The 443,065-nt window shown below is 63.2% G+C and carries 431 protein-coding genes, 6 tRNA genes and 17 pseudogenes (2 of these 454 only partly in view); 274 read left to right on the forward strand and 180 right to left on the reverse strand.

Features of this window, described 5'->3' with window-relative positions; translation table 11 throughout:
- Window positions 1–300: the 5' end (the start) of a PotD/PotF family extracellular solute-binding protein gene (locus AAFG16_RS20755; protein WP_342740366.1), read on the reverse strand. Its footprint begins 987 nt before the window's first position; the window shows 300 of its 1,287 coding nt (coding positions 1–300); it begins with the start codon at window positions 298–300; the stop codon falls past the left edge of the window.
- Between the two features lie 42 nt (window positions 301–342).
- Window positions 343–1,329 (reverse strand): ABC transporter ATP-binding protein, encoded by a 987-nt coding sequence (locus tag AAFG16_RS20760; RefSeq protein ID WP_283086120.1) that lies wholly within the window; start codon window positions 1,327–1,329, stop codon window positions 343–345.
- Between the two features lie 255 nt (window positions 1,330–1,584).
- Here AAFG16_RS20760 and AAFG16_RS20765 point away from each other — a divergent pair, with 255 nt between their 5' ends.
- The 3 genes from AAFG16_RS20765 (at window position 1,585) to AAFG16_RS20775 (ending at window position 6,072) form a co-directional block, all read left to right on the forward strand.
- Window positions 1,585–2,292, forward strand: a complete 708-nt coding sequence (locus tag AAFG16_RS20765; RefSeq protein WP_342740367.1) for a GntR family transcriptional regulator — start codon at window positions 1,585–1,587, stop codon at window positions 2,290–2,292.
- A gap of 273 nt (window positions 2,293–2,565) precedes the next feature.
- Window positions 2,566–3,858: an amidohydrolase family protein gene (locus tag AAFG16_RS20770; protein WP_342740945.1), complete on the forward strand. Its 1,293-nt coding sequence runs from the start codon at window positions 2,566–2,568 to the stop codon at window positions 3,856–3,858.
- A 450-nt stretch (window positions 3,859–4,308) separates the two neighbouring features.
- Window positions 4,309–6,072: a CHAD domain-containing protein gene (locus tag AAFG16_RS20775; RefSeq protein WP_342740946.1), complete on the forward strand. Its 1,764-nt coding sequence runs from the start codon at window positions 4,309–4,311 to the stop codon at window positions 6,070–6,072.
- 115 nt (window positions 6,073–6,187) lie between these two features.
- Here the strand turns inward: AAFG16_RS20775 and AAFG16_RS20780 are convergent, their stop codons facing one another.
- The 6 genes from AAFG16_RS20780 to AAFG16_RS20805 all read right to left on the reverse strand — a co-directional run bounded on the left by AAFG16_RS20780 (window position 6,188) and on the right by AAFG16_RS20805 (window position 11,636).
- Entirely contained in the window at window positions 6,188–6,811 is a 624-nt protein-coding gene (locus AAFG16_RS20780; RefSeq protein WP_342740368.1) for a transglutaminase-like cysteine peptidase, read from the reverse strand.
- Window positions 6,812–7,141: 330 nt separating this feature from the next.
- The gene (locus AAFG16_RS20785) at window positions 7,142–7,753 is read right to left on the reverse strand and encodes a PilZ domain-containing protein (protein WP_283086124.1); all 612 of its coding nucleotides are present in this window, start codon (window positions 7,751–7,753) and stop codon (window positions 7,142–7,144) included.
- Between the two features lie 68 nt (window positions 7,754–7,821).
- Window positions 7,822–8,988 (reverse strand): MFS transporter, encoded by a 1,167-nt coding sequence (locus AAFG16_RS20790; protein WP_342740369.1) that lies wholly within the window; start codon window positions 8,986–8,988, stop codon window positions 7,822–7,824.
- Window positions 8,989–9,042: 54 nt separating this feature from the next.
- Window positions 9,043–10,239: an MFS transporter gene (locus AAFG16_RS20795; RefSeq protein ID WP_342740947.1), complete on the reverse strand. Its 1,197-nt coding sequence runs from the start codon at window positions 10,237–10,239 to the stop codon at window positions 9,043–9,045.
- Between the two features lie 103 nt (window positions 10,240–10,342).
- Complete coding sequence (locus AAFG16_RS20800) at window positions 10,343–11,158, reverse strand: alpha/beta hydrolase (RefSeq protein WP_342740370.1); 816 nt, start codon at window positions 11,156–11,158, stop codon at window positions 10,343–10,345.
- A 37-nt stretch (window positions 11,159–11,195) separates the two neighbouring features.
- Window positions 11,196–11,636: a GNAT family N-acetyltransferase gene (locus tag AAFG16_RS20805; RefSeq protein ID WP_342740371.1), complete on the reverse strand. Its 441-nt coding sequence runs from the start codon at window positions 11,634–11,636 to the stop codon at window positions 11,196–11,198.
- A gap of 362 nt (window positions 11,637–11,998) precedes the next feature.
- Between AAFG16_RS20805 and AAFG16_RS20810 the strand changes: the two genes are divergently transcribed.
- From AAFG16_RS20810 to AAFG16_RS20825, 4 genes are all read left to right on the forward strand, one after another.
- Window positions 11,999–12,637: a Clp protease N-terminal domain-containing protein gene (locus tag AAFG16_RS20810; RefSeq protein ID WP_342740372.1), complete on the forward strand. Its 639-nt coding sequence runs from the start codon at window positions 11,999–12,001 to the stop codon at window positions 12,635–12,637.
- A 132-nt stretch (window positions 12,638–12,769) separates the two neighbouring features.
- Complete coding sequence (locus tag AAFG16_RS20815; RefSeq protein WP_283086130.1) at window positions 12,770–13,921, forward strand: zinc-binding dehydrogenase; 1,152 nt, start codon at window positions 12,770–12,772, stop codon at window positions 13,919–13,921.
- Between the two features lie 126 nt (window positions 13,922–14,047).
- Window positions 14,048–14,470 (forward strand): VOC family protein, encoded by a 423-nt coding sequence (locus tag AAFG16_RS20820; RefSeq protein WP_283086131.1) that lies wholly within the window; start codon window positions 14,048–14,050, stop codon window positions 14,468–14,470.
- Between the two features lie 98 nt (window positions 14,471–14,568).
- Window positions 14,569–15,081, forward strand: coding sequence for a hypothetical protein (locus tag AAFG16_RS20825; RefSeq protein WP_283086132.1), 513 nt, complete (start codon window positions 14,569–14,571; stop codon window positions 15,079–15,081).
- Window positions 15,082–15,201: 120 nt separating this feature from the next.
- On the opposite strand, the gene AAFG16_RS20830 is transcribed toward AAFG16_RS20825, so the two are convergent.
- The 3 genes from AAFG16_RS20830 to AAFG16_RS20840 form a co-directional block, all read right to left on the reverse strand.
- Window positions 15,202–15,555: a cupin domain-containing protein gene (locus tag AAFG16_RS20830; protein WP_283086133.1), complete on the reverse strand. Its 354-nt coding sequence runs from the start codon at window positions 15,553–15,555 to the stop codon at window positions 15,202–15,204.
- A 65-nt stretch (window positions 15,556–15,620) separates the two neighbouring features.
- The gene (locus AAFG16_RS20835; protein ID WP_283086134.1) at window positions 15,621–16,361 is read right to left on the reverse strand and encodes a metallophosphoesterase family protein; all 741 of its coding nucleotides are present in this window, start codon (window positions 16,359–16,361) and stop codon (window positions 15,621–15,623) included.
- A gap of 86 nt (window positions 16,362–16,447) precedes the next feature.
- Window positions 16,448–16,960 (reverse strand): hypothetical protein, encoded by a 513-nt coding sequence (locus AAFG16_RS20840; protein ID WP_283086135.1) that lies wholly within the window; start codon window positions 16,958–16,960, stop codon window positions 16,448–16,450.
- Between the two features lie 245 nt (window positions 16,961–17,205).
- Between AAFG16_RS20840 and AAFG16_RS20845 the strand changes: the two genes are divergently transcribed.
- Complete coding sequence (locus tag AAFG16_RS20845; protein WP_342740373.1) at window positions 17,206–19,149, forward strand: DEAD/DEAH box helicase; 1,944 nt, start codon at window positions 17,206–17,208, stop codon at window positions 19,147–19,149.
- Between the two features lie 75 nt (window positions 19,150–19,224).
- Here the strand turns inward: AAFG16_RS20845 and AAFG16_RS20850 are convergent, their stop codons facing one another.
- Both AAFG16_RS20850 and AAFG16_RS20855 read right to left on the reverse strand, forming a co-directional pair.
- A complete protein-coding gene (locus tag AAFG16_RS20850) occupies window positions 19,225–19,521 on the reverse strand; it encodes a hypothetical protein (protein ID WP_283086137.1) in 297 nt (98 codons plus the stop codon).
- A 126-nt stretch (window positions 19,522–19,647) separates the two neighbouring features.
- Entirely contained in the window at window positions 19,648–20,154 is a 507-nt protein-coding gene (locus tag AAFG16_RS20855) for a GNAT family N-acetyltransferase (protein ID WP_283086933.1), read from the reverse strand.
- A 146-nt stretch (window positions 20,155–20,300) separates the two neighbouring features.
- Between AAFG16_RS20855 and AAFG16_RS20860 the strand changes: the two genes are divergently transcribed.
- Together AAFG16_RS20860 and AAFG16_RS20865 are read left to right on the forward strand one after the other, a co-directional pair.
- Window positions 20,301–20,687, forward strand: coding sequence for a hypothetical protein (locus AAFG16_RS20860; protein ID WP_342740374.1), 387 nt, complete (start codon window positions 20,301–20,303; stop codon window positions 20,685–20,687).
- A gap of 120 nt (window positions 20,688–20,807) precedes the next feature.
- A complete protein-coding gene (locus AAFG16_RS20865) occupies window positions 20,808–20,942 on the forward strand; it encodes a hypothetical protein (protein WP_342740375.1) in 135 nt (44 codons plus the stop codon).
- Here AAFG16_RS20865 and AAFG16_RS20870 read toward each other — a convergent pair.
- Complete coding sequence (locus tag AAFG16_RS20870) at window positions 20,933–21,874, reverse strand: DJ-1/PfpI family protein (protein ID WP_342740376.1); 942 nt, start codon at window positions 21,872–21,874, stop codon at window positions 20,933–20,935. The two genes, AAFG16_RS20865 and AAFG16_RS20870, sit on opposite strands and share 10 nt — an antisense overlap.
- 424 nt (window positions 21,875–22,298) lie before the next feature.
- Here AAFG16_RS20870 and AAFG16_RS20875 point away from each other — a divergent pair, with 424 nt between their 5' ends.
- The gene (locus AAFG16_RS20875; RefSeq protein WP_283086140.1) at window positions 22,299–22,784 is read left to right on the forward strand and encodes a phasin; all 486 of its coding nucleotides are present in this window, start codon (window positions 22,299–22,301) and stop codon (window positions 22,782–22,784) included.
- Between the two features lie 277 nt (window positions 22,785–23,061).
- On the opposite strand, the gene AAFG16_RS20880 is transcribed toward AAFG16_RS20875, so the two are convergent.
- Together AAFG16_RS20880 and AAFG16_RS20885 are read right to left on the reverse strand one after the other, a co-directional pair.
- Window positions 23,062–23,940 (reverse strand): Crp/Fnr family transcriptional regulator, encoded by an 879-nt coding sequence (locus tag AAFG16_RS20880; RefSeq protein ID WP_342740377.1) that lies wholly within the window; start codon window positions 23,938–23,940, stop codon window positions 23,062–23,064.
- 116 nt (window positions 23,941–24,056) lie between these two features.
- The gene (locus AAFG16_RS20885; RefSeq protein WP_342740378.1) at window positions 24,057–24,611 is read right to left on the reverse strand and encodes a PAS domain-containing protein; all 555 of its coding nucleotides are present in this window, start codon (window positions 24,609–24,611) and stop codon (window positions 24,057–24,059) included.
- 452 nt (window positions 24,612–25,063) lie between these two features.
- On the opposite strand from AAFG16_RS20885, the gene AAFG16_RS20890 reads away from it, so the two are divergent.
- On the forward strand, window positions 25,064–25,882 hold the full coding sequence (locus tag AAFG16_RS20890; protein WP_283086144.1) for a rhomboid family intramembrane serine protease: 819 nt from the start codon (window positions 25,064–25,066) through the stop codon (window positions 25,880–25,882).
- 187 nt (window positions 25,883–26,069) lie between these two features.
- Window positions 26,070–26,498 (forward strand): CBS domain-containing protein, encoded by a 429-nt coding sequence (locus AAFG16_RS20895; RefSeq protein WP_342740379.1) that lies wholly within the window; start codon window positions 26,070–26,072, stop codon window positions 26,496–26,498.
- Window positions 26,499–26,614: 116 nt separating this feature from the next.
- On the opposite strand, the gene AAFG16_RS20900 is transcribed toward AAFG16_RS20895, so the two are convergent.
- Window positions 26,615–27,643 (reverse strand): patatin-like phospholipase family protein, encoded by a 1,029-nt coding sequence (locus AAFG16_RS20900; RefSeq protein ID WP_342740380.1) that lies wholly within the window; start codon window positions 27,641–27,643, stop codon window positions 26,615–26,617.
- 231 nt (window positions 27,644–27,874) lie between these two features.
- Here AAFG16_RS20900 and AAFG16_RS20905 point away from each other — a divergent pair, with 231 nt between their 5' ends.
- A complete protein-coding gene (locus AAFG16_RS20905) occupies window positions 27,875–28,945 on the forward strand; it encodes a hypothetical protein (RefSeq protein WP_342740381.1) in 1,071 nt (356 codons plus the stop codon).
- Between the two features lie 423 nt (window positions 28,946–29,368).
- On the forward strand, window positions 29,369–29,563 hold the full coding sequence (locus AAFG16_RS20910; RefSeq protein WP_283086148.1) for a hypothetical protein: 195 nt from the start codon (window positions 29,369–29,371) through the stop codon (window positions 29,561–29,563).
- 57 nt (window positions 29,564–29,620) lie between these two features.
- Here the strand turns inward: AAFG16_RS20910 and AAFG16_RS20915 are convergent, their stop codons facing one another.
- Window positions 29,621–30,595 carry a zinc-dependent alcohol dehydrogenase family protein gene (locus AAFG16_RS20915; protein WP_342740948.1) on the reverse strand — a complete coding sequence of 325 codons (975 nt, stop codon included), beginning with the start codon at window positions 30,593–30,595 and terminating at the stop codon, window positions 29,621–29,623.
- 122 nt (window positions 30,596–30,717) lie between these two features.
- Here AAFG16_RS20915 and AAFG16_RS20920 point away from each other — a divergent pair, with 122 nt between their 5' ends.
- Window positions 30,718–31,566 (forward strand): LysR family transcriptional regulator, encoded by an 849-nt coding sequence (locus tag AAFG16_RS20920; protein ID WP_342740382.1) that lies wholly within the window; start codon window positions 30,718–30,720, stop codon window positions 31,564–31,566.
- A 404-nt stretch (window positions 31,567–31,970) separates the two neighbouring features.
- A complete protein-coding gene (locus tag AAFG16_RS20925) occupies window positions 31,971–34,433 on the forward strand; it encodes an EAL domain-containing protein (protein WP_342740383.1) in 2,463 nt (820 codons plus the stop codon).
- Here AAFG16_RS20925 and AAFG16_RS20930 read toward each other — a convergent pair.
- Both AAFG16_RS20930 and AAFG16_RS20935 read right to left on the reverse strand, forming a co-directional pair.
- A complete protein-coding gene (locus tag AAFG16_RS20930) occupies window positions 34,419–35,690 on the reverse strand; it encodes a serine hydrolase domain-containing protein (protein ID WP_342740384.1) in 1,272 nt (423 codons plus the stop codon). The genes AAFG16_RS20925 and AAFG16_RS20930 overlap by 15 nt on opposite strands.
- Before the next feature lie 66 nt (window positions 35,691–35,756).
- Complete coding sequence (locus AAFG16_RS20935; protein WP_342740385.1) at window positions 35,757–36,320, reverse strand: nitroreductase; 564 nt, start codon at window positions 36,318–36,320, stop codon at window positions 35,757–35,759.
- A 135-nt stretch (window positions 36,321–36,455) separates the two neighbouring features.
- Here AAFG16_RS20935 and AAFG16_RS20940 point away from each other — a divergent pair, with 135 nt between their 5' ends.
- Window positions 36,456–36,758 (forward strand): type II toxin-antitoxin system HigB family toxin, encoded by a 303-nt coding sequence (locus AAFG16_RS20940; protein ID WP_342740386.1) that lies wholly within the window; start codon window positions 36,456–36,458, stop codon window positions 36,756–36,758.
- Window positions 36,759–36,768: 10 nt separating this feature from the next.
- Entirely contained in the window at window positions 36,769–37,140 is a 372-nt protein-coding gene (locus AAFG16_RS20945; protein ID WP_283086934.1) for a transcriptional regulator, read from the forward strand.
- Window positions 37,141–37,146: 6 nt separating this feature from the next.
- Here AAFG16_RS20945 and thrS read toward each other — a convergent pair whose 3' ends face one another.
- Window positions 37,147–39,189 (reverse strand): threonine--tRNA ligase, encoded by a 2,043-nt coding sequence (gene thrS / locus AAFG16_RS20950; protein ID WP_342740387.1) that lies wholly within the window; start codon window positions 39,187–39,189, stop codon window positions 37,147–37,149.
- 248 nt (window positions 39,190–39,437) lie between these two features.
- On the opposite strand from thrS, the gene AAFG16_RS20955 reads away from it, so the two are divergent.
- From AAFG16_RS20955 to AAFG16_RS20965, 3 genes are all read left to right on the forward strand, one after another.
- Window positions 39,438–40,799, forward strand: coding sequence for a hypothetical protein (locus AAFG16_RS20955; protein WP_342740388.1), 1,362 nt, complete (start codon window positions 39,438–39,440; stop codon window positions 40,797–40,799).
- Between the two features lie 73 nt (window positions 40,800–40,872).
- Complete coding sequence (locus tag AAFG16_RS20960) at window positions 40,873–42,042, forward strand: MFS transporter (protein WP_342740389.1); 1,170 nt, start codon at window positions 40,873–40,875, stop codon at window positions 42,040–42,042.
- Between the two features lie 92 nt (window positions 42,043–42,134).
- Window positions 42,135–42,512, forward strand: coding sequence for a hypothetical protein (locus tag AAFG16_RS20965; RefSeq protein ID WP_027560045.1), 378 nt, complete (start codon window positions 42,135–42,137; stop codon window positions 42,510–42,512).
- 17 nt (window positions 42,513–42,529) lie between these two features.
- Here AAFG16_RS20965 and AAFG16_RS20970 read toward each other — a convergent pair whose 3' ends face one another.
- A complete protein-coding gene (locus AAFG16_RS20970; RefSeq protein WP_342740390.1) occupies window positions 42,530–42,856 on the reverse strand; it encodes a GrlR family regulatory protein in 327 nt (108 codons plus the stop codon).
- A 230-nt stretch (window positions 42,857–43,086) separates the two neighbouring features.
- The gene (locus AAFG16_RS20975; RefSeq protein ID WP_283086158.1) at window positions 43,087–44,433 is read right to left on the reverse strand and encodes an alpha/beta hydrolase; all 1,347 of its coding nucleotides are present in this window, start codon (window positions 44,431–44,433) and stop codon (window positions 43,087–43,089) included.
- Between the two features lie 329 nt (window positions 44,434–44,762).
- Here AAFG16_RS20975 and AAFG16_RS20980 point away from each other — a divergent pair, with 329 nt between their 5' ends.
- Entirely contained in the window at window positions 44,763–46,130 is a 1,368-nt protein-coding gene (locus tag AAFG16_RS20980) for an amino acid permease (RefSeq protein ID WP_283086159.1), read from the forward strand.
- Window positions 46,131–46,132: 2 nt separating this feature from the next.
- Window positions 46,133–47,344 (forward strand): hypothetical protein, encoded by a 1,212-nt coding sequence (locus AAFG16_RS20985; protein WP_342740391.1) that lies wholly within the window; start codon window positions 46,133–46,135, stop codon window positions 47,342–47,344.
- 21 nt (window positions 47,345–47,365) lie between these two features.
- Here the strand turns inward: AAFG16_RS20985 and AAFG16_RS20990 are convergent, their stop codons facing one another.
- Complete coding sequence (locus tag AAFG16_RS20990; RefSeq protein ID WP_283086161.1) at window positions 47,366–47,923, reverse strand: cupin domain-containing protein; 558 nt, start codon at window positions 47,921–47,923, stop codon at window positions 47,366–47,368.
- A 356-nt stretch (window positions 47,924–48,279) separates the two neighbouring features.
- Between AAFG16_RS20990 and AAFG16_RS20995 the strand changes: the two genes are divergently transcribed.
- From AAFG16_RS20995 to AAFG16_RS21005, 3 genes are read left to right on the forward strand one after another with little or no spacing between them, the layout of a single operon-like run.
- A complete protein-coding gene (locus AAFG16_RS20995) occupies window positions 48,280–49,593 on the forward strand; it encodes an MFS transporter (RefSeq protein ID WP_283086162.1) in 1,314 nt (437 codons plus the stop codon).
- Window positions 49,594–49,648: 55 nt separating this feature from the next.
- Window positions 49,649–50,170 (forward strand): MOSC domain-containing protein, encoded by a 522-nt coding sequence (locus AAFG16_RS21000; protein WP_283086163.1) that lies wholly within the window; start codon window positions 49,649–49,651, stop codon window positions 50,168–50,170.
- Window positions 50,167–51,123 carry a PDR/VanB family oxidoreductase gene (locus tag AAFG16_RS21005; protein WP_283086164.1) on the forward strand — a complete coding sequence of 319 codons (957 nt, stop codon included), beginning with the start codon at window positions 50,167–50,169 and terminating at the stop codon, window positions 51,121–51,123. Before AAFG16_RS21000 ends, AAFG16_RS21005 begins: the two co-directional genes overlap by 4 nt.
- 1 nt (window position 51,124) lies before the next feature.
- On the opposite strand, the gene AAFG16_RS21010 is transcribed toward AAFG16_RS21005, so the two are convergent.
- Both AAFG16_RS21010 and yidD read right to left on the reverse strand, forming a co-directional pair.
- Window positions 51,125–51,331 carry a hypothetical protein gene (locus tag AAFG16_RS21010; RefSeq protein WP_283086165.1) on the reverse strand — a complete coding sequence of 69 codons (207 nt, stop codon included), beginning with the start codon at window positions 51,329–51,331 and terminating at the stop codon, window positions 51,125–51,127.
- 91 nt (window positions 51,332–51,422) lie between these two features.
- A complete protein-coding gene (yidD, locus tag AAFG16_RS21015; protein WP_283086166.1) occupies window positions 51,423–51,761 on the reverse strand; it encodes a membrane protein insertion efficiency factor YidD in 339 nt (112 codons plus the stop codon).
- Window positions 51,762–51,989: 228 nt separating this feature from the next.
- Here yidD and AAFG16_RS21020 point away from each other — a divergent pair, with 228 nt between their 5' ends.
- The gene (locus AAFG16_RS21020; protein ID WP_342740392.1) at window positions 51,990–52,898 is read left to right on the forward strand and encodes a hypothetical protein; all 909 of its coding nucleotides are present in this window, start codon (window positions 51,990–51,992) and stop codon (window positions 52,896–52,898) included.
- A 117-nt stretch (window positions 52,899–53,015) separates the two neighbouring features.
- Here AAFG16_RS21020 and AAFG16_RS21025 read toward each other — a convergent pair whose 3' ends face one another.
- Window positions 53,016–53,471, reverse strand: coding sequence for an iron-sulfur cluster assembly scaffold protein (locus AAFG16_RS21025; RefSeq protein WP_283086168.1), 456 nt, complete (start codon window positions 53,469–53,471; stop codon window positions 53,016–53,018).
- Between the two features lie 242 nt (window positions 53,472–53,713).
- Between AAFG16_RS21025 and folE the strand changes: the two genes are divergently transcribed.
- The 4 genes from folE (at window position 53,714) to AAFG16_RS21045 (ending at window position 57,442) form a co-directional block, all read left to right on the forward strand.
- Window positions 53,714–54,406, forward strand: coding sequence for a GTP cyclohydrolase I FolE (gene folE / locus AAFG16_RS21030; RefSeq protein WP_027560031.1), 693 nt, complete (start codon window positions 53,714–53,716; stop codon window positions 54,404–54,406).
- Window positions 54,407–54,433: 27 nt separating this feature from the next.
- On the forward strand, window positions 54,434–54,856 hold the full coding sequence (gene hisI / locus AAFG16_RS21035) for a phosphoribosyl-AMP cyclohydrolase (RefSeq protein WP_283086169.1): 423 nt from the start codon (window positions 54,434–54,436) through the stop codon (window positions 54,854–54,856).
- Window positions 54,857–55,077: 221 nt separating this feature from the next.
- Window positions 55,078–56,094 (forward strand): lytic transglycosylase domain-containing protein, encoded by a 1,017-nt coding sequence (locus AAFG16_RS21040; RefSeq protein ID WP_342740393.1) that lies wholly within the window; start codon window positions 55,078–55,080, stop codon window positions 56,092–56,094.
- 172 nt (window positions 56,095–56,266) lie between these two features.
- A complete protein-coding gene (locus tag AAFG16_RS21045) occupies window positions 56,267–57,442 on the forward strand; it encodes a DUF2336 domain-containing protein (protein ID WP_342740394.1) in 1,176 nt (391 codons plus the stop codon).
- A gap of 214 nt (window positions 57,443–57,656) precedes the next feature.
- Here the strand turns inward: AAFG16_RS21045 and AAFG16_RS21050 are convergent, their stop codons facing one another.
- Window positions 57,657–58,235, reverse strand: a complete 579-nt coding sequence (locus AAFG16_RS21050; protein WP_283086172.1) for an Hpt domain-containing protein — start codon at window positions 58,233–58,235, stop codon at window positions 57,657–57,659.
- 27 nt (window positions 58,236–58,262) lie between these two features.
- Window positions 58,263–58,808: a response regulator gene (locus AAFG16_RS21055; protein WP_008549760.1), complete on the reverse strand. Its 546-nt coding sequence runs from the start codon at window positions 58,806–58,808 to the stop codon at window positions 58,263–58,265.
- A 172-nt stretch (window positions 58,809–58,980) separates the two neighbouring features.
- Here AAFG16_RS21055 and AAFG16_RS21060 point away from each other — a divergent pair, with 172 nt between their 5' ends.
- The 3 genes from AAFG16_RS21060 to AAFG16_RS21070 are packed head-to-tail and all read left to right on the forward strand — an operon-like array spanning window position 58,981 to window position 60,417.
- A complete protein-coding gene (locus AAFG16_RS21060; protein WP_342740395.1) occupies window positions 58,981–59,544 on the forward strand; it encodes a DUF2975 domain-containing protein in 564 nt (187 codons plus the stop codon).
- Between the two features lie 2 nt (window positions 59,545–59,546).
- Window positions 59,547–59,801, forward strand: coding sequence for a helix-turn-helix transcriptional regulator (locus tag AAFG16_RS21065; RefSeq protein ID WP_283086174.1), 255 nt, complete (start codon window positions 59,547–59,549; stop codon window positions 59,799–59,801).
- A gap of 34 nt (window positions 59,802–59,835) precedes the next feature.
- Window positions 59,836–60,417, forward strand: a complete 582-nt coding sequence (locus AAFG16_RS21070) for a hypothetical protein (RefSeq protein WP_342740396.1) — start codon at window positions 59,836–59,838, stop codon at window positions 60,415–60,417.
- A gap of 7 nt (window positions 60,418–60,424) precedes the next feature.
- Here AAFG16_RS21070 and AAFG16_RS21075 read toward each other — a convergent pair whose 3' ends face one another.
- Window positions 60,425–61,204, reverse strand: a complete 780-nt coding sequence (locus AAFG16_RS21075) for an NAD kinase (protein WP_283086176.1) — start codon at window positions 61,202–61,204, stop codon at window positions 60,425–60,427.
- Window positions 61,205–61,459: 255 nt separating this feature from the next.
- On the opposite strand from AAFG16_RS21075, the gene AAFG16_RS21080 reads away from it, so the two are divergent.
- Window positions 61,460–63,028, forward strand: coding sequence for a peptidase S10 (locus AAFG16_RS21080; protein WP_342740397.1), 1,569 nt, complete (start codon window positions 61,460–61,462; stop codon window positions 63,026–63,028).
- Window positions 63,029–63,104: 76 nt separating this feature from the next.
- Here AAFG16_RS21080 and AAFG16_RS21085 read toward each other — a convergent pair whose 3' ends face one another.
- Both AAFG16_RS21085 and AAFG16_RS21090 read right to left on the reverse strand, forming a co-directional pair.
- On the reverse strand, window positions 63,105–64,487 hold the full coding sequence (locus AAFG16_RS21085) for a serine hydrolase domain-containing protein (RefSeq protein ID WP_342740398.1): 1,383 nt from the start codon (window positions 64,485–64,487) through the stop codon (window positions 63,105–63,107).
- Between the two features lie 109 nt (window positions 64,488–64,596).
- The gene (locus AAFG16_RS21090; protein ID WP_283086179.1) at window positions 64,597–65,139 is read right to left on the reverse strand and encodes a tetratricopeptide repeat protein; all 543 of its coding nucleotides are present in this window, start codon (window positions 65,137–65,139) and stop codon (window positions 64,597–64,599) included.
- A gap of 250 nt (window positions 65,140–65,389) precedes the next feature.
- Here AAFG16_RS21090 and AAFG16_RS21095 point away from each other — a divergent pair, with 250 nt between their 5' ends.
- The 4 genes from AAFG16_RS21095 (at window position 65,390) to AAFG16_RS21110 (ending at window position 67,991) form a co-directional block, all read left to right on the forward strand.
- On the forward strand, window positions 65,390–65,770 hold the full coding sequence (locus tag AAFG16_RS21095; protein ID WP_342740399.1) for a hypothetical protein: 381 nt from the start codon (window positions 65,390–65,392) through the stop codon (window positions 65,768–65,770).
- 302 nt (window positions 65,771–66,072) lie between these two features.
- Window positions 66,073–66,504 (forward strand): hypothetical protein, encoded by a 432-nt coding sequence (locus AAFG16_RS21100; protein ID WP_342740400.1) that lies wholly within the window; start codon window positions 66,073–66,075, stop codon window positions 66,502–66,504.
- Between the two features lie 285 nt (window positions 66,505–66,789).
- Entirely contained in the window at window positions 66,790–67,497 is a 708-nt protein-coding gene (locus AAFG16_RS21105; protein ID WP_342740401.1) for an outer membrane protein, read from the forward strand.
- A 251-nt stretch (window positions 67,498–67,748) separates the two neighbouring features.
- A complete protein-coding gene (locus AAFG16_RS21110; RefSeq protein WP_342740402.1) occupies window positions 67,749–67,991 on the forward strand; it encodes a hypothetical protein in 243 nt (80 codons plus the stop codon).
- Window positions 67,992–68,027: 36 nt separating this feature from the next.
- On the opposite strand, the gene AAFG16_RS21115 is transcribed toward AAFG16_RS21110, so the two are convergent.
- Both AAFG16_RS21115 and AAFG16_RS21120 read right to left on the reverse strand, forming a co-directional pair.
- On the reverse strand, window positions 68,028–68,282 hold the full coding sequence (locus AAFG16_RS21115) for a hypothetical protein (RefSeq protein WP_342740403.1): 255 nt from the start codon (window positions 68,280–68,282) through the stop codon (window positions 68,028–68,030).
- 305 nt (window positions 68,283–68,587) lie between these two features.
- Window positions 68,588–68,973: pseudogene (locus AAFG16_RS21120) on the reverse strand (hypothetical protein).
- 107 nt (window positions 68,974–69,080) lie between these two features.
- Here AAFG16_RS21120 and AAFG16_RS21125 point away from each other — a divergent pair.
- Window positions 69,081–69,251, forward strand: a complete 171-nt coding sequence (locus AAFG16_RS21125; RefSeq protein WP_342740404.1) for a hypothetical protein — start codon at window positions 69,081–69,083, stop codon at window positions 69,249–69,251.
- Window positions 69,252–69,254: 3 nt separating this feature from the next.
- On the opposite strand, the gene AAFG16_RS21130 is transcribed toward AAFG16_RS21125, so the two are convergent.
- Window positions 69,255–69,446: a hypothetical protein gene (locus AAFG16_RS21130; RefSeq protein ID WP_342740405.1), complete on the reverse strand. Its 192-nt coding sequence runs from the start codon at window positions 69,444–69,446 to the stop codon at window positions 69,255–69,257.
- Between the two features lie 248 nt (window positions 69,447–69,694).
- On the opposite strand from AAFG16_RS21130, the gene AAFG16_RS21135 reads away from it, so the two are divergent.
- Window positions 69,695–71,392 (forward strand): HAMP domain-containing methyl-accepting chemotaxis protein, encoded by a 1,698-nt coding sequence (locus AAFG16_RS21135; protein WP_342740406.1) that lies wholly within the window; start codon window positions 69,695–69,697, stop codon window positions 71,390–71,392.
- A 164-nt stretch (window positions 71,393–71,556) separates the two neighbouring features.
- Here the strand turns inward: AAFG16_RS21135 and AAFG16_RS21140 are convergent, their stop codons facing one another.
- On the reverse strand, window positions 71,557–72,366 hold the full coding sequence (locus tag AAFG16_RS21140; protein ID WP_342740407.1) for a dienelactone hydrolase family protein: 810 nt from the start codon (window positions 72,364–72,366) through the stop codon (window positions 71,557–71,559).
- Between the two features lie 86 nt (window positions 72,367–72,452).
- Between AAFG16_RS21140 and AAFG16_RS21145 the strand changes: the two genes are divergently transcribed.
- Window positions 72,453–73,139, forward strand: coding sequence for a class I SAM-dependent methyltransferase (locus tag AAFG16_RS21145; RefSeq protein ID WP_342740408.1), 687 nt, complete (start codon window positions 72,453–72,455; stop codon window positions 73,137–73,139).
- Window positions 73,136–73,552, forward strand: coding sequence for a GFA family protein (locus AAFG16_RS21150; protein ID WP_342740409.1), 417 nt, complete (start codon window positions 73,136–73,138; stop codon window positions 73,550–73,552). Before AAFG16_RS21145 ends, AAFG16_RS21150 begins: the two co-directional genes overlap by 4 nt.
- 387 nt (window positions 73,553–73,939) lie before the next feature.
- Here AAFG16_RS21150 and AAFG16_RS21155 read toward each other — a convergent pair.
- Together AAFG16_RS21155 and AAFG16_RS21160 are read right to left on the reverse strand one after the other, a co-directional pair.
- A tRNA-Thr gene (locus AAFG16_RS21155) sits at window positions 73,940–74,014 on the reverse strand.
- A 168-nt stretch (window positions 74,015–74,182) separates the two neighbouring features.
- Entirely contained in the window at window positions 74,183–74,650 is a 468-nt protein-coding gene (locus tag AAFG16_RS21160) for a hypothetical protein (RefSeq protein WP_342740410.1), read from the reverse strand.
- A 306-nt stretch (window positions 74,651–74,956) separates the two neighbouring features.
- On the opposite strand from AAFG16_RS21160, the gene AAFG16_RS21165 reads away from it, so the two are divergent.
- Together AAFG16_RS21165 and AAFG16_RS21170 are read left to right on the forward strand one after the other, a co-directional pair.
- Window positions 74,957–75,442 carry a hypothetical protein gene (locus AAFG16_RS21165; RefSeq protein ID WP_342740411.1) on the forward strand — a complete coding sequence of 162 codons (486 nt, stop codon included), beginning with the start codon at window positions 74,957–74,959 and terminating at the stop codon, window positions 75,440–75,442.
- Between the two features lie 43 nt (window positions 75,443–75,485).
- Window positions 75,486–75,983: a hypothetical protein gene (locus AAFG16_RS21170; protein WP_342740412.1), complete on the forward strand. Its 498-nt coding sequence runs from the start codon at window positions 75,486–75,488 to the stop codon at window positions 75,981–75,983.
- 194 nt (window positions 75,984–76,177) lie between these two features.
- On the opposite strand, the gene AAFG16_RS21175 is transcribed toward AAFG16_RS21170, so the two are convergent.
- Window positions 76,178–76,263, reverse strand: a tRNA-Tyr gene (locus AAFG16_RS21175).
- A 207-nt stretch (window positions 76,264–76,470) separates the two neighbouring features.
- Between AAFG16_RS21175 and rlmB the strand changes: the two genes are divergently transcribed.
- Entirely contained in the window at window positions 76,471–77,298 is an 828-nt protein-coding gene (gene rlmB, locus AAFG16_RS21180) for a 23S rRNA (guanosine(2251)-2'-O)-methyltransferase RlmB (RefSeq protein ID WP_342740413.1), read from the forward strand.
- A 15-nt stretch (window positions 77,299–77,313) separates the two neighbouring features.
- Here the strand turns inward: rlmB and AAFG16_RS21185 are convergent.
- Together AAFG16_RS21185 and AAFG16_RS21190 are read right to left on the reverse strand one after the other, a co-directional pair.
- Window positions 77,314–78,343: pseudogene (locus AAFG16_RS21185) on the reverse strand (LLM class flavin-dependent oxidoreductase).
- A gap of 145 nt (window positions 78,344–78,488) precedes the next feature.
- Window positions 78,489–79,412 carry a LysR family transcriptional regulator gene (locus AAFG16_RS21190; protein WP_342740414.1) on the reverse strand — a complete coding sequence of 308 codons (924 nt, stop codon included), beginning with the start codon at window positions 79,410–79,412 and terminating at the stop codon, window positions 78,489–78,491.
- Window positions 79,413–79,524: 112 nt separating this feature from the next.
- On the opposite strand from AAFG16_RS21190, the gene AAFG16_RS21195 reads away from it, so the two are divergent.
- Genes AAFG16_RS21195 through AAFG16_RS21210 form a run of 4 tightly spaced genes read left to right on the forward strand, consistent with a single transcriptional unit; the run spans window position 79,525 to window position 82,640 of the window.
- Complete coding sequence (locus AAFG16_RS21195; RefSeq protein ID WP_342740415.1) at window positions 79,525–80,313, forward strand: MFS transporter; 789 nt, start codon at window positions 79,525–79,527, stop codon at window positions 80,311–80,313.
- Window positions 80,235–80,879 carry an MFS transporter gene (locus tag AAFG16_RS21200; RefSeq protein WP_342740416.1) on the forward strand — a complete coding sequence of 215 codons (645 nt, stop codon included), beginning with the start codon at window positions 80,235–80,237 and terminating at the stop codon, window positions 80,877–80,879. The genes AAFG16_RS21195 and AAFG16_RS21200 overlap by 79 nt, the downstream gene beginning before the upstream one ends.
- Window positions 80,876–81,379, forward strand: a complete 504-nt coding sequence (locus AAFG16_RS21205) for a GAF domain-containing protein (RefSeq protein ID WP_342740418.1) — start codon at window positions 80,876–80,878, stop codon at window positions 81,377–81,379. Before AAFG16_RS21200 ends, AAFG16_RS21205 begins: the two co-directional genes overlap by 4 nt.
- A 13-nt stretch (window positions 81,380–81,392) precedes the next feature.
- Complete coding sequence (locus AAFG16_RS21210; protein WP_342740419.1) at window positions 81,393–82,640, forward strand: amidohydrolase family protein; 1,248 nt, start codon at window positions 81,393–81,395, stop codon at window positions 82,638–82,640.
- Window positions 82,641–82,701: 61 nt separating this feature from the next.
- Here the strand turns inward: AAFG16_RS21210 and AAFG16_RS21215 are convergent, their stop codons facing one another.
- Window positions 82,702–84,759, reverse strand: coding sequence for an ATP-dependent helicase (locus AAFG16_RS21215; RefSeq protein ID WP_342740420.1), 2,058 nt, complete (start codon window positions 84,757–84,759; stop codon window positions 82,702–82,704).
- A gap of 128 nt (window positions 84,760–84,887) precedes the next feature.
- On the opposite strand from AAFG16_RS21215, the pseudogene AAFG16_RS21220 reads away from it, so the two are divergent.
- Window positions 84,888–85,478 (forward strand): annotated as a pseudogene (locus AAFG16_RS21220) (TMEM175 family protein).
- Window positions 85,479–85,487: 9 nt separating this feature from the next.
- Here AAFG16_RS21220 and AAFG16_RS21225 read toward each other — a convergent pair.
- Entirely contained in the window at window positions 85,488–85,868 is a 381-nt protein-coding gene (locus tag AAFG16_RS21225; protein WP_342740421.1) for a YciI family protein, read from the reverse strand.
- 194 nt (window positions 85,869–86,062) lie between these two features.
- On the opposite strand from AAFG16_RS21225, the gene AAFG16_RS21230 reads away from it, so the two are divergent.
- Together AAFG16_RS21230 and AAFG16_RS21235 are read left to right on the forward strand one after the other, a co-directional pair.
- Window positions 86,063–86,242 (forward strand): hypothetical protein, encoded by a 180-nt coding sequence (locus AAFG16_RS21230; protein ID WP_342740422.1) that lies wholly within the window; start codon window positions 86,063–86,065, stop codon window positions 86,240–86,242.
- An 18-nt stretch (window positions 86,243–86,260) separates the two neighbouring features.
- The gene (locus AAFG16_RS21235; RefSeq protein ID WP_342740423.1) at window positions 86,261–86,464 is read left to right on the forward strand and encodes a hypothetical protein; all 204 of its coding nucleotides are present in this window, start codon (window positions 86,261–86,263) and stop codon (window positions 86,462–86,464) included.
- A gap of 11 nt (window positions 86,465–86,475) precedes the next feature.
- Here AAFG16_RS21235 and AAFG16_RS21240 read toward each other — a convergent pair whose 3' ends face one another.
- Window positions 86,476–87,189 carry a transporter substrate-binding domain-containing protein gene (locus tag AAFG16_RS21240; protein WP_342740424.1) on the reverse strand — a complete coding sequence of 238 codons (714 nt, stop codon included), beginning with the start codon at window positions 87,187–87,189 and terminating at the stop codon, window positions 86,476–86,478.
- 330 nt (window positions 87,190–87,519) lie between these two features.
- Here AAFG16_RS21240 and AAFG16_RS21245 point away from each other — a divergent pair, with 330 nt between their 5' ends.
- The 15 genes from AAFG16_RS21245 to AAFG16_RS21315 all read left to right on the forward strand — a co-directional run bounded on the left by AAFG16_RS21245 (window position 87,520) and on the right by AAFG16_RS21315 (window position 103,143).
- Window positions 87,520–89,931: an ATP-binding protein gene (locus AAFG16_RS21245; protein ID WP_342740425.1), complete on the forward strand. Its 2,412-nt coding sequence runs from the start codon at window positions 87,520–87,522 to the stop codon at window positions 89,929–89,931.
- A 313-nt stretch (window positions 89,932–90,244) separates the two neighbouring features.
- Window positions 90,245–90,318: transfer RNA gene (locus AAFG16_RS21250), tRNA-Gly, on the forward strand.
- A gap of 127 nt (window positions 90,319–90,445) precedes the next feature.
- A complete protein-coding gene (gene gmd / locus AAFG16_RS21255; protein ID WP_342740426.1) occupies window positions 90,446–91,516 on the forward strand; it encodes a GDP-mannose 4,6-dehydratase in 1,071 nt (356 codons plus the stop codon).
- Complete coding sequence (locus AAFG16_RS21260) at window positions 91,497–92,456, forward strand: GDP-L-fucose synthase (protein ID WP_342740427.1); 960 nt, start codon at window positions 91,497–91,499, stop codon at window positions 92,454–92,456. Before gmd ends, AAFG16_RS21260 begins: the two co-directional genes overlap by 20 nt.
- 62 nt (window positions 92,457–92,518) lie before the next feature.
- On the forward strand, window positions 92,519–92,971 hold the full coding sequence (locus tag AAFG16_RS21265; RefSeq protein WP_342740428.1) for a DUF2231 domain-containing protein: 453 nt from the start codon (window positions 92,519–92,521) through the stop codon (window positions 92,969–92,971).
- Window positions 92,968–94,302, forward strand: a complete 1,335-nt coding sequence (locus AAFG16_RS21270) for a sorbosone dehydrogenase family protein (protein WP_342740429.1) — start codon at window positions 92,968–92,970, stop codon at window positions 94,300–94,302. Before AAFG16_RS21265 ends, AAFG16_RS21270 begins: the two co-directional genes overlap by 4 nt.
- Before the next feature lie 30 nt (window positions 94,303–94,332).
- A complete protein-coding gene (locus tag AAFG16_RS21275; RefSeq protein ID WP_283086935.1) occupies window positions 94,333–94,536 on the forward strand; it encodes a hypothetical protein in 204 nt (67 codons plus the stop codon).
- 482 nt (window positions 94,537–95,018) lie between these two features.
- Window positions 95,019–95,948, forward strand: coding sequence for an aromatic ring-hydroxylating dioxygenase subunit alpha (locus AAFG16_RS21280; protein ID WP_342740430.1), 930 nt, complete (start codon window positions 95,019–95,021; stop codon window positions 95,946–95,948).
- 280 nt (window positions 95,949–96,228) lie between these two features.
- The gene (locus AAFG16_RS21285) at window positions 96,229–97,617 is read left to right on the forward strand and encodes an MFS transporter (RefSeq protein ID WP_342740431.1); all 1,389 of its coding nucleotides are present in this window, start codon (window positions 96,229–96,231) and stop codon (window positions 97,615–97,617) included.
- 121 nt (window positions 97,618–97,738) lie between these two features.
- Window positions 97,739–98,566 (forward strand): 3-keto-5-aminohexanoate cleavage protein, encoded by an 828-nt coding sequence (locus AAFG16_RS21290; RefSeq protein ID WP_342740432.1) that lies wholly within the window; start codon window positions 97,739–97,741, stop codon window positions 98,564–98,566.
- Between the two features lie 134 nt (window positions 98,567–98,700).
- On the forward strand, window positions 98,701–99,906 hold the full coding sequence (locus AAFG16_RS21295; RefSeq protein ID WP_342740433.1) for an MFS transporter: 1,206 nt from the start codon (window positions 98,701–98,703) through the stop codon (window positions 99,904–99,906).
- A 153-nt stretch (window positions 99,907–100,059) separates the two neighbouring features.
- Window positions 100,060–101,289 (forward strand): CaiB/BaiF CoA-transferase family protein, encoded by a 1,230-nt coding sequence (locus AAFG16_RS21300; RefSeq protein WP_342740434.1) that lies wholly within the window; start codon window positions 100,060–100,062, stop codon window positions 101,287–101,289.
- A gap of 4 nt (window positions 101,290–101,293) precedes the next feature.
- Entirely contained in the window at window positions 101,294–102,169 is an 876-nt protein-coding gene (locus tag AAFG16_RS21305) for a 3-keto-5-aminohexanoate cleavage protein (RefSeq protein WP_342740435.1), read from the forward strand.
- A 170-nt stretch (window positions 102,170–102,339) separates the two neighbouring features.
- A complete protein-coding gene (locus AAFG16_RS21310; protein WP_283086218.1) occupies window positions 102,340–102,555 on the forward strand; it encodes a hypothetical protein in 216 nt (71 codons plus the stop codon).
- Between the two features lie 195 nt (window positions 102,556–102,750).
- Window positions 102,751–103,143, forward strand: a complete 393-nt coding sequence (locus AAFG16_RS21315; protein WP_342740436.1) for a RidA family protein — start codon at window positions 102,751–102,753, stop codon at window positions 103,141–103,143.
- A 65-nt stretch (window positions 103,144–103,208) separates the two neighbouring features.
- On the opposite strand, the gene AAFG16_RS21320 is transcribed toward AAFG16_RS21315, so the two are convergent.
- Complete coding sequence (locus AAFG16_RS21320) at window positions 103,209–103,871, reverse strand: TetR/AcrR family transcriptional regulator (RefSeq protein ID WP_342740437.1); 663 nt, start codon at window positions 103,869–103,871, stop codon at window positions 103,209–103,211.
- Between the two features lie 207 nt (window positions 103,872–104,078).
- Between AAFG16_RS21320 and AAFG16_RS21325 the strand changes: the two genes are divergently transcribed.
- The 3 genes from AAFG16_RS21325 (at window position 104,079) to AAFG16_RS21335 (ending at window position 107,335) form a co-directional block, all read left to right on the forward strand.
- On the forward strand, window positions 104,079–105,314 hold the full coding sequence (locus AAFG16_RS21325; protein ID WP_342740438.1) for an acyl-CoA dehydrogenase family protein: 1,236 nt from the start codon (window positions 104,079–104,081) through the stop codon (window positions 105,312–105,314).
- Between the two features lie 127 nt (window positions 105,315–105,441).
- Window positions 105,442–106,500, forward strand: coding sequence for a phosphotransferase family protein (locus tag AAFG16_RS21330; RefSeq protein WP_342740439.1), 1,059 nt, complete (start codon window positions 105,442–105,444; stop codon window positions 106,498–106,500).
- A gap of 208 nt (window positions 106,501–106,708) precedes the next feature.
- Window positions 106,709–107,335, forward strand: coding sequence for a LysE family translocator (locus tag AAFG16_RS21335; protein WP_342740440.1), 627 nt, complete (start codon window positions 106,709–106,711; stop codon window positions 107,333–107,335).
- A 144-nt stretch (window positions 107,336–107,479) separates the two neighbouring features.
- Here the strand turns inward: AAFG16_RS21335 and argE are convergent, their stop codons facing one another.
- Entirely contained in the window at window positions 107,480–108,673 is a 1,194-nt protein-coding gene (gene argE, locus AAFG16_RS21340) for an acetylornithine deacetylase (protein ID WP_342740441.1), read from the reverse strand.
- Window positions 108,674–109,780: 1,107 nt separating this feature from the next.
- Window positions 109,781–110,566 carry an SDR family oxidoreductase gene (locus AAFG16_RS21345; RefSeq protein WP_342740442.1) on the reverse strand — a complete coding sequence of 262 codons (786 nt, stop codon included), beginning with the start codon at window positions 110,564–110,566 and terminating at the stop codon, window positions 109,781–109,783.
- 134 nt (window positions 110,567–110,700) lie between these two features.
- Between AAFG16_RS21345 and AAFG16_RS21350 the strand changes: the two genes are divergently transcribed.
- Window positions 110,701–111,399: a histidine phosphatase family protein gene (locus tag AAFG16_RS21350; protein ID WP_283086226.1), complete on the forward strand. Its 699-nt coding sequence runs from the start codon at window positions 110,701–110,703 to the stop codon at window positions 111,397–111,399.
- A gap of 70 nt (window positions 111,400–111,469) precedes the next feature.
- Complete coding sequence (locus tag AAFG16_RS21355) at window positions 111,470–112,237, forward strand: SDR family oxidoreductase (RefSeq protein ID WP_283086227.1); 768 nt, start codon at window positions 111,470–111,472, stop codon at window positions 112,235–112,237.
- Between the two features lie 207 nt (window positions 112,238–112,444).
- On the opposite strand, the gene AAFG16_RS21360 is transcribed toward AAFG16_RS21355, so the two are convergent.
- Window positions 112,445–113,668, reverse strand: coding sequence for a serine hydrolase domain-containing protein (locus tag AAFG16_RS21360; protein ID WP_342740443.1), 1,224 nt, complete (start codon window positions 113,666–113,668; stop codon window positions 112,445–112,447).
- 152 nt (window positions 113,669–113,820) lie between these two features.
- On the opposite strand from AAFG16_RS21360, the gene AAFG16_RS21365 reads away from it, so the two are divergent.
- From AAFG16_RS21365 to AAFG16_RS21420, 12 genes are all read left to right on the forward strand, one after another.
- Window positions 113,821–113,896 (forward strand) — tRNA-Trp (locus AAFG16_RS21365).
- A gap of 301 nt (window positions 113,897–114,197) precedes the next feature.
- On the forward strand, window positions 114,198–114,389 hold the full coding sequence (gene secE / locus AAFG16_RS21370) for a preprotein translocase subunit SecE (RefSeq protein ID WP_027564420.1): 192 nt from the start codon (window positions 114,198–114,200) through the stop codon (window positions 114,387–114,389).
- Entirely contained in the window at window positions 114,389–114,943 is a 555-nt protein-coding gene (gene nusG, locus AAFG16_RS21375; RefSeq protein WP_027564419.1) for a transcription termination/antitermination protein NusG, read from the forward strand. The genes secE and nusG overlap by 1 nt, the downstream gene beginning before the upstream one ends.
- A gap of 132 nt (window positions 114,944–115,075) precedes the next feature.
- On the forward strand, window positions 115,076–115,504 hold the full coding sequence (gene rplK / locus AAFG16_RS21380; protein WP_011088164.1) for a 50S ribosomal protein L11: 429 nt from the start codon (window positions 115,076–115,078) through the stop codon (window positions 115,502–115,504).
- A 6-nt stretch (window positions 115,505–115,510) separates the two neighbouring features.
- Window positions 115,511–116,203 carry a 50S ribosomal protein L1 gene (gene rplA, locus AAFG16_RS21385; RefSeq protein ID WP_035729586.1) on the forward strand — a complete coding sequence of 231 codons (693 nt, stop codon included), beginning with the start codon at window positions 115,511–115,513 and terminating at the stop codon, window positions 116,201–116,203.
- A gap of 90 nt (window positions 116,204–116,293) precedes the next feature.
- On the forward strand, window positions 116,294–117,247 hold the full coding sequence (locus tag AAFG16_RS21390) for a 2-hydroxyacid dehydrogenase (RefSeq protein WP_342740444.1): 954 nt from the start codon (window positions 116,294–116,296) through the stop codon (window positions 117,245–117,247).
- A 585-nt stretch (window positions 117,248–117,832) separates the two neighbouring features.
- A complete protein-coding gene (gene rplJ, locus AAFG16_RS21395) occupies window positions 117,833–118,351 on the forward strand; it encodes a 50S ribosomal protein L10 (protein ID WP_025037001.1) in 519 nt (172 codons plus the stop codon).
- Window positions 118,352–118,405: 54 nt separating this feature from the next.
- Entirely contained in the window at window positions 118,406–118,783 is a 378-nt protein-coding gene (gene rplL, locus AAFG16_RS21400) for a 50S ribosomal protein L7/L12 (protein WP_018647233.1), read from the forward strand.
- A 517-nt stretch (window positions 118,784–119,300) separates the two neighbouring features.
- Window positions 119,301–123,419: a DNA-directed RNA polymerase subunit beta gene (rpoB, locus tag AAFG16_RS21405; protein WP_027564414.1), complete on the forward strand. Its 4,119-nt coding sequence runs from the start codon at window positions 119,301–119,303 to the stop codon at window positions 123,417–123,419.
- A 130-nt stretch (window positions 123,420–123,549) separates the two neighbouring features.
- Window positions 123,550–127,746: a DNA-directed RNA polymerase subunit beta' gene (gene rpoC, locus AAFG16_RS21410; RefSeq protein WP_283086230.1), complete on the forward strand. Its 4,197-nt coding sequence runs from the start codon at window positions 123,550–123,552 to the stop codon at window positions 127,744–127,746.
- 193 nt (window positions 127,747–127,939) lie between these two features.
- Window positions 127,940–130,000 carry an FAD-dependent oxidoreductase gene (locus AAFG16_RS21415; protein WP_342740445.1) on the forward strand — a complete coding sequence of 687 codons (2,061 nt, stop codon included), beginning with the start codon at window positions 127,940–127,942 and terminating at the stop codon, window positions 129,998–130,000.
- 148 nt (window positions 130,001–130,148) lie between these two features.
- Window positions 130,149–132,179, forward strand: coding sequence for an ABC transporter ATP-binding protein (locus tag AAFG16_RS21420; RefSeq protein ID WP_342740446.1), 2,031 nt, complete (start codon window positions 130,149–130,151; stop codon window positions 132,177–132,179).
- Here AAFG16_RS21420 and AAFG16_RS21425 read toward each other — a convergent pair.
- Window positions 132,095–133,341: pseudogene (locus AAFG16_RS21425) on the reverse strand (NAD(P)/FAD-dependent oxidoreductase). The gene AAFG16_RS21420 and the pseudogene AAFG16_RS21425 overlap by 85 nt on opposite strands.
- Window positions 133,342–134,025: 684 nt before the next feature.
- Between AAFG16_RS21425 and rpsL the strand changes: the two are divergent.
- The 34 genes from rpsL (at window position 134,026) to AAFG16_RS21595 (ending at window position 155,597) form a co-directional block, all read left to right on the forward strand.
- Window positions 134,026–134,397: a 30S ribosomal protein S12 gene (gene rpsL, locus AAFG16_RS21430; RefSeq protein WP_007603006.1), complete on the forward strand. Its 372-nt coding sequence runs from the start codon at window positions 134,026–134,028 to the stop codon at window positions 134,395–134,397.
- Between the two features lie 15 nt (window positions 134,398–134,412).
- Window positions 134,413–134,883, forward strand: coding sequence for a 30S ribosomal protein S7 (rpsG, locus tag AAFG16_RS21435; protein WP_018647239.1), 471 nt, complete (start codon window positions 134,413–134,415; stop codon window positions 134,881–134,883).
- A gap of 33 nt (window positions 134,884–134,916) precedes the next feature.
- A complete protein-coding gene (fusA, locus tag AAFG16_RS21440) occupies window positions 134,917–136,989 on the forward strand; it encodes an elongation factor G (RefSeq protein ID WP_342740447.1) in 2,073 nt (690 codons plus the stop codon).
- Between the two features lie 41 nt (window positions 136,990–137,030).
- On the forward strand, window positions 137,031–138,221 hold the full coding sequence (tuf, locus tag AAFG16_RS21445; RefSeq protein WP_028177965.1) for an elongation factor Tu: 1,191 nt from the start codon (window positions 137,031–137,033) through the stop codon (window positions 138,219–138,221).
- 81 nt (window positions 138,222–138,302) lie between these two features.
- Window positions 138,303–138,611: a 30S ribosomal protein S10 gene (gene rpsJ, locus AAFG16_RS21450; RefSeq protein WP_002712302.1), complete on the forward strand. Its 309-nt coding sequence runs from the start codon at window positions 138,303–138,305 to the stop codon at window positions 138,609–138,611.
- Between the two features lie 51 nt (window positions 138,612–138,662).
- Entirely contained in the window at window positions 138,663–139,376 is a 714-nt protein-coding gene (rplC, locus tag AAFG16_RS21455) for a 50S ribosomal protein L3 (RefSeq protein ID WP_283086235.1), read from the forward strand.
- Between the two features lies 1 nt (window position 139,377).
- On the forward strand, window positions 139,378–139,998 hold the full coding sequence (rplD, locus tag AAFG16_RS21460; protein WP_018647243.1) for a 50S ribosomal protein L4: 621 nt from the start codon (window positions 139,378–139,380) through the stop codon (window positions 139,996–139,998).
- The gene (locus tag AAFG16_RS21465) at window positions 139,995–140,297 is read left to right on the forward strand and encodes a 50S ribosomal protein L23 (protein ID WP_027564406.1); all 303 of its coding nucleotides are present in this window, start codon (window positions 139,995–139,997) and stop codon (window positions 140,295–140,297) included. Before rplD ends, AAFG16_RS21465 begins: the two co-directional genes overlap by 4 nt.
- 12 nt (window positions 140,298–140,309) lie before the next feature.
- Entirely contained in the window at window positions 140,310–141,143 is an 834-nt protein-coding gene (rplB, locus tag AAFG16_RS21470) for a 50S ribosomal protein L2 (protein ID WP_342740448.1), read from the forward strand.
- Between the two features lie 12 nt (window positions 141,144–141,155).
- The gene (gene rpsS, locus AAFG16_RS21475; protein ID WP_007603021.1) at window positions 141,156–141,434 is read left to right on the forward strand and encodes a 30S ribosomal protein S19; all 279 of its coding nucleotides are present in this window, start codon (window positions 141,156–141,158) and stop codon (window positions 141,432–141,434) included.
- 10 nt (window positions 141,435–141,444) lie between these two features.
- On the forward strand, window positions 141,445–141,834 hold the full coding sequence (rplV, locus tag AAFG16_RS21480; RefSeq protein ID WP_035729589.1) for a 50S ribosomal protein L22: 390 nt from the start codon (window positions 141,445–141,447) through the stop codon (window positions 141,832–141,834).
- Window positions 141,835–141,852: 18 nt separating this feature from the next.
- Window positions 141,853–142,578, forward strand: a complete 726-nt coding sequence (rpsC, locus tag AAFG16_RS21485) for a 30S ribosomal protein S3 (RefSeq protein ID WP_027564403.1) — start codon at window positions 141,853–141,855, stop codon at window positions 142,576–142,578.
- 30 nt (window positions 142,579–142,608) lie between these two features.
- Complete coding sequence (rplP, locus tag AAFG16_RS21490) at window positions 142,609–143,022, forward strand: 50S ribosomal protein L16 (RefSeq protein WP_008136349.1); 414 nt, start codon at window positions 142,609–142,611, stop codon at window positions 143,020–143,022.
- Window positions 143,023–143,027: 5 nt separating this feature from the next.
- The gene (rpmC, locus tag AAFG16_RS21495) at window positions 143,028–143,234 is read left to right on the forward strand and encodes a 50S ribosomal protein L29 (protein ID WP_011088144.1); all 207 of its coding nucleotides are present in this window, start codon (window positions 143,028–143,030) and stop codon (window positions 143,232–143,234) included.
- 13 nt (window positions 143,235–143,247) lie between these two features.
- Window positions 143,248–143,496 (forward strand): 30S ribosomal protein S17, encoded by a 249-nt coding sequence (gene rpsQ / locus AAFG16_RS21500; protein WP_007603028.1) that lies wholly within the window; start codon window positions 143,248–143,250, stop codon window positions 143,494–143,496.
- A gap of 84 nt (window positions 143,497–143,580) precedes the next feature.
- Window positions 143,581–143,949, forward strand: coding sequence for a 50S ribosomal protein L14 (gene rplN / locus AAFG16_RS21505; protein WP_007603030.1), 369 nt, complete (start codon window positions 143,581–143,583; stop codon window positions 143,947–143,949).
- Window positions 143,949–144,263, forward strand: coding sequence for a 50S ribosomal protein L24 (gene rplX / locus AAFG16_RS21510; RefSeq protein WP_018647249.1), 315 nt, complete (start codon window positions 143,949–143,951; stop codon window positions 144,261–144,263). Before rplN ends, rplX begins: the two co-directional genes overlap by 1 nt.
- Window positions 144,256–144,813, forward strand: coding sequence for a 50S ribosomal protein L5 (gene rplE, locus AAFG16_RS21515; protein ID WP_018647250.1), 558 nt, complete (start codon window positions 144,256–144,258; stop codon window positions 144,811–144,813). The genes rplX and rplE overlap by 8 nt, the downstream gene beginning before the upstream one ends.
- A 46-nt stretch (window positions 144,814–144,859) precedes the next feature.
- Window positions 144,860–145,165, forward strand: coding sequence for a 30S ribosomal protein S14 (gene rpsN, locus AAFG16_RS21520; RefSeq protein ID WP_018322268.1), 306 nt, complete (start codon window positions 144,860–144,862; stop codon window positions 145,163–145,165).
- Between the two features lie 14 nt (window positions 145,166–145,179).
- Window positions 145,180–145,578 carry a 30S ribosomal protein S8 gene (gene rpsH, locus AAFG16_RS21525; protein ID WP_018322269.1) on the forward strand — a complete coding sequence of 133 codons (399 nt, stop codon included), beginning with the start codon at window positions 145,180–145,182 and terminating at the stop codon, window positions 145,576–145,578.
- A gap of 16 nt (window positions 145,579–145,594) precedes the next feature.
- A complete protein-coding gene (gene rplF / locus AAFG16_RS21530; RefSeq protein WP_283086237.1) occupies window positions 145,595–146,128 on the forward strand; it encodes a 50S ribosomal protein L6 in 534 nt (177 codons plus the stop codon).
- An 11-nt stretch (window positions 146,129–146,139) separates the two neighbouring features.
- The gene (gene rplR, locus AAFG16_RS21535; RefSeq protein WP_007603036.1) at window positions 146,140–146,502 is read left to right on the forward strand and encodes a 50S ribosomal protein L18; all 363 of its coding nucleotides are present in this window, start codon (window positions 146,140–146,142) and stop codon (window positions 146,500–146,502) included.
- 44 nt (window positions 146,503–146,546) lie between these two features.
- Window positions 146,547–147,140, forward strand: a complete 594-nt coding sequence (gene rpsE, locus AAFG16_RS21540; RefSeq protein ID WP_008136332.1) for a 30S ribosomal protein S5 — start codon at window positions 146,547–146,549, stop codon at window positions 147,138–147,140.
- 24 nt (window positions 147,141–147,164) lie between these two features.
- Window positions 147,165–147,371: a 50S ribosomal protein L30 gene (rpmD, locus tag AAFG16_RS21545; RefSeq protein ID WP_027564398.1), complete on the forward strand. Its 207-nt coding sequence runs from the start codon at window positions 147,165–147,167 to the stop codon at window positions 147,369–147,371.
- 73 nt (window positions 147,372–147,444) lie between these two features.
- Window positions 147,445–147,930, forward strand: a complete 486-nt coding sequence (rplO, locus tag AAFG16_RS21550; protein ID WP_018322273.1) for a 50S ribosomal protein L15 — start codon at window positions 147,445–147,447, stop codon at window positions 147,928–147,930.
- A 151-nt stretch (window positions 147,931–148,081) separates the two neighbouring features.
- Window positions 148,082–149,413, forward strand: coding sequence for a preprotein translocase subunit SecY (gene secY / locus AAFG16_RS21555; RefSeq protein WP_027564397.1), 1,332 nt, complete (start codon window positions 148,082–148,084; stop codon window positions 149,411–149,413).
- Between the two features lie 278 nt (window positions 149,414–149,691).
- Entirely contained in the window at window positions 149,692–150,561 is an 870-nt protein-coding gene (locus AAFG16_RS21560) for an adenylate kinase (protein WP_342740449.1), read from the forward strand.
- 187 nt (window positions 150,562–150,748) lie between these two features.
- Entirely contained in the window at window positions 150,749–151,117 is a 369-nt protein-coding gene (gene rpsM / locus AAFG16_RS21565) for a 30S ribosomal protein S13 (RefSeq protein ID WP_027564395.1), read from the forward strand.
- A 121-nt stretch (window positions 151,118–151,238) separates the two neighbouring features.
- A complete protein-coding gene (gene rpsK / locus AAFG16_RS21570) occupies window positions 151,239–151,628 on the forward strand; it encodes a 30S ribosomal protein S11 (protein ID WP_007603045.1) in 390 nt (129 codons plus the stop codon).
- A 112-nt stretch (window positions 151,629–151,740) separates the two neighbouring features.
- Window positions 151,741–152,772, forward strand: a complete 1,032-nt coding sequence (locus tag AAFG16_RS21575; protein WP_035729592.1) for a DNA-directed RNA polymerase subunit alpha — start codon at window positions 151,741–151,743, stop codon at window positions 152,770–152,772.
- A 144-nt stretch (window positions 152,773–152,916) separates the two neighbouring features.
- On the forward strand, window positions 152,917–153,333 hold the full coding sequence (rplQ, locus tag AAFG16_RS21580; protein WP_025036979.1) for a 50S ribosomal protein L17: 417 nt from the start codon (window positions 152,917–152,919) through the stop codon (window positions 153,331–153,333).
- A 120-nt stretch (window positions 153,334–153,453) separates the two neighbouring features.
- Window positions 153,454–154,290, forward strand: coding sequence for a c-type cytochrome (locus AAFG16_RS21585; protein WP_342740450.1), 837 nt, complete (start codon window positions 153,454–153,456; stop codon window positions 154,288–154,290).
- Between the two features lie 156 nt (window positions 154,291–154,446).
- Entirely contained in the window at window positions 154,447–155,235 is a 789-nt protein-coding gene (locus AAFG16_RS21590; RefSeq protein WP_342740452.1) for an SDR family oxidoreductase, read from the forward strand.
- A 68-nt stretch (window positions 155,236–155,303) separates the two neighbouring features.
- A complete protein-coding gene (locus AAFG16_RS21595) occupies window positions 155,304–155,597 on the forward strand; it encodes a DUF1330 domain-containing protein (protein WP_283086242.1) in 294 nt (97 codons plus the stop codon).
- A 105-nt stretch (window positions 155,598–155,702) separates the two neighbouring features.
- Here AAFG16_RS21595 and AAFG16_RS21600 read toward each other — a convergent pair whose 3' ends face one another.
- A complete protein-coding gene (locus tag AAFG16_RS21600) occupies window positions 155,703–156,716 on the reverse strand; it encodes a zinc-binding alcohol dehydrogenase family protein (protein ID WP_342740453.1) in 1,014 nt (337 codons plus the stop codon).
- Window positions 156,717–156,849: 133 nt separating this feature from the next.
- Between AAFG16_RS21600 and AAFG16_RS21605 the strand changes: the two genes are divergently transcribed.
- Window positions 156,850–157,227: a helix-turn-helix domain-containing protein gene (locus AAFG16_RS21605; protein ID WP_342740454.1), complete on the forward strand. Its 378-nt coding sequence runs from the start codon at window positions 156,850–156,852 to the stop codon at window positions 157,225–157,227.
- A gap of 169 nt (window positions 157,228–157,396) precedes the next feature.
- On the opposite strand, the gene AAFG16_RS21610 is transcribed toward AAFG16_RS21605, so the two are convergent.
- Entirely contained in the window at window positions 157,397–159,028 is a 1,632-nt protein-coding gene (locus tag AAFG16_RS21610) for an OprO/OprP family phosphate-selective porin (protein ID WP_342740455.1), read from the reverse strand.
- A 312-nt stretch (window positions 159,029–159,340) separates the two neighbouring features.
- Between AAFG16_RS21610 and AAFG16_RS21615 the strand changes: the two genes are divergently transcribed.
- From AAFG16_RS21615 to AAFG16_RS21625, 3 genes are read left to right on the forward strand one after another with little or no spacing between them, the layout of a single operon-like run.
- Window positions 159,341–160,750, forward strand: coding sequence for a DegQ family serine endoprotease (locus AAFG16_RS21615; RefSeq protein WP_342740456.1), 1,410 nt, complete (start codon window positions 159,341–159,343; stop codon window positions 160,748–160,750).
- Complete coding sequence (locus tag AAFG16_RS21620) at window positions 160,747–162,084, forward strand: replication-associated recombination protein A (protein WP_342740457.1); 1,338 nt, start codon at window positions 160,747–160,749, stop codon at window positions 162,082–162,084. Before AAFG16_RS21615 ends, AAFG16_RS21620 begins: the two co-directional genes overlap by 4 nt.
- A 52-nt stretch (window positions 162,085–162,136) precedes the next feature.
- Window positions 162,137–163,375 (forward strand): RluA family pseudouridine synthase, encoded by a 1,239-nt coding sequence (locus tag AAFG16_RS21625; protein ID WP_342740458.1) that lies wholly within the window; start codon window positions 162,137–162,139, stop codon window positions 163,373–163,375.
- A gap of 128 nt (window positions 163,376–163,503) precedes the next feature.
- Here the strand turns inward: AAFG16_RS21625 and AAFG16_RS21630 are convergent, their stop codons facing one another.
- Window positions 163,504–163,950 (reverse strand): hypothetical protein, encoded by a 447-nt coding sequence (locus AAFG16_RS21630; protein WP_342740459.1) that lies wholly within the window; start codon window positions 163,948–163,950, stop codon window positions 163,504–163,506.
- An 88-nt stretch (window positions 163,951–164,038) separates the two neighbouring features.
- Here AAFG16_RS21630 and AAFG16_RS21635 point away from each other — a divergent pair, with 88 nt between their 5' ends.
- The 4 genes from AAFG16_RS21635 (at window position 164,039) to blaOXA (ending at window position 167,712) form a co-directional block, all read left to right on the forward strand.
- Window positions 164,039–164,833, forward strand: coding sequence for an ATP12 family protein (locus tag AAFG16_RS21635; protein WP_342740460.1), 795 nt, complete (start codon window positions 164,039–164,041; stop codon window positions 164,831–164,833).
- A gap of 54 nt (window positions 164,834–164,887) precedes the next feature.
- Window positions 164,888–166,507 (forward strand): flagellar hook-length control protein FliK, encoded by a 1,620-nt coding sequence (locus AAFG16_RS21640; RefSeq protein ID WP_342740461.1) that lies wholly within the window; start codon window positions 164,888–164,890, stop codon window positions 166,505–166,507.
- The gene (locus AAFG16_RS21645) at window positions 166,504–166,767 is read left to right on the forward strand and encodes an EscU/YscU/HrcU family type III secretion system export apparatus switch protein (protein ID WP_080137218.1); all 264 of its coding nucleotides are present in this window, start codon (window positions 166,504–166,506) and stop codon (window positions 166,765–166,767) included. The genes AAFG16_RS21640 and AAFG16_RS21645 overlap by 4 nt, the downstream gene beginning before the upstream one ends.
- A gap of 126 nt (window positions 166,768–166,893) precedes the next feature.
- Window positions 166,894–167,712, forward strand: coding sequence for a class D beta-lactamase (gene blaOXA, locus AAFG16_RS21650; protein ID WP_342740462.1), 819 nt, complete (start codon window positions 166,894–166,896; stop codon window positions 167,710–167,712).
- A 210-nt stretch (window positions 167,713–167,922) separates the two neighbouring features.
- Here the strand turns inward: blaOXA and AAFG16_RS21655 are convergent, their stop codons facing one another.
- From AAFG16_RS21655 to AAFG16_RS21665, 3 genes are all read right to left on the reverse strand, one after another.
- Window positions 167,923–168,915 carry a dienelactone hydrolase family protein gene (locus AAFG16_RS21655; RefSeq protein WP_342740463.1) on the reverse strand — a complete coding sequence of 331 codons (993 nt, stop codon included), beginning with the start codon at window positions 168,913–168,915 and terminating at the stop codon, window positions 167,923–167,925.
- A 71-nt stretch (window positions 168,916–168,986) separates the two neighbouring features.
- On the reverse strand, window positions 168,987–169,583 hold the full coding sequence (locus tag AAFG16_RS21660; RefSeq protein WP_342740464.1) for a hypothetical protein: 597 nt from the start codon (window positions 169,581–169,583) through the stop codon (window positions 168,987–168,989).
- Window positions 169,584–169,715: 132 nt separating this feature from the next.
- Complete coding sequence (locus AAFG16_RS21665; RefSeq protein WP_283086256.1) at window positions 169,716–170,120, reverse strand: DUF4260 domain-containing protein; 405 nt, start codon at window positions 170,118–170,120, stop codon at window positions 169,716–169,718.
- 149 nt (window positions 170,121–170,269) lie between these two features.
- Here AAFG16_RS21665 and AAFG16_RS21670 point away from each other — a divergent pair, with 149 nt between their 5' ends.
- Window positions 170,270–171,802 carry an acyl-CoA carboxylase subunit beta gene (locus tag AAFG16_RS21670; RefSeq protein WP_283086257.1) on the forward strand — a complete coding sequence of 511 codons (1,533 nt, stop codon included), beginning with the start codon at window positions 170,270–170,272 and terminating at the stop codon, window positions 171,800–171,802.
- A gap of 122 nt (window positions 171,803–171,924) precedes the next feature.
- Entirely contained in the window at window positions 171,925–172,272 is a 348-nt protein-coding gene (locus tag AAFG16_RS21675) for a hypothetical protein (RefSeq protein WP_342740465.1), read from the forward strand.
- Between the two features lie 9 nt (window positions 172,273–172,281).
- Here the strand turns inward: AAFG16_RS21675 and AAFG16_RS21680 are convergent, their stop codons facing one another.
- Window positions 172,282–172,434, reverse strand: coding sequence for a hypothetical protein (locus AAFG16_RS21680; protein WP_342740466.1), 153 nt, complete (start codon window positions 172,432–172,434; stop codon window positions 172,282–172,284).
- Between the two features lie 122 nt (window positions 172,435–172,556).
- Here AAFG16_RS21680 and AAFG16_RS21685 point away from each other — a divergent pair, with 122 nt between their 5' ends.
- Complete coding sequence (locus AAFG16_RS21685) at window positions 172,557–173,003, forward strand: DUF2214 family protein (protein WP_342740467.1); 447 nt, start codon at window positions 172,557–172,559, stop codon at window positions 173,001–173,003.
- A 7-nt stretch (window positions 173,004–173,010) separates the two neighbouring features.
- Here the strand turns inward: AAFG16_RS21685 and AAFG16_RS21690 are convergent, their stop codons facing one another.
- From AAFG16_RS21690 to AAFG16_RS21705, 4 genes are all read right to left on the reverse strand, one after another.
- Entirely contained in the window at window positions 173,011–173,832 is an 822-nt protein-coding gene (locus tag AAFG16_RS21690; protein WP_342740468.1) for a DUF2182 domain-containing protein, read from the reverse strand.
- A 51-nt stretch (window positions 173,833–173,883) separates the two neighbouring features.
- Window positions 173,884–174,540, reverse strand: coding sequence for a DUF1326 domain-containing protein (locus AAFG16_RS21695; protein WP_342740469.1), 657 nt, complete (start codon window positions 174,538–174,540; stop codon window positions 173,884–173,886).
- A gap of 353 nt (window positions 174,541–174,893) precedes the next feature.
- Window positions 174,894–175,541: a glutathione S-transferase family protein gene (locus AAFG16_RS21700; protein ID WP_283086262.1), complete on the reverse strand. Its 648-nt coding sequence runs from the start codon at window positions 175,539–175,541 to the stop codon at window positions 174,894–174,896.
- Window positions 175,542–175,824: 283 nt separating this feature from the next.
- Complete coding sequence (locus tag AAFG16_RS21705; protein ID WP_342740470.1) at window positions 175,825–177,678, reverse strand: alpha/beta hydrolase domain-containing protein; 1,854 nt, start codon at window positions 177,676–177,678, stop codon at window positions 175,825–175,827.
- A gap of 108 nt (window positions 177,679–177,786) precedes the next feature.
- Between AAFG16_RS21705 and AAFG16_RS21710 the strand changes: the two genes are divergently transcribed.
- Both AAFG16_RS21710 and AAFG16_RS21715 read left to right on the forward strand, forming a co-directional pair.
- Window positions 177,787–178,101 carry a hypothetical protein gene (locus AAFG16_RS21710; RefSeq protein ID WP_342740471.1) on the forward strand — a complete coding sequence of 105 codons (315 nt, stop codon included), beginning with the start codon at window positions 177,787–177,789 and terminating at the stop codon, window positions 178,099–178,101.
- Window positions 178,102–178,207: 106 nt separating this feature from the next.
- Complete coding sequence (locus tag AAFG16_RS21715) at window positions 178,208–178,522, forward strand: twin-arginine translocation signal domain-containing protein (protein ID WP_283086265.1); 315 nt, start codon at window positions 178,208–178,210, stop codon at window positions 178,520–178,522.
- Window positions 178,523–178,694: 172 nt separating this feature from the next.
- Here the strand turns inward: AAFG16_RS21715 and AAFG16_RS21720 are convergent, their stop codons facing one another.
- The 3 genes from AAFG16_RS21720 to AAFG16_RS21730 all read right to left on the reverse strand — a co-directional run bounded on the left by AAFG16_RS21720 (window position 178,695) and on the right by AAFG16_RS21730 (window position 181,013).
- Complete coding sequence (locus AAFG16_RS21720; protein ID WP_027564369.1) at window positions 178,695–178,934, reverse strand: hypothetical protein; 240 nt, start codon at window positions 178,932–178,934, stop codon at window positions 178,695–178,697.
- 207 nt (window positions 178,935–179,141) lie between these two features.
- Window positions 179,142–180,149 carry an alpha/beta hydrolase gene (locus AAFG16_RS21725; RefSeq protein WP_342740472.1) on the reverse strand — a complete coding sequence of 336 codons (1,008 nt, stop codon included), beginning with the start codon at window positions 180,147–180,149 and terminating at the stop codon, window positions 179,142–179,144.
- 165 nt (window positions 180,150–180,314) lie between these two features.
- Entirely contained in the window at window positions 180,315–181,013 is a 699-nt protein-coding gene (locus tag AAFG16_RS21730; protein WP_342740473.1) for a winged helix-turn-helix domain-containing protein, read from the reverse strand.
- 207 nt (window positions 181,014–181,220) lie between these two features.
- Between AAFG16_RS21730 and AAFG16_RS21735 the strand changes: the two genes are divergently transcribed.
- From AAFG16_RS21735 to AAFG16_RS21745, 3 genes are all read left to right on the forward strand, one after another.
- Entirely contained in the window at window positions 181,221–181,529 is a 309-nt protein-coding gene (locus tag AAFG16_RS21735) for an NIPSNAP family protein (protein WP_342740474.1), read from the forward strand.
- Window positions 181,530–181,603: 74 nt separating this feature from the next.
- Window positions 181,604–181,954, forward strand: a complete 351-nt coding sequence (locus AAFG16_RS21740; RefSeq protein ID WP_092219111.1) for an antibiotic biosynthesis monooxygenase — start codon at window positions 181,604–181,606, stop codon at window positions 181,952–181,954.
- A gap of 51 nt (window positions 181,955–182,005) precedes the next feature.
- Window positions 182,006–182,815, forward strand: coding sequence for an isocitrate lyase/phosphoenolpyruvate mutase family protein (locus AAFG16_RS21745; RefSeq protein WP_342740475.1), 810 nt, complete (start codon window positions 182,006–182,008; stop codon window positions 182,813–182,815).
- Between the two features lie 183 nt (window positions 182,816–182,998).
- On the opposite strand, the gene AAFG16_RS21750 is transcribed toward AAFG16_RS21745, so the two are convergent.
- Entirely contained in the window at window positions 182,999–183,424 is a 426-nt protein-coding gene (locus AAFG16_RS21750; protein ID WP_342740476.1) for a hypothetical protein, read from the reverse strand.
- Between the two features lie 165 nt (window positions 183,425–183,589).
- Here AAFG16_RS21750 and AAFG16_RS21755 point away from each other — a divergent pair, with 165 nt between their 5' ends.
- Window positions 183,590–184,234 (forward strand): trimeric intracellular cation channel family protein, encoded by a 645-nt coding sequence (locus AAFG16_RS21755; protein ID WP_342740477.1) that lies wholly within the window; start codon window positions 183,590–183,592, stop codon window positions 184,232–184,234.
- A 176-nt stretch (window positions 184,235–184,410) separates the two neighbouring features.
- Here AAFG16_RS21755 and AAFG16_RS21760 read toward each other — a convergent pair whose 3' ends face one another.
- Complete coding sequence (locus tag AAFG16_RS21760) at window positions 184,411–185,622, reverse strand: c-type cytochrome (protein ID WP_342740478.1); 1,212 nt, start codon at window positions 185,620–185,622, stop codon at window positions 184,411–184,413.
- Between the two features lie 294 nt (window positions 185,623–185,916).
- Here AAFG16_RS21760 and AAFG16_RS21765 point away from each other — a divergent pair, with 294 nt between their 5' ends.
- The 9 genes and pseudogenes from AAFG16_RS21765 (at window position 185,917) to AAFG16_RS21805 (ending at window position 199,644) form a co-directional block, all read left to right on the forward strand.
- On the forward strand, window positions 185,917–189,408 hold the full coding sequence (locus AAFG16_RS21765; RefSeq protein WP_342740479.1) for an indolepyruvate ferredoxin oxidoreductase family protein: 3,492 nt from the start codon (window positions 185,917–185,919) through the stop codon (window positions 189,406–189,408).
- Window positions 189,409–190,320: 912 nt separating this feature from the next.
- Window positions 190,321–191,478: a thiolase domain-containing protein gene (locus AAFG16_RS21770; protein WP_342740481.1), complete on the forward strand. Its 1,158-nt coding sequence runs from the start codon at window positions 190,321–190,323 to the stop codon at window positions 191,476–191,478.
- Complete coding sequence (locus AAFG16_RS21775; protein ID WP_342740482.1) at window positions 191,478–191,867, forward strand: OB-fold domain-containing protein; 390 nt, start codon at window positions 191,478–191,480, stop codon at window positions 191,865–191,867. Before AAFG16_RS21770 ends, AAFG16_RS21775 begins: the two co-directional genes overlap by 1 nt.
- A 199-nt stretch (window positions 191,868–192,066) precedes the next feature.
- Window positions 192,067–192,927 carry a MaoC family dehydratase gene (locus tag AAFG16_RS21780; protein ID WP_283086276.1) on the forward strand — a complete coding sequence of 287 codons (861 nt, stop codon included), beginning with the start codon at window positions 192,067–192,069 and terminating at the stop codon, window positions 192,925–192,927.
- Between the two features lie 152 nt (window positions 192,928–193,079).
- Window positions 193,080–193,958 carry an SDR family oxidoreductase gene (locus tag AAFG16_RS21785; protein ID WP_283086277.1) on the forward strand — a complete coding sequence of 293 codons (879 nt, stop codon included), beginning with the start codon at window positions 193,080–193,082 and terminating at the stop codon, window positions 193,956–193,958.
- A 131-nt stretch (window positions 193,959–194,089) separates the two neighbouring features.
- The gene (locus AAFG16_RS21790) at window positions 194,090–195,043 is read left to right on the forward strand and encodes a dihydrodipicolinate synthase family protein (RefSeq protein ID WP_283086278.1); all 954 of its coding nucleotides are present in this window, start codon (window positions 194,090–194,092) and stop codon (window positions 195,041–195,043) included.
- Window positions 195,044–195,047: 4 nt separating this feature from the next.
- On the forward strand, window positions 195,048–195,842 hold the full coding sequence (locus AAFG16_RS21795) for an NUDIX hydrolase (RefSeq protein ID WP_283086279.1): 795 nt from the start codon (window positions 195,048–195,050) through the stop codon (window positions 195,840–195,842).
- Window positions 195,843–195,920: 78 nt separating this feature from the next.
- Window positions 195,921–196,833 (forward strand): annotated as a pseudogene (locus tag AAFG16_RS21800) (DMT family transporter).
- Between the two features lie 123 nt (window positions 196,834–196,956).
- Window positions 196,957–199,644: a PAS domain S-box protein gene (locus tag AAFG16_RS21805; RefSeq protein ID WP_342740483.1), complete on the forward strand. Its 2,688-nt coding sequence runs from the start codon at window positions 196,957–196,959 to the stop codon at window positions 199,642–199,644.
- Here AAFG16_RS21805 and AAFG16_RS21810 read toward each other — a convergent pair whose 3' ends face one another.
- Window positions 199,645–199,995 carry a GrlR family regulatory protein gene (locus AAFG16_RS21810; RefSeq protein WP_283086282.1) on the reverse strand — a complete coding sequence of 117 codons (351 nt, stop codon included), beginning with the start codon at window positions 199,993–199,995 and terminating at the stop codon, window positions 199,645–199,647.
- A gap of 259 nt (window positions 199,996–200,254) precedes the next feature.
- On the opposite strand from AAFG16_RS21810, the gene AAFG16_RS21815 reads away from it, so the two are divergent.
- Window positions 200,255–200,755: a hypothetical protein gene (locus AAFG16_RS21815; RefSeq protein ID WP_342740484.1), complete on the forward strand. Its 501-nt coding sequence runs from the start codon at window positions 200,255–200,257 to the stop codon at window positions 200,753–200,755.
- 49 nt (window positions 200,756–200,804) lie between these two features.
- Here AAFG16_RS21815 and AAFG16_RS21820 read toward each other — a convergent pair whose 3' ends face one another.
- Window positions 200,805–201,191 (reverse strand): VOC family protein, encoded by a 387-nt coding sequence (locus AAFG16_RS21820; RefSeq protein ID WP_283086284.1) that lies wholly within the window; start codon window positions 201,189–201,191, stop codon window positions 200,805–200,807.
- 179 nt (window positions 201,192–201,370) lie between these two features.
- Between AAFG16_RS21820 and AAFG16_RS21825 the strand changes: the two genes are divergently transcribed.
- The 7 genes and pseudogenes from AAFG16_RS21825 (at window position 201,371) to AAFG16_RS21855 (ending at window position 206,941) form a co-directional block, all read left to right on the forward strand.
- Entirely contained in the window at window positions 201,371–201,943 is a 573-nt protein-coding gene (locus tag AAFG16_RS21825; protein ID WP_342740485.1) for a hypothetical protein, read from the forward strand.
- 170 nt (window positions 201,944–202,113) lie between these two features.
- A complete protein-coding gene (locus tag AAFG16_RS21830) occupies window positions 202,114–202,602 on the forward strand; it encodes a hypothetical protein (RefSeq protein WP_283086286.1) in 489 nt (162 codons plus the stop codon).
- 155 nt (window positions 202,603–202,757) lie between these two features.
- Window positions 202,758–202,834: transfer RNA gene (locus AAFG16_RS21835), tRNA-Arg, on the forward strand.
- Window positions 202,835–203,053: 219 nt separating this feature from the next.
- On the forward strand, window positions 203,054–203,389 hold the full coding sequence (locus AAFG16_RS21840; RefSeq protein ID WP_342740486.1) for a hypothetical protein: 336 nt from the start codon (window positions 203,054–203,056) through the stop codon (window positions 203,387–203,389).
- 239 nt (window positions 203,390–203,628) lie between these two features.
- On the forward strand, window positions 203,629–204,981 hold the full coding sequence (locus tag AAFG16_RS21845) for an IS1182 family transposase (RefSeq protein ID WP_342735506.1): 1,353 nt from the start codon (window positions 203,629–203,631) through the stop codon (window positions 204,979–204,981).
- A 304-nt stretch (window positions 204,982–205,285) separates the two neighbouring features.
- Window positions 205,286–205,615 (forward strand): annotated as a pseudogene (locus AAFG16_RS21850) (DUF3302 domain-containing protein); the annotation flags it as partial.
- Window positions 205,616–205,798: 183 nt separating this feature from the next.
- Window positions 205,799–206,941, forward strand: coding sequence for an HlyD family secretion protein (locus tag AAFG16_RS21855; RefSeq protein WP_342740487.1), 1,143 nt, complete (start codon window positions 205,799–205,801; stop codon window positions 206,939–206,941).
- A 678-nt stretch (window positions 206,942–207,619) separates the two neighbouring features.
- Here AAFG16_RS21855 and AAFG16_RS21860 read toward each other — a convergent pair.
- Together AAFG16_RS21860 and AAFG16_RS21865 are read right to left on the reverse strand one after the other, a co-directional pair.
- Window positions 207,620–208,585, reverse strand: coding sequence for a helix-turn-helix domain-containing protein (locus AAFG16_RS21860; RefSeq protein WP_342740488.1), 966 nt, complete (start codon window positions 208,583–208,585; stop codon window positions 207,620–207,622).
- A gap of 455 nt (window positions 208,586–209,040) precedes the next feature.
- Window positions 209,041–209,319, reverse strand: coding sequence for a hypothetical protein (locus AAFG16_RS21865; RefSeq protein WP_283086289.1), 279 nt, complete (start codon window positions 209,317–209,319; stop codon window positions 209,041–209,043).
- A gap of 329 nt (window positions 209,320–209,648) precedes the next feature.
- Between AAFG16_RS21865 and AAFG16_RS21870 the strand changes: the two genes are divergently transcribed.
- Complete coding sequence (locus AAFG16_RS21870) at window positions 209,649–210,110, forward strand: host attachment protein (protein WP_342740489.1); 462 nt, start codon at window positions 209,649–209,651, stop codon at window positions 210,108–210,110.
- Window positions 210,111–210,131: 21 nt separating this feature from the next.
- On the opposite strand, the gene AAFG16_RS21875 is transcribed toward AAFG16_RS21870, so the two are convergent.
- Complete coding sequence (locus AAFG16_RS21875) at window positions 210,132–210,395, reverse strand: hypothetical protein (protein WP_283086291.1); 264 nt, start codon at window positions 210,393–210,395, stop codon at window positions 210,132–210,134.
- 292 nt (window positions 210,396–210,687) lie between these two features.
- Between AAFG16_RS21875 and AAFG16_RS21880 the strand changes: the two genes are divergently transcribed.
- The 3 genes from AAFG16_RS21880 (at window position 210,688) to AAFG16_RS21890 (ending at window position 213,031) form a co-directional block, all read left to right on the forward strand.
- Complete coding sequence (locus tag AAFG16_RS21880; RefSeq protein ID WP_342740490.1) at window positions 210,688–211,134, forward strand: hypothetical protein; 447 nt, start codon at window positions 210,688–210,690, stop codon at window positions 211,132–211,134.
- Between the two features lie 92 nt (window positions 211,135–211,226).
- Complete coding sequence (locus AAFG16_RS21885; RefSeq protein WP_342740491.1) at window positions 211,227–212,099, forward strand: DMT family transporter; 873 nt, start codon at window positions 211,227–211,229, stop codon at window positions 212,097–212,099.
- 188 nt (window positions 212,100–212,287) lie between these two features.
- Window positions 212,288–213,031, forward strand: a complete 744-nt coding sequence (locus AAFG16_RS21890) for a hypothetical protein (RefSeq protein ID WP_283086294.1) — start codon at window positions 212,288–212,290, stop codon at window positions 213,029–213,031.
- A 58-nt stretch (window positions 213,032–213,089) separates the two neighbouring features.
- Here the strand turns inward: AAFG16_RS21890 and AAFG16_RS21895 are convergent, their stop codons facing one another.
- Window positions 213,090–213,386, reverse strand: coding sequence for a histone (locus AAFG16_RS21895; RefSeq protein ID WP_283086295.1), 297 nt, complete (start codon window positions 213,384–213,386; stop codon window positions 213,090–213,092).
- A gap of 66 nt (window positions 213,387–213,452) precedes the next feature.
- On the reverse strand, window positions 213,453–214,844 hold the full coding sequence (locus AAFG16_RS21900) for a deoxyribodipyrimidine photo-lyase (RefSeq protein WP_342740949.1): 1,392 nt from the start codon (window positions 214,842–214,844) through the stop codon (window positions 213,453–213,455).
- A gap of 168 nt (window positions 214,845–215,012) precedes the next feature.
- On the opposite strand from AAFG16_RS21900, the gene AAFG16_RS21905 reads away from it, so the two are divergent.
- Window positions 215,013–216,743 carry a Cache 3/Cache 2 fusion domain-containing protein gene (locus tag AAFG16_RS21905; protein WP_342740493.1) on the forward strand — a complete coding sequence of 577 codons (1,731 nt, stop codon included), beginning with the start codon at window positions 215,013–215,015 and terminating at the stop codon, window positions 216,741–216,743.
- A gap of 121 nt (window positions 216,744–216,864) precedes the next feature.
- On the opposite strand, the gene AAFG16_RS21910 is transcribed toward AAFG16_RS21905, so the two are convergent.
- On the reverse strand, window positions 216,865–217,524 hold the full coding sequence (locus AAFG16_RS21910; protein ID WP_235545731.1) for a peroxiredoxin: 660 nt from the start codon (window positions 217,522–217,524) through the stop codon (window positions 216,865–216,867).
- A 380-nt stretch (window positions 217,525–217,904) separates the two neighbouring features.
- On the opposite strand from AAFG16_RS21910, the gene AAFG16_RS21915 reads away from it, so the two are divergent.
- Window positions 217,905–218,477 (forward strand): hypothetical protein, encoded by a 573-nt coding sequence (locus AAFG16_RS21915; RefSeq protein ID WP_283086297.1) that lies wholly within the window; start codon window positions 217,905–217,907, stop codon window positions 218,475–218,477.
- A 111-nt stretch (window positions 218,478–218,588) separates the two neighbouring features.
- On the opposite strand, the gene AAFG16_RS21920 is transcribed toward AAFG16_RS21915, so the two are convergent.
- The 5 genes from AAFG16_RS21920 to AAFG16_RS21940 all read right to left on the reverse strand — a co-directional run bounded on the left by AAFG16_RS21920 (window position 218,589) and on the right by AAFG16_RS21940 (window position 225,031).
- Window positions 218,589–220,445: an alkaline phosphatase family protein gene (locus AAFG16_RS21920; RefSeq protein WP_342740494.1), complete on the reverse strand. Its 1,857-nt coding sequence runs from the start codon at window positions 220,443–220,445 to the stop codon at window positions 218,589–218,591.
- 859 nt (window positions 220,446–221,304) lie between these two features.
- Complete coding sequence (locus tag AAFG16_RS21925; protein WP_342740495.1) at window positions 221,305–221,613, reverse strand: LuxR C-terminal-related transcriptional regulator; 309 nt, start codon at window positions 221,611–221,613, stop codon at window positions 221,305–221,307.
- A 51-nt stretch (window positions 221,614–221,664) separates the two neighbouring features.
- Window positions 221,665–222,888: an ABC transporter permease gene (locus AAFG16_RS21930; RefSeq protein WP_342740496.1), complete on the reverse strand. Its 1,224-nt coding sequence runs from the start codon at window positions 222,886–222,888 to the stop codon at window positions 221,665–221,667.
- Window positions 222,885–223,610 carry an ABC transporter ATP-binding protein gene (locus tag AAFG16_RS21935; protein ID WP_342740497.1) on the reverse strand — a complete coding sequence of 242 codons (726 nt, stop codon included), beginning with the start codon at window positions 223,608–223,610 and terminating at the stop codon, window positions 222,885–222,887. The genes AAFG16_RS21930 and AAFG16_RS21935 overlap by 4 nt, the downstream gene beginning before the upstream one ends.
- Window positions 223,607–225,031, reverse strand: coding sequence for an efflux RND transporter periplasmic adaptor subunit (locus AAFG16_RS21940; RefSeq protein WP_342740498.1), 1,425 nt, complete (start codon window positions 225,029–225,031; stop codon window positions 223,607–223,609). The genes AAFG16_RS21935 and AAFG16_RS21940 overlap by 4 nt, the downstream gene beginning before the upstream one ends.
- Window positions 225,032–225,624: 593 nt before the next feature.
- Here AAFG16_RS21940 and AAFG16_RS21945 point away from each other — a divergent pair.
- The 6 genes from AAFG16_RS21945 (at window position 225,625) to AAFG16_RS21970 (ending at window position 228,622) form a co-directional block, all read left to right on the forward strand.
- Window positions 225,625–226,257: a response regulator gene (locus AAFG16_RS21945; RefSeq protein WP_283086303.1), complete on the forward strand. Its 633-nt coding sequence runs from the start codon at window positions 225,625–225,627 to the stop codon at window positions 226,255–226,257.
- A 191-nt stretch (window positions 226,258–226,448) separates the two neighbouring features.
- Entirely contained in the window at window positions 226,449–226,841 is a 393-nt protein-coding gene (locus AAFG16_RS21950) for a curlin subunit CsgB (RefSeq protein WP_283086304.1), read from the forward strand.
- A gap of 142 nt (window positions 226,842–226,983) precedes the next feature.
- Window positions 226,984–227,376, forward strand: a complete 393-nt coding sequence (locus AAFG16_RS21955; protein ID WP_283086305.1) for a curlin — start codon at window positions 226,984–226,986, stop codon at window positions 227,374–227,376.
- A gap of 46 nt (window positions 227,377–227,422) precedes the next feature.
- The gene (locus AAFG16_RS21960; RefSeq protein WP_342740499.1) at window positions 227,423–227,833 is read left to right on the forward strand and encodes a curlin; all 411 of its coding nucleotides are present in this window, start codon (window positions 227,423–227,425) and stop codon (window positions 227,831–227,833) included.
- A 46-nt stretch (window positions 227,834–227,879) separates the two neighbouring features.
- Entirely contained in the window at window positions 227,880–228,329 is a 450-nt protein-coding gene (locus AAFG16_RS21965; RefSeq protein WP_342740500.1) for a curlin, read from the forward strand.
- An 11-nt stretch (window positions 228,330–228,340) separates the two neighbouring features.
- The gene (locus AAFG16_RS21970; protein WP_342740501.1) at window positions 228,341–228,622 is read left to right on the forward strand and encodes a hypothetical protein; all 282 of its coding nucleotides are present in this window, start codon (window positions 228,341–228,343) and stop codon (window positions 228,620–228,622) included.
- Between the two features lie 55 nt (window positions 228,623–228,677).
- On the opposite strand, the gene AAFG16_RS21975 is transcribed toward AAFG16_RS21970, so the two are convergent.
- Window positions 228,678–228,959, reverse strand: a complete 282-nt coding sequence (locus AAFG16_RS21975) for a hypothetical protein (protein WP_342740502.1) — start codon at window positions 228,957–228,959, stop codon at window positions 228,678–228,680.
- A gap of 284 nt (window positions 228,960–229,243) precedes the next feature.
- On the opposite strand from AAFG16_RS21975, the gene AAFG16_RS21980 reads away from it, so the two are divergent.
- On the forward strand, window positions 229,244–229,696 hold the full coding sequence (locus tag AAFG16_RS21980; RefSeq protein ID WP_342740503.1) for a hypothetical protein: 453 nt from the start codon (window positions 229,244–229,246) through the stop codon (window positions 229,694–229,696).
- Window positions 229,697–229,751: 55 nt separating this feature from the next.
- Here AAFG16_RS21980 and AAFG16_RS21985 read toward each other — a convergent pair whose 3' ends face one another.
- Window positions 229,752–230,591 (reverse strand): GNAT family N-acetyltransferase, encoded by an 840-nt coding sequence (locus tag AAFG16_RS21985; protein ID WP_342740505.1) that lies wholly within the window; start codon window positions 230,589–230,591, stop codon window positions 229,752–229,754.
- A gap of 99 nt (window positions 230,592–230,690) precedes the next feature.
- Between AAFG16_RS21985 and AAFG16_RS21990 the strand changes: the two genes are divergently transcribed.
- Together AAFG16_RS21990 and AAFG16_RS21995 are read left to right on the forward strand one after the other, a co-directional pair.
- The gene (locus tag AAFG16_RS21990) at window positions 230,691–231,395 is read left to right on the forward strand and encodes an SDR family oxidoreductase (protein ID WP_342740506.1); all 705 of its coding nucleotides are present in this window, start codon (window positions 230,691–230,693) and stop codon (window positions 231,393–231,395) included.
- Window positions 231,396–231,668: 273 nt separating this feature from the next.
- Complete coding sequence (locus AAFG16_RS21995; RefSeq protein WP_342740507.1) at window positions 231,669–232,502, forward strand: outer membrane protein; 834 nt, start codon at window positions 231,669–231,671, stop codon at window positions 232,500–232,502.
- Between the two features lie 64 nt (window positions 232,503–232,566).
- Here AAFG16_RS21995 and AAFG16_RS22000 read toward each other — a convergent pair whose 3' ends face one another.
- On the reverse strand, window positions 232,567–233,628 hold the full coding sequence (locus AAFG16_RS22000) for a serine hydrolase (RefSeq protein ID WP_342740508.1): 1,062 nt from the start codon (window positions 233,626–233,628) through the stop codon (window positions 232,567–232,569).
- 286 nt (window positions 233,629–233,914) lie between these two features.
- On the opposite strand from AAFG16_RS22000, the gene AAFG16_RS22005 reads away from it, so the two are divergent.
- Together AAFG16_RS22005 and AAFG16_RS22010 are read left to right on the forward strand one after the other, a co-directional pair.
- Window positions 233,915–234,301 carry a metalloregulator ArsR/SmtB family transcription factor gene (locus AAFG16_RS22005; protein WP_283086315.1) on the forward strand — a complete coding sequence of 129 codons (387 nt, stop codon included), beginning with the start codon at window positions 233,915–233,917 and terminating at the stop codon, window positions 234,299–234,301.
- A gap of 2 nt (window positions 234,302–234,303) precedes the next feature.
- Window positions 234,304–234,795, forward strand: a complete 492-nt coding sequence (locus AAFG16_RS22010; RefSeq protein WP_342740509.1) for an SRPBCC family protein — start codon at window positions 234,304–234,306, stop codon at window positions 234,793–234,795.
- Between the two features lie 102 nt (window positions 234,796–234,897).
- Here the strand turns inward: AAFG16_RS22010 and AAFG16_RS22015 are convergent, their stop codons facing one another.
- Window positions 234,898–235,224: a hypothetical protein gene (locus tag AAFG16_RS22015; RefSeq protein WP_283086317.1), complete on the reverse strand. Its 327-nt coding sequence runs from the start codon at window positions 235,222–235,224 to the stop codon at window positions 234,898–234,900.
- A 386-nt stretch (window positions 235,225–235,610) separates the two neighbouring features.
- Between AAFG16_RS22015 and AAFG16_RS22020 the strand changes: the two genes are divergently transcribed.
- On the forward strand, window positions 235,611–235,877 hold the full coding sequence (locus AAFG16_RS22020; protein WP_283086938.1) for a hypothetical protein: 267 nt from the start codon (window positions 235,611–235,613) through the stop codon (window positions 235,875–235,877).
- A 48-nt stretch (window positions 235,878–235,925) separates the two neighbouring features.
- Here AAFG16_RS22020 and AAFG16_RS22025 read toward each other — a convergent pair whose 3' ends face one another.
- From AAFG16_RS22025 to AAFG16_RS22035, 3 genes are read right to left on the reverse strand one after another with little or no spacing between them, the layout of a single operon-like run.
- On the reverse strand, window positions 235,926–236,912 hold the full coding sequence (locus AAFG16_RS22025; RefSeq protein WP_342740510.1) for a tripartite tricarboxylate transporter substrate binding protein: 987 nt from the start codon (window positions 236,910–236,912) through the stop codon (window positions 235,926–235,928).
- A gap of 46 nt (window positions 236,913–236,958) precedes the next feature.
- A complete protein-coding gene (locus AAFG16_RS22030) occupies window positions 236,959–238,155 on the reverse strand; it encodes a CaiB/BaiF CoA-transferase family protein (protein WP_342740511.1) in 1,197 nt (398 codons plus the stop codon).
- 1 nt (window position 238,156) lies between these two features.
- Window positions 238,157–239,038 carry an IclR family transcriptional regulator gene (locus AAFG16_RS22035; protein WP_342740512.1) on the reverse strand — a complete coding sequence of 294 codons (882 nt, stop codon included), beginning with the start codon at window positions 239,036–239,038 and terminating at the stop codon, window positions 238,157–238,159.
- Between the two features lie 214 nt (window positions 239,039–239,252).
- Here AAFG16_RS22035 and AAFG16_RS22040 point away from each other — a divergent pair, with 214 nt between their 5' ends.
- Complete coding sequence (locus AAFG16_RS22040; RefSeq protein ID WP_342740513.1) at window positions 239,253–240,095, forward strand: hypothetical protein; 843 nt, start codon at window positions 239,253–239,255, stop codon at window positions 240,093–240,095.
- On the opposite strand, the gene AAFG16_RS22045 is transcribed toward AAFG16_RS22040, so the two are convergent.
- Entirely contained in the window at window positions 240,076–240,753 is a 678-nt protein-coding gene (locus AAFG16_RS22045; RefSeq protein ID WP_283086322.1) for a response regulator transcription factor, read from the reverse strand. The two genes, AAFG16_RS22040 and AAFG16_RS22045, sit on opposite strands and share 20 nt — an antisense overlap.
- Window positions 240,750–242,132: a HAMP domain-containing sensor histidine kinase gene (locus tag AAFG16_RS22050; RefSeq protein ID WP_342740514.1), complete on the reverse strand. Its 1,383-nt coding sequence runs from the start codon at window positions 242,130–242,132 to the stop codon at window positions 240,750–240,752. The genes AAFG16_RS22045 and AAFG16_RS22050 overlap by 4 nt, the downstream gene beginning before the upstream one ends.
- 187 nt (window positions 242,133–242,319) lie before the next feature.
- On the opposite strand from AAFG16_RS22050, the gene AAFG16_RS22055 reads away from it, so the two are divergent.
- Entirely contained in the window at window positions 242,320–243,186 is an 867-nt protein-coding gene (locus tag AAFG16_RS22055) for a DUF2380 domain-containing protein (RefSeq protein WP_342740515.1), read from the forward strand.
- 55 nt (window positions 243,187–243,241) lie between these two features.
- On the opposite strand, the gene AAFG16_RS22060 is transcribed toward AAFG16_RS22055, so the two are convergent.
- Genes AAFG16_RS22060 through AAFG16_RS22070 form a run of 3 tightly spaced genes read right to left on the reverse strand, consistent with a single transcriptional unit; the run spans window position 243,242 to window position 246,280 of the window.
- Entirely contained in the window at window positions 243,242–244,279 is a 1,038-nt protein-coding gene (locus tag AAFG16_RS22060; protein WP_342740516.1) for an L-idonate 5-dehydrogenase, read from the reverse strand.
- Between the two features lie 22 nt (window positions 244,280–244,301).
- The gene (locus AAFG16_RS22065) at window positions 244,302–245,069 is read right to left on the reverse strand and encodes an SDR family oxidoreductase (protein WP_342740517.1); all 768 of its coding nucleotides are present in this window, start codon (window positions 245,067–245,069) and stop codon (window positions 244,302–244,304) included.
- An 11-nt stretch (window positions 245,070–245,080) separates the two neighbouring features.
- Window positions 245,081–246,280 (reverse strand): mandelate racemase/muconate lactonizing enzyme family protein, encoded by a 1,200-nt coding sequence (locus tag AAFG16_RS22070; protein WP_342740518.1) that lies wholly within the window; start codon window positions 246,278–246,280, stop codon window positions 245,081–245,083.
- A 179-nt stretch (window positions 246,281–246,459) separates the two neighbouring features.
- Between AAFG16_RS22070 and AAFG16_RS22075 the strand changes: the two genes are divergently transcribed.
- Both AAFG16_RS22075 and AAFG16_RS22080 read left to right on the forward strand, forming a co-directional pair.
- Window positions 246,460–247,227 (forward strand): GntR family transcriptional regulator, encoded by a 768-nt coding sequence (locus AAFG16_RS22075; RefSeq protein ID WP_283086328.1) that lies wholly within the window; start codon window positions 246,460–246,462, stop codon window positions 247,225–247,227.
- A gap of 24 nt (window positions 247,228–247,251) precedes the next feature.
- Window positions 247,252–248,616 (forward strand): MFS transporter, encoded by a 1,365-nt coding sequence (locus AAFG16_RS22080; RefSeq protein ID WP_342740519.1) that lies wholly within the window; start codon window positions 247,252–247,254, stop codon window positions 248,614–248,616.
- Window positions 248,617–248,667: 51 nt separating this feature from the next.
- Here the strand turns inward: AAFG16_RS22080 and AAFG16_RS22085 are convergent, their stop codons facing one another.
- The 5 genes from AAFG16_RS22085 to AAFG16_RS22105 all read right to left on the reverse strand — a co-directional run bounded on the left by AAFG16_RS22085 (window position 248,668) and on the right by AAFG16_RS22105 (window position 254,769).
- Window positions 248,668–248,892, reverse strand: a complete 225-nt coding sequence (locus tag AAFG16_RS22085; RefSeq protein WP_283086330.1) for a hypothetical protein — start codon at window positions 248,890–248,892, stop codon at window positions 248,668–248,670.
- Between the two features lie 98 nt (window positions 248,893–248,990).
- Complete coding sequence (locus AAFG16_RS22090; protein ID WP_342740520.1) at window positions 248,991–250,241, reverse strand: arsenic transporter; 1,251 nt, start codon at window positions 250,239–250,241, stop codon at window positions 248,991–248,993.
- A gap of 25 nt (window positions 250,242–250,266) precedes the next feature.
- The gene (locus AAFG16_RS22095) at window positions 250,267–251,550 is read right to left on the reverse strand and encodes an MFS transporter (RefSeq protein ID WP_342740521.1); all 1,284 of its coding nucleotides are present in this window, start codon (window positions 251,548–251,550) and stop codon (window positions 250,267–250,269) included.
- A 69-nt stretch (window positions 251,551–251,619) separates the two neighbouring features.
- Window positions 251,620–251,997 carry an EamA family transporter gene (locus AAFG16_RS22100; RefSeq protein ID WP_342740950.1) on the reverse strand — a complete coding sequence of 126 codons (378 nt, stop codon included), beginning with the start codon at window positions 251,995–251,997 and terminating at the stop codon, window positions 251,620–251,622.
- Between the two features lie 294 nt (window positions 251,998–252,291).
- Complete coding sequence (locus AAFG16_RS22105; RefSeq protein WP_342740522.1) at window positions 252,292–254,769, reverse strand: PAS domain S-box protein; 2,478 nt, start codon at window positions 254,767–254,769, stop codon at window positions 252,292–252,294.
- A gap of 214 nt (window positions 254,770–254,983) precedes the next feature.
- Between AAFG16_RS22105 and AAFG16_RS22110 the strand changes: the two genes are divergently transcribed.
- The 4 genes from AAFG16_RS22110 (at window position 254,984) to AAFG16_RS22125 (ending at window position 259,564) form a co-directional block, all read left to right on the forward strand.
- Window positions 254,984–256,054 carry a putative zinc-binding peptidase gene (locus tag AAFG16_RS22110; RefSeq protein ID WP_342740523.1) on the forward strand — a complete coding sequence of 357 codons (1,071 nt, stop codon included), beginning with the start codon at window positions 254,984–254,986 and terminating at the stop codon, window positions 256,052–256,054.
- A 172-nt stretch (window positions 256,055–256,226) separates the two neighbouring features.
- Entirely contained in the window at window positions 256,227–258,242 is a 2,016-nt protein-coding gene (locus AAFG16_RS22115) for an acetyl/propionyl/methylcrotonyl-CoA carboxylase subunit alpha (RefSeq protein ID WP_342740524.1), read from the forward strand.
- A gap of 159 nt (window positions 258,243–258,401) precedes the next feature.
- Complete coding sequence (locus tag AAFG16_RS22120; RefSeq protein WP_342740525.1) at window positions 258,402–259,268, forward strand: isocitrate lyase/PEP mutase family protein; 867 nt, start codon at window positions 258,402–258,404, stop codon at window positions 259,266–259,268.
- Window positions 259,265–259,564: an acylphosphatase gene (locus tag AAFG16_RS22125; protein WP_342740526.1), complete on the forward strand. Its 300-nt coding sequence runs from the start codon at window positions 259,265–259,267 to the stop codon at window positions 259,562–259,564. Before AAFG16_RS22120 ends, AAFG16_RS22125 begins: the two co-directional genes overlap by 4 nt.
- A gap of 65 nt (window positions 259,565–259,629) precedes the next feature.
- On the opposite strand, the gene AAFG16_RS22130 is transcribed toward AAFG16_RS22125, so the two are convergent.
- Window positions 259,630–261,150 carry an ATP-binding protein gene (locus tag AAFG16_RS22130; RefSeq protein WP_342740527.1) on the reverse strand — a complete coding sequence of 507 codons (1,521 nt, stop codon included), beginning with the start codon at window positions 261,148–261,150 and terminating at the stop codon, window positions 259,630–259,632.
- Window positions 261,151–261,302: 152 nt separating this feature from the next.
- Between AAFG16_RS22130 and AAFG16_RS22135 the strand changes: the two genes are divergently transcribed.
- The 3 genes from AAFG16_RS22135 to AAFG16_RS22145 are packed head-to-tail and all read left to right on the forward strand — an operon-like array spanning window position 261,303 to window position 263,975.
- Window positions 261,303–261,860: a MarR family transcriptional regulator gene (locus AAFG16_RS22135; protein ID WP_027559787.1), complete on the forward strand. Its 558-nt coding sequence runs from the start codon at window positions 261,303–261,305 to the stop codon at window positions 261,858–261,860.
- Window positions 261,861–261,876: 16 nt separating this feature from the next.
- Complete coding sequence (locus AAFG16_RS22140; RefSeq protein WP_342740528.1) at window positions 261,877–262,542, forward strand: DUF4166 domain-containing protein; 666 nt, start codon at window positions 261,877–261,879, stop codon at window positions 262,540–262,542.
- A complete protein-coding gene (locus AAFG16_RS22145) occupies window positions 262,539–263,975 on the forward strand; it encodes a TIGR01777 family oxidoreductase (protein WP_342740529.1) in 1,437 nt (478 codons plus the stop codon). Before AAFG16_RS22140 ends, AAFG16_RS22145 begins: the two co-directional genes overlap by 4 nt.
- Window positions 263,976–263,979: 4 nt before the next feature.
- Here the strand turns inward: AAFG16_RS22145 and AAFG16_RS22150 are convergent, their stop codons facing one another.
- Window positions 263,980–264,834 carry a LysR substrate-binding domain-containing protein gene (locus tag AAFG16_RS22150; RefSeq protein ID WP_342740530.1) on the reverse strand — a complete coding sequence of 285 codons (855 nt, stop codon included), beginning with the start codon at window positions 264,832–264,834 and terminating at the stop codon, window positions 263,980–263,982.
- A 113-nt stretch (window positions 264,835–264,947) separates the two neighbouring features.
- Here AAFG16_RS22150 and AAFG16_RS22155 point away from each other — a divergent pair, with 113 nt between their 5' ends.
- Window positions 264,948–265,370 carry a 4-oxalocrotonate tautomerase family protein gene (locus AAFG16_RS22155; protein WP_342740531.1) on the forward strand — a complete coding sequence of 141 codons (423 nt, stop codon included), beginning with the start codon at window positions 264,948–264,950 and terminating at the stop codon, window positions 265,368–265,370.
- 50 nt (window positions 265,371–265,420) lie between these two features.
- Here AAFG16_RS22155 and AAFG16_RS22160 read toward each other — a convergent pair whose 3' ends face one another.
- Both AAFG16_RS22160 and lipB read right to left on the reverse strand, forming a co-directional pair.
- The gene (locus AAFG16_RS22160) at window positions 265,421–266,134 is read right to left on the reverse strand and encodes a DNA helicase (protein WP_283086344.1); all 714 of its coding nucleotides are present in this window, start codon (window positions 266,132–266,134) and stop codon (window positions 265,421–265,423) included.
- Between the two features lie 198 nt (window positions 266,135–266,332).
- Window positions 266,333–267,082, reverse strand: a complete 750-nt coding sequence (lipB, locus tag AAFG16_RS22165) for a lipoyl(octanoyl) transferase LipB (protein WP_283086345.1) — start codon at window positions 267,080–267,082, stop codon at window positions 266,333–266,335.
- Window positions 267,083–267,164: 82 nt separating this feature from the next.
- Here lipB and AAFG16_RS22170 point away from each other — a divergent pair, with 82 nt between their 5' ends.
- Window positions 267,165–267,407: a FliM/FliN family flagellar motor switch protein gene (locus AAFG16_RS22170; protein ID WP_018647371.1), complete on the forward strand. Its 243-nt coding sequence runs from the start codon at window positions 267,165–267,167 to the stop codon at window positions 267,405–267,407.
- 172 nt (window positions 267,408–267,579) lie between these two features.
- Window positions 267,580–267,664 (forward strand) — tRNA-Leu (locus AAFG16_RS22175).
- 61 nt (window positions 267,665–267,725) lie between these two features.
- Here the strand turns inward: AAFG16_RS22175 and AAFG16_RS22180 are convergent.
- The 4 genes from AAFG16_RS22180 to AAFG16_RS22195 all read right to left on the reverse strand — a co-directional run bounded on the left by AAFG16_RS22180 (window position 267,726) and on the right by AAFG16_RS22195 (window position 272,953).
- Window positions 267,726–269,093 (reverse strand): tyrosine-type recombinase/integrase, encoded by a 1,368-nt coding sequence (locus AAFG16_RS22180; protein ID WP_342740533.1) that lies wholly within the window; start codon window positions 269,091–269,093, stop codon window positions 267,726–267,728.
- Between the two features lie 168 nt (window positions 269,094–269,261).
- Entirely contained in the window at window positions 269,262–269,483 is a 222-nt protein-coding gene (locus AAFG16_RS22185; RefSeq protein WP_342740534.1) for a hypothetical protein, read from the reverse strand.
- 1,310 nt (window positions 269,484–270,793) lie between these two features.
- Complete coding sequence (locus AAFG16_RS22190) at window positions 270,794–271,087, reverse strand: hypothetical protein (protein ID WP_342740535.1); 294 nt, start codon at window positions 271,085–271,087, stop codon at window positions 270,794–270,796.
- 126 nt (window positions 271,088–271,213) lie between these two features.
- Complete coding sequence (locus tag AAFG16_RS22195; protein WP_342740536.1) at window positions 271,214–272,953, reverse strand: hypothetical protein; 1,740 nt, start codon at window positions 272,951–272,953, stop codon at window positions 271,214–271,216.
- Between the two features lie 713 nt (window positions 272,954–273,666).
- Here AAFG16_RS22195 and AAFG16_RS22200 point away from each other — a divergent pair.
- The 9 genes from AAFG16_RS22200 to AAFG16_RS22240 all read left to right on the forward strand — a co-directional run bounded on the left by AAFG16_RS22200 (window position 273,667) and on the right by AAFG16_RS22240 (window position 288,518).
- Window positions 273,667–276,789 carry an efflux RND transporter permease subunit gene (locus AAFG16_RS22200; RefSeq protein WP_342740537.1) on the forward strand — a complete coding sequence of 1,041 codons (3,123 nt, stop codon included), beginning with the start codon at window positions 273,667–273,669 and terminating at the stop codon, window positions 276,787–276,789.
- A gap of 47 nt (window positions 276,790–276,836) precedes the next feature.
- Window positions 276,837–277,274, forward strand: coding sequence for a hypothetical protein (locus tag AAFG16_RS22205; RefSeq protein ID WP_342740538.1), 438 nt, complete (start codon window positions 276,837–276,839; stop codon window positions 277,272–277,274).
- A gap of 50 nt (window positions 277,275–277,324) precedes the next feature.
- Window positions 277,325–280,462 (forward strand): efflux RND transporter permease subunit, encoded by a 3,138-nt coding sequence (locus AAFG16_RS22210; RefSeq protein ID WP_342740951.1) that lies wholly within the window; start codon window positions 277,325–277,327, stop codon window positions 280,460–280,462.
- Window positions 280,462–281,166, forward strand: a complete 705-nt coding sequence (locus AAFG16_RS22215) for a hypothetical protein (protein ID WP_342740539.1) — start codon at window positions 280,462–280,464, stop codon at window positions 281,164–281,166. Before AAFG16_RS22210 ends, AAFG16_RS22215 begins: the two co-directional genes overlap by 1 nt.
- A gap of 197 nt (window positions 281,167–281,363) precedes the next feature.
- Window positions 281,364–282,359, forward strand: a complete 996-nt coding sequence (locus AAFG16_RS22220; RefSeq protein WP_342740540.1) for a PepSY domain-containing protein — start codon at window positions 281,364–281,366, stop codon at window positions 282,357–282,359.
- A 171-nt stretch (window positions 282,360–282,530) separates the two neighbouring features.
- Window positions 282,531–283,628: a PepSY domain-containing protein gene (locus tag AAFG16_RS22225; protein ID WP_342740541.1), complete on the forward strand. Its 1,098-nt coding sequence runs from the start codon at window positions 282,531–282,533 to the stop codon at window positions 283,626–283,628.
- 161 nt (window positions 283,629–283,789) lie between these two features.
- Complete coding sequence (locus AAFG16_RS22230) at window positions 283,790–284,662, forward strand: hypothetical protein (RefSeq protein WP_342740542.1); 873 nt, start codon at window positions 283,790–283,792, stop codon at window positions 284,660–284,662.
- A gap of 149 nt (window positions 284,663–284,811) precedes the next feature.
- On the forward strand, window positions 284,812–286,548 hold the full coding sequence (locus AAFG16_RS22235) for a peptidoglycan-binding protein (protein WP_342740543.1): 1,737 nt from the start codon (window positions 284,812–284,814) through the stop codon (window positions 286,546–286,548).
- Window positions 286,545–288,518, forward strand: coding sequence for an ATP-binding cassette domain-containing protein (locus AAFG16_RS22240; protein ID WP_342740544.1), 1,974 nt, complete (start codon window positions 286,545–286,547; stop codon window positions 288,516–288,518). The genes AAFG16_RS22235 and AAFG16_RS22240 overlap by 4 nt, the downstream gene beginning before the upstream one ends.
- Window positions 288,519–289,398: 880 nt before the next feature.
- Here AAFG16_RS22240 and AAFG16_RS22245 read toward each other — a convergent pair.
- Window positions 289,399–289,677 (reverse strand): contact-dependent growth inhibition system immunity protein, encoded by a 279-nt coding sequence (locus tag AAFG16_RS22245; RefSeq protein WP_342740545.1) that lies wholly within the window; start codon window positions 289,675–289,677, stop codon window positions 289,399–289,401.
- A gap of 1,041 nt (window positions 289,678–290,718) precedes the next feature.
- Window positions 290,719–291,141, reverse strand: coding sequence for an alpha/beta hydrolase (locus tag AAFG16_RS22250; RefSeq protein WP_342740546.1), 423 nt, complete (start codon window positions 291,139–291,141; stop codon window positions 290,719–290,721).
- Window positions 291,142–291,216: 75 nt separating this feature from the next.
- Between AAFG16_RS22250 and AAFG16_RS22255 the strand changes: the two are divergent.
- Window positions 291,217–292,057: pseudogene (locus tag AAFG16_RS22255) on the forward strand (cyclic nucleotide-binding domain-containing protein).
- 190 nt (window positions 292,058–292,247) lie between these two features.
- On the opposite strand, the gene AAFG16_RS22260 reads toward AAFG16_RS22255, so the two are convergent.
- On the reverse strand, window positions 292,248–293,225 hold the full coding sequence (locus AAFG16_RS22260) for an ABC transporter substrate-binding protein (protein ID WP_342740547.1): 978 nt from the start codon (window positions 293,223–293,225) through the stop codon (window positions 292,248–292,250).
- Window positions 293,226–293,588: 363 nt separating this feature from the next.
- Between AAFG16_RS22260 and AAFG16_RS22265 the strand changes: the two genes are divergently transcribed.
- Window positions 293,589–293,816 carry an AlpA family phage regulatory protein gene (locus AAFG16_RS22265; protein ID WP_342740548.1) on the forward strand — a complete coding sequence of 76 codons (228 nt, stop codon included), beginning with the start codon at window positions 293,589–293,591 and terminating at the stop codon, window positions 293,814–293,816.
- Window positions 293,817–294,190: 374 nt separating this feature from the next.
- Here the strand turns inward: AAFG16_RS22265 and AAFG16_RS22270 are convergent, their stop codons facing one another.
- Entirely contained in the window at window positions 294,191–294,643 is a 453-nt protein-coding gene (locus AAFG16_RS22270) for a universal stress protein (protein WP_342740549.1), read from the reverse strand.
- Window positions 294,644–294,771: 128 nt separating this feature from the next.
- Complete coding sequence (locus tag AAFG16_RS22275; protein WP_342740550.1) at window positions 294,772–295,260, reverse strand: hypothetical protein; 489 nt, start codon at window positions 295,258–295,260, stop codon at window positions 294,772–294,774.
- Between the two features lie 159 nt (window positions 295,261–295,419).
- Here AAFG16_RS22275 and AAFG16_RS22280 point away from each other — a divergent pair.
- From AAFG16_RS22280 to AAFG16_RS22310, 7 genes and pseudogenes are all read left to right on the forward strand, one after another.
- Window positions 295,420–295,628: pseudogene (locus tag AAFG16_RS22280) on the forward strand (DUF2934 domain-containing protein).
- 121 nt (window positions 295,629–295,749) lie between these two features.
- Window positions 295,750–295,917, forward strand: coding sequence for a hypothetical protein (locus AAFG16_RS22285; RefSeq protein WP_342740551.1), 168 nt, complete (start codon window positions 295,750–295,752; stop codon window positions 295,915–295,917).
- Window positions 295,918–296,819: 902 nt separating this feature from the next.
- Window positions 296,820–297,065, forward strand: a complete 246-nt coding sequence (locus AAFG16_RS22290; protein ID WP_342740552.1) for a hypothetical protein — start codon at window positions 296,820–296,822, stop codon at window positions 297,063–297,065.
- A gap of 178 nt (window positions 297,066–297,243) precedes the next feature.
- Window positions 297,244–297,648 (forward strand): transposase, encoded by a 405-nt coding sequence (locus AAFG16_RS22295; RefSeq protein WP_080134401.1) that lies wholly within the window; start codon window positions 297,244–297,246, stop codon window positions 297,646–297,648.
- Window positions 297,645–297,992, forward strand: a complete 348-nt coding sequence (gene tnpB, locus AAFG16_RS22300; protein WP_080134400.1) for an IS66 family insertion sequence element accessory protein TnpB — start codon at window positions 297,645–297,647, stop codon at window positions 297,990–297,992. Before AAFG16_RS22295 ends, tnpB begins: the two co-directional genes overlap by 4 nt.
- A gap of 70 nt (window positions 297,993–298,062) precedes the next feature.
- A complete protein-coding gene (locus AAFG16_RS22305) occupies window positions 298,063–299,691 on the forward strand; it encodes an IS66 family transposase (RefSeq protein WP_194482923.1) in 1,629 nt (542 codons plus the stop codon).
- A gap of 263 nt (window positions 299,692–299,954) precedes the next feature.
- Complete coding sequence (locus AAFG16_RS22310) at window positions 299,955–300,173, forward strand: hypothetical protein (protein ID WP_342740553.1); 219 nt, start codon at window positions 299,955–299,957, stop codon at window positions 300,171–300,173.
- A gap of 364 nt (window positions 300,174–300,537) precedes the next feature.
- On the opposite strand, the gene AAFG16_RS22315 is transcribed toward AAFG16_RS22310, so the two are convergent.
- The gene (locus tag AAFG16_RS22315; RefSeq protein ID WP_342740555.1) at window positions 300,538–301,584 is read right to left on the reverse strand and encodes an acyltransferase; all 1,047 of its coding nucleotides are present in this window, start codon (window positions 301,582–301,584) and stop codon (window positions 300,538–300,540) included.
- Between the two features lie 524 nt (window positions 301,585–302,108).
- Between AAFG16_RS22315 and AAFG16_RS22320 the strand changes: the two genes are divergently transcribed.
- Window positions 302,109–303,503, forward strand: a complete 1,395-nt coding sequence (locus AAFG16_RS22320) for an NAD(P)-binding protein (protein WP_342740556.1) — start codon at window positions 302,109–302,111, stop codon at window positions 303,501–303,503.
- 272 nt (window positions 303,504–303,775) lie between these two features.
- On the opposite strand, the gene AAFG16_RS22325 is transcribed toward AAFG16_RS22320, so the two are convergent.
- From AAFG16_RS22325 to AAFG16_RS22360, 8 genes are all read right to left on the reverse strand, one after another.
- A complete protein-coding gene (locus AAFG16_RS22325; protein WP_342740557.1) occupies window positions 303,776–304,465 on the reverse strand; it encodes a sugar transferase in 690 nt (229 codons plus the stop codon).
- Window positions 304,466–304,645: 180 nt separating this feature from the next.
- Window positions 304,646–306,865, reverse strand: coding sequence for an AAA family ATPase (locus tag AAFG16_RS22330; protein WP_342740558.1), 2,220 nt, complete (start codon window positions 306,863–306,865; stop codon window positions 304,646–304,648).
- 296 nt (window positions 306,866–307,161) lie between these two features.
- Window positions 307,162–308,307, reverse strand: coding sequence for a glycosyltransferase (locus AAFG16_RS22335; RefSeq protein WP_342740559.1), 1,146 nt, complete (start codon window positions 308,305–308,307; stop codon window positions 307,162–307,164).
- 61 nt (window positions 308,308–308,368) lie between these two features.
- Window positions 308,369–309,115, reverse strand: coding sequence for a glycoside hydrolase family 16 protein (locus AAFG16_RS22340; RefSeq protein WP_342740560.1), 747 nt, complete (start codon window positions 309,113–309,115; stop codon window positions 308,369–308,371).
- 170 nt (window positions 309,116–309,285) lie between these two features.
- Window positions 309,286–310,707 carry a lipopolysaccharide biosynthesis protein gene (locus AAFG16_RS22345; protein WP_342740561.1) on the reverse strand — a complete coding sequence of 474 codons (1,422 nt, stop codon included), beginning with the start codon at window positions 310,705–310,707 and terminating at the stop codon, window positions 309,286–309,288.
- Between the two features lie 88 nt (window positions 310,708–310,795).
- Window positions 310,796–312,853 (reverse strand): glycosyltransferase, encoded by a 2,058-nt coding sequence (locus tag AAFG16_RS22350; protein ID WP_342740562.1) that lies wholly within the window; start codon window positions 312,851–312,853, stop codon window positions 310,796–310,798.
- Window positions 312,850–314,256: a hypothetical protein gene (locus AAFG16_RS22355; protein ID WP_283079813.1), complete on the reverse strand. Its 1,407-nt coding sequence runs from the start codon at window positions 314,254–314,256 to the stop codon at window positions 312,850–312,852. Before AAFG16_RS22355 ends, AAFG16_RS22350 begins: the two co-directional genes overlap by 4 nt.
- Before the next feature lie 122 nt (window positions 314,257–314,378).
- Window positions 314,379–316,340 (reverse strand): hydrolase, encoded by a 1,962-nt coding sequence (locus tag AAFG16_RS22360; protein ID WP_342740563.1) that lies wholly within the window; start codon window positions 316,338–316,340, stop codon window positions 314,379–314,381.
- 238 nt (window positions 316,341–316,578) lie between these two features.
- Here AAFG16_RS22360 and AAFG16_RS22365 point away from each other — a divergent pair, with 238 nt between their 5' ends.
- The 3 genes from AAFG16_RS22365 to AAFG16_RS22375 all read left to right on the forward strand — a co-directional run bounded on the left by AAFG16_RS22365 (window position 316,579) and on the right by AAFG16_RS22375 (window position 319,511).
- A complete protein-coding gene (locus AAFG16_RS22365) occupies window positions 316,579–317,421 on the forward strand; it encodes an FkbM family methyltransferase (protein ID WP_342740564.1) in 843 nt (280 codons plus the stop codon).
- 96 nt (window positions 317,422–317,517) lie between these two features.
- Window positions 317,518–318,738 (forward strand): glycosyltransferase family 4 protein, encoded by a 1,221-nt coding sequence (locus AAFG16_RS22370; protein WP_342740565.1) that lies wholly within the window; start codon window positions 317,518–317,520, stop codon window positions 318,736–318,738.
- A gap of 80 nt (window positions 318,739–318,818) precedes the next feature.
- Window positions 318,819–319,511, forward strand: coding sequence for a class I SAM-dependent methyltransferase (locus AAFG16_RS22375; RefSeq protein ID WP_342740566.1), 693 nt, complete (start codon window positions 318,819–318,821; stop codon window positions 319,509–319,511).
- Window positions 319,512–319,592: 81 nt separating this feature from the next.
- On the opposite strand, the gene AAFG16_RS22380 is transcribed toward AAFG16_RS22375, so the two are convergent.
- Window positions 319,593–319,871 carry a hypothetical protein gene (locus AAFG16_RS22380; protein ID WP_283079808.1) on the reverse strand — a complete coding sequence of 93 codons (279 nt, stop codon included), beginning with the start codon at window positions 319,869–319,871 and terminating at the stop codon, window positions 319,593–319,595.
- A gap of 455 nt (window positions 319,872–320,326) precedes the next feature.
- On the opposite strand from AAFG16_RS22380, the gene AAFG16_RS22385 reads away from it, so the two are divergent.
- Both AAFG16_RS22385 and AAFG16_RS22390 read left to right on the forward strand, forming a co-directional pair.
- The gene (locus AAFG16_RS22385) at window positions 320,327–321,397 is read left to right on the forward strand and encodes a glycosyltransferase family 4 protein (protein ID WP_283079807.1); all 1,071 of its coding nucleotides are present in this window, start codon (window positions 320,327–320,329) and stop codon (window positions 321,395–321,397) included.
- On the forward strand, window positions 321,360–322,469 hold the full coding sequence (locus tag AAFG16_RS22390) for a glycosyltransferase family 2 protein (protein ID WP_342740567.1): 1,110 nt from the start codon (window positions 321,360–321,362) through the stop codon (window positions 322,467–322,469). The genes AAFG16_RS22385 and AAFG16_RS22390 overlap by 38 nt, the downstream gene beginning before the upstream one ends.
- 522 nt (window positions 322,470–322,991) lie before the next feature.
- Here AAFG16_RS22390 and AAFG16_RS22395 read toward each other — a convergent pair.
- Entirely contained in the window at window positions 322,992–325,028 is a 2,037-nt protein-coding gene (locus AAFG16_RS22395) for a carbohydrate-binding domain-containing protein (protein ID WP_342740568.1), read from the reverse strand.
- Window positions 325,029–325,618: 590 nt separating this feature from the next.
- On the opposite strand from AAFG16_RS22395, the gene AAFG16_RS22400 reads away from it, so the two are divergent.
- Together AAFG16_RS22400 and AAFG16_RS22405 are read left to right on the forward strand one after the other, a co-directional pair.
- Window positions 325,619–326,074, forward strand: coding sequence for a hypothetical protein (locus AAFG16_RS22400; RefSeq protein WP_342740569.1), 456 nt, complete (start codon window positions 325,619–325,621; stop codon window positions 326,072–326,074).
- A gap of 507 nt (window positions 326,075–326,581) precedes the next feature.
- Window positions 326,582–326,980 (forward strand): response regulator, encoded by a 399-nt coding sequence (locus tag AAFG16_RS22405; RefSeq protein WP_342740570.1) that lies wholly within the window; start codon window positions 326,582–326,584, stop codon window positions 326,978–326,980.
- Between the two features lie 836 nt (window positions 326,981–327,816).
- Here the strand turns inward: AAFG16_RS22405 and AAFG16_RS22410 are convergent.
- The 3 genes from AAFG16_RS22410 to AAFG16_RS22420 are packed head-to-tail and all read right to left on the reverse strand — an operon-like array spanning window position 327,817 to window position 330,753.
- Window positions 327,817–328,641: an ABC transporter permease gene (locus AAFG16_RS22410; protein WP_342740571.1), complete on the reverse strand. Its 825-nt coding sequence runs from the start codon at window positions 328,639–328,641 to the stop codon at window positions 327,817–327,819.
- Window positions 328,631–329,395 (reverse strand): phosphate ABC transporter ATP-binding protein, encoded by a 765-nt coding sequence (locus tag AAFG16_RS22415; protein ID WP_342740572.1) that lies wholly within the window; start codon window positions 329,393–329,395, stop codon window positions 328,631–328,633. The genes AAFG16_RS22410 and AAFG16_RS22415 overlap by 11 nt, the downstream gene beginning before the upstream one ends.
- 56 nt (window positions 329,396–329,451) lie before the next feature.
- Window positions 329,452–330,753, reverse strand: coding sequence for a cytochrome c peroxidase (locus AAFG16_RS22420; RefSeq protein WP_342740573.1), 1,302 nt, complete (start codon window positions 330,751–330,753; stop codon window positions 329,452–329,454).
- 801 nt (window positions 330,754–331,554) lie between these two features.
- On the opposite strand from AAFG16_RS22420, the gene AAFG16_RS22425 reads away from it, so the two are divergent.
- The 7 genes from AAFG16_RS22425 (at window position 331,555) to AAFG16_RS22455 (ending at window position 339,897) form a co-directional block, all read left to right on the forward strand.
- A complete protein-coding gene (locus AAFG16_RS22425) occupies window positions 331,555–331,749 on the forward strand; it encodes a hypothetical protein (protein WP_342740574.1) in 195 nt (64 codons plus the stop codon).
- 432 nt (window positions 331,750–332,181) lie between these two features.
- A complete protein-coding gene (locus AAFG16_RS22430; protein WP_342740575.1) occupies window positions 332,182–333,522 on the forward strand; it encodes an MFS transporter in 1,341 nt (446 codons plus the stop codon).
- Between the two features lie 229 nt (window positions 333,523–333,751).
- The gene (locus tag AAFG16_RS22435; protein ID WP_342740576.1) at window positions 333,752–334,333 is read left to right on the forward strand and encodes a recombinase family protein; all 582 of its coding nucleotides are present in this window, start codon (window positions 333,752–333,754) and stop codon (window positions 334,331–334,333) included.
- 651 nt (window positions 334,334–334,984) lie between these two features.
- The gene (locus AAFG16_RS22440) at window positions 334,985–335,866 is read left to right on the forward strand and encodes a gluconate 2-dehydrogenase subunit 3 family protein (RefSeq protein ID WP_342740577.1); all 882 of its coding nucleotides are present in this window, start codon (window positions 334,985–334,987) and stop codon (window positions 335,864–335,866) included.
- 41 nt (window positions 335,867–335,907) lie between these two features.
- Complete coding sequence (locus AAFG16_RS22445) at window positions 335,908–337,674, forward strand: GMC family oxidoreductase (protein WP_342740578.1); 1,767 nt, start codon at window positions 335,908–335,910, stop codon at window positions 337,672–337,674.
- A 24-nt stretch (window positions 337,675–337,698) separates the two neighbouring features.
- Window positions 337,699–338,934, forward strand: coding sequence for a cytochrome c (locus AAFG16_RS22450; protein WP_342740580.1), 1,236 nt, complete (start codon window positions 337,699–337,701; stop codon window positions 338,932–338,934).
- Window positions 338,935–339,426: 492 nt separating this feature from the next.
- A complete protein-coding gene (locus AAFG16_RS22455) occupies window positions 339,427–339,897 on the forward strand; it encodes an ion channel (RefSeq protein ID WP_342740581.1) in 471 nt (156 codons plus the stop codon).
- Window positions 339,898–340,246: 349 nt separating this feature from the next.
- Here the strand turns inward: AAFG16_RS22455 and AAFG16_RS22460 are convergent, their stop codons facing one another.
- The 7 genes and pseudogenes from AAFG16_RS22460 to AAFG16_RS22490 all read right to left on the reverse strand — a co-directional run.
- Entirely contained in the window at window positions 340,247–341,854 is a 1,608-nt protein-coding gene (locus AAFG16_RS22460) for a DHA2 family efflux MFS transporter permease subunit (RefSeq protein ID WP_342740582.1), read from the reverse strand.
- Window positions 341,851–343,401 carry an HlyD family secretion protein gene (locus tag AAFG16_RS22465; RefSeq protein WP_342740583.1) on the reverse strand — a complete coding sequence of 517 codons (1,551 nt, stop codon included), beginning with the start codon at window positions 343,399–343,401 and terminating at the stop codon, window positions 341,851–341,853. The genes AAFG16_RS22460 and AAFG16_RS22465 overlap by 4 nt, the downstream gene beginning before the upstream one ends.
- 226 nt (window positions 343,402–343,627) lie before the next feature.
- Entirely contained in the window at window positions 343,628–344,110 is a 483-nt protein-coding gene (locus AAFG16_RS22470; RefSeq protein ID WP_342740584.1) for a cytochrome P460 family protein, read from the reverse strand.
- A 182-nt stretch (window positions 344,111–344,292) separates the two neighbouring features.
- On the reverse strand, window positions 344,293–344,748 hold the full coding sequence (locus tag AAFG16_RS22475) for a VOC family protein (RefSeq protein WP_342740585.1): 456 nt from the start codon (window positions 344,746–344,748) through the stop codon (window positions 344,293–344,295).
- Between the two features lie 690 nt (window positions 344,749–345,438).
- Complete coding sequence (locus AAFG16_RS22480) at window positions 345,439–345,942, reverse strand: hypothetical protein (protein ID WP_342740586.1); 504 nt, start codon at window positions 345,940–345,942, stop codon at window positions 345,439–345,441.
- A gap of 74 nt (window positions 345,943–346,016) precedes the next feature.
- Entirely contained in the window at window positions 346,017–346,385 is a 369-nt protein-coding gene (locus AAFG16_RS22485) for a hypothetical protein (RefSeq protein WP_342741128.1), read from the reverse strand.
- Between the two features lie 129 nt (window positions 346,386–346,514).
- Window positions 346,515–346,658 (reverse strand): annotated as a pseudogene (locus AAFG16_RS22490) (TetR/AcrR family transcriptional regulator); the annotation flags it as partial.
- Between the two features lie 279 nt (window positions 346,659–346,937).
- On the opposite strand from AAFG16_RS22490, the gene AAFG16_RS22495 reads away from it, so the two are divergent.
- The 4 genes from AAFG16_RS22495 to AAFG16_RS22510 all read left to right on the forward strand — a co-directional run bounded on the left by AAFG16_RS22495 (window position 346,938) and on the right by AAFG16_RS22510 (window position 350,936).
- A complete protein-coding gene (locus tag AAFG16_RS22495; RefSeq protein WP_342740587.1) occupies window positions 346,938–347,987 on the forward strand; it encodes an HlyD family secretion protein in 1,050 nt (349 codons plus the stop codon).
- On the forward strand, window positions 347,984–349,480 hold the full coding sequence (locus AAFG16_RS22500; protein WP_342740588.1) for a DHA2 family efflux MFS transporter permease subunit: 1,497 nt from the start codon (window positions 347,984–347,986) through the stop codon (window positions 349,478–349,480). Before AAFG16_RS22495 ends, AAFG16_RS22500 begins: the two co-directional genes overlap by 4 nt.
- Before the next feature lie 104 nt (window positions 349,481–349,584).
- Window positions 349,585–350,532 carry an aldo/keto reductase gene (locus AAFG16_RS22505; protein WP_342740590.1) on the forward strand — a complete coding sequence of 316 codons (948 nt, stop codon included), beginning with the start codon at window positions 349,585–349,587 and terminating at the stop codon, window positions 350,530–350,532.
- Window positions 350,533–350,771: 239 nt separating this feature from the next.
- A complete protein-coding gene (locus AAFG16_RS22510; RefSeq protein ID WP_342740591.1) occupies window positions 350,772–350,936 on the forward strand; it encodes a hypothetical protein in 165 nt (54 codons plus the stop codon).
- A 6-nt stretch (window positions 350,937–350,942) separates the two neighbouring features.
- On the opposite strand, the gene AAFG16_RS22515 is transcribed toward AAFG16_RS22510, so the two are convergent.
- The gene (locus AAFG16_RS22515) at window positions 350,943–351,158 is read right to left on the reverse strand and encodes a hypothetical protein (protein ID WP_342740592.1); all 216 of its coding nucleotides are present in this window, start codon (window positions 351,156–351,158) and stop codon (window positions 350,943–350,945) included.
- 2,725 nt (window positions 351,159–353,883) lie between these two features.
- On the opposite strand from AAFG16_RS22515, the gene AAFG16_RS22520 reads away from it, so the two are divergent.
- Window positions 353,884–355,425 carry a hypothetical protein gene (locus AAFG16_RS22520; protein ID WP_342740593.1) on the forward strand — a complete coding sequence of 514 codons (1,542 nt, stop codon included), beginning with the start codon at window positions 353,884–353,886 and terminating at the stop codon, window positions 355,423–355,425.
- Here AAFG16_RS22520 and AAFG16_RS22525 read toward each other — a convergent pair.
- The 10 genes and pseudogenes from AAFG16_RS22525 to AAFG16_RS22570 form a co-directional block, all read right to left on the reverse strand.
- Window positions 355,418–355,588, reverse strand: a pseudogene (locus AAFG16_RS22525) (heat-shock protein); the annotation flags it as partial. The gene AAFG16_RS22520 and the pseudogene AAFG16_RS22525 sit on opposite strands and share 8 nt — an antisense overlap.
- A 380-nt stretch (window positions 355,589–355,968) precedes the next feature.
- The gene (locus tag AAFG16_RS22530) at window positions 355,969–356,181 is read right to left on the reverse strand and encodes a hypothetical protein (protein ID WP_342740594.1); all 213 of its coding nucleotides are present in this window, start codon (window positions 356,179–356,181) and stop codon (window positions 355,969–355,971) included.
- Between the two features lie 415 nt (window positions 356,182–356,596).
- The gene (locus AAFG16_RS22535) at window positions 356,597–357,955 is read right to left on the reverse strand and encodes an FAD/NAD(P)-binding protein (RefSeq protein WP_342740595.1); all 1,359 of its coding nucleotides are present in this window, start codon (window positions 357,953–357,955) and stop codon (window positions 356,597–356,599) included.
- A gap of 209 nt (window positions 357,956–358,164) precedes the next feature.
- On the reverse strand, window positions 358,165–359,886 hold the full coding sequence (locus AAFG16_RS22540) for an ABC transporter ATP-binding protein (RefSeq protein ID WP_342740596.1): 1,722 nt from the start codon (window positions 359,884–359,886) through the stop codon (window positions 358,165–358,167).
- Window positions 359,865–360,713: an ABC transporter permease gene (locus tag AAFG16_RS22545; RefSeq protein ID WP_342740597.1), complete on the reverse strand. Its 849-nt coding sequence runs from the start codon at window positions 360,711–360,713 to the stop codon at window positions 359,865–359,867. The genes AAFG16_RS22540 and AAFG16_RS22545 overlap by 22 nt, the downstream gene beginning before the upstream one ends.
- Window positions 360,710–361,720: an ABC transporter permease gene (locus tag AAFG16_RS22550; RefSeq protein WP_342740598.1), complete on the reverse strand. Its 1,011-nt coding sequence runs from the start codon at window positions 361,718–361,720 to the stop codon at window positions 360,710–360,712. The genes AAFG16_RS22545 and AAFG16_RS22550 overlap by 4 nt, the downstream gene beginning before the upstream one ends.
- A gap of 38 nt (window positions 361,721–361,758) precedes the next feature.
- A complete protein-coding gene (locus tag AAFG16_RS22555; protein ID WP_342740599.1) occupies window positions 361,759–363,411 on the reverse strand; it encodes an ABC transporter substrate-binding protein in 1,653 nt (550 codons plus the stop codon).
- A gap of 1,011 nt (window positions 363,412–364,422) precedes the next feature.
- Window positions 364,423–365,201, reverse strand: a pseudogene (locus tag AAFG16_RS22560) (SDR family oxidoreductase).
- Between the two features lie 40 nt (window positions 365,202–365,241).
- Complete coding sequence (locus AAFG16_RS22565) at window positions 365,242–366,102, reverse strand: VOC family protein (RefSeq protein WP_342740600.1); 861 nt, start codon at window positions 366,100–366,102, stop codon at window positions 365,242–365,244.
- Between the two features lie 17 nt (window positions 366,103–366,119).
- Window positions 366,120–366,575: a VOC family protein gene (locus AAFG16_RS22570; RefSeq protein ID WP_342740601.1), complete on the reverse strand. Its 456-nt coding sequence runs from the start codon at window positions 366,573–366,575 to the stop codon at window positions 366,120–366,122.
- Window positions 366,576–366,660: 85 nt separating this feature from the next.
- Here AAFG16_RS22570 and AAFG16_RS22575 point away from each other — a divergent pair.
- Window positions 366,661–367,520: pseudogene (locus tag AAFG16_RS22575) on the forward strand (GspE/PulE family protein).
- 423 nt (window positions 367,521–367,943) lie between these two features.
- Window positions 367,944–368,309 carry a helix-turn-helix domain-containing protein gene (locus AAFG16_RS22580; RefSeq protein ID WP_342740602.1) on the forward strand — a complete coding sequence of 122 codons (366 nt, stop codon included), beginning with the start codon at window positions 367,944–367,946 and terminating at the stop codon, window positions 368,307–368,309.
- Window positions 368,310–368,490: 181 nt separating this feature from the next.
- Here the strand turns inward: AAFG16_RS22580 and AAFG16_RS22585 are convergent, their stop codons facing one another.
- Window positions 368,491–369,129 carry a transglutaminase-like cysteine peptidase gene (locus AAFG16_RS22585; RefSeq protein WP_342740603.1) on the reverse strand — a complete coding sequence of 213 codons (639 nt, stop codon included), beginning with the start codon at window positions 369,127–369,129 and terminating at the stop codon, window positions 368,491–368,493.
- 136 nt (window positions 369,130–369,265) lie between these two features.
- Entirely contained in the window at window positions 369,266–369,571 is a 306-nt protein-coding gene (locus tag AAFG16_RS22590) for a putative quinol monooxygenase (protein ID WP_342740604.1), read from the reverse strand.
- A 542-nt stretch (window positions 369,572–370,113) separates the two neighbouring features.
- Between AAFG16_RS22590 and AAFG16_RS22595 the strand changes: the two genes are divergently transcribed.
- The gene (locus AAFG16_RS22595; RefSeq protein ID WP_283086349.1) at window positions 370,114–370,722 is read left to right on the forward strand and encodes an isochorismatase family cysteine hydrolase; all 609 of its coding nucleotides are present in this window, start codon (window positions 370,114–370,116) and stop codon (window positions 370,720–370,722) included.
- A gap of 21 nt (window positions 370,723–370,743) precedes the next feature.
- Here AAFG16_RS22595 and AAFG16_RS22600 read toward each other — a convergent pair whose 3' ends face one another.
- The 6 genes from AAFG16_RS22600 to AAFG16_RS22625 form a co-directional block, all read right to left on the reverse strand.
- A complete protein-coding gene (locus AAFG16_RS22600; protein WP_342740605.1) occupies window positions 370,744–371,526 on the reverse strand; it encodes a Crp/Fnr family transcriptional regulator in 783 nt (260 codons plus the stop codon).
- A gap of 173 nt (window positions 371,527–371,699) precedes the next feature.
- Complete coding sequence (locus AAFG16_RS22605; protein WP_342740606.1) at window positions 371,700–372,857, reverse strand: DUF305 domain-containing protein; 1,158 nt, start codon at window positions 372,855–372,857, stop codon at window positions 371,700–371,702.
- 6 nt (window positions 372,858–372,863) lie between these two features.
- Window positions 372,864–373,043, reverse strand: a complete 180-nt coding sequence (locus tag AAFG16_RS22610) for a CsbD family protein (protein ID WP_283086353.1) — start codon at window positions 373,041–373,043, stop codon at window positions 372,864–372,866.
- A gap of 158 nt (window positions 373,044–373,201) precedes the next feature.
- Complete coding sequence (locus tag AAFG16_RS22615) at window positions 373,202–374,803, reverse strand: alpha-amylase family glycosyl hydrolase (protein WP_283086354.1); 1,602 nt, start codon at window positions 374,801–374,803, stop codon at window positions 373,202–373,204.
- A 17-nt stretch (window positions 374,804–374,820) separates the two neighbouring features.
- Window positions 374,821–375,354 (reverse strand): hypothetical protein, encoded by a 534-nt coding sequence (locus AAFG16_RS22620; protein WP_283086355.1) that lies wholly within the window; start codon window positions 375,352–375,354, stop codon window positions 374,821–374,823.
- Between the two features lie 11 nt (window positions 375,355–375,365).
- Window positions 375,366–376,541, reverse strand: coding sequence for a zinc-dependent alcohol dehydrogenase (locus AAFG16_RS22625; protein ID WP_342740607.1), 1,176 nt, complete (start codon window positions 376,539–376,541; stop codon window positions 375,366–375,368).
- Window positions 376,542–376,712: 171 nt separating this feature from the next.
- Between AAFG16_RS22625 and AAFG16_RS22630 the strand changes: the two genes are divergently transcribed.
- Window positions 376,713–377,495 (forward strand): SDR family NAD(P)-dependent oxidoreductase, encoded by a 783-nt coding sequence (locus tag AAFG16_RS22630; protein WP_342740608.1) that lies wholly within the window; start codon window positions 376,713–376,715, stop codon window positions 377,493–377,495.
- An 85-nt stretch (window positions 377,496–377,580) separates the two neighbouring features.
- Window positions 377,581–377,730 (forward strand): hypothetical protein, encoded by a 150-nt coding sequence (locus AAFG16_RS22635; RefSeq protein ID WP_283086358.1) that lies wholly within the window; start codon window positions 377,581–377,583, stop codon window positions 377,728–377,730.
- A 144-nt stretch (window positions 377,731–377,874) separates the two neighbouring features.
- On the opposite strand, the gene AAFG16_RS22640 is transcribed toward AAFG16_RS22635, so the two are convergent.
- Complete coding sequence (locus tag AAFG16_RS22640) at window positions 377,875–378,279, reverse strand: response regulator (protein WP_342740609.1); 405 nt, start codon at window positions 378,277–378,279, stop codon at window positions 377,875–377,877.
- Window positions 378,280–378,365: 86 nt separating this feature from the next.
- Between AAFG16_RS22640 and AAFG16_RS22645 the strand changes: the two genes are divergently transcribed.
- From AAFG16_RS22645 to AAFG16_RS22670, 6 genes are all read left to right on the forward strand, one after another.
- Window positions 378,366–379,373 carry a chemotaxis protein CheB gene (locus AAFG16_RS22645; protein WP_342740952.1) on the forward strand — a complete coding sequence of 336 codons (1,008 nt, stop codon included), beginning with the start codon at window positions 378,366–378,368 and terminating at the stop codon, window positions 379,371–379,373.
- A 10-nt stretch (window positions 379,374–379,383) separates the two neighbouring features.
- The gene (locus tag AAFG16_RS22650; protein ID WP_342740610.1) at window positions 379,384–379,653 is read left to right on the forward strand and encodes a hypothetical protein; all 270 of its coding nucleotides are present in this window, start codon (window positions 379,384–379,386) and stop codon (window positions 379,651–379,653) included.
- A 239-nt stretch (window positions 379,654–379,892) separates the two neighbouring features.
- Window positions 379,893–383,063, forward strand: coding sequence for a CheR family methyltransferase (locus AAFG16_RS22655; protein WP_342740611.1), 3,171 nt, complete (start codon window positions 379,893–379,895; stop codon window positions 383,061–383,063).
- A complete protein-coding gene (locus tag AAFG16_RS22660; protein ID WP_283086362.1) occupies window positions 383,063–383,809 on the forward strand; it encodes a Crp/Fnr family transcriptional regulator in 747 nt (248 codons plus the stop codon). The genes AAFG16_RS22655 and AAFG16_RS22660 overlap by 1 nt, the downstream gene beginning before the upstream one ends.
- 135 nt (window positions 383,810–383,944) lie before the next feature.
- The gene (locus AAFG16_RS22665; RefSeq protein ID WP_342740612.1) at window positions 383,945–384,181 is read left to right on the forward strand and encodes a hypothetical protein; all 237 of its coding nucleotides are present in this window, start codon (window positions 383,945–383,947) and stop codon (window positions 384,179–384,181) included.
- A 97-nt stretch (window positions 384,182–384,278) separates the two neighbouring features.
- A complete protein-coding gene (locus AAFG16_RS22670; RefSeq protein WP_342740613.1) occupies window positions 384,279–384,479 on the forward strand; it encodes a hypothetical protein in 201 nt (66 codons plus the stop codon).
- Window positions 384,480–384,649: 170 nt separating this feature from the next.
- On the opposite strand, the gene AAFG16_RS22675 is transcribed toward AAFG16_RS22670, so the two are convergent.
- Complete coding sequence (locus AAFG16_RS22675) at window positions 384,650–384,934, reverse strand: hypothetical protein (protein WP_283086364.1); 285 nt, start codon at window positions 384,932–384,934, stop codon at window positions 384,650–384,652.
- A 313-nt stretch (window positions 384,935–385,247) separates the two neighbouring features.
- On the opposite strand from AAFG16_RS22675, the gene AAFG16_RS22680 reads away from it, so the two are divergent.
- From AAFG16_RS22680 to AAFG16_RS22705, 6 genes are all read left to right on the forward strand, one after another.
- The gene (locus tag AAFG16_RS22680; RefSeq protein WP_283086365.1) at window positions 385,248–385,454 is read left to right on the forward strand and encodes a hypothetical protein; all 207 of its coding nucleotides are present in this window, start codon (window positions 385,248–385,250) and stop codon (window positions 385,452–385,454) included.
- Window positions 385,455–385,456: 2 nt separating this feature from the next.
- Window positions 385,457–385,654 (forward strand): hypothetical protein, encoded by a 198-nt coding sequence (locus AAFG16_RS22685; RefSeq protein ID WP_283086366.1) that lies wholly within the window; start codon window positions 385,457–385,459, stop codon window positions 385,652–385,654.
- Window positions 385,655–385,723: 69 nt separating this feature from the next.
- Window positions 385,724–386,800: a flavodoxin family protein gene (locus tag AAFG16_RS22690; RefSeq protein WP_283086367.1), complete on the forward strand. Its 1,077-nt coding sequence runs from the start codon at window positions 385,724–385,726 to the stop codon at window positions 386,798–386,800.
- Window positions 386,797–387,699 carry an NAD(P)/FAD-dependent oxidoreductase gene (locus tag AAFG16_RS22695; RefSeq protein ID WP_342740614.1) on the forward strand — a complete coding sequence of 301 codons (903 nt, stop codon included), beginning with the start codon at window positions 386,797–386,799 and terminating at the stop codon, window positions 387,697–387,699. Before AAFG16_RS22690 ends, AAFG16_RS22695 begins: the two co-directional genes overlap by 4 nt.
- A gap of 161 nt (window positions 387,700–387,860) precedes the next feature.
- Window positions 387,861–388,190 (forward strand): four-helix bundle copper-binding protein, encoded by a 330-nt coding sequence (locus AAFG16_RS22700; protein ID WP_283086369.1) that lies wholly within the window; start codon window positions 387,861–387,863, stop codon window positions 388,188–388,190.
- A gap of 11 nt (window positions 388,191–388,201) precedes the next feature.
- A complete protein-coding gene (locus AAFG16_RS22705; protein ID WP_283086370.1) occupies window positions 388,202–388,390 on the forward strand; it encodes a hypothetical protein in 189 nt (62 codons plus the stop codon).
- 58 nt (window positions 388,391–388,448) lie between these two features.
- Here AAFG16_RS22705 and AAFG16_RS22710 read toward each other — a convergent pair whose 3' ends face one another.
- Window positions 388,449–388,706 carry a hypothetical protein gene (locus AAFG16_RS22710; protein WP_181411698.1) on the reverse strand — a complete coding sequence of 86 codons (258 nt, stop codon included), beginning with the start codon at window positions 388,704–388,706 and terminating at the stop codon, window positions 388,449–388,451.
- 258 nt (window positions 388,707–388,964) lie between these two features.
- Between AAFG16_RS22710 and AAFG16_RS22715 the strand changes: the two genes are divergently transcribed.
- Window positions 388,965–389,339: a hypothetical protein gene (locus AAFG16_RS22715; RefSeq protein ID WP_283086371.1), complete on the forward strand. Its 375-nt coding sequence runs from the start codon at window positions 388,965–388,967 to the stop codon at window positions 389,337–389,339.
- Window positions 389,340–389,343: 4 nt separating this feature from the next.
- Here AAFG16_RS22715 and AAFG16_RS22720 read toward each other — a convergent pair whose 3' ends face one another.
- Window positions 389,344–390,606 (reverse strand): polysaccharide deacetylase family protein, encoded by a 1,263-nt coding sequence (locus AAFG16_RS22720; RefSeq protein ID WP_283086372.1) that lies wholly within the window; start codon window positions 390,604–390,606, stop codon window positions 389,344–389,346.
- Window positions 390,607–390,766: 160 nt separating this feature from the next.
- Window positions 390,767–391,540, reverse strand: a complete 774-nt coding sequence (locus AAFG16_RS22725) for a polysaccharide deacetylase family protein (protein ID WP_342740953.1) — start codon at window positions 391,538–391,540, stop codon at window positions 390,767–390,769.
- Between the two features lie 116 nt (window positions 391,541–391,656).
- Between AAFG16_RS22725 and mgtE the strand changes: the two genes are divergently transcribed.
- The 4 genes from mgtE to AAFG16_RS22745 all read left to right on the forward strand — a co-directional run bounded on the left by mgtE (window position 391,657) and on the right by AAFG16_RS22745 (window position 395,690).
- Window positions 391,657–393,078: a magnesium transporter gene (mgtE, locus tag AAFG16_RS22730; protein ID WP_283086373.1), complete on the forward strand. Its 1,422-nt coding sequence runs from the start codon at window positions 391,657–391,659 to the stop codon at window positions 393,076–393,078.
- Between the two features lie 352 nt (window positions 393,079–393,430).
- Window positions 393,431–393,733, forward strand: a complete 303-nt coding sequence (locus AAFG16_RS22735; RefSeq protein ID WP_283086374.1) for a helix-turn-helix domain-containing protein — start codon at window positions 393,431–393,433, stop codon at window positions 393,731–393,733.
- Between the two features lie 120 nt (window positions 393,734–393,853).
- Entirely contained in the window at window positions 393,854–394,672 is an 819-nt protein-coding gene (locus AAFG16_RS22740; RefSeq protein ID WP_283086375.1) for an aldo/keto reductase, read from the forward strand.
- Window positions 394,673–394,721: 49 nt separating this feature from the next.
- Window positions 394,722–395,690: a hypothetical protein gene (locus AAFG16_RS22745; protein WP_342740615.1), complete on the forward strand. Its 969-nt coding sequence runs from the start codon at window positions 394,722–394,724 to the stop codon at window positions 395,688–395,690.
- A 792-nt stretch (window positions 395,691–396,482) separates the two neighbouring features.
- Here the strand turns inward: AAFG16_RS22745 and istB are convergent.
- The 8 genes and pseudogenes from istB to AAFG16_RS22785 all read right to left on the reverse strand — a co-directional run bounded on the left by istB (window position 396,483) and on the right by AAFG16_RS22785 (window position 401,761).
- Window positions 396,483–397,339, reverse strand: a pseudogene (istB, locus tag AAFG16_RS22750) (IS21-like element helper ATPase IstB).
- On the reverse strand, window positions 397,339–398,367 hold the full coding sequence (gene istA, locus AAFG16_RS22755) for an IS21 family transposase (protein WP_342740616.1): 1,029 nt from the start codon (window positions 398,365–398,367) through the stop codon (window positions 397,339–397,341). Before istA ends, istB begins: the two are co-directional and overlap by 1 nt.
- A 42-nt stretch (window positions 398,368–398,409) precedes the next feature.
- Window positions 398,410–398,649, reverse strand: a complete 240-nt coding sequence (locus AAFG16_RS22760) for a helix-turn-helix domain-containing protein (RefSeq protein ID WP_342740617.1) — start codon at window positions 398,647–398,649, stop codon at window positions 398,410–398,412.
- Window positions 398,646–399,725 (reverse strand): AraC family transcriptional regulator, encoded by a 1,080-nt coding sequence (locus AAFG16_RS22765; RefSeq protein WP_342740618.1) that lies wholly within the window; start codon window positions 399,723–399,725, stop codon window positions 398,646–398,648. The genes AAFG16_RS22760 and AAFG16_RS22765 overlap by 4 nt, the downstream gene beginning before the upstream one ends.
- A gap of 240 nt (window positions 399,726–399,965) precedes the next feature.
- Entirely contained in the window at window positions 399,966–400,130 is a 165-nt protein-coding gene (locus AAFG16_RS22770; RefSeq protein WP_283086380.1) for a hypothetical protein, read from the reverse strand.
- 347 nt (window positions 400,131–400,477) lie between these two features.
- On the reverse strand, window positions 400,478–400,696 hold the full coding sequence (locus tag AAFG16_RS22775; RefSeq protein WP_283086381.1) for a hypothetical protein: 219 nt from the start codon (window positions 400,694–400,696) through the stop codon (window positions 400,478–400,480).
- A gap of 253 nt (window positions 400,697–400,949) precedes the next feature.
- Window positions 400,950–401,165 (reverse strand): hypothetical protein, encoded by a 216-nt coding sequence (locus AAFG16_RS22780; RefSeq protein WP_283086382.1) that lies wholly within the window; start codon window positions 401,163–401,165, stop codon window positions 400,950–400,952.
- Between the two features lie 359 nt (window positions 401,166–401,524).
- On the reverse strand, window positions 401,525–401,761 hold the full coding sequence (locus AAFG16_RS22785; RefSeq protein ID WP_283086383.1) for a hypothetical protein: 237 nt from the start codon (window positions 401,759–401,761) through the stop codon (window positions 401,525–401,527).
- 755 nt (window positions 401,762–402,516) lie between these two features.
- On the opposite strand from AAFG16_RS22785, the gene AAFG16_RS22790 reads away from it, so the two are divergent.
- On the forward strand, window positions 402,517–403,134 hold the full coding sequence (locus tag AAFG16_RS22790) for a MarR family transcriptional regulator (RefSeq protein WP_342740619.1): 618 nt from the start codon (window positions 402,517–402,519) through the stop codon (window positions 403,132–403,134).
- A gap of 475 nt (window positions 403,135–403,609) precedes the next feature.
- On the forward strand, window positions 403,610–403,894 hold the full coding sequence (locus tag AAFG16_RS22795) for a hypothetical protein (RefSeq protein ID WP_342740620.1): 285 nt from the start codon (window positions 403,610–403,612) through the stop codon (window positions 403,892–403,894).
- A gap of 169 nt (window positions 403,895–404,063) precedes the next feature.
- Here AAFG16_RS22795 and AAFG16_RS22800 read toward each other — a convergent pair whose 3' ends face one another.
- Both AAFG16_RS22800 and AAFG16_RS22805 read right to left on the reverse strand, forming a co-directional pair.
- Window positions 404,064–404,213 (reverse strand): hypothetical protein, encoded by a 150-nt coding sequence (locus tag AAFG16_RS22800; protein WP_283086386.1) that lies wholly within the window; start codon window positions 404,211–404,213, stop codon window positions 404,064–404,066.
- 68 nt (window positions 404,214–404,281) lie between these two features.
- Window positions 404,282–404,548, reverse strand: a complete 267-nt coding sequence (locus AAFG16_RS22805) for a DUF3551 domain-containing protein (RefSeq protein WP_342740621.1) — start codon at window positions 404,546–404,548, stop codon at window positions 404,282–404,284.
- Here AAFG16_RS22805 and AAFG16_RS22810 point away from each other — a divergent pair.
- Window positions 404,494–404,771, forward strand: a pseudogene (locus tag AAFG16_RS22810) (hypothetical protein); the annotation flags it as partial. The gene AAFG16_RS22805 and the pseudogene AAFG16_RS22810 overlap by 55 nt on opposite strands.
- Before the next feature lie 267 nt (window positions 404,772–405,038).
- On the opposite strand, the gene AAFG16_RS22815 reads toward AAFG16_RS22810, so the two are convergent.
- Window positions 405,039–405,293: a hypothetical protein gene (locus tag AAFG16_RS22815; RefSeq protein ID WP_283086388.1), complete on the reverse strand. Its 255-nt coding sequence runs from the start codon at window positions 405,291–405,293 to the stop codon at window positions 405,039–405,041.
- A 99-nt stretch (window positions 405,294–405,392) separates the two neighbouring features.
- Between AAFG16_RS22815 and AAFG16_RS22820 the strand changes: the two are divergent.
- A pseudogene (locus AAFG16_RS22820) lies at window positions 405,393–405,555 on the forward strand (SOS response-associated peptidase); the annotation flags it as partial.
- A 144-nt stretch (window positions 405,556–405,699) separates the two neighbouring features.
- Window positions 405,700–405,795 (forward strand): annotated as a pseudogene (locus AAFG16_RS22825) (SOS response-associated peptidase); the annotation flags it as partial.
- 386 nt (window positions 405,796–406,181) lie between these two features.
- On the opposite strand, the gene AAFG16_RS22830 reads toward AAFG16_RS22825, so the two are convergent.
- Together AAFG16_RS22830 and AAFG16_RS22835 are read right to left on the reverse strand one after the other, a co-directional pair.
- Complete coding sequence (locus tag AAFG16_RS22830; protein ID WP_342740622.1) at window positions 406,182–406,352, reverse strand: hypothetical protein; 171 nt, start codon at window positions 406,350–406,352, stop codon at window positions 406,182–406,184.
- A gap of 590 nt (window positions 406,353–406,942) precedes the next feature.
- The gene (locus tag AAFG16_RS22835) at window positions 406,943–407,131 is read right to left on the reverse strand and encodes a hypothetical protein (RefSeq protein WP_342740623.1); all 189 of its coding nucleotides are present in this window, start codon (window positions 407,129–407,131) and stop codon (window positions 406,943–406,945) included.
- 561 nt (window positions 407,132–407,692) lie between these two features.
- Between AAFG16_RS22835 and AAFG16_RS22840 the strand changes: the two genes are divergently transcribed.
- A complete protein-coding gene (locus AAFG16_RS22840; RefSeq protein WP_283086944.1) occupies window positions 407,693–407,947 on the forward strand; it encodes a hypothetical protein in 255 nt (84 codons plus the stop codon).
- Between the two features lie 422 nt (window positions 407,948–408,369).
- Here the strand turns inward: AAFG16_RS22840 and AAFG16_RS22845 are convergent, their stop codons facing one another.
- Together AAFG16_RS22845 and AAFG16_RS22850 are read right to left on the reverse strand one after the other, a co-directional pair.
- Window positions 408,370–409,341 (reverse strand): MBL fold metallo-hydrolase, encoded by a 972-nt coding sequence (locus tag AAFG16_RS22845; RefSeq protein ID WP_283086392.1) that lies wholly within the window; start codon window positions 409,339–409,341, stop codon window positions 408,370–408,372.
- Window positions 409,342–409,480: 139 nt separating this feature from the next.
- Window positions 409,481–409,618: pseudogene (locus AAFG16_RS22850) on the reverse strand (hypothetical protein); the annotation flags it as partial.
- Window positions 409,619–409,704: 86 nt separating this feature from the next.
- Here AAFG16_RS22850 and AAFG16_RS22855 point away from each other — a divergent pair.
- The gene (locus AAFG16_RS22855; RefSeq protein WP_283086393.1) at window positions 409,705–409,968 is read left to right on the forward strand and encodes a hypothetical protein; all 264 of its coding nucleotides are present in this window, start codon (window positions 409,705–409,707) and stop codon (window positions 409,966–409,968) included.
- A 22-nt stretch (window positions 409,969–409,990) separates the two neighbouring features.
- On the opposite strand, the gene AAFG16_RS22860 is transcribed toward AAFG16_RS22855, so the two are convergent.
- A complete protein-coding gene (locus tag AAFG16_RS22860; RefSeq protein ID WP_342740624.1) occupies window positions 409,991–411,391 on the reverse strand; it encodes a TAXI family TRAP transporter solute-binding subunit in 1,401 nt (466 codons plus the stop codon).
- Between the two features lie 185 nt (window positions 411,392–411,576).
- Here AAFG16_RS22860 and AAFG16_RS22865 point away from each other — a divergent pair, with 185 nt between their 5' ends.
- Together AAFG16_RS22865 and AAFG16_RS22870 are read left to right on the forward strand one after the other, a co-directional pair.
- Window positions 411,577–411,921 (forward strand): DUF1236 domain-containing protein, encoded by a 345-nt coding sequence (locus AAFG16_RS22865; protein ID WP_283086395.1) that lies wholly within the window; start codon window positions 411,577–411,579, stop codon window positions 411,919–411,921.
- A gap of 86 nt (window positions 411,922–412,007) precedes the next feature.
- On the forward strand, window positions 412,008–412,427 hold the full coding sequence (locus tag AAFG16_RS22870) for a hypothetical protein (protein WP_283086396.1): 420 nt from the start codon (window positions 412,008–412,010) through the stop codon (window positions 412,425–412,427).
- A 217-nt stretch (window positions 412,428–412,644) separates the two neighbouring features.
- Here AAFG16_RS22870 and AAFG16_RS22875 read toward each other — a convergent pair whose 3' ends face one another.
- Window positions 412,645–412,872, reverse strand: a complete 228-nt coding sequence (locus AAFG16_RS22875) for a hypothetical protein (protein ID WP_283086397.1) — start codon at window positions 412,870–412,872, stop codon at window positions 412,645–412,647.
- Window positions 412,873–413,124: 252 nt separating this feature from the next.
- Here AAFG16_RS22875 and AAFG16_RS22880 point away from each other — a divergent pair, with 252 nt between their 5' ends.
- The 3 genes from AAFG16_RS22880 to AAFG16_RS22890 all read left to right on the forward strand — a co-directional run bounded on the left by AAFG16_RS22880 (window position 413,125) and on the right by AAFG16_RS22890 (window position 414,810).
- Window positions 413,125–414,243, forward strand: a complete 1,119-nt coding sequence (locus AAFG16_RS22880; protein WP_342740625.1) for a DUF1236 domain-containing protein — start codon at window positions 413,125–413,127, stop codon at window positions 414,241–414,243.
- Between the two features lie 24 nt (window positions 414,244–414,267).
- Entirely contained in the window at window positions 414,268–414,585 is a 318-nt protein-coding gene (locus AAFG16_RS22885; protein WP_283086399.1) for a hypothetical protein, read from the forward strand.
- A 63-nt stretch (window positions 414,586–414,648) separates the two neighbouring features.
- Complete coding sequence (locus AAFG16_RS22890) at window positions 414,649–414,810, forward strand: hypothetical protein (protein ID WP_283086400.1); 162 nt, start codon at window positions 414,649–414,651, stop codon at window positions 414,808–414,810.
- 213 nt (window positions 414,811–415,023) lie between these two features.
- Here AAFG16_RS22890 and AAFG16_RS22895 read toward each other — a convergent pair whose 3' ends face one another.
- On the reverse strand, window positions 415,024–415,389 hold the full coding sequence (locus AAFG16_RS22895; protein WP_342740626.1) for a response regulator: 366 nt from the start codon (window positions 415,387–415,389) through the stop codon (window positions 415,024–415,026).
- 829 nt (window positions 415,390–416,218) lie between these two features.
- On the opposite strand from AAFG16_RS22895, the gene AAFG16_RS22900 reads away from it, so the two are divergent.
- The 4 genes from AAFG16_RS22900 (at window position 416,219) to AAFG16_RS22915 (ending at window position 418,078) form a co-directional block, all read left to right on the forward strand.
- Window positions 416,219–416,674 (forward strand): Hsp20 family protein, encoded by a 456-nt coding sequence (locus AAFG16_RS22900; protein ID WP_342740627.1) that lies wholly within the window; start codon window positions 416,219–416,221, stop codon window positions 416,672–416,674.
- An 84-nt stretch (window positions 416,675–416,758) separates the two neighbouring features.
- The gene (locus AAFG16_RS22905; protein WP_283086403.1) at window positions 416,759–417,079 is read left to right on the forward strand and encodes a hypothetical protein; all 321 of its coding nucleotides are present in this window, start codon (window positions 416,759–416,761) and stop codon (window positions 417,077–417,079) included.
- 21 nt (window positions 417,080–417,100) lie between these two features.
- On the forward strand, window positions 417,101–417,325 hold the full coding sequence (locus tag AAFG16_RS22910) for a hypothetical protein (protein ID WP_283086945.1): 225 nt from the start codon (window positions 417,101–417,103) through the stop codon (window positions 417,323–417,325).
- A gap of 456 nt (window positions 417,326–417,781) precedes the next feature.
- On the forward strand, window positions 417,782–418,078 hold the full coding sequence (locus AAFG16_RS22915) for a hypothetical protein (protein ID WP_342740628.1): 297 nt from the start codon (window positions 417,782–417,784) through the stop codon (window positions 418,076–418,078).
- A gap of 107 nt (window positions 418,079–418,185) precedes the next feature.
- Here AAFG16_RS22915 and AAFG16_RS22920 read toward each other — a convergent pair whose 3' ends face one another.
- From AAFG16_RS22920 to AAFG16_RS22940, 5 genes are all read right to left on the reverse strand, one after another.
- Window positions 418,186–420,762, reverse strand: a complete 2,577-nt coding sequence (locus AAFG16_RS22920; protein WP_342740629.1) for an ATP-binding protein — start codon at window positions 420,760–420,762, stop codon at window positions 418,186–418,188.
- Window positions 420,759–422,234: an ATPase domain-containing protein gene (locus AAFG16_RS22925; RefSeq protein ID WP_342740954.1), complete on the reverse strand. Its 1,476-nt coding sequence runs from the start codon at window positions 422,232–422,234 to the stop codon at window positions 420,759–420,761. The genes AAFG16_RS22920 and AAFG16_RS22925 overlap by 4 nt, the downstream gene beginning before the upstream one ends.
- A gap of 388 nt (window positions 422,235–422,622) precedes the next feature.
- On the reverse strand, window positions 422,623–423,975 hold the full coding sequence (locus tag AAFG16_RS22930) for an IS1182 family transposase (RefSeq protein WP_342735506.1): 1,353 nt from the start codon (window positions 423,973–423,975) through the stop codon (window positions 422,623–422,625).
- A gap of 154 nt (window positions 423,976–424,129) precedes the next feature.
- Entirely contained in the window at window positions 424,130–425,521 is a 1,392-nt protein-coding gene (locus tag AAFG16_RS22935; protein ID WP_342740630.1) for a tyrosine-type recombinase/integrase, read from the reverse strand.
- Window positions 425,522–426,230: 709 nt separating this feature from the next.
- Window positions 426,231–426,947, reverse strand: coding sequence for a DUF599 domain-containing protein (locus tag AAFG16_RS22940; RefSeq protein ID WP_342740631.1), 717 nt, complete (start codon window positions 426,945–426,947; stop codon window positions 426,231–426,233).
- Window positions 426,948–427,071: 124 nt separating this feature from the next.
- On the opposite strand from AAFG16_RS22940, the gene AAFG16_RS22945 reads away from it, so the two are divergent.
- The 5 genes from AAFG16_RS22945 to AAFG16_RS22965 all read left to right on the forward strand — a co-directional run bounded on the left by AAFG16_RS22945 (window position 427,072) and on the right by AAFG16_RS22965 (window position 430,269).
- Window positions 427,072–427,734 (forward strand): glutathione S-transferase family protein, encoded by a 663-nt coding sequence (locus AAFG16_RS22945; RefSeq protein ID WP_342740632.1) that lies wholly within the window; start codon window positions 427,072–427,074, stop codon window positions 427,732–427,734.
- Between the two features lie 137 nt (window positions 427,735–427,871).
- Window positions 427,872–428,240, forward strand: coding sequence for a YidB family protein (locus AAFG16_RS22950; RefSeq protein ID WP_167381161.1), 369 nt, complete (start codon window positions 427,872–427,874; stop codon window positions 428,238–428,240).
- A 203-nt stretch (window positions 428,241–428,443) separates the two neighbouring features.
- Entirely contained in the window at window positions 428,444–428,635 is a 192-nt protein-coding gene (locus tag AAFG16_RS22955) for a hypothetical protein (protein WP_027559703.1), read from the forward strand.
- Window positions 428,636–428,787: 152 nt separating this feature from the next.
- Window positions 428,788–429,786 (forward strand): hypothetical protein, encoded by a 999-nt coding sequence (locus AAFG16_RS22960; protein ID WP_342740634.1) that lies wholly within the window; start codon window positions 428,788–428,790, stop codon window positions 429,784–429,786.
- 42 nt (window positions 429,787–429,828) lie between these two features.
- A complete protein-coding gene (locus tag AAFG16_RS22965; protein ID WP_342740635.1) occupies window positions 429,829–430,269 on the forward strand; it encodes a DUF1489 domain-containing protein in 441 nt (146 codons plus the stop codon).
- A 9-nt stretch (window positions 430,270–430,278) separates the two neighbouring features.
- On the opposite strand, the gene AAFG16_RS22970 is transcribed toward AAFG16_RS22965, so the two are convergent.
- The gene (locus tag AAFG16_RS22970; protein ID WP_342740955.1) at window positions 430,279–430,983 is read right to left on the reverse strand and encodes a hypothetical protein; all 705 of its coding nucleotides are present in this window, start codon (window positions 430,981–430,983) and stop codon (window positions 430,279–430,281) included.
- Between the two features lie 107 nt (window positions 430,984–431,090).
- Window positions 431,091–431,942: a pantoate--beta-alanine ligase gene (gene panC / locus AAFG16_RS22975; protein ID WP_342740636.1), complete on the reverse strand. Its 852-nt coding sequence runs from the start codon at window positions 431,940–431,942 to the stop codon at window positions 431,091–431,093.
- Between the two features lie 289 nt (window positions 431,943–432,231).
- On the opposite strand from panC, the gene AAFG16_RS22980 reads away from it, so the two are divergent.
- From AAFG16_RS22980 to AAFG16_RS22995, 4 genes are all read left to right on the forward strand, one after another.
- Entirely contained in the window at window positions 432,232–433,155 is a 924-nt protein-coding gene (locus tag AAFG16_RS22980) for a division plane positioning ATPase MipZ (protein WP_027559698.1), read from the forward strand.
- Window positions 433,156–433,499: 344 nt separating this feature from the next.
- Entirely contained in the window at window positions 433,500–434,360 is an 861-nt protein-coding gene (locus tag AAFG16_RS22985) for an alpha/beta fold hydrolase (protein WP_283086414.1), read from the forward strand.
- A 123-nt stretch (window positions 434,361–434,483) separates the two neighbouring features.
- Window positions 434,484–435,233, forward strand: coding sequence for a VWA domain-containing protein (locus tag AAFG16_RS22990; RefSeq protein WP_342740637.1), 750 nt, complete (start codon window positions 434,484–434,486; stop codon window positions 435,231–435,233).
- Between the two features lie 152 nt (window positions 435,234–435,385).
- Window positions 435,386–436,111 carry a DnaJ domain-containing protein gene (locus AAFG16_RS22995; protein ID WP_283086416.1) on the forward strand — a complete coding sequence of 242 codons (726 nt, stop codon included), beginning with the start codon at window positions 435,386–435,388 and terminating at the stop codon, window positions 436,109–436,111.
- A gap of 223 nt (window positions 436,112–436,334) precedes the next feature.
- On the opposite strand, the gene AAFG16_RS23000 is transcribed toward AAFG16_RS22995, so the two are convergent.
- Window positions 436,335–438,164, reverse strand: a complete 1,830-nt coding sequence (locus tag AAFG16_RS23000; protein ID WP_342740638.1) for a D-alanyl-D-alanine carboxypeptidase — start codon at window positions 438,162–438,164, stop codon at window positions 436,335–436,337.
- A gap of 400 nt (window positions 438,165–438,564) precedes the next feature.
- Between AAFG16_RS23000 and AAFG16_RS23005 the strand changes: the two genes are divergently transcribed.
- Window positions 438,565–438,903, forward strand: coding sequence for a phasin family protein (locus AAFG16_RS23005; protein WP_024341049.1), 339 nt, complete (start codon window positions 438,565–438,567; stop codon window positions 438,901–438,903).
- A 75-nt stretch (window positions 438,904–438,978) separates the two neighbouring features.
- Here the strand turns inward: AAFG16_RS23005 and AAFG16_RS23010 are convergent, their stop codons facing one another.
- On the reverse strand, window positions 438,979–440,328 hold the full coding sequence (locus tag AAFG16_RS23010; RefSeq protein WP_342740641.1) for a pilus assembly protein: 1,350 nt from the start codon (window positions 440,326–440,328) through the stop codon (window positions 438,979–438,981).
- Window positions 440,329–440,812: 484 nt separating this feature from the next.
- On the opposite strand from AAFG16_RS23010, the gene clpS reads away from it, so the two are divergent.
- Together clpS and clpA are read left to right on the forward strand one after the other, a co-directional pair.
- Window positions 440,813–441,145 carry an ATP-dependent Clp protease adapter ClpS gene (gene clpS / locus AAFG16_RS23015; RefSeq protein ID WP_283086419.1) on the forward strand — a complete coding sequence of 111 codons (333 nt, stop codon included), beginning with the start codon at window positions 440,813–440,815 and terminating at the stop codon, window positions 441,143–441,145.
- A gap of 283 nt (window positions 441,146–441,428) precedes the next feature.
- Window positions 441,429–443,065, forward strand: the 5' portion of a protein-coding gene (gene clpA / locus AAFG16_RS23020; protein WP_342740642.1) for an ATP-dependent Clp protease ATP-binding subunit ClpA. Its footprint extends 772 nt past the window's final position; only the first 1,637 of its 2,409 coding nucleotides appear in the window; it begins with the start codon at window positions 441,429–441,431; its stop codon lies off the right edge, out of view.

The raw sequence follows: 443,065 nt of genomic DNA on the forward strand, positions 1-443,065 counted from the left end.
CGAGAAATATTCAGTATCCAGCACGTCGAAGGAGTTCGGCTGGGTCATCACGCGCTTGGTGACGTCGTCGGTGGTCGCGGTGATGTATTCGATCTTGATGCCGGTGTCCTTCAGGCACTGCTTGGAGATGTCGTCGCCCTCGTTCACGGCGGTGCCGAGATAGCGCAGCACCTTCGGCTCGGCCGAGTGCACATAGGGAAAGCCGGTGATCACGCCGGAGCCGGCGGCAAGGCCGGCGAGACCGGCGGTGCCCTTGAGCAGCGAGCGGCGGCTAAAACCCTTCTTGGTCGTCTCGGTCATGTCAATCACTCCTCTGTTGCGCATTCCACTGATCGATCGGCGCTATTGCAGGCGCTGCGCCTTGGCGGGATCCCAGGTGGCCAGCACGCGATCGCCCGGACGGAACGGGTGAACGTCGAAGGTGGCTTCCGGAACGTGGGAGAACAGGGCGGTGCCGTCGTCGAGCGTAAGCGAGACGGCGATGTAGGAGCCCTGGTACTCGGTCTGGGTCAGCAGCGCCGGCGCGCCGAACGCGCCGTCGGCAAACGGCATGATGCCGAGCTGATCGGCGCGCACGGCGATGAGGTTGCCGGCGTCGCTGAGGACGTTGTGGCCGCCGATGAAGCGCGCCACGAATTCGGTGCGGGGATGATGGAAGATGTCGCGGGCCGAACCCTGCTGCTCGATCCTGCCGTGGTTCATCACCACGATGTGGTCGGCGAGCGCCATCGCCTCTTCCTGGCCGTGGGTGACCTGGATGAAGCTGATGCCGAGCTCGCGCTGGAGGCGCTTGAGTTCGCCGCGCATCTTGACCCGCAGGAACGGGTCGAGCGCTGACAGCGGCTCGTCGAGCAGCAGGATCTGCGGCTCGGTGATCAGCGCGCGGGCGAGAGCGACGCGCTGCTGCTGGCCGCCGGAGAGCTGCGCCGGCAGCCGGCCGGCATAGGGGCTCATGGCCACGAGCTCGAGGAGCTCGCCGGCGCGCTTGTGCCGTGTCGCGCGATCGACGCCGCGCATTTTCAGGGCAAACGCCACGTTGTCGAGCACGGTCAGGTGCGGAAACAGCGCGTAGGACTGGAACATCATCGCCGTGCCGCGCTTGGCCGGCTCCAGATCGGTGACGTTCTGTGAGCCCAGAATGATGTCGCCTTCGCTGACCGCCTCATGGCCCGCGATCATGCGCAAGGTCGAGGTCTTGCCGCAGCCGGAGGGGCCGAGCAGGCAGCAATAGGTGCCCGCCGGGATCTTCAGGTTGACGTTGTCGACCGCCAGCGTCGTGTCATAGCGCTTGGTGACGGCGACGAGTTCGAGAGCGGCGGGAGTGGCCATGGCGTGTCCAAGGGGAGGGCGATGCTGGGCCTCTCTCCGCAAGGTCCGTGCCAACAGGTTTCGGTCCGCCGATTCCCAGAAACAGTGCTGCGGAGTCAGATCGTTAGATCGAATCCGGAGCATCCGAGCTGCCCGGCGCGCGCGCAGACACCTGCACACAAAACGGGCGCAGATTGTATAAAGTTTCGCCTGTGATTGGATACAGCTCGTCGACTAACATTCGGCCCGATATTCGCCGATCGAGCCTTCAAACCCATGGCCGCCAAGACCCGCCAAAAATCCGATGCGCCAGATGCGAGCGATCGCGTCAGCCGGATCAGGGAAGGCGTGACCGCCGCGATCCTCGAGCACCGACTGCTGCCAGGCACGAAGCTCGGCGAGGACGAGATCGGCGAGATCTACGGCGCGAGCCGCACGCTGGTGCGCACCGCGCTCCAGCAGCTTGCACATGAGGGCATCGTCAACATCGAGAAGAACCGCGGCGCCTTCGTTGCGCGCCCGACGCCGGCGGATGCCCGCGAAGTGTTCGAGGCGCGCCGCCTGATCGAAACCACCATCGTCGATCACGCCATCGGTGCGGCATCGCCGGCCTGGCTCGACCGCCTTCAGCAACATCTCACGGAAGAGCGCGAGGCCGAGCTGCGCGGCGACGCGCGCGCGTCCGTCCGCCTCTCCGGCGAGTTTCACCGGCTCATTGCCGAGATGAGCGGCCACAGCATCTATCTCGGCTTCCTCAAGGAGCTGATTGCGCGCTCCTCGCTCATCATCCTGCTTTATCGCCGCCACGACACGCCGGCCTGCGGCACCGATCATCACGCCGGCATCGTCGCTGCGATCCGCAAGCGCGACCGGGAGGCCGCGCGGGCGCAGATGCTGTCGCATCTGCGAGAGATCGAGGCCGAGCTGTTCCTGAAGGATCCCGCCGCCGACGAGCTGCGGCTCGCGGACGTGCTGGGCGCGTGAGTGGCGCGCGAAGTCTGACGTCACCCGCCACCCGTTTGATTCAATTGCGGTTGACCGCGCCGATCCCCCATCAACGGAGATGGCAGGGCTGCATCTTGCCGCCCGGGTAGTAAGTTGACGGAAGATAAACGTCGGGGTCAACTGGCGGCCAGACGTCGCGTGCCTGCCATCACCCCTCGCGTAGCCCTAGACCTCAGTGGAAAGCTGGATATGTCGGGTTTGAGGATGTCGGCCAAAGTTTTCGCATTCGCTGCATGGCTTGCCGGCACTGCCATGGGGCTCGGCGGCCCCTCGTCAGCAGCGGCCGAGGACTCCGCGGTGCTGTTCCGCAATGTCCGGATCTTTGACGGTAAGGCCAGCGCGCTCTCGGCGCCATCCAGCGTTCTCGTCAGGAACGGAGCCATCGAGAAGATTTCGACGGGAGACGTTTCGGGCGCCGCACAAATCATCGATGGCGGCGGGCGCGTGCTGATGCCGGGGCTGATCGACGCGCATTGGCACGCGATGCTGGTGCGTCCGACGCCGATGGCCGCGCTCGCGGGCGACATTGGCTACAACAATCTGGTTGCCGCGAGCGAAGCGACGGCGACGCTGATGCGCGGCTTCACCACCATTCGCGACATGGGCGGGCCGAGCTTCGGCCTCAAGCAGGCCATCGACGAGGATCTCGTCGCAGGTCCGCGCATCTATCCGTCCGGCGCCATCATTACCATCACCGGCGGTCACGGCGACTTTCGCCAGCTGTCCGATCTACCGCGCACGATCGGCGGCATGCTCAGTCGCATGGAGCAGATCGGCGGCAGCATGGTCGCCGATAGTCCCGATGAGGTGCGTGTGAGGGCGCGCGAGCAGCTGATGCAGGGCGCTTCCCAGGTCAAGCTCACCGCGGGCGGCGGCGTCGCGTCGCCATTCAGCCCGCTCGACGTCTCCACCTTCACCGAGCCCGAACTGCGCGCGGCGGTCGAAGCCGCCGACAATTGGGGCACTTACGTGGCGACGCACGCCTACACGTCGGTCGCGATCCAGCGCTCGATCGCGGCCGGCGTAAAATGCATCGAGCACGGTCATCTCATGGACGAGGCGAGCGCGAAGCTGATCGCGGAGAAGGGCATCTGGCTCAGCACGCAGCCGTTCCTGGATATCTCCGGCGCCGCCGCGCTCGGGCCTTCGGAACAGGACAAGATGCGGCAGGTGGTTGCCGGCACCGACCGCGTCTACGCGCTGGCGAAGAAGTACAAGATCAAGACCGCGTTCGGCACCGACGTGCTGTTCTCGCAGGCACTGGCGGAGAAGCAGGGCGCGATGCTCGCTGCGCTGACGCGCTGGTACACGCCCGCCGAAGCGCTGGCCATGGCGACGTCGGCGAACGCAGAGCTGCTGAGCCTGTCGGGCCTGCGCAATCCCTATCCCGGCAAGCTCGGCGTGGTGGAGGAGGGGGCGCTTGCCGACCTCCTGCTCGTCGACGGCAATCCGCTCGACAACATCGCCCTCGTCGAAGATCCCGCGAAGAATTTCGTCGTGATCATGAAGGGCGGCAGGATCTACAAGAACAGTCTTGCACATTGACGCGCATGGCGCGTCGCGCGGCTTTGCGACATTGGAACGCTTCTAGTTGCGATCGTCAGATGCCGGCTTCTTGCGCGGCGAGGCGGGTGCAATCTCCGGGATCGCAGGCGGCCTTGCAGGACTTGTCACAATTTCGGGCCGGTCATCGGATGCGTGGCTTCTAAGCGTCTCCAGAACCAGGAAGAATTTCTCGGCTAGCATTGAGTCAAGCTCGCTGACGCGTTCATCTCGCTTTCGAGAACGACGAGATTCGCTGTCAATTCGATCACTTACTGCACGCTTCAGCAATTTAATTCGCAACGCCAAACCGAATTATCACAGTCCGCGCCTGATTTCTGCGCCCGCAGGGGCGTGTGGACGATGATGCATTGCGACGTAACGTTACTATTCCTCGCGGGCCCGACCGGCTATATGCTGGCCGCCTGTCATCGAACTGTCATGTCACCGGAAATGCTAAAATCAGACGCTACGCCGGCTCGCAAAACCACGAGCGCGCCGGACGGGAATCCTGTCCCAAAGGACAACAAGAGAACGCAAGTCGCCGCCGGCTTCCTCAGGCAAATTGATCCGGCCAAGCCCGGTCCGGAACCTGCGATCGTCGAGGGCGCCGTGAGTGATCAGACGCCGTCGCAGGATGCGACGCCCGCGCCGGAGCCCGCCCAGTCGACTGTCGCCGCGCGTTCCGCAGGCGAGATCGAGCTCAAGCTTCTTGTCGATGCCGAGCGCATGGCGCATTTCAATACCGCGCCGATCATCGCGAGTAACGCGCGCAACAAGGGGACGCGCAAGCATCTCAAGTCGGTCTACTACGACACGCCCGAGCGCGCGCTTCGGAAGAGCGGCCTCAGCCTGCGCGTGCGCCAGAACGGCGCGCGCTTCGTACAGACCGTGAAAACCGACGCCGCGGACGATCCGCTACGTCGTGGCGAGTGGGAGGCGAGCGTGCCGTCACTCGCGCCTGATCTCGCGCTGGCAATGCCTTTCATTCCGGAGAAGCTCCGGGAGCAGCTCGAGACGCAACCGCTCGAAGCCGTCTTCACCGCCGACATCCATCGTCATGCGCGAATGATCGACCTGCCGTCCGGCACGGTCGAGATCGCCTTCGACCAGGGTGAGCTGATCGCCGGCGAGCGGTCGCTGCCGGTGAGCGAGATCGAGCTCGAACTGAAGAGCGGCAGCGCCAGCACGATCTACGAGATCGCGCTGCGTCTTGCCGAGCACGGCGCGGTGAAGCCGTCGATCCGCAGCAAGTCGGCGCGCGGCTTCGATCTTGCCGCCGACAAGTCGCCATCAGCGCGCCGGCCGCGCAAGCTTCAGCTCGATCCGTCGGTCACGCTCGACGAAGCCTTCGAGACCATCCTGCGCTCGTGCTTCCTCCATCTGCTGCAATCGCTGCCGGCGGCCGAGGACGGCCGCAATCCGGAAGGGGTGCATCAGCTGCGCGTCTCGCTGCGGCGGCTTCGCTCGGCGCTCGATCTGATGCGATCGGTCGGCGCGCTCAGCAACCTCGATGCGCTGCGATCTGAAACCAAATGGCTGGCGCAGGACCTGTCGGCTGCGCGCGACTGGGACGTGTTCCAGCTCGACACCTTGCCGACGATCGCCTCTGCCTGTCCTGCGGTCGCCGGCTTCGATACGCTCGGCCGGGCCGCGGCCAGGCGCCAGTCGGAAGCTTATCGCAAGGCGCATCGTGCGCTCGGCGATCGCCGCTGCGCGCTGTTCCTGATCGGCCTCGGCGGCTGGATCGAGACGCGGGGCTGGCGCAACGACGTCGCCGCCGAAGATCTCGGCCAACTCGCCGAGCCCGCGGTCAATTTCGCGCAGCGCATCCTGTCGGAGCAGCACGCCAAGGTGCTCAAGCGCGGCCGTCGCTTCAAGTCGCTGTCGGCCGAGCAGGTGCACCGGGTGCGGCTCGCGGCCAAGCGGCTGCGCTATCTCAGCGAGTTCCTGCTGCCGCTGTTTGCCGATCGCAAATCCGCAAGACGCTACGCGCGCCGGCTCGCCGGCTTGCAGGAGGAGCTCGGCGCCTTCAACGACATGGCGGTCACGGCCTCGCTGCTCGACGGGCTCGGTGGCGAGTCCCCCGACAGCGCCATTGCGGCCGCTGCGATTGCCGGCTGGCAGGCGCGCGCCTCGGTCGGCGTGCAGCCAGCCCTGCAAAGCACGTGGCGCGATTTCACCGCGGCGCGTGTGCCGTGGGCGTCGCAGAACTGATCGGCATCCAAAAAAGTTGCGGCCAGGCTTTGGGGGAAGCCTGGCCGCGCGCGAACCGGTCTGGGACGGGGAGGGGTGGGGATGTGACCGGGTCGCGTAACTCGTTGTCTCGTTCCTAATCTCGTGCGCTGGCGGTGGAGACCGCCGGCTTGGTGTCGCCGAGCGAGACCCAGACGTTGGGATCGCCCTGCGACTGGCGCTTGACGAAGCGGTAGCCGGTCTCCGTCCAGGCCACGACGTTCTCGTTCTGATTGTCTAGAACGAACTCGCCCTTGTCGGTCTTCACCGTCAGCACCGCGTGTCCTTCGCCCTTCTTGTCGCGCACGACGGTGATGAGCAGGGCCTCGCGCGGCCATCCGGCATCCATCAGCATCTTGCGCTTCAACAGCACGTAGTCTTCACAGTCGCCGTAGCCGTCGGTCGGCAGCGACCATCGCTCGATCACGCCCCAGTGCTCCTGGTCGGTCAAAGGCTTGACGGTCTCGTTGACCCAGCGATTGACCTTGACGAGGTCGCGCCATGCCGTCTGCGACATCACGATGTCGCGCGGCTGCGTCGGCCCGCCCTGGCAATGCGCGGCATTGTCCGCACAGAACTCGACCCAGCCGATCGGCGCACGCGTGGTGTCGCCGAGGCTCGCGTAGAGCAGACGGCCTTCGCCGGCCTGCGCTGCCGCGCTGATCCCGAAGAGCATGGCGGCGATCGCCAGCCCTTTCCCCTGTCCCCTGAAGTCGAACATCGTGGCCCCCGTTTCTTGTTGGGACCACATTTCGCATGGAGCTTTTGAGTTGCCGCTAAGTCGACCAAGTCAAGTCGAGACGAATGAAAGTAAAACTGGCCGCGAATTCGATCTATACTTGAATCGATTTCGAATAAAATTTGAGAATACTGCAATTGATTCAAATTTTAGGGATTAACGCGGAAACGCTGACGGAACTGCCGTTTGCGCGCGCCAGAGCGCCGGCGTTAACCCGCGCAAGGCCGGTCACGACGCATGAAAAAGGCGGCGTCCGCATCGCGGAGGCCGCCTCTTGGGCTGGAAAAACAGTGGTTTTGGTGCGGTTGCGCTTTACCGCGCGGTAACGCTCTCTTCGAGTGTCTCGGCTGGCTGCTCGTGCATGAACTCCAGCGCGAAGCCGTCTTCGAGGTTGCGGACTACGCGGCCCTGGACGCGGCCGAGGAAAACCGTCGATTTCAGCGGCGGCCGGTTCTCCGCGGCAATCGCCGCACCGGACAGAGAAAGGTCGATGATGCGGCAGGTCATCTTGGTGCCGTCCTCGAGCGTCAGCACCGCGATCGGGTTGCGCGGCACGATGCGGTCGTGGCGGCGATCCTCGGGCAAATTGAGGATGTCGCGGTTGGCGAGCCAGGTCAGCTGCGCCGCGAGCTTGTCGCGCTTGCGCGGCGTCGCCCCGATCGTCATGGCAAAGCCATTGTCGATGATCCGGGCGATCTTGCCCTCGACGCGGCCGATATGGTCGAGATAGGCGACCACGCGGTCGCCGACATTGCCGATGCCCGGCGCGAGCAGCGCCAGGCCGCCCGGCGACATGTTGATCACCTGGCAGGGGAATTCGCGGCGGTCCGGCAGCATGTAGCGGCCGAGCAGGTGAACCTTCACCCGCTGGAAACGCCGACGTTCCTCGGCGGCCGGAAGAAATTTTTTGTTCGCCAACGCCATTTTCACAACCCGACCCCCCGCCTGGCGGAGTCCGAGACGACCCTAAGGTGCATAGGGTTAATGCCGCGTTAGGATTGGGCGCGGCGATGACGGACAGAAACGATGCGCTCGAAAAGCCACATCAAAGGCGGACAGGCCAGCACCGCCATTGCGCCGAGGTCGAGCGCGACCGCGGCGGTGCCGGCCGATTTGGCGAGCCGCCCTGCAATAGCCGGTCCCAGCATCATCGCGGCATAGAAAAGAGTGTAGAACACGCCCATCCCGATCGCCCTGGTCTCCGGGGCGAGCACGCGGGCAGCGAGGCTCATGATCGGGCCGGCCGGATGACCGCCGATCAGGCCAATCAGGACGAGGATGCTGATGACGGCGTCCGACCTCGGCAACCAGGCCAGCAGCAGGGCCACAGTGAGGCTGGCCGCGATCGCCAACATAAAGGGTCGCTTGAAGCGATCGGCGAGATAGCCGCCCGCCGGCACCGAGATCACCGACAGCCACATCACGACGCTGATCGCCGAGCCTGCGGAGGCGATGCTCCAGCCGCGCTCGGCGAGCAGGGACGGGCCGAACGAGAAGATCATGGCGAAGCCGACATTATAGAGGCCCCAGATCGCGCCCGCGACGATCACCGCCAGCAGCGCGAGGGGATCGAGCCGGCCCGAGCCCGCCGGGCCGGCTGTTGCTGCGGGCGGCGGCTGATAGAGCATGGTCAAGAGAATGCCGATCGCAGTGAGGGCGCCGGCGGCGAGGAACACCGCGCCCGCGCCATGGGCGGTGCCGAGCGCCGGCAATACCAGCAGCGAGATCCCAATGCCGGCCGGCCAGGAATTGACGAAGATCGCCATCGCGGTCGCGATCTCCTTACCCGCGAACCAGTCGGCGGCCATTTTGGTGAGTTGCACTGTCAGCAGCACGCCGCCGGCGCCGGAGGCGAGCCGGCCTGTCATCTGCCAGCCCCAGATGTCGGTTGAGGCCATGACGAGGCTGCCCGCGGTCATCAGCAGGAGCGCGGCGATCGTGGTGGGTTTGTCGCCAAATCTCCGGCCGATCGCGCCGCCCGGCAGCGCCAGCACCACACCGGGCGTGAAGTAGAGCCCGATCAGGATGCCGATATCGGCGATGCCGACGCCAAAGCTCTGTTGCAGCAGCGGCGCGACCGCGGCCACGCTTTGGAATTGGAACGCAATGGTGAGGCGAACCAGGAACAGGATCGCAAGAATGCCCCAGCGATTGCGCAACGCCTCATCTCCCCATGCCCCTCAAGCCGAGGGTGCGGTCGGGAGACGCCGGAGTCAACCGGTTGGCTTCCGCGTCGCGCGCCCATAGAGCAGGCACAGCAGCGCCAGTAGCATCGCCGCCGAGAGCCCGAGCGACCAGTGAATGCCGATCGCAGCGCCAAACACGCCGACCGTAATGCCGCTGAAGGCCCGCATGCCGAGCCCGGCCATGTTGTAGAGGCCGACGACGCGGCCCCGGATGTCGTGCGGCGCGTTCAGCTGCACCAGCGCCTGCGCCATGGTGTTGAACGACAATTCGAAGAAGCCGGCAAAGAACAGCAGCACGATCGCCACCGGATAGATCCTTACCGCGGCGAAGCCGAGCAACGCGACGCTCCAGAGCATTGCGAGCGTGATCGCGGTGCGCGGCGTGCCCTTCAGCCGTCCCCACGATTCCAGCGCGATGCCGGCGAGCAGCGCACCAGCGGCGTCCGCCGCGAGCAGCACGCTGTAGGAGACGCCAGGATCGCCATGGCCGAGATCGCCGGCAAAGCCGGGCATCTGGGCGTGATAGGCATTGCCGATCATGAAGGAGGTGAGGCCGACAAGCCACGTCATCGCCGTCAGCACCGGCTGGGTGCCGATGGCGCGGATGGTGAGCAGGATGTCGGCGAAGCCGCGCACGGCGAAGCGCCGGACCGCCACGCTGCCGTCGCGCACCGGCGCCCAGAACAGCCACAGCAGCATCGGCAGGTAGAACAGCGTGTTGAAGATGATGCCGTGCGAGGTGCCGAGCGTCAGCATGATGATTCCGCCGACGGCAGGCCCGACCAGGATGCCGAGATAGCGCGCCATCGCGTTCAGCCGCACCGCGCTCGGCAGATCGGCGGGGCCGACGAGGTCGTAGAGCAGCAGCTGGTTCGGTGTCTGCCAAAGGACGCCGGCGCAGCCATGGATCACCAGCAGCAGCATCGCGTGCCACATCTGGATCGTATCGGTGATGAAGAAGAAGCCCCAGCCGGCGGAGGCCGCGATGAACAGCAGCATGCCGCACTGGATGATGCGGCGCGGATCGAACCGGTCGGCGAGCCCGCCGACAGCGACCGAGAACAGCAGGAACGGCAGCCAGTGCGACAGCACCGCAAAACCGCCCAGCGTCGGCGAGTGGAATTTCTGGAACACCACCCAATAGCTGATCACATGCTCGATATTGTCGGCCATCATCGCCAGCACGTAGGCGATGAACTGGAGCCGGTACGGCACGGACTTCATCGCCGCGAACGATCCGGACGCGGCCACGGGATTTTGGGGCAGGGGGTTCAAGCGGGCACCTGGGTGGGGACTGGTCGGGCCTTACACGTTCGCTGGCTGGTGCTCAAGACAATTGGGTGTGCGGCACATCCACCGTCTCCAGAAACGACCTGACCACCGCCGCAAACGCATCCGGCCTGTCATACGGCAGGCCATGGCCTGCGTTCGCGATCACCTCACAGCGAAGGCGTGGATTGAGCTCCTGCAGCTCCCGCGCCGTCTCGACGGAGACAACGCCATTGTCTCCGATGACAAGCAGGCTCGGGGCCGCAATGGCTTTGACCAACTCGCGATAATCCGGGTTCGGCGGCGTGAGCACCTCGAAGGCACGCGTCTCGGTCCGCAGCCGCGCGTCGATGATCAGATCGAGCAATTCGCCCGACCGGTGCGGTTGCCGCTGCCGCGCTTCGGCCAGCACCTCGTCCTTGTCCCGACCGAGCAGTCGCCGATGCTGCTCGGCAACGTCGCTGTCATGGACTTCGCGCTGGCGCTCGGGACTGAGGAACGTCGGGTCGGCAAGAACAAGGCCGCGAATGGCTGCGCCCATTCTGCTCGCAACGACAGCCGCCGTCATGCCGCCCATGGAATGGCCGATCAGCAGCGGCGCTTCGAGCCCGAGCGTCTCGATGAGGCCAATGACATCGTTGGCGAGGTCACGATACAGATATCCGAGCCGCGGCGCGCTCGATGCGCCGTGGCCCCGCGCGTCCGGCATGATGAGGTCGTAGCGATCCTGGAGCGCGCGGGCTAGTAGCGTCCAGCAGGCGCCGCTTCCGGTCAATCCATGCAGCGCAATCAGGGCGGGCTTGTCGCCGCCGGTTCGCAGATAATGGATGTCGATGCCATTTGCTGCGCAGGCACTGCTAGTCCAGCTTGTCATTCAAACCGACTGTCAAAGAATCGATCCCGACATCATCTTACCCCAGCGCCTTGACATAGACTGCATAGGGCACGCCCAGAATATCCGGTGCCTCGCCGGTCTTCACAAATCCCATGCGCAGATACATCGGCAGTGCGACCGTCATGATTGGCGTCGTGTGCAGGGCGATGACCTGAGCCTGGTCGCGCTCGGCGCGGCGCAGGCACTCTTCCGTCAATTGGCGCCCGACGCCCTTGCCGCGCGCGGCGGGATCGACCACCAGCATGCGGATGACCGGCCACCCCGGATCGAAGAACGCAGGCTTCGTCGCTTTCGGACCGATATAGGCCACGGCACCGACGATGCGTCCGCCATCTTCGGCGACGATGATCTCGCCGGTCTGGGCAAGCCTCGGCATCTTCGCGACATTGGCGTTAAACAGCGGCCAATCGGAAAAGTGCGGCTCGAATTCCGCGAAGGCGGCGAGCGCGACGCGCACGACCTCGTCCGCATCCGCTGGCTGATAGTCACGTAGCATCGGCGTTGCCTTCGGTTGTAGCCCGGATGGAGCGAAGCGCAATCCGGGACCACCGATTCCGTATCCGCTGCTCCGCGTAGGCGATGAGCCAACTCATCGTAGCCCAGCACGTGCGTGTAGACTATTTGCAATTTCCACGGCGTATCACTCTTGACACTTGGCGGACGGCGCGCCACGTTTCGCTCTGGTAGATACGACCTGCCGCTTGCGCCCTTCGGGGAATGGTGAACGTATCGCTCGCATCGTCTTGGCCCCTTTGCCGAACAACGGGCCAGCAACGCAAGCACTGGCTTTTCCGAATTGTTCAAGCAAAGGAGTAAGCCATGCGCGACTTCCGCGATGCCAAAGCTATGGCGCAAACGCTGCGCGCCTCTCTTGTCTCCAAAGGCCTCAAGATTTCGGTTGCCGAAAGCCTCGAACTGACTGCCGAGCTGTTTGGCTTGGCTGACTGGAATACGCTTGCGGCCGCCATTCGACGCGGATCGCCTGAGTCCCGTGCGGCCTCGTCTCGGCAACCGCGTGCAAGCGTCAAATGGCCGGCGGGATTTACCCACGAACTCGATCTGACCCTGAAAAGGGCTCTGGCCTACGCCGAAGCGCGAAAGCACGAGTTCGCCACGCTAGAGCATCTCTTGCTTGCGTTGCTGGATGATCCGGATGCCTTGGAGGTGATGAATGCCAACCAGATTGACCTTCAAGCCCTGAGGCGAGCCACGACCTCATACATCGATGACAAGCTGAGCACCTGGGTGATGATCAGCGACGAGCGCGACACAACGCCGACGATTGCGTTTCGACGCGTCGTGCATCGTGCGACCGTGCGCAGCCTGCAACGCGAAACGAGTGGGCTGGACGTGATGGCGACGATGTTCGGCGAGAACGCGAGTCCGGCGGTTTGGCTCCTAAGCGAGCATGGAATGACCGGCGAGCGTCTTGAGAGTGCGCTTCCTCGCGCTAGTTGAGACGACGGTGAACGTTCCCGTCCCTGCGGAGCCGCGATGCGGGCTACGGTATTTCCAACGTCGCACGGCTGTCATAGGCTGATCGCAGACCCGCACCATCAATCATAACAAGCGGGCAGCGAGGAAACCGCCATGGACCAGATTCGCGTCTGCACCCACGCAGGCCCCGGCAGCGAGCCCGTCATCAAAACCGTGCCTTGGCCGAAGGTCGGGAAGAAGGCCGCGCTGATCAAGGTCGGCGCCTGCGGGGTCTGTGGCACCGATCTGCATATCCTCAAGGGTCACTGGCCGAAGCCGCTGCCCTGGCCGTTCACGCTCGGCCACGAGCTCGGCGGAGTCATCGTCGAGTGCGGCGATGAGTTCAGCGAGGACTTCATGAGCAAGCCGCTCAAGGTCGGATCAAAGGTGATGATCCCGCCGCTGATGCCCTGCGGCCATTGCTACTACTGCATTCACTACCCGCAGACGGCCAACAAATGCCTGACGCCGGTCTATTACGGCCGCTATCTCGGCTTCGACAAGGCACCGCACATGTGGGGCGGCTGGGCCGAATATGTCTATGTCGATCTCGACATGCTGCCGGGCACCAAGATCTACAAGCTGCCCGACGACATGTCGCTGCGGCTCGGCGCGTTGTCCGAGCCGCTGACCTCCTGCATCCGCGCCTTCAATCGTGCCACGCGCGCCGGCGGCTTTTCCTGGGGCGACACGGTGGTGATCCAGGGCTCGGGCCCGATCGGCATTCTGGCGGTCGCGGCCGCAAAGGAGATGGGGGCAGGGCGCGTCATCTGCGTCGGTGCGCCGGAGGAGCCGCGGCTCAAGCTCGCGCGCGAGTTCGGCGCGGAGGCGACCGTGAACATCGAGGAGATCAAAACGCCCGAGGCGCGCATCGCGCGTGTGCGCGAGATCGTCGGCGGCTTCGGCGCCGATCTGGTGATGGACTGCTCGGGCCATCCGACCGCCGGCCCCGAAGGCATCGAGATGCTGCGCGACGGCGGCACCTATGTCGAGATGGGCCAGTTCACCGACGCAGGCTCGATCGATACGTCCTGGCACCGCATCTGCACCAAGGACCTCAACGTGCTGGGATCCTGGGGCTTCACCGGCAACGATCTGCCGCTCGGCGTCGACATGCTCTATCGCACCGCGGGCAAATATCCCTGGCTGAAGATGCAGACGATCTATCCGTTCACGGAAGAAGGCGTCGCGCAGGCGGTGAAGGACGCGATGGCGATGAAGACGGTAAAGTCGACCATCGTGCCGTGGCCGGAGCTGGTGGAATAGGAACTGTAGCCCGGATCGAGCGCTGCGTAATCGGGGGCGCCGGTCCCGCATTCCGCGGAGCCTGTCGTCGGGCGGCGCTTTGCACCGACCCGTTGGCTTCGCGCGGGCTACGAGTCAGAGTTTGGAATGAAGAACGAGATGACAACCGAATCAACTCCCCGCTCTCCCTTCCGCGCCATCCGCGCGATCGACTACACCGTCATCTTCGTGCGCGACATGGCGGCGATGCGGCGCTTCTACGAGGATGTCCTGGCATTATCCCTGCTGCGCGAGCTCTCGCCGAACTGGATCGAGTACGGCCTCGGGAGCAACACGCTGGCCCTGGCACGACCGGGGCGGACCGCGGCCGATGCGCCGGTGCCGGCTGGGACGGCCTCGCTGCAACTGGCCTTCAAGGTGTCCGCGGCCGAGGTCGATCAATGCGCTGACGAGCTCGTGCGTCAGGGCGTGGTGTTGCTGTCGCCGCCCACGGATCAATCCTTCGGACATCGCACGCTGTTCTTCCGCGATCCCGATGGTAATCTGCTGGAAATCTATGCGGAGATCTGAGCGGGAGCCCTAAAAGTTCCATCCGATCTCCCCGAGTTGTCCACGCCGAGGTGAAACTTAGGCCCAAGTTCCGGCTTTCACTTCGCGGGAGAGGTCTAGTGAAGCGTATCCTGAAACCCGTCACTTACATCCTGGCCGCCATCTACTTCCTGGTGGATGCGGTCTTCATCGCCGTGGCGAGGCCAATCGCGCGCTGGATCGGACGGCATTTCGAATTCAGGCGGTTACGCGCCTGGATCAAATCGCTGCCGCCTTATCCGTCGCTGGCCTTGTTTTCCGTGCCGGTGATCATCCTGGAACCGATCAAGCCGGTGGCGGCTTACCTCGCGGCAACCGGTCAGATCGTGAGTGGCGCTGTGACTTTCATCATCGGCGAGCTGCTCAAGCTCGTGCTGGTCGAGCGCCTGTTCCATCTCACCCGTGACAAGCTGATGCGGATTCCGGCGTTCGCCTGGGCGTATGGCAAGGTCGCCGAGGTGAGGGCATGGCTGCGGGCGACCGAGGCCTGGCGGATGATCCGTGCCTTGAGCCGCGCGGCAAAAGACTATGTCGTGCGGGCACGGGCACGGCTGGTCGGCAGCTTCAACAGATTGGTGACCTCCAAGGATTAGGGCGGCGACGGACGGTGCTCTAAAGCATGATCCGGAAAAGTGCGCAGCGGTTTTCCGAAAAGATCATGCTCAAACAACAACCTAAAGCGCGATGACGATTCATCCTAATCTCATCGTGCTTTAGGCGCGCTTGCGCGCGGCGGCGGTTGCCTTGTCGCCCGTGTTCGGCGTACCGGTCGGCTCGATCAGCATCAGGTGAACCTCCTCGCGCGCCACCGGGCGATGCTCGACACCTTTTGGCACGACGTAGAGTTCGCCCGGTCCGAGCGTCACGGTGCGATCGCGCAATTCGATGTCCAGCTTGCCTTTCAGGACGAGAAAGAAATCGTCGGTGTCGTCATGCTTGTGCCAGGTGAACTCGCCCTTCACCTTCACCACCATCACATCGCAATCGTTGAAGGTCGTAACCGTGCGCGGCGACCAGAAATCCTCGAAGGTCGCGAGCCTGTTGGCAAGCGATATGCTGTCGGCCATGTTTCACCCCAGATGCGTTCTCGTGAGCAGGATTTGGGATCGAATGGCCGGCGCGGCAAGGCTGGCTATTTGACATATCCGGACAACATGGCGTGCGCCCAATCCGGACGGCCGTTGGCGAGCGCCTGCGCGGACGCGGCTTCCCAGTCGTATTCCAGGGCTAGCAGTTCGACTTGCCAGCCTCTCGTTCGCTTCGTGAGGATCGCGTAGCGGGCGTGAGGCGAGCGGTGCTCCAGGTTTGCGGCAAAGGGAATGTCCGCGAACACCGGGCAACCAACACTGCCGGGATTGAGAACCAGACAGTCGCCCGGCCCTTGAACAGCCGCCTGGCGGTGACTGTGACCACAAAGGACCACGCGCGCCGTCGGCTCGCTCGAAAGGCGCGCGGTCAGCACGTCGCGACGTGCTGGCACGAAGCGGCCGTCCTCGAGCGCTTCTTCCAACAGACACGTCATATCGTCGGTGGGCGTGCCGTGGCAGGCCAGGATCCCGTCGTCTAGTCGTATTTGGGAGGGGAGGCTGTGCAGTGCGCGACGCTGCTCCGCAGTCAATGCGTTGCGCGCAAACAAACCTGCCGGCGAGAGCTTGTTGTCTGGAAACTCCTCGATCCAGCGATCGTGGTTTCCGCGCACGGTCGGCAACGATAGCGACTGGAGAGCTTCGAAAGTTTCCTTTGGCCACAAGGGGCTGGTGACGCAATCGCCGAGGTTGATCGTACGGTCGGCGCCGCGCGCTTTGATGTCGGCCAGCACCGCTTTCAACGCGGCAAGATTGCCGTGGATATCGGAAATGACTGCCAATCGCATCGTGGTGCTCCCATGCCGTGTTGCCTGAATTTGACTGCGCCAGGTCACCGGACTTATCTAGCATCGGCTGATAGGACATTCACTAATTAGCCATGGCTGATCTGACTCTCCTTCACCACCGTCACGCCCACGACCTTCGTACCCTCCAGCTCGCGCACGATGCGATCATCCGGTCCGACGATGCCGAGATCGAACTCGCGCTCCGGCGTGACCAGGATCATGCGCTGGCCGATGATCACGACCACCGTCATGTCGTTGCGCTCGCCTTCCACCGTCCAGGCGTGGATCTCGCTGGCGTAGGGCTCCCTGCGCCAGGCGTTCGGAGAGCCTGGGTCGCAGCGGATTTCGATGCCGTCGTCGGACGTGGTCAGGACCAGTTTTGAACGGCTCGGCTTCCAGCGCTCGTCGAGGAGGTCGTTGACGAGCCAGAGGCAGCTGAAGCTCGCGCATTCGGCCGGGCGTTCGGCGTAGATCGCGCAGCCCTGGCCGGGTTTGCAGTGCCGGCACCAGCTTCCTGCCGATTTGGCCAGCGCCTCGATGGCCATGACCTTGCAGCAAAGCGTGCAATCGCCGCAGGCGCGTTTGATGGAAGGCGTCACGCGGTCGTTCCCTTGGGAGCCGGTTGGCTTCAGGTTAATCAAGGTGGCGGCAAAAATCCGCTGCAACCTTCAGGCGCGGCTCTTGTCGCAAAGCCATGCATCAGAGGCATGGTGATTTCCCGGCGCTTGGCGTAAAGAGCCCTCAATCACATCGCCAGCGTGCGGCCGGGCCGATTGCCGCGCACGCCAGCTCAGGTCCGCCGGTTCACCATTCCGCGCCTGAATCAACCAAGGTTTCCTATCCCGTGTCTCTTCCGGCCCTGACCCCGCCGCTCGCCCGAGCTTTGGCCGAGCGGAACTATGATTCACTGACCCCCGTCCAGCTCGCGGTGCTCGCCCACGAAGCCGCTGGCCGCGACCTGCTGGTCTCGGCCCAGACGGGCTCCGGCAAGACGGTCGCCTATGGATTGGCGATCGCCAAAAATCTCCTCGACGATGCCGAGCAGTTCGCACCCGCGGCCGCACCGCTCGCTTTGATCGTGGCGCCGACCCGCGAGCTCGCGCTTCAGGTCCAGCGCGAGCTGGCCTGGCTTTATGGACATGCGGGCGGGCGCGTCGTCTCCTGCGTCGGCGGCATGGATCCGCGCCGCGAGCAGCGCGAGCTGGCCGCCGGCGCGCACATTGTTGTCGGCACGCCCGGCCGTCTCTGCGATCATTTGCGCCGCGGCCGCCTCGACATCTCCGAACTCGCCGCGGTCGTGCTCGACGAGGCCGACGAGATGCTCAATCTCGGCTTCCGCGAGGACATGGAGTTCATCCTCGAGACCACGCCGGAGACGCGCCGGACGCTGCTGTTCTCGGCGACCTTTCCGCGCGGCATCGTCGCGCTGGCGCGGCAATATCAGCGCGACGCATTCCGGATCGAGGTCGCCGGTGACGAGGGCGGTCACGCCGACATCGAGTACCGCGCGATCCGGATCGCGCCCGGCGATGTCGAGCACGCCGTCGTCAACGTGCTGCGCTTCTTCGAGGCGCCGAGCGCGCTGGTGTTTTGCAGCACGCGCGATGCGGTCAGGCATTTGCAGGCGGCGCTGCTGGAACGCGGCTTCGCCGTGGTCGCTCTGTCGGGCGAACTGACGCAGAACGAGCGCACGCTGGCGCTGCAGTCGCTGCGGGACGGCCGCGCCCGCGTCTGCGTTGCGACCGACGTTGCCGCCCGCGGCATCGATCTACCGAGTCTCGACCTCGTCATCCATGCCGACCTGCCGAATGATGCCGAGGTCATGCAGCATCGCTCGGGTCGCACCGGGCGCGCCGGGCGAAAAGGGACCAGCGTCCTGCTGGTGCCGCCGGCAAGGCGGCGGCGCGCGGACCTGCTGCTCAATCTTGCAGGTGTCGACGCGGCCTGGGGCACCGCGCCGCAAGCGGACGAGATCCGCAAGCTCGATCACGAGCGCATGAAGGACGTGCTGTTCACCGAGGAGACCACCGCCGACGATCTGGCACTGGCACAGGCGCTCTTGGCCGAGCGGTCGGCCGAGGATATCGCAGCGGCACTGGCGCGGCTATATCGCGCGCGGCTGCCGTCGCCCGAGGACATCATCGATCCCGGCGAGCGGAGCGGCAGGCCACGCGACGAGCGCGGTCGCGAGAGGTTTGAAGGAGGGGATGATCGTCCCGCCAAGCCGCGATCGAAGTCCGGCAAATCGTCGTCGAAACACGGCATGGCGGAGGCCAGCGTCTGGTTCCGTGCCGCGATCGGGCGGCGCAAGAATGCGGAGGCGCGCTGGCTCTTGCCGATGATCTGCCGCCGCGGCGGCATCGACAAGCGCGACATCGGCGCGATCAAGATCATGGACACCACCACCGAGTTCGAGATCTCGGAGCGGGTCGCAGACGCCTTCGCCGCGAAGATCAAGCGCCCGGACAAGGAAGACAGCATCCGCATCGAGCCGATGGCGGATGCGCCGCAGCGGCAGGCGCCTTCGGAGGAGCGGTCACACGCGCCGCGGCGCGAGAGGGACGACGGCGATCATCGTGAACGTCAGGGCGATCGCCCGCGCGATGCACGTGAGTTCAAGCCGCGCGGCAAGGTGCTCGGCGAGCGCGGGCCGCGATTCGACGATGCGCCTTCGTTCGGAAAGAAAAAGAAGCACAAGAACAAGCCTGGCCACGCAGAGCCGTCGGTCACGCCGTGGCCCGTGAAGGGCGCGCCGGGCAAGAAGGCGAAGAAGAAACGCCGCGGCTGATCGGACACCGTTCAGCGTGAAACAGCGATGCCGCCGGATCGCCCCGGCGACATCATCTGAAAAGTCGGTGGGAGCTCAACGGCCGCCACCGCCACCACCACCTCCGCCGCCACCACCTCCGCCGCCGGCATCACGCAGCGAGGTGTTGTAACGCGGATCGGTCTGCCGCATGTAGATGGGCGAGATGTCGTTGGTGATGCGAACCACGCGGCGTCCGCCCTGCTGCGGTGCTTCGATGAAGCCCGTGCAGCCTTCGAAGAAGGCGGTGTCGCAGCCATAGGTCCGGTACTGCGCTGCGTTGGCACTGGTCGCGCTGAATGCGGCCGTTGCAGCGAACGCAATCAAGGCAACTTTCGACAATGTGAGTGTCATGGACATTCTCCAGTCTCGGTTCGGCGAGACCGGAACGGTCCGCACACAGCTTCGACGGACGCTGATCGAAGCCGGTTCGGGAGCGGGGCTTCACGCCCGCGTGAGCCGGGCTGGCGGGGAGGGACGTTACGTCGCAGTGAGGTCGCGCAGCATGTAGATCGCAGCCCCGCCATAGGAGGCGAGCTTGGCGCGCAATTGCTCATCCGTGGTGACGGGCCGAAAGCCGAGCCGTTCCCACAGCGGCCGCGTGGCATAGACCGAGACCAGCGCGAGCGTCGTGAGGCCTGAGGCGCGCGCCAGCGTCTCGACCGTCGTGACATAGCCGCGCGCTGCGCCGCCGCGAAAGTCGGGCAACACGGCGACGTCGTGCACGTAGAGACAGTCGGCATCCTCAGGCAATGTTTGCAGGAAGCCGTCGAGCGGCGGAATGTGGTGCTGCGTCCAGGGGTGGGCGAGTCCATAGCCGGCGATCGCATCGTCCGCGATGAGCACGCGGCAGCCGTCGGGATAGAGCCGCATCTTCTCCGCGAGCACTTCGGGGCGCTCGGGCAGATCAGGATGGATGCGCGCCGCGATCATGCTGATCGCGGGCAGGTCCGATGCGCGGGCGGGACGCCAATGCGGCTTGTTCATCTCGGTCCGTCGTTCCATCTCGATCATCCCAATTTATTCCTCCGCGACGATGCGCGCAGCGAAAAATATCCTTGCAGCGCCCTCAGGAATAGGTGGCGCCGCGCGGCGTCCTACCTATGCAAACCAATTGCATGACAGGAGATCCCATGACGTCCTCGATCCGCTTCGCACTCGCGCTTGCAGCCTCGCTCGCAATCATCCCAGCTGCCTTCGCCGCGCCGCCGACCAAGACGGGCAAGACCGACAAGGGCACCGTGCTCACCGATGCCAAGGGCATGACGCTCTACACCTTCGACAAGGATATGGACGGCAAGTCGGCCTGCAACGGTCCCTGTGCGACGAACTGGCCGGTGCTGAAGGCCGAGGCCAGCGATGCCGCCGGCGATGGCTACACCATCATCACGCGCGACGACGGCTCGAAGCAGTGGGCTTACAAGGGCAAGCCGCTCTACACCTTCGCCAAGGACACCAAGCCCGGCGACATCAGCGGCGACGGTTTTCTGAACGGCGCCTGGCATCTGGCGATGCCCTGACCAATCGCGCGCTCGGTGCCTCACTTTGCGAGCGCACCGGGCCGCGTGCGGCTCGGTTATCTCGGATATTCGAGCTGCATCGCTACGAAATCGGCTGTGCGCGGCCCGTAGCGTGCGTCGATGGCAAGCAATGTCTGGTCTAGCGCCTGCACCGGCGGCAATCCGGCTGCGGCCGGCGGGGTGTGCGTCGCCGGCCAGTCGGCCGCGATCCTGTCGGGCAGGATGCCGAGGCCGCTGCGGCTCGTCTACGCCTGATCCGTGGCGGCGAAGGTGAGGGCGCGCGAGCGATAGGTCCGCGACCACGCATCGGCGATCAGCGCGAGCGATACCTCGTCGATGCCTGGTGTCAGCGCGATCCCGAGCTGCTCCCGGCCCCAGAGTGCGAGCGTGTTTGCGATCGCGGTCAGCGCGAAGGGGCGCGTGAACTGGAACGCGTCACTGCGGTGGCGCGCATCCCATGCCGCAAGACCGATGTCGCGGGCGACCGCTTCGGCCCTGGCGCGGCCGGCGATGGCCTCGATCAGCGTGAGAGCCATCGGCATGGATGCCGTGATGCCGGTCGTCGTCGCAACGCCGCGGTGGACGACCAGCCTGCGGTCGGCTGCATAGCGGATCGCGGAATGCTTCTTCAGGTCCCGCACGGAATACCAGTGCGTCGTGGCTCGCTTGCCGTCGAGCAGCCCGGTATTGGCAACGACCATGGCGCCGACGCAGACGGCGATGACCGTCGCGCCCTTGCCGGCCTGGCTCCGGATCCACCGCAAGGCGGCCGCGTCTTCCGGCGTCATCGCCGGCACGATGACATAGTCGGCGCCGTCGGGATGGTCGGCGTCGAACGCCGCGATCGTCGCGTGCGGCTGCACCTTCAGCGCGGGATAGAGGGTCACGGGACCGGGCCGCGTCGCCAGCGTCACGACATCGGCGACATCGGCGCGCGCGAGGATGCCGTAGGGCATCAGATAATCGGTCGTCTCGCTCTTGTCGTTGATGCCGATGATGGCGATGAGGGGACGCCTTCGCTTCGGCGGCTTCAGCGCGGCGAGCGTCGCCTCGGACTCCTCGCTCGATATTGCGGGTGCGGCTCCCCGTGCCGGCGCGCCGGGCAGCAACAGCAACCAGGTTCCGCCGATCGCCGCGAGCGCCGCCAGCCCTCCGAGGGCGCTCCATGCCACAATGCGCCAAATCATGATGTCACCCGATCGCGGCTGCCCCATATGGTGCGGAAGCTATCCGCCCGGGACGGCATCGGGAATGACGCAAATCCGGCAAAAAAGGTCATGCCGCAAGCGCGATCGTTTGCCTCATGACAAGAATTGCTGCGCCTGATCTCAAGTTGGCGCACGCGATCGCAACAACTTCAAAGATGTAAGACGCAATCTGCGCCGCTTTGGGCGCACGAATTGAATAATTTCATGCGGAGAGTCTGAAAGCGAACCGAACCTGCGACTTTCGTCTGGCATAGTTGGCTTCGTAAAGGGGGCGGGGGCGGTTATCCGCAGCAATCCACCGCATTGAAAGCAGGAGTACTGGTGTCCCGGTGCGGCATGCACCGCGACCCCATCGGGGAGTCTTCAATCCATTATCTAGTTTCGCTTGAAAGGATGAAAGCCCGTGAGTGATGCCAATGTGAAAGTCGACACGAAAGCCGCGCCGCAAGAGGTGGGGGCCAACGGAAGCGCAAAGCTCCGGTTCGACGTACCGTTCTTCAACATGCAGACGATCTTCGGCGGTCTCGCCGATGAGGGCGCCACGCGGGCCCAGGCAAACTTTGCGCAGATGAGGGCGACTTCGCAGGAGATCACCACGGCTGTCTGCGATGCCTGTTCGACCAATGCCAAGCGTGCCTCTGACTACGGCATCAAGCTCATCGAAATATCCCACATCAATACCAGCTCCACGCTGGACTTCTTTTCCCAGCTTGCCGATGCGAGGTCGTTTGCCGATCTCGTAGACCTCTCCACGGCCCACAGCCGCAAGACCTTAGAAGCAACGTCGGTCCAGAACCGCGAACTCTGGGACCTCGCCCAAAAGGTCGCGACCGAAACGGCCGAGCCGATCAAGCAGAGCTTCAACCGGGTCCTGCGTAGGCCTGCTTGAATCGACGTGGTTGGCCGCGCGGATCGGCTGGACGAGCGTCTTCGCGAGAAAAGACGCCGTCCAGCCGATTGCGGCCCCCTCATTGCCGAGGTGATGCCAAGCTGGAGGAAATCAGGATGGGTATGCTGATGATCAAGTGCCCGGAAACGGGAAACGCCATTCCGACGGGCATCGAGATAGATGGCGAAAAGTTTCGGTGCAGTGCGGTGTTCTTTTCGCGCACCTATTGCAGGATGTGCGCAGCGACGCACGAATGGTTCGCCAGAGAGGCCTGGGTCTACGAGTCGGTCTTGGCGAACGGGAAGTCCGGGGGTGGGCAGCCATTGCGCTCCGGGGCCGCGTGAAGGAGCCTCGGCGCATCCTGCGAAACGATCCGACCTATTCTGCGGCTCATCACCTTGTAGCACTCGCAGGCGATCATCTCGAGTCGATCCCTGTCGATCTCGAGCTGACCGCGCCGGCTGGATTTGATCGCCCTTGACGCACGAAGCGCGCTCACCACGTGCGTGACCGTAGTGCGCCGGACGCCGAGCAATTCCGACAGCGTCTCCTGCGTCAAGGGCAGGATGTCGCCGCCATCGGTCCGGTCATGAATGTGGAGCAGCCAGCGGGCGAGGCGCGCTTCGACGGAGTGGAGCGCGTTGCAGGCAGCGACGTGCTGGAACTGTGTCATCAATGCCCGGCTGAGAATCTGAACCGCAGTCGCGAGGGCGGTGCTGCGCTCGAGCGCGGTGTGAAATCGCACGGGCGAGATCTGCAGCGCCGTCCCGGCCACGCGGACGATTGCGGTCATGGGTGATCGGGTCGGGCCGAGCGCCGTCATGAGTCCGACCGCACCGTCGTTGCCGATCACGGCCGTTGCCGCCGTCTGTCCGTTCGGCAGCTCCATGATGAAGGCGATCGCGCCGCTGCAAGGGAAGTAGATGTGCTCGATCTTGTCGCCCGATCGCACCAGGACTGCGTCGTGCTCGAGTGGTACTTTTCGCAAATGAGGGGCAAGCAAAGCGAAATCGGCCGGCGGTAGCGCAGCTAACAATCGATTACCAACTCTGGTCGCGTGCTCCATCACGGGAATCGTCCCTCGACGGAGGCCCGGCAGACGCATCTTCACCAACCGAGCCGCGTTGTTGCTTGCCACGGCAATGGCCAAACGCATCCTGAAAGCTAAGGTTCCCGTGATGGATTGGCAAGCTCGCACGCGGTCGCGCGATCAGACTTTCCAGGATCGGCCGCGGACTGAGCGAAGCTACGCGTCAGACGCGAAGGCTGCTCCTAGCGCAGCCCCTCATACACCATCAGCCCGCGGGCGATCTGCAATTTGCGGATGGCGCGCGGCAGCAATTTCTCGGGCTGGTGCAGATAGCGCCAGGAGGTGAGGGTGAAGGGGCCGAGCGCACCGCATTCGTCGTCGAACGGCGCGAGCACGCCGGTGACGCTCACCGGCGTGTGCGGCCGGGCGTTGAACGGCAGCAGCAGCAGCTCGAGATAGGCCTTGCTGCCGTCCTCGCGCGCGGCTGTGACGCCGGCGATCGCACCCAGCGTCTCGTCGGCGACCACGGTCGCGATCTCCTCGATCTCGCCGCGGCTTGCCTCGCCAAACAGCGCCGCGAAGCTCGCGTCCTTGAGGTCCGCACCCGCGAGCGCGCAGACCCGCGTGCCGGCGACGCGGAAGGGGAAGCCAAGCTTGGGCTCGCAGGACAGCACGAAGATGTCGCCGAGCAGGCCGCGGACGGCGGCCGGATCGATGTCGGCCCGGTCAGGGGCCCGCGCAGCGCCGCGCTTCTTGTCCCAATACGCGAAGAATGCGCGGCTCGACGGATGTTTCATGACTGAACGCTTGCCCCGGGGCGCAACCTCGCGGGACAGACCTGTCCCGCTTCAGTGCACCCGCGATCCCTTTCGTTGTTGTGCAGGAGGGGATTTGCAGCGTCCATGCCGGAGCGGCGTTTTCGCCGCTCTTCAGCCGGCCTTTGCGGCGTTAACGTTAAATTAACTATGCACTTTGCGCCGCCTGCTCGCCTGCTATGTTGACCGCGGTCGCAAGCCTCGCCGCTTTCATCCAGGTTCTCGGCGAGGCCTGTACACGGGCGTCAAACAGTTTGGCCACGGGCCGGGGAGGGGTGGGGATACACCTTCATTCCTCCGGCATCGGAAGGTCGACACGGACAGGCAGGGCTTTCCCAGGGCCCTGCCTTTTCCTTTTGTGCACTTGCGCAAGGCCGGCAAAGGCGACTATCTCCACACGTAACGCTCCGATCGCGCCTGAAAGCGAAGCTGCCTTGGATTCCCCGCCAAATTCTCCGCAAGACTCTCAGCCGGCCGCGCCGGACGCCGCTGGGGAAGGTTCGCGCGAGCCGATCCTGACGCTGCCGGTGGCTCTGACCGCCTATATCCTTCTGCTCGCGGTGATCCATCTGCGGGTGCTGCTGCCGCCGGAGCTCGAGAACTGGACCATCGACGTCTTCGGCTTCATCCCCAAGCGCTACGATGCCTCGCTGCTGAACCTGCAAATTCCGGGCGGGGCCGGCGCCAAGGTCTGGACCTTCGTCACCTATTCGCTGCTGCACGCCAATCTGACTCATCTCGGCTTCAACGTGTTGTGGCTGCTGCCGTTCGGCAGCGCGCTGGCGCGGCGCTTCGGCGCGGTCAGGTTCTTCGTGTTCATGGCGGTGACGGCGGCGGCCGGCGCGCTCGCCCATCTCGTCACCCATGAGCATGCGGTGGCACCGATGATCGGCGCCTCGGCCTCGGTGTCCGGCGCGATGGCCGCCGCCATCCGCTTCGCCTTCGTCCGCGGCAGCTTCCTGTCGTTCAGCCGATCGGACGCCGATACCGCCGCGAAGGTTCCAGCGCTGCCGCTGTCGCGCGCGCTGCGCGACGGGCGGGTGGTCGGCTTCCTCGCGGTGTGGTTCGGCGTCAACATCATCTTTGGCGTCGGCGCGATCGGCGTCGATGCCGAAACCACGAGCGTCGCCTGGCAGGCGCATATCGGCGGCTTCTTCGCCGGCCTGCTCTTGTTCGCGCTGTTCGATCCCGTACCGCGCGTGCGAAGCGATGCTGCAGATGCGTCATCACAGGACGTTTCAGACCGCATTTGAAGCGGCGCTTGCGGCGCGGCCCGAATTCATCCATCATTTGCGCGAAGAATGTTCCGAAGCGACAAGCCCATAGCGGCAACGCTTCGACAAGCGCGCGAGCGTGAAACCCGCGCCAAAACTGTTAGTTGAAGACTCGCGAACAAGTCCGGACCGCGCAAGCGGAGGGCTCCGATTCAGGGAGGCAGCAATGACGGTACGTTCCATTCTCAACACCAAGGGCCACCAGATCATGAGCGTCGAGCCCGACGCCAAGCTGTCGGCCGCGGTTAAGCTGCTCGGCGAGAAGAAGATCGGCGCAGTGCTGGTGATGAACCAGAACCGGCTCGAGGGCATCCTGTCCGAGCGCGACATCGTCCGCGTGCTCGGCGAGCGCGGTGCCGGCGTGCTGGAGGCGCCGGTCTCGGAGGTCATGACCCGCAAGGTCGTGACCTGCAAGGAGACCGACACAGTCGCCGAGCTCATGGAGACGATGACGACGGGCAAGTTCCGCCATCTGCCGGTGCTCGACAATGGCAAGGTGGTCGGCCTGATCTCGATCGGCGACATCGTCAAGCGCCGCGTCCAGGAATACGAGAACGAGCAGGAAGCCCTGCGCGACTACATCAAGACGGCCTGATCTGAGCCTGATCCGGACTCAAAGGGCCGCGTTAGCGCAAAGCGCGCCGCGGTTTTCCGGAAGGATCATGCTCAACAAGAAGATGAAGCGCGATGAAGATTCGTTCTCATCGCGCCTCAATCGCCCGCTTTGGGTGCGTTGCCTGCGGGTGCCGGCGCCAGCACCTCGATCGCCTCCTGGATCGACTCCAGCGCGCGCTCGGCGGCGCGCGTGCCGTGCGCGATCAGATCCTCGGCGCGGTGGAAGTCGAACCAGCCGAACTGGCCGACCCGCGGCGTGATCAGCATGTCGGGCGGATCGCCGGCGAGACGCGCGCGGGTGATGCGGTCCTGCATGATGTTGAAGGCATCGACCATCACCGAGGAAATGCCGGGCCGTCCGCCGCCGCCGAAGAACTCCCGCTTCATGGTCTTTTCGGGCGAGAAGAAACGCGGAAAGCGCCGCTTGGTGGCCGGCTCCTCGGCAACGGGCGCGACCGGCTCCGGCATCGCGCCGTGCGCATAGATCGTCGTGGAATGGGTGAAGATGTCGCTGGAAAGATTTGCGGCGATGACGATTTCGGCGCCGAGCGCGCGGGCGGCCGAGACCGGCACCGGATTGACCAGCGCGCCGTCGACCAGCCAGCGGTCGCCGATCAGCACGGGCGAGAAGATACCCGGTAGCGCATAGGAGGCGCGCATCGCCTCGACCACGCGGCCGCGCGTCAGCCAGATCTCGTGGCCGGTACGGACCTCGGTCGCGACGGTCGCGAACTTGATGGGCAGGTCCTCGATCAGGGTCTGGCCGATCGCCTCCTCAAGCCGGGTCGCCAGCTTCTCGCCGCCGATCAGGCCGGAGCCGTTGAGGCGGATGTCGAGATAGCCGAGGATGGTGCGCACGCCTTGCAGGCTGCGCCCCCAGTCTTCCAGCGTATCGAGCTGTCCGGCCGCATAGGCGCCGCCGACCACGGCACCGATCGAGGTGCCGACCACGACATCGGGCACGATGCCGTTGGCGATCAGGGTCCTCAGGATTCCGATATGGGCAAAGCCGCGCGCCGCGCCGCCGCCGAGGGCAAGGCCGACGATCGGCCGGCGGATGCTACCGAGGCCGATCTTCTCGCCATTGGAGCCGTTCGCGCCACGGCCCTTCAAGATCTCAAGCACCGAAACTCTCCTACCCGGGCCAGCCCCCACACCAGAGTAGGCGCCGTCTATCCGCTCCGCCAGAACGAGGGCCAAGCATGGTTTACACCGTTCGGGAAGCAGGGGGCAGCAGTGTGGCGAGGGCCGGCTGCCTTTGGTCTAATCACGCCGCCGTCAGCCGGGTTCCAAAACCGTATTTCCCAGGCTTTCCGAGGCTTGAATTTGCCGCGTTTTCGGTGAAAAGCAGGTGACATGACACGCGGGGGTGACGGCATCATCGGATGGCGGCGCAGCGGCAGGCTGGTGCCGACGCTGATCCTTGCCACATGCCTGCTCACTTTGGGCCAAAACGCCGCGCAGGCGCAGCTTTTCTCCGATCGTCCGCCTCCGATACCGCCGGCGTCGGTGCCGGACCCCGGTAACGCCATCCAGCTGGCGCCCTCCGGACAGGCCGCCGGCCCCCCGAGCCTGCCGCCGACCCTGACCCAGCCGGTGACGCCGAGCATGCCGCCGCCCGCGGTCGCGACCGTGCCGCCGGCTGCGCCGCTCAACGCCGCCGTGCCCGGCCAGGGCGTGCTGTCGCTGACCGCAAGATACGGCAAGGACTCGGCCGCGATCACCAGCGGCCTGGTCTGGCGCGTGTTTGCCGACCGTCCCGACGAGAACGGCACCTTCAAGCTGATCAAGGAAGATCGCAACGCCACGCCCAACATCGTACTGCCGCCCGGCAATTACGTCGTGCACGTCGCCTTCGGCCTCGTCAGTGCGGTGCGCACCGTCAGCCTGAAGGCCGAGACCGATCGCGAATCCTTCGTGCTGCCTGCCGGGGGCCTGCGCATCGAAGGCCGCGTCGGCACCAGCCGCATTCCGCAGAACCAGATATCGTTCGCGATCTACAAGGGTAGCCAGTTCGAATCGGGCGAGCGCGCCTCGCTGGTGCCGAACGTCGCCGCCGGCGACGTCGTGCTGCTGCCGGAGGGCACCTACTACATCATCTCCAATTATGGCGACGCCAATTCGGTGGTGCGCTCGGACATCCGCGTCCAGGCCGGCAAGCTCACCGACGTCACCATCACCCACCGCGCCGCCGTCATCACGCTGAAGCTCGTCAGCGACCGGGGCGGCGAGGCGCTCGCCAACACCGCCTGGTCGGTGCTGACCCCCGGCGGCGACGTCATCAAGGAATCGATCGGCGCCTTCCCCCGCGTCGTGCTCTCCGAAGGCGAGTACCGCGCCATTGCCAAGAACGAAGGCAAGGTCTACGAGCGCGGCTTCAACGTCGTGAACGGTGTCGACGGCGAAGTGGAAGTCGTGGCGCGCTGAGGCGCTTTTGCGGCGATGCCGCATGGTCCGTATGCGATCAGCCGTTAGGCTTCGGATCCGGCACAATACTTCTCACTTTGTGCATCAATGCCCTATCTCCCGTTACCTTCTGCGCTTGCGTGCACAAGTGAGCAGAAGCAGATCGTAGCCGCTTGCTTGTGTTCGGCGCTGTATATCGCTGTCAGCGCTACCAAGCTGCGGCTCGAGGGCTAAGAAAACACCGCTGCCAAAGGCTTATTCCAGACGCGTCGCGACTTCGTTACGGCCAGCGCAAGTGCCGGTGGAAGATGCGTATTTCCGATAATCAAATTTATTCTCTTTCCATCCTGCTGCGTGATATGTCGGGCATCCGTCCAATGGGGGAGGCCGGCGCTGGTTCATGAACCTGCGTACCGGCAGGAGCAGGGGACCAAGCCCGTCGGCATGTTCGAAGTGATCCTCACCAGGCGCAAACGGTTCGGTTGGCGGTGGCAGGTGTGCGACCAGTCCGGCAAGATATTTGCCGACGGGTTCGAGCGAAGCCGGCCGGCCGCCAAATATCATGGCGAGCGCGCATTGTTCTTCCTGCTGTCGCAAGCCCATTTGCGCAATCGCTCCGCGGCGTCCAGCGAGGATTAGCGACGCGCCGTTCCGTAGGCCGGACGCATGCGGGCTACGAGACCTCAGGGCAAGGTCTCAAATGTCCACGACCAGCTTGCCCTTCGTCGCGTGATCCCGGATCAGCGCATAGGCGTCGCCAACGCGCTCCAGCGTGAAATGCCTGGGATCGACCAGCGGCACGAGCTTGCCGACTTCAACCAGGCGCGTCGCCTCCGCCATGATCTCTCCGTGATGCGTGCGGCCCTCGCCTGACAGCAGCGGGAGCAGCGTGAATACGCCGGAATAGGTGCCGGCGCGGAACGACAGCGGCGCCAGCGCATGCGTGCCCCAGCCGAGCGCGCTGACGACATGGCCGAAGCGGCGCACGGCTTCGAAGGAGGCATCGAGCACCTTGCCGCCGATGGTGTCGTAGACGATGTCGAAGCCGCGGCCGCCGGTATGCTCTGCAACGTAGGCCTCGATCGCGGCCTCGCGGTCGATGAAGACCGCGCCAAAGCCCTCGATGGTGGCGCGCTGCGACGCCGAGCCCGTCGCATACACGTCTGCTCCAAATGCGCGAGCGATCTGGATCGCGACATGGCCGACGCCGCCTGCGCCGCCGTGGATCAACACCTTCTGGCCGGCCTTCAGCGCCGCGCGGTCGATCAGGCCTTCCCACGCCGTGATGAAGATCAGGGGCAGGGCGGCCGCTTCGCGCATGCTCAGATTGGCCGGCTTCAATGCCAGCAAATCGGCATCGACGGCGGCGAATTCGGCGAGCGAGCCCTGCACGCCGCCGACGCCTCCGGTCATGCCGTAGACTTCGTCGCCCGGCTTGAACCGCGAGACCTGGCGCCCGGTCTGTTCGACGACGCCCGCAAGATCAAGTCCGAGGATCGCAGGGACCGGATGGCGCGCATGTGTCGCCGCGCCGGAATGGATCTTGGTGTCGAGCGGATTGACCCCGCTCCCGCGCACTCGCACCAGCACCTCGCGCGGGCCAATGGCGGGCGTGGAGATGGTTGAGAGGCGCAAGGGAGCGTTATGGGTCTCCAGCACGGCCGCGCGCATCGTCGAATGTCTCGTCATGATCGTCTTGCTCCGTTGTCGACCTCCAATATGCCCATGAATTTTTGCATGGAAAGGAATAAGGATGTACGATGATCGTGCGTTTTTGTATGAGGGGTTGTTGGATGGATTGGAGCGACCTGCGCATTTTCCTTGCGATTGCGCGCGAAGGCACGCTTGGAGCAGCCGCGCGAAAGATAGGCCAGACCCAGCCGACGATGGGGCGGCGGCTGCGCGCGCTCGAAACGGCTTTGGGGCAGGTGCTGTTTCAGCGCACCGCCGAGGGGTTTGTTCTCACCGACGAAGGCACGGCCGTGCTGCGCCACGCCGAGCGGATCGAGGAAGAGGCGCTCGCGCTCGAGCGGCACGCCTCCGGCGCGGAGACGCAGCTCGACGGCATGCTGCGTCTGTCGTCGTCGGACTGGTTCGGCACGGTGATGCTGTCGCCGGTGATTGCCGCCTTCGGCAAGCGTCATCCCAAGGTGATCGTCGAGCTTCTGACCGATGCGCGTCTCTACAGCCTGCCGCGACGCGAGGCCGATCTCGTCTTCCGCATCAAGCCGTTCAGCGAGCCCGAGGTGATCTCGCGAAAGCTGCTGCACATTCCCTACGCGCTCTACGGCAAGAAGGGCAGCAAGCCGCCGCGCGGGGGTGACGGCAGCGGCGTCCGCGTCGTGACCATGAATACCGAATTCGCCGACATGCCCGACGCCGTCTGGCTGAAGCGGACATTGCCGAAGGCGGACGTCGCCGCGCGCAGCAACAACAGGCAGGCGCAGGCCGAGCTCTGCGCCGGCGGCGGCGGGCTCGCCGTGCTGCCGCGTCCGCTCGGCGACCGCGATCGGAGGCTCGTCGCGTTCGATATCGGCGTGAGCCCGCCCGGCCGCGACACGTATGTCGGCTATCACCGAGACCTGAGGCGGCTGGCGCGTTTGCGCGCGCTACTGGACGTGGTGATCGAACGGCTGGCATGACGGTCCGGTAGGGTGGGCAAAGGCGCGCACTTTGCGCGCCGTGCCCACCATTTCTCAGCGATCACATCGGGCATTGGTGGGCACGCTTCGCTTTGCCCACCCTACGCATCAATCACTTGCGCTGCCCGTCGGGAAAAACAGCGGAGCCATCGGTCAACCCGCGCAAGCGTGATGGGTTTCGCTTCGCGCTACCCATCCTGCGAGCCGCCAGTCCGCATTCCGTCATTGCGAGAATGATACACGCGGGGCATTTCAAACGCCCGTCATAGTCTCTAACGCCCACTAACCAACACCTGACTTAAAACTGTCATAATCACTAAACTGGAACCCGCATCTGCGTCCTTTTTACACGCCATTAAGCCCGGCTGCATTGGATGCGCGGGGAATGTGCGTTGGGGACTGCAATGAGTGCCGCGAAGAAAGCGTCGGGGAAACCGGCCACCGAAATGTTCGACGACATCCCGGTGCTTCAACGCAAATGGCGTGCCGCGTTGAAGCCGGGGGACCGGCTGCCGCGCTATGAGGACGTGATGCTCGGCAGCCTGGGACGGCTCGCCGACCATATCGCGCTGCTGAAGAACGATGGTGCGCTCGAGCTGTCGCGCAGCGGACGCTACGTACAGAAATGGCTTGGCGAGGAGCGCTGGGACATCCCGGTCGCCGAACTCTCGCCCGATTGCTCGACCGCGCTGTCGGAAGCGGTTGCGAGCGCGCTTGCGAACGGCCGGCCTCACCAGGCGAGCGCGCATTGCGTGCGTGACGGCATGGTCCGGACCTATGACGTGCTGGCGCTGCCCACCGCCTCGCGCTGGGGCGCGACGCTGGTCGGCGCCTATGTCAACGAGCGCGGCGCGCAATACAATCTCCTCGACGCGATCTTCTCCTCGACCGACGATGCGGTGGTCTCGCTGGCGACGCTGCGCGATGCCGAAGGCAAGCCGTTCGATCTCCAGGTCGTGCACCACAACAAGAGCGCCGGCGCGCTGCTGAAGCTCGCGACCGGAAGCCTGCTGTGGCGGCGGATCGGCGCAGGCAGCACGCTGCTGGCCGCCCCCGAGATCATGGAATTCCTGCTCAAGGCCGTCTCGGGCGGCCGTGGCGAGCAGCTCGAGATCGAGAGCGAAGGGCGATACCTCCGCCTCAGCGCCACCGCCTTCGCCGACGTGGTCTCGCTGACGATCTCCGACGTCACCGCGCTGAAGCGGCGCGACGCCTCGTTCCGCCTGCTGTTCGACAACAACCCGATGCCGATGTGGGTGTTCGACGCCGAGACCAAGCAGTTCCTTGGCGTCAACGACGCCGCGGTCCAGCATTACGGCTACAGCCGCGCCACCTTCCTGCGCATGAAGCTGCACGAGATCTGGCCGCAGGACGAGTGGGAGAGCCACGCCGAGGCGCTCGAACGCCTCGGCGACACCTATCACTCCTCGCGCAACTGGCGGCACTTGCGCGCCGACGGCAGCGAGATCGAGGTGCTCACCTTCGGCCGCCGCGTCGCCTTCGACGACCGCGACGGCTATCTCGTCGCAGTGGTCGACATTACCGAGCGGCGCAAGGCCGAGGCGCGGATCGCCCACATGGCGCACCATGACGGGCTCACCGATCTGCCCAATCGCGAATACTTCCAGGAGCGCCTGAAGCAGGCGCTCGACCAGGCCGGCGGCAAGCGCGTCGGCGTGCTCTATATCGATCTCGACCTGTTCAAGAACATCAACGATTCCTTCGGGCATCCGTCCGGCGACCGGCTGCTGAAGGAGGTTGCCGAACGTCTCACCACCGCCGTCCGCGGCGCCAACCTCGCGGCGCGGCTCGGCGGCGACGAGTTCGCCGTGATCCTGGCGGCAGACGTCTCGCCGAATGAGGCGAGCGCCTGCGCGACCTTGCTGATCGACATGCTGCGCGCACCCTATGAGATCGACGGCCAGGAGATGGTGATCGGCGCCAGCATCGGCATCGCGCTGTCGCCCGGCGACGGCACGACGTCTGAAGAGTTGATGCGCAACGCCGACATGGCGCTGTACCGGGCGAAGTCCGACGGCGGCGGCGTGCACCATTTCTTCGAGCGCGAGATGGACCTTCAGGCGCAGAAGCGCCGCGACATGGAGCTCGACCTGCGCCGCGCCTTCGCCAATGGCGAGTTCGAGCTGCACTATCAGCCGCTGGTGTCGATCGCCTCCGACCGCATCTCCGGCTTCGAATCGCTGTTGCGCTGGCGTCATCCCGACAAGGGCATGGTCTCGCCGGCGGAGTTCATTCCCGTTGCGGAAGATATCGGGCTGATCACGCAGTTGGGGGAGTGGGTGCTGCGCGAAGCCTGTGCCGAAGCCGTGAAATGGCCGAGTGACGTCAAGGTCGCGGTCAATCTCTCGCCGGCGCAATTCCGCAGCCGCAATCTGGTTCAGGTCGTGATCTCGGCGCTGGCGCAATCCGGCCTGTCGCCGAAGCGGCTCGAGCTCGAGATAACCGAGTCGATCTTCCTCGCCGAGACCGATGCCAATCTCGCGATCCTGCATCAGCTGCGCGAGCTCGGCGTCGGCATCTCCATGGATGATTTCGGCACCGGCTATTCCAGCCTCAGCTATCTCCGCAGCTTCCCGTTCGACAAGATCAAGATTGACCGCTCCTTCGTCAAGGATCTGGCGCAGCGGCCCGATTGCGGCGCGATCGTGCGCGCGATCTCGGGCCTCGGCCGCAGCCTCAACATCACGACGACCGCGGAAGGCGTCGAGACCGAGGATCAGCTCGACTGGCTCCGTGCGGAGGGCTGCAACGAGGTGCAGGGCTTCCTATTCAGCGCGGCGCGGCCTGCCGCGGAGATCGCAAAGCTGCTCGCAGATTTCGGCCAGCGCGCCTCACGGGCGGCGTAGCCCCTCCGGATAGCAGTCGTAGACCAGCGCCTTGAAAGCTGGCGTGATGCGGCTGCGCTCGTTCTGCGTCTGCTGCATCATGAGGTAGACCATGTCGAGCTTGGGATCGACGCCGAAATAGGTGCCGCTGCCTGAGTCCCATTTCAACTCGCCGAGGGAGCCCGGCGGCGGCGGCTTCGCGTTGCCGGGATCGGTGCGCACAGCAAGGCCGTAGCCATAGCCGAAGCCATCACCCGGAAAATAGAAATAGTCGCGCCCGACGCCGGAGCCGGGCCCGATGTGATCGGTCGTCATCGCCTTGAAGGCCGCAGGGCTCAGATAACGCTTGCCCTCGAACTCGCCGCCGTTGAGCAGCATCTGCGCAAAGCGCTGATAGTCGGTGATGGTCGACAGCAGCCCGCCGCCGCCGGACTGCCATTCGGGATGGTCGAGACGGTCACGCTCGCCGGCGAGCAGGATGAAATCGTTCGGCAGCGGCCGCGCCATGCGCGCCAATTCGCCTTCCGTCGCCAGCGCGAATTTGGTGCTGGTCATGCCGAGCGGATCGAGGATGCGCTGCTTGAGGAACTCATACAGAGTCTGGCCCGAGATGATCTCGAGGACGGCGCCGAGCACGTCGGTGGAATGGCCGTAGCGCCACAGCGTGCCCGGCTGGCGCGCCAGCGGCAGCCTGGCGATGCGGTCGGCGAATTCCCTGTTGTTGAATTGACCCTCGAAGATGTTGGCGGCCTTGTAGGCCTGCTCGACCCATTTGCCGCCGATATAGTCGTAGCTGATCCCAGAGGTGTGCCGCAGCAGATCCTCGATGTTGACGGGACGGACCGGCGGCACCAGATCGAGCTTCAGCTTGCCGTCCGGCTCGGTGACTTCGATGCCCACCTTGGTATCGGCAAAGAGGGGCACGTATTTCGACACGGGGTCGGTGAGGGCGAGCTTGCCCTCGTCGATCAGCATCATCGCGCCGAGGCAGGTGATCGGCTTGGTCATGGAGTGGATGGCGAAGATCGTGTCCGGCGTCATCGCCAGGCCGGTCCTGGTGTCGCGCACGCCGAAGGTCTTGAGGTACACCGGCTTGCCGTGCTGCTGCACCAAGATCACGGCGCCCGGTAGCCGGCCGCTCGTGACCTCGTTGTCGAAATACGCGGTGATGCGGTCGAGCCCCTCGGGCGAGGGAGCGGGGATGTCAGCGGCGGCGCGGCCTCGCGCCATCGTGCCGGCCAGCAGCGCGGCCCCGACCAGAAATTCACGGCGTCTCATCCGGGCTTCCTCCCTCGCGGGAGGGATCAAAGCCGCAAGACGTCGAAGCCGTCAACAAGCCTTCGATTAAAATCGCGTCACGATTTCGGAAAGGAACGGTCGCGGACGATCCTCGCTCGGCCTGGTCGGCTTGCCGATATGGATGAAGCCGGCGAGCTTCTCGTCCGGCTTGAGGCCGAGTCCGTCCAGCACGTCGCGGTCGAACGAGAACCAGCCGGTCAGCCAGCAGGCGCCGTAGCCGAGCGCGGTCGCGGCCGTGACGATGTTCATGGCACTGGCACCCGCCGACAATTCCTGCTCGAACGTCGGCACCTTCGGATGCGGCCTGGTGAAGCTGACGATGCCGATCACCAGCGGCGCGTCCGTCAGGCGATTGCGCTCGGTCTCGACGTCGGCCGCCGGCGCGCCGGGATTCTTCCGCGCGAAGACCTTGGCAATCACCTCGCCGGCGCGCTGTCGCGCATCGCCCTCGAAGACGATGAAGCGCCAGGGTGCGAGCTTGCCATGATCGGGCACGCGTGCGCCGATGGTGAGGATGGTTTCGAGCTCGGCCGCCGAAGGGCCGGGCCCGGTCATCTCGCGCGGCTTGACCGAGCGGCGGGTCTTCAGGAGTTCGATGGCATCGGGCACGGGGCGTCCTCATGGCTTGCTGTTCTCGCCGGAGATAGGCCTGGCAGAAGACGAATGGAAGAGATTTTAGAGGGATTATGAGGTCTGCATCAGAAAGTTATGGTCCCAGGTTGGGACTATGATAAGATGAGTTGAATGAGGATCATAGCGCTCAGCACGATTGAGGCTTTTCTCGATCGGGCTGGCGAGGTCTCCGACGCCCGCGAGCCCCTGATGGCTTGGTTTCGGCAGGTGAAGCAGGCCGATTGGGCCAAGCCCGCGGATGTCAAGAGAGACATCCGAACCGCCAGCATCCTCAGGGATGGCCGCGTCGTCTTCAACGTCGCCGGCAACAAATATCGCGTCGTGGTCTGGATCAACTACCCATACCGCGTAGTCCATATCCGCTTCGTCGGAACGCATCGGCAGTACGACGCAATCGATGCGCAAACCATTTAGAAGGCCTATGATGGAAATCGCGCCAATCAAGTCCAACCGGGACTATCGCCGCGTCCTCAAGGAGATCGAGACGTTGATGAGTGCGCGCCGGAATTCGCCTGAGGGCGATCGGCTGGATGTGCTCGTGACGCTGGTCGAGGCGTGGGAGCGCAAGCACTATCGGCTCGATCTTCCGGATCCGGTCGAGGCGATCAAGTACCATATGGAACAGAGCGGCCTGCAGCCGAAAGACCTGATTCCCTTTATCGGGAGCCGAAACCGGGTTCACGAAGTGCTCAACCGGCGGCGTGACTTGACGCTCAGCATGATCCGACGGTTGCATGAGGGGCTCGGTATTCCTGCCGAGTCCCTCATCAAAGTCGGGCAAGATAGAGCCGCTTGAACGCCGTCAGACGGCGCTGCGAGCCCGCCGGACGTCCGGCGGGGTCGCCTCGTCGACCAGCGCGGCGATCGCCTCGGCCGTCGTCATCACCTTCTGGCCGTCGCTGCCGAGCCGGCGGACCGAGACCGAATGCGTCTCGGCCTCCTTCTTGCCGACCACGAGCAGCGCCGGGATCTTGGCCAGCGAGTGCTCGCGGACCTTGTAGTTGATCTTCTCGTTGCGCAGGTCGATCTCGACGCGCAGCCCTGCGCGTCGCGCCTGTTCCAGCACCTGCTTGGCGTATTCGTCGCCTTCCGAGGTGATGGTCGTGACTACCGCCTGCACCGGCGAGAGCCAGAGCGGGAAGTTGCCGGCAAAGTGCTCGATCAGGATGCCGATATAGCGTTCCATCGAGCCGCAGATCGCGCGGTGCACCATCACCGGCGGCTTCTTGCTGCCGTCATGGTCGATGTAGAATGCGCCGAACCGTTCCGGCAGGTTGAAGTCGACCTGCGTGGTGCCGCACTGCCAGTCGCGGCCGATGGCGTCGCGCAGCACATATTCGAACTTCGGCCCGTAGAAGGCGCCTTCGCCCGGATTGATCTCGGTTTTGATGTGGTTGTTCTGCGTCTGGATTTCGCGCAGCACTGTCGCCATCACGCGCTCGGCGTGATCCCACATCGCATCGGTGCCGACGCGCTTTTCCGGCCGCGTCGACAGCTTCACCGTCAAATCGCCGGTGAAGCCGAAGTCGGCGTAAGTCGACAGGATGAGATCGTTGATCTTCAGACACTCGTCCGCAAGCTGGTCCTCGGTGCAGAAGATGTGGGCGTCGTCCTGGGTGAAGCCGCGCACGCGCATCAAGCCGTGCATGGCGCCCGACGGCTCATAACGATGCACCACGCCGAACTCGGCGAGGCGCAGCGGCAGGTCGCGGTAGCTCTTCAGGCCGTGCTTGAAGATCTGCACGTGGCCGGGGCAGTTCATCGGCTTGAGCGCAAACCAGCGCTTGTCCTCGGCCTCGTCGCCGGCCGACTGCGCCGCGAACATGTTCTCGCGATACCAGCCCCAATGGCCCGACGTCTCCCATAGCACCTTGTCGAGGATCTGCGGCGCGTTGACTTCGTTGTAGTCGCCGGAGAGGCGACGGCGCATATAGGCGATTAGCTGCTGGAAGATGGTCCAGCCCTTCGGGTGCCAGAACACGACCCCCGGACCTTCCTCCTGGAAATGGAAGAGGTCGAGCTCGCGCCCGAGCTTGCGATGATCGCGCTTCTCGGCTTCCTCGATCTGCTTGAGATAAGCGTCGAGGTCCTCCTGCTTGGCGAAGGCCGTGCCGTAGATGCGGGTCAGCATCGGATTGTTGCTGTCGCCGCGCCAATAGGCGCCGGCCACCTTCATCAGCTTGAAGGCATTGCCGACCTTGCCGGTCGAGGTCATGTGCGGGCCGCGGCACAGGTCGAACCAGTCGCCCTGGTAGTAGATCTTGATCGGCTCGTTGCCGGGAATGGCGTCGACCAGCTCGACCTTGAAGGCCTCGCCCTTGTCGCGGAACACCTGTTTTGTCTTTTCGCGATCCCAAACCTCTTTCGTGAAAGGTTTGTCGCGCGCGATGATCTCGCGCATCTTCTTCTCGATCGCGGCAAAGTCTTCCGGCGTGAACGGCTCGTTGCGGAAGAAGTCGTAATAGAAGCCGTTCTCGATCACGGGGCCGATGGTGACCTGGGTGCCCGGCCACAGCGTCTGCACGGCCTCTGCCAGCACGTGGGCGCAGTCGTGGCGGATCAGTTCGAGCGCGCGCGGGTCGTCGCGATTGACGAGCTCGATCTTGGCGTCGGCCTCGATGGGGTCGTTGAGATCGGCGAGCACGCCGTCGAGCGCCATCGCCACCGTACGCTTGGCCAGCGACGGCGAGATGCCCTTGGCGATCTCGAGGCCGGTGATGTTCTTCTCGAACTGGCGCTGGGCGCCGTCGGGGAAGGTGAGGGTGACCTTGGCGGCGGGAGACACAGGCTTCAGATTCGACAGGCTGTACTGGAATCCGGACTCGGATTTGGGCTGGTCGGACATTGCTTTTCTCCTGAGGCTCACTCCTGCGAACGAGCGCAGGTAAGCGGAAAGCAGCGTATAGCAGGCGATTCGGGCGGCGCAATCGCGGATTTCCGGGAAATTCGTGGCGGCCAGCGGGGCGATTCAGACGGTTAGGCTGTTTTTTTCCGGCGCGGTCATGCATCGGTCGCACGGCGCGGTGTAGGCTCAGGCTTTCAACGCCTTTGATTTTGCGATGGCGGCGCGGCCGTCGTCGCCACGGTTGTGCCATGAAATTCAGGGTCGGGCTGTGCTGTGCGCTCGCGTTTTCGTCGCTCCTGTTCGCGCATTCGGCGGGAGCTGCGCCGCCGGCACTACCCGCCGAAAAGCCCATGGAGCAGCTTGCAATCTATGCGGCGAAGGGGCCGCCGGACTCCTGCGGGCCTGGCTGCGATCATTGGATCGCGATCGAGGGCAAGATCGACGAAGGCTCGGCAGCGCGGGTCGAGCGCTTCTTCCGCGAACGAAAGGATACCCAGCGGCCGATCTACTTCAATTCCCCCGGCGGCGCGATGCGCGATGGGCTCGCGATCGGGCGCCTGCTTCGCGCCCGCAAAGCGGTCGGGCGCGTGGGGCGGACGATTGTCGATGCCTGTCCGGGGACCCAGACGGACGATGCCTGCAGCTTGATCAAGACCAATCGCGAAGAGGTCGTCGCGAGCATCACGAGCCGTGGCGCGGTGTGCGGCTCTGCCTGCACTTTCCTGCTGTTCGGCGCGCTGACGCGCGAGGTTGCGCCGGACGCGGTGGTGGCCGTTCACGGCGCAAGGATCGGCATGCAATTCCGGGTGAACGTGACCGAAGTGCGCCGCGAGGAGGCCATCGCCAAGGCCCACGCCGAAGCGGACCGACTGACGTTCGCCTATGTCGAGGAAATGGGCATCAGTCGCGACGTGATGACGCTCGCTGACAGCGTCAGCCCGGACAATATGCGCGTCCTGACACGGCAGGAATTGTACAACTTCCGGATCGACACCAGAAACGTCGTCGAGACGCCGTGGGCCATCGAGAAGGCGCCGAGCCCGGCCGTGCAGAAGATCGCCCAGGTCAAGACGGAGAGCGGCTTCCAGAAATTCGAATGGCGCTTCATGTGCGGCGGCAAGGCGCAGACCCGGCTCATGGTTACCAATGAGCTCGCCAAGGATGCCAGCGGCACCAGGGTCATGACAATGGTTGCCGGAGCGGCGAAGCCGCCGCAATTTGCAAGACTCCCGGTCCGCGTCGGCCCCTACGAGATCTGGACGGCTATCATCACGGCCGATGCGATGAAGGATCTGGTTGCCGTCCCGCGGCTGGGGGCCAGCCAAAACGCGTTGCTGCCGGACGGCAAATCAACTTCGACTTTCTTCGAGATCGAGACCCGGGGCCTCGAGCCGGCGTCCACCCAATTGGCGGGGGCATGCCAGACCGCGCAAGCCAAGATCGTTCCGCCCAAATTGCCCTCGTCGGCACCGCTATTGCCGTCGTCGCCTCCATCGGTGAAGTGGACGGCATCGCCGAACTGGCCCACACCGTCACCCCTGACGGCCCAAGGGATAGGGGTAGTGGGTGTCCGTCGAGATGCTCCGCCTCAGCCGGCCTCGCCGAAGTGAATGACCGGTGATGGGGCGCAATCAGGCGTCCCGACCCTTTCATTTCGCGTTGCGGCGCTCTACATGCGTTTGCATGGAAAATGCCCCCGCCGCCCGGCGCTTTGCGCCGACCGCCCTGATGCTCGGCAATCTCGTCACCGGCTGCTCGGTGCTGGCGCCAGCGGGCATGCTGCCGGAATTGGCGAGCGGGCTCGACGTCACCATCCATGCGGCCGGGCTCCTGATCACCTTCGGCGCGATCACGCTATGCATCGGCTCGCCGCTGACGGCGTGGCTGACCAGCCGGATCGAGCGGCGGACGCTGCTCACCACGACGCTCGCCGTGCTCGCCTTTGGCAATCTCGCCTCGGCCTTTGCGCCGGACTACGTCAGCCTTCTGGTGATCCGCCTCGTCATGCTCGCGGTCGGCGCGCTCTATACGCCGCAGGCAGCCGGCACCGCGGCGATCATCGTGCCGGTCGAGCGGCGTGGCAGCACCATCGCCTATATCTTTCTCGGCTGGTCGCTCGCGGCCGCCATCGGCCTGCCGCTGATCACCTTCATCGCCAGCCGCTATGGCTGGCGCGCGGCCTATGGCGGGATCGGCGTGCTCGGCTGCGTCAGCTTCGTGCTGTTGCTGCTGCGCCTGCCGGGCGGCTTGAAGGGCGTGCCGGTCGACCTGAAGACCTGGCGTGCGGTCGGCCGCAACAAGGCGATCCTGCTGCTGCTTGCGATCACCATGCTGCAAATGTCCGGGCAGTTCGTAGTGTTCACCTTCATGGGGCCGCTGCTGAAGAAGCTGACCGAGGCAAGCCCCGATGCGATCGGCATGGTGTTCGCCATCTATGGCGTCTGCGGTTTCCTCGGCGTCGTGATTGCAACTCGTATCGTCGATACCTGGGGGCCTTACCGAACCTCGCTGCTGTTCACGTGCCTGCTGCTTGCGGGCATCACGGGCTGGGCGCTCGGCGCGGGGAGCCTCGTGCTGATGGCGGTCGCGGTGGCGATCTGGGGCCTCGGCTTTGCCTCGACCAATTCGATGCAGCAGGTGCGGCTGGTCGCGGCTGCACCACCGCTGGCATCGGCGACCGTCGCGCTCAACACCTCCGTCCTCTATATCGGCCAGGCGGTCGGCTCCGCCACCGGCGGACTGCTGTTCGCCCGCGAGCTGCTGCATGCGCTCGGCTTCGTCGCTGTCGGTTTCGTCGTGCTGGCGCTGATCCTGGTGGTCCTGACCCGGCCGGCGGCGGCCGCCGCGGCCTGAATTCCAGCGTTTTCCTGTGCGCAAGGTGCTTGGCAAACCGCGCGCCGGAGCGCTAGAAGGCCGGTCATGGGGACCAAAGAGAGTTGACTGAGATGAGGATGATTCTGGCGGTTGCCGCGGTGCTCTATTCAGCCTCCGCGTTTGCGCAGACCGACAAGCCACCCATGGTGGGGGATAAGCCGCTGGTGCAGGTCAAGCCCAAAGGGACCAAGACGGCGGCCGCCACGGCCGCGCCGGCGCCGAAGGGCAAGCCGCAATCGGTCGCGGCCCGGCTCCAGGCCTGCCTCGACATCGACGACGGCACCAAGGACCGCCTCAACTGCTACGACGCGGTGATCCCGCCGGCCCCGAAGCCGAAGCCGGCGAAGGCCAAGGGCTACGCCGATTGCCGCTTCTTCAAGGAAGAGGACGAGCGGCTGGCCTGCTTCAACGGTTTTGCCGAGAGCATTCCGAAGCTGCCCAAGAACTGAGCCCGCAAGCCGGACGGCTAATCGCTGATGCGGCTCAAGACGGCCCTGAAGGCAACGCCCGGCACTTGCAGCGCGGTGCCTTCGAACTCCGCCGTGCTGCCGTCTTCGCGGCCGGCGAGCGTCAGGGTGATCCGGTCGATGCCGAACAGCGGCCTGAAGGCCGGGTCGTCGTTGTAGCGCTGGGTCGCGATCTTGACCTTGATGCTGTCGCCTTCGCCCGTGTAGGTGCCGATGAAGGCGAAGGCGGAATTGCCGCCACGCATCTTACCCTCCATCACATAGACGACGCCGCAGCCGGTTCCGTGAACGGTGTGGAAATCGACCTTGTACAATCCCTGACGCACGGCCCGTCCTCGCAATATTCCCATCGCAATCTCGCCGGCAAATTATGGTCGTTGCCAGCGGAAACAATCCGGTGTCGCCCCGGGGATCTCGGCCATCAACATCACATTTTGATCAGCACCTGAGACAATTCCAGGCAGCGCAGCCAAATGCCGGTTGGCGCAATATCTCCAAATTCCTATGTTGACGTCGTTTTCTTGACGCGAACCGGTATCCGCTTTGTTTGAAAGCGCTAGCGGCTCGGTGCAGGATTGGTGGAGGCCACGCGCGTGAGCGCGAGCGCCGGCGTCGCCGACATCTTCACCAGCACGTCCTTGAGCGGATCGCGCGTCCAGGCGCGCGTCACATAGTCACGATGTGTGATGCCCTCGCCGGTCTCCACGAACACCACGCTGCCGGGACGCAAGGGGCCGTCCATGTCCTCGGAGACGCTGATGCCCTTCTGCCTGAGCATGCTCATCAGCTCGCGGTCGCGCCGTGCGGTGTAGTGGGTGTAGGAGCTGACGAAGAAGCCGGAGCGATGGCTCTCGATCCAGGAGGCGAACTTGTCCATCTCGCCATAGACGGCATCGAGCAGCACCACGCCGCGAACGCGGTCGCTGATGCCGCCGACCTCGAGGCTCCAGGCGGTCGGCAAAAAGCCGCCGCTATAGCCGACGATCACGATCGGCATGTTGGCGAAGGCCCGCGCGCTGTCGGGATCGCCGGTGAGGCGGGCGAGATGGCCCGCCGATTCCTCCATGAAGCGCTTGAGGCCGCCGGCCTGCCAGAACTTGCCGGCGCTGGAATCGGCGGCATCGACCGCCATCTGCGGAGCGAGCAGCACGGCATTGGCACCGGAATCGGTGATCTGCTGCGGCACCAGCTGCCGGTCGCGGACGTCGCGCTCGAGCGTTGCGCCATTGCCGTGGAAGAACACCACGATGACGCCCGGCTTGCGCACGTCGAAATGCTCGGGCACGTGCACCAGCACGCGGCTGTCGCTGTAGGTCTCATCCTGCCAGTAGACGCGCCCCGAATAGCTGCGGTGGCCGCGGCGGTCGCCCTTGGAGATGTTGAGGAACGGCGCATCGGAGGCGGGGTTGTTGCCGAAATAAGGGAACGCCGACGACTTCATGCTGACGAGCGTCGTCAGGTCGTCGCGCGCGGGGCGCTTGAAGGGGACCTGAGGCTCGAGCGAGGCGACCTTGTAGGAAGCCCGCTCCGGCTGCGGCGGCTGCTGCACCGCGCGCTTGGGCGAGAAGTCCGACATCTGCCGTTGCAGAAAACTCTCGCTCGCCGAGGGGAAGCGCTCCGTGAACTGCGGGGCAGGGAAGCGATCCTCGAAGGTGTCGCCGCTCGCAACTTGCAGATTGGAGGCTTGCGGACCGGTCTTGGCGACGACCTGATTGACCTGAACATTGGCCTGCGAGTTCGCCGCGAGCGCCGCCGGATTGGGGGCCCTGCCGCATTGAACAAGCGTGAGCAAGAGCGGCACCAAAGCTGAGACCAGGCCGATCCGGAGCGCACGACCGTGCCGACCGGAATTCGTCCGATCGGCACGCGTGTCAGCTCTCACGTTCGGAACGGCCCCGACCATCCACCCATGACCCCAAGTCACTTCAAGTCAAGTCAATCGGCAAGCTTAAGACAATTGAGCCGACCGGCGTTTAGGTGACGTTAAGCGTCCGGAGAAACTCCCCACATCCGGAACGCTCAAAAGGACCATGCAATCGTGTCCTGATTGTGGGGGAGGGAAGCTGGATTTCCCGGTGTTTAGACGGGTTTATCGCCAGGACCGCGCATAAGAGGTGCCGAATTACCTATTTTGTTTGCCTCATTTAACCCTTGTTAACCCTGCTTGAATTGACTGGACCAATCTGCGCGCTGCCTCCCAGGAGGCGCGACGCCTGAGGCTTAAGGACCCCGATGACGGCATCAGATGCGGGTACTGCGCCCTGGACTGGCCGGCTGACCGGAAGCGGGTCGGGGGTCTCCGCTCTGGTCGCAACCGCCATCGTCGTTGCCGACATGATCGGGGTCGGCGTCTTCACGAGCCTCGGCTTCCAGGTCAAGGACATTCCTTCGGGCTTCTCGATCCTGCTGCTGTGGACCGTCGGCGGCATCGTCGCGCTGTGCGGCGTATTCTCCTACAGCGAGCTCGGGGCGATGTTTCCGCGCTCGAGCGGCGAGTACAATTTCCTCGGCCGCGCCTATCATCCCGCCTTCGGTTTTCTCGCCGGCTGGGTCTCGGCGACAGTCGGCTTTGCGGCGCCCGTCGCGCTGGCGGCGATGGCGTTCGGCGAATACGCCAAATCGGTCATCCCCGATCTGCCGCCGATCCCGCTCGCCATCGGCGTGGTCTGGCTGGTCTCGCTCGTGCAACTGACCGGCGTCAGGCACTCCTCGACCTTCCAGCTGATCTCGACCATTTTGAAGGTCGTGCTGATCGTTGCCTTCCTCGTTGCCGGCTTCATCATCGGCGTGCCGCAGCAGATTGCCTTCACGCCTCAGCCGGGCGATCTCGCGCATATCGTCAGCGCCCCCTTCGCGATCGGGCTCGTGTTCGTGATGTACTCGTTCTCGGGCTGGAATGCCGCGACCTACATCATCGGCGAGATGAACACGCCGCAGCAGAGTCTGCCGCGCGCGCTGCTCGCGGGCACGCTGATCGTGCTGGTGCTGTATGTCGCGCTCAACGCCGTGTTCCTCTACTCGACGCCGGTCAGTGCGCTCGCCGGTCAGCTCGACGTTGCCAGCGTCGCCGGCCGCGCCATCTTCGGCCATCTCGGCGGCCGCATCGTCGGAGCCATGATCTGCGTCGGCCTGATCTCCTCGATCAGCGCGATGATGTGGATCGGCCCGCGGGTGATGATGACGATGGGGGAAGACATTCCGGCGCTGCGCGTGTTCTCGAAGCGATCGGTCAGCGGTGCGCCGGCCTATGCCATCCTGTTTCAGCTCGCGGTCGCGACCCTCTTGCTGTTCACGCGCAGCTTCGAGGCGGTGCTCGACTTCATCCAGTTCGCGCTGTTGTTCTGCTCGTTCTTCACGGTCGCCGGCGTCATCAAGCTGCGCATCACCAATCCCGAGCTGCCGCGGCCCTACCGCGCCTGGGGATACCCGTTCACGCCGCTCGTTTTCCTGCTCGTGACCGGGTTCATGATGTATTACCTGTTGACCGAGCGGCCCATTCAGTCGCTCGCCGGGATGCTCGTCATGGTCTCTGGCCTGTTGATCTATGCTGTTTTCCGCAGGCGGCCGGCCGCCGCTGGCACGTCACACAATCGCGAATAGACATGTTTCGACCCATGAGACTTGCGGCCGTCGCTCTTGCCCTCCTGGCTGCGGCCTTCTCGTCGGCGCGTGCGGCCGAGGTCACCTTCGACGACACCGCTCGCTTCCTTGCGGGCATGCAGCCTTCGGCGGATTCGCCGCTGGTGCCGCTCACGAGGGACCCGGGCTGGCAACGCCACGCAAAATTCTTCGACGGCGCCTTCGCCCAGCTCGAGCAGCGGCAGCTCTCGAAGATCCGGAGCTGGGCCGACGTCAATCTGGCCGCGCCCCGGCCGACCATGTTCTATTTGTTCAGCGGCCCGGATTTTCTCTATGCCAACGCCTTCTATTCCAAGGCGAGCACCTATGTGCTCGGCGCGCTGGAGCCGGTCGGCGCCGTGCCCGATTTGACGCGGCTGCCGCGCGGTTCGGTCGGTGCCGCCCTCTACAATGTCGAGCGCTCACTCGGCTCGATCCTGAGCTTCTCCTTCTTCATCACTAAGCATATGAAGGTCGACCTGCACACCAACCAGGTGAGCGGCACCTTGCCGATCCTCTATGTCTTCCTCGCGCGCTCCGGCAAGACCATCCGCAACGTCGAGATGGTCGCGCTCGACGACAAGGGCGGGATACACGTCGGCAACGACAATCCGGGACGGAACGCGACGCGCGGCGTCCGCATCACCTTTGCCGGCCCCGATGGGGAAGCGCGCACGCTGTATTATTTCTCCGCCGATCTCTCCAACGCGAGCGCGCGGGCGGCGGGCTTCCTGAAGTTCTGCGAGACACTCGGGCCCGGCAACAGCCTGCTCAAGAGCGCTTCCTATCTGCTGCACTCCGGTAATTTCACCGTCGCGCGCGACTGGCTGCTGGCCAACAGCGCGACCATCATCCAGGACGATTCCGGCATTCCGCTTGCGAACTACAGCGCGCGGCAATGGCGGTTCTTCCCGTTCGGCCGCTATCTCGGACCGATCGACGAATTTCCCGGCCGCTACCAGGAGCGCTACGCCGAGTTGTTCACGCGGGCCCAGCCGATCGACTTCGGCGTCGGCTATCGCTGGCGCACGAATGAATCGAACCTCCTGCTGTCGGTGAAGGTGCCGGGCAGCGAGACCTTGCCGGCCGCGGAGACCACCTCGTTCGTCGAGCCGCCGCCGAGACCACCGCGCCCGAAGCGGCCGCGTCCGCCCGAGCCGATCCCGCCGCCCGGGCGTTTCTTCTGGTTCCGCTAGGCTGTTTGCTGAAATCAGGCGTCAGGGCGCCTGGGCCACGACGACCAGCACTTCCGCTTTCTGTCGGCCGAGGCTCCTGACCTCGTGCGGGGTCTCGCCTGAAAAATACAGGCAATCGCCCTTGCCGAGCGTCAGCTCCTCGCCATCGAGCTTGATGGCGATCTTGCCGTTGATGACGAACAGCAGCTCTTCGCCGGCATGCGAGGCGCGCGTTGCCGCCTTGTGCGGCGGGCTCAGCAGGAACGGCTCCATCATCTTGCGGGTGCGGCCGGTCGCCAGCGGCACGACACCAAACGTGTCTTGAAACAGCGGGACGTTGCCGCCTTCGCGGCGGAACAGCGTGTAGCGCGGCGCGGGCTCGGCGTTCGGATCGAAGAAGTTCGCGACATTGACTTCGAGCGCAGCGGCCATCCGCAGCAGCGCGGCGAGGGAAGGGATCTTCAGGTTGCGCTCGACCAGGGAGATGTAGCCGCGCGTGAGATCGCTCTGCTTGGCAAGCTGGTCCAGCGTCAGGCCCTTGGCAATCCGCGCCTGGCGGATATTGGCCCCGACCGCTGTCGCTTTGCTGACGTCAAGCACGCATGAATCTCCCGAACTGCTGGGGCTTCTTTTGCAACAGATGCCGCCCGACTGCCAGCCCGACGGCGAGGATCGGCCGGTCCGGCTGCCTGCAAGCGTATTCCAATGGAAAACTATGGCGCGGAAATTTCGGGCAAGACCGCGGATAATGTGAGCAGGCTTGCTGGTATATTGCAAAAATCAGCCGAAAATTGGTGCAATTCATGCCCTTTGCCGCGATCGACGGCAGTTGCCGCGTTCCGTGGCGTTGATTTCCAACAGTAAACATGATCGATTTTTACCGTCCTGGCTGCCGATGGGCTCCACGGACCGAACCAACTGCTTTTCCCAGGCGCCGGTACCTTTTGGAGAGATCGATGACCGTAGCAGACGACGTAACCCTGAACGTAGCGCCGGACGAGGCGGCGAGCTTGCGACGGATCGTGTGGTCGAGCGTGATCGGCACTGCGGTCGAATGGTACGACTTCCTCATCTACGGCACGGCGACCGCGCTGGTGTTCAACAAGGTCTTCTTCGCCGCCGGCAATCCCACGCTCGCCACCATCGCCGCCTTCGGCACCTACGCGGTCGGCTTTCTGGCGCGGCCGCTGGGAGCGGCGATCTTCGGCCATTACGGCGACCGGGTCGGCCGCAAGGCGATGCTCGCGATCACCATCATGGTGATGGGTATCGGCACCTTCCTGATCGGCCTGCTGCCGACCTACCAGCAGATCGGCATCGCCGCGCCGCTGCTGCTGATCGGCCTGCGTTTCCTCCAGGGCATCGGCCTCGGCGGCGAGTGGGGCGGGGCCGTGCTGATGGTGGTCGAAAATTGTCCGACACATCGTCGCGGACTGCTCGGCAGCATGGTGCAGGTCGGCAATCCCATCGGCAATCTGGCCGCGATCGGCATGTTCGCGCTGGTGGCGAGCCTGCCGGAAAGCGACTTCATGACTTACGGCTGGCGCATTCCGTTCCTGATCTCGATCCTTCTGGTCGGCGTCGGCCTCTACATCCGTCTCAACATGGAGGAGACGGCCGCCTTCCGTCAGGTCCAGGCCAAGAAGGAAGTCGCAAGCATGCCGCTGGTCGAGATCTTCAGGCATCACCGCAGGCCGTTCTTCACCGCAGTCGGTCTGAAGATCTCCGAGATCGCCTATGCCAGCATCGGCGGCGTGTTCGTGATGTCGTACGCGACGGCCAATCTGGGGCTGCCGCGCGCGGTGGTCCTGAACGGTGCGTTCGCCGCATCGCTGGTTGCGCTGTTTGCCATTCCGCTGTTCGGTTGGCTGTCGGACCTCGTCGGCCGCAAGACGATGTTCTATGCGAGCTGCGTGTTCTCGGCGCTGTTTGCCTTCCCGCTGTTCTGGTTGCTCGACACCCGCGATCCCGCCATCGTCGTCTGCACCATCGTGGTCGCGATCACCTTCGGTCAAATGGTCATGTTCGGCATCGGTGCGCCCTGGTATTCCGAGTTGTTTTCCGCACGGCTGCGCTACAGCGGCGCCTCGCTCGGCTTCCAGGTCGGTGCGGCCCTGAGCGGCGGGTTGACGCCGCTGATTGCGGCGTCTCTGATGGCCTGGAGCGGGGGCGCAACCTGGCCGGTCTCGCTCTTGCTCGTTGCCTGCGCCGCCATCACCGCGACCGCAACCAGTTTCGCGCCGGAGATGGCGAACAAGGAACTGACCTGATCCCGCGGCGCGCCGCTGCCGGCGGCGCGCCATCGTTCACCCAAGGGGAATTGTCATGCTCGATACCGTCAGCGCCGGCTCGGCGCAGAACGCAACACAGCTCGGCTGGACCGGCGTGGTGCGTTTCCTCCATTTCACCCCGCGTGCATTCCTGCCGATGCGCGCAGTGGAGCAAATCAATCTCGTCGCCGGCCGGGGCATTGAAGGGGATCGCTATATGATCGGCAACGAAGAGGGATTTTACTCGCACAAGCCGGAAGAGGGCCGGCAGGTCACCCTGTTCGAGCTGGAGACGCTGGTCGCGCTCAAGCGCGACGCCGGCATCGAGCTCGGACCGGAGGAACACCGGCGCAACGTCACGGTCGAGGGCGTGCCGTTGAACCATCTGGTCGGCCGCCGCTTCTGGCTGGGCGAGACCTTGCTGGAGGCGACGCGACTGTCGGTGCCGTGCCGGCACATCGAGGAGATCACCGGCAAGGCGATTTTCGATCCCCTGATCAACCGCTCGGGCCTCAACTGCAAGATCCTGCAAGGCGGCGTCGTCCGGGTCGGCGATACCGTGCGGAACGCGGCATGAAGGCGCGTCCGATCACGACGGTCAAGACGGTCGTCACCGGCATCGAGGAGGCGGGGGCGGGCATAAAACTGTTCACGCTGACCGATCCCGACCGCTGGGAGCTGCCGCCGTTCAAGCCTGGCGCGCATATCGATCTGCATCTGCCGAATGGACTCGTCCGCACTTATTCATTGTGCAACGAGCCTGCCGACAACACGCGCTATGTCATCGCGGTCAAGCGCGAAGCGGACGGGCGTGGCGGCTCGCGGGCCCTGCACGACGAGATCGGGCCTGGCGCCGTCATCGGAGTCTCGCTGCCGCGCGGCGGACTGGAGCCCGAGGCGCGCATCGCGCGCTATGTGTTCGTCTCCGGCGGTATCGGCGTGACGCCGTTCCTGTCGATGGCACGGCATCTCGAACATACCGGACAGGCCGACTTCACGCTTCATCTGATCGTGCGCGACGAGGTGCCGTTGGCCGGGCATCTCGGCGCGCTGATCGAAGAGGGGCGTGTCGTCGTGCATCGAACGTCTCGGACCGGGCGTCCTGATCTCGCGGCGCTCGTCGGAGAGGGTGGGGCGGACACGCTGGTCGCCTGTTGCGGCCCGGAGGGCATGACCGATGATTTCGAGCGGCTAACGGCAGCGTGGCCCGCGGCCAACGTTCATGTCGAGCGCTTCGTCGCGCCGCCCCCTGTGATCGATCCGGATGCAAAGCCCTTTACGCTGTTGCTGGCGCGCTCCGGCATGGAGATCGAGGTCCGCGCCGGCCAGACCATGCTGGCCGCGTTGCAGGAAGGCGGCGTCGATGTCGCCACCTCCTGCTGCGGTGGCATCTGCGGCGCCTGCAAGGTCGGCTGGATCGAGGGGCGCCCCGTGCACCGCGACCGCGTCCTGTCGCCTTACGAGCGCGAGCGCTATCTCATGGTTTGCGTCGCCGGATCGGAGGCCGATCGGCTGGTGCTGGATCTCTGAGCTACCAGTGCACGCTCTGGCTCGGCACGATGAAGGCCGTGGAGCTTGGCGGCGTGGCGAAACTCGTCGCCAGGTACCAGCCGGAGCCGGCTGCGAGCACCAGCAGGGCAATGATGGCGAGCATGTCGAGGGTTCTGGGATCGTGATGCTGTCCGCCGGGACCATGATTGGGACCAGGCCTGACGTGATGGCTGATTTTCCAGCGCATTGTTGTTTCCTCCCGTAGGAGCATCACAACAACGCGAGGGGAAGTCTGAGGTTCCACTCAGGGCCGCGATACGCAAAGCGGGCGCTGCGCTTTATGGGGCGTTGACGCCGCGCCAGCGGCCGTAGCGCCAGGGCAGATACCAGCGCGCGCCCTGCGGTGCCGTCAGCGGCACGTTGTCGATGCCCGACGTGCCGAACGGATTGCAGCGGAGCAGGCGCGCCAGCGTCATCCAGCCGCCGGCCCAGAGCCCGAACCGCTCAATCGCTTCGTCGCCGTAGACGGAGCAGGTCGGCAGGTGTCGGCAATTGTAGCCGACCAGCGGCGAGAGAGTGTGGCGGTAGAGCCAGATCAGCGCACGGCCGAATCGGCGCGGGAGCCGGAGTGCGCCCTCGACGGGATTGGAACAATGCTCACAGGCTGAATGCTTCATGTGCGCTTTGCCGCGACGTTGAGCGAGGTGTTGCACGGTTCCGGAGCAGGGAACAACAAGCTGTTGTTTGCACGCCATATTTTCCGTGCTTTTTGGGAGCAGTGCAGCAAGTACCTATGGACGATCTGTATTCCCCCGGATACCATTTTTATGACGTCCATGTGTAGACTCATGGAACGCAAAACGGGGCTTGCCTGAATCGCTTTGGGGCTTGGGGAAGGGACCAGTTTGAAACTTCTGACGTCGCTCAATGTTCGCGGATGGTTGCTGGTGGGAACCGCCGTCTGTGGGGTCGCGATGGCGGGTGCCATCGCAACATTCGGATCGTCCGCCCGGGCGGGTAGCGCGCTTGAAGAGCGCAAGCTGCCGATGAAGTTCAATTGGGTCGCCTGCGAGCCCAACTGCCGTGGCTGGGTCAGCGCGGTGGGGATCATCACTTCCGATACCCCCAAGGATTTCGAGGAGTTTGCGCGCGGACGCCAGCTCGGCGGCGCCACCGTTGTGCTCGATTCCAGCGGCGGCTCCGTCAACGACGCGATCACCCTCGGCCGGCGCTTCCGCAATCTCGGCCTTCTGACCACGGTCGGGATCAGCCTTCAGAACCGCGGCGGTCCATCGGCCCGTTCGGCGGTCGCGCCTGAAGCCTATTGCGAATCCATGTGCGTGTTCCTGCTGCTGGCCGGCAAGAAGCGCTACGTGCCCGATGCGGCCCATGTCCGGGTTCACCAGATCTGGATGGGCGACCGGGCCGACGATGCCAAGGCGGCGAGCTACAGCGCGCAGGACCTGATGATCGTGGAACGCGACATCGGCCGGCTCGCCAAATACACCTTCGACATGGGCGGCGCTGGCGATCTGCTCTCGCTCGCGCTCAGCGTGCCGCCGTGGGAAGATCTGCACGAGCTCGACGCAGGCGAGCTCAAGCTCACCAATCTCGTGACGACCGATCTCGTGGCGGACGTGCTGCCGCACGTGGATGTCACGGCGCCGGCAATGGCGGAGCTGACTCCGAAGACGCAGGCGAGGTTTGGTGCGGAGCCGGAGCAGGCACCGCAGGCCGCCAAGTCGACCAAGACGGCGGAAGCCCTGGTGCCGACCGGCAGCGCGGTCACGCCGGCTGCGGCGGTGCAGAAGTAAGCTCTTAAATCCCGGCGGTCATTCTGGAGCGCGCGTAGCGCGAACCCGGAATCTCGATCGGCAATCTCTGGATTCCGGGTTCGTGGCCTTGCGACGCCCCGGAATGACGGGGAAGAATCAGCCCTGAGCCGCGGCCGGCTGCGTGGCCTTCGCCTCGATCTGGCCGATGGCATCGACCACGGCGTCGAAGGTCAGCAGCGTCGAGGCATGCCGCGCCTTGTAGTCGCGGACCGGCTCGAGGAACTTGATCTCTTCCCATTTGCCTTCAGGAGGTGCGCCATTCTCCTTCAGCATCTTGCGAACGGTTTCGCGCAACGCACGGAGTTCGCTCGCAGTAGAGCCGACGACGTGACTTGCCATGATGGATGAAGAGGCCTGGCCCAGCGCGCAGGCCTTCACGTCGTGCGCGAAGTCAGTGACGGTGTCGCCCTCCATCTTGAGATCGACCTTCACGGTCGAGCCGCACAGCTTGGAGTGGGCGGTGGCGGTGGCATCGGCGTCGGACAACCGCCCGAGGCGCGGAATATTCCCGGCCAGCTCGATGATCCGCTTGTTATAGATGTCGTTCAGCATGTGATGGAGTCCAGCACTTACCTACCGGATCGGCCTTGGCGGCCGCCGCCCAGGGTCCTATATAGGGACGGAACTGGCGGAAAAACAGTCCAGCGGTGCGGTGGGGATGATCCTGATCTGCGCTGCCAGCGTGATGACGCAGGAGCCTTTTTCGTCAAAATTGTTCTCTTCAGGCGTCCGGCGGCTTGCCGCCCCGTCTGCCGGTGACACTCCGGCCGTTGAGGCCGTCGAACGGAGAAGATATGGACGCTACGATCAAATCCATCCGCCCCAACAAGCCCGCTGACCGGCAGCCCGAGAGCCGCCCGGCCGAGCTCGATCCTGCCGAATTCCTCGCGGTTGCCGTCCGCGCCGACCAGCCGCGCCCCGCGCGCGCCGAAGCGGAAGCCGCGGTGAAGACGCTGCTCGCCTATATCGGCGAGAACACCGAGCGCGAGGGCCTCTTGGACACGCCGCGCCGCGTGGTCGAGGCCTTCGACGAGCTCTATCAGGGCTACCACCAATGCCCGGCCGAGGTGCTCGACCGCACCTTCGGCGAGACCGCCGGCTACGACGACTTCGTGCTGGTGCGCGACATCGAGTTCACCTCGCAGTGCGAGCATCACATGATGCCGTTCTACGGCAAGGCGCATATCGCCTACACGCCGGTGGAGCGCGTCGTCGGCCTGTCCAAGCTTGCCCGCCTCACCGACATCTTCGCCCGCCGGCTCCAGACCCAGGAGCATCTGACAGCGCAGATCGCGGCGGCGATCGACGAGATCCTGAAACCCCGCGGCGTTGCCGTGCTGATCGAGGCCGAGCATACCTGCATGTCGGTGCGCGGCGTCGCCAAGCATGGCGCCTCCACCTTCACCAGCCGCTTCACCGGCATGTTCCGCGACAATCCGGCGGAGCAGGCCCGTTTCCTGTCCCTGGTGCGAGGCCTGCAGCGCTGACCTCGCGAATAACTGGCGAGAGCTGCTGTGTCCGCTCACTCCCATGAGATCGAGGAAGGCCTCGCCTTCCTCCCCAGATTCGACGCAGCCGGCCTCGTGACCGTCGTCGCGACCGACGTCGCCACCGGCGACGTGCTCATGGTCGCCCACATGAACGACGAGGCGCTGCGCAAGACCATCGCGACCGGCGAGGCCTGGTACTTCAGTCGCTCGCGCAATGCCTTGTGGCGAAAAGGTGAGACCTCAGGTCAGACCCAGCGCGTCGTCGAGATGCGCACCGATTGCGACCAGGACGCGGTGTGGATCAAGGTCGAGCAGGTGGGCGCGGCTTGCCACACCGGGCGGCGGTCGTGCTTCTACCGCAAGGTCGAAGGCGAGGGCGGAGGAGCGAAGCTGGTCTTCGTCGACGCGGACAGGCTGTTCGATCCGAACGACGTTTATAAGAAGTAAGCCCCGTCATTCCGGGGCGCGCGCAGCGCGAGCCCGGAATCCATCGTACGGCATAACGTGCGGTGGAATGGACTCCGGGTTCGCGCTTCACGCGCCCCGGAATGACTCGGGGCGGACGGCGAAGCCGAATTAACCCCGCATTAACCATACCTGTCCCACGGTGAGACGACAGGGCGCCGAATTGCCGGCGCCACACAACGCCGCGGGGCGGGCACTTCATCATGTCGGTCGACAATTCCAGTGCCACGCAGACGGTCGCTCTCGACCCGACGCGGGCGCGCGTCGCCGGCGCGATCAAGGATGTCTCCAACCGGACTGGCGTCAACTTCCAGTACATGCTGACCACCGCCAAGATGGAATCGGATTTCGATCCGACGGCGGGCGCCACCACATCGTCGGCGCACGGGCTCTACCAGTTCATCGACCAGACCTGGCTCGGCACCGTGAAGGAGGCGGGCGCCCAGCTCGGCTATGGCAATTACGCCGACGCCATCACCAGGACTTCGTCCGGCAGCTACACCGTCGACGATCCCTTCATGAAGCGCTCGATCATGAAGCTGCGCGACGATCCGGAAGCCGCATCCAGCATGGCGGCCGCGCTGACGCAGTCGAACAGTTTCAAGCTCACCGGTCTGCTCGGCCGCAGGCCGAGCGACAGCGAACTCTACATGGCGCATTTCATGGGCGTCGGCGGAGCGGCAAAACTGATCGCCAATGCCGAAGACAATCCGCAGGCCGTCGGCGCGCGGCTGTTTCCCAATGCGGCTTCCGCCAACCGGTCGATCTTCTACGCCAGGGATGGCCGCGCCCGCAGCGTCTCTGAAGTCTATTCCGTGCTCGACGCGCGCTACGCCAGCGCGGCGAATTCGAAGCTCACCCGCAGCGCGATGGCGATGTATGGCGACACGCCGTCGACGCAGGTCGCGAGCGCCAATGGCATACAGTCGACCGCGCCCGTCATCGACAACGCCGCTTATCTCCAGACTTTTCCGGATGCACGCGGTGTCACGCCGGTGAGTACGACATCGTCGACGACGGTTGCAGACAACACCCCGGTCACCCCCGCATTCCGCTCGATCTATCAGCCCGGCGACATCACGCAGCCGGTCTCGACCACGGTGCAGACATTGTGGGGCAATAACGCCTCGCTCACCTCGCTCGCTTCCGTGACGCCTGACGTGCGTCCGCCGCAACCGCTCGATCTCTTCAGCGATCGCAGCGGCACGTTCTCGAGCTAGTCAGCGCACCTCTACGTGCTGCGCAGCGTGCGGCGACCGCCTTTGTTCCCTTAACAAAACGTCAATGAAACCAGCCAGTTATGGTGAACGCTTTGTTAAGCGTCGTGGTTTATTTTGTGTTGCAGGTGACGAGCCGTCACCATTTTTGTTTGTTGTGTAAGCCGGAAGCAGCATGATCGTTCGGCAGTTCATCAATTGGATCAGGACCGCGCCCGCTGGCGAGCGGGCCGAGGCAACACGGGCATTGGCCCGGGCCTGGCTGATCTCAGACCTTTCGACAGACGACCGCATCGCCGCCGAAGGCGCGCTGCTGATGCAGCTCGACGATCCCTCGCCGCTGGTGCGGCAGGCGATGGCCGAGGCGTTTGCGCGCAGCCTCGATGCGCCGGCCTCGATCGTGCGGGCGCTGTCGGCAGACCAGCCGAGCGTCGCGCTGCCCGTGCTCGAACATTCGCCGCTGCTGATCGATGCCGATCTCGTCGACATCGTCGCGACCGGCAATGACGAAGTGCAGTGCGCTGTCGCCCGCCGCATCGCGCTGCCGGTATCGGTCTGCGCCGCCATCGCCGAAGTCGGCTGCGCGGCGTCGGCGCTCGAGCTGATCGAAAATCCCCACGCCGAGCTGGCGCCATTCTCGTGGAATCGCATCGTCGAGCGTCACGGCCATCTCGCCGCGATCCGCGAGGCGATGCTGGTGCTGGAGGAGCTGCCGGCGTCAACGCGTGCCGCGCTGGTGGCAAAGCTTTCCGAGACCCTGGTGCAATTCGTCGTCGCGCGGAATTGGCTGAGCGCCGACCGCGCCGAGCGCGTGACGATCGAGGCGCGCGACCGCTCCACCATGAACATCGCGGCGCGCTCGCGCGGCGAGGACATGCAGGGTCTGGTGCATCACCTCCGCGTCACCGGCCAGCTGACCGCCGGTCTCATTCTGCGCGCGCTGCTGTCGAGCAATCTCGATTTGTTCGATGCGGCGCTGGCCGAGCTCGCCGATCTGCCGCTGGCGCGCGTCTCCGCGCTGCTGCACGACCGCGGCGGCAACAGCCTGCATGCGCTGCTCCGCCGCGCCGGCTTGCCCGAGGCGACGTTCGCCGCGTTCCAGGTGGCCCTCGATGCCTGCCACGAGCAGGGCTTTGTCGACAGCGACGACGGCGCGGCGCGGCTGCGCCGGCGCATGGTCGAGCGGGTGCTGACCCATTGCGAGACCGACCGCGGCGCCGCCGAGCCGCTGATGGTCCTGCTCCGCCGCTTCGCGACGGAGTCGGCGCGCGAGGAGGCGCGGCTGTTCTGCGACGAGATCGTCGCGGACGATGCGATCGATCCGGTCTACGACGACCTGATCGCGGCCTAGCGAGATGCCGTAGGGTGGGCAAAGGCGCGCAGCGCCGTGCCCACCATTCATCAATGATAGCGACAGATGGTGGGCACGCTTCGCTTTGCCCACCCTACGATACTGATCGTACGGATGGAGCTCTCCGTCATTGCGAGCGCAGCGAAGCAATCCAGACTGTCCCCGTGGCGGGATTCTGGATTGCTTCGCTGCGCTCGCAATGACGAGGAGAGGGCTACTCTACCGGCACGATGCTCGGCGCGAGGATCGCCTCGAGATGCTCGGGGCGGTCGCGGTTGACCTGGGCGAGATAGTCGTCGGCGACCTTGCGCAGGCGGCGGCTGAGCTCGGCGGAGACGCTGATGCTGTCGAGCTGGGTGTTCTCGTGCACGATGGCGAGGATCGCGTTGATGTGGTGGGTGAACAGCTCGGCCGGCACCTTTTCCAGATCTGGCGCGTGCTCGATGACGCGGCACAGGCTCTCGGCGATTCCCGCCGCGGCGGGATAGCCGAACGTCGCGGCATCGCCCTTGATGTCGTGCGCAGCGCGGAACAGCTCCTCGCGCCGCTCCTTGGTGAAGCCGTCATGTCGGATGGCCACGTAGGCGGCCGACAGCCGGTTGACCTCGGTCGTCATCCAGTCCTTGAACTCGCTGGAGAGACCTGCGAGCGCCTGCTCGGCGCGGCCGACCGGATCGTCCATGTCCTTGTCTTCGACGCGGCGCAGAACTTTTCGCAGCGGATTGGGCTGCGTGATGATCTGATGCGTGGCGAAGGCCGTGACCTCGATGTCTTTTGCGCTGTTCTTCGCCATGATGCCGGCCTTGCGTGAGACGTTGCGCTAGATGGATGAGCGGGCCTTGTCGAGCAGCGAGGGCTGCTGCAGCACCTCGTGCTTTTCGCCGACGCGGCGCTCGGGGCCCATATAGGCGGAGTTGGTGTTGCGGCGCCGGTCCGGACCGAAATAGGTCTTGGTCTTGATGAAGGGCCGGGGATTGGCGACGACGTTCAGGATGCGCTGGTACAGGCCTTTCGCCGAGATCGGCTTGGCCAGGAATTCGGTGACGCCGGCATCGCGCGCGACGGTGACGCGGCGCTTCTCGGAGTGGCCGGTCAGCATGATGATCGGCGCGTAAGGATTGCCCTTGGATTCCGGCTGCCGGATCATCTGCGCGAGCTCGAGCCCGTCGAAGATCGGCATCGCCCAGTCGGTGATGACGATATCGGGCACGTAATGACTGTACATTTCCAGCGCCGTGGCGCCGTCCTCGGCCTCGTAGACTTCGCGCGCGCCGAACGAATGCAGCAGCGTCCGCAGGATGCGGCGCATGTGCGGATTGTCGTCGCAGACGAGGAAGCGCAGCTTGTTGAAATCGATGCGGAACATGACGCCCGGGCTAAAGCGGTCAACCTTCGTTAACCATATCGCGCCGGGGGTTAATGAACGGTTGCGGTTGCATCTTGCGGCCCAGCGGAAGAGAAGTCGATACGATATCGTAATTCTGCCATTTTTTATCGTAAAACAATAAAAACATTCGCTTGAGCCGGAGCATCGTCCAATGAGCGTGATCGTCTTTCCTTATCCTGTGCCGGCCGAGCCGCGATTGCGGCGGATCGGACGGATCGTCGCCGTCGGCGCGCTCGTCTGCGTCGCGGGAGCGGTGATTGCGGTGCCGCTGCTCTGGTCGAGCGACGAGGTGCTTCGACGCTGGATCGCGACCCAATCCCCGCTGGGGGCGCAGCCCTTCACGCTCAATCCCGGCACGCGCTTCGCCGGCGCGCTGATCAGCCTGATCGGCCTTGCACCTGTTCTCTACGCATTGTTGCAGCTCTCGATGCTGTTCTCCCGTTTCGCGCGCGGCGACGTGTTCGTGACCAGCAACGCCTGGCGCATCCGCCGGATGGGCCTTGCATTGATCGTGGGCGCGCTGATCTCGCCGCTGGTGCAGATGCTCACCACGCTCAACCTCACGCGGGCCAACCAGCCGGGCCAGATCGTGGTGATGTTCGGGATCGACCAGTCGCATGTGCTGTCGGTGCTGAGCGGCCTTGCGCTCATCGCCTTCGCGACCGTGATGGGCGATGCTGTTCGCCTCTGGCACGAGAACAGCGAGATCATCTGACCATGCCGATCGTCGTCAATCTCGACGTGATGCTCGCCAGGCGCAAGATCAGGTCGCGTGAGCTTGCGGCCCGCATCGAGCTCACAGAGGCCAATGTCTCCCTTTTGAAATCGGGCAAGGTGCGCGGCATCCGCTTCGACACGCTGGAACGGATTTGTGCCGTGCTCGACTGCCAGCCCGGCGATATCCTGGAATACGTCCCCGACAATGCGGACGACGCGCTGGAGCCTCGCGCGGCCGGCCGGAAATCGGCCTAGCCAACTCCTTAATTCCAGACTGGAGAAGCCTGCGATGAACCGCCTTGCGCGCGTTCTTGCGAGCGCGGCTGCGCTCATGCTTGGCGGATGCGGCTCGGTGCCGCTGACGTCGATCCCGCCGCTCGCCCGCATCGATGCCAGGACGACGGACCTGTCGATGCTGCGCGTCGCCGTGCAATTGCCCGACGCGCTGCGGCCGCGTTCGGGCGGGGTCAAGCTCGACGTCGTCACCAGACTGGCGGGAGAGGCGGAGACCAGGGCGAGCTTCGCGATGATGGAGCTGAGCGCGCGCGAGCGGGGCGGCCTGCCGGTCCCGCCACAGAACTCCTCCATCTATGCCTATCGCTTGTCGCCGGAAGATGCCGCGCGCTTCGAGGCGTTGCGCGCCTCGATGGTCGAGCAGGGGAAGAACGGCAAGCGCGGATCGATGGGGCTCGGCGTCGCAGCTAAAGAATTCTGTCGCGCGAACGCGGGCCTGCCGGCCTCGCTGCTCGTGACGATCTATCTGATGACATCGGAGACGAAGAGCTTCGTTCCGGTCGTCAGGGATTTTGACCTGTTGAGCGATCCCGCCATGGCGGGAGGCCTGGACGCGATTCAGCCCTGCGGCCAGTGAGCTGGACTCAGTAGCCGAACTGCTCGCGCAAGATGCGCTCTTCCAGGCTGTGGCCGGGATCGAACAGCATGCGCATCGAGATGGACTTGTCCGAGAGCACCTCGACGCGGCGGACCCTGCGTACCTCCTCATGGTCGGCGACGGCTGCGACCGGGCGCTTGTCGTCTTCCAGCACCTCGATCACGACATAGGCGCTGTTGGGCAGCAGGGCGCCGCGCCAGCGCCGCGGCCGGAAGGCGCTGATCGGTGTCAGGGCAAGGAGCGCCGCGTTGATCGGCAGGATCGGACCCTGCGCCGACAGATTGTAGGCAGTCGAACCTGCCGGCGTTGCCACGATGATGCCATCGGCGATCAGCTCGGGCATGCGCTCGCGCTCGTCGATCAGGATGCGCAGGCGCGCGGCCTGGTAGGTCTGCCGGAACAGGTAGACCTCGTTGATGGCGTGATGCAGGTGCACGCGATCGTTGGCATCCGTGGCGCGCATCAGGAGCGGGTTGATCTCGGACTCATGCGCCGCCGCGAGCCTCGTGCGCAGATCGTGCGTCGAATACTCGTTCATCAGGAAGCCGACCGTGCCGCGGTGCATGCCGTAGATCGGCTTTCCCGTGCGCATGTTCCGGTGCAGCGTCTGGAGCATCAGTCCGTCGCCGCCGAGCGCGACCACGACGTCGGCATCCTTAGGATCGCAATTGCCATAGTCCTTGGTGAGCTGGTTGAAGGCGCTCTGCGCCTCGTTGCTCGGGCTCGCGACGAAGGCGATCCGGTCGTATCGCATGGGCTTGGTCATGGCTTCCGGCAAGGCCGCTGGCTGGAGAAAGTTCCGCCGGGCTCGTCTATACGACCTGGGCCCGCATTGTCGAGGAGGACCGCTCGTCAAGGCAAACGGACGATTGTCCATCTCGATTTATGGGACAGAACCGGCTTGATTTGAGCCCGGCCGGCCTCCTCGGGCGCCGGCGGGCGGCGGTCCCCCAAACCGTCGCATTTGCTCGCTAGCCTTCGGATGTGCACCGGCTCTCATAGCCGGGCAAGGAGAACGCTCATGGTTACGACCTTGCGGACCCCGCGCCGCGCGATCCTGGTGCTGGCGGTGTCGATCTTCGCGGTCGCGGGCGTTGCGCGTGCGGACGATCCGCCGCAGCCGCGCGCGGAGACGGCCGCGCCGGCCGGTCAGAAGGGCGGACGCGGCAGCGGCCCGCAAGGCGCCTCACAGACTTCGTCGTCGCCGGCCGAACTGCACCGTCTCCCACCGGACTCCACCACGCAGCAGACGCTCGATCTGCCCGGTCGTACCCTCAGCTTCGCCGCGACCGCCGGTTCGATCCGCGTGTTCGACGGCAAGGGCGAGCCGCTGGCCGACATCGCTTACACCTCCTACGAGCTCGACGGTGCCGACCGCGGCACACGTCCGGTCACCTTCCTGTTCAACGGCGGACCCGGCGCATCCTCGGCCTGGCTCCAGTTCGGTGCGGCCGGGCCGTGGCGCCTGCCGCTCCACGGCGAAGCTCTTTCACCGTCGGCCTCGCCCGAAGTGAAGCCGAACGCGGACACCTGGCTCGACTTCACCGATCTCGTCTTCATCGACCCCGTCAGCACCGGCTACAGCCGCTTCGTCGCCAGCGGCGAAGACGCGCGAAAATCGTTCTACTCGGTCGACGGCGACGCCAATGCGATCGCGCTGGTGATCCGCCGCTGGCTGGAGAAGCACGACCGGCTGACCTCGCCGAAATATGTCGCGGGCGAAAGCTATGGCGGCATCCGGGGGCCAAAGGTCGTGCGCCAGTTGCAGCTCCAGCACGGCGTCGGTGTCAGGGGATTGATCCTGGTGTCGCCGCTGCTGGACTTCCGCGAGTTCACCGGCACCAGCCTCCTGCAATATGTCGCGACCTTGCCGAGCTACGTGGCGGTCGCGCGCGAGGCCAAAGGACCGGTCACGCGCACCGATCTCGCCGACGTCGAGACTTATGCGCGCGGCGAATTCCTGGCCGACCTCGTCAAGGGCGAGGCGGACAAGGAGGCCACCAACCGGCTCGCCGATAAGGTCGCCGAGCTCACCGGCATCGACCAGGCGGTGAGCCGCAGGCTTTCCGGCCGCTTCGACGTCGGCGAATTCCGCCGCGAGTTGGACCGCAAGAACGGCAAGGTGACCGGACGCTATGACGGCTCCGTGCGCGGCCTCGATCCCTATCCGGATTCGAGCAGCTCGCGCTTCGGCGATCCCTCGGGTGACTCGCTCCAGGCGCCGCTGACGAGCGCGGCGGTCGACGTGCTGACACGCAAGCTGAACTGGCGGCCCGACGGCTCCTACGAGGTCCTGAACGGTGCCGTCGAGGGCCAATGGGACTTCGGCCGCGGCATCAACCCGCCGCAGTCGGTGTCGGAGCTGCGCCAGATCCTTGCGACCGACACGCGGCTGAACATGCTGGTCGGACACGGCCTGTTCGATCTCGCCACGCCCTATTTCGGTACCAGGCGGGTGCTCGACCAGCTCCCGGCCTTCGCGACCCAGCGCGTCAAGTTCGTGGTCTATCCTGGCGGCCACATGTTCTATTCGCGCGACGGCTCACGCCAGGCGTTCCGCAGCGAGGTCGAGGCGCTGATCAGGGAGTGAGCATGATCCGGAAAAGTGCGTAGCTGTTTTCCCTCGCGACAAACGCGAACGCGTTTGCGCGGAGATCATGCTCCAACTAAATAGGCCGCCGCTTGCGCGGCTTGTATCTCCGCTCAATCTCCTTCGCTACGACGCCCGCAGGCTTCACGTTGGCACCCGCGATCCAGATGTCGCTCACCTTCCCGCGCTTGTCGCGGACGCGGCGCACCGGCTCACCGTGGCTGGAATAGCCGGCGGCCCAGGCGAGCTTGCCGGTGTCGCGGCCGGTGACCTCGATCTCGGCGGCGTCCATGAACGGATTGTTGAATTGCGGATTGGCGATCAGCACGCGGTTGCCCGCGGGCACGAAGTCGCTCGCGCCCCAGACTGTCCACCAGCGGCCGGTCCAGTCGCGCACGCGCCGGTCGGGTGCGCCGCGGCTCCTGAACACGCGCAGGATCTGCATCGCGCCATCCATCCAGAACGGCGCCGCGCCGTCGATGGAGTTGCTGAGGATGCTGATCGACAACTCGCAGGCAGGGATCGAGCAGGTCCGCGAAATGTAGCCCTGGAAACCGCCGCCATGGCCGAACCAGTCCCAGCCGTCGGTCCTGCCGGCGTTGACGCCAAGGCCGTAATAGGCTTCGAAACTTTGCGGAACGCGCCAATGCTGCCGCGTCATCTCGCGGCGGCTGGCAACCGACAGCGCGCTCCTTTTGGCATTGGGCGCGAGCTGCGCGAAGAAGCGGGCGGTGTCGGCGGCGGTGGCAACGAAACCCGCGGCCGATGCCATCGCATGCGCGGGATTGTCGCCCGGGATCACGCAGCGCTCGCCGAACGGCAGCTTTCGCGTATGGCCGCGCGCGAACGCGGCGCCCCTGGGCAGCGGCGCGTCCGGCTCGGTCTCGCGCAGGCCCGCGGGCGCGATGATCTCGCGCTTGATCCAGGTGGAATAGGGCTCCTTCGTCACGGCTTCGATCACGAGGCCCATCAGGCCAAAGCCGTGATTGGAATATTTGAAGCGCGTGCCGGGCTCGATCGCGGTCGGCAGCTTCAATTCCGCGAGCAGCTCTTTCGCGTTGAGATAGGGCCGGCTGTCGATGAACTGGCCGGAATCGGCGCCGTCGCGCGTCAGCCCCGCGCTGTGCGAGAGCACCTGCGCAATGGTCGTCTCGGCGACGCGCGGATTGAGGCCGCCGACATATTGGCCGACCGGATCGTCGAGCCGGAGCCTCTTCTGCTCGCGCAGCTTCATGATGCCGGCCGAGGTAAAGCTCTTCGAATGCGAGGCGATGCGGAAGCGGTGGCGCGGGGTGAGTTTTTCGCCGGTGTCGAGATTGGCAAGGCCGAACGCATGCTCGGCGACGATTTCGCCGCGGTGGGCGAAGGCGACGATGACGCCGGGTTGCTGGAATGTCGTCTGCTGAAATTCGATCCAGGAGCTGATGTAGTCGATCGCGGATCGCAGCCACGTGTCCATTGCGCACCAATTTGCGGGGGGAGGATTGGTGCGCAAGGCTAGCCGAGAAAGCGGAACGGGCACAACCGAAAGGTTGTGCCCGTTCGCGAGGTCGCAGGATGCGCTGTCTTTAGTAAACGAGCGTCGCGCCAGTCGGCTTGTCGAGCGCTGCGGCCAGCGAGCGATATTCGGAGCTGTCGGTGCCGGCGAGCGAGGCGATCTTGTTCAAATGATACTGCGCCTGTTCGCGGTTGCCCTGCTCGAGCTGCCAGAGGCCGTAATACTGCCAGGTGCGGACGTGGTTCGGATCGTCCTTCAGCGCGATCTCGTAATAGACCTTCGACGACTGGTAGTCGCCGAGCTTGCGATAGGAGTAGCCGATCAGGTTCGCAACGTCGGCGACGTCGTCCCGCTTGAGCGACTTCAGCTGGCTGATCGCGCCGGTGTAGTCGTGGTTGTCGTAGATCGTGGTGTAGGCGGTGCGATAGGCCGCGAGGAATTTGGGATCGCTGATGGAGGAGCTCTTCTTCTTGCCCTTCTTGGACGAGGAGTCCGACTTCGGCGGCGAGGAGGGCTCGTCACTGCCCGCGGCATAGGCGCTGGACAGCACCGGCGCCGCCGCCAGTGTCATGGCGACTAGTCCCGGCACAAGAAGCATTGAGAGTTTGCGCATCTAAGTTCTCCCGTATGGAACGTGGCGATCCTACACGATTGCCCGAAGACCGGAACACCCATCGGGCAGAAACATTCCCGCTTCGCACGATCTATTCTCCCCAAGGCAGATGACAAACTTGTCATCCAGATGAACGGAAGCCTGCAACCGGCTTCAGACTGGGTTCAGTGCGTGGCGCCTAGGCTCCCACCTACGATCGAAGGGTCGGCGAGAGGGCGCCGCCTCAAGATCCTTCCAAGAGGAGACCACCATGTTGAAGACCATTTCCGCAGCCTTGCTCGCAGCTTCCGTGATCGCAGCCCCGGCCTTCGCGGCCGAGGCCGGCAAGACCACCACGACCGCCCCGGTGATCAAGGCGGACCAGAGCCAGACCAAGACGTCGACGACGGCCGCGAAACCGGACGCCGGCGTCAAGGCCGACACCAAGGCCCCCGACGTCAAGGCGGATGCCAAGGTCGATACCAAGGCCGACACCAAGTCGAAGGCGATGAATGCCAACGCGGCCGTGACGCCCGACGAGCACAAGACCGTGCGCACCCATCGCCATCACCACAAGCACCTGTCGGCGAAGAAGTCGCTGAAGGCGCAGCCCGACCTCACCAAGCCGGTGACGACCGAGAAGCGCAGCTAACGACTGATCCCGCGCGGCGGCATCCCTGGCATTGCCCTGTCGCCGCGCGCGGAATTCAGGCCCGGCCCGTTCGTCATGCCCCGCGCGCAAGCACGGGTGCTGACGGCGGGCCGGTGCGCTGTATTCGCCGGATCGCCAAGCAAACTCCCTTTGCGCAACCTTGGAGCTAGAGCGTTTTCGAGCGAAGTGGACGCCGGTTCGCGAGAAGAAAACGCGTCAAAACAAGAATCTGGAGCTTCGGTTCTGATTCAATCAGAACCGAAAATGCTCTAGAACATCGTCCGAATCTGACTGGCCGGAGAATGTGGTCCTTGGGGCGATTGACGAAACGTGCGGCGATCCTCGTGCTGCCGCTGGCGCTCGCGGCCTGTTTCGGCAGCGAGGGTGACCGTCCAACCTTGATGGGCGGGGCCCAGGCCGGAGGGCCGCAGCCGTTTCCCGACAATTTCCGCAGCGACACGCTCGCCTTGATGCGCACCTATCTCAACAACCCGGTCGGTGTGCGAGAGGCCGGCATGGCCGAGCCGGTGCAACGTGAGGTCGGCGGCCGGCAGTTCTATATCAGCTGCCTGCATTTCACCCCGCGCGAGAGTGACGGCAGCTACAAGGCCATGCGCGAGCGCGCCGTGATCTTCGTCAACGGCCGCGCGGATCGCGTCGTCGACCGGACCAGCGAGCTCTGCGCCGGCGCGGTTTACGCACCCTTTCCGGAACTGGAAAAGATGACGCGATAGCGCAAAGCCCGCCTTCATCGCTGCGTGCTAGAGCGGAGGCAGCCGGAGCCGCTGGATCACATTTTGGCGAGCTTTGAACGGGGTGGTTTCGCCTTGCGACAAAACGTTACGGTGGGGCTCGCGCTGACGACAAAATCTGTCGGCGCCAGCAGACGTGACGGAACAAAATCGCGTTGTTGCCACCCCGTCACAGGAGCAAACGATCAACGTTCCGGCATCGCCGCGAAGCAACCCAATTCACGCCACGTTGTTTCCAGACTGTCGTATGAAAGAACGGGGATGACTATGAAAGCGATTTTGCTGGGTGCAGTGGCCCTGCTTGCGCTGGCCGCGCCGGCAGCTGCGGCCGACATGCAGCCGCGCACCTATACCAAGGCGCCGGTCTATACGCCGCCGCAGGTGATCTACAACTGGACCGGTTTCTACATCGGCGGCCATGTCGGCGGCGCGTTCGCCGGCGACAGCAGCTTTCAGTCCAGCGACGCCCGCTTCCTGGGCGGCATGCAGGGCGGCTTCGACTACCAGTTCGCGCCCAATTGGGTGGTGGGTGTCGAGGCCCAGTACTCCTGGCTGCCGACCAACAACAACGGCGTGACGTTCCCGCTGGGCACGCAGGTGACGTCCAACACCGACCAGCTCGGCTCGGTGACCGGCCGCATCGGCTACACTTGGGGCCCGACGCTGCTCTACGCCAAGGGCGGTTACGCCTGGCGCAATGGCGGCCTCGGCGTCAACGTCGCCGGCGTGCCGCAGACCTTCACCGCGACCGGCAACAACAAGGACGGCTACACCGTCGGCGCCGGCCTCGAATACATGTTCGCCCCGAACTGGTCGGCCAAGGCTGAGTACCAGTACTACAATTTCGGCAGCACGACCTTCACTTCCGGCCCGGCCGACATCGTCGGTGTTCGCGGCCGGGAGGACGAGCATACCGTCAAGGTCGGCGTGAACTATCGCTTCGGCTGGGGCGGTCCGGCGGGCTCGCGCTACTGAGCCCAGCCACCCATCCAGGATCTGATAAAGGCCGGCCTCGCGCCGGCCTTTCGTTTGCCGGCCCCGTCGGCCGGCCCGCTGTTTGCTTTGCGTGAACCATCTGGCGCGTCATTTGCAAGCAAACATTCCGGCGCGCGCTTTCTCACGCGCGTCATGGGACTGGCGTAAAGCAAAAATAATTTTTGCCGCTTACGGAACTCGCGCTCCGGGGCGCGTTATATGAAAATTACCGGGCTGGTGGGACGACGGACATGCGTATCTTGGTGTCGGCAGTGGTGCTCTCGTGCTGCACCTGCCTGCCGTGCTCTGCACAGACAATCCTCAAATCCGAGCCTCTGATGCTGGCACCCTATGAGGTGGCCTTCGTCAAGGACGCGACCTGCCCGTCGGGCAAGGTGCTGAAGGTGACGGGCGCGATCCGGGGGCTGCATCGGCGCAAGGCCTGCGTGGCCCTGGCAGGCGAGCAGGCATCGCTGGCAACCGCGACCCCCTGATCTCTTCTTGAGATCTTCTGGGCTTCCGGCCAGATCCTAGGAATTCAGTTCAAGCTCCATGCGGGACTCCCGCTCGGCCTCAGCCTTGTTCCTGGCGGGGTCCTCGCCTTGGGCTGCCCGACACGGCTTGATCTCGTAATCATTGTCGAGCACCCGGCGCGGCCCGTGTCGCTCGTCATCGGTGCTGACATCGACGACGAGGCCGCTCCGGTGCGCGATCTTCCAGACGTCGGACTCATCAGGATAGGCTTTGCTGATCTGGGCGTCGTTGCAGAACAGGGCGTAGGGCATTCTTTCCGCTCCGGGAAAGCCCGTTAACGGTTGCGCCGGGGGAGGGGTTCCGGCCGGCCGGGACGATCACGGCGCCGTGATCAGGGCGGCCAAGCCTTGAGTCGTAAACGAGTCCTGAATCCCCAAAAAAAGAATCTCTGGGACTCTCCAGCCGGAATCAGCGGATGTTTTGGTCATGACGAGCGACCTCAAAACCTGCTGCGGGCACATGCTGCTGCCGTTGACGCTGGCACTGTTCGGCGCCTGCGCAGCCAATCTCTGGCTGGTTTGGTCCTGGCTCTAAGGTCCCGATCACGGAGCCGGCCTTACTCTTCGGCCGGCGGACGGGTAGAGCCGTCGCGAATGGCGGCGCGCAATTTGGTCAGGGTCGCCGCACAATATTCCTCGCGCTCGCGCTCGAACCGTTCCTGATGTTTGCGGAAATTCGCGATCCGGGCCTGCATCTCGGTGCGGAAATCGCCGCCCATGCGCGGTGGCGGGACCTGCAGGATCCGAGGCGGCTCCGGCGGAGGAGATGCGGCCGGCGGCTCGGCTTCGTCCGCAACCGCTGGATGGTCGCGATCTCCGGAGGCATCTCGAAAGCAACAGGCGGACGCTCCGGCGGATGGAATTCATCCTTCTTGCCGGTTACGGATTGGACGAAGGCCAGTGTCTGCGCGATCAGTGCGTCGCGCTCCCTGATCCACTTCATGGGCCACCCACCCTTGCTGCGGCTATTCCACCAAAGCTCAAGGGACGAATCAAGAAGGTATCCCGCAAGGGATTGCATATTTTTCCCGCACGCCCGACAGTGCGGGAATGGATGCCGGAAAAGAAAAAGAAAAGTTGGACGAAGTGGAAGGATTGAGGCTGGTCCGCGCCTTCCTCTCGCTGCCGCCCCACAAGCGGGCGGAGGTGATCGCTTTCGTCGAGGAACTGGCCCGTCTTCATCCTCAACCCGGCGAAGGCGACGGCGCGCCGGCGAGGTGAGTGCTATCGCTCGCGCGGATTGACGTTGGGCACGAAGGGCGCACCGATCACCCGGACTGTCCCCGGCGTTGCGGTATCGATCGGCCCTCTGTCAGCGATCTGCCGCTCCGGCGGCGGTCCGAAGACTGGCTCCAGCAGCGCAAGCGTGCCGGCTATCAGGGCGCAACAAAGCGTCACGGTCCCCAGCAGAAGCATGTTTCGATTTTCTTCCCGGATCCGCATGGGCCGAAAACGATCGGCGCGCGCAATTCGTTCCGGGGGGCTGGATTGTCCGAGATGCCGACAAAATGCGCCTAAGCTTACGCGGAGCTTACGGGTGGGCGGCAGAAGGTTATTTTTCCGTAAGACTACCCCTGCCATTTGGCATCAATTCTTAACGATGCCGAGCTCCAATGCCCGTTGCTGGGCTTACGCCCCGACCGGAACATCATTGGACGGCTGAGATGAGCTTTTTGAACAATCTGAAGATCGTGTGGAAGGTCGCGCTGATCGTGGCCGTGATGGGTTGCGCGATGGTGGTGGTCGCTGGCTTTGGCGCACGCGAACTTTCGGCGACCGTGGACGGGTTCGCCGAGCTTTCCGCCACACAATCCTCGGCGCTCAATCTGACCCGGGCCCAGCGCCGCGCCGAGACCTACCATGCGGCGCTCTATGCGGTCTTCACCGAGGCGACCGAAACGGGCAACGCCGCCCGCCTCAAGACCGCGACCCAGAACCGCAATGAAATCGGCCAGTACCTCGACGCCGCCGTGCAGGACGACCCCTCTCGCGCCAGCCAGGTCAGGAGCATCGGCGACCAGCTGAAGGCCGCGTTCACGAGCTGCGATCCGGTGCTCCAGGCCGGCGCGCAGGCAGGCAGCATCGAGGAGAATGCCAAGGCCGCCGATCGCGCGCACAAGGAGTGCGACCCGGTGCTGGACGCGGCCCTTGCACGCATCGTCACGTTCGTCACCGAGACCGCGCAGGCGACGAGCAAGCGCAAGGAATCCATCACCCGCGACGCAAGGTCCGCGACCTTGACCGTGATCGGTGTCAGCGCCGGCGGCCTGGTCCTCGGCATCGCGATCGCGCTGTTCATCGGCTTCAATGCGATGTCGCGGCCGATCGCCCGCCTCAAGCTCGCCATGGAAGGCCTCGCCCGCAACGATCTCAAGACCGAGGTGCCCGAGAAGGACCGCCACGACGAGATCGGCGAGATGGCCAAGACGGTCGAAGTGTTCAAGACCAACGGGATCGAGGTCGAGCGCCTCAAGGCGGCGCAGGCCGAAGCCGAGAAGCAGGCCGCCGAGCAGCGCCGCCGCGACATGATCAACCTTGCCGACGGCTTCGAGCGGGCGGTCGGCGAGATCATCGAGACGGTCGGATCGGCATCCACCGAGCTCGAGGCATCGTCCTCGACGCTGGCCACCACCGCGCATCGCGCGCAGGAGCTGACCTCGGTCGTCGTCGCCGCGTCGGGCGAAGCCACCGGCAACGTGCAATCGGTCGCGACCGCGACGGAAGAGCTGTCATCCTCGGTCAACGAGATCAGCCGCCAGGTGCAGGAATCCGCGCGGATGGCGGGTGAAGCCGTCACCCAGGCCCGCACCACGACCGAGCGCGTCAGCGAGCTGTCGGTCGCGGCGACGCGGATCGGCGACGTCGTCGAGCTGATCAACACCATCGCTGGCCAGACCAACCTGCTGGCGCTGAACGCCACGATCGAGGCGGCGCGCGCCGGCGAGGCCGGCCGCGGCTTCGCGGTCGTCGCCTCCGAGGTCAAGACGCTGGCCGAGCAGACCGCGAAGGCGACCGGCGAGATCAGCCAGCAGATTTCCGGCATCCAGACTGCGACGCAGGAATCGGTGAACGCGATCCGCGACATCTCCGCGACGATCGAGCGGCTGTCGGAAGTGTCCTCGACCATCGCGGCCGCCGTCGAAGAGCAGGGCGCCGCGACCCAGGAGATCTCCCGCAACGTCCAGCAGGCCGCCCACGGCACCCAGCAGGTCTCCTCGAACATCACCGACGTGCAGCGCGGCGCGGCCGAGACCGGCTCGGCCTCCTCGCAGGTGCTCTCGACCGCCAAGATGCTGGCGACCGACAGCAACCGCCTCAAGGACGAAGTCGGAAAATTCCTGCGCACGGTGCGCGCGGCGTAAGCTTAGCGCGGCGGCGTTAGCGCGCCGCGCTGACAGTGCCTATTGCCGCAGCAGCAACGCAAGCACGATCACGAACAGCATGGCCGTCATGATGACGGCCGTGGCCGCTCCGGCGACAATTCTGGCGTTCTGTTTCGCGGTGCTGGGGCGCATGGCGCCGGATGCTAGCGCATGTTGAACCGAGGTCCAATCCGTGGTCGGCGGCAGGCCACGACGCGGTCAGGCGGCGAGCCTGCTGTGGAAGAAACGAGTGACGCGACGTCAAACGTCGCCGGGTCGGTATCAGAAAAATCAAAGCCGTGGCCTTTATCAGGATAGGGTACGAATTCGGCTTTCGCGCCGACGGACCTCGCCAGCTCGATCAGCTTCTTGCCGTTTGCGATCGGCACGTTCCGGTCGGCTTCACCGTGCAGCTCGATCATGGGCGGCAAATGCCTGACCTTGCGGGTCATCGCGTCGGGCAAGCCGGCATAGAGTACGGCGAGCGCGGTGACGCGCTCGTCACGGGCAGCGGTATTGGCGGCAATGAAGCCACCGAGTGAAAAGCCTAGCAGGCCGACATGTCCTGAGCTGTCGGGGCGGCCGAGAATGGTCGTGATGGTGGCGGAGACCGTGTCTGACCAGCCGTCGAAGCGCCCCGTGTCATAGGCCTTGCGGCTCTCTTGCGTGCTCGTCTTGAGATCGAGCGCGGCCGTGTCGGTGGTGGTCATGTAGCGGAGGAGATAGGCGTCGATGCCTCCCGCCGACAGCGCATCCGCATAGCGCTCATAGGCGCGTCGTCTCAGCTCGATGCCGCGCGAGCCGTGCAGCAAGATGACCGCGGGGCGCTTTCCGGTGACCTCCGCCGCATAGCGCAAGACGGGCAGGCTCTCGTTGCCGGCCGCGACGCTGAACTGCTCGTTTGGCGCGCAGCGCGCCGTGGCGGGCAACAGCAGGGCGGCGAGACCGGCCATAGCCATTCGTCGGGTGATCATCGGCAGGCTCGCTTCAAGGAGATTTCAGGCGCGACACATCGGCTGTATAGTGGGCTTGCGACGGAAGTTTGACTCGTGCAGGTCCGATGATCGCCAAGCGTCCACCCGTGCTGGCCCATGAGCGGTTCGTCGCCGACTGCGACAATTTCGCGGGCCTCGATCTCGCCGCGCGGTTCGAGCGGATCGAACGGACCAACCTGTGGGGCGCGGCCACGTCAGTGTCGGGCCTCGGCTCGGAGGACCGCGCCACCGCCGCGATCCGGGACGCGCTTCCGCCATTGTTGCAACGGCTCGGTGTGTGCTCGCTGCTCGATGCGCCCTGCGGCGATGCGGGCTGGATCGGCCGCATGAAGCTGAACGTGGGCTACACCGGCATCGATATCGTGCCGTCGCTGATCGCGGCCAACAGCGAGCGTGCGGCCCGCGGCGAGCTTCCCGGTCGCTTTCAAGTCGCCGACATCACCCGCGATGCGCTGCCGCCCGCCGACCTGATCCTGTGCCGCGATTGCCTGGTGCATTTGAGTTTCGCCAACATCGCTCGCGCTGTGGCGAACTTCCGCGCGAGCGGCGCGCGCTTCCTGCTTCTCACGACGTTTCCCGAATGGGACGACAATCGCGATTGCGAGGATGGCGACTGGCGCGCGCTGAACATGGCGAAGGCGCCGTTCAACTGGCCCGCGCCGCGCGAGTTGATCAACGAGCGCTGCGGGGAGGGCGGGGGCGGCTGGCGCGACAAGAGCCTTGGGCTGTGGCGGATGGAGGATGTCCGATGATCGATGCCAGGTGCTGTTGCGGCGCTGTTTCACTTTCGCTTCCAGGACCGACCAAGCTGGTCGCGGCCTGTCATTGCATCGACTGCCAACGGCGAACCGGAGCACCGTTCGGTGTCGCTGCGTTCTACCCGATCGAGGCCGTCACGATCTCCGGCGCACCGAAGGAATACGTTCGCGCCGCCGCAAGCGGGGGTGCGGTCCGCTTCTATTTTTGCTCCGATTGCGGCTCGACGGTCTGTTGGAAGCCTGACAATCTGCCGACGACGATCGGCGTTGCCGTCGGCGCCATCGCCGATCCGGATTTTCCGGCGCCCGTCAGATCGGTGTTCGAGCAATCGAAACATGCCTGGGTCGAGATCGCCGGCGCGGGTATCGAGCATTTCGAACAGAGCAGCGCGAAGAGTTCGGGCTGAGGCGCAGGCATAGCGACGATGATTTCATGCGAGCCGTCACTCGCACCGCGGCCGGTGTTCGCTCAGGGACGCTGCCTTGCGTTAGACGGCGTTCCTGTCGTCTGTATCGGTTCACCGGGCGCACGGTCCAGCGGCGGGTGAGGCCTGGCGAGTCCTACCGTGCCGGGAGGTGCATCGTTGCTGGCGGTACGGGTATTGACGCGCTCCAACGTGACTGTCGATGCAACCACAAGGGCGATGGCCAAGGCGATGGCGGCTAGGGCTAAGGCTGTCCGATCATTCGGGTCCATCGCTAGACCTCCGCAAGACGGCTCTATGGTGCGAGGATAACGCCGGACTGATGATTTGGTTCTTACGTCAGGCCGCGACGCGGTGTCGGCCAACCAATGGTGCCGGCTGAGGGGATTGAACCCCCGACCTTCGGTTTACAAAACCGCTGCTCTACCGCTGAGCTAAGCCGGCCACTGGCAAGGAACCGCGCGGGCTACTCGCTCGCGCCGACGCATCCGTATGTGCGCGGTCGCAATACCAGACTTGTCCCGGAAGTGCCAGAACCCGCAGGCAGCGTTTTGCCGGCGTGAAACAGGCGACCCTTGGGGCCGCCTGAATCGGTTCGCCGGATTGCGGGGCTTATTGGCAGATGTGCCGGCGGCCGTCCTCGCCCTTCACCCAGGTGCCGGGCCGGCAAACGATGCCATTGCGGGCCGCGTAGGTATCCCAGTTGCCGTACCAGCCCATTTCGCTGCGGCCGTAGCCGCCGGAATTGTCATAGGCGTAGGAATTGTCCCATCCGCGGAACGGTGCCGACGCAATGGCTGCCGCGGTGCCCACGGCGGCCCCGGCAACTGCGCCCGCGGTGTCCACTGGCCAGAAGCCCGATCGCGTTCCGTCATTCGGATTCGCTTGCTGCCGGGCCATGTGCCGACGCCGATAGGCGCGGTCAGTGGTGGAATTGGCGGGGCCCAGATTCTGGCAATTGGGATCCTGGAATAACCCCGTGCAGCGGCCCGAATTGTCGACTGTCGCTTGGGCGAAGGCCGGTGTTGCCAGCGTGGACGCGACGATCGCGGCCAAGCCAAGAAGCTTCAGGCTCGTCATGGCATTTTCTCCATGTTGTTGTGACCTGTGCTAAGTGCGACCTCCGGCAGTGGTTCCGCGCATTCTCGCGTGCAGTGTCACATCGACGTGAGCCCGCCCAGGATGTGTAATCTGTGCCACGCAACCCTGCGCGGCCTGAGCACGTGTGGCGAGCTGCGCCACGTTAACGCTTCGCTAGCGCGCTTTTCGGCATTTGAGCTGCTGTCGATCCTTAGGCGTTAGGCTTACCGGAATTTGGTGAGCTGGCCTTAACCCTCTCTGCGCCGCGATCGGATAGGTTGTGCTTCGGATAACCGGGACCTCCTCATGCGCGCCATGGCGCTCGCCGCCTTTCTGATCGGACTGCCCGCGACGGCGATTGCCGGCGGCGGCTTCGACATCGTCGTGCCCGGCCGTCCCGGTGTGCCGATCATCATCAACAACATCGACGCGTCCTACAGCGTCGTCGAAGGTGTCTGGGGCCTCGGCAAGAACGTCCAGGTGCAGCCGACGATCTATGGCGGGCGCTATATCGCCGAGCGGCAGCCCGACGACGTCGGCCACTATTATCCGACGCTGGGCCTTCGGCCGGGCTATGGCCGGCTCGAGGTCGAGCCGCCCGCGAACCGCAAACTGCCAAAACCCGCCGAGAGCTATCACCAGAGCTGGGGCGCATCGTCCGCACCGCTGCCGGCGCAGATGGATCCGCCCGTCGATCCGCCGCCGGTGATCTACGCGCCCGAATTCAACGACCATCCGCGGCCTCATCGGCCGCGGCCCCGTGCAACCATTCCCGGCAGGCCGCCGGGTTAAGAAACGTCAAAATCCAAAAGACGGAATTCAACAGGAGAGAGTAATGCGTCAAATGATTTCGGGACTGGTCGCGGCGGCTGCCGTGATGTTCGTCGCGACCGCGCCCGCCGCGGCCTGCGGCTTCAGCACCTGCGCGCCGATCGCACCGATCTATTCCGGCTGCAACACCGGCTGCGGTGGTTATGGATACGGTGGTGGTTATGGATACGGCTATGGCGCCTATGAGCGCCTCGCCGAGCCGACCACGCAGTATTATTACGTCAACCAGGGCCCGACCTATACCGGCCCGGGCGCCTTCGCGCCGTATCCGACCTATCGTGAGGACGCGGTCGTTGCGCCCGCCAATTACGGCTATGGCTATGGCTATCGCGCCGCCGCCTATCCCTATCACCGCCCGTACTACCGTCCGTATCGCTACGGCTACGGCCCCCGCTACGGCTACCTGCCGCGCACGCATTACGGCTACGCTCCGCGCTACGGCTACGCCCACCGTTACGCGCCGTATTACGGCGGCCACCGCGTGCTGCGCCGCTATTACTGATCTCTGAATCGGTCGAGTTGACGAGACGCCCGTCCGCCCCATGCGGACGGGCGTTTTGTTTTTTGCGCGTGGACTGTTCTGCGTTGGATGGCCCGCCTACGCCCGTCGGCTACGGCGCGGCAGCCTTCGCTCACTTCGCGTCATGATGTGCTGGGATGGCTTGCCTAGCCGAAGCTCGCGAAGCGAGTGAAGGCTGGTGGGGGAGGCAGGACTCGAACCTGCGAAGCCATGAGGCGGCTGATTTACAGTCAGCTCCCTTTGCCACTCGGGACACTCCCCCGCTCGACGGCAGCACAATCGGGCCGGACCTTGCCGGCGGACCGAAGACGGCCATGGAACGTGAAGGCCGCGACAGCCCGGATGGGGGCGCGACCGGGCGCGTTTATGGGCGAAGCGGTGGGGCAAAGTCAACCGAGGCGAACAGCTAAAATCGCCTCCATTCGCACCCAAATTGCCATATTCCGGGACCCGTGACACAAGCGAGCCCATGAAGGATCGAAAATTTGCACCGAAAGGCCCGCGCGGCGGGGCTAAGCCCTTCAACCGGCCCGGAAAATCGGCGCGCGGCCCATCCTGGCGTGACCGCGATTCGCACGCCGACGGGCCCGTCATCCTGTATGGCTGGCACACCGTCACCATGGCGCTGGCTAATCCGGCGCGGCGGATCCGCAAGCTGACGCTGACCGAGAACGCCGCCCGGCGGCTCGCGGAAGACAACATCGAGACCCGTGTCGCGCCAGAGATCGTCCGGCCCCAGGAGATCGACCGTCTGCTGTCGCCGGACGCCGTGCATCAGGGCCTGCTCGCGGAAGCCGATCCGCTGCCTTCGCCTGATATCGAGACCCTGAAGCAGGAAGGCATGGTGCTGGTGCTCGACCAGATCACCGATCCGCACAATGTGGGCGCCATCCTGCGCTCGGCCGCGGCCTTCGCGGTCAAGGCGATCGTCACCACCGCGCGCCACAGTCCGGAGGCGACCGGCGTGCTGGCGAAAGCCGCCTCGGGCGCGCTGGAGCTGGTTCCGATGGTGACGGTGCAAAACCTCGCCCGTGCGCTCACTGCGCTGAACGAACGCGGCTTCCAGACTGTCGGCCTCGACAGCGAGGGCACCGAGAACCTTTCGGACGTCGCGCTGCGCGAGCCGCTTGCGCTGGTGCTGGGCGCCGAAGGCAAGGGCCTCAGGCAATTGACCCGCGAGACCTGCAGCGTCGTGGCGCGGCTCGACATGCCCGGCGAGATCAAGAGCCTCAACGTCTCGAATGCCGCCGTGCTCTCGCTCTATGTCGGCGCAAGCCGGCTCGGGCTGATGAAGTAGCGGCTGCCTCGACCGCTACGCCATCATCTCCCGCACCAGCGGCACCACCTTCCGCCCGTAGAGCTCGATGCTCTTCATCAGCTTCTCGTGCGGCAGGGGGCCGGCCGAATATTTCAGCTGGAAGCGCGAAATACGAAGCGCCTTCGCGGTCTTCGCGATCTTGCGCGCCACCGTCTCCGGTGAGCCGACATAGAGCGAGCCGTGCTCGGCCTCGCTGACGAACTCGTCGCGCCCCATTGGCGGCCAGCCGCGCTCCTTGCCGATGCGGTCGCGCATGGCCTTGTAATCGGGCCACAGCTCCTCGCGCGCCTGCTCATCGGTTTCGGCCACGTAGCCGGGCGAGTGCACCCCGATCGGCTGTACGGGCCGGCCGAACTCCTTGAAGGCGCGGTGATAGAGATCGACATAGGGCGCAAAGCGCTCGGGATCGCCGCCGATGATCGCGAGCATCAAGGGCAGGTCGTAATGCGCGGCGCGCACCACCGATTGCGGGCTGCCACCGACGCCGATCCAGGTCTTCAGCCGGCCGTTCTCGACCGGCGGATAGACCAGCTGATCCTTCAGAGGCGGACGCAGCTTGCCCTGCCAGGTCACCGGCTGCTGCGACAGCAGCGCGGCGAACAGATCGAGCTTCTCCTCGAACAGCTCCTCGTATTTGCGTAAGTCAAAACCGAACAGCGGGAAGGATTCGGTGAACGAGCCGGCCGAGGATCACCTCCGCGCGCCCGTTCGAGAGCGCGTCCAGCGTCGCAAAGCGCTGGAACACGCGGATCGGATCGTCCGAGCTCAGCACCGTCACGGCCGAGCCGAGATGGATGCGTTTCGTGCGCGATGCGATCGCAGCCAGCACGGTCTCGGGCGAGGAGATCGCGAAATCGGCGCGGTGATGCTCGCCGAGCCCGATGAAGTCGAGGCCGAGCTCGTCGGCCAGCACGGCTTCGTCGACGACGTTGCGGATCACCTGCGCGTGCGGAAGCATCGCGCCCGAGGCGTCCCTGGTGACGTCACCAAAGGTATCCAGTCCGAATTCAAGCGGTGCGGTCATAGGTGAGATCTCTGCGGGGGGCTTGCTGTCACGGTGGGGCGTCGTTTTGCGGTGGAGCTAGGCCGCATGGGGCGGCGCAACAATGCTGCTCTGAGAAACCCACCGTTTCCGCTTTGTCACCGGTTTCGGGCTTGTATCCGCGTGCTCAGTCGGACTCGGCGAACATCTCGACCAGGGTCTCGCGCAGCCAGCGCTGGGCCGGTACCGTGTCGTTGCGTTGGTGCCAGAACAGGCTGACAACGCGAGGCGGCGCTTCCAGGGGAAGCGGCATGGCGTGCAGAAGCGGCGCGTGCCTTGATTGCGAGCGCAGGTCGCTCGGGAGCACGGCGATCAGATCGGACTGGCGCACGACCTCGTAGGCGGCGCTGTAGTGATTGACGGTCGCGACCAGGTTGCGAGACAGCCCGCGCGAAGCCAGGAAGAGGTCGTAGGACGGCATGGTCTTGCCCGCGAGGCTCACGTCGACATGGCCCGCGTTCAGGAAGGTCCGCGTGCCCAGCCGTTTCTGGGCGGCGAGCGGATGGCCGCGCCGCATGAAGCAGGCATACTCGACCGTCCACAGCGAGCGCGAGCGAATGGCGGCCGGTTGCTGCGCCTCGTTGACGTAGACGCTGAGCACGCAATCGACCCTGTTGTCCTCGAGCTGGTCGGCAATCTCGACGACGGTATTGGGCACGGTGTGGACGCGCGATTTCGGCGCAACCTTGCCGAGATGGCCGAGCAGGTTCGGCATCACCAGCGAGGAGACGTAGTCCGACATCGACAGGCTGAATTCGGTCTGCGCACGTGCGGGATCGAACACCTGCTCGTCGAGCGCGCCGCGCACGCTTTCCAGCGCCTCGCCGATCGGCTCCCACAGCACCACGGCGCGCTGGGTCGGGCGGATGCCGGTGCCGGCTCGCACGAACAGAGGATCGCCGAGCGCGTCGCGCAGCCGCGCCAGCGCGTTGCTCACCGCGGGCTGGGTCATCCGCAGCGCATTCGCCGCGCGCGTGACGCTGCCCTCGGTCATCAGCGGCTCGAAGACTTTCAGGAGGTTGAGGTCGAGCGCGCGGAACGACAAAGACATTCACCATGGTGATATATCAGATCATGATTATAAATTATGACGATAATGTCACTTTGTCTATGGTTCCCTCCCGAGCGGCGCGCCGGGCCCGTGACATCAGAAGGGGACTTTCATGTCGATGATATCGGCGCGCATTGAGCGCCTTCCGTTCGCACGCTTCCACACGCATCTGCTGCTGATGGGCGGGCTCGGCTACATGTTCGACGCGATGGACGCGGCGGTGCTGGCCTTCATCCTGCCGGTGCTGCGCACGGCGTGGAATTTGTCGAGCGTTCAGATCGGCGTGCTCGGCAGCAGCACCTATATCGGCTTCCTGTTCGGCGCGTTGCTGGCGGGCACGCTGGGCGACTTGATCGGCCGCCGCGCGGTGATGATGTCTGCGCTGGCGCTGTATTGCGCGGCATCGATCGTCAGCGCGATGGTCGACACATGGCCTTCCTTCTTCGCCGCGCGTGTCGTGGCCGGCATGGGCACCGGCGCGGAAAGCGCGATCATCGCGCCTTATCTCGCGGAATTCGTGGCGCGGCGTTACCGCGGCAGCTTCACCGGCGCTCTGGCCGGCTTCTTCTCCTTCGGCTTCGTCGCCGCGGCGTTGCTCGGCTACTTCATCGTGCCCGCCTCCGACAACGGCTGGCGCATCGTGCTGGTGCTCACGGCGGTGCCGGTGGTCATGCTGCTCTGGTGGCGCCGGGCGCTGCCGGAATCGCCGCGCTGGCTCGAGAGCCGGGGCAGGGGCAAGGAAGCCGAAGCCTTGCTCGACAGGATCGAGGCGGGCTTTGCGCGCAGGGGCATGTCCTGCCGCAGCCGGTCGTCGAAGCAACAGTGCCGGCCGCCGGCGGGACGCTGCTCGCCAATTTCGCCGCGCTGCTCGCTGGCCGGCAGGCGCGCATCACCATCATGACCTGGATCATGTGGCTTGCGATTACCTTCAGCTACTATTCCTTCTTCGTCTGGATTCCCGGCCTGCTGGTCCAGAACGGCATGAGCATCACCAAGAGCTTTGCCTATTCGATCGCGATCTATTGCGCGCAGATCCCCGGCTATTTCAGCGCCGCGTATTTCAACGAGCGCATTGGCCGGCAGGCGACGATTGCGTCCTACATGCTGCTCGGCGGCGTCAGTGCGCTGGGGCTCGCCTTCGCGCAGAGCGACCAGCAGATCATGGCGGCGGGAATCTTCCTGTCTCTGTTCATGAACGGCACCTATGCGGGCGTCTATGCCTACACCGCCGAGGTGTTCCCGACGCCGGTCAGAACCACGGGCGCAGGCCTCGCGTCGGCGATCGGCCGCATCGGCGCGATCGTCTCGCCGATTCTGGTCGGCTATCTCTACCCGAGCTTCGGCTTTGCCGGCGTGTTCGGCGTCACCACCACCGTGCTGCTGCTCGGGGCGGTCACCGTCGTTCTGATGGGCGTGCCGACCCGCGGCCGTTCGCTGGAAGAGATTGCCGCGGGTGAAGTGGCATGACGCCGACGAAATCCAAGGCTGATCCGCTCCTCTGCGCCGTCGCGGCCGCGCAGGGCAGGGCGGACCAGCCGGATGCGCTGTTCGCGGCGCTGGACCAGGCCGTCAAGTCGGCGATCGGGCACAAGCTGTTCACGATCCTGACCTATGATGGCAACAGCGGCGAAGCGGCGCGGATCTATTCCAATCTCCCCGGGCCTTACCCGACGGGCGGGCGCAAGCGCCTCGCGCCGGGGCCTTGGACCGAGGCCGTGCTCGACCGCGGCGAGGCCTATATCGGCCGCACCCGGGATGATCTGCGCGCCGTCTTCCCCGATCACGAGCTGATCGCTTCGCTCGGCTGCGAGAGTGTGCTCAACATGCCCGTGCGCTGGCGCGGGCGCACGCTCGGCTCGCTGAATCTGCTTCACGAGGCGGGGTGGTACGGCGAAGATGATATCGCCGCGTGCCTTCCCTTTGCTCAGCTCACCCTGCCGGCGCTGCTCGCGCCGGCCCACCTCTGACAGGACTGTCGCGATGCCAAGCATCCTCTTCAAGAACGCCGCACTGCTTGATCCGCTTCAGCCGGAATTGCTGGAGGGGCACCATGTGCTGGTCGAGGACAACCTGATCAAGGAGACCGCCGACCGGCCGATCCAGGCCAGCGCCGACCGCACCATCGATCTGAAGGGCAAGACGCTGATGCCGGGCCTGATCGACCTGCATGTGCACGCGATCGCGGTCGAGCTCAACCTGGCGCAACAGGTGCACATGCCGAACGTGCTGGTGACGTTGCGCTCGACGCTGCTGCTGCGCGGCATGCTGCGGCGTGGCTTCACCACCGTGCGCGATGCCGGCGGCGCCGGCCATGCGCTCAAGCAGGCGATCGAGACCGGCCTGACCGATGGCCCGCGCCTTTTCGTCTCCGGCCGCGCGCTCAGCCAGACCGGCGGACACGGCGACATGCGGGCGCGTTCGGACTATCTCGCGAGCGACGCACCCTGTCCATGCTGCGTACGTGTCGGCGCGCTGGCGCGCGTTGCTGACGGCGTCGACGGCGTGCGCAAGGCTGCGCGCGAAGAACTGCAGATGGGGGCCGACCAGATCAAGATCATGGCCTCCGGCGGCGTCGCGTCGCCGACCGACCCGGTTGGTGCCTTCGGCTACTCCCAGGACGAGATCCGCGCCATCGTCGAGGAAGCGCGCGGGCGCCAGACCTATGTGCTTGCCCATGCCTATACCGCTGCCGCCATCGAGCGCGCGGTTCGCTGCGGTGTGCGCACCATCGAGCATGGCAATCTGGTCGATGCACCGACCGCGCGGCTGATGGCCGAGAAGGGCGTCTATGTGGTGCCGACGCTCGTCACCTACGAGGCGCTGGCCAACGAGGGCGCTCAATACGGCCTGCCGATCGAGAGCGTGGCCAAGATCGCCGATGTCCGCGACGCCGGCCTGCGCTCGCTTGCGATCTATCGCGACGCCGGCGTGAAGATGGGGTTCGGCAGCGACCTGCTCGGACCGTCCCAACGCCTGCAGAGCGACGAGTTTCGCATTCGTGCCGAGATCCTCGGCCCGCGCGCCGTCATTGCCAGCGCGACATTGATCGGCGCCGAAGTGCTCGGCATGGAGGGCAAGCTCGGCCGCATCGCGCCCGAAGCCATCGCGGACCTGCTGGTGGTCGACGGCAATCCGCTGCGCGATGTCGCCTGCCTGCTTGGCCAGGGCGAGCACATACCAATGGTGATGAAGGCCGGCAAGGTCCAGTTCGACAGGCTGAACGCCTAAAGCGCTTTCAAGCGAAGTGGATACCGGTTCGCGTAAAGAAAACGCGTCAAAAAAGGCGTAGCTACCGCCACATCCCGCGCATCTTCGCCCCGATGTCGATCTTCGGGCCCTGCGCCGCGCTGCGGGCCGCGCCTGCGGCGGCCTTCGGCCAGGCGGTGCGCTCGAACAGATAGACCAGCTGCTCCGGGATGAAGCGGGTGCGCGAGGCGTAGACGTGGCGGTCGCCCTTGGCTTGCTGGCCGTGGGTGAAGAAGCGCTGCGGCACCACGAGGTGCAGATCGTCCTTGGCGCGGGTCATCGCGACATAGAGCAGGCGGCGTTCCTCCTCGATCTCGGCGCTGGTGCCGGCGCCGAGATCGGAGGGCATGCAGCCGTCGACGACGTTGAGCACGAACACCGACTTCCACTCCTGGCCCTTGGCGGAGTGGATGGTGGAGAGGATCAGATAGTCTTCGTCGCGCAAGGGAGGCCCGGACTTGTCGCTGGTCGCATCCGGCGGATCGAGCGTGAGCTCGGTCAAGAATTTCTCGCGCGAGGAATAGCCGCTCGCGATCTGCTCGAGCTGCATCAAATCGGCGCGCCGCGTCTCGGAATCCTCGTGGATGCGGTCGAGATGCGGCTCGTACCAGAGCCGCACGCGCTCGAGGTCGGCCGGCCATTCCGAATAGCGCAGATTCTGGGTCGTGCGGACGAAGTCGGTCCAGTCCGCGCCCGTGCGCGGCGGCACCGGAAGCTGGCCGAGCGTGTGCAATGGGTCGGTACTTTCAGCCATCTGGTCGAGCACGCGCTGCGCGGTCGCAGGTCCGATGCCCGGCAACAGGTGCAGGATGCGGAAGCCTGCGACGCGGTCGCGCGGATTCTCGGCAAAGCGCAGCAAGGCCAGCACGTCCTTGACATGTGCGGCGTCGAGGAATTTCAGTCCGCCGAATTTCACGAACGGGATGTTGCGGCGGGTGAGTTCAATCTCCAGCGGGCCCGAATGCGAGGACGTCCGGAACAGCACCGCCTGGTGCTTGAGCAGCGCGCCTTGCTCGCGGTTGGCCAGCACCTGCTCGACGATGTAGCGGGCCTGGTCGGCCTCGCCATGCACGGTGACGAGCTGCGGCTTCTGCCCGGCGCTGCGGTCAGTCCAGAGATTCTTGGTGAAGCGCTCCCGCGCCAGTCCAATGACGCCGTTGGCCGCCGCCAGCACGGCTTGCGTCGAGCGGTAATTGCGGTCGAGCGTGATCATCTCCGCGCGCGGCGAGAAGCTCGCGGGAAACTCCAGGATGTTGCGCACGGTCGCGGCGCGGAACGAGTAGATCGACTGCGCGTCGTCGCCGACCACGGTGAGCCCGCACCCGTCAGGCTTGAGCGCCAGCAGGATTGAGGATTGCAGGCGGTTGGTGTCCTGATATTCGTCGACCAGCACGTGATCGAAGCGGCCGCCGATCTCCTCGGCGATCAGCGCATCGCTCATCATCTGCGACCAGTAGAGCAAGAGATCGTCGTAATCGAGCACGTGCTGGGCCTGCTTGGCCTCGACGTAAGCGGCGAACAGGCCTTTCAGCTCCGCGGCCCAGCCGGCGCACCAGGGATAATGTTGCCCCAGCACCTTCTCGATCTCCATCTCGGCATTGACGCAGCGCGAATAGATCGACAGGCAGGTGCCCTTGGCCGGAAAGCGGCTCTCGGTTTTCGACAGGCCGCGCTCGTGCCGCACCAGATTCATCAGGTCGGCGGAATCCTCGCGGTCGTGGATGGTGAAGGCGGGATCGACGCCGATCCGCTCGGCATATTCGCGCAGGAGCCGCGCGCCGATGCCATGGAATGTGCCGGCCCAGGTCAGCGCATCGCGCATGATGGCGGCGTTGTTCTCGCCCAGCACCTTGCGCGCGATGCGCTCGACCCGGCCGGCCATCTCGGCCGCGGCGCGGCGCGAGAACGTCATCAGGAGGATGCGGCGCGGATCGGCGCCCGCGACGATCAGATGCGCGACGCGGTGCGCCAGCGTGTTGGTCTTGCCGGAGCCCGCGCCGGCGATGACGAGCAGGGGAGCGCCCACGGTCGCGCCATCGGCCACGCCATGCTCGACGGCGCGGCGCTGCTCCGCATTGAGCGTGTCCAGATATGTCGCCACGAATCGCCCCGGTGAAAGGCAACAGGGTCGGCGATCCCAGCGCGAATCGCAATGCGGCTGGACGGAACCGGTGTTAAGACCTAGGGACAACACGGCCCAAGGTTCCAGCCCGAAAAGCGCGCACCGGCATGACCGATCTCAAGCCCGACCAGTTCGAGATGCGGCGGCTGGAATCGCTCAGCAATACCATCTTCGGCGTCGCCATGACGCTGCTCGCCTATGACCTGCCCAGGGCCGCGGTGTTCACCAGCGCGCCCGGCTGGAGCGATCTCGCCCAGGTCTATTCCGGCAAGCTCGCGGGCTTTGCGCTGAGCTTCATCATCGCCGGCCTGTTCTGGATCAGCCACCACCGCCGGCTGGCGCGCCAGGCGGTCGGCAGCCGCGGCGCGGTGATCCTCAATCTGTTCTTCCTGCTTTCGATCGTGCTGCTGCCGGTGACCAACGGCCTCTACATCAATTACGCCATGAGCAGCGCGGTGGCGGTGCTCTACGGCCTGCATTTGACCGTGATCGCCGGCCTCAATGCCTGGCTGTGGTGGACGATCCTGGGCGGCTGGCGGCGTGAGACCATGGCCTAGCTGTTTCCGCTGCTGGTGTTCATTCCGGGCAGCATCGTTGCGGCGTTCGCGCCGCATATCGCGCCCTTCCTGTGGTTCGTCGCTTTCGGCGGGCTGCTGATCCGGCGCTTCTATGCCGCGCCGGCGGGCCAGGAGCCCTAACTTCCCGGATCAGTCGGGCGTCGCGCCGAACCCGTCGGCCGGGACGTAAAGCATGACGGGGCGGATTTCGTAGACCGCGGTCGGATTGACCTCACGCAGCTTCCGCGCCGCCGCGATGGCCTCGTCATCCCCGGCGCAGTTGACGAGGTGGAAGCCCAGGAGCTGCTCCTTGGTCTCGGCAAACGGACCGTCCAGCACCATGCCGGCGCCGGCGCCGCGCAAGGTGCGGGCCTTTCGGGTCTCGTCGAGGCGCGCGGCCGGACCAAGCAGTCCGCTGGCCCTCATGGGCTCCTGCACCGCGATGACCTTGGCCACGACCGCGGCGTCCTGCTCCGGCGTCCAGGACTGGATCTCGTCTTCCACATGGTAGGCCAGGATGGCGTAAAGCATCGTCACCTCGTTGATTCCGCTGCGCGCGTCCAAAGGACGTACCACCACAGCCTGTGCCGACAATAGCAATGCGGAAAATATTGCGTCAGGGCCTAGCGACGAAACCGTCCCGAAACCCGATTGCCGCTCGGACGTGTGAACGCCGCCCGGAACCCGCGCGACTGATGGCCACCAAGAACACTTCGGAGGCGGCCATGTCGACCATCAAGATCATCTGCGACGCGCGTCGGGCGGGGAAGTCCGAGCCAGCCGACCTGCACGACCAGAGCGGTCACCATCGCTACTACGGAAGCTCGGCCGAGAATGGTGGCGAGCGCATTGTCGAGAGCCGGCGCGGCAAGCGCCCGCGCGCGCTGAATGTCTGTGGCTTTTGACGCAACCAGTCGTTGCGGATGAGCGTCCTGCAAATTTCGATCGCTGCGCTGCCGTTCCTGTTCTCGCTGGCGAGCCGGAACGGCAACGCGATCGCGCCATGCCTGGTCACGAGCATCTTCACCGTGCTCCTCGGCGAAGAGCCTCACCGGGCGGTCGTGGCCTGGTGTCTCGGCGTGCTGATTGCCGCCGTTGCCTTTCGCGAGCGGCTTCGCGCGACTTGAGCCTGTGCCGGTTACGGTGCGCTGAGGACCTGCTTGACCAGCGTCTCCCGCAGATTTGCCAGTTCGCCGCTCGCCTCCATCTGCGCGATCACCTTGCCGACCTCAGGCACCAGAGCGCGATGGCGTTCGTGCAAATAGTGATAGATGTGGATGCGCTCGAGCGGAGGCGAGAGCGGGTAGATCCTGGCCTGCAGGTTGAGCTTCCTCACGGCGACGAGCCCGCTGAAGAGGTCGGTGACCATCACGTCGAAGCGGTCCGCATCGAGCATCTTGACCATGCTCTCCAGGCTGGTCGTCGCCGTGACGCGGGCCATGCCGCGCGTGCCGGCCTCCGACGAGCCGACGCCGCGGACGATGCCGATGCTGTAGTCTTGAATTGAATTCCAGCCGGCCACATCGAAATGCAGTTTCGTCGTGAACACCGCGGGCTCGATGTAGTTGATCGCCGGCGTGACCTGGACCAGCGTCGGATAGTCGCGGGAGAGCGTCCCGATCCGCTGGATCTCGCCGTCCACCTCTCCGGCGCTCGACAGTGCGAGCGCCCGCTTGCCGGGAACGTCCTCAAATTCGAGCTTGATGTTCAGCTTGGCGTAGACAGCCTGCAGCATCTCGCCGCCGACATATTGATCGGGGATGTCGGCGATGCGCGCCAGCCGGATCAGGTCTTGCGCCTGCGATGGAGCGGCTGCGAGCAAAGACAGCCAGGCGACGGCAATCCGCCACATCACGCTTCTCCTTTGTCGAACCTTACTACCGCTGGATTCGGAGGCCCGCGCGATCTACCCGGGGTGGCGCCTGCGCGACGGCCGCACCTACTGACGCTCGCCCGCGATATGAGGCGATTCCGGACTTTCAGCGATGTCATTCTAGCACGCGAGGTGGTAGCTTGCGCCAGAGTCCTGCTGCTGGGCGCAAGATATGACCCCGCCGACCTCAAGCCGCCCATGGGCCGACAGGATTGCCAAGCCTCGCGTGAAGAGAATCTGGACTGTCGAATTGCTCGCGGCCGCCACTCGCTGGCCGGAGCAGGTGCCGCCATTCCCGGGACATGGTGCATGGGTGACTCAGGCGATGGGGACTGCAAGCGCAGCCGCGCCGTTGCCCCGGCGGCCGCGAAGCAGGATTTGGGCGGGATCGGCGTTGCGCTTGCGCCGGCGATGATCGGAGCGTTGCTGTCGCGGGTCTTCAACTGGTCACGCAGCGGCGTCGGGCCGCGCCTGCTGGCTGCCGTGCTGCTGTTTAGCTCCATCGTCACGCTGATGCTGACCGCGCTGCAGCTCTATCTCGACTACGAGCGCGAGGTCGGCGTCATCGAGACGCGGCTCGACGAGATCGGCCGCAGCACCACCGGCAGCCTCGGCGAGAGCCTGTGGAATCTCGACCAGAACCAGCTCAGGCTCCAGCTCGACGGTATCCTGCGGCTGCCCGACATCCGCGCCGCCGAAGTGCGCGAGATCGCCGATCGCCCCAATCCGATCCGTGTTGCGGTCGGCGAGCCGAACACCCGTTCGATCGTGACGCGTGACTATCCCCTGACCACCATCGTGCGGGGGACCGCGCGCGCGATCGGCGTGCTTCACGTCGAAGCGACGCTGAGCGAGGTGTATCAGCAATTGCTGCACCGTGCCTTGGTCATTCTGGCGAGCCAGGCGGCGAAGACGTTTCTCGTCTCGCTGTTCATCATCTACATGTTCCATCTGCTGGTGACGCGGCACCTGGTCGCCATCGCCGACTTCGTCAGCAAGTACAATCTGGCGCGGCCGCCGCCGCCTTTGCAGCTGGAGCGCCGTCCGCCCTACGATCCCGACGAGCTGGACAAGGTGGTCGTCGCCTTCAATGTCATGTGTGCCAATCTCGAGTACGCCTATGGCGAGCTGCGCGAGGCCAACGCCAATCTCGAACGTGACCTGAAGATCCGCCGCAGCGCCGAAGAAGATGCGCGCGCGAGCGAGCAGCGCTTCCGCGACTATGCCGAGACCGCGTCCGACTGGTTCTGGGAAACCGGACCGGATCATCGGTTCACCTACATATCGGAGCGGGCCGGCGCCTTCGGCATGGACCACAAGGCGCTGATCGGCAAGCGCCGCACCGATGCCGCTTTCGACCACGACGCCGAGCCGGAGAAATGGCGCGCGCACGTGGCGACATTGGACCGTCACGAGCCGTTCCGGAAGTTTGAATATCGCGGTCGTGATGCGAGCGGACGCCTGCGCCATTTCAGCGTCAACGGCCAGCCGGTGTTCGGGTCAGATGGACGCTTCATGGGCTATCGCGGCTCCGCCACCGACCTCACCGCGCAACACGAGACCGAGGAGCGGCTGCGCCAATCCCAGAAGATGGACGCGATCGGCCAGCTCACCGGCGGCGTCGCACATGACTTCAACAACGTGCTCACGGTCATCACCGGCACCATCGAGCTCATCCAGGAGGGGCTCGCGGACAGGCCTCAGTTCGCCGCCATCGCGCAGCTCATCGACGATGCCGCCACACGCGGCGCCGAGATCACCTCGCAGCTTCTGACCTTCGCGCGCCGCCAGCCGCTCGAGCCGCGAGAAATCGACGTCAACGCCCTTGTTTTGGAGACCGCGAAGCTGCTGAAGCCGATCCTGGGCGAGCATGTCGAGATCGTGACGCGGCTCGCAGACGACGCCTGGTCGGCGATGGCCGATCCGTCGCAGCTTTCGTCCGCTATCGTCAATCTCGCCGTCAACGCGCGTGACGCAATGCCGGGTGGCGGCAGGCTGACGCTGGAGACCGAGAACCGGGAGCTCGACGGCACGGAAGGTGCCGGCGAGGGCGATGTCGTCCGCGGCGCCTTCGTGATGGTCGCAGTAAGCGACACCGGTCACGGCATCCCGGCCGACATCCGTGAGCGCGTGTTCGAGCCGTTCTTCACCACCAAGGGCGCCGGCCGCGGCACCGGTCTCGGACTCAGCATGGTCTACGGCTTCGCTCGCCAGACTGGCGGCACCGTCGCGATCGAGAGCGAGGAGGGACGCGGCACCGTGATGCGGTTGTTCCTGCCGCGATCGAAGGGCGAGGCGCCGGACAGGACGGCGCCGGTTCTGGCGCCCGCCACAGCGCGCGGGCAAGAGACCATCCTCGTGGTCGAGGACGATCCGCTGGTGCAGGGCTATGTCATCGCCCAGCTCGGCAGTCTCGGCTATCGCACGCTCGCCGCCGGCGACGGCGCAGCCGCGCTCGCGCTGGTCGACCAGGGTGCCAAATTCGATCTCCTGTTCACCGACATCATCATGCCCGGCGGCATGAACGGGCACGAATTGGCCGAAGCCGTCCGGCTTCGCCGGCCAGGGGTGAGGGTGCTCTACACCTCCGGCTATACCGACGACACCATCGTCCACGAAGGGCATCTCGATGCCGGCGTGGCGCTGCTGAGCAAGCCATACCGGAAGTCGGAGCTGTCGCAGAAGATTCGCGAGGTGCTTGGGGGCGAGCCGCCAGCCTGAGGCGCGCCGGCAGACGAAAAAGGCGCGGCGGGAAAGTCCCGTCGCGCCCGATTTCTTGCTCGCTGGTCCAGGGCTGAGAGCGCCCCGATGCCAAGCCTTGGAGCTTAGCGGGCGATCCCAGCGAGGTGACAGCGCTTGAGATAAGACACTGGATCACCTCCTTTCGTTGGTTTCGGGAGCCTCAATATAGGGTGAAACCGCCTCGTCGTTAAGAGGTGGGGCGACGGACCGGGAACAAGGGCGTTCGCAGGGCGGGAAAGCCCGGTCAGGGCCAGTTGAGACCGCCGCCGGGCCGTGTTAGGGGATCGCCAACGCGGGTGTAGCTCAATGGTAGAGCAGCAGCCTTCCAAGCTGAATACGAGGGTTCGATTCCCTTCACCCGCTCCAAATTCCCCTTTGGTCCCATACGAGTTGACGCTGACGGCCGTTCTGTCCAAGAAGGGCGTCAAATCGACGGATGCCACGTACGCGCGGACCGCCCGTGTCGGGTGGCTGCCGGGAGCTTAAGGGCCATATGACTGAGCGGATCGCTCTCATCACCGGTGTGACCGGCCAGGACGGCGCCTATCTCGCCGAATATCTGCTGTCGCTCGGCTATGTCGTGCACGGCATCAAGCGCCGCTCGTCCTCGTTCAACACCGCGCGCGTCGATCACCTCTACCAGGACCCGCATGTCGGCAACGTGCCGTTCCTGATGCACTACGGCGACATGACGGATTCGACCAATCTGATTCGCCTGATGCAGCAGATCCGCCCCACAGAGATCTACAATCTCGCCGCGCAGAGCCACGTCGCCGTCAGCTTCGAGAGCCCGGAATATACCGCCAATGCCGACGCCATCGGCGTGCTGCGCCTCCTGGAGGCGATCCGCATCCTCGGCATGGAGAAGCAGACGCGGTTCTACCAGGCCTCGACCTCCGAGCTCTACGGCCTCGTGCAGGAGATCCCGCAGAAGGAGACCACGCCGTTCTATCCGCGCTCGCCTTATGGCGTCGCCAAGCTCTACGGCTACTGGATCACGGTGAACTACCGCGAAGCCTACGGCATGTTCGCCAGCAATGGCATCCTGTTCAACCACGAGAGCCCGATCCGCGGTGAGACCTTCGTCACCCGCAAGATCACCCGCGCCGTCGCCCGGATCGAAGTCGGCCTCGAGGACACGCTCTATCTCGGCAATCTCGAAGCCAAGCGCGACTGGGGGCATGCGAAGGACTACGTCGAAGGCATGCACATGATCCTCCAGGCCGACAAGCCTGACGATTTCGTGCTCGCCACCGGCGAGACGCGCTCGGTGCGCGAAATGGTCGAGCTGGCCTTTGCGCAGGTCGGCCGCCGCATCGCGTGGCGCGGGCAGGGCGTCGACGAGACCGGCCTCGATGAGGCGACCGGCAAGACCGTGGTGAAGATCGACCCCACCTATTTCCGTCCGACCGAGGTCGATCTCCTGGTCGGTGACGCCAGCAAGGCGCGCCAGGTGCTCGGCTGGAAGCCGAAACGGACGTTTGCGCAGCTCGTCGAGGAGATGGTGGCGAGCGATCTGGCGGAGGCAAAACGGGACGCCGGCCGTGGCAAGCACAGCGTTTGAGCTGAAAGATAAAAGCGTCTACGTCGCCGGCCATCGCGGCATGGTCGGAGCCGCGCTGGTGCGCCGGCTCGAACGGGAGGACGTCAAGCTCGTCACGGTGGATCGCCGCGAGGTCGATCTCTGCAATCAGGCCGCCGTGTTCGACTGGTTCGCGCGCGTGCGGCCGCAGGTGATCTTCCTTGCCGCCGCAAAGGTCGGCGGCATCGTCGCCAACAACACGCTGCGCGCCGAATTCATCTACGACAACATCGCGATCGCGGCCAATGTGATCCATGCCGCGCACCAGAACGGTGCCGAGAAGCTGATGTTTCTGGGCTCGTCCTGCATCTACCCGAAGCTGGCGGCGCAGCCGCTGCGCGAGGATTCCGTGCTGACCGGCCCGCTGGAGCCGACCAACGAGCCCTATGCGATCGCCAAGATCGCCGGCATCAAGATGGTGGAGGCCTATCGCAGCCAGTATGGCAGCGACTTCATCAGCGTGATGCCGACCAATCTCTACGGCCCCGGCGACAACTATCATCCCGAGATGAGCCACGTGGTCGCCGCCCTGATCCGCCGCTTCCACGAGGCAAAAGTTTCCGGCGCGACGAATGTCGTGGTCTGGGGCACCGGCACGCCGCGGCGCGAGTTCCTCTATGTCGACGACATGGCGGATGCCTGCGTGCACCTGATGAAGACCTATTCTGGGCCTGAGCTGATCAATATCGGCACCGGCGAAGACATCGCCATCGCCGAATTCGCGCGCGTCGTGGCCGAGATCGTCGGCTACCGCGGCGAGATCAGTTACGACACCTCGCGTCCCGACGGCACCCCGCGCAAGCTGCTCGACGTCAGCCGCCTCAATGGACTCGGCTGGCGCGCGACCACATCGCTTCACGATGGCTTGAAGCGGGCCTATGCGGCCTATCTGGCCGGCCTGGGCATGACTGCGCAGGCGTAGGAACCTTCGCTGCAAGCACGAGTTGGCCGGTCGGGCAGGGCGAAAGCCACACGAGGCCAACCGTGCAAGAAGCTGTGCGCGTGCGCTCCACTGCGCAAATCGCGGGCCATCCGATTCATCCGATGCTGGTGCCCATCCCGATCGCGTGCTTCATCGGCGCGCTCTTGACTGACATCGCCTATGTCGTCAGCGCCGAGATCATGTGGGCGGATTTCTCCGCCTGGCTTCTGCTGTTCGGCGTCGTCTTCGGCGTGCTGGCGGCGATCGCGGGTCTGACCGACTTCCTCGGCAACCGCCTGGTGCGGGCGCGGCCGCCGGCGTGGCCGCATCTGATCGGCAACGCCGTGGCGCTGATCCTGGCGATTTTCAACCTGCTGATCCACACGCGTGATGCCTGGACCTCGGTGTGGCCGACCGGGCTCATTCTGTCCGCGATCACCGTGCTGATCCTGCCGGTCACCGGCTGGCTTGGCTGGGCCATGGTGTACCGCCACCGCGTAGGAGTTGCGCGATGAAATCCTCAATGGCCCGCGCGCTTGTGTGCTCGTCGCTGCTGTGTCTTGCCGGCTGCGATGACGGCAGCGGCGATCCCAAGGCCCAAATCGGCGCCAATCCAAAACTGCCCGACATCCAGCAATATTGGCTGCCGCCGATGCACATCGCGCGCATCGTCGGCTGGAAGAAGGACGAGACGCCGACGGTTGCCCAGGGGCTCCAGGCCAAGGCCTTTGCCACGGGTCTCCAGCATCCCCGCTTCCTCTACGTTCTTCCCAATGGGGACGTGCTGGTGGTGGAATCCAAGGCGCCGAAATCCGCTCCGATCAAGCGGCCCAAGGAAATCGTGATCGGCTATGTCGAGTCCTGGGCGACGTCGGGCGGCGATACTGGACCGAGCAATCGCATCACGCTGTTGCGCGACACCAACGGCGACGGTGTTCCGGATACGCAGAGCGTCTTCCTCGATCATCTCAATTCGCCCTTCGGCGTCGCGCTGGTTGGCAACGATCTCTATGTCGCCAACACCGACGCGATCGTCAGATATCCCTATACGGAAGGCGACACCAAGATCACCGCGCCGGGCACGGTGTTGACGCCGCTGCCGGGCGGGCCGATCGACCACCACTGGACCAAGAGCCTGGTCGCGAGCCCCGATGGCTCGAAGCTCTATGCCGGGGTCGGCTCCAACAGCAATATCACCGAGAACGGCATGGAGGCCGAACACAATCGCGCCGCCATCCTCGAGGTCGACCGCGTCAGCGGTCGCTGGCGCATCTTTGCGAGCGGCCTGCGCAATCCCAATGGCCTCAGCTTCGAGCCGCAGACCGGCGCGCTGTGGACGGTGGTGAACGAGCGCGACGAACTCGGTCCCGATCTTGTGCCCGATTACATGACCTCGGTGAAGGACGGCGGCTTCTACGGCTGGCCCTACAGCTATTACGGCCAGCATATCGATCCCCGCGTCAAGCCCGAGCGGCCCGATCTCGTCGCCAAGGCGATCGTGCCCGATTACGCGCTGAGCTCGCATGTCGCACCGCTTGGAATGGCCTTCTACACTGGCACCAGCCTGCCGAGCACCTATCGGGGCGGTGCCTTCGTCGGCGAGCACGGCAGCTGGAATCGGCAGAATCTGAACGGCTACAAGGTCGTATTCGTGCCGTTCGCGGACGGCAAGCCGAGCGGCCCCGCGCAGGACGTCGTGACCGGCTTCCTCGACAACGACAACCACGCGCGCGGCCGCCCCGTCGGCGTCGCCATCGACAAATCAGGCGCGCTGCTGGTCGCCGACGACAGCGGCAACACGGTGTGGCGCGTGACCGCCGCGCACCCGCAGCTCACGCGACGGTAGACACGGATGAGAGAGCTGGAGGAGGAGACCATGGGCCTTGCTCAATACGCGATTGTCCCAGTGCAGGACGAATGGGGCGTGCTGCACGATGGCGACGTCAAGAGCAGATATGCCACCAAGGAAGCCGCGTTCGAGTCGGCGATCGCGGCAGCGTCCCTGGCGCTGCGTGAGGGCCACGAAGTCCATGTCAGCGTGCCCGGCCGCGACGCCGGCGAGAACGCGCTGGGAAGTTAGCTTCATCGTCGCGTGACCTGAACAAGGTCAGGATCTGACGACCGCCGCCCGCTGCAATCGACCATCCGCGCTGACGCGTGCCGGAACGATTGTTTGAACGATCGACGAATCCAGCGGTCGCATCCACTCTATCGCTGGCCTATCGCGGCTCCGCGAGCGACCGGGCAAGGACGCCGCCGGCGCTCGCATGCTCCAAATCTCATTCGCAGTCGTACAATCTCGATATTCTGGTTGACGTGTAAGCATCCAGGGGTTGTATTGGGCCCTCAGAGCTCGGAGCATGAATTTGCGGGAGAGGGAAGCCCACCTGTCACTCGCGCGGCCGCATGCGTGATGACGGCCTGTCCGGCTGGACCAGGGGCGAGTGAGGTGAGGTCATGGTGATCGCGTCAACCTGGGACACCGAGAGAGCCGATTATCGCGCCATCGTCAACGAATGGCACGTGGTCCGCCGGAGCGAGGAGGTCGCGGAGGGCACCATCGTGCCGGCGCGCCTGCTCGGCGAGGATATCATCCTGTGGCGCCATGACGGAGAGGTTCACGCCTGGAAGGACTATTGCCGTCATCGCGGTGCGCGCTTGTCGCTCGGCTGGGTGAAGGACGGTGGCGTCGTGTGCCCCTACCATGGCTGGGAATACGGCACCGATGGAGCCTGCCGTCGTTACCCGGCTCATCCGACGATCCGGCCGACGAGCCGAGCCGCGGCATTCCGCCATCACGCGGTCGAGCGGTATGGATACATTTGGGTCTGTATGGGCAATCCAGTCGCCGCTGTTCCTCCGTTTCCCGTTTGGGAGGATGCGACCTATCGCAAGGTCCAGGCCGGGCCGTACTACTACAACGCAAATGCGCTTCGTGCCGTGGAGAACTTCCTAGATCCGGCGCGCTTTCCGTTCGTGCACGCCAACCTCAACGGCAACCCCGATGATCCCGACGAACTCGTGGATTACGATGTCGTGTTGACGGATGAAGGCTTGCGCACGAGCGAGATTACCTTGTTTCAGCCCTACGGCGATCATCGCGGCATTCCCATCACGGCGGGCTATCATTACTACTGCTTCCGCCCGACGACGGCCTATTTCAACAAGAAGACCGGCGAGGTTGAGCGCTTCTGCACGTTCATGGCCGTCACGCCGATCGATCTGGAAAATTGCGCGCTGCATCTGACCGCCGCCATCAACTATGGCTTTGATGTCGGCGTCGAGCAGATCGTGGCGCGCCTGGACAAGGTGTACGAGCAGGATCGCGTGATCGTCGAGTCGCAACGCCCGAAGACTTTGCCGCTTCATCCCAAGGATGAGATACATCTGAGAAGCGACCTTCTCGGCGTGGAGTATCGCCGCTGGCTTCGTGCTTTGGCGGGTGACGGACCCATGCCGGATCGCGCGCAAGAGGCGGCGGTCGCGGACTGAGTGACCGGGCAAAGCGCAGTACGACTGACATTGAAGAAGGCGCTTTGAGAGCGGTGGGCTTCGCACGTTCGATCGCATAAAATAACATCATGTTAGGTTTATCGAATAACTGGGTAATTGTGTTAGCCCGGCGAAAGCCTATTGTCGCAATCAATCAGAGACCCCATCGGCAGTGACGAGCGCTTGCGAAGCTTTCGCAGAGCGGGCGGAGAGTGCTGCCCAATTTCTCCAAGAAGCCCGGCAACGGGACGTCAAAAAAACCCAGTGGAGGAACTTTGAGATGACCGCGACCCGTCAGACGAGTCAGTCCAGGAAGGCCGCTGCCAGCGGCTGGATCGGTTCGGCTCTCGAATATTATGACTTCTTCATCTACGCCACCGCCGCCTCGCTGATCTTCCCGCAAATCTTCTTCCCGTCGGAGAATCCGACCGTCGCCATCGTCGCATCGCTGGCGACCTACGGCGTCGGCTATGTGGCCCGGCCGATCGGCGCCTTCGTGCTCGGACATTGGGGCGACACCCATGGCCGCAAGACCGTGCTCATCGTCTGCATGTTCCTGATGGGCATCTCGACCATGGCGGTGGGGGTTCTGCCGACCTATCAACAGGTCGGCATTCTGGCGCCGATCCTGCTCGTCATTCTCCGCCTCGTGCAGGGCTTTGCCGTGGCCGGTGAAATCTCCGGCGCCAGCTCGATGATCCTGGAGCACGCGCCGTTCGGACGGCGCGGCTTCTATGCGAGCTTCGCGCTTCAGGGCGTGCAGGCTGGACAGATCCTTGCGGCGGCCGTGTTCCTGCCGCTTGCGGCCTATATGCCGACCGAAGCCTTCAACAGCTGGGGCTGGCGAATTCCGTTCCTGCTCAGCTTCTTCGTCATCGTCGCCGGCTACATCATTCGCCGCGAAGTCGACGAAACCCCTGCCTTTGCCCGCGAGGGCGAGCGGGGAGAAACGCCGCGGTCGCCGATTGTTCAGGCCATCAAGCTGAGCTGGCGCGACATGCTCAGGGTCATCTGCATGGCGCTGATGAATGTCATCCCCGTCGTTGCCACCATCTTCGGTGCGGCCTATGCGGTGCAGCCGGCCTATGGCATCGGTTTTGCCAAGGACGTCTATCTGTGGATCCCGGTGCTCGGAAACATGCTGGCCATATTCGTCATTCCCTTCGTCGGCAATCTCTCCGACAAGGTCGGCCGCAAGCCTCCGATCATCGTCGGCGCGCTTCTCTCCGGCCTGCTCGCGTTCGGCTATCTCTACGCCATCAGCATCAGGAACGTGCCGCTCGCGATCCTGCTGTCGCTGCTGATGTGGGGCGTCGTCTATCAGGGCTACAACGCGATCTTCCCGAGCTTCTACCCGGAGCTGTTTCCGACGCGCACCCGTGTGTCGGCAATGGCGATCTCGCAGAACATCGGCACGACCATCACCGCGTTGCTCCCGGCGCTGTTTGCGACCGTGGCGCCTCCCGGCTCGGCCAACATTCCCTTGACGGTCGGGGCGATCGCCTTCGGCATCACGGTGATCGCGGCGCTGGCGGCCGTCACGGCACGGGAAACCTACCGGATCAGCATCGATGATCTCGGCAATCCCAAGGCCGTGCCGATGCCGCGGGACGATTATGAGCGGCAGCGCGCAGAGGCGGCGAGCGGTGCGGCCGCAATTCCGACCTGACGGGAGCGCAAGGAAGCCATGCCGCTGCAATCGGTGATGTTTGCAGCGGCAGGCCCAAAGCGTTACGTGATTGTCTGGTCGAACCTTCCGCGCGCGAGCGCGATCATCATGAGGTCAAGGGATGAACCCTGTCGTCGTTGCTGTCGCCATCACCGGCTCCGTTCCGCGCAGGAAGGACAATCCGGCGGTGCCAATCCTGCCGTCCGAACAGATCGAGTCGACCCATCAGGCCTTTGAGGCCGGCGCCACGCTCGCCCATATCCATGTTCGCAACGATGACGAGACGCCGTCCTCGGATCCCGAGCGCTTTGCCCTGGTGCAGGAGGGCATCAAGATACATTGTCCGAGGATGATCGTTCAGTTCTCGACCGGTGGACGCGGCCGCGATCCCTCGGCGCGTGGATCGTCGCTCTATCTCAAGCCGGACATGGCCTCGCTCTCCACGGGCTCGGTGAACTTTCCGACCATCGTCTACGAGAACAGCGCCGCGCTCGTCGAGACACTCGCGACCAGCATGAAGTCAAATGGCATCCGGCCGGAAATCGAGATCTTCGATCTGTCGCATCTGCATGGCGCCCGTCGCCTGATCGAGGCGGGGCTGATGGACGCACGTCCGCATGTGCAGTTCGTCATGGGCGTCAAGAATGCGATGCCGGCCGACGAGCATGTCCTCGACATCCTGCTGGGAGAATTGAGGCGGCTGATTCCGCAAGCGACCTGGACCGCCGCCGGGATCGGACGCCACCAGGCCGAGGTCATGGGCTGGGCGCTCGCACGAGGCGCCGACGCGGTCCGCACCGGGCTCGAGGACAATATCAGGATCGACAAGACGCGCCTCGCCGCCAGCAACGCCGAGCTCGTGACCGTCGCCTGCGAGGCTGTCGCGCGCCATGGCCGGCGCGTCGCGACCGCGGCCGAGGCGCGATCCCTGCTCGGGCTTGCGGGGTAGGGACTGCTGCCTCCTGCTGACATGCTCCCGGCTGCCTTCTGCCATTCGGCGGCTGGCGTTCCCCCGCGCCGAGTCGCCGGGTAAGACGGGCGTCACAGGCGTGATCGGCGCCTGCCGGGCAGGCGACCTTTGGAATGCGGTTCTTGAAATCTGACAGCAGGCTCATCGGGGTCCTGCTGGTCCTGGCGATCACCCAACTCATCGGATGGGGTACGATCGGGCTTCCGGCCATCGTCGGGCGCGATCTCGCGGCTGACCTCGGCATGAGCCTGCCGGCGGTGTTCGGCGGCACCTCCGTTCTCTATGTCACGATGGGCCTGTGCGCCCCCTGGCTCGCCAAGGCGTTCGCGCGGCTTGGCGCGCGCAAGGTCATGATGGTCGGGACGGTCCTCACCGTGCCCGGATTCGTGCTGCTGTCCTTCGCGCGCGAGCCGGTGCTCTACTTCGCCGCCTGGACCATCTTCGGCGTCGCCGGCAGCGCCACGCTCTCGACCGGCGCCTATATCATGCTGAACGAGATCGCCGGGCGGCAGGCCAAGAGCGCGATCGGCGCGCTCATGCTGGTGACGGGCCTCTCCAGCAGCATCTTTTGGCCGGCCACGTCGTACCTCAGCGGCCATCTCGGCTGGCGCGGGACCTGTCTCGTCTATGCCGCCATGTTGCTCCTCGTGTCGCTGCCGCTCTTGGCGTTCGCAGCGCCGCGCCGGACCGTCGCGAAGGACGAGGGGGCTGCGCCGGCGAAGCGCGCGGAGGCGCCGCGGATTGCGCGGAGCACGTTCGGCCTCGTCGTCTCTGCGATCACCCTCAATGCGTTCGTCAATTTCGGTCTCGGCGCAGTGTTCATCGAGCTGCTGCGGGCGGAGGGACTGGCGCCGGCGCAGGCGATCGCGTTCGGCTCCATGCTCGGCGTGATCCAGGTCAGCGCCCGCGGGCTCGACTTCCTCGGCGGCGGGCGCTGGGACGGCATCACGACCGGGCTCGTCGCCGGCACGGCGCTGCCCGTGGCGATGTTGCTCTTGATGCTGAGCGAGGGCGCGACCTGGGCGGTCGCGGTCTTCATCCTGCTCTATGGTGCCGGCAGCGGTGCCATGGCGGTGGCGCGGGCGACCATCCCACTGGTGTTCTACGACCAGGCGGAATTCGCCAAGGCAATGTCGATGATCGCGCTGCCGCTCAATCTGGCCTCGGCGATCTCGCCGCCGCTGCTCGCCGGCCTGCTCACCCAGTTCGGCAGCCGCGGCGCGCTCGGTCTCACCTTCGTGTTCTCCTGCGCCACGGTGCTGATCCTAGTCCTGCTCGGACGCCGGAGGCCGCAAGTGGCAGCGGCGGCCGCGGCCTGACGAGATATTCGCGGCGCGGAAATTCGCCGCCGCCGGGGCGGGGATGGCCGTATGCCTGGAGCGCAGTGCTCGGGGAGCGAAAATGGTGTATCCGCAGGGGGCGCGGCTTGGCTCGAGCCGCCGCGCCAACACCAGTTCCCGGAGGAAACTTACATGTCGGCCTTGCCGCTCTCAGGCATCAAGATCCTTGACCTCACCCGCGTGCTTGCCGGACCCCTGTCGGCCCAGATGCTGGGCGATCTCGGCGCGGAGGTGATCAAGATCGAGCGGCCGGGCACCGGCGACGACGCCCGCGCGTTCGGCCCGCCCTATCTCACCGATCCCGAGGGCAAGGCGAACAACAACAATTCCTTCTACCTTTGCGCCAACCGCAACAAGAAATCGGTCACCGTCAACATCGCGAAGCCCGAGGGGCAGGCGATCATCCGCGAGCTTGCCAAGGACGCCGACGTCTTCATGGAGAACTACAAGGTCGGCGATCTCAAGCGCTACGGCCTCGACTACGAGACCATCAAGGCGATCAACCCAAAAATCATCTACTGCTCGGTGACCGGCTTCGGCCAGACCGGCCCTTACGCGCCGCGCGCCGGCTACGACGCCATCCTCCAGGCGATGGGCGGCCTGATGAGCGTCACCGGCCATATCGACGGCGAGCCGGGCGAGGGCCCGATGAAGGTCGGCCCGTCGATCGTCGACTACATGACCGGCATGAACACCTCGATCGGAATCCTCTCGGCGCTCTATCATCGCGACGTCAATGGCGGGCAGGGGCAGCACATCGACGTCTGCCTGTTCGACACCGTCATCGCCTCGCTCTCGCATTGGCTTCAGATCTACCTCGTCAACGGCAAGATGCCGCCGCGCCGCGGCACCTGGGGCAATGGCGGCATGCCGGCCGGCGTGTTCCGCTGCACCGACGGCGAGCTGATGCTGGTGGTCGGAAATGACGGCCAGTTCCGGAAGACCTGTGCCGTGCTCGGCGAGCCGGAGCTGGCGAACGACAAGCGCTTCATCAAGAACAACGACCGCGTCGTGCACGGCAAGGAGATCATGGCGATCTTCGCCGGTTTGTTTCTTAAGAAACCGGTGGCCTACTGGCTGGAGAAGCTGGAGGAGGCCGGCGTGCCGTCAGGTCCGATCAACAATTTCGAGCAGGTGTTCTCCGATCCGCACGTGCAGTCGCGCGGCATGCGGGTCAAGGTCGACCATCCGTTCGAGCCCGATCTGTCGCTGATCCGCAACGCGCTGACCCTCTCGGAGACCCCGATCGAGACCTACCGCGCCCCGCCGCTGCTCGGCGAGCACACCCAGGAAATTCTCGGTGGCAAGCTCGGCTATGATGCGGGGAAGATCGACGAGCTTAAGAAGCAGGGGATTATCTGATTTCATGGCCGCCAAAACCATCATCACCTGCGCCATCACCGGCAACCTGACGAAGCCCGAGCAGTCGCCGTACCTGCCGATCACGCCCGAGCAGATCGCGACCTCCGCGCTGGAAGCGGCTGAGGCCGGCGCCGCCATCGCCCACATCCATGTGCGCGATCCCGCGACGGGGCGGCCGTCGATGGAGATCGATCTCTACCGCGATGTCGTGGATCGCATCCGCGCCCGCAACAAGAGCCTGGTCATCAATCTCACCACCGGCCCAGGCGGGCGCTTCGTGCCCTCGATCGAAGACCCCCGCGTCGCCGGGCCCGGCACCACGCTGCTTGCGCCCGAAAAGCGCGTCGAGCATGTCGAGCTCATCAAGCCCGACATCTGCACGCTCGATCTCAACACCATGAATTCCGGCGGCGAGGTCGTGATCAACACGCCGCGCAACGTCCGCATCATGGCCGAGCGGATGACGGCGGCCGGCGTGCTGCCGGAGATCGAGCTGTTCGATTCCGGCGACTGTCATCTGGCGCGCGACATGCTCGCCGACGGCTCGCTGAAAGGGCCGGGCCTGTTCTCGCTCGTGCTCGGCGTCAAATACGGCTTCTCCGCGACGCCGGAAACCATGTTCTACGCGCGCAGCCTGCTGCCGCCGGGCGCGATCTGGTCCGGCTTCGGCATTGGCCGCGCCGAGTTCCCGATGGTCGCGCAGGCCTGGCTGCTCGGCGGCCATGTTCGCGTCGGCATGGAGGACAACCTTTATATGTCCAAGGGCGTGCTGGCCAAGAGCAATGCCGAACTGGTCGCGCACGCCGCCGGCATTCTAAAAAGCCTCGGCGCGAGCGTTGCGACCGCGCAAGACGCGCGCGCGATGCTGGGGCTGTCGTAGCACGACGCCGGCGCCGGATTACTGAGCATGGATTGGTGACCTCAGTGTGGCGCTGGCCGGGTCTTGCGTGGAGCTTGCGCGCAATCCCCAGATAAACCCGGTCCGTAGTCGCGCAGGCTTCCGCTTCGCGCGCGAGTCTGATCTCTTTCCGTAAGTCGGGAGGGAAGCGCATGTCTTATACGATCGGGTTCCAGGCCAAGGACCAGAACGCAATTCTGGCGACCGAGGCGGCCACCGCCAATCAGGCCGTCGCCATCATCGCCGCGTTGCGGCAGAGCGCCGACGAGATCAAGTTCATCCGCTCGCCGCAGGAAGGCGAGATGGGCATCGAGATGCTGCTGCTGCTCGCCAAGGAAGAGGCCGAGGAGATGCCGCAGCGGGGCTGAGGCATGATCCGGACCTGGAGGGCCGCGTTAGCGCAAAGTGCGCAGCGGCTTTCCGGAAAGATCATGCTCAAACAATAAACTAAAGCGCGATCTAATCGCGCTTTAGCCCCGCCGCCATACTTCGATCAGAAGCGAAACATGCTGGCTGCAGAATGATGTAGAAGGCACCAGTGTCGCTCGAACCGAAGGTGGCCCATGAAACGCGAAGCGCTCCGCGTCGAACCGATCTCGTCTTATCTCGATCGCTGGAAGGCGCCGACCTCGCCGGTGACGCGTGCCGGCAACATGATCTTCGTCGCAGGCCTGCCGCCGTTCGATCCCGAGACGGGCGAGCTTGCGGAGATGCCGATCGAGCGGCAGAGCGAGATCATCATGGAGCAGATGAAGCTGTGCCTCGAGACGGCCGGCGCCTCGCTCGACAACGTCATGAAGTGCAACGTCTACTGCACCTCGACCAGGCACTTCGCCGCGTTCAACACGGTCTATGCGCGCTATTTCCCCAATGATCCGCCGGCGCGGATCTTCGTCTGCACGCCGGAATGGTTCGGCCCCTTCGACGTCGAGATCGACTGCATCGCGATGATGTGAGGATCAAAGCGTTTTCGAGCGAAGTGGATGCCGGTTCGCGTGAAGAAAACGCGTCAAACAAGAGTCTAACGCGCAGCGACCCTTGACGGCGCCTTCGCCTCCGTCCGCCCCGCCGTCAGCGCCATCGTCGCGACGCTGACGACGCGCGCGACCACGTCCTCGACGTCGTCGAGATCGCATTTGCCGTCCGACAGCTTCGTCAAGCGCTCGCTCTCGCGGATGGTGTGATGCGCCATCGCGAGCGCGAAGTTCAGGCCCCAATAGATCTCGACCTCGCTGCGGTCGGGCAGGGATCTGCGCATTGCGCCGGCGAATTTGCGCAAATGGTCGATCTCGCGGTTCTTGATGCGGCGGATCGGCGGCACGGATTCGATCGAGGCGCGGATCATGAAGCGCGCCGCGGTCGAGCGCTGGTTCTCGGGGCCGAGGCAGCCGCGCAAGGTCGGGCCGACCAGCGCATGCAGGATCACCTCGATCGGCGCGCGGCCGCCGCCTTGCTCTTCCGCCGCTTTCAATTCGCGCAAACGCTCGCGGTTGGTCGCGATCGAGCGCGTGACAAATAATTCCGCGATCAGCTCGTCCTTCGAGCCGAAATGATAATTCACCGCGGCGAGGTTGACCCCGGCTTCCGCGACGATGTCGCGCAGCGTGACGTCGCCAAAACCGCGATCGGCATAGAGCCGTTCGGCGGCGGCGAGAATGGCGGACCTGGTGTGATCGCTGGCCATGGCTTGCCCCCAGGGAGGGAGTTGCAATTCAAACAGTTGTATGAAACTATCGTTTGAAGGCCGGGAAAAGTCAATCCGCAATCGGGACTCGTTCGCAACTCGCGGGCCGGTTCCGCAAAACGCCCGCAAGTCGCGCTTGCGGGCGGTGCGCGGCGGGAGGACAGTCCGGCGCAAAACGACCAGTGAGAGAGAAACTAGGAGCGTCCCATGGATTTCGATCTGTCGCCGAAGCAGAAGGAATGGCTCGACCGCGTGCGGTCCTTCATGGCCAAGCACGTGCGCCCGGCGGTGCCTGTTTATGACGAACAGGATCGTAGCGGCGAGCGCTGGAAGGTCATCCCGATCCTCGAGGAGCTCAAGAAGAAGGCCAAGGCCGAAGGCCTCTGGAACATGTTCATGCCGCCGTCCGAGCATGAGGACGACGAATTCCGCGGCGCGGGATTGACCAATCTCGAATACGCGCTGCTGTCGGAGGAGATGGGCCGCATCACCTGGGCCTCCGAAGTGTTCAACTGTTCGGCGCCCGACACCGGCAACATGGAAGTGTTCATCCGCTACGCCACCAAGGAACAGAAGCGCAAATGGCTGCGCCCGCTGATGGACGGCGAGATCCGCTCGGCGTTCTTGATGACGGAACCGGCGGTCGCCTCGTCGGACGCGACCAACATCGAGACGCGCATCGAGAAGGACGGCGATCACTACGTCATCAACGGCCGCAAATGGTGGTCGTCGGGCGTCGGCGATCCCCGTTGCAAGATCGCGATCCTGATGGGCAAGACGGATCCGTCGGCCGCCAAGCATCAGCAGCAGTCGCAGATCCTGGTTCCGCTCGACACGCCCGGCATCAAGGTCGAGAAGATGCTGCCCGTGTTCGGCTTCGACGACGCGCCGCACGGTCATGCTCAGGTGCTGCTGCAGAACGTGCGGGTGCCGAAGGAGAACATCCTGCTCGGTGAAGGCCGCGGCTTCGAGATCGCGCAGGGCCGCCTCGGCCCCGGCCGCATCCATCACTGCATGCGCACGATCGGCAAGGCCGAGGAGGCGCTGGAGAAGATGGTGAAGCGGCTCGCCTCGCGCACCGCGTTCGGCAAGAGGATCATCGAGCACAGTGTGTGGGAGCAGCGCATCGGCGAGGCCCGCACCGACATCGAGATGAACCGCCTGTTGTGCCTCAAGGCCGCCGACATGATGGACAAGGTCGGCAACAAGACCGCGCAGCTCGAGATCGCCATGATCAAGGTCGCAGGTCCCAACATGGCCTTGAAGATCATCGATCAGGCGATCCAGGCCTTTGGCGGCGCCGGCGTGTCCGACGAGGCTGGCCTTGCCAAGGACTACGCCCACATCCGCACGCTCCGTCTCGCCGACGGTCCGGACGAGGTGCACAACCGCGCCATTGCCAGACTTGAACTTCGGAAGTATGCAAACTCTCCCAGTCATTAAGAGGGAGAGCCAAAGCGGCGCTCCCGACTTGAAGAAGCGACAGGGCACGATCGAGGTGACCGCTTGACGCAAGTGCGTCAGCGGTTACCGATTAGGATCATGTCCCGACTGAAGAGGGAGCGTCACCGTGGCTGACGGCGTCAGGAAAGACGAGGAGTTCTCGGGCACCAAGCCGGTCGAGGAGCGGCATCGTTTCGACGAGCTGCGTCTCGAGGCGTGGATGCGCGAGAACGTCGAGGGTTTTGAAGGCCCGCTGGTCGTGCTCCAGTTCAAGGGCGGGCAGTCCAATCCGACCTATCGTCTCAACACGCCGAACCGTTCCTACGTGATGCGCAGAAAGCCGTTCGGCAAATTGCTGCCGTCGGCGCACGCGGTCGATCGCGAATATCGCGTCATCGCGGCCCTTGGAAAGCAGGGCTTTCCGGTCGCGCACGCCTACGCGCTGTGCCAGGACGACGGCGTGATCGGTGCTGCCTTCTACATCATGTCGATGGAGGAGGGCCGGGTGTTCTGGGATCCGACGCTGCCGAGCCAGGATGCCGATGCGCGGCGCAAGATCTTCACCAGCAAGATCGAGACGCTGGCCAAGCTCCACATGTTCGACCCCGTCGCGATCGGCCTCGGCGACTTCGGCAAGCCCGGCAACTATTTTGCGCGGCAGATCGACCGCTGGACCAAGCAATATCGCGCCTCGGAAACGCAGCTTATTCCCGAGTTCGAGAAGGTCGCCGAATGGCTGCCCAAGACCGTGCCGGAGCAGGCGCGCGTCTCGATCGTCCATGGCGACTATCGCCTCGACAACATGATTTTCCACGCGACGGAACCGCGCGTGCAGGCCGTGCTGGATTGGGAGCTGTCGACGCTCGGCGATCCCATGGCCGATTTCACCTATCTGCTCATGCAGTGGGTCATGCCGGGTTTGCAGGGCGTAGATCTCAAGGCGCTCAACATCCCGAGCGTGGACGAGGCGGCGCAGATCTACTGCAACGTCACCAGGATGAGCGTGCCTGATCTCAACTGGTATTTTTCCTACAATCTCTTCCGCCTCGCGGGCATCACCCAAGGCATCGCGGGCCGCATCCGCGACGGCACCGCCGCCAACGCCAAGGCGCTGGAATCAGCCAAGCGCACCGTGCCGCTGTCGAAAGCGTCATGGGAGTACGCGCAGAAGGCTGGCGCGGTTTAGCGACAACGAAGGCGCGGCTGACGGCTGCGCTTTTTGCTTTGGTGCGCTGCTGTCTCCACAAGCTCAGTGTCATTGCCCGCGAAAGCGGGCAATCCAGTATTCCAGAGACAGCAGTGCTCGAGCCGAAAAGCCGCGGCGTACTGGATGCCCCGCTTTCGCGGAGCAGACACCGGCTTTGTAGGGACACTTGCGAAAGAACGCTGATCACATGATCGACCACGCCACCCTCATCACTTACATCCTCATGGTGCTCGGCTTCGTCTTCATCCCGGGCCCGGCGACGCTGCTCACCATGGCGCGGGCGGCAAGCTCGGGGACGAAGGTCGGCATCGCGACGGGGGCGGGGATCGCGGCCGGCGATCTGATCCACACCTCGATGGCGATCGTCGGCCTGTCGGCGATCATCGCGACCTCTGCGCTGCTGTTCAGCATCGTCAAATATGCGGGCGCGGCGTTCCTGATCTATCTCGGCATTCGCGCCATGCTCGACAAGGCGCCGATCGAGCTGAACGGAGGCGCGCCGGCAATCGGCGCCGGCCGCGCCTTCCGGCAGGCCGTGCTGACCGAAGTGCTCAATCCCAAGACCGCGCTGTTCTTCCTGGCCTTCCTGCCGCAATTCGTCACGCCGGAGCACGGCGCGATCTCGCTTCAGCTCGCCATTCTCGGGGGCGTCTTCGTGCTGCTCGGCCTGCTCAGCACCGTCGTGTTCGCCGTCGGCGCCGGCCGTCTCGGCAATCTCCTGCGCCGCCATCCGGCGGTGGTGAAGTGGCAGGGCAAAGTGGTCGGCACCATCTACTGCGCCGTCGGCGTCCGGCTGGCGTTGCAGGAGCGCTGAGGCACGGCGGAGCTCTCGTAGGGTGGGCAAAAGCGCGTAGCGCCGTGCCCACCATCTGTCCGTGATCAGCGAAAATGGTGGGCACGCTTCCGCCTTCGCTCTGCGAGCTACGGCGGACAAGCCGCTTTGCCCACCCTACGGCACCTACGATGCCGCCTTCGCACAATGCGCGATCAGCTTCTCGACGAAGCCCGCGCATTTCTCCAGCTCCGCCATCTCCACGAACTCATCCGGCGTGTGCGCCTGCGCGATCGAGCCCGGGCCGATCACGACCGACGGCACATCGGCCATGCTGGCGAACAGGCTCGCCTCGGTGCCGAACGCGACCTTGGCGTGGTCGTTGCGGCCTGCAAGGCTTTTTGCCAGCGTGACGATCGCCGCATCGGCGGCGGTGTCGAGCGCGGGATAATCGAGGATCTCCTCGAAATCGATGCCGCATTCGGGATGCCTCGCCTTCATCGCCGGCTCGAGCTCGGCCTTGGCCCAGGCGACGATCGCATCGGTCACTTCCCGGGATTCGGTGATGCCGATGCCGCGGCATTCGAAATCCACCGTGCAGGTGTCGGGAACGATGTTCAGCGCGGCGCCGCCATGCACGATGCTGGTGAGCAGCGTCGAATGCGGAACGTCGTAGAGGCTGTCCGTCGACCGCGCGGCCGCGAGCTTCTCGGCGCGGCGGCGGATCTCGACGATCAGCTCGGCGGCATATTCGATCGCGTTGACGCCGTCGGGCGCGATCGAGGAATGACGGGCGAGGCCATGGAACGTGGCGCGCACGCCGTGCTTGCCCTTGTGGCCGATGATGACCTGCATCTGGGTCGGCTCGCCGATGAAGGCACCGAGCGGCCTGACCTTCTTCTTTGCCACCTCGCGCAGCATCGGCCGCACGCCGACGCAGCCGATTTCTTCATCATAGGAGATCGCGAGATGAATCGGCGTGTTCAGTTTGGCTTCCAGCATCTCCGGCACCATGGCGAGGCACACCGCCACAAAGCCCTTCATGTCGGTGGTACCGCGGCCATAGAGCTTGCCGTCGCGTTCGACCAGCTTGAACGGATCATGGCTCCAGTCCTGGCCGATAACAGGCACGACGTCGGTATGGCCTGACAGCACGAAGCCGGGGCGATCCTCGGGCCCGATCGTCACCCACAGCGAGGATTTTTGCCCGGTCTCGTCGATGATGCGCTCGCCCTTGATACCGAGGAAGGCGAGATAGCTCTCGATGTGGGCGATCAGGGGCAAATTGGTGCGATCGCTGATCGTGTCGAAGCCGACGAGGTCGGCAAGCAGGTGGCGGATGCGATCGGGTCTTGAGCTCGGGAAGATCGGGTTCGGCATTGTCTTTTCTTGTCGGGGATTGCGGAGGCTGAAGTTGGCTGCATGAACCATACCAACGTGGTGGGTAGTCGGGCAAATCAAGATCGCAACCGTCATTCCGGGGCGATGCGGAGCATCGATCCCGGAATCCATCGGGCCGCATCACGCGCGGCGAAATGGATTCCGGGTTCGCGCCTTCGTAGCGCCCCGGAATGACGAGGGAGAGCTGCATCTCGTGTTGCCCGTCGGGCAAAACACCCCAATGCTCGGTCAACCCGCGATCTCAAATATATTCCGCTTTACCGAAATTCGGAAATCGCGTATGTGTCACCGCAACCCGGCCCAAGGAAGAGGGGCGTATCGCGATCGTCACGAACGTGGGCTGGGCGGCGGCGGGCGTGGACCACATCGGCGCGACAAGCTTCGCAGGGCGGGCGACCGTGAGCGAGGGCCTCGCGCCAACGACAGGTGCGGTTCACGTACGGCAAAATCGTGTGGTCCTGACGCCCGGGGTCTGTGCGTCAAGTCTTGCGGTGATGTGTGCTGTCCAACCGGGCACGCGCATCAGTCATCCGCACGGTGACGGGGGCAATAGTGCATCGCTCCCCGGGGAGATCACGACATAAGCCGTAAAACCACTGCGCAGGGAAGGCCGGGATGTCTCCGGTTGCCCTGTTACCCGCTGTGCATCGTAGCGCAATCTACTCATGGCATAGCGGTCAATGGGAGCCAGCCGGCTCCCGGTCTTCCCTGCGCCCTCTTTCACTGGGGGTGATGAGGTGCAGCAAAGCTCGGGCGGAAGATGCCGCGAGGATGCGAAGGCGTGTCTGCGATGAAGATGCAAATTGAAAGAGCGACGCCGTCACCCCACACTCCGTCATTGCGAGGAGCCCTTGCGACGAAGCAATCCAGAGTCCCTCCGCAGAGAAGATTCTGGATTGCTTCGCTGCGCTCGCAATGACGGCGTTGCAACAGGTGTGCACGAAAACTCAGGTCTCGTGCCCCGGACGCAGCGCAGCGCTTCTTCAGCGGTGCGCTGCTGAGCCGGGGCCCATGCTTGAGGCACTCTGGGTCCCGGCTCTGCGCAGCAACGCTTGCGCGTTGCAGCGCGTCCGGGACACGAGAGGGTTAAACCGGTTTTCCCGTGTACGGCATCGACGCGGTGAGGCCGCCGTCCACCGGGAACGCCTGGCCGTTGACATACGACGCTTCGTCGCTCGCCAGGAACAACCCCATCGCGGCGAGCTCATGCGGCTGGCCGGGGCGCTTCAGCGGATTGAGCTGGCCGATCTTGTCCTGGGTGCCGCGCTCCTTGGCGCGGTCGAAGATCGGCTTGGTCATGCCGGTTTCGATCAGGCCGGGGCACACCGCGTTGATGCGCACGCCGGTGCCGGTGAGCGAATAGGCGGTGGTCTGCACCAGGCTGATGACGCCGGCCTTGCTGGCCGCGTACGGATGTCCGCTGGCGCCAGCCTTGAGACCCGCGACGGACGCCGTGAGCACGATCGCGCCGGCCTGCTGCTTCACCATATGCGGCATTGCGTACTTCACCGCGAGGAACGGGCCGATCAGGTTGATACGCAAGATTTCCTGCCAGTGCTCGACGGTCTGCTCGGCAAGCGGAACGAGCCCGCCGGAGATTCCGGCATTGGCCCAGATCACGTCGAGCCTTCCATGCGTCTTCACGGCCTTGTCGATCACCGCGATGACGTCCTTTTCGGAGCCGGCATCGGCGACCATGGCTTCGGCGATGCCGCCGGCCTTCTTCACCTCGTCGACCGTCTCCTTCACCGCCTCGGTGCGATCGACCGCGATCAACTTTGCGCCTTCCTTGGTGAAGAGGAGTGCGGCGGCGCGGCCGATGCCGCTGCCGGCGCCGGTAATGATGACGGATTTGCCCTGCAGGCGGCCCATGTGTTTCTCCCTTTTTGCTCGCGCGCAGCGCTTGCCGCGCGACGGAATTTCAAACAGAATTTCAAACGGTAAAGTGTCTTGAGACACGTTCACTCCTGACGTACAGCGACATCACACGGGATGGAAGAGCTTCGATGGCAGCCGCAGACAAGCCGAAAGTGGTCACGACACGGTGGTGGTGGGTTCGTCACGCGCCGGTGCGCAATGACGGCGGCAACATCTACGGGCAGAGCGATATCGCCTGCGACACCAGCGACACCTACGTGTTCAATGCCGTTGCCAAGGTGCTGCCACGCAGTGCGGTCTGGTATTCGAGCAATCTCATGCGCACGCACCAGACCGCGGAGGCGATCTGGGAGGCGGGCTACCCGCGGCCCGCATCGATGAAGTGGGAAGCGGACCTCGCCGAGCAAAATCTCGGCCGCTGGCAGGGCATGAATCGCGCCGAGTTCATCGCAAGCCGTCCCGTCGGCACGAGCTGGTTCGCCGACATCAACGAGCCGGCACCCGGCGGCGAGAGCTTCATGGATCTCTACAACCGCACGCGCCGTACCGTCGAGCGGATCAACAATGAAGCTGCTGGCCAGGACGTCATCGCGGTCGCGCATGGCGGCACCATCAAGGCGGCGATCGGTCTGGCGCTCGAGGGCCAGGTGGAGCGGGCGCTGGCGTTCGACATCGACAATGTGTCGATCACGCGGCTTGATTATTTCTCAAGCCCCGAACGCTCGGTCTGGCGGTTGCCGATGGTGAACCAGCAGCCGTGGATCGCGGACGACGCGCATGCAGAGATGCACCAGCCGGCGGGGCCGGAAGTGAAGAAGCTCGCCTGACACCGCTGTCCGCGCGAGCAGACGCGGCGTAGACTTCAGGCCAAATCAAATCGTACCTTGGGAGGAAAGCATGACCTTGTTCGACATGAAGGGGAAAGTCGCCGTCATCACCGGCTCGACGCGCGGCATCGGGCTTGCGATCGCCGAGCGTATGGCCGAGCACGGCGCCAAGGTCGTGATCTCATCGCGCAAGGCCGATGTCTGCGAGCAGGTCGCCAAGGACATCAACGACAAGCTCGGCAAGGGCACCGCGGTCGCGATCGCGGCCAACATCTCGTCAAAAGAGAATCTGCAAAATCTCGTCGACGAGAGCAACCGCGCCTTCGGCAAGATCGACGTGCTGGTCTGCAACGCCGCCTCGAACCCGTATTACGGTCCGCTCGCCGGCATCTCCGACGATCAGTTCCGCAAGATCCTCGACAACAACATCGTCGCCAACAACTGGCTGATCTCGATGGTGGTGCCGCAGATGATCGAGCGCAAGGACGGCTCGGTGATCATCGTGTCCTCGATCGGCGGCCTCAAGGGCTCGACCATCCTCGGCGCCTACGCGATCTCCAAGGCCGCCGACATGCAGCTCGCGCGCAACCTCGCTTGCGAATACGGCAAGCACAACATCCGCGTGAACTGCATCGCGCCCGGCCTGATCAAGACCGATTTCGCCAAGGCGCTGTGGGACAATCCGGAGAACCTGAAGGCCTCCACCTCGCGCTCGCCGCTCCTGCGCATCGGCATCCCCGACGAGATCGCGGGCGCCGCGGTGTTCCTGGGCTCCAAGGCCGGCGACTTCATGACCGGCCAGACCATGGTCATCGACGGCGGCGCGACGATCAGTTGAGGCGTCGCGCGGGAGGGGCACGTGGCCCACCCAACAACAGGTGTCATCGCCCGCGAAGGCGGGCGATCCAGTACTCCGCGGCGGAAGTTTGTTCACACAACTGCGGCCGCGGAGTACTGGATGCCCCGCCGGAGCCTGTCATCGGGCTCGCCGAAGGCGAGACCCGGTGGCGGGGCATGACAGTGAGGGTGGAGATGCGCCGTCCCGTCACTCCACCGCCGCGTAAACCAGGTCCCGCACCAAGGTCCGCGTGAAATTACGCTGTCCCGGGCCCTGGCTCATGAACACCGTGAGCAGATCCTCCTTCGGATCGACCCAGAAGAACGTCCCCCCGATGCCGCTCCAGAAATACTGGCCGACGCTGCCGGGGAAGGGCGCGATGCCGGCGTCGCGGCGGACGGCAAAGCCGAGGCCGAAGCCGTGGCCGGGCGAGAGCAGCGTGCCGTTGGCGACGACATGCGGCCCGAGATGATCTGATGCCATCAGCTCCAGAGTCTTGCGGCCGATGATCCTGTTGCCATCGAGCGTGCCGCCATTGCGCAGCATCAGCGCGAAGCGGGCATAGTCCATCGTGGTGGAGACCAGGCCGCCGCCGCCGGACTCCATCACAGGCTGCTCGAGCATGTTGAACAGCGCGACCTTGTCGCCGGTCCAGGGATCGGCCGCGAACGCCTCGGCGAGCCGGCCAGCATTGGTCTCAGCGGTCGAGAAGCCGGTCTCGGTCATCTGAAGTGGCGCAAGGATGCGCGCGGCGAGGTACGCGCCGAGCGACTTGCCGCTGATGATTTCGATGATGCGGCCGAGGATGTCGGTGGAGCGGCTGTAGTTGAACTCGTCGCCGGGATGACAGACGAGGGGGAAGCTCGCCACCAGCGCGGCGTGCTCGGCATTGGTGATCTTGCGGCTGCGGACGCGGGACTCCTGATAGAGCTTGTGCACGGGGCCGTCGCCCTGGTGCTCGTAGGTCAGGCCCGAGGTGTGGCGGAGCAGGTCCTGCACCGTCATCGGCCGCCGGAGCGGAACCAGTTCCAGCTTGCCGCCGCTGACGACGCCGACCTTCTGATCAGCGAACTCCGGAATGAACTTGGCAACGGGATCGCCGAGGAGCAGGTGGCCGTCCTCGACCAGCATCATGATGCCGACGGAGACGATCGGCTTGGTCATCGAGAAGATGCGGAAGATCGAATCAAGCGCCATCGGCGCGGACCCCGCCGGGCTCTGCTTGCCGAGCGCCTCGAACCATCCGACCTGGCCGCCTCTCGCCACCAGCACGGTCACGCCGGGCACGGTTCCCTTGTCGATCTCGCGCTTGAACGCATCCGACATCGCCTGGAGGCGGGGGCGCGACAGACCCAGCGTCTCGGGCTTGGCCTCGGGGAGAGGCGGGGTTTTCGGCGCGGTCGAGGGGCGGGCGGCGGCTGTCGCGGTCATGTTCACTCCCGGAGGCACATTATTGTCGGGAATGGACTGTGGCCCAGAAGGCGCGGCACAAACAAGCGAAGCCAGCGCGCTTCACCCTTGCAAACCAGCCACCCCCTGTGCTTGAAAGCGCCCCTGATCCGCGTGGCGACGCGAGGGTCCGTAGGAGTGTAGCTCAATTGGTAGAGCACCGGTCTCCAAAACCGGGGGTCGCAGGTTCGAGCCCTGCCACTCCTGCCAGTCCATCCAGGTAATCAGGATCGAGGCAGGTCGGGTAACTCATTGATCCGGATCAGGTCCGCGCGCGGTTGCCGCGGGCATCCGGGCTCCGCCACACCTTGACCTTTGGCCCCATCCGCAGTATCTACCCGGCACTCGCAGCCGGCCCGTTGAGATGCGGATATCCGGCGCGGCTTTAAATCCCCGAACAATCGAGCCCGGTTTCCGGCTCATCCTTCGCGACAGAGGGCTGGGCCAACGGCGGCTGTTCGGGTCCCCGAAATTCATGCGCGTCTGGCGACGGACGTTGGACATTCAAACGATGGCAGTCAGCCCGTTCAAGTTCTTGCAGGAAGTGCGCTCGGAGACCGCCAAGGTCACCTGGCCGACCCGTCGTGAGACCACGATCACCACCATCATGGTGTTCGTGATGGTCGCCGTGGCCTCGGTCTTCTTCTTCGCCGCCGACCAGATCATCCGCTACCTCATCACCTTCCTCTTGGGCATTCACTGATGGCAACAGCAACTGCTCAATTGACCGACAAGCGCTGGTACATCGTCCACGCCTATTCGAACTTCGAGAAGAAGGTCGCCGAATCGATCCGCGAGCAGGCCAAGCAGCGCGGGCTCGAGGAACTGTTCGAGCTGGTGCTGGTTCCGACCGAGAAGGTCACGGAAGTGCGCCGCGGCCGCAAGATCGACGCCGAGCGCAAGTTCTTCCCGGGCTACGTGCTGGTGAAGATGAAGCTGACCGACGAGGCGTTTCATCTGATCAAGAACACCCCGAAGGTCACGGGCTTCCTCGGCGCGGAAAACAAGCCGATGCCGATCTCGGAAGCCGAGGCCATGCGCATCCTGCACCAGGTGCAGGAGGGCGTGGAACGGCCGAAGGCGTCGGTGTCGTTCGAGATCGGCGAGAACGTGCGCGTGGCCGACGGCCCGTTCGCCTCGTTCTCGGGTGTGGTCGAGGAAATCGACGAGGCCCGCTCGCGCGTGAAGGTCGCGGTGTCGATCTTCGGCCGCGCAACGCCGGTCGAGCTGGAATTCGGTCAGGTCGAGAAGGTCTGATCGGACGAGGCGTGAGGCTTTTGGGTCTCACGTAACAAGAGGCCGTGGGAGGACGCGGGCGGTTGCCAGCCGCTCAAGATCCCGACCACGAACCTGAAACCGCCGGCCCTGCCGGCACAACAGGAGTGATACATGGCAAAGAAAGTGACCGGATACCTGAAGCTTCAGGTCCCGGCCGGTGCGGCGAATCCTTCGCCCCCGATCGGTCCCGCGCTCGGTCAGCGCGGTCTCAACATCATGGAGTTCTGCAAGGCGTTCAACGCCCAGACTCAGAAGGAAGAGAAGAACACCCCGATCCCGGTGATCATCACCATTTACGCGGACCGTTCCTTCACCTTCGAGATGAAGACGCCGCCGATGTCCTACTTCCTCAAGCAGGCCGCCAAGATCCAGTCCGGCTCGAAGGCGCCGGGCCGTGACAAGGCCGGCAAGGTGACCAAGGCGCAAGTGCGCGAGATCGCCGAGAAGAAGATGAAGGACTTGAATTGCGACACCATCGAATCGGCCATGAAGATGGTCGAGGGCTCCGCCCGTTCGATGGGTCTGGAAGTTGCGGGGTAAGCGGTCATGGCAATCGGAAAGCGTTTGAACAAAGCCCGCGAAGGCATTGACCGCGAAAAGCTTTACCCGCTCGCGGACGCCATCAAGATGGTCAAGGAGCGCGCGAAAGCGAAGTTCGACGAGACCATCGAGGTTTCGATCAATCTCGGCGTCGATCCGCGTCACGCCGACCAGATGGTCCGCGGTGTCGTGACCCTGCCGAACGGCACCGGCCGTACGCTCCGCGTCGGCGTGTTCGCCCGCGGCGCCAAGGCTGACGAAGCCAAGGCCGCAGGTGCCGACGTCGTCGGCGCCGAGGACCTGGTCGAGAAGGTGCAGAACGGCTCGATCGATTTCGACCGCTGCATCGCCACCCCCGACATGATGCCGCTGGTCGGCCGTCTCGGTAAGGTGCTGGGCCCGCGCGGCCTGATGCCGAACCCGAAGATCGGCACCGTGACCATGGACGTCACCGGTGCGGTGAAGGGCGCCAAGGGCGGCTCGGTCGAGTTCCGTGTCGAGAAGGCCGGCATCCTGCAGGCCGGCGTCGGCAAGGCCTCGTTCTCCGAGGAGAAGCTGGTCGAGAACATCAAGGCTCTGGCCGATGCCGTCTCGAAGGCGAAGCCGGCCGGCTCCAAGGGCACCTACATCCAGCGTGTTGCGGTGTCCTCGACGATGGGCCCGGGTGTGAAGGTTGAGCCGGGCACCATTCTCGGCTGAGGTTTGGGAATTGCATGAGGCGAGGGGCGGAATTGGGCAACCGATTCCGCCCCTTTCGTTTGTCTGCGGGATTCACCGGAAACAAGAACAATGGCTGACAAGGTCCTGATCTATTCGCGCTTTCCCAAGACGATGATGGCGCGCTTCGCCGAGCGGTTCGAGCTGCTCCACACCGGTGGCAAGCCCGCGCACGAGGTGTTTCCGGCCGGCGAGCTCGGCGACATCCGCGCGATGCTGACCGCTGGCGGCTCGCCGCTCGGCGCGGAGGCGATGGACCTGTTTCCGGAGCTCGGCACCATCGTTTGCTATGGCACCGGCTATGACGGCGTCGATCTGAAGGCCGCCGCCGCCCGAAACATTGCAGTCGGTCACAGCCCCGGCGCCAATGCCGCCTCGGTCGCCGACATCGCGATGACCCTGATGCTGGCGACGACGCGGCGGATTTTGGTGGCCGACCAATATGTCCGCAGCGGCGACTGGGCCGCGTCGAAGCAGTCGCCGATGATGCGGCCCCAGGCTGGCATGCCCGGCCGCCGCATCGGCGTCTACGGCATGGGCGAGATCGGCCGCAAGATCGCCGCACGCTGCGCCGCCTTCGAGAGCGAGGTCGGCTATTTCAGTCGCACCAAGTACGATCTGCCGTATCAGTATTTCGCGTCGCTGGAGGCGCTGGCCGACTGGTGCAGCGTGCTGATGATCGCGGTCCGGGCGGGGGCCGAGACCCAGCATGTCGTCAATGCCGATATCCTGAAGCGCCTCGGCGCGGACGGCTATGTCGTCAATATTTCCCGCGGCTCTGTGATCGACGAGAAGGCCCTGGTCGCGGCGCTCACCGACAAGACCATTGCCGGCGCCGGCCTCGACGTCTTCGAGAAGGAACCGCACGCCCCCGACGCGCTGACCGCGCTGCCCAACGTCGTGTTCGCCCCGCATATCGGCGGCCATACCCTGGACTCGCATGTCGCCATGCAGAACTGCGTGCTGGCAAACCTCACCGCGTTTTTCGCGGGCGAGCCGCTGCCTTACGCGGTCAAATCGGCCTGAATCGGCCCTTATCGGCCCGTCTCAGGCCCCGCCGGCATCGGATTGGAACTGGTGTGAATTTTGCTCTTGGCAAGCCGGCAGAGAGCGGTTAAAGAACCGCTTCCGGACGTGCCGGCCTCGGCTGGCGCGTTCGTGCACGCATTCCGAAAACCCGACACGGCAGGAGATCATTCCTTTTCAGGACGTCCGCGAGGATTTGCCCGAAAAGGAAGGAAAAACTGTCGGCCGGTAGGGATGCGGGCAGAGGTCGGGCGGTTCGCCGGCTGACCTTGTCCTGTCCAAGACTGCAGGCGCCTGCGGGGAATTTCGATTTCTCAACGGCTTAATCGCATGGCCTGCATAGACGGGTGAAGACCGGATTTCACTTCGCACCCAGCTTTAAGGGCTGGCTTCGCGAAACGGGTCTGGTTCGGACCTCGACACGCCGTGGACCTCTAAGGGGTTCCCGGAGGGCAGGCTTTGAATCGTCGTCGTGCCCGGCGTGTCCTGGGGGATTTGGCCCCGAGGTTCAGGTTTGGGTGGGACGATGGGTGCAACCCGGCGGTCCCGCTTCTCGCGATGACCGCCAACCGGAGAGAGCTTGCTGTGGAACGAGCGGCAAAAAAGGAAGCGGTCGAACAGCTCAATGAGGTCTTCAAGACCACGAGCGTCGCGGTCGTTGCTCAATATTCCGGCCTCACCGTCGCCCAGATGCAGAAGCTGCGCCAGCAGATGAAGCAGGCGGGCGCTGCGGTGAAGGTCTCGAAGAACCGTCTCGCCAAAATTGCTCTTGAAGGCACTGACGTCGTTGCCATCGGCCCCATGCTGAAGGGACCGACCGTGATCGCCACTTCGAACGATCCGGTAGCGGCGCCAAAGGTCGCCATCGAATTCGCCAAGGCGAACGAAAAGTTCGTCATCGTCGGCGGATCGATGGGGAAGACCGTCCTGAATGTCGACGGCGTGAAGGCGCTTGCCTCGCTGCCGTCGCTTGACGAACTGCGCGGCAAGATCGTCGGCCTCATCGTGGCCCCGGCGACCAAGCTGGCTCAGCTCGCCAACGCGCCCGCGGGCAAGCTCGCGCGCGTCATCCAGGCTCATGCCTCAAAGGGCGAAGCGGCCTGACGCCCTTCGCAAAACTCAAACCCGAACCAGACATACACGTAAGGAAACTGAACAATGGCTGACTTGCAGAAGATCGTTGACGACCTCTCGAGCCTCACCGTGCTCGAAGCCGCTGAACTGGCGAAGCTCCTCGAAGAGAAGTGGGGCGTTTCGGCTGCCGCGGCTGTCGCCGTGGCCGGCCCGGCTGGTGGTGGCGCTGCCGCCGCTCCGGCGGAAGAGAAGACCGAGTTCACGGTCGTTCTCGCCTCTGCCGGCGAGAAGAAGATCGAGGTCATCAAGGAAGTCCGCGCCATCACCGGTCTCGGCCTCAAGGAAGCAAAGGACCTCGTCGAGGGTGCTCCGAAGCCGCTGAAGGAAGGCGTGAACAAGGAAGAAGCCGAGAAGATCAAGGCCCAGATCGAGAAGGCTGGCGCCAAGGTCGAGCTGAAGTAACGCAAGTTACTTCAGCGAAATCCCGGGCTCGCAAAGCGAGACCCGGGATCTCGTCCCAAGATCGTGGATGGCCGGGTCAAGCCCGGCCATGACGATCGGAAAGACCGAGGTCGGATGCAAAAGGCGTGCGACGGAACGACCCGACGCAGGCCGAACACGAAAAAGTGTGGGGATTTGAGGGTTTGACCCTCGAATCTGCACTATTGTCGCCCCATATCGGTTCGACAGCACGAAAGCACGGTGGGCAGGGATGCCGGATTTCCCTGTAAGCCGTTGGGAGAGCAGGCTATTTCGGGCTTTTGCAGTCCGTGAAGACGATCGTTGTGACGGGCGGGCGCGCAGCAGCGCCCCGCGCGTCGTTTTGCGTTTTGAAGGTCTGAAGAACAGATTCAGGACATTCCCGCCTGAAACTGAGTTTCCGGCCCCCAAAGCGGGTTCGAAAAATTCAACCCGGAGAGCGGTGGCAGCCGCGTTCCGGACGGCGCGCCCAGAGCGGGCGACGAAATGAGAGGCCACGATGGCGCAGCAGACATTCACCGGTCGCAAACGCGTTCGCAAGTTCTTCGGACACATCAAGGAAGTCGCCGAGATGCCGAACCTCATCGAGGTTCAGAAGGCGTCCTATGACCAGTTCCTGATGGTCGACGAGCCCACCGGCGGCCGTCTCGACGAGGGTCTGCAGGCGGTGTTCCGCTCGGTGTTCCCGATCTCCGACTTTTCGGGCACCTCGATGCTGGAATTCGTCCGCTACGAGTTCGAGCAGCCGAAATACGACGTCGACGAGTGCCGCCAGCGCGGCATGACCTTCGCGGCTCCCCTCAAGGTGACGCTGCGCCTCATCGTGTTCGATATCGACGAGGAAACCGGCGCGAAGTCGGTCAAGGACATCAAGGAGCAGGACGTCTACATGGGCGACATCCCGCTCATGACCATGAACGGCACCTTCATCGTCAACGGCACCGAGCGCGTCATCGTCTCGCAGATGCACCGTTCGCCGGGCGTGTTCTTCGACCACGACAAGGGCAAGACCCATTCCTCGGGCAAGCTGCTGTTCGCCGCCCGCGTGATCCCGTATCGCGGCTCCTGGCTCGACATCGAGTTCGACGCCAAGGACATCGTCTATGCGCGTATCGACCGTCGCCGCAAGATTCCGGTGACGTCGCTGATGTTCGCGCTCGGCCTCGATGGCGAAGCGATCCTGTCCACGTTCTACAAGAAGATCCTCTACAAGCGGACCAAGGAAGGCTGGCGCGTTCCGTTCGACGCCAACCGTTTCCGCGGCTACTCGACCGTCAACGACCTGATCGACGCCGACACCGGCAAGGTCGTGCTCGAGGCCGGCAAGAAGCTCACCGTCCGTGCCGCCCGCCAGCTCCAGGAGAAGGGGCTGAAGGCGCTGCGCATGGCCGATGAGGAGCTGGTCGGCAACTATGTCGCCGAGGACCTCGTCAACCCGAAGACGGGTGAGATCCACGCGGAAGCCGGTGAGGAAATCACCGACAAGCTGATGAAGGCGCTCAACGAGCAGGGCTACAAGGAGCTGCCGCTGCTCGACATCGACCACGTCAATGTCGGCCCCTACATCCGCAACACGCTCTCGGCCGACAAGAACATGACGCGCGAGGACGCGCTGTTCGACATCTACCGCGTGATGCGTCCGGGCGAGCCGCCGACGCTGGAATCGGCGCAGGCCATGTTCCAGTCGCTGTTCTTCGACGCCGAGCGCTACGACCTCTCCGCGGTCGGCCGCGTCAAGATGAACATGCGCCTCGACCTCGATGCGCCGGACACCCAGCGTACGCTGCGCAAGGAAGACATCCTCTCGGTCATCAAGACCCTGGTGGACCTGCGCGACGGCAAGGGCGAGATCGACGACATCGACCATCTCGGCAACCGCCGTGTGCGCTCGGTCGGCGAGCTCATGGAGAACCAGTACCGTATCGGCCTGCTCCGCATGGAGCGCGCCATCAAGGAGCGCATGTCCTCGGTCGACATCGACACGGTCATGCCGCAGGACCTGATCAACGCCAAGCCCGCGGCTGCCGCCGTGCGCGAGTTCTTCGGCTCCTCGCAGCTCTCGCAGTTCATGGACCAGACCAACCCGCTCTCGGAGATCACCCACAAGCGCCGCCTCTCGGCGCTTGGACCGGGCGGTCTGACCCGCGAGCGCGCCGGCTTCGAAGTCCGCGACGTGCATCCGACCCATTACGGCCGTATCTGCCCGATCGAGACGCCGGAAGGTCCGAACATCGGCCTGATCAACTCGCTCGCGACCTTCGCGCGCGTGAACAAGTACGGCTTCGTCGAGACGCCTTACCGCAAGGTCAAGGACGGCCGCGTCACCGACGAGGTCGTGTACCTCTCGGCTATGGAAGAGGGCCGCTACACGGTCGCGCAGGCCAACGTGCCGCTCGACCCGAAGGGCCGCTTCACCGAAGACCTCGTGGTCTGCCGTCACGCCGGCGAAGTTCTGCCGGTGACGCCGGACAAGGTCGACTACATGGACGTGTCGCCGAAGCAGCTCGTTTCGGTCGCCGCGGCGCTGATCCCGTTCCTCGAGAACGACGACGCCAACCGCGCGCTGATGGGCTCGAACATGCAGCGCCAGGCGGTGCCGCTGGTTCGCGCCGAGGCGCCGTTCGTCGGCACCGGCATGGAAGGCGTGGTTGCCCGTGACTCGGGTGCCGCGATCGCGGCGCGCCGTTCGGGCGTGATCGACCAGATCGACGCCACCCGCGTCGTCATCCGCGCCACGGAAGATCTCGATCCGACCAAGTCGGGCGTCGATATCTACCGCCTGATGAAGTACCAGCGCTCCAACCAGTCGACCTGCATCAACCAGCGTCCGCTGGTGAAGGTCGGCGACATCGTCAAGAAGGGCGACATCATCGCCGACGGTCCGTCGACCGATCTCGGCGAGCTCGCGCTCGGCCGGAACGTGCTCGTCGCGTTCATGCCGTGGAACGGTTACAACTTCGAAGACTCGATCCTGCTCTCCGAGCGGATCGTGAAGGAAGACGTCTTCACCTCGATCCACATCGAGGAGTTCGAGGTGATGGCCCGCGACACCAAGCTCGGGCCTGAGGAAATCACCCGCGACATTCCGAACGTCTCGGAAGAAGCACTGAAGAACCTCGACGAAGCCGGTATCGTCTACATCGGTGCGGAAGTGCGCGCCGGCGACATCCTGGTCGGCAAGATCACGCCGAAGGGCGAAAGCCCGATGACGCCGGAAGAAAAGCTGCTGCGCGCCATCTTCGGCGAGAAGGCCTCCGACGTCCGCGACACCTCGCTGCGCGTTCCTCCGGGCGTGCAGGGCACGATCGTGGAAGTGCGCGTGTTCAACCGCCACGGCGTCGACAAGGACGAGCGTGCACTGGCGATCGAGCGGGAAGAGATCGAGCGTCTGGCCAAGGACCGCGACGACGAGCAGGCGATCCTGGACCGCAACGTCTACAATCGTCTTGCCGAGCTGCTCGAGGGGCGGCAGGGCATTGCCGGTCCGAAGGGCTTCAAGAAGGACACCAAGATCACCCGCGCGGTGCTCGAGGAGTACCCGAAGTCGCAGTGGTGGCTGTTCGCTTCGCCCAACGACAAGCTGATGGCCGAGATCGAGGCCATGCGGAAGCAGTACGACGAGTCGAAGAAGGGGCTTGAACAGCGCTTCCTCGACAAGGTCGAGAAGCTCCAGCGCGGTGACGAATTGCCGCCCGGCGTGATGAAGATGGTCAAGGTCTTCGTCGCGGTGAAGCGCAAGATCCAGCCCGGCGACAAGATGGCCGGCCGCCACGGCAACAAGGGCGTGGTGTCGAAGATCGTGCCGATCGAGGACATGCCGTTCCTCGAAGACGGTACGCACGCCGACATCGTGCTCAACCCGCTGGGCGTGCCCTCGCGCATGAACGTCGGACAGATCCTCGAGACCCATCTCGGCTGGGCCTGCGCCGGCCTCGGCAAGCGTATCGGTCAGACGGTCGATGCCTACCTGTCGAAGCAGGACATCAAGCCGCTGAAGGAAACCTTGAAGAAGGTCTACGGCGAGGACGAGACCATCAAGACGCTCAACGACAACGAGCTGCTCGAGCTTGGCCACAACCTCAGCCGCGGCGTGCCGATCGCAACCCCGGTGTTCGACGGCGCCAAGGAAGCCGACATCGAGGAGATGCTGAAGCTCGCCGGTCTGGACGCTTCGGGTCAGTCGACCGTCTATGACGGCCGCACCGGCGATGCCTTCGATCGCAAGGTGACGGTGGGCTACATCTACATGCTCAAGCTGCACCATCTGGTCGACGACAAGATCCATGCGCGTTCGATCGGTCCGTACTCGCTCGTCACCCAGCAGCCGCTGGGCGGCAAGGCGCAGTTCGGTGGCCAGCGCTTCGGCGAAATGGAGGTGTGGGCGCTCGAGGCTTACGGCGCGGCGTACACGCTCCAGGAGATGCTGACGGTGAAGTCGGACGACGTCGCCGGCCGCACCAAGGTGTACGAGGCGATCGTGCGCGGCGACGACACGTTCGAGGCCGGCATTCCGGAATCGTTCAACGTGCTGGTCAAGGAAATGCGCTCGCTCGGCCTCAACGTCGACCTGCACAACTCCAAGATGGGACCGGCGCCGACGTCGGAAGCGGCCGAGTAATTCGACCTTTCATGCCCGGCCGTTGACGGCCGGGCATCGGCGCCCGGCCTGAGGCCTTGAGGGTAGGGCGCCCTGCTCGAGTGATTTTCGAATTTGCGGCCGGAGGCGACCGGCACGCGAGGAGAAGACGATGAACCAAGAAATTATGAATCTCTTCAACCCGACGACGCCGGCTCAGGTCTTCGACCAGATCCGGATCTCGATCGCGTCTCCAGAGAAGATTCTGTCCTGGTCCTACGGCGAGATCAAGAAGCCGGAGACCATCAACTACCGTACCTTCAAGCCCGAGCGCGACGGCCTGTTCTGCGCCCGCATCTTCGGGCCGATCAAGGACTACGAGTGCTTGTGCGGCAAGTACAAGCGCATGAAGTACAAGGGCATCATCTGCGAGAAGTGCTCGGTCGAGGTCACGCTGTCGCGCGTCCGGCGCGAGCGCATGGGCCATATCGAGCTCGCCGCGCCCGTCGCCCACATCTGGTTCCTGAAGTCGTTGCCCTCGCGCATCGGCCTTCTGCTGGACATGACGCTGAAGGATCTCGAGCGGATCCTCTACTTCGAATACTACGTCGTGCTCGAGCCGGGTCTCACCGCGCTCAAGGACCGTCAGCTGCTGTCGGAAGACGAGTATCTGAAGGCGCAGGACGAATACGGCCAGGACAGCTTCACCGCCATGATCGGCGCCGAAGCGATCCGCGAGCTGCTCAAGGGCATGGACCTCGAGAAGCTCGAGGCCTCGCTGCGCGTCGAGATGCAGGAGACCGACTCCGACATCAAGCACAAGAAGCTCGCCAAGCGCCTGAAGATCGTCGAAGCGTTCCGCCACTCCGGCAACAAGCCGGAATGGATGATCATGACCGTGGTTCCGGTGATTCCGCCGGATCTGCGTCCGCTGGTGCCGCTCGACGGCGGCCGCTTCGCGACCTCGGACCTCAACGACCTCTACCGCCGCGTCATCAACCGCAACAACCGCTTGAAGCGGCTGATGGAGCTGCGCGCGCCCGACATCATCATCCGCAACGAGAAGCGCATGCTTCAGGAAGCGGTCGATGCGCTGTTCGACAACGGCCGCCGCGGCCGCGTCATCACGGGCGCCAACAAGCGTCCGCTGAAGTCGCTCGCCGACATGCTCAAGGGCAAGCAGGGCCGCTTCCGTCAGAACCTGCTCGGCAAGCGCGTCGACTATTCGGGCCGTTCGGTGATCGTGGTCGGTCCCGAGCTGCGCCTGCATCAGTGCGGCCTGCCGAAGAAGATGGCGCTCGAGCTGTTCAAGCCGTTCATCTATTCGCGGCTTGACGCCAAGGGCCTGTCCACCACCGTGAAGCAGGCCAAGAAGCTGGTCGAGAAGGAGCGGCCCGAGGTCTGGGACATCCTGGACGAGGTGATCCGCGAGCACCCGGTGCTGCTCAACCGCGCCCCGACGCTGCATCGTCTCGGCATTCAGGCGTTCGAGCCCGTGCTGATCGAGGGCAAGGCGATCCAGCTTCACCCGCTGGTCTGCTCGGCGTTCAACGCCGACTTCGACGGCGACCAGATGGCCGTGCACGTTCCGCTGTCGCTCGAAGCGCAGCTGGAAGCGCGCGTCCTGATGATGTCGACCAACAACATCCTGCATCCGGCCAACGGTCAGCCGATCATCGTGCCGTCGCAGGACATCGTGCTCGGTCTCTACTACGTCTCGATCATGCGCGAAGGCCTGCCCGGTGAGGGCAAGGTGTTCGGCGACATGGCCGAGCTCGAGCACGCGCTGCACGCCAAGGTCATCCACCTCCACACCAAGATCAAGTACCGGTGGGAGGGCATGGACGAGACCGGCAAGGTCTCCAAGCGCTGGATCGAGACCACCGCCGGCCGCGTCATGCTCGGCAACCTGCTGCCGAAGAACCCGCGCGTCACGTACGAGATCATCAACAAGCTGATGACCAAGCGCGAGATCTCGGGCGTCATCGACCAGGTCTACCGCCACTGCGGCCAGAAGGAGACGGTGATCTTCTGCGACCGCATCATGGCGCTCGGCTTCTACAACGCGTTCAAGGCCGGCATCTCGTTCGGCAAGGACGACATGGTCGTGCCGCACGGCAAGTGGAAGATCGTCGACACCACCCGTACGCTGGCGAAGGATTTCGAGCAGCAGTACAACGACGGCCTGATCACGCATGGCGAGAAGTACAACAAGGTCGTCGACGCCTGGTCGAAGGCCACGGAAGAAATCGCCAAGGCGATGATGAAGGAGATCTCCGCCACCAAGAAGACGGCGAGCGGAGCCGATGCCGACATCAACTCGATCTACATGATGGCCCACTCCGGTGCCCGCGGTTCGCCGGCCCAGATGCGCCAGCTCGCCGGCATGCGCGGCCTGATGGCCAAGCCGTCGGGTGAGATCATCGAGACGCCGATCATCTCGAACTTCAAGGAAGGCCTCTCGGTTCTCGAGTACTTCAACTCGACCCACGGCGCCCGCAAGGGCCTCGCGGATACCGCGTTGAAGACCGCGAACTCGGGCTACCTGACCCGTCGTCTCGTCGACGTCGCGCAGGACTGCATCATCACGCAGTCCGACTGCGGCACCAAGCTCGGCATCAAGATGCGCGCCATCGTCGATGCCGGCACCGTGGTTGCCTCGCTCGGCTCGCGCATCCTCGGACGCACGGCCTGCGAGGACATCCGTGACAGCTCGGGCAAGGTGATCATCAAGCGTGACACGCTGATGGAAGAGAGCCATCTGGAAGCCATCCAGCAGGGTGGTGTGCAGGAGGTGAAGATCCGTTCGGCTCTGACCTGCGAGCTCGTCAACGGCATCTGCGGCAAGTGCTACGGCCGCGACCTCGCCCGCGGCACGCCGGTCAACCACGGTGAAGCCGTCGGCGTCATCGCGGCGCAGTCGATCGGCGAGCCGGGCACCCAGCTCACCATGCGCACCTTCCACATCGGCGGCGCGGCGCAGCTCAACGAGCAGTCCTTCGTCGAAGCCAGCTTCGACGGCAAGATCGTGATCAGGAACAAGGCCATCGCCCGCAACAGCGAAGGCCACCTGATCGCGATGGTGCGCAACATGGTGGTGGCGATCGTCGATGCCGACGGCACCGAGCGTGCGACGCACCGTGTCCAGTACGGCTCGCGCCTGCACGTCGACGAGGGCGACATGGTCAAGCGCGGCCAGCGCGTCGTCGAGTGGGATCCCTACACCCGTCCGCTCCTCACCGAAGTCGAAGGTACGATCGGCTTCGAGGACCTGGTCGAGGGGCAGTCGATCTCGGAAACGCTCGACGAGGCCACCGGTATCGCCAAGCGCGTGGTCATCGACTGGCGCTCGACCCGCGGCGGCTCGGACCTGCGTCCGGCCATCGTGGTCAAGGGCAAGGACGGCAAGGTGCTCAAGCTCGCCCGTGGCGGCGATGCCCGCTACATGCTGTCGGTCGACGCCATTCTCTCGGTCGACGTCGGAGCCAAGGTCAATCCGGGCGACATCCTCGCCCGTGTCTCGACCGAAAGCGCCAAGACGCGTGACATCACCGGCGGTCTGCCGCGGGTGGCGGAACTGTTCGAGGCTCGGCGTCCGAAGGATGCGGCGATCATCGCCGAAATCGCGGGCACCATCCGGTTCGGTCGCGACTACAAGAATAAGCGTCGCATCTCGATCGAGCCGATGGACAAGACCGAGGAGCCGCGCGAGTACCTGATCCCGAAGGGCAAGCACATCCACCTTCAGGACGGCGACGTCGTCGAAAAGGGCGACTTCATCGTGGAAGGCAACCCGGCGCCGCACGACATCCTTGCGGTCAAGGGCATCGAGGAGCTCGCGGCCTATCTGGTCAACGAGATCCAGGAGGTCTACCGGCTCCAGGGCGTGCTCATCAACGACAAGCACATCGAGGTGATTGTCCGTCAGATGCTCCAGAAGGTGGAAGTCACCGACCAGGGCGATACGGACATGATCTCCGGCGAGCAGGTCGACAAGATCGAGTTCGACGCGCTGAACGAGAAGGCCAAGGAAGAGGGCAAGAAGCCCGCCACGGGTACGCCGGTTCTGCTCGGCATCACCAAGGCGAGCCTCCAGACGCGCTCGTTCTTCTCGGCGGCCTCGTTCCAGGAGACCACCCGCGTCCTCACGGAAGCGGCGGTCAACGGCAAGATCGATCCGCTCGAAGGGCTCAAGGAGAACGTCATCGTCGGCCGGCTGATCCCGGCGGGCACCGGCGCCTCCATGGCCAAGATCCGCGAAGTCGCGATGAAGCGCGACAAGCTGATCCTGGACGAGCGCGAGAAGCAGGCGGCCGTCGTGTCGCCGGCTCCGGAAGCGGAGCTTCCTGCGCTGCCGCCCGCGGAATGATCGTTCATCCGTAAGAATACCGAGGACAATGAAAAGGCCGGCGCAAGCCGGCCTTTTTGCTGCTTTGTTTGCCTGTTGCGGTGCGGGATCAACCTTTGTTCATCTTTCCTTCAGGCGCAAAAGCGCTTCTGCTAGGGCAGCTTAGACCGGTGGATCCCGTGACGGGGGCAGGGCCGGAGACCACGGAACTGACATGCTTGATCTCGCAATCGTAGGCGGCGGCCCCGGCGGGCTGATGAGTGCCTGGTATCTAAAGCGTAAGCTCGGCGACCTCTGCCGCGTCACCATCTTCGAGGCATCCGACCGGCTCGGCGGCAAGATCGTCACGCGCAAATTCGATTCCGCCCCGGCGATGTACGAGGCCGGCGTTGCCGAGATCTACGACTACTCGATGACCGGTCCGGACCCGCTGCGCGAGCTGATCCAGCATTTCGGACTTCAGACCATTCCGATGGACGCCGAGCAGGTGCAGTTCGGCGGCGAGCTGCTCGACGATGTCGCAGGCATGCGCCGCAGATACGGCGCCAAGACCGCGGCCGCGATCGAGGCGTTCCGCAAGCGCTGCTCGGAGGTGATGTCGCCGATCGAATATTACGAAGGCGTCGGCGCGCACGACAACGAGAATCCCTGGGCCTACAAGACCGCGGAGCAGGTGCTCGACGAGCAGGTCGAGGACGAGACCGCAAAGCGCTTCTTCAAGGTGATGGCGCGCTCGGACATCGCGACCGAGAGCCACAACACCAACGGCCTCAACGCGCTCAAGAACTACCTGATGGATGTCGACGGCTATATCGGCCTTTACTCCATCCAGAACGGCAACGAGCAGCTGATCGAGTGCCTGCAGTCGGAGGTCAACGCCGACATCCAGCTCAATCACCGCGTGCTCACCGTCGGCAAGGCGCCGACCGGCCGCTATCAGCTCAAGATGATGAACGGCAAGGGTCCGGAGACGCGCGACTTCGACCTCGTGCTGGTGTGCCTGCCGCATTCCTGGCTCGCCACCATGGCGTGGGAAGGCGAGCAGCTGCGCAAGTCGATGGTCAAGCACGTCTCCTATTTCGACCGTCCGGCGCATTATCTGCGCGTCTCGATCCTGTTCGACACCCCGTTCTGGGGCGAGAAGATCCCCGGCGCCTGGTTCATGTCGGAGGCCTTCGGCGGCTGCTGCGTCTACAACGAGGGCGCGCGCCACGACGTCGGCAAGCACGGCGTGTTGAACTGGCTCATTCCCGGCTCCGATGCGCTGGCGTTCGCCAACCTCTCGGACCAGGAGCTGATCGACGCTGCGCTGAAATCGCTGCCGGCCTCGCTCGGCGATGCCCGCGCGCATTTCATGGAAGGCAAGATCCACCGCTGGCTGTCGTCGGTGAACGCGCTGCCAGGCGGCTTGCCCGTGCGCGACGTCATGACCAATCACCGGCCGGAGCCGAAGGAACATCCCGGCATCGTCGTGGTCGGCGACTATCTGTTCGACTCCACGCTGAACGGCCTGCTCGACTCCTCGGATGCCGCGACCGACATCATCCTGACCGAGATGATGCGCCTGCGCCGCGAGCGCGCGCAGGACGACCAGCCGATCTCCGACAAGATCGACCGCGACTATTTCGAGAACTATCGCGGCCTCGGCCCGTACAGCGAAGCGTGGAAGCACTTCACCGATCCCGATTATCTCACAAAACTGATCGGCATCGTCTGGGGCAAGGCAAAGGGCTCAAAGCTCCTGGTCGCGGGCTCGGCCAGCGGCGAGCTGGTGGGCGCGCTGCGCGAGCGCGGCATCGATGCCTGGGGCATCGAGAACAACCGCGCCATCCACGCCAAGACGCCGAAGGCGCTGAAGAAGTACAACAAGCTCGGCTCGATCACCGACATGCCATTCAAGGACGGCAGCTTCGACTTCGTGTTCGAGACCAGCCTCTGCCACGTGTCCCCGAAGCAGGTGGTCCGCGCGATCCGCGAGCTCAACCGCGTGGTCAGGACCGGTCTCGTGTTCGGCTCGATCACCTCGGACATGGCCTCGGTGGTGATCGACCGCTACGACCTCTTGCGCGGGGTCAAGAAGCTCGGCACCTGGTGGGAATGGTCCGAGCTGTTTTTCGGCAACGGCTTTGACCTGTCGATGCACCGCAAGGACTGCACCGACGCGCTCTGGGAGGCGACGCTTGCCGCGGGCAAGGGCCCGGGTCAATGGTACGCCGACGCCGACAGCTTGCGTTATTCGTTCTTCGACAAGGTCGAGGACGAGGACGACGACTAGCTCTCGAGGAACGACTAGCTCTCAAGGATCGGGTGAATTCGCCAATTGTTTTGCCGAATTCATTTTGATCGCATAGAATCGGTGCAATAGCGGCTCTCCGCTATCTCTTTCTCTGCGGTCATGCCGGCCGTCAGCATCGGTTGGTTTCATGGCGTCCAAGCCTCTCTCGCCCGACAAACAGAAGCTCGCCGCCGAAGAGGCGACCGAGCTCGACGACAAGCTTGCCGCCGCCAAGCCGGACCTCGAAGACGACGAGGACGATGAAGACGAGGAGGATGACGAGCTGGAGCTCGATGATGACGATGAGGACGAGGACCTCGTCGTCTTTACCGCGCGCGAGGCCGCCGGCGCGCTCGCGACCATCCTGGGTTTCGTCAAGCCTTTCCTCGCCAACTACAAGCGGATGCTGTCGTTTGTGGCGTTCGGCGTCGTCGTCGAGACGCTGTTCAACGTCATCATGCCGCTCAGCCTGAAATACCTGATCGACGATGCGCTCGGCGAGGAGGATTTCCAGGCGCTGTACAAGATCCTCGGCGTGCTCGCGGTCGCCGGCATCCTCACCTCCATCATCGCGGTCTGGTACGAGCGCTGGGACGCGCGGCTGGCCGCCTGCATCATCTCCGACGTCCGCAAGCGCCTGTTCGAGCACGTCCAGGAGCTGCCGGCGGCCTATTTCGGCCGCACCAAGCGCGGCGAGATCCTGTCGCGCTTTTCCGTCGACCTCTCGGCGTTCGAAGGCTCGGTGAAGACCTTCGCCAACAGCGCGGCGCTGCCGTTCCTGGAACTGGTCGCCGGCATCGTCCTGATGTTGTTTTTGAACTGGCAGCTCGCCGTGGTCGCGCTGCTGGTGTTCCCGATCACGCTGATCGGCCCGCGCATCCTCACCCCGAAGGCGGTGCAGGCCAATTACGAGCAGAAGCTCAACGAGAGCGCGCTGCTCGGCATGGTGCAGGAGAACGTGGCGGCGCAGGCCGTGATCAAGGCGTTCAGCCTGCAGCGCAAGATGTTCGGCTTCTTCCGTTTCCGCAACGACGAGACCCGCAACAGGATCGCCTCCGCCGCGTTCCTGTCGACCATGGTGGAGCGGACGGTCACCATCTCCGTGCTCTTGCTGCACCTCGTGGTGCTCGCGATCGGCGCGTATCTGGCGACCAAGGGCCAGATCACCATCGGCACCTTCGTCACCTTCGAGAGCGCGTTCTGGGAGGTCTCCTACAACATCGCCCATGTGATGCACTTCATCCCGGTGTCGATCTCCTCGGCCGCCGCGATTCGCCACATCCAGGAGCTGCTCGACGAGCCGACCCGCGGCGCCGACCGTCCCGGCGCACCCGACCTGCCGCGCATCACCAACGACATCACCTTCGACCACGTCACCTTCCAGTACGAAGGCAGCCAGACGCCGGTGCTGGACAATCTCAGCCTCAAGCTCAACGTCGGCAAGAGCATCGCCATCGTCGGGCCCTCTGGCTCGGGCAAGAGCACGCTGCTCAATTTGATCCTGCGGCTCTATGTGCCCGACGAGGGCCGCGTCACCATCGACGGCGTCGATGTGCGCAAGGTGACGCTGGATTCGCTGCGCCGGAGCATGGCGGTCGTGTTCCAGGAGAACATGCTGTTCAACATGTCGATCCGGGAGAACATCCGGCTCGGCAAGGAGGGCGCGACCGACGAGGAGGTGGAGGAGGCGGCGAAGAAGGCCGAGATCCACCGCTACATCATGAGCCTGCCGCAGCGCTACGACACCTCGGTCGGCGAGCGCGGCGACACGCTCTCGGGCGGCCAGCGCCAGCGCATCGCGATCGCGCGCGCGATCATCCGCAATCCGTCGGTGCTGCTGCTCGACGAGGCCACCTCGGCGCTGGACCAGACCACGGAGGCCGCGATCAACCGCACGCTGCTCAAGGTCGCCAAGGGCCGCACCATGATCTGGTCGACCCACCGCCTGACCTCGGTGGTCGAGATGGACGAGATCATCGTCATCTCAGGGGGCAGGGCGATCGAGCGCGGCTCGCATGCCGAACTGCTCACTAGGAACGGCACCTATCGCAAGCTGTGGAACGACCAGATGCACCAGCCGCACGGCGCTGCGGCTCAGGCCGATGACGACAGCGAGGATGACGACGAGGAAGACGACGACCTCGAGGATGATGAGGACGAGGACGACGAGGAGGAGTGACCGAGGAAGTTCGGCTCCAGGTCGAAGGCACCTCCGAGCGGCCGCAATAGCCCCTGAAGCGACCAGGCCATGAAGCGCGCCCAGCGCTGTGCCAGTAGAGGCCTGGCGCGGTCGAGACTGCGCGGAAATCGAACGCCTTCGCCGCCGACCATTCGTCGCAGGCCCGCTTGATCGGATCGGCGTAGAACGCGGCGACCTTCGCCGCTTCCATCCCGTCGGAGGCGAGCCATTGCGGGATGTAGACATTGCAGAGCCGCTCGACGTCCGTGAAGACCTTGTCGCAGCCGGTGCCCGCGGCGGGGCAGGAGGTCGCGAAGGCATCGCCCACCAATACGAGGCCGGGCTGGCCGCTTGCATCGTTCACATAGAGATCGACCGGGCGGATCTTGATCTCGCCGGGAATGTCGAACGGGCCGGTGATGTGTTTGAGCCGCGGCAGGGCGGCGTTTAGCGTCTCGGCCGGCCTGCGCCGCAGTTCGCTGAGCCAGGGATCATCGAAGCTGCGGTAGACGAACAGATTGGCGCGCATCCGCGGGCCGATCGGAAACAGCGTGATGTAGGGAATGCGGTCGCTCGGCCGCTCCGAGAAATAGGTCAATGCGGGGAAATCGAACGAATTCCGCCCCGCCGGCACCACGTCGAATCCGATCGCGATCGAGTGGCAGGCGCTGACGACCTTCCGCACGATGCCGAGCTGGTGGCGCAGGCCGACATTGAGGCCGTTGGCGAGTACGACGAGGCGGGCCGAGATCGTCTCGTCATTGGAGAGCAAGACCCGCTGCCGCTCCGGGCTGGCCTCGACCGAAACGGCCTTGGCGCAGATGCGCTCCACGCTCGCAGGGATCTCGTCGCGGACGGCATTGACCAGGGAATCGTAGAGGATGTTGAACTGCCGGCTCGGCGCCTTGTCGAGCAGATGGCCGAACCGTGCGATCCAGTTCGCGCCGGCAAAGGTAGCGCGGCGCAGGACCGATTCTCCGATTCCGGTCTGCAGGAATCGCTCGACCTGGACATGACCGCTGAGTTTCTCGACGCGAAAATCCGCCGGATAGCTCTCATGCGGATCGATCAGCACCGTCGAAATGCCGGCGCGGCCGAGCATCGCGGCGGCGGTCGAGCCGGACAATCCCCCGCCGATGATGGCAATGTCGGTGTACCGCATGGCGTAAATCTCTGCCGATGGCGGCAGATTGCCGCACCAACAGGAAAAAAAGCCTTAGCGAGGGATATAAAAGTATATTTCGCCCGGATGTAAATGGGCCGCTGGGGTAGCGGAACAGGGGGCCCATGCCCATATCCGGACGGCGCGGTGAGTGCGGCAAACAGCGATTTCGACAGTCGCGAGAAGCGTTTTTGACTGTCGTTTCACCTTGACTTGACCGATTCTCACTTATAGAAAGCGCCTCACTTAACGACAGGCGGTGAGCATCGCCAACGTCGGAACGGGCCACCCGTTGACCGCCAGGGACCATATCCCGGGGGTCGTTTAAGGCGGGCACCAACCTCGACGAATGCCGCTCAAACGCTGTCGATCATAGCTAGGCAATGCCAGTGCGATTTTAGTTCTCTTGAGCTCGTTCTCTTGAGATCGAATTCGGATGCATGACCTCGGTGCGCAGGCCGCGGCTTTACGCTGATCGGCCTCAATATCGCGGTCCTCTGTGGCGTCGAAGCGCTTTCCGCTCGTTGATGGAGCGGTTGGCGCAATTTCGCTTTGCGCGGATTGTTCCGCAAAAAGCGGCCTCGTCGGGCGGGTGGCTCGAGAAGAATTTGCGGTTCCGGCGACGGGCCGTGCCAAGACAGCGGGCCCGGAAGGGGCCGCGACAGAACAAAGGGTAAGGCCAGGATGCCGACGATCAACCAGCTGATCGCTCAACCGCGTGAAGTGCAGAAGTCGCGCAAGAAGGTGCCGGCGCTGCAGCAGTCGCCGCAGAAGCGCGGCGTTTGCACGCGCGTCTACACCACGACCCCGAAGAAGCCGAACTCGGCGCTTCGTAAGGTCGCCAAGGTGCGCCTGACCAACGGCTTCGAGGTGATCGGCTACATCCCCGGCGAGGGCCATAACCTCCAGGAGCACTCGGTGGTCATGATCCGCGGCGGCCGCGTCAAGGACTTGCCCGGCGTGCGCTACCACATCCTCCGCGGCGTTCTGGATACCCAGGGCGTCAAGAACCGTAAGCAGCGTCGTTCGAAGTACGGCGCCAAGCGTCCGAAGTAAGCGGGAACCAGCTCAATGTCTCGTCGCCACTCAGCGGAAAAGCGCGAAGTTCTCCCGGATCCGAAGTTCGGGAACATCATCGTCACGAAGTTCATGAATTCGGTGATGTACGCCGGCAAGAAGTCGGTCGCCGAAGGTATCGTCTATGGTGCGTTCGGTATCATCGAGAGCAAGACCAAGCAGAACCCGCTCGGCGTGTTCGAGCAGGCGCTCGAGAACGTCATGCCGACGATCGAGGTCCGCTCCCGCCGCGTCGGCGGCGCGACCTACCAGGTTCCGGTCGAGGTTCGCTCGACCCGCCGGCAGGCCCTTGGCATTCGCTGGCTGATCGCGGCTGCGCGCGAGCGCAACGAGAAGACGATGACCGAGCGGCTCTCGGCGGAGCTCTTGGACGCATCGAACAACCGGGGGAACGCCGTCAAGAAGCGTGAAGACGTGCACCGGATGGCGGAAGCCAACCGCGCCTTCTCGCACTATCGCTGGTAACGGCGAAACAAACGGACTCGCAAGGAACACCCCATGCCCCGCCAACATGCCATCGAGGACTACCGTAACTTCGGTATCATGGCGCATATCGACGCCGGCAAGACCACGACGACCGAGCGCATCCTCTATTACACCGGCAAGAGCCACAAGATCGGCGAAGTGCACGAAGGTGCCGCGACGATGGACTGGATGGAGCAGGAGCAGGAGCGTGGCATCACGATCACCTCGGCTGCGACCACCGCGTTCTGGAACGGCAAGCGACTGAACATCATCGACACGCCGGGCCACGTCGACTTCACCATCGAGGTCGAGCGTTCGCTGCGCGTGCTCGACGGCGCCGTCTGCGTGCTCGACTCCAACCAGGGCGTCGAGCCCCAGACCGAGACCGTCTGGCGCCAGGGCGACAAGTACAAGGTTCCACGCATCGTCTTCGCCAACAAGATGGACAAGATCGGTGCCGACTTCTTCAAGTGTCTGGCCGACATCGTCGACCGTCTGGGCGCCAAGCCCGTCGCCATCCAGCTGCCGATCGGTGCCGAGAATAACTTCAAGGGTCTCATCGACCTCGTGAAGATGAAGGGCGTCGTCTGGAACGATGAAGCGCTCGGCGCGAAGTTCGACTACGTCGACATCCCGGAAGACCTCGTCGACCAGGCCAAGGAATATCGCGAGAAGATGGTGGAAGCCGCCGTCGAGCTCGACGACGACGCCATGGCCGCTTATCTCGACGGCAAGGAGCCGGACGAGGCGACCCTCAAGCGCCTGATCCGCAAGGCGGTGCTGACCGGCGCGTTCTATCCCGTGCTGTGCGGCTCGGCCTTCAAGAACAAGGGCGTGCAGCCGCTGCTCGACGCCGTCGTCGACTACCTGCCGTCGCCGCTCGACGTGCCCGCGATCAAGGGCACCGACGACAAGGGCAACGAAGTCGTGCGCAAGGCGGACGACAAGGAGCCGCTGGCGCTGCTCGCGTTCAAGATCATGGACGACCCGTTCGTCGGCACCATCACCTTCTGCCGCATCTACTCCGGTATCCTGCAGAGCGGCACCGGCGTCGTGAACTCGACCCGCGAGAAGAAGGAGCGCATCGGGCGCATGCTGCTCATGCATGCGAACAACCGCGAGGACATCAAGGAAGCCTATGCCGGCGACATCGTCGCGCTGGCCGGCCTGAAGGAAGCGCGCACTGGTGACACGCTGTGCGATCCCGACAAGCAGGTGATCCTGGAGAAGATGGAATTCCCCGAGCCGGTCATCGAGATCGCGATCGAGCCGAAGTCCAAGGCCGACCAGGAGAAGCTGGGCGTGGCGCTGGCCAAGCTCGCCGCGGAGGATCCGTCCTTCCGCGTGTCGACCGACCACGAGTCCGGCCAGACCATCCTCAAGGGCATGGGCGAACTGCATCTCGACATCAAGGTCGACATCCTCAAGCGCACCTACAAGGTGGACGCCAACATCGGCGCGCCGCAGGTTGCGTTCCGTGAGCGCGTCACCAAGCGGGTCGAGCACAGCTACACCCACAAGAAGCAGACCGGCGGTACCGGCCAGTTCGCGGCCGTGTCGTTCATCGTCGAGCCGAACGAGCCCGGCAAGGGCTACGAGTTCGAATCGAAGATCGTCGGCGGCGCGGTGCCGAAGGAATACATCCCCGGCGTCGAAAAGGGCCTGGAGAGCGTGCTCTCGTCCGGCGTGGTCGCGGGCTTCCCCGTGGTCGACGTCAAGGTGCAGCTCGTCGACGGCAAGTATCACGACGTCGACTCGTCGGCGCTCGCCTTCGAAATCGCCTCGCGCGCCTGCTTCCGCGAAGCGCTGCAGATGGGCAAGTCCGTCCTGCTCGAGCCGATCATGAAGGTCGAAGTGGTGACCCCGGAAGACTACACCGGCTCGGTCATCGGCGACCTGAATTCCCGGCGCGGTCAGATCCAGGGTCAGGACATGCGCGGCAACGCCAACGTCATCAACGCGATGGTGCCGCTCATGAACATGTTCGGTTACGTGAACAACCTGCGCTCGATGAGCCAGGGTCGCGCGACCTTCACCATGCAGTTCGACCACTACGCAGAAGCGCCGGCCAACGTGTCGGCAGAAGTCCAGAAGAAGTTTGCCTGATTGTCGTCGGTCTGAAAGCTGACGATTGAACGGAGAGTCAAATGGCCAAAGCAAAGTTTGAACGTAACAAGCCGCACTGCAACATCGGCACCATCGGTCACGTCGACCATGGCAAGACGTCGCTGACCGCGGCGATCACCAAGATCCTCGCCGAGACCGGCGGCGCGACGTTCACCGCGTACGACCAGATCGACAAGGCGCCGGAAGAGAAGGCTCGCGGCATCACCATCTCGACCGCGCACGTCGAGTATGAGACGCAGAACCGCCACTACGCCCACGTCGACTGCCCCGGCCACGCCGACTACGTGAAGAACATGATCACCGGCGCCGCCCAGATGGACGGTGCGATCCTGGTCGTGTCGGCTGCTGACGGCCCGATGCCGCAGACCCGCGAGCACATCCTGCTCGCCCGCCAGGTCGGCGTGCCCGCGCTCGTCGTGTTCCTCAACAAGTGCGACATGGTCGACGATCCGGAGCTGCTCGAGCTCGTCGAGCTCGAAGTCCGCGAGCTGCTCTCGAAGTACGAATTCCCCGGCGACAAGATCCCGATCATCAAGGGTTCGGCGCTGGCCGCTCTCGAAGATTCGGACAAGAAGCTCGGCCACGACGCCATCCTCGAGCTGATGCGCAACGTCGACGAGTACATCCCGCAGCCGGAGCGTCCGATCGACCAGCCGTTCCTGATGCCGGTTGAAGACGTGTTCTCGATCTCGGGCCGCGGTACCGTCGTGACCGGCCGTGTCGAGCGTGGCGTCGTCAAGGTCGGCGAGGAAATCGAGATCGTCGGTCTCCGCGCCACCCAGAAGACCACCGTCACCGGCGTCGAAATGTTCCGCAAGCTGCTCGATCAGGGCCAGGCCGGCGACAACATCGGTGCGCTGCTCCGCGGCACCAAGCGTGAGGACGTCGAGCGCGGCCAGGTTCTGGCCAAGCCGGGTTCGGTCAAGCCGCACACCAAGTTCAAGGCTGAGGCTTACATCCTCACCAAGGAAGAGGGCGGTCGCCACACCCCGTTCTTCACCAACTACCGTCCGCAGTTCTACTTCCGCACCACCGACGTGACCGGTGTCGTGCACCTGCCGGAAGGTACCGAGATGGTGATGCCGGGCGACAACATCGCGATGGAAGTGCACCTGATCGTGCCGATCGCGATGGAAGAGAAGCTCCGCTTCGCGATCCGCGAAGGTGGCCGCACCGTCGGCGCCGGCGTCGTCGCCTCGATCATCGAGTAATTACGAGAATAGGGACGGCGAGTAGCGAGTGGTGACATTCGCTATTCGCTATTCGCCACCCACTGAAGAGAGACCACGGCAATGAACGGCCAAAACATTCGTATCCGTCTCAAGGCGTTCGACCATCGTATCCTCGATACGTCGACCCGCGAGATCGTGAACACGGCGAAGCGCACCGGCGCGCAGGTCCGCGGACCCATTCCGCTGCCCACCCGCATCGAGAAGTTCACCGTCAACCGTTCGCCCCACGTCGACAAGAAGAGCCGCGAGCAGTTCGAGATGCGCACCCACAAGCGCCTGCTCGACATCGTCGATCCGACCCCGCAGACCGTCGATGCTTTGATGAAGCTCGACCTGGCCGCCGGTGTCGACGTCGAGATCAAGCTCTAAGATTTTGGATCCCGTTCGCGAAAGCGGACAAAGAGAACAGGAAGCAAGCCGATGCGCTCCGGAGTGATCGCACAAAAGGTCGGGATGACGCGGGTCTTCACGGAGGCCGGCGAACATATCCCCGTGACCGTGCTGAAGCTCGGCAATTGCCAGGTCGTAGGCCACCGCACCGAAGAGAAGAACGGTTACGTCGCGCTCCAGCTCGGTTCTGGCGCCCGCAAGACCGTTTACATGCCCAAGGCGGAACGCGGCCAGTTCGCGGTCGCCAAGGTCGAGCCGAAGCGCCGGGTCGAGGAATTCCGCGTCACCGCGGATGCCATGATCCCGGTCGGCGCCGAGATCCAGGCCGACCATTTCGTCGTCGGCCAGTTCGTCGACGTCACCGGCACCTCGGTCGGTAAGGGCTTCGCCGGCGGTATGAAGCGCTGGAACTTCGGCGGTCTGCGCGCCACGCACGGTGTGTCGATCTCGCACCGCTCGATCGGTTCGACCGGTGGTCGTCAGGACCCCGGCAAGACCTGGAAGAACAAGAAGATGCCCGGCCACATGGGTGTCGACCGCATCACCACGCTCAATCTGCGCGTCGTTCAGCTCGACGTCGAGCGCGGCCTGATCCTTGTCGAAGGCGCCGTTCCCGGCTCCAAGGGCGGCTGGATCCGCGTGCGTGACGCCGTCAAGAAGCCGCTGCCGAAGGAAGCTCCGAAGCCCGGCAAGTTCAAGGTTGCTGGCGACGCGGACGCCGCTCCGGCTGCGCAGGAGGCGTGAGATGGAACTGAAGGTCACCACCCTCGAAGGTAAGGAAGCGGGCTCGGTCCAGCTGTCCGACGCCATCTTCGGTCTCGAGCCGCGCGAGGACATCATCGCGCGCTGCGTGCAGTGGCAGCTCAACAAGCGCCAGGCCGGCACGCACAAGGCCAAGGGCCGCGCCGAGATCTGGCGCACCGGCAAGAAGATGTACAAGCAGAAGGGCACCGGCGGTGCTCGTCACGGCTCGGCCCGCGTGCCGCAGTTCCGTGGCGGTGGCCGTGCCTTCGGTCCGGTGGTGCGTTCGCACGCCACCGACCTGCCGAAGAAGGTCCGCGCGCTCGCGCTCAAGCATGCGCTCTCGGCCAAGGCCAAGGACGGCGATCTCGTCGTGATCGAGAAGGCCGCGCTGGAAGCCGCCAAGACCAAGGCGCTGCTGGGTCACTTCTCGGGCCTCGGGCTGACCAACGCGCTGATCATCGATGGCGCCGAGCTCAACAACGGCTTTGCCGCCGCGGCCCGCAATATCCCGAACATGGACGTGCTGCCGATCCAGGGCATCAACGTTTATGACATCCTGCGCCGTCAGAAGCTCGTTCTGACCAAGGCCGCCATCGATGCGCTGGAGGCGCGCTTCAAATGAGCAAGAACATCGAGCCTCGCCACTACGACGTGATCCTGTCGCCGGTCGTGACCGAAAAGGCCACGATCGCCTCGGAGCACAACAAGGTGCTGTTCAAGGTGGCCGCGAAGGCGACCAAGCCGCAGATCAAGGAAGCGATCGAGAAGCTGTTCGACGTCAAGGTCAAGAGCGTCAACACGCTGGTCCGCAAGGGCAAGACCAAGGTCTTCCGCGGCAATCTCGGTTCGCAGTCGAACTCCAAGCGCGCGATCGTGACCCTCGAAGAGGGCCATCGGATCGACGTGACCACCGGTCTGTAAGGTCGTAAGACGATGGCACTGAAGACATTCAATCCCACGACGCCGGGCCAGCGCCAGCTGGTCATGGTCGATCGTTCGGCCCTGTACAAGGGCAAGCCGCTGAAGGCGCTCACCGAGGGCAAGAAGTCCTCGGGCGGTCGCAACAACACCGGTCGCATCACCGTGCGTTTCCGCGGCGGTGGTCACAAGCAGACGCTGCGCATCGTCGACTTCAAGCGTGACAAGGTCGATGCGCCCGCGACGGTCGAGCGGCTGGAGTACGATCCCAACCGCACTGCGTTTATCGCGCTGATTAAGTATCAGGACGGTGAGCAGGCCTACATCCTGGCGCCGCAGCGCCTGGCCGTGGGTGACACCATCGTCGCCGGCAACTATGTCGACGTGAAGCCGGGCAACGTCATGCCGCTCGGCAACATGCCGGTCGGCACGATCATCCATAATATCGAGGTCAAGATCGGGAAGGGTGGCCAGCTCGCCCGTTCGGCGGGCACCTACGCCCAGCTCGTCGGCCGCGACCAGGACTACGTCATCATCCGTCTGAACTCGGGCGAGCAGCGCCTGGTGCACGGCCGTTGCCGCGGCACGATCGGCGCGGTGTCGAACCCGGACCACATGAACACCTCGATCGGCAAGGCCGGCCGCAACCGTTGGCTGGGCCGCAAGCCGCATAATCGCGGCGTTTCGATGAACCCGATCGACCATCCGCACGGCGGTGGTGAAGGTCGTACCTCGGGCGGCCGCCACCCGGTCACTCCGTGGGGCAAGCCGACCAAGGGCAAGAAGACCCGCTCCAACAAGTCGACCAACAAATTCATTCTCCTAAGCCGCCACAAGCGGAAGAAGTAAGGAACGCCGGACATGGTTCGTTCAGTCTGGAAAGGCCCGTTCGTCGAGGGTTCTCTGCTCAAGAAGGCAGATGCCGCCCGTTCGTCCGGCCGTCACGACGTCATCAAGATCTGGAGCCGTCGCTCGACGATCCTGCCGCAGTTCGTCGGCCTGACCTTCGGCGTCTACAACGGTCAGAAGCACGTGCCGGTGGCCGTCAACGAGGAAATGGTGGGTCACAAGTTCGGCGAGTTCTCGCCGACCCGGACCTTCCATGGCCACTCCGGCGACAAGAAAGCCAAGAAGGCTTGAGGATTAAACGATGAGCAAACCTAAGCGCGAACGGAGCCTCGCCGACAACGAGGCCAAGGCGGTCGCCCGGATGCTGCGGGTGAGTCCGCAGAAGCTCAACCTGGTCGCCCAGCTCATTCGCGGCCGGAAGGCTTCCGCGGCGCTCGCCGACCTGCAGTTCTCGCGCAAGCGGATCGCGGTTGACGTGAAGAAGTGCCTGGAATCGGCGATCGCCAACGCCGAGAACAACCACGACCTCGACGTCGACGATCTCGTCGTGGCGCAGGCCTTCGTCGGCAACGGCCTCGTGATGAAGCGCTTTGCCGCCCGCGGCCGTGGCCGCTCGGGCCGTGTCTACAAACCATTTTCGCAGCTGACGATCATTGTTCGTCAGGTCGAAGCCGAAGCAGCAGCGGCTTAAGGGTCGCAGGAGAAAACGATGGGTCAAAAGATCAATCCGATCGGTCTGCGTCTCGGCATCAACCGGACCTGGGATTCCCGCTGGTTCGCCGGCAAGCAGGAATACGGCAAGCTGCTGCACGAGGACGTCAAGATCCGCGAGATCCTGCACAAGGAGCTCAAGCAGGCGGCCGTCGCCCGCATCGTGATCGAGCGTCCGCACAAGAAGTGCCGCGTCACCATCCACTCGGCCCGTCCGGGCGTGGTGATCGGCAAGAAGGGCGCCGACATCGACAAGCTGCGCAAGAAGGTCGCGGACATCACCTCGTCCGACGTCGTCATCAACATCGTCGAGATCCGCAAGCCGGAGCTCGATGCGACGCTGGTGGCGGAATCGATCGCGCAGCAGCTGGAGCGCCGCGTGGCGTTCCGCCGCGCCATGAAGCGTGCCGTGCAGTCGGCGATGCGTCTCGGCGCGGAAGGCATCCGCATCAACTGCTCGGGTCGTCTGGGCGGTGCGGAAATCGCGCGCATGGAGTGGTACCGCGAAGGCCGCGTGCCGCTGCACACGCTGCGCGCCGACATAGACTACGGCGTTGCGACCGCGTTCACGACCTTCGGCACCTGCGGCGTCAAGGTCTGGATCTTCAAGGGCGAGATCCTCGAGCACGATCCGATGGCCCAGGACAAGAGAATGGCCGAAGGCGAGACCGGCGGCAGCAGCGATCGTGGCGGCCGTCAGCGCCGCGAGACGGCTGCAGCCTAAAGCCAGACAGGAATTTGAGGGCTTAAAGCCATGATGCAACCTAAGAAAACGAAGTTCCGGAAGGCGCATAAGGGCCGCATCCACGGCGTTGCGTCTTCGGGCGCGACGTTGGCGTTCGGCCAGTTCGGCCTGAAGGCGACCGAGCCTGAGCGCGTCACCGCGCGCCAGATCGAAGCCGCTCGCCGCGCGCTGACCCGCCACATGAAGCGCGCCGGCCGCGTCTGGATCCGCGTATTCCCCGACGTTCCGGTGTCGAAGAAGCCGGCCGAAGTCCGCATGGGCTCCGGCAAGGGTTCGCCGGAATTGTGGGTGGCGCGCGTCAAGCCGGGCCGGGTGCTGTTCGAGATCGACGGCGTCAACACCCAGACGGCGCGTGAGGCGCTGACCCTGGCGGCCGCCAAGCTGCCGATCAAGACGCGCTTCGTCGAGCGCATTGCGGAGTAATGGCCATGGCACAGATGAAGATCGAAGACATCCGCGCGATGAGCCCCGACCAGCAGGATGACGCCATCCTGAACCTGAAGAAGGAGCGCTTCAACCTGCGCTTCCAGCGCGCCACCGGGCAGCTCGAGAACACCTCGCGCCTGCGCGAGGCTCGCCGTGACATCGCCCGGATCAAGACCGTCGCCGCGCAGACGCGCGCGAAGAAGAAGTAAGAGGCTTACGAAGATGCCGAAACGTACTTTGCAGGGCGTGGTCGTCAGCGACAAGCAGGCCAAGACCATCGTGGTGCGCGTCGATCGCCGCTTCACGCACCCGATCTACAAGAAGACGATCCGCCGTTCGAAGAACTACCACGCGCACGACGAGAGCAACGAGTTCAAGCCGGGCGACATGGTGTGGATCGAGGAATCGAAGCCGATTTCGAAGCTGAAGCGCTGGGTCGTGATCCGGGGCGAGCACAAGAAAAGCGCCTGATCTGTTGGCTTTAGCCGACTGACTTCAGGGAAATGTTGAGCGCCGGCTGGGCTGGCGCAATTAGAAAGAGGACGAGGTGCATCAATGATTCAGATGCAGACCAACCTCGACGTGGCCGACAATTCTGGCGCACGCCGTGTCATGTGTATCAAGGTGCTCGGGGGCTCCAAGCGCCGCTACGCCACGATCGGCGACATCATCGTCGTCTCGATCAAGGAAGCGATTCCGCGTGGCAAGGTGAAGAAGGGCGACGTGATGAAGGCCGTCGTGGTGCGCGTCCGCAAGGACATCCGCCGCGCCGACGGTTCGGTCATCCGCTTCGACCGCAACGCCGCCGTGCTGATCAACAACCAGTCGGAGCCGGTCGGCACCCGTATCTTCGGGCCCGTGCCGCGCGAGCTGCGCGCCAAGAACCACATGAAGATCATCTCGCTCGCGCCGGAGGTGCTGTGATGGCTGCGAAGATCCGCAAGGGCGACAAGGTCGTCGTGCTGACCGGCCGCGACAAGGGCCGCACCGGCGAAGTGTTCGAGGTTCGTCCCGACGCCGGCACCGCGCTGGTGCGCGGCGTCAACATGGTCAAGCGTCACCAGAAGCAGACGCAGGCCCAGGAGGGCGGCATCATCTCGAAAGAGGCGCCGATCCAACTGTCCAACATCGCGTATGTCGGCAAGGACGGAAAGCCGACCCGCGTCGGATTCAAGATTCTGGCGGACGGCAAGAAGGTCCGCATCGCCAAGAGCTCGGGAGCTGAGATCGATGGCTGAGGCCGCTTACACCCCGCGCCTGCGCGCGGAATACGATGCGAAGATCCGCACGGCCCTGACCGAGAAGTTCGGTTATGAGAACGTGATGCAGGTTCCGCGCCTGGACAAGGTCGTGCTGAACATGGGCGTTGGCGATTCCGTCAACGACCGCAAGAAGGCCGAGACCGCCGCCGCCGAGCTGACCCAGATCGCCGGCCAGAAGGCGATCGTGACCTATTCGCGTATTGCGATCGCGACCTTCAAGCTGCGTGAGAACCAGCCGATCGGCTGCAAGGTCACGCTGCGCAAGGCCCGCATGTACGAGTTCATCGATCGCCTGGTGACGGTCGCGCTGCCGCGCGTCCGCGACTTCCGCGGCCTGAACCCGAAGAGCTTTGACGGCCGCGGCAACTACTCGCTCGGCATCAAGGAGCACATCATTTTCCCCGAGATCGACTTCGACAAGGTCACGGAAGCCCGCGGTATGGACATCACCGTCTGCACCACGGCCAAGACCGACGAAGAGGCGAGGGCCTTGTTGACCGCTTTCAATTTCCCGTTCCGGCAGTGAGACGCTGACCTAAAGCCTCTCAAACGCGGATACCCAGGAGCCAAGCATGGCAAAGAAGAGTTCAGTCGAGAAGAACAACCGGCGCAAGCGGATGGTGAAGAACGCCGCCGCCAAGCGCGAGCGGTTGAAGGCGATCATCGCCGACAAGAAGCTGCCGATGGAAGAGCGTTTCGCGGCGACGTTGAAGCTGGCGGAAATGCCGCGCAACTCGTCGGCGACCCGCATTCGCCTGCGCTGCGAGCTGTCGGGCCGCCCGCGCTCGAACTATCGCAAGAACAAGCTGTCCCGTATCGCGCTGCGCGAACTTGGCTCCAAGGGCATGGTCCCGGGCCTCGTGAAGTCGAGCTGGTAAGGAGGGTCGTTTAGATGTCTACGCACGATCCAATCAGCGATCTGATCACCCGCATCCGCAACGCGCAGATGCGCTCGAAGACCAAGGTCTCGACGCCCGGCTCGAAGATGCGCGAGAACGTGCTCGAGGTGCTCAAGTCCGAGGGCTACATCCGCGGTTACGCCACGCTCGAGCACTCCTCGGGCCGCAGCGAGATCGAGATCGAGCTGAAGTATTTCGACGGCGAGCCCGTCATCCGCGAGATCGAACGTGTCTCCAAGCCCGGGCGTCGCGTCTACGCCTCGGTGAAGAACCTGCCGCGGGTCAACAACGGGCTCGGCATTTCGGTGTTGTCGACGCCGAAGGGGATCATGGCCGACCACAGCGCGCGCGACGCGAATGTGGGCGGTGAAGTCCTCTTCACGGTGTTCTGAGAAGGATTTTTGATCCATGTCACGAGTTGGCAAAAGGCCTGTGGCGGTTCCGTCGGGTGTGACCGCGACCGTTGACGGGCAGACCGTCAAGATGAAGGGGCCGAAGGGCCAGCTTCAGTTCGTCGTCCATGACGACGTCGAGGTGAAGCTCGAGAGCGGCCAGATCAAGGTCAAGCCTCGCGCCGAGACCAACCGCGCCCGCGCGCTCTACGGCACCGCTCGCGCCCAGGTCGCGAATCTGGTCGAAGGCGTCACCAAGGGCTTCGAGAAGAAGCTCGAGATCACCGGCGTCGGTTACCGCGCCGCGATGCAGGGCAAGAACCTGCAGCTCGCGCTCGGCTACAGCCACGACGTGATCTATCCGATCCCGGAAGGGATCACGATCACCGTGCCGAAGCCCACCGAGATCACGGTCACCGGCAGCGACGTCCAGCGCGTCGGCCAGGTCGCGGCCGAGATCCGCGCCTACCGTCCGCCGGAGCCCTACAAGGGCAAGGGCGTGAAGTATGTTGGCGAATTCATCTTCCGCAAGGAAGGCAAGAAGAAGTAACGGAGCCGGTCATGTCCAAAGCCAAGGTTACGAATGCCCGGCGCAAGCGGAGTGTGCGGCTGAAGCTGCGCCGCTCCGGTGGCGGCCGTCCGCGTCTGTCGGTGTTCCGCTCGTCCAAGCACATCTACGCCCAGGTCATCGACGACCTGAAGGGCGAGACGCTGGCCTCTGCCTCCTCGCTCGAGAAGTCGATGCGCGACGGCGGCAAGACCGGCGCCGACATCGATGCGGCGAAGGCGGTCGGCAAGCTGCTGGCCGAGCGCGCCGCCGAGAAGGGCGTCAAGGAAGTCGTGTTCGATCGCGGCAGCTACCTCTATCACGGCCGCGTCAAGGCTCTCGCCGACGCCGCGCGTGAGAGCGGGCTGAGCTTCTAACGGAATTTGAGGATTGAGGCGTAAGCCTCTGAAGGATTGGAAAAATGGCAGAACGCGAACAACGTGGTGGACGCGATCAACGCGGCGGCGGACGTGAACGCAAGGAGCGCGAGGAGCGCGACAGCGAGTTCGTCGACAAGCTGGTCCACATCAACCGCGTGGCCAAGGTCGTCAAGGGCGGCAAGCGCTTCGGTTTCGCAGCGCTGGTCGTGATCGGCGACCAGAAGGGCCGCGCCGGCTTCGGTCACGGCAAGGCGCGCGAAGTGCCCGAGGCGATCCGCAAGGCGACTGAATCCGCCAAGCGCAATCTGACCCGGGTCTCGCTGCGCGAGGGCCGCACGCTCCATCACGACATCGCCGGCCGTCATGGCGCGGGCCGTGTCTACCTGCGTGCCGCTCCCGCCGGTACCGGCATCATCGCCGGCGGCCCGATGCGCGCCGTGTTCGAGACGCTCGGCGTCCAGGACGTGGTGGCGAAGTCGATCGGCTCGTCGAACCCGTACAACATGGTTCGCGCGACCTTCGACGCGCTGAAGCATCAGGATTCGCCGCGTTCGGTCGCAGCCCGCCGCAACATCAAGGTGTCCACTCTGCAGTCCCGCCGTATCGGCGGCGATGCCGAGGCGGCTGCCGACTAACGGAAGCTTTCGGAGTAGACTCCCATGGCCAAGGACGCCGCTAAGTCCAGCAAGACGATCAAGCTCGAGCAGACCGGCAGCGCGATCCGCCGCCATCACTCGCAGCGGTCGACCCTGATCGGGCTCAAGCTCAACAAGATCGGCCGCACCAGCGAACTGCCGGATACCCCGGCGGTGCGCGGCATGATCGACAAGGTTCACCATCTCGTCCGCATCGTCGACGAGAAGTAAGCAGGGCGCATGATCCCGAAACCGGGTGCCGGTCTTCGGTGACGATCATGCGCAAGACACAAGGAGAAGGGCGATGAAGCTCAGCGATATCGCCGACAACGCCGGCTCGCGCAAGAAGCGCATGCGCGTCGGCCGCGGCATCGGTTCGGGCAAGGGCAAGCAGTCCGGCCGCGGCGGCAAGGGCCAGACCGCGCGTTCGGGCGTGCGCATCAAGGGTTTCGAAGGCGGCCAGATGCCGATGCATCGCCGTCTGCCCAAGCGCGGCTTCAACAACATCTTCCGCGTCGAGTTCGCCGAGATCAATCTCGACCGGCTCCAGGAAGCGGTTGATGCGAAGAAGATCGACGCCGGCAGCGTCGTGAACGTCGAGGCCCTGGTGAAGGGCGGCGTGCTGCGCCGCGCCAAGGCCGGCCTGCGGCTGCTCGGCCGTGGCGAGCTCAAGTCCAAGCTCAACATCGAAGTGCATGGCGCCACCAAGACCGCGATCGCGGCGGTGGAGAAGGCCGGCGGCTCGGTGAAGATCCTCGCCCCTGCCAAGGAAGAAGGCGAGGCGGCGTAACAACTGCGTCATTGGCCCGCGCCTCGCGGGCCTTTACGCACGCGGGACGATGGACTTATCGAAGCCGAGCCCCAGATAATGTCCGGTTTCCGCTCTAATGTAGCCCGGCCGCGGGCATGACGGCGCAACAGGCGGCGGGAGAAAGTCCAAGATGGTCTCTGCAGCGGAACAACTGGCAGCCAATCTCAATTTCGGCGCGTTCGCCAAGGCCGACGAACTGAAGAAGCGCATCTGGTTCACCCTGGGTGCGCTGCTCGTTTATCGGCTCGGAACCTACATCCCGCTGCCGGGCATCGATCCCAACATCTGGGAGCAGGTGTTCAGGTCCCAGGCGGGCGGCATCCTCGGCATGTTCAACATGTTCGCCGGCGGCGGCATCCACCGCATGGCGATCTTCGCGCTGAACATCATGCCGTACATCTCGGCCTCGATCATCATCCAGCTCCTCACCACCGTCTCGCCGCAGCTCGAGGCGCTGAAGAAGGAGGGTGAGGCGGGCCGCAAGACGCTGAACCAGTACACCCGCTACCTGACGGTGATCCTGGCCGCGTTCCAGTCCTACGGCATCGCGGTGGGCCTCGAAGGCGCCGGCAACGTCGTCAGCGACCCCGGCATGTTCTTCCGCCTGTCGACCGCGATCACGCTGACCGGCGGCACCATGTTCCTGATGTGGCTGGGCGAGCAGATCACCTCGCGCGGCATCGGCAACGGCATCTCCCTGATCATTCTCTCCGGCATCGTCGCCGAGCTGCCCGCGGCGCTCGCCAACATGCTCGAGCTCGGCCGTCAGGGCGCGATGTCGACCGGCCTGATCCTGGTCGTCATCATCATGGCCGTCGCCGTGATCGCCTTCATCGTGTTCATGGAGCGCGCCCAGCGCCGGTTGCTGATCCAGTATCCGAAGCGCCAGGTCGGCAACAAGATGTTCGAGGGCCAGTCCTCGCATCTGCCGCTCAAGCTCAACACCTCGGGCGTGATCCCGCCGATCTTCGCCTCATCGCTGCTGCTGCTGCCGACCACGGTCGCGAACTTCAATGCCGGCAGCGGGCCGGAATGGTTCCAGTGGATCACCACCCAGCTCGGCCACGGCCGTCCGCTGTTCCTTGTGCTCTATCTCGCGCTGATCGTGTTCTTCGCGTTCTTCTACACCGCTATCGTGTTCAACCCGACCGAGACCGCGGACAATCTGAAGAAGCATGGCGGCTTCATCCCGGGCATCCGTCCGGGCGAGCGCACCGCGGAATATATCGACTACGTGCTGTCGCGCATCACCGTGCTGGGTGCGATCTATCTCGCGATCGTCTGCTTGATCCCGGAGATCCTGATCTCCTACGCCTCGGTGCCGTTCTACTTCGGCGGCACCTCGCTGCTGATCGTCGTCAGCGTCACCATGGATACGGTGGCGCAGGTGCAGGGCTATCTGCTGGCCCATCAGTACGAAGGCCTGATCCGCAAGTCGAAGCTGCGCGGCCGCCGCCGCTGAGCGCTGTGTCCTGCGAAGGCGGCGCAACAGCGCCGCCGATTCGCTGCGCGAGCAACGCGCAGCGTCCGCGGAGACGACCAGCCGGACGTTCGGTCGCATCGGCAGAGCTGCTCTCACCGCGCCACAATCACTGATTTCAAAGGCCTTCTTGGCGTCCGGCCATTCGCTCCCCTATGATATGGGTAGCGGTGCGGCGCCGATTATGGTTTGCACTGTTATCGAACTTTCAAACACGGGTGCGCGACGTATCGCTCACCAATCCGGGGGGGCGTACGCCGATGAGAATTATACTTCTGGGACCGCCGGGGTCGGGCAAGGGGACCCAGGCGCAGCTCTTGGTGCAGCGCTATGGCATCGTCCAGCTCTCGACCGGCGAGATGCTGCGCGCGGCCGTGGCGGCTGGTACGCCGGTCGGGCTGAAGGCCAAGGAGATTATGGCCGGTGGCGGCCTCGTCCCCGACGACGTCGTGGTCGGAATCATCTCCGATCGCATCGACCAGCCGGACGCCAAGAACGGATTCATCCTGGACGGCTTCCCGCGCACCGTGCCGCAGGCCGAGGCGCTGGACGATCTCTTGAAGCACAAGCATCTCAAGCTCGACGCCGTGATCGAGCTCCGTGTCAACGAGAGCGCGCTGCTGAGTCGTGTCGAGACCCGCGTCGCCCAGATGCGGGAGCGCGGGGAGGAGGTCCGGGTCGACGATACCCCGGAGGTTCTGACCAAGCGCCTGGCCAGCTACCGCAGCCAGACGGAGCCGCTGATTCACTATTATTCCGAGCGGCGGAAGCTCTCGACCATCGACGGCATGATGGCCATCGACGAGGTCACCCGTGCCATCCACCGCCAGCTGCTGGCGCTCGGGGCGGTGGAACCGAAGTCCCATGCCCGCAGCGCGGCCAAGACAGGCCCGGCCAAGAAGGCCAAGGGACCCAAGAAGGCGGCTAAGACTGCGGGGAAGAAAGCGGCCAAAAAGCCGGCCAAAGCGGCTAAAAAGGCCGCCAAATCGGCCAAAACCGCCAAAAAGGCGGCCAAGAAGGGCGCCAAGAAGACAGCCAAGAAAACGGTCAAAAAGACCGCCAAAGCAGCCGTCAAAAAAGGTTCGAAGAAGGGACCAAAAAAGGTCACGAAAAAGCGAGCCAAGCGCTAGCAGCGGTTGACGAAAGCCCCTGGAATCCCCTAATAAGCCCCGCATCCAAGTCGGATAGTTTCAGACGATGCCGGGCCCCAGGAAGACCGGGGGTGGGCGTCGTGTTCGCGTTTGTGAACACCTGCCCGAGAAAGCAAGCACTTAAAGCCTGGTCCCTGACGAGGGATCGGCAACAGGAGAGAAGGCCGTGGCCCGTATTGCCGGCGTGAACATTCCCACCAACAAGCGCGTGCTAATCGCGCTTCAGTACATCCATGGCATCGGCCCGAAGATCGCCGGTGACATCATCGAGAAGGTGAAGATCCCCTCGGATCGTCGCGTCAATCAGCTCAGCGATGCCGAAGTGCTCCAGATCCGCGAAGTGATCGACCGCGACTATCTTGTCGAGGGCGATCTGCGTCGTGAGGTCGGCATCAACATCAAGCGTCTGATGGACCTCGGCTGCTATCGCGGCCTGCGTCATCGTCGCGGTCTGCCGGTGCGCGGTCAGCGGACCCACACCAATGCGCGTACGCGCAAGGGTCCGGCCAAGGCCATCGCCGGCAAGAAGAAGTAAGTTTTCGAATCCAATCGCGGCGTGTGGCGAAAGGGGACACCCGTTCGCCACGCGCTTTTCGTTCCACAGGTGTAGCCGCTGGCATTACGGCGGCGTTTGAGATCTCCAGGAAAGGTCATCAATGGGCAAGGAAGCCACCCGCGTTCGCCGTCGTGAGCGCAAGAACATCGCCTCCGGCGTTGCGCATGTGAACTCGTCGTTCAACAACACGACCATCACCATCACCGACGCGCAGGGCAACACGATTGCCTGGTCCTCCGCCGGTACGATGGGCTTCAAGGGCTCGCGCAAGTCGACTCCGTACGCCGCGCAGGTGGCCGCCGAGGACGTGTCCAAGAAGGCGCAGGAGCACGGCATGCGCACGCTGGAAGTCGAAGTCGCCGGTCCCGGTTCGGGCCGCGAGTCGGCGCTCCGTGCACTGCAGGCCGCGGGCTTCACCGTCACCTCGATCCGTGACGTGACCACCATCCCGCACAACGGTTGCCGTCCCCGCAAGCGTCGGCGCGTTTGATACCAAGTTGCGGGTGCATCGGCGCCCGCAATGACTTTTGTACGAAGCCGCGGGTGTAGCCTGCGGCCTTTCTCCAACGCCAGTGTCTGCAACGGCAGTTCGACTGGCCTGTATGGGTGAAACAGTGACGATCCAGAAAAATTGGCAAGAACTGATTCGGCCGAACAAGCTCCAGGTCACGCCCGGCAGTGACCCCACGCGTTTCGCGACCATCGTCGCCGAGCCGCTCGAGCGCGGCTTCGGCCAGACCCTCGGCAACGCGCTGCGCCGCATCCTGCTGTCCTCGCTCCAGGGCGCGGCGGTGCAGTCGGTGCACATCGACGGCGTGCTGCACGAGTTCTCCTCGATCGCTGGCGTTCGTGAGGACGTCACCGACATCGTGCTGAACATCAAGGACATCTCGATCAAGATGCAGGGCGAAGGCCCCAAGCGCATGGTCGTGAAGAAGCAGGGCCCGGGCGTCGTCACCGCCGGCGACATCCAGACCGTCGGCGATGTCACCGTGCTCAACCCGGACCTGCAGATCTGCACCCTCGACGAGGGCGCCGAGATCCGCATGGAGTTCACGGTCTCGACCGGCAAGGGCTACGTGCCCGCCGAGCGCAACCGTCCCGAGGACGCGCCGATCGGCCTGATCCCGGTCGACAGCCTGTACTCGCCGGTTCGCAAGGTCTCCTACAAGGTCGAGAACACCCGCGAGGGCCAGATCCTCGACTACGACAAGCTGACCATGACGATCGAGACCAACGGCGCGATCTCGCCGGATGACTCGGTGGCTTACGCCGCGCGCATCCTGCAGGATCAGCTCAACGTGTTCGTCAACTTCGAAGAGCCGCGCAAGGAAGTCGCCCAGGAGATCATCCCGGACCTCGCCTTCAACCCGGCCTTCCTCAAGAAGGTGGACGAGCTCGAGCTGTCGGTGCGTTCGGCCAACTGCCTGAAGAACGACAACATCGTCTACATCGGCGACCTCGTGCAGAAGTCGGAAGCCGAAATGCTCCGCACTCCGAACTTCGGCCGCAAGTCGCTGAACGAGATCAAGGAAGTGCTGGCCCAGATGGGTCTGCACCTCGGCATGGAAGTGCCGGGCTGGCCGCCGGAGAACATCGACGAGCTCGCCAAGCGCTTCGAGGATCATTACTAAGCGAATTGGGAGTGGCGAATGGCGAATAGGAATCTATTCGCTACTCGCCATTCGCTATTCACCACCCAGGGCGAACGCAGGCAGCCCACCTGAGCAACATGTCCGACGAACCGTCGCGGCAGTTTTAACGTAAGGACTACTCACATGCGTCACGGCAAGGTTCATCGGAAGCTCAACCGCACGGCCGAGCACCGCAAGGCGATGTTCGCCAACATGGCGGCCGCGCTGATCAAGCACGAGCAGATCGTCACCACGCTGCCGAAGGCCAAGGAGCTTCGCCCGATCGTCGAGAAGCTCGTCACCCTCGGCAAGAAGGGCGGCCTGTCGCTGCGCCGCCAGGCGATCTCCGAGCTGCGCGACGTCGACATGGTCAAGAAGCTCTTCGACACGCTGGCGACCCGCTACAAGGACCGCCAGGGCGGCTACACCCGCATCATCAAGGCCGGCTTCCGCTACGGCGACAACGCTGCGATGGCCGTGATCGAGTTCGTCGATCGCGACGTCGACGCCAAGGGCCAGGACTCCGGTCCGGTGCAGGAGAAGGAAGCCGAGGCGGCGTAAGCCGACCGGTATGGAAGTTTCAGAAAGCGGCGCCCCTGGGCGCCGCTTTTTTGTATGGCGCAGCGATTTCTCATGCTGCGCACGATGATTTTGCAGAATTGATTTCGTTTGGGGGATTCCATGAGAACTGCGATTGCCATTGCGCTTGCGCTGCTGATGTCGCCGGCCATGGGCGAGACGCTGGTCGAGCGGGGCGCCTATCTCGTCAACAGCGTCATGGTCTGCCACAACTGCCACACGCCGCGCGGCCCGCAAGGGCTTGATCTTTCGCGCGCGCTCTCGGGCGGTCAGACGTTCGACGAGCCGGCCTTCAAGGTCACTGGCTCCAACATCACGCCGGACAAGGACACCGGCATCGGCAATTGGAGCGATGCCGAGCTGAAGCGGTTTCTCGTGAGCGGCATCAAGCCGAACGGAACCAAGGCTGCGCCGATCATGCCGACCGAGTTCTACACCGTGCTCACGGTCCGCGATCTCGACGCACTCGCGGCTTACTTGCGCTCCGTGCCGCCGCTGCGGCACGAGACGCCGGCGCCGGAATACAGGATCGCGCTGAAGCCGGAAGTGCCGACCTATGCCGGCAAACAGGCGAGCGAGCAGGAACTCTCAGACAAGCTCGCGCGCGGCCGCTATCTCCTGACCATCGCCCATTGCCTCGAATGCCACACGCCGGAAGGCCCGTCCGCCGTGCACGATTTCACTGCGGCGAGCGGCAAGGGCGGCCGCACCTTCAGGGGGCCGTGGGGTGAATCCGTCTCTCCCAACATCACCGCGGATCCCGTGGCCGGTCTCGGCAGCTGGAGCGACGACGAAATCAAACGTGCGATTGCGCAAGGCATCGCGCGTGACGGTCGCAAGCTCAAGCCGCCGATGGCGTATGCTGCCTATGCCAGCATGACGTCACAGGATCTCGATGCCATCGTCGCGTTTGTCAGAACGCTGCCGCCGAAGAAATAGGTGGCGTAGGGTGGGCAAAGGGCGCGCGCTCGTCGCGCGCCGTGCCCACGATTTGGCGCTGCCGTTGTGGCGACCGATCCTCACGCGTCGGTGAGGGATGATTGCATCCGCTTGTGCTGCGCACGATATCCGCACCAACAGCAATGGAGACGACGCATGAAGATCGACCTGTCCGGAAAGACCGCCCTCGTGACCGGCTCGACCGCCGGCATCGGCCACGCCATCGCAAAGGGCCTTGCCGCTTCCGGCGCCAGCGTCGTGGTCAACGGCCGCGGCCAGGACAAGGTCGATGCGGCCGTGCGCAAGCTCGAAGGGAGCGGCGCCAAGGTGCGCGGCATCGCCGCCGACGTCTCGACCGCGTCGGGCTGCAAGGGCCTCGTCGCGGCGCTTCCCGAGGTCGACATCCTTATCAACAATGCCGGCATCTTCGAGCCGAAGGACTTTTTCGACATCCCGGACGAGGATTGGAACCGCTTCTTCGAGGTCAACGTCATGAGCGGCGTGCGGCTGTCGCGCGCCTACATGAAGGGCATGCTCAAGCGCAACTGGGGCCGCATCGTCTTCATCTCCTCGGAATCCGGGCTCAACATTCCCGTCGAGATGATCCATTACGGCATGACCAAGACGGCCCAGCTCTCGGTCGCGCGCGGCCTCGCGCAGCTCACCCGCGGCACCGGCGTCACCGTCAATTCCGTGCTGCCGGGTCCGACCATGTCGGAGGGTGTCGAGACTTTTGTGAAGGACCTTGCGAAGCAGAACGGCCAGTCGGTGGACGAGGCCGCCGCCAACTTCGTCAGGCAGCATCGCCCGAGCTCGCTGATCCAGCGGTTTGCCAGCGTCGATGAGATCGCGAACATGGTTGTTTACGTCGCGTCGAAGGAAGCCTCCGCGACCAACGGCGCCGCGCTGCGCGCGGAAGGCGGCATCGTCAATACGATCGCCTAGAGCATGATCCGGAAAAGTGCGCAGCGGTTTTCCGACAAGATCATGCTCAAAACAATAGGGCAACGCGGATGACCGCTTATGTGATCTCCGAAGTCGAGATGCGCGATCTCGACGGATTCGAAGCCTATCGCACGCTCGCCGCGAAGACGATCGCGCAGTACGGCGGACGTTATCTCGTTCGCGGCGGCAAGGCCGAGCTTGCGGAAGGCAATCTTCCGCCGAAGGCCATCGTCATCGTCGAATTCGACTCGATGGCGAGGCTGAAGGAGTGGTACGCCTCGCCGGAATATGCCGAGGCCCTGAAGATCCGCGCCGGTGCCTTGGAGCGGCGGCTGCTGTTCGTCGAGGGCGCGGTGCCGTAACAGCATTCGTCATGGCCGGGCTTGTCCCGGCCATCCACGTGTCACCGAAGGCGACAGCGTCCGTGGATGCCCGGGACAAGCCGGGCATGACGGAGCATGCGGCGTCTACCACCCCTCCAGCACGATCTTGCCGCGCGACTTGCCGCTCTCGAGCAGCGCGTGCGCACGCTTGAGGTTGGTCGCATTGATCGTGCCAAAGGTCTGGTCGAGCGTGGTGCGCAGCACGCCCTTGTCGATGAGGTCGGCGACGTCGTTCAGCAGATGATGCTGAGCGATCATGTCTGATGTCTGGAACGAGGAGCGCGTGAACATCGATTCCCAGTGCACCGAGATCGCCTTGCCCTTGAAGGTGCTCATGGTGAACTCCGGGGGATCGTCGATCAGGCCGAACCGGCCCTGCGGCGCCATGAATTCGGCGATGCTCTTGTAGTGCTGGTCGGTATAGGTGAGGCTCGCCACCAGCGCGACCGGCGGTAGCCTCAAGCTCTCGACCTGCTCCTTCATCGGCTTGCCGTGATCGATCACCGCATGCGCGCCGAGATCCAGGCACCATTTCTGCGACTCCGGCCGTGTCGCGGTGGCGAGCACCGTGAGGCCGGTGAGGCGGCGCGTAAGCTGGATCAGGATCGAGCCGACGCCGCCGGCGCCGCCCGTGATCAAGAGCGTGCGCGGATCGACGCTCTTGCCGGGCACCGCGCCGAGGCGGTCGAACAGCAGTTCCCAGGCGGTGATGGAGGTGAGGGGAAGCGCGGCGGCCTGCGCGAACGACAGGCTCTTCGGCTTGTTGCCGACGATGCGCTCGTCGACCAGATGGAATTCGGCATTGGTGCCCTGGCGCAGGATCGAGCCCGCGTAGAACACCTCGTCACCCGGTTTGAACAGCGTGACCTCGGGCCCGACGGCGTCGACCACGCCGGCTGCGTCGTAGCCCAGGATCTTCGTCTCGCCTTCCGGCGGGGCGGCGCGCTTGCGCACCTTGTAATCGACCGGATTGGCCGAGATCGCCTTCACGGCGACTCGGATGTCGCGTCCCTTGGGCTCCGGCTTTGCGGTCTCGAAATCGATCAGTGAATCCGCGTCCTCGATCGGAAGCGACTTTTTGTAGCCGACGGCCTTCATGGCTTGTCTCCATCAGTTGGCGCGCAGCTTGTGGCGTGCGCCTGGCCTGCTAACTGTCCTGCTGGCCTCCATTTGGCAAGTACTGTAAATTCGGGGATATAGTCCCTGTTTGGATACTATTGGGAAAATACGCATGAAACGGCGCGACTTTGCCCGTCGTCCCGGCTGCTCGGTCGAGGCGACGCTGGACCTGATCGACGGCAAATGGAAGGGCGTGATCCTCTATCACCTGCAAAGCGGCACCCAGCGCTTCGGCGAGTTGCGCCGCCGGATGCCCGGCATCACCCAGCGCATGCTGACCAAGCAGCTTCGCGCGCTGGAGGAGGACACGCTCGTCATCCGCAAGGTCTATGCCGAGGTGCCGCCGCGCGTGGAATATTGCCTCTCCGAGCTAGGGGAGAGCCTCAAGCCGGTGATCGACATCCTGAAGGCGTGGGGCGAGAGCCACCAGCAGCGGCTGTCCTGCGCGCCGCCACCGGTGGTCGCGAAGAAGCCGAAGCGGGCGGCGTGATTTTGCTGCGAAGTTGTTGCGGCACCCTCGGTGTCCGCGAAAGCGGGGACCCGTAACCCCAGGGAGAAGTTTTGGCGCGAGCCGGCAACTCGGAGTTCTCGCCAAACTCCAGCTTGTGGCTATGGGTCCCGGGTTCGCGCTGGCGCGCGCCCCGGGACGACAGCGAGGATCAGAACGCAAACTGCGTGCGCAGCGCGACCGCGTCGAACTTCGAGCCAGTGTCCGCAGCCGACACCGCCGAGGCCTGCTTCGACACCGTGCCATGCAGATAGTCGAGCATGAAGCGCACATTGCCGTTGACGTACCAGTTGAGCGCCAGCGTGTAGATGGTCTGCCGCCCGCCAGCGATGCCGGCGGCGGTCGCCAGCTGATCGTTCAGATCCACGGTCGAGTAGCGACCGGCGATCTCCCAGGCCCCCCAGCCGCCGCCGTTGATCGAGAACGGATTGTTCGGCTTGACGCCGCCATAGGCCGCACTGGCCGGATTGTACTTGCGCGATTCACCGGTCAGGACATAGGCCGCCTGTGCGTAGCCGCCCTGGAATTTCAGGCTCGACGTACCGACGGGCGCCACCGCGGTGTTCGCATCGCGATCGATGTTGAACCAGTAGTATTCGCCCTGGACCCACAGCGGTCCATAGGTGGCCGCGGCTTCCACGCCATAGACCTGCGCGCCCGACACATTTGCAATCGCTCCGGTCGAGATCAGCGACGTGGGATCGATGCGCAGCTCGGGACGATCGCTGAGCGTGAGCGTTTGCGTGTTCGCGATCAGATTGCGCGGTGGCTGGATCAGCCACTCGGCGTCGGCGCCGAGATGTACCGAGTAGTCGTTGCCGCTCACGACCTGGCCCGCAACGCGGGCGGTCGCGCCGTATTGCTCGGTGGTCCCGGGAGGCGAAGCGGTCGAGGCGGAGTGAATGGCACCTGTCGTCGGGCCGGTCACGTAGGCGCCGGCGTAGAACACGTCGTTGTACCAGCGGGCACCGGCGGCAGAACGAAAATCGCCGGCGGCGATGTTTTGCGCGATGATGCCGACCGAGGCGCGCTCCATGAAGGCGATGTCGTTGGAGCTCGTGGATTCATCCAGGGTCCAGGCGATATCCATGATGCCGGCCTCGATCGCCATCTTGCCGCCGAACGGCTTCAGTCCCGTGTAGCTCACAAACGCGTTTTCGATGCCGGATGTGCCGCCGCCGGGCAGGAAGCCGACAGGGGTTGCGCCGGCGGCTCCCGTGCCGCCAAATCCGTCCGACGAGCCGCCGAAATCGTAGATCAGCGCGAAATTCCAGTCTTCGAGGAATTTGCCGACGACACCGATGCGGGCGCGACGCACGTTTTCGCCGCTGTCGAGCTTTTGCGGCACAGTCGCCGCCGTGTTGGGGCGGAAATCGTAGCCGCCGACGTCCCAATGCACGCGGCTCGTGATGGCGACGCAGTTCGCCCCGTCGGCGGTGCAGATGGTCGGCCGGTTGTTCGGCATCGTCACCACGGCACCGGACACAGGCGGCGGAGTCTTGAGCGGGACCGCCGCATTGGCATTGGCGACGACCGCCTTCGCCTCCGAGCGTGCCTCGGCCTTCGCTTCGGCTTTGGCCTCGGCCCTTGCCTTCGCCGTGGCAGCGGTGTTCGCCGCGGTCTGGCTCTGGAGCTTGTCGAGCTTCTGCTCCAGCATCTTCAGCTGCTGCTTCAGCAGCGCGATCTCCTGTTCGCTGCTGCTGGCCGATTGGGCCTGGGCCTGCGAGGCCGCCAGCGCACCGGCGAGCCCAATCGCCGCGGCTGCAATTCTTGTTTTGCTCACGTCATCACTCCATCGGTTGACGAACTTCCCCAAGTCGCAGGCGGAGAGCCTAGGAATGGTCGATGACTGCCCCGCGACGGCGCGCCCCGGTTGCGCGGGTTCCTACTGATGTAATTTCGTCGCAACCGAATCCGCCACCGGGTAGCATGCTGGATGACGTGCATCATGCCAATCCACCACCGCAGGCGGGTTGTCATTTCGCACGCGGGGCTTGCAGGCGGGACACACCCGAAGGGGCAATATTGCCGCCCGCCGCCCTTCTATTGCCCAGCGAACGCGCCTATATTCCGGCGTCTTTTCCGAGAGGTAGGAATGTTTCGATCGATCCGTCCCGCAGCTATCATCACGGCATTGTGCATAGCGTTTTCAGCCCACTTCAATCCGGTCGCCGCACAGGACCGCCGCGTCCCGTCCTCGCAGGCCGAGCTGCGGCTGTCCTATGCGCCGATCGTGCAGCGGGTGCAGCCGGCGGTCGTCAACGTCTATGCCGCCAAGGTAGTGCAGAACCGCAATCCGCTGCTCGACGACCCGATCTTCCGCCGCTTCTTCGGCGTGCCGGGCCAGCAGCCGGAGCAGGTGCAGCGCTCGCTCGGCTCGGGCGTCATCGTCGATGCGACCGGACTCGTCGTCACCAACGTCCATGTCATCGAGGGCGCCGACCAGGTGAAGGTGTCGCTGTCGGACAAGCGCGAGTTCGAGGCCGAGATCGTGCTGAAGGATTCCCGCAGTGATCTGGCGGTGCTGCGCCTGAAGGACACCAAGGAGAAGTTTCCCGCGCTCGAATTCACCAATTCGGACGAGCTGATGGTAGGCGACGTCGTGATGGCGATCGGCAACCCCTTCGGCGTCGGCCAGACCGTGACCCACGGCATCATCTCGGCGCTGGCGCGCACGCAGGTCGGCATCACCGACTACCAGTTCTTCATCCAGACCGATGCGGCGATCAACCCCGGCAATTCCGGCGGCGCGCTGGTCGACATGAACGGGCGGCTCGCCGGCATCAACACCGCGATCTATTCGCGCTCCGGCGGCTCGCAGGGCATCGGCTTTGCGATCCCGTCAAACATGGTGCGCGTCGTCGTCGCCTCCGCCAAGAGCGGCGGCAAGGCGGTGAAGCGGCCGTGGCTGGGGGCCAAGCTGCAGGCGGTGACGCCCGAGATCGCCGAGAGCCTCGGCCTGCGCTCGCCGACCGGCGCGCTGGTCGCGAGCGTGGTCGCGAGCGGCCCGGCGGCGAAGGCCGGTCTGAAATCCTCCGACCTCATCACCGGGATCGATGGCCAGAGCGTGGACGATCCAAACGCCTTCGACTACCGCTTCGCCACCCGTCCGCTCGGCGGTACCGCGCAGATCGACGTGCAGCGCGGCGGCAAGCCGCTCAAGCTGAGTGTGGCGCTGGAGACCGCGCCCGATACGGGCCGCAACGAGCTCGTCATCACCGCGCGTTCGCCGTTCCAGGGCGCCAAGGTCTCGACCATCACGGCGGCGGTGGCCGACGAGCTGCATCTGGACGCCGACACCGAAGGTGTCGTGGTCACCGATCTCGGCGGCGACAGCGCGGCTGCGAGTGTCGGCTTCCAGAAGGGCGACATCATCCTGGCGGTCAACAACCAGAAGATCAGCAAGACCGGCGACCTCGAAAAGGCCGCGAGCGAGCGGCCGCGGATCTGGCGCATCACGGTGGTGCGCGGCGGCCAGCAGATCAACGTCACGCTGGGCGGATGAGTCCGAAGCGACCACAGGACACGCCGACCCTCTTTGCCGCGGCGGGGCTCGACCACGAGGCACCGCATCCGCTGCCGGACCGGCTGCGCCCGCGCGCGCTGTCGGAGGTCGTCGGCCAGGATCACATCCTCGGCCCCGACGGCGCGCTGACGCGCATGCTGGAGACGCGCACGCTCGGCTCGCTGGTGTTCTGGGGCCCGCCCGGCACCGGCAAGACCACGGTGGCGCGGCTGCTGGCGGATGCCACCGATCTGCATTTCGAGCAGATCTCCGCGGTGTTCTCCGGCGTTGCGGACCTGAAGAAGGCGTTCGACGCCGCACGGGCCCGCCGCGAGATGGGCAAGGGCACGCTGCTGTTCGTCGACGAGGTGCATCGCTTCAATCGTGCCCAGCAGGATTCGTTTCTGCCCGTGATGGAGGACGGCACGGTGGTGATGATCGGCGCCACCACCGAGAACCCGTCCTTCGAGCTCAACGCCGCGCTTCTGTCCCGTGCGCGCGTGCTGGTATTTCGCTCGCTCGATGCGGCCGCGATCGAAAAGCTGTTCGCGCATGCCGAGGCGGTCGAGGGCAAGAAGCTGCCGCTCGATGCCGAGGCGAGGGCGGTGCTTGTGCGCATGGCCGACGGCGATGGAAGGGCCTCGCTGACGCTCGCCGAAGAGGTCTGGCGTTCGGCGCGGGCGGACGAGATATTCAATGCCGCGCAGTTGCAGGACATCCTGCAGCGCCGCGCGCCGATCTACGACAAGTCGGCCGACGGTCATTACAACCTGATCTCGGCACTGCATAAGTCGGTGCGCGGCTCCGATCCCGACGCCGCGCTGTATTATCTCGCGCGCATGCTGGACGCCGGCGAGGACCCGCTGTTCCTGGCCCGCCGCGTGGTGCGCATGGCGGTGGAAGACATCGGCCTTGCCGACCCGCAGGCGCTCGTCATCGCCAATGCCGCCAAGGACGCCTTCGACTTCCTTGGCCATCCCGAGGGCGAGCTCGCGATCGCGCAGGCCGTCGTCTATCTCGCCACCGCGCCGAAATCGAACGCGGTCTACACCGCCTTCGGCACGGCGATGCAGGTCGCAAAGCAGGCCGGCTCGCTGCTGCCGCCAAAACACATCCTCAATTCCCCGACCAAGCTAATGAAGTCGGAAGGCTACGGCGCAGCTTACGAATACGACCACGACGCCCCCGACGCCTTCTCCGGCCAGGATTACTTCCCGGAGGCCTTGGGACGCCAGACCTTCTATGATCCGCCCGAGCGCGGCTTCGAGCGCGAGATCAGGAAGCGCCTGGATTACTGGTCCAAGCTGCGCAAGGAGCGGGGCGGCTCGCGCTAGAAACGACCATTTCGCCGTGACGAAAGGCGGCTTTTAGGGTACGCAGGCAATCATGAGCCGCCGCATCAAGAGAATGAATCCAAAGCCCCGTTCGCGTGACGAGCGCGACGACTCACGTCCGCATCAGGCGCGCGGCGCGAAGAAGGCCGGGCCGCGTTCGGGCGGTAAGCCGGGCGCCAAGCCGCCGCGCTTTGCCGGAGAGCGTGCCGAGCGGCGTGGCCCCGAGCGTGCCGAGCGGCGTCCGCCCAAGTCCGCGCTTGAGAAAGCTGCGCCGGCAAAGCCCGTCGAGGCGCTGCTGCCGACCAAGGTGCAGACCGTCACGGTCACGGCCGACGAGAACAACATGCGCGTCGATCGCTTCCTCGAGGCGCGCTTTCCCGGCCTGTCGTTCTCGCACATCCAGCGCGTCGTCCGCAAAGGCGAGCTGCGCGTCGACGGCAAGCGTGTCGACAGCAAGGACCGGCTGGAGGAGGGCCAGAGTGTCCGCATTCCGCCGCTGAAGCTGGACGCGCCGAAGGTCGTCGGCGAGCTCTCCGAGGCTGCGCAGAAGACGCTCAAGGCGCTGAAGGAGATGACGCTGTACGAGGACGACGACGTCCTCGTCCTGAACAAGCCGGCCGGCCTTGCGGTGCAGGGCGGCTCGGGCATGACGCGGCACATCGACCAGATGCTGGAGGTGATGCGCGATGCCAAGGGCCAGAAGCCTCGCCTCGTGCACCGCATCGATCGCGAGACATCGGGCTGTCTCCTGATCGCCAAGACGCGCTTTGCCGCCTCGCATCTGACCGGCGCGTTCCGTTCGCGGTCGGCGCGCAAGGTCTATTGGGCGCTGGTGCCGGGCCTGCCGAAGCCGAAGCAGGGCCGCATCTCGACTTTCCTCGCCAAGGAGGAGGGCGAGGACGACACCATCATGCGCATCGCCCAGCATGGCGACGAGGGTGCAAGCCACGCAGTGACGTATTACGCGGTGGTCGAGACCGCCGGCAACAAGCTGACCTGGGTGTCCCTGAAGCCGGTGACGGGACGCACCCACCAGCTGCGCGCCCACATGGAGCATATCGGCCACCCCATCGTCGGCGATCCCAAATATTTCAACATCGAGAACTGGCAGCTGCCGGGTGGCCTGCAAAACCGGCTGCACCTCTTGGCACGCCGCATCGTCATCCCGCATCCGCGCGGCGGCGTGATCGACGCCACCGCGCCGCTGCCGCCGCACATGCAGCAGTCGTGGAATCTGCTCGGGCTCGATGCCAGCCGGTTCGATCCGATCGAGAACGCGCCGGAGGAGTAGGGGGCGAGCTCCGTTGCTAACACCGTCATTGCGAGGAGCCCTTGCGACGAAGCAATCCAGACTGCCTCCGCGGAAAGATTCTGGATTGCTTCGCTGCGCTCGCAATGACGGTGTGGAGACAGCGGTGTCTAATTCCGAAACTGCTCCAGAAACATCCGCAAGCTGTCATGCGGGCTCTCGACATCCGTGATCAGCCAGCCCTCCGGCCCGTTGACCACGATGAAGTTCAGCGTCACCGGCCGGCCGCGATTGTCGAAATTCGCCGTGACATAGGTCTTGTCGTATTGCCTGCGGATGATAGCGATCGCGACCGGGCCGAGCTTCCAGCTCTGGCTCTGCACCAGGAAGTCGTAGGGCTCCGCCCGCGGCGCGCTCCAGGCCTTGCGCAGGGGTGGATCGAAGAACTGCCGGGCGGTGGCCGCATCCCGCGGCAGGCCTTTGGACAGCTCCGGCGCGCCCTCGCCGTAATGGGCGTAGACGTTGCGGACCAGCGATTCCGGGGTGCGAAAGCCGGCCTCCGCCGCGGCCAGCCAAAGCGCGGCGAACAGGGCCACGATGCCCGCAAGTTCCCTCATGCCTGCCGCTCGCTTTATCGGCTGCAAGTACTGGCCTAAACGCTTATCTTAAAAGCCTAGCATCCAGCGACCGGGACCGAAAACTCACATGCGCGAATTGTTCGAAGAAGCAGCAAGCCAGCCCCCGCCGGATCCGCGGGACTCGGCGCGTGCTTCCGCGCGCACGCCGCTGCGCAAGCGCTTCTACAAGGAGGCCGGAGTCGCCGAGGTCGAGGGCGGTTTTGCCATCACACTCGACGGCAAGCCGATCCGCACCCCGTCCGGCCGCCAGGTGGTGATCCCCTCGCGCCCGCTGGCCGACGCCGTGGCTGCGGAATGGGCGGCCCAGGGCGAGGCGATCGATCCCGTGACCATGCCGCTGACCCGGATCGCCAACAGCGTGGTCGAGGGCGTTGTCGATCGCGTCGACCTGGTCCGCGACGACCTCGCAAAATACTTCGAGTCCGATTTGCTGTTCTATCGCGCCGGCCACCCGGAGGGACTGGTCGCCCGCGAGGCCGCGCATTGGGATCCCGTGCTGTTCTGGGCCGCGGAGACGCTGGGCGCGCATTTCATCCTGTCCGAGGGCGTCATGCATGTGAAGCAGCCGGACGAGGCGCTCCAGGCCGCCCGCGCCGCGCTGCCGGGGGATGCCTGGTCGGTCGCCGCGCTCCATATGGTGACGACGCTGACCGGCTCGGCGCTGCTGGCGCTGGCGCTGGCCCATGGCGTGCGCGATGCCGGCCAGGTCTGGGCCGCCGCCCATGTCGACGAGGACTGGAATGTCGAGCAATGGGGCGTGGACGAGGAAGCGGCCGCCCGCCGCGCCGCCCGCCTCAGGGATTTCGAGGCCGCCGTCGCGGTTCTGGCCGCCGTGAAGCCGCCGGCGGCCACAGGTCCTTAACGAGAGGTTTACGACGGGGCCTTAGGGTGGGAAGCGCATTCCCTGGGCCCTAAAATGCCGACGCCGATAAGCTCGATCGTACCGGTCAGTGCCGCCAGCCCCGTGGCTGATGCGGCGACGCCCGACCTCGTGCTTCAGGCCGGCAGCGTCGTCGACGCAAGAGTCGTCAGCGTCCTCGCCGACAATCTGGTGCGCATCGCGATCGCCAACCTCGCGATGGACGTGATCTCCGAGGTGTCGCTGACCCCAGGGCAGAACCTCCAACTCGCGGTGTCGCAGAACGAGGGCACCATCCGGCTTGCCGTCATGAACGGGGCAGGCGAGGCGAGCGCCGATCAGATCACGCTGACGCCGGCTGCGGCCTCGCTGGTGGACAGCCCGTCGCTGGCGCCGTCCGCGACCGCGGCGCGCAATACGCTGACGCCGCTGGAGCAGGTCGCCGTCACCGCCGCCTCGGCCGAGGCGGTCACAAAACAGGGCAGCCAGGCGCCGCTGTTCGCCAATCTCGCCTCCGTCGTCACCGCCAGCGATCTGCCTGTTGGCCTGAAGCAAGCGGTGCTGGACGTGCTGGCGCAGCAGACGCCGCTCAACACCGCCCTCGACGGCGGCGATATCGAATACGCCTTTCAGAAATCAGGCCTGTTCCTCGAGGCTTCGCTCGCCGCCGGCGCAACGCCGTCATCCGGCAATCTGCCGGACCTGAAGGCCGCGCTGCTGGTGCTGCGCCAGACGCTGGCGACGATCGAGACCGCCGCGCCACCGGCACAGGGCGGCGCGATCCCAACGAGCGGCACGGGGGCCACGCAGGTCGCTACAGCGCCGGCACAGGCAGCAGGCGGAACAACCCAGGCCGCATTGCCGGCGGCCGAACGCGAGATCGCGCAGCCGCCGCAGATGCCACGCGGCGCCAGTCTCGCGGCGACAGTCCTGGCTGATATCGCCCCCGTCGTGTCGCAGGCCGCGATGCCGCGCACCATGTCCGCCGGCCTCGCCGCGAGCCTGCTGCAAGAGGCCGCACAGAATCTGCCGCGCCTGACCGGCAATTTGCCGGGCTCCAACAAGGCCGTGCCCGACGGTCATATCTTCGAGGCCGCCGCGCGCACGACGCCACCGCCGTTCCGCGGCGCGCTGCCGGCGGCGCAGGCCATTGCGGCGTCCTCGCTGGCGCCGGATACGCCGCTCTCCGCAACCGTGCATCGCCTGCTCGACGACACCGATGCGGCGATCGCGCGGCAGACGCTGCTGCAAGTCGCCTCGCTTCCCGACCGCACCGATGCATCCGGCCATCGCATCGATCCGTCCGTGCCGCAGTGGAATTTCGAGATTCCGTTTGCGACCCCGCAGGGCACCGCGATGGCGCAGTTCGAGATCTCGCGCGACGGCGGCAATGAGTCCGCCGATCCTGCCAAGCGCGCCTGGCGCGCGCGCTTCACGCTCAATGTCGAGCCGGCCGGCCCCGTGCATGCGCTGGTCACGCTGAGCGGCGACAAGACCTTCGTGCGGATGTGGGCGGAGCGGCCGGCGACCGCGCAGCAGCTCCGCGCCGGCGTCGGCGAGCTCAATCAGGCCCTGATGCGGGCCGAGCTCAAGCCCGGCGACATCCTGGTCCGCGACGGCACGCCTCCGCAGCCGGCACCGGCGCGCGCCGGCCATTTCCTGGATCGCGCCACATGAGCGACCCGTCCAAGCTCGCGATCGCGCTGCACTACGAGAAGGGCTCTGGCGCGCCCGTCGTCGTCGCCAAGGGCAAGGGGACCATCGGCGAAAAGATCGTCGAGATCGCGAAAGCCAACGACATCCCAATCGAGGAGAACGAAATCCTCGCGGGCGCGCTGTCCAAGGTCGAGCTCGGCGATGAGATCCCGCCCGACCTCTACAAGGCTGTCGCCGAAGTGCTGGTGTTCGTGCTGCGGCTGTCGGGCCGGGGGCGGTAGAGCATGATCCGGAAAAGTGTGCAGCGGTTTTCCGAATAGATCATGCTCAAGAAGTAACCTGTCATCGTTTCACCACGTAGCGGCTGCATCGTCGCGCCGGCTCTCATTGCTCAACGGATACCGCTCTTGATCACCCGCCGTTCCACCCTCGGTCTTCTCGCCGCAACTGCGATCCTGCCGCAGCGCGCGTTCGCCCATGTCGCGCCACCGCGCAACGAGATCCGCGACAGCCTGGCAAAACGTTTCACCGATCTCGGCACGTCGGGCACCTTCGTCGGCTACAAGGTCGAGGACTATCTGATCGTCGCCAGCGACAAGGAGCGCTCGGGCGAAGCGAAGCTGCCGGCCTCGACCTTCAAGATTCCGAACTCGCTGATCGCGCTGGAGACCGGCGTCGTCGCCGACCCCGACAAGGACGTCTTCCCGTGGGACGGCGTGAAACGGCCGATCGAAGCCTGGAACAAGGATCACACGCTGCGCAGTGCCATCGCGGTCAGTGCGGTGCCGGTCTATCAGGAGATCGCTCGCCGCATCGGCGAGGTGCGCATGCAGAAATATGTCGACGAGTTCGACTACGGCAATCGCGACATCGGCGGCGGCATCGACCAGTTCTGGCTCACGGGGAATTTGCGCATCGATCCGGTCGAGCAGATCGATTTCGTCGACCGTCTCCGCCGCCGCGCGCTGCCGATCTCAAAGCGCAGCCAGGATCTCGTCGCCGGCATCCTGCCGGTGACCAAGGTGGGCGACAGCATCATCCGCGCCAAGTCAGGGCTGCTCGGCGCCGAGCGCGGCGAGCCGTCGCTCGGCTGGATGGTCGGCTGGGCCGAAAAGGGCGAGGCGCACACGGTGTTCGCGCTCAACATGGATTGCAAGGAGCCGCGCCACATCGAGGCGCGCATGAGCCTCACGCAAGCCTGCCTTGCCGAGATCGGCGCGATCTAGCGTTACCGCGCTGGCGCTGTTCTCTCTCCAACGTCATTGCGAGGAGCTCTTGCGACGAAGCAATCCAGAGTCTTTCCAGAAAGGGAGTCTGGATTGCTTCGCTGCGCTCGCAATGACGGAGCATGTGGCGCCGCCGTCACTCCCACCTAACCCTCATAGGGAGGAACCAGCGATGCGGGGCGTCGTGAACCATGCAGGCCGCGCGGCCACTCAGCTCAGCTTGAACAGCGCCTGCAAAAACTCCTCCACGGCCTTGCGCGATTCCGCCGCCGTCGTCGGATTGCCGCCGACATGCGGGTTGAGCTCGACGCAGGCATCCTTGTAGGTGAACGGCGCATTGGTCTCGCCGTTCATCAGCACGCCGCCGTCGCCCTCCTTGATATGGCAATTGCGCACGGTCTGCGCGTTGGCGGAGACCGCAACCGTGTTGACGCCGAGCAGGCCGCTGTCGAAACCGTGGGCGCTGTCAGGGTATTCGGTCAGCACGACGTCGCGGCCCGCGGTCTTGAGCCGCTCGACGAAGGCCTTGCAGCTCTTCACGGGATTATAGTCGTCGGGCGTGCCGTGGAAGATGCGGATCGGGCGCGCGGCGACATCGCTGTCGCCGACGTACGTCGTCGAGCAATCCGGATAGAACGGGATGTAGGCCGCGAACTGGACGCCGGACTTGTTCCAGAGCTTGTTGAAGCGCTCCAGGCTCGCATAGAGCGTCGCCTGTCCGCCGCGCGAAAAGCCCATCAGCACGATGCGATCAGGGTCGACGCGTGGGTGCTTCGCCAGGATATCCAGCGAGCGGTAGGTGTCGATGATGAGATTGAGCCGGCCGAGCAGCGCCTGGTTCGGCCCGACGACCGTGAGCCCGCGGCCGGTAAAGCCGTCGATCACGAAGGTCGAGATGCCCATGGCGTTGAACGCGTGCACCCAGGCTTCCGTGGTGGCGCCGACGCCGCTCGAGCCATGCATCAGCACCACGACGGGAAGTTTCCCGGTGCCCTGCGCGACGCGGAATTCGCCTGCGACCGTCACCGGCTTGGCCGCGGCCGCATCGCCGCTGAGAAATTGCTGGTCGGAGAGGGTGAGCGAGGGAATCGGGTAGATCTCGGCGCGGGTGGCGACTTCCTTCGGCAAGGATTGCGCGCTCGCGAGCACGGTCGAAACGCACAGCGCGATGAGCGCGGCAGCGGCACGGAATGCCGTCGGCATTGGATCCTCCCTGATATTTTGGGGAAGTAGACCAACGCACCTGCACGCTGTCAATTTGGCGCACGGCGGTTTCAGGACTTGTCAGCCGTCTTCTTCGCCGTCAGCGCCTCGTCGATAGCAAAGCCGCCGATCTCGCTCATCGTCTGGGAGATCACATCGCCCTTCCGGGCAAAACCGCTGGCGAGATAATCGAACTGGGTCCGCGCCAGCCGCAGCACCTCGATCGGCACCGAGACCGCGGTTTCGTTGAAACTGTCAACCGAGGCGCGCAAGCTCTCCAGTTCGGTCGCGAGCTTGCGGATATGGCTTTCCGCATCCTGCATCAGGCCGAGCAGCTTGCCGCGCTCGGCATCGAAGGCGGCGCGCTCGGTGGCAGCCGCCGCAGTCACGTCGGCAAGCTGCGCGCGCAGCGCCTCGATCTGGCCGACCATGGCATCGGAGGCTAGCTCGGCGGCCTCGCGCAGCTCGACGTGGCGCGCGTTCTCTTCTTGCGTCTCGTGATAGAGCCGCTCGGCTGACATCGCCCGCTGCGCCAGCGACTCGATCAGCGCGGCCGCGCGCAGCAGCATCTCGCCGTTGCGTCCCGACACCATGCTGGCCATGCGCCGCAGGAAGTCGACGGTTTCGGACGAGGATTTGGGCGGCAGTGGGACGACCGTCGCGGACATGGGTGATGCCAGGGCGTGATGACCGCCGCCGTACCGACTGGGCTTACGCAACATTCGGCGCCTGATCGAAGGCCTTGAAGCAAGCCTGAATCGGCCGGCCCGGTCAACCGGGCCGGGCCGCCAAATTTGAGATCAGGCGTCCTTCTGCCGGCCGATCCGCCCCAAATGGGTGAAGCCGAACCCGGCCGAATATTTCAGGCCATAGCCGAGCGCCCGGTCAATGCCGATATGGGCGAGCCAGATCAAGGCGATGGACAGGGTCAGCGGCGAGGCGAGGCCGAAGCCCAGCGTCAGCAGCGCCACCGGCGCCATGTAGCTGTGGGCGGCGTTGTAGACCAGCGCGCCGAATTTGGCGTCGGCCAGATAGGCCAGAAAGCTCAGATCGGGCACGAAGAACAGCACGGCAAAGACCAGCCAGGAGCCGTCCCAGGCCCAGTAGAGCATCACCATGCCAACGAACAGGGTCAGGCCCTCGAGGCGGAGCAGGATGTTGACGCCGCCTGTCACGGAGCCAGTCTCGGCAGCTTGTTCGTCCATCGTCGCCTCCCAGGCAAAACTTTGTGATTCCTTGCGCTTTCACGCTGCGTCAGGGCAGCCCTGCGGCGCCGAAAGCCGCTTCCCGGTCCGCAAAATGGCGTGTTAGAACCCCCGGCAAACGTGGCTTAGTTAAGAACTGGCGGGAGCAAATGAAACATATCCTGGACGCCCTTGAGGAACGTCGTGCCGGCGCAAAGCTCGGCGGCGGGGAAAAGCGCATCGAGGCGCAGCACGCCCGCGGCAAGCTGACCGCGCGCGAGCGCATCGAGCTCTTGCTCGACAAGGGATCGTTCGAGGAGTTCGACATGTTCGTCGAGCACCGCTCCACCGAGTTCGGCATGGAGAAGACCAAAGTGCCCGGCGACGGCGTCGTCACCGGCTGGGGCACCGTCAACGGCCGCAAGACGTTTGTCTTTGCCAAAGACTTCACGGTGTTCGGCGGCTCGCTCTCGGAAACGCACGCGCTGAAGATCACGAAGCTCCAGGACATGGCGATGAAGGCGCGGGCGCCCATCATCGGCCTCTATGACGCGGGCGGCGCCCGCATCCAGGAGGGCGTCGCCGCGCTCGCCGGCTATTCCTACGTGTTCCGCCGCAACGTGCTCGCCTCGGGCGTGATCCCGCAGATCTCCGTCATCATGGGCCCGTGCGCCGGCGGCGACGTCTATTCGCCTGCGATGACCGATTTCATCTTCATGGTGAAGAACACCAGCTACATGTTCGTGACCGGCCCCGATGTGGTGAAGACGGTCACCAACGAGGTTGTCACCGCCGAAGAGCTCGGCGGCGCCTCGGTGCACGCCACGCGCTCCTCCATCGCGGACGGCGCCTTCGAGAACGACGTCGAAACGCTGCTCCAGATGCGGCGCCTGATCGACTTCCTGCCGTCCAACAACACCGACGGCGTGCCGGAATGGCCGAGCTTCGATTCCATCGAACGGCTCGACGATTCCCTGGACACGCTGATCCCCGACAATCCGAACAAGCCCTACGACATGAAGGAGCTGATCCTGAAGGTCGTGGACGAGGGCGACTTCTTCGAGATCGCGGAAGCCTTTGCCAAGAACATCGTCACCGGCTTTGGCCGTATCGCCGGCCGCACCGTCGGCTTCGTCGCCAACCAGCCGATGGTGCTGGCCGGCGTGCTCGACTCTGATGCCTCACGCAAGGCGGCGCGCTTCGTCCGCTTCTGCGACGCCTTCAACATCCCGATCGTCACCTTCGTCGACGTGCCGGGCTTCCTGCCGGGCACCGCGCAGGAATATGGCGGCCTGATCAAGCACGGCGCAAAGCTGCTGTTCGCCTATTCGCAGTGCACCGTGCCGCTGGTGACCATCATCACCCGCAAGGCCTATGGCGGCGCCTTCGACGTCATGGCCTCCAAGGAAATCGGCGCCGACATGAACTACGCCTGGCCGACCGCCCAGATCGCGGTGATGGGCGCCAAGGGCGCGGTCGAGATCATCTTCCGCAGCGACATCGGCGACCCCGACAAGATCGCCTCCCGAACGAAGGAATACGAGGACCGCTTCCTCTCGCCGTTCATCGCGGCGGAGCGCGGCTACATCGACGACGTCATCATGCCGCACTCGACGCGCAAGCGCATCGCAAGGGCGCTGGCGATGCTGAAGGACAAGAAAACGGAAATGCCGGCGAAGAAGCACGACAATTTGCCGTTGTGAGATGGACGTGGCCCGGATGGAGCGTAGCGAAATCCGGGTTCTCATTCAGCAGTTGCCGCATGTCACTTCGCTGATGCGGGCTATCAGGTTCGTTTCTGATCCGGCACCCTCGATCAAACCCAATGACCGAAGACGATCCGACCGACGAAATCTCCGATATCGAAGACCGGATCGAGCGGCTCGCCGAGATCGCCGAGCGCTGCCGGAAGTACATCCTCGCGTCCAAGATCGCCATCGGCAGCGGTGCCGCGCTGCTGCTGATCACGATTCTCGGCCTGTTCGGGACCGGCCAGACCGCCGCGCTCGGATCGATCGCGCTGGTGCTGGGCGGGATCGTGTCGCTCGGCTCGAACATCAGCACGTTGCGGCAGACGGACGAGGCGATCAGCGCTGCGGAGGCGCGGCGCGCGGCGTTGATTGGAACGATCGATCTGCGCCTGGTCGCCGATGCGCCGCTGAAGCTGGTGTGACGCGCCGCGTCACGCTGCAGCCCGCAGCGCCAGCACCATCAACTCCGCGCGGCATTCGGCGGCGAAGGTTTGCAGCCGCTCCACGGTTTCCTGGTCGAGGATGGTCTTCGCCAGGCGCTCGGCGCGGGCAACCTGCTCTTTGAGATAGTCGATACGGGCCATGTGTCACCTCCCGCCGGAATAATTTGAAGCAAATTGCTTCGTTCCGGCGGCTGTGACGGGATGGCTAACGCCGGGTAAACTGCCCACGGTTGATCACGCTCGTCGAGCTGTCAGGAATTGGCATGTCCACGCTGTTCGCCTTCTTCCATCACTTCTGCGCCTTCACGCTGGTTGCGGCGGTTGCGGTCGAGTTCACGCTGATCCAGCAGGAACTGACGGTGTCGATCGCGCGACGGCTCCAGATCACCGATATCGTGCTGGGTGCGGCGGCAGCGGCGCTGCTCGGCGTCGGGCTGCTGCGGGTGCTCTTTTTCGAGAAAGGCTATGACTACTACCTGCATAGCTACGCGTTCCTGACGAAGATCGCACTCTTCGTCATCCTCGGGGCGTTGTCGGTCATTCCGACGCAGGAGTTCTTGTCGTGGAGTGCGTCGATCAAGGCGGGACAGGCGCCTGTCCTCGATGCAAGGCAGAAGTGGCTGGTATCGTCGATCATTCACTGTGAGCTCGCGGCCATCGTGGTCATCCTGCTCTGTGCGGCGGTGATGGCGCGAGGAGGGTGGGTTTAGAAATTCATCACAGTCGTGACGATACCACCAGCCACGCGCCCATGATCACGCAAGCAATGCCGGCAGCACGCGCGATCCATCGTCCGACCGGCGTCAATTTCTCCAACAGGACGAGCAGCGCCAGAAGCGCGATCCAGAGCACGTTCATCACGCCGCCGATGAACAGGAGCGCCATCAACAGCCAGCAGCAGCCGACACAATAGCTTCCGTGCCGAAGTCCCAGCAGCAGGCAGCCTCGCGGCGTGTCGCGAAAGCCGCCGTGGCGCATCAGGAACAGGAACGGCGACTGGCATTGGACGAGGCAGACGTCCTTGAGTGGCGTCCATTGATAGATCCCGGCTGCGATCAGCACGATTGCGCCGACGAGGTTGCTGGCGAGCGTCATCCGGGAGTCGAGAAGGGCTGCGCGATCGATCACCCATTGCAGAAGGGTTGCGACAAGCGAAAAGCCGGTCCAGGCGAGGAGATAACCGGCCGCAAACCAGCCGGTTGCCGCGTACGGCTTGGCCTGTGCCTTCGCTTGCCGGCCGACGCTGGCATACATGAGGATCATGGGCGCAGCCGAGGGCGCCATCATGCCGACCATCATCACCGCCCACATCAGGAATACATATGCGAACTCGAACGTTCGCCACGGCTCGCTGGCGGGCAGCATGATTCCGATCCCGGCCGGAATCATGCGGAAGCCGGTCATGTCCATGCCGCCCATGTCCATGTCGTCGGCGAGCCAGAGCACATAGGCCCAGGCCAGCGCGACGATGATCAGAATCGCGCCGCCGACGATCCAGCGGTCGCGGCGCAGCACGGTTTCGAGAGCGCTGTCGGTCATTTGTGATGCGTGTTGCCGGCCTGCTCGCAGACCGTCACATCAGGAGCGGCATCAAGCCTGGTTCGACCATTGGATCGGCGCATAGAGGCCGTTCCTGCCGGAATTGTCCCAGCGCATGCCATGATCGCTGTAGGTGTTGCCGGCGGCGCCGACCGCCATCACCATCCTGTCGGGACTGACGGGGTGGCCGATGTTGGCCCACATTTCGCCGCTCGGGTGCATGGTCGGCAACGGATCGACGGACATGTGCAGAATGCCCGGGATTTCCGCCGAGCGCGTCTTGCCGTCGATCCGGAACGTGATCGGGGCCTTCTTCACCCCGAGGTTCTTGCTGATCAACGGTCCGAACGCGGCCATGGGACCACCGGCCGTGCCGCCGAAGATCGCAGCCAGCGTCTCAGTCTGCCGATCGTCGGCGCGCTCGTCGACATAGGTAGCCTGCGACCAGTTTCCGTCAGCCATGATTCCGGGCGCGTGGAGGATCACCAGGACGTTCAGTCCATCGAGTGCGACGTCGCCGTAACGGCCACTCTCGACATGGAAGATCAGCGGTACGTTGCAGAAGCCCTCGGTCGGTCGCGCGGTCAGCGGGGCACCCGCAGACACGAGGCACGGACACACGATGCTGCAACTGCAATTTTCGAAATAGTCACCGGAAAGGTGCCACGAGACCTGAGATGAGACCTGAGATGAGACCTGGTCCACCATCGCTTCCTCCCGCTAGGCCGAACCCGACAGATCACTTTCGAACGAGCTACCTGTGGTCGAAAGCTACGCTGCGTGCGCGGAAACCGCAAGGCGATGTGCCAATGAAGTTGGTGTGAAGCGCCGACGCGCGTGGAGGTGCGCAGAGCCTGATCCGGAAAAGTGCGTAGCGGTTTTCCGAAAAGATCATGCTCAAACAATAACCTAAAGCGCGATGGTGATCCATCTTGATGCCATCGCGCTTTAGGGTGGGTCAGCGCCAGCGTAACCCACCGCCTCTCCATTCGTCCGGGCAGACCCAGGCGGGTTAAGGCTTCGCCCGACCCATCCTGAGAGCTACGAGCTGTTCCGTTCTATCATCGCGCCGCATCGGCCGCGGCAAAATGCGCCAGCTGGTCCGCGTGGGCCTTGGCGAACGCTGGCCGCGCGGTGGCGCGTGCGACGTAGCCGCGGCAGGCCGGGTGCTCCGACAGGCCGCCGAACTTATCGACGACGCGCAGCACGTCCGACATCAGGATGTCGGCGACGGAAAAGGACCCCGCCAGCCATTCGCGCCTCGCAAGCACCGTCTCCATGTGCTTGAGGCGGAGTTTGAGGAAGTCGTCGACGAACTTCACGGCAGGCGAGCCGTCGAAACTGCCGGTGAACTTGAACATGGTCCAGGGCAGGGCCGGCATCTCAACCGAGTTGAGCGCGGCGAACACCCACTCCATCGCTTCGTTACGGCCGCGGGGATCGGTCGGCATCAGTTCGGGGTTGCGCTGACCCAGATGCAACAGAATCGCGCCGCTCTCGAAGATCGAGAGGTCGCCGTCGGTCAGCCACGGCACCTGGCCGAACGGCTGGTGCGCGAAGTGCGCGGCATCGCGCGGGTTGAACGGCACGCTCGCGACGCGGTAGGGCAGGGCGGCTTCTTCCAGCGCCCAGCGTACACGAAGGTCGCGCACGAAGCCGCGGGGCATCTCGGGAACCCAGTCGAAGGTGGTGAGGATGAGATTGGGCATGTGGGATCTCCGTGCTGTCTAAGCGTAGGACGGATGAGGAGCGGGCGTTCCGACAGCGGGGACAGAAAAAAGGGCGATCTCGTAGGATGGGTAGAGCGAAGCGAAACCCATCAACGCTATTCACGCAGCCGGAACGATGGGTTTCGCTGCGCTCTACCCATCCTACGGACCGGTGCTTACTGCCCAAGCTTCGCCAGCTTGCCTTGCTTGGCGGCCTCTACCGCGCGTTCGGCATCCTCCGGCAGCAAGATCCGCTCCGCCACCTGCCGGGCCGCCTCGCGCTTCACTGCCGACACATATGCGCCGTCGTATCGGCATATCGTTCCGCGATCGACAGCCTGGGATCATGCACCTCCTTCCGCGCAGCCTCCGTCGGTGCGAACGGCACGACCGCGCCTTGCAGCGGATAGAGCGCCGTCGGCCCAAACCCCTGCGCGCGCGGATTCCATGCGGTGTAGGTCGCGCGCGGGACAGCGAGGGCGAGCTGTCGGATGCCCGCGATCGCCATGCCGTCATCATCCGCCTTCGGCACGAACACGGGATAGCGGCCGATCTCCTTCGGCGGCAGCACGCTCTGGTCGGAGAAGGCGGCGAGCGTGTGGATGCCGGCATAGGGCAGGCCAGGGATATCGGTCGGCACGGCACCTTGCGCCGAGACCAGCGTGCCATGGGCGCGCATGGGGACGCGGCTTGAGGGCGGTTTGATGCCGTCGCTGATCCAGGCATTGAGGTCGGTGAGCAGCGCGCGCATCGGCATGCCCGCATGAACAGGGTTCTGCGGCAGCGACATCGCCGGCACACCCTTCTTCATCACGTCGGCGGCTTCCGCAAAATGCGGCGTGCCCGAAATCATGTAGGCGCGGACATTGTCGGGCAGGTCGAGATGGTTGCCCGCGAGATCGGTGACCAGCAGCGAAGCGTGCGAGGCCCACCATTCGTGCTCGCTGTCGGTCTGCATCACCTTCGGGCAGGTCGCCGAGAGCGAGCAGCGGCGCAAGAGGCCGTCGGTCTTGCCGGAATAGGGATCGCTGAGGCTAGCATAGGTGAAGGGGAAGAGATCGGCCTGCCACGCCGGATCCTGCGGATGGCGCGGGTTGCGGCCGGGCTGGCCGAAGCGGACATTGGTCGCCATCCGCCGCGTGCCCGCGACATGCGGCATCAATCCGTCGAACACGGTGCGGCCGGATAGGTCCTCGTTGAAGCCGAGATAGAGGAAGTCGCGCAGGAAGCGGCCGGATTGCGAGACGCCGAAGCCGATGGCGCGGCTCACCGATGGATGCAGTCCATTGAGCAGCGGGTTCGCTTGCGTCTCGTCATGGCGGAGGAAGCTGACGACATCGCGCACGGCGGCATAGCCTATGCCGAGCGGCACCGGATCGCGCGCGGTGTAGGTGATCTCGTAGAGCGCGCCGGCATCAAAGCCATCGGGGCGGGTGATCTCCACCATGGTGGGATCGACGAGTTTTGCCGAGAGACCGGACAGTGTCTGCCGCGCGTCGGCCCAGGCCGCGCGCACGGTGACGTGGAGGTTGGCGGCCTCAGCCGCCGGCCAGGTCAGAATGGCGCGCGCAGGATTGGTCGTGTTGTCGAAGACGAATTCTTCTCGCGCGGGCCCGCTGATGTTCTTGATCACCGGCGCGCTCAGCGCCATCTGGCCGGGCTTCGAGGGGATGTCGCCCTGCCAGCCGACCCAGACCATCGTAAAACCTTGGCGGTGCAGGAAGCCGATGCCGGCATCCTCGGCCTTGTCGGCATTGTTGGCGCCGGGCTGGGCGGAATCGTCGAACAGCTGCGGCGCCAGCTTGCGGCCGCGATTGGGCACCTCTAGCAGCAGCGTGCCGTTGCCATGCGTGGCATCGCTGGGCCTGAGGATCACGACGTCGGCGGTGGCCTCGACCTTGCCGTCGGCATTGCGCGGCGCGAGCGCAAGGTCGGTGATGACTGCGTTGCGATCGTCGGCCGGGTTGAGCGCGAAGGTCGCGCGCGCGGTGATGCGTTCATAGGTGCCGACATTGCCGAAGCTGCGCCCGTCAAAGGCGGGCACGCGTTCCACAATATCGAAGCGAACGATTTCGGCGACCGATACGGCCGGCCACAGGCAGGTGATCGCAAACAGACCCGAGATGATCCTGCGCATGGCCGTTCCTTCCCTCAGGTAGGCGCAGCGGCAAAATCCGCCGCGCGGGCTTTTTGTTGCCGCCACTATAACCGTCTATGCTGAGGCCAAACAACAGGAGGAAACCCGATGCCCACGGCCCACTTCGTCGTCCGTGCCATCGTTGCCGACGCCGACAAGCGCGCCGCATTCGACCGATGGTACGAGACCGAGCATATGCCTGATGCGGTGAAGGCGTTCGGCGTGAGCAAAGCCTGGCGGTTCTGGAGTCTGGATGATCCCTCGCTGCACCAGGCCATGTACCAGTTCGACGACGAAGCGGCGCTCGCGGCGATGCTGAAGGGCGAGGCGCTGAAACGGCTCGTCGCCGATTTCAACCGCGACTGGCCTGATGTGAAGCGTACGCGCGAGACGCTGGTGCTGGCGCAGGAGTTCGTGAAGTAGCTCCTGTCACCTCGCAACGAATCTGAATGCACGATTCAGCTCTGGTTCATGTCATGACCGCGACACTTCCTCAGCATCACTTGCGCGAAAGATCAGAGGACTTGTCATGGAGCGTCGGAACTTTTTGAAACTTGCATTGGGTGTGACGGCCGGCGCCGCCGCCCTTGCAGCGACCGCGCAGGCCGCACCGTTGTCACCGCAGCCGGTCGGACCGGCCCGCATGCCGGAAGGCAATCCCGACGCCCATCCCGCCGTCACCACCAGCGACGAAGCCGCGCAGCTCAAGCCCGAGCAGGTTCGATGGGGCCACGGTCACGGCCATTGGCATCACCGCCATTGGGGCTGGCGTCACCGCCATTGGGGCTGGCGTCATCGCCACTGGGGCTGGCGCCGCCGGCACTGGCGTCGTCATTACTGGTAAGCTTCACGACTGGTAAGCTTCACGCAAGCCAGGCCTTGGACGGGGATCGCGGTTCGCGGTCCCCGTTTTGATTCGACGACATGCTGAGATGATGCGCCGAAGAGCCTTCAAAAAACAAAATGGCCGCGCAGGCTGATGCCGCGCGGCCACTTCGCAGTGCGAAATGACGAGATCAGATCGGGCGGCAGCGGCCACCCCACCAGCGGAAGCCATAGGGGCAAACGCGCGGGCGCACCACGACGACGGGCGCGGGCGCCGGCACGACGACGACCGGCCCGCGTGCGGCCATCGGACGGCAGCCGCCATAGGGGCCGCGATACCAGCCGGGGCCGCAGCCGCCAGCGGCGCTGGCCGCTTCGCTGAAACCGACGACCGCGCTGGCAAGCATGACGGCGGCGAAGAGATATTTCATTTGATCTTCCTTCTCGTCCTTGAGGCTGGGCTTTGGGGGGGGCGAATCTTCGGGGCTGGGCGCTCGCGGCGCACAATGAATCAAAAGACACGATTCGACACGTTAAATCGGGGAGGCAACGTGCATCGCGATCCAAACCTGCCAATCATGACCTGAATGCGGCATGAACATTCCCCGCATGCGGCTTCAGGCGACACTCATCTGCCGCTAGCGGCCGAGAAAGCCCAGCACCAGCTCCTTGTACTTCTCGGGCGCCTCCAGGAAGACGAGGTGGCCGGTGTCCGGGATCACCTCGGCCCGCGCATTCGGCATCTTCGCGGCGAGCTGTTTCGCCAGCTCCGCGTTCTGCCCCATCTTAGGCCGCAACGCCTCGGGCGCGAGCGGCCGGCCAGGCGCGTTGTGGTCGTCGGCGCCCATGATGAACAGCGTCGGCTCGGTGATGAGCGGGATCTCGTGCGCCACCGGCTCGCGATAGATCATCTGGCCGGACGAGACGAAGGCGCGCAGCCAGCGTGGATAATCGGGGCTGCCCTTGATGTTGAAACGGGCGTCGATGAACGGCGTGATCGCTTCCGGCGGCAGCTTGATCGCGTAGTTGGTCTGGAGCTGCTTGCGATAACCTTCGGCCGTCAGCTTGTCCTCGGTCTCGATGATCTTCTCGGTCGGCGTCGGCGGCACGTAGAGGCGGTAGTCCTCGAGCCCGATCGGTGCAGTCAGCACCAGATGGCTGACGCGGTCCGGATAGGCTCGGGCGATGCGCACGCCCAGCATGCCGCCGAGCGAATGGGCGACGATGTCCGCCTTGTTGATCTCTAAGTGATCGAGCAGCGCGATGGTGTTGCGCGCCAGATTGTCGAAGTGCAGCTCGCCCGTCAGCTTGGAGGACTTGCCGAAGCCGATCTGGTCCGGCACCACGACACGATAGCCGGCCTCGCTCAACATCTTGATGACAGGCGCCCAGTAGCTCGACGGGAAATTGCGCCCGTGCAGCAGAACGACGGTGCGGCCGTTTGCTTGCGCAGGCGCCACGTCCATATAGGCCATGCTGAGCTGCTCGCCGTCGTTGACCACGGAAAGCAGATGCACGGGATAGGGATAGGCAAAGCCTTCGAGCGCGATGCCGTAGGGCTCGCGGGGCGCGGTGTCGGCGGCGTGGGATGCAAGCGGAATAGTCACGAGGGCGACAGCGATCGCTGCCGAGAAGATGCGGTTCATTGGGGTCTCCGTCATGCCCGGCGAAAGCGCGAAGCGCGTCTTCGCGCAGATGTCCCGGGCATCCACGTGCCAGCCGCAATAAAGACGTGGATGGCTGGGTCAAGCCCGGCCATGACGACAGAGAGAGTTCACACGCGATTGTGTGCCGACGCGCAGTTCGCGTGACTAATCCTTCCCGTTCCCAAACAGCGCCGCGAACTGCTTCTCGCCGGTGCGGGTGAAATTCACAACGCGGCTGCCGGGCGAGGGATCGCGCGCGGCCCATTTCAATTCCGCGAAACGCTGCATCATGGCCGCGCCCAGCGTGCCGGCGAGATGGTGGCGCCGCTCGCTCCAGTCGAGGCAGGCCTTGCAGACCGGCCGGCGCGGATGGCTGAGCATGTCGGATGAGATCTGCAAGTGCTTGGCGAGGAAGCGCTCGCCATCAGCCGTCAGCTCGATCTCCTGCTTCCTCTGCCTGACCAGATTTCGCTCGCGCATGGTGTCGAGCATCTGCACGCCGAGATCACCGGCAAGATGGTCGTAGCAGATCCGCGCGCGCCGCAGCGCCGGATCCTTCGGCCCGGTGCGCACGCGCATGTGGCCGGTGCGTGCGGCAAGGCCCGCAAGGCCTTCGAGCACGCCGGCGACGTCGTCATCGGTGAGGCGGTAGTAGCGGTGCCGGCCCTGCTTCTCCGGCTCGACGAGGCCGCCGGCCTCGAGCTTTGCCAGATGCGAGCTCGCCGTCTGCGGGGTGATGCCGGCCTCCTGCGCGAGCTCGCTCGCGGTCAGCGCGCGGCCGTTCATCAGCGCCGTGAGCATGTTGGCGCGGGCGGGGTCGCCGACCAGCGAGGCGACCATGGCGATGTCGGGTCCTGATTTCATGCTTCGATGGTAGCCGAAGCATCGCGGTCGGGCAAGGGCGTAGCTTCTCACTACGTCGTCATTGCGAGGAGCCGGAGTGTGGGCAAAGGAGCGTAGCGACGTGCCCACCAATCATCGTTGCGAAGAAACGAGGTGGGCACGCTTCGCTTTGCCCACCCTACGAGACCTGCGCTCGCAATGACGGAGAAAGCACCAGAGGAGCCCACCATGTCCGTCACCGTCTTCATCCGCTATCAGCTCGATCCGTTCAAGCGCACCCAGTTCGAGGAATATTCAAAACGCTGGCTCACCATCATCCCGAAATGCGGCGGCGATCTCATTGGCTATTTCATGCCGCATGAGGGCACCAACAACATCGCATTCGCGCTGATCACCTTCGAGAGTCTGGCCGCCTACGAGGCCTATCGCGCGCGGTTGCGGCAGGATACGGAAGGGATGGCGAATTTCCATTTCGCCGAGGAGAACAAATTCATCCTCGCGGAAGAGCGCACCTTCCTGCGCAAGGTGGTATTGTAGGCCACGCCAGCATGATCCGGAAAAGTGCAACGCGGTTTTCCGAAAAGATCATGCTCACATAAGAGGAGACGCCCATGATCGCCGTGATTTTCGAGGTCTGGCCCAAGCCGGAACATCGCCAGGACTATTTCGATCTCGCCGCCGATCTGAAGCCGCTCCTGCAAACCATCGACGGCTTCATCTCGGTCGAGCGCTTCGAGAGCCTGACCGAGAAGGGCAAGATCCTGTCGGTGTCGTTCTGGCGGGACGAGGCAGCAGTCCAGGCCTGGCGCAACACGATGGAGCATCGCCGCACCCAGGCCAAGGGCAGGGCTCAGATCTTCGCCGACTACCATTTGCGCATCGCCAGCGTCATCCGCGACTACGGCATGAATGATCGCGAGCAGGCGCCGAAGGATAGCCGCGCGGTGCACGACGCGCACTAGCGCCGGCCGCGACGCATCCCCATGTCTGCGCGGCCAACAAGGGAGAGAAACATGCATGTAACGACCGCCGACAAGCGCGCGACGTTCAGGAAGTTGCACGAGAGCGGCTGCTTCATCCTGCCCAATCCGGTCGATGTCGGCAGCGCGAAAGCCTTGCAGCATCTCGGTTTCAAGGCGATTGCCTCGTCGAGCGCGGGCTTTGCCTGGACCATCGGCAAGGCCGACAACCACGTCACCGTCGAGGATGTCTGTCAGCATCTGGCAGCATTGAGCTCGGCAGTCGAAATTCCCGTGAATGCGGATTTCGAGGGCGGCTTTGCCGTCGAGCCGGACAAGGTCGCCGACAATGTCGAGCGCTGTGTGCGCACCGGCGTCGCCGGCCTGTCGATCGAGGATTCCACCGGCGACAAGGACAAGCCGATCTATGAGCGCGCGCTCGCGGTCGAGCGCATCAAGGCCTCGCGCAAGGCGATCGGCGACAGCGGCACGCTGCTGGTCGGCCGCTGCGAGGCGTATTTGTGGGGCGTGACCGACCTCAAGCTCGTCATCGACCGCCTTACGGCGTACGCCGATGCCGGCGCAGACTGCCTCTACGCGCCGGGTCTGAAGACGCGCGAGGACATCGCCGCGGTGGTGAAGGCTGTCGCACCGAAGCCGTTCAACCTGTTGATCGGTGGCTCCAGCCTATCATTGAAGGAAGCCGAGGATCTCGGCGTGCGCCGCATCAGCGTCGGCGGCTCGCTCGCCCGCGCCGCCTGGGGCGGCTTCATGCGGGCCGCGAAGGAGATGGCGGAGAAGGGAACGTTTGCCGAGCTCGGCAGCGGCTATCCCGGCGGCGAGCTCAACAAGATGTTCAGCTGAAGGCAATCAAATAGAGCAAACGAAGCGGCGGGACTTTCGTCCCGCCACTCTATCGTCCCTCTCGGTGTCATGCCCCGCGGAAAGCGGGGCATCCAGTACGCCGCGGCTTATCGATTGAATCACTGCCGTTTCGGAGTACTGGGTCGCCCGGTCAAGCCGGGCGACGACAGCTATCGTTACGTCTTACTTCGCGCCGTCAGACGGAGTCTGCGTATCCGGCGCTGGCTTTGCCGCAGGCGTATCCGCCGGCGCGGCCGGCTTGCTCGGCGCTGCGCCCGTGGTCACGCCCGGCGCGGCGTTGTTGCGCGGCGTCACGTCGCGCATGCCGGGAGGCGCGGCCGGATTGGCGGGCTGCGACTGCTGTGCGGTCTGCGTCGCCGGCGTGTTGCTCGCCTGGTTGCCTGTACTCGAGTTGTTCAAGCCATAGAACACGGCGCCCAGCACCAGGGCGATCGCCACCGCGAACAGCGCGACCTTGCCGCTGGAGGCGGGGCCTTCGCCAAGCTCGGGATCGGCCTGAAGGTCGGCATCCCGGCGCGCCGCGCGAAGATACTCATCGTCGGCGAGGTTCGGGCGGTACGGATCGTTGGGAAAACGCTCGTCAGCCATCGATTGGTCTCCTCGGTTATGACGCCGGGACAACCCTCAGGTGCGAGATTCCGTTCCGCCTCCTTTATGCTTTCGTCGCATGTTGCTCCGGCTGAGGGAATCGGGAACCTGTTCGCCGGGGAACCCAAAGCGTGAGTTCCACCCGCGGAGGAAGGGAACAAGATCATGTGGAGCCTGCCGCCAAGCGATAGCGTGCTGCATTTCCTGTCGCTCGTCGCGGTCGCGGCGCAAGGCATGACGGCCGCGCTCGCCGCCGGCCGCCGCAGCATGGACTGGCTGGGGGTGTGCTTCCTCGGCTGCATCACCGCGCTCGGCGGCGGCACGCTGCGCGATCTCTTCCTCGGGCACTATCCGCTGGTCTGGGTGCAGCACCCGATTTATCTCGCGCTCGCCGGCGGTGCCGCCTTCCTCACCATCCTGACCGCGCGCCTCGTGCACCGGCTCAAGGTCGCCTTCATCGTGCTCGATGCCATCGGCCTCGTCGTCTTCACCATGGCCGGTTGCGACGTCGCCTGGCAGATGGATGCCTCGCTGCCGATCGTCATCGTCTCCGGCATGGTGACGGGCTGCGCCGGCGGCATCCTGCGCGACGTGCTCTGCAACGACGTGCCGCTGCTGTTCCGCTCCGAGCTCTATGCCAGCGTCTCGGTGGTGACCGGCCTGTTCTATGCCACCGCGTTCGGCTTCAAGCTCAACGCCGAGCTCTGGACCATACTGACCTTCGTCCTCGGCATCAGCTTCCGCCTGCTGGCGGTGCGCTACAAATGGGAGATGCCGAAATTCGTCTTCACGGAGGACGAGGGGAGGTAGTTGCTCTTCGCCTCACTCTGTCCGCTACGTCATGGCCGGGCTTGTCCCGGCCATCCACGACCTTACCGCGGCAAGAAGAACGTGGATGCCCGGGCCTTCGCCTCGCCGAAGCGGCTTCGGCCGCGCAGGCGGGACAAGCCCGGGCATGACGATCTCCTGAATTCGGAGAGGACCAACTACGGCTTCTCCTTCCTTGCCTTCGCCACCTGCGCCGGCGTCACCATCGGGCCGGCATTGCCCCAGGAGTTGCGGATATAGTTCGTCACCGCCGCGATCTCGTCGTTCGACAGCTGCTTGGCATAAGCGGGCATCTCGCCGGTGTTGGGCGCCCGCGGCGTCGTCACGGTGTGGGCGCCGTCGAGGATGATGCGCAAGGTCGAGGACGGATTGACTGATTGCAGCAGCGCGTTGCCGGGCAGCGGCGGATAGATCCGCGGCGCGCCCGAGCCGTCGGCCTCATGACAGGCGATGCAGAGCTTTGCGTAGATGGCCTGGCCAGCTTTCATCTCGGCCTCGTCGGGCGGCGTCACGATGCTCTCGCGCCGTGACGGCGGCAGGCTCTTCAAATAGAGCGCGATCGCCGTCACGTCGGCATCGCTCATTTTCGAGGTCGAGTTGACGACCACCTCGGCCATCAGCCCGTCGGCATGACTCTTGGCATTACGTCCGCTCTGGAGATATTCGGCGATGTCCTCGACGCTCCATGACTTCAGCCCGGTGCGCGCGGCGCCGTCGAGCCGTGGCGCGTACCAGCCGCCGACCTCGTTGCCGGAGAGCGCCTGCGCGGCCTTGTCCGCGCCAAAATAGTTCTTCGGGGTGTGGCAGGCGCCGCAATGGGCGAGCCCGGTGACGAGATAGCCGCCTCTGTTCCATGCCGCGCTCTGGCTCTGGTCCGGCTCGAACAGGCTGGGCTTGAAATAGAAGGCGTTCCAGACCCGCATCAGACGGCGATAGCCGAACGGCCAGCGCAGCTCCGGCGGCTTGTTGCGGTTCACCACCGGCGCCAGCGTGCCGAGATAGGCGCGGATCGCCAGCGTGTCTTCCTTCGTCATCTTGGTGAAGTAGGGATAGGGGAACGCCGGATAATAGTACGAGCCGTCAGGCGCGATGCCGGTGCGGAGCGCGCGGGTGAAATCGGCATCCGCCCAGGCGCCGATCCCGGTGTCGCGGTCGGGCGTCAGGTTCGGCGCATAGACCGCGCCGAAGGGCGTGTCGATGCGCGTGCCGCCCGCGAACGGCCGCGCCGGATCGGCGGTGTGGCAGCCCGCGCAGCCGCCGGCCTCGACCAGCGTCTTGCCATAGGCGATCAGCTCTGGCGAAGGATCGGCGGCGAAAGCCGCGCTCGCAACTGCACTGCACAACGCGATCACTGCCAGAATCGTCCGCATGCCCGGTCTCTCCTGCGACCAATGGCCCGCATCCCGCAGGATCGGCCATCGATTCATTTCGCGACGACGGGGGTATGGTGACACAAATTGAAAATCCCCGGTGTGCTTCCGGCCACGAAATTGCGATTTTTACCCGGCGCTCCCTTTGGTCCAGATTTGTGATGCGGAGCGTGAAATATCCGACATAGAGTGGCGAAGGTGGTCGGCGCGCCCTAGCTAAAAACAACGGGCAGGCAACGGCTTAAGCGACCTAAAGCAACAAGTGCCTGAACAGGGCGGCAAAACGAGGACAGCATGGGCATCAACCAGGGTCCGATCAGTCTCGACCAAAAATATACCCAACAAACCGGACATGTCTTCACCACGGGCATCCAGGCCCTGGTCCGCCTTCCCATGGCCCAGATCCGGCGCGACCGCGCCAACGGCCTCAACACCGCGGGTTTCATCTCCGGCTATCGCGGCTCGCCGCTTGGCGGCTACGACCAGCAGCTCTTCGCCGCCCGCAAGCATCTCGAACAGTACAACATCAAGTTCCAGCCCGGCGTGAACGAGGATCTGGCGGCCACGGCCGTCTGGGGCTCGCAGCAGCTCAACCTCTCGCCCGGCGCCAAATATGACGGCGTGGTCGGCATCTGGTACGGCAAGGGCCCCGGCGTCGACCGCTGCGGCGACGTGTTCCGCCACGGCAATGCCGCCGGCTCCGCCAAGAATGGCGGCGTGCTCTGCCTTGCCGGCGACGACCACGGCGCAAAATCCTCCACGGTTCCGCATCAGTCCGATCACGCCTTCATCTCCGCGCTGATGCCTTATCTCTATCCCTCGAGCATCCACGAGATGATCGAGATGGGCCTGCTCGGCATCGCGATGTCGCGCTATTCCGGCTGCTGGGTCGGCATGAAGGTGATCACCGAGACGGTGGAAACCACCGCCGAGATCGACCTCACCGACGAGATGAAGCCCTTCATCATCCCCACCGATTTCGAGCTGCCGCCCGGCGGCCTCAACCTGCGCTGGCCCGACGACCGCTTCGAGCAGGACCGCCGCCTGCAGGACTACAAGGGCTTTGCCGCGATCGCCTTTGCCCGCGCCAACAAGGTCAACCGCATCACCATGGATTCGCCGAACGCCCGCTTCGGCATCATGGCCTCGGGCAAGAGCTATGAGGACGTGCGCCAGGCGCTGCGCGAGCTGGGGATCACCGAGGAAGTCGCCGCAAAAATCGGCCTTCGCCTCTACAAGATCGGCATGCCCTGGCCGCTGGAGCCGGAGGGCGTGCGCAACTTCGCCGTCGGCCTCGAAGAGATCTTCATCGTCGAGGAACGCCGCGAGATCGTCGAGAACCAGGTCAAGCAGGAGCTATTCAACTGGCGCGACGATGTCCGCCCGCGCATCGTCGGCAAGATGGACGAGCACGACAAGCGCTTCCTCACCTTCGCCGCCGAGCTCAGCGTCGCCTCGCTCGCGACCTCGCTTACCGAGCGGCTTCTCAAGCTCGATCTCAACCCCGAGATCGCCGAGATGCTTCGCGCCAAGGCCGACTGGTTTAACGGCCGCCAGGCCACCCAGATGCAGGCGACGCCGCCTGTTTCCCGCGTACCGTATTTCTGTTCCGGCTGTCCCCACAACACATCGACCAAGGTCCCCGAAGGCAGCCGCGCGCTCGCCGGCATCGGCTGTCACTTCATGGCGCTGTGGATGGACCGCTCGACCGAGACCTTCACCCATATGGGCGGCGAGGGTGTGCCGTGGGTCGGCATCGCGCCCTTCACCAACGAGAACCATATCTTCGCCAACCTCGGCGACGGCACCTATTTCCACTCCGGCATTCTCGCCATCCGCCAGGCGGTCGCTTCCAAGGCCAACATCACCTACAAGATCCTCTACAACGACGCCGTCGCCATGACCGGCGGCCAGCGCCATGACGGTGATCTTTCGCCCGAGAAGATCATGGCCCAGCTCCACGCCGAGGGCATCCGCGAGATCTATCTGGTCTCGGAAAACCCGGACGCCTATCCCGCCGACACCATCGCGCCGGGCGTCAAGAAATATCATCGCGACGAGCTCCAGAACGTCATGAAGATGTGCCGCGAGTTCAAGGGCACGTCCGCCATCGTCTTCGTGCAGACCTGCGCCGCCGAGAAGCGCCGCCGCCGCAAGCGCGGCCTGATGGAGGATCCGGCGCGCCGCATCATGATCAATCCGGCCGTCTGCGAGGGCTGCGGCGACTGCTCGGTGCAGTCGAACTGCATCTCGGTCGAGCCGCTGGAGACCGAGTTCGGCCGCAAGCGCGCCATCAACCAGTCGTCCTGCAACAAGGACTATTCTTGCCTCAAAGGCTTCTGTCCGTCCTTCGTCACCATCGACGGCGGCGCGCCGCGCCACCGCGCGCCGGCCGAATTCGCCGAGATCGGTGCGCTGCCCGAGCCGGCCTCGCGCCCGTCGCTGGACAAGCCCTACAACATCGCGGTCGGCGGCGTCGGCGGCACCGGCGTGCTCACCATCGGTGCGCTGCTCGGCATGGCCGCCCATATCGAGGGCAAGGCCTCGATGATCCTCGACATGTCCGGTCTGGCGCAAAAGGGCGGCGCGGTGCTCAGCCACGTCCGCCTGTCGGATCATCCGGCGGAGGTGACGTGCTCACGCATCGTCACCGGCACGGCCGATCTCGTGCTCGCCGCCGACGAGGTGGTCGCGGTCGCCAAGGATACGATCTCGCTGTGCGACACCAGCCGCACCCGCGGCATCATCAACAGCCACGTCATTCCCACCGCCGACTTCATCCTCAACCGCGACTTCAATTTCCAGACCCGCAAGCTGAACGGCCTGCTGGAGACGGCGCTGCACAAGGACTCGGCGTTCTTCGACTTCACCAAGCCCGCCGAGCAGCTGCTCGGCGACAGCATCGCCACCAACATGATGATGATGGGCTATGCCTATCAGAAGGGCCTGTTGCCGCTGTCGGCGGAGGCGATCGAGCAGGCGATCGAGGTCAACGGCGTCTCGATCAAGATGAACAAGGAAGCCTTCCGCCTCGGCCGCCTCGCGGTCGCCGATCCCGCGCGCCTTGCGGAGATGCTGAAGGGCACGGATGAGGTGGTCGCGCCGAAGACGCTTGATGCCATGACGCTCGACGAGGTCATCGAGCATCGCGCCAAGCATCTGACCGCCTACCAGAACGGCCGCCTTGCCAAACGCTATCGCAAGCTGATCGACCAGGTTCGCGATGCCGCGAAGCAGGGCGGTTTTGGCGAAGCGCTGCCGCGCGCGGTCGCGGTGAACTACGCCAAGCTCTTGGCCTACAAGGACGAATACGAAGTCGCGCGTCTCTTCACCGACGGTGCCTTCGAGCAGCAGCTGCGCGACCAGTTCGAGGGCGACTTCAAGTTCAGCTTCAACCTGGCGCCGCCGATCCTGGCGAGTGGCGTCGATGCGCTCGGCCGCCCGAAGAAGCGCGCCTTCGGCCCGTGGATGCTGAAGGCATTCCGTGTGCTGGCGAAGTTCAAGTTCCTGCGCGGTACGCCCTTCGACATCTTCGGCCGCAGCGCCGACCGCAAGCTCGAGCGCGACCTGATCGCCGGCTACGAGAAGGACGTCGCCACCGTGCTCGGCCTGCTGTCGCCGGTTACGGTCGATACCGCGGTTGAACTCTTGTCACTGCCCGACCGCATCCGCGGCTACGGCCCGGTGAAGGAGAAAGCGGTTCAGGACGCCAAGGCCCGCTACGCCCAGCTCGCCGCGGATCTGGCGAACCCGCCGCCCGCGCCACGGCAGATCGCAGCCGAGTAGGGCAGTCCCGCAGGGTGGGCAAAGGCGCAAAGCGCCGTGCCCACCATCTGTCATTGATCACGACGAAAACGTGGGCACGCTTCGCTTTGCCCACCCTACGGCACCATCCCTTGCGTTGCCCGTCGGGCAAAGCACCCACGCCATGGGTCAATCCACCGGCACAAAAACATTCCGCTTTACCGAAATTCGGAATTATCGTATTCGTCCATCGCCTCATCCCAGTCAGAGGGGCGTATCGCGATCGTCACGAAACGCGGGGTGAGCGGCGGTGGACGCGGGCTGCGTCACGCGAGCGATTGTCTCGCGGCACGACGGGCGCGGTCTCGCGTACGGCAAAATCGTGTGGTCCTGACGCCCGGGGTCTGTGCGTCAAGTCTTGCGATCGCTCGCAAGCCGACGGGGGCAATAGTGCATCGCTCCCCGGGGAGAGCGCGACATAAGCCGTAAAGCCACTGCGCAGGGAAGGCCGGATGTTTGGCTTCACCTGTATGCCGCTGTGCATCTGTTCTTCGCGCATTCGCGCACAGCGGACCGTGGGTGCCCAGCCGGCACCCGGTCTTCCCTGCGCCCTCTGTTTCGAGAGGGAGCAAGACGGAAGCAAAGCTCGGGCGAACCCGCCGCGAGGATGCGGGGGTGTGTCTGCAAGGCAAGGTCTCGTGCCCCGGACGCTGCGCAGCACGTAGTGATGCGCTGCACAGCCGGGGCCCATCTCGCAACGAGTGCGAGGTGGCATGGGTCCCGGCTCTGCGCAGCAACGCCCAGGCGTTGCAGCGCGTCCGGGACACGAGAGCATCACCCCACTTGCGCCAATCCGCTGCCCTCTCGCGCGACGGAATATTTCCGCGCTTGCCAATCAGGCCAGTGCGGTTCAGAAAAACGAGCCAAGAAGAAACGCGAGCGGAGACCTCTGTTTTGACCATCAAGGGCAAAGCCTACATTGCCGGGATCTACGAACACCCGACCCGGCATGCGCCGGACAAATCCACCGCCCAGCTCCATGCCGAGGTCGCCAAGGGTGCGATCGAGGATGCCGGGATCAGCAAGGACGATGTCGACGGCTATTTCTGCGCGGGCGATGCGCCCGGCGGCGCCTGGCCGATGGTCGACTATCTCGGCCTGAACACCAAGAAGCTCCGCCACGTCGATTCCACCGAGACCGGCGGCTGTTCCTACATCATTCATCTCGGCCATGCCGCCGAGGCGATCGCCGCAGGCAAGTGCTCGATCGCGCTGATCACGCTCGCGGGCAAGCCGCGCACCGGCGTGATGCCGCCGCGTGCGGCTGGCGCCGAGGTCGATTTCGAGTCCGCGTACGGCGCGACCACGCACAATGCCTATGGCATGTGTGCCATGCGCCACATGCACGACTATGGCACCACCAGCGAGCAGCTCGCCTGGATCAAGGTCGCGGCCTCGCATCACGCGCAATACAATCCGCATGCGATGCTCAAGGACGTCGTCACCGTCGAGGACGTGCTCAACTCGCCAATGATCTCCGATCCCCTGCATCGCATGGATTGCTGCGTCGTCTCCGACGGCGGCGGCGCGCTGATCGTGACGACGCCGGAGATCGCGAAAAGCCTGAAGAAGCCGCAGGTGCGCCTGATCGGCCATGGCGAAGCCATGAAAGGCCCGCGCGGCGGCAAGGATCTCGATCTCACTTACTCCGCCGGCGTCTGGTCCGGTCCGCGTGCGTTCGAGGAGGCCGGCATCACGCCGAAGGACATCAAATACGCCTCGATCTATGACAGCTTCACCATCACCGTCTTGATGCAGCTCGAGGACCTCGGCTTCTGCAAGAAGGGCGAGGGCGGCAAGTTCGTCGCCGACGGCAATCTGATCTCGGGCGTCGGCAAGCTGCCATTCAACACCGATGGCGGCGGCCTCTGCAGCAATCATCCGGTCAACCGCGGCGGCATGACCAAGATCATCGAGGCCGTGCGGCAGCTGCGCGGCGAGGCGCATCCGAAGGTGCAGGTGAAAAATTGCGATCTCGCCATCGCTCACGGCACCGGCGGTCTTCTGGGTGTTCGCCACGCCGCCTCGACGGCCATTCTGGAGCGCGTGTGATGGTAGATGCAAAGAAATATCCGGCCCCCGTGACGAATCCCGAGACCGCCGCGTTCTGGGACGCGGCGAAACAGGGCAAGTTCATGATCAAGCGCTGCACCGCCTGCGGCGAAGCGCATTACTTCCCGCGCTCGATCTGCCCGTTCTGCTACTCCGACAAGACGGTGTGGGAGGAGGCATCGGGCGAAGGCACGATCTATACCTACAGCCTGATGCGGAAGTCGCCGACCGGCCCCTATGCCATCGGCTACGTCACGCTGAAGGAAGGCCCGTCCGTGCAGACGAACTTCGTCGACTGCGATCTCGAGAAGCTCAAGATCGGCCAGAAGGTGAAGGTGGTGTTCAAGCCGACCGACGGCGCGCCGCTGCCGTTCTTCACGCCGGTGTAGTTGCTTTCTTCCTTCTCCCCTTGTGGGAGAAGGTGGCGCGAAGCGCCGGATGAGGGGTATCGCTCCGCGGAGAAGGCGTTCAATGCGGAGCCAACCCCTCACCCAAACGAGTACGTGGCCGGCACCTCGTAGCCCTCTCCCACAAGGGGAGAGGGCGCATCAATGAGCGCCGGTGAAATTGCGGGAGGAAACAAACAAAATGTCCGCCAGATACGAAGAACTCAAAGGCCTGAAAAACCTCGGCCAGAAATATTCCTACGGCGATCGCGAAGTGATGCTCTACGCCTATGGCATCGGCCTCGGCGCCGATCCGATGGACGAGAACGAGCTCGCCTTCGTCAACGAGGGCACGTTCACGCCACGGCCGCTGAAGGTGGTGCCGACCTTCGCCTCCGTCGCGGCCTGGGGCTCGGGACCGGGCGAGATGAATCTCAACCGCGTGATGGTGGTGGACGGCGAGCGCGACATCACCTTCCATCAGCCGCTGCCGGTGGCCGCCAACATCACCGCAGACTCCTCCGTGCTCGAGGTCTACGACAAGGGCAAGGACAAGGGCGTCGTTATCGCGCACCAGACCGTGCTCAAGAACGAGAAGGGCGAGAAGCTCGCGACACTCGTCGCCTCGCGTTTCGCCCGCGGTGACGGCGGCTTCGGCGGGCCGAACTTGACCCAGCCCGATCCGCACAAGATCCCCTCGCGCAGCCCCGACAAGACGATCGATATCGTCACGCGCCCCGATCAGGCGCTGGTCTATCGCCTCTGCGGCGACCGCAATCCGCTGCACAGCGATCCCGAGTTTGCCAAGAAGGCCGGCTTCCCGCGCCCGATCCTGCACGGCATGTGCACCTACGGCATCACCTGCCGCGGCGTGCTTCAGACCTATGCCGACTATGACGCTTCCGCCTTCCGCCAGCACGTCGCGCGGTTCTCTTCGCCCGTCTATCCCGGCGAGACCGTCACCATGGACCTCTGGAAGGACGGCAACGTGATCTCGTTCGAAGCCAAGGTGAAGTCGCGCGGTGTCACCGTGATCAAGAACGGCAAGACGGTGCTGGGTTAGGCGGGCCGCTTGCGTCGCTCTGAATTATTTCGTCATGCCCGGGCTTGTCCCGGGCATCCACGTTCTTTCGTGCAATTGGCGGCCAAGTTCGTGGATGGCCGGGACAAGCCCGGCCAGGACGGAGCAAGAAACAAAAACAGGGAGAAGCCACCATGGGACTACTCGACGGCAAGGTTGCGCTGATCACCGGCGCGGGCGGGGGGCTCGGTGAGGCCTACGCAAAACTGTTCGCGCGAGAAGGGGCCTCGGTCGTCGTCAACGATCTCGGCGGTCCCCGCGACGGCTCCGGTGCTGACAAGTCGATGGCGCAGCTTGTGGTGGATGCGATCAAGGCCGAGGGCGGCAAGGCGGTCGCCAACGGTGCCGACATCTCCACCATGGAGGGCGGCCAGTCGGTGTTCGACGACGCCATCAAGCACTTTGGTCGGGCCGACATCCTCGTCAACAATGCCGGCATTTTGCGCGACCAGACCTTTGCCAAGGCCAGCGAGGCCGACTGGGACAAGGTCATCAAGGTCCACCTGAAGGGTACCTTTTGTTGCACCATGCCGGTATTTCGCTGGATGCGGGAAAACGGCGGCGGCGTCATCGTCAACACTTCCTCGACATCAGGGCTGATCGGCAATTTCGGCCAGACCAATTACGGCGCGGCGAAGGGCGGCATCTGGGGCCTGTCCAACGTGCTGGCGATCGAGGGCCGGAAGTACAACATCCGGATCTGGACGCTGGCCCCGGGCGCGCTGACCCGCATGACCGCAGACCTGCCCCGCTATAAGGAGAACCCCTCGGCGGCGCTGGGGCCGGACGGCATCGCGCCGGCCGTGCTATACATGGTCAGCGATTTGTCGGGCGACCAGACCGGCAAGGTGCTGGGCGTGTCCGGGCCCCGCGGCGTGCGCGAAATGCGGATGATGGAGATGGAAGGCTGGAAGCCGCCGCACACGGGCTGGAACGCCCAGGACATCGTCGATCATGCCAAGGAGATCTTCTTCTCCGAGGAGCAGATCAAGATGGGGGCGCGGAGGTTTTAGAAGGCCGTCATCCCGGGGCACGCGAAGCGTGAGCCCGGGATCCATACTCCGGATCGTGGTTATGGATTCCGGGCTCGCGACTACGTCGCGCCCCGGAATGACAGATAGAGAGAGAGAGAGACGAGGACTAGATGAAACTCACCGCCGACGCCAAGGGCACTTTCGCAATCGCGCCGACGCCGTTCCACGACGACGGCCGGATCGACGAGCGCTCGATCGACCGCCTGACCGATTTCTACGAGGAGGTCGGCTGCGACGGCGTCACGGTGCTGGGCATCCTGGGTGAGGCCCCGAAGTTAGACGCCGCCGAGGCCGAGCAGGTGGCGGTGCGTTACGTCAAGCGCGCCAAGAAGATGCAGGTGATCGTCGGCGTCTCCGCACCGGGCTTTGCCACCATGCGCTCGCTGGCGAAGGCCTCGATGGATGCGGGCGCGGCCGGCGTCATGATCGCGCCGCCGCCGTCGCTTCGCACCGACGACCAGATCGTCGGCTATTTCAAGCAGGCTGCCGAGGCGATCGGCCCCGATATTCCCTGGGTGCTCCAGGATTATCCGCTGACGCTCTCGGTGGTGTTCACCCCCTCGGTGATCCGCAAGATCGTCATGGACAATCCGAACTGCGTGATGCTCAAGCACGAGGACTGGCCGGGACTGGAGAAGATCTCGACCCTGCGCGGCTTCCAGAAGGATGGCTCGCTGCGTCCGCTCTCGATCCTCTGCGGCAATGGCGGCACGTTCCTCGATTTCGAGATGGAGCGCGGTGCCGACGGCGCCATGACCGGCTACGCCTTCCCCGAACTCCTGATCGACGTCGTGAACCTTTCCAAGGCCGGCAAGCGCGATGCCGCACATGACATCTTCGACGCGCATCTGCCTCTGATCCGCTACGAGCAGCAGCCCGGCGTCGGCCTCACCGTGCGCAAATACGTGCTCCAGAAGCGCGGCATCATTGCCTCCAGCGCGCAGCGCAAGCCCGGCGCGACGATGACGGCGACGGCGAAGGCCGAGGTCGACTATCTCCTGTCGCGCGTCGCCCGTTTCGACAAGCGCGCCAATCTCGGCCCGCAATCCAGCGCCGCAGGTTAGTTGAATGCCAGAAACATCAGCATCACGCCCGGCGTCGACGATCCTCCTGCTGCGCGATGGCGCGAAGGAAATCGAAGTCTTCATGATGGTTCGCCATCATCAGATCGAGTTCAACTCGGGCGCGCTGGTGTTTCCGGGCGGCAGCGTCGATGCCGGCGACAACGAGATCGTCGCCCGCGCCGACCTCTATTCGGGCGGCGAGGGCTTGAGCGAAGCGGACCGCGGTTTTCGGATCGCCGCGATCCGCGAGACTTTTGAGGAGAGCGGCATCCTGCTCGCGCGCTCCAAAGACTCCGGCACGCCGATCAATGCGAAGCGGGCTGGCGAGATCGCGGACAAGCATCGCATCGCGCTCAACGAGCACAAGATCAGCTTCCTCAGCATTCTCGCCGACAACGGCCTCCAGCTCGCGCTGGACACGCTCGTGCCCTACGCGCACTGGATCACGCCCGAGGGCATGCCGAAGCGGTTCGACACCTGGTTCTTCCTGGCGGCCGCGCCGCCGGACCAGCTCGGCGCGCATGACGGCCGCGAGTCCACCGATTCGATCTGGGTCTCGCCGCGCGAGGCGGTGGAGGGCGGCGAGAGCGGCCGCTTCAAGCTGCCGTTCCCGACCACGCGCAATCTGATCCGGCTCGCCAAGCAGCCAAACGTGAACGCCGCGATCGAGCACGCCCGCGGCATGTCCATCGTCACGGTGATGCCTGTGATGACCAAGACCGAAACCGGCCGCCAGCTCCGCATCCCCCGCGAGGCCGGCTATGATGGCGAGGTGTTCGAGGTCGGGGCGGTCGGCTAGTACACTTCGACACGCAACGAAGTATTGGGGAGCGCGAACGCGCTAGGTTCCGTCCATTGCGGAATGGACGGGCGCATCATGGATACGAGGCAGGACACCAACATCGCCGTCGAGCTGGCGCTGCTGGTTATGCTCGCGACGCTCTGGGGCGGCTCCTACACCTTCATCAAGCTCGGTGTCGCCACCATCCCGCCGATCACGCTGATCGCGGCGCGGACCGCCATTGCGGGGCTGCTGCTGCTGCTCGTGATGTGGGTGAGGGGCATCCGGATGCCGACCGATGCGGCGACTTGGCAGCGATTCGCGTTCCAGGCCGTGCTCAACAGCGTCATCCCCTGGACCCTGATCGCCTGGGGCGAGCGCCACGTCGATGCCGCGCTTGCCACCATCCTCAACTCGGCCGGCCCGATCTTCACCTTCCTGCTCACCGCAATCGTCACCCGCCACGAGGCGACGACACCGCGAAAGCTGTTCGGCGTGGTCGCCGGCATGGCTGGCATCCTGCTGATCGTCGGCGTCGATGCGGTCCATGACGTCGGCAGCGGCATCGTTGCGGAGGCCCGCGATCGTCGCCACCGTCTGCTATGCCTGCGCCGCGATCTTCGGCCGCAGTTTTAAAGGCCTCGATCCCATGGCGCCTGCCGCCGGCTCGCTGCTGGCGGGGGCGGCGGTGCTGACCCCGGCCTCGCTGGTCGTCGAGCAGCCCTGGACGGTAACGCCCTCGCTGAGCTCGGTGCTGGCCTTGCTCGCGCTCGCCGTATTCTCGACCGCGGCGGCGTTCGCGATCTACTTCCGCCTGATCCAGACCCTGGGCTCGGTCGGAACCACCGCGCAGGCGTATCTGCGCGTCCCCATCGGGGTCGCCATCAGCGTCGCCTTCCTTGGCGAGACCCTGAGCCGGACCGCCTGGATCGAGCTCGCCTGCGTCGTCCTCGGCGTCGCCGCCATGACGATCCCCGCCCGCCGGCCGGCCAGCGCCCAGGCGTCATAAAGTCGAGGCGGAGGAGGGCGGTAGGCCGGAATATTAAGGATATTGGACGTCCCGAGGCATGTTCCCCCGGGCCTGCAATACGTCGTATATTGGGCTACCAGTAGCCCGGTCCTCAAAACACCAATGTCCGCCGAATTGACGCCGACCCCTGAGAAAAAGCGAACATTCTCGCTCTCCATCGGCCAGCTCACCTTCGGCAGCTTCCTCCTGGTGCTGGCGGTGATGATCGTCACCTCGACCGCGAGCGTGATCGCGATCCGGCACATTGACACGACCTTCGCCGAGCTCCAGCGGCTCCAGAGCGTCGGCGACCTCGCCGAGGACATCGATCGCCGCATGAACGAGCTGCGGCTCGCCGCGCGCGACTTCGTCACCGATCCCGGCGCCGGCATCCAGTTCAAGCAGGTGGGCGAGGCGGCCTCGACCCTCAGCGACATCCTGAAGAAGACCCGCATCGAGCTCGCGCCCGAGCAGCAGGACATGATCGACGGGGTCACCGAGCGCCTTGCGACCTATCGCAGTGGCCTGGAGCGGATCTCGACCCTGATCGACCGCCGCGCCCAGCTGCTCGCCGGCCTGCCGCCGCTGCGCGACCGGTTCGACGCGGCCGTGTTGGGCGCCGCGGACCGCGAGCTGGCCTCCCGCCTGTCCGAGGCGCAGAGCCGGATCGCGCTCGGCTTGCTGGCGCGGAACCCGTCCGCGGCCGAGCAGGCGGCGCAGGGCATGCGGACGATGGACATCGCCGACAGCGGGTTGAGGACGGCCGTCAACGACTATGCCGAGGCCATCATCGCAGTCGCCGTCCGGGAGCGGCAGATCGCCGACATCGACCGCGAGGTGCTGGGTACCGAGGGCCGGCTGATCGGCCGCGTCACCGAACTGCTGCGCGATGTCAGCGACCGCCGCGGCCACGTGCTGTCGCGCGACTTCGCCCGGACGCTTGCGGAGGCGCGGTGGCAGAGCATCGTGCTCGGAAGCGTCGGCGTGCTGATCGGCATGGTCGCGGCCGCCTTCGTGGTACGGCGGACCGTCCGGCCGCTGGCAAAGATCGCGCGATCCATTCGCGCGCTTGCGGCCGGCGAGAAGAACACCTCGATCCCGTCTGCCGACCTCGACAACGAGATCGGCGACATCGCGCGCGCAGCCGAAGTGTTCCGCCGCGCCCTGGAGGAGGCCGACACCGCGCGCGAGGCGGCGGTGCGCGCGCTCACCGAGCAGCGCCTCGCGGAAGAGAGCTATCGGAAGCTGTTCGAGGGCTCGGTCGACGGCATCTACGTGACGACGCCGGCCGGCGACCTCCTCAACGCCAATCCGGCGCTGGCGCGGATGATGGGCTATGACAGCCCGCAGCACCTGATCGACAGCATCAACGACATCGCCCACACCATCTACGTCCTTCCCGAGGCGCGCGACGAGTACCAGCGGCTGATGGCGCGCGACGGCATGGTGCGCGAGTTCGAGTACCAGGTGCGCCAGCGCAGCGGCAACATCCTGTGGCTCTCCGATAGCGCCACCGGCGTGCGGGACGAAGCCGGCAACATCGTCCGCTACGAGGGCACGCTGCGCGACATCACCGACCAGAAGCGGGCGGAAGACGCCATCGCCGAAGGCCGGCGCCTGCTCCAGCAGGTCATCGATACCGTGCCCGCGGTGATCAACGTCAAGGACCGCGACCTGCGCTATGTGCTGATGAACCGCTACATGGCCGGCATCTTCGGCATCGAGCCCGGCGATGCGCTCGGCCGCACCACCGCGGACCTGATGTCGCGCTACGGCGCGGCCAAGACCGACGAGAACGACAAGCGCGTGCTCAGGCTGCGCAAGGGGCTCGGCTTCTACGAGGAAGAGTACAAGGACGCCGCCGGCAACATGCGGCAATGGCTGGTCAACAAGCTGCCGCTGCTCGATGCCGAGGGCGAGATCGAGCGGATCGTCACCGTCGCGCTCGACATCGGCGAGCGCAAGCGCGGCGAGCAGGAGATGCGCAAGGCCAAGGAATCCGCCGAGACCGCGCTGCGCAATCTGCGCGAGACCCAGGCCTCGCTGATCGAGGCGGAGAAGCTTGCTGCGCTCGGACGCCTCGTCGCCGGCGTCGCGCACGAGGTCAACAATCCCGTCGGCATCAGCCTCACGGTCGCCTCCGCGCTGGAGCGCAAGACTGCGACCTTTACCTCCGAGGTCGAGCGCGGCGAGCTTCGCCGCTCCACGCTCAACGACTTCCTCAACACCAGCCGCGATGCGTCCTCGCAGCTCGTTTCCAATCTCAACCGCGCCGCCGAGCTGATCCAGTCGTTCAAGCAGGTCGCGGCCGACCGCAACTATTCGGATCAGCGCATGTTCGATCTCGGCGATCTCACCGAGCAGGTGGTGATGAGTTTGCGGCCGGGCCTGCGCAAGCACAATCTGACGCTCAATGTCGAGTGCCAGCCGGACCTCACCATGAACAGCTATCCCGGTCCCTACGGCCAGGTGCTGACCAACCTGTTTCTCAATTCGGTGGCACACGCCTTCCCGGACGGCCGTCCCGGGACCATCGACATCCAGGTGCGCGAGTCCGGCAAGGACAATGTCGAGATCATCTTCTCGGACAATGGCTGCGGCATGTCGCTCGACGTCCGCCGCCGCGCATTCGATCCGTTCTTTACGACAAGGCGCGACCAGGGTGGCACCGGTCTCGGGCTGCACATCGTCTACAGCATCGTCACCAACCGCCTCGGCGGGCGGCTCGATCTCGATTCCGAGCCGGGCAGCGGCACGCGTATCCAGATCATCCTGCCGCGCACGGCGCCGCTTGAGCAGGCGGCGGAATAGCTAATCCGCGTCAGCGAGCCGGTGCAGGGTGGCGCCGAAGATCTGGCTGGCCTTGCCGACGAGAGCCGTGCCGGTCATCTCCGCGCGAGTGTCCGTGAAGGTCCCGCTGACGCCGATGCCGACCGGGGCAGGGCCGCCGAACAGGGGATTGTCGTCACCCCGTGGCGAGGTGTGGCGCTGCACCAGCACCTCACCCTTGAAGGTGTTGTCCTTCACGATGTAGCTGCCGGTGTAAAACAGGTAGGCGTCGCCGCCAAGAATCCTGCCGTCGCGAAAAAGAATCACGCCGCTGCCCTTGCCGACTCGACCATCGAGCAGACTCACGTGAATCGAATAGAGGCCGTTCTTCATAACGTCCCGTAGGCCGGCCGCCATCGCCCAATGGGGCAACCGGTAAAGCTTTTATGCCAAAGCGCAATCCCGCACGCAACGCGGCAGTTTGCCGGCCGGCAAGCTATCCCCGCCACGCGCACCGTAATTGTCCCGGCTTGTCTGTGACACCGATATGACGGTCTCATTATGAGGCGAGGCCAGTCATTGCGAATCAAGTTGGCCCGCGAAATGCATAACCATTGTTGCACTGGCCGCGGGGTGCTGGAGCAAGACAAACGTGAGCAACTGGATCGATTCCGGCGGCGATGAGCCGCGTCAGTACAGTGCGCGTCCCACGATTTGCAAAAACGAACGATGGCGGATTGGCAGCGCGGCACGCTGGCGACGCGTGACGAAGCTGGCTTGCGCCGCGGCTCTGATTGCGCTCGCAGTCCCTTTCGGGCACGCGCGCGATCGCGGCCAGTTCGTCAACACCAATGCCGATCTGAAGGCTTGGTTCGACGGCCTGCGCAGTGGCAAAGGGCCGTGCTGCTCCGATGCCGACGGCTCGGCGCTCTCGGATACCGACTGGGAGAGCAAGGACGGGCACTATCGCGTCCGCATCCCGCGCCTGGGCTATATGCTCGACCGCCAGCAGCAGCAGGAGATGGTCTGGGTCGACGTGCCCGAGGAGGCCGTGATCTCGGAGCCGAACCGGGTGGGGCGCACCATGGTGTGGCCGATCTACGGCTACACGGGCGTGACCATCCGCTGCTTCATGCCCGGTAGCATGACGTAGCGCCACCCGGCGATGCTCGGGCGGCGGCTGATGCCTGATGCGGCTTGCGTCAGGTGTATTTCTTGTCGCGCTCGAGCAACTCGATGGAGATGCCTTCCGGGCCGCGGATGAAGCAGATGCGCACGCCGGGGCGGATCGTGGTCGGCTCGCGCGTGAAGGTGACGCCCTTGGCCTTGATCTCGGCCGCGACGGCGTCGATGTCCTTCACCGTGAGGCCGAAATGGTCGAGGCCTTGATGCGGGTGCGGGGGCGGCGGGTTGACGGCGTTGTCGCCCTCGAGCGGCGCGATGAAGATTTTTGCGCCGCCGAGGTTCACGTCGATCCGTCCGGGCGCGCGTACGATCTCACCACCAAGGATGTCCCGCAGCCAGGCCGCCGTGGCCTCCGGATCGGGGCTGCGCAGATGGACGTGATCCCAGGTGACGACGACTGGCATTTCTTGTTCTCCCGACAGGGGCTTTCGATGTTGCAGTGCATGTTAGCGGCCTCGGGGAGTGATCGCCACCGCCCTTGCCGACTCGTCTGAAGCGCGGGAACCTTAGTTCGTCTGCCGGATTAAGGTAAATAGCGGCCAGATCTGTCGTCGAACGGGCTGTGGTCGCTATCGGTGCAACGATGAACGCCAGGCTTGACCGTATCGGGTTGGGACGTTTCGCCGGGACCGGCAAGCGGCTGGCGCGGAGCGTGACGATCGCGAGCGTCTCATTCGGCCGCAGCCTTTTATGGTTGATGGCGGCCATCATCGTCGGCTGCGGTGTCTGGATGCTGCTGCCTCTTTCTAAGAGCAACAGCGCCGAGCCGGCAAAGCCGGAGCTCGCATCTGTCGAGACGGCGCCTTCGGGTGATGCCGCAGCGGCGGTCACGCCGGCTTCTGAAGCCCAGGCGCCGGCGATGGCTGAACTCGGTCATCTCAGGATTTCATCGCAGACCTGGCGTCGCGGCGGCCTCGGCTCGAAGGCACTGGTGACGTTCACGCTGCGAAACGACAATGACTATGCCGTAAAGGATATCGAGATCGTTTGCGCATTCGCCCGACGCGACGGCAGCCATCTCACCGATCGCACCCGCGTGCTGGCCGAGCCGGTCAGCATGAAGAGCCGCAAGACGTTTGCGCGCGTCTCCGTCGGCTTCGTCAACGTGAACGCGGATCAAGCGAAATGTTCGCTTGTCGCAGCACGGCGCGCCTGAAAGACGGCGTCCTCCGGTAGCGGAAAAGTTACCGTCCGCAGCCTCCGCAGCCCTTGGCCAAAATCTTGGCGTTGCCACTTGAACCAAAGGGCTGAGCTAGGAACCAATTAGAGTATCGCCTGTTGAGGCGGAGTGCCCACGCGGGGATTGCGGGGGGCGGAGTGCGGCCAATGCCCATCTTTCGGTATTTCGTTTATGTCGGTGGAGCTTTGCTCGCACTGTTGTTGGCGGTGAGCTACATGGCGCCGGCGGCGCCAGTGGCGCAGGCAGTTGCCACCGCAAGCAATGATCAACCCCTGATCCGGATCAGGTCCGATCGCCACCTGCCTGAGCGTGTCGTGCTCGACACCACCCAGCCGACGATTGCGGCGCCGGTGGTGAAGACGGCCGTGGCGGCGCCTCAGCCGCCGGACGCCGCGTCGGCAGCGGCCTTGGCGGAGATGTCGGCCAAGGCACGGGTGCGCGAGACCTTTGCCCAGTTTACCCCTGGTTCGAAGCCCGACGCCGCCAAGAAGCCGGCTCAGCCCAAGCGAAAGGTCGCCAGAGCGCATCCGGCTCCGCAGTATTATGGTGGGCCACAATATGGTGGGCCGCAGTATGGCCGGCCGATGATGGTGGCACAGCAGCCGCATTTCGGCCTCTTCAACACGACCTGGTGACAAGCCCGCTGTTACCCGCCTCCGCGGAGGCGGGAAGGGCTTTTTATTGGCCAGCCTCTCTGCTAATTCGAACCCGTCCGAACGCACCCGGTGCGCTGGCTCGCCAGCCTCGGTCCGGCGTTTCGCGGTTAACGGCCCAAACCCCCCGGGCCAGGGCGCTCGTAGCTCAGCTGGATAGAGCATCGGATTTCGATTCCGAGGGTCGGAGGTTCGAATCCTTCCGAGCGCGCCACGAAATTCTCCAATCAGATCATACTATTACGCAGATTTCTTATTCTGTTCTCTCTCCTCATTCCGAATCCTATTTTCTGGCTCATTCCGATAACGCGTATCCGAGCCAGCCATCGGCTGGATGTGGTTTTCTTCCGGGATGACAAACCGAACGTTGCGTTCCGGGCGAAGACTGCCCGCATCGGGTAACGCCGTGATGCATTAGGCCGCTCCCGGGTTGATGGCGGCGGCCATTGCACGCTTGGATTCCCTCGCCGGTCTGCTCGAGCCCATCGATCCCGCTGAACGCAACAAGGCGGTCAAAGCTGCGCTGACCATGCTCGGCGATGACGCTGCTGTTGCTGACCAAAGAGGAAGCGGCAAGGGCGGTGCCGGTGATGATGACGACGATGGTGACGACAATTCCGAGTTCAACCCCAAGGTCCGCACTTGGATGTCCCGCAACAAGGTGACCGCTGAAGAAATAGCGCACGTTTTCCACGTCGATGGCGAGGCGGTGGACGTGATCGTTGACACGGTGCCAGGCAAGAACGAGAAGGCGCAGGTTCATCGCTGAGGAAGTCACCCTCTGACAGTGGACGCCATCGCCAAGACTACTAGACGCCACCCCGCCGCCACCGGACGAAGCGATCACAACAAGTGGGGCAGGACCTTCTCCAGCGACATCAATGATCGGTCGCTGCGGCGCTTCTCTGAGTCTAATTCCGCTTTCGGTGGGATTGTGTTGAAAAAGGCCGCTGTTGCGACGCAGAGGGATCAGTGATTCAGTCTGTCTAATTGGCAGGACTGAAGATCATGATGGGGCATCGGCAAGTCGAACAGGCTGCGTTGTTCTATGAGTTTTCGCTCGATAGGCATATTCCCGCCGACCACTTGCTCCGGTCGATCGATAGATTTGTCGACCTTGAACAGGTCAGGCAGGACCTGGCACCTTTCTACAGCAGTATCGGTCGACCTTCGATCGATCCCGAGCTGATGATCCGGATGCTGCTGATCGGTTACTGCTTCGGCATTCGATCGGAGCGGCGCTTATGCGATGAGGTTCACCTCAATTTGGCCTATCGGTGGTTCTGTCGGCTCGGTCTGGATGGCGCGGTGCCGGATCACTCGACATTCTCTAAGAACAGGCATGGCCGCTTCCGGCAGAGCGACCTCTTCCGTCGCGTATTCGAGAGCGTGTTGGGCCGCTGCATCGAGGAGCGACTGGTCGGCGGAGAAGGATTTGCCGTTGACGCGAGCCTGATCAAGGCCGATGCCAATCGGCAGAAGGGGATCGAAGGCGACAAGGGGCTTCCACCGGAGGCTGCCGGCCGAGCGATCGATGAGTATCTGGCTGTCCTCGATGATGCCGCTTTCGGAGCGGCGACTGAGGTCACGCCGAAGTTCGTGTCACCCTCCGATCCAGCGGCGCGCTGGACCGGGGCGCACGGTGGCCAAGCCTTCTTCGCCTACTCAACGAACTACCTGATCGACGTCGAGAACGCGATCATCGTCGATGTCGAGGCGACGACGGCAATCCGGCAGGCGGAGGTGTTGGCCGCCAAACGCATGATTGAGCGCTCGCTCGAACGGTTCGATCTCTATCCGAACCGGCTCCTCGGTGACAGCGGCTACGGCTCGGCCGAGATGCTTGCCTGGCTGGTCTATGAGCACGGCATCGAGCCGCACGTTACAGTCTTCGACAAGTCCGCCCGCACAGACGGGATCTTCTCGCGCGATGACTTCACCTATGACCATGCCGGGGACCTCTACCGTTGTCCCAGCGGTAAAGTTCTTACCACGACCGGAACGCTGGTGAATGATGGCGCCACCATGCTTTACCTCGCCAGCAAGTATGATTGTGATCGCTGCGCATTGAAGTCCCGGTGTTGCCCTAAGCAGCCTTCACGGAGGGTGCCGCGCTCGATCTACGAGGGCGCTCGCGACATGGCGCGCCAGATCGCAAGATCATTGGAGGGCCGCACTTCGCGTCGGCTCCGCAAGAAGATCGAGATGCTGTTCGCGCACCTCAAGCGCATTCTCAAGCTCGATCGCCTGCGACTAAGAGGCCCGAACGGCGCGCGTGACGAGTTCACCCTCGCAGCCACCGCTCAGAACCTTCGCAAGATGGCCAAGCTGATCCCGATGCAAATCCCCAGGCCCGCTTAGCGGGGGGACCAACCGCTAAGCCGCTTCGGAGCTGGCGCCAATACATCGGACTACTGCAGACTTTTTCAACGAAATCGGTGGCACAGCGGACGTAACTGGGCTCGCTGCTGGATCGCCCCAAACGAAAATGACCCATAGGCGATATGCGGCAAATCTTTTCGCCGAGTTCCAGCTCTCTATAGGTTGATCTATGTCAAAGGCTGCTCCGGCCGGATTGCTACGCTATCGATTTCCCCAGTCATCACGCTGCAAAGGGAAGCTACTCGCAGCTCAGATACGCAGCCCAACCTGATTGTGAACGGGCATGGAAGATCCATTCCTGAATTACTTCGCACTGGGCTTGCTGTTTTTCGTGGTGATCGTGCTGGTGTACGGCATCATCGCGATCCACGACATTCCAGCGCGGATCGCGCACGCGCGTCATCATCCGCACCAGGACGCCATCCACGCCGCCGGTTGGATCAGCCTGTTCATGCTGCACCTGCTATGGCCGTTCCTCTGGATTTGGGCGATGATGTATCGGCCGGATCGAGGCTGGGGCTTCGGTCACAAGCCGGGCGAGCCGGCCTCGCCAACGGAAGCGGTGGCTGAACTGGAGAAACTCAGGCGTCGAATGGCGGAGGTCGAGGCCAGGCTCGAGCACAGGGACCCCGCAGTTCAATCGGGCAAAGGACAGCCTCAGCCTGCAATCGAGCAGCCGGGATCGTTGGTCTTGGCTGCCGAAGAAAGCGTTCCTGCGACGGACGCGGCCGCTGTGGAGAGCCGCGGCGGCCGCCGATAGCAGATGCGCTCTCAAAGCTCGGAGTGGAGGTCACTAATGGAACTCCTGCTCACATTGACCTACGTGGCACTCTGCGTCGCTATCTTCAAGCTTTTCAGAATTCCGGTCAATCAATGGACGCTCGCGACAGCCGCACTCGGTGGCGTCTTCGGGCTTGCGCTGCTGTTCATAACGATGGCCTACAACCATCCATTTTCCACCAACGCGCGCATTTATTTCACGGTTACGCCGATATTGCCTTCCGTTCGAGGTCGGGTGATTGAAGTACCGGTCGAGTATCGTACCAACCAGCACCTCGACGCTGGAGAAGTTCTCTTCAAGATCGATCCCAAGCCTTACGAATATATCGTCGGGCAAAAGCGTGCCGGGCTGGCGGACGCCGAGGCCAATGTTGCCCAGCTCAAGGCATCCGTCGATCAGGCATCGGCAACGGTCGAAAAAGCGAAGGCCCAACTGCAGCTCGCGCAGGACAGCTACGACCGACAATCGACGCTGTTCCAGAAAAACGTCGTGGCGCAGGCAACGCTTGACACCGCAACGCGTAATCTCGATGCGTCAAAACAGACGGTTGCCGAGGCCGTCGCTGCAGAAGATCGTGCCCGGCAAGCGTATGGCGCGACAGTTGATGGTGAACACTCGGCCATCGTTCGCTTACGCAATGAGCTTGCCGATGCTCAATACGATCTGGACCAGACCGTTGTTCGAGCCCCTACAAGCGGTTTTGTCACCGAGCTGGCTCTGCGGCCGGGGGTGTACGTGGTTCCGGCGCCCTTCCGTCCAGCGATGATTTTCGTCAACGACACCCAAAGCGATCGGGCTTTGGTAGCGGCGTTCCAGCAGAACGCGCTGCAGCGCGTTCGTGTCGGCGACAACGCCGAAGTTCTGTTCAAAGCCATACCGGGTCGGCTCTTCAAGGCCAAGGTCAACCTCGTGATTGATGCGATTGCTGCTGGCCAGCTTCAAACCACGGGCGCGCTACGGAATGTCGAGGCGCTGCCCGAAGGCCGGGCTCTGGTCAAGCTGGACCTCGTCGATGACATCTCGGGTTACCAGGTGCCGCTTGGTTCGGGAGGCGAAGCCGCCATCTACACCGAGCATTTTCACGAGCTGTCGCTGCTGCGAAAAATCCTTCTGCGCATGCGAAGCTGGCAGAACTACGTCTTCCCTGAGAGCCTCTAGAAGATCGATGACGCGCACCTTCTGGGCTCGGCGGCGGCAAGGGCCTCTACACCGAATTTTTTTGGTGGCGCCAATCGCGTCAGGATTGGGTCGCGCGGATGCTCGATAAATCCTTTCGAGGCGAGCGCAGGGCGTGAGAGGCGCCACATTCGGTCTCGCCTAATTTGAATCGCTTGATTTGGATCAAGTACGAAGATCTGGAAGTCTCGCATGTAGAACCCGCAACTATCAACTATTGGCGAGGACAATCTCATGAAAAAGATGAGCGTGCTCGGAGCAATTTTGGTGGGAGCCACGATATTGTGCGCCGCGCCGATTTCAGTTCAGTGGTCGCAAGAGAAGGGCTTGTCCGTATCGTCGAACAATGCCTACGCCCGAGTAGGAAGACCGGCAACTGCAACGAGCGTCGCTGGCGTTGCGCGGAGAGCGGATCGACGGGCAGTGCGCCGCTGCGCAACGGGAGTTACCTGCTAGGGTTCAGACCCTCACTGTTGGATCTCGAGGACGCGACGTCTCGGCCTCAAAGAGCCGAAGGCGCTCCAATCTTCAGATTAGCCCTTGGTTACTACCGGGGCCGGAGCTTTGCCGACCGGGTATTTGCCGACCGGGGTTTTGCCAACGGGCCACTTACCAATTGGCGCAGTCTGGACAACTGGCTGCGGGCGGCCGCAAGGCCAGTCAGTCTGCCGAAAACCTGGTCTGCCGGCCCCGCGCCAGCGTGTCGGAGGGCGCTTCGTGGAACGTCGCGCGATAGGCCGCGGCGAACTCGCCGAGATGATGGAAACCCTGGGCGCGCGCGCATGTGGCGACGGTGGCGCCGCCGCCTTTGAGGAGCCGGGCGCGGGTGGCCCACAGCCTTTTGAGGCGGATGTACTGGTGCAGGCTCATGCCACGCACCTGGCTGACCGCGCCGCCGAGCGTGCGGATCGAAACGCCGAACTCACCGGCGAGATCGGCCGTGTAGATCGGGGCGGTCGGATAGGCTGCGACGTAGTCGTCGATCCGTTGCACCAGCTTGGCCGACCGGTCGGCCTGAACTGAGGCGCTCCGATGCGAGGGCGGCTCGATCCGGAACAAGTCATCGAGCGCGAGCAGCAGGCCTTCCTGGAGATGGGCGGCGGCCTCGGTGGTTTCGAACAGGAACGGCTGCACCGATGCGGTTCGCAGAATGTCGAGCAGCAGTTGGCGCGTGTGCAGCAGCGCGGGCCTGTTCGCGACATAGGCCCGCAGATCGTCGGCATGGTCGAACCAGCCCCGGTCTTTCAGGCCGGGTGAGAAGATGATCATCGCATAATGATTGGTCTGGGGTTCGACGAAATGGCACTCTTCGTTGCCGCGGAGCACAACGAAGAAGCGCGCGTCGAGATCCATTCCGTTGGCATTGGCCTGAAGGTCGTCGGTCATGGACAGGATCACCATCCCGCCCGGCATCCGATAGGCAGCGTCGAGGATGCGCGCGAACGACTTCATTACGATGATGCGGCATGCCGGCAGCGAAACGACGGCGCGGGCCGCGGCGAAGTTCGAGACGTCGAGCGGAATGCTTCTCGCGTCCTCCATCGACTCGATCGGCCGAAACGCATCGACGTCGGCAAAGCCGATCAGTTGAAGCGCGGAGGACGGGGCGAGGGCGTCGAACAACATAGGTCTGGCCGGCCGCTGCAATGTGACAATGAAATGAACGTCTGTACATTGCCATCAATGGCGAAACATCCGGCTTCAGTAAACCGGATTCCGGGCCGTAGTATTGCGGACATCATGCCAAGGGTGGTCAGGCCAATGTCACCGTCAACGTTCTCGGCTCATTGGCTGGCCCGAGGCAAGGTCGATGAAATGCAGCCGCGTGCAGGCGGGACAGGCGAAGGACGCAAAGCTGCGTCCCTCCTGTCTCTGCTGCCTCTCCAGATGCGTCTGCACGTTCATGCCCGTCTGCGGGCATCGAAAAACGATCAAATCGGCCATCGTGACAGAATGACGGCCTGGCGGATTTCCACTTTGATCTAGATCAGTTTTGTAAGCGCTCCAGGCGATCGCGCCGGTGCGCATAGGCAGTTTTCGATTCCGCAAAAGCGAAGGGGCCTCGAGGGCCCCTTCGAATGTCACCAGCGGCGATAGCCGCCGTAATAACCATAGTAGCGCGGGCCGTAATAGCGGGGCCCATAATACCGTGGGCCGTAATATGGCCGCGGTCCGTAATATCCATAATAGTTCGGGCGCCACCAGCACTGTCCCCAGGCGTTGCAGACCATGCGGACCTGCTCGACGTCGGAAACCTGCGGTGTCGCAGGCGCGGGCGCAATGGGCATGGCGGACGCCGCCGGCGATGCCGCGAGAGCACCGAACAGGGACGCGGCGACGAGGCCAATCTTGAGATTCATGATGTCTTCCTCTGCTTACGCGATGCAAGATATCGAAGTCGTTCTGATCAAATTGTGGCGGAACCGAAATGTAATGCTGATGAATAGATCTTCAGCCAGTCCGCCCCAGGCCCGACCTTCTTTAGTCTCGCCAGACTATCCCAGGTTCGCACGCATGACCAATGCAGCATCTGCGCTGCTGTTGGCCCGCAGAACGACGCGGTGATGCTTGATCTTGCGCAATTCATCTGTGCGGCTTCATCCCTAGTCTTGTCGCTGTGGCCCAGTCTTTCGAGAAACGCGAAGGAGGGGCCCGCAAGATGCTTAGAGCTGTGCTTTGGAGCTGTGGTATGGACAAGATGAGATTGGACAAGGGTGACTGGCTGGTCGTGTGCGACGGGCGCAAGGCGCTCATTCTGGAAAACCTCGGCGACGGGATGTTTCCGAACCTCCACACCAGGGAGGTGCATGAGCAGCCCAATCCTGCGACCAGCGCGCAAGGGAGCGATGCCCCGGGGCGACTCCACGGCGCGGCCGGCGGGGCACGCAGCTCGGTCGAGCAGACCGACTGGCACGATGAGGCTGAGCGCGCCTTCCTGCGAAGCCTCGCCGGCCGGCTCGATGCCGCCGTTAGTTCGGGCGAGACCTCGGCCCTGACCATGGTGGCTTCACCACGCGCGCTCGGCATGATCCGCGCCGACTATTCGGACGCCCTGCGCAAGGCGCTGCAAGGCGAGGTCGGCAAGGACCTGGTCAAGCTGCCGGTCTACGAGATCGAGAAGCAATTGCTGCGGTCGGGCGTCGGCCGATAGGGATGCCCGCGCTGGCGCCCCTCAGAAGCAGGGGTGCCGGCGGCGGTCCTGGCCGACATAGGCGGCGGCGCTCCGGTAGCAGTGGTTGGTCGACGGGCCGTCGTAAAAGGCGAAGGTGCCGGGGGTGATGCCGGGGCCATAATTGTGCAGATAGCTGATCGAGTAGGGCAGCGGGTTGGCGTAATAGCGGTGGTACCGGTGATGTCCCCGCGCCTCTGCAAGACCAGGGACCAGGATTGCGGCCGACAGGGCAGCAACTGCGGCTACAAGCGTCAACTTGCTCATCTCGATTCTCCGGAACCCCGCGAATAGGTCGCTCATCTATAGCCATTTCGGGCCGCCGGGGCACCCGTCCGGAGGCCCGAAAACGGGGCCAATCCCGCAGATTTCCGGGAGGGTGTGACAGAATTGCCGGAAACGGCCTCCAGGGCTGCCCATTTTTGGCCTTTTCGGAATGCTTAACGAATTCCCCACACAAGTATGACCAAAGAGAATTCGGCTAAGAAATCCTGTCGCCGGCCTTATGGGGCTCCTTTGAGGCCGATCCATTCCTGAAGGCTGTCGCCGTCACGCCGCCATGCGCATCACGCTTCTGAGTTTGCTGCTGCTCTTCGTCGCCGCCGCCACGCCGGCGCGGGCTGAGCTGCACATCACCCGCGATCACGGCGGCTATGTCGAGGAGTACAAGGTCAAGTACAAGCGCGTCCGCGACAAGGGCGAGCGCGTCATCATCGACGGCATCTGCAACTCGGCCTGCACCCTGGTGCTCGGCATCGTGCCGATGAACAAGATCTGCGTGACGCCGAAGGCGAGTCTCGGTTTCCACCAGGCCTATTACGACAAGGCCTTCACCTTCGGCATCAAGGTCACCAGCGCGGAGGGGACGTCTGACCTGATGTCCTACTATCCGGACGCTGTGAAGGACTGGATCCGCCGCAATGGCGGGCTCACCACCGACATGAAGAAAATCAAGAACGGCGTCGAGCTCTGGAAGATCATCGATCCCTGTCCGGAAGAATGGTGAGCGGCTGAGCTGAGCCGCCTGCCGCAGCGCAGCACCCACTCAGGTACAAATTCGCATTGCCGCATAGGCCCCCATGAGGCATGAGGGCGGCAATGGACCATAATCAAGAAGCCCTGACCGCCCGCGCCGCGCCGATCCTGTTCGTGCTGCTTTGGAGCACCGGATTCATCGGCACCAAATACGTCATCAACAACGCCGATCCCTTGACCTATCTCGCCATCCGCATGGCGATCGTGGTCGGCCTGATGGCGATCATCGCAGGCATCGCGCGGCCGAAATGGCCGGACCGTGCCGGCATTGCGCATAGCGCAGTCGCCGGCATCCTCGTCCATGGCTTCTATCTCGGCGGCACTGCGATCGCGATCGCGCATTCGATCCCGGCCGGGCTCTCCGCGCTCATTCCAGGCCTTCAGCCGATCCTGACCTCGACCATTGCCAACCGCTGGCTCGGCGAGAAGGTGACGCCGGTGCAATGGGGCGGCCTCGTCCTGGGTCTCGGCGGCGTGGTGATGATCCTGCACAACCGCCCGATGACCGGCGAAGCCGGCCTCGGCTGGCTCGCCTCGGTCGTCTCGCTGATCAGCATCACACTCGGTACGCTGTACCAGCGCCGCTACTGCAACCACATCGACTGGCGCGCCGGCAATCTCGTGCAATACGTCTCCGTCACCATCTTCTTCGCAATCGGTGCCTTCCTGTTCGAGGACCGCGTGGTGCACTGGACGCGCGAGTTCGTGCTCGCGCTGGCCTGGCTCGCGGTCGCGCTCTCGATCGGATCGATCGGGCTGCTGTACTGGCTGATAAGCCACGCCGCGGCAACCTCGGTCGCGAGCCTGTTCTATCTGGTGCCGGCGGTGACCGCGCTGATGGCCTATCTATTGTTCGGCGAAAAGCTCGATGCGCTGGCGATTGCCGGCATGGCGATGTGCGCAGCCGCGGTGTTTGTGGTGAACCGGCGATTCTAAAGCGCGATGAATCGTCATCGCGCTTTAGGTTATTGTTTGAGCATGATCTTTTCGGAAACCGCTGCGCACTTTTCCGGATCATGCTCTAGGCGGATGATGAGGTGCGGCGGAATACATCCCTGACGTGCGGGCCGCGTCCGTGTTAAGTTGAGCACATTTCAGCTTCCCCTTTCGCAACGGTGATTTCCATGAAGAAGGCGAGACGTGCGCTGCTCGGCCGATCCCTGAAGCCGGTCCGGATTGCCTGCATCAATTACGCGGAGGAGTCGATCAGCGGCCGCATGATGAGCCGGCTCACCGCGGCGCTGCAGAAATGCTACGACAAGCACTTCCTCCCCGTATGGGGCTATCCGGTCGATCTCTATGTCACCCGGACGCCGAAGCCGGCGGATTGGCAGCTGGTCTATTTCGACGATGCCTCGCACAAGAACATGCTCGGGCGTCACGAGCTGACCCATCGCGGCCAGCCGATCTCGAAAATATTCGTCAAGGCGCTCGGCGACGAGCCGGTCAGCGTCGCTGCCTCGCACGAGCTGTTTGAGATGGTGCTCGACCCCATGGCCAATCTCTGGGCCGACAAGAATCCGAACACCCAGTATGCCTATGAGGTCTGCGACGCCGTGGAGGAGGATTCCTTCCGCGTCGGCGGCTTCGAGATGTCGAACTTCGTCTACCCGTCCTGGTTCGAGCCGTTCAAGCATCCCCGCGGCACCAAGTTCGATCACAAGGGCACACTAAAGGAGCCGTTTTCGATGACCGAGGGCGGCTACGTCATCAAGAAGGTCAACGGCAGGAAGGTGATCAAGGCGTTCGGCTCACCCGCGAAGCGACGGCGCTTCAACGCCGAAGACCGGCGCGGCCATCGCAGCGAATTCCGCGATCCGCAAGGAGAGCATCACCCGGGCCGGCGGGCGGATAAAAGGCGAGGGTAGGTCTTGCAGGAGCCGTCTCCGGGCGCGCCCGCACCTGGAGACGTGCTCGGGCTTGCGATCAGCGCTTGGACTTCTTGGCCTTCTTTTTCTTTTTTGCGACCTTCTTCGCGGATTTCTTCACCGCCTTCTTTGCGGTCTTCTTGGCGGTCTTCTTGGCCGCCTTCTTCGACGATTTCTTTGCAGCCTTCTTCGAAGACTTCTTCGCCTTCTTCTTCTTCGGCGCTACTTTCTTTGCGACCTTCTTGGCGGCCTTCCTGACCTGCTTGACGGCAGTGACTGCGGCATCCTTGGTCGTTTCCACGGCGGCGGTGATGCTCTCCATCGCCTGTTCGGTGATCGGCTTCTCGTCGTCCATATCGTCCCCCACGGTTTGTATGGAGCGATGACGATAGCCGGTTTCATGATTGTGTCAAAGCAACGCTCAACCTCTGCGGATCTTTGCGTAGGCGGCGAGCGCGCGCTCGCGTCCCTTCGCATGATCAATGAGCGGCCGCGGATAGGTCTTGCCGAGCGTGATGCCGGCGCTCGCGAGTTCGATTGGCGTTGCCTGCCACGGCTGGTGGATCAGCTTGGCCGGCAAGTCTTTCAGCTCAGGCACCCAGCGCCGGACATAGGTTCCATCAGGATCGAACTTCTCGCCCTGGAGTGTTGGGTTGAACACGCGGAAGTAGGGCGCGGCATCGGCGCCGCAGCCGGCGATCCATTGCCAGTTGGCGGGATTGCTGCCGGCATCCGCATCGACCAGCGTGTCCCAGAACCAGCTCTCGCCGTCGCGCCAGTCGATCAGGAGGTGCTTGACCAGGAAGGACGCGACCACCATCCGGACCCGGTTGTGCATCACGCCAGTGCGCCAGAGCTCGCGCAGGCCGGCATCGACGATCGGGTAGCCGGTAGCCCCGCGCTGCCAGGCGGCGAGCGCTTTCTTATCGCCCTTCCAAGGGAAGCCGTCGAAGTTGGCTTGCAGGTTTTCGGTGGCGAGGCCCGGATGGTCGTGCAGCAGATGGCGGCAGAACTCGCGCCAGCCGAGCTCGCTCAGGAATTTTTCGATACCCGGCCCGAGCGCGGGATCCTCCGCCGCTGCAAAGCGTGCGGCGTGCCAGACCTGGCGCGGGCTGAGCTCGCCGAACCTGAGATGCGGCGACAGGCCTGAAGTGCCCTGGCGGTCTGGACGGTCGCGGTCGCCGACATAGGAGCGGGCGATGTGCTTGAGGAAGTCGCGCAGCCTCATGCGGGCCGCGGCTTCGCCCGGCGTCCATGTTTCGCGTAGGCCGCCCGCCCAGTCCGGCTTGGCCGGCTCGAGCTTCCAGCTCTCCAATGGGTCGCTGGCGATCGTCGGCGCAGGGCCCAGCTGCTTCGGTGCGGGGAGCGGCTTGGGCGGATCGCCGAGTGACAGCACGCGCCGCCAGAACGGCGTGAACACGCGCAGGCCCCGGCCTTCCTTGTTGCGGATCGCAGAAGGCCGGACCAGCAGGTCGCCGGGAAAGCTTTGCGAGTCGACGCCGAGCTTGGCCAGCGCCGCTTCGAGCTGGCTCTCAACAGCCTGGTGCGGCGCCTGCTCGACCGTATTCCAATAGACGGCGCGGGCGCCGCTCTCGCGCGCCGTTTCGGAGATCACCTTGGCCGCCGGGCCCCTGCGCAGGATCAGCGAGCCGCCGCGCGCGGCGATCTCGGCGCCGAGCGCCCGCAGCGACTGCGCCAGCCACCAGCGTGCCGCGCCGCCCGGCGCTCGTCCGGCCGCATCGTCCAGCACATAGAGGCAGATCACCGGCGCGTCCGTCTTGGCGGCAGCTTGGAGCGCGGGGTGATCGGACAGGCGGAGGTCATCGCGGAACCAGACGATGACAGGCGGCGCGCTTGGCGGGGTCAGGAGGGCCTCGTTTACAATTTGGAAACCATGCCGCGGGCGGCCCTGTGAACCGTCGTTAATGGGGCCGTAAGTCGATTGCACGAATATGCAGGAATTACGGGGGTCATTCCATTCATGTCCAGACTTTCAACGGCGAAGTTCTTGCCGCGGTTCAAGCTCGGCACCAAGGCCGTGCTGTGCGCGGTGTTGCTGATCGCCGTGAACACGGCGCTGGTGGTCGGTGCGGGCTATTGGTCGCTCACCTCCGCCTTCAATGATCGCGCGCTCCGCGACATCGAGGTCAATCTGCGCACGCTGGCGCTGGCTTTTGCCGAGATCGTTCCCGACGCCAAGATCACGGTGAGGGACGGCGCGGTGGTGCGCGCCGAGATCCCCAAGATGCCCGAATTCAGGGATCACGCCATCGTCGATCGCGCGGTGTCCTATGTCGGCGGCAACGCGACACTGTTCGTCTTTGACGATGCGAGCGGGCAGTTCGTGCGCCGCTCGACCAATGTGAAGAAGGAGAATGGCGACCGCGCCGTCGGCACCCAGCTCGCCGCCGATCATCCGGGCCAGGCGCTGCTGCGCCGGGGCGAAGCCTATAAGGGGCCTGCCACACTGTTCGGCAAGTCCTTCATGACCGCCTATTTCCCGGTCGTGGACGGGGCCGGCAAGGTCGCCGGCATTCTCTATGTCGGCATCCCCATGGCCCAGTTCGAGAGCATGCTGGCCCGGGCAATCGAGAGCATGGCGGCCGCCGCCGGGCTTGCCGCGCTGCTGGTGCTGGTCCTGACCCTCGTGATCGTCCGCCGCGTCACCCGGCCGCTCACCTCGGTCGCGCGCTCGCTCACGGCATTGGCCGAGGGTTCGAGCAACGTCACGATCGAGTGCGAGGATCGCGCCGACGAGATCGGCGAGATCGCCCGCACGGCGGCGGTGTTCAAGAGCAATTCGCTGGAGCGGGCGCGCCTGCGCGGCGAGCAGGCGGCGGCCACGGCTGCCGCAGCCGAACAGCGCAAGGCGGAGCTGCGCAATTTCGTCGAGGAGTTCCGCGGCAGCGTCGGCGGCATCCTCGACAAGGTGCTGACATCGTCAGGCGAATTCGAACGGGTGGCGCGGCAGCTCACCGATACCGCACGCTCGACGGCAGAGCTGTCGGCGCAGTCGGCCGGGGCGTCCGAAAGTGCCTCAGATCACGTGCGCTCGGCAGCGTCGGCCTCCGACGAATTGTCCCAGTCGATCTCCGAGATCACCCGGAGGGTGCAGGAATCGAGCGAGATCTCCGCCGAGGCGGTGCGGCAGGCCGAAGCGACCGACCAGCGCATCGCGCAGCTCTCCGAGGCGGGCGCGCGCATCGGCGACGTCGTCAAGCTGATCACCTCGATCGCCGAGCAGACCAACCTTTTGGCGCTCAACGCCACCATCGAGGCGGCGCGCGCGGGCGATGCCGGTCGCGGTTTTGCGGTGGTGGCCCAGGAGGTCAAGACACTCGCCGGCCAGACTGCCAAGGCGACCGACGAGATTTCGAACCAGATCGCCAGCATGCAGCTTGCAACCGAGGAATCGGTCGCCGCGGTCAAGGGGATCGGCCAGACTATCGAGCGCATCAGCGGCATCGCGAGCTCGATCTCGGCTGCGGTCGAGCAGCAGCGGAGCGCGACCCATAACATCGCGGCCAGCGTTCGCGCCGCGGCCTCGGGCACAGCGGATGTTGCGGTCAATGTCCGGCACGCCGCCAAGGGCGCGAGCGAGACAGGCGAGACCTCGAGCCGGATGTTTGCATCGGCCCAGGCGCTGTCGGGCGAGAGCCTGCATCTGAAGGCCGAGGTCGACGGCTTTCTGGACCGCGTGCACGCGGCGTAATGTGAACTGACACCGTCATTCCGGGGCGGTCCGAAGGACCGAGCTCTGGTGCGCAATTGCGCACCAAAGAATCTCGAGATCCCGGGTCTGGTCCTTCGGACCATCCCGGGATGACAGTAAGTTACTTCGGCTGCGGCACGATGCGGATGTAGGGCTTCGGCTCTTTCCAGCCCTGCGGGTATATCGTCTTGGCCTCATCGTTCGAGACCGAGCCCGCGATGATGACGTCCTCGCCCTGCTTCCAGTCTGCGGGGGTCGCGACGCGGTGCTTGGCGGTCATCTGAAGCGAGTCGATCACGCGCAGGATCTCCTGGAAGTTCCGGCCCGTGGTCATCGGATAGACCAGCACCAGCTTGATCTTCTTGTCCGGCCCAATGATGAAGACGTTGCGGACGGTCTGGTTGTCGGCAGGCGTGCGGGTGAGGGGATCGCCCGAGGTCGAAGCCGGCAGCATCTCATAGAGCTTCGAGACGTTGAAATCGGTGTCGCCGATCATCGGATAGTTGGGAGCCGCGCCCTGTGTCTCCTTGATGTCCTCGGACCATTTGGCGTGGCGGTCGACCGGGTCGACCGACAGGCCCATCAGCTTGACGCCGCGCTTGTCGAATTCCGGCTTCAGCTTGGCGAGTGCGCCGAGCTCGGTCGTACAAACCGGCGTGAAGTCCTTGGGGTGCGAGAACAGGAGCGCCCAGCTGTTGCCGATCCAGTCGTGGAACTTGATCTTCCCTTCGGTGGTCTCAGCTTCGAAGTCGGGTGCGGTGGCGCCGATCGGAAGTGTCATGGTTCTACCTCATCACATTGAATTTGCTTGTGAATTTGTCCTGGCCGTCATCGTCAGTATAGGCTGTGAGCGAGCTCAAGTGAACCGGCTCAAGTAAAATGTGAATTCCTTCTCTGAAGGGCCCATGTCCTAGCACCTTTCTGTTACAGGGGCGCCTGCGGCGAAACATCTCCACCGGGGCCGCACGGTCTCAATTGCCCCGATAAAGCCTTTTATGACCCGCATCACGCCCGCGCGACGCTCTCCGGAACCGAAATGGTCCTCGTAGCGACTAATCGGCAACCATCGAGAAAAGTCGCGATCCCCGTAGCCAATCATTAACCACCCCTTTACGCCCGCATGAAAATGCTGGCCGGTCAGAAGAAATCTGGAAGTGAACTATGTCTGCCCCTGCGCCTAAATCTGTTGAGTCGCCGTCCCTCGAGCCGTCCTGCCGCGATACCGCAGCCCACGCACTGACCATCGTGCGCGACGGCGTGATCACTGGCGAAGGCCCGACCACCAAGGGCCGGGTCCATTTCTCCCGCGCGCTCGATGCCGACGACACCGCCTGGTGCGCCCGCATCCTGACTGCCGCCGCCGTCAACGACCAGCCGGTCAGCCGCAATGAGGCCGAAGTCCTGTTCGAGATCAACGAGGCCGCAACCGAACGCACCGATGGCGGACGCTTCGACGACCTCCTGGCCAAGGCTGTTGCCCATTACGCAGCCAGCGCCTCGGGCCTGAAAGTGCCTCCGCGCAGCGTCGCGCTCGCGGCCGAGACCGACATCGAGAGCTGGGCGCCGGCCTACGCCTCCAAGGTCAACAGCGAGATGCTGGAGTGGATCGCCGGCCAGATGCGCGGCAAGCGCCACAACAATCGTCGCCTGATGGCGATGGTGGCGACCTTCCTCGGCGCCACCGCGCTGCCTCTGGCGGGCCAGCTGCCGAACGTGTTCGACATCGGCATGTGAGAACCAGAGCGTTTTCGAGCGAAGTGGATACCGGTTCGCGTGAAGAAAACGCGTTAAAACAAAAACGAGATATTCTCGCGCCCCTTGCGGGGCGCGAGCGAAGCGGCGGGGTTACTTCCCCGCCGTTTTTTGTTTGCCGGTGTCCGGCTCGAGGCCGAGGGTGCGGCCGGGGAAGCCTGCGGCGTCGAAATAACGCTGGCTGCCGACGCGCTGCACGTTGAGCACGGTCTCCAGACCGTTCTCGGACTTCTTCTTCGACCGCTCCACGGTCTTGTAGGCCTTCGGCACGATGCCGTTCGGTAGCGCCTCCGACATCACGCGGCCGACGAGGCCCCCGTTGCCCGAGCTGCGCAGGCCGAGGAGCTGGGCCGCGGTCATGCCGACGTCGGCATTGCTGACCGGGATCTCGCTGACATAGGCGGTTTTGAAGTCCGGACCGATGGCGGCCATGAAGTTCATGGTGTCGCCGCGGCTGAAGCTGCCATGCATGCCCTGGCCCTGGCGCAGCACGGTGTCGGCGACCTGCACCGAGCAGTTGGTCGGCGCCTCGCCGCACTCGCTGGCATAGGACCGGAAGTTGACGACGATCGCCGGTGTCGGCGTCGCCGACTTGCCGCGCAGGTTGATGCTCGACAGCGGCAGCGTGCCGGGGAAGCGGCCGAGGGAGTCGTCGACGAACAGGCCCGAGACGTAGTCCTGCTCGAGCAGCGTCTTGATCGTCTTCGCGGCGAGCTTCTTGTCCTTGTTGGGCAGGTAGATCAGGTCCGAGCCGCCATTGGTGGCGATGACGAGATCGGGTTTCTCCGGATTGGCTCCGAGCACGCCGTTGCCGGCCTTGGGATGCTTGTTCCCTTCGACCTTGGCGTTCTTGTCGTTGGGATCGAACAGCGGCAGGTCGAGCGCCTTGGCGAGATCGATCGCCAAAAAGCCCATCGGCAAGAAGTCCTTCGGCGTGTCGTCATAGCTCAGCTTGGCCGAGGGGCTGGTCTTGCTCTCCTTGGAGATGGTCGAGAAGCCGTGGTCGGCCTGGATCATGATGTTGGTGTTGGCGGCGAGGCCGAGCTCGTCCAGCGCCTTGCGGATCTGGGCGAGGTTGTTGTCGGCGTTCTTGATGCTCGCCATCGTGCTCGGACCGTTGATGCCCGGCATGATCTGGTTGAGGCTGTCGCCCTGGTTGTGCTGGGTGCCATCAGGGTCGCGCGACCAGAACACCAGCACGAACGGCTTGTTGCGCGCCTTGAACATCGGCAGCACCACCTTGGTGGCGACGTCGGCGAAATAGGCCTGCTGGGCGACGTTGGCGACCGTGGTGCCCGGCGTCTTGGCATCGCCCGCCTTGCCGTTGTCGCCACGGCTCGGGGTGGTGAGGGGGAGGTTCGCCTTGGTGAGCGCGTCCTTCATCTCGTCCGAGAGCGCCACGCCGTTCTTGCCGCCGGTGGAATCGTCGATGACGACCGAGTGCTGTCCCGGCTTCTCGGGATGGTCGGTGTGGTCGAACTGATAGGTCGGGCCGACCTTGCCGATCGCCGCGGTGCTGAGGCCCTTGTCGCGGGCCATCTTCAGGATGGTCTCTTCGTTGAGATAGTCGCCCTTGAAATGCTCGTCGATGTCGCCGAGGACGGCGTCGTTCTCGATGAAGGGGACCACGGTGTCGCCGGCGGGGACGGAGGTGTAGTTGGTCCAGATCGTGTTGGAGAACACGCCGGTATCGCCGAGATAATGGCCGGTCGAGATCGCCGAGCCGTTCGCCATGGTGAAGGTCGGGAACAGCGAGTGCGAATTCTTGAAGTTGACGCCCTTGTCGCGGACCTCGGCCATTGCGGGTGCCGTCTCCGGCGTCACCTTCAGCGCGCGCAGGCCGTCCGGAATGAACAGGATCAGGTTGCGGGGCGTGTTGTTCTGGGCGGAGGCAAATCCGGTGGACAGTACTGTCAGTCCGGCTGACAGCAACACCAGTGAACGGCGCATCGTGGTCTCCTAGCGGTGAGGCGGCATGGCCGCCGACCGCGGCCCCCGCCTTCGTTTAGTTTTGCTGTATGACAGTTTTGTTACAAGAGGCGGAGGGGTATGAAATAGGGTTGGGGAGGGCCTCAACCTCACGGACAAGTCATTGCGAGCGTACTTTGTAGGATGGGTAGAGCGAAGCGAAACCCATCATGCGTCCCCGTAGACAAAAGGTGATGGGTTTCGCTTCGCTCTACCCATCCTACGGCCTCCCAGACACAGCTTCGCATCCTCGCGGCGCATTTCGCCCGAGCTTTGCTGCATCTCATCACCCCCAGTGAAAGAGGGCGCAGGGAAGACCGGGTGCCGGCCGGGCACCCACGGTCCACTGTGCGAAAGGTGGCAACAAGAATTTGCACAGCGGCATACAGGTGAAGCCAAGCATCCGGCCTTCCCTGCGCAGTGGTTGGAACGGCGTATGTCGTGCTCTCCCCGGGGAGCGATGCACTATTGCCCCCGTCGCCGTGCAGATGGCTGATGCGCGTGCCCGGTCGGGCCGCCGCATCACCGCAAGACTTGACGCACAGACCCCGGGCGCCAGGACCACACGATTTTGCCGTACGTGAACCGCACCTGTCGCTGGCGCGACGCTCTCGCTCACGGTTGCCCGCCCTGCGAAGCTTGTCGCGCCGATGTGGTCCACGCCCACCGCCGCCCGGCCCACGTTCGTGACGATCGCGATACGCCCTCTTCCTCGGGCCGGAGTGCGCAATATCTAACAAAAATCCGAATTCGAATAAAGAGAATTATATTGTCGCCGTGCCGTTGACCCGAATCTGGGTGTTTCGCCCCGATGCGGCGCAAGCAATTGTGGTCAGGACGGTCAATCCGGTGCAGTCGGTACCCGCGTCCGTGCGAGCACCTGCGCCGTCGCCGTCGCATAGTCGCCGCCATTGGCCAGATCGCGGCGGAGCGATGGCGGCGCCGTGTGCAGGGCGTAGATGATCGCGACCTGGGTCCGGTTCTGCAGGCGATATTTTCGCATGATGTTGCCGATATGCGCCCGCACCGTGTTTTCGGAGATCTTGAGCTCGTAGGCGATGTTCTTGTTCTGCAGTCCCCGCGCGATCAGCATCATCAGTTCGCGTTCGCGTGGTGTCGGCGCAATCAAATCCTTCAGATCCCGGCTCATGGCTTGCTCCTCCCTTGGCATGCGAAATGAATTTGGCCCCCCAGCATCTTCTCACTCCGTCTTGAGCGCCTCGATTGGGCTGAGCTTGGATGCCTTGTGGGCGGGGTAAAAACCAAAGACGAGACCGGTCGCGATCGAGAAGGCGAGGGAGAGGCCGATCGCCTGGCCGTCGATCGAGGTGATCCACCCGGCCATGCGGGCGACCGTCATCGAGAGCGTGACCCCGCCGCCGACGCCGATGGCGCCGCCGAGCAGGCAGAGGACGAGCGCTTCGCAGAGGAACTGGAGACGGATGTCCCGCATCCTTCCACCAAGCGCGCGGCGGATGCCGATCTCCCGGGTGCGCTCGGTGACCGACACGATCATGACGTTCATGATGCTGATGCCGCCGACGAGCAGCGAGACCGAGGCGATGGCGACGAGCAGGAGCGCGACGGTGCGGATCGCTCCCTGCTGCGCTTCCATCGCGGCGGCCGGATCCTGCACCTTGAAATCGTCCTCCTGGCCGGCGGGGACCCGGTGGCGCTGCCGCAGCAGGCTCTCGATCTCCGATCGCGCCCCCGCCATCTGACCGTCCGCGGCGACCTTGGCGATGATGTAGGCCACCGAATCCCTGTTGATGTTGCTCGCGCTACCGAGGAAGCGCAGCTTGGCCGTGGTGAGCGGCACGAAAGCGACATCGTCCTGCGCCGGTCCCTTGCGATCGAGCACGCCGACCACTTCGAGCGGAACCTTCATGATCCTGATCTGCGCGCCGATGGGATCGTCGCCCGGCGCGAACAGCTCGCGCGCGACCGTGCTTCCGAGGATCACGACCTTGCCGGCGCCGGCTTCTTCAGCGCCGGAAAAATAGCGCCCGGTCGCAAGCTGCCAGTCGCGCACCATGAAGTGTCCGGTCGTCGTCCCGTTGATCGTCGTATTCCAGTTCTTGCCCTCGTGGATCACTTGCGCGGTTCCGGCAATCGAGCCGGCCGCGGCCTGGACTTCCGGAATCTGCTCGAGGATGGCCTGCACGTCGCTCTCGGTCATGGTCAGCTTGCTGCCGTCCTTGAGGCGCACGCCGCCCTGGTAGACCGCGCCGGGGGTGATCATCAGCACATTGGCGCCGATCGACCGGATCTGCTCCTGAAGGCGGAGCTGGGCGCCTGACCCGATCGCAAACACGGTGACGATGGAGGCGACGCCGATCACGATGCCGAGCATGGTGAGGAAGCTGCGCAGCGGATTGAGGCGCAAGGCGTGAAGAGCGATCTGAAAGCCCTGGAGCATCGTCATGATGCGGCGCTCCGTTTCGGCAGGACCGGAGCGAAGGATTCGTCGGCGACGACCTCGCCGTCATGCAGGCGGATCGTTCGCCGGCACTGCGTCGCGATGCCGGGATCATGCGTGATCATCACGATGGTCTGGCCGGTCCGGTTGAGCGCGGCGAACAGCGCCAGGATCTCGGCGCCGGTGCGGCTGTCGAGCGCGCCGGTCGGCTCGTCGGCGAGCACGATCAGTGGAGAGGCGATCAGGGCGCGGGCGATCGCGACGCGCTGTTGCTCTCCGCCCGAGAGCTGCCGGGGGAAGTGATGGGCCCGGTGCAGCATGCCGACGGCCTCCAGGCTTTGCTCGGCGCGCGAAAGGCGCTCCTTCCGGCCGACGCCGCAATAGACCAGCGGCAGTGCGACATTCTCGATCGCATCGTGACGGGCGAGGAGGTTGTAGGACTGGAACACGAAGCCGATGCTGCGGGCGCGCAGGGACGAGCGGCGGTCTTCCGAGAGATCGGCGACGTTGGCGCCTTCGAGGAAGACCGCGCCTGCGCTCGGCAGATCGAGCAGCCCGATCATGTTCATCAGCGTCGACTTGCCGGAGCCGGACGGCCCCATCACGGCGACGATCTCGCCTTGCTCGATGTCGAAGCTGACATTGCGCACCGCAGCCACCGCTATGCCGTCGGTGCGATAGGTCCTAGAGACGGACTGGAGGCTGATGAGGGGCGGAGAGGCGGTCATGATCCGAACCTGATGCCGAGAAACTCCATGCCTGTCGGACGGATGGCCTGGCCGACGGCCACCTGATTGCCCTCGACCAGATCTCCGCTCTTGAGCGCGACCTGTTCGGTGCCGGCCGCGCCGACTGTCACGGCAACGCGCTGGAGCGCGCCGCTCGCGGTGCGGACCCATACCCCACTGTGTGCGGCGTCCGGCCGGGCGCCGGAGGGTTGGAAGCGCAGCGCGGCGAGCGGCACTTTCAGCACGTCGTCATGCCGCTCGATCACGATCTTCACCAGCGCGGTCATTCCGGGCAGCAGCGCGCCGTCCAGGTTGGAGGTCGCCAGCACGACGGTGTAGGTGACGACGTGCTGCTGGTTCTGCGGCGCCTTGCGCACCTGCCGCACCACGGCCTCGAAGCGGCGGTCCGGGTAGGAATCCACCGTGAAATAGGCGTGCTGTCCGGAGGCAATGCGCCCGATATCGGCTTCGTCGACCTGAGCGTGAATCTCCATGTCCTCGAGACGGTGCGCGACCACGAAGGTGGTGCGCGATTCCAGCCCGACCGCGAGTGTCTGGCCCTCGTTGACGAACCTGCCGACGACGACGCCGTCGATCGGCGAACGGATCACGGTGCGGTCGAGATCGGCCTGCGCCGCGGCGAGAACGGCCGCCTTCTCCGGCACGGCCATACGCGCCTGCTGCAGTTCCGCCTCGATCCGGCGGACGTCGGCCTGCGCCCCATCCACCGAATAGGAGTTGAGGGACACCATCACCTCCGCTTCGCGCTCCTGCGCGAGGCGGGCGGTGAATTCGGTCTGGGCATCGTCGACCGTCGTCGTCGCCACCACGTTTTGCGACTGGAGCGCCAGCTTCCGCTGGAGCGTCTTCTGCGCCGAGCTCTTGACCGCCTGCGCGCTCTCGAGCTTGGCGGCGAGCACGTCACGGCTGCCCTTGGCGTTCTGCAGATCGATCCTGGCGCGGTCGAGCTTGGCGCGAGCGACGTCGACCAGGGAATTGGCGACGGCGAGCGAGGCCCTGGCTTCGTCGACCTTGGCCGCGAAGCTGCGTGGATCGATCAGGGCGAGCGGCTGATCCTTAACGACACTGTCGTTGAAATCGACATAGACCCGGGCGAGCTGTCCGGACAGCTGAGACCCCACCTCGATCGTCTTGACCGGCTGCAACGCGCCGGTGACGGTGACGGTCTGCTCGATGCTGCCGCGCTGGATCGAGGCGTAGCGGAACACGGGCGCATCCACCCCGAAGGTCGGGACCTCGCGCCCGACGGGCACGAGCAGGCGCCTGGTCGATTCATAGGCGCGGGCGGCTTTCTCCGCGGCGCTGCCGGCTGCGCCGGTGATGGTGGTCGGCCCGGCGGCGTAGAGGGCGGCGACGCCACATGCAGTTCCGAACAAGGCAATGACTGGCACAAATCGCATATCAAAACCCGCCTCTTTGAAATGGTTGCGGGGCATCACGAGAGATCGCGCTATGGTTGTAAATCTTCCCGAGCGGTCCCGATCGTCTCGGCAATATGTCGCTGGTCCCGGGCCGACGGTCGGGCGCGATTCCCGATCCAGTAGTAAAGTCTGCGGGGTGCGACCTTTCGTGATTTGCTGGGATCACATACCGGGAGTATTCGATATGACGCGCGCGGTATCGAATTCGATAAGCTGACTGCACGTCGCGTCTGGTCTGCCAAAAGCAGTAACCAGCCGGCGTTGACGTCGGCACATGGATGGCGACGCCATGACGCAGTTGGCGATACCGCGCACGCGGCCGGATGGCGACATCCGCGATACGAGGCCTCGCGTGATGCCTGTGGCGGGCTCCATTCCCCGCAATCACGAAGTCCGAGATGTGAACGCCTTCACTCGTCTTGGGCGTGTGTTGGCTCTAAGACGTCGAATCGGCGGATCGACGCTCGTGGCCCGATCCGCTCCAACTCATCCAAGCACCTTGTTTGCGATCACAAAAAGAATGCACGGCTCGCTGTTTGCTCAACGAGCCCCAAGCCGGGGAGTTTGTTGTCATGAGTTCAGATCAAGCCACAGTTTATGTCGTTGACGACGAGATTCAGATTCGAACCGCGATCGGGAGTCTTTGCGAGGAGACCGGCCACAAGGTGAGGTTGTTCGCATCGACGGACGAGTTCCTTGCGGAACGCATGTCGGCGGGGCCTTCGTGTCTCGTGCTCGATGTCCGCTTCCCGGGCACTGCGCCGACAGGGCTCGAGCTTCAGCGCCGGCTCGCGGAGACCGGCGTTCCCATTCCGATCGTCTTCATCAGCGGTCATTCCGACGTCCGCGTCTCGGTCGAGGCGATGAAGCGCGGCGCGGTCGAGTTTCTGCCAAAACCCTTTCGTGAGCAGGAGATCCTCGACGCCATCAGACATGGCATCGAGCGCGACCGCAGGCGGCTGGAGCGCGAGGATACCATGCGCGAGGCTCGCCAGCGCCTCGAGACGCTGACGGCGAGGGAGCGCGACATCATGCTGCTGATGGCAGAAGGGCTCGTCGCCAAGCAGATCGCGGCACGGCTCGGCGTCAGCGAAGTGACGGTGAAGGTCCATCGCGCCAGGATGATGCGAAAGCTGGAGTTGCGCTCGCCGATCGAGGTGGTGAGATTGATCGACAGCATCGGCCGCGAAGCGGAGGCGACGTGAGCCGTTGCGGCGACCGCACATCCGAGCCTGCGGACGGCGAGATCCTGCGCAACGTCTAGTCCGTATCGACTAGCATGAACTGCAGTCTGTCGCACCGAGCGCGATCAGTTCACAGTGATCCCTACGATGTCGGCCTCCTCCAAGACGGCATCCGAACCCAGTCAGACAACTCGGCTAGAAAGGGATTTTCCATGCGCAAATTGTTTTTTGCTTCCGTTGCCGTGCTCGCTCTGTCCTCCGCGGCGCAGGCTGCCAACACCGCAACTACGGTGCAAGTCGGGCTCGTAAACGGCTCCAGCGTGAACCAGCAGGGCCACGTGAACGACTCCTCGACCACCTCCCAGCTCGGCCTCCTGAATACCGCGACCACCATGCAGGGCACGACCACTCCGTCGCTCAACAATGCGAGCTCGGTGACTCAGGTTGGCGTCTTTGGCAACTCGGCCACCACTGGGCAGGTTGCCACGGGCAACAACACCAGCTCGATCAGCCAGTCCACGCTCTTCGGCCTCCCGCCGAACAACGCTGCCGCCGTTGGGCAGCTCGGCCTCGGCATCAACTCCAGCACCATTACGCAGCACTAAGCCAGCCCCGTATCGGCCCCGGGCGCGTCCACCGAGCGGCGCGTCCGGGTAATACTCGACAGGCCATACTCGAAATCACCGCGATCAGGTTGCCTGAACGGGGCGGCGGGTCGGCGGCTGACATTTCGCGGAGGATTATGACATGCGCACGAAATTTTTCGTTACGACGGTCGTCATGCTGAGCGCGCTGAGTGCTGTCGATGCCCAAGCCGCTAACTCGATTAGCGTGTTGCAGTTCGGCGCGACAAATCTCTCGTCCACAGTGCAGACCGGCCCGGTGAACAACACCGCGACGACGCTGCAATTCGGCGCGACCAACACCGCATCGAGCTTGCAGTTGGGATCGCTGGCTTCGGCCAATTCGGCGACGATAGGACAGGGCGGCACGACCCCCACCGCGACGAATAACGCCGCGGTCGGTCAGGTCGGCGGCGCCAACACGAGCTTGATCGGCCAGATTGGCCTGAACAACGCTGCCGGGGTGTCCCAGCTTGGCATTCTGAACGGCTCCACGATTTTGCAGCAGGCTCCCTAACCTGAGATCGTGTTTTGGCCCGGCACAGATAGTGTGGAGGCATATGATGAATAAGCATCTTCTGGTCGTTGCGACGGCGATCCTCCTCTCCTGTTTTGCCGCGAACGGCCCTGCGCGGGCGCAAAGCGCTGACATCAAGACGATCGTCTCGGTCAACGGGCCGCCGGTCGTCTTGAACCAGAGCAGTTCGACCAACCTGGCCGGCGTGTTCATGATCGGCGGTAACACCAGCGCGACTGTCACCCAGAACGGCTCGAATAATGCTGTCGGCATCCTGCAATTCGGTGGGGTGACGTCGGCTTCGGTCGGGCAGACCGGCATGACTAATTTCGCGTTCGTCGGCCAGACCGGTCAGTCGGCGACGAGCGTCGTGTCGCAGCTCGGTGCCATGAATAGCGGTGCCATCGCCCAGTTTGGCATGATCAACTCGTCCACGGTTGTTCAACATAGCCCGTAGGACGACTGCCGGTTCACCGGCGTCGCGCATGCCAAAGGGGAAGACGATGAGGTATGGCAAGCAGCTCTTGGTGCTGGCAGCGTTGCTCGTCACGATCGGTGCGGCGACGCAGGCGTCGGCCGGATCGGCCCAACGCACCCTGACCAACCCGAACGTGAGCATCGAGACGATCGTGCAGTTCGGCGACAATGTTCAGCCCGTCACGATCGAGGAGAACAGCCGCATCAACATTGCGCGGGTGATCCAGATCGGCGGAACCGGCACGGTGGACGCGACGATCGTCCAGAACGGCGTGCGCAACTATGTCGATGTGATCCAGGTGGGCGGCACCACCAATGCTTCGGTCGGCCAGTCCGGCCTCAGCAACACCGCTGAGATCACCCAGATCGGCAATTCCACCAATGCGCTCCTGCTCCAGATCGGTGATATGAATACGGGAGCGGTGCGGCAATTCGGGCGTTTCAACTGGCTGGCGATCTTTCAGTTCGGTCGATGAAGGAGCGTGACATGAGATTATTTCTGCTCGCATCCGGAATAGGAATCATGAGCGTGATCGCAGCGGCGCCGGCCGGGGCTGCCGACGGTCACACCACGGTGGTCCAGGACGAAAACGGCACCTCCGTCATCACGCAAAGCGGCGATCCGGCGCAGGCCGAGGTGAAAATCGAGAAGGAGCCCGGGCGCACCACGGTCTACCGCCGCAGCGGCGGAAACACCGCCATTGTCACCCAAGGTACCGGCAGCGCGCAGGACATGCTCGACTGGTTGCGCAAGCACCAGGGCCGTTGACACGCGAAGGCCCACCGTCCGCGGAAGGACGATGGGCCCCGGCCGTGAGCGGACGCTACCAGCGATAGACGCCGGTCAGCGTGCCGTTGTTGTTGCCGTCGGGGCCGACGTCGCCCTGCGTCGAGCTCGGTGCCGGATGGTTGCTGCCGTTGAGCGCGCCGTATGGCCCGGTGGCGCCCGGATGATACGCGCGCGGCTGAACCGTCTCATAGGCCGGAGCACTGCGGTCCCAGCCGGCGCGCGGCCCGTTCCAGCCATAGCCCTGCGCCGATGCGGCCGAGGTGCCCGCGATGCGCGATACCGTGACCAGGCAGGAGAGTTTTGACTTGTTCTGCATTGAGGATGCTCCTTTTCTTGTCGGGGGCCAACGACCGCATTGGGGGAGCGTTCCGGACGTATCTTGGCGGCGCCAATCAACTCCGATCAACTGGTTATGAAGGGCCGGTCGTGGAACGAAGCGCCTGAAACGCGTAAAGAATCCCGGGCGTTCTGCCGCACCCAGATCCGCGTTCATGCCGGGCCTTAACCAAACATTAATTATACGTTTGCGGGCGGGTGACGGCCCGGCCTAGCGTGCGGTGGGGAGCTGCTTTTCGCGAAGCCAAACGAGTGGTGCGTATCATGATGTCCAGATCATATGGGGCGCTGTTCGCCTCGCTCAGCGCAGCCGCGCTGCTCCTTAGCCCCAGCGACAGTTTTGCACGACCCGGCGGCGCTGCGCCGCATGGCACGGTCGGCGCTGCCGTGCCGCCGGCCGCGGTGGCGCGTCCGCCGATCGCGCCGGGTGCCAGGTTCCGTGGCCGCAATACGCCATGGATCTATTGGCCGGGCGGCGGCGGCTTCTTCTACGACAGCGCGGGCTACAGCCAGCCCTTTGCCGATCCCGGGCAGCCGGCCTCCACGGACGTGCGCTACACCTACACCTATGACGTTCCCTGGGACTGGACGCATCGCTTCCCGCCGAACGTCGTGCCGTCGGACCGGCCCTACGTGCCGAGCTGCCCGACCGAGCAGGTGACGGTGCCCGGCCGCGGCGGCGGCGAGCACACCGTCAACATCATGCGCTGCTACTGAGCATCTTGAGCATGATCTTTTCGGAAAACCGCTTCACACTTTTCCGGATCATGCTCTAACCCAGCTCGAAGCTGGTCACGCCGAAGACGCGGTCGATCCGCAAGCTCGGGATCGGCCCGGTATACATCCGCGCCGTCTCGAACACCGGCTTCAGCCCGAGCTGTTCCGCGAGCGCGATCGCCTCGCGGTTGACGGCGGGGACATCGAGGAAGATCTCGCCGCCGCCCGCGCTTGCGAGCAGGGCCTGCACGATCGCCTCCGCCGCGGCGCGATCGTCGGCGACGAGCGGGCCGATCTTGCAGCCGCTCCGGCAGGGCCGGATCACGCCCCATGCGGCGAGCTTGCCGGCGCGCATCAGCGCGCGGCCGACATGGCCTGATGTCCCGATCCAGGCGCGCAGGAACGCGCTGCGCCGGGCCGGGAACACGGTCGCATCGTCGGCCTCCACCAGCGCGAACGGCACCGCGTCGAGCGCGACGACATCGGCTCGCGGCGATGCAGCCGCAACGATGCCGCCATAACGGATGTTGGCGTAGGCGAGCTGGAAGCCGGACTTCTTGTAGTTGTCCTGCTGCGCCACGACGCCGTCGAGCCCGATCACGCGCGAGGCTGCATGCGCGATCGCCGCGTTCCAGATTCGCAGACCATGTCCCGCGCCGCGAAAGCGCTCGCGCACGATGTAGAAGCCGAGGAAGGCGAAGCGATCATCGTAATTGACGCAGGAGACGGTCGCGACGGGCTCGCCGTCGATCTCGCCGACGAAGAAACCCTTCGCGTCGGGGATGGCGAAGCAGGCGGCGTCTAGGAGGCCCGGATTCCAGCCCTCGGCCGCGGCCCAGTCGGCGGCGAGGGAAATTTCCTCAGGGCGCAGATTGCGGATCTGCAGGTCGCTCATGACGGATGCTCTCGGCGGTGGACCTGCCGGCAGGTCCGGCAGTAGAACGCCTCATGATAGGCCGGGCCCGCGGCTCGCCTCAACACAGGGATGATGGTCATGGCAGCAGAGAAGGTCGCACTCGTCACCGCCAGCGGCAGCGGCATGGGGGCAGGGGCTGCGCGGCGCCTTGCGGCCGACGGCTTTCGCGTCGCGATCCTGTCGTCCTCCGGCAAGGGCGAGGCGCTGGCGGCCGAGCTCGGCGGGTTTGGCGTCACCGGTTCCAACAAGTCGAATGACGATCTGAAGCGCCTCGTCGACGGCGCGCTGGCCAAGTGGGGCCGCATCGACGTGCTCGTCAACAGCGCGGGCCACGGGCCGCGCGCGCCGATCACGGAGATCACCGACGAGCAATGGCACACCGGCCTCGATACCTATCTGCTCAACGTCATCCGTCCGACCCGCCTGGTGACGCCGGTGATGCAGGCGCAGAAGGGCGGTGCCATCATCAACATCTCGACCGCCTGGGCGTTCGAGCCGAGCGCGATGTTTCCGACCTCCGCGGTGTTCCGCGCCGGGCTTGCCGCCTTCACCAAGATTTTCACCGACACGCATGCCGCCGACAACATCCGCATGAACAACGTGCTGCCGGGCTGGATCGACAGCCTGCCGCAGACGGACGCGCGGCGCGACAGCGTGCCGATGCGGCGCTACGGCAAGGTCGAGGAGATCGCGGCGACGATCGCGTTCCTGGCCTCCGATGGTGCGGCCTATATCACCGGCCAGAACATCCGCGTCGACGGCGGATTGACACGCTCGGTTTGAGGCTGGCCTAACGAATCGCATTCTTTCGGCCTTGTTGTGATGCGACACGGCCATGCATCACGCGTCGCCGGCGAGGGATGACGCGTGGCCTTTGCGTCACACTCGCGATGCGTTCGCGCGTGGGGCGGCTCACACTACGTCGCAGTCCCAACGAACTTCGCCGCAGCCCAAGACGATGGGCCATCCACGACCTATGCCGAGCCTGCGCTGGACGGCTTCGGCCCGCGCGCATTTCGAAGCGCGAGGTCAATCGCGCGGGGCAAGGAGACTGGAATGAAGACGTTTTTTCTGGCGGTCGCTTCGGTTGTGCTCGGCACCGCATCGGTGCAGGCGGCCGACCTCGCGGCGCATTACACCAAGGCGCCGGCGGTGGCGCCGGCCTATAACTGGACCGGCTTCTATGTCGGCGGCAATGTCGGCGGGCAGTGGGGCAGCGCCGATCCGACGACCTCGACCGTGTTCTCGCCGACCGGCTATTTCGCCGCCAGCAGCGTGCCGGCCATCAACACAGTCGGCGCCCAGAGCGTCAATAGCTCCAGTGTCACCGGAGGCTTCACCGCCGGCTACAACTGGCAGGTCAATCACGCCGTGTTTGGCCTCGAAGGCGACATCAACTATTTCGGCTTCAAGGGCAGCGCAACCGGCTCGGGGTTTTATCCCTGCTGCGCACCAAGCACCTTCACCGTCAACGCTTCGGTATCGGCCGACTGGCTCGCTACCATCCGCGGCCGCATCGGCTTCCTCGCCACGCCCAATTGGCTGATCTATGCGACTGGCGGTGCAGCGATTTCCGAAGTGAAAGGCAATTTCGTGTTCACGGATAACTATTTTGCCGGCGCGAGTGAATCCGCCGCGGTGCGCGACACCCGGGTCGGATGGACCGCTGGCCTCGGCGGCGAATACGCAGTCGGCAATGGCTGGTCGCTGAAGGCCGAATATCTCTATGTCGATCTCGGTCGCATCGCGACGACCAGCACGAATCTCACGTCGGCGACGTTTGGCCCATTCCCGAGCAGCGTCTATACCCACTCGGTCGATCTCAAATCGAACATCGTGCGCGTCGGCGTGAACTACAAGTTCGGCGGACCGGTCGTCGCCAGATACTGAGCTTCATCCCGTTCCGGATCTGGTGTGGAAAGCCCCGGCTCGGCCGGGGCTTTCTGCTTTGAAGCTAGCCGCCATACGAGGCGACCAGATGGGCGAGCGCAGGCAGGATCTTGTAGCGGGCGATCTCGTGCGGATATTCGCCGCGATTGGCGAGCAGGACGATGCCGATCCGCCGCGCCGCAATGAGACCGAGATAGCCGGAGGCGTTGTTGAGGCCGCCCGGCTTGTCGACGATGGTGACGCCAGGCAGGCGCACATTCTCCCAGGCCATGCCCTGTCCGAATTTCTCGTCGACGCGGAAGACCTCGTGTTGCGTCATCCGCAATGCCTCGCGCAGATGCGGGTCGATCGATCGGCCGTCGACTGATGCCGCAACGAATGCACCAAGGTCGCGCACGGACGAAAACATCTGGCTGGTGCCACGAAAATCGAAATAGCTCTGCTGATTGCCGGGCGGGCCGATCGCCATCCCCTGATCGGAATAGCCTTGCACGACGCGCTGCATCCAGGCCTCGTCCATGACGGCACGGTTGTCCGGCCCGCGTTCGGGCACAGAGGTCGCGGTCATGCCGAGCGGCTTGAGGATGCGCCGTTCGAGCAGCGTCGCGATCGGGGTGCCGTAACGGCGCTCGAGCACGAGCTGAAGCAGCACGTAGCCGGCATGGCTGTAGACGCGTTGGCTGCCGGGCACTTCGCCGGCCTGCGGCTCCCATGCGTTGACCATCTCGATGAATTGCGCCCGCGTGAAGGAGTCGTTCGGCCAGGGCGGATGGTCGGTCGGCAGCAACAGTCCCGATGTGTGTGCGGCGAGCTGACCGACGGTGACGCGGCAGACATAATCACCGGTCAGCTCAGGCAGATATTTCGGCAAGGCATCGTCGACCCGCAATTCGCCGCGGAGCGTGCCGAGCGCGACCAGCGTCGCCTCGAATGGTTTGCGCAGGGATCCGAGATTGAACAGCGTGTCCGGTGTGACCGGCCGGCGCGTCGCGTCGTCTGCAAAGCCGAACGTGAAGAACTCGACATGGCGCCCGGCATAGAGTGCGGCGGCAAGACCGCCCGGATGGTCCGGCGTCGCGGTCGGCGCGAGCTCGGCGGCGACGATGTCGCGCATCTGCGCGATCATGTCGGAATCCGCAAATGCGCGCCGCGGGCGAAGCGCGATCGCCAGCGGAACAAGCGCAGCCCGGGCGAAGCTTCGTCGGGTGATCGAAAATGATGTGACAACAGGCGGCACGCGCTCGGACGAATCATGCTTGTGCGCCCCCGGATATCTTTTAGCGGTGAGGGTGGGAGGTCCCAATTCACGATTGCGCGTTGTGAGTTCCGTGGGGCCACGTGCCACGAGATTTTACTTAGCCAATCGGATAACAATTGTTGACGTCCGTCGTCCGCTGTGATTAGTTAGCCTCATGGCTAACCAATTATCCCATCTCGACCAGGTTTTCGCGGCCCTTGCCGATCCCACCAGGCGGGCGATCGTGATGCGGCTGTGCGCCGGCGAGGCGTCGGTCGGCGAGCTCGCCGATCCCTTCGACATGGCGCTGCCGAGCTTCATGAAACACATCCACGTGCTGGAGCTGAGCGGGCTCGTGCAGTCGGAGAAATCCGGCCGCGTGCGCACCTGCCGTCTCAGTCCGGATGCGCTTGTCGGCGCCGAGGACTGGTTCCAGCAGCAGCGCGCGATCTGGGAGGCGCGGCTCGACCGGTTCGAGGCCTATGTGATGAAGCTCAAGAAGGAGAAGGAGGCGGCCGCCGCCAAACGGCCGTCCCGAACAACCAAACGGAAAGGTACCTGACGATGACGAGTTCTGCCAATCCCGCCTTGTCGCAATGGTCGATCGACCGCGAGATCGTGATGTCGCGCGTGATCGACGCGCCGCGCGAGCTGGTGTTCGAGGCGTGGTCCGACCCGAAACATCTGCCGCAATGGTTCGGGCCGAAGGGATTCAAGATCGAGACCTTCGAGATCGACGTGCGCGTCGGCGGCGTCTGGCGCTTCAACATGATCGGCCCTGATGGCACCGTCTATCCGAACCGGATGCGCTTCCGCCGCATCGAGCGTCCATCCTTCATGGAGATGGACCATGGCGTCGACCAGGACGACGATCCCAGCATGTTCCGCTTCACCCTTACCTTTGCCGAGCAGAGCAACGGCAAGACGGTGCTGATGATGCGGCAGCTGGCCTCGAGCACCGAGCAGCGCGACGGCATGATCGGCTTCGGCGCGGTCGAATACGGCTACCAGACGCTGGACAAGCTGGCGGCCTATGTGTCCGGCATGAAGCGGTAAGGCTTCGGCATGGATCGGCCCCAGCGAGTGGAGGATCTCGCTGGGGCCGCACTTGCGCGCGCCATGAACAGGGACCGGCTTCGATGCGCGATCAGTGGTCAGCTAGCGCCGCGGCGTGACGCCGTTCGAGGGCGGGGTCGTTTCGTTGCGCATGCCGGGGGAGCTGGAGGCACCTTGTCCGCCGCGTTCCACATGCGAGATGCCGCCACTGCCACTGCCGGCACCTCCTGCGCCTGCACCGGCTCCGCTCCCGCCCGAACCGGATCCGCCTGAACCCGCGCCCGCGCCAGCTCCGGCGCCTGCGCCGCCACCGGCTCCGCCGCCAGCGCCACCACCGGCACCGCCGCCCGCACCTTGTGCGAACGCTGCGCCGACCGAAGCGCCCGCCAGCATCGCGGCTGTGAAGATCGTCAGCATTGTCTTACGCATCTTGCTTCTCCTCGGGGTTTTGACGCGCGACCAATCGCGCGCGGCGCCAACCCGTTCCTATGCGAAGCGTGGTCAGAGTGTGGGTGCGGACACACGACAACCTGATCGAATGTTGAGCGAGGAGATCGAGCGCAGCACGCAAAGGCGGCCACGCGACTCCATGTTGTCGAAACTGCGGTCCACGGGTGGCGTTCCTGCGAGCGCAGATGGTTTGGTGTTCTGTTATCGCAGGTTAGCGTCGGGTCCGTGGATCGGAACACCGGCCGATCAGCTGCGGCAAACCGCCTGGATGCCCGTAGGAACGATCCGAACAGGTTGCGGATTGTGGGCGAGGCCAGTCAATGCGAAACGACAGGAACGATCGCGGCCGTTTCGCTTTGGCGGTGATGACGCATATTATCTTCAGCGACTACCGCAATACGGCTGCCGAGGAGGCCTACGAGATCGCCTGGGACTTTCTCACGCGGGCCGGCGCCATTCGCAATGAGTTCGAGGCCTGCGTGTTCCTGGCGCAGCGGATTGCCGTGATGGTCGACCAAGGCCAAACCAACCGTATCCGCATGGCGAACCGCGCGATCTCCGAATATCAGCACCACGTCGATGAGTGCGACGATCTCATCCGCTGCGGCGGCTGCCGCGGCGAGGGGCGTTGAGCGCCGGTCTCCGACGTGCCATGCCCGGGACGCCGGCGCGGCGGCGCGCTACTCGCCCTTGAGCCCGGCCTCGCGGATCAGCGCGCTCCATCTCTGCGTCTCGTTGTCGATGAATTGGCCGAACGCGGCGGCACTGGCCGGCCGCACCTCCAGGCCTTGGGCCGTCAACTTGTCCTTGATCGCAGGTTCAGCGAGCGTGCGCAGCACCTCAGCCTGAAGCTTGTCAACGATCGCCCGCGACGTCGTTGCGGGCGCCATGAAGCCGTACCATCCGGCGGCGACAACGTTGGGAAAGCCCTGCTCGCGCAAGGTCGGTGCCTGCGGATAGAGCGCGCTGCGCTCGGCCGAGGCGACGCCGAGCACCAGGAACTTGCCGCTCTGGATGTAAGGCAGCGCAGTTGGCAGCGCCGTCAGCGTGGCATCGACACGGCCGGCGAGCAGCTCGGTGTAAGAGGCTGCATCGCCGCGGAAGGGGATGTTGAGGCCCTTCACGCCGGCGTCGCGGAACAGCAGCTCGCCGGCGAGGTGCGGCTGCGAGCCGGCGCCGGGCGAGGCGAAGGTCAGTCCATCCGGCTTTGATTTGCCGTAGGCGATCAGCTCCGGCAGGGTCTTGTACGGTGCCTCCGCGCTGATGATCAGGAAAAGCGGCGCGATCACCGCCATGGCGACGGGCTGAAGATCCCGGCGCTCGTAGGTCAGCTTGCCGAACAGCGCTTCGGCCGTGGAATAGGGGGCGGCGACATAGAGCAGCGTGTAGCCGTCGCCCGGCGCGTGCGCGACGGTGTCGTTGGCGATGCGGGTGCCGGCACCAGGCTTGTTCTCGACGATGAACTGCTGATGCAGGCTGCGGCCGAACTCCTCGGCGAGCAGACGCAGCGAGATGTCGTTGGAGCCTCCGGGCCCGTAGGGCGAGATCAGCCGCACGAGACGCGACGGCCAGGCATCCTCGGCGTATGCGGTCGAGCCCGGGAAGGCGGCGAGGCCGCCGGCGATCGTGCCGAGCAGGGTTCGGCGTGTGACCTTGAACGATGCCACTGTTTCTTCCTCCCTTTTGTTGTTGTTCGTTATTGTTGTTTCGACGTCAGATCACCTTCCGTTGGGTGAGCTGTTCGATCTGCTGGTCCGAGAGGCCGAGCCAATCGCGATAGACCTCGCGATTGTCCTGGCCGACGTCGCCGGCGGCTTGACGCATCCGCGTGGGATCGACGGTGAAGCGCGGCACCGCGTTGGTCATCGCGACGGTGCCGAAATCCCGGTCGGGGACGCGCGTGATCACCTCGCGTGCCTTCACCTGCGGATCGCTCGCGATCTGGTCGATCGCATAGATCGGCGCGAGCGTCCCTTGTGCGGCATTGAATGCCGCCAGAACCTCGTCGAGGCGATGCGAGGCGCACCAGGCGGCGAAGATGTCGTTGAGCTCGGACGCGTGCTCGACGCGCCGGTCATTCGTCGCGAAGCGAGGATCGTCGATGAGGTCGGGCCGTCCGATCGCCCGGCAATTCGCCGCGTAGAGTGCGTTGGTCGAGCCTGCGAGCGTCACCCAATGTCCGTCGCTGGTGCGAAACACGGCGGCCGGTGCCGAATAGCCGTTGGCGTTGCCGATGCGGCCGCGCACGACGCCGAGCTGGTCATGCTCGATGGCGAGGACGTCGAGCAGGCGGAAGGTGGCTTCGGTGAGGGCGAGATCAATCTCCTCACCGGGGGCCTCCGGATCCCGCGCCCGCTTCCACAGCGCTGCGAGCACGCCGACGGCGCCGAACAGGCCGCCGATCGAATCCCCGATCGGGTATCCGGGATGGGTCGGCTCGCCCTCGCGCTCGCCCGTGATGTAGGTGAGGCCGCCCATGGCCTCGAAGATGCGGGCAAAGCCGGGGCGCTCGCGGTAGGGCCCATCCTGCCCGAAGGCGGTGGCGCGCAGGATGACGAGGCGCGGCTGGATCGACCACAGCACCTCCCTGGACAGACCCCAGCGGTCGAGCGTTCCCGGACGGAAATTTTCGATCAGCACGTCGAAGCGCGGAAGCAGCCGCTTGAACAGGGCAAGTCCGTCCGGCGTGCGCAGATCGAGGGTGGCGAACTTCTTGTTGCGGTTGGCGGCCTTCCACCACAGCGGCTTGCCATCCTTGAACGGCGGAAACGAGCGCACGCCGTCGCCGTGTCCAGGCATCTCGATCTTGAGCACGTCGGCGCCGTAGTCGGCGAGCAGCGTCGCGGCGAACGGCGCGGCGATGATCGTTGCGATATCGAGAACCTTCAATCCCTCGAGCGGCCCAGCCATGTCATTTCCTTGCGCCTATGATCTTCTTTTTGCGCGGCGGCGTTCCGGGGGCCGCTTGCTTGACGATGGCGCGGATGCTGTCGGCGAGCGCCGCGATGCGCGGACCGATCTCGCCTTCCAGCTGTCCCGGCTGGAGGCGGAACGCGGGGATGCCGCAATTGATCGAGAATGACTGCTGCGTTTCGTTCGCATGAAACAGCGGCGCTGCGACAGCGTGGATCGAGGCCATGTACTCGCCCCAGCAAGTGCAGAAGCCGCGGCTGGCGCATTGCGCGAGGCCGGCGCGGTAGTTGTCGCGAAAGGCCGACCAGAGCTCGGCGTCCTCGCTTGCGATGCGCTGTTCGAGCAGTGCCGCATCGGCCGGCGGCAAGGTGGCCGCCGCGGCACGGCCCATCGCGGTCATCACCACCGAAATCGGCATGCCGATGTCGGGGACGTGCGGGCCTACGTCGCCAGAGCGCGCGGTCTCGACATAGATCATCGACGTGCCGTCGAGCAGGCCGATCGAGACGGTGCCGCGCACGCTCTGCGCCAGCTCCTGCATCATCGGCCGCGCGACCTGGCGGAATTGCATGTCGGCGAGCAGCGGATGCGCCATGCGCAGGGCCCGCGCACCGACGCGATATTTGGCGAGCCCGGCGTCGTAGCGAAGGTAGCCGAGCTCGGCGAGCGTATGCGTCAGCCGTGCCACCGTCGGCCGCGGAATGCCGGTCAGCCGCGACAGCTCCAAATTGCCGAGCAGCGTTGTCCCGGCCTTGAAGGTCTCGAGCACCACGAGGCCTTTTGCCAGCGTCGTTGCGAACGCGGCGTCATCGGCGCTCGAAGCCAGCGCCGCGGCGGCGGATGGGGGCGTGTGCGAGAGTTTGGCCGCAGATCGATCCATGCGGCCTTAATGAACCTTGGGTGCGCGACTGTCCAATAGATTCGTATATTGCGTCAGATGTGTCCATTATGCGGACACCGTATAGCAGCCGCCGCGCGCGAAAAAGAGTCCCGCAAGACACTGCCGCACACAGATTTTTGTCGTGATTCCGTGACGTCTTGTGACAGGATTATTACGAACACGTGTCACATCGATTACGGCGGAGCGATTCATCATGTTGCAGTGGCAGGCGCGGTCAAATCCCCTCGCGTGGTGGTGGGGGTCGCTGACGCTTGTGAGCAGCGCCAACATCCTCGTCTGGTTCATGCTGTACCGTGAGTTCTATCCGACGGTTGCGGGCAGCGTCGGTGGCGGCTCGGACATCGGACTGATGTTCCTGCTCTGCGCCGGCTATGTGTTCGGCTGCGCCTTCCGCTCGGTGCTGCCGCGCGCCGACGTGCAGCGCATCTGCCTGTTCGACACCTGGCTGTCGAGCGTCGCCGTCGGCCGAACGGTTGCGACCGTGGCCGAGCTCTGCTTCGTCGCGCAATGGGCGATCATCCTGCATCAACTAGGTCACATGACCGGTGCGGAAACCGTGGTGAACATCGCGCTCGTGATCGTGCCCATCATCATCATCGCGGAGTGCTTCTCCTGGTACGCGGTCGTGACCACTAACTTCCTCTACAACGCGATCGAGAACTCGCTGTGGGCGGTGACCTTCTTCCTCGCCGGCATCGCGCTGTGCCGCTTGATGCCGGAATTCCAGGGGCCGGTGCGCTGGGCCCTGATCGCCGGCATCGTCGGCATCGCCTGCTTCCTCGCCTTCCTCGTCACCGTCGACGTGCCCATGTATCTCAGCCGCTGGCGGGCAGGGCATGCCGAAGGCAACCGATTTCTCGGCCTGCTCGAAGGCCTGCATGACGTCTCGACGCGCTGGGTGGTGACCCACGACATCGCGCACTGGAAGGGCGAGCTGACCTGGATGTTCCTGTATTTCAGCGCCGCGGTGTGGTCGAGCCTCGCGCTCTGTGCGCTCTACGCCATGGAAGGCTATCTCACGCGTTATCTGGCCTGAGCGATCGGGTCTCCCCGAGATCGACCTCCGTCAACAGTCCCTGGCGCAGCGCCAGCCGGACCAGCTCGATGTCGGAGCCGACGCCGAGCTTGTCCTTGATCAGCGAATGCAGGTTGGCCACCGTCTTCGGGCTGACATGCAGCGTCTCGGCGATCTCCTCCGTCGTGTTCTCGGCGAGCAGCAGCCGCAGCACCTCGAACTCGCGCGGCGTCAGCACGTCGGCGGCCGAGCTCTCGCCGCTGATGCGGCTCAGCGCCAGCTCGTGGTCGATGTCGGGGCTGATGGCGATCTTGCCGGCCAGCACGTCCATCACCGCGCGCACCAGCGTCTCCGGCGGGCTCATCTTGGTGACGTAGCCACGCGCGCCGGCGCGGATCGCCTGCACGGCGAAACCGGCGTTCTGGTGCATGGTGAAGACGAGGATCCGTGCGGACTTGTCCCATTGCCTGATGCGCCTGACGGCCTCGATGCCGCCGATGCCGGGCATGCTCAGGTCCATGATGACGAGGTCGGGCGCCTCGGATTTGAACAGCCGGTAGGCCTCGGCGCCGTCCGACGCCTCGGCGACGACGCGCAGGCCCGGCTGCTTCTCGAGCACGGAGCGGTAGCCTTCGCGTACGACGGAATGATCGTCGACCAGCAGAATGGTCGCGGTCATGCCGCGTGCTCCAGCACCGGCCGATCGGCGGCCGCGAGCGGGATGACGACGCGCAGCGCCGAGCCGCCGTTCGGTCCCGGCTCGAAGCTCAGCCGGCCGCGCAAGGCCGCGACGCGCTCGCGCATGCCGAGCAGGCCCATTCCGGATTTCCCGGCGGGATCGGCCGAGCGTCCGTCATCGTCGATCGCGAGCGCGATCTCCTCAGGGCGCATCGTCAGCTCCAGGCTGACCTTGGTGGCGCCTGCATGCTTGGCGGCATTGGTGAGCGCCTCCTGCACGATGCGGTAGAGATTAGCGCTGATCGTCGCGGGCGGGGTCTCGAACGTGCCGTCGAAGCGGATTGCAAAGCGCGGCTCGCCGCGGCTGCGTCCGTTCCACCCTGCGACCAGGCCTTCGAGGCTGGCGACGAGCCCCAGCTCCTCGACGTCGGGCGGGCGCAGCCGGAACAGCGCGCCGCGCAGCGTCTCCATCATGCCGGTTGCGGTCCGCGCGATGCCGTCGCATTCGCCGAGCAAAGCAGGGCAATCCTGCGCGGCGGTCTGGCGGGCGGAGGAGGCGAGCGCGCGGATGGCGGCCAGGGACTGGCCGAACTCGTCGTGCAGCTCGCGCGCCAGATGACGGCGCTCCTCGTCCTGGAGCGCGATCAGTTTCCGCGTCAGCTCATTGCGCTCGGCGAGCGCAGTGTCGAGGCTTTCGGCGAGATGGTTGAAGACGTCGCGGATGGCGGACAGCTCGGCGAGGTCGAACGGCGGCAGCCGCGCGGTGAGGTCGCCGGCGGCGACCCGTTCGAGGCCAGTGCGGATCATGTGGGTCGGGCGCAGCGCCCGCGCCAGCGCGGCGTAGACCAGGACGCACAACAGCGGCAGGGCGATTGCGAGTGCCAGCATCAGGCGGCCGGCCTCGTGCCAGGCCTCGGCCGTCTGCACCGCCGGATCGAGCCAGACCACGGCATCGCCGAGCTTTGCTCCGCGCACGACCACCGGCCGAGCCGCCTCGCGGCCGGGGTCGAACAGGCTGCGATAGAACGCCGTGAAGGCCTGCGGCGGCGGCGTTGCCGGAGGCACGCCACTACAGAAGCGCTGGAGCATGTCGCCGCTGGTGCCGCGGACGGCCAGACACAGGCCGGGCGTCATCACATAGGCCGCCACGGGATCGAGATTCGGAAAGTCCGCGCGCGGGGCGGCCACCCACTGGGTCTTGCCCTGCTGCAGCTCCAGCGACTTCGCCACGATGCCGGCGATGCTGTCGATCCGCGCATGGGCCGCGCGATCGGCCGTGATGAGGAAATAGGCGGAGATCGCGGCGAAGCAGGCGGCCGATATGGCGGCCACGCGCAGCGTCAGTCGGACCTTGAGATCGAACCTCGGACGGTTCCACATCGGCGGACACCTGGCGAACGGGTTTGTCGCCGGCGCATTAAACGGCAGAACGCAAGCCGCGCAAAGCCTTACGCTTTACCGCACTGCAACGTCGTGAAATTTTCCCGGCGCTGATCGGGACTGGCGCTGCTGCATGGCGCAGGGCCGCCCGCCAGATTGCGCCGCCGCTCCACGACATGAGGCCCGCATGCGCCGCACCCGATCGATCCTCTCTGCGCTTTTCCTCCTCGTCCTTCCGGCGGCCACTTCGCCGGCGACCGCCCAGGGCGCCCTCGGCGTGGCCATGGACGATTTCAGCTATACCGATACGTCGGCAGAGCCGGCGAACCAGACCGCTGCCCACGAGCGGCGGCTGTCGGCGTTCATGGCGGCGCTCAGGCGGGACATCGGCGCGGGCGGCCGCTACCGGCTGGCGCCATCGGCCCAGGACGGTGCGGCGTTCAAGGTCATCGGCGGCATCCAGAAGACCAGCACGCTGGTGCAATGGGCCAAGGTCGCCGTGATCGATGTCGGCACCAAAAAGCTGGTGATGGACAAGCTCTACACTTTTCGCGGCGACAATGATGAATCATGGGAGCGCGCCGAGATTTTTGTCTCGCGCGAGGTGATGGCCGCGCTCGCCACGCCCGCGCCGGTCGCGCTTGCCGTGTTCGATTTCGAGCTGGAGGACACGACCGCCGCATCAGCGGGCGCGTCGGCCACGTCGGATGCGTCGTACCTCGCCGAAGTTACCGCCGGCGTGCGCGAGGCGCTCAGTCAATCCGGCCGCTATCGCATCGTCGATATCGGCGGCGAGACGGCGAAGGCGCACGCCTTGCGCGATTGCAACGGCTGCGAGGCGGCGATGGCGCAAAAGCTCGGCGCGGACCAGTCGCTGATCGGCGTGGTGCGGCGGGTCAGCCGCACCGAATACACGCTCGGCTTCCAGGTCCGCGATGCCAGGACCGGCGCGGTGCTGGCGCGCGGCGACAGCGGCCTGCGCATGGGCGCGGACTATTCGTGGAAACGAGGGGCCGTTCGCCTCGTGAGCGAAAGGCTGGTCGAGAGCCAGTAGCGCTCATTCTTTTTGAGCATGATCTTATCGGAAAACCGCCGCGCACTTTTCCGGATCATGCTCCGAAAGTCAGCTGCACCTTCATCGATTGCGACCGGTCGCTGGCGAGCTCGAAGGCGGCGACCGCGTTCTCGAACGGCATGGTCGCTGTGATCAGCGGCTTGACGTCGATCAGGCCGTCGCCCATCAGCCGTACCGCCAGCTCGAACTCGGGATCGAAGCGGAAGGTGCCGCGGAGCTGCAATTCCTTGGCGACGATCGAATTGATCGGCAGCGTCATCTCGCCGCCGAGGCCGAGCTGCACCAGCGTCGCGCCGGGCCGGAGCACATCGAGCGCGGCGCGCAGCGCGGCCTGATTGCCGGAGGCCTCGAACAACGTGTCGAACACGCCCTTGCCGGCGCGCCAGGGATCGAGCGCGGTGGCATTGCTCGCAACGTTGATCGCGTGCGTGGCGCCGAGCTTTTTCGCGACTGCCAGCGGCGCATCGGCGACGTCTGTCACCACGATCTCGGACGCGCCGCCAAAGCGCGAGACCAAAATCATCAGCGCACCGATCGGGCCGCAGCCGGTGATCAGCACGCGCTTGCCGAGCAGGGGACCGGCCTGCTTGCCGGCATGCAGGCACACCGCGAGCGGTTCGGCGACGGCGGCTTCTGCCAGCGACAGCTTGTCGGAGATCGGCACGGCCTGCGTGGCATCGACGGTGATGAACTCGCGAAAGCCGCCCTGCACATGGGGAAAGCGCATCGCGCTGCCGAGGAAGCGCATGTCGAGGCACTGGTTGCGCATGCCTTCCTGGCAATGCAGGCATTGGCCGCACGGCTTGCTCGGATTGACGGCGACGCGGGCGCCAGCCTTCACGCTGGTGACGCCGTCACCGACTGCGGCGACCACGCCAGCGATCTCATGGCCAAGCGCCATCGGCTGCTGGATGCGCACGACGCCGAAACCGCCGTGATGGTAGTAGTGCAAATCGGAGCCGCAGATGCCGCCATTGGCGATCTTGACGCGGACCTCGCCCGGGCCGGGCTCCGCATCAGGGTAGCTGTCGATCCGGAGGTCTTTCGGAGCGTGGATGACGACGGCGCGCATTGGTCTCGTTTCCTGTTCGCGATTACATCGCGGCGATCATGCCGCCGTCGACATAGATGATCTGGCCGTTGACGTAGGTGGATGCGTCCGAGGCGAGGAAGATCGCGGCGCCCACCAGCTCATCCGGCTTGCCCCACCGTTTTGACGGAATGCGGCCCATCAGCCAGTTGTTGAAGTCGGCGTTGTTGACCAGCGCCTCGTTCATGTCGGTGAGCATGTAGCCGGGGCCGATCGCGTTGGCCTGAATGCCGTGCTGGGCCCATTCCACCGCCATCGAGCGGGTCAAGTTCTTGATGCCGCCCTTGGCGGCGGTGTAGGGCGCGATGGTCGGGCGCGCGAGCTCGCTGCCGAGCGAGCCGATATTGATGATCTTGCCGTGCTTGCGCGGGATCATGCGCTTGGCGGCCTCGCGGCCGATCACGAAAGCGCTGGTCAGGTTGGTCTCGATCACCTTGCGCCATTCGTCGGTGGTGAATTCCACCAGCGGCTTGCGGTGCTGGATGCCGGCATTGTTGACGACGATATCGACGGCGAGGCCCTTTTTATCGAAGTCGTTGAACGCTGCGACGATCGCGGGCTCGTCGGTGACGTTGAAGGCTGCGCCTTCGGCCTGATGCCCGGCAGCGCGGAATTCTGCGACGGCCTGCTCCACGCGCTTGGCATCGACGCCGTTGACGATGATCTTGGCGCCGGCCTTGGCCATGCCCTCGGCGATGGCGCGGCCGAGGCCGCGGGAGGAGCCGGTCACGAGCGCGGTGCGGCCGGAGAGGTCGAACAGGGCGGTGCTCATCTCAAAATTCCTCAGACGTTGGAGCGGCGCACGGTCAGATCGGAGCGCTCGAAGACGGCGGGCAGAAGGTCGACGCCGAGGCCGGGGCCTTCCATCGGGAAGACATAGCCGTCCTTGATCACGGGCATCGTGGTGACGAGCTCATTGTACCAGCCCTTGTAGAAGGCGCGCACGGATTCCTGGATCAAGGTGTTGGGCTGGCTGAACGACATTTGGATGGCGGCGATGAAGCCGATCGGGCCGATGCAATCATGCGGTGCGAACGGCCGGTGATAGGTCTCGGCCATCGCCGCGATCTTGCGGCCCTCGGTGAGGCCGCCGGTCCAGCACAGGTCGGCCATCACCACGTGCATGGCGTCGCGGTCGAGCATGTCCTTGTAGGGGAAGCGCGAGCCCAGCGTCTCGCTGGCGCAGACCCAGACGTCGGTCGAGCGGGCGTATTCGGCCAGCGCCTGCGGCGAGTTCATCCGGATCGGGTCTTCGTACCAGGTCGGCTTGTAGGGCTCGAGCGCGCGCGCGATCTGCTTGGCGGTCGGCAGATTCCACAGCGAATGGAGCTCGACCATGATCTCCATCTTGTCACCGACGGCCTTGCGGATCTTCTCAAACGGCTCGATCGCCTGCTTCATCTGGGCTGCGGTGATGTAGAGACCCTTGTTTTCCTGAGCGGCGGGATCGAACGGCCAGATCTTCATCGCCGAGATGCCGCTTTCGAGCAGGCTTTCGGCAAGCGCATCGGCGCGGTTCATGAAGCCGTCGAGGTCTTCATAGGGCCCCTTGGACGCTCCGAGATTCCAGTTCGAGACCGGGCTGATATTGGTGGAGCGGACATATTGCGTGCCGGCGCAGGTGTTGTAGATGCGCTGCTTGTCGCGGCAGAGGCCGCCGAGCATCTGGTGCACCGGCTGGCCGCAGACCTTGCCGAACAGGTCCCACAGCGCGATGTCGATCGCTGACGCCGCACGATATTCGACACCGGTCGAGGACTGCGCCATCGGCAGGTTCAGCATGTCGCGATGGATGGCCTCGATGTGCAGCGGATTGCGGCCGAGCAGGCGGCCAGCAAAGGTGTCGTGGATCTGCGCTTCGACTGCGCCCGCGCCATAGAAGGTCTCGCCGAGACCGATCATGCCCATGTCGGTGTGGATGCGCACCCAGATGACGTTGGAAAATTCCTCGGTACGCAGTGTCTCGATCGACGTGATCTTCACGGCAACTCTCCTCCCATCAAAAGGCGCTTCGCACCCGACGTTTCGTTTTGCACTGCAACATGTTGCAGGTCGTGCGGACGTCTTACGCCTGCTTGTAATATATCACAACATGTTTTAAGGGTGCCACAGATGTGGCGCCACCGAGCAACGAGCGCGCGGGTCTAACGGGAGAGGACGACATGGCACGCCGCAAGCGCGCGCTCGAGGTGGTGAGAAACGACGACGACGGCGAGGGCAAGCCCTCGCGGCGCAACCGGCTCAATTTCTTCGAGCTGGCCTATCAGAAGATCGAAGAGCTCCTTGTTCACTGCGAGCTCAAGCCCGGACAATTCATGACGATGCTGGAGTTGCAGCAGATCACCGGTTTCGGCCGTACGCCGGTGCATCACGCCGTCAATCGTCTGTCCGCTGACACGCTCATCATCATCCGTCCGCGTCATGGCCTGCACATCGCGCCGATCGATCTTGCGCGTGAGCGCATGCTGCTGGCCTTGCGCCGCGACATGGAGCGTTTTGTCATTCGCCTCGCGGCGGATCGCGCCAGCCTGTCCCACCGCAATCAGGCGCTGCACATTGAGCGGCTGCTGCGCGAACGTCGCGCCACTTTGACACTCGACGAGTTCAACAGCCTCGACCGCCGCATCGACGCGCTGGTGCTGGAGGCCGCCGGCGAGCCGTTCCTGGTGCACACGCTGCGGCCGCTGCACACGCTCTATCGCCGCATCGGCTACATCCATCACCGCTTCATGCCGGGGCAGGCCGATCTGTCAGGCACGATCGATCATCATCTCGCCATTCTCGCAGCCGTCGCCAGCCGACGCGTCGACGACGCCGTGAAGGCCAGCGATGCGCTGATCGACTACATGGGCGAGATGTTCACGGGCATGGAGGCGGGGATCGATCCGCGCCTGCTCGATTGCAGCATCGAGCCGCTGCTCGGCACGTAAAGAGTTCAGAAGAAAGGAAGAAGAATGTCAACGATGGCCATGCCACAACCGACCGCGAGCGAAGCCGCGGTCCGCTACCTCATCACCAACTACAGTCCCAAGGGCAACAAGGTCGGCTGGCTGATGATGGCCTCGATCCTGGTCGAGGCCTGGGACCTCTATTCGATCGCCTTCGTGCTGATCTTCATCAAGGAGCAGTACAATCCCGATCCGCTGATGCTCGGCCTTGCCGCCGCGGGCACGCAAGGCGGCGCGCTGATCGGTGCGCTGCTCGGCGGCTGGCTGTCCGACAAGATCGGCCGCCGCGTGATGTTCCTGGTGACGATGGTGCTGTTCATCGTGCTGGCGCTGGCGCAGGCCTTCGTGCCGAGCGTGGGCTGGCTCGTCGTGATCCGCTTCCTGCTCGGCATCCCGCTCGGCTCGGACATCTCGACCGGCTACACCTACATTATGGAATCCATGGCCAAGGGTGAGCGCGAGGTCATGGGCAACCGCTGGCAGTTCATGTTCGCGGTCGGCGAGGTGCTGACCATCGGCGTCATCGTGATCTTCCTGCTGATCGACATGCAGCACGAGATGCTGTGGCGCGTGACGCTCGGCCTCGGCGCGGTGCCGGCGCTGATCATCCTGATCATGCGCCACGACGTGCCGGAGACGGCGGTCTGGCTGGTGCAGAAGGGACGCTACCGCGAGGCCAAGCAGGTCGCGCGTGAGATGTTCAACGACAATCTCGACATGCTGCCGGACCAGGACGTGGAAGTGCCGAAGGTCTCGACCCGCGCCTTCCTCGCCGATCTCAAGAAGGACCCGATCCGCTGGCGCGCCACGGTGTACGGCTGGATCGCCTGCTTCGCGCAAGGCAGCGAATTCTCGACCTTCGCCTTCTACCTGCCGGTGCTGTTCGTGATGGTCGGCGTGTCCAGCGTGCTCGGCAACAACCTCGTGACGATGGGATTGTTCTGCTTCGCCGCGCTGTCCGGCTGGGTCGGCCCGCTCCTGACGCCCAAGATCGGCCATCGCGGCATCGCGATTGCAGGTTTCGGCATCGTGCTTGCCTCGCTTTTGGTCGCGGCCTTCGCGCTCTACACCGACAACAAGATACTGCTGCCGTTCGCGGCCGCCGCGATGCTGTGGGGCCATTATTGGGACGCCTCGAACTGCATGACGATCCCGACCATGGTCGCCAAGCCGAAATATCGCGGCACCGCGAGCGGCTTCGCCTACATGTTCGTGAAGCTGCCGTCGTTCTTGGCGATCTTCCTGTTCCCGTCGCTGTTCGCGGCGATCGGGCAGGCGGGCGCCACGCTGTTCGTTGCGATCTTCCCGCTGATCGGATTGCTCGCCGCAATCTTCATCCTGCCGGAAGTCTACGGCTACGAGAACGACTGACGACGGACGTTACCCGGTCGCGGCCTGATGGCCGCGATCGGGCTTTTCTTGCTACGGGCTCAGGAAAATGGGGTCGATCCCGGCGCCGTACCCGAGCAGGCCGATCACCTGAAGCTGGGCACTGTGCAGGTCGATCTCCACGATCGCGAACAGGGCCAGCAGCACCACGACCGAGAAGATCAGCATCGGGTGTGACGACCCGCCTTTCGCGAGAGAGCTCTGAAACGAGCGGCGCAAGAAGAAGCTCTGCGGCAATGCCTTCGATTGAATCTGCATGATCGACCTCCTTGCCGCGGCTCACGAGCTGCGCGGCAAGATGAAGTATAGGCCGGGCGTTGCGGGCCACATTGATGCGCCGCAAAGTATTCGCGCGGTTAATGGATCGCCGCCGCCAGTGCTGCGATCAGGGCCGGCGGCGTCACGAGCAGTCCCAATTTGAGGAACGGCCAGGCGCTCACCTCGATCTTCTCGCGGCGCAGCGCCACCAGCCACAGGATGGTGGCGAGCGATCCGGTGATCGAGAAATTCGGCCCCAGGTCGACGCCGATCAGGATGGCGCTCACCACCGATGTGGGCAGGTGATCGGCGGCTACAATCGACCCGGCGACAAGGCCGACCGGCAGGTTATTGGCGATATTGGTGGCAATGGCGGTGGCGATCCCGACGCTCCAGCCGGCCTTGGGTACGGACTGCGCGACGGCCTCGTGCAGAAGTGCGCTGAGATGGCCGATCACGCCAGTTTTCACCAGCGCTTCCACCATCACGAAAAGCCCGGCGACCAGCGGCAGCACGCTCCAGGACACGTGCTTCAGCACCGGCATGGGCGATTGGCGGCTGAGCAGCAGGACGAGGCCGGTCGTCACGGCGCCGCAGATGAAGGTCGGCAGGCCAAGCTGCTTGTCGAGCGCGGAGGCCGTGATCAGCACGACGCCGATCGCGGCAATGCCGATCGCGGTCAGCTTGCCGCCGCGGCTGAGCACCTTGTGCGGCACGCGGCGCTCCATGGTCTCCTCCTGCAGCGCGCGGTGCTGGGTGAGGCGCAGGACGACATAGGTCAGCACGATCGAGGCGAGCGAGGGCAGGGCGAACTGACGCAGCCATTCGGTCAGATGCGGCATGCGCGAGCCGAACACAACGAGATTGGCGGGGTTCGAGATCGGCAGCACGAAGCTGGCGGCGTTTGCAATGAAGGCGCAGACAAAAAGATAGGGCAGCGGCTTTGCGCCGGCCGCACGAGTTGCGGCATAGACCGCCGGCGTCAGCACGATCGCGGTCGCGTCGTTCGACAAGAGCACCGTGACCAGCGTGCCGACAAGGTAGATCAGTAAAAACAACCGCTGCGGCGAGCCGTCTGCATACTCCACCGCGAGCGCGGCGAGATAGTCGAACAGGCCTTCGAGCCGGGCGAGCTCGGCGATCAGCATCATGCCGATCAGGAAGAGATAGACGTCGATGCCCTTCTCGATGCCGGTGAGCGCGTCCTGCCACGACAAGAGGCCGAGCAGCACCAGCGCCGCGGCGCCGATCACGGCCCAGATCGCCTCGGGCAGGCGGAAGGGACGGATGATGACGCCTGCGGTCGCGGCGACGATGATGCTCCAGGCCCAGATGGCGTCAGACGGCACGTTCAGTCCTTAAGATGGAATGGGTTCATTTGGCAGCGATAGCGGAAGCCGATGCCGCTGTCTTCCCCCGCGGGCGGGAACCGCTATCTGTGATTTGCCGCGTCTCGGGTAAAGCAAGGAGGCAGATGACGGCGCCGATTGCGGCGACCGCGCCGAGCGTGATGAAGGCCGCACTATAACCCGCGCCAACCACAACGAGGCCAGCTAGCGTGGTCGACAGAGCCGCGCCGATGCTCTGCGCAGTGATGACGGCGCCCTGCGCGACGTTGAAGCGGCCGGTGTTGCGCATGAGGTCGGCGACGATGACCGGGAAGATCGCGCCAAAGATGCCGGCGCCGACGCCGTCGAGGAGCTGGACGCCGACCAGCCAGAACGGATTGTCCGAGAGCGTATAGAGCGCTCCCCGAAGCGGCAGGATCAGGAGAGCGGCGAGGAAGAAGCGCTTGTGGCCCCAGTGGTCGGCCCGGGCGCCGACCAGCATCGCAAACGGCACCATCACGACTTGGGCGGCAACGATACAGGCCGACATCAGGCTGGTGCCGATGTTCTTGTCCTGGAGCGCCAATTTCTGTCCGACCAGCGGCAGCATCGCCGCGTTGGAGAGATGGAAGAGCAGGACGCAGATCGCGAAGACGAGCAGCGGGCGGCAGGTCAGGAGGACGCCGAGGCCGGACGGCTGTTCGCACTGGGTCTCCGTATCGGCATCGTGTAGCCCGCGGGCCAGATCATGGTCGATGGCGCGGGCCGGGATCGCGAGGATGCTGACGAGGCTCGCGATTGCCATTGCGCCGAGAAGGTAGAAGACGACCGTCGGGCCGAACCGGTAGGCGGAGAGGCCCGCGAGTCCGGCCGCGACCGCGTTGCCGGCGTGGTTGAAGGTTTCATTGCGGCCAATCCGCCGGGTGAAGGCGGCATGACCAAAAATGCCGAGCGAGACGGCCGCGATCGCCGGCGGAAACACCACGGCGGCGGCCTGCGCGATGCCTTGCGAGATCGCGACCGGCAGGAAGGCGGGAAACAGCGGCAGCGCCAGGGACGCGAGCGTGACCATGATGGCGGCGATGACCATCACCAGCCGCTTGCTCCGCGTCGCGTCGACCAGCGCGCCGGCGGGCGTCTGCGCCACGATGCCGGCAATGGTCGCGATCGACATCACGAGGCCAATGCGCGCCTCGTTCCAGTGCTGCTCGGTGAGGAGATAGACGGCGAGATAGGGCCCGAGCCCGTCGCGGACGTCGGCAAGAAAGAAATTCGCCGCATCCAGCGCGCGGCCAGCCTGCCTTGCCTGATCGGGGTTTTCGCTCGACATCGGTCTCTCGATCGAGGCTCGGAAAACGCCCCGGCAGAAACCGATCTCATACCACCTTTGTTCCCCGACTTAAAACTTCACGGCCAGCAGCACCGCGCCGGCGCCGATCATGGTGATCCCAATCCAGCCCTGCGCGGTCGGTCGCTCGCCGAGAAAGGCGAAAGCGAAGAGGGCGACCAGGACGACGCTGAGCTTGTCGATCGGCGCGACCAGTGTTGCCGGGCCAAGCTTCAGCGCACGGAAATAGCAGAGCCATGAGGCGCCGGTCGCAAGTCCTGACAAAACCAGGAACAGCCAGGTTTTTGAGGAGACCGCAGAGGGCATGGCGAATTGGCCGGTGAAGAACAGCAGCGCAGAGAAGGCGAGCAGCACCACGACGGTGCGAATGAAGGTGGCGAGGTCCGGATTGATGTTCTCGACACCGACTTTGGCGAAGATCGCGGTCAGCGCGGCAAAGCAGGCGGAGAGGAGCGCCCAGGTCTGCCAGGCGAGAGGAGGGCGGGTTTCATTGGGGGTGCCGGATCAAGTTTTGCGAGGTGATGGGGTGGAGGGTGCTAGCCAAACACTCCGCTGTCGTCCCGGACAAGCGAAGCGCAGATCCGGGACCCATACCGCGGAATCTTTCTTGGGGCACATGCGTCGTCGTTCTTCGCCAAACACAATCCTGTGGTTATGGGTCCCGGATCGGCGCGCGCTTGAGGCGCGCTTGTCCGGGACGACAGCGTTTTGCTTGGCTCACACTCACCTTGCCACCGACAGCTTCTCGGTGATCGCCTTGCGCAGGATGCGCGAGAGCGACTCCACCGAATACGGCTTCTGGATCAGCTCGAAACCGCGATGGGCGTTCTCGGCGAGCACGTTGCTGTAGCCGCTGGTCAGCACCACCGGCAGGCCCGGGTAGCGCTCGCGGATCACGCCGGCGAGCTCGACGCCGTTCATGCCGGGCATGATGACGTCGGAGAAGACGAGGTCGACGGCAAATTCGTTCTCGCCGAGAATCGCCAGCGCGGCATTGGCGTTGGCGACGCGGCGGACGACATAGCCCAGGTCTTCCAAAAGCTCGGTCGAGAACTGGCCGACATCGTCATTGTCCTCGACCACGAGCACGCTGTAGCCGCGCCCAGTGGTTGCGGCCTCGCTGGTCAGCGCTGCGGCTTCCTTCTCGGCGGTAGGACTTTGCGCCTGCGGCAGGTAAATGGTGAACCTCGCGCCCTTGCCCTGCGTGCTCGTCACCGCGATGTCGCCCTCGGACTGCTTTGCGAAGCCGAACGCCTGGCTGAGGCCGAGCCCAGTGCCCTTGCCGACCTCCTTGGTGGTGAAGAAAGGCTCGAAGATGGCCTCGATGTTTTCGGGCGCGATGCCGCAGCCGGTGTCGGTCACCGAGATCGCCACATAGTCGCCGCTCCGCGCCGATTGCGCGCGAAGGCCGGGAATCCCGGAGACCTTGCGCACCGCGATGGTGAGGCGGCCTTCGCCGTCCATGGCGTCGCGGGCGTTGATGGCGAGGTTGATCAGCGCGGTCTCGAACTGCGCGATGTCGGCCACCGTAAAGCAGTCGGTATGGTTGATCTCGACGACGATCTCGATGCGGCCGCCGACCAGCGGCCGGATCAGCTGCGCCACACCCTCGACCTGGCTGCCGACGTTGAAGATCTGCGGCTTGAGCGGCTGCCTTCGCGCAAAGGCCAGGAGCTGCGCGGTCAGCTTGGAAGCGCGCTCGACGGTGTCGGAGATGGCGTCGACATAGCGACGGCGGCGCTCCTCCGGAAGCTCGCGCCGGCGCAGGAAGTCGGTCGCCGAGCGGATGATGGTGAGGAGATTGTTGAAGTCATGCGCGACGCCGCCGGTGAGCTGGCCGATCGCCTCCATCTTCTGCGACTGCCGCAGCGCTTCCTCGCCGCGGCGGCGCTCGGTGATGTCGACGGCCTCGGGTACCGCGCCGGTGATGTTGCCGTGGCGGTCGAGCACGGGACGCATGCTGAACTCGAAATCGCGCTCGCCGATCGGCAGGCGCAGACGCATCTCCAGCCGTACCGCTTCGCCCTTCAGCACGGTGTCGAAGGCTTCGCGCACGGCGGCGCTCATGCCATGTGTGTCGGTGAACCAGGGTGTCTCCCAGAACGGCTTGCCGATCACATCCGCAGAGCTCGCCTTGATGCCGTCAAGTGCGGTGTTGTTGGCGTAGAGCAACTCTCCTCTGAGATTGACCAGGCCCTGATATTGGTTGCTGGTCTCCAGGATCGCGCGCAGCCGCGCCTCGTTGGACTCGAGCTCGGCGGTGCGCTCGACGATGCGCTCTTCCAGCGTCTCGTTGAGCCGGCGCAGCTCGATCTCGGCCTGCTTGGCGACGGTGACGTCGTGGGCGACGCCGATGAAGCCGATATGCTTGCCGGTCGGATCCCAGCGCGGCTGCGATTCCGAACGCAGCCAGCGCCATTCGCCGCTCGCGTTCTTGTAGCGAGCCTCCAGCACGAACGGTTTTAGCGAGGCCTCACCCTGGACGGATTGCTGGAGCACATGCGGCAGGTCGTCGGGATGCAGCACCTTGCGCCAGTCGAACGCGATGGCCTGGTCGTAGGGCAGGCCGACGAAATCGACATAGGCCTGGTTGGCGAAGGATCGCGTGCGGTCGAGCTTGGTCACCCAGATCGGCACCGGAGCACTGTCGGCGATCAGCCGGAAGCGTTCCTCGCTCTCGCGCAGCGTCTCGCGCGCGAGCGCCTGGTCGGTGATGTCGATATGGGCGCCGACAAGGCGGATGGCGCGACCGTCGCGGTCGCGTTCGATCTTGGCGACGACGCGGATCCAGCGGGTCTCGCCGTCGCTGGGGCGGATGATGCGGTACTCGGCCGTATAGTCCTCGCTGGTCCCGGCCAGCGCCTCGAAGAAATGCTTGACGGCCGCATCGCGGTCCTCGGGATGGATGCGATTGACCCAATCCTCGTGCGTCTCGTCGGCGGCCTCGGGAGGCAGGCCGTGGATCATCAGATATTCGGGCGAACGGCGGTTCCGAAAGCCTTCGCGGAAGTCGACCTCGAGGCCTCCGACCTTGCCGATGCGTTGGATGCGCGCCAGCTCCGCCTCGCGCTCCTGGAGCGCACGATAGGCTTCATCGCGCTCGCGCGCGATGTCTTCGAGGTGCTGGCGCAACCTTTCGGCAGCAAGGGTCTCGGGCGTATTGTCGTTCAAGGTGTCGGCCGTTGTGATGCAAGAGCGCACGTGCCGGGCCGATATTCACACAGACAAAGCGTGATAGCCATTGCTCAAGAAGGAATAAGTCGGAAAGGCGTGATCAAATGGATGGCGGTGGCTATGGACCAAACGCCGGCGCTGGCAATTTGTTCCGAGGACTGGAACGATCGGCCCGCCGAGGCGTCTTTGCGGGGCGCCACGACTCTCATTCATAAAACTCCCTTTCCCAAGAGGCTAAATCTTGAAGCTCTTTGTCTGCCAGGACTGCGGCAACGTCCTCTATTTCGAGAACCGCGCCTGCGAACGCTGCGGCCACCGGGTCGCCTTTCTGCCGGAGAAGGAGACGATGTCGGCGATCGAGCCGGACGGAGACGGCTGGAAGATACTGGCCGACAAGGGCGAAAGCCGCATGCTCTGCAGCAATGCCGCGTACGACGCCTGCAACTGGCTGACGGATGGGGGCGATACCACCGGCTTCTGCCGCGCCTGCCGCCACAACGGCATCGTGCCTGACCTCTCCGATCCGGCGCAGCTTGCCGGGTGGCGCGAGCTGGAAATCGCAAAACACCGGCTGTTCTATTCCTTGATCCGCTGGAAGCTGCCGCTTCAGACCCGCCAGGAAAACCCTGAGCACGGGTTGATCTTCAACTTTCTCGCCGACGATCCGAACAGCGGCACGAGGATCATGACCGGTCATGACAATGGCCTGATCACGATCGCGCTGACCGAGGCCGACGATATCGAGCGTGAGCGGCGGCGGCTGGAGATGGGTGAGCCCTACCGCACGCTGCTCGGGCACTTCCGCCACGAAGTCGGACACTATTTCTGGGACGTGCTGGTGCGCGACGGCGGCAAGCTCGAGGAATACCGCGCGGTGTTCGGCAACGATTCCGCCGATTACGGTGAGGCGCTGCAGCGCCACTATGCCGAAGGCGCGCCGGCGGACTGGCAGCAGAACTACGTCTCGGCCTATGCCACCACGCATCCGTGGGAAGACTTTGCGGAGACCTGGGCGCACTATCTCCATATCGTCGACACCCTGGAGATGGCCGCCGAGTTCGGCATGGAGGTACGCCCCAAGGTCGACCGCGACGGGGAATTGACGGCGCGCATCCGCTTCAACCCCTACGAGGCCAGGGATGTCGAGGCGCTCGTCAATGCATGGCTGCCCTTCACCTTCGCCATGAACAGCGTCAACCGCGCCATGGGTCTGCGCGACCTCTATCCGTTCATCCTGTCGCCGGCCGTGGTCGCCAAGCTGGGCTTCGTTCAGAGCCTCGTCCGCGGCGTAGCGAAGGCCAGCAAGCCGTAGGCAGCCCCAGCGGGCGCCAGACCCGTTTCGGTCTTGTGCTGGTACGCCAGAGGGGCCGGATTTAGACCGTTGCCTCCGGCCCATTTTAATGTACCACGGGAGGCACACGGCCCGTCCATAGGTCCCAACGGCCAGGGAAGGGTCCCGCCCAAGGTCGAGACTCAAGAAAAGCATGTTCAAACGCATTCTGATCGCCAATCGCGGCGAAATCGCCTGCCGGGTCATCAAGACTGCCCGCAAGATGGGAATTCAGACGGTTGCGGTCTATTCCGAGGCCGACCGCGACGCCCTCCATGTCGAGATGGCCGACGAGGCCGTGCTGATTGGGCCGCCCGCGGCGGCCGAGAGCTATCTGGTGATCGAGAAGATCGTCGAGGCCTGCCGAAAGACCGGCGCGCAGGCCGTGCATCCCGGCTACGGCTTCCTGTCCGAGCGCGAGGCGTTTCCGCGCGCGCTGGAGGCCGCCGGCATCGTCTTCATCGGACCCAACCCGGGCGCCATCGCGGCCATGGGCGACAAGATCGAATCCAAGAAGGCGGCCGCGAAGGCCAAGGTTTCGACCGTGCCGGGCTATCTCGGCGTCATCGAGGACGACAAGCACGCGGTGCGGATCGCCGACGAGATCGGCTATCCCGTCATGATCAAGGCCTCCGCCGGCGGTGGCGGTAAGGGCATGCGCATCGCGCATTCGAAGGCCGAGGTCGCCGAAGGTTTCAATCTCGCCAAGGCCGAGGCCAAGGCTTCGTTCGGCGACGACCGCGTCTTCGTCGAAAAGTTCATCGTCGATCCCCGCCACATCGAGATCCAGGTGCTGGGCGACAAGCATGGCAACGTCATCTATCTCGGCGAACGCGAATGCTCGATCCAGCGCCGCAACCAGAAGGTCATCGAGGAGGCGCCGTCGCCGCTGCTCGACGAGGCTACGCGCCGCAAGATGGGCGAGCAGGCGGTCGCGCTGGCGAAGGCCGTGAATTACGATTCCGCCGGCACGGTCGAGTTCGTCGCAGGCCAGGACAAGAGCTTCTACTTCCTGGAGATGAACACGCGTCTTCAGGTCGAACATCCCGTCACCGAGCTCGTCACCGGGATCGACCTCGTCGAGCAGATGATCCGCGTTGCCGCCGGCGAGAAGCTCGCCATCACGCAGAAGGACGTCACGCTGACGGGTTGGGCGGTGGAGTCGCGGCTCTATGCCGAAGACCCGTTCCGCAACTTCCTGCCCTCGATCGGGCGCCTCGTGAAGTATCGGCCCCCGGCGGAAGCCAGCCATGACGGCATCACCATCCGCAACGACACCGGCGTGCAGGAGGGCGGCGAGATCTCGATTCATTACGATCCGATGATCGCCAAGCTCGTCACCCACGCGCCCTCGCGCGCGGCCGCGATCGAGGCGCAGGCCACCGCGCTGGACTCGTTCTATGTCGACGGCATCAGGCACAACATCCCGTTCCTGGCGGCGCTGATGCATCATCCGCGCTGGCGCGAGGGCCGGCTGTCGACCGGCTTCATCGCCGAGGAATTCCCCAAGGGTTTTGCGGTGCGCGTGCCGGAAGGCGAGGTCGCGCGGCGGATCGCTGCGGTCGGCGCCGCCATCGACCACGTGCTCGGGGAGCGTAAGCGGCAGATTTCCGGCCAGCTCGGCGGCCGCGTCGTGCAGCGCGAGCGCCGCCGCGCGGTCTGGCTCGACCGCCAGGAGATATTGCTCGAGGTCGGCCGCGAGGGCGATGCCATCGCGATCCGCTTCATCGATGCCGAGGGCAAGGCCGGCAACGTTCATCTGCTGCAATCGCCGTGGAAGCCGGGCGATCCGGTCTGGCAGGGCACCATCGACGGCCATTTCGTGGCGGTGCAGGCGCGGCCCATTGCCAACGGCATCCGCCTCGCGCATCAGGGCGTCGAGGTGCCGGTCTATGTCTGGACCGAAGCGGAAGCCGCTTCGGCCCGGCTGATGCCGGTGACTGCGGCCTCCGATACTGGCAAGAAGCTGCTGTGCCCGATGCCCGGCCTCGTGGTCTCGATCGCGGTGACCGAGGGGCAGGAGGTCAAGGCTGGCGAGACGCTTGCGGTCGTCGAAGCCATGAAGATGCAGAACGTGCTCCGCGCCGAACAGGACGGCACCGTGAAGAAGATCCACGCCAGTGCCGGCGCGACGCTCGCGGTGGACGCGCTGATTTTGGAGTTTGCGTAAGCGTGAATGGGCCCGGTGGGGCCACAAACGCCGTCATTGCGAGGAGCGTAGCGACGAAGCAATCCAGACTGCCTCCGCGGATGCATTTCTGGATTGCTTCGCTTCGCTCGCAATGACGGAGTATGTTGCGGCTGCGTCGCAATGATTTAGAGGGCACCCATGGCCTTTCGTTCCCGCCGCGAGAAACTGCGTTCGATCCTGTCGAGCTCGGCGTGCATCCATCCAGGCTCGGTCTATGACGCGATCTCGATCCGCATCGCCGAGGATCTCGGCTTTCCCCTCGGCATGTTCGGTGGTTCGGTTGCATCGCTTGCGGTGCTCGGCGACCCCGATGTCACGCTGATCACGCTCACCGAGCTTGCCGAGCAGATGCGGCGGATGTCGCGCGCCGCGGCGCTCCCCGTGCTCGTCGATGCCGATCACGGCTATGGCAATGCGCTCAACGTCCGCCGCACGGTGCAGGAGCTGGAGACCGCGGGCGCCGCCGGCCTCACCATCGAGGACACGCTGCTGCCGGCCGCCTTTGGCGAGACGAAGACGCAGCTGATTTCACTGGAGGAGGGCGTGGGCAAGATGAAGGCCGCTCTGGACGGCCGCAGCGATGCCTCGCTGGTGATCATGGGCCGCACCGGAGCTGCCTCGATCAGCTCGCTCGACGATGCGATCCGCCGCGCGCAGGCCTATGAGGCCGCCGGTGTCGATGCGCTGTTCTTTACCGGCATCAAGTCGCGCGCCGAGCTGGAGGCGATTGCGGCTTCGACGCATCTGCCGCTCGTGCTCGGCGGCGCGCCCGAGGACTTGAACGCGCTCGATTATCTTGCCGGCCAGCGCGTGCGCATCGCGCTCCAGGGGCATGCGCCGATCGCGGCGGCGACGCAGGCCGTCTACGAGACGCAGAAGGCGCTGCGCGAGGGCACGGTACCGAAGGCGCTCAAGGGGTTGCCGTCAGCAGAGCTGACCAATCGCGTCATGCGCGACGCCGAGGTAAAAGCGCGTAGCGCCGATCTTCTCGGGCTGAAAAAATGAGCCGGGCGATCCTCCAGGTCATGATCCGCGGGCGCGTGCAGGGCGTCGGCTATCGCGCCTGGGTCGAGTACCAGGCCACCGCCAGCGGCCTCGAAGGCTGGGTCCGTAATCGCCGCGACGGCAGCGTGGAAGCGCTGTTCGCGGGAGCGCCGACGCGCGTCGCCGACATGGTCGCGCTATGTCGGCACGGGCCACCGTCGGCGCGTGTGGACAGCGTGACGAGTGAGACCGCGAGTGCCGACGAGCTGAACTTGCGCGGGGTAGGGGAAAAGTTCTCGGTGTTGCCGACAGCGTAGGTGCGTTCTCTCGCCCCGCGGGCGGTGCGCTCCCTCGCCCCGTTCTTACGGGGAGAGGTGAAGAGCTACCTCGGCAGCTTCGAAATCGCCTCGCTCAGCTCGTGGATCTCGTACGGCTTGCGCAGGATCGGGAAATCGCCGCGCACACCGGCGGCGACGTCGCTATAGCCGGTGGCGAGCAGAATCGGCAGGCCGGGGCGGATCTGGCGCAGATGATGGGCGAGACTGAGCCCGTCCATCTTGCCGGGCATCACGATGTCAGAGAACACGAAATCGACGCCGTTCTGCTCGATCTCGCGCAATGCGGCTTCGGCATCGGGGACCCGCCGTACCTGGTAGCCGAGCTGCTCCAGAAGGCCGATGCTGACGAGCGCGACGTCCGGATTGTCCTCGACCAGCAACACGGTGCCGCTGCCGCGGAACGGCGCAGGTCCCGTCGTCTCGCGCGCTGGCGCCTTTTCCCCGCGCGGCAGGAGGATGGTGAAGGTCGTACCCTTGCCGAGCTCGCTTGCGACTTTCACCGTGCCGCCGGCCTGGTGAGCAAAGCCGTGCACCTGGGACAGGCCGAGGCCGGTGCCCTTGCCGATCGGCTTGGTCGTGAAGAACGGCTCGAAAATCTTGTCGAGGACGTCCGAGGGAATGCCGAGCCCGGTGTCGGCGATGTCGATCGCGACGAATTCGCCGGTGAGGGACGCCTCGTCCAGCACGACATTGCGCGCACTGATCGTTACCGTGCCGCCGTCGGGCATCGCGTCGCGGGCATTGATGACGAGATTGAGCAGCGCGGTCTCGAGTTCCGAGACGTCGGCCTTGATCGGCCAGATGTCGCGGCTGACTTCGTAGGTCAGACGCACCGAGCTGCCGACGCCGGCATCGAGGACCTCGCGGATCGCGGCGATGCGGTCGGCGAAATCGATCGCCTGCGGATTGACACTCTGCCGCCGCGCGAAGGTGAGGAGCTGGTTGGTCAGCGCCGCGCCACGCTTGGTCGCGGTCTCGATGGCCGAGATCGCGCGCTTGAGCTTGGCCTCGTTATCGGCCCCCCGCTTCAGCACGTGGAGGCTGCCGCTGATGATCATCAGGAGGTTGTTGAAGTCGTGGGCGACGCCGCCGGTGAGCTGGCCGAGCGCATCGAATTTCTGGGACTCGGCGAGCTGCTTCTGCATTGCCTCGAGCTTGAGCTGCGTGTTGCGGCGCTCGGTGATGTCGCGCGTGATCTTGGCGAAGCCGACCAGCTCGCCACCCTCGTAGATCGGATCGATCACGACGCTGGCCCAAAAGAACGTGCCGTCCTTGCGGACGCGCCAGCCTTCCTCCTCGTAACGGCCCTTTTCCCTGGCGATGCCGAGCGCTCGGGCGGGCTTGCCGTTGGCCCGGTCGGCCTCGGTGTAGAAGCGGGAAAAGTGCTGGCCGAGGATCTCAGCGGGCGAATAGCCCTTGATGCGCTCGCCGCCGATGTTCCAGCTGGTGATGATCCCATTGGGGTCCAGCATATACAGGGCGTAGTCCGCGACTCCTTCAACCAACAGCCGGAAACTGCGCTCGCTCTCGAACAAGTCTCTCTGCTGACTGAGTTTTTTGACCATTCCGGGACCCTGCCTGAACCGGGGCAAACGCCACAGGCTGCGAATTGTTCCCGCGCCTGGACCATTTTTAGGCAAATCTCGCGGTGCGTATGCAGGGATATCAGCGGGCTGGCGCACTTGACAATCAATCGCGCTCATCAGATATTTCTGTTATGACAGAAATAACCGGAAAAAAGAAACTTCCTGCCGCCGTCGAGCGCTTCATCCTGCATTGGGGCGACATGGGGGACGGGTGGGGCGTCAATCGCTCGGTCAGCCAGATCCACGGGCTGCTCTATCTGGCCGAGGCGCCGATGACGGCCGAGGACATCGCCGACACGCTCGGCATGGCGCGGTCCAATGTCTCCAACTCGCTCAAGGAGCTGCTCGCCTGGAACCTGATCCGGCGGGTGCCGATCCTCGGCGACCGCCGCGACCATTACGAGGCCGAGACCGACATCTGGGAGGTCGCCGCCCGCATCGCGGCGCGACGCAAGGAGCGGGAGATCGATCCGGCCATCGTCGCGCTCAGGGCCTGCGTATCCGATGCGACGGATGATCCGACCATCAGTCCGGTCGCGAGCAAACGGCTGAAGGAGATGCTCGCCTTCACCGAGCTCGCCGATCACTGGTTCATGCAGATGCTGAAGGTGCCGCGGCCGCGGCTGGTCGCCTTGATGCGGCTTGGCGAGAAGATCGCCAACCTGCTGCCGCTGGGCAAGGCCAAATAGGGGTGAGGAGGTTGCGATGACGTCGGCGAGATTATCAGGCTCCAACGTACCAACCTCCACTCACACCAAACTGCTCGACGATCGCCGCTTCCGCACGCTGCTGTCGGACGAGGATTGGGGCCGCCTGCCGCTCGCGACCTGGCGGCGCTTCTCCAAGCGCGTCGCTGACGGCGACAGCGTCGTCTATGTCGGCGTCGTCGACGAGGTCGCCTTCAGCGACATCGGCTGGTGGTTCGCACAAGTCGCGCGCCTGATCGGCGGGCCGCTGCCCACGGGGCGCGACACCGGCGTGCCCATGATCGTGACGGTTACCGAGGACGGCGCGACCGGTGGTCAGACCTGGACGCGCATCTGCGCGCGCAAGCGCGGCTTTCCGCAGGTGATCCATTCGGCAAAACGCTTCGCCGGCCCGACCGGGCTCGAGGAATATGTCGGCTTCGGCGTCTCGATGGCGCTCCGTATCGCGGTCGAGGGACAGGCGCTGACGTTCCGCAGCGCTGGTTACGGGTTGCAGCTTGGGCGTCTGTGGATCCCGCTGCCGCGATGGCTCACGCCGGGCGATCTCACCGTGACGCACAGCGATCTCGGCGAGGGCGCGTTCCGCTTCACCCTCGATGTCATTCATCCGCGTTACGGCGCGCTGATCCATCAGTCCGCCGTGTTCAGGGAGGCCGTATCATGACCCCGCTGTTGTGGACGCTCATCGCCATCCAGATCGTGATGGGCGTGTTCGACACCTTCTATCACCACGAATTCACCGAGCGCCTGGCCTGGCGTCCGTCGCAGCGGTTCGAATTGAAGCTGCACGGCATCCGCAACATGCTCTACGCGCTGCTGTTCCTGCTGCTCGGCTGGCTGGAAGTCTATGGCGTGCTGGCGCTGCTGATCATCGCTGTGCTGGTCGCCGAGATCGTCATCACGCTGATGGATTTCGTCGAGGAGGATTTGAGCCGCAAACTGCCGCCGAGCGAGCGCATCAATCACACGCTGCTCGCGATCAATTACGGCGCGATCCTGGTGTTGCTGCTGCCGGTGCTGATCGACTGGGCGATGCAGCCGTTCGGCGTGATGGTCGTCTATCAGGGCCTGCTCAGCATCGCAGCGACCGCCTGCGCGGTCGGTGCGTCGCTCTGCGGCATCAGGGATTTTGCGGCGATGCGGCGGCTCGGCCGCATGCGAAGCGTTCCCGCGGAAGGACTCGTCGAGAAGCTCCCCGGCCGCAAGACCGTGCTGATATCGGGCGCGACGGGCTTCATCGGCAGCCGCCTTGCGGCGGGCCTCAGTGGGGCAGGGCATCACGTCATCGCGCTGATCCGTAACCCGGCCAAGGCCGAGATGTTGCCGCCGCCGGTCACGCTGATCACCAGCCTCGATCAGCTTGCCGCGGACACGCCAATCGACGCCATCGTCAATCTCGCGGGAGAGCCGATCGGCAACGGCCTGTGGACCGAGGCGAAGCGCGCGAAGATCATCAGCTCTCGGATCGACATGACCGGTGAAGTCATCAAACTGATCGCGCGGCTCGAGCGCAAGCCCGAGGTGCTCGTCAGCGGCTCCGCGATCGGCTGGTACGGCCTGTGGGCCGATCAGGTGCTGACGGAGTCGGCGAAGTCGCACGCCTGCTTCAGCCACGAGCTGTGCGCGGCCTGGGAGAAGGCGGCGCGGCCGGCCGAGGAGCTTGGCGTGCGGGTGGTGTACTTGCGCATCGGTCTCGTGCTCGGCACCGAAGGCGGCTTCATCACGCGGATGCTGACGCCGTTCGAGTTCGGCCTCGGCGGTCCACTCGGCACCGGGCGGCAGTGGATGTCCTGGATCGAGCGCGACGATTTGATCCGGCTGATCGCCTATGTGATGGCGACGCCAGATCTCGCTGGGCCCGTCAACGCCACCGCGCCGATCCCCGTCACCAACGCAAAGTTCACCGAAGAGCTCGGCCGCCGCCTGCACCGGCCCGCTGTGTTCCGCATTCCGGGAGGCCTGTTGCGCCGGATCGGCGGCGGCTTCGCCGACGAGCTTCTGCTGGGCGGTCAGCGTGTGCTGCCGAACAAGGCGCTGAGCCGCGGTTTTGTCTTCCGGCACGAAACGCTGCGCAGCGCGTTCGAAGCGATCTTGTGAGGCGTCAGGTGGCTGCCACACTTCGGAACGTCGCCGCCACCGCGCGCAACGCCGCCAGTTTTGCGGGATCGCTGACCTTTGAATGCAGCATCACTTTCGAGCTGCCGAGCTTCGGCAGCCTGTGCGCAGGGCCGATATCGACCAATCCGGGCGGCGCAATCCGCCGCGCCAGCGGTGCGATCGCAAATCCTGCGAGGGCTGCCGCAACCACTGCCGTGACGCCGCCGCCGACAAAACGCTCGCGCCAGGAGAGGCCGGCCTTGTCGAGCGCGCGCACGGCGATCGCACGGACGCCGCAGGGCGGGGCGAGTGTCGCGAGTGGCAGCGGCTCGCCCTTCGGCAGGGCGAAGCGCCGTGCGGCGAACCAGCCGAACTCGTCCTCGGCCAGCTTTTCGCCGCCGCGGCGGCTGCCTTCCTGTCGGACGATCACCGCATCGAGCTCGCCTGCGTCATAGGCATCCTGCATCTCGCGCGAGAAGCCGATGGTGACGGCGAGGGTGAGATTTGACGACATCGCGTGCAGGCGTTCGAGCAGCGGCACGAGCTCCGGGCCCGCCGCGTGGTCGGAAATGCCGAGCGAGAGCGATTGCGCGGGCGGCGCTTCGCCCGACAGGGCTCGGTCATGCGCTGCCATCAGCGCGCGGGCGCGATCGAGGAAGCTGGCGCCGTCGGCGGTGAGCCGGACCGCGCGCGGCGAGCGTTCGACGAGGCGTTTTCCAAGCAGCGTTTCCAGCCTCTGAAGCTTGAGGCTGACCGCCGCCTGCGTCGTGCCGAGTGCCTCGGCGGCGCGCGTAAAGCTCTGGAGGTCAGCGACCAGCAGGAAGGCCTGGACGGTGGCGATGTCGAGTGTTGCTGTCATTTTGGATGGTTATCACTGGTATCAACAGAGATAAGGTATCAAAATGACAGGGGAAGGTCTAGCTTGTCATCAACGCCGCGCAAGACCTGCGCGACATCTCGAGGAGAACGACCATGCCCCTGATCACCGTATCCTACACGTCATCCCGCCAGTCCCCGTCGCTGAAGGCCGACATTGCGAGCGCCGTCTCGGAGCTCACCGCAAAGATCCTGCACAAGGATCCCGCGGTCACCGCCATCATCGTGAAGTCGGTCGATGCGGGCGACTGGTTCGCCGGCGGCAAGTCGCTCGCCGAGCAGAAGCTCGCAAGCTACTGGATCGACATCCACGTCACCGAGGGCACCAACACGAAGGACGAGAAGGCGGCCTATCTCGCCGCGATGTTCAAGCGCATGGCCGAAATTCTGGGCCCGCTGCATCCCGAGACCTATCTGCATGTCGACGAAGTCAAGGGCGACGCCTACGGTTTTGGCGGCCTCACTCAGGAGCGGCGCTACATCGCGGGCAAGCTCGAGGTTTCACTGAAAGCGGCGTGACGCCGCAAGCCGCGGGTGAGCCGTCTCACCCGCGGCCCGCGTCGGTTGGATCAGCTCGCCGCGCGGAACTGAACTTCGGCGTTGTTGATGAAGCACGTCTTGTCGAACAGCGTCAGGTCCAGCGGGTTCGGCAGCCTGACGTCGCTGAGATCGGGGCAGGGCTTGATGGAGGGATCGTAGGACCGGTCGATCTGCGAGATGAAGACGACGATCAATCCCTTGTCGCGCGCGAAGGATTTCAGCGCGCGCACCTGAACGGCGAGATCGGGGTTTTCCCGCCGCTGGTCGAGCAGTTGCAGATAATCGATCACGACGATTGTGCCGCGAGGAGCCGTCGCCATCTGCTTCACCACGTAATCGGCGCTGATGACGTCGGAGCAGTCGACCTCGAGCATGTCCGCGAACTGCGTCGGCCCCACGCCGATCGCGCGCAGGCGATCCAGCACATCCTTCTCGGTATATTCGAGCGAGAAGAACGCGGCGCGATGGCCCGACTTCATCGCCTCCACGGCGAGCTCGAGGCTCATCAGCGTCTTGCCCTGGCCGGGACGCGCGCCGACCAGCACGAGGTCGCCAGGCTGGAATTGTGGGAACAACTTGTTGGCCGGAGTCATCGCGGCCGCCTTCGCCGCGAGCATGCTCCAGGCTGAAAACCCTTCCGTCGCGGCGATGCGGTCAAGCGCATCATGGAGCGGAACGCCTTGCTCGCGCGACAGGCGTTTTGCTTTACGCTTCAGATGATAGATCGGCGTAGACAATTTCATCGTCAAAACCTCCCATTGCGAGCAGAAAGCGCAATCCCTCCTTATGCCTGGCGCTCGAATAGTCGGTCCGATGTTGAGTCGCCCGGCATGATGTCTGCTTTCCCGGCGGAGGGGGGAGGCGTGGGCGGCGCCGGAATCGAGCATAGCCGATTCCGTGGCGTGCGGAGACCACGCGCGGTCAGGTTCGAACAGAAACTGTTAGACAGCTGTTTCCGGCACCAACGCTTTGGTCGGCCCGAACAGCTCCTCGAACGCCTGCCGAAGCGCGATGTCGACATCGGCCATGGTTACGAGCTGGCCGAGATCGACCAGCGAGGTCACGCCATAGCGGGGATCGGCGACGCCGCAAGGAACAATGCCAGCGAAATGCGACAGCTCCGGCTCGACATTGATGGCGATGCCGTGGAACGAGACCCAGCGCTTCAGCCGCACGCCGATCGCCGCGATCTTGTCTTCGTGCTCGCTCCCTTTGTCGGGCCGCTTCACCCAGACGCCGACCCGGTCCTCGCGCCGCTCGCCGCGGACGTTGAAGGCGGCGAGCGTCTTCAGGATCAGCTCCTCCAGGCTGGCGACATAGGCCCGTACGTCCGGCCGGCGGCGCTTGAGGTCGAGCATGATGTAGGCAACCCGCTGGCCGGGCCCGTGATAGGTGAGCTGCCCGCCGCGCCCCGTCGCGAAGGTCGGGAATCGGGGATCGAGCAGGTCGCTTTCCTTGCCCGAAGTGCCCGAGGTGTAGAGCGGGGGGTGCTCGAGCAGCCAAACCTGCTCCGGCGCCTCGCCTGCCGCGATGGCGGCAACGCGCGCCTCCATTTCGGCGACGGCGTCCGGATAGGGCACCGGCGCGTCCGAGATTCGCCATTCGACGGGCTCACCGCCTGAGGCGGAAAACGACGTCAAATCGAGCTCTTGACGTTGGTTTTGGCGAGGGATTTGAGGCGAATTAACCATTGGCTAACCATAACGTGGTGATCATCGCGGGAGCAAATGCCAAGCCCTTTGGCCTCAGTCCCAAGTTGCGGCGGTCCTGACAGTGCCCACTCTCGATAAAGTCACCGTGGATCTCATGGTCGTCCTCGGGACGACCACCATGCCAATCCATCAAGTATTACGTCTTTCCCGCGGCGCCATCATCGAGCTGGACGCAACCGAGGCCGACGAGGTCAAGGTTCTCGCCAACAATCTGCCGGTGGCCTCCGGCGTCGTGCTGGTCGACCGCAACCGGATCGCGGTCGAGGTCAAGCAGATGCTGCCGCGCTCGCCCGGGACCCGGTAGGGCCCGGGGCACCGCGGGGCCCGGGGTAGCCGGCCGGTCGGGCAGGGACGGAACATTTTTGTCCCAAGCTTGTGGAATTCAGGGCGTCGGCAGACTTGTACCCCACTGATGGATTTGTTAGATCGGCGCCGTTGATGCGGCGGGCCTTCAAGCCTCAAGCCGGCATTCCCAAGCGCTCGTGGCGGAACTGGTAGACGCGCTGCCTTGAGGTGGCAGTGAGTAAAATCGTGGGGGTTCGAGTCCCTCCGAGCGCACCATACCCACGCCTAATATATTGAAATTATGGCGTTTTTCTTCCAAAATTACTACGCAAAGTTACTACTCTGTTCTCGACCGACGTTCCGGCCCTGTTCGCGTCGGGTACCGGTATGAATTCATCCAGCGACTGGCTCTGATCGAACGCCACGCCATGCCGCTCATGCCGAGCTTCTCCCGGTTCGCCTGCGCGATGTAGTGCGCCGGCATTTTCGGATCGGTCCAGCCGAACATCGCCATCATCTGGCTCTCGGTGCAGTCGGCGTAAGCGGCCACCTCGGCCCGCGCCTTACGGACCCCATGGCAGCTTTTCTTGGGCTCGTTGACCCCGGCCAGGACCGCGTACTTCTTGAACTTCATCGCCCAGGCCTTTTTGTTCATCGGCAGCACGCGGCCCTTCACGAACTTCCCGGTGAACACCTCCGCGCCGACGATCCCGGCCGCGCGCGCCGCGCGGAGGCTCTCCGCAAACTCCGGATGCACCGGCACCGTGACGGTCGTGTTGCCACGGCTTTTTTCGGTTGCGATCTGTACCGCCATCTTGCGCACGATCTGTCGTAGATGCGGCGGCCCGAAGCGGTGCGCGTCTCCCAGCCGCAGGAAAGTATGGTGCAGAATATCGAACATCAGCCGCGCCTCGGTGCCGAGCGGCCACTTCGTGCGATAGAGCGCCATGTCCTCTTCCGTCCAGGGCACGAAGCCGCCGCTCTCGCGGCTCGCCTTCGCCTTGCCGGACTTCAGTCCGATCGTCGGATCGTCGTCCTCGTCGAGATGGCCTTCATCGATCATCCAGCGAATCATGCCGCGCAGCGCCGACAACAGATTGCCCGCTTGCGACGGCGTGCGCGCCTTCATCTCCGCCTTGATGACCTTACGTGTCAGCACCCCAAACGGCTTCTCGCCGTTCTCGGGCAGGAGCGACTCGATCAACCCGGTGCGCTGGAGCCGCGTCGACTCCGACAGACCTCGCTCGCCGACGGCAAGGTCGCCCAGCCAATGGTCGCTATGTTTGTAAAGCGTCCAGTACCAGCGCAGGGTCTGAGGCTTCGGCGGCTCTGTCGGCAGTTCGGGACGCGGCTCACTGCGCTGCTTCTGCGCGTTGACGTAATCGGTCGTATCGCCATAAAGCGCGATCTGCGAAATAATGGCCGCGTCGCACTCGTCGTCGAATGCCCTGGTGCCGAACTCCGCCTTGATCCTGATCTTCGGCAATCCGTTGCGAAGCTGGACATAATAGCGCGTCTGTCCGCGCTGAGAGCGATCGGCCAGCACATAGCGACGTTCCGGCTGTACCAACGGATCGGGTTCGGTTCGCCGTTTACGCATCACTCCTCCGAGCGCCGCGACCGCCGCATCATAGGCGGCATCGAAGGCCTCGGTGCCATATCGCTCTCTGATCCCGACCCGCCGACCCTTGCGGCTCACCTTCACGTACCAGCGCAGCGCGCCGAGCGGGGAATAGTCGAAGTAAAGATACATTCGCGTGTCCCCGGGTGCGCGGGGATCGCGTCGTGGCGTTCCAGGCATTGGCTTACTCCATGAACCAATGCCTGGAGTCTAACGGTGCGGTGACTCCGCATCAATTGCATAAGGTGCGTTTCACCCGCTTTCGGTGCGTTTCAGGTAACGCTGCAACGCCTCCGATGGCACCCATACCTCCTCGAGACCTGTTGTGGGCTTGGTTGGCGCGGCGCTCGACGTCAGTGCAATCCGAATAACGCCGTCTGCGTCGACGCTGACCGCGCTCGCGCCGGCTTCCTTGGCGGCGCGGATTGCGCGAGCTAGGTCTGCTTGTGTAACCTTTGCCGGACGCCGCGGCATGACCTTTCTCCTAACGTGTAAATGTTCAGGCTGCGCGCTTCCCATCACGCGACACCGATCATTCCGAGTGCACACCACTGCGCGTTTAGGATCAGCTTCTGCGTTGGTGGCCGCGAAATCGAAGGAGGATTGGTCGGGAGAGAGCGCCGCGTTGATTTATTCAACCACGGCGTTCAATAGTCACGCTAGTGAAGGCAGATAAAACTTGGAGTATTGTGAGATAGTCGAAAGAGCCAAGAATCATCGTAAGCTAGCGAAGTCGAAAAACAGGATAGCGATCATTTTCTCTTGATCGACTTGGCTGGGACGGTTGAGAGTTTCTCTAGAACTTCTTCTGCGCTTCCAATGCTGCGGCCTTGAGACGTCGGGGGCGCGCCGACCTCGTACATGCGCCTACACGAATGTCGATGACACAGAACGCACTTGCCCGTGCAGTGGCCTTTGGCTTTGGTAGTTCACTGCGATCGATGCTGGCATCTGGATAAGCGCAGCCATGCCCGTGTGCACTCCCCGTTTCGTGTGCGCTACGTGTGCACTGTAAAATCAAGGCGAATACAAACGCGTGCAACTTCGGCTAATTCGGGGGCACGTGTTAATGTTTCAATCCGCTAAGAGGATCTCGTAAATCGTTGAAATGGCGGGACTCGTGCCTTTCTGTAGCTCCTATGATGGATTGGAGTGAGAGTTCTGGTTTTTCAGATGGTTAGAGGGCGGCGTGTGCGTGACGTGTGCGCCGGGAGACCAAGAAAAATCGCAATACGGCCAGTTTGAGCGGGCCTTGAAGTGGATAACTTCGCATCGGTTCGGTGGATGGGCTCGACAACAATTTTTGAGGGCAGGGATGAGAGACTTCAAGCCGATGTTCCACTCGCGATCAGTGGATCACCGCTCCTCCAAACTGCGATAGCCAAGAACATTGGACTGTCAGCAATTTCCGACAGTCCGCCTGAGGTTCGCGTGAACAGCTACGGTTGCGAGCTACGAATCGACCCGCCCAGACGTGGGACTATGTCCGACCCGAAGAGCGGGGCAGTGCAATTCGCAATTCGTCAAATCGCCCTAGTGACTGACCACCTGCGATTACGACCGATTAAGGTATGGCCGCCCTTGGGCCAATTCCAGATATCGCGCCAAATCGGGTCTCGGCAAGTCGATCCTGCACTCAACGCTCTTGAGCGCACTTACGACGCGTCACGACGATGTGAATCGCATAGCGAGCCGTGCAGGGGAGCGATCTGACGAGCAATTGCGGAGACGCGGGGCTCGGAGTTTGGCCTTGCTTGCGCTGAGAGCGGCCCTTTGCTTCCTGGCTACCAGCCGCGAATGATGAACCTTGGTCCGCCGTATCGGCGATTGTAGTAACCGGGGCCAGCGTAGTAGTTGTAGCCCCAGCCGGGGAAGTAGCTGGGGTCGTAGAAATAGCGCAGCACGTAGCGCGGTCCTCGGGTCCGCCAGCAGCGTCCATAATACTCGTTGCAGACCAGGCCGACCTGGTCGACGTTGGAGACTTCGGCGGAGCCGATCGTCGTCGCGCTGAGGGGGGCGGCGGAAGCGGCAGACGCGAGCAGCGCGGCACCGAATACGCCCGGCGCAATCGCCTTCATGGAGTTCTCCCTTCGGTTGGGCGGGCGGCGTTCCCCGACTCAACCCTGGTATCGAGCATCGAACGACTGCACGGATGGTGTTCGACTGTCTCTCGACGCTGACACAGGGCTGCTGGGAGCGGCGGATCAAAAGTTGAGCTGGAGCAGTCCGAACGCACCATGCGCGAGCTTACCCGTGCCGCCGACGTTCGTTGAATAGTCCCAGTTGGCGGAATATTCGACGGCGATTTTCAGCCCGTCCATCACCCACTCGCCGCCGGTGATGAACAGCCGGTGTTGTGGGACGAATCCGATTCGAGTCGGCACGCCGTTTTGCAGAATCATCACGCCAGCCATGTCCTTGCTGCCGGAATATCCCAACGAGATGAAATCACCCTGCGCGCCAATCTCCGTCACCCATGGATTCCAATCGAACTGGTAGGCAACCGAAGCCTGCCATGTCATCGGCGTCATGTTCCTCGGAATGCCGAGCCCATCGATGAACTGAGCTGACCGAAGAGCGGCGTTCACTTCGCCAACAACCGCGAACGGGCCAAAACTGGCTTTGACGCTCGCGGCCACTCCGGGAACGCGTCCGATCTCCGGCAGGAATGGCAGGTAGGACGCATGCAGGAATCTGCTTTCGAACACGGAGGTGTCATAGTCGACATGGAAATCAAGGGTCCACGGACAGATCAGCGACGTCGTCAACTGCTCATACGGCAAGCCACAATGGCCGCTCGTGCGGTAACCAAGTGTAGCGTTATAATCGTCAATCTTGGTGCGGCCGGGTATGATGCTGTCGCTGCCCCTGTACGTCATGACCGAGCCATAGAAGGGTGCCGGCTCGAGCGGGAGGGTCACCGGTAGCGGCTTGAACGGCCGCTGAGGAGGCGGAGTGTAGCCCATCCAGCGCGCGATCTGCTGAACTGCCGGTGCGACCACCAGCGGATTGACCTTGGGAACGACCACAGGCGCGGGCAGCGGTCGCAGAGGAGGGGTCGGCCAGGCGAATTCCAAACCTCCTGCCGTCTGGCGGTTTTCAAACACCTCGGTCGTCAGAGGGGTGCCGATCGAAAGGGTATCCAGACGTGCGACGCCGGTTGACGTACCGAAATGCAGCGTCTCGACCCCGAAGCGGGCAGCTATCGGGAATTGCATCAAGTCGCCGACCAGAATGTGAGTCCGATCAAGCGTGAAGCGATCAACGCCGATGCCGGGGACGCCAGGCACGACGGGTTGGTTCCCGGTCGGAAATATCGCGCCGGTGCCGCTGTCGAAATGAAGTACCAATGCGCCGGTCAGCCAGTCGCTCAGCTTGATATCGAAATCGAGTTCGGCTGTGCCCAACTGCAGGTTTTCCTGGGTGGGGCCGTTGAAATTGTTTGTGCGCGAGGCAATCCCTTCGACGACACCGCTAAGGGAGAGGTAGTTGTTGATCTTCGGTCCCGTCTTGTTGAGCGTGTCCGCGATAATCTGTCGCGTCGCGTTCTCCTGTGCTGCCCAGGCGATCTCCAGATCCGTCACGCGTGCTGCCATCGGCCGTTTCGCTCCGGCTTCCGACAAATCCGGAGCAGGCAGCACGGCGGCTGTTGCCTCCGCCGGCGGCGCCGGTTTCAGTGCCGTTGCAGCAGGTGCTGCCGCGGTTGCGACGGGTGTCGTGCGCTCACGCGGCGCTCTGCGCTTTGTCGTTGTCGCTCCTTCCAGCGCACTGAGACGCCCGGACAGCTTGCGGTTCTCCGCCTTCAGTTCCCCGAGCATGCGTCGGAGAATTGCGATCTCCTCGTTCTCCGCAGCGGCTGCATGAGAAGGGACAAACAAGGTGAGGCTGAAGAATACTGGCGCGCCGCCAACGATCAATCGGCACAAGGGCCGCCAACCGCCCATCGTCGACTCGACTGCTCTGATTGTCCTTACGTGCCGTCCGGATCCGGCAGCGAACTCATCTCGCTTACCCGAATTCATGCGCGGCCTCACTACTATCCCAGGCTGCATTTACCAAAACAGTCGGAGCAAATCGCTCACAACCATGTCGCGCACATCACCAAACTATCTCAGCCGGTGTTTTGTCCGTCAAGTCGACAACAGATAAGAGAAGAAGGCGTTAACGGAAGCTTCTGACCGGTGCTGGGAATAGCAGTCAGCTTGATGGCGAGTCACTCGAGCGCAAGCGAACTAATCAAGCGGAACGCACGGCACCCACCTCACAAAAATGGATATGCAACTTTCAGTCGTCGGTCGTTTGGGCAGAGGACATAATCCGATTGGGTAATGCTGCATACCCAATTGGGTAGTATCGCCTGACCGAATTGATGGGACTGCCATCTGACCGAATTGATAGGACTCCTATCCAGAAGTGCGCGCGTCAAAATGCCTCACAGGAACTGATCAACCAAACGCGGTAAAATGCTGGGACTCCAGCGCACGCCAGGATTTGTCGAGCCGCCAAAGCTGCAGCTCGATATAGCGTCGGGATTCGTGGGAACGGTGACTGCGTCTTTTCCTGCGAGCGAGAGAGTAGCCAGAAAAGGCTCAGGCAGTCGGACTGCATCTTACAACTAGAGTTTGATTGCAACCAGAGGTCAGAAGAGGGGGCGAAGATGTTGTGGCTCATTTCTTCTAGCGTTCGCTTGCGCACCCTCGTTGTAGCTGTCGCTGCGGGCCTGTTGATCCTTGGGGTCGTCAGCATCAGGGAGAAGTCGCTAGAGGTCATTCCCGAACTCGCGCTTCCCTCGCTCACGGTGAAGACGGAATCGCTTGGCCTCTCTAGCGCCGAAGTTGAATCGCTGATTACTGTGCCGCTGGAAGCGGACCTACTTAACGGCGTCCCCTGGCTTCAGCTCATCCAGTCGGAATCGATGGCGGGAATTTCGACCATCGAAATGATCTTCGCGCCTGGCACCGATCTGATGAAAGCGCGCCAGATGGTGCAGGAGCGACTGACGCAAGCGCACGCATTGCCGAACGTCTCCAGCCCACCGGTCATGCTGCAGCCGGTGTCCTCAACCAGCCGCGTCATGAACATCGGCCTGAGCTCGAAATCCGTGTCGTTGATCGACATGTCCATTCAGGCACGCTGGAACATTGCGCCGCGTCTCGCCGGCGTTCCCGGAGTCGCGAACGTTTCGATCTGGGGGCAGCGTGAGCGGCAGGTGCAGGTGCTTGTCGACGGGCGGAATCTGTTGAAGAGGGGCGTCAAGCTGGAGCAGGTGATCAAGACCACGGGCGAGGCGGTCTGGTCTTCGCCGCTGACCTACCTGAACTCATCCACGCCGGGTACCGGCGGCTTCATCGAAACGCCGAACCAGCGGCTCAGCATTCGTCACCAGCTACCGATCTCCACGGTAGGTACTTTCGCCAAGGTGCCGCTGAGCGGTACGACCGTGCGCGTCGGCGACGTGGCCTTTCTCGCTGAGGGCCATCAGGCGCTGATCGGGGATGCCATCATCGGCGACGGGCCGGGGTTGATGCTGGCCATCGAGAAGTTTCCCGGTTTCAACACATCGGACGTGACGCGCGGCGTCGAGCGCGCGCTGGACGAGCTGAAGCCAGGATTACCCGGCATCGAGATCAATACGACGATCTATCATCCTGCGAGCTTCATCGAACGCGCGACACGTAACCTGAGCAAGGCCGCAGCTATTTCGGTCGTGTTGGTCGCGGCCGCGCTAGGCCTTTTGATGCGGAGCTGGAGGAGTGCCGTCATCGCCATGGCCGCAATCTCGTTGTCGTTCATCTCGGCCGCGCTGCTGCTGCAAGCTGCCGGGATTTCGCTCAGCATGATGGTCATCGGCGGTCTCTTGATGGCTTCCGGCGTGGTGGTTCATGACGGCATTCTCGATGCCGACAATCTGTTGCGGAGACTACGCGCGGCTCGCGACGGGCAGTCGAATTTCATGGTCCTCGCCCGTGCGATGCTCGAAACGCGTCGGCCGATGGTCTATGCATCACTGATCGTCGTGCTCGCGGTGCTTCCCGTCCTGTTCATGCAGAGCCGGTCGGCGGCATTCTTTGCGCCGATGGCCTGGGCTTATATCGCCGCAGTATCGGTGTCGATGCTGGTGGCGCTAATCCTGACCCCTGCGCTGGCGGCGCTGCTTCTCGCCAACGCGACGCTAGATGCGAGGGTTGATGAACCGATCGATCGTTTGGCCGGAATCTTCGATCGGGTGGCCGGCCCCGTTACCCGCTGGCCGATCGCAGGCATCGGCGTCGGTGTCGCGGCGGCAATCGCATCCTTTGCGCTGATCACTCCGCTCGAACGAAACATGGTGCCGAGCTTCAAGGAGACCGATCTGCTCATCGAGTGGCAGGGGCCGCCAGGCACCTCGTTGCAGGCGATGATGCGATCGACCGAGGGCTTAATCCAAGACCTCAAGCAGATCCCGGGCGTGCAGAATGCCCACGCCAATCTCGGACGCGCGCTGCTCTGCAACTGCGAACGCGCAACCGACGTGAATACGGGGCACGTATGGGTCAACATCGATCCCAAGGCGCATTATGAAACCGTGGTCGATGCCGTGGAAGCCGCCGTCACAGCCTATCCCGGAATGCGCGGGCAGGTTGGGACATATCTGTCGACCAGGCTGCGCGAGGCGCTCACCGGGGATCCGGATTCCATCACCGTGCGGGTTTACGGCAAGAGCCTCGATGTCATTCGCGCCAAGGCCGAGGAGATCCGAGCGGCGATCGCCAAGATCTCCGGCATCGAAAACGCACGGGTCGAGCTGCAGGTCGAGGAACCCGCGATCGAGGTCAAGGTGGATGTCGATCGCGCGGCTGATTTCGGCTTGAAGCCTGGCGACGTCCGCAGGGCAACCTCCGCACTCGTCGGCGGCATCACCGTCGGCGCGCTGTTCGAGGAACAGAAGGTTTTCGACGTGGTGGTCTGGGGGCGCCCGGAACTGCGCGACAACATCGAAGACATCCGGAATCTGATGATCAACAGCGAGAACGGGTCTCAGGCTCGCCTCGATCAGGTCGCCGACGTCCGTGTCGCTCCGGCCACCAGTATCATCCGCCGCCAGGGGGCCTCGCGCCGTATCGACGTCCTGGCAAAGGTGGATGAGCGGGCGCTGGGCGATGTGGCAGATGAAGTCGCCAGAGCCGTCAAGCAGGTGGCGTTCCCGTTCGAGCATCGGGCCGAAGTATTGGGCGAATACAGGGAACAGCGAGCGAGCCTTCGTTCAATCTATGGCTACGTGGCGGCAGCGGCGATCGTGATGTTCCTGCTCATGCAGGCGGTGCTCCGCAGTTGGAAACTCAGTGCATTGTCGGTGCTCGGTGTGCCGATCGCCATGCTGGGCGGTGTGGCGATGATCCCGATCACCGAGGAGGGGACCTTCTCGCTCGGCTCGCTGTTGGGCCTGGTGGCGGTCCTTGCGCTGGCGGTGCGGCAGGGCATCGGTCTCGTCGCTCATCTCCAGCACCTGCAATTGGACGAGGGAGAGCCGTTCGGTGAAGCGCTGGTGCGTCGCGGTGTTCGCGAGCAGCTGCCGAGCATCATGGCGTCATCCATCGCGACGATCGTCCTGGTGCTTCCGTTTGCAATGATGGGCGACGTTGCAGGACTTGAAATCGCCCACCCCCTCGCGGTTGTCGTTTTGGGCGGCGTCGTCACGGCCACGCTTGGAACGCTGCTCGTGCTTCCGGCGCTCTACGTGCGGTTCGCCGCCGATTGGACCCGCGACCGGCTCGATCTCGATTTGGGGTCCGCGTCATGATCACCGAGCGGTTCATTTCGATTGCGATCAAGAGGGGGAGACCGGTCATGGCCCGCGTCAATGTATTGGCGATATCGGCGGCGGCGATGTCTGTTGCGATCCTTGCAACGTCCTTTGGCTGGGCTCTGGCCGCCGAAACCACGGACAAGGCGCCGGCGCGAGTAGAGGCCACGATTGACGCAAAGATCAAGAAGATAACGCTCACGCCGAAGGCGGCGGAACGGCTTGGTATCCTGATCGACGAGGTTCGCGCGGATCCGTCGGGGCGCCTGATCGTCCCCTATGCATCCGTTCTCTACGACCTCTCCGGAAAGACGTGGGTCTACATCAGCGCCGAGCCGCTGACCTTCGTTCGCGGACCGGTCGAGATCGACACCATCAAGGGCGACAACGTGTACCTGAGCGACGGGCCGCCGGTCGGCACCAAGGTGCTTGCGGCCGGAGTGCCGCAAGTGTTCGGGGCCGAGGCAAAGGTAGGTCACTAGTTTGGTTGTTCTCCCTAACGGCTGCGGCCCGATTGGGGTGTCTTGCGATGATGAAGCTGGTCATAGCATCCAGTCTGCGCTTTCGTTATCTGGTCCTCGCCCTCGGCGTGGTGCTGACCTGGTTTGGCCTGGCGCGCCTCAAGGACGTGGCGGTGGATGTATTCCCGGAATTCGCACCGCCACGCGTGGAGATCCAGACAATCTGCCTTGGACTCTCCTCCGCGGAGGTCGAGCAACTTGTCACCGTGCCGCTGGAAAATGCGCTGAACGGCGTTCCCGACATCGAAGTGATGCGTTCGAAGTCGGTGGGGCAATTGTCGTCGATCCTCTTGATCTTCAAATCCGGCGCCGACGAGATACGGGCGCGTCAACTGGTCAGCGAGCGGATGGCGCTTGCGTCCAAGGCCCTGCCGACGTGGGCGGCGCCGCCCTACATGATGCCGCCATTGTCCTCGACGAGCCGGATCATGAAAATCGGCATCACCTCGCAAGACAAGTCGGTCATGGACCTGTCGATGCTCGCCTATTGGACCATCCGGCAGCGGCTGCTCAGCGTTCCCGGAGTCGCGAACGTCGCGATCTGGGGCGAGCAGCTTAAGATGCTCCAGGTCATGGTCGATCCGAACCGGATGGCAGCGGCGGATGTCACGCTCGATCAAGTGCAGGAGGCAGTTTCCGATGCCCTTGACGTCGGCTTGTTGCGCTATTCCCGCGGCGCGCATATCGGCACCGGCGGCTTTGTCGAAACGCCCAATCAGCGCTTTCAACTGATCTTTGCCGCGTCCGGCGTTACACCCGAGACGCTCTCCAAGGTGCCAGTGACGACAAAGGACGGCAAACCGCTGTTGCTGAACGAGGTGGCCAACCTCGTCTATGCGCCGCAGGGGATGGTCGGCGATGCTGTCATCAATGATGGCCCGGGGTTGATGCTCATCGTCGAAAAATTCCCCTGGGGAAACACGCTCGCGGTCACCCGCGGCGTGGAAGAAGCGCTGGAAAAAATGAAGCCCGGTCTTCCGGGGGTTGAAATCGATACGACAATCTTCCGGCCCGCAACCTTCGTCGAGGACTCGATCGACAATCTGTCACGGGCGCTGTTGCTGAGCTGCCTGCTGGTTACGGGAATTATCGTCATCTTCCTTTACGAATGGCGGACCGCGATCGTATGCATCGTCGCCATTCCGCTGTCGCTGCTCGCAGCCGCACTGGTCCTGTTCATGTGGGGCGCGACCGTCAACACAATGACACTGGCCGGCTTCGTGATCGCGCTGGGAATCGTCGTCGATGATGCGATTCTCGATGTCGAGAATATCATGCGACGCCTGCGTCTTGCGCGACAGGCGGGCGATACGCGGAGCACGGCGCGCATTATTCTGGACGCTTCCCTCGAGGTGCGCGCGCCGATCGTCTCTGCGACCCTCATCGTGGTCGCCGCCGTGGTGCCCGTGTTGTTCATGCAGGGCCTGACCGGATCGTTCTTCAAGCCGCTGATTGGAGCCTATGTGCTCGCGATCGCGGCTTCGCTCATCGTGGCGATGACGGTGACACCGGCGCTTTGCCTGATCCTGCTGAACAATGCGCGGCTCGAAGGGCGCGAATCACCACTTGTCGTCTGGTTGCGGCGCCACTACCCGCCGTTGCTCGAACGCGTCACCCGAACGCCGCGTTTGGCCTTCATCGGCGTCGGTGTCGTGACCCTCGCGGGGATCGTCGTCTGGCCGTTGCTCGGGCACTCGCTGCTGCCGGCGTTCAAGGAGCGCGATTTTCTGATGCACTGGGTCACCTCGCCCGATACCTCGCTGCCCGAGATGTTGCGCATCACGACCCGGGCGAGCAAGGAGCTGCGTGCCATTCCGGGAGTGCGCAATTTCGGCGCCCATATCGGTCAGGCCTTCGCCGCCGACGAGGTCGTCGGCGTCAATTTCGGAGAGAACTGGATCAGCATCAGCAAGGATGCCGACTACGACAAGACGCATGCCAAGATCGACGAAATGGTGGAGGGCTACCTCTACCGCGATGTGCAGACCTATCTGAAGGAGCGCATTCGCGAGGTCCTGACCGGTGCAGGCGAAGCGATCGTCGTTCGCATATTCGGCCCGGATCTCGACGTTCTCAGGGACAAGGCGGAGGAGGTCCGCGCGGCACTCGCTGATGTTCCCAACCTCGTCAACCTGCACAAGGAGCTGATCGTCGAGGTGCCGCACATCCAGGTGACACTGAGGCTGGACGAGGCGCAGCGTTACGGTCTGAAGCCGGGTGATGCCCGGCGCGCCTCCGCGACCCTGATGGCTGGTGAGGAGGTCGGTGACATCTTCCTCGAGGGGCGCACCTATGACGTTCAGGTGTGGACTGCGCCGGAATTCCGCCGCAGCGTTGACTCGGTCCGCGGGATGCTGATCAACACGCCGACCGGCCGGCGCGTCCGGCTGGCGGATGTAGCCGACGTCAGCATCAAGCCGACGCCAAATGTCATCAGACGCGAGGCAAGCTCCCGCCGGATTGACGTGGAGGCGAATGTGCGTGGCCGCGACCTCGCTGCGGTCGCCCAGGACGTGCAATCGCGGCTGGAGAAGTTGTCGTTCCCGCTCGGCTACCACGCGGTGCTGCAAGGCGAATATCAGGAATTGCGCGCCGCCCGCACGCGGCTCGAAATGCTTGGTGTGCTGGCGCTCGCCGTCATATTCGTGCTTCTGCAGCAGACTTTTGGCAGCTGGCGGCTGGCAACGCTCAGTTTCCTCACGCTTCCTTCGGCGCTGGTGGGGGGCGTCCTGGCGGCGTGGCTCGCAGGTGGAATCGTTTCACTCGGCTCGTTGATCGGCTTCCTGACGGTGCTCGGCATCGCCGCCCGCAACGGGATCATCATGATCAATCACTTCCAGCACCTGGAAGGCTATGAGGGAGCGGCGTTCGGTCTGGACCTCGTGCTTCGCGGGGCGAACGAGCGGTTGCGTCCGATCCTGATGACAACAGGGGCCGCCGGACTTGCGATCCTGCCGCTGATCATTTTCGGCAATTTACCCGGCCACGAGATCGAGTATCCGATGGCAGTGGTCATCATGGGCGGCCTTGTGACGTCGACGCTGCTCAATCTGTTCATCTTGCCTGCGCTCTATCTGCGTTTCGGCCGTGGCACGGTCGGGCCGACGATCAATCCGATCGGTTTAGAACCGGTATCCGGGAGAGTCTGATGGTCGAGCATGGGACCAGATTGCATCGCGAATCCCTAGCCGTCGTTATGGCTCTCGCTTGTCTCGCGCCGTCCGGCGGCAACGCCTTGGCACAGAGCGGCCAGTTTGAGCAGCTCTCCGTCTATATCGAGCGCAACGTGCAGGACAGGGACGCCGAGATCAGGTTCGAGGTAACGGGCGCCAGCGAGGGGCTCACGGCGCTGACGGTTTCGGGGCCCGGCGAGCGAAAGGTCGTGGACGTCAAGACGCCCGACTCGAAGCTGGGCATTCGCAAGCTGACGATCGAATCGCCGGAACCTGCAGATGACCGCATCGTCAAGGCCGACTTCCCGGCGGGCGCATACCGTTTTGAAGGAAGCACGGGCAAGGGCGCACGCCTGCGCGGCGAAGCGCGGCTGAGCCACGATTTCCCGGAGCCAGCCGCGTTCGAACATCCACGGTCCGGCCAGAAGGACGTTCCCGCCACCGACCTGACTTTGCGCTGGTCCGTGCCGAAAGGGATCGAGTCGTGCGTCATCGTTATCGAGCAGAACGGCTCTCCCTACGAGATCCGGGCCCTGGTGCCGGCGTCAACCAAGACCTTCGCGGTACCCAAGGGCTTCCTGCGGGCCGGCCAAGCTTACACGCTCGCGATCGGGACGGTCGCGAAAGATGGCAACCGCTCCTTCATCGAAACCGACTTCACCACCGCGAGGGAGCGATGAGTGTACTCGATCGGTCATCATCAGATCGGCCTGCGACCAACCGGCGATGTCTTGAGGCCGGCTTCCGCAATTCAGGACGGCAGACGGACCTGCCCATGCCTGGGAGCGTCGCGATGGTGGACGTACAGAAAAAGCAAGCGGACCGGAGGTTTCGTTCATTCGTCCGCTTGCGTGCGGCGCTCATAGCTGCAGTCGTCTTGTCGGCGGCCGCAGTTGTGCCTGGCGGCGGCGCGTGCGCAGCCGAAATCAAGGACGCGCCGCGCTGGACCAAGGGCAGCGACTTCTCCTCGCTGAAAGACTGGAACCTAAAAGCCGACCAGATCGTCCCGCACGGCGTCAATCCGCTCTATTACCCGATCACGCCGGGCCACAAGCATGCGCTAGAGCGGCGCGATCACCCCGACGGCAGGTTTCGCAAGGAGACCGTGGTGCTGAACACCACGGAGGATTTCGACATTCGCGGCATCGGCAAATTCAAGACGGCGGTGGTTCAGGAAGAGGAATATCTCGACGGAGTCCTGACTCAGCGCACGCTCTACTGGATCGCCGTCGACAAGGCCACCAACAACGTTTTCTCGTTCGGCGAGGTGAGCTGGAAAATCGAGGATGGCAAACCGAGCTTCACGGGCACGTGGCGGGCCGGCGACCCCGACGGCGACGGCGTCGCTGAACCAGGGCTGTTGATGCCGGGCACCTTCAAGGTCGGCGAGCGCTACATTTACGCCGGCAGCAAGAGCACGTCCTATGGTGGCACCGAGAACATGGAAGACGGCCTTCAGGCAACGATCCCCGCAGGGACGTTCAAGGGCTGCGTTCGGGTTCGCGAGCAGGATTTGATCGACCTGAAGGACATCAACGACAAGATCTGGTGTCCGGACGTTGGCCTTGTGAGCGATACGTCCGACGGCAAGCTCGTCGTCTCCAACGCGCTACCATCCAGCAATCCAGCCTCCAACGTTTCAAGCATTGGGAAGCTGCGCGACAAACCCGCAAAGCAAAAGTCGGCGGCGGCCAAGGTTTCGATTGCTGACGCCAAGAGGATTGCGCTTCAGCGAATGCCTGGAAAAGTCACCGACGTAACCATCGAGAAGAAGCGGGGCAGGAACGTTTACGTCGTCGAGATCCAGACCGGTAGTGGCGAGGTCGACGTCTTCGTTGACACCCAGACCGGGGAGGTCGTTGGAACAGACTAACATAATGGACTGAACGTGGAGACAGGCCAGTCGAGTTGGAAGACCGCATGAGGAAGATCGGTCGCGGCAGCGCACCGGCGCTTTCTGTCCGTCAGCCACGCGAAGTTCAAGACTTCCGCAACCTTGGGCGACGCTTCGCCAGATCGCCGCCCGCAACTGGAGGGCCTCGAGATGTTCGACATGAAGAGTTTTGATCGACAGCTGAAGATGGAAGGCCGGCCATCTGTTCGGCTGATGAGGTGGCGTGCCGCACTCATGGCGGTCACTTTTCTGACGGCGGTCGGGTTCACGCTCGGCGGCGCTGCGGTCGCGGGTGAGATCAAGGATCCGCCCCGCTGGAAGCATGCCAGAGATTATTCATCACTGAGGGATTGGAATCTGAAAGGCGAGAATATCGTCCCACAGGGGATCAACCCGCTTTATTACCCGATCGTGCCGGGCCACAAGCATGTGCATGAGCGGCCCGATCATCCCGACGGCAAGTATCGCAAGGAAACGGTGGTCCTCGATGACACCGAGGATTTCGACATTCCCGGTATTGGAAAATTCAGGACCGCGGTCGTGCAGGAAGAGGAATATCTCGATGGGGTCCTGACGCAGCGCGCGCTCAACTGGTTCGCCGTCGATAAGACCACCAACAGCGTTTATGCCTTCGGCGAGGTGAGTTGGGAGATCAATGAGGAAGGCAAGCCGGTTTTCGCCGGCACCTGGCGGGCGGGCGAATTCGACGGCGACAGCGTCGCCGAACCGGGCTTGTTGATGCCCGGCACATTCACGATCGGCGGGCGCTATCTATTCGACGGGGGCCGCGTGAACTCTGGCGGCTCCGAGAACATAGAAGCCGGCATCGAAATGACGGTTCCGGCTGGCACGTTCAAGAACTGTGTCCGGGTTCGCGAGCAGGGTCTGCGCGAACTCAACGACATCACCGACAAGATCTGGTGTCCGGTGGTTGGGGTGGTGTTCGACACCTCCGACGGCAAGCTCATCGTTTCCAACGCTCTGCCCAAGGAAAATCCAGCCTCAGACGTCTCAAGCGTCGGGACGTTACGCGACAAGCCGCTAAAGTATACGCCGCCCGTGGCGAAGGTCACCGGAGCGGAGGCAACGAAGATCGCGCTCGAGCGGATCCCTGGCAAGGTCACCGAGGTGAAGATCGAGCGAAAGAAAGGCAAGAATGTCTACGTGGTGGAGATCCAGACCCCGAACCAGGGTGAGAAGGATGTCTTCGTCGACATCGAGTCGGGAAATATCGTTGGAACGGACTGAGGAAGCGACGGCACGAGGGCGATCTGAATGGACTGTCTTTCGACTGCGATCCACGATTCTTCACTCCTGAGTGACGAAATCGTGGATCGCGTGCCCACCCTCTGGTGGCTGCGGAGAGATGCTGCCGCGATCCTGCCAGGATTACCTGACGAGGTAATGCCATGAAGAGAGCAATCTGCACGGGACTGTTCACCGTTCTTTTCGCTCCAGTGATCGCCGCCGCGGCAGAAGCCCCGAAGGGTCTCGGCACCGAGGAGTTCGGGCTGTCGCCACGCGAGCTGGTTCAGGCAATCGAGAAGACCGAGGAAATCATCGCGCGCTGCATGAGCGAACAGGGCTTCAAGTATATTGCTGCTGATGTCGACACGGTGCGAGCTGGCATGTCGGCGGACAAGAGCCTTCCCGGCCTCAGCGAGGAGGAGTTCGTCAATCGCTATGGATTTGGCGTATCCACCTTCTACACCGGTCTGCCGCCTCAATTGTCGACCGGCTACAGCCCCGCTCGCGTCGGTCTGGGCGAACGCAATGTGCAGATTTTCCGTAAACTTTCACCGGCGGATCAGGCCGCCTATAATCGCGCCTTGTTCGGGGACGACGTATCCAGCACCTTCGCGGTCGCGCTCGAGATCGAAGACCTGTCGCGCACCGGCGGCTGCACACGCAAGGCTGTTGCCGAAACGTTCAAACCCGATCAACTGAAGGCGAGCCACTACAATCCCCAGGACGCACTCATCAACAAGGATTCGCGCATGAAGGCCGCGCTTGGCTATTGGCAGCGCGAGATGAAGAAGGTCGGTTTTGAATATGGCCATCCCGATGAAATTGAACCCGACCTGCGCAATCGGCTTAACGCACTAACCGAGGGCGGCAAGCTCTTGGTTGACAAGATGTCGGCGGACCAGAAAGCCGCGCTGCGAAAACTACAGGATTTCGAGCGAAGCGTGGCGGCAAAGGCCTTCAAAATGTCAGAGGAGGTGTTGAAGCCGGTCGAGGAGCGGATCCAGGAGGAAATGTTCTCCCGGAAAGTCCAATGAGATCGATCGTTACATCAATTTATCGGTCTTTCCCGGATCGGTTGCTGCGGGTACTCTTCTTCCGTGGCCGGGAATCGCAGCGAAGGCCAACGTATTGCTCGAGCGAGCATGGCCGGTGCGACCCCCATAAATAGTTGGGAGGATCTGGCATGGTCGCGAGCCGGGTAAATGTTCTCTGGGGCATCTTGGGCCTTGTCGGCGGCACGGCGCTCGGCGCCTGGTACATGGGCTCCAGGATCCAGTCGCCGGCAGAGATGGCCGCGCGAACCGCACCACCGGAGCCATCCCCGATCCTTGTGCCCGTCGAATCGCGCGTCCTGAGTTCCGATGTCGTCACGCGCGGGACCGTTCGCTTCGGCCTCCCGCAGCCGATTTCGATTGCGCCTTCCACTGTTAAGGGCGGGGCCGGACTGATCTCGTCGCTGCCGCGGCCAAATGCGCAGTTCAAGGAAGGCGACGTGATCATGTCAGCGTCCGGCCGTCCGGTCCTTGTCCTGCGTGGCGCCGCGCCGGCCTTCCGCGACATGTCGCCGGGAACGAGCGGGAGCGACGTGCAGCAGCTCGAGGAGGCGTTGGCCCGGCTCGGCTTCGATCCGGGACCAGTCGACGGCAACTACGATCAAAAGACGTCCCTTGCGGTTGAGCGCATGTATCAAAAGGCCGGGTGGGATGCGTTCGGACCAACACGCGAACAGCGCGCCGCAATCGCCACGCTTGAGCGAGACTGGTCGGATGCCGCGAGAAGCCGGCTCGCTGCGGAGACCGCGCGTGACACGGCCGTCAAGGCGGTGGCCGCCGCGCGCGCGATCGCGGAGCAGAACATTCGCCAGGCCACGATCGATAGCGCCTTGCGTTTCGGTACCGGCCGGCAGCTGGCAGACGCACGAACCGGCAAATCCCTCTTGGTTGAAACCGAGCGTGCGCGGGGCACATATTCGGCCGCCATGGCCGACGCCGATATTAAGACGCAGATGGCCGACCGCGCCTTGGTCGTCCTCGATCCGCGCCAGACGGAGATGACCAAGGCGGCAGCCGAGGCCAAGCTGAGAGTGGCGCGAAGCGCGCAACGCAAGGCACGGGTAGAAGCCGAACTTGCGATTGGGAATGCGACGCGCGAGGCCGGCCTGGCCAGCGAGCGGATCAAGGCCGCCGAGGGCGCCGTGAAAGCGGCGAGCTTGGAGGGCGAGCGCAGCGTGCGCGCGGCGCAGGAACAACAGACGCTCGCCGAATTCGACGTCAAGGTTGCAACCGAACGATACGAGCGTCTGGATCGCGAGCTCGCGGCGGCGAGGGCAAAGCTCGGCGTCCAGGTGCCGGCGGACGAGGTCGTGTTCATCCCGTCGTTGCCTATCCGCGTTCACGAGGTGACCGCTTCCGTTGCCGGCAATGCTACCGGGCCGGTGATGAGTGTGACGGACAACGAGCTGAGCATCGACTCGCAATTGGCGATCGAGGCCGCGCCGCTCGTGAAGCCAGGAATGAAAGTCGCCGTCGATGAGCAGGCGCTTGGCATCAAGGCGAACGGTATCGTTGAGACGGTGGCGAACACGCCAGGCACGCGCGGTGTGGATGGCTATCACTTCTATCTCGGCGTCAAGGTGGAGAGTACGCCGGTAGCCCTGGCAGGTTTCTCCGTTCGCCTTTCAATCCCGATCGAAACCACCAAGGGCCCGGTTATCGCTGTGCCGACGAGCGCGGTGTCGCTTGCCGCCGACGGAACATCGCGCGTGCTGGTTGATCGCGGCGGCCGCCAGGAATACGTCACTGTGCAACCGGGACTTTCCACGGGTGGTTATGTCGAGGTCAACGCGCCCGATGGGCGGCTCGCCCCAGGTCAGATGGTGGTGGTGGGCTACAAGACGGCGGAGCCAACGGCGATGAAATGACGCCTTCCGCAACCATACGTCGAGAGTTGCCAGTCGAGACGGTTGCCGCCGGTCCCAATCATGTGCTCGAGCTGCGTAGGGTGTGCAGGCAATTCGGGACCGATCCCGCCGTTAATGCGTTGGTTGATGTCGATCTCGTGGTGCGGCGCGGCGAATGGCTATCGATCACCGGGCCATCAGGCTCAGGGAAATCGACACTTTTGAATATGCTGGGTTGTCTTGACCGGCCAACCAGCGGAGAGTTCCTTCTTGATGGTGTAGAAACAACGAAGCTGAGCGAGAATGAGCGGGCCGGATTGCGCAGCCGGCGCATCGGATTCATCTTCCAGTCATTTCATCTCCTGCCATATCGCACCGTCCTCGAGAATGTCATGCTGGCGGAAGTCTATCGTCGCCGGACCGGACAGGGGCGGCGCGAGCGGGCGCTGGCGGAAATTCGCCGCGTCGGCCTCGCCCATCGGGCGGAGTTTCTGCCTTCCAAATTGTCGGGCGGCGAACGGCAGCGGGTGGCGATCGCCCGGGCCCTGATGGGCTCACCGAGCCTGCTGCTGTGTGATGAACCGACAGGCAATCTCGATTCCAAGAACACCGAGTCGATCCTCGACTTCTTCACCGAGTTGAACAAGGAGGGAATGACGATCGTCGTCGTCACGCACGACGAAAACGTGGCGGGCCGCGCCTCACGGCGGGTCAATATGAAGGATGGCGAACTCCTTGGCGGAGGCGAGCCCGCATTATCAACCCCATCCAAGAAACGTATCGTGGCTTCGGGGATCACGACGCGCGACCTTATCACCGAGTCGATCGCCGGGGCGATCGCGCGACCGGCCCGCATGGCGCTTACTGTGCTTGGCATCGTGATCGGCATGTCGGCTTTGGTCGCAACCGTCGGTCTCACCCGAACCGCCGGCAATCGCATCATCAGCCAGTTTGATCAACTCGCAGCCACAGAGCTCTTCATCTCGGCACGGCCGGGCGGCGCCACCGGCACGATTGATCCGCGTGCAATTCCGTGGGACGCGCCGGAACGGCTCGTTCGGCTTAACGGTGTGGTGGCCGCGGGCCTGCTGAGTGACGTCAATGTCCACGACGCGCTCGTCAGCGCGTCGCCGGTCGTGGATCCGGCAAACCAGACAGCCATCAGGCTGGCGGTGCGCGCTGCCTCGCCCGATCTGCTCCGTGCCGTGCGCGGCGAACTCGCCTCTGGACGGTTTCTGGACGACGGGCATTCTGTCCGCGCCGACCGCGTCGCGGTGCTTGGTCCCGATGCCGCGCGCCGCCTGGGCATCGGCGGGGTCGAGCGGCTGCCCGCGATCTATGTCGGCGATGAACTTTACCTCGTCATCGGCATCCTCCGCGATGTCGTGCGCAAGCCCGAACTGCTCGGTTCGGTCATCATTCCCGAAGGCACGGCGCGACGGTATTTTGGCCTTTTCGGGCCCGGCCTCGTTGTCGTGGAGACGAAGATCGGCGCCGCCTCACTGATTGCGCTACAGGCGCGAGCTGCTCTGCGGCCGGATGACCCACGCACGCTTCGGGTGCAACTGCCGCAGGAGCCGCGACGCGTGCGCGATGACGTGCAGACCGACCTCAATGTCATGTTCCTGCTGTTGGGTGGCCTGTCGCTGGTGGTCGGCGCGCTCGGGATTGCAAATATTACGCTGGTGGGCGTGATGGAGCGGACGGCGGAGATCGGATTGCGCCGCGCCATTGGGGCGACGCGCCGACATATCGCGGCACAGTTCCTTGTTGAGAGCGCGTCCATGGGGATTGTGGGAGGACTGCTCGGATCCAGCATCGGCGTCATGATCGTCGTCGGCGTCTCGGCGTACCAGGTCTGGACACCGGTGCTCGATCCGGTCGCTCCTCTGCTCGCGCCCGTTGTCGGCGGCGTGATTGGCCTCTTGTCCGGAGTCTACCCGGCCTCGCGAGCAGCTGCGCTGGAGCCGGCCGACGCGCTCCGCGTCTAGTTCAGACATCCAGGAGGAGTTTGGCGCGCGTCCGTGTCCGAGTTTGCAGCCCGCTCGAAGATGCCGAACGCGCAGAAGAAGTCATTGAAGGCGGTGCGCGGCTTCCATCCGGCTTGCCATCTCGGAGGGAAAGTTAGCGATTGATCCGACCGACGGCATCAGGCCGACAAAGGGCGGCATCACATGACGTGGGGGCCGCAGATGGCGCTGTACCGCGGAGTAGTCGCTCAGACCGTAGGTTCGTAGGGGGAGAACACGAAAACTCCAAGAACATCAATAGAGTTGACAGGACACCCCTTCCGGCAGGGCATCAACAGGATCAATTGCTTAGCCCTGGGATATGATCTTCGGCCGGTGACGGCGCGGGGAAGAGATCAGTCGGGGGGCCTAACAAAATCCGGCTTCGGCAACTGCTCGTCCCGTGACACGTCGGGCTGGCCGGAAAAACAGCTTGTGCCCCGGTCGAACTGGCCTCATCGGCGGTTCATTGTCTGTGCCAAACAGGTCTCGCAGTCTTTGGCCTGCTCGTTCATCTCGATCTAGCAATGGCGGACCGAACTCAACGACGCAGCACCCTGCCTGGGTCAAAGTGCGACTTATCGGGAGGGCAGCTCTGGGCGCAAAGCGGACGATCGTTGATCAGCATCGATCTTCTTGGCTGCGGTTAGCTCAAACTTGCCCATGATGGACGGGACGGACAACCGAGTTTGCTGAGTCACTTCAGTGTGTTGCGCGAGCGCCTGCTGCTCTCGTAGCAGAATCGTAGCGAACGCATTCGCGCATTTTGGTGATGGCTTCGAACCATCTCTGATCGCGCAAACATAAGCACGCGCACCTTACGAAGAAGAAAGGAGTGAAGGCCCACTCAACGCTGCGTACATCAAGCCTCTGTCAAGAATGATTGGCACTCATCGGCAATCCGGTCGCCACGGGGCATGACAGACCGAGCAATCAACACGAGCTGTCCGAGTTCGACTGAGCTGTCTGACCAATAGGCCTTGTCGACATGTAACAAGGCGCACAGTAGATCACCGGGATAGAAGTCCGCTTCCAGCAGCGGCTCGTTTGAAACCAACTGAAGTGCTCTCGGAACCAACGTTCTTAAGCCGATTTGCTGTCCAATCATCAAACGCAAGTCGCTCACGGTGAAGTCCTTCAACGGCGTTCGACGCAAACGCAGACACCTCGCAACCGTGCCCGTCGGACCCGTTTCAGGCTCTCACCAATCCTGTCCGCCAATCTGCTCCAGTGTTCGAGGTTCACTAAGCATCGCGTTCTCCACGATTCCAAACATTGTAGACAACTGCGGGGAGCGGGCGGCCCAAAAATTTGCATTCGTTATCTTAGGGGCATCCTTTGCGCTTGATTTGCAACGAATCGCAAGGCCCGTCGCGGGAGCCGGTCCGGTAGCAAATTTGGTAGCAACGTGCGGGCCAGAACTGGCTAAATAATCGAACCATCTCTAAAAAACCCAACGAAATCAGTATAGATACGTTGTCGCGCCTTCGCGGGACTGGACCGACAGAGAGTTGTAAGTGATTGAAAATAATTGGAAATTTAGCTGTGCCCCGATGATGGATTGGAGCGAGAGCTCAGTTCTTTCAATCGGTTAGAAGGCGGCGTGTGCACGACGTGTGCACCGGGAGATCAAGAAAAATCTTGTGAAAGCCAATGTGAGCAGGGCTCCCAAGCTGACGGAGCGTGTCTGATCGGCAGAGGTCATGGGCACTCGCGCGAGTGAGGGCGCCGTGCCAAAGCGGAGGTTCGCGACGGGGTGAAGTGGCGTCGTCTAGCTAAAGCGATCCGGAGAGGTCCGATTCTGTAGCGACAAGTGTGTATCAGCCCGCCTCAGAGATTTGCCCCAACTTGAAGATCGTGCCGCGGCAAAGCGTCGTGGCCGATCGACGTGTTTGCGTGAATAGCTACAGTGATAAGCTACAGATTGGCCCGCGCGGCGAGCAGGCGTGAAGGGCAGGGCACTTCGCCATCCGTCAAATCACAAGAGCTGATCGCTTTCTATAGCATCCAATCTATCGTGACCTTGTCGGCTCTCGGCGTGGAGCGGACCTTCGAAAGGCGACGGACTTCTCGAACGGGCCACTTCCGGACGCGCGCAATGCAACAAGAAAGCCTATGCGGTCCTCACTGGTGCGGTGGGCGCCAGCGCCGCCACGGCATCCGCTATTCCCGCCGCATCTGCCTAGGTAACCATGTGACCGGCATCCTCGACCAGATGAAGCAGGGAGCGGGGCAACACGGCGTGGAGGCGGCGCGACTGGTCGGCCTCGATGAGCCGGTCAGCCTTTCCATGCACGATCCTAACTGGACACCGGATACCCCGATATTGAAGCTGCAACTGCACAGCAGCTGGAATAAGGAACGCACTCTCCTCGGCGGCCGCCCTCAACTGCTTGGGTCGGAGAGCCAACGAGATCGGAAATTCGTTCTTGAATTCCGGTGGGATGGCGCGCGGCGCGAACAAGGTGCGCATCAGCTTCGGCATAATGGCCCACGATATGATCGGCGAGATAGTGTAGCGCATCAGATCGCCGAGCAGCGGCAGTACCGGAGCTGACACGAGCCAAAAGTCCGTCCGAGCGGTTGGAAAATAGTAGCCGGACACCTTGTGCTGTCCGAGTCCGGCTGTCACGTATCCGCGAATTCCCACCTAACCGAATGTTTGCATAGGGGTGATCCGATGAATTCCAATGCAGATTTTTCGACAATTCTAGACCACATGCTTGATACAGCGGCCGACAATTTCAGGATCGCAAAAGATCCTCGTTCAAATGGGACTTGATCCCAACAACATCACCTATGACGCACTGTTTAATCGGCTGTTGGAAATTGTGTTGGCCAATATCACGCTCGCCAACATGTTCGCCTTGGTTGGCGCCATCTTCTTTGTCGCTACCTTGCTGATGCAGAGAATGGTGCCGCTGCGGGTCGTGAATATGGTCGGCTGTACATTCTTCGCAATTTCTTGCGCGCTTTCCGGAAGCGTCGCCCCCTTTCGGCGTTATCTGCTGCTGTTGTCAGTCAATGCCGTTCGCCTCCGTCAACTGCTCAAGCTCGTTAAGAAGGCACGTAATGCGACGCAGGGGGACAGGTCGATGGAATGGCTCAAACCATTCATGACCGAACGTAGATATCGCCGAGGCGACATACTATTCAGGAAGGGTGATGCCGCTACGGAAATGTTCCTGACCGTCACCGGGAAGTGTCTCGTCAAGGAAATCGGCGTCGAGCTTCCGCCAGGGCGTCTCATGGGAGAACTTGGCTTCCTCACGCCCAATAATCGACGAAACGCAACGGTCGAGTGCATAGAAGACGGCCAAGTCCTGACCATAACTTATGAGAGGCTGCTTGAAATCTATTTTCAGAATGATCAGCAATTCGGCTATTATATCCTCGTCCTGACCAGCCAGCGTCTCCTGGAAAACAACCAGCGCCTCCAGGAAAGCATCTCGCGGCTGGAAGCAGCTCTCGCACAAGAGAAAGCGGCGCGACAGATGGCAGCTGCGCGAGGCACAGCTTGAATGGCATTGACTACCATTGGTGGCACTACTGTCGCCGCGCAGTGCGGCTCTCGCGACGCAACGATTCCGCTTGGGGTCAAAATGCGAAGAACTCAGATTGAACAAATCTGGTCCTCCCGGGCGCAATTAGCGGACCCTGGGCGGACGAGGCGCAACTTCGCAGATGGGCCAGCACCGGAAGTGACAAGCCTTATTCGATCACCTCGTCCGCGCGCGCGAGAAGGGACGCGGGGATTTCGATACCGAGCGATTTCGCCGTCTTGAGATTAATGACAAGCAGGTATTTGGTGGGTTGCTCGATAGGAAGCTTGGCCGGTTTGGCGCCCTTCAGAATTCGGTCGACATAGTGAGCCCCAATTCGAGCCAAGGCGGGAAAGTCCGGCCCGTAGGAAATCAATCCGCCAGCTCGCGCAAAGTCAGGGTCGAACGAGATCGATGGTAAGCCCGCCTGTACCGCGAGATCGGCCACACGGTTCGACGGAAAGATTGCATCACTAAATATGTCCATGGCCTCTGCTCCCCGGGCTTTCGCGGCGGCAACGGCGCGAGGCACTTCCCCCACTTGGTGCACATCGATTACGTCGAGCTGAAAGCCGAGCTTGGCGGCCGCTGTTGGCGTCTCCGGGAACACCAGCCGATGCACCTCGTTTGAGGTGTTGAGGAAAACTGCCACGCGCTTGGCCTGTGGCAAAGCCTCTCGAAGAATACCAAGAAACTTCCCTCCAAAATCGGTCCGATCCATCGTAGCGACGCCCGTCAGGTTTCCGCCAGGATGGGCAAGACTTGACGCAAGTCCCATACCGGCCGGATCGGCGACCAGGATTATTACAATTGGTATGTCGGAGGTGGCGTTCTTTGCAGCGCGCGCAGCAAAAGGGGAGAAGGCAACGATGAGAGCGGGTCTCGACCGCACAAGGCCGGCCGCGAGCGCCGGAAGCTGGTCGAGGTGATAATCCGGGTCCTTCCGCTCAGTCGTAATGGTCGTGCCCTCGACCCAGCCAATTTTTTGAAGCTCGTCCGAAAACGCGTCAATATAGGGAAACTTGCAAGCAGGCACGCAGAGCATGCCGATCCGCGCCACTCTTCGCACCGATTGAGCTATGGTAGCCGACGCGAAGGACAGCATCACAACCAGAAGGGCGGACACTGTAACGGCAAATCGTCTCATGCGATCACCGGACCGCTGCACGGAGGCGTTCGGGTCGACAGATCGAGCGTCTTGTCCAACAAGAGTAATAGCAGCTTCGAGACGATCGAGCGATCACATATGAACGCTATGGGTCAAAAGGCGACGTGGCCATCGTTACCGGTCTTGGAGCAAAGCAGACTTAGCGGCGGTACATCCCACGTCATCAAAGTGCAGCGGATATCCACTCCTCCGCACCTTGAGATGCAAGTTGCTGTAAAGGCGTCATTTCTTGGCGGCTCAAGGAGACATTGCGAAAAAAGCTACGCCGCATAGCTACAAACGGGGGAATTGCGCTACCTCTGTGTTTCATTGGTGGTCCTAGCCGCTCATCAGAAGAGTCTGATGCCATCCCTCAAGATGGTTAAACGCTCCAACACTTGCGTCTCGCGGGCTGGAACCGCCCGGGGTCATTCGTGTTTGTTCGCAATAGAAACGCCCCCGCTCGAAGTCGTTCTGACCGCGAAGGGCGTAGGAAGGTTATCCGCGCGGCGCGTTGCCTGGATCGAATCCGAAATCGACGACTGGATCGCCGCGCGTATTGCCGCGCGCCGCCAGCCCATCGCGGCGTAACGTTGACAATCAGCATTCACGCTAATTCGCAACATGCAGGGACACAGATGTCTGATTTAGAACAAGCGATCCGCGAGCGCGCCTAGCAGCTCTGGCAGGAAGGCGGTCACCAGGAGGGCAACGCCGAGACACACTGGCTCGAGGCTCAGCGCGAAATCCTTGCTGCTTCGCTCGCCTCTGTCGCTCACCTTTCAAAGGTCATGCGTGATAAGACGAAGACGCGAAACGCCGTCGGCTCATGGGGGTAGACCGGAAGCAACTGGCTGTGCCTTCATTGCGAGCAATCAGGCCGAGATCGACAAGATCGAGGCAGAGTTGGCGTCACGAGCGAAGGACATTTCTCAGCACCTTCGTTAGGATACGCCTCCCTCAGGCTATGGCACGACCAGCACTGGCACGCTACCATTGGCCAATACCTCAGAGGTCTGGCTTCCCAAGAATAGCTTCCTGAGGCCGCGGCGGCCGTGAGAGGACATGACAATCAAGTCACAGCCGCGAGATTTTGCCGTTTCGATGATCGCACTGGCCGGGTGCGAATCTGGAATATGCAAGAGCTCTACTGACACTCCGAATTGCGCTGCCAAGGCGCGAGCTTCATCGAGCACCTTTCCGGCGTATTCCTTTTTAGCGGCCACAAATCGATCCATCTCTTCCTGGGAGGGAATGTATCCTCCGGCGTGTCCGCCACCATAGTCGATATACATTTCCTCAGTAACCGTGATGATTGTTGCTTTGGCGCCGACGGCCTTTGCCAGCGTAATGCCGTGCTTCACGCCCTTACCCGCGACATCGGAGCCATCCGTGCTCAAGAGAATATTGGCGTACATTGCGTGCTCCCTTGCTGGTTGAGTAGCCCCCTCGACCAACCTTAGCCGTCGTCTGGACGCTGTCCACCCTCAGGGATGCCCGTTCGCCTCCCTCAGGCCGGCAAAAAAAGGCCGCCCCGGTTGAGCCGTCAGTAACCGCGTGCGACGACAGCAATTACGGCTGTGGCAGCAGCGAAGGCGAATTGAGAGCCAATACCGACGATCCTGCCGAGCCGTCGCTTTGTGTGAATGTTAACGTGAAAACTCTGAAGGGTTAGCAGTGGCTCGCGCGGGTATAGAGTGTAAAGGAATTGAAGTGGGTCAGGGAGCATTCCTCCCGCGGCACCGGCCACGATTGCCGCTGTGTTGTTTTCTGTTTTGAAAATCAAAAGCGTCAGAAAAAAGCCGGCAAACCCGTCGAGTCCAACGACAGCCACATCGTGCAGCCGCGCCGCTGACATTGTTACCCGATTGCGGCCCTCAGTACCCAGCGCAATTGATCGGAGTGGATAGTCCCAATGAGGGATCGCATCGATCGCAAAATGGCTGGCAAATCCCGCCACGAAGGCGACTACGGGATGAGATGGCATTAGGCTAGCGATGGCGCCTCCAACAATCGCGTGTGTTGTCAGAATCACGATAAGCCTCTGTTTGCCGCGGAAACATTTTGGAGACAAACTAACTTGTTGTCGCCGGCGAGTTCCTGTTTGTCGCCGTCCAAGCCCACCGCGAAAGCGGCTTCAAGTAAGCGTTTCATAAGTCGTCCTCACCAACGGTTGCTTTAGAAAGGAGAAGTTATGGCTGGTCTAAGCGAAGAAGAAATCCGCGTTCGAGCATATCATCTCTGGACAGAGGCCGGGGAGCCGGGGGGACGGATGGATACATTTTTTGGTACGAGGCTGACAAGCAGCTTCTTGCCGCAGCTTCCACATTGGTATCCATCGGCGACGTGATGGCGCGGCAGTCTCTGCCCAAAAAATCAGCGCGACACGCTCGTCCTTCTTAGCGACACTCAAAGTCGCGTCAAGCAGGCGAGCGAGGCCGGTATGGCAAAGGTTGTCCTAATAAGTCCAAGGCCCTGCCCAAGCTGCGATACCGTGCTTGATGGGATCAAGCCGATCGATAGCATGCCTGACCTTGAGACAGTGTCGATAAACTTCACCGTCTGCGACTGCTGCGGCCATCTCATGATGGTGGAGCGCAATCTCACGCTCCGCGAATTGACGACAGAGGAGTTCCGCGCGGTGATCAATCACCCCACCGTCGTTGCCGAATGGCAGCGATGGGTGAACTGAGCGCGGGCCGCGGAATGTCCACCCCGGTTCGACGAGACCAGTTTAAGATTGCGCCCAAGGGTACTGTCCACTTGCCAACCGGGGCTGCGTATACTCCGCATCCGGGCGCGCCATACGTTGGAACCATAAATCCAAATCAACTTGGAAACGTGCTCCCGAGTGGCGAAGACTATCGGCCCCATGAAGTGAAGGCGATGATGGAGCAGTTGTGGGCAGAATACGTCGCCGCGAATTCCCGTCTCTTCGAAGTCAACGATTAGAAGGGGCCGCGCCGCCGTCCACTTACTACAAACACATTGAGCGGCGCTCATCGGTGCGCCAGTTCGCAATTACAATGCCTCTTCCCGCGGAGTTGTCTTCAACAAGGTTCGAGGGCGCGCGCGACCCGGCGCCGCAACAGGGGGAAGCAGACCCCTCCAGGAACGCATGGCCGAGCAGGCCGCAAAAACTTAAAGCAATGACTGAATCGTTTCGGCAGGCGCCGAGCGCGAAGCAATGCTTAGGCAAGCCAGGCTCGTGGAAACCGGCGCGCACATCAACGATTGGCTCAGCTCCCCCGGCTTGCAGTCGCCGAAGTCAGTTGACCTGGATCAAAACTTTATCAGGCCCCGCGGGGGCTCGACCCTGCGGCCGGGTCCGAAAACCGTTGGCCAGTTTTGATTTTCAGGCGCATAAATGAGGCATGTCCGAGCCTCATCACCGAACTTGCCAATGCGGAGCTGTCTACAGCCGCTCCGAGGCGCTGGCCCCTTCGCGGGAAGTCGCGAGCTTCGACTGCTCGGTTTGCGGCGCGACTATGGAATCATGGAACACCGCACGGGTACCCACATATCGGTTGATAGCTGGCCCCGTTCGATTGCCCCCAAACAGCAACTAGCAACAACGCGCGTCCGCATTTGCCAATGATGGCGGAGTCGTTCGGCAATTCGTTCACTATCGTTGAGGTGGCCTCAGACGACGCGCCACCGACGAAGCAGATGTGGCTCGCCTTAGCCAAGCCTCGCCAGGCGTTGACGCTGGTCCTCGCTGCTGTTCCCGAAGGCTGGACGGCGCAAGTTGTTCCAGTGGTCCTTACGGAAAGCCAGCAAAGGTCATTCGAGGAACTAAACCTCAATCCGGGCGACGTTTACAGGATCGATCCAGAGTAAGGCCGCCCCAGTGGGAGGCGCTCCCTCGGCCTGACCGTGGTTCGTGCCGCTTTCCGGTCCGATGTAGATGCCGGTACGCATGCACTTCTTTCATGCGCCGTCGCAAAGGCTCTTGTCGAGTCTCCCTCCGGTGAGGGCCGCCTTGTCGGGTTAATACCAGTGCTGTGTAACAGCCCTTATGGACAGCAATAAGTTCAGTGCTCAGATTGAACGGTTCGAGGTTGTCGAGACTGGCCGTCGCCGTCGCTGGACCGATGATGAGAAACTCAAGATCGTTCTGGAGAGTTTGCAGGCCCCGCGCGCGGTCTCGTCGACAGCACGACGATACGGCATCTCGCGCTCGCTCCTGTTGACTTGGCGACGATCGTTTGGGACGCGGACGAGCAATACTGAACAACCTCAGCCAGCGTTTGTGCCAGCGATGGTGATGCCGGACCAACCGCCGGCGCCGCCAGTAACTTTAGCGGGGCCAGCGAGCGGACGCATGGAGATTGTCGTCGGCAAGGCCTGTCGGGTGATCGTGGACGCCGGCGTTGATATGACCGCGTTGTCTCGCGTATTGGATCTGCTGGAGCGGCGATGATCCCGATCGCGGCAGGGGCGAGGATCTGGATCGCAACCGGTCACACTGACATGCGCAAAGGCATGCAGGGTCTGGCATTGCTGGTGCAGGAGGGGCTGGGGCGGGATCCTTTTGCCGGCGACGTCTTTGTGTTCCGTGGTCGTGCTGGCACCCTGATCAAAGCCCTTTGGCACGACGGGATCGGGCTGTCGCTCTACGCCAAGCGACTGGACCGTGGCCGCTTCATCTGGCCGGCGACGGTGGATGGCGTGGTATCGCTGACCGCAGCTCAGATGGGCTATTTGCTGGAGGCGATCGACTGGCGCAATCCCCAACACAGCTGGCGGCCGCAGAGCGCAGGATAGGTTGCGCAATAGTCCCGTGAGATTGCAAAAAGCGCACGCCAAATCGTCGCTTTTGTGATTCCATCGGTGCATGGGTGACGGTCCCCAGAAGCTGCCGGAAGACATTGAGGCGCTGCAAGCGGCGTTGCTGGCGACGCGCGCCGAACTCGCCAGCGTTCGCGCCCAGCAGTCCGACGACCATGCTCTGATCGCTCACCTGAAGCTGCAGATCGAAAAGCTGAACCGTGATCGTTATGGCCCTCGCTCGGAGCGTACCGCAAGGCTGCTGGATCAGCTCGAACTGACGCTGGAGGAGCTCGAGGCCTCAGCGACTGAGGACGAACTCGCTGCCGAAATGGCCGCGGCCAAGACGACGAAGGTGGCCTCGTTCACGCGCAAGAGGCCGTCGCGCCAGCCGTTCCCGGACCATCTGCCTCGCGAGCGGGTGCTCGTGCCGGGACCTGTGGCGTGCGCCTGCTGCGGCGGAGCGAGGTTGTCCAAGCTCGGGGAGGACATCACCGAGACGCTGGAGGTGATCCCGAAGTCCTGGAAGGTGATCCAGCACGTCCGGGAGAAGTTCAGCTGCCGTGATTGCGAGAAGATCAGCCAGTCCCCGGCGCCGTTCCACGTCATCGACCGTGGTTGGGCCGGCCCCAGCTTACTGGCGATGGTGCTGTTCGAGAAGTTCGGCCAGCACCAGCCGCTGAACCGTCAGGCCGAACGCTATGGCAAGGAAGGCGTGCCGATCAGCCTGTCGACCCTCGCCGACCAGGTTGGTGGCTGCACTGTTGCGCTGACGCCCTTGTTCCGGCGCCTCGAGGCCCATGTGCTGAGTGCCGAGCGATTGCACGGGGATGACACGACGGTGCCGGTCCTGGCCAAAGGCAAGACCGACACCGGCCGCATCTGGGTCTATGTACGCGACGACAAGCCTTTTGGCGGGCAGGCCCCGCCGGGAGCAGTGTTTTATTACTCGCGCGATCGCGCGGGCGAGCATCCCCAGGCCCATCTGGCCGGCTACAACGGCATCTTCCAGGCCGATGCCTATGGCGGCTATGGCAAGCTTTACGACCCGAGCCGCAACGTAGGTCCGATCCTGGAAGCGGCGTGTTGGGTCCATGCCCGACGACCGTTCTTCGTGATGGCTGATCTGGCGGAGAATGCGCGCCGCAAGGTACAAGGCAAAAAGCCAGCGGTGATCTCGCCTCTGGCACTGGAAGCAGTCCGTCGGATCGACGCCTTGTTCGAGATCGAGCGAGGCATCAACGGCGAGACGCCCGAACGGCGCCGGGCCGTCCGCCAGGAGCTGAGCGCGCCGCTGATGGCCGATCTGAAAGTCTGGATGCGTGAACAACGCGCCAAGCTCTCCCGGCGCAACGACGTTGCCAAGGCGATGGACTACATGCTCAAGCGCTGGGATGCGTTTACCCGCTTCCTCGACGATGGCCGCATCTGCCTGTCGAACAACGCCGCCGAGCGAGCCCTGCGCGGCATCGCCCTGGGGCGGAAGTCTTGGCTGTTCTGTGGCTCCGACCGCGGCGGCGACCGTGCCGCGATGATGTACAGCCTGATCGTCACAGCCAAAATGAACGACGTGGATCCACAAGCTTGGCTCGCCGACGTCCTGGCACGCATCGCTGCACATCCCGTACAACGGCTCGACGAACTTTTGCCCTGGAATTGGCGCGACCGAAATAAGCAAGTCAACCAAGCAGCCTGAGTGACCGCTACGCGGTCCTCACCGGATGCTTACCTTGTCGACTGCCTGACCATGCACAATTGCGAGCAGGATGCAGGGCCCGGGCGGGGCGTGGGGCGACAAAGCTAATCAAAAAATCCTAAAGGCCACGAAAACTGATTCTGTTGTCCTCTGGTTCAAAGCACGGCACTGGTAGCCCCGAGTACGGGCGTGCACTCACTAAAATCCGAGCGTTACCAGATTAGCGGCACAAGGACATCGCTGGCTGTTCCGCAACTCGATCTGTGGCATCACCCGAGCAAGGCCAGCTGGTGGCGCCGATTGAGCGTGAGCAGCTGAGCTACGAGAAAGCAGACCCGTTGAGCATGCAGATCGCAAATTTCTGCGGGGTCATCCGCGGTACGGCGGACCCTGTGGTGAGTGGGCGCGAAGGGCTGAAAACGCTCAGCGTGATCGACGCGATCAAGCGCGCCGCGGAAACCGGAGATCTCGTGTCGATTTGATACCGGAAAGCACAGGCATCAACGTCAGGGTATCGAGGTCATGGCGTCAAGAACGACGACATTTGGCGGACTATCAGGGCGTTACTAATAGTAAGTACACGAAGCACTATGATCGTGCGACGAATGCCCAGTTGGACCTCGGTTGCTGGAGCTAGCTCAAGCTTGATTGGAGCGGAGTTCAAGTCTTTCAATTAGTTAGAAGGGGCGTGTGCACGACGTGTGCACCGGGAGATCAAGAAAAATCTCATCACATCACAGCCAATGTGAGCAGATCTCGTGAGGTCGGGTTGAGCCACCTCGGGTCTGTGATAAGGGTCGATCGCTAGTATCCGAGCTCTGGCCGGGGACGCTCGCAGCTCTGAAGCTACAGCGCGGATCGGACTCTTTGTTTTCCAAGAACCGATGCGATCGGGCGATCGTAATACTTGTCCAGACCGATCGCCACCAGAATGCAAATTGGTACTAGCGCGAAGAGGTAACAAGAAGCCGTCTGCTCAAGATGAATAGCCTTCAGCAAACCGACCGTCGACATGAGAATTGGAACGTGAACGACGTAGAGTGGATACGAAAGGCGGCCTAACTCGCTCAGGAGACGCTGCTTTCGCCGGTGATGGCACGCGACGGACAGACACATAAGAAGTGGAAAGATAAGGACGATCGAAACAGCATCGAGCACAGAACTACGGATCGGAAAGCAAAAGACCGTCGCAAGCAGAAGGATCATCGGCAAAAGCGGGAATGTTGATAGGAATGGTCGGGGGCGATAATGCCAGACCAGGACGCCGACAAAGAAGCCGAATAGGGTGCGTACGGCACCTCCGAAAAACGTCGTCCATGTGGCCCCGAGATCGGCGGTGCCGCTTTTGAGGATCGTTAGGGTAAGTAGTCCGCCAGTGACAGCAGTGATCACCCAAGCGCACTTTGTAGTTACCCTTGATATCAGCGCCGCCCAAAGCACGTTTACGGCGATTTCAAATGACAATGACCACATCGGAGTGTTGGTGGGAAATGTCGTGTCTGTAGGAGCCTGACTTACCCAGGGCTTAGGCAGCAAAGCCGCGTTGAAGGCTGTCCCGGCGAGAATGTCAGAAAGTCCGTACTGCGAATATTTCTGCATCGCCAATCGAACCAAGAAATACCCAGTTCCCAACAAGAGTCCTAACAGGCTGAGCGGCAATAACCTCTTCATGCGAAGTTGAAGGAAGCTGCTGACTGTTAGCCTGCGGGACTGAAGACGCACCGCATAGGAGTGCGAAAGCACAAACCCGCTAAGCATGAAGAAAAAATCCACCGCCAGATAACCATGAGGTGCCAACTGCGGTGCACCGACGATCGAAAGGTGAAAGAGCACGACGCCTATGGCGGCGAAGCCACGGAGCGCGTCCAGCACTTCAAACCTCTCTTCCGCCAATCAAGACCTCAATATTCTGCCCGATTAAGCGCCCGTGACAAATGTCCGCATCGAGCAATTGAATGGACGCCGCGTGATAGCCAACGTCCGCCTCAAGTCTGCATCTTCAAATTGGAATAGAGTGCATTCGCTCTCTCGAAGACGCTAGGCGATATCGTAGGCGCTCAATGCACAAAATTGAGCCACTCCTTGGCAGCGGCCCAGGCTTCCGCCGCCACCCGCAACGAGCAGCTTCCTTCGATCGCCCCGACCGGACAGTCATTGCGCACTGATGGGGGGTTCCGTCGGCATCTTGCGGAGCTCTCTACGCCTGTCGAAATTGATGTACTCGCAGCTTGTCAAATCCGCTGTTGTCACCGCTTACGAAACGGTCGAATTGGCAGGCTCGCTGCCCGGCTGGGTCGTCTAAGCTTTCATGAACGGAGAGGTCCGGGCTGCCTTGAACATGCGCTGGCGACGAGACGAAGTTTGCTCGTCATCGAGGCTGGCCGTCAGTTCTATGCCGTATCCTTGGGAATTACATTATGCTGGCTGTTGTTCTCGAAGTGGGGTTTACTAGGTTGATTTGGGGATGTTTTTTTGAACATGTCACTCTGATGACTGATAGCTCCGACTCTGAGCGGTTTGATGCGGTCGTTCTGGGAGCTGGAATTAGCGGCCTGGTTGCTGCCTCAATTTTGCAGCGCCAGGGCGCACGGAGCGTGCTGGTCATCGATGAGTACTCTTGGCTCGGCGGCAATCACATCGACTGCAGCCTCGGAGAATATACCTTCGATGTGGGTAGCTTCATCTTCCAGGACGACTCGCCTCTGTTGACGCACTTTCCGGAACTGCTGTCGCTCTATATCCCGATTAGCCCATCGTGGGGCCGTCTGACACCACAGGGATTTGTGACTCGCTACCCGCTGTCCGTCGCAGATGACCTGTTGCGAGCTGGTCCGCTCGAATGGATTTTGATTTTTGGTTCCGTTATCGTGGCCCGTCTGTCTCGTCGTCGCATACGCAGCGCGGAAGACTTCGCGACCTTCTGGATCGGCTCGAGGATGTTGATGCGCTCGGGGCTGGGTTACTATCTGGATCGATTTTATGGTTTTCCAGCCGACAAAGTGGACGCCAAGTTTGCGGAGAAGAGGATGCTCTGGATCCGGGAGCACGCACGTCTCCGCAACCTCCTTCGGCGATGCGTTTCGCCAGCTCCCCCGTCGCCGCCCAATCAACAACTCGCTCGACCGCGGGAGGGGTTTTCATATCTCTATCACAAGGCAAGGGAGCGGCTCGAGGCTCAGGGCGCGCGCTTTCTCTTGGGCGTGAAGATGGGCCGTCTTGAGAGACATGATGGAAGGTTTTCGATAGCCGTGGGGGACCGCCGGATTGTCGGGGGGCGTCTGGTGTCGACCATCCCTCTATTTCAGATTCAGGCCCTATGCGGTCTAGAGGCGCAACGAGAGCTTAAAACGGTTACATTGATGAGCCTCTTTTACAGCTATTCGGGTCAACGCGGATTCAAGCAATCGATCTTGTATAACTTTTCGAGCAAGGGCGCGTGGAAACGCCTCACGATGCACTCCGATTTCTACGGCAAGTGCGGCGGACGCGAATTCTTCTCAGTAGAACTCAATGCTGAGCATGTTGCTCAGGACGCTGGCGCGGCGGACCGCGACTTCAGAGAGCATACAAAAGCCAATCGACTGTTTTCGGGTGACCTTCGCCTGGAGGGCTCTCACCTGCTTTCTAACGCCTATCCGATTTACACTGAGAACGCTGATGAGAACGCCAAGCACGCGATGGATGTCCTCGCTAAATTCGGAATTGAGACCATCGGACGCCAAGGCAGCTTTGACTATCAACCGACGGCTCGGGATTCGACCTTGAAGGCGGAAGCCGCACTTCAGCGCCGATCGGCTGAGAGCTCCAGCTAGGGCTGGTTCAGAAGACCAGAAGAGTGGGGAGCCGCAGATTCATGAGCCATTTTTCTGATGCTTCCCATTAGACCGCGCAAACGGCCGCAGTTGCTGCAAAAGACTGGCGCGCTATCGAGCGCACCCTCGGCGCGTTGAAATGTGACGGCCAGAGTTTCGCATTGAGCGCAAACGGCTTCGAAGATCGCCGGATCTATAGAGGTTGGAGGATATGCGCTCATCTGTTCTCCGATCCTCATCCAGTCCCATCGAATACCGTTCGAAGCGCGGAGTCAGTAAGCTCCATCCTCGAACAAGGCCGGTATTGTTGCGAGCATGATCTTGGTGTCGAGTACTATGGACCAGTTTCTGGCGTAATAGGTGTCACACGCCACGCGCCTACTATACGTGGTGGTACTGCGACCGCTCACTTGCCAGAGTCCGGTAATACCTGGCCGGCATGAAAGATAGGCACCGACATTGTGCTCATAGCGAACCAGTTCTTCTTCGGTCACTGGCCGCGGTCCGACGATGCTCATATCGCCGCGTAAAACGTTAAACAATTGGGGTAATTCGTCGAGGCTGGATTTCCGCATCAATGCGCCGATGGCCGTTACCCGAGGATCGCAACGCAGTTTGCGAGCGGCGTTCCATTCAGCAGCGGCGGCAGCATCAGAGTCCAATAATCGCTGCAGTCGTTCGGCCGCATCCGGGACCATAGTGCGAAATTTTAAGCAAGCGAAAGTCTCGCCATTGAAACCGACTCGCCGGTGGCGGAAAAGTGCTGGACCTGGCGAAGAAAGTACTGTGGCTGTGTAGCAGATCAAGAATAGGGGGGATAACAGCAGCACACCGAAAATTGCTAGTATAACGTCCAGCACTCTCTTCGTTGCTGAACCTGTGGGGCACTTCACCGTTTCCGCCGGATGAGGCGTCTCGACGATAAAAGACAGCTTTCCGCGAGTATCGACCAAATCGGCCATTGCGGTACTCCATCAAGCAGAACTTATGAACTCTTGAAAATAGACAGCTTGAGATGTTCTTCCTCGTGTTGTGCAATGCGAAGCTTGCGGCTACCGATCGGTTAACGCAAGGTTAAAGTTTTAGCAGCAGCCGCGCCTTTTTTTAGCTTGAGGTTGTGACCAACGTTTCGGCGCTGTGGGCTATTTCGTGTAGTAGGCGTACCGCCGATCGGAATAGCCCTCAAAGCGACGCATGAAGTTCTCGTCGGTCTTGTTCAGGACCGCGCCAACCAGTCGCTCCGAAAGCAGAGGCGATGAACGAACGGCTTTGAGGACCTCATCGGTCGAGTTACCCCATTCCACCACCATGATAAACGCGTCGAACAGTCCCGCGACGGCCTTTACGTCAACGATCGGTAGGATCGGCGGCAGATCGCATAGGATATAGTCGTAGTCTTGGCGGGCCCTTTCCAGTTCTTTCCTGATCGAAGGCGCACTGAGAACGTCGGAGCTGTTCGAGGGCCTCGCGGTAGCAGGGGACGGTATTACGTCGAATTTGAAGTTGGGATCAGGGATGACGACGTCGGCCAATGCCAAGCCCTCTGCGGCCATCTTCTGCAACCCGCGTTCATCGATATAACCAAGCGTTTGCGACAGAGCAGGACTGCGCAGGTCGGAGTCAATGACGAGTGTGCGCGCCCCGGTCTTTGCCAGGAAAGCTGCAACCGCAGCCGCGACCGTTGTCTTGCCCTCGCCGGGGAGCGCTGAAGTGATGCCGATGACCTTGGCCTCGCCGGGATAAAGGTCAATCGCAACCTTGATATAGCGTAGCGCCTCAGCGGTAGCCGAGAAAGGAGGCGCCTCGTTGATTTGGCGAAACGCTGAGGACCTACCGCGCAATCTAGCTTTGAGTCTGGATAGCTGAGGAAAAGCGGCGAGGCAGCTCGTCCCCAACAGCGTTTCAAGCTGATCACGCGTATGCACCCGACGATGCATGAACTGCTCGCGGGCTATGGCACTCAGCGCGCCAAGCCCCAATCCGCACATCACGGCGAAAGCCAAAGTGATTCCTACCTTTGGCGAGCTCGGCTTACTCGGAGCCGAGGCCTCGGTAACTACGCGAGCCTCCGTCGACGGGAATGATTGCTGTTGAACCGACTGCGTAAACCGTGACAAGAAAGCTTCGTAAATTCCGCGATAGGTATTTGCTCCAGTCTCCAGTTCGCGGAGCCTGACCTGCGCCTGCCGTGTTGATCCAGACTGTTGGAAGATCTCGAGCATTCGCTTATCTATGGCCTCTTCCTGGGACTTCGCGATCTGCAGCTCGCTCTTATAGCTCTCCGCGATACGCGAAATTTCGTCCCAAATCGAACGTTGCAGCGCCGCCATTTCCGAACGCAGATTCTTCACTGCCTCGTGGTCGGGTCCGTACCGGACACCCCATTCGGCTTGCCTGTTTTGATTCTCAAGGAATTTCTGCCGAAGCTTGGTGATGACTTGGCTGTTAAGAGCGTCCGTAACAACCGGATCGGGAATGGCGAAGTTCTCTTTCTCCGGGCGCTGTTCAAGTATGAGCTGTATCCGATCCAGCTTGGCCCGCGCTTGGCTCGTATCGGCGCGGGCTTTTGCGAGCGCCACGCCCAGTTGGTCAAGCTCAACCTCGCTCGCGAGCTTCCCTTCTACTCCGATGATGATGCCATTCTCGGCCTTGAAATCTTGAACCGCCTTGTAGGCGTTGCTTGCCTGCTGGCGAAGCTCGCTGATCCGTTCTTCCAGCCAAGCGCTCGCGCGACGCGTGGCCTCATACTTGGCCTGCAGCCGATATTCTATGTAAGCCTCGGCGAATGCGTTTGCAATTCGCGCAGCCTTGTCTGGATCCAAGGAAGTATAGGCTATCTGTTCGACATAACTGCGGCCCAACCTCGTAACACGTAGATTGTCATTGAGGGTTGCAAGTGCTCGACGCTCCAGCTCGGCAGAGGAGAGGCGCTCATCAGACTTCTTAGCCAGTCCAAATAGTCCGGCAGCGCGGCCGAAGAGTCCGTGGCCAGATCCGACAAATTCAAGGTCCTCGGTGAGATGCAACCGGCGTATGACGGACTTGCCGACCTTTTCCGATTTTGTGGTTTCAATCTCGCTTTCGACGATCGAGTCGTCGACACCACGGGTCTCCTGTGAGGTTTCAGACTGGGGCGCCGTGATACCTTTGGTGTCTACGAACATGTCCGTCTGCGCAGTGAATTTGCGCGGGGCGAATCCGACATAAGTGGCTCCAAGCGCTGATGACAAAATCGTCACGAAAGCGATGAGACGCCACTCGCGACGGAGGAAGTCACGCAATTGGAGCAACGACTTTGTCTGGGCATCCAAGCCACTGTCTGCCAAGCTAACGAGGGGCCGAAGGTCGCCGGCAATGTTCATCGCGCTGCTGCCCTCACTTAATCAAATCAGTCTTCTAGATCACGTCTTCAAATGAGATCTGCTTCCTGAAATAAGGCCGAATACAAGCCCATCTAGGGGCAGCTCTGTACAAGCCAGTATTGCTGATCAACTCACGCGTTCGGAGCACAAAGAAAGTGCAGCGTTTGCCTGTTGCTTGATTAACGCGGCGCCGGTCGCCGAGAACCCATGCCTCCCAATGAGTCCCGGCAAAACGCGGTTGCACCCTAAGGCGGGTCCAAACAGGCCGATGACGCCTACGATGGTGCGGCTGTCCCTCAGGTGGCGGCCCACTGGCGGCGAAACGAGGATTGATTCCGCAGGTTTTGTGGATCGCGCCGCGTGAGGAGGGTATCGATATGGGCTCGCATCTTCCGGACGAATTGCTCCTGGTTGAAATGCTCGGCGTGAGCAATGATGGCGTCGGAGTCGAATTCCATGGCAGAAAGTCGACTAACGGCATCCGCGATCGCATCGACGGTTTGCTCATCGAAGAAAACGCCGGTCAGATCTCTTGCGACAGTTTCCGTCGCGCCTCCGCGTCCAAACGCAACAACGGGACGGCCGCTCGCCATGGCTTCGACGGGAACCATTCCGAAATCCTCCTCACCGGGAAAAATCAACGCGCGGCAGCGAGCGTAGTGATGCTTAAGGATCGCAAACGGCTGCGGTCCGAGTACTGAGACTGTCGGTCCGGCAAGGCGGCGGACTTCAGCAAGCATTTCGCCGCCGCCTATTACGACCAAGTTCAGCTTCAATTCATTAAAGGCGCGTACCGCAAGATCGGGCCGCTTATAGGAGACGAGCTCGCCGGCCATCAGGTAATAGTCCGCCACTTCGGAGCATGGCACCGGTGAGAACGCCTGGGTATCGATGGGAGGGTGGATAATGGTGGCATCCTTGCCATAGTAGCGACGGATACGCGCTGCAACCGTTGCGGAATTTGCAACGAAGCTGTCGACGCGGGCGGCTGACGAGACGTCCCAAAGCCTCAAATAATTCGCAAGGGGCGGAATCGCCAAACGGGTGAGGAAACCTGCGCTCTGCTGATAGTCGTGGAACATGTTCCAGATGTAGCGCATGGGTGTGTGACAATAGCAGACGTGTAACGCGCCGGGCGGCGCTATGACGCCCTTCGCCGGCCCCGACTCGCTGCTGATGATCAGGTCATATGTCCGCAGATCGAGCTGCTCCAGCGCCATCGGCATCAGAGGCAGGTAGGTCTTGTACATTCGGCGCGCGCGAGGAAGCCTATTTATGAATGTCGAGGCAACGTGGTGCTTGCGAATTGTCTCCGAGACCATCTCCGGAACATAAACGTGTGTATAGATGTCTGCGCCCGGATACATTTCGCATAGCGCTTCAACGACTTTCTCGCCGCCGCGCATTCCAACGAGCCAATAGTGTACGATGGCAACTTTCATGACGTCATCTCATGCAAGCAAGATAAATCGGCTGCTCGCCGTCGCGAAGAACTCGTAGAACTCAGGGGGGCAGCATAGCGGGACCCGGAGGGCAGCCCTCCGGTGGGCCTGCGTCGCGTGCGAATACGTGAACATAGTCGATGAGCAGCGTGGAGGGATTGGGGGTCCGGTCGATCGGCCACCCTCCACCGAGCGCAAGATTCACAAGAGGATAGAGCGGGCCGTCGAGTTCGGGAGGAGTTGGCTGCGTCCATACCGGCTTGCGATCCAAGAAGAACACAATAGCCTGCGGCGAGATATCGACGCCGAAGGTGTGGAACTCGTTAAAGAGAGTATCGGCAAGTATATCGATCTTCTGAGCCTCGCCGCGCGTCTTCTGTGGATCCTTGTACCAGATGTGCGTCGCGGCTTGATAAGCAGACGGAAATTGCCCGTAGTATTCGATGACGTCGATTTCGACATTGCCCTCGGTCATCGCTGCCGGCTTCAAGGCTGCAAGCCAGAATGCCGGCCAAGTGCCGCGGCCTGCAGGCATCTTCATCCGTGCCTCGAAATAGCCGTAGCGTGTTCCGGTCCCTGCGCCAGACGCATCGGCGGCGGCCAAAAGTCCTGACGTCCAGCGGCCGTTTTTATCCTTCGAAGCGGTGATGGAAAGAATTCCATTCTCAACCTTGAACGGCCCCTTTGGTCCGGGGTTTGCGAATGCAGCGTCGCCAAAATCGCCAGCCCACGGCGTGTGCGCCGTCCACCGTGCGGGGCCGATGCGGTCGGCCGACACACGGAGCTCGTCGAACTCTTCGAGCAACACGGGGCGGAGTTCGCATGACCGTGACGGCTCGGCTGCGAATACACAACGGAGCGAAACACTCAAGGCGAGGAGGGCGCCTCCGCCTGCAAACATACGGCCATTCATAGGACAGGCTCCGATTGATGGTGGCCGCGGATATCACTAGCAGATGCGCTAATTCCGGTCATGGATCACACGGCCTTCAAACTCTTTGTGAGTCGGATTCCAAAGCCGTACAGCGAAGCCACATAGACTGCGGCGCCAAATAGCGAGACCGTCCCCAGCTCCAACAGAGCCGGGATCCGTGTCCAAATAAGCGTGTGTCTCAAGACGATAACCAAAACGGTCATGACTGCGCATGCAGCGGCCACTTGCCAGAGCTTGGCTAATTCCGAAACCGCACTGGTGCCGACAAGTTGTCGGGCGGCGCGAAGCGAGAGGACAAACAAGATGAAGGAGACCAGGCCGCGCGCGGCGATGACCCCGATCAGCGAGTAAAAATACAGACCGAGAGACATTAGAACGACCCTTGAACACAGTTCAACCAAGGTCAGCCGAAACACCAAACTGGTCTGGTTGGTCGCGAGCGCCAGAGAATGCAGAGGCTGATAGAAGGCGCTAAGGACGGTCGAGAGAGCAAGCCACCGCAGATAGAGGCCGGCATCGTGCCATTGCGGACCCAACAGGACCTCGGCGATCAGATCAGATGCCAGAGACATGCCGATGCAGGCTGGCGCCGCAAGGAGCATGGTGAAGCGGGATGCCTTCGAATACGCCTTGCGCAGTCGGTCCGTGCTTGGATTGATCTGCGCCAATGCCGCCATGAGAGGCTGCATGGCCGGGCCAATCAGGCTTTGAGTGGGCATGACCGAGAGGTCGCTGGCGATCGTGTATTGACCGAGTGCGGCTTTGCTTAATGAGAACCCGAGGAGGATGCGATCAAATTGCCAGCTTAAGGCAATTAGGATCTGCGCGCCGCTGAGCCAGCCGAGAAAAGCCGAGAATTCCCGAAACTCGGAGAGCGTCAGGCGCGGCCTATAGGGTGCCAACACGTATGACATCGATGTGGCCCCTAAGGCCGCAGAGATGCCGCTGGCCACGATCGCCCAATAACCAGCTCCGAGTGACACCAGGGCGATCGCGGTTGCGGCAGCGATCAGCTTGCCGGCGATCTCAGCAAGGAACACCTGCCTGAAACTCATGCTGCGGACGTATTCAACCATGCCCGGGCTGTAGAGGCTGCGTGCTAAGGGTCCGATCCCGCTCGCCAGAATCAGCGCGACGAGCCGGGGATCATTGTAAAGATGTGCAAACGGCCATGCGGTGAGCAACAGCACCGAGCCCAGTATAACGCCCCTGATCATGCTCAGGGTAAATGCTGTATCCAGATGGGACTTTTTCACATGGGGCAATCGCGTAAGGGCTTGGAGCGTTGGTACCTCGAGCACCATATCCGCGATCGTAATCAACGTAGCGGCGATCGCCGTAAGCCCAAAGTCGCCAGGCGTCAGAAGCCGAGCCAGAACAAGAAGAGTAAAGAAGTCGATGAGTCGGCCTGACAACCTGGACGAGACCGTCCACACAGCCCCCAAGATGGTCTTGCGAGTCAGCACGAGCGCCGCCTAGCCTTTCATGACTATATTGTGTTGCGGACCCGCTAACGCAGCCGCATTACTGCGGAAGGTTGCGGACCGACCCGCATCACAAACCTGCAGTCCCATCACCATTGCCTTTCGCTGAGAGGGGTACTTGTGTGACTGACCTCATCTTGTCACCAGTGCCCATGATCGTCGTCGCACGTTCCGGCTCAATGCGTCCTCGCAGTACGTCAGAGAGGCCGCGAATGTTTCCTCGCAACCGACCTCGACGATCGATAAACGGTTCGGGCTTCAAAAAACGTGCGAGATTGCTGGCGACATTCCTAAAGATATGGCTCGCTGCCTGACGGGCAGTCATCGTGCCTTTGCGCAACAGGTAGATCGGATTGACCACCTGGGAATAACCTAGTTTGTCTCCCGCGACCCTCCCGCCCTTGACACCCATGTGAACACCGCGAGCATGCGCAGATTTGATCAGGCGTCCCCCGTGCTTTGCGAGCGCCGCGCCGAAGTCCCTGTCTTCCTGCCAGCCGTAAAGTACAAGGCGCTCGTCGAACCTCGTTTCGCCGATCGCCGCGGCACGAAAAGCCATGTTGCAGCCATAGGGACTAAACGGTTCAATCCACATCGAGCCTTGCGGGCTGTTATTTGCTGCAAGGATGCTCCGCGCTTCGTCAAAGCTTAGTCCCGGCCCGTGAATGCCATCAGCAAGTAGATAGCCCGTAAGTCCGATGACATCCGGCTCGTCGCGGAAAATCATGGCGGCAGCCGCCAGCCAGTCCGGATCGGCGACAAAATCATCGTCAAAGAAGGCCACAACCTCAGCGGCATTGCCCAGGGCGGCGAGGGCGGTATTTCGCTGAGCCGGCAATCCAGGAGGACCGAGGACAACTCGAACGCCCGGTAGATTCGCCGCTTCGCCGGCGTCCTCCGGCAGGACGCCTGAGACGACAATGGACTTGGGCTGCAGGGTCTGATTACGAAGCAGGTGCGTAAGGGTGGCGGTGACGATTTCAGGGCGGCCTCGCGTTGCGACGACGACGGCTATGCTCGGTAGGGGCAGGGCTTTCACTGTAGGTGCACTCAAGGCGCGTCTGGGTTCGTGCATAAGTTCGAGATAGCCGGCGGCGGTACTCTCCCATGAGAAATGTCGGAGCCGCTCGCGTCCTCTTCCGACAAGTTCAGTTCTTTGCTCCGTCGAACTTGCGAGCTGTCGAACCTGTCGAACCCATTCGGCAGGATCGTCGGGCGCGGCAAGCAGGGCTGCATCGCCACACACTTCAGGCATGCTGGCGCGGTTGGACGAAATGACCGGACATCCACGGGCCATCGCTTCAATGATGGGAAGCCCAAACCCCTCGGTCCACGACGGAAAGAGCAAGCACAACGCTCGTTCCATCAGGTACGCGAGATCGTCGTCCGTAACGTAGCCAAGCAGTTTTACCCCTTGCGCGCCGGTCAGGCTCTCGGGAGCGTAAATATCCGCGCCTCCTCCTGCGATGATTATGCTGAGATTCATGGCAGCAAGTTCCGGTGCGATTCTGAGAACGAGCTGCAGATTTTTGTGGGAAGCACGCGACCCCAGCGCCAATGCAAAACGTCCATCGGGCACGGCTGAGGGGGCGATGTGGGCGCGAGTTGGCTCCCAAGTCAGTGCGTGTTCGTGGCCATTTGGAAGGACCGCAATGTCGGCGGCGCGCACAGGAAGGTGACAAGCAATTTGGCGGGCCGAGGCGGCTGAGACAGTCGCAATCCTGGCAGCACGCTTGGCCAGCAACGGCTGCAGGGTTCGGTACGTCGTGCGGAACAGTGAGCGATAGCTCCGCGGCGCTACAAAGACGTTCGCGTCGTGAATACATACCACCTGATCGGACTTGATCGCTGGCGCGGTGTTGCAAAGATTGAGGAGTCGGTCCGGCCATCGCGCCGGAAGCACTATCTGCTCCCAGAGATGCCCAGCAAGCGGCCCGGCGGTTATGAGGGGGATAGACTGGAATCCCGGATCGGCGGCATCAGCTGGGGCAATGATCGCGGCTTCTTTGCCCCGCGCGGCGAGTGATCTACTCATGGCGGCGCTGACATTATGGGCGTACCGCTGAACTCCAGTCAGCGGTTGAGTCAAGAACCGGCCATTTATGCCGAAGTTGGCGGACGAGCTCATGCGTTCGCTCCTGATGCGGGGGAGGGCGCGAGCAGGACGGGTGCAAGCTGGTCACGAGGGGAGGAGCACGCAAGCCCGGCAAGAGCGTAAAACAGTAGGCCTTGCTCCACCGTGGGAGCGGCTAAGGTGTCTCCTATCATGAGCGCCAGGCAGGCGGTCCGGGCTGCAATGCAGGCATCCGCCTCAAACGTATGGGGCGCATTTCGTTGCCCGAAAAGCGCCGTCGTCACGAAAAGCAAGTAGAATGTCGTTCCGGGGATTCCGACGTTCGAGAGGAGTGCGATCGGAAGACTCGACGTGCGTACGGTCCCCAACCCGACACCCAATCCAAGAGAATCAAAGAAGTTCTGCATCGCATAGCTGTTCCAGGAGCTGCGCTCGATGGCCGAAGTCGAAGACGACTTGTTGAGGATAAGCGTGTCCGCATAGCGCTGCACGATTTCCGAGGCTCTCTCATCGAGAAGTACAGCAAGGATCAGTGTGATCAGAAGGACAGGGGCGCATAGTGCCGCTGCTGAACTGAAAGGGCGAGCGGAGTCAAAGCCAGTACGCTGCAGCATTGAGATATATAGGAACAAGAGCACCAACGGAGCGCTCGCGAGCCCGGTAGAAGACGTGGATAGAATGACGAGAGCGAACGAGGCGGCAGCCAAAAGGCCGGTCAAGGTGGCGTTCCTGCCGAAGAGAAAGAGCGTACCCGTGAATGCGAGGGCACCCAGTGTCGCGCGCGCAAAGGCGGATGCTTCCGGGTAAGAACCGACGATGCGCTTTGCGCCATTCAGCTCATCGTCGAAGTGCATGGTGTACCGAGCATTACGCATGAAACTGAGGAGAGCCTGCGTCCCGGTAGCGTATGTGCCGATGTCCAGCATCGCTAGCAGGACGTTGCCCGCAGAGTAGCTCACTAGCGCGGTGACAATGGTCCGAAAGCCGCCAAGGCTCGAACCGATCGCAACTGTCATTCCAAAACAGGTGAGATTGGCTATCATGTAAATGGATTGCGTAAAATTGCTTGACACCGGGCCAAGAGGGACCGTTGACCCGGTGTTGGCATATTCCGACGCTCCCAATGGAACAATCTGCGTTCCCCCAGCCAGCAGCCGCGGAAGCAGGACGGCTGAGCCAACTCCATAAACAACCAAGCATAACAGCCAAAAGCCGGGCTGGCCGAAGCTCACGGATCTGATTGCCGCCGCGGCCACGTGCCGCTGGGAAAGCACCGTTGCAAGCACAAAAACCAGAAACAGGTGAGCTGGTTGTATGTTCGCACTGCCGACGAGAATGGCGGCGGCAGCTCCGAATAGGGTTGTGCAGATGAGCACGCTGAATGTGGCTCGCTGGCCGAGAGGCAGGCAAAGCAAACCGAGCAGGACGGTTAGCACTCCGATCGGTTCCACACTCATTGCGCGCTAACCCTGATTGTACCGGAAGCTCCCATGACGTCCTTCGTCACCAGATCCTGTTTTGGCCAAATCGATGCTGCAGACTCGCGGGATCGTTCCTCAGTTGGTGGCAGCCCGTACTATTAGCGCGCTATCACGGCTCGCACTGAGTGCATGGAATCGAGCATAGGGAGGAGAGCATGCTTCAGTACGGGGAATTCCCGCGCTATCGCACCTTCGCGCCACAGTTCAGCTCGGAGCGATGCTAATCTGCTCAAGGTCGGCCTAGCCTGGTGTGGGCGAAACACGTTCAGGACATCCGGCCGGCCAAAATCAACCGAGCGGTCAGGAAGGTCGAGGCAATGCAAAACTTCCGCAGTGGGGCGCGTGATGGCCTTCTTAAGGCGAACCCAGGCTAACTCGGTGTCTATCGATGCTTTGACTGCGCCTTCAATCGAAAGCTCATCGACGTAACCAAGTGCTCCTGAGAGAAGGTCATTTCTGTGGCCTGGATCAATGAATCCGTAGCGGATGTCGCCGCAATTGGCCGCGACGTCGTCCTCCCCGTCTTCGACGAACGAGCGAACCGAAGGAATCGCCGGCTCAAACAAGCTCTCGATGAGATGCCAATACCGCAGGACGCATGAGTGTATGTCGAGAGGGCTATAGCAATTTCGCTCTACCAATAGGCCCGCGACTTTTGGGAAATGCTCCTCCCCATGTCCTTTGTAATTCGCCCGGGCGAATTGAATAGTTTCGATACTGAGTGCGGGGAAAGCGCTCGCCATCAGGCGTTGAGTGCTGCCGTAAAGGCCTGTGTCGCAAAGTAGGATCCGCGAGGTATCGTTCCGAAGCTTTGAAAAATGGCGCTCGAACCGTGCATTCTGCTGCCGAATGTCCGACAACACCGCTTCACCGGAACTGTGAAAAAGCATGTCGAGAAAGTCCCCCGCGGCAAACGGCTCATTCCACCGGTCTGGAAGGCTATACCGCCGTCCGCCGATTGCGCTCGCTACGTCTGAAAACGAGCGACCGCGGAATTCGCGGGAAAGTTCCTCAACCGCGGCAGAACTGCGCGTTAGAATCGCGGCCCGCGCGGCGACTAGTCGCGAAACCATGAAGTTGCCCCGCCGCATTCCCAGGGGAAGAGAAAGTCTTGCGAGGACCCGCTCGAATGCTTCCCTAATTCCGACGCCCCCTCTGGCGCAAAACAGCAACGCAGATCTGTCGTGTGTCTCAACTTCGGCGGCATAAAGCCAAATCCGCACGCAAAATTGCGTAACGATTGGTCCGAGGACGAAACGTCCAAACGCATGGGCATTTTCCAGAGGCGCCGGCGGCCGTTTAGCAAATTGCGTCCTGGACGAGAGAGCGCTCCTCATCAGGGCCAAGGCTCCGTTTGCCTTGCGAAGATGGCTCAGCCAAATCGGACGTGGCGTATGAACGGCAGTGATGCCGTGCACCGACGCATTCTTAAGATCGGCGCGGACGTCATCGCCGATATGCAGGATGCGACCCAGCGACACGCTTTCCGCCTCCGCAACATATGGAAACAAATCGCCGCGCCGCTTCGTACGTGCACAATCGCTACTAGTGTAGATCTGGCCGATGAGATCCGGGACGTAAAAGTGATGAATAAGTTCGCGCACATCTTCGGCCGATAGCATCGTGTCGCTGACGGCAACGATACGGCGACCAGCATGACGGTTCGCGAGCAGGACGTTGGCCAAGTAGCGGTTTGGGACAAGTGACTTTTTCTCGACGTCCAGCTCGATCGCCAATCTCGTCGCGATCTCTGAGGCTGGAAGGCCTAGCAGTTTGAGTTGGCGTCCGATGACGTCCGTCAATCGGACCTCGCCGGATCTGCCGGCTTCGAGGGCCCTGAATGCCAGTCGTTCCGCTTCAGCTCGAGCGGTGATCAGCAACGATGGCTCAATCTGCCACCCGCGCGAGGCAAGAGATCTGCTGAATAAATGTTCAGCTTGCCTAATGCGTGAGCGAGCAGATCTCGTTGTTCGCAACAGAAGCGTATCGAAGACATCAGTCGAAATCAGATCGATCGCACCGGAAGCGCTGATGCACTCAGCAAGTTCCTGTGGACTCATAATCGAAAACTCCAAACTGGTGACGACTACCTCGATTTAAAACACCGAACGCCTGCAGTTATGATCTGCACTACAAGGTTCCAAAATTAGCTGTTGCCCATATGAACTGATCCCTTGTAGCATTTTGCGTGCCAATTCGAGGTCGACCACTCTGGGTGACGTTGATGAGAGTTGCGCTAATGTCCTTGGTCGATGTTGAAGACGAGTTGTTTGAGCGAATTGTTTTTAGAGCAAGACGATGACAGTTTTTGCGAAGCGCGGCCTTTCGGCACTTGCGTCGCTTGCTAGTCGGGCGGCGAAAAGTCCTTCGCTCCGTAGGATGATGTTTAATGCGATCCGCCTGCAACGTATTGAGGTCGAGCGCTTTAGCCGAATGGAGGAGATTCGGTTTTTGGCGTATTGCTTTGTGAATCGCCATCAATCCCGATCACAGATACTCCAGGACCTCTGGGTGGGGTACGAGCTTGGCGAGAGGCGCGGAGGCTTTTTTGTCGAGTTTGGAGCAACCAATGGAATTTTGAATAGCAACACCTGGCTGTTGGAGAAAAAGTTTGGCTGGAAGGGAATTGTAGCTGAGCCAAATCCGCTCTGGCATTTGGCGCTTATGCAAAATCGCAGCTCGAGCATCGACCGACGATGTGTCAGCTCGAGCTCGGGTACGAAGGTGAAATTCCTGATTACGGACTCGGTTGATCCGGAGCTGAGCGGCGTCGCCGAGTTCGCTGGTGGCGATCATTTTGCAGAAGTGCGATCAGGGGGTCAGGAAATACAAGTCGAGACTGTGACCCTCAATCAGCTTCTTATCGATCATGACGCGCCGGCGAAGATCGATTACATGTCTATCGACACCGAAGGCAGCGAATACGACATTCTACGTGCCTTCGACTTCTCACGGTATGCGATAGATCTTATCTCGGTCGAACAGAACAGGAAGACCGAGGCGGCAATTGATGCGATTTTGACAAGACACGGGTATACACGGGTTTTCAAAGAGTTTTCTCAATGGGATGGCTGGTACGTGCGCGCGGGGGCGGGGGGCGATCGAAATGGATCGCGAACGAGTCCGGCCGGCAACGCTTGATCGCGTGCTCGCCCTTCTGCCAATTCGCGGTAGCCGATGAGTAGGATCGTGTTGGGATGAATCGAGCGCTGCCGACGCATGTGGGGTGCATCCGCCATGCCGGTAGTTGAACCCATGGCCGAAGGCGAATCCATCAAAGTAGCAATGCTGCTTAGTTGCAGCTCGTTCGAAGGGTTCTTCGGTTGGGTCCTGCATCAGACGCGATCGAGCTATCTCGCGAGCTACCGAAACGACTGGGCGTGGTACTACGCGCGCGGTTTGAAGCAAAATGGCATCACTCCATTGCTCTACATTCCGTCACTCCGCGAGGCCGGGAGGTATGACACGGATCTCGGCATAGCCGTCCGGTTTTTGCGGCTTGACGATTGGTACAATCTGATCGAGCGCATATGGGTGAAGCGGCTGATCCGCCGCACGCGTTGGTCTCTTTATGCCGAGGAACGGCTGAACACGATCGCCTTTATGCAATCCCTTAACCAAGCCTTGAGAGAAGACGAGATCGATCTTCTGTACGTTCAAGAGTACTGGAGTGGAAGGTTCGATCATCTGGTAGGTCGAGTCGATGTGCCGGTCGTCGGTGCAGATCACGGCGGGCTGCCGGACCGTGTTGTAAAGCTCTTCAAGCGCGGGGCGTTTTCGAGTGCAGCGCTTTGCTACAGCCAGACCGAATGCGAATGCGACGTCGTTAGGCATTATGGTGGTCGATCCCGACTGCAGCCGAATGGGTGTGACGTCGCCCAATTCTTTCCTGACGCCGCCGCAACGCGGGGGAAGACTATCCTGACAATTGCGCGGTTGACGAACAGGCAAAAGCGAACCAGCGATCTCATTCGGGCTTTAGCCGAACTGCCAGACGAATGGACCTTGGATATCGTGGGCACAGGGCCGGATAGAGACGTTTTGGATAGGCTTGTTGTAAGTCTCGGATTGTCCGACAGAGTTCGATTTCGCGGGTTTGTCGGTCGATCTGACGTGCGCGAGTTTCTTCGGAATTGCGGAGTTTATGCGATGCCCTCAGCTAACGAGGCGGTCGCTCTCGCAGTACTAGAAGCGATGGCTTGTGGCGCGGCGGTGGTTCTCAGCCGGATCAGGGCATTCGAGCAGCTTGTGACGCCTGGTGTCGATGGCCTTCTGTTCCCTGTCGGCGATGTGAAGGCATTGGCAGCGGCCATCCTTGATGCCTGGAAAAATCGTCAATTCCTTGGTCGGGCCGCCATCGAGACCGTACGAACGCACTATGACGCCAAGGTACTGTATACTCAGCTGGCGGACAGTTTGCGCAGCTCGGTCGATCGATACCGGCTTCGCGTTGATTGAGCTTTTGTCTTTTAAGATGCGGCCCTGCTTCATCTGCCGAATTTGATGCGCGACAGTTTAAGCAAGAAGGGATCTTCTCAATGAAAGAGCTATACGAAGGGGACAGCTATGGCAAAAACAACCCTACGTGGCATGAGGAAGATGCGCCTTGGAAGGCCAGTCAAATCGAGCACATAATGAAAAGAAACAATCTACCGCACGAGCATATATGCGAAATCGGGTGCGGGACCGGTGAGATTCTGTTGAATCTAGAAAGAACGTTTCCTACAGCGCGCTTGTCAGGCTACGAAGTCTCACCTGATGCATTTCGGCGGGCAGCACCGAAAGCGACGCATCACACGCAGTTCTACCTAAAGGACTTGCTGGACGAACCCAACTTGCAATTCGACGTTGTGCTTATCATTGATGTCATAGAGCATGTGGAGGACTACATTTCGTTCATTAAGCGATTGCGACCTTTTGGCACGTTCAAGGTCTTTCACATCCCTTTGGATTTATCCGCGCAATCCATTCTGCGAGCGTGGCCGATTGCTGAACTCAGAAGAAACGTGGGCCACATTCATTATTTCTTCAAACAGTCTGCGCTGGCGACCCTTGAGGATTGCGGTTACACGATTGTAGACCATTGCTATACGGCCAGCCGCCTGGAATTGCCAAATCAAGCCTGGACCAGTCGTCTGATGCGCTTGCCGCGCCGGTTGCTCTTTGCGGCTGAACCTGATCTTGCAGTCCGGTTGCTTGGCGGCTACTCGCTGCTGGTCGTTGCGACGTGAGGATGTGCTCCGTCGCATCCATCATAATCATGGCTATCACGCCACGGACTGGCTCAACCGGCCGCCGTCATCGGGACTTAACTACTTTTCCGTTACTGGAAGCTTGTCAGTCGCAGGCAGCTTGTGGTGCGTCGCGCGAAAAATCCGGCGAGCGGCGAGTCCAACGACATAGCTGGCTTGCAAAATGATCTGGCCGGCTGCGATTAGCAGCACAGTTTCACCTCTACCGAGCCGCTGCTCGAACGCAACAAAGAGCGAGACAAACAACAAGAGCAAAAGGAAGGGCAGCAATACGCGGAATCGGAAGCGGAGTCCCAAGAGCGCTCCGAAAATAGCCAGCCCAATTGCGGCGTATTCCATGTTGTGCCTTCGAGGCGTGCGAAGCCTCTTCAGAAGAATTGAGGTTGGTTGTGCGTCGCCGACCGCCAGCAATTTTGCCCGGCGGTGATCGATCGTCTAACGGAACCTGATCGACACGACAAGATCACACCTGCTGTACACAAAACAGCCTAAACTTGGGGCGAAAATGCAGATTCTGTGGACGTACTCCAGCGGTCTCAGCATTGTGATACCGCTCAGCTGGAGGTATAAAGATACCTCGGAACTACTTTGCTCGCGGCAGAACTCGTATCTTTCTTCTCCCGCTTGAGCTTTTTGCTTGCAGCCAAACCGGCATCTCGCGGGCGGCTGCACATTTGCGCGCCGGGTGGCCATGCAAATGGACGTCGCACTCCCAGCCTATAAACAGTGCTTTGCCATTGCCAAGCCGAACATTAGGCTCATCTCAATCGGGACGTGGGTTCAAGCAGGTTTCGATGCGCATTTTGCAATTGCTCAACCATACGCGCCGCCTGAATGGCCATGTTCATGCCGCCGTGGACTTAGCGTGTGCCCAGGCCAAATTGGGCCATCAGGTTGCTGTTGCAAGCAGCGGAGGAGATTTTGATCCGCTGCTCGCCTCGAGCAACGTGGAAATAATGCAGGTGTGCATTGAGCGTCGACCGAAGAAGCTCGTCGACGGCGCATCACTGCTGTATCGGCTCGTGCGTGATTGGCGAGCGGACATCGTACACGCCCACATGATGACGAGTGCCGTCCTTGCCTGGCCAATTTGCAAACTGCTCAAGATTCCACTGGTCACAACCGTGCACAACGAATTTGAGAGAAGCGCAATTCTCATGGGGCTTGGCGCACGAGTAATCGCCGTAAGCGCTGCCGTCGGGACTTCAATGCGAAAACGCGGTGTCCCAGAATCGCGGATCCGCGTTGTGCTTAATGGAACAATCGGTGCGGCACGGCTCGAAAAGCAGGATCGTAGTCCCGCCTCACTTCAATCGCCCGCAGTGGTTTTTGTCGGCGGGCTTCATCCGAGAAAGGGTCTCGCTGACCTCTTTTCCGCGTTCGAGGCGGTGCACAGGGTCATCCCTACCGCGCATTTGTATATCGTTGGCGATGGTCCGCACCGGGCCGAGTATTTGACGCAAGTTAGCTCGATGGCGTGTGCTGAGGCAGTCACCTTCATGGGTGCTCAAGACAATCCTTTTCCATTTTTGCTCGGGGCAGATGTTTTCGTGCTTCCGTCGCATGCTGATCCCGCCCCTCTGGTACTGTCGGAGGCGCGTGAAGCTGGTTGCGCTATTGTCGCGAGTAACGTGGATGGAATTCCTGAAATGCTCGATGGCGGCAGAGCGGGGATCCTCGTTCCGACGGGCGATCCGGCGGGGCTTGCCGTAGTGCTGCGCTCCTTGCTGGAGGACAAACAAGCCGTGCTGGAGTGGAAGAAAAACAGTCAAATCAATCTCGATTTTCTTACAATCGATCGGGTGGCCCGTGAAACGCTTCAGATTTATGAAGAAGCGTCCCGGCACGTTCATGGGCGCGCTTGAAACAAGTACATTTGGCAACCCATTCAGGAGCGATGCACTCACGCGAACGGGTGCTATTTCTGCTCCCAAGCTGGCTATTATCATTACCTGCTTCAATTATGAATCGTTCGTCGAACGCGCGATCAGAAGCGTTTTGGATCAGAAGTGCGATGCCTGCGAACTTGTCGTTATAGACGACGGCTCAACTGACCACTCGTGGGAGACAATTTCCCGCTCCGGTGTCAAAGCTTTCAAGATCGAGAATAGGGGGCAGCTGGGGGCTTGCCTCTACGGATTGGGAACCACGCAAGCACCCTTCATATTGTTCCTCGATGCCGATGACGAATTGAAGCCCGGTTCACTGACGAAGCTCCTCGACAAGTTGGACGAGCGCGTTGCGAAGGTACAATTCGGGCTTACACTGATCGATGCCGATGGCAATCCTTTGGGTCCATTTTGCTCACTCAATACGTTTCGAGAACGTGACCGCGTGCTGGACGAAGTGCTCAGGCGCGGTGTGTATAAGACGCCGCCAACTTCCGGCAATGTATTTCGCCGTGACGTGTGCGAACTGCTGCGCGAAGTTAACTACGACAAAGCAGTTGACGGGGTGATTCTGTTTGCTGCCCCGCTGTTTGGCGATGTCGTAAGCCTTTCCGAAGAGCTGGGGCACTATCGCGTGCATGGCCGAAATGACTCCCGGCTCGGGCAGCTTCCGACGGCGCCCGTGCTCGAGCGTGATATGCGGCGATTCGCGCTTCGCACAGAGCACCTCCGTGACATTGTAAGGCGGCTCGCGCCTGGGCGTGAGCTGATCCAGCCTCAACAAGCCTTCTACTATCGTGAGCGCGCATATTGCCTTGAGATCGTGACGGGGAGAGCCCGAAGATCGACCAGCGTTGCGGCGCTACTCGTGGGGCTTCTAGTGGAACCCTATGCGCCCGCTCGAAAGCTTGCGATGGCCGCGTTCTTCGTGTTCGGGGCTTTTTTGCCGACCAGGGCAGCCAAAGCATTGCTCGCCATTCGGTCCCAAGGCGGACATCGATCGGCCAAAGCTTATGTTCGCGCGATCTCAGCTCCTTTCCGGAGCTAACGCGAGATAGCCGCGCGGCCTCCTCTCAATGGCAGGGCTGTGGCACGTGACCGAGGAGTGAAGAGAAGGCATCATTCCGCGCGTCCAATAGAAGTTCCCATCGGTAAGGAAAATGGCGAACTGATCCTTATATCGAGTGTTCGGCCGATCAGATGGTTCTATGTAACCAACTTGATTGACAAGCTTCTGCTCGACAACACGCTAACTCAGTGGAGTCCTGCGAGCAAGCTGCGCCCGGAGCGATTTGTACGGATCGCTATGACGCCGGGAGACTTGTATGTCTTCTGGGGTTGCCGGTCGATTCATACCAATGCGCCTTGCCATGCCGAAGATTAGGGCCACGACGCTTTTCATTATGCGGACCCGCACCATGAGAGCAGCCCGAAGGAGTTCTTGCGAAGCTGATGAGTGCTGACGCTCAATTGGCCTGACCGTCACTGGCGCACTCCGGGCTCGGCAGCCTTGACCAAGCGTTGGAACACGGCCAGTTTTGTCGGTTCGTTCCGCGTCGCTGCCACAACATCACAGCAAGTCGTGGAAGATGAAGGTCTGTCCAACCGCGCTTCCGATCGCTCCGCCCCGAACCACCGCTTCGTTGTAGGTCGCCTGATCGACATAAAGGTTACGATCCGTTTGTGGCGTGCCGTCCCAGCGGTCGTTGAGGAAGTGAACCAGCACGGTGTGGTCGCCCGGAGCCCAATCGCCTTGCACCGTGATGAGTTCGTCCTGTCCCGCCGCATGGGAGGCGTGCGCGGTGAGCGTGCCGCCGATCTGCACGCCATCAACCGCGATAGAATACAGCGCATCACCGAGATAAGCGTCCTCGCTGATCTTCAACACCAACTGGTCCGGTCCGGTGCCGATCACGGTCGCGGAGCCCGTCGGCGGCGGAGGAGAGGGTGTGGTGGGCGGAGAGGGCGTGGTCGGCGGCGGCGTTGTCGTTCCGCCTGACGTGTCCGTGAACAGGAAGCTCTGTCCTACGGCGTTTCCGATCGCGCCGGCTGCATCGTTGACGCCGTTGTAAGTCGCGCCGTCGACATAGAGGTTGCGGTCGCTCTGTGGCGTACCGTCCCAGCGGTCGTTGAGGAAGCGAACCAGCACGGTGTGGTCGCCCTGAGCCCAATCGCCTTGCACCGTGATGAGTTCGTCCTGTCCCGCCGCATGGGAGGCGTGCGCGGTGAGCGTGCCGCCGATCTGCACGCCATCGACCGAGACAGTATATAGCGCATCACCGAGATAAGCGTCCTCGCTGATCTTCAACACCAACTGGTCCGGTCCGGTGCCGATCACGGTCGTGGAGCCCGTCGGAGGCGGCGGAGAGGGCGTGGTGGGCGGCGGCGTTGTCGTTCCGCGTGACTTGTCCGTGAACAGAAAGCTTTGTCCTACGGCGTTTCCGATCGCGCCGGCTGCATCGTTGACGCCGTTGTAAGTCGCGCCGTCGACATAGAGGTTGCGGTCGCTCTGTGGCGTACCGTCCCAGCGGTCGTTGAGGAAGCGAACCAGCACGGTGTGGTCGCCCTGAGCCCAATCGCCTTGCACCGTGATGAGTTCGTCCTGTCCCGCCGCATGGGAGGCGTGCGCGGTGAGCGTGCCGCCGATCTGCACGCCATCGACCGAGACAGTATATAGCGCATCACCAAGATAAGCGTCCTCGCTGATCTTCAACACCAACTGGTCCGGTCCGGTGCCGATCACGGTCGAGGAGCCCAACGGCGGCGGAAACGTCTGCGAAGCCGCCTGGGCGCCGTAGAGGCCGGGATCATATCCATCGGGCGAGGAGACGGTATCGTGCACAACGGCGAGCGCGTTTGGATCCGAAGAATAGACGCGGATGTAGTCGATATAGGCAGTGATCGGCACGCCGCCGCCGGAAGCGGGCGACTGCGTAGCGAGGTCCGCAATCAGATACATCGGGCCGTGCATGTCGCTCGGAGTCGCGCGCGTCCCGATCAACTGGCCATCAATGTAGAAGCTGATCTGGTTGGGCCCCCAATTCATGCCGTAGGTATGGTAGCCGGCCGGGTTCGGCATCAGGCTCGCCACCTGGAGCAGCGCTTGCCAGTTCTGGTTCGGCGCCGGGTCCGTGGTGTGGATGCCGCTAAAGATGGCCGCGTCATTGACGCCATAGTTCTCGACGATATCGAGCTCCTGCCAGTGTCCGGCTCCAGCTGGATCAGGGAGCGGGTGGTCGGGCAAAAGCCAAAACGCTTCCCATGCGCCGGGCAGGTTGGAGAAATCCGCACGGATCTCAAAGTAGCCGTACGTCTGGGAGAAATGTCCCTGTGTGGTGATCAAGCCGGATTCCCAGGCTCCGGGAACTCCATAAGGCGTTCGATCGGGAACGGCGGTGATCGAAAGCACGCCCTGAGAGACAGAGAAGGGGTCATAGCCCGAGCCGGGATCGACAAACGAGCTGGTGCCGAACCCAACGTCTGAAAAGGCGTCGCCGAGCCATTGCGCTCGCGTATCGCCCCAGGTTGTGCCAGCGCCCGTCAGCGAGATGCTCCGCGCGTTGAACTCGTCATCGAATGTGAGCTTGTAGCCTGTCAAGTCGATCATCGGGCTCCTCCCTTGGGAAAGCGTCGATTGAAGCGGCCGAGCGAATTATGCGTATCTGATCTCGGCTGCACAAGGGGTACACGGTGTAATTCGACCGGACGCCGATGTGACTAATTTCTAATCAGAGGGGCAAGGTTGGGTCGCTGATCCACGGCATTGCCCACCTACGACACAGCACGCACAGCCGAGGCTCTGCGGCGCGTTGCCGTAGCTCGTTAAGCTCGATTGCTACGAGGATCGCGCCGTGGCACGGCGCGATCGTGCGCGATGGTCAAATCACGGTTTGAGCGACGTGGAGCGTTTCTCGACCAAAAGGGAAGATAGCGACATGCAACGTGAAGTTTAGGAATGGCCTGGCGGGTGCGGCGCCAGTATCGGTCCTGTCGAGGTCTCGGTGGCAGTGGCGAGCAAAAATCTTCCGGCGCGATCTCGCGGCTTTCGCGCCAAGCGCGTGAACGCCTTCTGGTGATGGGCCCGTGATGATGCGGCCATCCGAGCCGCCGATAAAAGGCGCGCCGGTCGTTGCGGGTGAACTTAATGATGGAATGGGCGCCTCGGTGCTCCAATGGTGAAGATCGCTTCCGCGAGCTATGGCATCCGGCTGGTGGCACAAGGGCGTCTATACGTTCTTCGTTGCACCTAAGGCGCCTCGTGCAAACCTCAATGATGCCGAAATCAGGCGTATGACCGCTGAACCGAACTGTACGATCGTGGAGTTGACGTCAGCCGAAAGCATGTTCGAGCACCCGTTCACTCACAGAGAAGTCGTTGCGCCAAATGAGGCCGCCCGATTCTGGACCGAACTGGATGGCATCCTGGCTGCGCTGCTCGACATTGAAAGGAGTCTCGGTTTCGACGGAATCACTATCAAGGTCGACTGTCGGACGCCGACGGTAAACACCAAGTTCGAAGTGTGGTCGCCGGCGGCTGACACGCAGGCCGGGAAGCTAGTTGGCCTGATCTACGATGTCGCCTGGGAGGCTTTGTCTACTCCTTCGGCAATCAAGTTCCTCGAAAACCTCCGTCCGTATTTGCGCGAAGGTTAGCTTGGCGGCGCAAATTGCAGCGACCTCTGCTCGCTAATTCGGTACCTCCTCATGGACCGCGCGTCTTCTCCACTTTTCCTATAATGGCTTGGGGCCGCTGGCGTCGCGCCGAACGCCACGAGCACTCCGTCAATCTAAGAAGGTTGCCTGCCTATCGCTTCCGCCGCAATGTAGTCCAGAACGGCCGCGGAGGGTTTCGCTTGAGAATCCCTTGTCCAGACACGACGACCTTGACACGTTTGCTTCCGATGAGTAGGCGGTTTAGCTTTGAAGGAGTTCTTTCTTCTGCTCTCCTCGACGGGGCTTGCCTATCGCCGATGCCAGCTTGACCGAGTGAATGGCGAGGAATTGGAGGTCAGCTTCCTTCGCCAAAAGTCGAAGGCGACGAAATCTCCGGCTTGATCAGACAGACCGCTTGCCAAATTTTCCCGTGCCCTGGAACCTTGTCCTTCTGTGCACTTTGTAACATCCAGAAAAAGTGCGAGTGCGGGGGGAGCCTTGACGGAAATGCCATTCATCCTGGTCATCGAGGATGACGATGCGATCCAGAGCTTTGTTGAGGATGTGCTGAACGAGGGGGGCTTCGAGACCGCTGTCGCAAGGACCGGCGAGGAGGCCGTGACTCTCCTTAAAGGGGGGCTCGTTACATACCGCGGCCTCGTGACTGACATCAATCTCCTGGGAAGGTTCAACGGCTGGGAGGTGGCGCGCGCAGCACGTGAGGTCGATCCCAGCTTCCCCGTGGTCTATATGTCCGGCGTGGCCGCTGACGAATGGCTGGTAAAGGGCGTGCCCAACAGCATAATGCTTCAGAAACCGTTCGCGCCCGCGCAGCTCGTGACGGCAGTTTCCAACCTCGTCAACGGCTGCTTGGGTCTCAAAGCACCACATGACGCCGCCCGCTAGCCCTGGTGCTCAGTGGCGCGATTCTTCTTTGACCTTTGCGGTACAGAAAACGTCGATGATCCCGGCGGCCTCGTGTTTGAGCACGAAATAGATGCTTTTCGTGCAGCTCAAAGACTTGCCGAAGAATTGGCGAGTAGCCGACCCCATTTGAGAGAAAATACATGGGTGGTCGTGACGAGGGACGATAGCGCCAGCGCCTATCATGTGAGCCTTTAACATCATCCCGAGTGCCATTCCGTTGCATGCCGTTATGAACCGGCGACGGCTGCCGAGTACAAAATGCACACACACACACACGAAAGCCACTCCAAGTCAGCACGGAAGAAAAAAGATGAACGGCCCTCGGGGGAGTATCCCGATGTTAGAACGTCGTGCCTCAAAACGGCTTTTAGTCAATCAACCCGCGCTGATCCGCTTTCGCGACATTCGTGGAGTTCATCCATGTGTTGTGAGAAACCTCAGCGACGAAGGAGCCTGCCTTAGCTCTCCGGTCCACATTTTCGCCGATGAGCTTGACCTATCGGTTGACGGGTTCAAGAGTACTCTGAGGTGCGAAGTTGTGTGGAGAGACGAGCATCTGTATGGCGTAAAATTCAAAGGCGGCAAACACTGTGGCCCATTGTGATGTGGCCTTGGCACAGGCCCGGAGTACTATTTGGCAGAGCCAGTGTGCTGGCTGACTTGAAATGCGGCCTCCTGAGGGCCAACGCCCGCATTTCTATTGCGGGTCAAAACGCGAAGAACTCAGGTTGAGCAAATCTGGTCCGCTCTGGCTCAACGAGCGGACTTCCTACCGCGGAGGCGCGACTTCGCAGATGGGCGAGGAACAGACATGGCTACGCTTCTGCAGAGCTCGACGTTGACGTTTCCGTGGGCCGAAGCACTAACTGCGCGGCAGAAGAGAATACCCGTGAGCGCATGAGAACGGTGGCGACAAGGCCGGTAATACCTGACGCCGCCAGGATCATGGCAACGACGACGAATTGATAGATCGCCGCGTAAACGGGACTGGCGCCAGAGACCATCATGCCGGCCATGACTCCCGGGATCCAGACCAGCCCGAGAGACTTGAGCATATCGAGGCGAGGCAGAAGACTCGCATACACCGCGCTCTGAAGATAAGGCGCAACCGTAACCGTAGGCTCTGCGCCCAGTGAGAGCCCTGCCTCGATCTGGCCGACATGGGCCATGATCTCGGCCCGGAAGCGTTCTGCCGCCTGCGCGCATGCATTCATCGCATTGGCGATGATCATGCTGCCTACAGGCACGAGTATCGCGATGTCCGCCTGAAGGCTTCGGGTCGCGAGCATCGCAGCGATCACCGTCCCGGCGCCAGCGGCAATCGCCCAGAAGCAAAGCAGCAACGCGCCATCCATTCTGCGGAGGCGGCGGGCGGCCGTGAATGCCGCTGCAACTGTCATCGCCAACAGGATGAGCGGTCCGACCATCAGGCTGCCATGCAGCAGCACGGCCAGAATCATGCCGACAAACACCATCTGAATGAGGCCGCGCGCCATCGAGATGGCCGCTTCGCGCTCCACGCGGACCGCTTGCCACCGGCAGAGGGCTACGACCGCTGCACACAGCACGATGGCGGCGACGGCCTGGGCCAGCCCCATCAGCACATCGCGACCTATGCTGACATGCAACTCAGACATCATGCAGAACCTCCCTGGTGGCGCCGATCCTGACAATCCGGCCTGCTTCCAGGATCATCGTCCTGTCCGCGAGCCGGACGGCCTGTTCGCGATTGTGGGTGACGATCACGCAAGCCACTCGACGTTCCCGGACAACCCCCTGCACAAGCTCTTCGACCCCGTGCACGGATGCCTCATCGAGCGCGGAGGTCGGCTCGTCGAGCAGCAGAACCTCAGGGTCGTTCGCGAGCGTTCGAGCCACCGCCACGCGCTGGGCCTCACCCCCGGAAAGATGGCCTACGTCACGATCGGAGAATCCCGACAGACCGACCCGCTCGAGCAATGTTGCAATCTGCACGGGCGCCATGGCTTGCCCGCGTTGCCGCGGTCCGAAGGAGATGTTCGCGGCAACCGTGCCGGGAAAGAGAAAGGCCGTCTGCATGACCATGCCGACGCGCCGCCTCAACTCCCGCGGGGCGATCGAGCGGTAGTCCGAGGACCTGAGCAGAACTGTGCCGGCCGTGGGCTCATCCAGCCGGTTCAGCAGCCGGAGGAACGATGATTTCCCGGCTCCGCTGGGGCCGACGACAGCGAGAATCTCGCCGGCCGAAACCTGGATATCGACGTCCTGGACGAGCAGCCGCCGTCCCACGCTTCTCGACAGGTGCCTGGTCTCCAACACCGTGAGCGCTCCCTGAGGGCCGCTGTCGCCGGCGCTAGATGTGTCCGTCGGTGCTGCTGCCTCGCCCAATTCATTCGATGTGGAACTGTCGGTCACGTCGCTTCTTTCTGTACACATTGGGGCGTCTTCGGGGAGGTCTCCGCGGCTGTTGATCAAAATGGCGGCGGCTTTGGCTGCGTCGGCTTCGGGCCGAAAGCCCGCGCGATATCGCGCTGCGGACGATCGGTCCTGGATACCGCGAACTGCCGCGCAAATTCCTCGTCAGCGGCCTTCTTGTATGGGGCGCTCGTCAGCGAAGCCAGAAACGCCACCAGGTCATCGATCTCCGGTTCAGTCATGGCCAATGGCTGGATATCCTCATCAAGCCAGGGGTCCGTGAGACCGTCGCCTTTGTTGTAGTGATCCACGACATCCCACAACGTCTGCATCGATCCGTCGTGGAAGTAAGGTCCCGTCACCAGCACGTTGCGCAAATCAGGCGTTTTGAACGCCGCAATGTCGGCCGGCCGCTTCGTGACAAGAAAGCGTCCCAGCACAGACATTTCGCTCGTGATCGCCGCAGTATCGAGAGCAGGCGGGTGTCCTTGCGCAAGCTCATGTTCCGCCTGCTGCGCCAGTGGACCGACCTGATGGCGGAGGATTCCGATGCCGATGTTGTGGAATTCGTTATCTGTAAACGTGTTCACATCGCGCTTGTCGGCCGACAAGGCGTGGCAGAGGTTGCAGCGCGCCTTGGTGTTGAACAATTCCCAGCCACGCTTGGCCTCTCCGTTGATGGCCTCGCCGTCGCCGGCGATGAAATGGTCAAAGGGGGAATCGAAAGAGGTCAATGTCCGTTCGTAAGCCGCGATGGCGCGCAACATATCCTGTTCGTTCACGCCTCGGCCGAAAGCCAGCTTGAACTGTGCCTGATAGTCTCCGTCACCGGCGATCTTGGATACGGCGTCGGCGAGGCTGGTTGAACCCATCTCGAACGGGTTGGTGATGGGCATTGCCGCCTGCTGCTCCAGCGTAGTAGCCCGGCCATCCCAAAACTGCGTCTTGTTGTAGAGAGCATTGAGTACCGTGGGGGAATTGCGCTGGCCGACGCGTCCGAGTATCCCGATCGAGACGGACCTGCCGTCGGTGAAAGCGCGCGCCGGATCGTGACAGGTGGCGCAGGCGACGGTGCCGTCACCCGAGAGCCGGCCGTCGAAGAACAGCTTCTGGCCCAAGGCAATCGCGGCAGGCGTACGCGGAGTGGCCGGCGGCGTCACCGCTGCCGTCAGAGCCGCAGGAAAGCCCAACTGGTCTGGTGAACGGGGCGCAGCCGGTGGCCCTTGTCCGGGCAGTGGAGGCGCCTTCCCTGGCTCGAGCGCGGGCGGCGGGCTGATGCCGGTCTCTCCGTTCGCCGGTGACGCCGCAATCGCAAGGTGTGACAAGAACAGCAGGGCTACGAATGATTTGGCGCGCATCCGATCCCTCTTTGAATCGTGAGACAATCCACGCAACGCGAATCCGCGTTCGCAAAAAACGAGGGCCGCCTCGCTTGTTCGCTCTTCGCGGCGGTATCAGCTCTCTGGAGTGTTAGCGAAAACCCAATGCGACACAAGATATTCCCAATCCGCACGCCAGGTTGCCCGAACGAACGTGCAGCTCGGGGGGCGATGATCTTGCTGATCACGCGAGCAACCGATAGCCCGGCGACGAGTGCGACATGTCCGCTTTGGGTCGATTCTGTTGAAAAAGTCGAAAGTAACGCCACGGCGAAAATCTCGCTGAAATCAACTCAGAGCGAGCGCCGGCAAGAAAAGCCTCGTAGTAAAGCTAGGAAGATCACCGAGCGGTCCTGACTATGTTGACGCTGGTCCCCCACGTCCTGCTACGTCAAACGCTTCAGATGTCCTCAGAAAATGGGCATGCTCACGACAAAGGCCCTTTTCAACAGAATCGGTCAAAAGGCGACGTGGCCATCGTTACCGATCTTGGAGCAAAGCAGACTTAGCGGCGGTACATCCCACATCATCAAGATCAGCGGATATCCGCTCCTCCACACCCGTCGGGTATTGCACTGACATTGTGTCATCCTACGACGCTGCGCGACGTGATCGTGCAGAAGGCCACGGTAGCCAGCTAGGCATGATAGCGGCAGCAGTGTCTGGTATCGCAGGTGCAGCGGCAGCCAGCTTAGGTCGTCGCCGCCGAAGGCCGCAGAGTCGAAGGCGTAGAGCTGGACTTCATCGTCCACCTACGAGTGCAGCGCGTTCGGAGACGCCGTGTACGACGGCTTCATCGTCAACCACGAACCGGCTCTGGCGATCTTGCGGACCGCGAGCCGTCGTATTTGGCTCGTGGATCCAATCGGAACCTCCTGCTTGGCGATCGGAGAGGTAAACTTAAAGTGCCGGATCGATTGCGCGTCCTTGCTGACCATTCAGGTGCGTGGTGCGCCGACCATCGTCAAGTCCTAGGCGAATTTGTAAAGGCCGATTTCGAACTCGACCAAGGTCTGTAACGCTTGCGAGTCAGCAAACGGCAGAAGTTGCATCAAGATGACGCCAGCGCTGCGTCCAGCATGAGATCTGGTTCTGCGCCATCAACCTACGGTTTCGGTCGCGGCACCGTGTTGACGTCAAGGCTGCCTCGATTGAGAAGCATGCGCACGAGTTTCAAATAGAGGGCGGTTTGCGAGGCAATTGTCCTGCTAGCGTTCCTGTCCGGAACTGAGGTGCGTATCTTCGCGTTGGTAGCTTGGACGGCGGTCAAGAAGGCCATCAAAGATGGTCGGCAACAGCTGCAAGAAGGTCGAGCGGCGGCTCGGGCGATATCGCAAGCACAGGTGATCCGATAAGCCGCTTAAGTTCACCCCACCGCTGGTCAAGGGCAGGGGAGGTAACGGTGCCATGGGCGACATCGAAGCAAGGACTATCCGCAAGGTGATGTGGCGGTTATTGCCCTTCCTCTTCTGCTGCTACTTCGTCGCCTACCTCGACCGGGTGAACGTCGGTTTCGCCAAACTACAGATGAACTCGGCGCTCGGCCTGTCGGAGGCGGCATACGGCTTGGGCGCGGGCCTATTCTTCATCTCCTACTTCATGTTCGAGGTGCCATCCAACCTTGCGTTGGATAGGTTCGGCGCTCGGCTCTGGATCGCCCGCATCATGTTCAGCTGGGGCGTCATCTCTGCTCTGTTCGCCTTCATCCCCTCGATCTCGACGGCCACCGGGATTTCGACCGAGTGGGTTTTCTACATCCTCCGTTTCCTGCTCGGTCTCGCCGAGGCGGGTTTCTTCCCCGGGATCATCTTCTATCTGACTCTGTGGTTCCCGTCGGTCTACCGCGCGCGGGTCGTCTCGCTGTTCATGCTGGCTATCCCGTTCTCGTCGATTGCGGGGGGCCCGATTTCCGGGGCTCTGCTAAACATCTCCGGCGGGGGACTCCATGGCTGGCAGTGGCTTTTCATCCTCGAAGCGTTGCCGTCGATCATAATGGCCTTGGCGGTCATCTTTTACCTGACGGACCGGCCGGCCATCGCAACGTGGCTCGCCAACGACGAGAGGGGCTGGCTCGAAGGACGACTGGAGGCCGAGAGGCAGCACAAGGTGGCGGTCGAGCACGTCGGCATCCTCAAGGCGCTCACCGATCTCCGCGTCCTGGCCTGCGCATTCGTCTACTTCTGTCTGAACGCGGCGAGCTATGGTGTGGCGTTCTTCCTACCGACGATCATCAAGAACTTCGGCGTGAGCAACTTTGAGACGGGTTTGCTCTCCGCCGTGCCCTTCTTGTTTGGCGCAGTCGGGATGGTCCTCCTGGGCCGTAACTCCGATCGCACCTTGAAGCGTCGGGAGCATGTTTGCTTCGCCATGCTCCTTGCGGCGGTCGGTCTCGCGGGCGCGGGCTTGGTCTCCGCCCCGGTGCTCGTGCTTGGCTTCCTCTGCCTGAGTCAGATCGGAGTTTCCGCGACGCCCCCTCTGCTGTGGCCGATACCGAGCGCCTTCCTGACGGGCGCTTCGGCCGCGGCAGGGATCGCCGGCATCAATGCGCTCGGCAATCTGTCCGGGTTTGCTGGACCCTACGCGATGGGCTACCTCAAAGACGCCACTGGCAACTTCACGGCCGGGCTGCTAGCTCTGGGTTGCTGCGCCTTGGTTGGAAGCCTTGTAGCCCTGACGTTCAAGGTCAATCCGCAAATGGAGATCGCGGGCGCTGCGCCGGGTAGGCCGGCGCGGGCCCCGGCCCGTTGAGTGGATAGCCTGCGTTCTAGGCGCGCTGAACACGTCGAAATTCGTCCGCAGCGCGGCAGGAGATACGGGAGCCAAGGTCACGGCAGCCGTATACGGAAAACTGGTGTTCTTCCTGGCTCAAAAACCCGCGGTTTTGCAGACCCATTCAGTACGGTTCGAACGTATACGGAAATCACTTGATTTGCGTATAGGATGCCATATGATTCCAGCTTCAACCAGGAGCGGCATCATGAAGCGCGTCGGCATCTATCTACGAGTTTCCACGGATAGTCAGACCACAGAGAACCAGCGCCGTGAGTTGGAGGCTGTCGCCGCACGGTCCAGGTGGGAAGTTGTCGGTGTCTACGAGGATGCCGGCATCAGTGGTGCCAAGGGCCGCGACAAGCGACCCGGGTTTGATCAGCTGCTGAAAGACGCCACAGCGCGCAAGGTCAACATGATCGCGACCTGGTCTGTTGATCGCCTCGGCCGCAGCCTGCAAGATCTTGTCGGCTTCCTGACTGAGCTGCATGCGCTGAAATGCGATCTCTACCTGCACCAGCAGGCGCTCGATACCAGCACTCCCTCGGGCCGCGCGATGTTTCAGATGCTCGGCGTATTCGCCGAATTCGAGCGCGGCATGATCCGTGAGCGAGTCAATGCCGGGCTTGCGCGGGCCAGGGCGAGAGGAACCAAGCTAGGCCGGCGTCCAGTCAAGGCATCGGTGGAGGCCCGCATTCGCGAGCTCAGGGCGGAAGGTATGGGCATCCTCAAGATTGGCCGCACGGTCGGCGTCGGCACCAGCGTGGTGCAGCGCGTGATCGAGCAATGAAGGGGAGGGCTCGCCTGCCGATCTAGACGATAGCCGCACTTAGACGTGGAATCATAAAATCTGTCGGATGGGGATTTCTCAAACGTCCGCTTCTACCCCAATAGCGACCAACGAGCGGACACTCCGAAATCGACGCTATGGGCCACTTCCGGACTCATGCATTGCAGCGGATTGCGCCTCATTCGATTGCCTAAGTCGGCGCGGCCGAGCTGCGGCTGCAGCACGGTGAAACCGAACTTGTGGCAGTTTTAGAAATGATCATCTCAGGGTTCGTAGCTTACTGCTGTGTAACGATGGGTCCACTGAGGCTTGTCACTCCTTCGCTTCGTTGTATTCGGCTGAGAACTCAATTGACCATCGCGCAAAGTACGAATGCAATCCCGAGTGGGCTTTTCGACGCCAAAACGTTTGGCGACATGCCCCTCACGCAGCCACCTCACCGCCGATGCGTAGGCCCGCGACTGCTCGACTTTCAACCGTTGCGATGCCGGCGATCTCTGTCGATAGCGAAAACCGTTTCGACGTCGACAGGCACGCCGATCAACTCCCGTCGCAGTGCCTCCTCCACTTCGTTCGGCACTCGCGATCTGACAACACGGATTTAGATTACTGACCTTGACGCAGGCACTTGAGAACCATTGAGACTGTGCTATGCTTTTTTCGGTTGACGCATCGCCACCTTGGAATTTCGTGTTCACGATCCAGGGGAGCACCATGGTCGCGAAAGAAATCCGGCTCAGCGCCAATGCGATCGGGAAGATAGCCCCTGGTGCTCATAGTACCGGGGAGGGAATACCCGGCTCATCGCGCTCTGATTTCGGCATGCGCCGCCGCCAATTCCTCGTAAGTACCGCCATGACTTTGGTGTTCTCGGCGACCTCCGCCCAGGCGTTAGTCGTCAAGGACGGTTTGCCGTGGGCACCAAGTGCCGGCACTCCGCCAACAACGATACACCCTGGACCATGGGTGTATTTCACTCCGGAGGAAGGAGCTGCCGTCGAAGCGCTCGTCGATCGGCTGATTCCGCCGGACCCTCAGACGCCGGGGGGCAAGGATGCCGGCTGTGCGGTCTTTATCGACCGACAACTTGCGGGATCTTATGGCAGCGCCGAGGGGCTCTACATGCACGGGCCCTTCGCCGACGGAACGCCCGAGCAGGGAGATCAGTCGCCGTTGACCCCGGCAGCTCGCTATCGCCAGGCTTTGGCCGCATTGGACAAATATTGCCGCGCCGCCTACGCGGGAAAGCCCTTCGCCCAGATTTCGGACGATGAGAAGGACAAGGTTCTCTCCGGGTTGGAGAAAGACGAGGTGCAACTGGAAGGAACGAGCGGTCGCGCGTTCTTCGAGTATCTACTGCAGAACACGCGGGAGGGGTTCTTCGCTGACCCAGTTTACGGCGGCAACCGCGACATGGTCGGCTGGAAGATGGTCGGATTTCCCGGCGCGCGCTATGATTACCGCGACTGGGTTGAGCGGCACAACGAGCGCTATCCGCTGCCACCCGTCGGCATTGCTGGCCGACGCGAATAGGGGCCAAAGGCGCAATAAGTCTCGTCCGGAGTGTCGGGAAGATGACGCGCAAATTGCCAGCAACTGATGTGGTGATCGTGGGGCTGGGCTGGACTGGCTCCATATTGGCGCATGAGCTGACTGGTGCCGGATTAAACGTGGTGGCGATCGAACGCGGACCGTGGCGCGATACGGCGACCGATTTCCCGCCGGCCTATGCGCAAGATGAGCTGCGTTACCGCATCCGCCATGATCTATTCCTCCGGCCGGAACAGCTGACGATGACTTTCCGTAACAACGCTAGTCAGACGGCGCTGCCGATCCGCAGCTGGGGATCCTTCATGCCGCCCAATGGCGTTGGCGGCGGCGGCGTGCATTGGAATGCCGAGACGTGGCGCTTCCTGCCCAGCGACTTCGAGCTGAGAACGCATCTGGTGGGGCGCTATGGCGAAAAATTCCTGCCCGAGGACATGACGATCCAGGACTGGGGGATTACCTATGATGACCTCGAGCCCCACTACGACAAGTTTGAGTATCTGTGTGGCACCTCGGGTAAAGCCGGAAACATAAGGGGACTGATACAGGCAGGTGGAAATCCTTTCGAGGGAGCCCGCTCCCGCGAATATCCGACGCCGCCGCAGAAGCAGCCATACGGCCCGACGCTGTTCGCACAGGCCGCTCAGGGAATGGGCTACAAGCCCTTCCCGCAACCTTCGGGGAATCTCTCACAGCCATATACGAACCCGCTTGGCGTCACGATAGGCCCTTGTACCTATTGCGGCTTCTGCGAATGGTTCGGCTGCGGCAACTACTCGAAGGCCAGTCCGCAAACCACGATCCTGCCGGCACTTATCCGCCGCCCTAACTTCGAGGCGCGCACGCAGTGCGAAGTGTCGAAGATCAACCTGGATAAATCAGGAAAACGCGCCAGCGGCGTCACCTATGTCGACAGCAGTGGCAACGAATGGGAGCAGCCGGCCGACCTCGTGCTGCTTTGCGCCTTCCAGTTGTTCAACGTGCAACTACTGCTGACATCGGGAATCGGCAAGCCCTATGATCCGCGCGCGGGCGAGGGCGTGATCGGGCGAAACTATTCCTACCAAGTCACATCCAGCGTCGGCGCGTTTTTCGACGACAAGATCTTCAATCCCTTCATCGCATCGGGGTCGATCGGAATGTGCATCGACGAGTTCAACGGCGACAATTTCGATCACGGCCCGCATGGCTTCGTAGGCGGCGGCTACATGGGGGCGGTGCAGACCAATGGCCGACCGATCCAGACTGCGAGGACGCCACGGGCAACGCCGAGATGGGGCGCCGAGTGGAAGAAGGCTGTGGCGAAAAGTTACTTGAGCAGCTATGAGGCGGTCACGCATGGCAGTTGCTATAGTTATCGCGACGTGCATCTCGACCTCGATCCGACCTACACGGACCGCTTCGGGCGCAAGTTGATGCGCCTAACGTTCGATTTCCACGACAACGAGCTCAAGATGTCGACATACCTGACGGACCGGCTGGCTGAGGTCGTGCAGAAGATGGGACCGCGGCAACTTGAGAAACACCCGCGTCGCGGTCCTTACGACGTCACCGTATATCAGACAACGCACACTTGCGGCGGTGCCATTATGGGCGTCGAGCCCAAGACCAGCGCGCTCAATCGCTATTTGCAGAGCTGGGACGTGCCTAACCTGTTCGTCATGGGTGCCACGGCCTTCCCGCAGAACCCCGGGTATAATCCGACGGATACTGTGGGCGCGCTAGCCTATTGGGCGGCAGATGCAATCGTAAACCGCTACCTGAAGAGTCCCGGCCCGCTCGTGCAGATTTGACAGCCAGGCCCCCGAGGTATTGGCATGAGAATGCGCAATCTGATGAGTCTTGCGCTCGCGGCCTGCGCGATCGGTTTGGCTGCCGCGCGCGCGGCGGAAGACAACCAGGCGTTCGAGAAGATCGAGCGCGGCCGGTACCTGGTCGTGCTCGGCGATTGCGTCGGCTGTCACACTGCGCCGGGTGGTAAGCTCTTTGCCGGCGGCGCTGCGCTGGAGACACCGTTCGGAAAGTTGCTCGGTCCAAATATTACGCCCGATGTTGCGACGGGCATCGGTGCCTGGACCGAATCGGATTTGTGGCGGGCGATGCATGAGGGGATTGGCAGGGACGGGGTACGCCTCTATCCGGCAATGCCGTATCCTGCCTACACGAAGGTCACTCGCGAGGACGTCTCGGCCATCTGGGCCTATCTGCGCACATTGGAGCCGGTACACAACGAGGTTCAGCCGAATCAGCTTAGGTTTCCGTTCAATGTCCGCCGACCGGCAACATCCACCTGGGATTTGATCAATTTCAAGCCCGGCGTGTTTCAATCCGATCCGACAAAGTCGGATGTGTGGAACCGTGGGGCCTATCTGGTCGAAGGCCTCGGCCATTGCGGAACCTGTCATACACCGAAGAACATCACGGGCGGCGATCGGGGCGGAGAAGCCCTGCAGGGAGCATTGTTGCAGGATTGGTATGCGCCCGATCTGACCGCGGATCCCCGTACGGGCATCGGTAGTTGGTCTGTGGAAGACATCGTCCGCTATCTAAAGACGGGTGCCAACTCTTTCGATATCGCGTCCGGGCCGATGGCCGAGGCGGTTGAGAACTCCACCTCGCGTATGACGGATACCGATCTTCTCGCGATCGCCACCTATCTGACGGATCGTACTCCTCGAATCGAGGACACGGCCATCGCGCTGGCGCACGATGACACACGCATGGTGGCCGGCAAGGCAATCTATGAGGTCCGTTGTGCGGCATGCCACATTTCTAGCGGCGCTGGGGTTCCAAACCTGTTCCCGCGCCTGGCACTAGCGCCTTTGGTCCAGTCCACTGATCCGACATCCTTGATTCGCGTCGTTCTGATCGGCAGTCGCGCTGCCGCCACTTCAGCTGCCCCGACAGCACCCGCCATGCCGGCGTTCGGCTGGAATCTCAGTGACACAGAAATCGCGGACGTCCTGACCTATGTTCGCAATGCTTGGGGAAATGCCGCGTCAGCAGTCCCGCCTACGGATGTCACTACGCTGCGCGGCCGTGTATCTCGATAAGATCGTCCACGCTGCGTCTCAACTTTGGCCCGGCCTCGCCGTGTCGCATGCGCGCTTCAATGAGGTGGCGATGCCGTGTCAGGGTGGTCCAGTACGCCGATCGTTGCTGCTTACGGCTCTGGCCGCCGGGACATGTCTGGCCGTCAGACCTGCCGCTACGGAGGAGCATCTGCCGCGCTTTCCGTCGAGCGTTGCGACGGAAAAATTCCATTCTGCTAGCCACAACCGGCGGTCGAGGCGGGCCCGGCCTAAGTGCGGTCTACCTCAATAAAACGCGACTATGATCCCCCAATGACGGCGGACTGTTCGTTGTCCTCCTCCGCTGAGTTGACCACTGCACTAACGTATCGCCCTTGAGGCGTCACACCCCCTTAATTTGTCGTATGATCTGCTACCTCGACTGTCCGTACGTTTGCCCGGGTGACAGCGGTCCGTATGCTATTCGTACCCAGCCCAACGTATCGTGAATCCGTTTTGGGCCAGGATGTGGCGATGGAAAAGATGACGCAACATCATCAATTTGCGATTCTCTTTCCGTTGGTGGTTGGCGTAGGCGCAGTGGTATGCACAATCTTCGTCCATGCGCTCGCTATGGTCGCGACGGTAAACCTCTTTCGCTATGAGAGGAAACGAGGGCACGCAGGCGCCCACGCCTTGATCGATCTTGCGATCCTCACGCTGGTGATATCGTTCGCGTTCGTAGCCCACCTGATCGAGATCGCTTTATGGGCAACGTTACTCGTCCTCGGTGGAGAATTTCAAGAGTTCGGGATCGCCTTCTACTGCTCGGCGGTCAACTACACGACACTAGGCTACGGGGATGTTCTTCTGACCCCGACTTGGCGCTTGCTGGGACCGTTGGAGGCGACGAATGGAGCGCTGATGTTCGGTGTTTCGGCCGCGATGGTCTTTGCTGTTATACAACGGTTGGTTCTGGCCAGGTTTGAGGATCTCAGGCAGTAAATGTTCGTCGGAGCGTTCGCCAATTGCGCGCGATACGTCCCCGCGGGTAGCGAGCCCCCCTGGAGGTGCATCCCCTCTAGGGCCTGCAGCCGTAGTTTCGTCTCAAGGGTTTGGCTCCGCACGCTTCCATGTCCAGAAATGAGTTTGTCTCCTCTCTGCCGGATCTTATCGGAGGGGCGCGCACTTATGTCCGGTGGGGTCAATTGCTAACCGAATCCGGCGTTTCTGGGCATGTCGATTTACCCCCGTTCGCGACCGAACTGCGGGCATTCCGGATCGGCGGCTTCGTGACAATAGGCGGCATCGTTCCGTCACCTCGTCGGCACGCGCGGGATCCCGCACGCACACCTTATTCGTGACCGATCCGAGCGCCTTTCTCAGCCACCGAACGTTTCATCAGCAGCACCAGGGGCACCAGCGCCAGCGTCACCACGGCCAACACCATAAAGACATCGAAATAGGCAAGTGACGATGCCTGCTGCTGCCGCAAATTCTCAAGCGTCTGCCAGGCCAGCTGCTGTGCAGCAGACGGGTCGCCCATCTGCTGCAGGAACACCCCGCGCGCCTGATCGAGGAAGGAGGCAACGGTCGCGTTGAAGGAATCGAGGGATTCACCAAGGCGCAGAACGTGAAATTGGTCGCGGCGCTCCTGGATCGTCTGCGCCATCGACGTCCCGACACTGCCTCCCTCGTTGCGCAGCAGACTGAGCAAGCCAACAGCCGCTCCACGTAACAATGGTGGCGTATAAAGATAGGCCGCCACATTCGCTGGCGCAAAGCACATCGAGAGTCCGACGACCAGCATGACACGAGGCCAGACAACCTGGCTGGGACTGATCTCCAGGTTCATCTGCGACATCCAATAATTGCCGATCGCCATGATTAACAGGCCTGCGGCAAGCAACCACCGGGCGTCAGTCCCCCGGCCAAGTGCACGGCCGACAAACGGCATGACCAGGACCGCGAAGAATCCGGCCGGCGACATCACCAATCCGGCGCTGAGCGCATCATAGCCGAACAGGGATTGCAGCAGGGCCGGCAATGATGTGCTGGCGGCATACAGGACGGCGAAAGCGAAGAAGATGATGAGGCAGCACAACGCGAAGTTTCGCTCCCGCAAAGGCCGGAAATTGACCACGGGACTCGGGTGGCGCAACTCCCAGACGATCAGCGCGATCAGGCCCACAACGAAAAGGATCGCCAGCGTCTGCACCCGCCAGAACGGATCGCTCAGCCAGTCCCACTCCTGTCCCTTGCTGAGTATCACCTCCCAGGAGACCATGACGATCACCAGGAGTGACAGGCCGAGCGTGTCAAAACGCAACGGCTGCCGCTTCAACTCCATTCGCTGCCTGGTGAGATAGTCCGGATCCCGGAGCAAGGCATAACAGGTAACAAGCGCCAGGAGACCGACCGGGACGTTGATATAGAACACCCATCGCCACGAATAACTGTCTGTGATCCAACCGCCAAGAGTGGGGCCGACGACCGGCGCTAGGAGAGCGGCCAAGCCAAACAGCGTCATCGCTGTGCCTTGCTTCTCCACCGGGAAGGCATCCAGCAGCACGCCCTGACTGGATGGCTGTAAACCGCCCCCCGCCAAGCCTTGCAGGACGCGGAACACGATCAGCTGACTGAGACTGGTCGCCATTCCACACAGTCCAGAGGCGAGGGTAAAGACAGCTATCGACAGCAGGAAGTAGTTGCGGCGACCGAGGTGCGCCGAAAGCCAGCCGGTGATCGGCAGGATGATGGCGTTGGCGGCGAGATAGCTGGTGATGACCCATTCGCCATCGTCGACCGTGGCCGACAGACCTCCGGCGATGTATCGCAGCGCCACCACCGTGATGGTGGTGTCGAGCACCTCCATGAAGGTCGGCACCACGACGATCGCGGCCACCACCCAGGGATTTACCCCCGTTTGGGATCTGGCGGGTGAAAGGACCGCGTCGATCATTTGCCGGCGCCTTGCGCGCTCGTGGACGAAGCGGTGGCCGACGACGGCTGTAAGTTGCTTTGAAGGAACTTCCCGGCATCGGGTCCAGTGGGCGGCTTGTTGATATAGACGTAGGGAACGACCGACGTGCCGATGAACAGAGGGTTCTTGTCCGGTTCGTATCGTTCAAGCTCGATCCGGACCGGGAGCCGCTGCACGATCTTGACGAAGTTGCCCGTGGCATTCTGTGGCGGCAGCAACGCGAGCGTCGATCCCGTCCCCATGGTGAAGCCCGCGATCCGGCCTTTGAACACGTGTTTGTCGCCGTACATGTCGACATAGAGATCAGCAGTCTGACCGATGCGCAAGTCGCGCAGCTGCGTCTCCTTGAAGTTGGCATCGACCCAGATCTCGCTGAGCGAGCGGAGCGCCATCAAGTTCTGCCCAGCCTGGACATCATTGCCGGGATTGACGTTGCGGCGCGTGACAACGCCGTCGATCTCCGCGGCAACGTCGCAATAGCGAAGGTCGAGTTCAGCCAGAGCGAGGTTGCGTTTGGCAGCAGCGAGCTTGGCCTCGGCCTGCTTGACGGCCGGCGCCTCCGCGGCCAGCCGATCGAACGTGCGGTTGACGTCGCCTTTGGGATCGAGCTTATAGAACTCCTCGAGCATCAGCTTCGGAGTCTGGTTATACGAATGCAGAACGCCGAGCTCAGCCGCAGTCTGAATCAGCTCCGCCTGCGCCTGTAGGACCGAAGAAAACGTCTGATCGAGATCGGGCGGCACCCGGTCGAGATCCGCGCTGTCTTCGGGCAGCGTCTGCAGGCCCAAAGAGACACGGACCTGATTCACATCCGCCAACGCCTGGACGATACCCGCTTGGGCAATCGACAACGACGCCTGACGTTGATCATAGAGCTCGCGGCTCGCCGTCTCAGACACGACCAAGCGCGCTGTACGATCGAACTCCTGCTGCGCCAGTGTAAGTGTCGCCTTCGCCTTCTTCAGCGCGGCGACCCGAGCATGCAGCAGTGCTATTTGGTTTTCAACATTCTCAATGGCTTGTTGCAATTGCCAGCGCCGGCTCATGGCTTGTGCTTCGACGCCCCGTACCGTGGCCCGGGTCGCGTCGAGATCCGCCTGGGCGGTGTCGACGGCCGCTTTCTTTACGGCGACCGCGTTCCGAAATGGCTCCTTGTCGAGTTCAACGAGAAGATCTCCCTTGTGCACACGGTTGTTGTCATCGACCAGAACCCGGGCAACCTGACCGCGGACACGGGGAGCGACGAACGTCACGTGTCCGTTCACGAAGGCGTCGTCGGTCGATACCGTGCTGAGTACGAACCGGATCCAGGGGATGGCATAGACCGCGGCCGCAATGATCATAGCGCCGAGCACACCGATCAGCAACTTTCGCCTCGGTGTGAGCCGTTGATTCGCCGGTGGCAGGGCGTTCGAAGCAGGATCTGTCGACCGCAATTTGCCGTCACGATCAAGCGCAGCATCCGTTTTGGCTGTCGCGGGCGCCTCGACCGAACTTGTCTCGTTGCTGTGCATCTCGGTGGGCATTGGCCGCCCCCTTAAGGATTGTCTCTCGATGCAATCGGGCGGCGCTGACCGACGCCACCGGCTTCTAGCGGTTGTGGTCGAATGGAGTTCTGCCCGGCCTCTGGAAACGCGACGGGACTTGCATGTCACGACATTAGCTCAAATCTAGGGGAACTTCACCTCAACATATCAGGGACACGCGCAGATCAACGCTTCTGATACGGGTGGAAGATGTAGTCCTTCGCCTTTACGGCTGTGTGGCATGCGTGTCCGCAATCTGAGGGGCTGGGATCAGCTGCGAAACTGTCGGATGCAACTTCGTAGTTGAAAAGCGCGTACCCCATCCTCCGCTTTTCGGAAATCTCTTATTGTCCTTTTCGAAGACGAAAGCCTGCGTGAACACGTCTGGCACATCCACGACGAAGGGCGCCTCCGTGCTCTTCTTCGGTTTCCACTGGAGTTTCACAATCTTGGAGCCATCCGGGAAAGGCTGGCCATTGCCCGGAACACCGACCTTGTACGCCTCGATCATGATCGGATTGGCGACTATCACCTTGAGAACTTCGTCTGTCCGCGCGGAAGAGACCACCGACCAGTCCTCGTATCCATTGAAGTCGGAGAACCCAATTCCATCCGGCGACTTCAGCGAGTATTTGTCCTGCGCGCAAACGGCCGTGGCGCCCAGCGCTACCGCGGCTATCACAATCGAAAGCTTGGTTTTGCGCCTCATGGTTGATCCTCTCCTAATGGCTTATTTGCCGCCCGTTCTTGAACGACAAAGGTTGGCGCGGTCCGTCCACGAGCTAAAGGCCCAAGTTCTCCGGTCATGCAGAATGATGGTACCAATGCTGGCGGGGCGGCAGCTCGAGCCCGACAATGGACTTCGCGAGAATATTGGATCAGCTCGCCGGTTTAGCCGTAAGCAACCCCCGGATTGCTTTGCCCGACTTCTATAATATAGCCATCAGGATCGCGAATGTAGCAGCGCGTCTCGCCGTACTTGGGCTTCGGCTCCGTGATGAACTCGGCTCCTCGACTTCGCCAAAGTTCGTAGCACGCCTGAATATCTGCAACGCGGATATTCATAAAGCTGCTGACTAAATCTGGATTGGCGGGGACGCTGAGCGTTACCGATGGTTTGTCGGGTGTCGGACCGCCCCCGGGGTTAACAAGGAGCCACGTGTTCGCGATCTGGATGTACCCCGGCGCGCCGCTGCTGTCGCCTCTGCTCAGAATGCAACCTCCGAAGACCGTTTCGTAAAATCGAAGCGATCGCCCGACGTCGGCGACGGTGAGAAAGTGTGCGACAGTAAATCCATCCTTCGGCGGCATCTGGTAGGTTATCTGGTCGACTTGTACTTGGTTCATACAAGGCTCCTATGCGGCTCGCCCAACGCCATTATAGTCCCGGTTCTCAGGGGCCGGTAAGAGCCGCTTTTAGCAAAATCGGCAAGCTTGTGCTCACGCGACCGTGCTTGTCGCGCGGTTGGCCAATGTCCGATACAGGTCAAAATGCGAAGAACTCAGGTTGAGCAAATCTGGTCGGCTCTCCCGCGATGAGCGGACTTCCGACAGACGCGACGCAACTTCGCAGATGGGCCGCTTCTGTTGAAACGTCGAAAATACTCCCAAGGCAAAATTCTCGTAAAAGCTTGCGCTCTTCTGATCTCTACATTCCTCCTTCGATGAAGAAAGTCGGTGAGAGCTTTTTCGATTAGTGTGATCCACCGTGTCTGACGGCGCAATACGCACGAGCGGCTCTTAAAAAATCGGGCTCGACGGCCGTGAGGGCCTTTTCAACAGAATCGGCCACAAGCTGAATTGCTGTCGAGCTTGGGACCAAGGCTCCATGCAGCCCAAGGAACATGTCCCATATTGCTTTGAGAGATATGAACGAATCTGGGTCGTGAGGTTGAGCCGCATGGCTAACCGTTGACCAAAGGTCACATGCCAACTCAACGCGCTGCGGCAGATCTTACCGGCGATCTAGTCCGAGCACGATCAAGCCTCTTTAGAAACTTTGGATCACAAAGCGATCGGAACCGTTGAGTCGCTACATTAATGCTCGACGAACTGGCGAGTTACTCGTGGCAGATGAGCAGTGATCGCTCGCTGCCCTTCGTCCCCGGAGCACCGTGGATACATTGCCGCAAGCGACGCTCCGCTCAATAACGTTCCGCGCCGGGTCAGTCCCCCACGCTGATTGATCCAACGCTGAACTTCGATTGGGTATAGCGAATACAGACGATCGGTAGCTTCGCGGTTGGTTCGCCTGCGGCCATGCGGGGCCGGGTTATAGGCGGCATGGAACAGAAGTTCGGCGCGAGAAGTAACGCATATCTTGTCAGGAGGAATAATACCGAGAACGATGGTGCAGGCGGATGCGCAATACCCGTCGATCACGATCGCATCGCCTGTGGCCCGCAGACGTTCGTACCGGGCAACGTAGTCCCCGATCCTGCCGCCGGGATCATTCACGATCCGCACCTCGGCATTGCAGCCGTCAGCTTTCATGAGCAGAAAAGCGGCGAGAAGCTGGGCCATGGTGCTTTTTGCGATCATTCGAAGCCAATCACATCGGGCTCTGGATTTGGAGAGGGGCGCCTATGCACGTTTACGAGCTGGGTTGGCTAGAGTCAGTGCGGCGCCGAAGAGCTTCCGCAGATCACGGTCACCGCTTTTTGAGCGATCTCCCTCAAATCCGCGCGTCGAGCTCCGGCTCGCGCCCGGATTGCGATGGTGTGCATTGTGGCTGACGCAAGCAGCGCAAGTGCCTCCGGATCAGCGTCTTGCTTCAACTCGCCTCTCTCACGCGCGGTGTGAAAGCGGGCTTCGAAATCGCTGTCGAGCATGCAGACCCCGGCGGCAACACTCTTCCGGATCTCCGCATCTTCGACCGCCTCAGCCACCGCTGTCCCGATTACAAAGCAGCCGCGCGCGGAGCCTTTGCGCGAAAAATAGAAGGACAGCGCCGCCTCATAGGCAAGCATCAGCGCTTCGGCCAAGGGACGGTCCCCCGCGAGGGCCTCGCGCGTCGCGGCCAGGGTCATCTCCCAATAGCGGGCGAGAGCGTCGAGATAGAGTGCGTGCTTGTTGCCGAATGCCGCATAGAGGCTCGGCGGGCTCATTCCAGTTGCAGCCGCGATCTTGTCCAGCGGAGTGCCGGAATACCCGGTCCTCCAGAAGGTCTCCGTCGCCTGCTTCAGGGCTACCTCCGCGTCGTAGGCGCGCGGCCGCCCACGAGGTGCCGCTGCCGTTTCGCTCTTTCTTCGGGGCATGTTCAAATCTCGATCGTTGGGTGCTGAGGCATATTTATAACGCCCATTATAAAAAGCAACTGGGAGCCCCTTGATTGTCGTGCAGGCGTGAATTAATTGTAACGATCGTTACTAAATAGAATTGACGTGAGGGTTCCCATGCGGTTAGATCCTTCGACAGACGCCGGCTCGAAGAGAGAACGCGAAGAGTTTCGCGAGAGCTCTGCCGAAGCGCGAGTTGATCGAACTGTCGACGACTCGCCGCTTGACCGCGCGGTCGCGCTACCCCGAAGGAGCGTGATGGAGCGGCTGCGCCGACCGCTCATGCTCGCTCTGCCTCTCATGGTGGCGGTACTCGGAGCCGCCGTGTATCTCGTGCAAGAACCTTACGTCTCGACCGACAATGCGTTCGTTCGGGCCGCGAAAATGACCGTCAACGCCCGAGTTTCCGGCCAAGCGATTGAGATCGCCGTGCACGATAACGAGAATGTCCGGCAGGGCCAAGTCCTGTTCCGGATCGATCCGGAGCCCTACCAGATCGCAGTCGATCAGGCGGAGGCGCGGCTCGGTAGCGCGCGCCTCCAGATCGAGGGGCTCAAGGCGACCTATCGCCAACAACAGGCAGAGCTGCAGTCAGCGAGGGATTCAGCTGACTTCGACGCGCGCGAGTACGACCGCAAGAAGATGCTGGTGGCCTCCGATTTTACCCCGCGTGCGATCTTCGAACGAGCCGAGACAAATCTCAAGGTCTCGCGCCAGCGGATTTCGTCGATTGAGCAGCAGATCGCCAGCACAATCGTGGCTCTGGACGGCGATCCGGACATTGACGTCAATCGCCATCCGACGGTTCGTGCGGCCAAGGCCCAGCTCGACCGTGCCCGGCTCGATCTTTCCTATGCGACGGTGACGGCGCCCGACGACGGTGTCGTCACTAGGGTCGAAGATCTACAGATCGGCGGCTTCGTCAATGCCGGAGCGCCGGTGTTTTCGCTGCTGTCGAGCCGTCACGTCTGGATCGAAGCGAATTTTCGCGAGACAGGGCTGACCTATATGCGTCCGGGGCAAGAGGCGACGATCGACGTTGATGCATATCCCGATCGCAAATTCAGGGCCCACATCGTCAGTATGAGCCCCGGGACCGGGTCGGATTTCTCTGTGCTACCACCGGAGAATGCGACCGGAAATTGGGTCAAGGTTGTCCAGCGCCTGCCGGTGCGTCTTGAGCTCGATGAGGTCGATCCGGCAAGACCGTTGTTCTCAGGCATCAGCGTCACTGCGCGTGTCGATACCGGTTACCGTAGCAGCTTGCGACACCTGCTGCAGCCGACCTATGCGGAGGGGGTCAGATGAGCGCCGTCGTCCCGTCGACCGTTGCAGCAGATGGTAATCGCGCCATATCGCTCGCGGCTCTCATGGCCACCTACATGCAGGCCCTCAACATTTCGCTGCCCAATGCGGCGTTGCCGCACATCCAGGGGACCCTCTCGATGGCCAATGACGAGGTCGGGTGGGTGTTTTCCTCATATATCGCGGCAAGCGCCGTAGCCATGTCGGTCACGAGCTGGCTTGCGGGACGCTATGGGCGGAAGTCGCTCTACCAATTCTCGCTGGTTCTCTTCGCGCTTGGCCTTGTGCTGGATACCTTAGCGACGACCTCCGTCCAGTTCGCGTTTGCCCGGATCGTTCAGGGAGCCGCGAGCGGCCCACTTTCGCCGCTTTCGCTGGCGATCCTGCTCGAGGTGCAGCCCCCCGAACGGCATGCCCGCCTCAGCCTGGCTTGGACGGTGTGCTCTCTTCTCGGCATCAGCAGCGGCGCGAGTATCGGCGGCTGGTTCAGTGAATATCTCGGCTGGCGTTCGATCTTCTATGTCAGCCTGCCGATGACGGCATTCATATTTTTCGCGATGGCGTTCTGGCTGCGCGAGAAGAGGGCGGAGCGGAGGCAACCCTTCGACTTTTTTGGTTTGGCGACCTTTTCGCTCGGCATGATCGGCCTGCAAATGCTGCTCGACCGCGGCGAGCGCCTGGAATGGTTCGATTCCATGGAAATCTGGATCGAGGCGGTCGTCTCCATTCTGGGCTTCTATCTGTTCGTCGTGCACGTCATGACGTCGAAGGAGCATTTTGTCCGCACGGCGCTGTTCAGGGATCGCAATCTCGTCCTCTCGACGATGATCTCCTTTGCCGTCGGGCTCGTCCTGCTGCCGACACTGGCGTTGACCTCGCCGATGCTCGAGGAGCTGCTCAACTACCCTGTCGACACCACGGGCTATATGACGATCCCGCGCGGCGTTGCGCTCGTGGGAGGGGTGCTGTTGACCAGCCTAGTCCCGGCGCAAGTTGACTACCGCGCGTTCCTGATCGGCGGAATGGCACTGGTGGTCTACGCAAATTGGCTGATGCTCGGATATTCACCGGCGATGGATTGGCGCGCGGTGGCCGAGGCCGGCTTTCTCCAAGGTGCGGGGCTCGGTATAGTGATTCCGGCGCTCGCCAAAGCCGCCTTCAGTACGCTCGATCCGAAGCTCCGCGCGGAAGGTAGTGCGCTCATCAACCTGTCGCGGCTCTATGGCAGCACGATCGGCATCGCCGTGGTGCAGATCTTCTTCTACGGCAACACCCAGGCTATGCATGTCGCGCTCGCTAAGGACCTCATGCCCTACCGGACCGCCGCGCATGTCGCCGGATCAATGGCCAAACCCGGCCTTGCAGCGCTCAATGGCATGGTCACCCACCAGGCGGCTGTCGTGGCGGTCATCGGTCAATTCAATATTCTGATGTTCGCGATGCTCGTCGTGAGCCCGCTCGTGCTTTTTCTTCGTAAACCGCGCTCGGCAGGTTGAAGACCTTGGAATGGTGAGATGACACCGCATCGAACAGTCTCAGTCTATCGCACTCGACCGACGCCACATCTGCGGCGGCCGAGCCCCAACAAGAAAGCAGGAACATGACAACATCCAATGCGCTCCGCTACACGAGGATTTCCACTCACGAATCCGAGACAATTCCCGCTGTGGGATTTGGCACACTCATTCCGGATCAGGACGCAACGAAACAAGCCACCAGGGCTGCATTGGAAGCGGGATTTCGACATCTGGATTGCGCGGAGCGCTACCGCAATGAGGCAGCGGTAGGTGAAGCTATCCAGGACGCCTTCAAGGCAGGAACGCTTCGGCGCGAGGATCTCTTCGTGACCACGAAGCTCTGGAACACAAATCACCGTCCCGAGCGCGTCAAGCCGGCGTTCGACGCCAGCCGCCGCCGGCTGCAACTCGACACCATCGATTGCTACATCATCCATACTCCTTTTGCATTCCAACCCGGTGACGAGCAGGACCCGAGGGACGACCACGGTCAGGTGATCTATGATCCCGGCGTCACACTAGCTGAAACCTGGCAGGCGCTGGAGCGGCTCGTCGACGATGGTCACTGCAAGTCGATCGGTCTATCTGACATCACGCTGGAGAACCTGCGCGAGATCGTAGCGGTCGCGCGGATCAGGCCCGCGATGGTCCAGGTCGAATCGCATCCATATCTGCCCGAATGGGATTTGCTCGATTTCTGCAAAGAGCACGGAATCGTACTGCAGGCGTTTGCAGCCTTGGGACATGCCATGGAGCCAAGCGTATTGGAAGATCCCGTGATTACTGCGATCGCGCAGCGTGTGCACAAGACGCCGGCTCAGGTGGCCTTGGCCTGGGCTGTGCAGCGCGGCACCGCTTTCCTGACCACCTCGACCAAACCACAACGCATCCAGGAGAGCTTGGACATTTCCGCCCTGCCTGACGACGCCATGCGCGATATCCGGGAACGTATCACCACGACCGTCAGGTTCAACGCCGTGGTCGAGACCGGCATACCGGGATTTATTCCTCGGGCGCAACGAGTTGAATGAACTGCGTCGGCACGATGAGTTTCCGGGCAGAAGGTAGAGAGTTCTCTTGAGGCACACAGGGGTACTCGGCGCCAGACTGGCGGTATAGATTGTGGGCAGCACCTCCGAATGACCCGGTGCTTGCCCGCGCCGCTGTTGCGAGAGAGCGAAATCGCTCGGCTTCCAAAGTCCGGTACTGGAATGGTCTGGCCGTGCTCCTGCCCTGCATGCAGCGGATGCTGGCAGGGGCACCACACGCCATGTCAAGGAAATTCGACAACTCGCCCGCCGACTTCGGCATCGATATCGGCAAGAACTCGTTCCACCTCGCCAGTCATGCGGTGCCATCGTTGCTGCGGCAGAAGTGGTCACGCAGCCGGACGGAAACCCGGCTCAGCACCACCTGCAGCTCGCGCGGCTCGTGAATGACGTCAGTAAGCGAGCACGACATCAACGAGATCGCGCACATGGAGCGCATCCACCTTCGATGACACCCAATTATCGAAAGCGAGAGGATATCGACTCCTCCACACCTGAGATGCAGACTGCTGTAAAGGCATCGTTTCTTGGCGGCTCAAGGAGACATTGCGAAAATAGCTACGGCGAATAGCTACAAGCGTGGGAATTGCGCTATCTCTGTCCTTCATTGATGCATCCTCGCCGCTCATCTGAAGAGCCTGACTTCCAATAACCCCAGTTATTGAAAGTCAGTCCAGCGGAGCCTTTCTGCAGTACCGGTCGTATCACACGGCAGAGGCGCCAACTCACGCTTGGCGGATTATCCGAGCGGTTTGCGCTCGCTGGCGATCAGCGACCAGCCGTTTTGCTCTCAAGCGCCGTGACGCAGTATTGGCCGACAAGCTGCGGATGAGGGCTAGGTTATCGGCGAGCGGACGTGGTGGTGAGCACTGTTTATCCCACCGCTCGACACCGGGGCGAGGCGCGTGGTGGTGCGGCGGTCCGACGTGGTCACCATCGATATGGCGGCGGCAGAACGGCAGTATTGGGACAACGTGCGCGATCGAGCAATGGAGCGGCAGCGGCCGCCAGCTTGATCCCTGTAGCCGACGCGGTCTGGCGGTCGACGCAGGCGGACGCGCTTGTGTTGATCTTGTTCGGGTGGGCTACTACGGCAAAGGCCGCAGCGGCGGACCACTGCGGCCTACCGGGTGAAAATGGATACGTGAAGTATGGCCAGCCCCGGCGAGCTAAATCTATCGCTGTGGCGCGGCATCGCAATGTTGTCGATGTCACACTCGGCAAGAACTTTTACGTCAGTCAGGCTGACACTGAGGGAGGGCTCGCCGGGGCTGGCTCTAGCGAGCCCTCAAACCTCAAGCACGAGACACGGCGGCGGCCTCGTACAAGAACTTTAAGTTGAAAGTCGATTGCGACAGATTCAAGTCACGCCACTATCGAAATCTGGCAGGGTCGCCGACAGGAGAAAGCATTCGGCAAGGAGCAAAATGGTCAAGCGATCTCGTGGTGCAACTTGGCGCGCTAAGCTGGACAATTCCAGAGCGACGCGAATCAGGATGGCGATATCACGGAGAGCGCTGTCAGCAAGATTGAGCAGTCGTTCGCTTATTTGAATGACATGAGCGGCTTCGCCTCTCTAGGCGGCCTGAGGAGCGAGCCGAGAGCTTCCTTCGTTACGAGAGGCAGGCGACGATGGCGAGAGCTACGTCGTACCCGAAATCACCCGACCACGCCCAAAAGAGGATCCCAGCACCAACGGCGAGCATCAGGGCTTTGATTGCAATCATCTGCGGTCGCTCCCTCTTTTCGATGCGGGGAAGTTGAGCGCTGATTGTTTCCGGGTTGTTTCAAGGGATCAGCAATTGGCTTCGTTCACCGAGCCGTTATCCGTCGGCCCCCCATTCTCGGGTGTGCGATCCCGTTTCCATTGGGCTATTGGGCGGGGGGCATTTCACAGCCAGCGTAGCTTGCCACGCACGCTCTCCGAGGTCGCGACGCGTCGCGCGGTTATGCATCACACCAAACAATAGCGTTTAAGCGGCTCGACACGGCCGCGAGCCACACCCCGTCGTGTGTGTCGAAAAGCAAGGCGTCGATCAACTCAGAGAGCGACATCAAGGGAACCGCTTATATCCAAAGGGATACAGACTCCATTGCCGAATCTTCCTACCCCTTAGCAAGCCTCGGCAGCTTCCCCATTGCTGTCGAGGCGCGGCTTCGGCGGGTTGTGCTGGAGCCGTTTTTTTGAGACCTGCAACAATGAACGCTAAAGCTGATGAGCAGTCCCCTTGTCTGGCGGCCCGGCGGGGGGGCCTTCCGCTTTCCTATTAGTCGCCAGTGGGAACCACTTTCCAAATCCTGGGTTGAGCGTTTGCTTCTGGCCCCCGTATCCCAACCCCGTGGCCAGAAGATTGGAAATAGCGGCTCCGGTTTGCCCAAGCTGGAGCCGTTTTTATGCCCTGTTGGCCGCTCATTCACCTTGGCAGGATCTCCCCGAGGGCACACATCCCAGATAGAAAGGAACGGTCCACTTTGATACTTAGGAACCTCGTCCCATGCGGAGGTGATTCAAAGCTGGAAATGCTTTTCATCATGACCGGTTTCGGGACAGCACTAGTTGGCAGCGTCATCCTTGTATTCGAGTGGCGCGCGCTCGTCGGCTACTGGCGCGGATCACGGCGCGAACACTCTTAATAGCGCCGCCTTAAAGACTGCACTTTGCAGTCACCGCTCCTCCAAACCGACTTCGCTAATGGCTTGAGCTTCCAGCGCCTATTCTGATGGCTGCAGTCAGCTTCGTACCTCCGATCGGAGGCGCGCTTTGGGTTTTGGTACGGTCCCTAATCGGCGGGTCTTCTCGTACTCTTCGTAGAGGGGGATCCGGCATTCCGCTTCCTCACGGTGGAGGAAGCAACGGCCAACGACAGCTTGTCTGTCAAATTGTGGGAGTTGCGGGTTTTGAGAGCATACTACGAACCAGAGACGAGCACTTACATCAAGGGCTTGGTACTTCGCCGTCTGCTTTGTTGGATTCGGCATGAGTCGCGGCAGTCGCGCGCGAATTGATTCGCCGTGATTGTTGAGCCCGGGAGTCTGCTCCGGCACAGCCAATCGCGGACTCAACCGGGCTTGAGCGCCATCACGGCCGCGAGAGCGTTCAAGAATTTGTTGGCGATCCGATCGCCTTTGTGAACCTTCTCACATTGAGACCCAATCGGGCGGGCCATCATGCAGCAACTCAAAGCAGCATAGGTCTGTCTGAGTCCCAAAGCGCAACCGACAGCATCGAAGTCAACTGGAAGGACTAAAACGATGTATCGGAGATCAGTGATCGCCCTCGCGGCTCTGTTGGCCACGGCCTCGCCACTTTGTGCCCAGACGCGAGTGTTCGATTTGACCACAGTCAGCCAAGTCGCCGAAGTGCCGTTGATGCTCAAGGAACGTGCCGACGGTCACATCATAGAGCTCCGAAATGTTGATCCACAGAATGCCGCAGCCCTCGACATTGTCGGTGCATCGGGCGAAGCCTTTCAAAGTCTTCAGACGCAAGCCCGCCCGAATGGGATTGTCCTACCTCCTACCGCTGCGGGTAGCTTTACGCTGATCGTGCGCGCACAAGCGTCAGACACCCCCTACGTCGCAGACGTGTGGTTAGACGGCGCACTGCTCAAATCAAAAATTCGGTTCTCTGGCGGCACCGCTTTGACGATACCTCGGCTAGGCGTGGGGGAAGAGATCGTGGGGGTTGCCAGGCCAAACGGACCCACCGAGCACGTCGCCTACCTTATGAGCGCCGACGGCGCCAATGTCCTAGCGCGGGATAAGGGCCCCGTCACACATTTGCGCCGGCGAGAGGCTGGGGACACCGTGGTTATGTTCGGTGCCCTTTCGGAGAAAGCCGGAGCGATACGCGTCTATCGCAACGACTTTGCGAACGACACTGATGGCGACGGACTGGGGGACGCCCTGGAAAACGTACTTGGGATCTGCGCAAGCCGGCGGGCCTCGGCCCCTGGAATCAACTGTGCCTCACTCGCAGACACGCGGGACACTGATGGCGACGGACTTTGGGACTCGTGGGAGGTCATGGGCGTGAACGGTCAGGCTCTACCAGCCTGGGGCGCCGATCCGCGCCACAAGGATATCTTCGTCGAGGTGGATTTCAGACGTCTCACGCTCGCCGACAACCAGAGCAGTTTGGCCTTGCGCATGACTCCGGCGGTGGCGCGTCAGATGGCCGGCATCTACGCAGACTCCGCTACGACGAACCCGGCGACACGGGCCATGCACGCGCAAGATATTGGAAATCCCGATGGTCAACCCGGAGTGAGCTTGCACCTCGACATCGGCGTGCCGCCCGAGACACCGGCCGATGCAACGACCTACGGAGATTGGGGTGGCTATACAGCTGTCGATGCCGTTCCCGACGGAATGGGCGGATACATGCCCGAAAGCCCTGCAAGCGCGATGACGAACAATATGGATCCAGCGCGGCGTGGCCTCTTTCATTACGTGCTCGGCTACACGACAGGCGGAGGCTCTTGCGGCCCGGGCATCGCCTGCGGATTCAATATGAACAGCGCCGGAAACTCGGCACACGAATTCGGTCATACGCTTTTTCTGGATCACAATGGCCCGTCGGGAACACATGAGCCGAATTGCAAACCCAACTACCCAAGCTTAATGAACTACGCCTTTCTTGACGCCGGAGCCCTGATGTTTTCCGACGGTCAAACATTACCGACGTTGAACAATCATTCGCTCGTCGAAACCGGTATCATGAGTCCGGGCAACACTCCGTTTCTCAATACGCTCAAGTCGAAGTTCGGTTATAAGGTCGATGCCGCGACGGGCAGCGTGGATTGGAATCGCGACGGGACATTCGCGGCTGCCGACGCGCCGGTGCGGGCGTACGCGAACCTCCTGCCGGTGTGAAACCGGCGAGCGCCACCGAGATTTGGAAGCGGTTCTCGTCGAGCCGCTCGATGTTATAGGGGGGATAGGTCTCTTCGGCGGTCCGCTGGACTTCGTCGAGAACATCAAACAGGCGGTCGAAACCAATGGTTGACCTCCACAGGGGAGTCCAATCATACCTCATAGCCAAATCCTCCAAAGAGCAAGTTGGGTACGAGCTGGCACCGGACACCTTCCGGCGCCCGCCTTGATTTCGGAGCCCCGAAGGCGCCCCGGCCGCCATGTCTGCGGCGACCAAAAAAATCTGCCACGGGCAAAAAAGTTTCAAGAGGGTGATGAAAAATTTTAGCGCCTTAACGGGTGGCCTGGTTTAAGCGTTGTTGTCGTGCAAGGTCACATCCGCTTGGGCTGCGCTCTATGGCTGCACGGGGGCGCAAGCGGCGGTCAGGGTTGCCGGCCCCGCGTCCGCTCTCCGTCCAAATAGCCGACATGGTAATTGGCTCAGCTCGGGTCGGCCACGGGCCACAAGGCGACATATGAAAGAGGCCGCCAACTGAGGCGGCCCTACTCTTGCGTGCTTTCTTGGTCTGGATTGATACCAAGGATCTTGAACGACTGCCCCAATACCTCTCGGGAACGTCGAAGAACTTCACTGGTGTGCACTAGCGCTTGCTGCGCTCGTTCATAGGCCTGCTTCGCAGCCTCGATCTCTTCCCGGGTCACAGTGCCGCAGTAAGGCATAGCATTTTCCTGGAATGCGCCTGCAGATCCTTTCATGGCGATTTCATTCTGGGCGACGACGCCCCGCGGATGTAAGCCACTCGCTCATATGAGAGGCTGTTTCGGCCTGCCGGGCTTTGCGGATCATTTGGTCCCGCGCTGCGCCTAGTGGAAGCAATTTGGCTTCGGCCCTTAGGCGTTTTGCTTGTTCGGAAAGTCGTTCTTCAAGGGATTGTATCTGCTTGAAACGACGACGGTGCTGCATGACACAACCTCGTGCTTACGGGTCCTAATCCGTAGGGTTTAGCAATCCGAATATGCAGTCGGCCGGGATTCAGTTCCCCGCGCGGACGAAATTTTTACGCCACGACGTTCGTAGTCCGTTCCGGGTCAAAACCGGCAATGCTCTGATTGAGCAGAAAAGTTCTGCTTGGACACCAAAAGCCGACGTCTGCGTCTTTATGGGTACACTCTAGCCAGGACCGTCGGTCGCGCGTAGCCGCGCAGCCAGCTCCGCGCATTGCTGTCTTATGTCGGGAACGGCAATGATCTCCCAGAATGCCGCGCGCGTCAGCGGGCCGACGGCGTAGAGTCGGCGCGAGGGAGATCCGTCGCGATTGACGATCGCGCAGTCCGGCGTGACGTCGATGCCGATGCGTAGTGGATCGATCCGGGCGAGACCCTGGTCGAGCAGGCTGCGAACAGCAGGGTTTGTGCTGGCGCCGGGATCCCTAACGATACCGGTGCAGTCGATGATGGCTCCGACCTGCAGCTCGGATGTCTCGCTCTGGCCGCGTCTGCGGTAGCGAACCAATGCACCGTCGGGATTGGGTGTGATGGCGGCGAGCTTGCCGGCGATGACCGTCAGCCGCTTTGTCGCGAGGGCCTCCGCAATGCGCGCCTCGACCTCCGGCGCGGTGCGGTGGCGGTGGACATCCCACCAGGCACGGGAGTGTTCCAGGAAGCGGCGCCGGGAGCTCAACGGCAACTCCTGCCAGAGCTGTTGGGTGAACGGCCTGATGGCATCGATGGCACCACGCCAGTCGCCGCCCTCAGCGACGTGCAGCTCGATGCGGCGCCGAAACCAGCGCAGCAGCGGCCCAATCTCGGCGCCGAACGGTATCTCGTGCTCGGCAAAGCGCATCGGATCGACGCGTCGGTGCGCCCTCGGCAGGAGACCGCGCCGCGACATTGCGACGATCCGTCCCTGGTGTCCGTAGCGAAGCAACGACAGGACATAGTCGACCATCGAGAGACCCGTGCCGAGGATGAGCACAGTGGCGTCCATGTCGATGCCGGCGTCTTTGGGCGCAGCCCACGGTTCAGCATGGCCAGCGAGCAGCGGCGCCGCGGCGTCGTGGCCGGTCGCGAGAATCGCCGTGCTCCCTGTGATGCATGTTCCGTCTGCAAGTGTGACTGCGACATCGGACGGAGTTTCCCGGATGGCCGCGCATTCGCCGCGCACGATGGTCAGGCCCTGAGATCCGTCGCGCGTTTTCAGCGGGGCGATCAGATCGGCGAGATAGTCCCCGTAGGTCTGCCGCGGAACGAAGCAGTAGGGATCGGGACACAACGGCCCCGCGGGTTGCGCGCACAGCCAGTTCCAAAAGTGTTCGGGCTCGTCGGGCAGTGCGCTCATATTGGTCACGCGCACGTTGAGGAGATGTTCGGGATTGCCCGCGTGGTAAGCGAGGCCGCGTCCAATCTCGGGCCGCTTCTCTATCAAAGTTACGCGGAGATCAGATGGATTGGACTTCAGCAGTTGAAAGGCGAGAAGAACGCCGCTGGCGCCCCCGCCGATGATGATCGCATGCCGTCCCTCCGGACCCATCGTGCCGCCCCATGTCTGGTCATCAGGTCAACGTCGCAGGACTGCGTTTGGTTCTACGGCTGAAATGCGTTGATTGTCAGACAAGTGCGATATTCTCTTATTCGGCGCACAGGGAGACGCGACGCTCTATCGAGGCGCCATTTTCTGAAACGATCTTGTCGGAATTCCTTGCGGACGCTCTTCTGGCTCGCGAGATGGACCGTCCGCGGTTACTCCGCAGCAGCCAGCAGTCGAGGGCGCACGTGCTGTGCTTGTGCCGCGTAAGCAATGCCCGACGGGATCGAGGCCAGCAGCGACTTCGTATACGGTTGCTGCGGATTGTCGAATATCTCGGTGACGGGCCCGTGCTCGACTATGCGTCCCCGATGCATGACCGAGACGGTGTGGGCGAGCTGGCGTACCAGTGCGAGGTCGTGCGAGACGAACACGTAGGTTAGGCCCAGATTGGCCTGGAGCGTAAGCAGGACTTCGACGATGCCGGCCTGGACGCTGACGTCGAGCGCGGAGGTCGGCTCGTCGAGCACGATCACGTCGGGTTTGAGCACGAGTGCGCGGGCGATGGCGACGCGCTGGCGCTGACCGCCGGACAACGCCGCCGGCTTGCGGGAGAGCAGGTGCTCGCCAAGGCCGACATCGGCCAACGCTTCGCGAACCCGCGCGTCGCGCTCCCCACGCGTGCCGATCTTGAAGCGGTCCAGCGGTTCCCGCACCAGCCGCTCGATCGTCCAGGTCGGGTCCAGCGAGGTGAACGGATTTTGGTAGACCAGCTGAAGGTTGCGCCACACCGTGCGCAATGCCTCCGGCGAGCGACCCGTAATCCGTTCACCGGCGACCGAGATGGCCCCGCTGTCGGGTTGCTCGAGGCCGAGCAGCAGCCGCACCGCTGTCGTCTTGCCGGAGCCGGACCCGCCGACCAACGCGTGCGTGGTGCCGGCCGGAACTGTGAACGACAAATCGCTGGCGGCCGTCAGCGTCTTGCCGTCGACGGTGAAGGTCTTGGTAACGGCGCTGACCTCGATCTTCGGTTTGGCACCGATACTGGTCTTGAGAGATCGGACACCAGTGTCACGCAGCGCGGCGTAACGGTCTGGGTTGAGCGCCGGGACATCGGCGCGCAGCTTCCTCGCATAAGTCGATGCCGGCGAAGAGAAGACGGAGGCGGTCCGGCCAGACTCCTGAATGACGCCGTCTCTGAGCACAACGAGCGCGTTCGCCCGCTCGGCGGCAATCGCAAGATCGTGCGTGATGAGCAGCAAGCTGATCTTGAGATTCTGCTGCAATCGCGTGAGCAGGTCGAGGATGCGTTTCTGGATCGTGACGTCGAGCGCGGAGGTCGGCTCGTCCGCGACCAGCAATGCCGGCCGTGGAAGGATCGCCAGCCCAATCAGGACGCGCTGGAGCATGCCGCCGGACAGCTGATGCGGATAGGAGTCGTAGATGCGTTGCGGGTTGTCGAGCCCAACCTCGGCAAAAATATCCAGGATGAGCTGCTTGCGGATCGCCTTGTCGGGCTCGTCGAGCAGCGCTGCGGCCTCGTGGGCCTGGGAGCCGATCGTCCGCACCGGATTGAGCGAGTTGGCTGGGTCCTGCGGCACGAATCCGATGGCGCGTCCGCGCAGCGGCCGGAAACCGCGCTCGGAGATATCAAGCACCTCCTGGCAGTCGAAGGTAACGCGGCCGGTGGCGCGACCGCCGCTCGGGAGCAGCCGCAGCACCGCGCGGGCGATCGTCGACTTGCCGGAGCCGGACTCCCCGATGAGGGCGAGGCTCTCGCCGCGGCCGAGTTCAAAGCCCACATTGGAGACGACTTGGTTCGAGCCGTAGGAGACCGACAGGTTATCGACCCTGAGCAGCGGAATCGGGCGCAGCGGGGTCGGCGCGATCAGTTTGGCGCGGGTGAACGTCGAGGTTAGTCCGTCTTGCGGAGCCATCGGCTGATCCTGTTCACAGAGAGGACGGTCGCGATCGTGACGAAGGCGGGCGCGTACACCAGCCACGGCCATTTCAGGTAGTCTTTGCCGATCGAGATCAGCAGGCCCCAATCGGAGGCGGGCGGGGGATCGCCGTAACCGAGGAAAGCGAGACTGGCGATAACCAGGATCGACAGGCCGAATTGTAAGACCGCGAGTGGCAGCACCGAGCGCGATGCATTCGGCAACACGTGTCGCAACAGGATGTGCCAGCGCGAGCCGCCCATCAGGAACGCAGCCTCGACGAAAACCGCCTGCCGGGTCTTGATCACTTCCGAGCGCATCACCCGCGCGAACGCGGCCACCGCCGAGACCCCGGTCGCGATTGCGGCATTGGTGGTATCGAAGCCGATCGCGGTGACGACGATGACGGCCAGCAGGAAGTTCGGGATCGCCAGCAGCACGTCAACCAGGCGGGCGAGCGCAATGTCCACCCAGCCGCCGAGGAAGCCTGCGAGCAGACCGATCAAGCCGCCTGTGACGGCCGCGATGGTGACGGCAATGAGCGCGCTCGTCACCGAGGATGCCGTGCCATAGACCACGCGGGTGAAGAGATCCCGGCCGAGGTGATCGGTGCCGAACCAGTGCGCGGCGCTGGGGCTGAGCAGCTTCTCGGCGGGAACACCGACAACCGGGCTATGACTCGTGAACAGGCCCGGCGCCAGCGACCAGGCGATCACGATCGCGATGACGGCGAAGGCCAACGCAACGGTCGGCGGCAGCCGAAGCGCTGTCAGCCGGCTGATCGCCGTGATCCGCGAGTCGGAGGAGAAGGAGGCGAGGGTCATGACGACACCGCCGCGGATGCGGTAGCGGCGCTGTCGTCAGCCGTGGTCGGCCGATATCTACGATCCCCGATCAGCTTCACGCGCGGGTCGAGCAGCGGGTAGACGAGGTCGGCGACAAGGTTGACGAGCACGAACACGATTGCTGCAAGCGAGACGACGGCTTGCAGGACAGGCAAGTCCTGCGTGCTCACGGAGCGCTGCACCAGGCTGCCGATGCCGGTGCGTCCGAACACCGTCTCGGTGATCAGCGAACCGCCGAGCAGTTCGCCGATGGCCAGCGCAATCACGGTCACGACCGGGAGCGAAGATGGCTTGAGCAAGTGCCTAGCAAAAAGGCGCAGCTGCGTCAGGCCACGAGCGCGCGCAACGCTAGCGTATTCCTGCTCCGACTCCTTGTCGAGGTTCGCGATCAGCACCTCGGCGATCCGGGCGGAGACGGGGATTCCGAGTGCGATCGCGGCAAAGAGAGTGGCCCAAAAGCTGTTCGGTTCGATGACGCGGAACAGCCCGAGCTGAAAGCCGAAGACGTGGATCAGGATCAGGCCGATGACGAAGTTCGGCACCGACAGGAACAGCGATGGGAAGCCGCGCAGCAGGCCTTGCCCGAATCGCCTCGGAACAAACTGCGTGCCATGACCGATCGTCACCGCCAGCAGCAGCGCGATGGCGAAAGCCTCGGAGGCGAGAATCAGCGTCGATGGCAGAACCTCCGCGATCAGGGTTGTCACGGGTCGGCTGGATCGCATCGACAGGCCGAAATCGCCGGTGACGAAATGGGACAGCGATGTCCAGAGCTGGACCTGGATCGGCTGGTCCAGCCCCTGGGCCGCGATGATGGCCTTGATCTCCTCCTCGGTGAACCCGTTCTGGGGATCGCGCAGGACGTTGGTGATGGGATCGCCCGGCAGGATGCTGACGACGACAAACGTGAAGACGTAAGCCAACAGAACGACGACGAAGGCCTGCGCGAGGCGCTTCGCGGCATAGGCAAGGTAGGCATTGCTCATCCCGGTCCCCTCGACGCGTTGCTCGATGTCACGGCACCTCACTCGCCCTTCGTGGCCGTGTAATAGCTGGCATAAGCGACGCCGTTATAGACTTCGCCCCTGAGCCTCGGGGATTGCACATAGACCCGCTGGACGATCTGCGTGCGCGGGATGAAGTAGCCCTGCTCGAGGACGTAGATCTGCAACTCATCGAGCAGCAGGTTGCGGATGTCGGTCGAAGAGGCGCCGGCGATCTTGTCGCGGAGATCGTTGAGCTTGTTGTCGCTGTCGCCGAGATTGAACCAGTTCTCGCCATTGTTGGCGTCGGTGAGGATGCTGGCGACCGTGCCGGCATCGATGAAGCTGCGCGTCACTTCGTAGGCCGGTACGGCCGGGCCGCCGAACCTGACCTTCTCGCCGAACGTCACGACGTCATAGGCGCGGATGGTGACCTTCCACCCGATCTTGCCGAGTTGCTGCGCGATCAGCTCGTCGATCGACTTCGCCGTCGCAAGGTAAGGATTGGAGTAGAGCGTCAGCGTCAGCTGCTTGCCGTCCTTGGCACGAATGCCGCCGGCGCCCTTGATCCAGCCCGCTTCGTCGAGCAGCTTTTCTGCCTTGCCCGGGTTGTAGGCCAAGAGGTCGCTGTGGTCGGTCGCACCAGGCACATTGCTCTGGATGAAGGACGTCGCCAGCTTCCAGTCTGATGTATAGATGGTGTCGATGATCTCCTTGCGGTCAATGGCGGCCTGGAGCGCCTGCCGCACCTTCACATCGTTGTACGGCTCCAGCTTGGTGTTGACCGCAAGGCCATTGACGAAGCCGAGATAGCGCGGCGTGGCGGTGGTGAAGCCTGCGTCCTTGAGCGATTTCAATTCCTGCGGGGAGGGGCTGTAGGCGACATCGGCCTGGCCGGACTGAACGGCGGCGACCCGCAACGATGGTTCGGACACGATCTTGTACGTGATCGAATCGAGATAGGCCGGGCCGGTGTGACCGACGGCTGCGGGACCCCAATTGTAGTCCTTGCGCTTGACCAGCTTGACGAAGTCGCCCTCCTTCCAGGAGGCGACCACGTACGGCCCGCTGCCGGACGTCTTGGAGAGGTCAGCCTGTTGGGCTGCGGGCTGCGCGAGCGTCTTCGGAGAGATGAGAATCGAGCCGTGATAGCCGAGCGTCGGAATGAAGCCGAGTGTCGGTGCTTTGAAGACAACTTTCACGGTGAATGCGTCGACGGCCTCGGCGCGGTCGTAGGTCTTCGGGAAGAGGCCAACCGGGTTGATGCCCTCGTTCTTCCGCCCGGCGTACCAGATGTCGAGATTGGCGACGACGGCCGATGCGTCGAGTGCGGTGCCGTCGGAGAAGGTCACGCCCTTCTTGAGGTGCAGCGTGAACTGGGTGGCATCGCTGCTCTGTTCCCAACTTTCGGCGATCCAGGGACTGACCTTGCCGTCGGCATCCACATAGACGAGCTTGTCGGTCACATGGCCCCAGATGTGGCCCTGGAAACTGGAGATGGAGCTGTTGTTGGGAACCCAGGTGCCGCCGAGCGAGTCGATCAGGAAGGTGACGTCGCCGCCATTCCGTGGAGCGCCGGCGCTTTGAGCCGGAGATAGGCTCGCCATTGCCGTCAAGACTACGGCTGCCAACACAGAGGTCGCGACCAACAGGCAACGCCGGGAGAGTAGGAGTGAGGAGAGGCGCGCAGTCATGGATAGCCCCCGATGATAGGTGGTGTCGATCACGGCCGGGCATTCATGGAGATGCTTCGGCGCGATCGACATTTCGGCCTAGGAGAGGCGAAACGAGGTGCCGTGGCCATTCCAAAGTTTGGATGAGGTAGGCAACGAACGTTTCGATACAGGGCCAATGCGCGCGACGGCCATTTCGTCTTCGGCGTGAATGCACTCGATCGAGACCGTCTTATGGCCGAACATCCGTCGATTTACGCCGTTGATCGTAGGTTAGTTCGTGCCCGGCGTCGCAATCATCCTCTCGAGCTCGTCAGCTCTCGTGGTGTATCGCTGATTGGAAAAGCCATTCTGCAAAATTTGGTGCGATGTAGAACGGGACTGATGCTGGCGATCGAAAGATGAACTTTGTTACCATCGAATTGCTAGCTGGAATCTGCAAAAGGTGGCTCCGTCTCAAGTGAGACGGAGGTCAGTAATACGGCCTCCGATGCGATTGGCTCGTCCCGACGGGAACGTTGACGAAGAACGCCGCAGCTGAAAGATACCAGACTTCGCGGTGAGGGAACATGCCGAGGATTCTCAGAGTTAGCTGAATTGGCCGTTATTTAGCTGGAGGTAGCTCAAATTTGCCCATGATGGATTGGAGCGAGAGTTCAAGTCTTTCAATCGGTTAAAGGCCGGCGTGTGCACGACGTGTGCACCGGGAGATCAAGCAAAATCTCGTCACAGCCAATGTGAGCAGACCTTGTGAACTGGGGATGAACCGCCTGCGGCGCACGGGCACAATCATTATTTGAGGGGACAGATGATTGCTGATGCGCAGTTGCAGTCGTGGGAGGCAGAGAGTGTCTCCCTTCCGCACTCATTCGCGCAGCTCCACTGATCCAACCAAGAAAGAGCAGCTCTTGGTAGCGCTTCCCGGCTACCAATCGTAGACTTTACAGCCATGCGACGATCCTGTGCGATTTTTGGCGCCGAATCCTGGTCCAGCACATCGGCGGATTTTATCGGCTGAAGACCAAGCCGGATTCAAAATGTGCCGGGATAGGCTCCGCCATCGATCAGTATGTTCTGTCCCGTGATGTAGCCTGCCTGTGCCGAACACAGGAACGCGCACGTCGCGCCGAACTCGTTCGGATGGCCGAAGCGCTTACTTGGATTGTTGGTACGGACCTCTTCGGTGACCTCTGCCACGCTACGCGAGGTGTTTCGAGCAAGTGCCGCGAGATTGGATCTCAATCGGTCCGTATCGAACGTTCCCGGCAACAGGTTGTTGACGGTCACGTTGTGCTCGGCAGCAGAGCGCGCCAGGCCGGCGACGAAGCCCGTCAATCCACTTCGCGCACCGTTCGATAGTGCGAGCATTGCGACGGCGCCTTGACCGCGTGCGACGTAATGTTGACGATGCGGCCGAATTTGCGCCCGATCATCCCATCGATAGTACATTTGATCAGCGCGATGGGCGCGAGCATGTTGCCATCAAGCGCCTTGATCCAATCGTCGCGCTCGAAGTTCCTGAAATCGCCTGGCGGCGGTCCACCGGCATTGTTGATCAGAATATCGGGCTCTGGGCAGGTGGACAGAATGGCCTCGCGCCCCTCCTGGCTCGTGACATCCGCAACCACTGTTTGAGGTCGGTTGCCGGTGGCCAAGTCGATCTCCCGAGAAGCACTGTCGAGGACCTCGCGCCGCCGGGCGACAATCACGATTTCGACGCCCTCGCGGGCCAGTGCCATGGCGCTGGCCTTTCCAAGGCCCTGGCTCGCCGCGCAGACGATGGCCTTGCGGCCTCGCAATCCCAGATCCATGTGTCCTCTTCGGATGTTGCCGCGACTGCAGCGTGACTTGTCACTTGTTGGGTAGCGTCATGCCGGCTGGCTTGGAACCCCACATGCAAAAGCTTGTCGGCTCGAAACCAAACTGGCGTGGGCGGTGCGTTGCCTCATCCTCGATTTCATCGACGCCCACCGAATATTCGAAGATCATGCCGTCCGGTCCCTTGAAGTAGAGAAAGCGGGCTCCCGACGTCGGATGCCGGCCGGGACCGAACACAATCGGTACGCGCTTTTCGTTCAGGAAATAATAGGAGCGCAGCACGTCGTCGCTGCTCTCGACCTGGTGATTGATGTGCTGGATGCCGGCCTGCGGCGCGCGGACGAGCGCGATGGTGTGATGGATCGCGTGGACCCGCATCAGCGGGATGTCACCGATGCGGTCGCTGACGCGCGCGTTGCAGACCTGGGTCCAGAACCGCTCGTCGCGCGCGGGATCGGTTGAGTTGAGGCCGACATGGCTGAAGCCGGTGATGCCCGCATCGCGGCTGGCGAAATAGCGCCGCCCGCTGCGTTCTGGCCGCACCACGAGCTCGATGTGGTTGCCGGTGGGATCGCTAAAGCCGATAAACGCCTTTACTTTGCGCCGCTCCGCTTCCTCCGTGGTTCCGGCGTGGACGGCGCGGCCGAGCGATTCGAGGGTGGTTGCCGCATCCTGAAGACTTGCTTCGTCCTCGATCTCGAATCCGACGGTCTGCTGCTTCGGATCGCCTTCCGAGTAGCACAGCGTATGCGCGCGTTCGTCCGATCGGAGGTAGAGGTCGGCCTTGCCGCGCTCGGCGATCTGCAAGCCGAGGCAAACGGTGGCGAATTGCTCAGCCTGCTCGAGATCCGGTGATCCCAGGCGGACATAGCTCACATCCTTCAATTGGATCATGCCGTTTTCCTCTTCACTTATCGCTGCGCGCTCAGTTCGGGAACGCCCTTGCTCTCGCTGCCCCAATTGCAGAGCGAAGCGGCGGTGGGTGGGAATTGCCGGGGAGGGCGTGCTCTGGCGCCGATCTCGGCCGTGCCGGTGACATAAGACAGGATCAGTCCGTCGGGGCCTTCGACGTGAAGGAAGATCTGCTGGGAGGCCGGCTGACGGCCGGGACCCTGCACGATCCGCACCTGATTTTCCTGCATGAAGTAGCTGTTCTGCATGATCTGATCGAGCGCCTCGACCTCGAAGGCGGCGTAGAGCAGACCGCGCCGTTGCGACGGATAAAGGGCGATGCGGTGATGCAGCGCGTCGATGCGCAGGTACGCGATGTCGCCAACCCAGTCGCTCACCTCGCCGCCGAGCAGGCGCCAGAAGGCGAGATCACGCGCATGGTCGGTGCTGCGCAGGCCGATGCCCTGAAATTGCACGATGCCTGCCACCGTTCAGGACGACGACATCGACAATCTGCGCGACCTTGCGAGCGGCGCACCTGTCGTCCGGGCCGTCAACGACATGTTCGAGACTGCGGTCGAACTGCGCGCCAGCGATATCCATATCGAGCCGGGCCGCACGTCGCTGATCGTGCGCATGCGCGTGGATGGACTGCTGCGCAATGTAACGACCCCCAACGGTGTTCCGCCGCAGGCGGTGATCTCCCGCATCAAGATCCTGGCGGGTCTCAACATCGCCGAGCGTCGTCTACCGCAGGATGGTGGCGCACGGGTCCGGGCCGCGCGCTCGGAGATCGACGTGCGCGTGGCGATCATGCCGACGCAGCACGGCGAGTCCGCCGTCATCCGTCTCCTGCCGCGGGACCGGGCCCTGTTGTCGATCGACAAGCTGGGCTTCCTTGCTGGCGATCAGAGCAAATTGCAGCGTATGCTGGCACTTCCGCACGGCATGATCATCGTGACCGGACCGACCGGCAGCGGCAAGACGACGACGCTCGCGACGGTCCTGTCGCTGCTCAACGAGCCCACCCGCAAGATCCTGACAATCGAGGACCCTGTCGAATACGAGATTCCGGGCATCTGCCAGTCCAGGCCAAACCGTCGATCGGGCTGACTTTCGCCACCGCACTGCGCTCCTTCGTCCGCCAGGACCCCGATGTGATCATGGTCGGCGAGATCCGCGACTCCGAGACGGCCCATGTCGCCATTCACGCCGCGCTCACCGGCCATCTCGTGCTGACCACGTTGCACACCGAGACGGCTGCGGCCGCCGTGCCACGGCTCCTCGATCTCGGGGTCGAGGCGTTCCTGCTGCGCTCGACGCTGCGTGCGGTGATCGCAACAAGGTCGATCTCAAGGAATTCAGTCGGCATGAGACGCTCGATGCCGTCGACGGCCAGAGCGGCTATTATTGAAAGTTGAGGCTGCGTCATATCGTAAGAGCAGCTTAAAGTAGCATTAGATCATACTCATCTTCCGGGCTCGCGGTGGCTCCGTGCAGGCGAGCGGGATGACCGGCCGCTGGCCGCAGCTCCGATTTTTCCTTTAAATTCGCGATCGAATTTGCGATGCAGGCTCCAGGGGTTGAAGGCGGCCTGAGTCTGGAGGGGAATTTTGGCAGGACGCCGGTGTGTGCTAGCAGGGCCGCGGGACCGGCCGGGGGCATCGGGCGAGCGCAAATTAACCATCGGCAATGCGATGGTCGCGCGAAAGGCTTTACTGTGGGGACAATTCGCGCAAAGCCTGTCGCTACGAACGCAACCCTACTTTTCATTAGTCAGTTGAAAAGGTTAACTAATCCCGCTTTGCTAGGGCAAAGTGGGGACATTGGCCGGAGAGGGCGAGATGGTCGGCAGGAGACATGATTCGCGGGAAATTTCGGACAAGCTGGCCCAGGCGGATCAACTCGCGGCTAGAGGCAAGACCCAGCGCGAGATATCGAAGGCGCTCGGCGTCAGCATCATGACCTATCATCGCTGGAAGAAGATGCTCAAATCTCCCGAGCCTGCGAAGGATGGGGTAGGCGGCGCTATTGACATTGGCTCGAGCATCCCTCGCGATGCCAACTCCGAATACACCATCAAGCGCCTCGAGGTGGAAAACGCGCAACTGCGACGTCTTGTAACTGACATGTTGCTCGAGAAGCTGAAATACGAGGAAGAGCTGCGCGCACGCCAGGAGCCGCGGCTCCGGCGCCCCGAGAAGGGCTAGCGCTTCCGCAAGCGAAGTGAACACCGGTTCGCATCGGGAAAACGCGGCAATACAATAAATCGAGAGCCCCGTTCCGATGTCCTCGGAACGGACATGGCTCTAGGGCCTGATCCCCAAAGCGGGAGGCAAGGGGAAGGACGAGGCAAGGGACGCGGGAAGCGGCGAGGCCGACGACGCGAGTTCAACGGCCGGTTTGGCCTGCTCGGCACCGAACGATACCCAGACGTTCGGATCCGTCGCGCTCTGGCGCGACAGGTATCGATAATCGTCTCGTACCAGAACAGATTTCCGGCGTCTGGTTGTCGAGGATCATTTCGCCTCGATCGGACCGGACGGTCAGGACGGCATGACGCGTCCTGGTCTGGCCGCGCTCCTCGACGATGGTGATCAGCAGCGCGCCCTGGGGCCACCCAGCCTTCGCCAGCAGCTTGCGCTTGAGCAGGACCATGTCTTCACAATCGCCGCGGTCGAGCGGGTAGGCCCAGCGCTCGGTTTTTCCATAGAGTTCGGCATCGCTGGTCCACGTCACGCGATCGTTGACGTATTTGTTGATCTCGTAGAGTTGCTGGAGCAGCTCGGGCGTGAGCGTGACGTCGCGCGCCTGATCGGCCGAGGGCTTGCATTCGTCGGCATTGGCGGCACAGAGCTGGAGCCAGCCATTGGGCGCCTTGGTCGCGCTGCCGATCGCGGCGAATAGCGCCGGACGGGTAAGGAAGGCGTGAGCCGGGAGCGCATCCCAGGCGAACAGGGCGGCAGCGGCAGCCGCGATCCACGCGCGAAGCCGTCTGGCGGTTCGTCCCTCCATGCAGAAATTCGTCATGCCCGTTCCCCACCGGATTCCGGGTGGAAGGCTCGCAGAGACAGCTCGCGATCCCGCTAAGCAATTGCTTCAAATTGAACGGATCTCGGCAGATGCCGTTTCACGCGGACGGCTATGGTGTGATTTCAGTTAAGGTTCAGCGATGGTCGCTCCGCAGCGGCTCCCAGATCTCGATATCGCGATCGCGCACGAGCAACCCGGGAAGCGCTTCGTGCCAGGCGTTTCGATAGGATCGCTTGATCTGGACATTCAGGAGCTCTTCATGGCTCTCCCAGGTCTCGTAGAGCATGAAGCGATATTCGGACGTCGGATCGCGATGCAGGACCGCCTGGTGGAAGGTCGGCTCGTTCCGCATCGCGTCGAGTACCATCCCGAGCAGCCGCAGAAAATTTTCGCGCTGCCCAGGCACGACGTCGAACTTGATGACGTAGGTAACCGGCATGGGTGACTTGCCTCGGTGTTCGCCCTGGCGGGAATTGCCGCCAGTCGACGCGAGGATGCGCCACGCAACCCAGGCGGGTCGATTACCTCGCGGGTAATGAGGACGCGAAATGTGCACGCCAGTTCAACCGCGCAAGTCAGCCCGACGCTGCATCTGCTTCGGCGTCGGACATCAACACCCGCGCCGGATGGCTGAAGATTTCGAATTGGTCTCCGCGCGCGACACCGACGAGCGTGGTGCCGCTCGACGTGAGTCGGGGCATTTTCACCGAGGCCGCGGGTGTAAGACGCGATCGCGTGCGCTGATGAATTGGGAGCGGTGCATGAGTGCTTGCCTTGCGTCTGTTCATCGACGCGCGAGCGCGAGCAAGGCTCCGAAACGTCCAGGAACTTGCGATGGCATCTCGGGTTCTTCGCCTGCAGGGCTTGCAACGCCGTTGCTCACATCCTGACGCAGGAAGAGGTTGCGATCCTCGGCAGCGAGATCCTGCTCAAGCAGAACAAGTCCGATGGCTACATATGTGTGAGCTGCGGTGGAGGACGATGAGAGATAGCACGTCGAAGGTCGCTTACATCACGAACGCCGTTCACCTCTGCATCGATATGCAGAATATTTTCGCTCCCGGCGGGCTGTGGGCGACGCCCTGGATGGAACGGGTCTTGCCGACGATTGCCGGGATCGCTTCGCGCTATCAGGCCCGGACGATCTTCACGCGCTTCATCACGCCGCAGGATCCGGAAGATCGCCCCGGACAGTGGCAGCGCTATTTTCACCGCTGGAGCGAGGCGACGCGCCGGCATCTGTCGCCATCCGCGCTCGAGCTCGTGCCGGCGCTTGGCCGGCTCGTTCCGCCCGCCGTCGTCATCGACAAGCCGGCCTATTCTGCGTTCAGCAATCCCGGTCTTGCGACCCTGCTGGTCGAAAAGCACGTCGGCACGGTCGTCATCACCGGGGCAGAGACGGATGTCTGCGTGCTGTCGACGGTGCTGAGCGCCGTCGATTTCGGTTTCAGAGTCGTCATCGTCGAAGACGCGCTGTGCAGCTCGTCCGACGTCGGGCATGATGCGCTGATGACGATGTACCGCACCCGCTTTCACGGCCAGGTGGATCTTCTGACCGCGGAAGAGCTGGCAGAGTTTTGGCGCGCGTAGAAATGCGCGCCTCGAAGCGGCTCAAGCAAGCGCGACGTCGGCCGGCGCCGCTCTCGGTTGGGGCGTCCGCGCATCGCTTTCTGCGGATCGCATGCTCAGATAGGCCGGATCGAAGCCGGCGAGCCGGACCAGTCCCGGCCAATTGGTGATCGTCATGGTCTTGCCCTGCCATTGCAGCAGGTTGCAGCGGCGCAACTCCTGAATGGTGCGGTTGGCGTGCACCGGGGAGATGCTGCAGGCGGCCGCGATGTCGGACTGGGTGAAGGGCGAGGGCAATCTGAAATCCCTGGCGAGACCGACGATCTGCAGGCGCGCGGTGATCTCGCAGAGCAGATGCGCCACGCGCGTCAACGCATCGCGACTGCCGAGATTGACCGTCCAGTTTCGCTGGATCGCGTGATCTGCCAGCAGCATCAGCAGCAGGGCGTGCGCCATGGCCGGCGAACGCGCCGCCATCCCGCGAAAGAAGCGGTGCGGCACGAGGGCGACGATCGCAGGGCCGAGCGCGATCAGATTGCCGTCGATGCGCGGGCGATGGAGCGTGTGAAGGTTGGCGATGTCGCCAGCAACGCAGATCGATGTGATCTGCCCATCCTGGCTTTCCGGATTCTGCCAGGACAGATAGCCCTTGAGCAGCAGGCAGCATTGGGTCGCCTCGTCGCCATGCCGCAGAATGGCCTGATGCGTTCCGACATGCGCGATGCCGCTCGGCATGCCCGCGAGAAGGTCGAGATCGTCGGCGGTCAGGTCGGCAAGGCTCGCCAGGCGATCGGCGAGCCTCGAGTAAGCAAATCCTGCTTGCATGCGATGTCCGATGGCCCGCCGCCCGTGTCGGACTTTGGCCGAGAAGGACGGCGGAAAGCATTAACCTTTGATACGTTTGCGCCGACGAATGGGCCCGGAGCCATGCCGCATGATCGCCTGAGGTCAGGGAACTATGCTCGTCAATCGGCTTGCCGAACCAAGGTTCCTAGCGCTCAATTGACGTTGTCGCCGAGCATGTTGCGGAAGGCGGTGATGACGGCGACAACGCCGCTCACGCCTTGCATGAGCGCGATCTCGCCCTGCTGCTCGTGGCGAATAGCATGGGCCATGATGCGCAGGCGCAGATCACCGCGGCTGTGCCACATCTGATCAGCCATCCTGACCGCGCCTCTGTGATGCTTGCTCATTGCTGCGACGAACAGCGCGTCGAACTGGTCGGCCGGCGCGGTCTTGACCTGCCGCATCTCGTTCGGCGTCAAGAAGCCCGGCATGGCGGCGCGTTCCTCGGTGCTGCAATCCGGCATGTCCGTGTCGAACCAGCTCAGCCACCAGGTCTCGAAAATCCGGTTCTCGCCGGTCTGACTCGCGACCATCAGCATCGCGAGCTTGCGCAGATGCGGATCGCGTGCGCGTTCGGCACCGCTCTGTGCGAGCTCGATACCCTGCGTGTGATGCGTCGTCATATGGCGGAGATAAGCCTGGTCGGCATTCCTGTCGCGGCCGGTCCAGGGCAGCTCAAAGCCGATGCTGCCGAGCAGCGCGATTGTGCCGAGCACTGCAACCATGGCCATTGCGCCGGTGATCCAGGCATTGGTGAAGCGTAGGTCTCGTTCCGGCGCGTTGCCCGGCATCCAGCGCAGCCGCGCGAACAGGGGATACATCACGGCGGAGGAGCCGTGGACGAGCAGGCCGATCCAGTAGGGCTGTTGCAGCGTGAACAACGGCTGCCAGAACGGAAACAGCGGCACCAGCACGAACCATTCCATGGCCGAGGAAAACACGGCCCAGGGCAGCGCGAGCAGCAGGATCGTGAGCGGCCGCAAATCGGCGGTCCAGCGCCCGAGCACGCCGAAGAAGACCAGCGCCCAGGAGAAATCCGCCCATTGGTGGAAGGCGATGCCGGTGAGGATCGCGCTCCACGACGGCTCGGCGCTGATCGCCCAGTCGCGTGCCGGAATGGCCGCAACCGTCATCCAGTCGACCGCGGCATCGCGGCCGATTCGGGTGGCGAAGAGCTGGCTCACGATGGTCGAGAAGCTGCTACTGATGAGGCCGAGCGCGGCAGCGGCGATCCAGCGTGAATGCCGCCGACGTATGGAGAGTAACGAGGTGCTCTCGCCAGTGTGCTGAAGGGAGATGGCCGGGTGCACGGCGGTTCACGTGAGCTGCTTGAGCTTCTTCAGCGGATTGAGATCGCTCGGCTGGTCCTGCTCGTCACGGCCGCGCTCGGCTTGCGCCTTGCCGTCGTCGTGCAGATCCTGATCGCCGATGATCTCGCCGACAGCCTGCCTGGTCCTGCCGACGATCCGCTCCCGAAGACCCTTGGTCTTGCCCATGAGCTGCCTCCGATATGGCCTGCCTCCAAGCTCACGCCGCTAACCCCGGCGCTTGAAGGGGGCGAGCGCCGGGGCTGCGGTCTGGTACGCTTCCGGCAGCGGGGGGACCCCGGAAGCGTTGATGAGACTCGCTGGCGCGCCGATGGTTCCTGCGGCGATCACCGGTTCTCGAGCGCGATGATCACCCCTTCATTGCCCCGAAGCAGGGTGGTGGCGTGCGGCAGTGGCGCGGGCGGTCGGTCCAAATGCGTCGATATCAGCAGGCGGCCATGGCCGTGCCAGTGCCATTTGCGCGGTTCGGCGGCGATGTTGAGCGCGACCAGTATCCCGTTAAGGCCATCGGTCCGCCGGTAGGCCAGAACCTCGTTTTGTGAACGCAGGGGCTCATAGCTGCCCTGGCGTAGGCACGCATGCTCGCGCCGGAGCGCCATCAGCGCGCGAAACAGCGCCAAGATCGAATGTTCGTCACGGCGCTGCGCGGTCACGTTGAGCGCGCCATCGCGCTCCATCGGAAGCCAGGGATCGCCGGTGCTAAAGCCGCCATTGGCGCTGTTGTCCCACCGCATCGGCGCGCGTTCGGGGTCGCGGCACAGTCCGTATCCCGGCACCAGCTTCTCGAAGGGATCGCAGACGCGGTCGGGCGGAATCGGCACGCGCTTGCGGCCAATCTCGTCGCCCATATACAGGAACGGCGTTCCGCGCAGCGTCATCAGCAGCATCGCCAGCACACGCATCTGCGCTTCGCCGATCTTGCTCGCGATCCGCTGCTTGTCGTGGCCGCCGATCAACCAGACTGGCCAGGCGTCGTCGGGCAGGGCGTTATAATAGGCGTCGATCGCCGCTTGCAGCGACAGCGCATCCCAATGCGCGTCGAGCAGCGCGAAATTGAGCGGCAGGTGCAGGCGCGGCCGGTCATTGCCGTAGAAGTGACCGATGCGGTCGGTCTTGCCCTGCACCTCGCCGCAGAGCAGCCGTTCCGGATAGTCGTCGACTACCTCTCGGATGAATTCGATGCAGGTCATCGTCTCCGGCCGGTCATCGGTGAAGACAGGCGTCCGACGCTGCGGCGGCGGTTTGCCCTCGGCCTGCGGGTTCGGTGGATTGTCACGCAAAAGCTCGTCCTTGATCAGGACCGCGCTGGCATCGACGCGAAAACCGTCGACGCCGCGATCGAGCCAAAACCGCATCACATCGGCGATCGCGGCGCGCAGTTGCGGATTGCGCCAGTTGAGGTCGGGCTGCTCGACCAGGAAGGAGTGGTAGTAATATTGCCGCCGCGCCTCGCACCATTCCCAACCGCTGCCGCCGAAGCGGCTCAGCCAGTTGTTGGGCGGCCCCCCGGTCTCGGCCGCATCGGCCCAGATGTACCAATCGGCCTTGGCACTGTTCGGCGAGCTGGAGCTCTCGACGAACCATGCGTGATCGTCCGCGGTGTGATTGGGAACGAGATCGAGGATGAGGCGGATGCCTTCGGCGTGCAGCGCCTCGAGCAGGCGGTCGAAATCATCGAGGCTGCCGAAGGCGGGATCGATCGAGCAGTAATCCGAGATGTCGTAGCCGAGATCCCGGAACGGGCTGTTGTAGATCGGCGTCAGCCAGACCGCGTCGACGCCGAGCCATTTCAGATAGTCGATGCGCGACATCAGGCCGGCGAGGTCGCCCTTGCCGTCGCTATTGGAGTCCTGGAAGGAGATCAGTACGATCTCGTAGATGACGGCGGATTCCCACCACGCGCCTGCTTCACCGGACTTGGCGGTCATCGACTTGCTTCACCTCGTCATGCTTTGACGTAAGCTGCGATCTGCTTCGCCGCGCTCCGGGCGCTCTCGATGCCCTTGGGGAAGCCGCTGCGGTTCGGATAGAGCTTGCGGCGTGCATCGCGCGGCGGCCGACGCGGCTTGGTGTCCTGCGCCGCCTGATAGTCGAGCATGGCGATGCCGCCGACCATCAGCAGCGCGAGCGCAATGTTGCCCTTCCTCGGATTGTCGGATGTCAGCCCCGAGAGCAGCGCGGCGGCATCGAGGCCATCGCCGCCGACGCGCGCCCACAAGCCGGCATTCTTGTCGACCGAGAGCGACATGATCCCGGCCAGGATCTCGCGCACGCCGAAAGCGCGCACCAGCGTCTCGCAGCCCTCCATGCCCAGCGTTTCCGTGACGCGTCTCGGCGCGAAGAATTGCACGACACCGAGGCCGATGCTGAACCAGCCGAGCGCGCGGGCGAGCTGGTCTTCCGGCCGCTTCAGGCTCGGCCCGCCCTCGATGATCTCAGGATCGCCTTTGGTGCGCACGATGTTGGAGAAGTGAAACATAGGCTTGCTCCTCAGGGCCTCAGCATGACCTTGACGCAGGAATCGCGCTTGTCGCGAAACACCTGGTACATCTCGGGGCCTTGCTCGAGCGGAACGGTGTGGGTGATGACGAAGGACGGATCGATCTGGCCCTCCTCGATGCGGCGGAGCAGGTCGTCGGTCCAGCGGTTGACGTGGGTCTGTCCGGTGCGCATCGTCAGTCCCTTGTTCATGAAGGCGCCCATCGGCAGCATGTCGGAGAATCCGCTGTACACGCCCGGCACCGAGATGATGCCGCCGGGCCGGCAAACATAGATCATCTCGCGCAGCACATGCGGTCGGTCGCTCTCCGCCATCACCATCTGCTTGGCGCGGTCGAGCAGCGTGTCGGGCAGGGAAGCCATCACGTGGGATTCCATGCCGACGCAATCGATGCATTTTTCCGGGCCCTTGCCGTCGGTCAGCTCCTTGAGCCGCTCCAGCACGCTCTCGGTCTCGAAATTGATCGTGGTGGCGCCGCCGGCTTCCGCCATGCTGAGCCGCTCGGGCAGGCAGTCGATCGCGATCACCTGGTTGGCGCCGAGCAGGATGGCGCTGCGGATCGCCATCTGCCCCACCGGACCGCAGCCCCAGATCGCGACTGTGTCGGTCGGCACGATGTCGCATTGCACGGCGGCCTGCCAGCCGGTCGGGAAGATGTCGCTGAGAAACAGCAACTGCTCGTCGGGGACGCCGGCGGGCACCTTGATGTGGGTAGCGTCGGCGAAGGGCACACGCAGATATTCGGCCTGGCCGCCGGGATAGCCCCCGGTCAGATGCGTATAGCCGAACAGGCCCGCCGTGGTGTGCCCGAACACCTTGTCGGCGAGATGGCGCTTGCGGTTGGTGGTTTCGCAAACGGAAAAATTGCCGCGCCTGCACTGGTCGCATTCGCCGCAGATGATCGTGAACGGCACGACGATGCGGTCGCCTTTCTTCAGCTTGCCGTCGACGCCGGAGCCGACCTCGACCACTTCGCCCATGGTCTCGTGGCCCATGATGTCGCCGGGCAGCATGCCCGGAATGTAATTGTGGAAGAGATGCAAGTCGGAGCCGCAGATGGCGCAGCTCGTGACCTTGATGATGGCGTCGCGCGGGTCCTGGATTTCAGGATCGGTGACGGTGTCGCACCTGATGTCCTCCTTGCCATGCCAAACCAGCGCCTTCATCTCCGTCCTCCGAGCTCGATCACGCCATCTAAGTCCAGCGATGAACGATGGTTGCTACGCGGTCGCAAATTCTTCGCACCGCACCGCCCTGCGCAAAATTAGGAACGAGGGAGCAGGCCGGTGATTGGGCGTGATCATCGTCCCCAAGTATTGTGTCGAAGGAACACGCTCATGCCCGCCAATCAATTCGCCGTCGTCACGGGCGCCTCCACCGGGATCGGCCTGGAGCTCGCCAGGTGCTGCGCCCAAGCAGGCTTCAATCTGGTCATCGTGGCGGACGAGCCCGAGATTGAGCGGGTGGCGGTTGATCTGCGCAGGCTCGGCGGCAGCGTCGAGCCGGTGCAGGCCGATCTCGCCACCACCGAAGGTGTCGACAAGCTCTGCGCCGCGGTGGCCGACCGGCCGATCGACGCGCTGCTTGCCAATGCCGGTATCGGCCTCGGCAAGGCGTTCCTCGATCAGGATTTCCAGCGCATCAGGCGCATCATCGACACCAACATCACCGGCACGCTGTATCTCATCCATCGCGCCGGTAACGAGATGCTCCGACGCAATTCCGGGCGCATCCTGATCACGGGGTCGATCGCCGGCTTCACGCCGGGCAGTTTTCAGGCGGTCTACAATGCCAGCAAAGCATTCCTCGATTCATTCTCGTTTGCGCTGCGCGAGGAGCTGCGCGACAGCGGCGTCACCGTGACCTGCCTGATGCCCGGCGCCACCGAGACCGAATTCTTCCGCCGCGCCGACATGATGGACACCAAGGTAGGCACCGAGCCGAAAGATAGCGCCTATGACGTCGCCAAGGCGGGCTTCGATGCGATGCTGCGTGGGGAATCCGACGTCGTCACGGGGATGAAGAACAAGATCCAGACCACGATCGCCAACGTCACGCCCAACGAGATGCTGGCCAAGCAGCATCGCAAGATGGCCGAGCCGGGCACGGCCAAGTCGTAGAAGGAGGGGCGGCGCAATTTCCGCGCGGCGATCCGGCAAATTCTGCGCGGCCAAACGGAAGGAGGGCGCCGATTCACATAGCCTAATGCGCCGGGCCTCCGAAGCGGTCAAACTGCTCACGCTGGAACAGGGGGCTGCGATGGCAATGGATCGTATCGAACAGGCTTTCGTGGCAACTGCAATCACGGGCTTTCTCGTGATGCTGGTGGCAATCGTCTGGATGATGATGAGTTGATGCGGGGAGGCCTGTCTTGCGCGTCGCGCTGCCTTATGCTGCGACTCTCTTGTGTCTGGTGGTGACCGCCTGGCTCGCTTTCGCGCATCTGTTCTGATCGCCGCGAGCCCGCAAGCGAGGGGTGCGAACACGCCTCACTGCGTGTCAGGCCCGCGGATCAGCAATGAGCGCGGCCAGCTTCCGCGCCATCGCCGGAAGATCGATCGGTTTCTCCAGCAGCGGCACGTCCTGAAATTCCAGACCGAGAGTGATCTTGTCGTATCCCGTGGTGAACACGAAGGGGATGTTGCGCGCCTTCAGCTCGCGCGCGATCGGAAAGATCATCTCGTTGCGGATGTTCACATCGAGCACGGCGGCATCCAGGACGCTGCCGTCGTGCAGGATCTTGAGCGCGTCCTCGAGGTGACCGACGGGACCTGCGATCTCCGCGCCGAGCGCGCGGAACGTCTTGCCGATGTCGTCGGCGAGGAAATACTCGTCCTCGACGACGAGAATGCGCCGCCCGGTGAGTTGCTCGCGTTGACGTAATGATGTCGGCGATACCGCCATGGTGCCTCCGGTATTCGCTTCAAGTTCATAGGAACATAAGGCGTCGGCCCGCCTTGGTGCAAACAATGCAGGCGAAGGCCGGTTCCATGCGCAACCGTGACATCATCGTCATCGGCGGCTCGGCCGGAGCCACCCAGCCGCTGAAGCAGATTCTGGGTGGTTTGCCCGCCGATCTGCCCGCTGCCGTCTTCATCGTCCTCCACATTCCGGCGCATGGCATCGGCATCCTGTCGACGATCGCCAGCAGTGCCAGCCGGCTTCCGGTCAGCCAGGCCGAAAACGGCATGAAGATCGAGCCGGGCCGGATCTACCTGGCCGCGCCGGATCACCATCTCCTGCTGTCGGAAGATCACATTTTTCTCGGGCGCGGCCCGCGTGAGAACATGGTCCGGCCGGCGATCGATGCCCTGTTCCGCTCCGCCGCCCTGTATCACGGCCCGCACGTGATCGGCGTGCTGCTGAGCGGTCTACTCTCCGACGGCGCCGCCGGCCTCAATGCGATCAAGCGCTGCGGCGGGATGGCGGTGGTTCAGGACCCCGCGGACGCCATTGCCGACGAGATGCCCCGGCGCGGGATGGAAGCGACCACCATCGACCTCTGTGTTCCCGGCGCCGGCATGGGCGACGTCCTGTCCGAACTGGCCAGGGAGCAGGCCGGAGACGTCTTGCCGATCCCACCCGAGATCAAGCTCGAGGTCGAGATCGCGGCTGGTGACCGGATCGGTAGCGACAACCTTGTTTCGATGGCCGATCCCGTTGCGCTGACCTGCCCGGCCTGCGGCGGCGTCCTGTCCGTGGTCAAGGAGTCCCGCCCGATGCGCTTTCGTTGCCAGGTCGGTCATGGCTACACCGCCGATGCGCTCGGCAAGGAGCAGGAGGGGCGGGTGGATGAAGCCTTGCGGGTCGCGCTGCGCATCATCGAGGAGCGGGCGGAACTGGTGCAGCGCATGGCGGCCGATGGCCGGCGTGCCGGGCGGGCGGCTGTCGCGGAGATGTACGAGGTGCGGGCGGCCGAATATCGCGAATATGCCGACATGATCCGGCGCGTCGTGCTAAAATCGCTCGATGCTCCCGTTCGCAAACGGGAGGCGTGAAGGCTCTGCCATGGCCATCTCCCTTGCCGAACGCACCGCGCAGCTCAATGCCGAGCAGAGCCTGCTGGTGAAGGCCGACCACGACATCGAGGAAGGTTGGCAGCGCATCCGCGACCAGGAAGAACGCGTGCTTGAACTCATGGCCGGCGGCCACGACACCCGTCAGGCGGAGCGGCTGGTGCAGCTGCTCAAGCAGACGCTGGTGGAGTGGGAGCGCCACCGGACGTTGATCGAGCAACGCGTGGCATATCTCCAGCGGGAGGTCGATCCGGGCGACTAAAGGCCGGCCGTCCTGGCTGCGTACCCGGCGCTCCAACGGCGGCCGTTCGCGGTGCATTGCGGCTTTTGCCGGGCCGGGCACGCCTGAGTTTCGGACTGGAACCCGACCACGCCCGGTAGGATCGTGCCAAGCACTACGGGACATTTCTGCCTTTGATCTGTTGGGGTAATATCGATTTCTGCTATTTGCAGGGACCGGTCCCCGTTGGTTCCGGTCGGTGAACGAAAGCTGCCAGGGCCATGAATGAAATCGGGGACCAGCCGGTTGATGGAGAGCGTCAGATCAAGTCCCCGCTGATCATCGGCGTGGGCGCCTCGCCCGGCGCACTGGACAGCATCGAGCGCTTTTTCGCCAAGCTGAGCGTCGGCGCCGATCAGGCCATCGTCCTGGCTCTTCAGTATCACGAGGCTTTCGACGAATCCCGCCTGCGTGGCCTCGTTCAGGGCTCCAACGGCAGTAAGATCGCCGACATCGGCGATGGCCATGCGATCGAGGGCGGCACCATCTACCTGTGTCCGCCGGCGATGATCACGACGATCCAGGGCGACCGGTTTGCGATCCGTAGGGCCGAGCAGGCGCCCGGCGAGCGCGCCACCATCGACAGCTTCCTGGTGTCGCTGGCCGAGGAGCGCGCCGAGCAGTCCATCGGCGTCATTCTCGCCGGCACCGGCGGCGACGGCACGCTCGGCACCGCCACGCTGAAGGATCATGGCGGCCTCGCGATCGCCGAGAAGGTCGTGAGCCAGGAAGAGGCCGACCATCTGCACGACAGCAATACGCCCGCCGCCATCGCCGACTACGTGCTGCCGCCGGAGGACATCCCCGAACATATCCAGGTCTACGCCCGTCATCTTCGGCGCCTGGACGAGAAGCAGGGGTTTGACGAGGTGCTCGCCGCGGCCGCGACCTCGCTGTCGCGCATCGCCGACATCCTGCGCAACAAGACGGGGAACGATTTCCACGGCTACAAGCAGAACACCTTCCTGCGCCGCGTGCAGCGGCGCATGCAGGTGGTCCAGATCGACGAGATTGCCGCCTATGTCGATTTCCTGCGCAACGACAAGGACGAGGCGCAGAACCTCTTCAACGATCTGCTGATCGGCGTCACCGAGTTCTTCCGCGACAAGCGTGAGTTCGAGGTGCTGGAATCCCAGATCATTCCGAAGATCTTCGAGGGCAAGGGCACCGGCCAGCAAGTGCGCGTCTGGGTGCTCGGCTGCGCCACCGGCGAGGAGGCCTATTCGATCGGCATCCTGCTGCGCGAGCAGATGGCCCGGATGGACTCCGCGCCGCAGGTGCAGATCTTCGCCACCGACATCGACGGCCGGGCACTCGCAACCGCGCGGGTCGGCCGCTATCGCACCAATATCGAGGCCGACATGACCGGCGAGCGCCTGGCGCGCTGGTTCGTGCGCGAGGGCGACACCTATTGCGTGGTCAAGGAGCTGCGGGAGATGTGCATCTTCTCGCAGCACGACGTCATCAAGGACGCGCCGTTCTCCAAGCTCGACATCGTCTCCTGCCGCAACCTGCTGATCTACCTCAATGCCGAATTGCAGAACCGGGTGATCCCGTTGTTCCATTTCGCGCTGCTGCCGGAGCGCTATCTGTTTCTCGGCAATTCCGAGAACGTGACGCGGCATCCAAAACTGTTCGCGCCGATCGACCGGCGCGCCCGCATCTTCAGGAAGCTCGACACCGGAATGCGGCTGCCGCCGGAATTTCCGATCACGACCGCGGCGGGCAGGGCGCCGGTCGAGGTGCCGCCGGTGCGCTCGTTCGGACCCGACGTCGGGCTGGAGCGGCGCGCACAGCGGATCGCGGAGCGCTATGCGCCCGCCTACGTCATCACCGACGACAATTTCCAGATCCTGCACTTCTCCGGACGTACCGGGCGCTACATCGAGCCGACGGCGGGCGCAGCCACGCTCGACCTGCTCCAGCTCGTGCACCGCGATCTCAGGCTCGAGCTGCGCAGCGCGCTGAGCCGCGCGGCGGAGACCAACGAAGCGGCCCAGGCAGAACAGGTGCAGCTTGGAGTCAATGGCCACCGCGTCCTGGTCGACATCACCGTCGAGCCGATCCAGGAGGGCGTCGGCGGCCATCGCAATTTCGTGGTGCTGTTCAAGGACGGTCCGGTCCGCACGATCGAGGCGAACCCGGGTAACCCGAGCGCGCTGGTACGCACCGAGCATGTCGAGCGACTCGAAAGCGAGCTGCGCGCCACGCGTGAGCGCCTCCAGGCGACCATCGAGGAGCTCGAGAGCACCAACGAGGAGCTGAAATCCTCCAACGAGGAATACCAGTCGCTCAACGAGGAGCTGCAATCGGCCAACGAGGAGCTCGAGACCTCGCGCGAGGAGTTGCAGTCGGTCAACGAGGAGCTGACCACCGTCAATGGCGAGCTGGCGCACCGTGTCCAGGAGCTGACACGCGCCACCAGCGACCTCAAGAACTTCCTCGAGAGCACGCAGATCGCGACCGTGTTCCTCGACAACGATCTGCGCGTGATGAACTTCACGCCGGCGATCACGCAGGTCCTGCATCTCGTCGAGACCGATGCCGGCCGGCCGATCGCCCATATCAAGGCGCGCATCCCGATCGAAGAGCTCTACGACGACGTCCGCCGCGTGCTGCGCACGCTTGCCGCCAGCGAACGCGAGCTGAGCGCGCCCGACAGCGGCACGCGCTACATCGTGCGCATCCTGCCCTATCGCAGCATCGACAATTTCATCGCCGGCGTCGTCGTCACCTTCATCGACGTCACCGCGATCACCCGTGCAGAGGAGCGGCAGCGTCTGTTGCTGGCCGAGCTTCAGCATCGCGTCCGCAACACGCTCGGCGTGGTGCGCTCGATCGCCCGCCGTTCGGCCGATTCCAGCACAACCGTCGAGGAATACGCCTCCCATCTCGACGGCCGGCTCAACGCTTTCGCCCGCACCCAGGCGCTGGTGACCCGCGATCCCGAAGGTGGCGTCGACCTCGAATATCTCGTGGTCGAGGAGCTGCTCGCCTACAACGCCCGCGAGGGCGAGCAGATGCGGGTCTCCGGCCCCAAGGTGCGCTTCCAGCCCAAGGCGGCAGAGACATTCGCGCTCGCGATCCACGAGCTCGCGACCAACGCGCTGAAATACGGCGCCTTGAGCCAGCCGGCCGGGCGCATTGAGATCAGTTGGCGCCTCGACGAGAGCACGGAGCCGGCGGAGCTGGTGTTCGAATGGCGCGAGCGCGGCGGACCGCAGGTCACACCGCCGCCGCGAAAGGGTTTTGGCACTGAGCTTCTGGAACGCACGCTGGCGTTCGAGTTCAAGGGACAGACCACGATGGCGTTCAGCCCGGCCGGGCTGCAATGCACGATCTGCATCCCCCTGAGCAAGCGCACGTTCCACACTCCGGTGGTGGCTGGCTGATGACCCTGTCGACCTCCGATCGCAGCCTGCTGGAGCCGGCCATCCGCCGGCTGAGCGCGCTGCGGCCGTTGTCGGCCGAAGCCCGTGCATCGCTCGAATACGCCATGCTCGAGGGTCTGCAGCGCGCCGGGGCCGGCGAGGACCTGATCTCGGAGGGCGATCCCGTCGACAGCGTCCGCGTCGTGCTGTCGGGCTGGCTCTGCCGCTATAAGACGCTGGAGGACGGAAGGCGCCAGATCGTCAATTTCATCTTCCCGGGCGAGAGCTGCGACGCGCATGCGTTCCTGCTCTCGGTGATGGACCATTCCATCGCGACGCTGACGCCGGTGGTCTATGCCGAGATCAGGCGCGCGCGATTCGAGGCGCTGGTGGTCGCCGACCGTTCGCTCGCGGAAGCATTCTGGTGCGAGACCCTCGTCAACACCGCCATCCAGCGCGAATGGGCGATCAATCTCGGCCGCCGCATTGCGCTGGAACGCGTGGCGCATCTGTTCTGCGAGATATTCGAGCGGCTTCGCCCCGTCGGCATGGTCGACGGAAATTCCTGCATCATGCCGATCACGCAGATGGACCTCGCCGACGCCACCGGGCTGTCGGTGGTCCACCTCAACCGGACCATCCAGGAGCTGCGTGCCTCCGGCCTGATCGTGCTGCGCGATCGCACGCTGACCATCAGCGATCTCGACGCACTGAAGGACGCGGCGTTGTACTCGCCGAGCTATTTGCAGCTTTACCGGCGCGGTTGATGGGCGCTGCGGGACGCAACGCGCCAATCGAGAAACTTGATCAGGGTTAGTGGTCGCGAATTTTTTTTGAGCCGATGACGTCGTTTGAGTAACTTGTGCAAAGGCGGGACGACGCTGCTGCGCCTATGATGGGCAATGCAAAACGCGCTCTTTGCCCGTGCGGCCCGGGCCATCGAAGCAAGCCGCATTCTCCGCGATCAGCACAGGCGGGTCTCGGAACAGCACGGCCGAAACCTGGACGCGGCGCGCCTTGCGGTGATGAAAAGCGCCATGGTTCGCTCGGAGGTCAAGGCGCACCTCGACAATCGAAGAAAGCGGCCTGACTTTGGGACCGAGGCAGACAATTCGCGGAACCGAGCAACTGTTTCGTGACCGGAACGTTGACGTTCGCCATGGCCGATCCGGCCTGGCGACCACCCGTGACAGGAACGCAACGACGCGCTCTGCCTCATGGTCAGGGAGAACGCTCATGTTGACACGGCGTCGTCACAAACAAACGGACTTGCTGGAGACGCGCTTGGCTGCGGAAGCGGAGCGGCTGCGCGAGAAAGCCAGATCGCTTCCGCCCGGGGCCGCGCGCGACGAGATGCTGCGCAAGGCGCGCCAGGCGGAAACGGGATCTCAGATGAGCGAATGGCTGCGGTCGCCGGGCTTGCAGCCGCCGCACTAGACTATGATCCGGGCGCGTGGAGACGTGCATGAAGCGCGAGCTGCACGCGCCGGGAACGGGTCAGATGTCGGCGCGTACCGATGCGCTGATGTCGTGGGCAGAAACCGGAAAAATGAGCGCCACGTCCATCGTCCCCGTTGTGTCCGGTTGTCACCCGGCGGTGCTTCCGGTCAACGCCGCTTCGCCGTTTTGGTTCGCCTGTTATAGGGTGAGCGGTTGGTCGGCCTCAGCGAAATGCCTTCGCGCTGCGCCTTGCTGCGGATGGCCGCGACCGGACGTTGAAGCTTGATGCTCATCACGCCCGTCGGCGTGTTTCCCTTCGCGAGCTGCTTCAACTTGCTCACATCCGCAGGCGTCCACGGCTGGCGCGCGCGCCGCTTGTACGCGGGATTTGCCTTGCGTGGTCCCTTGCGGCCGATCGGTGAGCCCGGCCGCTTCCATGCTGCTTTCGCCATGATGATCCTCCTTCAAGTCCTTCATGAACAAGCGAATCAGCATTTCGGTTCCGGCGCATTTGCTGCCGCAATGCGCCGCCTCTCGGCGCGCCTATTCATGCTCTCGACGAACCGATGCCGCAGTGCGCACGCGCTTTGCGCAAAATCACGCAGCGTTAACTTATTGAAATGCCGGAACCCGAAATCGCGGCGGAAGCTATGTAGGCTGCCGGACAGGGCCGCCCCACCGGCAGCTCAATGACTGACGACTTGGGCCCCGGCGCCCAATCCCCCGCCGGGGCCGATTCATCCGAAATCATCCGTGAAAAGTCCAATGACCGCCAAACGCAACCGCAGGAAACAGACCCAATCGCTCCAGGAGCGGTTGACCGCATTCGCCGAAAGCGCCCGCGAGCGTGCCCGCAGCCTGCCGCCTGGCAGGGAGCGCGAGATGCTGCTGCGCCGCGCCAAGCAGAACGAGGTGACCTCAAATCTGACAGACTGGCTCAGCGCGCCCGCCTGCCCAAGACGAGGAGAATGATCATGCGGAGCATCAAGCATTATCGCGCCTTCCAGATCGATCGGGAGGGGCATGTGTTCGGCTGCATCAACCTCGTCTGCGACGATGACGAGCAGGCCAAGCGCGAGGCCGCGGCACTCGTTCTGGTCCACCGCATCGAGCTGTGGCGGCTGGACCGGCGGATCGCGCAATTCGATCTGCCGCCGGAGGTCGTTCGCTAGTAGAGCGGAGCGGAACCGAGCGCAGCGCCCCGGGTTGGTCGCATGAGACCGACCTCGCGAGGAGCCAGCATGACGGAAGCCGACGTTCGCAAGGGGATGCCGCCCGTCAAGCTGTCGCGCGCGGAGTTCGAGCGCCGTTACAAGAGCCAGTTCATCGATCCCGTCTTTGCGCCGCTCGGGCGCGAGCTTGACGCCATCGTCAGTGCCGCCTGGGACGCCTACAGCCATTCGCGCAAGGCGCCGCTGACGCGCAAGGCCGGCCCCGGATTTGCCGATCCCGACTACGACATCGCCCTCGACTGGCTGGATGCCCGCGCCGCGGTGCTGGCGGCACAGCGGCGGCACGACGATGCGAGCGAGACGCCGCGCATCCTGATCATCAACGGATCGGCGCGCAGCGAGCACACCTGTCCCGGCGAGATGTCCAAGACCTGGCGCCTCGTCAAGCTTGCCGAGCCGGTCTTCACCGAGATGGGCTTTGCCGTCGACATCCTCGATCTGTCGCGCCTTGCTTCCGAATTCGGCAAGACCATCCATCCCTGCAAGTCCTGCGTCTCGACCGCGATGCCGCTCTGTCACTGGCCGTGCAGCTGCTATCCGAACTATTCGCTCGGACAGACCCGCGACTGGATGAACGAGATCTATCCGCTCTGGGTCGCAGCTCACGGCATTCTGATCGTGACCCCGGTGAACTGGTATCACGTGCCTGCCGGGCTCAAGGCGATGATGGACCGCATGGTCTGCGCCGACGGCGGCAATCCCGATCCGACCTCGACCCACGGCAAGACTGCTGGGGAAGCCAAGGCGATCGAGCTGAAGGGCTGGTCCTATCCGCGCCATCTCGCCGGCCGCCATTTCGGCCTGGTGGTTCACGGCGACGCCGTCGGTGCCGAGGGCGTGCGCCGGGCCTTGTCGGACTGGCTCACCGACATGCACCTGATCTCGGCAGGCCGCTTCGCCGAGCTCGACGGCTATGTCGGCTACATGGACCATTATGCCACCTCGCACCACGAGCTCGACGAGGACAGTGAATTTCAGCAGGAGGTCGTGAACGCCGCACGCGCGCTGGGCAATGCGGTCCGGCTGGCGCGGAGCGGGCGCCTTCAGGAGCCTGGCGCCGGTCTTCAGGATCCGAATCCCAAATGAGCGGTGCACAACCGATCGATTGCCTGATCGTCGGGGGCGGCCCGGCCGGGATGATGGCCGCGATCTATCTGGCGCGCTTCCGCCGCCGCGTCTGTGTTGTGGATACCGGCGCGAGCCGAGCGGCGCTGATCCCGCGCAGCCATAACGTTCCGGGCTTCGTCCACGGCCTGTCCGGCGCCGAGCTGATCGCGCGCATGTCGGCGCAACTGGACGAGCTCGCCGTCACGCGCGTCGAGGCCGAGGTCACGGCATTGCAGCGGCAGGGGCACGGTTTTCAGGCGAGCTGGCGCGGCGGCGCGCATGAGGCCGCCACCGTCATTCTCGCCAGCGGCATCGTCGACACCCATCCGCCGTTCGACGAATGGCGCGCGGCCGTCGCGGACGGGCTGTTGCGCTACTGTCCGGTCTGCGACGCCTTTGAGGCGCGCGGCTGCCGCATCGGCGTCGTCGGCCCGCTCGGTCCTGCCGCCGGCAAGGCGCTGTTCCTGCGTGGCTACTCGCGCGACGTGACGCTGTTCGCAACCGCGCGGGATGGCGAGGAGACCGCAACATCGGGGCTGGCCGAGGCGGGGGTCGAGGTGGTGTTTGCGCCGGACCTGCGCCTCAGGCGGACCGCGAACAGGATCGAAGCCGTGTTCGCGAACGGCCGAACGACGCAATTCGACATGGTCTATCCCGTCATGGGCGCAGAGGTGCGTTCAAAGCTCGCGGTGTCGCTCGGCGCCGAGCATACCGCCGACAATTATTTGAAAGTCGATGACCATCAGCACACCTCTGTCAGCGGGCTCCTTGGCATCGGCGACGTCGTGACCGACCTGCACCAGATCTCGGTCGCGTTCGGTCACGCCGCAATCGCCGCCTGCACCATCCACAACAGCCTGCCGCCGCGCCTGGCATGAGAAGCCCTGAGCATGTTTGCCGACGACTGGCGCGCCGGCGACACCGAGCAATGCACGGTTCCCCGGATTCACATTCAGCCGGACGGCAGGAACGATCGAAGCCTCGCCTTGGTTGAGCGTGAGCGGGCAGGGCGGCATCGAAGCGCAATTGGAGAGATGGGATGGCTCAATCCGAAGAGGTGACCCGCTGCATCGCGCTCTGCATGAATTGCTACCAGACCTGCCTCGGCACGGCGATGAACCACTGCCTCGAGACCGGCGGCAAGCATGTCGAGCCCAGGCACTTCCGCCTGATGATGGCCTGCGCCGAAATGTGCCGGACGGCCGCGCATTTCATGCTGATCAACACGCCGCATCACCGGCACACCTGCGGCGAATGCGCGGAAATCTGCAGCGAATGCGCCGCCGATTGCGAACGGATCGGCGGCATGGAGGAGTGCGTCACGATGTGCCGCTCCTGCGCCCAATCCTGCCGCGCGATGGCAGCCTGAAGGACAAGCTCATGCTGGAAGAGAAGCTCAAGGAAGCCATCATCGGCGAGTTGGAGCGGCAGGCGGCCAACCGGCCGCAGGCTCTGACGGTCGAGGGCGGAGGCGAGGCGAAAGGCTCGGAGGAGCTGATCGTCAACGGCCGGATCGATCTTGCTGCGCTCGCGATGGTGATCGCCGGTTCGGTTGCGGGCGGGCCGTAAGGCTCCATCCTTGACCGCTTGAAATCGCAGTCAATGCGTGCACACCGCCGCGCGCGCCTCAGCCATATTCCTCGCCGATGCCGTATTCCCGATAGATCTCCAGCGGATCGAGGTCGGGAAACAGGCGGCATTTGGCCTGGGCGAGATGCAGGCTCACCGCCGCCGGCTCCTTGCCGTTCGCCAGCATCTTGCGTAGGTCGTCCATATGCGCGTTCGGCTGGTGCTTGGGTTCGAGCTGCTCCAGCGCGACCAGCGCGGTCGCGAGCGCCTCGGTCAGAACCCATTCGTCGTGGCCCGTGATTCCCTTCTTCGGCATCGGCAGACCCCACTTGTGGCGGTGCCAGTCTATCGCGACTTCGGCCAAATCTCCATTGCCGGCCGCCGGGCTCCGGCTTGCATTATGGCGGCGCGCGGCTAAAAGGCGGCGAGTTGCGGGGGCGGCGGTATCTTTCTTGAAACAAAGTTCGCGTAGACCGACCTGCACGGCGTCCAGGCCGGCTGTTCCGCTCTGGGTCTCCCCGATCCCGTACCCGCAACCCGATCCGGTTGCGCACCCCTCAAGGCTCGAGCCAGCATGGTCTTCCTCAGTTTCGTCTACCGCTTCGTCACCAACTTCGCGTTCCTGGCGGTGGTTTATTTCAGCCTGAACTTCATGGAGAAGTATCCGAACCGGGCGATCCTGGCGATCCTGGTGCTGGTCTATTCCGCCATGCGCGCGGCCTCGACGCTGCGCGCGTTCTACTTCTTCCAGAAGATCGAGAAGCTGGAGGCCGAGACGCGCCGCCTCCAGGCCCCGATCAACGACGGCTCGGGCGGAACCGCGGCGCGCAAGCAGGTCGTCGCCGACGTCGCGCGGCTGCGGCGCGACGGCGAGCTCAAGTCCTATATGGACCTGTTCTTCCTGGCGCTGATCGTGCTGCTCTGCGTCGCCGCCATCATGCGGCAATAACAACTCAAGCGCGCTTCTTCACGCCGGTCGCAATGCGGGTCGCGCTGCCCTTGGCCTGCGCCGCACGCTTCGGGGCGGCGTGTGGCGCGCGCGCGGTCTTGCGCCCCTGCGACTTGCCGGGCGTACCCTTGGCGGTCCCCTTCGCCGCGCGCGGCGTCTCGGCCGCCATCGCCAGCCGCGTCGCGGCGCGCCGCGACAAGGTCGTCGACAGCAGCACCTCGACCGAGCCCTCGGGGATCGCGAACAGGTCGCGGTCCGGCACGGCCAGGGTGGACGCGACATCCATCCGGGCCTTGGTCCGGCGCGGCAGCAGCGGCTGATGCTCGTTCTGCGCGTTCAGATCGGCGAGTGAGGGCGCCGGCAGCGTCCCGGTCTGCGTGAACACGAAATTCGGAACGGCCGGCCAGCGCGCGATCGGTGTCGTCTCGGTCGGCGGATGCAGCAGCCATTCCACCGCCGTCGTCGGCGTCGCCGGCTGATCCGCAGTCGCCGCCACCACATGCACGATGCGATAGCCCTTCGCCTTGAGGTCGCGGATGATCTTCGGCAGCGCCGCCACGGTGCGCGGCTGGATGTCGTGCAGCAGCAGAATGCCCTTGCCCTTGGCCTCCAGCCGCTGGATCGCGAGCTGGTAGACGCGGTCTGATGACACATGGCGCCAGTCGTCGGCCGGGAAGTCGGCGCTCCAGACCTGGATGCCGCGCGAGATCAGATAGTTCTCGACACCCTCGGCGCGCATCAGCCCGGGAATGCGGAAGAACGGCGCGAGCTTTGTCGGGTCGGTCATCGCCGCCGAGGTCCACTGGATACCGCCGTTGATCTCGGGCTCGTATTTCTCGATCGGCATCCGGTCGAAGGTCAGCGGATGGTCCATGCTGTGCGTGCCGACGGTATGGCCCGCCGCCACCAGCTTGCGCACGCCTTCGGGGTTCGCCTTGGCCTGCTGGCCGATGATGAAGAAGGTCGCCTTGATGCACTCGTCGTCGAGCATCTTGAGGATCTGGTTGGAATATTTCGGCAGCGGACCGTCGTCGAAGGTCAGCACGACCTCATGGTCCTTCAACGGCAGCGTCTCGCGGTACTGCATGGTGCCGATGCGCGGATGCTCGTGCGGATCGACCACGAGGGTGCGGGAGGTCCCGAGCGCGCCCGGATGCCCGGGGCATTCGGCCGCCAGCGCCGCCGTCGACGCGGTGCTCAGCAATCCCAACACACCGCCAAGGACGGCCCACGATCGCGTCCGGAAAACAACGCTACGTCCGATCATGAAGTCGGTCTGCCCTCATATGCGATTGCCGCCATAGTAGGTCGGAGACGCCCCGAAACGGTTCAGGCGCAAATCGCCTCCATCTTTGCATGGCGTAGCATGAACAGAGTGTTAATAGGGCTCAAATCACCCCTTTTTGCGCCGGCGTGACATTCCGGCATCAACGGGCGTCAGCGTTTTTCTGTGATGTTCCCGCCGGGGCCACGTGAACCACGCGATAGCCGTTCTCCCTCAGATACCGCAGGAAGGCCGGCATGATCGCGGCCGTTCGCGCCTTGGGATCGTGGAAGAGGATGATGCCCTTGCCGGCAGCGGCGAGGCGCTCGGTGATGAGCTTCAATTCCTGCTCCGGCGTCATCTCGTTCCAGTCGCTGGCCCAGAGGTCGGCGCCGAACACGACGATGCCGCGCGACTGGAGCAGGTCGAGCTCGGCTTGCGTCGCTTCGAAATAGGGAAAGCGGAAGAACGGCGTCGAGGGCGTCGTGGTCGAGACCCCGTGCAGCGCCATCTCGTCGGCCGCGATCCCGCGGTCGATCTCGCTCTTCGCCTTCTCGAACGGGATCCGCGCCATGAACGGATGCGACCATGTGTGGTGGCCGATGGTGTGGCCCTCGCGCGCGATGCGCTTGACCATCTCAGGATGCTGGGAAGCGTGCAGGCCGATCAGGAAGAAGGTCGCGCGCACGCATTCCTGCGCCAGCGCTGCCAGCACTTTCGATGTCGTCGGCGGATGCGGGCCGTCGTCGAAGGTCAGCACGACCTCGTGATCGGCAAGCGGCAATGTCTGCGGAAAACTCTTCAAGCCGACGCGCGGCGTGGTCTTGGCATCGACGCTGAGGACGCGCGAGGTGCCGAGCGCATCCTTGCGCGGGCAGTCGGCGGCTCCCGCCGAGGCGATGCCGCCGAGGGCCGCGAGGATCACGCCCAGCGACATCGAGGTCCACCGCAGTCGAAGCATCTTTGTCATTGCGCTCGGAGTTGCCTTGTGGGTATTGCCTGAACCATCAGCTCAGATCACACGTTCCAACCTGTCAAACGGCGAGGCACACCATGGATGAACATATGGACGGTGCCCCATCCGCCGAGGCCTCGGTACTCGACCATGTGCCGATGCGCAATGAAGACGGCGAAATCCGGCACGAATTCGTCGAGGAAATCGCCCATGCGATCGAGGCCGGCGACAGCGCCGCGCTGCGCGCCTGCGTCGCCGAGCTGCACGAGGCCGATCTCGGCGACCTGATCGGCGCGCTCGCGCCCGACGACCGCGTCCGTCTGGTCGAGCTCACGGGCCGCGACTTCGACTTCTCCGCGCTGAACGAGGTCGACGAGACCGTGCGCGAGGAGATCCTCGAGGAGCTGCCGCCGGAAACGGTCGCCGAAGGCGTCCGCGAGCTCGAATCCGACGATGCGGTCGAGCTGCTGGAAACCCTCGACGAGGCCGATCAGGAGGAGATCCTCGAAAAGCTGCCGTTGCAGGAGCGCGTCGCGCTCGAGCGCAGCCTGCTGTATCCGGAAAATTCCGCCGGCCGCCGCATGCAGACCGAGTTCATCGCGGTGCCCCAGGATTTCACCGTGGGGCAGGCGATCGACTACATGCGGGAGACGCCGGATCTGCCCGACCGCTTCTACGAAATCTACGTCGTCGACAAGGACCAGCACTGGCAGGGCGCGGTCCCCCTCGACGTGCTCTTGCGCGCGCGCCGGCCGGTGCCGCTCGCCGAATTGACCGACGAGGATCGCCGCCGCGTCTCCGTCCTGGAGGACCAGGAGGAGGTGGCGCGCATGTTCGGCAAGTACAATCTCGTCGCAGCCCCTGTGCTTGACACCCAGGACCGCCTCGTCGGCGTCATCACCGTCGACGACGTCGTCGACGTCATCGAGGAGGAGGCAGACGAGGACCTCAAGGCGCTCGGCGGCGTCACCAGCGACGAAGAGCTGTCGGACACCTTCCTGACCATTGCCCGCGGCCGGTTCAACTGGCTGCTGGTCAACCTCGCCACCGCGTTCCTGGCGTCCTCCGTGCTCGGCCTGTTCGAGGGCCAGTTGGAGAAGATGGTGGCACTCGCGGTGCTGGCGCCGATCGTTGCGAGCCAGGGCGGCAATGCCGCGACCCAGACCATGACGGTCGCGGTGCGGGCGCTGGCAACGCGCGAGCTCGGCTCCTCCAATGCCTGGCGCGTGATCATGCGCGAAACGCTGGTCGGCCTCGTCAATGGCCTCGCCTTTGCCGTGATCACGGGTATCGCCGCGGTGGCCTGGTTCAAGATCCCTGGCCTTGGCATCGTCATCGGGCTCGCCATCATCTGCAACCTCGTCGCCGGCGCGCTCGGCGGCATTCTGATCCCGATGGCGCTCGAACGTGTCAGGGCCGATCCGGCGGTGGCGTCGGGCACCTTCGTCACCACGGTGACGGACGTGGTCGGCTTCTTCTCCTTCCTCGGCATCGCGACGTTGTGGTTCGGCTTGAAGTAGGCGAAGGCGTACGCTCCCTCCACGTCATTGCGAGCGTAGCGAAGCAATCCAGAATCCCTCTGCGGCGGCAGTCTGGATTGCTTCGTCGCAGGGGCTCCTCGCAATGACGGGGCAGGCGGCGGTGCATCCTCATTCTCGTGCCCGGACGCGATGCAATACTCCCGCCTCGTAGCCCGGATGGAGCCAACGGGTCGGCGCGAAGCGCCGCCCGATGACAGGCTCCGCGTAATCCGGGACCGCTGCATCGGCGCAAGAGCTGCCCAGGATTGCGCTGCGTTCCATCCGGGCTACGGACTCCTTTCTTTAATCCGAACTTAAGCGACCTGCCGCATCATCATGCCCGCTTGGGGGAATGGACATGCGGTTGCGGCTGAAGGCGGACGGACGGATCGTCGAATTGCGGGATGGGCAGGAATATCCGGTCCAGCCGAGCGCCAATGACGCACCTGGCGACACCGGCTCGCTCGCCGTGCGCGACCTGCGCCGCCGCGCCTGTCTCACCCAGATGGAGTTCGCCGCCAAGCTCGGCGTTCCCGTCGAGACCATCCGCAATTGGGAGCAGGGCAAGCGCGCCCCGCGGGGACCGGCCCGCGCGCTGCTCGCGGTGATCGCACACGCGCCGGAGACGGTGTTCCAGGCGCTCGCCAAAGCCTGATACGAACCTCCCGTTAGCATTGCCGTGAATATCCGGCTCGGGCGCCGTGGCATTCGTTGGCAGTGTTACGGACCGGGTCCATAATGATATCAGGGGCTGCCGCAACAGAGAGGATTCCTCATGCTGTTCGTCGAGGCCAGTGGCGCAAGAATCCCGGCGATCGGGCTTGGGACCTGGGAGCTGGAAGGGCGTACCTGTGCCCGCGTGGTCGAGCAGGCGCTGCGGCTCGGCTACCGCCACATCGACACCGCCCAGGTCTACGACAATGAGCGCGAGGTCGGCGACGGCTTGCGCGCCTCCGGCGTGCGCCGCGACGACGTCTTCCTCACCACAAAGGTCTGGACCAATCATTTCGCGCCCCACGACCTCGAGCGCTCGGTCAAGGAGAGCCTGGCGCGGCTGCGGCTTCCGTCGGTCGACCTTCTGCTGCTGCACTGGCCCAATCCGCATGTGCCGCTGGCGGAGACGCTGGGCGCACTGTCGCATGCCAAACGCATGGGCCTGACCCGTCACATCGGCGTTTCCAACTTCACCGTGGCGCTGATCGAGCAGGCGGTGGCGCTGTCATCAGAGCCGCTGGTCTGCAACCAGGTCGAATACCACCCTTATCTGGATCAGGCGAAGGTGAGGGCGGCTTGCGACCAGCACGGCCTTGCGCTGGTCGCCTACAGCCCGATCGCCAAGGGCCGCATCAAGTCCGACCAGAGGCTCGCCGCAATCGGACGTGCGCATCGCAAGACGCCGGCCCAGGTCTGCCTGCGCTGGCTGGTGCAACAGAATGTTGCGGCGATCCCGCGCACCTCGCGCGTCGAACGCCTGTCGGAAAACATCGATATCCTCGATTTCGAGCTCTCAGGCGACGAGATGGCGGAGATCGCCGCGCTGGCCAGCCCCAAGGGCCGCCTGACCGATTTCGGCTTCGCGCCGAAATGGGATTGAGGGGCCGTTCCGGTATGATAGGAGCAGGGCGGCAACCCAAGATCGGGCGATGGAACTGCGGAAGATCATACGGACGGACATTGCGGCGTCAGCGATTGCGCATCTGACGCTGGTGGCGCTGATCATCGTGATCAGCGAAGTCCATCCGTTTCATGCCGCCGGGCCCGAGACGGTTTCGATCGACATCGTCACCCCCGAGCAGGTGAAGGAGGAGGGGGCCAAGGCCGAGGAGAAGGCCAAAGAAGAGGCGAAGGAGAAGTCGCCGGAGCCGCTCCCCGATTTGAAGCTGCCGAAGCTGGATTTTTCCGACAAGGACAAGGCGCCTGCGGAGCCGAAGCCCGCGGCGAAGGACAAGGCCGCTGCGGCGTCGCCGAAGCAGCAGGCATCACCCGAACCGCAGCAGAAGCAGCCGCAACCCTCGCAGGCGGAGAAGCAGCGCGAGGCCAATGTGCAGCCGCAGCAGCCGCAGTCGTCGCAGCCGCAGCCGTCGCAATTGCCGCCACAGCAACCGCTGCCGCAGATGCAGCCTCAACCGGCGCAGCCGCCGCCACAGGCGCAGCCGCAGGACGCGCCGCCGCCGGCCTATCAGGCGCCGGAGCCCGACGTCACCGTCAAATACGGCGTCATGCTGGGCCTGCCGCCCGAATTGCCGGCCGAGCCGAAGAACGCGCTCAAGGATGACGGTGGCGATGCCAAGGATTCAATCGCCGCCAAATTGCCGGCCGAGGTCATCGCCGAGCTGCGCCGCCATTTGCGCAGCTGCGCAAAACTGCCGGCCGGGCTCGCGCCAACCGACAATGTCCACATCAAGCTGCGCACGGTGTTGGCGACCGACGGCACTCTGGCGCGCGAGCCGATCCTGATCGAAGCCCCGCCGTCGGCGAAGGGCGTGGCACTGGTGAAATCCGCGATGGCCGCGCTCCAGGCCTGCCAGCCCTTCAAAATGCTGCCGGCCAATTTGTACGGGGAATGGAAGGTGATGGATCTGCCGTTCTCGCCGAGGGATTTCGGGTCGTAGCTCGTAGCCCGGATGGAGCGAAGCGTAATCCGGGGCCGCTCGAGCTTGTGCCGGTGAATTCCCGTCGGGCAAAACACCTACGAGGCTATCAATCCATCCTCGCAACAATATTCCGCTTTACCGAAATTCGGATTTATCGTATGTGCCGCCCGTCCCGGGTCATCCTTGAGGGGCGATCATGTGGTCGTCATGTTTCGCGAGCCGGGCTTGCGGTGGACGCGGCAGCGCCGGGCGCGAGAGGTTGAGGGAAGGGCGGATTGCTCTCCGTGAGCCCAAGGCTTCGTGCGGACGGACGGCGCTGTCAGGTTCGTCTCGCCTGTAAGTTCCCGGCTCTGTCGACAGGGCTGGGAAAACTGCGGCGAATAGCGGGCCGCGCGTACGGCAAAACCGTGTGGTCCTTTCCGCCAGCGATTTTTTCGGCCTGTTGAAATCTCCGGAAGCGCTTGAAGATAAAGGTATATTTATGTTGCTGCCGGACGGGCGAGAAGCCCGTCCGAACCGGCTGGGCCCTAATAGGCCCTAGTTTCACATGGCGCTCGCGCGGCCCGGTCGGGGTGCCCTTGGAGCACGTAGCTGGCTTTACGGCCCCTTCCTGCGGGCTCTCCTATGCGCTGGCGTGGTCCGGTGTCCGGTAGCCTCGCCTGGGCTCCTGTACGGCCTTCCTGCGGCCTCTCTCATGATGCCTTGCGCCCTCCCGGTGCGTATCTGCGCTTCAGCGGCCGTCGCCAGCGTGTCAAACGCCATCCGGAACTGCCCCCTTTGCGTCATGAAGAACTGCCCCCACCCTCGGGTTCATGATGTCAGTTGAAGGTTGGCTCCGCCGCTGACGGGACGGAGGGAGGCGGAGCCGACCGGAGGGCCGTCAGCGGCGGGCGCCTTGATGAGGCCGCTCTTTCGCTTGGCGCGGAGCCGATAGCTGTCGCCGCGGATGGTCAGCACGTGGCTGTGGTGCAAGAGCCGGTCGAGGATCGCAGTGGCGACGACCGGATCGGCGAACACGGTGCCCCATTCGGCAACGCGCGGTTCGACGTGATCAGCATGGCGCCGGTTTCGTAGCGGCGGCTGACCAGCTGGAAGAACAGATGCGACGCGTCGGGCTCCAGCGGCAGGTAGCCGAGTTCGTCGACGATCAGCAGCTTTGGCTTCGCCAGCGCGAGCAGTTTCTCGTCCAGGCGCCGCTCGCCGTGCGCCTTGGCCATGCCAGCGACCAGGGTCGTCGCCGTGGTGAACTGCACCGTGTAACCGGCCAGGATCGCCTCTCGCCCGAGCGCGATCGACAAGTGCGTCTTACCGACGCCCGGCGGGCCGAGCAGCAGCACGTTCTCGCCGTTGGCGATCCAACGTGACGCGGCCAGGTCGCGGATCTGCTTCGGATCGATCGACGGCTGTGCCTCGAAGTCGAAGCCCGCAAGCTCCTTCACGGCCGGGAAGTGTGCGAGTTTGAGCGCCATCTCGATGCGGCGATGATCCTTGCGCGCGCTCTCGCGCTCGCACAGCAGGATCAGCGTCTCACGCGCCGATAGGTTGGCGCGCGCCGCCTCGTCGAGCAGGTTGTCGAGCTGGTCGCGGATGCCGGAGAGCTGCAATCGCGCCAGCATGGCGTCGAGCCGATCGGTTGGTGCTTCGGTAGCCTTCCTTGTGCGCGCCATCAGAAGCTCCCTCCGATCACTGCTTCGTATTCGGCAAGAGGACGCAACAACGAGGGCAGTGGAGAAGGCGCCGGCACTGTCGATGCCGCGATTGCCGGTCGGCAGACCGCGCCGTTGCGACCGGCAACCCCGTCGAGGTGGGCGGAATCGACGATCCGCAGCCGGCGCCCCTCCGATTGCTTGTGGACCGCAACCTCGCGCATGCCGTGGCGGATGCGCACCTCGCCGGCCGCAACCGTCACCGCCACGCGCTCACCGATCAGCCGCCACGGCACCGAGTAGCTGTTCGTGTCGACCTCGACGGCACAATCGTTGCCGACGACGCGGGCCAGTTCACGCAACGATCCAAACGACGGCTGCCCGCCGAGCGGCTTCAACCGGTGCGCCTCGTCACGCGCAAAGCGAGCGATCGGCGCCTCGCCGGTCGTGCCGTGGATGCGCACGTTCGCCACCTCACGCTCCCACTCGGCGAGATGCGCCTCGAATGCCTCCCAGCTCGCGAAGGAATGCCCCGCGATCGCGTTCTTCTTGACGTAGCCGACGCCACTCTCCGTCTTGCCCTTCGTGCGCGCCCGATACGGCGCGCAGGCGCGAGGACGGAAGCCCCAATGCTTCGCGAACGCGATGAGCTTGTCGTTAAACTGAACCGACCGGCTCACCGCGTCGTGGCGCGCCACGAGCGCGCGTGGATTGTCCATCAGCACTTCCTCCGGCACGCCGCCGAATGTCGTAAATGCACTCTCAAGCCCGGCGAACCAGTGCTCTTGCTTCTCGGCCCGGAACGCACGGACATGCAGCCGCCGCGAATGCCCGAGCGTCGCCACGAACACGAATGCTTTGATCTTCACCCCGCCGATCTCGACCAGACGCTCGCCAAAGTCGATCTGCAGCTGCCGGCCCGGGGACGTCTCAAACTGCGTCGTCGCCAGCGCTTCGGCCTTCAGCGCCTGGCGATAGGGCTGCACGGCGCGTTGCAACGTTCGCCGGCTGACTGCCACGCCTTGCTCGGCCAACAGGTCCTGGCGCACCACATCCGCATTGCCGCGATGCCGAATGAACCTCTCGCGCAGTCAACCCTCGAGGCCATGGAGTCGTTTTGCCCGCTCAGGCGACTTGAACGGCTTCACCCCGCCCGCCGTCACGTAGTCCTTCACCGTGTGATGGCTGCAGCCCAGCTGCCGCGCAATCCGCTTCAGACCCCACCCGCACGCCCTCAGGCGCAACATCTCCGCCACGTCATCCGGCGTCTTCATCACCTGCCCCCGTGGATCAATCCACGACGAGCCTTCCGTGATTCGTTCCTCGTTCATTCGCTCTCTCCTCGGCTATCCAAGGAGGGGCAATTCCTCGTGACGCCGAGGGGGCAGTTTTCCATGGCGCGCGACACAGCGCATTGTGCGGGGGCGCTGGACGACTTCTGCAGCACGATTGATGCGGCGCGCACGCCTGATGGCGTCTCGCCGAAGCGTCGGCGGAACGAGCGATTGAAATGAGAAAGGTCACCAAAGCCGACTGCAAACGCGATATCAATGATAGCCAAATGCAGATAGTGCGGGTCAGCCAACATCGCGAAGGCACGCTCAAGCCGACACCCTGCAAGGTGCTCGGTGAACGACTTTCCGGTCCCTTCGAGTAATTTTTGCACGTATCGCCGCGACATACCGAGCGTGCCGGCAACATTGTCCAGATCGAAATTGGGATCGCCAAAGCGTTGCGCGACCTCCGCCAGGATCGCCTGAAGCTTGGCCGCTTTCACACCACGCTCGGTAACCATGTCTGCAGCTTCGGCGGTCGACCCGAGCGTCGCGGCCACGAGATCGAGGAGATGTACGCCGACGGTGGACGCCAGTTTTGATGACGGAGGTTCTTTGAAGGATGCGAGCGACCGCAGGTAACGACCGAGCAATCTAAGCGCCGGTCCACGATGCACCGGCCGACCTGAAAGATCTTCCGGCTGCGCAACCAGGGACCTAAGGGCGGGAGCCTGCACGGTCACGAATTTGACGCTGCCGCCACGCGGGCCAAATACTCGCAGTGGCTTTCCCCGGTCAACCAAACAAGCGGAGCCGGCATCATAGACATGTTCCCGGCCAGCATTTGCAAATTGGACGGGTCCAGCCTCGACGATGTTCAGTCCGAATTGGTCGCGGCTATCCTTGAGGTGGTGTTTGTGCCGGATAAACTCCACCGGCGTGGTGACAATACTACAAACGCCAACCGCGCCGAGCGACAGGTAGGTGACGTCAATACGCGGGCGGCCGCCGCTGTGATCTATCACATCCAAGGCGAGGTTCAGCCGCGCGAACTCCTCACGGAACGTGGAGAACCGAGCGCGCTCCGGCAGCATCTCGGTCGACCATCGCAAAAGCGCAGATGAGTTTGACATGCCGGCCTCCCGTTTCGGCGCCCAACCCCGCAAGAGCGACTGGACTATATCGGACCGCGCTTCGGTGCAGGTGTGAGGTGGATTACAAGGGAGGACTTCAAGAAAATGTCGAGGAATTTCCCGTTAGACTTTCGATGCTGACACGGTTCGCATCGAGGTTGCGATGATGCGCGAAATGCCGTAACGGAAAGATTTTCGCGTAACGGCTACGAGAAGATTGCAGATCAGATGATCGAGGCCTCACTGCGGCCAATCCTTGCAGAGAGTGATGCCGATCATGATCAGCGAGCCGATTGCGACCGCCACCGGGCAGATAAAGGGCAACTCTTCCAGCACGCTGATAAAGACCGCCCGGGAGCGGAGAGTTCTCTTCATATGCGCAAAGCGCCAGCCTGCCACACCCATCGGACATCTCCGTTTGGCCCCCAGCAGCAGCGACCTCACTCTTCAGCGCGAAGCGATCTTCGGCTATTGCCCGTTCGGATGTATCCCTAGGTCAAGGTGAAGGAACTCTTGTAGGTCGCGCATCCACTTTGTGCTCAAGGCGACGTTGATGCTGACAGGTTGCACGTCGGCCTTACTCGCCCCCTTCCGTCTTAGGCGGTGGGTGGAGTTTGTCGCCGAGAAACGTGCTCGGAATGCGCAACCGGAGTAGCGCCAGCGAAGCGAGGCAACTCGCGCTGTTGCATTGCGATCGCTTTATGCGTCGAGACATCGTGGTGGTCTAAGTGCCGTCAATGATCGGCCGTGGTTCAAGCGTGGTCCAGTTCTCTGAGGATCAGATCGCGGTGCGTGACGAATTGCGCTTGAGTGCGGAGGAACGTCTCCAATAGTTCGCGGGCCAGAGTTACGTCATACCCGTGATTTTCAAGGTCTTCGATGCGCTGCTCTTGGTCGGATACGTTCTGCTCGCCACGCAACACGTGACGCTCAGCTTGTTCTAGATGTTGAAGTTGGCGGGATCGTTCCATCGGCTCCTCGCGAGAGGCGGGAGCACAAGCTGTCTCTCAGCCACCGACGCCTACGAGCCGAGCCTTTGTCGGTGATGTTCGAAATGATACCCCAGTTCGCGGCTTATTTCCGTCGTGAGAGCACATTTAATCCAAGCTGCGGCGAACGGGCTTTGCATTGGAGACGCGCGCTAATTGACAAGACTGAGCGCACGCGACCTCGTGGGGCCAATAAGTGCCATCACGATGAAAGGAACCACCCAACTGAGGCAGCTTACTCTTGCGTCCTGTCCTGCCCTTGCTCTGAACAGGAGCCGAGGACTTTGAACGACTGCTCCAAGACGATTTGGGACTGTTTAAGCGTAGCGCGGGTCTGCTCAAACGCTCGCTGCGCTCGTTCATAGGCCAGCTTCGCCGCTCTGATCTCTTGCCGTGCCACGAAGCGATAATTCGGTTCATTGGGGGAATGGGCTTGTTGGCGATCTTGCATGAAAGTCTCCCTCGCGCTTGCGGGTCCTAATCCGCATGGTTCAGCACCGACAATTACTTAGCAAAATGCAGGTGGCTGCGAAACCTCCGCTGCGTGCAGCGCACAAAGAGAACTTCAGGGCCTTCGCCGAGTGCTCTCAAGGCTGCGAGCTTCTCAAGGGTCTAGCGCATGCCGCTTGCTTCTCTGAGGAGAGGCGACGGGGGCCAGTCCGTTCCAAAATCTCTCGATGGTGTCTAAGCCATGCGTGTCTTTGCTGGGCCTGCCAACGGATCTGGTCGGCTTCCTCGACAAGCCTGTTGCTCTCGGCAATCGCGCGAGCCGCGCGTTCGAGGAGGTCATTCTCATCACGGCCGACCATCTTACGACTTCATAACGATTTCAACCGATGCCGACACCGTTAAAGCGGCCCCGGCTTGGGTTCTCATCTCAACGAACATGTCGCCCATCTCTGCGCGGATCTCGCTTTTGCTGCGGATGGCTTCGGCAAGTGCCCTAAGCGCCGCATCCCGGGCAGTATCAAGATCGGGCAAATCCTCACCAGTGTCGTCGATGGTGAGCCCGGCGTCATCGCGAAAGTCGAAGTAGTATCGAGGCATTTCCTCGAAACCCCGGAACTGATGAAGCGTTCCCCGGCCTCAAACGCCACCGCCCTGTCCATTCCCTCTCTATGGATTGCGCCTCGCAAAAAGCGGCCCCAACTCGGGGGGCTGAGTTGGGGCCGATACTCTGCAGGGGCCAAGCCGATGGGAGTCATGCTGGCCCATGGCCCAACGTGCACAGGGCTCGGGCGTTCTAGCGATATGGCAACAGATGTATGGGGTGGCGCGACCAGCTTGCGTCGGGACTTGGAACTGCAATTCCAAGCACGTCGCATCGCTTTGTCCCAAAAGGCGGCCCTAACTCGCTGGCGGGCAAAGTTGGGGCCGCGAAAGCCAAGGGCATGATGCTGGCCCAGCCTCCAGCATCAAGCTGCCCAGCTCCCAACATGCATCCGGCTCGGGCAGTCTGGCGATATGGCAATCGATGTATCGGGGGCGGTTCGGTGGAGCAAGATGAGGCATGACCGGATCGTAACGGCCGCCATCATTCGCGCGGTGTCCGCTATGGCCAATGACCGACGTATTCGATTACGTGCCGCGCCAATCTCTCGTTTGTTCACAGCCGTATTACTACGGTGTTCCTCGCTGGGAACGGTAGGGCTATCGAAATTCGGCAGTTCGGGCGGAGATTGCGGCGCTGCGCAGGCATGGAGCTTCATGCCCCCGCACGTCCCTCCACGGCACGGTATGCCGGCAGCAACGAAGTCCCGACAGTAGCCTTTCCGCCACCATGCCCCGGCCGGCCCGCTCCAATGTCCGGGCTAAAGGACTTCCTGCCATCAATGAAAATAGTAACTGAGGTCGTGGAGCTGCTGCTGCAAACGGCCAACGCTTGGCTATTTGAGGGTCAGCATTCGGGTCTCAGCGACCGCGAATGGATGGCGCTGCGTTTCCTGGGGCGTGCAAACAGGTTCTCAAGGACACCATCTGCTCTCGCCGGGTTTGTCGGTACGAACCGTAGCGGAGCATCGCAAATCGCCGCAGTCCTAGAGAGAAAGGGATTGGTGACCCGCGAGCCATCTCCGGAAGACAAGCGGTCGATCATTTTGAGCGTTACATTTCAAGGCAAGAAATTGCTTGAACGTGATCCAGTAAATGTCCTCCGAGATCAGATTGCGGCCCTCACTGTTGACGATCGATCCCGAATGCGTGACACGCTCCGACATGTTCTGTCTCGACATGACGTTGTGCGGGGCCGCCATCACGCCGACATTTGCAGCGAGTGCATATTTTTGGCCGAAAGTGGATCGGGAAGTGATCGGCAGTTCAAATGCCGGTTCTTTCGGAAATCCGTTTCCTCAAAAGATACATCATTGCTATGCAGCCATTTTGAAGGGAAAGCGCCCAGCAAGGCCCTAGATCAGAACTGATCCTGCACCCTGCGGTACGCGGGATGCTTAGGGTTCTTGTTCTTGATCCTCTGGTCGCAGCGCGAGCTAGATGGCCCTCTGGAAACTCGCCGGGCATTGGCTTCACGGTGTCTGGAGCGACGAGCCCCTGGGCACCGCACAGGCGCGCTCGCCGCCGGTCCCAAGGGGCTGGCTGAATATTGGCACCGGCAGCGAGGCCCGCGTGGCCTCCCACCTTCATGGGGGCTGCGCCGCGGCTCGCTTTGATCTAAATCAAAGGTGGTGAATTTCTGGTAGCGCAACCCGCAATTATGGGGCGGAAAGTTCGTCTTTCATTATCAAACGTTTCCTTTTTTTGAGCCGGACCAAGGTAGCAGGGAACAGCCAGAGGTGCTGAAGTTTCTCAGCTCGTCAGCCCTCCAAACGGGCTGGTCTGAAGAGCACATCGCATCATTTCGCGCTTTGGCCGAGCGCCGCTTCGGGAAAAGTAGGAACATTGCGGTTTGCTGCCGCTTTATCCCGTGCAATGCCAACCGTCTTTTTTGACATCCATCGCGAGACCGGGACCACGTTCGATGAAGAAGGCATCGAACTGCCCTACACGGGCGCGGCCCGCGAGCTGGCTCTGGATTTGTTGGGTCAGGCGATTTTGGATGGTGCGCGCCGCCCCGCTGGCGGCATGATAAAGATCGAAGTGCGGGACCGCAGCGGACCATTCCTGCGAGTGTCGGCCGTCGTCATGTTCGAAAAGCTGCGTCGGACGGGAGCTGACAGCAATTAGGAACGCGAACCTCGACGCGGATTGCCTCTCGGAGGCTGCATCTAGAATTGATCGTGCTCGCGCCGATATGCCGGATGCTTGGGGTTCTTCACCCACTCAAAGACTACCAGGGCGAACGGCTCAGGCTGAACGGCGGGATTTTCCTTGCGGATGTTGCTTGAAGAAGAGATCAAGCTTCACAGGTTCGCCGGTATCTCGCCAGAACAACCTTTTGCCCATGCTCCCCGCCACCGCCAGGCGATGGTGGCCCCCCGAGCAGAATATGATCATCCGTTGCTATGGCGATGACCTCGCCGGTTTCATCAACGATGACTTTCATGCGGCGCCTCCAATGCAGCGCGCGTCCGTCAGCTCAGCGCGATGACACGCAAAAGTAAACCTTATGCATTACTGATGCGTTCGCTCGTGTCGCACTGCGGGCTTTCCGCCTTTCCCGGCATAATAGGAATTGACCACGCATGACGCCCTGCGGCCCGAGGCGGAGGCCTGACACTGGGCCATATTGGTGTAGGCGCACTCGAAATAGTAATCCATGAAGCCGCCCGTATAGACTTGGAGGCAAACCGGGTAGGCGGGATCGTAGGTCTGCGCTTGCACGGATGTGGCGGCGCAGAGTGCGCCGCTCACGAGAATTGCAAGGACTGGAACGCGCATCGGGACACTCCTCAACTCAGGCCAGGACGTTAGCGCATGCTCGCCTCAAGGGACCGACGTAGCCTTCCCCCACCTTAGGCGACGAGCTCAATGCGGGGTGTGGCTATCTGGAGGTCCGGTGCCTCGGCTGCGACACCAATCAGACCGTCCCCTGGACATCCTGCGGCGATGGAAGTCAACACCGGTTCATGAGCTAGAGCGCTACATGCGCAAGGACTGCTCGCATGCTACGCCCGCCGCTGAACGGGCCATAAAGAACTTGTCAAACACCGACGTTGGCATTCTCAAAAAGTAAACAAATGCTTCGGCCTCGCTCCTGGCGATTGCGACTATTCTGGATAGCTTCCGCGCGTAGTGTGCTGATGTGGACGATCTTAAGAGCATCACTACCAACCAAGCGGCGATCATCAACCACTCTGCCAGCTCAGAGCCGCAGAAAGCCGCCGATTGCAACACCGGCGGCTCCTGTTACTGGTCCTGCGAGTTGACGTTAGTAGCTACGCTTCGTGTTCGCTCCAGTGGTTTGACCGGGAGCATAGCCTGAGGCACCGGGATGACCCTTCTTAGAACCCATGGCTTGCATGTCATGCCCCGGAGCATATCCCGAAGCCCCCGGCTGGCCTTTCTTAGAGCCCTTGGTTTGCATTTCGTGCCCTGGCGTTTTGCTCGACACACCTTGCGCGAACACAACGGGCGCAGTCCCGATGAGGGCGAGCGCAGAAACTGCAACAATAATTACCTTCATTTTCATTCCTCCTCAGATAAGCACGCTGACCAACGAGTTGAAAACTGCGCCGTTCCATGAACGCCTGTTCATCGATCCCTCGTCTGAGGCTGATCATCCAAAGCGATCGCGGTAATCCTGACCACAGACGAGGAGCAAGATGTCTGGATGCGCGCGCCCTGGGACGAGGCAAAGGCGCTTACAACGGCCATTGTCCGACGACTTGCTTAAAATCGTGATGCGCAGGTTGGAGAAGGCAGATCGACCAGCGGCAGTCGCCTAACTGGTCGGCTCGGCGAGCCCAAGATCAGTGTAGAGCGGCTTCAGCTCATCGAACGTGAGCGGCCACGCATCTTGCGCATCGGCAGAGCGCTTCGATACTGCCAAGTAGACTAGCATGATGGCGATCGGCTCAAGCCGGAGAACCCGCTGCTTGGTCCCGGCCAACAGCTTTGCCGAGTACGCGCCGGGGCCGAACCTTCAAACGAAGAAAAAGGATGTGGTCTGGTTCGCGCTCGATGAGACCGACTACTGTTCGCCAAATCCAAGCGCCGCATCTGCCGAGGGACCGCTTCTCGCTGGTCCTCGATGTCGTCGAGCACAAGCGCGGCCCCGTCCTGTCGCCTACCATGCGCCAACGGCAACCAAAACGATAATGGTCAGAACAAAAACACAGAGGATCGTTGCAGGGACTGCAAGCCAATCGGGTGTCATCGTTGCCTCCCGAGGCGGTTGTCCCAAAGCTTAAGCTTGACGGTTTGATAAAGACTATGATGTGGCTAACAGTTTGTTCGCAAAGCGCATTTTCAATCCACGGACGCTGAGCCCCGTTTATGCGCTCCAAGCGAGCGCTGCTCCGCGAACAAACTTCACCGGCGCAAAATTAGCGCCGGGCTGCAACGCGGCGTGTTAGCCACCAGAGCGCAAGAACGGCTCGACCGACGCAGCTAGTCGGTTCTCCACTTGCATGGTCGGCGTGGACTGCTTTTCGGAAGGCCGCGTGCTGGCGGAATTGACGGCCAGCCCAGAACCAGCGGCGAGAACAGCTAACACAAGAGCAGAGAGATATTCGATCCTCATGGCGATGATCCTCCCTCGCTGACGACAAGACAATCGCCTTCGTTGAAAATTAGTTCCGCTGGGGGGCGCGCCGGGAATTATTCACAACGCCGGGGGATGGCGCACCGACGCGAGGAGCTTTTTGCTCTACCGGTGTCCTGAGCCGTTAGACCCTTGGATCGATCGATCCCGCACACCGGGGACATTGACCATCTGCGGCTTCGCTGAGTTGGCGCTTAAACTCTTCACGGAGAACATCTCCGTCCCAATGAGTGCCATCCCTTTTGATGATCCTCTTGGCGCGTTCAAAAGCGTGGCTCTCGGCCGCGTCATCCCCGACGCGGACGATCACATCCGAGTGGAAAGGGCAAACTGCTGTGGCTCGGGTTGTCTCAAGCGCATAGCAAACGGCTGCGCTCAGATTGTCGCTATAATTGCTGGCAAACATCGTAGCCTCTCACCAATGAGGCCGCCCGACTATGCCTCTGCCGCGTCCGCCCTGGCGGTCACACTCCAATGCGGTTACCAGGTTACGGAATAACGAAGTGCATCGAACAGCGTTCCCGCAATAATGGCGGGCGCGCTCTTCCGGTGATGGGTACCAGATACCTTTACCGAATTTCGAGTTCTTTGATTGCCAGAGCCGCTATTTCCGCGGGGTCGCGGACGTCGGTTTGCGCGATCTTGATGATCTTCTTGGCGATCATTTTCGTTAGCGGATCGTCGCGATCTTTGAGGCAAAGGGTATGGAGCGCTTGCTCGTAAGCTGCCGTAATCGAGCTGGCCTCTTTTGGCGACATGCCGGAGTTTTGCAGCAGCCGTTAGATAGCCATCTCACTGCTCCTCGGCCTTGGCCATGAGCAAGATGGCAATAGTCGTCACGTGATCATCGTCTCGCTCGGGCAGCGATAGGAGCGCATAATGCTGACGACCAAGAAAGTGTCGGGCGCTGGCGTCTTTAGTATTTCCTGAGATGTTGCCACTGTCTCACGCGTGCGAGCGCAGATTTCCGTGATCTCGGAAGAGCCATTTCTGAAGTTGCTGGTATCGCTGCATGCCAACATGCGATCCCCCTCTTTGTGCAGGCGGGAGCGCAAGCGGTCTCTCAGCCGCCGACGCCTACGGGCAGAGCCTCGGCCGGTGATACCAACATAATAGGACCGAACCCAGGAGGTTCCTAGAAGAAAGATCAGTCCTTTTTACCGAAGTGGGAGGTCGTGGGATCGGATCTACCCGCATGCCAGATTTACCTATGTAAAAAATCCAGTAACGCCGGATCTGAGCAAGTTCGAAGCGCGTTGTGAGCGCAGCGGCGGCGGACGCTACCGGGCAATGAAGCCCATGAAGCCAAGGTGACCACCATGGTTGAGGTCCCTGCAACCCGCCGCTTTCCCGATCATTCCCCAGACCCAGAGCAATGCGAGGCGATCCGCAAGGAGATTGGTGAGCGGCTTCGTGGTGCCCTCGCGGACAAGGCCGAGCCGCTACCGTCGCAACTGGAAGGTTTGGTCGAGCGGCTTACCGAGCTAGACGGCCGCGCGCCATCAACGGCACCTGCCGAGCGGGACGATGCAACATCCCTGTCGCTCTGGAAGCGAATAATGAGGTGGGTCTAAAAGCGCCGGACCTCCGACTCTAAAGGCGGCCTTATTCTTCCATCTGGTAAGGCAGCGTAATTGGGGTCGTGGCTCTTCCGGCCCAAGAAGGTCCGGCAGAGGTTGGCGGGCTGTGTGTCGCTGACCGAAGCAGACTTTCGTGCGGCGACCAACAAATGCCCGTTCCTGCTAGTCGACTAGGCGAGCGGCGCACGTAAACGCGCCGGCAGGCCAGCTCGCTGGCAAACAAGGGGCGATCCGTACTCATGAAAAGAGACGTTGCCGATGAGCGCGCTTGACGTCCGCTATGCTCTCAACAGCGGCGCAAAAGCGGAAGTCGCCGGGGGGCGCAGAAGGGCCAAAAGCTGACTCAGATGCCGACCGGTTCTCCGCTACGAGCAGCAGTCGTGTTCCAATTGCCAACAGATAGTGTCGCGGGAATATTACCCCTCGGCTACGAATACGTACCTGCTGCCATCCTTGGCCAGCGTGCCGACGTTCGGCATCAACCAGTGAGTACCCGAAATGGTGAGCTTGTCGGCGACCGCGCGATCGAAGATCTTCCTTCGCGTTTCGACAGCCATTTGCGGGTCCTGGTCGATAGCGAGTTGCCACTCGGGATTTGTTGAAATGTGTGGCGCAAGATTGACCACGTCAGCGCTGATCAGGAACTGTTCGCCGCCGGAGGTGACCAGATGCGCGACCATTCCCGGGCTATGGCCGGGCGCCTGAACGGCGTGCACACCGGGCAGGAGTTCTGGTTCTCCCTCAAAGGTCCTGACGTTTTTCCAGGTCGCCACCGTGGCCTGAATTCGTTGGGCGAGGCCTTTGCGCGTCGGTCCGAGATCGATCGACTCGACCCCCGGGCGCGTCCACCATTTCAATTCCGCGGCGGGCACCACGATGTCGGCATCCGGGAAGACCTGCGCATCGCTCTCATTGTTCATGAGGCCATAAATGTGGTCGCCGTGGAGATGGGAGACGAGGATCGTCTTGACTGCCTTGGGGTCAAGGCCCGCCGCCGCCATGCTCTCGAATAACCGGCCGTTCCCCTCACCATAAATCGGATGACCGCCCGTACCCGAGTCGATCAGGACCACTTGATCGCGCAGCTGGAGCGCCATGACGATAAACCGCAAGGGCGCCTGATTGTCGGGAAAACCGGCACCACGCAACACGGTCTTGACCTGTTCGATGCTGACATTCCTGACCATGCCCTCCCGCAGCGGAACATCACGCATGCCATCGATCAGAGAGAAGATTTCAATGTCGCCGACCTTGTATTTGCGGAAAGATTGAGTGACGGACTGTTGAGCGTGAGCCGCGTCGACAAACGTGATCGCCTTGTCAAGTCCAAACGCGGCATAAGCACCGGCTGCGCCAAGTGTCACGTCCCGACGCGAGATATCGGACATCGTTCCGGGACTCCCCGCTGACTGAATGGATCGAGCATATCAATGGGGATGTGCACTGCACAAGGTCCGCTTTGGGTCTTGGCCGTGTAAAAACGATCTCAAAGGGCGTCGGTCCCGGAAGCGGGGAGCCGCGTGTGTCTCAGGCCCCGATCGCAGCGATTAGCGGCTTGATCCCGACGATGTTCATGACCCGTGTCAGATTATAGGCCAGCACCGAGAGTGCCATTTCGGCGGCTACTTTTGGAAGCGTTTTGGTGAGGAAGTGTGTCGCTCCCATGCGGGTCCGCCCAGCCCGCTTCCGGCAATTTGTTTATCACTCCCGAAGAACGAGAGCCGCCTCCGGTCCTGCGTCGAGCGAACGAATTGAGCGCGTCGGCGGACGTAGGGGGCAGCCCCGCGCTGGTGCAGCTGCGCGAAGACCCTGCGCTCCTGGCCTTCCACCTCGCGCAACTGCCGCCTCCTCGCGCCGCCAGGCCCGACACGGTCGACGCCAACCTGGCGGTCGGCCGTGCCAAGGTCGATGCGAGCGAGACTTTCGAGGAGGCCGCAGAGCATCTATCCTCGCGAGAGGTCTTCTCGATCTTGAACGATGGTTCGGCGCTCTCGAGCGTGTTGCAGAAGCGATGAAGTTTTGGCCTGCCGGGCGCGCCTAGCGGCGAGAGGCAAGGGTTGGGCCCGGAGCTCTTGCTTCGATGAGGCCGCCCTGCAGTGCCGCCCGCCTTTCCGCGACGGCATGATTGAACAGCTCGAGCACCAGGCCGAATGCGACTATGTCCTCTTGTTCGATGGCTCCTTCGTCGTAGCACTTGAGTGCTTCGCCGATGATCGCGTCGACTTCGCGTTGCGATGCCAGCAAGTCCTGTTCGGACCCTGCATCTCGAACCTCTGAGACCACGGCGAGAATGCGGTTGCGGTGGCTTGTGTTGTCGTCGTGTTCGTCCCGGTTTAGATAGCGACGCAGCCAGGCAGCGGCTGAACCGATCCCCGAAAGCAGAAGCAGGGCGAACCAGAAGTAGTCGCTGTACTTGTCCAGAAAGGTCCGCTCGGTCCCGTTGATGACCGCTGCGGCGCCCCTGTGCACGGAAGGTTCGGTCTCCTTCTCCGTTTCGGGCTTCGATATGTGGGCGGCGCCGGCGACACGTTGCGCGATCGTGTCGCGGACCGCGAACAGTTGCCGATAGAAGGCCGCCGCCTTGGCTTCGGACAGCTCCTTCCTGGCGAGGATGAGATGGTTGACGCTGATGGTGTCGACCTTGTCCTCCGGCCAGGCCGGTTTCGCGTTGAGGACGCTGCCCGGAATTTCCTCGGCTTCGTAGCGCCGCTGCTTCAAAGCGATGGCCTCGGATGCATCGACCGGAAGAAACTTCGGAGCTCCGCGCGATCGCGAGGTCGCGGCGATCGCGGTGGCGGTGATCTTGCTGTCGAGCGGACCGACCGCGAGATAGGCGTCGAGAGTCGTGTCTTGCGCGAGCTTTTCGATCTCGTCGGTCCCGAATTGCGCCGTCGCTACTTTGCTTGGCTCTACGCCGGAGCCGACCAGAATGATGCGCAGGAGCGCGAGATTGGCTCCGGTTCTCCCGATGATGCCGACCTTGTGGCCGGCCAGATCGGCAATCTCTCCGATCTTCCCAGTGGCCTTTTTCCTGGAGTCCTTGCCCGACCGCCCCGACGGCGACCACAGGACGACGTAGTTCTTCCGCAATACGGCCAGCGTCTGCGTATCCGCGGGCATGCCGAGGTCGCCGCGACCGACTGCAAGGTCGGCCTTGCCGGCGCCCAGCAGAGCGAGGGATTCGGCCGCACCTTCGGTCGTGATTGGGGAAAGCTTGACCGACCTGCTTTCCTCTCCGAAAGCCTCGGCCATCGCTTCGACCACCTGATGGTCGTCGCTGCCTGCGGGGCCAACGGCGATCCGCAGGGTCTCGGGCTGTATGACGTAGAAGAGGGCAGCCGCGGCGGCGCCGAAAACGACAAATCCCAAAGCCAACACGAAAAGTAGCCTTCGTTGGCGCCGATCGTGAGCACTCTTGACTGGGTCTAACGGTGACATCGGCAGAACCTACGTGAACGAACGCCTGCTTTGGAGCCACAAGTGCGCCGCCGTTAACTTGGGCGAACCGGCCTTTGATCGGAATGTTCCGTCACGCGCTAGAGCAAACTGACAATTCTCAGGGCGGGAACCTTGCCACCATTCGCGGGTTCTCGCATGCCGCTTCCTGCGGCGAGGAGATTTTCATGAATCAGTTGATGCTGGCGTGCGCGGCTACTGCGCTGATCTCGACGGGCGCGATGGCACAGTCCACGGTCGTCACCACCACCACCGGCACCGGTCATGCCGCGGTGCAGATCGAGCCGGAGTATCGCACGAAGATCCGAACCTACGTGACCGAGCACAAGGTGCGCCCGGTGGAGACCCGCGAGAAGATCGTGGTCGGCCAGCCGCTGCCGCGCGAGGTAGAGCTCGAGTCCGTGCCTGCCGACTGGGGTCCCTCGCTCACCAAGTATCCTTACGTCTACTCGGGCGAGCGCGTGATGCTGGTCGATCCGTCGACGCGCACGGTCGTCCAGGAGATCGACTGAGTCCTTCGAGGCGAGTCGCTGAACGGCCGGCCTCGACGTCAAGCCGGCCCCGCCGATACCCAATTCCTTCCAGCGAGCGGCCGTCCATGCCCATCGTTCGATACTTCGTCTTCATCGGCGCGCTGCTGTTGGCGCTGCTCTTCGCTGCCGACCGGTACCTGCCGGCCCCCGTCGCGCAGGCGAGCCCGACCGATCCAGACAGGACCATCATCCGGATCGCCTCGGCGAGGAGCCTTCCGGAGAAGATCGTGTTCGACACGCGTCCACGCACCGAGCTGCCGAGGATCGCGCAGGCCGACCCAATTTTCGAAGAACCCCAGCAGCAAATGCGGGCAGCTGTGGCCGCGATGTCCGGAGCACCTTCTGAGATTAAGAAAGAAGCGACCGCACGCGTCTCCCTAGAGTCCCGCCCGCATCCTAAGCGTTCGGCAAAACTGTCGAAGAGAGTCCGCGAGCGGCGGCTTGCCTTCGAGAGGAGCGACTCACTTTCCGGCGGATGGTGGTGACCGGGAAGTTCGCGCGTGAATAAAGGAAAAGGCGGCCGCCAGTCGGATCGCTAGGGAATACGAAAATCGGTATCGCGAGCTGGGCTCATAGTGACGCCGAAGGGAGAACGCGCCCGGTCGAGGTGGCCGAAACGAAACCGGCCCGTCCAGCGTGCCGGACGAGCCGTTCGCAAGAGTTATGTTTGCTCAGTCCATGTGAACCAAGATACCCGAGCGATTACTGCTCGGTGCAGACCTTGGTAGTCTTCACAGCGGACTCGGCCTCGGTCTTGGTCTTGTAGACGCCGTCGCCTACGACCGTCGTGGTGGTGGTGGTCGGCTTGGTGTCGACGACGGTGCACTTCTTGGTGGTCGCGTCGCGAACAATGTAGAACTCGGCGGCGCTGGCGGCCTGCGTGCCCAGCGCGAAAGCGGCAAGAGCGCCGCAAAGGATCAGCTTCTTCATGGTGTCCTCCTCAAAAACGGATCGTAAGTAGTGTGCTAACGAAGGGGGCTCGACCGAAGTTCCACTTATTCCCGGCGGTAGAGTCTGCATAGTTAACATCGCGCCTCTCGCGCCATTTCGCCGGAGTAGCAATTCTCCGGCTTGCCGGAAGAAATCCCAGTCTCGATCTGTTTGGCGGCTTGCCGGATTTTCCCATTCGGAACCGCGCGCCGCGTCGGGTGTTGATCGACGTCCACATTTGGGAGGTTTCCGATGAACAAGCGTTTATTCTTGGCCACTACCGCTGCCGTCGCCATCGCGACTTCGGCGTTCGCGCAATCTTCTCCGGGCACGTCGAGCCCCAGTTCGTCCGCTACGCAGCGTCAGCAGGATTCCACGTCGACCACGTCGCCATCGACTTCGACCACATCACCCGACACGTCGTCGGGGTCCGCGCAGAGCAATCCTTCGACGAATTCGGCCCAGACGCAGTCTCCATCTTCGACCGGTCAAACCGCGGCCGGCCAGTCGTCCAATTCTGGTACCGGCACCGGCACCAACGCGACGCAGGCGCCGGCCTCGAACAACTCGACCAGCCAGGCCCAGACCAATCAGCCGTCCAGCCAGACCACGACACCTGCCAACCAGGCGCAGACCAACTCTCCGTCGAGCACGAGCAATCAGACGCAGAGCGCCAACCCGCCTGCCTCGGGCACCAACCAGGCGCAGTCCCCGGCGGGTAGCGGCTCGACCAACACGGCCCAGCAGCCGAACAATCAGCAGAACACGGCGGATCGTTCGTCGAACACCAACGTGAATGCCTCGGTGAACATCAACGATCAGCAGCGGACCCGCATCAGCACGTCGATCTCGCACCTGAACGTGCAGCCGCTGACCAACGTGAACTTCTCGCTGTCCGTCGGCACGGTCGTGCCGCGCGACGTCCGCCTGCAGCCGCTGCCGGCCGAGGTCGTCGAGATCGTGCCCCAGTATCGGGGGTACAACTTCGTCCTGGTGAAGGACGAGATCGTGATCGTGGAACCGTCCACCTACAAGATCGTGACCGTCCTGCCGTACTCCGGCCGCTCGACTGCGTCGGCGCCGGCGCGCACCGAGCAGCGCAAGGTAACGTTCAGCGACCGCGATCGCGAGGTCATCCGCAAGCACGCCAAGGCGCGCCCCGTCGAACGCGAACGCCGCACGACCGGCAGCACCGTCCGGACCGAGATCCGGACCGGCGAGCGAGTGCCGGAGGGCGTGGAGATCGAGGCGTTCCCCGAAGACGTCTATCGGGATGCTCCGACCCTTCGCGAGTACCGGTACATCAATCGGGACAGCCGCACCTACATCGTCGAACCCCACGAGCGCCGTGTCATCGAAGAGATCGACTGACCTCGCAGCGCAAGGAGAACGTCCATGAAGACCATTGTGCTAGGAGCGCTCGCGGCCACCCTGATGGCGGCGTCCGCGAACGCCGCGCCTCTTGCGCCCGCGGCCATCGCCTCGACCGAGGCTGCCGGCGTTGAGCAGGTGCGCCTCGTCTGTGACGAGTATGGCCGCTGCTACCGGACCCGCGGCCCCCGCTATGTCCAGCGCTACTACGGCGGGGACGACGGCTATGTGATCCGCCGAAGCTACGGCTATTATGGCGGCACCGGCTACTACGATCGCGGCTACGGATACTACGGCGGCGGCCCGAGCATCGGGTTCAGCTTCGGCACCCGAAGCTGGTGAGCTAGAGAAGGGGTCGCTCTCCGAGCGGCCCCTTCGATGTCTGCGTAATTGTGCGGGGATGAGATGTCTGCTGTTGCCAAGCTCCTGGTTCAGAAGGAGCAGTTGCTCGCGCGCCTCGACACCGATCTAGGTCCGAACGAGCACGCCGAAATCCAGGCGCTTCTCGCGAAGATCGAGACAGCGCTGAAGTTGCTCGGGAGCCAGGATTCCACCGCTGCCGGATAGCTCTCGGCGACGAACAGATTTTACCGAAGTCGTCCTTTCGAAGCGCTCACTGCGTGGTATAAAGGCCCCAGCTCGGGGCAGGGGGCAATGAGCTGGGGCCAGTTCGGGGTTCGCCCCTTGGGGTAGGGGCATCGGGAAAACCTGATGGCGGCGCTATCGTTCCTGCAGAGTGAAGTTTGATCTGATCGAGCGCGCCGACCGCGAATGGAGTGGCTAACCAGGTGGCGCGCCCTTTTTCTCTCCGAGCTCCCTGATCGTCCGGACGATCTCGTCTGGATGGAAAGGCTTCGTCACGATGCGGCTGCCCGGGACGGGGCGTGGCGTCGTCGGCGAGAAGCCGGTGGCGTAAATGACCGGCAGCTCCGGATCCTGCTCTCGGTATCGCTCCGCGATCTGCCATCCATCGACCTGACCAGGCAGCCTGACGTCTGTAACCAGCACATCAGCGACGCGACGCTTGCACCAAGCCAGCGCCTCCTCTCCGGTGCTCGCGTGGATGACGTGATAGCCCGCTTCGCGCAGGGCCTCTACGACAAATTCGCGGATCAGAGGGTCGTCCTCGACGAGAAGTATGCTCACGGGTGGCTCTTGAGGAATCGTATGTGTCACGCATCGAACGGCGCAAAGCGTCGGTCGTTCCCGGTTCTAATGGCTCTTGCAGCTGAACCGGCCCATTGCCTGGAATTGTGAATCAGAAGGCAGGCACGTTTGATCCCGAGAAGTTTGAAGACCACTACGAGAGCGCGCTGCTCGACCTAATTAACGAGAAGCGGGCCGGCAAGGTGATCCGTCCGAAGGAAGGGCCAAAGGGTGAGAGAACGTCGTCGATCTGATGGAGGTGCCGCGGCAGAGCGTTGGAAGGGAAGTATCGGCCGAACCCAAACGCGCGTCAAAAAGTCAGCCAAGAAGGCGCGTAAGGCTGCATCCGGACAGAAGGAAATCAATGCCGATAGCAGGCAAGAAGCCCGCGAAAGAAGAGACAGGGAGGAAGTCGGCGGCCATACCCCACCGTAAGTCTGTTTGAGATCGGAAGAGGGCGCCATGGACATGAAAGACGCGTCGGCGATGACGGACTCCAACCTAGCGAACAATAAGGACCGAGCTGGCTGCCGGCGCGAGCGGTCCTCGCCGCAGAGCGCGGCACACGGAAAAGGTGGCGCGTCTATCAGGAGGCGCCTGGAAGCGGGTGCATACGGGCGCCCGAGGATAGCCCGCGACGCCCGGGTTAACCATCGCGTTGCTTGCGCAAAAAATTTTTTCCGCGGCTCTTGAAACTTTTCTCTGGCTTCCAAATTTTTTCGGCGTCGTCGTACGACGATCGGGATGCCGTTCGGGTCCCGCCATTGAGACGGGCACCGGTCGTGTCCGGTGCAGCTCGTAACCATTTTGCTCCCAGGAGGATCTGGCTATGCGCACTGTTGATTTTTCGCCCCTGTTCCGGTCGGCCATCGGCTTCGACCGTCTTTTCGATCTCGCCGAGGCCGCCCAGCGCGCGGGCGAGGAAACCTATCCCCCCTACAACATCGAGCGTCTCGACGAGAACCGCTTCCAGATCTCGGTCGCGCTCGCCGGCTTCAGCCCTGACGAGGTCGTCCTGACGGTCGAGCAGAACGTCCTGACGCTCGAAGGTCACAAGGGCGAGAAGGAGGGGAAGACCTTCCTGCATCGCGGCATCTCGGCCCGCAACTTCAAGCGGCAGTTCACGCTCGCCGACCACGTTGAGGTCAAAGGCGCCAGCTTCGAGAACGGCCTGCTGGTCATCGACCTGCAACGGGAGATCCCCGAGGCGATGAAGCCGCGTCGCATTGCGATCAACGGCGCCGCGCCGAGCAACGTGACACAGATCGAATCCAAGGCTGCCTAAGGCCATCCTACAGAACAGCGACCAAAACCGCGCGGGTCTTCCCGCGCGGCTCTCCCTCAACTCGTCTTGGAAATGGAGGAAGCCATGCGGCCGACGACCGCTTTTCACGACAACGTTGTCGATCTCAACGCCATCATCCATCCCGGTACGGTTTTCGAGCATCCCCGGGAGGTGGTCTCCCATCCTTCTCTCAGCCTGTCCGAGAAGCGCGCCATCCTGGCTTCGTGGGCATCGGACGCTTCTGCAATCGCATCGTGCCCGTCGCTGCGGGCGCCCGAGGGGCTGAAGGCGCCGGTCAAGATCGACGAGATTTTGGAAGCCCTTTGCGCGCTGGATGAAGGTCCCCGCAATCCTCCCGGCGGCAAGCCGATGCGGCTGCGGCCGGTTGATCGGGTAGCAGCCTAGGAGAGGTGAGGAGTGACGAAGATGCTCGATCAGAACCTTGCCCGCATCCGTGCCCACCGCAACAACATCCACCGCTATCGAAGACTTCTAAAGACGCAGCTGTCGGACATCGAACGGCAGTTTATCGAACGGCGCCTGTCGGAGGAGAGGTCGGCGCTGGAGGCGTTGACGTCTCCGACGATTCCCATCGCGCTCACCATGCCCCCAAGACCGGCCTTGCCTGCTACAACAGGGGCCGCGCCATGATCGCCGTGAGGGACATGCTTATCCGCGGCAGCGTTTTAGCTCACTACGGCTACTGCTCGCCCGCGCGAAGACCGAGAAGGAGCGAGAACTTTATCTGAGCCGGATCGAGCGCGAGCAGCGGCTTATCGACAAGCTTCAAGATGCTTTGCCGGAGCGGTTCGCGGCATGAAGTTCAAGGATAACGATGATCGCTACCCCGACTACGACATTGTGTTGAAGCAGCGCGGGCGCGGCCGGTGGAAGTGGGCCGTCTGCGGGGCAGGTGGCGAAGCCGTGATGTCCGGGTCCGAGTGCAGCCGCGCGGCCGCGAGGTATAAGGCGGAGCGTGCGCTGTTTCTCCTGCTCTGCACAAGTGTGTCCAGGGTGAAACCCCCGGGAAGGCATCCGGACTGACTGTAGGAACTCCGGACGTTACCGGCCGGTTGTCCGCCTCTCGATCCTTGCTCGGAGGACAACGTGGAAAGCACGATAATCGGAGAATTCGCTACACGGCGTGAGGCCGAATTGGCCGTGGAACACGTCGTCCAGGAATGCGGGGTCGCACGAGGGGACGTCTTCGTTCAGCCTGCGGGCGCTGCGAATTCGTCCGGGACGCGGTCGGCAGGCGCCGACGCCAAGGCCGCGCCAGCGCCTGAAGGGCAGCAAAGGCTGAAAGGCGAAATCGAGGTCTCGGTAGATTTCCACGGCGACGAACCGGAGAAGATCGTCGAGGCGTTGAAGGGCGCGGGGGCGAAGACCGTTCGCACCAAGTAAGCCCTTCTGAATGGGCAGGTCTCAAGCATCCCGTGACCCCGGACGGTCGTCCGGGGAAAGCTCTGGCGGATGAGCGATCCGAGCCTTTCTCCCAATAACCGATCCGCTTAGGCATTGTGCTCAGACGTCAGCTTCGAAGGTAAAGCGGAAGTCGTTCCCTTGTCGCTCTTGACGGCTGACACGCGACGTAGCACACGCGACAACTCCTCGGCTGCGTACGGCTTCTGTATAAGATCGAAGCCATGCCGAGCGTCCTCGGCAAGAACTTCACTGTAGCCTGAGGTCAATACGACCGGAACTCCAGGGTGGCGCCGCCTGATCTCCCGCCCGAGGTCTACCCCATTCATTCCCGGCATAATCACGTCGGAAAACACGATGTCGAAACTGTTTACCTCGTCTAGGAGCTTCAACGCCTCGTCCGCATTTGCGGCAAGGGTGGTCTCGTAACCGAGGTCCTCAAGTATCTGGGTCGAGGATCGTCCCACATCTACGTTGTCTTCCACTACGAGAACGCGGCGCCCGCGGCCGTGGAAAAGTGGACCGTCCGACGGCGCTGCAAGTGTGGCCTGATCGTCAGAGGTGCCGTCACGTTCGGCTCGGGGTAAGTAGAGTGTAAAGGTGGTTCCGCGGCCTACCTCGCTTTTGACCGTGACGTCGCCACCCGATTGTTTGGCAAAGCCATAGACTTGGCTAAGGCCTAGACCGGTACCCTTGCCAACTTCTTTTGTAGTGTAGAATGGTTCGAAGACACGAGTTAGCTTCTCCGCGGCGATGCCCGAGCCGGTATCGGTAAGCGAAATGGCGACGCAGGCGTCTTTGCCGGTTTGTTCATGGGCCACCGGCCTGGCTGCGAGCTCTTCTATCTGGATAAGTAGCGATCCTTCGCCATTCATGGCATCGCGGGCATTCACGGCCATGTTGACCAGCGCCGTTTCAAACTGGCTCGAATCCGCCTCGACGATGCAATTCTTACCCGCGACCTCGGTCTCGATCCGGATGCGCGATCCCACGATCGTGCGCAGCATATCGATGATGGCTTGCACGCGTTCTGCCGTGTCGAACACGTGGGGCTTAAGGGCCTGCCGCCGTGCGAACGCGAGAAGTTGGCCCGTGAGCTTGGAGGCGCGGTCCACAGTGGCCGAGATGGCGTCCACGTAGCGCCGTCGGCGCTCCTCGCTTATCCCGGGCCGACGGAGAAGGTCCGTTGAGCTCTTGATGATTGTAAGCAAATTGTTGAAGTCGTGCGCCACGCCGCCGGTCAGCTGGCCCACCGCCTCCATCTTCTGCGCGTGACGCAGGGCCTCCTCGGCTCTCATCAACTCTGTCGTACGCTCTGTGACGCGCTGCTCCAGACTCGCCGCAAGGTCCCTGATTTCCCGCTCCGCACGTCTTCGTTCCACGGCGGTACGGGTGCGCTCCGCGACCTCCCGGATCAGATCGAGTTCCGCGGGCGCCCACTCCCGCGCGCTTGCGTGGTTGAGGTAAAGCAATGCGACGATGCCGCCTTGTTCCGTGACTGGCATGTTGACGATAGATTGCGCGCTAATCGTTTTCAGGGCGTTGGCAGTCGCGGCCGTGCGAGGATCGTTTTCGGCATCCGCGAACACTACAGTCTCGCCCCGCTTCAAATCCTCGATGTAGCTACCGTAATCGCGAAAGTGCAGCACGCCGGCCAAGCTCTTGATGCCGGGGGCGTTCCAGTCCCGCTTGATGGTTATCGTCTCGGCCGCCTTATCGATAGTGCCATAGCCTGCCCGGCTTACCCGCAATGTGCGCCCGAGAATTTCGGCTGCTGCGTAAGAAAGTTCGGCCGGGTCCTCGATGTCTCGGATCCGATCGGACAGTTCGACAAGCGCCATTCGGCGCGTCTCGGCAAATTGGCGGCCGGTCTCGTCGCGCGCGATCTTGATGAAGCCCCGCTCGTGACCTTGGTCGTCCCGCGGCAGGGGCCGCATCGACCCCCTCAGAAATACTTGAGATCCGTCTGCACGCTGATGCCAGCGCTCGTCGGGCGCGAAGCCCTTCGCGCGCGCGTCAGAAGCTTCGGCTGCTGGCTGCCCGGACGCCCGGTCCACGGGCGTGAAGATCACGTCGGCCGAGCGCCCTCTCATCTCGGCAGCTGTCCAGCCGAAAATCGCCTCGGCCCCGACCGACCAGCTTGTAACACGGCGCTCCGGGTCGGTGGTGATGATGGCGTAGTCGGCAGCACTTTCGATGACGAGCCGCAGTCCTTGTTCGCTCGCTCGTAGCGCCTGGAGCCTGGCCCGGGCTTCGTATTGCCGGCGGCGGCTTCGCAGCGCGGAGCGTGCAAGGCTCACAAGAGTGGTTGGGTGAAAAGGGCGCTCCAGAAAAGTGACGTTGCCGAGCACATCAAGGAAACGCCGAGCGGCGGGATTGCGCTCCAGTCCGCCACCGCGGGTCGTGAGCAGCACGAACGGCAGGTCCGACCAGTCTTCCTGTTCGGCGAGCCAGGTACTAAGCGTCCGGAGATCGGCCGTGGCGAGCGCCTCCTCTGTGACGACAACGAAAGCCGCGCCAGCATTGAGTTCTGGAATAAGGTCCAACAGCGACGAACAGGGGTCAGCAAGGAGATCCGCCTCGCGCAGGATCACCGACGCAAGAGTTGCGTCGCGACCTCGTGGGGCGAGAACGAGGGCTCGCTCCGACAGCGTGCTGCGGTTCACTTCTCCTCCGAGTTGAGCAATTTCGAACTGTCGCCGAGGAGGATAGGCACGCCGCGCAGGACCCCCTGGAAGTTGGTGAGCGGCTCGCCCAACGTGACGCCCACTTCCCTAATGCGGAATTCTCGAATTGTGTCCTCATGCCGGCCAGTGCGTTTTTTGATGATCGAAATGGCGCGACGAACGCGCCCGAGCGCCTCGAAGTAGCGCAACAGAATCACCGTGTCCGCGAGATAGGTGACGTCCACAGGTGTCTGCATGTCACCGACAAGGCCGTGCTGGGCGACGACCAGGAAAGTCGTGGCACCTTGCCGGTTCAAGTATTGAAGGATCTCATGCATGTGGAGCACGAGCGCGTGTTCACCCGGCATGGCCGCTTGGTAGCCGTTTAGGCTGTCGATCACCACGGTTTGTGCGCCGTGCTTCTCGACGCAATGCCGCACGCGTGAAGAAAACTCGCCGGGGGCCAACTCAGCGGCATCCACCTGTTCGATGACGAGTTGCCCGCCGTCAACCATTGCCTGTAGATCGATATTCAGGCCCTTCGCGCGTTCGAACAGTAGGCCCAGTTCCTCATCAAAAATGAACATTGCTGCACGTTCACCGCGCTGTATGGCGCCTCGAACGAAGGTGAGCGCAAGAATTGACTTGCCCGTTCCAGCAGGGCCCAGAATGAGGACGCTTGAGCCGCGTTCGACGCCACCCCCGAGCAACGAGTCGAGCTCGCCGGATTCGGTCTTGAGAACCTCTCGCGAGTAGTTCGCTTTGTGCTCGGCCGATACAAGTCGCGGGAAGACCTGAAGGCCTCCGGGTGCAATCGTAAAGTCATGGAAACCGCCTCGGTACCGCCTCCCCCGGTACTTGATGATCCGTAGTCTTCGCCGCTCGCCACCGTATTCGGGCGCGATCTCTTCTAAACGGATCACGCCATGTGCGACCGAGTGGACCGTCTTATCATTTAGCTCGGCGGTGAGGTCGTCGAGCAGGAGTACGGTCGCGCCTGCCGTCGCGAAATAATGTTTGAGACTGAGAATTTGCCGGCGGTACCGCAGCGAGCTCTGTGCAAGCAATCTGATCTCCGAGAGACTGTCGAGCACTACGCGGTGCGGCTTGATCCTCTCGAACGCCTCGAAGATGCGCTTCGTCGTTTCGCCGAGTTCCAGGTCGGAGGAATAGAGCAGGCTCTGCTGCTGATCCTCATCGAGCAGGTTTTCCGGTGGGATAAGTTCGAAAATCTCGATCCCTGCTAGATCCCATTGGTGGGACGCAGCGCTCGCACGCAATTCCTGTTCAGTTTCAGAGAGAGTGATATACAGGCACCGCTCGCCGGCTTCAGCTCCCGCGATCAGGAATTGCGTCGCGAGCGTCGTCTTGCCGGTGCCGGGAGCGCCTTCAAGAAGGAAGACGCGCCCTCGCTCGAATCCTCCCCCAAGTACGTGATTTAGCCCTTCAATACCGGTCCCTGCCTGACCCATCACTGCTCGACCTTCGGTGCCCAACCGATAATTTTCCGAAGCAATATCATGCGCTTATCGCCAGTTATAATCTTGGCACTCGGATGTAAGATTGGCTCTTTCCCGCCCCCTGTTCCAGCCGATAACTCAACCTAAGTCCTTCTGGTTCCGCAACCTGAAGAGGGCGTCGGAGCCTGAGGCGCAGTTCGGTCTTTAAGGCCCTATTGGCACCTCCGACCGCTGTCACTCTCGAACGACTGCTTCGCTGACCTTGTTTCCCTTCCACAGAGGTCGGATGCGTCCGGTTAACCGTCCGAACTTCCGCTTGTGGCCGATTTCGTTGAAAAAGTCTGCAGTAGTCCGATGTATTGGCGCCAGCTCCGAAGCGGCTTAGCGGTTGGTCCCCCCGCTAAGCGGGCCTGGGGATTTGCATCGGGATCAGCTTGGCCATCTTGCGAAGGTTCTGAGCGGTGGCTGCGAGGGTGAACTCGTCACGCGCGCCGTTCGGGCCTCTTAGTCGCAGGCGATCGAGCTTGAGAATGCGCTTGAGGTGCGCGAACAGCATCTCGATCTTCTTGCGGAGCCGACGCGAAGTGCGGCCCTCCAATGATCTTGCGATCTGGCGCGCCATGTCGCGAGCGCCCTCGTAGATCGAGCGCGGCACCCTCCGTGAAGGCTGCTTAGGGCAACACCGGGACTTCAATGCGCAGCGATCACAATCATACTTGCTGGCGAGGTAAAGCATGGTGGCGCCATCATTCACCAGCGTTCCGGTCGTGGTAAGAACTTTACCGCTGGGACAACGGTAGAGGTCCCCGGCATGGTCATAGGTGAAGTCATCGCGCGAGAAGATCCCGTCTGTGCGGGCGGACTTGTCGAAGACTGTAACGTGCGGCTCGATGCCGTGCTCATAGACCAGCCAGGCAAGCATCTCGGCCGAGCCGTAGCCGCTGTCACCGAGGAGCCGGTTCGGATAGAGATCGAACCGTTCGAGCGAGCGCTCAATCATGCGTTTGGCGGCCAACACCTCCGCCTGCCGGATTGCCGTCGTCGCCTCGACATCGACGATGATCGCGTTCTCGACGTCGATCAGGTAGTTCGTTGAGTAGGCGAAGAAGGCTTGGCCACCGTGCGCCCCGGTCCAGCGCGCCGCTGGATCGGAGGGTGACACGAACTTCGGCGTGACCTCAGTCGCCGCTCCGAAAGCGGCATCATCGAGGACAGCCAGATACTCATCGATCGCTCGGCCGGCAGCCTCCGGTGGAAGCCCCTTGTCGCCTTCGATCCCCTTCTGCCGATTGGCATCGGCCTTGATCAGGCTCGCGTCAACGGCAAATCCTTCTCCGCCGACCAGTCGCTCCTCGATGCAGCGGCCCAACACGCTCTCGAATACGCGACGGAAGAGGTCGCTCTGCCGGAAGCGGCCATGCCTGTTCTTAGAGAATGTCGAGTGATCCGGCACCGCGCCATCCAGACCGAGCCGACAGAACCACCGATAGGCCAAATTGAGGTGAACCTCATCGCATAAGCGCCGCTCCGATCGAATGCCGAAGCAGTAACCGATCAGCAGCATCCGGATCATCAGCTCGGGATCGATCGAAGGTCGACCGATACTGCTGTAGAAAGGTGCCAGGTCCTGCCTGACCTGTTCAAGGTCGACAAATCTATCGATCGACCGGAGCAAGTGGTCGGCGGGAATATGCCTATCGAGCGAAAACTCATAGAACAACGCAGCCTGTTCGACTTGCCGATGCCCCATCATGATCTTCAGTCCTGCCAATTAGACAGACTGAATCACTGATCCCTCTGCGTCGCAACAGCGGCCTTTTTCAACACAATCGGCCCACAGCGCACGTGCAAGAGATCGGTGTGATGTCCGCCTCTGGCAGTGAAGCGGACATCGCTACCGTCATCGGTCAGGCGACGAGAGGGAGCCCAGCGTCAGCGGACTTACCGATAATCCGCCGCAGCTCCGCCGCAATGCCATCGAGCACCGCGCGCTTCTCCCTCATTCGCTTGCTGTGATTGTAGACCTTGCCGGTGACAGTCGGCACGATCTGCTCGGCCTTTTTGCTGGCCGCATGATCGAGGCACTTCGCGATCCATGCATCGTCGAAGCCCAGGTCGCCGGCCAAAGTCGCCGCCGTCCGGCGCAGGTCGTGTGGCGTGAACGATTTGAGGCCGAGCAGCTCGCAAAGCCCGGCGGTCTTGGCCTTGTTCTTGTTCTTCTCGTTCTTGGTGCCGCGCAGCGCGTCGGCCATCGCCTTGCGGTGGATCGGTTGGCCCTTATACATGGGGCTCTCGAATACGAACTGCTGATGATCCGTGGCCAGCGCCTCCTTGATGATCTCGACGGCCAGATCGGACAACGGTTGCTGGATGACCCGCCGCTTCTTGACCCGCTTGAGGGGGACGTCGAAGCGCGGATGCTCGCCGTCGAGGGCAAACAGCTCGTCGCGGCGCGCCCCGAGCAGTTCACGCGAACGCAGCATGGTGACGAGTTCGAACTTAAGGGCGAGGCGGGTGCGACGATCCCAGGGCAGATCCTTTCGGTCGAGGCCGTACCAAAACCTCCTGATCTCGTCCTCGGAGAGGACGCGGGTGCGGGGATGCTCGGGATCCAGCTTCGGCAAGTTGACGCAGGGGCTGGCCGTCACGTAGTCGCGCCCGGCCTCCGCTGCCCAGTTGAACAGGCCCGAGGCCGCCTTGCGCATATGGCGCGCGTTGCTGACCGAGGGCTTGCCGAACTTGCCCGCAACGATGTCGTTCGAGAGCGTGGCGATGTCATGCTTGGTGACATCCATGGCCAGCTTCTTGCCGAGGCGGGGACGGATAAAGCGGTCGAGGTGGCTCGCGGTGTTCTCCCAGCTCTCCAGCCGAGGCCTCATCTCGCCGTCGGGCTTTTTGACCGGCGTCTTCATCCACTTGATGCGCTCATCGACGATCTCGGAGACGGTCTTGCCGCGCTTTACCTTCGCGGTCTTCTGGTCACGGAGGGTCTCGGCGAGGGCCTCGCCTCCCATAGCCTTGAGGCCGTAGACCTTGCTGCGGGCGTCCTCGACCGTGAAGGTCTCCGGGTTGTAGGCGCCGAGCCAGCCGGTACGCTGCTTACCGGTCTGCCTGTCGGTGAACTTGAAGGAGAAGGTTGCCACCCCCGCCGAGGTGATGCTGACATAGAGACCAGGGCATTTGCGGTCGTAGAGTTTCAGTCGCTTCGCAACACGCTTCTCGCACAGGCGGTCGGTCAGAATGACGCCGCTATTACGGGCCCGCTTGCCGGCGGGGGAGGGGGCGATGGTAGTATCCATGTGGTTTCGGCTCCTAAGGCTTGGGACCAAAGGGCTCGGCTTTGGGACTTTCAGTTTGTCGTGCGGACGCTGAAAGGCTTAGGGCCGGGCCCTTGTTTTGGTGAAGCCCGCTGAAACAGCCCGCATCAGGGTAATCAAAAATCCCTTGTTTTGAAGGGTTTTGTTAGTTTCGGCGTGTTTCACCGAATGCCAAAATATAGACGTGTGGTCCTGGCCGTCGTTGCTACGGTCAAGCCCTTGCGGATGCGGCAGTCGCGTCAACCGGCGCGCTGCCGGCGACTTTCGCTGGGGCGAGGGAGGCCAGAACGAACTCGGCTCCCGGGAGAGCACGGCATAAGCCGTCCGACCATCGCGCAGGGAAGGCCGTGTGTTGGGCTTCACCTGTATGCTGCTGTGCGGTCTCCTTGCGCTACCTTTCGCGCAGCGGACCGCGGGTGCGAGCTGGCACCCGGCCTTCCCTGCGCCCTCTTGGCTTAGAGGGTGAAGTGACCAGGCAAAGCTCGGGCGAAATGAGCCGCGAGGACGAGAAGGTGTGTCTGCGATCTGAACTGCCTACCAAACACTCGGAGATCGTAGGGTGGGCAAAGCGAAGCATGCCCACGCATTTTGCGTTTCATTGCGGAAACGTGGGCACGGCGCTTTGCGCCTTTGCCCACCCTACGGCGCTGCGCCGCGTCGCTCGCACGTCCAGCGTGTCCAGGAGAGATCATCAACGACCGCGCTTCAACCCCTCGTCACCCGCCACCACCTCCGGCGCCATCGCAGCCCAAGCGCTGGACGCGAATTGCCGCCGCCAGGTCACGACCACCACCGCCGCGGTGCTGACGAACAGCACCCAGGGGCTGACGAACCAGCCGAGATAGCCGAGCGCAAAGAAGAAGGCGCGCTGGCCGCGGTTGAAATGGCGGCCGGCGGATTCGAATACGCGCGAGGTGCGGATGACATGGGCCTCGGCTTCGGGCGTGTCGCGCTGCGAGGCCGGCGGCATGCCCCCGAACAGGATGGCGACGTAGTTGAACAGACGGTAGGCCCAGGCGAACTTGAAGAAGGCGTAGACGCAGATCAGCACGAGGCCGACGCATTTCAATTCCCACATGGCGGGCGAGGTGCTGAGATCGACCGGCAGCTTGCCCAAAATGGTGATGGCGTCGTTGGTGGCGTGCAGCAGCGCCAGCGCGCCGCCGAGCGCGAACAGACTGGTGGACGCGAAGAAGGCGGTGCCGTTCTGGAGCGAAGCCATGATCTGCATGTCGACCATGCGCGTCTCGCGGTCGAGCAGCCGGCGCACCCAGACCTCGCGATAGCGGTTCATCCGCGCCGACAGGCTGTCGCGGCCATAGGCCGAATGCTCCAGCGTCAGCGCATAGACCAGCCATTCGATGATGAAGAAGCCGACGGCGGTGATGTCGACCCAGTGCCTGCTCATGTCGTTCTCCTCGCGAGGATCGCAACGATTGCCATGCATGGCCGGGCGCAGCAACGATTGATTGGCGGCAGGCGATGGCGTTAAAAGCAGCTCGCTTCAGACGGACTTACGGAAGGACCAGCACATGGCAGCACTCAAGCTCGCGATCGGCAACAAGAACTACTCGTCATGGTCGATGCGGCCCTGGCTCGCACTGCGCGCCAACGATATTCCGTTCGTGGAGACCGTGATCCCGCTCTACACCGACAATCCCGCGGACAAGGAGCGGATTCTTTCCTTCAGCCGCGCCGGCAAGGTGCCGGTGCTTGTCGACGGAGACATCACGGTGTGGGATTCGCTCGCCATCATCGAATACATCGCCGAGCGCTATCCGGAGAAGAAGTTATGGCCCGACGACGTCGCGGCCCGCGCCCATGCCCGTTCGGTCTGCGCCGAGATGCATTCCGGCTTCGTGCCGCTGCGTAGCGAATGCGGCATGAACCTGCACCGGCCGATCCGTCCTGTGGCGCTGTCGGCGGACGCCAAGGCCAACGTCGCGCGCATCGAGGAGATCTGGCGCGAGTGCCGGACCCGCTATGGTGCCAACGGACCGTACCTGTTTGGCCGCTTCGGCGCGGCGGATGCGATGTATGCCCCGGTCGTGCACCGCTTCCGCACCTACGCCATCGAGGTCACACCGGAGACCAAGGCCTATATGGACGCGATGATCACAATGCCGGCGTTTCAGGAATGGACCCGCGACGGCATCGCCGAAACGCTTGTCATCGAGAAGTTTGAGACTGTGTGAGCATGATCCGGAAAACTGGGGACCGGTTTTCCGATGAGATCATGCTCGCTTAACTCATGAATGTGATTGCGCGCCGCTTGACGCCCCGTGCGAGGGCGGCGCTCAATCGTCAGGGAATGCAAGGAGAGGGCATCGTCATGGGAATCCTGGACTCGCTGGAAAACAACCCCGCCTTGCGTAGCGCGCTCGGCCAGCTCGGCGCCGCCGTGCTCCCGGCCGTGCTGAACGAGGTGCTCGGCAGCAACAATCAGGGCGGCCTCAGTGCGATCGTCGCAAAGCTCCAGCAGTCCGGCTTCGGCGAGCAGGTCAAATCCTGGCTCGGCAACGGCCAGAACCTGCCGATCTCGGCCGATCAGCTCCGGGCCGTGCTTGGCAACGACACCGTCCGCCAGCTGGCCGCGCGCTACAACATTCCCGTCGATCAGCTGGGCGAGATCCTGGCCCAGGAACTGCCCAAGGCGGTGGATCACGCAAGCCCCGACGGCCATTTGCCCCATACCGCCTGAAGCGGGCCTTTCCGGCGGCATCATCGGCCGCCCGGTTCCCCGGCCATCTTCCTGAAAACGCTGACAGATCGGTGTGTTTGGCATGCCGGTATACCACTGGCCAAAGCCGCCGGCCGCGTGCTATACAGCGGCCCGGGTTTAGCCGGTCCGTCGCAGTGGGACCCTGGGCACGGCCGGCGCTGTTTGAGTGATGGAGATGGGCGTTGAAGCATAAATTCCCCGTGGGAGCGCGCGTACTTTTCACGGCCAGCAACGTCGCGCGCCCGGCTGCGAGCGGCTCGTACGAGATCATCCGGCTGCTGCCGACGGAAGGCGACGACTGCCAGTACCGCATCAAGAGCTCGACCGAAGCCTTCGAACGCGTCGCCAAGGAAAGCCAGCTCGCGCTGTCCTGAAGGCCACCGGCGCCTTGTCGCGCCTCAAGGAATTTGTATCCTGCCGCCGTCAAAAGGCCCGCTTCACCTTCGCAAGGTGAGCCGGGGCCGGTTGCCGACTCGCGGTGCTCGCTTGATCATTCGCTCTCAGCTCGCGTGAGGGGACGTCGCGCATGGACTTGGCAGGGGCCACTTCGCTCGACCAAATCTGGCGCTTGTCGGCCTTCCCGATGTGGATGACGCTGGCCGCTGCCGGTTTATTCGGATTGATTCTGCTGATCACGCTGCTGCGCGCCGAGAGAACGATCGCCAACGGCGCACTGACCGTCATGTCGCTGCTCGCCATCGCCATCGCGGTCGCCGCCACCGTGCGCCTCTATGGGCCGCTCGGACACGAAACGCCGATTGCTGAAGGTCGCACGCAAGCCACGGTCGTCGCGAGCCTGCCGGCGCTGTCCTGCCTCGACGAGCTCGCCGGCGAGACCGTGGCCGCCGGCTGCGAGAAGGCGCTGTTCGGCGCGCCCGACGCGGCCGCCGCCGCCGTCGTCTATACCGCAAGCCGGATCGACCGGCTGACCGCACTCGGCGATGCCGCAACTGCCGAGAAGAGCCTGACACCGGACATGAAGCTGCTGCGCAAGACGCTGGAGCACGATCGCTATGGCCTGGTCGCCCAGGTGCTGGCCGCGCGCGACGGCTGCACGCAGTTCGATTGCCCCGCATTCCGCTCGCTGACCAATCAGCAGCAGGTCGCAGCCAACATGGATTCCCATCTCTACGATCAGCTGGTCGCACGCTACGCGCCGACCTGGAACGCACCCGCGGGGCCGGGGGCGCTGCCGGCCAATGCTGCGCTCGCCGGTCTGCCGCCGTCGCTGCCGACGGGCAAGCCCACCAATGCGGAGTTCCCGAGCGCCTCGTCGACGCCGCCGGTCAGCATCATGACTCCCGAGCCGGCGACGGCATCGACGCGCCAGGCCGCGCCTGCCGCAAACGCCGCGCCAGCCCCCCGCGCACCCGCGGCGGCCTCGGCGCAAGCCGCTGCGCCTGCGGCACCGGCCGCGGCCGCAAAGAAGCAGCCGGCCGCCAAGCGCGCGCCAGCCGCCGCTCCGGTTCCGCTTGCGCCGCCGCCGGCCGCGACGCCGGCGCCTCCGGCTGCGGATAACGAGTAGATCGGCATTCCCAATGCGTGGCCGCCCGGCTAATGCTGGGGCATGCCTCTCCATCTGATCAAGCTCGCCGTCGGCTGCGACTCCGTCAAGGAATTGAAGGAGTGGGTCGCCGAACGGATGCAGACCGCCAAGAAGAAGGGTCTGCCGCAACATCACATCCACATCACGCGCATGGTCCCCAAGCGCGACGCCGAGATCCTGGCGGGCGGATCGCTCTATTGGGTGATCAAGGGCGAGATCGCCGCGCGCGAAAAGATCATCGGCATCGAGCCGTTCCGCGACAAGGACGGGATCGGCCGCTGCCGGATCGTGATGCAGCCGAAGGTGATCCCGGTGTCGCCGCGGCCGATGCGGCCGTTCCAGGGCTGGCGCTATCTCACCGACGATTCCGTGCCGCCCGATCTCGGCAAATCCGCCGCCGGCTCGATCGCGGCCATGCCGGAGCCGATGCGGCGCGAGCTGCGCGATCTCGGGCTGCTGTGAGGCCGCTGCTCACTGCGGCGTGACGATATGCAGCCGCGCCCAGTCCGCGGGCACCACGATCGGACGTCCGCCTTCGCCGACGCCGTCGACGATGTCGACCAGTGCGGGCTCGAGGCCCATCTCGAGCAGGTATTTGCGGTATTGCTCGCCAAAGATCACGGTCAGGCTCTCGCGCTGCTCGGGCGCGACATTGGGCGCGCGGCGGTTGCGGATCGAGCGGCCCGTCAGCACCACCTTGGCGCCTTCTGGCAGGCTGCGATGCACGCCGCCGGCGAGCATGAGGATGCAGGCGAGATCACAGGCCGGATCCGGTACCGACACCTTGGCGTCGAGCGGGCCGCCCGGACGCTTCAGCGCAAAGCAATCGCCCTCGGACTTGCCGACACAGGCCTCGACCTCGGTCGCGCCTGCGGTGGCGTCGAGGCCGTGGTCGCGCAGGATGCGGCCCATGCTGACGGCAACGTTGAGATTGGACCCGCCCCAGCTATGGATGATGATCGGCAGCTTGCCTCCCGCCCGGCGATCGAGGATCGCGATCAGCCGCTTGTAGCTGTCCCATTGCACGGTGCCCTCGGCGGCGATCCAGTCGGAGCAGCCTGGTCCGCAGGCGCCAGCAGGGCCATAGAAGATCATGGCATCGGTCGGCGAACCATACAGGCCGATCGGCGGCCGCTGCTGCGCCGGTGCGGCGGTCGCGGCGACGCGCGTCAACATGCCGCTCACGATCATCATGCGGATGGACGACATGCCTTGCCGCTCGGCTCGTTCCCTCACGCCAATCATCCATCCGGGCGAGGGCGCGTGCAAGTCGATCCCGCCGGTTACACCGCGATATTGTCGATCAGCCGTGTCGTGCCGAGCTTGGCCGCCACCAGGATCCGCAACGGGCCGTCCGCGCGCGAGATGACCGGTGCCAGCGTCTCGGCGTGGCGGGCCTCGAAATAGTCGAGCGCGAAACCGGCCGCCTCGATCGTCTCGGCGCCCCGCGTCATCGCGCTTCCGAGGGCTTCGCCGGCGCGGATGCGGCCGGCGCTGTCCTTCATGGCGCGGTAGAGCGTGGTCGCGATCTGCCGCTCCTCCGCCGAGAGGTAGACGTTGCGCGAGGACATCGCGAGCCCGTCGCGCTCGCGCACCGTGCGGGAGCCGATCACCTTGATGCCGAGGTCGAGATCCCGCGCCATCTGCGTCACTACCCGCAATTGCTGAAAGTCCTTCTCGCCGAAAATCGCAACGTCTGGCCGGCACTGCGTGAACAGCTTGCCGACGACGGTGGCTACGCCACCGAAGAAGTGCGGCCGGAAGCGGTCTTCGAGGCCGGCCACCGCCGGTCCCTCCGGTACGATGCGGGTGGCAAAGCCGTCCGGATACATGGCCTCGACGCCGGGATGCCAGACGATGTCGACGTCCTCGGCCGCGAGCTTGGCGATGTCGGCCTTCCAGGTGCGCGGATAGGCGCCGAAATCCTCAGTCGGCGCGAACTGGGTCGGGTTGACGAAGATCGACACCACGACGCGGCTGGCGCGCCGCTTGGCGAGGCGCACCAGCGACACATGCCCGTCATGGAGTGCCCCCATGGTCGGGACCAGCGCGATCGTGGCCTTTCGCTTGCGTAGGTTGTCGACGGCGCGTCGCAGGGTGGGGACCGTGCGGGCGATCAAGGGGCTTCGTGACATCGGGACTCGAATTGGGACTCGACAGGGATGGGAATCGGCGCGGGCGCGGCCCGACGGCCTAACCTTAACAAGCGGCGGTCGTCGACGCCATGCATCCGGATGCGGCACAGCAATTCGCGTCGAGCTGCGCGCGATGTTGCGCGTGTGTGGGCTGGATCACAGGCGCGCAGTCGTACTGCTATACATGATGAAGCACGGCGCGTTGCAATTTGCATTAACTGTCACGCATTTCACTTGACCGCAGACGCGGTCAACTCGAAGATATTCGTTAGGGGTGTTGAGGATCGCAATGCTTGTGCAAGCTAGCCAAGGCCAATCCGGCTCGGCGCATGTGGTCGTGCTCGGCAATGAAAAGGGCGGCTCCGGCAAGTCGACCACCGCCTTGCACATCGCCGTTGCGCTCCTGAAGGCCGGCCAGCGCGTCGCCACCATCGACCTCGATTGCCGGCAGCAAAGCTTTACTCGCTACATCAGCAACCGCTCCGCCTGGGCCCGCCGTACCGGGCTCGGCCTCGAGCTGCCGGTGCATCGCTGCATCAAGCTCGGCGAGACCATGCAGATCGCCGACAACGAGAACTCCGAGTTCCAGCAGTTCATGGAGGCGGTCTCGGCGGTCGAGCGCAGCTTCGACTTCATCGTCATCGATACGCCCGGCACCGACAGCTATCTGATGCGGCTTGCGCACTCGATGGCCGACACCCTGGTGACGCCGATCAACGACAGCTTCCTCGACTTCGACGTGCTCGGCACCGTCGATCCCGCCAACTACGCGGTCACGGGCGAGAGCCATTACGCCGAGATGGTGCGCGATGTCAGGCGCAAGCGCCGCCAACTCGACGGCGCGACCACCGACTGGATCGTCGTCCGCAACCGCCTGTCGATGCTCGGCTCCCGCAACAAGCAGCTCGTCGCCGACGGCTTGAAGGATCTGTCGCTGCGACTCGGCTTCCGCTATGTCGACGGCTTCGCCGAACGCGTCGTCTATCGCGAATTCTTCCCGCGCGGGCTGACCGCGCTGGACGAGATCGACGAGGCCACGCTCGGCATGCGGCCCAATCTCGGCCATCTCACCGCGCGGGAGGAGGTGACCAGCCTGCTCCGTCAGCTCAAGCTGCCGCTCGACGAGCGCGGCCGCCGTCGCGCCGCCAACCGGGCCGAGTGGTTCAGCCAAGTCGACAAGCCGCTCGAGGTCCACGACATCCTCGGCGCCTGACAGGGGCGGTATATCACTACTTCCCTAGCGGTTCGTGCGATCGGTTCCCGCTGGAACTGAGCGGGCATTCGATCGTTTCACCCACGTTAACTGCGAAATTGAACCCGATCGAGACCGGTTGCGTCCGATAGTGACCTGCACGCTGACGTAGCCGTAGCAGTACGGGTTGCCCAAGAATCGTGTGCGGCGCACAATGAAAGGGCTGTCAGCTCACAATATTTACGCTTCCTGTCACGTGGCTGTGACATATATTAGGGAATAGGCGACAAGGGGCCAGAGAGCCCCGGAAGAACACGATTTTCAACAGGGATTCAGGCCGTAAGAGCCTGAGGCTGAGGACGAAAATGAAGCGTGGAATTGCCGTTCTGGTTTCGGTCAGTGCCCTCTGCGGCATCGCCTATTTCACGGCGAGCAAGTGGGCGATCAAGCATGAGACCATCACTTTCTACGACGCTTCGCGCGACAACCGTCCGGTGCCCGTCGACATCGCGATCCGCCGTGACAAGGAAATGCAGGCCAATGCCGGCATGATCACGCTGCCGGTCGCCGTGATCAATCACGGCAACACCGTCAAGAACACCGAGTACGGTTTCCTCGCCAACATTTTCGCTGCGCGTGGCTACATGGTCGTGAGCCCGCAGCACGACCTGCCGACCGATCCTCCGATGGTGACCAAGCCCGGCGAGCTCTATGTCGGCCGTCTGCCGCAGATCCTGCGCGGCGTTGCCAACATCCACCTCGCCATGCAGGAACTGAAGAAGGTTCAGCCCAACGCCGACTACGACAAGGTGACGATGGTCGGCCACTCCATGGGCGGCGACATCACGATGTACTTCGCCAAGCAGTATCCGGATGAGGTCAAGAAGGTCGTCACGCTCGACAATCTGCGCGTGCCCTTCGTCACCGCCGGCAAGTTCAAGATCCTGTCGTTCCGTTCGCAGGACCCGCAGTTCAAGACCGACGCGGGTGTGATCCCGACGGATGAGGAATGCGAGAAGGCCGGCATCCAGGTCGTGAAGACCGAATTCCAGCATAACGACATGCGCGATACCGGTCCGGATGCCGCCAAGAACTCGATCCAGAGCATGCTCGATAAATTCCTGAGCTCGACTGACAGCGAGGTGGCGCCGGTCGACACGCAATCGTCCCCGCCCAAGATCCTCGAGCCCGGTCCGGTCGCTCTGATGGCGCCTGCGAAGGGCTGACCTTTCGTTTCAGTCGATCCGATCTTCGAAGCCCCCGTCGGCGCCAGCCCGCGGGGGCTTTGCGCATTGACCGGGCCGTCGTTGCTGACCACATTAGCTGCTCACGCAAGGCGAAAAGCAGAGATGTCGGGCGAACCGATCAAACCGCGTGGTGGCGATGCCGTCTCGGCGCAAGCGGACGGTGCGCCGTCGAAGGCGGGGACATCGACCTCGGAGGACATCACCGCCTTCGTCGCCAAGGCGCGCGCGCTGTCACCACATGCGCCCGGTGCGAAGGGGCGACTGATCTTCGCGCTGGATGCGACGATGAGCCGGCAGCCGACCTGGGACATGGCCTGCGCGCTCCAGGCTGACATGTTCCGCGAAGCCGCAGCGCTCGGCAGTCTCGACATCCGGCTGGTCTATTATCGCGGTTTCAACGAATGCCGCGCCACGGGCTGGATCTCCGACAGCAGCAAGCTCGCGACGCTGATGAGCAAGATCGATTGCCGCGGCGGCGACACCCAGATCGGCAAGGTGCTGAGCGAGGCTCGGCGCGAAGCGGTTGCCTCCGGCGTGCGCGCCGTCGTCTTCGTCGGCGATGCCATGGAGGAAAAGGTCGACGAGCTCTGCGCCAAGGCCGGCGAGCTCGGCATGCTCAAGGTCCCGGTGTTCCTGTTTCAGGAAGGCCATGACACCGTGGCCGAGCGGGCGTTTCGCGAGATCGCGCGGCTGACCGGCGGCGCCTGGTGCCGGTTCGATCCCGGCGCGGCGGCGCAACTGCGCGAGCTGCTGCGCGCCGCCGCGGCCTACGCCGTCGGCGGCCGCGAGGCGCTGTTGAAACTGGCGAAGGGCGAGAGCGGCGCGGCCAGGCTGATCGGCCAGTTGAAGTAGGCTAGGCCGGCGCGGCCTTCGTTACCGCTGGGCGTGCCGAAATGTTCGGACAGGGCGCTTATTGGCAAACGAACGTCTCGTGTCACCAGCCGATCGTGGACGTGGACGAAGGACGCCATGCTTTTTGACAACAGGGCGACTATATTCCGGCCATGACTCTGATCGCCGGCGCTGTCGCCGTTATCACGCTCTATCTGCTGCTCCAGATGTTCCGCTCCGCCAATCCGGCGGTGCTGGCGCGCACCATCAAGTTCGGCGGCGGCGTCGTGGCGCTGGCGGTTGCGGCCTTCACGGGTCTGCGGGGCGAGTTGGCGGTGGCGATCCCGCTCGGGCTCATGGGCGCTGGGCTGCTCGGCTGGACGCCGCTGGCAAACGCCGGCTTCGGCAATATCGGCGGGCTGTTCGGTGGCGGGGCGACGCGCCCGACCGGTCAGGCCTCACGCGTGCGCTCGCAGTTCCTGGACATGCAGCTCGACCACGATTCCGGCCAGCTCGCGGGCCGGATCGTCGCCGGGCCCAATGCCGGGCGTGATCTCGACGAGTTTGATCTCGCTGGCCTGCTGGCGATGGTCCCGGCGTTCGACGCCGAGAGCGTGGCTTTACTTGAAAGCTATCTGGACCGCCGGTTTCCCGCTTGGCGTCAGAACGCGCAAGGCGATGCGGCAGGGCGGCAGCGCGGCGCGGCGCCGGGCGGCAAAATGACGGCGGAGGAAGCCTATCAGATCCTTGGCCTGCAGCCGGGGGCGGGGCGCGACGACATCAGCCGGGCGCACAAGTCCCTGATGAAGAAACTCCATCCCGACCAGGGGGGCTCGACGTATCTCGCCGCCCGTGTAAACGAGGCCAAGGATACTCTGCTTCGTACGCATAACGGCTAACTCCGGCACCACGCCACAAACGCCCGTACCGCGTGAACTCCGCTTACTCCATTTGCCGTCGCCCTGATGCCCGCCATTGTCGGCGTGGTCGGTCCCTTGTGTAAAGTTTTAACCGTAAATTCTTGACGAGAGGTTGTCGTGGATCAGCCTTTGGCGTCACCGCATTGCAAACGAAAAATGCCCGCGCAGGGCGCGGGCATTTGCTTTGGAAAGGTCCGGTGGATCAGTTGCGGACGGTGATGCAGGAGATCTCGGCGCGCTTGAGGGCGCGGCAGACGGCCTCGGCCTGGTCGCGCTCGAGCCCGGCGAAGCGGGCGCGGTAGAGTTTGCGATTGTCCTTGGCGACCACAGGCTCGGTGAACGGATCGGCCTTGCTGAGCAGGCCGCGGGCCGAGTTCCGCGCCGCGTCGATGCGATGCTGGGCTTCGGTCTCGCTCTCGAGCGCGCCGACCTGGACGATCCAGCCGCTGTGGGTGACGACCGGCTTGGTGGTGGCGCTCATCTGGATCGGCTGCGGCGCCGGATCGGCGGACGCAAGCTTCGGAGCCGCCGGGGCAGGAGCGGCGGTGGTTGCGGCCGGCAGCACGCCGAGGATGCCGTTGCCGGTGCCGAAGCCCGCCGGCTGACGCGGCAGCTCGGTGCGGACGACCTCGGCCTTCGGCGCTTCCGGTTGGCTCTGGGGCTCGGGCTTGTTGACCAGGTCGGCCCGGGCGACGACGGCGCCGGAGGTTTCCGCAACGTCGGGGCGGGCGGCAATCGTGCTCGTGACCTGCGGAGCCACCGGAGCCGGGGCGGCGGAGGCGACCTTCACGGCGCCGGCCTTGACCTGGACGGTCTTGACCCGGACCGGCTTCATCGGCTCGGACGAGCCGGGAATGATCGAGAGCGGCTGGCTCGAGATCACGCCATTGGTGAGCGGCGCGGGCTCGATCTTGGATTCAGTCGGCCGGACTTCAGGCTTGGCCTGCGCCGGCGGCATCGCCGCGGTCGCAGCGGCAAGCGTCGACAGGCGCGAGGCGAGACGCGATGGGGCGGCTTCCGGAGAGGGGGCGGCCTGAGCCTGCGGAGCGGCGCGGGCCGGGGTGTCCGAGGCATCGGCAACATCGTTGCTCGCGTCTGCGCCGTTGCGCTCGGTGACCGCGGCGACGGTATGGGTGGTCGCGCCCTTCTCGAGATTCTCCGCGAGCAGGTTGCGCATGATCGCGTCGCGCGAGCCGCCGCTGCGGCCGCCGAGCACCACGCCGATCAGGTGGCGGTTACCGCGGCGCATCGAGCTCACGAGGTTGAAGCCGGAGGCGCGGGTGTAGCCGGTCTTGATGCCGTCCACGCCCTCGACGCTGCCGAGCAGGTGATTGTGGTTGCGGATCGACTGGCCGCGCCAGTTGAACGTCGAGGTCGCGAAATAGCGATAGTAGCGCGGGAAGCGCTCCTGGATGGCACGGCCGAGCGTTGCCTGGTCGCGTGCGGTGGTGACCTGCTCGTCGTTGGGAAGGCCGTTGGCGTTGCGGTAGACCGTCCTGGACATGCCGAGCGAGCGCGCCTTGCGCGTCATCATCTGGGCGAAGTCGTCCTCGTCGCCGGCGATCGCTTCGGCGATGACTACGGCGGCGTCGTTGGCGGAGCGGGTGACGAGACCCTTGATCGCGTCCTCGACGCGAATGGTCTGGCCGGCGCGCAGGTTCAGCTTGGTCGGATCCTGATCGGCGGCGTGCTGCGACACCGGCATCTCGGTGTCGAGCTTCATCTTGCCGGACTCCAGACGCTCGAACAGCAGATAGAGCGTCATGATCTTGGTCAGCGAGGCGGGGTGGCGGATTCCGTCCGGGTTGTTCGACTGAAGCACAGCGCCGGAATTGCCGTCGATGATGATCGACGCGAATTTCGGGCTGGAGCTCTCGGACACATCGCGCTGCACCCGGTGGTGCGCGTAATGGCGGCGGTGGCGCCGCGCCTCGGCCGCGTCGGTGGTGAAGATGACTGCGGTGGTGACTGTAAGAAGCCCGAAAACGCCGACCCGCGCCAAGCGCGAGGAAGACAAGCTTTTACGAAGCATGGAACCCCGTCCCCGTTTCTGACTTGATCACCGGCTCGTGAGGCGAAATTGTGCCCACTCGACCCGGGATCATTACCTGCTCAGGCTGTCCCTCCGCGGGTGTTCGCCACGGGAGACGTTGGGCCTGAGCCGCTATTCTGGCTAAGGTGATGTTCTCGAACGGCTTTTGACCGCCTGCGGAAGCTGAACACGTCCAGGGAATCAGGGTAGGGGGCTGCGGTTTCCAAAAGCTTAAGGAACCATTGCGGGAAAACCCGGTAATTTCCGCGACTTGTATCTATTCTTGCATCCGCTTTTGTGCGTCGCACAAGATTCTTGACATTTTTGTGCGTTGCACTATTTGTGGGCAGAGTCAGGGAGCCGGGGCTTCCCGACGAGAGCCAGGGAAAAGGATTGCGAAATGTTCAAGGTTGAAGACTTTCAGAACTACGGGAAAGAGCAGTTCGAGCAGTGCGTCGCCTCCGCGACCTCGGTGCAGCACGGTCTCCAGGCGATCGCCAGCGCCTATGGCGACTACACCAAGAAGTCGTTCGAAGACACCAAGTCCTTCGTCGAGAAGCTTTCCGGCGTGAAGTCGCTGGACAAGGCCATGGAAGCCCAGACCGATTTCGCCCGTTCCGCCTACGAGACCTTCGTCGCGGAATCGCAGAAGATCGCCGGCCTCTACAGCGACCTCGCCAAGCAGGCGTTCAAGCCGGTCGAGACCATCGTCTCGAAGTTCACCCCGGCCGCCAACTAAGCCTTTCCGGTCATCCTGGAATCAAAAAGCCCGGCTGATCCAGCCGGGCTTTTTTTGTTGTTCTGGCGGGTGGTCTCAGCGCGCCACGCGCAGCTTGGACAGCGAAGTGCCGATGTCCTTGAACACCGACACGGTCTGGTCCGCCGACGTCACCAGATAGAACTTGTCGGTGCTGCTGGCGCAATATTGCAGCACGCTCGAGGTCGCATCGTGGCCGGTGTTGACCTGCACCGTGTAGATCGTGATGTTCGCGGCCTTGGCGTTGTCGCACAGCTTCTTCTGCCGCGCGTCGATCTGCGAGGCATTGCTGTACCAGCGGTTCTGCGTGTTCAGACCGTCGGAGAGCAGCACGATCGCGTCCTTGTAGGTGTAGTTGGTATCCTTGGGCGGCGCGTTCATGGGATCGCCGGTCGACAGCGTCATCCAGCCCCAGGCGAGCCCGATGCCCTGGTTGGTGTTGCCGGTCGGCTTCATGTTGTTGATCACGGTCTTGAGCGAAGACCAGTCGTAGCTCAGCGGCACGATCGGCTGCAAATAGGCCGAGCTTCCGGATTGGCAATATGAATACTGGTCCGCCGGGAAGAGCGTCCCGCTATTGCCGCTGGTCGGCGTGGTGTTCTTGGTGTCGTAGTCCTGGTCGCGGTCGACCACGCAACCGGTCCAGGTGTTGTGATTGGCCGGCGTCCACGTCCAGTTGTTGCAGCCGCCCCAGTTGGTGGGCGAGGAGCAGGTCCAGCTTCCGTGGGCGGCGTCCCAATCGGTGAAGTCGATCCAGTACTTGTTGTAGTTGCTGGCGCCGACATTGACGTCCTTGGCGAACGGCACGATCGAGATGTAGACGTCGCCATTGGTCTTGGCGAGGGCGCTGAGCTGATCGATGAGGTTCTTGGCGGCGGTCTGCATCGCCGGCATCTTGCCGTCATCGGCCATCGATCCGGTGTTGTCGAGCACCATGGCGACGCGCATGCGCACCAAGCCCCAGGCGCTGGTGGATGTCGTGCCGATGTCGAGCGTCGGGAAGCCGGCAATCTTCATGAAGCTGGTCGTGTAGGTGCCGCTTCCGGAGACCTGGATCGTCGAGCCCATGCTGGTGTTCGTGGTGTAGGTGGCCGCGACGCTGACCGTCGGGATCGAGTTGGTGGCGGTGAACAGCGCGTTGAAATACTGCTGCGCCTTGGTGCCCAGCTGCGACGTGTTGATGGTGCCGGACGACAGGTCCTTGGAGAGCATCAGTGCGGTGGAGTCGAGGGCCGCCTGCATCGAGGTGCGGGCCTGGACTGCGCGGCTGTAGTCGACGGCTGCACCGATGAATGTCAGCACCGGGACCAGCGCGATCGCAAAGATCACGGCGATATTGCCGTGCTCGGCCGCTGCAAAGCGGGCGAGCTGTCGACCAAGACGGCGGATAACGGGCAGGCGAAACATGACGATCCCCGAAATCTGTAAATTTTGCCCGATTTCGCGCCAAGCCCTTGAATGGCAGGTAAACGTGGCCGTAGAAAACCGGAGACATCCCGCGCGAAACCGTCGCGGCCGCGTTGCGGCCGGGTTCCTGGTCAACAGGCTCTAAACAGGCGGGCGGAAATTTTTGTCAAATCGATCCGGATTGATTAACCTTGGCCAGGATCGCCCGGACCGGAGTCGGGACCGCCGCGGCCGCATCGGCCAGACCTTTGCACGCTTGCGGCGAGCCGGGGGCAGGCCCATATTGCTAGCGAACGATCCGGCTTGGACCGGATCCGTCGGGAGCGGCGATCCAACAAGGCGGCGCGCCGGCGCGAAGCTCCGGAGGGCGGGGTTACGCGGCGAGTCGTCATTCGCTTCCGTTGGGAATTTGAACACCTGAGCCATGCCGCACCTGTCTTCCAGACTCGACCTGTCCGCGCCAGCCGCTGCCCACGCTCCGCGTATGAGCAATGACGAGAACCGCGCGGGCGGCCCGACCGGGCCGAGCACGTCGGTCATCACCAAGGTCAAGCCCAAGACCAAGCGGCCGAACCTGTATCGCGTGCTGATCCTGAACGACGACTACACGCCGATGGAATTCGTCGTCCACGTGCTGGAGAAGTTCTTCCAGAAGGACGTCGAGGCGGCGACCAAGATCATGCTGCACGTCCACCATCACGGGATCGGCGAGTGCGGCGTGTTCACCTACGAGATCGCCGAGACCAAGGTGACGCAGGTGATGGACTTCGCCCGCAAGCACCAGCATCCGCTGCAATGCGTGATGGAAAAGAAATAATCGCGCGTTCGAGTTCTTTAGAGTGGTTCTGTTCGTGTGGTGGGTGACGGCAGCACGCCCTGCTGCATGATCCGGCGAACATCGGCGCCAGCGTCAATCCTGCCCAGATGGGTAGTTCTGCCCAAATCGGAACGGGTTTTGCATCGAAAATACCGCAGGCGTGTCGCCGCCGAGTCGCGGAACCGGTCTTTCGCCGCGATCTTGTATAACTATATGTGACAAAGGTTGTTGTTGCCTGACCGGGCGATGGCGATCATGATGGTGGGGGCCATAGAGGACGCGAATGCCGACTTTTTCCCAAAGCCTTGAACAATCCCTGCATCGTGCACTGGCGATCGCAAACGAGCGTCATCACCAATACGCGACGCTCGAGCATCTTTTGCTCTCTTTGATCGACGATTCCGATGCAGCTGCGGTCATGCGCGCCTGCAGCGTCGATCTCGACAAGCTCCGTACGAGCCTCGTCAATTATCTTGAGACCGAATTCGAGAACCTGGTGACGGATGGCGCCGACGACGCCAAGCCGACCGCCGGTTTCCAGCGCGTGATCCAGCGCGCGGTGATCCACGTGCAGTCGTCCGGCCGCGAAGAGGTGACCGGAGCCAACGTGCTGATCGCGATCTTCGCCGAACGTGAAAGTCATGCAGCGTATTTCCTGCAAGAGCAGGACATGACGCGCTATGACGCCGTCAACTACATCAGCCATGGCATTGCCAAGCGGCCTGGTGTCTCCGAGGCGCGCCCCGTTCGCGGCGTCGACGAGGAGACCGAGACCAAGGGCAACGAGGACGCCAAGAAGAAGGGCGAGGCGCTCGAGACCTATTGCGTCAACCTCAACAAGAAGGCGCGCGACGGCAAGATCGATCCGGTGATCGGACGCAATTCCGAGATCAACCGCGCGATCCAGGTGCTGTGCCGCCGGCAGAAGAACAACCCGCTGTTCGTCGGCGAAGCCGGCGTCGGCAAGACCGCGATCGCGGAGGGCCTCGCCAAGCGCATCGTCGACAGCGAGGTGCCGGAGGTTCTGGCGGCTGCGACCGTGTTCTCGCTCGACATGGGCACGCTGCTCGCCGGCACGCGCTATCGCGGCGACTTCGAGGAACGCCTCAAGCAGGTGCTGAAGGAGCTCGAAGCCCATCCCAACGCCATCCTGTTCATCGACGAGATCCACACCGTTATCGGTGCGGGCGCGACGTCGGGCGGGGCGATGGACGCCTCGAACCTGCTCAAGCCGGCGCTCGCCTCGGGCACCATCCGCTGCATGGGCTCGACCACCTACAAGGAATACCGGCAGCACTTCGAGAAGGACCGCGCGCTGGTGCGGCGCTTCCAGAAGATCGACATCAATGAGCCGACGGTCGAGGACGCGATCGCGATCCTCAAGGGCCTCAAGCCTTACTTCGAGGACTACCACCGGCTGAAATACACCAATGAGGCGATCGAGGCTGCAGTGCAGCTGTCCTCGCGCTACATCCACGACCGCAAGCTGCCGGACAAGGCGATCGACGTGATCGACGAGTCCGGTGCGGCGCAGATGCTGGTGGCCGAGAACAAGCGCAAGAAGACCATCGGCATCAAGGAGATCGAGACCACGATCGCCTCGATGGCGCGGATCCCGCCGAAGAGCGTGTCCAAGGACGATGCCGAGGTGCTCAAGCATCTCGAGCAGACGCTGAAGCGCACCGTGTTCGGCCAGGACAAGGCGATCGAGTCGCTCGCGGCTTCGATCAAGCTCGCCCGCGCCGGCCTGCGCGAGCCGGAGAAGCCGATCGGCTGCTACCTGTTCTCGGGTCCGACCGGCGTCGGCAAGACCGAAGTCGCCAAGCAGCTCGCGGCGTCGCTCGGCGTCGAGCTGTTGCGCTTCGACATGTCCGAATACATGGAGCGGCACACCGTGTCGCGCCTGATCGGCGCGCCTCC

Origin of the sequence: Bradyrhizobium sp. B117, from assembly GCF_038969555.1 — a bacterium.
Classification (GTDB): Bacteria; Pseudomonadota; Alphaproteobacteria; order Rhizobiales; family Xanthobacteraceae; genus Bradyrhizobium.

Excerpts from the sequence above, each read along its gene's own strand:
- AAFG16_RS22645 (WP_342740952.1), top strand. The coding sequence starts at position 378,366 with ATGCGCAACCGTGACATCATCGTCATCGGCGGCTCGGCCGGAGCCACC.
- AAFG16_RS21230 (WP_342740422.1), top strand. The coding sequence starts at position 86,063 with ATGTCGACCATCAAGATCATCTGCGACGCGCGTCGGGCGGGGAAGTCC.
- AAFG16_RS22185 (WP_342740534.1), bottom strand. The coding sequence starts at position 269,483 with ATGCCGCGGCGTCCGGCAAAGGTTACACAAGCAGACCTAGCTCGCGCA.
- rpsE (WP_008136332.1), top strand. The coding sequence starts at position 146,547 with ATGGCAGAACGCGAACAACGTGGTGGACGCGATCAACGCGGCGGCGGA.
- AAFG16_RS22375 (WP_342740566.1), top strand. The coding sequence starts at position 318,819 with ATGAAAGAGCTATACGAAGGGGACAGCTATGGCAAAAACAACCCTACG.
- AAFG16_RS22505 (WP_342740590.1), top strand. The coding sequence starts at position 349,585 with ATGACAACATCCAATGCGCTCCGCTACACGAGGATTTCCACTCACGAA.
- AAFG16_RS22555 (WP_342740599.1), bottom strand. The coding sequence starts at position 363,411 with ATGACTGCGCGCCTCTCCTCACTCCTACTCTCCCGGCGTTGCCTGTTG.
- AAFG16_RS22380 (WP_283079808.1), bottom strand. The coding sequence starts at position 319,871 with ATGGAATACGCCGCAATTGGGCTGGCTATTTTCGGAGCGCTCTTGGGA.
- AAFG16_RS21235 (WP_342740423.1), top strand. The coding sequence starts at position 86,261 with ATGAGCGTCCTGCAAATTTCGATCGCTGCGCTGCCGTTCCTGTTCTCG.
- AAFG16_RS21655 (WP_342740463.1), bottom strand. The coding sequence starts at position 168,915 with ATGCCGACGGCATTCCGTGCCGCTGCCGCGCTCATCGCGCTGTGCGTT.
- rpmC (WP_011088144.1), top strand. The coding sequence starts at position 143,028 with ATGGCACAGATGAAGATCGAAGACATCCGCGCGATGAGCCCCGACCAG.
- AAFG16_RS21005 (WP_283086164.1), top strand. The coding sequence starts at position 50,167 with ATGAAGGCGCGTCCGATCACGACGGTCAAGACGGTCGTCACCGGCATC.
- AAFG16_RS22870 (WP_283086396.1), top strand. The coding sequence starts at position 412,008 with ATGCCCATCGTTCGATACTTCGTCTTCATCGGCGCGCTGCTGTTGGCG.
- AAFG16_RS22715 (WP_283086371.1), top strand. The coding sequence starts at position 388,965 with ATGGTCTTCCTCAGTTTCGTCTACCGCTTCGTCACCAACTTCGCGTTC.
- argE (WP_342740441.1), bottom strand. The coding sequence starts at position 108,673 with ATGCCGAACCCGATCTTCCCGAGCTCAAGACCCGATCGCATCCGCCAC.
- AAFG16_RS20880 (WP_342740377.1), bottom strand. The coding sequence starts at position 23,940 with ATGCGTTTGGCCATTGCCGTGGCAAGCAACAACGCGGCTCGGTTGGTG.
- AAFG16_RS21730 (WP_342740473.1), bottom strand. The coding sequence starts at position 181,013 with ATGAAATCAGGACCCGACATCGCCATGGTCGCCTCGCTGGTCGGCGAC.
- AAFG16_RS22910 (WP_283086945.1), top strand. The coding sequence starts at position 417,101 with ATGCTCGATCAGAACCTTGCCCGCATCCGTGCCCACCGCAACAACATC.
- AAFG16_RS22790 (WP_342740619.1), top strand. The coding sequence starts at position 402,517 with ATGTCCGGGCTAAAGGACTTCCTGCCATCAATGAAAATAGTAACTGAG.
- AAFG16_RS21740 (WP_092219111.1), top strand. The coding sequence starts at position 181,604 with ATGATCGCCGTGATTTTCGAGGTCTGGCCCAAGCCGGAACATCGCCAG.
- AAFG16_RS21840 (WP_342740486.1), top strand. The coding sequence starts at position 203,054 with ATGGCGGCGGCCATTGCACGCTTGGATTCCCTCGCCGGTCTGCTCGAG.
- AAFG16_RS22395 (WP_342740568.1), bottom strand. The coding sequence starts at position 325,028 with ATGATCGACTTGACAGGCTACAAGCTCACATTCGATGACGAGTTCAAC.
- AAFG16_RS22880 (WP_342740625.1), top strand. The coding sequence starts at position 413,125 with ATGAACAAGCGTTTATTCTTGGCCACTACCGCTGCCGTCGCCATCGCG.
- AAFG16_RS22325 (WP_342740557.1), bottom strand. The coding sequence starts at position 304,465 with ATGGCCGATTTGGTCGATACTCGCGGAAAGCTGTCTTTTATCGTCGAG.
- AAFG16_RS21615 (WP_342740456.1), top strand. The coding sequence starts at position 159,341 with ATGTTTCGATCGATCCGTCCCGCAGCTATCATCACGGCATTGTGCATA.
- AAFG16_RS22190 (WP_342740535.1), bottom strand. The coding sequence starts at position 271,087 with ATGAAGGCGATTGCGCCGGGCGTATTCGGTGCCGCGCTGCTCGCGTCT.
- AAFG16_RS21780 (WP_283086276.1), top strand. The coding sequence starts at position 192,067 with ATGTCCGCCAGATACGAAGAACTCAAAGGCCTGAAAAACCTCGGCCAG.
- AAFG16_RS21735 (WP_342740474.1), top strand. The coding sequence starts at position 181,221 with ATGTCCGTCACCGTCTTCATCCGCTATCAGCTCGATCCGTTCAAGCGC.
- AAFG16_RS21420 (WP_342740446.1), top strand. The coding sequence starts at position 130,149 with ATGGCGTCCAAGCCTCTCTCGCCCGACAAACAGAAGCTCGCCGCCGAA.
- AAFG16_RS22500 (WP_342740588.1), top strand. The coding sequence starts at position 347,984 with ATGAGCGCCGTCGTCCCGTCGACCGTTGCAGCAGATGGTAATCGCGCC.
- AAFG16_RS22565 (WP_342740600.1), bottom strand. The coding sequence starts at position 366,102 with ATGATCCAATTGAAGGATGTGAGCTATGTCCGCCTGGGATCACCGGAT.
- AAFG16_RS21870 (WP_342740489.1), top strand. The coding sequence starts at position 209,649 with ATGGACAAGATGAGATTGGACAAGGGTGACTGGCTGGTCGTGTGCGAC.
- AAFG16_RS22935 (WP_342740630.1), bottom strand. The coding sequence starts at position 425,521 with ATGGATACTACCATCGCCCCCTCCCCCGCCGGCAAGCGGGCCCGTAAT.
- AAFG16_RS22640 (WP_342740609.1), bottom strand. The coding sequence starts at position 378,279 with ATGGCGGTATCGCCGACATCATTACGTCAACGCGAGCAACTCACCGGG.
- AAFG16_RS20925 (WP_342740383.1), top strand. The coding sequence starts at position 31,971 with ATGAGTGCCGCGAAGAAAGCGTCGGGGAAACCGGCCACCGAAATGTTC.
- AAFG16_RS22710 (WP_181411698.1), bottom strand. The coding sequence starts at position 388,706 with ATGCCGAAGAAGGGAATCACGGGCCACGACGAATGGGTTCTGACCGAG.
- AAFG16_RS22875 (WP_283086397.1), bottom strand. The coding sequence starts at position 412,872 with ATGAAGAAGCTGATCCTTTGCGGCGCTCTTGCCGCTTTCGCGCTGGGC.
- AAFG16_RS22145 (WP_342740529.1), top strand. The coding sequence starts at position 262,539 with ATGACCCCGCTGTTGTGGACGCTCATCGCCATCCAGATCGTGATGGGC.
- AAFG16_RS22195 (WP_342740536.1), bottom strand. The coding sequence starts at position 272,953 with ATGGGCGGTTGGCGGCCCTTGTGCCGATTGATCGTTGGCGGCGCGCCA.
- rplQ (WP_025036979.1), top strand. The coding sequence starts at position 152,917 with ATGCGTCACGGCAAGGTTCATCGGAAGCTCAACCGCACGGCCGAGCAC.
- AAFG16_RS22065 (WP_342740517.1), bottom strand. The coding sequence starts at position 245,069 with ATGAGCACCGCCCTGTTCGACCTCTCCGGCCGCACCGCGCTCGTGACC.
- AAFG16_RS22705 (WP_283086370.1), top strand. The coding sequence starts at position 388,202 with ATGCTGGAAGAGAAGCTCAAGGAAGCCATCATCGGCGAGTTGGAGCGG.
- AAFG16_RS20770 (WP_342740945.1), top strand. The coding sequence starts at position 2,566 with ATGGGGCTCGGCGGCCCCTCGTCAGCAGCGGCCGAGGACTCCGCGGTG.
- AAFG16_RS22865 (WP_283086395.1), top strand. The coding sequence starts at position 411,577 with ATGAATCAGTTGATGCTGGCGTGCGCGGCTACTGCGCTGATCTCGACG.
- AAFG16_RS21920 (WP_342740494.1), bottom strand. The coding sequence starts at position 220,445 with ATGCGCCGTTCACTGGTGTTGCTGTCAGCCGGACTGACAGTACTGTCC.
- AAFG16_RS21415 (WP_342740445.1), top strand. The coding sequence starts at position 127,940 with ATGCTTGATCTCGCAATCGTAGGCGGCGGCCCCGGCGGGCTGATGAGT.
- AAFG16_RS22550 (WP_342740598.1), bottom strand. The coding sequence starts at position 361,720 with ATGAGCAATGCCTACCTTGCCTATGCCGCGAAGCGCCTCGCGCAGGCC.
- AAFG16_RS22055 (WP_342740515.1), top strand. The coding sequence starts at position 242,320 with ATGCGCCGCACCCGATCGATCCTCTCTGCGCTTTTCCTCCTCGTCCTT.
- AAFG16_RS22985 (WP_283086414.1), top strand. The coding sequence starts at position 433,500 with ATGAAGCGTGGAATTGCCGTTCTGGTTTCGGTCAGTGCCCTCTGCGGC.
- AAFG16_RS21105 (WP_342740401.1), top strand. The coding sequence starts at position 66,790 with ATGAAAGCGATTTTGCTGGGTGCAGTGGCCCTGCTTGCGCTGGCCGCG.
- AAFG16_RS22685 (WP_283086366.1), top strand. The coding sequence starts at position 385,457 with ATGCGGAGCATCAAGCATTATCGCGCCTTCCAGATCGATCGGGAGGGG.
- AAFG16_RS22200 (WP_342740537.1), top strand. The coding sequence starts at position 273,667 with ATGTTGTGGCTCATTTCTTCTAGCGTTCGCTTGCGCACCCTCGTTGTA.
- AAFG16_RS21755 (WP_342740477.1), top strand. The coding sequence starts at position 183,590 with ATGTGGAGCCTGCCGCCAAGCGATAGCGTGCTGCATTTCCTGTCGCTC.
- AAFG16_RS22420 (WP_342740573.1), bottom strand. The coding sequence starts at position 330,753 with ATGCGCGCCAAATCATTCGTAGCCCTGCTGTTCTTGTCACACCTTGCG.
- rpoB (WP_027564414.1), top strand. The coding sequence starts at position 119,301 with ATGGCGCAGCAGACATTCACCGGTCGCAAACGCGTTCGCAAGTTCTTC.
- AAFG16_RS22030 (WP_342740511.1), bottom strand. The coding sequence starts at position 238,155 with ATGGCTGGGCCGCTCGAGGGATTGAAGGTTCTCGATATCGCAACGATC.
- rpsK (WP_007603045.1), top strand. The coding sequence starts at position 151,239 with ATGGGCAAGGAAGCCACCCGCGTTCGCCGTCGTGAGCGCAAGAACATC.
- AAFG16_RS21390 (WP_342740444.1), top strand. The coding sequence starts at position 116,294 with ATGGCTGACAAGGTCCTGATCTATTCGCGCTTTCCCAAGACGATGATG.
- AAFG16_RS21980 (WP_342740503.1), top strand. The coding sequence starts at position 229,244 with ATGATGTCCAGATCATATGGGGCGCTGTTCGCCTCGCTCAGCGCAGCC.
- AAFG16_RS21335 (WP_342740440.1), top strand. The coding sequence starts at position 106,709 with ATGATCGACCACGCCACCCTCATCACTTACATCCTCATGGTGCTCGGC.
- AAFG16_RS22655 (WP_342740611.1), top strand. The coding sequence starts at position 379,893 with ATGAATGAAATCGGGGACCAGCCGGTTGATGGAGAGCGTCAGATCAAG.
- AAFG16_RS21925 (WP_342740495.1), bottom strand. The coding sequence starts at position 221,613 with ATGAGCCGGGATCTGAAGGATTTGATTGCGCCGACACCACGCGAACGC.
- AAFG16_RS22535 (WP_342740595.1), bottom strand. The coding sequence starts at position 357,955 with ATGGGTCCGGAGGGACGGCATGCGATCATCATCGGCGGGGGCGCCAGC.
- AAFG16_RS22830 (WP_342740622.1), bottom strand. The coding sequence starts at position 406,352 with ATGAGGATCGAATATCTCTCTGCTCTTGTGTTAGCTGTTCTCGCCGCT.
- AAFG16_RS21785 (WP_283086277.1), top strand. The coding sequence starts at position 193,080 with ATGGGACTACTCGACGGCAAGGTTGCGCTGATCACCGGCGCGGGCGGG.
- AAFG16_RS22940 (WP_342740631.1), bottom strand. The coding sequence starts at position 426,947 with ATGAGCAGGCACTGGGTCGACATCACCGCCGTCGGCTTCTTCATCATC.
- AAFG16_RS21360 (WP_342740443.1), bottom strand. The coding sequence starts at position 113,668 with ATGACCGCGACAGCCGCCGCCCGCCCCTCGACCGCGCCGAAAACCCCG.
- AAFG16_RS20885 (WP_342740378.1), bottom strand. The coding sequence starts at position 24,611 with ATGAAACATCCGTCGAGCCGCGCATTCTTCGCGTATTGGGACAAGAAG.
- AAFG16_RS21720 (WP_027564369.1), bottom strand. The coding sequence starts at position 178,934 with ATGAAATATCTCTTCGCCGCCGTCATGCTTGCCAGCGCGGTCGTCGGT.
- AAFG16_RS21225 (WP_342740421.1), bottom strand. The coding sequence starts at position 85,868 with ATGCTTTACGCCATCCTGGCCTACCATGTGGAAGACGAGATCCAGTCC.
- AAFG16_RS21855 (WP_342740487.1), top strand. The coding sequence starts at position 205,799 with ATGGAACTCCTGCTCACATTGACCTACGTGGCACTCTGCGTCGCTATC.
- clpS (WP_283086419.1), top strand. The coding sequence starts at position 440,813 with ATGAGCAATGACGAGAACCGCGCGGGCGGCCCGACCGGGCCGAGCACG.
- rpoC (WP_283086230.1), top strand. The coding sequence starts at position 123,550 with ATGAACCAAGAAATTATGAATCTCTTCAACCCGACGACGCCGGCTCAG.
- rpsQ (WP_007603028.1), top strand. The coding sequence starts at position 143,248 with ATGCCGAAACGTACTTTGCAGGGCGTGGTCGTCAGCGACAAGCAGGCC.
- folE (WP_027560031.1), top strand. The coding sequence starts at position 53,714 with ATGGACGCTACGATCAAATCCATCCGCCCCAACAAGCCCGCTGACCGG.
- AAFG16_RS21100 (WP_342740400.1), top strand. The coding sequence starts at position 66,073 with ATGTGGTCCTTGGGGCGATTGACGAAACGTGCGGCGATCCTCGTGCTG.
- AAFG16_RS22775 (WP_283086381.1), bottom strand. The coding sequence starts at position 400,696 with ATGGAACGATCCCGCCAACTTCAACATCTAGAACAAGCTGAGCGTCAC.
- rplO (WP_018322273.1), top strand. The coding sequence starts at position 147,445 with ATGAAGCTCAGCGATATCGCCGACAACGCCGGCTCGCGCAAGAAGCGC.
- AAFG16_RS21670 (WP_283086257.1), top strand. The coding sequence starts at position 170,270 with ATGAAACATATCCTGGACGCCCTTGAGGAACGTCGTGCCGGCGCAAAG.
- AAFG16_RS21915 (WP_283086297.1), top strand. The coding sequence starts at position 217,905 with ATGTCTGCCCCTGCGCCTAAATCTGTTGAGTCGCCGTCCCTCGAGCCG.
- AAFG16_RS21135 (WP_342740406.1), top strand. The coding sequence starts at position 69,695 with ATGAGCTTTTTGAACAATCTGAAGATCGTGTGGAAGGTCGCGCTGATC.
- AAFG16_RS20870 (WP_342740376.1), bottom strand. The coding sequence starts at position 21,874 with ATGATTTGGCGCATTGTGGCATGGAGCGCCCTCGGAGGGCTGGCGGCG.
- AAFG16_RS21645 (WP_080137218.1), top strand. The coding sequence starts at position 166,504 with ATGAGCGACCCGTCCAAGCTCGCGATCGCGCTGCACTACGAGAAGGGC.
- AAFG16_RS20830 (WP_283086133.1), bottom strand. The coding sequence starts at position 15,555 with ATGGCCGACAGCATATCGCTTGCCAACAGGCTCGCGACCTTCGAGGAT.
- AAFG16_RS22440 (WP_342740577.1), top strand. The coding sequence starts at position 334,985 with ATGCTTTTTTCGGTTGACGCATCGCCACCTTGGAATTTCGTGTTCACG.
- AAFG16_RS20760 (WP_283086120.1), bottom strand. The coding sequence starts at position 1,329 with ATGGCCACTCCCGCCGCTCTCGAACTCGTCGCCGTCACCAAGCGCTAT.
- rpsN (WP_018322268.1), top strand. The coding sequence starts at position 144,860 with ATGGCAAAGAAGAGTTCAGTCGAGAAGAACAACCGGCGCAAGCGGATG.
- AAFG16_RS22150 (WP_342740530.1), bottom strand. The coding sequence starts at position 264,834 with ATGACAGCAACACTCGACATCGCCACCGTCCAGGCCTTCCTGCTGGTC.
- AAFG16_RS20930 (WP_342740384.1), bottom strand. The coding sequence starts at position 35,690 with ATGAGACGCCGTGAATTTCTGGTCGGGGCCGCGCTGCTGGCCGGCACG.
- rpsS (WP_007603021.1), top strand. The coding sequence starts at position 141,156 with ATGGTTCGTTCAGTCTGGAAAGGCCCGTTCGTCGAGGGTTCTCTGCTC.
- AAFG16_RS21065 (WP_283086174.1), top strand. The coding sequence starts at position 59,547 with ATGCCGATCGTCGTCAATCTCGACGTGATGCTCGCCAGGCGCAAGATC.
- AAFG16_RS23000 (WP_342740638.1), bottom strand. The coding sequence starts at position 438,164 with ATGCTTCGTAAAAGCTTGTCTTCCTCGCGCTTGGCGCGGGTCGGCGTT.
- AAFG16_RS22630 (WP_342740608.1), top strand. The coding sequence starts at position 376,713 with ATGCCCGCCAATCAATTCGCCGTCGTCACGGGCGCCTCCACCGGGATC.
- AAFG16_RS21165 (WP_342740411.1), top strand. The coding sequence starts at position 74,957 with ATGCGCGCCATGGCGCTCGCCGCCTTTCTGATCGGACTGCCCGCGACG.
- rpsG (WP_018647239.1), top strand. The coding sequence starts at position 134,413 with ATGTCTCGTCGCCACTCAGCGGAAAAGCGCGAAGTTCTCCCGGATCCG.
- AAFG16_RS22965 (WP_342740635.1), top strand. The coding sequence starts at position 429,829 with ATGCCTCTCCATCTGATCAAGCTCGCCGTCGGCTGCGACTCCGTCAAG.
- AAFG16_RS21190 (WP_342740414.1), bottom strand. The coding sequence starts at position 79,412 with ATGTCTTTGTCGTTCCGCGCGCTCGACCTCAACCTCCTGAAAGTCTTC.
- AAFG16_RS20855 (WP_283086933.1), bottom strand. The coding sequence starts at position 20,154 with ATGAACAAGCCGCATTGGCGTCCCGCCCGCGCATCGGACCTGCCCGCG.
- AAFG16_RS20800 (WP_342740370.1), bottom strand. The coding sequence starts at position 11,158 with ATGACAAGCTGGACTAGCAGTGCCTGCGCAGCAAATGGCATCGACATC.
- AAFG16_RS22995 (WP_283086416.1), top strand. The coding sequence starts at position 435,386 with ATGACTCTGATCGCCGGCGCTGTCGCCGTTATCACGCTCTATCTGCTG.
- thrS (WP_342740387.1), bottom strand. The coding sequence starts at position 39,189 with ATGTCCGACCAGCCCAAATCCGAGTCCGGATTCCAGTACAGCCTGTCG.
- AAFG16_RS21305 (WP_342740435.1), top strand. The coding sequence starts at position 101,294 with ATGGCCGCCAAAACCATCATCACCTGCGCCATCACCGGCAACCTGACG.
- rpsC (WP_027564403.1), top strand. The coding sequence starts at position 141,853 with ATGGGTCAAAAGATCAATCCGATCGGTCTGCGTCTCGGCATCAACCGG.
- rpsJ (WP_002712302.1), top strand. The coding sequence starts at position 138,303 with ATGAACGGCCAAAACATTCGTATCCGTCTCAAGGCGTTCGACCATCGT.
- AAFG16_RS20850 (WP_283086137.1), bottom strand. The coding sequence starts at position 19,521 with ATGACACTCACATTGTCGAAAGTTGCCTTGATTGCGTTCGCTGCAACG.
- tnpB (WP_080134400.1), top strand. The coding sequence starts at position 297,645 with ATGATCCCGATCGCGGCAGGGGCGAGGATCTGGATCGCAACCGGTCAC.
- AAFG16_RS22960 (WP_342740634.1), top strand. The coding sequence starts at position 428,788 with ATGGACTTGGCAGGGGCCACTTCGCTCGACCAAATCTGGCGCTTGTCG.
- AAFG16_RS21560 (WP_342740449.1), top strand. The coding sequence starts at position 149,692 with ATGAGAATTATACTTCTGGGACCGCCGGGGTCGGGCAAGGGGACCCAG.
- AAFG16_RS22980 (WP_027559698.1), top strand. The coding sequence starts at position 432,232 with ATGCTTGTGCAAGCTAGCCAAGGCCAATCCGGCTCGGCGCATGTGGTC.
- AAFG16_RS21990 (WP_342740506.1), top strand. The coding sequence starts at position 230,691 with ATGGCAGCAGAGAAGGTCGCACTCGTCACCGCCAGCGGCAGCGGCATG.
- rplA (WP_035729586.1), top strand. The coding sequence starts at position 115,511 with ATGGCAATCGGAAAGCGTTTGAACAAAGCCCGCGAAGGCATTGACCGC.
- AAFG16_RS22040 (WP_342740513.1), top strand. The coding sequence starts at position 239,253 with ATGTTGCAGTGGCAGGCGCGGTCAAATCCCCTCGCGTGGTGGTGGGGG.
- nusG (WP_027564419.1), top strand. The coding sequence starts at position 114,389 with ATGGCAACAGCAACTGCTCAATTGACCGACAAGCGCTGGTACATCGTC.
- AAFG16_RS21660 (WP_342740464.1), bottom strand. The coding sequence starts at position 169,583 with ATGTCCGCGACGGTCGTCCCACTGCCGCCCAAATCCTCGTCCGAAACC.
- AAFG16_RS20960 (WP_342740389.1), top strand. The coding sequence starts at position 40,873 with ATGGAAAATGCCCCCGCCGCCCGGCGCTTTGCGCCGACCGCCCTGATG.
- AAFG16_RS22840 (WP_283086944.1), top strand. The coding sequence starts at position 407,693 with ATGGTTGAGGTCCCTGCAACCCGCCGCTTTCCCGATCATTCCCCAGAC.
- AAFG16_RS22360 (WP_342740563.1), bottom strand. The coding sequence starts at position 316,340 with ATGAGTCCACAGGAACTTGCTGAGTGCATCAGCGCTTCCGGTGCGATC.
- AAFG16_RS21905 (WP_342740493.1), top strand. The coding sequence starts at position 215,013 with ATGTCCAGACTTTCAACGGCGAAGTTCTTGCCGCGGTTCAAGCTCGGC.
- AAFG16_RS21790 (WP_283086278.1), top strand. The coding sequence starts at position 194,090 with ATGAAACTCACCGCCGACGCCAAGGGCACTTTCGCAATCGCGCCGACG.
- AAFG16_RS22585 (WP_342740603.1), bottom strand. The coding sequence starts at position 369,129 with ATGACGAATTTCTGCATGGAGGGACGAACCGCCAGACGGCTTCGCGCG.
- AAFG16_RS21585 (WP_342740450.1), top strand. The coding sequence starts at position 153,454 with ATGAGAACTGCGATTGCCATTGCGCTTGCGCTGCTGATGTCGCCGGCC.
- AAFG16_RS22720 (WP_283086372.1), bottom strand. The coding sequence starts at position 390,606 with ATGATCGGACGTAGCGTTGTTTTCCGGACGCGATCGTGGGCCGTCCTT.
- AAFG16_RS22135 (WP_027559787.1), top strand. The coding sequence starts at position 261,303 with ATGACAGAAATAACCGGAAAAAAGAAACTTCCTGCCGCCGTCGAGCGC.
- yidD (WP_283086166.1), bottom strand. The coding sequence starts at position 51,761 with ATGAAGCATTCAGCCTGTGAGCATTGTTCCAATCCCGTCGAGGGCGCA.
- AAFG16_RS22405 (WP_342740570.1), top strand. The coding sequence starts at position 326,582 with ATGCCATTCATCCTGGTCATCGAGGATGACGATGCGATCCAGAGCTTT.
- AAFG16_RS20910 (WP_283086148.1), top strand. The coding sequence starts at position 29,369 with ATGTTCGAAGTGATCCTCACCAGGCGCAAACGGTTCGGTTGGCGGTGG.
- AAFG16_RS21880 (WP_342740490.1), top strand. The coding sequence starts at position 210,688 with ATGCGCATCACGCTTCTGAGTTTGCTGCTGCTCTTCGTCGCCGCCGCC.
- AAFG16_RS21205 (WP_342740418.1), top strand. The coding sequence starts at position 80,876 with ATGACGCCGACGAAATCCAAGGCTGATCCGCTCCTCTGCGCCGTCGCG.
- AAFG16_RS22595 (WP_283086349.1), top strand. The coding sequence starts at position 370,114 with ATGAGAGATAGCACGTCGAAGGTCGCTTACATCACGAACGCCGTTCAC.
- AAFG16_RS22435 (WP_342740576.1), top strand. The coding sequence starts at position 333,752 with ATGAAGCGCGTCGGCATCTATCTACGAGTTTCCACGGATAGTCAGACC.
- AAFG16_RS20905 (WP_342740381.1), top strand. The coding sequence starts at position 27,875 with ATGACACGCGGGGGTGACGGCATCATCGGATGGCGGCGCAGCGGCAGG.
- AAFG16_RS22845 (WP_283086392.1), bottom strand. The coding sequence starts at position 409,341 with ATGTCCGATATCTCGCGTCGGGACGTGACACTTGGCGCAGCCGGTGCT.
- AAFG16_RS22460 (WP_342740582.1), bottom strand. The coding sequence starts at position 341,854 with ATGATCGACGCGGTCCTTTCACCCGCCAGATCCCAAACGGGGGTAAAT.
- AAFG16_RS22950 (WP_167381161.1), top strand. The coding sequence starts at position 427,872 with ATGGGAATCCTGGACTCGCTGGAAAACAACCCCGCCTTGCGTAGCGCG.
- AAFG16_RS22005 (WP_283086315.1), top strand. The coding sequence starts at position 233,915 with ATGGCTAACCAATTATCCCATCTCGACCAGGTTTTCGCGGCCCTTGCC.
- AAFG16_RS22445 (WP_342740578.1), top strand. The coding sequence starts at position 335,908 with ATGACGCGCAAATTGCCAGCAACTGATGTGGTGATCGTGGGGCTGGGC.
- rplD (WP_018647243.1), top strand. The coding sequence starts at position 139,378 with ATGGAACTGAAGGTCACCACCCTCGAAGGTAAGGAAGCGGGCTCGGTC.
- AAFG16_RS21090 (WP_283086179.1), bottom strand. The coding sequence starts at position 65,139 with ATGCGCAAACTCTCAATGCTTCTTGTGCCGGGACTAGTCGCCATGACA.
- rlmB (WP_342740413.1), top strand. The coding sequence starts at position 76,471 with ATGAAGGATCGAAAATTTGCACCGAAAGGCCCGCGCGGCGGGGCTAAG.
- AAFG16_RS20835 (WP_283086134.1), bottom strand. The coding sequence starts at position 16,361 with ATGCGATTGGCAGTCATTTCCGATATCCACGGCAATCTTGCCGCGTTG.
- rpmD (WP_027564398.1), top strand. The coding sequence starts at position 147,165 with ATGGCCAAGGACGCCGCTAAGTCCAGCAAGACGATCAAGCTCGAGCAG.
- AAFG16_RS21345 (WP_342740442.1), bottom strand. The coding sequence starts at position 110,566 with ATGGGCCGCCTGCAGGGCAAATCCGTCATCATTACCGGCGCCGGCAGC.
- AAFG16_RS21240 (WP_342740424.1), bottom strand. The coding sequence starts at position 87,189 with ATGTGGCGGATTGCCGTCGCCTGGCTGTCTTTGCTCGCAGCCGCTCCA.
- AAFG16_RS22320 (WP_342740556.1), top strand. The coding sequence starts at position 302,109 with ATGCTGGCTGTTGTTCTCGAAGTGGGGTTTACTAGGTTGATTTGGGGA.
- AAFG16_RS21575 (WP_035729592.1), top strand. The coding sequence starts at position 151,741 with ATGGGTGAAACAGTGACGATCCAGAAAAATTGGCAAGAACTGATTCGG.
- AAFG16_RS21945 (WP_283086303.1), top strand. The coding sequence starts at position 225,625 with ATGAGTTCAGATCAAGCCACAGTTTATGTCGTTGACGACGAGATTCAG.
- AAFG16_RS21760 (WP_342740478.1), bottom strand. The coding sequence starts at position 185,622 with ATGCGGACGATTCTGGCAGTGATCGCGTTGTGCAGTGCAGTTGCGAGC.
- AAFG16_RS22430 (WP_342740575.1), top strand. The coding sequence starts at position 332,182 with ATGGGCGACATCGAAGCAAGGACTATCCGCAAGGTGATGTGGCGGTTA.
- AAFG16_RS22385 (WP_283079807.1), top strand. The coding sequence starts at position 320,327 with ATGCGCATTTTGCAATTGCTCAACCATACGCGCCGCCTGAATGGCCAT.
- AAFG16_RS21685 (WP_342740467.1), top strand. The coding sequence starts at position 172,557 with ATGTCCACGCTGTTCGCCTTCTTCCATCACTTCTGCGCCTTCACGCTG.
- AAFG16_RS22335 (WP_342740559.1), bottom strand. The coding sequence starts at position 308,307 with ATGAAAGTTGCCATCGTACACTATTGGCTCGTTGGAATGCGCGGCGGC.
- AAFG16_RS21130 (WP_342740405.1), bottom strand. The coding sequence starts at position 69,446 with ATGCTTCTGCTGGGGACCGTGACGCTTTGTTGCGCCCTGATAGCCGGC.
- AAFG16_RS21605 (WP_342740454.1), top strand. The coding sequence starts at position 156,850 with ATGAAACGGCGCGACTTTGCCCGTCGTCCCGGCTGCTCGGTCGAGGCG.
- AAFG16_RS22240 (WP_342740544.1), top strand. The coding sequence starts at position 286,545 with ATGACGCCTTCCGCAACCATACGTCGAGAGTTGCCAGTCGAGACGGTT.
- AAFG16_RS21820 (WP_283086284.1), bottom strand. The coding sequence starts at position 201,191 with ATGCCAGTCGTCGTCACCTGGGATCACGTCCATCTGCGCAGCCCCGAT.
- AAFG16_RS22400 (WP_342740569.1), top strand. The coding sequence starts at position 325,619 with ATGGCATCCGGCTGGTGGCACAAGGGCGTCTATACGTTCTTCGTTGCA.
- AAFG16_RS21040 (WP_342740393.1), top strand. The coding sequence starts at position 55,078 with ATGTCGGTCGACAATTCCAGTGCCACGCAGACGGTCGCTCTCGACCCG.
- AAFG16_RS21750 (WP_342740476.1), bottom strand. The coding sequence starts at position 183,424 with ATGGCTGACGAGCGTTTTCCCAACGATCCGTACCGCCCGAACCTCGCC.
- AAFG16_RS22540 (WP_342740596.1), bottom strand. The coding sequence starts at position 359,886 with ATGGCTCCGCAAGACGGACTAACCTCGACGTTCACCCGCGCCAAACTG.
- AAFG16_RS22635 (WP_283086358.1), top strand. The coding sequence starts at position 377,581 with ATGCGCCGGGCCTCCGAAGCGGTCAAACTGCTCACGCTGGAACAGGGG.
- AAFG16_RS22495 (WP_342740587.1), top strand. The coding sequence starts at position 346,938 with ATGGAGCGGCTGCGCCGACCGCTCATGCTCGCTCTGCCTCTCATGGTG.
- AAFG16_RS21970 (WP_342740501.1), top strand. The coding sequence starts at position 228,341 with ATGAGATTATTTCTGCTCGCATCCGGAATAGGAATCATGAGCGTGATC.
- AAFG16_RS22140 (WP_342740528.1), top strand. The coding sequence starts at position 261,877 with ATGACGTCGGCGAGATTATCAGGCTCCAACGTACCAACCTCCACTCAC.
- AAFG16_RS21680 (WP_342740466.1), bottom strand. The coding sequence starts at position 172,434 with ATGGCCCGTATCGACTATCTCAAAGAGCAGGTTGCCCGCGCCGAGCGC.
- AAFG16_RS21695 (WP_342740469.1), bottom strand. The coding sequence starts at position 174,540 with ATGGTGGACCAGGTCTCATCTCAGGTCTCATCTCAGGTCTCGTGGCAC.
- AAFG16_RS21960 (WP_342740499.1), top strand. The coding sequence starts at position 227,423 with ATGAATAAGCATCTTCTGGTCGTTGCGACGGCGATCCTCCTCTCCTGT.
- AAFG16_RS21170 (WP_342740412.1), top strand. The coding sequence starts at position 75,486 with ATGCGTCAAATGATTTCGGGACTGGTCGCGGCGGCTGCCGTGATGTTC.
- AAFG16_RS22625 (WP_342740607.1), bottom strand. The coding sequence starts at position 376,541 with ATGAAGGCGCTGGTTTGGCATGGCAAGGAGGACATCAGGTGCGACACC.
- AAFG16_RS21085 (WP_342740398.1), bottom strand. The coding sequence starts at position 64,487 with ATGGACACGTGGCTGCGATCCGCGATCGACTACATCAGCTCCTGGATC.
- AAFG16_RS21975 (WP_342740502.1), bottom strand. The coding sequence starts at position 228,959 with ATGCAGAACAAGTCAAAACTCTCCTGCCTGGTCACGGTATCGCGCATC.
- fusA (WP_342740447.1), top strand. The coding sequence starts at position 134,917 with ATGCCCCGCCAACATGCCATCGAGGACTACCGTAACTTCGGTATCATG.
- AAFG16_RS22235 (WP_342740543.1), top strand. The coding sequence starts at position 284,812 with ATGGTCGCGAGCCGGGTAAATGTTCTCTGGGGCATCTTGGGCCTTGTC.
- AAFG16_RS22115 (WP_342740524.1), top strand. The coding sequence starts at position 256,227 with ATGTTCAAACGCATTCTGATCGCCAATCGCGGCGAAATCGCCTGCCGG.
- AAFG16_RS21245 (WP_342740425.1), top strand. The coding sequence starts at position 87,520 with ATGGGTGACTCAGGCGATGGGGACTGCAAGCGCAGCCGCGCCGTTGCC.
- AAFG16_RS22660 (WP_283086362.1), top strand. The coding sequence starts at position 383,063 with ATGACCCTGTCGACCTCCGATCGCAGCCTGCTGGAGCCGGCCATCCGC.
- AAFG16_RS21675 (WP_342740465.1), top strand. The coding sequence starts at position 171,925 with ATGACCGAAGACGATCCGACCGACGAAATCTCCGATATCGAAGACCGG.
- AAFG16_RS21940 (WP_342740498.1), bottom strand. The coding sequence starts at position 225,031 with ATGCGATTTGTGCCAGTCATTGCCTTGTTCGGAACTGCATGTGGCGTC.
- AAFG16_RS21950 (WP_283086304.1), top strand. The coding sequence starts at position 226,449 with ATGCGCAAATTGTTTTTTGCTTCCGTTGCCGTGCTCGCTCTGTCCTCC.
- AAFG16_RS21930 (WP_342740496.1), bottom strand. The coding sequence starts at position 222,888 with ATGACGATGCTCCAGGGCTTTCAGATCGCTCTTCACGCCTTGCGCCTC.
- AAFG16_RS22285 (WP_342740551.1), top strand. The coding sequence starts at position 295,750 with ATGCCTGACCTTGAGACAGTGTCGATAAACTTCACCGTCTGCGACTGC.
- AAFG16_RS22355 (WP_283079813.1), bottom strand. The coding sequence starts at position 314,256 with ATGAGTGTGGAACCGATCGGAGTGCTAACCGTCCTGCTCGGTTTGCTT.
- AAFG16_RS22905 (WP_283086403.1), top strand. The coding sequence starts at position 416,759 with ATGCGGCCGACGACCGCTTTTCACGACAACGTTGTCGATCTCAACGCC.
- rplF (WP_283086237.1), top strand. The coding sequence starts at position 145,595 with ATGTCACGAGTTGGCAAAAGGCCTGTGGCGGTTCCGTCGGGTGTGACC.
- AAFG16_RS22410 (WP_342740571.1), bottom strand. The coding sequence starts at position 328,641 with ATGATGTCTGAGTTGCATGTCAGCATAGGTCGCGATGTGCTGATGGGG.
- AAFG16_RS22000 (WP_342740508.1), bottom strand. The coding sequence starts at position 233,628 with ATGATCGCGCAGATGCGCGACATCGTCGCCGCCGAGCTCGCGCCGACC.
- AAFG16_RS20815 (WP_283086130.1), top strand. The coding sequence starts at position 12,770 with ATGGACCAGATTCGCGTCTGCACCCACGCAGGCCCCGGCAGCGAGCCC.
- AAFG16_RS21955 (WP_283086305.1), top strand. The coding sequence starts at position 226,984 with ATGCGCACGAAATTTTTCGTTACGACGGTCGTCATGCTGAGCGCGCTG.
- AAFG16_RS20765 (WP_342740367.1), top strand. The coding sequence starts at position 1,585 with ATGGCCGCCAAGACCCGCCAAAAATCCGATGCGCCAGATGCGAGCGAT.
- AAFG16_RS22745 (WP_342740615.1), top strand. The coding sequence starts at position 394,722 with ATGGAACTGCGGAAGATCATACGGACGGACATTGCGGCGTCAGCGATT.
- AAFG16_RS21110 (WP_342740402.1), top strand. The coding sequence starts at position 67,749 with ATGCGTATCTTGGTGTCGGCAGTGGTGCTCTCGTGCTGCACCTGCCTG.
- AAFG16_RS22765 (WP_342740618.1), bottom strand. The coding sequence starts at position 399,725 with ATGTCAAACTCATCTGCGCTTTTGCGATGGTCGACCGAGATGCTGCCG.
- AAFG16_RS22270 (WP_342740549.1), bottom strand. The coding sequence starts at position 294,643 with ATGTACGCCAATATTCTCTTGAGCACGGATGGCTCCGATGTCGCGGGT.
- AAFG16_RS22455 (WP_342740581.1), top strand. The coding sequence starts at position 339,427 with ATGGAAAAGATGACGCAACATCATCAATTTGCGATTCTCTTTCCGTTG.
- AAFG16_RS22770 (WP_283086380.1), bottom strand. The coding sequence starts at position 400,130 with ATGGGTGTGGCAGGCTGGCGCTTTGCGCATATGAAGAGAACTCTCCGC.
- AAFG16_RS22480 (WP_342740586.1), bottom strand. The coding sequence starts at position 345,942 with ATGATCGCAAAAAGCACCATGGCCCAGCTTCTCGCCGCTTTTCTGCTC.
- AAFG16_RS23010 (WP_342740641.1), bottom strand. The coding sequence starts at position 440,328 with ATGTTTCGCCTGCCCGTTATCCGCCGTCTTGGTCGACAGCTCGCCCGC.
- AAFG16_RS22230 (WP_342740542.1), top strand. The coding sequence starts at position 283,790 with ATGAAGAGAGCAATCTGCACGGGACTGTTCACCGTTCTTTTCGCTCCA.
- AAFG16_RS22305 (WP_194482923.1), top strand. The coding sequence starts at position 298,063 with ATGGGTGACGGTCCCCAGAAGCTGCCGGAAGACATTGAGGCGCTGCAA.
- AAFG16_RS20945 (WP_283086934.1), top strand. The coding sequence starts at position 36,769 with ATGGAAATCGCGCCAATCAAGTCCAACCGGGACTATCGCCGCGTCCTC.
- AAFG16_RS21300 (WP_342740434.1), top strand. The coding sequence starts at position 100,060 with ATGTCGGCCTTGCCGCTCTCAGGCATCAAGATCCTTGACCTCACCCGC.
- AAFG16_RS21725 (WP_342740472.1), bottom strand. The coding sequence starts at position 180,149 with ATGAACCGCATCTTCTCGGCAGCGATCGCTGTCGCCCTCGTGACTATT.
- AAFG16_RS22010 (WP_342740509.1), top strand. The coding sequence starts at position 234,304 with ATGACGAGTTCTGCCAATCCCGCCTTGTCGCAATGGTCGATCGACCGC.
- AAFG16_RS20860 (WP_342740374.1), top strand. The coding sequence starts at position 20,301 with ATGACGTCCTCGATCCGCTTCGCACTCGCGCTTGCAGCCTCGCTCGCA.
- AAFG16_RS22475 (WP_342740585.1), bottom strand. The coding sequence starts at position 344,748 with ATGAACCAAGTACAAGTCGACCAGATAACCTACCAGATGCCGCCGAAG.
- AAFG16_RS20980 (WP_283086159.1), top strand. The coding sequence starts at position 44,763 with ATGACGGCATCAGATGCGGGTACTGCGCCCTGGACTGGCCGGCTGACC.
- AAFG16_RS22095 (WP_342740521.1), bottom strand. The coding sequence starts at position 251,550 with ATGTCGAGCGAAAACCCCGATCAGGCAAGGCAGGCTGGCCGCGCGCTG.
- AAFG16_RS21795 (WP_283086279.1), top strand. The coding sequence starts at position 195,048 with ATGCCAGAAACATCAGCATCACGCCCGGCGTCGACGATCCTCCTGCTG.
- rplL (WP_018647233.1), top strand. The coding sequence starts at position 118,406 with ATGGCTGACTTGCAGAAGATCGTTGACGACCTCTCGAGCCTCACCGTG.
- AAFG16_RS20995 (WP_283086162.1), top strand. The coding sequence starts at position 48,280 with ATGACCGTAGCAGACGACGTAACCCTGAACGTAGCGCCGGACGAGGCG.
- secY (WP_027564397.1), top strand. The coding sequence starts at position 148,082 with ATGGTCTCTGCAGCGGAACAACTGGCAGCCAATCTCAATTTCGGCGCG.
- AAFG16_RS21860 (WP_342740488.1), bottom strand. The coding sequence starts at position 208,585 with ATGTTGTTCGACGCCCTCGCCCCGTCCTCCGCGCTTCAACTGATCGGC.
- AAFG16_RS21070 (WP_342740396.1), top strand. The coding sequence starts at position 59,836 with ATGAACCGCCTTGCGCGCGTTCTTGCGAGCGCGGCTGCGCTCATGCTT.
- AAFG16_RS22130 (WP_342740527.1), bottom strand. The coding sequence starts at position 261,150 with ATGGTCAAAAAACTCAGTCAGCAGAGAGACTTGTTCGAGAGCGAGCGC.
- AAFG16_RS21620 (WP_342740457.1), top strand. The coding sequence starts at position 160,747 with ATGAGTCCGAAGCGACCACAGGACACGCCGACCCTCTTTGCCGCGGCG.
- AAFG16_RS22725 (WP_342740953.1), bottom strand. The coding sequence starts at position 391,540 with ATGTCGCTGGGCGTGATCCTCGCGGCCCTCGGCGGCATCGCCTCGGCG.
- AAFG16_RS22545 (WP_342740597.1), bottom strand. The coding sequence starts at position 360,713 with ATGACCCTCGCCTCCTTCTCCTCCGACTCGCGGATCACGGCGATCAGC.
- AAFG16_RS22695 (WP_342740614.1), top strand. The coding sequence starts at position 386,797 with ATGAGCGGTGCACAACCGATCGATTGCCTGATCGTCGGGGGCGGCCCG.
- AAFG16_RS21160 (WP_342740410.1), bottom strand. The coding sequence starts at position 74,650 with ATGACGAGCCTGAAGCTTCTTGGCTTGGCCGCGATCGTCGCGTCCACG.
- rplR (WP_007603036.1), top strand. The coding sequence starts at position 146,140 with ATGTCCAAAGCCAAGGTTACGAATGCCCGGCGCAAGCGGAGTGTGCGG.
- AAFG16_RS21910 (WP_235545731.1), bottom strand. The coding sequence starts at position 217,524 with ATGACACTTCCGATCGGCGCCACCGCACCCGACTTCGAAGCTGAGACC.
- AAFG16_RS22700 (WP_283086369.1), top strand. The coding sequence starts at position 387,861 with ATGGCTCAATCCGAAGAGGTGACCCGCTGCATCGCGCTCTGCATGAAT.
- AAFG16_RS20955 (WP_342740388.1), top strand. The coding sequence starts at position 39,438 with ATGAAATTCAGGGTCGGGCTGTGCTGTGCGCTCGCGTTTTCGTCGCTC.
- AAFG16_RS22265 (WP_342740548.1), top strand. The coding sequence starts at position 293,589 with ATGCCATCCCTCAAGATGGTTAAACGCTCCAACACTTGCGTCTCGCGG.
- AAFG16_RS20865 (WP_342740375.1), top strand. The coding sequence starts at position 20,808 with ATGGCAAGCAATGTCTGGTCTAGCGCCTGCACCGGCGGCAATCCGGCT.
- AAFG16_RS22815 (WP_283086388.1), bottom strand. The coding sequence starts at position 405,293 with ATGAAGGTAATTATTGTTGCAGTTTCTGCGCTCGCCCTCATCGGGACT.
- AAFG16_RS21690 (WP_342740468.1), bottom strand. The coding sequence starts at position 173,832 with ATGACCGACAGCGCTCTCGAAACCGTGCTGCGCCGCGACCGCTGGATC.
- AAFG16_RS22930 (WP_342735506.1), bottom strand. The coding sequence starts at position 423,975 with ATGATGGGGCATCGGCAAGTCGAACAGGCTGCGTTGTTCTATGAGTTT.
- AAFG16_RS21095 (WP_342740399.1), top strand. The coding sequence starts at position 65,390 with ATGTTGAAGACCATTTCCGCAGCCTTGCTCGCAGCTTCCGTGATCGCA.
- AAFG16_RS21275 (WP_283086935.1), top strand. The coding sequence starts at position 94,333 with ATGGGCCTTGCTCAATACGCGATTGTCCCAGTGCAGGACGAATGGGGC.
- AAFG16_RS22675 (WP_283086364.1), bottom strand. The coding sequence starts at position 384,934 with ATGGCGAAAGCAGCATGGAAGCGGCCGGGCTCACCGATCGGCCGCAAG.
- AAFG16_RS21890 (WP_283086294.1), top strand. The coding sequence starts at position 212,288 with ATGAAGAAGGCGAGACGTGCGCTGCTCGGCCGATCCCTGAAGCCGGTC.
- AAFG16_RS22205 (WP_342740538.1), top strand. The coding sequence starts at position 276,837 with ATGGCCCGCGTCAATGTATTGGCGATATCGGCGGCGGCGATGTCTGTT.
- AAFG16_RS21995 (WP_342740507.1), top strand. The coding sequence starts at position 231,669 with ATGAAGACGTTTTTTCTGGCGGTCGCTTCGGTTGTGCTCGGCACCGCA.
- AAFG16_RS22515 (WP_342740592.1), bottom strand. The coding sequence starts at position 351,158 with ATGAAGGACAGAGATAGCGCAATTCCCACGCTTGTAGCTATTCGCCGT.
- AAFG16_RS22735 (WP_283086374.1), top strand. The coding sequence starts at position 393,431 with ATGGACATGCGGTTGCGGCTGAAGGCGGACGGACGGATCGTCGAATTG.
- AAFG16_RS21715 (WP_283086265.1), top strand. The coding sequence starts at position 178,208 with ATGGAGCGTCGGAACTTTTTGAAACTTGCATTGGGTGTGACGGCCGGC.
- AAFG16_RS21355 (WP_283086227.1), top strand. The coding sequence starts at position 111,470 with ATGACCTTGTTCGACATGAAGGGGAAAGTCGCCGTCATCACCGGCTCG.
- AAFG16_RS22215 (WP_342740539.1), top strand. The coding sequence starts at position 280,462 with ATGGTCGAGCATGGGACCAGATTGCATCGCGAATCCCTAGCCGTCGTT.
- AAFG16_RS22530 (WP_342740594.1), bottom strand. The coding sequence starts at position 356,181 with ATGAAAGGATCTGCAGGCGCATTCCAGGAAAATGCTATGCCTTACTGC.
- AAFG16_RS21050 (WP_283086172.1), bottom strand. The coding sequence starts at position 58,235 with ATGGCGAAGAACAGCGCAAAAGACATCGAGGTCACGGCCTTCGCCACG.
- panC (WP_342740636.1), bottom strand. The coding sequence starts at position 431,942 with ATGTCACGAAGCCCCTTGATCGCCCGCACGGTCCCCACCCTGCGACGC.
- AAFG16_RS22155 (WP_342740531.1), top strand. The coding sequence starts at position 264,948 with ATGCCCCTGATCACCGTATCCTACACGTCATCCCGCCAGTCCCCGTCG.
- AAFG16_RS22860 (WP_342740624.1), bottom strand. The coding sequence starts at position 411,391 with ATGTCACCGTTAGACCCAGTCAAGAGTGCTCACGATCGGCGCCAACGA.
- AAFG16_RS22580 (WP_342740602.1), top strand. The coding sequence starts at position 367,944 with ATGGTCGGCAGGAGACATGATTCGCGGGAAATTTCGGACAAGCTGGCC.
- AAFG16_RS22450 (WP_342740580.1), top strand. The coding sequence starts at position 337,699 with ATGAGAATGCGCAATCTGATGAGTCTTGCGCTCGCGGCCTGCGCGATC.
- gmd (WP_342740426.1), top strand. The coding sequence starts at position 90,446 with ATGACTGAGCGGATCGCTCTCATCACCGGTGTGACCGGCCAGGACGGC.
- AAFG16_RS22835 (WP_342740623.1), bottom strand. The coding sequence starts at position 407,131 with ATGTCGCCAAAAGAGGCCAGCTCGATTACGGCAGCTTACGAGCAAGCG.
- lipB (WP_283086345.1), bottom strand. The coding sequence starts at position 267,082 with ATGGTTAATTCGCCTCAAATCCCTCGCCAAAACCAACGTCAAGAGCTC.
- AAFG16_RS21285 (WP_342740431.1), top strand. The coding sequence starts at position 96,229 with ATGACCGCGACCCGTCAGACGAGTCAGTCCAGGAAGGCCGCTGCCAGC.
- AAFG16_RS21295 (WP_342740433.1), top strand. The coding sequence starts at position 98,701 with ATGCGGTTCTTGAAATCTGACAGCAGGCTCATCGGGGTCCTGCTGGTC.
- AAFG16_RS20780 (WP_342740368.1), bottom strand. The coding sequence starts at position 6,811 with ATGTTCGACTTCAGGGGACAGGGGAAAGGGCTGGCGATCGCCGCCATG.
- AAFG16_RS21025 (WP_283086168.1), bottom strand. The coding sequence starts at position 53,471 with ATGCTGAACGACATCTATAACAAGCGGATCATCGAGCTGGCCGGGAAT.
- AAFG16_RS21350 (WP_283086226.1), top strand. The coding sequence starts at position 110,701 with ATGGCAGCCGCAGACAAGCCGAAAGTGGTCACGACACGGTGGTGGTGG.
- AAFG16_RS20915 (WP_342740948.1), bottom strand. The coding sequence starts at position 30,595 with ATGCGCGCGGCCGTGCTGGAGACCCATAACGCTCCCTTGCGCCTCTCA.
- tuf (WP_028177965.1), top strand. The coding sequence starts at position 137,031 with ATGGCCAAAGCAAAGTTTGAACGTAACAAGCCGCACTGCAACATCGGC.
- AAFG16_RS22045 (WP_283086322.1), bottom strand. The coding sequence starts at position 240,753 with ATGACCGCGACCATTCTGCTGGTCGACGATCATTCCGTCGTACGCGAA.
- AAFG16_RS21700 (WP_283086262.1), bottom strand. The coding sequence starts at position 175,541 with ATGCCCAATCTCATCCTCACCACCTTCGACTGGGTTCCCGAGATGCCC.
- rplB (WP_342740448.1), top strand. The coding sequence starts at position 140,310 with ATGGCACTGAAGACATTCAATCCCACGACGCCGGGCCAGCGCCAGCTG.
- AAFG16_RS22470 (WP_342740584.1), bottom strand. The coding sequence starts at position 344,110 with ATGAGGCGCAAAACCAAGCTTTCGATTGTGATAGCCGCGGTAGCGCTG.
- rplC (WP_283086235.1), top strand. The coding sequence starts at position 138,663 with ATGCGCTCCGGAGTGATCGCACAAAAGGTCGGGATGACGCGGGTCTTC.
- AAFG16_RS22085 (WP_283086330.1), bottom strand. The coding sequence starts at position 248,892 with ATGCAGATTCAATCGAAGGCATTGCCGCAGAGCTTCTTCTTGCGCCGC.
- AAFG16_RS21805 (WP_342740483.1), top strand. The coding sequence starts at position 196,957 with ATGTCCGCCGAATTGACGCCGACCCCTGAGAAAAAGCGAACATTCTCG.
- AAFG16_RS21825 (WP_342740485.1), top strand. The coding sequence starts at position 201,371 with ATGAACGCCAGGCTTGACCGTATCGGGTTGGGACGTTTCGCCGGGACC.
- AAFG16_RS22925 (WP_342740954.1), bottom strand. The coding sequence starts at position 422,234 with ATGGGTCAGGCAGGGACCGGTATTGAAGGGCTAAATCACGTACTTGGG.
- AAFG16_RS21885 (WP_342740491.1), top strand. The coding sequence starts at position 211,227 with ATGGACCATAATCAAGAAGCCCTGACCGCCCGCGCCGCGCCGATCCTG.
- AAFG16_RS22160 (WP_283086344.1), bottom strand. The coding sequence starts at position 266,134 with ATGAAATTGTCTACGCCGATCTATCATCTGAAGCGTAAAGCAAAACGC.
- rplN (WP_007603030.1), top strand. The coding sequence starts at position 143,581 with ATGATTCAGATGCAGACCAACCTCGACGTGGCCGACAATTCTGGCGCA.
- AAFG16_RS21290 (WP_342740432.1), top strand. The coding sequence starts at position 97,739 with ATGAACCCTGTCGTCGTTGCTGTCGCCATCACCGGCTCCGTTCCGCGC.
- AAFG16_RS22670 (WP_342740613.1), top strand. The coding sequence starts at position 384,279 with ATGTTGACACGGCGTCGTCACAAACAAACGGACTTGCTGGAGACGCGC.
- AAFG16_RS22890 (WP_283086400.1), top strand. The coding sequence starts at position 414,649 with ATGTCTGCTGTTGCCAAGCTCCTGGTTCAGAAGGAGCAGTTGCTCGCG.
- AAFG16_RS21075 (WP_283086176.1), bottom strand. The coding sequence starts at position 61,204 with ATGACCAAGCCCATGCGATACGACCGGATCGCCTTCGTCGCGAGCCCG.
- AAFG16_RS22590 (WP_342740604.1), bottom strand. The coding sequence starts at position 369,571 with ATGCCGGTTACCTACGTCATCAAGTTCGACGTCGTGCCTGGGCAGCGC.
- AAFG16_RS22080 (WP_342740519.1), top strand. The coding sequence starts at position 247,252 with ATGTCAACGATGGCCATGCCACAACCGACCGCGAGCGAAGCCGCGGTC.
- AAFG16_RS20795 (WP_342740947.1), bottom strand. The coding sequence starts at position 10,239 with ATGAAGTCCGTGCCGTACCGGCTCCAGTTCATCGCCTACGTGCTGGCG.
- AAFG16_RS21845 (WP_342735506.1), top strand. The coding sequence starts at position 203,629 with ATGATGGGGCATCGGCAAGTCGAACAGGCTGCGTTGTTCTATGAGTTT.
- AAFG16_RS22050 (WP_342740514.1), bottom strand. The coding sequence starts at position 242,132 with ATGTGGAACCGTCCGAGGTTCGATCTCAAGGTCCGACTGACGCTGCGC.
- AAFG16_RS20920 (WP_342740382.1), top strand. The coding sequence starts at position 30,718 with ATGGATTGGAGCGACCTGCGCATTTTCCTTGCGATTGCGCGCGAAGGC.
- AAFG16_RS20965 (WP_027560045.1), top strand. The coding sequence starts at position 42,135 with ATGAGGATGATTCTGGCGGTTGCCGCGGTGCTCTATTCAGCCTCCGCG.
- AAFG16_RS20985 (WP_342740391.1), top strand. The coding sequence starts at position 46,133 with ATGTTTCGACCCATGAGACTTGCGGCCGTCGCTCTTGCCCTCCTGGCT.
- AAFG16_RS22075 (WP_283086328.1), top strand. The coding sequence starts at position 246,460 with ATGGCACGCCGCAAGCGCGCGCTCGAGGTGGTGAGAAACGACGACGAC.
- AAFG16_RS21315 (WP_342740436.1), top strand. The coding sequence starts at position 102,751 with ATGAAACGCGAAGCGCTCCGCGTCGAACCGATCTCGTCTTATCTCGAT.
- AAFG16_RS21640 (WP_342740461.1), top strand. The coding sequence starts at position 164,888 with ATGCCGACGCCGATAAGCTCGATCGTACCGGTCAGTGCCGCCAGCCCC.
- AAFG16_RS21320 (WP_342740437.1), bottom strand. The coding sequence starts at position 103,871 with ATGGCCAGCGATCACACCAGGTCCGCCATTCTCGCCGCCGCCGAACGG.
- AAFG16_RS21765 (WP_342740479.1), top strand. The coding sequence starts at position 185,917 with ATGGGCATCAACCAGGGTCCGATCAGTCTCGACCAAAAATATACCCAA.
- AAFG16_RS21325 (WP_342740438.1), top strand. The coding sequence starts at position 104,079 with ATGGATTTCGATCTGTCGCCGAAGCAGAAGGAATGGCTCGACCGCGTG.
- AAFG16_RS22805 (WP_342740621.1), bottom strand. The coding sequence starts at position 404,548 with ATGCGCGTTCCAGTCCTTGCAATTCTCGTGAGCGGCGCACTCTGCGCC.
- AAFG16_RS21010 (WP_283086165.1), bottom strand. The coding sequence starts at position 51,331 with ATGCGCTGGAAAATCAGCCATCACGTCAGGCCTGGTCCCAATCATGGT.
- AAFG16_RS22510 (WP_342740591.1), top strand. The coding sequence starts at position 350,772 with ATGTCAAGGAAATTCGACAACTCGCCCGCCGACTTCGGCATCGATATC.
- AAFG16_RS21635 (WP_342740460.1), top strand. The coding sequence starts at position 164,039 with ATGCGCGAATTGTTCGAAGAAGCAGCAAGCCAGCCCCCGCCGGATCCG.
- AAFG16_RS22035 (WP_342740512.1), bottom strand. The coding sequence starts at position 239,038 with ATGGATCGATCTGCGGCCAAACTCTCGCACACGCCCCCATCCGCCGCC.
- AAFG16_RS22610 (WP_283086353.1), bottom strand. The coding sequence starts at position 373,043 with ATGGGCAAGACCAAGGGTCTTCGGGAGCGGATCGTCGGCAGGACCAGG.
- AAFG16_RS22330 (WP_342740558.1), bottom strand. The coding sequence starts at position 306,865 with ATGAACATTGCCGGCGACCTTCGGCCCCTCGTTAGCTTGGCAGACAGT.
- AAFG16_RS22680 (WP_283086365.1), top strand. The coding sequence starts at position 385,248 with ATGACCGCCAAACGCAACCGCAGGAAACAGACCCAATCGCTCCAGGAG.
- AAFG16_RS21875 (WP_283086291.1), bottom strand. The coding sequence starts at position 210,395 with ATGAGCAAGTTGACGCTTGTAGCCGCAGTTGCTGCCCTGTCGGCCGCA.
- AAFG16_RS21625 (WP_342740458.1), top strand. The coding sequence starts at position 162,137 with ATGAGCCGCCGCATCAAGAGAATGAATCCAAAGCCCCGTTCGCGTGAC.
- secE (WP_027564420.1), top strand. The coding sequence starts at position 114,198 with ATGGCAGTCAGCCCGTTCAAGTTCTTGCAGGAAGTGCGCTCGGAGACC.
- AAFG16_RS21710 (WP_342740471.1), top strand. The coding sequence starts at position 177,787 with ATGCCCACGGCCCACTTCGTCGTCCGTGCCATCGTTGCCGACGCCGAC.
- AAFG16_RS22350 (WP_342740562.1), bottom strand. The coding sequence starts at position 312,853 with ATGAGCTCGTCCGCCAACTTCGGCATAAATGGCCGGTTCTTGACTCAA.
- AAFG16_RS22290 (WP_342740552.1), top strand. The coding sequence starts at position 296,820 with ATGATGGCGGAGTCGTTCGGCAATTCGTTCACTATCGTTGAGGTGGCC.
- AAFG16_RS21310 (WP_283086218.1), top strand. The coding sequence starts at position 102,340 with ATGTCTTATACGATCGGGTTCCAGGCCAAGGACCAGAACGCAATTCTG.
- AAFG16_RS22780 (WP_283086382.1), bottom strand. The coding sequence starts at position 401,165 with ATGCAAGATCGCCAACAAGCCCATTCCCCCAATGAACCGAATTATCGC.
- AAFG16_RS22800 (WP_283086386.1), bottom strand. The coding sequence starts at position 404,213 with ATGAAAGTCATCGTTGATGAAACCGGCGAGGTCATCGCCATAGCAACG.
- AAFG16_RS21000 (WP_283086163.1), top strand. The coding sequence starts at position 49,649 with ATGCTCGATACCGTCAGCGCCGGCTCGGCGCAGAACGCAACACAGCTC.
- rplE (WP_018647250.1), top strand. The coding sequence starts at position 144,256 with ATGGCTGAGGCCGCTTACACCCCGCGCCTGCGCGCGGAATACGATGCG.
- AAFG16_RS21985 (WP_342740505.1), bottom strand. The coding sequence starts at position 230,591 with ATGAGCGACCTGCAGATCCGCAATCTGCGCCCTGAGGAAATTTCCCTC.
- AAFG16_RS21210 (WP_342740419.1), top strand. The coding sequence starts at position 81,393 with ATGCCAAGCATCCTCTTCAAGAACGCCGCACTGCTTGATCCGCTTCAG.
- AAFG16_RS21665 (WP_283086256.1), bottom strand. The coding sequence starts at position 170,120 with ATGGACGAACAAGCTGCCGAGACTGGCTCCGTGACAGGCGGCGTCAAC.
- AAFG16_RS22120 (WP_342740525.1), top strand. The coding sequence starts at position 258,402 with ATGGCCTTTCGTTCCCGCCGCGAGAAACTGCGTTCGATCCTGTCGAGC.
- AAFG16_RS22900 (WP_342740627.1), top strand. The coding sequence starts at position 416,219 with ATGCGCACTGTTGATTTTTCGCCCCTGTTCCGGTCGGCCATCGGCTTC.
- AAFG16_RS22690 (WP_283086367.1), top strand. The coding sequence starts at position 385,724 with ATGACGGAAGCCGACGTTCGCAAGGGGATGCCGCCCGTCAAGCTGTCG.
- AAFG16_RS22020 (WP_283086938.1), top strand. The coding sequence starts at position 235,611 with ATGACGCATATTATCTTCAGCGACTACCGCAATACGGCTGCCGAGGAG.
- AAFG16_RS21745 (WP_342740475.1), top strand. The coding sequence starts at position 182,006 with ATGCATGTAACGACCGCCGACAAGCGCGCGACGTTCAGGAAGTTGCAC.
- AAFG16_RS22465 (WP_342740583.1), bottom strand. The coding sequence starts at position 343,401 with ATGCCCACCGAGATGCACAGCAACGAGACAAGTTCGGTCGAGGCGCCC.
- AAFG16_RS21055 (WP_008549760.1), bottom strand. The coding sequence starts at position 58,808 with ATGTTCCGCATCGATTTCAACAAGCTGCGCTTCCTCGTCTGCGACGAC.
- AAFG16_RS21705 (WP_342740470.1), bottom strand. The coding sequence starts at position 177,678 with ATGCGCAGGATCATCTCGGGTCTGTTTGCGATCACCTGCCTGTGGCCG.
- AAFG16_RS21630 (WP_342740459.1), bottom strand. The coding sequence starts at position 163,950 with ATGAGGGAACTTGCGGGCATCGTGGCCCTGTTCGCCGCGCTTTGGCTG.
- AAFG16_RS20820 (WP_283086131.1), top strand. The coding sequence starts at position 14,048 with ATGAAGAACGAGATGACAACCGAATCAACTCCCCGCTCTCCCTTCCGC.
- AAFG16_RS22060 (WP_342740516.1), bottom strand. The coding sequence starts at position 244,279 with ATGCGCGCCGTCGTCATCCACGCTCCGAAAGACCTCCGGATCGACAGC.
- AAFG16_RS21140 (WP_342740407.1), bottom strand. The coding sequence starts at position 72,366 with ATGATCACCCGACGAATGGCTATGGCCGGTCTCGCCGCCCTGCTGTTG.
- AAFG16_RS20975 (WP_283086158.1), bottom strand. The coding sequence starts at position 44,433 with ATGGTCGGGGCCGTTCCGAACGTGAGAGCTGACACGCGTGCCGATCGG.
- AAFG16_RS21810 (WP_283086282.1), bottom strand. The coding sequence starts at position 199,995 with ATGAAGAACGGCCTCTATTCGATTCACGTGAGTCTGCTCGATGGTCGA.
- AAFG16_RS22015 (WP_283086317.1), bottom strand. The coding sequence starts at position 235,224 with ATGCGTAAGACAATGCTGACGATCTTCACAGCCGCGATGCTGGCGGGC.
- AAFG16_RS21080 (WP_342740397.1), top strand. The coding sequence starts at position 61,460 with ATGGTTACGACCTTGCGGACCCCGCGCCGCGCGATCCTGGTGCTGGCG.
- AAFG16_RS20785 (WP_283086124.1), bottom strand. The coding sequence starts at position 7,753 with ATGGCGTTGGCGAACAAAAAATTTCTTCCGGCCGCCGAGGAACGTCGG.
- AAFG16_RS21600 (WP_342740453.1), bottom strand. The coding sequence starts at position 156,716 with ATGAAGGCCGTCGGCTACAAAAAGTCGCTTCCGATCGAGGACGCGGAT.
- AAFG16_RS21045 (WP_342740394.1), top strand. The coding sequence starts at position 56,267 with ATGATCGTTCGGCAGTTCATCAATTGGATCAGGACCGCGCCCGCTGGC.
- AAFG16_RS22970 (WP_342740955.1), bottom strand. The coding sequence starts at position 430,983 with ATGTTGACGCGCGTCGCCGCGACCGCCGCACCGGCGCAGCAGCGGCCG.
- AAFG16_RS23005 (WP_024341049.1), top strand. The coding sequence starts at position 438,565 with ATGTTCAAGGTTGAAGACTTTCAGAACTACGGGAAAGAGCAGTTCGAG.
- rplV (WP_035729589.1), top strand. The coding sequence starts at position 141,445 with ATGAGCAAACCTAAGCGCGAACGGAGCCTCGCCGACAACGAGGCCAAG.
- AAFG16_RS22760 (WP_342740617.1), bottom strand. The coding sequence starts at position 398,649 with ATGAACGAGGAACGAATCACGGAAGGCTCGTCGTGGATTGATCCACGG.
- AAFG16_RS22390 (WP_342740567.1), top strand. The coding sequence starts at position 321,360 with ATGAAGAAGCGTCCCGGCACGTTCATGGGCGCGCTTGAAACAAGTACA.
- AAFG16_RS21865 (WP_283086289.1), bottom strand. The coding sequence starts at position 209,319 with ATGAATCTCAAGATTGGCCTCGTCGCCGCGTCCCTGTTCGGTGCTCTC.
- AAFG16_RS22260 (WP_342740547.1), bottom strand. The coding sequence starts at position 293,225 with ATGAGACGATTTGCCGTTACAGTGTCCGCCCTTCTGGTTGTGATGCTG.
- AAFG16_RS21145 (WP_342740408.1), top strand. The coding sequence starts at position 72,453 with ATGATCGCCAAGCGTCCACCCGTGCTGGCCCATGAGCGGTTCGTCGCC.
- AAFG16_RS22125 (WP_342740526.1), top strand. The coding sequence starts at position 259,265 with ATGAGCCGGGCGATCCTCCAGGTCATGATCCGCGGGCGCGTGCAGGGC.
- AAFG16_RS21965 (WP_342740500.1), top strand. The coding sequence starts at position 227,880 with ATGAGGTATGGCAAGCAGCTCTTGGTGCTGGCAGCGTTGCTCGTCACG.
- AAFG16_RS21270 (WP_342740429.1), top strand. The coding sequence starts at position 92,968 with ATGAAATCCTCAATGGCCCGCGCGCTTGTGTGCTCGTCGCTGCTGTGT.
- AAFG16_RS21935 (WP_342740497.1), bottom strand. The coding sequence starts at position 223,610 with ATGACCGCCTCTCCGCCCCTCATCAGCCTCCAGTCCGTCTCTAGGACC.
- AAFG16_RS22600 (WP_342740605.1), bottom strand. The coding sequence starts at position 371,526 with ATGCAAGCAGGATTTGCTTACTCGAGGCTCGCCGATCGCCTGGCGAGC.
- AAFG16_RS22665 (WP_342740612.1), top strand. The coding sequence starts at position 383,945 with ATGCAAAACGCGCTCTTTGCCCGTGCGGCCCGGGCCATCGAAGCAAGC.
- AAFG16_RS21595 (WP_283086242.1), top strand. The coding sequence starts at position 155,304 with ATGACCGCTTATGTGATCTCCGAAGTCGAGATGCGCGATCTCGACGGA.
- AAFG16_RS21465 (WP_027564406.1), top strand. The coding sequence starts at position 139,995 with ATGAGCAAGAACATCGAGCCTCGCCACTACGACGTGATCCTGTCGCCG.
- AAFG16_RS22365 (WP_342740564.1), top strand. The coding sequence starts at position 316,579 with ATGACAGTTTTTGCGAAGCGCGGCCTTTCGGCACTTGCGTCGCTTGCT.
- AAFG16_RS21895 (WP_283086295.1), bottom strand. The coding sequence starts at position 213,386 with ATGGACGACGAGAAGCCGATCACCGAACAGGCGATGGAGAGCATCACC.
- mgtE (WP_283086373.1), top strand. The coding sequence starts at position 391,657 with ATGGATGAACATATGGACGGTGCCCCATCCGCCGAGGCCTCGGTACTC.
- AAFG16_RS20775 (WP_342740946.1), top strand. The coding sequence starts at position 4,309 with ATGCTAAAATCAGACGCTACGCCGGCTCGCAAAACCACGAGCGCGCCG.
- AAFG16_RS21125 (WP_342740404.1), top strand. The coding sequence starts at position 69,081 with ATGGATGCCGGAAAAGAAAAAGAAAAGTTGGACGAAGTGGAAGGATTG.
- AAFG16_RS20940 (WP_342740386.1), top strand. The coding sequence starts at position 36,456 with ATGAGGATCATAGCGCTCAGCACGATTGAGGCTTTTCTCGATCGGGCT.
- AAFG16_RS20895 (WP_342740379.1), top strand. The coding sequence starts at position 26,070 with ATGACGGTACGTTCCATTCTCAACACCAAGGGCCACCAGATCATGAGC.
- AAFG16_RS22785 (WP_283086383.1), bottom strand. The coding sequence starts at position 401,761 with ATGCCTCGATACTACTTCGACTTTCGCGATGACGCCGGGCTCACCATC.
- AAFG16_RS22295 (WP_080134401.1), top strand. The coding sequence starts at position 297,244 with ATGGACAGCAATAAGTTCAGTGCTCAGATTGAACGGTTCGAGGTTGTC.
- AAFG16_RS22990 (WP_342740637.1), top strand. The coding sequence starts at position 434,484 with ATGTCGGGCGAACCGATCAAACCGCGTGGTGGCGATGCCGTCTCGGCG.
- AAFG16_RS22620 (WP_283086355.1), bottom strand. The coding sequence starts at position 375,354 with ATGTTTCACTTCTCCAACATCGTGCGCACCAAAGGCGATCCTGAGATC.
- AAFG16_RS22945 (WP_342740632.1), top strand. The coding sequence starts at position 427,072 with ATGGCAGCACTCAAGCTCGCGATCGGCAACAAGAACTACTCGTCATGG.
- AAFG16_RS22210 (WP_342740951.1), top strand. The coding sequence starts at position 277,325 with ATGAAGCTGGTCATAGCATCCAGTCTGCGCTTTCGTTATCTGGTCCTC.
- AAFG16_RS20810 (WP_342740372.1), top strand. The coding sequence starts at position 11,999 with ATGCGCGACTTCCGCGATGCCAAAGCTATGGCGCAAACGCTGCGCGCC.
- AAFG16_RS21150 (WP_342740409.1), top strand. The coding sequence starts at position 73,136 with ATGATCGATGCCAGGTGCTGTTGCGGCGCTGTTTCACTTTCGCTTCCA.
- rplK (WP_011088164.1), top strand. The coding sequence starts at position 115,076 with ATGGCAAAGAAAGTGACCGGATACCTGAAGCTTCAGGTCCCGGCCGGT.
- rplX (WP_018647249.1), top strand. The coding sequence starts at position 143,949 with ATGGCTGCGAAGATCCGCAAGGGCGACAAGGTCGTCGTGCTGACCGGC.
- AAFG16_RS21775 (WP_342740482.1), top strand. The coding sequence starts at position 191,478 with ATGGTAGATGCAAAGAAATATCCGGCCCCCGTGACGAATCCCGAGACC.
- AAFG16_RS21830 (WP_283086286.1), top strand. The coding sequence starts at position 202,114 with ATGCCCATCTTTCGGTATTTCGTTTATGTCGGTGGAGCTTTGCTCGCA.
- AAFG16_RS22885 (WP_283086399.1), top strand. The coding sequence starts at position 414,268 with ATGAAGACCATTGTGCTAGGAGCGCTCGCGGCCACCCTGATGGCGGCG.
- AAFG16_RS21115 (WP_342740403.1), bottom strand. The coding sequence starts at position 68,282 with ATGCCCTACGCCCTGTTCTGCAACGACGCCCAGATCAGCAAAGCCTAT.
- rpsL (WP_007603006.1), top strand. The coding sequence starts at position 134,026 with ATGCCGACGATCAACCAGCTGATCGCTCAACCGCGTGAAGTGCAGAAG.
- rplP (WP_008136349.1), top strand. The coding sequence starts at position 142,609 with ATGATGCAACCTAAGAAAACGAAGTTCCGGAAGGCGCATAAGGGCCGC.
- AAFG16_RS22740 (WP_283086375.1), top strand. The coding sequence starts at position 393,854 with ATGCTGTTCGTCGAGGCCAGTGGCGCAAGAATCCCGGCGATCGGGCTT.
- AAFG16_RS22650 (WP_342740610.1), top strand. The coding sequence starts at position 379,384 with ATGGCCATCTCCCTTGCCGAACGCACCGCGCAGCTCAATGCCGAGCAG.
- AAFG16_RS22615 (WP_283086354.1), bottom strand. The coding sequence starts at position 374,803 with ATGACCGCCAAGTCCGGTGAAGCAGGCGCGTGGTGGGAATCCGCCGTC.
- AAFG16_RS21060 (WP_342740395.1), top strand. The coding sequence starts at position 58,981 with ATGAGCGTGATCGTCTTTCCTTATCCTGTGCCGGCCGAGCCGCGATTG.
- AAFG16_RS21590 (WP_342740452.1), top strand. The coding sequence starts at position 154,447 with ATGAAGATCGACCTGTCCGGAAAGACCGCCCTCGTGACCGGCTCGACC.
- AAFG16_RS22370 (WP_342740565.1), top strand. The coding sequence starts at position 317,518 with ATGCCGGTAGTTGAACCCATGGCCGAAGGCGAATCCATCAAAGTAGCA.
- AAFG16_RS21195 (WP_342740415.1), top strand. The coding sequence starts at position 79,525 with ATGTCGATGATATCGGCGCGCATTGAGCGCCTTCCGTTCGCACGCTTC.
- rpsH (WP_018322269.1), top strand. The coding sequence starts at position 145,180 with ATGTCTACGCACGATCCAATCAGCGATCTGATCACCCGCATCCGCAAC.
- AAFG16_RS22225 (WP_342740541.1), top strand. The coding sequence starts at position 282,531 with ATGTTCGACATGAAGAGTTTTGATCGACAGCTGAAGATGGAAGGCCGG.